The 461,373-nt window shown below is 38.4% G+C and carries 419 protein-coding genes and 3 tRNA genes (2 of these 422 cut by a window edge); 243 read left to right on the top strand and 179 right to left on the bottom strand.

Annotated features, from left to right (window positions below):
* The 3 genes from ald to leuS all read right to left on the bottom strand — a co-directional run.
* A protein-coding gene (gene ald, locus HCU67_RS06405; protein ID WP_168551737.1) for an alanine dehydrogenase crosses the window boundary here: on the bottom strand, positions 1-328 show its start. 776 nt of this gene lie to the left of the window's left edge; only the first 328 of its 1,104 coding nucleotides appear in the window; the start codon lies at positions 326-328; its stop codon lies beyond the left edge, outside the window.
* Positions 329-493: 165 nt separating this feature from the next.
* Complete coding sequence (locus HCU67_RS06400; protein WP_168551736.1) at positions 494-748, bottom strand: SemiSWEET family sugar transporter; 255 nt, start codon at positions 746-748, stop codon at positions 494-496.
* A 93-nt stretch (positions 749-841) separates the two neighbouring features.
* Entirely contained in the window at positions 842-3,640 is a 2,799-nt protein-coding gene (gene leuS, locus HCU67_RS06395) for a leucine--tRNA ligase (protein ID WP_168551735.1), read from the bottom strand.
* Between the two features lie 87 nt (positions 3,641-3,727).
* Between leuS and HCU67_RS06390 the strand changes: the two genes are divergently transcribed.
* From HCU67_RS06390 to HCU67_RS06370, 5 genes are read left to right on the top strand one after another with little or no spacing between them, the layout of a single operon-like run.
* Entirely contained in the window at positions 3,728-4,606 is an 879-nt protein-coding gene (locus HCU67_RS06390; RefSeq protein ID WP_168551734.1) for a cell division protein FtsX, read from the top strand.
* 8 nt (positions 4,607-4,614) lie between these two features.
* Positions 4,615-4,878, top strand: a complete 264-nt coding sequence (locus HCU67_RS06385; RefSeq protein ID WP_168551733.1) for a DUF3098 domain-containing protein — start codon at positions 4,615-4,617, stop codon at positions 4,876-4,878.
* Position 4,879: 1 nt separating this feature from the next.
* A complete protein-coding gene (locus tag HCU67_RS06380) occupies positions 4,880-5,680 on the top strand; it encodes an undecaprenyl-diphosphate phosphatase (RefSeq protein ID WP_168551732.1) in 801 nt (266 codons plus the stop codon).
* A gap of 32 nt (positions 5,681-5,712) precedes the next feature.
* The gene (gene truB / locus HCU67_RS06375) at positions 5,713-6,408 is read left to right on the top strand and encodes a tRNA pseudouridine(55) synthase TruB (protein ID WP_168551731.1); all 696 of its coding nucleotides are present in this window, start codon (positions 5,713-5,715) and stop codon (positions 6,406-6,408) included.
* Between the two features lie 59 nt (positions 6,409-6,467).
* Complete coding sequence (locus HCU67_RS06370) at positions 6,468-7,187, top strand: hypothetical protein (RefSeq protein ID WP_168551730.1); 720 nt, start codon at positions 6,468-6,470, stop codon at positions 7,185-7,187.
* On the opposite strand, the gene HCU67_RS06365 is transcribed toward HCU67_RS06370, so the two are convergent.
* The 6 genes from HCU67_RS06365 to HCU67_RS06340 form a co-directional block, all read right to left on the bottom strand.
* Complete coding sequence (locus HCU67_RS06365) at positions 7,170-7,793, bottom strand: thioredoxin family protein (RefSeq protein ID WP_246865710.1); 624 nt, start codon at positions 7,791-7,793, stop codon at positions 7,170-7,172. The two genes, HCU67_RS06370 and HCU67_RS06365, sit on opposite strands and share 18 nt — an antisense overlap.
* A 69-nt stretch (positions 7,794-7,862) precedes the next feature.
* On the bottom strand, positions 7,863-8,777 hold the full coding sequence (locus tag HCU67_RS06360) for a YitT family protein (protein ID WP_168551728.1): 915 nt from the start codon (positions 8,775-8,777) through the stop codon (positions 7,863-7,865).
* A 2-nt stretch (positions 8,778-8,779) separates the two neighbouring features.
* Entirely contained in the window at positions 8,780-10,177 is a 1,398-nt protein-coding gene (locus tag HCU67_RS06355) for a TolC family protein (RefSeq protein ID WP_168551727.1), read from the bottom strand.
* Between the two features lies 1 nt (position 10,178).
* The gene (locus HCU67_RS06350) at positions 10,179-11,531 is read right to left on the bottom strand and encodes an HlyD family secretion protein (protein ID WP_168551726.1); all 1,353 of its coding nucleotides are present in this window, start codon (positions 11,529-11,531) and stop codon (positions 10,179-10,181) included.
* On the bottom strand, positions 11,524-13,206 hold the full coding sequence (locus HCU67_RS06345; protein WP_168551725.1) for a peptidase domain-containing ABC transporter: 1,683 nt from the start codon (positions 13,204-13,206) through the stop codon (positions 11,524-11,526). Before HCU67_RS06345 ends, HCU67_RS06350 begins: the two co-directional genes overlap by 8 nt.
* Positions 13,199-13,876 (bottom strand): TetR/AcrR family transcriptional regulator, encoded by a 678-nt coding sequence (locus HCU67_RS06340; protein WP_168551724.1) that lies wholly within the window; start codon positions 13,874-13,876, stop codon positions 13,199-13,201. The genes HCU67_RS06345 and HCU67_RS06340 overlap by 8 nt, the downstream gene beginning before the upstream one ends.
* Positions 13,877-14,004: 128 nt before the next feature.
* Here HCU67_RS06340 and HCU67_RS06335 point away from each other — a divergent pair, with 128 nt between their 5' ends.
* Positions 14,005-14,352, top strand: coding sequence for a hypothetical protein (locus tag HCU67_RS06335; RefSeq protein ID WP_168551723.1), 348 nt, complete (start codon positions 14,005-14,007; stop codon positions 14,350-14,352).
* Positions 14,353-14,440: 88 nt separating this feature from the next.
* On the opposite strand, the gene HCU67_RS06330 is transcribed toward HCU67_RS06335, so the two are convergent.
* Positions 14,441-15,373: a LysR family transcriptional regulator gene (locus HCU67_RS06330; RefSeq protein WP_168551722.1), complete on the bottom strand. Its 933-nt coding sequence runs from the start codon at positions 15,371-15,373 to the stop codon at positions 14,441-14,443.
* 84 nt (positions 15,374-15,457) lie between these two features.
* Between HCU67_RS06330 and HCU67_RS06325 the strand changes: the two genes are divergently transcribed.
* The 7 genes from HCU67_RS06325 (at position 15,458) to HCU67_RS06295 (ending at position 20,547) form a co-directional block, all read left to right on the top strand.
* The gene (locus HCU67_RS06325) at positions 15,458-15,691 is read left to right on the top strand and encodes a hypothetical protein (RefSeq protein WP_168551721.1); all 234 of its coding nucleotides are present in this window, start codon (positions 15,458-15,460) and stop codon (positions 15,689-15,691) included.
* A 1-nt stretch (position 15,692) separates the two neighbouring features.
* A complete protein-coding gene (locus HCU67_RS06320) occupies positions 15,693-15,998 on the top strand; it encodes a hypothetical protein (protein ID WP_168551720.1) in 306 nt (101 codons plus the stop codon).
* A 5-nt stretch (positions 15,999-16,003) separates the two neighbouring features.
* Positions 16,004-16,966 (top strand): sodium-dependent bicarbonate transport family permease, encoded by a 963-nt coding sequence (locus HCU67_RS06315; RefSeq protein ID WP_168551719.1) that lies wholly within the window; start codon positions 16,004-16,006, stop codon positions 16,964-16,966.
* A gap of 11 nt (positions 16,967-16,977) precedes the next feature.
* Complete coding sequence (locus tag HCU67_RS06310) at positions 16,978-17,538, top strand: DNA-3-methyladenine glycosylase I (RefSeq protein WP_168551718.1); 561 nt, start codon at positions 16,978-16,980, stop codon at positions 17,536-17,538.
* Positions 17,539-17,615: 77 nt separating this feature from the next.
* Positions 17,616-19,280 (top strand): alpha-glucosidase, encoded by a 1,665-nt coding sequence (locus tag HCU67_RS06305; protein ID WP_168551717.1) that lies wholly within the window; start codon positions 17,616-17,618, stop codon positions 19,278-19,280.
* Between the two features lie 12 nt (positions 19,281-19,292).
* Positions 19,293-19,877, top strand: a complete 585-nt coding sequence (locus HCU67_RS06300) for a hypothetical protein (RefSeq protein ID WP_168551716.1) — start codon at positions 19,293-19,295, stop codon at positions 19,875-19,877.
* Between the two features lie 16 nt (positions 19,878-19,893).
* A complete protein-coding gene (locus HCU67_RS06295) occupies positions 19,894-20,547 on the top strand; it encodes a DUF2490 domain-containing protein (RefSeq protein WP_210423638.1) in 654 nt (217 codons plus the stop codon).
* Here the strand turns inward: HCU67_RS06295 and aat are convergent.
* The 3 genes from aat to HCU67_RS06280 all read right to left on the bottom strand — a co-directional run bounded on the left by aat (position 20,530) and on the right by HCU67_RS06280 (position 23,016).
* A complete protein-coding gene (aat, locus tag HCU67_RS06290; RefSeq protein ID WP_168552074.1) occupies positions 20,530-21,171 on the bottom strand; it encodes a leucyl/phenylalanyl-tRNA--protein transferase in 642 nt (213 codons plus the stop codon). The genes HCU67_RS06295 and aat overlap by 18 nt on opposite strands.
* Before the next feature lie 85 nt (positions 21,172-21,256).
* Positions 21,257-22,633: a short-chain fatty acid transporter gene (locus HCU67_RS06285; RefSeq protein ID WP_168551714.1), complete on the bottom strand. Its 1,377-nt coding sequence runs from the start codon at positions 22,631-22,633 to the stop codon at positions 21,257-21,259.
* A 2-nt stretch (positions 22,634-22,635) separates the two neighbouring features.
* Positions 22,636-23,016: a DUF3127 domain-containing protein gene (locus tag HCU67_RS06280; RefSeq protein WP_168552073.1), complete on the bottom strand. Its 381-nt coding sequence runs from the start codon at positions 23,014-23,016 to the stop codon at positions 22,636-22,638.
* A gap of 122 nt (positions 23,017-23,138) precedes the next feature.
* On the opposite strand from HCU67_RS06280, the gene HCU67_RS06275 reads away from it, so the two are divergent.
* Entirely contained in the window at positions 23,139-24,287 is a 1,149-nt protein-coding gene (locus HCU67_RS06275; RefSeq protein WP_168551713.1) for a sensor histidine kinase, read from the top strand.
* A gap of 1 nt (position 24,288) precedes the next feature.
* A complete protein-coding gene (locus HCU67_RS06270; protein ID WP_168551712.1) occupies positions 24,289-24,639 on the top strand; it encodes a hypothetical protein in 351 nt (116 codons plus the stop codon).
* Here the strand turns inward: HCU67_RS06270 and HCU67_RS06265 are convergent.
* Both HCU67_RS06265 and greA read right to left on the bottom strand, forming a co-directional pair.
* The gene (locus HCU67_RS06265; RefSeq protein WP_168551711.1) at positions 24,632-25,024 is read right to left on the bottom strand and encodes an HIT family protein; all 393 of its coding nucleotides are present in this window, start codon (positions 25,022-25,024) and stop codon (positions 24,632-24,634) included. The genes HCU67_RS06270 and HCU67_RS06265 overlap by 8 nt on opposite strands.
* Positions 25,025-25,091: 67 nt before the next feature.
* Entirely contained in the window at positions 25,092-25,568 is a 477-nt protein-coding gene (greA, locus tag HCU67_RS06260) for a transcription elongation factor GreA (protein WP_168551710.1), read from the bottom strand.
* Positions 25,569-25,737: 169 nt separating this feature from the next.
* On the opposite strand from greA, the gene HCU67_RS06255 reads away from it, so the two are divergent.
* Positions 25,738-26,178 carry a Rieske (2Fe-2S) protein gene (locus HCU67_RS06255; RefSeq protein ID WP_246865708.1) on the top strand — a complete coding sequence of 147 codons (441 nt, stop codon included), beginning with the start codon at positions 25,738-25,740 and terminating at the stop codon, positions 26,176-26,178.
* Positions 26,179-26,256: 78 nt separating this feature from the next.
* Here HCU67_RS06255 and HCU67_RS06250 read toward each other — a convergent pair whose 3' ends face one another.
* The 6 genes from HCU67_RS06250 to HCU67_RS06225 all read right to left on the bottom strand — a co-directional run bounded on the left by HCU67_RS06250 (position 26,257) and on the right by HCU67_RS06225 (position 32,838).
* Positions 26,257-28,437, bottom strand: a complete 2,181-nt coding sequence (locus tag HCU67_RS06250; RefSeq protein WP_168551709.1) for a TonB-dependent receptor — start codon at positions 28,435-28,437, stop codon at positions 26,257-26,259.
* A 481-nt stretch (positions 28,438-28,918) separates the two neighbouring features.
* Positions 28,919-29,137 (bottom strand): hypothetical protein, encoded by a 219-nt coding sequence (locus tag HCU67_RS06245; protein WP_210423637.1) that lies wholly within the window; start codon positions 29,135-29,137, stop codon positions 28,919-28,921.
* A 95-nt stretch (positions 29,138-29,232) separates the two neighbouring features.
* The gene (locus tag HCU67_RS06240; RefSeq protein ID WP_168551707.1) at positions 29,233-31,320 is read right to left on the bottom strand and encodes a DUF4301 family protein; all 2,088 of its coding nucleotides are present in this window, start codon (positions 31,318-31,320) and stop codon (positions 29,233-29,235) included.
* Positions 31,275-31,913, bottom strand: coding sequence for a nicotinamide riboside transporter PnuC (gene pnuC / locus HCU67_RS06235; protein WP_168551706.1), 639 nt, complete (start codon positions 31,911-31,913; stop codon positions 31,275-31,277). Before pnuC ends, HCU67_RS06240 begins: the two co-directional genes overlap by 46 nt.
* Positions 31,897-32,157, bottom strand: coding sequence for a thiamine-binding protein (locus tag HCU67_RS06230; protein WP_168551705.1), 261 nt, complete (start codon positions 32,155-32,157; stop codon positions 31,897-31,899). The genes pnuC and HCU67_RS06230 overlap by 17 nt, the downstream gene beginning before the upstream one ends.
* A 45-nt stretch (positions 32,158-32,202) precedes the next feature.
* A complete protein-coding gene (locus tag HCU67_RS06225) occupies positions 32,203-32,838 on the bottom strand; it encodes a 4'-phosphopantetheinyl transferase family protein (RefSeq protein WP_168551704.1) in 636 nt (211 codons plus the stop codon).
* A gap of 71 nt (positions 32,839-32,909) precedes the next feature.
* On the opposite strand from HCU67_RS06225, the gene ahcY reads away from it, so the two are divergent.
* Positions 32,910-34,226, top strand: a complete 1,317-nt coding sequence (ahcY, locus tag HCU67_RS06220; protein WP_168551703.1) for an adenosylhomocysteinase — start codon at positions 32,910-32,912, stop codon at positions 34,224-34,226.
* Between the two features lie 56 nt (positions 34,227-34,282).
* Here the strand turns inward: ahcY and HCU67_RS06215 are convergent, their stop codons facing one another.
* Together HCU67_RS06215 and HCU67_RS06210 are read right to left on the bottom strand one after the other, a co-directional pair.
* Entirely contained in the window at positions 34,283-35,038 is a 756-nt protein-coding gene (locus HCU67_RS06215) for a LytR/AlgR family response regulator transcription factor (protein ID WP_168551702.1), read from the bottom strand.
* A complete protein-coding gene (locus tag HCU67_RS06210) occupies positions 35,038-36,123 on the bottom strand; it encodes a sensor histidine kinase (RefSeq protein ID WP_168551701.1) in 1,086 nt (361 codons plus the stop codon). Before HCU67_RS06210 ends, HCU67_RS06215 begins: the two co-directional genes overlap by 1 nt.
* Before the next feature lie 234 nt (positions 36,124-36,357).
* Between HCU67_RS06210 and HCU67_RS06205 the strand changes: the two genes are divergently transcribed.
* Entirely contained in the window at positions 36,358-38,742 is a 2,385-nt protein-coding gene (locus tag HCU67_RS06205; RefSeq protein ID WP_168551700.1) for a TonB-dependent receptor, read from the top strand.
* A gap of 167 nt (positions 38,743-38,909) precedes the next feature.
* Complete coding sequence (locus tag HCU67_RS06200) at positions 38,910-39,449, top strand: DUF1569 domain-containing protein (RefSeq protein ID WP_168551699.1); 540 nt, start codon at positions 38,910-38,912, stop codon at positions 39,447-39,449.
* Between the two features lie 49 nt (positions 39,450-39,498).
* On the opposite strand, the gene rpmA is transcribed toward HCU67_RS06200, so the two are convergent.
* The 3 genes from rpmA to HCU67_RS06185 all read right to left on the bottom strand — a co-directional run bounded on the left by rpmA (position 39,499) and on the right by HCU67_RS06185 (position 40,906).
* Positions 39,499-39,759 (bottom strand): 50S ribosomal protein L27, encoded by a 261-nt coding sequence (gene rpmA / locus HCU67_RS06195; protein WP_168551698.1) that lies wholly within the window; start codon positions 39,757-39,759, stop codon positions 39,499-39,501.
* A 20-nt stretch (positions 39,760-39,779) separates the two neighbouring features.
* Positions 39,780-40,349, bottom strand: coding sequence for a 50S ribosomal protein L21 (rplU, locus tag HCU67_RS06190; RefSeq protein ID WP_168551697.1), 570 nt, complete (start codon positions 40,347-40,349; stop codon positions 39,780-39,782).
* A gap of 110 nt (positions 40,350-40,459) precedes the next feature.
* Positions 40,460-40,906: a DUF4199 domain-containing protein gene (locus HCU67_RS06185; protein WP_168551696.1), complete on the bottom strand. Its 447-nt coding sequence runs from the start codon at positions 40,904-40,906 to the stop codon at positions 40,460-40,462.
* 159 nt (positions 40,907-41,065) lie between these two features.
* On the opposite strand from HCU67_RS06185, the gene HCU67_RS06180 reads away from it, so the two are divergent.
* The 3 genes from HCU67_RS06180 (at position 41,066) to HCU67_RS06170 (ending at position 44,960) form a co-directional block, all read left to right on the top strand.
* Positions 41,066-42,385, top strand: coding sequence for a M16 family metallopeptidase (locus HCU67_RS06180; RefSeq protein ID WP_168551695.1), 1,320 nt, complete (start codon positions 41,066-41,068; stop codon positions 42,383-42,385).
* A gap of 6 nt (positions 42,386-42,391) precedes the next feature.
* Positions 42,392-44,470: a M16 family metallopeptidase gene (locus HCU67_RS06175; RefSeq protein ID WP_168551694.1), complete on the top strand. Its 2,079-nt coding sequence runs from the start codon at positions 42,392-42,394 to the stop codon at positions 44,468-44,470.
* A 76-nt stretch (positions 44,471-44,546) separates the two neighbouring features.
* Positions 44,547-44,960 (top strand): hypothetical protein, encoded by a 414-nt coding sequence (locus tag HCU67_RS06170; RefSeq protein WP_168551693.1) that lies wholly within the window; start codon positions 44,547-44,549, stop codon positions 44,958-44,960.
* Between the two features lie 2 nt (positions 44,961-44,962).
* On the opposite strand, the gene gldD is transcribed toward HCU67_RS06170, so the two are convergent.
* Genes gldD through mutY form a run of 4 tightly spaced genes read right to left on the bottom strand, consistent with a single transcriptional unit; the run spans position 44,963 to position 48,342 of the window.
* On the bottom strand, positions 44,963-45,517 hold the full coding sequence (gene gldD, locus HCU67_RS06165; protein WP_168551692.1) for a gliding motility lipoprotein GldD: 555 nt from the start codon (positions 45,515-45,517) through the stop codon (positions 44,963-44,965).
* Positions 45,507-46,835 (bottom strand): gliding motility-associated protein GldE, encoded by a 1,329-nt coding sequence (locus HCU67_RS06160; protein ID WP_168551691.1) that lies wholly within the window; start codon positions 46,833-46,835, stop codon positions 45,507-45,509. Before HCU67_RS06160 ends, gldD begins: the two co-directional genes overlap by 11 nt.
* A gap of 19 nt (positions 46,836-46,854) precedes the next feature.
* Positions 46,855-47,295 carry a single-stranded DNA-binding protein gene (locus HCU67_RS06155; RefSeq protein ID WP_168551690.1) on the bottom strand — a complete coding sequence of 147 codons (441 nt, stop codon included), beginning with the start codon at positions 47,293-47,295 and terminating at the stop codon, positions 46,855-46,857.
* Positions 47,296-47,310: 15 nt separating this feature from the next.
* On the bottom strand, positions 47,311-48,342 hold the full coding sequence (mutY, locus tag HCU67_RS06150) for an A/G-specific adenine glycosylase (RefSeq protein WP_168551689.1): 1,032 nt from the start codon (positions 48,340-48,342) through the stop codon (positions 47,311-47,313).
* Between the two features lie 114 nt (positions 48,343-48,456).
* On the opposite strand from mutY, the gene HCU67_RS06145 reads away from it, so the two are divergent.
* From HCU67_RS06145 to HCU67_RS06130, 4 genes are all read left to right on the top strand, one after another.
* Complete coding sequence (locus HCU67_RS06145) at positions 48,457-48,747, top strand: HU family DNA-binding protein (protein WP_168551688.1); 291 nt, start codon at positions 48,457-48,459, stop codon at positions 48,745-48,747.
* A 252-nt stretch (positions 48,748-48,999) separates the two neighbouring features.
* Positions 49,000-50,547, top strand: a complete 1,548-nt coding sequence (locus tag HCU67_RS06140) for an Rne/Rng family ribonuclease (RefSeq protein WP_168551687.1) — start codon at positions 49,000-49,002, stop codon at positions 50,545-50,547.
* An 81-nt stretch (positions 50,548-50,628) separates the two neighbouring features.
* Positions 50,629-52,989, top strand: coding sequence for an alpha-L-rhamnosidase-related protein (locus HCU67_RS06135; RefSeq protein WP_168551686.1), 2,361 nt, complete (start codon positions 50,629-50,631; stop codon positions 52,987-52,989).
* A 7-nt stretch (positions 52,990-52,996) separates the two neighbouring features.
* On the top strand, positions 52,997-53,473 hold the full coding sequence (locus HCU67_RS06130) for a regulatory protein RecX (RefSeq protein ID WP_168551685.1): 477 nt from the start codon (positions 52,997-52,999) through the stop codon (positions 53,471-53,473).
* On the opposite strand, the gene HCU67_RS06125 is transcribed toward HCU67_RS06130, so the two are convergent.
* From HCU67_RS06125 to bioB, 4 genes are all read right to left on the bottom strand, one after another.
* Positions 53,470-53,967 (bottom strand): DUF6646 family protein, encoded by a 498-nt coding sequence (locus HCU67_RS06125; protein WP_168551684.1) that lies wholly within the window; start codon positions 53,965-53,967, stop codon positions 53,470-53,472. The genes HCU67_RS06130 and HCU67_RS06125 overlap by 4 nt on opposite strands.
* 35 nt (positions 53,968-54,002) lie before the next feature.
* The gene (locus HCU67_RS06120; protein ID WP_168551683.1) at positions 54,003-54,863 is read right to left on the bottom strand and encodes a cupin-like domain-containing protein; all 861 of its coding nucleotides are present in this window, start codon (positions 54,861-54,863) and stop codon (positions 54,003-54,005) included.
* 71 nt (positions 54,864-54,934) lie between these two features.
* The gene (locus HCU67_RS06115) at positions 54,935-55,453 is read right to left on the bottom strand and encodes a hypothetical protein (RefSeq protein WP_168551682.1); all 519 of its coding nucleotides are present in this window, start codon (positions 55,451-55,453) and stop codon (positions 54,935-54,937) included.
* Positions 55,450-56,571: a biotin synthase BioB gene (gene bioB / locus HCU67_RS06110; RefSeq protein WP_168551681.1), complete on the bottom strand. Its 1,122-nt coding sequence runs from the start codon at positions 56,569-56,571 to the stop codon at positions 55,450-55,452. Before bioB ends, HCU67_RS06115 begins: the two co-directional genes overlap by 4 nt.
* 236 nt (positions 56,572-56,807) lie before the next feature.
* Between bioB and HCU67_RS06105 the strand changes: the two genes are divergently transcribed.
* The 12 genes from HCU67_RS06105 (at position 56,808) to HCU67_RS06050 (ending at position 70,280) form a co-directional block, all read left to right on the top strand.
* A complete protein-coding gene (locus HCU67_RS06105; RefSeq protein ID WP_168551680.1) occupies positions 56,808-57,359 on the top strand; it encodes a hypothetical protein in 552 nt (183 codons plus the stop codon).
* A 12-nt stretch (positions 57,360-57,371) separates the two neighbouring features.
* Positions 57,372-58,178, top strand: coding sequence for an AfsR/SARP family transcriptional regulator (locus HCU67_RS06100; RefSeq protein WP_246865707.1), 807 nt, complete (start codon positions 57,372-57,374; stop codon positions 58,176-58,178).
* Positions 58,179-58,325: 147 nt separating this feature from the next.
* Entirely contained in the window at positions 58,326-58,577 is a 252-nt protein-coding gene (locus tag HCU67_RS06095) for a hypothetical protein (protein ID WP_168551679.1), read from the top strand.
* Between the two features lie 86 nt (positions 58,578-58,663).
* Positions 58,664-59,542 carry a helix-hairpin-helix domain-containing protein gene (locus HCU67_RS06090; RefSeq protein WP_168551678.1) on the top strand — a complete coding sequence of 293 codons (879 nt, stop codon included), beginning with the start codon at positions 58,664-58,666 and terminating at the stop codon, positions 59,540-59,542.
* Positions 59,543-59,580: 38 nt separating this feature from the next.
* A complete protein-coding gene (locus HCU67_RS06085) occupies positions 59,581-59,868 on the top strand; it encodes a hypothetical protein (protein WP_168551677.1) in 288 nt (95 codons plus the stop codon).
* A gap of 164 nt (positions 59,869-60,032) precedes the next feature.
* Positions 60,033-60,695, top strand: coding sequence for a TetR family transcriptional regulator C-terminal domain-containing protein (locus HCU67_RS06080; RefSeq protein WP_168551676.1), 663 nt, complete (start codon positions 60,033-60,035; stop codon positions 60,693-60,695).
* Positions 60,692-62,029: an ABC1 kinase family protein gene (locus tag HCU67_RS06075; protein WP_168551675.1), complete on the top strand. Its 1,338-nt coding sequence runs from the start codon at positions 60,692-60,694 to the stop codon at positions 62,027-62,029. The genes HCU67_RS06080 and HCU67_RS06075 overlap by 4 nt, the downstream gene beginning before the upstream one ends.
* A gap of 12 nt (positions 62,030-62,041) precedes the next feature.
* The gene (locus HCU67_RS06070) at positions 62,042-63,880 is read left to right on the top strand and encodes a WS/DGAT/MGAT family O-acyltransferase (protein WP_168551674.1); all 1,839 of its coding nucleotides are present in this window, start codon (positions 62,042-62,044) and stop codon (positions 63,878-63,880) included.
* 2 nt (positions 63,881-63,882) lie between these two features.
* The gene (locus tag HCU67_RS06065; RefSeq protein WP_168551673.1) at positions 63,883-64,824 is read left to right on the top strand and encodes an alpha/beta hydrolase; all 942 of its coding nucleotides are present in this window, start codon (positions 63,883-63,885) and stop codon (positions 64,822-64,824) included.
* Positions 64,791-65,981, top strand: a complete 1,191-nt coding sequence (locus tag HCU67_RS06060; protein ID WP_210423636.1) for an esterase/lipase family protein — start codon at positions 64,791-64,793, stop codon at positions 65,979-65,981. Before HCU67_RS06065 ends, HCU67_RS06060 begins: the two co-directional genes overlap by 34 nt.
* A 21-nt stretch (positions 65,982-66,002) precedes the next feature.
* A complete protein-coding gene (locus HCU67_RS06055) occupies positions 66,003-69,236 on the top strand; it encodes an HAD-IB family hydrolase (RefSeq protein ID WP_168551671.1) in 3,234 nt (1,077 codons plus the stop codon).
* A 42-nt stretch (positions 69,237-69,278) separates the two neighbouring features.
* A complete protein-coding gene (locus tag HCU67_RS06050) occupies positions 69,279-70,280 on the top strand; it encodes an NAD(P)H-dependent glycerol-3-phosphate dehydrogenase (RefSeq protein WP_168551670.1) in 1,002 nt (333 codons plus the stop codon).
* A 41-nt stretch (positions 70,281-70,321) separates the two neighbouring features.
* Here the strand turns inward: HCU67_RS06050 and HCU67_RS06045 are convergent, their stop codons facing one another.
* From HCU67_RS06045 to HCU67_RS06035, 3 genes are all read right to left on the bottom strand, one after another.
* Positions 70,322-71,767 (bottom strand): flotillin family protein, encoded by a 1,446-nt coding sequence (locus tag HCU67_RS06045; protein ID WP_168551669.1) that lies wholly within the window; start codon positions 71,765-71,767, stop codon positions 70,322-70,324.
* Between the two features lie 4 nt (positions 71,768-71,771).
* Positions 71,772-72,347: a hypothetical protein gene (locus tag HCU67_RS06040; RefSeq protein ID WP_168551668.1), complete on the bottom strand. Its 576-nt coding sequence runs from the start codon at positions 72,345-72,347 to the stop codon at positions 71,772-71,774.
* A gap of 78 nt (positions 72,348-72,425) precedes the next feature.
* Positions 72,426-73,580 (bottom strand): beta-ketoacyl synthase N-terminal-like domain-containing protein, encoded by a 1,155-nt coding sequence (locus HCU67_RS06035; protein ID WP_168551667.1) that lies wholly within the window; start codon positions 73,578-73,580, stop codon positions 72,426-72,428.
* A gap of 53 nt (positions 73,581-73,633) precedes the next feature.
* On the opposite strand from HCU67_RS06035, the gene HCU67_RS06030 reads away from it, so the two are divergent.
* Positions 73,634-74,065: a cytochrome c oxidase assembly factor Coa1 family protein gene (locus HCU67_RS06030; RefSeq protein WP_168551666.1), complete on the top strand. Its 432-nt coding sequence runs from the start codon at positions 73,634-73,636 to the stop codon at positions 74,063-74,065.
* Here the strand turns inward: HCU67_RS06030 and bioA are convergent.
* A complete protein-coding gene (gene bioA / locus HCU67_RS06025; protein ID WP_345890691.1) occupies positions 74,062-75,381 on the bottom strand; it encodes an adenosylmethionine--8-amino-7-oxononanoate transaminase in 1,320 nt (439 codons plus the stop codon). The genes HCU67_RS06030 and bioA overlap by 4 nt on opposite strands.
* Positions 75,382-75,397: 16 nt before the next feature.
* On the opposite strand from bioA, the gene HCU67_RS06020 reads away from it, so the two are divergent.
* Positions 75,398-76,888 carry an ArnT family glycosyltransferase gene (locus tag HCU67_RS06020; protein WP_168551665.1) on the top strand — a complete coding sequence of 497 codons (1,491 nt, stop codon included), beginning with the start codon at positions 75,398-75,400 and terminating at the stop codon, positions 76,886-76,888.
* Here the strand turns inward: HCU67_RS06020 and bioD are convergent.
* Genes bioD through HCU67_RS06005 form a run of 3 tightly spaced genes read right to left on the bottom strand, consistent with a single transcriptional unit; the run spans position 76,874 to position 79,007 of the window.
* Entirely contained in the window at positions 76,874-77,488 is a 615-nt protein-coding gene (gene bioD, locus HCU67_RS06015; RefSeq protein ID WP_168551664.1) for a dethiobiotin synthase, read from the bottom strand. The genes HCU67_RS06020 and bioD overlap by 15 nt on opposite strands.
* The gene (locus HCU67_RS06010; RefSeq protein ID WP_168551663.1) at positions 77,485-77,874 is read right to left on the bottom strand and encodes a putative signal transducing protein; all 390 of its coding nucleotides are present in this window, start codon (positions 77,872-77,874) and stop codon (positions 77,485-77,487) included. Before HCU67_RS06010 ends, bioD begins: the two co-directional genes overlap by 4 nt.
* Positions 77,871-79,007, bottom strand: coding sequence for an aminotransferase class I/II-fold pyridoxal phosphate-dependent enzyme (locus tag HCU67_RS06005; protein ID WP_168551662.1), 1,137 nt, complete (start codon positions 79,005-79,007; stop codon positions 77,871-77,873). Before HCU67_RS06005 ends, HCU67_RS06010 begins: the two co-directional genes overlap by 4 nt.
* A gap of 27 nt (positions 79,008-79,034) precedes the next feature.
* Between HCU67_RS06005 and HCU67_RS06000 the strand changes: the two genes are divergently transcribed.
* The gene (locus tag HCU67_RS06000; protein WP_168551661.1) at positions 79,035-79,562 is read left to right on the top strand and encodes a GNAT family N-acetyltransferase; all 528 of its coding nucleotides are present in this window, start codon (positions 79,035-79,037) and stop codon (positions 79,560-79,562) included.
* Positions 79,563-79,618: 56 nt separating this feature from the next.
* Here HCU67_RS06000 and HCU67_RS05995 read toward each other — a convergent pair whose 3' ends face one another.
* From HCU67_RS05995 to HCU67_RS05970, 6 genes are all read right to left on the bottom strand, one after another.
* Positions 79,619-79,897, bottom strand: a complete 279-nt coding sequence (locus tag HCU67_RS05995; RefSeq protein ID WP_168551660.1) for a F0F1 ATP synthase subunit delta/epsilon — start codon at positions 79,895-79,897, stop codon at positions 79,619-79,621.
* A gap of 79 nt (positions 79,898-79,976) precedes the next feature.
* On the bottom strand, positions 79,977-81,485 hold the full coding sequence (gene atpD / locus HCU67_RS05990) for a F0F1 ATP synthase subunit beta (RefSeq protein WP_168551659.1): 1,509 nt from the start codon (positions 81,483-81,485) through the stop codon (positions 79,977-79,979).
* A 169-nt stretch (positions 81,486-81,654) separates the two neighbouring features.
* Complete coding sequence (locus HCU67_RS05985) at positions 81,655-84,405, bottom strand: TonB-dependent receptor (protein WP_168551658.1); 2,751 nt, start codon at positions 84,403-84,405, stop codon at positions 81,655-81,657.
* Between the two features lie 204 nt (positions 84,406-84,609).
* Entirely contained in the window at positions 84,610-86,457 is a 1,848-nt protein-coding gene (glmS, locus tag HCU67_RS05980; protein WP_168551657.1) for a glutamine--fructose-6-phosphate transaminase (isomerizing), read from the bottom strand.
* A 128-nt stretch (positions 86,458-86,585) separates the two neighbouring features.
* Positions 86,586-88,436 carry a DUF4270 family protein gene (locus HCU67_RS05975; RefSeq protein ID WP_168551656.1) on the bottom strand — a complete coding sequence of 617 codons (1,851 nt, stop codon included), beginning with the start codon at positions 88,434-88,436 and terminating at the stop codon, positions 86,586-86,588.
* A gap of 5 nt (positions 88,437-88,441) precedes the next feature.
* Positions 88,442-89,251, bottom strand: a complete 810-nt coding sequence (locus HCU67_RS05970) for a glycogen/starch synthase (protein ID WP_168551655.1) — start codon at positions 89,249-89,251, stop codon at positions 88,442-88,444.
* Between the two features lie 53 nt (positions 89,252-89,304).
* Between HCU67_RS05970 and panC the strand changes: the two genes are divergently transcribed.
* Genes panC through HCU67_RS05940 form a run of 6 tightly spaced genes read left to right on the top strand, consistent with a single transcriptional unit; the run spans position 89,305 to position 96,299 of the window.
* Positions 89,305-90,204: a pantoate--beta-alanine ligase gene (gene panC, locus HCU67_RS05965; RefSeq protein WP_246865706.1), complete on the top strand. Its 900-nt coding sequence runs from the start codon at positions 89,305-89,307 to the stop codon at positions 90,202-90,204.
* A 22-nt stretch (positions 90,205-90,226) separates the two neighbouring features.
* The gene (gene panD / locus HCU67_RS05960; RefSeq protein WP_168551654.1) at positions 90,227-90,577 is read left to right on the top strand and encodes an aspartate 1-decarboxylase; all 351 of its coding nucleotides are present in this window, start codon (positions 90,227-90,229) and stop codon (positions 90,575-90,577) included.
* Position 90,578: 1 nt separating this feature from the next.
* The gene (locus HCU67_RS05955; RefSeq protein ID WP_168551653.1) at positions 90,579-91,544 is read left to right on the top strand and encodes a lysylphosphatidylglycerol synthase transmembrane domain-containing protein; all 966 of its coding nucleotides are present in this window, start codon (positions 90,579-90,581) and stop codon (positions 91,542-91,544) included.
* Between the two features lie 25 nt (positions 91,545-91,569).
* Entirely contained in the window at positions 91,570-92,712 is a 1,143-nt protein-coding gene (locus HCU67_RS05950; protein ID WP_168551652.1) for an alpha/beta hydrolase, read from the top strand.
* A gap of 29 nt (positions 92,713-92,741) precedes the next feature.
* Positions 92,742-94,103 (top strand): DNA repair protein RadA, encoded by a 1,362-nt coding sequence (gene radA / locus HCU67_RS05945; protein ID WP_168551651.1) that lies wholly within the window; start codon positions 92,742-92,744, stop codon positions 94,101-94,103.
* A gap of 27 nt (positions 94,104-94,130) precedes the next feature.
* Positions 94,131-96,299 (top strand): outer membrane protein assembly factor BamB family protein, encoded by a 2,169-nt coding sequence (locus HCU67_RS05940; RefSeq protein WP_168551650.1) that lies wholly within the window; start codon positions 94,131-94,133, stop codon positions 96,297-96,299.
* A 105-nt stretch (positions 96,300-96,404) separates the two neighbouring features.
* Here the strand turns inward: HCU67_RS05940 and HCU67_RS05935 are convergent, their stop codons facing one another.
* Together HCU67_RS05935 and HCU67_RS05930 are read right to left on the bottom strand one after the other, a co-directional pair.
* On the bottom strand, positions 96,405-97,445 hold the full coding sequence (locus HCU67_RS05935; protein ID WP_168551649.1) for an NADP(H)-dependent aldo-keto reductase: 1,041 nt from the start codon (positions 97,443-97,445) through the stop codon (positions 96,405-96,407).
* A gap of 128 nt (positions 97,446-97,573) precedes the next feature.
* Positions 97,574-98,338 (bottom strand): exodeoxyribonuclease III, encoded by a 765-nt coding sequence (locus HCU67_RS05930; RefSeq protein ID WP_168551648.1) that lies wholly within the window; start codon positions 98,336-98,338, stop codon positions 97,574-97,576.
* A 187-nt stretch (positions 98,339-98,525) separates the two neighbouring features.
* On the opposite strand from HCU67_RS05930, the gene HCU67_RS05925 reads away from it, so the two are divergent.
* The 4 genes from HCU67_RS05925 (at position 98,526) to HCU67_RS05910 (ending at position 104,094) form a co-directional block, all read left to right on the top strand.
* Positions 98,526-100,778, top strand: coding sequence for an aminotransferase class III-fold pyridoxal phosphate-dependent enzyme (locus tag HCU67_RS05925; protein ID WP_168551647.1), 2,253 nt, complete (start codon positions 98,526-98,528; stop codon positions 100,776-100,778).
* Between the two features lie 44 nt (positions 100,779-100,822).
* Positions 100,823-102,121, top strand: coding sequence for a nucleoside hydrolase (locus tag HCU67_RS05920; protein WP_168551646.1), 1,299 nt, complete (start codon positions 100,823-100,825; stop codon positions 102,119-102,121).
* 102 nt (positions 102,122-102,223) lie between these two features.
* A complete protein-coding gene (locus HCU67_RS05915) occupies positions 102,224-103,093 on the top strand; it encodes an SDR family oxidoreductase (RefSeq protein ID WP_168551645.1) in 870 nt (289 codons plus the stop codon).
* 74 nt (positions 103,094-103,167) lie between these two features.
* Positions 103,168-104,094, top strand: coding sequence for a helix-turn-helix domain-containing protein (locus HCU67_RS05910; protein ID WP_168551644.1), 927 nt, complete (start codon positions 103,168-103,170; stop codon positions 104,092-104,094).
* A 41-nt stretch (positions 104,095-104,135) separates the two neighbouring features.
* Here HCU67_RS05910 and HCU67_RS05905 read toward each other — a convergent pair whose 3' ends face one another.
* Positions 104,136-105,677: a glycine--tRNA ligase gene (locus HCU67_RS05905; protein ID WP_168551643.1), complete on the bottom strand. Its 1,542-nt coding sequence runs from the start codon at positions 105,675-105,677 to the stop codon at positions 104,136-104,138.
* Between the two features lie 36 nt (positions 105,678-105,713).
* A complete protein-coding gene (locus HCU67_RS05900) occupies positions 105,714-106,649 on the bottom strand; it encodes a hypothetical protein (protein ID WP_246865705.1) in 936 nt (311 codons plus the stop codon).
* 13 nt (positions 106,650-106,662) lie between these two features.
* On the opposite strand from HCU67_RS05900, the gene HCU67_RS05895 reads away from it, so the two are divergent.
* Positions 106,663-107,364 carry a ComF family protein gene (locus HCU67_RS05895; RefSeq protein WP_246865704.1) on the top strand — a complete coding sequence of 234 codons (702 nt, stop codon included), beginning with the start codon at positions 106,663-106,665 and terminating at the stop codon, positions 107,362-107,364.
* 48 nt (positions 107,365-107,412) lie between these two features.
* Positions 107,413-109,032: an Ig-like domain-containing domain gene (locus HCU67_RS05890; protein ID WP_168551640.1), complete on the top strand. Its 1,620-nt coding sequence runs from the start codon at positions 107,413-107,415 to the stop codon at positions 109,030-109,032.
* Here the strand turns inward: HCU67_RS05890 and HCU67_RS05885 are convergent.
* From HCU67_RS05885 to HCU67_RS05875, 3 genes are read right to left on the bottom strand one after another with little or no spacing between them, the layout of a single operon-like run.
* Complete coding sequence (locus HCU67_RS05885) at positions 109,019-109,792, bottom strand: amidohydrolase (protein ID WP_168552068.1); 774 nt, start codon at positions 109,790-109,792, stop codon at positions 109,019-109,021. The two genes, HCU67_RS05890 and HCU67_RS05885, sit on opposite strands and share 14 nt — an antisense overlap.
* Positions 109,792-110,415, bottom strand: a complete 624-nt coding sequence (locus HCU67_RS05880; protein ID WP_168551639.1) for an NUDIX hydrolase — start codon at positions 110,413-110,415, stop codon at positions 109,792-109,794. Before HCU67_RS05880 ends, HCU67_RS05885 begins: the two co-directional genes overlap by 1 nt.
* Complete coding sequence (locus tag HCU67_RS05875) at positions 110,415-110,897, bottom strand: ankyrin repeat domain-containing protein (RefSeq protein ID WP_168551638.1); 483 nt, start codon at positions 110,895-110,897, stop codon at positions 110,415-110,417. Before HCU67_RS05875 ends, HCU67_RS05880 begins: the two co-directional genes overlap by 1 nt.
* A 385-nt stretch (positions 110,898-111,282) precedes the next feature.
* Between HCU67_RS05875 and HCU67_RS05870 the strand changes: the two genes are divergently transcribed.
* Positions 111,283-111,618 carry a hypothetical protein gene (locus HCU67_RS05870; RefSeq protein ID WP_168551637.1) on the top strand — a complete coding sequence of 112 codons (336 nt, stop codon included), beginning with the start codon at positions 111,283-111,285 and terminating at the stop codon, positions 111,616-111,618.
* Positions 111,619-111,655: 37 nt separating this feature from the next.
* Positions 111,656-112,030, top strand: coding sequence for a helix-turn-helix domain-containing protein (locus HCU67_RS05865; RefSeq protein WP_168551636.1), 375 nt, complete (start codon positions 111,656-111,658; stop codon positions 112,028-112,030).
* A gap of 102 nt (positions 112,031-112,132) precedes the next feature.
* On the opposite strand, the gene HCU67_RS05860 is transcribed toward HCU67_RS05865, so the two are convergent.
* Positions 112,133-113,479, bottom strand: coding sequence for a DUF5689 domain-containing protein (locus HCU67_RS05860; RefSeq protein WP_168551635.1), 1,347 nt, complete (start codon positions 113,477-113,479; stop codon positions 112,133-112,135).
* A gap of 88 nt (positions 113,480-113,567) precedes the next feature.
* Positions 113,568-116,297 carry a TonB-dependent receptor gene (locus tag HCU67_RS05855; RefSeq protein WP_168551634.1) on the bottom strand — a complete coding sequence of 910 codons (2,730 nt, stop codon included), beginning with the start codon at positions 116,295-116,297 and terminating at the stop codon, positions 113,568-113,570.
* 77 nt (positions 116,298-116,374) lie between these two features.
* On the opposite strand from HCU67_RS05855, the gene HCU67_RS05850 reads away from it, so the two are divergent.
* Positions 116,375-117,424 carry an endonuclease/exonuclease/phosphatase family protein gene (locus HCU67_RS05850; protein WP_168551633.1) on the top strand — a complete coding sequence of 350 codons (1,050 nt, stop codon included), beginning with the start codon at positions 116,375-116,377 and terminating at the stop codon, positions 117,422-117,424.
* 13 nt (positions 117,425-117,437) lie between these two features.
* On the opposite strand, the gene HCU67_RS05845 is transcribed toward HCU67_RS05850, so the two are convergent.
* The 8 genes from HCU67_RS05845 to uvrC form a co-directional block, all read right to left on the bottom strand.
* The gene (locus HCU67_RS05845; RefSeq protein WP_168551632.1) at positions 117,438-117,872 is read right to left on the bottom strand and encodes a hypothetical protein; all 435 of its coding nucleotides are present in this window, start codon (positions 117,870-117,872) and stop codon (positions 117,438-117,440) included.
* 100 nt (positions 117,873-117,972) lie between these two features.
* Positions 117,973-121,215: a TonB-dependent receptor gene (locus HCU67_RS05840; protein WP_168551631.1), complete on the bottom strand. Its 3,243-nt coding sequence runs from the start codon at positions 121,213-121,215 to the stop codon at positions 117,973-117,975.
* A 172-nt stretch (positions 121,216-121,387) separates the two neighbouring features.
* Positions 121,388-123,025, bottom strand: a complete 1,638-nt coding sequence (pgi, locus tag HCU67_RS05835; protein ID WP_168551630.1) for a glucose-6-phosphate isomerase — start codon at positions 123,023-123,025, stop codon at positions 121,388-121,390.
* Positions 122,961-124,304 (bottom strand): peptidoglycan DD-metalloendopeptidase family protein, encoded by a 1,344-nt coding sequence (locus HCU67_RS05830; RefSeq protein WP_168551629.1) that lies wholly within the window; start codon positions 124,302-124,304, stop codon positions 122,961-122,963. The genes pgi and HCU67_RS05830 overlap by 65 nt, the downstream gene beginning before the upstream one ends.
* Entirely contained in the window at positions 124,304-125,272 is a 969-nt protein-coding gene (locus HCU67_RS05825; protein WP_168551628.1) for a tryptophan 2,3-dioxygenase family protein, read from the bottom strand. Before HCU67_RS05825 ends, HCU67_RS05830 begins: the two co-directional genes overlap by 1 nt.
* A gap of 6 nt (positions 125,273-125,278) precedes the next feature.
* Positions 125,279-126,052, bottom strand: a complete 774-nt coding sequence (locus HCU67_RS05820; RefSeq protein WP_168551627.1) for a DUF3108 domain-containing protein — start codon at positions 126,050-126,052, stop codon at positions 125,279-125,281.
* Positions 126,053-126,364: 312 nt separating this feature from the next.
* Positions 126,365-128,620, bottom strand: coding sequence for a patatin-like phospholipase family protein (locus tag HCU67_RS05815; protein ID WP_168551626.1), 2,256 nt, complete (start codon positions 128,618-128,620; stop codon positions 126,365-126,367).
* Positions 128,604-130,391 carry an excinuclease ABC subunit UvrC gene (uvrC, locus tag HCU67_RS05810; protein ID WP_168551625.1) on the bottom strand — a complete coding sequence of 596 codons (1,788 nt, stop codon included), beginning with the start codon at positions 130,389-130,391 and terminating at the stop codon, positions 128,604-128,606. The genes HCU67_RS05815 and uvrC overlap by 17 nt, the downstream gene beginning before the upstream one ends.
* A gap of 391 nt (positions 130,392-130,782) precedes the next feature.
* Between uvrC and HCU67_RS05805 the strand changes: the two genes are divergently transcribed.
* Complete coding sequence (locus tag HCU67_RS05805) at positions 130,783-131,340, top strand: 5-formyltetrahydrofolate cyclo-ligase (RefSeq protein ID WP_168551624.1); 558 nt, start codon at positions 130,783-130,785, stop codon at positions 131,338-131,340.
* Positions 131,341-131,343: 3 nt separating this feature from the next.
* On the opposite strand, the gene HCU67_RS05800 is transcribed toward HCU67_RS05805, so the two are convergent.
* From HCU67_RS05800 to ileS, 4 genes are read right to left on the bottom strand one after another with little or no spacing between them, the layout of a single operon-like run.
* Positions 131,344-131,958: a lipoprotein signal peptidase gene (locus HCU67_RS05800; protein ID WP_168551623.1), complete on the bottom strand. Its 615-nt coding sequence runs from the start codon at positions 131,956-131,958 to the stop codon at positions 131,344-131,346.
* 33 nt (positions 131,959-131,991) lie between these two features.
* Complete coding sequence (locus HCU67_RS05795; RefSeq protein ID WP_168551622.1) at positions 131,992-132,612, bottom strand: hypothetical protein; 621 nt, start codon at positions 132,610-132,612, stop codon at positions 131,992-131,994.
* A 4-nt stretch (positions 132,613-132,616) separates the two neighbouring features.
* Positions 132,617-133,000 (bottom strand): TraR/DksA family transcriptional regulator, encoded by a 384-nt coding sequence (locus HCU67_RS05790; RefSeq protein ID WP_168551621.1) that lies wholly within the window; start codon positions 132,998-133,000, stop codon positions 132,617-132,619.
* 2 nt (positions 133,001-133,002) lie between these two features.
* Entirely contained in the window at positions 133,003-136,410 is a 3,408-nt protein-coding gene (gene ileS, locus HCU67_RS05785; RefSeq protein ID WP_168551620.1) for an isoleucine--tRNA ligase, read from the bottom strand.
* A 154-nt stretch (positions 136,411-136,564) separates the two neighbouring features.
* On the opposite strand from ileS, the gene HCU67_RS05780 reads away from it, so the two are divergent.
* On the top strand, positions 136,565-136,975 hold the full coding sequence (locus HCU67_RS05780) for a hypothetical protein (protein WP_168551619.1): 411 nt from the start codon (positions 136,565-136,567) through the stop codon (positions 136,973-136,975).
* A 116-nt stretch (positions 136,976-137,091) separates the two neighbouring features.
* Here HCU67_RS05780 and HCU67_RS05775 read toward each other — a convergent pair whose 3' ends face one another.
* The 5 genes from HCU67_RS05775 to HCU67_RS05755 form a co-directional block, all read right to left on the bottom strand.
* On the bottom strand, positions 137,092-139,524 hold the full coding sequence (locus tag HCU67_RS05775; RefSeq protein ID WP_168551618.1) for a TonB-dependent receptor: 2,433 nt from the start codon (positions 139,522-139,524) through the stop codon (positions 137,092-137,094).
* A complete protein-coding gene (recO, locus tag HCU67_RS05770) occupies positions 139,508-140,227 on the bottom strand; it encodes a DNA repair protein RecO (protein WP_168551617.1) in 720 nt (239 codons plus the stop codon). Before recO ends, HCU67_RS05775 begins: the two co-directional genes overlap by 17 nt.
* Before the next feature lie 68 nt (positions 140,228-140,295).
* Positions 140,296-141,639 (bottom strand): NADP-specific glutamate dehydrogenase, encoded by a 1,344-nt coding sequence (gene gdhA, locus HCU67_RS05765; protein ID WP_168551616.1) that lies wholly within the window; start codon positions 141,637-141,639, stop codon positions 140,296-140,298.
* A 120-nt stretch (positions 141,640-141,759) separates the two neighbouring features.
* Positions 141,760-142,914: a cystathionine gamma-synthase gene (locus HCU67_RS05760; RefSeq protein WP_168551615.1), complete on the bottom strand. Its 1,155-nt coding sequence runs from the start codon at positions 142,912-142,914 to the stop codon at positions 141,760-141,762.
* Positions 142,915-142,943: 29 nt separating this feature from the next.
* A complete protein-coding gene (locus HCU67_RS05755) occupies positions 142,944-143,405 on the bottom strand; it encodes a DinB family protein (protein ID WP_168551614.1) in 462 nt (153 codons plus the stop codon).
* A gap of 60 nt (positions 143,406-143,465) precedes the next feature.
* Between HCU67_RS05755 and HCU67_RS05750 the strand changes: the two genes are divergently transcribed.
* The 5 genes from HCU67_RS05750 to HCU67_RS05730 all read left to right on the top strand — a co-directional run bounded on the left by HCU67_RS05750 (position 143,466) and on the right by HCU67_RS05730 (position 146,543).
* On the top strand, positions 143,466-143,771 hold the full coding sequence (locus tag HCU67_RS05750; RefSeq protein ID WP_168551613.1) for an ArsR/SmtB family transcription factor: 306 nt from the start codon (positions 143,466-143,468) through the stop codon (positions 143,769-143,771).
* 178 nt (positions 143,772-143,949) lie between these two features.
* Positions 143,950-144,648, top strand: coding sequence for an aspartate/glutamate racemase family protein (locus HCU67_RS05745; RefSeq protein ID WP_168551612.1), 699 nt, complete (start codon positions 143,950-143,952; stop codon positions 144,646-144,648).
* 16 nt (positions 144,649-144,664) lie between these two features.
* Entirely contained in the window at positions 144,665-145,267 is a 603-nt protein-coding gene (locus tag HCU67_RS05740; protein ID WP_168551611.1) for a short chain dehydrogenase, read from the top strand.
* 23 nt (positions 145,268-145,290) lie between these two features.
* Complete coding sequence (locus tag HCU67_RS05735) at positions 145,291-145,644, top strand: arsenate reductase family protein (RefSeq protein WP_168551610.1); 354 nt, start codon at positions 145,291-145,293, stop codon at positions 145,642-145,644.
* Entirely contained in the window at positions 145,641-146,543 is a 903-nt protein-coding gene (locus HCU67_RS05730) for a DMT family transporter (RefSeq protein ID WP_168551609.1), read from the top strand. The genes HCU67_RS05735 and HCU67_RS05730 overlap by 4 nt, the downstream gene beginning before the upstream one ends.
* Before the next feature lie 43 nt (positions 146,544-146,586).
* Here HCU67_RS05730 and HCU67_RS05725 read toward each other — a convergent pair whose 3' ends face one another.
* From HCU67_RS05725 to HCU67_RS05715, 3 genes are all read right to left on the bottom strand, one after another.
* Positions 146,587-147,795 carry a DUF763 domain-containing protein gene (locus tag HCU67_RS05725; RefSeq protein ID WP_168551608.1) on the bottom strand — a complete coding sequence of 403 codons (1,209 nt, stop codon included), beginning with the start codon at positions 147,793-147,795 and terminating at the stop codon, positions 146,587-146,589.
* A 28-nt stretch (positions 147,796-147,823) separates the two neighbouring features.
* The gene (locus tag HCU67_RS05720; protein WP_168551607.1) at positions 147,824-149,725 is read right to left on the bottom strand and encodes a hypothetical protein; all 1,902 of its coding nucleotides are present in this window, start codon (positions 149,723-149,725) and stop codon (positions 147,824-147,826) included.
* Between the two features lie 87 nt (positions 149,726-149,812).
* The gene (locus tag HCU67_RS05715) at positions 149,813-150,283 is read right to left on the bottom strand and encodes an acyl-CoA thioesterase (RefSeq protein WP_168551606.1); all 471 of its coding nucleotides are present in this window, start codon (positions 150,281-150,283) and stop codon (positions 149,813-149,815) included.
* A gap of 100 nt (positions 150,284-150,383) precedes the next feature.
* Between HCU67_RS05715 and HCU67_RS05710 the strand changes: the two genes are divergently transcribed.
* The 6 genes from HCU67_RS05710 to HCU67_RS05685 all read left to right on the top strand — a co-directional run bounded on the left by HCU67_RS05710 (position 150,384) and on the right by HCU67_RS05685 (position 154,543).
* Positions 150,384-151,358 carry an NAD(P)H-dependent flavin oxidoreductase gene (locus HCU67_RS05710; protein WP_168551605.1) on the top strand — a complete coding sequence of 325 codons (975 nt, stop codon included), beginning with the start codon at positions 150,384-150,386 and terminating at the stop codon, positions 151,356-151,358.
* Between the two features lie 37 nt (positions 151,359-151,395).
* A complete protein-coding gene (locus HCU67_RS05705) occupies positions 151,396-152,355 on the top strand; it encodes a YheT family hydrolase (protein ID WP_168551604.1) in 960 nt (319 codons plus the stop codon).
* A 75-nt stretch (positions 152,356-152,430) separates the two neighbouring features.
* The gene (locus HCU67_RS05700; RefSeq protein WP_168551603.1) at positions 152,431-152,910 is read left to right on the top strand and encodes a c-type cytochrome; all 480 of its coding nucleotides are present in this window, start codon (positions 152,431-152,433) and stop codon (positions 152,908-152,910) included.
* A 93-nt stretch (positions 152,911-153,003) separates the two neighbouring features.
* On the top strand, positions 153,004-153,240 hold the full coding sequence (locus tag HCU67_RS05695; protein WP_168551602.1) for a DUF1059 domain-containing protein: 237 nt from the start codon (positions 153,004-153,006) through the stop codon (positions 153,238-153,240).
* A gap of 3 nt (positions 153,241-153,243) precedes the next feature.
* Positions 153,244-153,951 (top strand): membrane or secreted protein, encoded by a 708-nt coding sequence (locus tag HCU67_RS05690; protein WP_168551601.1) that lies wholly within the window; start codon positions 153,244-153,246, stop codon positions 153,949-153,951.
* 13 nt (positions 153,952-153,964) lie between these two features.
* Complete coding sequence (locus tag HCU67_RS05685; RefSeq protein WP_168551600.1) at positions 153,965-154,543, top strand: DinB family protein; 579 nt, start codon at positions 153,965-153,967, stop codon at positions 154,541-154,543.
* A gap of 3 nt (positions 154,544-154,546) precedes the next feature.
* On the opposite strand, the gene HCU67_RS05680 is transcribed toward HCU67_RS05685, so the two are convergent.
* Positions 154,547-155,551, bottom strand: a complete 1,005-nt coding sequence (locus HCU67_RS05680; protein ID WP_210423634.1) for a hypothetical protein — start codon at positions 155,549-155,551, stop codon at positions 154,547-154,549.
* 146 nt (positions 155,552-155,697) lie between these two features.
* Between HCU67_RS05680 and HCU67_RS05675 the strand changes: the two genes are divergently transcribed.
* Entirely contained in the window at positions 155,698-156,378 is a 681-nt protein-coding gene (locus tag HCU67_RS05675) for a hypothetical protein (protein ID WP_345890690.1), read from the top strand.
* Here the strand turns inward: HCU67_RS05675 and HCU67_RS05670 are convergent, their stop codons facing one another.
* From HCU67_RS05670 to HCU67_RS05650, 5 genes are all read right to left on the bottom strand, one after another.
* Positions 156,379-157,956 (bottom strand): SulP family inorganic anion transporter, encoded by a 1,578-nt coding sequence (locus HCU67_RS05670; RefSeq protein ID WP_168551598.1) that lies wholly within the window; start codon positions 157,954-157,956, stop codon positions 156,379-156,381.
* Positions 157,957-158,027: 71 nt separating this feature from the next.
* Positions 158,028-158,477: a Dabb family protein gene (locus HCU67_RS05665; RefSeq protein WP_246865703.1), complete on the bottom strand. Its 450-nt coding sequence runs from the start codon at positions 158,475-158,477 to the stop codon at positions 158,028-158,030.
* 23 nt (positions 158,478-158,500) lie between these two features.
* Positions 158,501-159,295 carry an SDR family NAD(P)-dependent oxidoreductase gene (locus HCU67_RS05660; protein WP_168551597.1) on the bottom strand — a complete coding sequence of 265 codons (795 nt, stop codon included), beginning with the start codon at positions 159,293-159,295 and terminating at the stop codon, positions 158,501-158,503.
* Between the two features lie 3 nt (positions 159,296-159,298).
* On the bottom strand, positions 159,299-160,969 hold the full coding sequence (locus HCU67_RS05655) for a sodium:solute symporter (RefSeq protein WP_168551596.1): 1,671 nt from the start codon (positions 160,967-160,969) through the stop codon (positions 159,299-159,301).
* A gap of 59 nt (positions 160,970-161,028) precedes the next feature.
* Positions 161,029-162,000 carry a phytanoyl-CoA dioxygenase family protein gene (locus tag HCU67_RS05650; protein WP_168551595.1) on the bottom strand — a complete coding sequence of 324 codons (972 nt, stop codon included), beginning with the start codon at positions 161,998-162,000 and terminating at the stop codon, positions 161,029-161,031.
* Between the two features lie 283 nt (positions 162,001-162,283).
* Here HCU67_RS05650 and HCU67_RS05645 point away from each other — a divergent pair, with 283 nt between their 5' ends.
* Positions 162,284-163,123 (top strand): helix-turn-helix domain-containing protein, encoded by an 840-nt coding sequence (locus HCU67_RS05645; protein ID WP_168551594.1) that lies wholly within the window; start codon positions 162,284-162,286, stop codon positions 163,121-163,123.
* A gap of 97 nt (positions 163,124-163,220) precedes the next feature.
* On the opposite strand, the gene HCU67_RS05640 is transcribed toward HCU67_RS05645, so the two are convergent.
* Positions 163,221-164,138 (bottom strand): nicotinic acid mononucleotide adenyltransferase, encoded by a 918-nt coding sequence (locus HCU67_RS05640; protein ID WP_168551593.1) that lies wholly within the window; start codon positions 164,136-164,138, stop codon positions 163,221-163,223.
* Positions 164,139-164,264: 126 nt separating this feature from the next.
* Between HCU67_RS05640 and HCU67_RS05635 the strand changes: the two genes are divergently transcribed.
* Entirely contained in the window at positions 164,265-165,266 is a 1,002-nt protein-coding gene (locus HCU67_RS05635; protein ID WP_168551592.1) for an NAD(P)H-dependent glycerol-3-phosphate dehydrogenase, read from the top strand.
* On the opposite strand, the gene HCU67_RS05630 is transcribed toward HCU67_RS05635, so the two are convergent.
* Genes HCU67_RS05630 through HCU67_RS05620 form a run of 3 tightly spaced genes read right to left on the bottom strand, consistent with a single transcriptional unit; the run spans position 165,263 to position 167,651 of the window.
* Entirely contained in the window at positions 165,263-166,936 is a 1,674-nt protein-coding gene (locus HCU67_RS05630; protein ID WP_168551591.1) for a glycerol-3-phosphate dehydrogenase/oxidase, read from the bottom strand. The two genes, HCU67_RS05635 and HCU67_RS05630, sit on opposite strands and share 4 nt — an antisense overlap.
* Positions 166,937-166,977: 41 nt before the next feature.
* Positions 166,978-167,295, bottom strand: coding sequence for an antibiotic biosynthesis monooxygenase family protein (locus HCU67_RS05625; protein ID WP_168551590.1), 318 nt, complete (start codon positions 167,293-167,295; stop codon positions 166,978-166,980).
* A complete protein-coding gene (locus HCU67_RS05620) occupies positions 167,295-167,651 on the bottom strand; it encodes a hypothetical protein (RefSeq protein WP_168551589.1) in 357 nt (118 codons plus the stop codon). Before HCU67_RS05620 ends, HCU67_RS05625 begins: the two co-directional genes overlap by 1 nt.
* Positions 167,652-167,768: 117 nt before the next feature.
* Here HCU67_RS05620 and HCU67_RS05615 point away from each other — a divergent pair, with 117 nt between their 5' ends.
* From HCU67_RS05615 to HCU67_RS05575, 9 genes are all read left to right on the top strand, one after another.
* A complete protein-coding gene (locus HCU67_RS05615) occupies positions 167,769-168,083 on the top strand; it encodes a hypothetical protein (protein WP_168551588.1) in 315 nt (104 codons plus the stop codon).
* Between the two features lie 40 nt (positions 168,084-168,123).
* Positions 168,124-168,627, top strand: coding sequence for a CvpA family protein (locus HCU67_RS05610; RefSeq protein ID WP_168551587.1), 504 nt, complete (start codon positions 168,124-168,126; stop codon positions 168,625-168,627).
* A gap of 287 nt (positions 168,628-168,914) precedes the next feature.
* Entirely contained in the window at positions 168,915-169,406 is a 492-nt protein-coding gene (locus HCU67_RS05605) for a CAP domain-containing protein (RefSeq protein WP_168551586.1), read from the top strand.
* Positions 169,407-169,791: 385 nt separating this feature from the next.
* Positions 169,792-170,283, top strand: a complete 492-nt coding sequence (locus tag HCU67_RS05600; protein WP_168551585.1) for a CAP domain-containing protein — start codon at positions 169,792-169,794, stop codon at positions 170,281-170,283.
* Positions 170,284-170,386: 103 nt separating this feature from the next.
* On the top strand, positions 170,387-170,926 hold the full coding sequence (locus HCU67_RS05595) for a 3-hydroxyanthranilate 3,4-dioxygenase (RefSeq protein WP_168551584.1): 540 nt from the start codon (positions 170,387-170,389) through the stop codon (positions 170,924-170,926).
* The gene (locus tag HCU67_RS05590) at positions 170,923-171,315 is read left to right on the top strand and encodes a DUF1304 domain-containing protein (RefSeq protein ID WP_168551583.1); all 393 of its coding nucleotides are present in this window, start codon (positions 170,923-170,925) and stop codon (positions 171,313-171,315) included. Before HCU67_RS05595 ends, HCU67_RS05590 begins: the two co-directional genes overlap by 4 nt.
* 59 nt (positions 171,316-171,374) lie before the next feature.
* Positions 171,375-172,928, top strand: a complete 1,554-nt coding sequence (amaB, locus tag HCU67_RS05585; protein ID WP_168551582.1) for an L-piperidine-6-carboxylate dehydrogenase — start codon at positions 171,375-171,377, stop codon at positions 172,926-172,928.
* A gap of 363 nt (positions 172,929-173,291) precedes the next feature.
* Entirely contained in the window at positions 173,292-174,209 is a 918-nt protein-coding gene (locus HCU67_RS05580; RefSeq protein ID WP_168551581.1) for an OmpA family protein, read from the top strand.
* A gap of 23 nt (positions 174,210-174,232) precedes the next feature.
* Entirely contained in the window at positions 174,233-174,847 is a 615-nt protein-coding gene (locus HCU67_RS05575; RefSeq protein WP_168551580.1) for a hypothetical protein, read from the top strand.
* Positions 174,848-174,908: 61 nt separating this feature from the next.
* Here HCU67_RS05575 and HCU67_RS05570 read toward each other — a convergent pair whose 3' ends face one another.
* Complete coding sequence (locus HCU67_RS05570; protein ID WP_168551579.1) at positions 174,909-175,634, bottom strand: metallophosphoesterase; 726 nt, start codon at positions 175,632-175,634, stop codon at positions 174,909-174,911.
* 117 nt (positions 175,635-175,751) lie between these two features.
* Between HCU67_RS05570 and HCU67_RS05565 the strand changes: the two genes are divergently transcribed.
* Positions 175,752-176,705, top strand: coding sequence for a carbohydrate kinase family protein (locus tag HCU67_RS05565; protein WP_168551578.1), 954 nt, complete (start codon positions 175,752-175,754; stop codon positions 176,703-176,705).
* Here the strand turns inward: HCU67_RS05565 and HCU67_RS05560 are convergent.
* The 3 genes from HCU67_RS05560 to HCU67_RS05550 are packed head-to-tail and all read right to left on the bottom strand — an operon-like array spanning position 176,702 to position 179,472.
* Positions 176,702-177,838 carry an ATP-binding protein gene (locus HCU67_RS05560; RefSeq protein WP_168551577.1) on the bottom strand — a complete coding sequence of 379 codons (1,137 nt, stop codon included), beginning with the start codon at positions 177,836-177,838 and terminating at the stop codon, positions 176,702-176,704. The two genes, HCU67_RS05565 and HCU67_RS05560, sit on opposite strands and share 4 nt — an antisense overlap.
* Positions 177,835-178,590, bottom strand: a complete 756-nt coding sequence (locus HCU67_RS05555) for an SDR family NAD(P)-dependent oxidoreductase (protein WP_168551576.1) — start codon at positions 178,588-178,590, stop codon at positions 177,835-177,837. The genes HCU67_RS05560 and HCU67_RS05555 overlap by 4 nt, the downstream gene beginning before the upstream one ends.
* A gap of 9 nt (positions 178,591-178,599) precedes the next feature.
* Positions 178,600-179,472, bottom strand: coding sequence for an aldo/keto reductase (locus HCU67_RS05550; protein ID WP_168551575.1), 873 nt, complete (start codon positions 179,470-179,472; stop codon positions 178,600-178,602).
* Between the two features lie 154 nt (positions 179,473-179,626).
* Between HCU67_RS05550 and HCU67_RS05545 the strand changes: the two genes are divergently transcribed.
* From HCU67_RS05545 to HCU67_RS05480, 14 genes are all read left to right on the top strand, one after another.
* Complete coding sequence (locus HCU67_RS05545) at positions 179,627-180,628, top strand: AAA family ATPase (RefSeq protein ID WP_168551574.1); 1,002 nt, start codon at positions 179,627-179,629, stop codon at positions 180,626-180,628.
* A gap of 78 nt (positions 180,629-180,706) precedes the next feature.
* On the top strand, positions 180,707-181,573 hold the full coding sequence (locus tag HCU67_RS05540) for a DUF58 domain-containing protein (protein WP_168551573.1): 867 nt from the start codon (positions 180,707-180,709) through the stop codon (positions 181,571-181,573).
* Positions 181,574-181,575: 2 nt separating this feature from the next.
* Positions 181,576-183,228: a hypothetical protein gene (locus tag HCU67_RS05535; RefSeq protein WP_210423633.1), complete on the top strand. Its 1,653-nt coding sequence runs from the start codon at positions 181,576-181,578 to the stop codon at positions 183,226-183,228.
* Positions 183,228-184,226, top strand: a complete 999-nt coding sequence (locus tag HCU67_RS05530) for a vWA domain-containing protein (RefSeq protein ID WP_168551572.1) — start codon at positions 183,228-183,230, stop codon at positions 184,224-184,226. The genes HCU67_RS05535 and HCU67_RS05530 overlap by 1 nt, the downstream gene beginning before the upstream one ends.
* Entirely contained in the window at positions 184,227-185,273 is a 1,047-nt protein-coding gene (locus HCU67_RS05525) for a VWA domain-containing protein (RefSeq protein ID WP_168551571.1), read from the top strand.
* Positions 185,266-186,144, top strand: a complete 879-nt coding sequence (locus tag HCU67_RS05520; RefSeq protein ID WP_168551570.1) for a tetratricopeptide repeat protein — start codon at positions 185,266-185,268, stop codon at positions 186,142-186,144. Before HCU67_RS05525 ends, HCU67_RS05520 begins: the two co-directional genes overlap by 8 nt.
* A complete protein-coding gene (locus HCU67_RS05515; RefSeq protein ID WP_168551569.1) occupies positions 186,144-187,922 on the top strand; it encodes a BatD family protein in 1,779 nt (592 codons plus the stop codon). The genes HCU67_RS05520 and HCU67_RS05515 overlap by 1 nt, the downstream gene beginning before the upstream one ends.
* Positions 187,919-188,680 carry a tetratricopeptide repeat protein gene (locus tag HCU67_RS05510; RefSeq protein WP_210423632.1) on the top strand — a complete coding sequence of 254 codons (762 nt, stop codon included), beginning with the start codon at positions 187,919-187,921 and terminating at the stop codon, positions 188,678-188,680. The genes HCU67_RS05515 and HCU67_RS05510 overlap by 4 nt, the downstream gene beginning before the upstream one ends.
* A 97-nt stretch (positions 188,681-188,777) precedes the next feature.
* Positions 188,778-190,373: a SulP family inorganic anion transporter gene (locus HCU67_RS05505; protein WP_168551568.1), complete on the top strand. Its 1,596-nt coding sequence runs from the start codon at positions 188,778-188,780 to the stop codon at positions 190,371-190,373.
* Positions 190,374-190,375: 2 nt separating this feature from the next.
* Positions 190,376-191,002 carry a carbonic anhydrase family protein gene (locus tag HCU67_RS05500; protein ID WP_168551567.1) on the top strand — a complete coding sequence of 209 codons (627 nt, stop codon included), beginning with the start codon at positions 190,376-190,378 and terminating at the stop codon, positions 191,000-191,002.
* 134 nt (positions 191,003-191,136) lie between these two features.
* Positions 191,137-192,156 carry a phenylalanine--tRNA ligase subunit alpha gene (gene pheS / locus HCU67_RS05495; protein WP_168551566.1) on the top strand — a complete coding sequence of 340 codons (1,020 nt, stop codon included), beginning with the start codon at positions 191,137-191,139 and terminating at the stop codon, positions 192,154-192,156.
* Between the two features lie 155 nt (positions 192,157-192,311).
* Complete coding sequence (locus HCU67_RS05490) at positions 192,312-193,505, top strand: pyridoxal phosphate-dependent aminotransferase (RefSeq protein ID WP_168551565.1); 1,194 nt, start codon at positions 192,312-192,314, stop codon at positions 193,503-193,505.
* 4 nt (positions 193,506-193,509) lie between these two features.
* Positions 193,510-194,637 carry an AEC family transporter gene (locus tag HCU67_RS05485; RefSeq protein ID WP_168551564.1) on the top strand — a complete coding sequence of 376 codons (1,128 nt, stop codon included), beginning with the start codon at positions 193,510-193,512 and terminating at the stop codon, positions 194,635-194,637.
* 66 nt (positions 194,638-194,703) lie between these two features.
* Entirely contained in the window at positions 194,704-195,456 is a 753-nt protein-coding gene (locus tag HCU67_RS05480; protein ID WP_168550564.1) for a hypothetical protein, read from the top strand.
* 44 nt (positions 195,457-195,500) lie between these two features.
* Here HCU67_RS05480 and HCU67_RS05475 read toward each other — a convergent pair whose 3' ends face one another.
* Both HCU67_RS05475 and HCU67_RS05470 read right to left on the bottom strand, forming a co-directional pair.
* Positions 195,501-196,178 (bottom strand): lysoplasmalogenase, encoded by a 678-nt coding sequence (locus HCU67_RS05475; protein WP_168551563.1) that lies wholly within the window; start codon positions 196,176-196,178, stop codon positions 195,501-195,503.
* Positions 196,179-196,250: 72 nt separating this feature from the next.
* The gene (locus HCU67_RS05470) at positions 196,251-196,730 is read right to left on the bottom strand and encodes a CYTH domain-containing protein (protein WP_168551562.1); all 480 of its coding nucleotides are present in this window, start codon (positions 196,728-196,730) and stop codon (positions 196,251-196,253) included.
* A 27-nt stretch (positions 196,731-196,757) separates the two neighbouring features.
* Between HCU67_RS05470 and dinB the strand changes: the two genes are divergently transcribed.
* The 4 genes from dinB (at position 196,758) to HCU67_RS05450 (ending at position 200,574) form a co-directional block, all read left to right on the top strand.
* The gene (dinB, locus tag HCU67_RS05465) at positions 196,758-197,864 is read left to right on the top strand and encodes a DNA polymerase IV (RefSeq protein WP_168551561.1); all 1,107 of its coding nucleotides are present in this window, start codon (positions 196,758-196,760) and stop codon (positions 197,862-197,864) included.
* Positions 197,865-197,924: 60 nt separating this feature from the next.
* Entirely contained in the window at positions 197,925-199,328 is a 1,404-nt protein-coding gene (locus tag HCU67_RS05460; protein ID WP_168551560.1) for a Gfo/Idh/MocA family protein, read from the top strand.
* Between the two features lie 58 nt (positions 199,329-199,386).
* Positions 199,387-199,959 (top strand): TetR family transcriptional regulator, encoded by a 573-nt coding sequence (locus tag HCU67_RS05455; protein WP_168551559.1) that lies wholly within the window; start codon positions 199,387-199,389, stop codon positions 199,957-199,959.
* A gap of 132 nt (positions 199,960-200,091) precedes the next feature.
* Positions 200,092-200,574, top strand: a complete 483-nt coding sequence (locus tag HCU67_RS05450) for a PAS domain-containing protein (protein ID WP_168551558.1) — start codon at positions 200,092-200,094, stop codon at positions 200,572-200,574.
* 11 nt (positions 200,575-200,585) lie between these two features.
* On the opposite strand, the gene pyk is transcribed toward HCU67_RS05450, so the two are convergent.
* The 5 genes from pyk to HCU67_RS05425 all read right to left on the bottom strand — a co-directional run bounded on the left by pyk (position 200,586) and on the right by HCU67_RS05425 (position 204,917).
* Positions 200,586-202,013 (bottom strand): pyruvate kinase, encoded by a 1,428-nt coding sequence (pyk, locus tag HCU67_RS05445; protein WP_168551557.1) that lies wholly within the window; start codon positions 202,011-202,013, stop codon positions 200,586-200,588.
* A 2-nt stretch (positions 202,014-202,015) separates the two neighbouring features.
* Positions 202,016-202,477, bottom strand: coding sequence for an IPExxxVDY family protein (locus tag HCU67_RS05440; RefSeq protein ID WP_168551556.1), 462 nt, complete (start codon positions 202,475-202,477; stop codon positions 202,016-202,018).
* A gap of 110 nt (positions 202,478-202,587) precedes the next feature.
* Complete coding sequence (rnc, locus tag HCU67_RS05435; protein WP_168551555.1) at positions 202,588-203,328, bottom strand: ribonuclease III; 741 nt, start codon at positions 203,326-203,328, stop codon at positions 202,588-202,590.
* 8 nt (positions 203,329-203,336) lie between these two features.
* Positions 203,337-204,587, bottom strand: coding sequence for a beta-ketoacyl-ACP synthase II (gene fabF, locus HCU67_RS05430; RefSeq protein ID WP_168551554.1), 1,251 nt, complete (start codon positions 204,585-204,587; stop codon positions 203,337-203,339).
* A 96-nt stretch (positions 204,588-204,683) separates the two neighbouring features.
* Positions 204,684-204,917 carry an acyl carrier protein gene (locus HCU67_RS05425; RefSeq protein ID WP_010519573.1) on the bottom strand — a complete coding sequence of 78 codons (234 nt, stop codon included), beginning with the start codon at positions 204,915-204,917 and terminating at the stop codon, positions 204,684-204,686.
* Positions 204,918-205,059: 142 nt separating this feature from the next.
* Between HCU67_RS05425 and purN the strand changes: the two genes are divergently transcribed.
* The 4 genes from purN to HCU67_RS05405 all read left to right on the top strand — a co-directional run bounded on the left by purN (position 205,060) and on the right by HCU67_RS05405 (position 209,208).
* On the top strand, positions 205,060-205,629 hold the full coding sequence (purN, locus tag HCU67_RS05420; protein ID WP_168551553.1) for a phosphoribosylglycinamide formyltransferase: 570 nt from the start codon (positions 205,060-205,062) through the stop codon (positions 205,627-205,629).
* Entirely contained in the window at positions 205,622-206,254 is a 633-nt protein-coding gene (locus tag HCU67_RS05415) for a ribonuclease H1 domain-containing protein (RefSeq protein ID WP_168551552.1), read from the top strand. The genes purN and HCU67_RS05415 overlap by 8 nt, the downstream gene beginning before the upstream one ends.
* Positions 206,255-206,363: 109 nt before the next feature.
* Positions 206,364-207,299 (top strand): PfkB family carbohydrate kinase, encoded by a 936-nt coding sequence (locus tag HCU67_RS05410; protein WP_168551551.1) that lies wholly within the window; start codon positions 206,364-206,366, stop codon positions 207,297-207,299.
* 10 nt (positions 207,300-207,309) lie between these two features.
* Complete coding sequence (locus HCU67_RS05405; protein ID WP_168551550.1) at positions 207,310-209,208, top strand: amidophosphoribosyltransferase; 1,899 nt, start codon at positions 207,310-207,312, stop codon at positions 209,206-209,208.
* A 644-nt stretch (positions 209,209-209,852) separates the two neighbouring features.
* On the opposite strand, the gene HCU67_RS05400 is transcribed toward HCU67_RS05405, so the two are convergent.
* Positions 209,853-210,461 (bottom strand): superoxide dismutase, encoded by a 609-nt coding sequence (locus HCU67_RS05400; RefSeq protein WP_168551549.1) that lies wholly within the window; start codon positions 210,459-210,461, stop codon positions 209,853-209,855.
* 113 nt (positions 210,462-210,574) lie between these two features.
* Here HCU67_RS05400 and HCU67_RS05395 point away from each other — a divergent pair, with 113 nt between their 5' ends.
* The 4 genes from HCU67_RS05395 to HCU67_RS05380 all read left to right on the top strand — a co-directional run bounded on the left by HCU67_RS05395 (position 210,575) and on the right by HCU67_RS05380 (position 219,101).
* Positions 210,575-213,688: a UvrD-helicase domain-containing protein gene (locus HCU67_RS05395; RefSeq protein WP_168551548.1), complete on the top strand. Its 3,114-nt coding sequence runs from the start codon at positions 210,575-210,577 to the stop codon at positions 213,686-213,688.
* Position 213,689: 1 nt separating this feature from the next.
* Positions 213,690-214,883 carry a glycine C-acetyltransferase gene (gene kbl / locus HCU67_RS05390; RefSeq protein WP_168551547.1) on the top strand — a complete coding sequence of 398 codons (1,194 nt, stop codon included), beginning with the start codon at positions 213,690-213,692 and terminating at the stop codon, positions 214,881-214,883.
* Positions 214,884-214,986: 103 nt separating this feature from the next.
* Positions 214,987-216,345: an OmpA family protein gene (locus tag HCU67_RS05385; RefSeq protein ID WP_168551546.1), complete on the top strand. Its 1,359-nt coding sequence runs from the start codon at positions 214,987-214,989 to the stop codon at positions 216,343-216,345.
* Between the two features lie 38 nt (positions 216,346-216,383).
* Positions 216,384-219,101 carry a PD-(D/E)XK nuclease family protein gene (locus tag HCU67_RS05380; protein WP_168551545.1) on the top strand — a complete coding sequence of 906 codons (2,718 nt, stop codon included), beginning with the start codon at positions 216,384-216,386 and terminating at the stop codon, positions 219,099-219,101.
* 2 nt (positions 219,102-219,103) lie between these two features.
* Here HCU67_RS05380 and HCU67_RS05375 read toward each other — a convergent pair whose 3' ends face one another.
* Complete coding sequence (locus HCU67_RS05375; RefSeq protein WP_210423631.1) at positions 219,104-219,817, bottom strand: SDR family oxidoreductase; 714 nt, start codon at positions 219,815-219,817, stop codon at positions 219,104-219,106.
* 72 nt (positions 219,818-219,889) lie between these two features.
* Between HCU67_RS05375 and HCU67_RS05370 the strand changes: the two genes are divergently transcribed.
* Positions 219,890-219,963 (top strand) — tRNA-Ala (locus tag HCU67_RS05370).
* Positions 219,964-219,985: 22 nt separating this feature from the next.
* Here HCU67_RS05370 and HCU67_RS05365 read toward each other — a convergent pair.
* A complete protein-coding gene (locus HCU67_RS05365; protein ID WP_168551543.1) occupies positions 219,986-220,783 on the bottom strand; it encodes a universal stress protein in 798 nt (265 codons plus the stop codon).
* 53 nt (positions 220,784-220,836) lie between these two features.
* Here HCU67_RS05365 and HCU67_RS05360 point away from each other — a divergent pair, with 53 nt between their 5' ends.
* From HCU67_RS05360 to HCU67_RS05330, 7 genes are all read left to right on the top strand, one after another.
* The gene (locus HCU67_RS05360) at positions 220,837-221,337 is read left to right on the top strand and encodes a GNAT family N-acetyltransferase (RefSeq protein ID WP_168551542.1); all 501 of its coding nucleotides are present in this window, start codon (positions 220,837-220,839) and stop codon (positions 221,335-221,337) included.
* A 6-nt stretch (positions 221,338-221,343) separates the two neighbouring features.
* Positions 221,344-222,684 carry an MATE family efflux transporter gene (locus tag HCU67_RS05355; RefSeq protein WP_168551541.1) on the top strand — a complete coding sequence of 447 codons (1,341 nt, stop codon included), beginning with the start codon at positions 221,344-221,346 and terminating at the stop codon, positions 222,682-222,684.
* A gap of 12 nt (positions 222,685-222,696) precedes the next feature.
* Positions 222,697-223,080: a nuclear transport factor 2 family protein gene (locus tag HCU67_RS05350; protein ID WP_168551540.1), complete on the top strand. Its 384-nt coding sequence runs from the start codon at positions 222,697-222,699 to the stop codon at positions 223,078-223,080.
* A gap of 7 nt (positions 223,081-223,087) precedes the next feature.
* Entirely contained in the window at positions 223,088-223,855 is a 768-nt protein-coding gene (locus tag HCU67_RS05345) for an enoyl-CoA hydratase/isomerase family protein (RefSeq protein ID WP_168551539.1), read from the top strand.
* A 144-nt stretch (positions 223,856-223,999) separates the two neighbouring features.
* Positions 224,000-224,413: a DUF3592 domain-containing protein gene (locus HCU67_RS05340; RefSeq protein ID WP_168551538.1), complete on the top strand. Its 414-nt coding sequence runs from the start codon at positions 224,000-224,002 to the stop codon at positions 224,411-224,413.
* 1 nt (position 224,414) lies between these two features.
* Positions 224,415-225,587 carry a Gfo/Idh/MocA family protein gene (locus tag HCU67_RS05335; protein ID WP_246865702.1) on the top strand — a complete coding sequence of 391 codons (1,173 nt, stop codon included), beginning with the start codon at positions 224,415-224,417 and terminating at the stop codon, positions 225,585-225,587.
* A 13-nt stretch (positions 225,588-225,600) separates the two neighbouring features.
* Positions 225,601-226,368, top strand: a complete 768-nt coding sequence (locus tag HCU67_RS05330; RefSeq protein WP_210423629.1) for a UDP-2,3-diacylglucosamine diphosphatase — start codon at positions 225,601-225,603, stop codon at positions 226,366-226,368.
* Between the two features lie 5 nt (positions 226,369-226,373).
* Here HCU67_RS05330 and HCU67_RS05325 read toward each other — a convergent pair whose 3' ends face one another.
* The 5 genes from HCU67_RS05325 to HCU67_RS05305 are packed head-to-tail and all read right to left on the bottom strand — an operon-like array spanning position 226,374 to position 230,557.
* A complete protein-coding gene (locus HCU67_RS05325; protein ID WP_168551537.1) occupies positions 226,374-227,642 on the bottom strand; it encodes an MFS transporter in 1,269 nt (422 codons plus the stop codon).
* Between the two features lies 1 nt (position 227,643).
* Entirely contained in the window at positions 227,644-228,030 is a 387-nt protein-coding gene (locus tag HCU67_RS05320) for a VOC family protein (RefSeq protein ID WP_168551536.1), read from the bottom strand.
* A complete protein-coding gene (gene recJ / locus HCU67_RS05315) occupies positions 228,027-229,715 on the bottom strand; it encodes a single-stranded-DNA-specific exonuclease RecJ (protein ID WP_168551535.1) in 1,689 nt (562 codons plus the stop codon). The genes HCU67_RS05320 and recJ overlap by 4 nt, the downstream gene beginning before the upstream one ends.
* A 33-nt stretch (positions 229,716-229,748) precedes the next feature.
* Positions 229,749-230,096: a four helix bundle protein gene (locus HCU67_RS05310; RefSeq protein WP_168551534.1), complete on the bottom strand. Its 348-nt coding sequence runs from the start codon at positions 230,094-230,096 to the stop codon at positions 229,749-229,751.
* A gap of 32 nt (positions 230,097-230,128) precedes the next feature.
* Complete coding sequence (locus HCU67_RS05305) at positions 230,129-230,557, bottom strand: OsmC family protein (protein ID WP_168551533.1); 429 nt, start codon at positions 230,555-230,557, stop codon at positions 230,129-230,131.
* A gap of 114 nt (positions 230,558-230,671) precedes the next feature.
* Here HCU67_RS05305 and HCU67_RS05300 point away from each other — a divergent pair, with 114 nt between their 5' ends.
* From HCU67_RS05300 to HCU67_RS05280, 5 genes are all read left to right on the top strand, one after another.
* Positions 230,672-231,274 carry a carboxymuconolactone decarboxylase family protein gene (locus HCU67_RS05300; protein WP_168551532.1) on the top strand — a complete coding sequence of 201 codons (603 nt, stop codon included), beginning with the start codon at positions 230,672-230,674 and terminating at the stop codon, positions 231,272-231,274.
* 153 nt (positions 231,275-231,427) lie between these two features.
* Positions 231,428-231,838: a hypothetical protein gene (locus HCU67_RS05295; protein WP_168551531.1), complete on the top strand. Its 411-nt coding sequence runs from the start codon at positions 231,428-231,430 to the stop codon at positions 231,836-231,838.
* A complete protein-coding gene (locus tag HCU67_RS05290) occupies positions 231,835-232,032 on the top strand; it encodes a helix-turn-helix transcriptional regulator (RefSeq protein ID WP_168551530.1) in 198 nt (65 codons plus the stop codon). Before HCU67_RS05295 ends, HCU67_RS05290 begins: the two co-directional genes overlap by 4 nt.
* 164 nt (positions 232,033-232,196) lie before the next feature.
* Complete coding sequence (locus HCU67_RS05285) at positions 232,197-232,766, top strand: DinB family protein (protein ID WP_168551529.1); 570 nt, start codon at positions 232,197-232,199, stop codon at positions 232,764-232,766.
* Positions 232,767-232,790: 24 nt separating this feature from the next.
* Entirely contained in the window at positions 232,791-233,375 is a 585-nt protein-coding gene (locus tag HCU67_RS05280) for a Crp/Fnr family transcriptional regulator (RefSeq protein ID WP_168551528.1), read from the top strand.
* Here the strand turns inward: HCU67_RS05280 and HCU67_RS05275 are convergent.
* The 10 genes from HCU67_RS05275 to HCU67_RS05230 form a co-directional block, all read right to left on the bottom strand.
* Positions 233,353-233,928, bottom strand: a complete 576-nt coding sequence (locus tag HCU67_RS05275) for a uracil-DNA glycosylase family protein (RefSeq protein ID WP_168551527.1) — start codon at positions 233,926-233,928, stop codon at positions 233,353-233,355. The genes HCU67_RS05280 and HCU67_RS05275 overlap by 23 nt on opposite strands.
* Before the next feature lie 80 nt (positions 233,929-234,008).
* The gene (locus tag HCU67_RS05270; protein ID WP_168551526.1) at positions 234,009-234,362 is read right to left on the bottom strand and encodes a hypothetical protein; all 354 of its coding nucleotides are present in this window, start codon (positions 234,360-234,362) and stop codon (positions 234,009-234,011) included.
* A gap of 27 nt (positions 234,363-234,389) precedes the next feature.
* A complete protein-coding gene (locus tag HCU67_RS05265) occupies positions 234,390-234,863 on the bottom strand; it encodes a YHS domain-containing (seleno)protein (RefSeq protein ID WP_168551525.1) in 474 nt (157 codons plus the stop codon).
* 165 nt (positions 234,864-235,028) lie between these two features.
* On the bottom strand, positions 235,029-235,382 hold the full coding sequence (locus HCU67_RS05260) for a fibronectin type III domain-containing protein (RefSeq protein ID WP_168551524.1): 354 nt from the start codon (positions 235,380-235,382) through the stop codon (positions 235,029-235,031).
* 106 nt (positions 235,383-235,488) lie between these two features.
* The gene (locus HCU67_RS05255) at positions 235,489-236,526 is read right to left on the bottom strand and encodes a helix-turn-helix domain-containing protein (RefSeq protein ID WP_168551523.1); all 1,038 of its coding nucleotides are present in this window, start codon (positions 236,524-236,526) and stop codon (positions 235,489-235,491) included.
* Positions 236,527-236,698: 172 nt separating this feature from the next.
* Positions 236,699-237,826, bottom strand: coding sequence for a DUF819 family protein (locus HCU67_RS05250; protein WP_168551522.1), 1,128 nt, complete (start codon positions 237,824-237,826; stop codon positions 236,699-236,701).
* Positions 237,826-238,863 (bottom strand): succinylglutamate desuccinylase/aspartoacylase family protein, encoded by a 1,038-nt coding sequence (locus HCU67_RS05245; RefSeq protein ID WP_168551521.1) that lies wholly within the window; start codon positions 238,861-238,863, stop codon positions 237,826-237,828. The genes HCU67_RS05250 and HCU67_RS05245 overlap by 1 nt, the downstream gene beginning before the upstream one ends.
* A gap of 32 nt (positions 238,864-238,895) precedes the next feature.
* On the bottom strand, positions 238,896-239,567 hold the full coding sequence (gene rsmI, locus HCU67_RS05240; RefSeq protein WP_168551520.1) for a 16S rRNA (cytidine(1402)-2'-O)-methyltransferase: 672 nt from the start codon (positions 239,565-239,567) through the stop codon (positions 238,896-238,898).
* Positions 239,568-239,576: 9 nt separating this feature from the next.
* Entirely contained in the window at positions 239,577-239,930 is a 354-nt protein-coding gene (locus tag HCU67_RS05235; protein ID WP_210423628.1) for a DoxX family protein, read from the bottom strand.
* Between the two features lie 33 nt (positions 239,931-239,963).
* A complete protein-coding gene (locus HCU67_RS05230) occupies positions 239,964-240,632 on the bottom strand; it encodes a hypothetical protein (protein WP_168551519.1) in 669 nt (222 codons plus the stop codon).
* A gap of 158 nt (positions 240,633-240,790) precedes the next feature.
* Here HCU67_RS05230 and HCU67_RS05225 point away from each other — a divergent pair, with 158 nt between their 5' ends.
* From HCU67_RS05225 to arfB, 8 genes are all read left to right on the top strand, one after another.
* Positions 240,791-241,435: a thymidine kinase gene (locus HCU67_RS05225; RefSeq protein ID WP_168551518.1), complete on the top strand. Its 645-nt coding sequence runs from the start codon at positions 240,791-240,793 to the stop codon at positions 241,433-241,435.
* Positions 241,428-242,534, top strand: a complete 1,107-nt coding sequence (gene alr / locus HCU67_RS05220) for an alanine racemase (RefSeq protein WP_168551517.1) — start codon at positions 241,428-241,430, stop codon at positions 242,532-242,534. The genes HCU67_RS05225 and alr overlap by 8 nt, the downstream gene beginning before the upstream one ends.
* A 64-nt stretch (positions 242,535-242,598) precedes the next feature.
* Positions 242,599-243,000 (top strand): large-conductance mechanosensitive channel protein MscL, encoded by a 402-nt coding sequence (mscL, locus tag HCU67_RS05215; protein ID WP_168551516.1) that lies wholly within the window; start codon positions 242,599-242,601, stop codon positions 242,998-243,000.
* Positions 243,001-243,240: 240 nt separating this feature from the next.
* Entirely contained in the window at positions 243,241-244,248 is a 1,008-nt protein-coding gene (locus HCU67_RS05210) for an aspartate-semialdehyde dehydrogenase (RefSeq protein WP_168551515.1), read from the top strand.
* Between the two features lie 79 nt (positions 244,249-244,327).
* Positions 244,328-246,481, top strand: coding sequence for a prolyl oligopeptidase family serine peptidase (locus HCU67_RS05205; RefSeq protein ID WP_168551514.1), 2,154 nt, complete (start codon positions 244,328-244,330; stop codon positions 246,479-246,481).
* 64 nt (positions 246,482-246,545) lie between these two features.
* Positions 246,546-247,535 (top strand): ATP-binding cassette domain-containing protein, encoded by a 990-nt coding sequence (locus HCU67_RS05200; protein ID WP_168551513.1) that lies wholly within the window; start codon positions 246,546-246,548, stop codon positions 247,533-247,535.
* A gap of 83 nt (positions 247,536-247,618) precedes the next feature.
* On the top strand, positions 247,619-248,434 hold the full coding sequence (locus HCU67_RS05195; RefSeq protein ID WP_168551512.1) for a hypothetical protein: 816 nt from the start codon (positions 247,619-247,621) through the stop codon (positions 248,432-248,434).
* A gap of 33 nt (positions 248,435-248,467) precedes the next feature.
* A complete protein-coding gene (gene arfB, locus HCU67_RS05190; protein WP_168551511.1) occupies positions 248,468-248,872 on the top strand; it encodes an alternative ribosome rescue aminoacyl-tRNA hydrolase ArfB in 405 nt (134 codons plus the stop codon).
* Here the strand turns inward: arfB and HCU67_RS05185 are convergent.
* The gene (locus tag HCU67_RS05185; protein ID WP_168551510.1) at positions 248,869-249,240 is read right to left on the bottom strand and encodes a nuclear transport factor 2 family protein; all 372 of its coding nucleotides are present in this window, start codon (positions 249,238-249,240) and stop codon (positions 248,869-248,871) included. The two genes, arfB and HCU67_RS05185, sit on opposite strands and share 4 nt — an antisense overlap.
* Before the next feature lie 81 nt (positions 249,241-249,321).
* Positions 249,322-249,765, bottom strand: coding sequence for a 3-oxoacyl-ACP synthase (locus HCU67_RS05180; RefSeq protein WP_168551509.1), 444 nt, complete (start codon positions 249,763-249,765; stop codon positions 249,322-249,324).
* A gap of 98 nt (positions 249,766-249,863) precedes the next feature.
* Here HCU67_RS05180 and HCU67_RS05175 point away from each other — a divergent pair, with 98 nt between their 5' ends.
* On the top strand, positions 249,864-250,724 hold the full coding sequence (locus HCU67_RS05175) for an acyl-CoA thioesterase (protein ID WP_168551508.1): 861 nt from the start codon (positions 249,864-249,866) through the stop codon (positions 250,722-250,724).
* Positions 250,725-250,742: 18 nt separating this feature from the next.
* Here HCU67_RS05175 and HCU67_RS05170 read toward each other — a convergent pair whose 3' ends face one another.
* On the bottom strand, positions 250,743-252,089 hold the full coding sequence (locus HCU67_RS05170) for a sensor histidine kinase (RefSeq protein WP_168551507.1): 1,347 nt from the start codon (positions 252,087-252,089) through the stop codon (positions 250,743-250,745).
* Entirely contained in the window at positions 252,089-253,453 is a 1,365-nt protein-coding gene (locus tag HCU67_RS05165) for a sigma-54-dependent transcriptional regulator (RefSeq protein WP_168551506.1), read from the bottom strand. The genes HCU67_RS05170 and HCU67_RS05165 overlap by 1 nt, the downstream gene beginning before the upstream one ends.
* Before the next feature lie 216 nt (positions 253,454-253,669).
* Here HCU67_RS05165 and HCU67_RS05160 point away from each other — a divergent pair, with 216 nt between their 5' ends.
* From HCU67_RS05160 to HCU67_RS05110, 11 genes are all read left to right on the top strand, one after another.
* The gene (locus HCU67_RS05160; protein ID WP_246865701.1) at positions 253,670-255,055 is read left to right on the top strand and encodes a TolC family protein; all 1,386 of its coding nucleotides are present in this window, start codon (positions 253,670-253,672) and stop codon (positions 255,053-255,055) included.
* 2 nt (positions 255,056-255,057) lie between these two features.
* On the top strand, positions 255,058-256,308 hold the full coding sequence (locus HCU67_RS05155; RefSeq protein ID WP_168551504.1) for an efflux RND transporter periplasmic adaptor subunit: 1,251 nt from the start codon (positions 255,058-255,060) through the stop codon (positions 256,306-256,308).
* 13 nt (positions 256,309-256,321) lie between these two features.
* Positions 256,322-257,017, top strand: coding sequence for an ABC transporter ATP-binding protein (locus HCU67_RS05150; protein WP_168551503.1), 696 nt, complete (start codon positions 256,322-256,324; stop codon positions 257,015-257,017).
* Positions 257,018-257,076: 59 nt separating this feature from the next.
* Complete coding sequence (locus tag HCU67_RS05145) at positions 257,077-257,841, top strand: head GIN domain-containing protein (protein WP_168551502.1); 765 nt, start codon at positions 257,077-257,079, stop codon at positions 257,839-257,841.
* A 38-nt stretch (positions 257,842-257,879) separates the two neighbouring features.
* Positions 257,880-258,986 carry a DUF2911 domain-containing protein gene (locus HCU67_RS05140; RefSeq protein ID WP_168551501.1) on the top strand — a complete coding sequence of 369 codons (1,107 nt, stop codon included), beginning with the start codon at positions 257,880-257,882 and terminating at the stop codon, positions 258,984-258,986.
* 23 nt (positions 258,987-259,009) lie between these two features.
* Entirely contained in the window at positions 259,010-261,409 is a 2,400-nt protein-coding gene (locus HCU67_RS05135; protein WP_168551500.1) for an ABC transporter permease, read from the top strand.
* Positions 261,410-261,570: 161 nt separating this feature from the next.
* On the top strand, positions 261,571-263,955 hold the full coding sequence (locus tag HCU67_RS05130; RefSeq protein ID WP_168551499.1) for an ABC transporter permease: 2,385 nt from the start codon (positions 261,571-261,573) through the stop codon (positions 263,953-263,955).
* A 23-nt stretch (positions 263,956-263,978) separates the two neighbouring features.
* A complete protein-coding gene (locus HCU67_RS05125; RefSeq protein ID WP_168551498.1) occupies positions 263,979-266,339 on the top strand; it encodes an ABC transporter permease in 2,361 nt (786 codons plus the stop codon).
* Positions 266,340-266,364: 25 nt separating this feature from the next.
* Complete coding sequence (locus tag HCU67_RS05120; RefSeq protein ID WP_168551497.1) at positions 266,365-268,779, top strand: ABC transporter permease; 2,415 nt, start codon at positions 266,365-266,367, stop codon at positions 268,777-268,779.
* 158 nt (positions 268,780-268,937) lie between these two features.
* On the top strand, positions 268,938-271,325 hold the full coding sequence (locus tag HCU67_RS05115; protein WP_168551496.1) for an ABC transporter permease: 2,388 nt from the start codon (positions 268,938-268,940) through the stop codon (positions 271,323-271,325).
* A gap of 7 nt (positions 271,326-271,332) precedes the next feature.
* Positions 271,333-271,998 (top strand): ABC transporter ATP-binding protein, encoded by a 666-nt coding sequence (locus tag HCU67_RS05110; protein ID WP_168551495.1) that lies wholly within the window; start codon positions 271,333-271,335, stop codon positions 271,996-271,998.
* 21 nt (positions 271,999-272,019) lie between these two features.
* Here the strand turns inward: HCU67_RS05110 and HCU67_RS05105 are convergent, their stop codons facing one another.
* The 8 genes from HCU67_RS05105 to pdxA all read right to left on the bottom strand — a co-directional run bounded on the left by HCU67_RS05105 (position 272,020) and on the right by pdxA (position 279,971).
* On the bottom strand, positions 272,020-273,690 hold the full coding sequence (locus tag HCU67_RS05105; RefSeq protein ID WP_168551494.1) for an amidase: 1,671 nt from the start codon (positions 273,688-273,690) through the stop codon (positions 272,020-272,022).
* Positions 273,691-273,839: 149 nt separating this feature from the next.
* A complete protein-coding gene (locus HCU67_RS05100; protein ID WP_168551493.1) occupies positions 273,840-274,955 on the bottom strand; it encodes an NAD(P)/FAD-dependent oxidoreductase in 1,116 nt (371 codons plus the stop codon).
* Positions 274,956-274,991: 36 nt separating this feature from the next.
* Positions 274,992-276,344 (bottom strand): acetyl-CoA carboxylase biotin carboxylase subunit, encoded by a 1,353-nt coding sequence (accC, locus tag HCU67_RS05095; protein WP_168551492.1) that lies wholly within the window; start codon positions 276,342-276,344, stop codon positions 274,992-274,994.
* Positions 276,345-276,415: 71 nt separating this feature from the next.
* Positions 276,416-276,910, bottom strand: coding sequence for an acetyl-CoA carboxylase biotin carboxyl carrier protein (gene accB, locus HCU67_RS05090; protein ID WP_168551491.1), 495 nt, complete (start codon positions 276,908-276,910; stop codon positions 276,416-276,418).
* A 14-nt stretch (positions 276,911-276,924) separates the two neighbouring features.
* The gene (locus HCU67_RS05085) at positions 276,925-277,932 is read right to left on the bottom strand and encodes a beta-ketoacyl-ACP synthase III (RefSeq protein WP_168551490.1); all 1,008 of its coding nucleotides are present in this window, start codon (positions 277,930-277,932) and stop codon (positions 276,925-276,927) included.
* Positions 277,933-278,106: 174 nt separating this feature from the next.
* Positions 278,107-278,307 (bottom strand): 50S ribosomal protein L32, encoded by a 201-nt coding sequence (gene rpmF, locus HCU67_RS05080; RefSeq protein ID WP_168551489.1) that lies wholly within the window; start codon positions 278,305-278,307, stop codon positions 278,107-278,109.
* Between the two features lie 6 nt (positions 278,308-278,313).
* Positions 278,314-278,841 carry a YceD family protein gene (locus tag HCU67_RS05075; RefSeq protein ID WP_168551488.1) on the bottom strand — a complete coding sequence of 176 codons (528 nt, stop codon included), beginning with the start codon at positions 278,839-278,841 and terminating at the stop codon, positions 278,314-278,316.
* Positions 278,842-278,918: 77 nt separating this feature from the next.
* On the bottom strand, positions 278,919-279,971 hold the full coding sequence (gene pdxA / locus HCU67_RS05070) for a 4-hydroxythreonine-4-phosphate dehydrogenase PdxA (RefSeq protein ID WP_168551487.1): 1,053 nt from the start codon (positions 279,969-279,971) through the stop codon (positions 278,919-278,921).
* A 53-nt stretch (positions 279,972-280,024) separates the two neighbouring features.
* On the opposite strand from pdxA, the gene HCU67_RS05065 reads away from it, so the two are divergent.
* The gene (locus HCU67_RS05065; protein ID WP_168551486.1) at positions 280,025-280,615 is read left to right on the top strand and encodes a riboflavin synthase; all 591 of its coding nucleotides are present in this window, start codon (positions 280,025-280,027) and stop codon (positions 280,613-280,615) included.
* Here HCU67_RS05065 and HCU67_RS05060 read toward each other — a convergent pair whose 3' ends face one another.
* Positions 280,616-281,704 (bottom strand): acyltransferase family protein, encoded by a 1,089-nt coding sequence (locus HCU67_RS05060; protein WP_168551485.1) that lies wholly within the window; start codon positions 281,702-281,704, stop codon positions 280,616-280,618.
* Between the two features lie 2 nt (positions 281,705-281,706).
* The gene (locus HCU67_RS05055; protein WP_168551484.1) at positions 281,707-283,518 is read right to left on the bottom strand and encodes a sodium:solute symporter family protein; all 1,812 of its coding nucleotides are present in this window, start codon (positions 283,516-283,518) and stop codon (positions 281,707-281,709) included.
* An 83-nt stretch (positions 283,519-283,601) separates the two neighbouring features.
* Between HCU67_RS05055 and HCU67_RS05050 the strand changes: the two genes are divergently transcribed.
* Together HCU67_RS05050 and HCU67_RS05045 are read left to right on the top strand one after the other, a co-directional pair.
* The gene (locus HCU67_RS05050; RefSeq protein ID WP_168551483.1) at positions 283,602-284,342 is read left to right on the top strand and encodes a sulfite exporter TauE/SafE family protein; all 741 of its coding nucleotides are present in this window, start codon (positions 283,602-283,604) and stop codon (positions 284,340-284,342) included.
* 75 nt (positions 284,343-284,417) lie between these two features.
* Positions 284,418-284,594, top strand: coding sequence for a hypothetical protein (locus HCU67_RS05045; RefSeq protein ID WP_168551482.1), 177 nt, complete (start codon positions 284,418-284,420; stop codon positions 284,592-284,594).
* A gap of 15 nt (positions 284,595-284,609) precedes the next feature.
* Here the strand turns inward: HCU67_RS05045 and HCU67_RS05040 are convergent, their stop codons facing one another.
* The 6 genes from HCU67_RS05040 to nirB are packed head-to-tail and all read right to left on the bottom strand — an operon-like array spanning position 284,610 to position 290,961.
* The gene (locus tag HCU67_RS05040) at positions 284,610-284,978 is read right to left on the bottom strand and encodes a DUF7009 family protein (RefSeq protein WP_168551481.1); all 369 of its coding nucleotides are present in this window, start codon (positions 284,976-284,978) and stop codon (positions 284,610-284,612) included.
* A 4-nt stretch (positions 284,979-284,982) separates the two neighbouring features.
* Positions 284,983-285,561: a precorrin-2 dehydrogenase/sirohydrochlorin ferrochelatase family protein gene (locus tag HCU67_RS05035; protein WP_168551480.1), complete on the bottom strand. Its 579-nt coding sequence runs from the start codon at positions 285,559-285,561 to the stop codon at positions 284,983-284,985.
* Positions 285,551-287,422, bottom strand: a complete 1,872-nt coding sequence (locus HCU67_RS05030; protein ID WP_168551479.1) for a PAS domain-containing sensor histidine kinase — start codon at positions 287,420-287,422, stop codon at positions 285,551-285,553. The genes HCU67_RS05035 and HCU67_RS05030 overlap by 11 nt, the downstream gene beginning before the upstream one ends.
* Before the next feature lie 9 nt (positions 287,423-287,431).
* The gene (locus HCU67_RS05025) at positions 287,432-288,019 is read right to left on the bottom strand and encodes a DUF4202 domain-containing protein (protein ID WP_168551478.1); all 588 of its coding nucleotides are present in this window, start codon (positions 288,017-288,019) and stop codon (positions 287,432-287,434) included.
* A gap of 15 nt (positions 288,020-288,034) precedes the next feature.
* Positions 288,035-288,412 carry a nitrite reductase small subunit NirD gene (gene nirD, locus HCU67_RS05020; RefSeq protein ID WP_168551477.1) on the bottom strand — a complete coding sequence of 126 codons (378 nt, stop codon included), beginning with the start codon at positions 288,410-288,412 and terminating at the stop codon, positions 288,035-288,037.
* Positions 288,413-288,414: 2 nt separating this feature from the next.
* Positions 288,415-290,961, bottom strand: coding sequence for a nitrite reductase large subunit NirB (gene nirB, locus HCU67_RS05015; protein WP_168551476.1), 2,547 nt, complete (start codon positions 290,959-290,961; stop codon positions 288,415-288,417).
* Positions 290,962-291,073: 112 nt separating this feature from the next.
* On the opposite strand from nirB, the gene cobA reads away from it, so the two are divergent.
* The 9 genes from cobA to HCU67_RS04970 all read left to right on the top strand — a co-directional run bounded on the left by cobA (position 291,074) and on the right by HCU67_RS04970 (position 303,569).
* The gene (gene cobA, locus HCU67_RS05010) at positions 291,074-291,853 is read left to right on the top strand and encodes a uroporphyrinogen-III C-methyltransferase (RefSeq protein ID WP_168551475.1); all 780 of its coding nucleotides are present in this window, start codon (positions 291,074-291,076) and stop codon (positions 291,851-291,853) included.
* Between the two features lie 259 nt (positions 291,854-292,112).
* The gene (locus HCU67_RS05005; RefSeq protein ID WP_168551474.1) at positions 292,113-293,498 is read left to right on the top strand and encodes a CmpA/NrtA family ABC transporter substrate-binding protein; all 1,386 of its coding nucleotides are present in this window, start codon (positions 292,113-292,115) and stop codon (positions 293,496-293,498) included.
* Between the two features lie 22 nt (positions 293,499-293,520).
* Entirely contained in the window at positions 293,521-294,627 is a 1,107-nt protein-coding gene (locus tag HCU67_RS05000; protein WP_168551473.1) for an ABC transporter permease, read from the top strand.
* 11 nt (positions 294,628-294,638) lie between these two features.
* Positions 294,639-295,478 (top strand): ABC transporter ATP-binding protein, encoded by an 840-nt coding sequence (locus HCU67_RS04995; protein WP_210423627.1) that lies wholly within the window; start codon positions 294,639-294,641, stop codon positions 295,476-295,478.
* A gap of 19 nt (positions 295,479-295,497) precedes the next feature.
* Positions 295,498-296,331 carry an ABC transporter ATP-binding protein gene (locus tag HCU67_RS04990; RefSeq protein WP_168551472.1) on the top strand — a complete coding sequence of 278 codons (834 nt, stop codon included), beginning with the start codon at positions 295,498-295,500 and terminating at the stop codon, positions 296,329-296,331.
* 37 nt (positions 296,332-296,368) lie between these two features.
* Positions 296,369-297,676, top strand: coding sequence for an alginate export family protein (locus tag HCU67_RS04985; protein WP_168551471.1), 1,308 nt, complete (start codon positions 296,369-296,371; stop codon positions 297,674-297,676).
* Positions 297,677-297,779: 103 nt separating this feature from the next.
* Positions 297,780-298,457 carry a response regulator transcription factor gene (locus HCU67_RS04980; RefSeq protein ID WP_168551470.1) on the top strand — a complete coding sequence of 226 codons (678 nt, stop codon included), beginning with the start codon at positions 297,780-297,782 and terminating at the stop codon, positions 298,455-298,457.
* 136 nt (positions 298,458-298,593) lie between these two features.
* On the top strand, positions 298,594-302,127 hold the full coding sequence (locus HCU67_RS04975) for a nitrate reductase (RefSeq protein WP_168551469.1): 3,534 nt from the start codon (positions 298,594-298,596) through the stop codon (positions 302,125-302,127).
* Positions 302,124-303,569, top strand: coding sequence for a rubredoxin (locus HCU67_RS04970; RefSeq protein WP_168551468.1), 1,446 nt, complete (start codon positions 302,124-302,126; stop codon positions 303,567-303,569). Before HCU67_RS04975 ends, HCU67_RS04970 begins: the two co-directional genes overlap by 4 nt.
* On the opposite strand, the gene HCU67_RS04965 is transcribed toward HCU67_RS04970, so the two are convergent.
* Genes HCU67_RS04965 through HCU67_RS04950 form a run of 4 tightly spaced genes read right to left on the bottom strand, consistent with a single transcriptional unit; the run spans position 303,564 to position 309,176 of the window.
* Positions 303,564-304,865, bottom strand: coding sequence for an ATP-dependent 6-phosphofructokinase (locus HCU67_RS04965; RefSeq protein WP_168551467.1), 1,302 nt, complete (start codon positions 304,863-304,865; stop codon positions 303,564-303,566). The genes HCU67_RS04970 and HCU67_RS04965 overlap by 6 nt on opposite strands.
* A gap of 9 nt (positions 304,866-304,874) precedes the next feature.
* A complete protein-coding gene (gene pckA, locus HCU67_RS04960) occupies positions 304,875-306,503 on the bottom strand; it encodes a phosphoenolpyruvate carboxykinase (ATP) (RefSeq protein WP_168551466.1) in 1,629 nt (542 codons plus the stop codon).
* 23 nt (positions 306,504-306,526) lie between these two features.
* Entirely contained in the window at positions 306,527-308,365 is a 1,839-nt protein-coding gene (locus HCU67_RS04955; protein WP_168551465.1) for an SLC13 family permease, read from the bottom strand.
* A gap of 19 nt (positions 308,366-308,384) precedes the next feature.
* The gene (locus HCU67_RS04950; protein ID WP_168551464.1) at positions 308,385-309,176 is read right to left on the bottom strand and encodes a universal stress protein; all 792 of its coding nucleotides are present in this window, start codon (positions 309,174-309,176) and stop codon (positions 308,385-308,387) included.
* 216 nt (positions 309,177-309,392) lie between these two features.
* Here HCU67_RS04950 and HCU67_RS04945 point away from each other — a divergent pair, with 216 nt between their 5' ends.
* The gene (locus tag HCU67_RS04945) at positions 309,393-310,121 is read left to right on the top strand and encodes a DUF2490 domain-containing protein (protein WP_168551463.1); all 729 of its coding nucleotides are present in this window, start codon (positions 309,393-309,395) and stop codon (positions 310,119-310,121) included.
* A 104-nt stretch (positions 310,122-310,225) separates the two neighbouring features.
* Positions 310,226-310,954, top strand: coding sequence for an energy transducer TonB (locus HCU67_RS04940; RefSeq protein ID WP_168551462.1), 729 nt, complete (start codon positions 310,226-310,228; stop codon positions 310,952-310,954).
* Between the two features lie 89 nt (positions 310,955-311,043).
* Here HCU67_RS04940 and HCU67_RS04935 read toward each other — a convergent pair whose 3' ends face one another.
* Together HCU67_RS04935 and HCU67_RS04930 are read right to left on the bottom strand one after the other, a co-directional pair.
* Positions 311,044-312,198, bottom strand: coding sequence for a succinylglutamate desuccinylase/aspartoacylase family protein (locus HCU67_RS04935; RefSeq protein ID WP_168551461.1), 1,155 nt, complete (start codon positions 312,196-312,198; stop codon positions 311,044-311,046).
* 41 nt (positions 312,199-312,239) lie between these two features.
* Entirely contained in the window at positions 312,240-314,090 is a 1,851-nt protein-coding gene (locus HCU67_RS04930; RefSeq protein WP_168551460.1) for a CBS domain-containing protein, read from the bottom strand.
* 148 nt (positions 314,091-314,238) lie between these two features.
* Here HCU67_RS04930 and hemN point away from each other — a divergent pair, with 148 nt between their 5' ends.
* The 4 genes from hemN to HCU67_RS04910 all read left to right on the top strand — a co-directional run bounded on the left by hemN (position 314,239) and on the right by HCU67_RS04910 (position 317,458).
* On the top strand, positions 314,239-315,597 hold the full coding sequence (hemN, locus tag HCU67_RS04925) for an oxygen-independent coproporphyrinogen III oxidase (RefSeq protein WP_168551459.1): 1,359 nt from the start codon (positions 314,239-314,241) through the stop codon (positions 315,595-315,597).
* Positions 315,598-315,613: 16 nt separating this feature from the next.
* Positions 315,614-316,435 carry a universal stress protein gene (locus tag HCU67_RS04920; RefSeq protein ID WP_168551458.1) on the top strand — a complete coding sequence of 274 codons (822 nt, stop codon included), beginning with the start codon at positions 315,614-315,616 and terminating at the stop codon, positions 316,433-316,435.
* Between the two features lie 40 nt (positions 316,436-316,475).
* Entirely contained in the window at positions 316,476-316,931 is a 456-nt protein-coding gene (locus tag HCU67_RS04915; RefSeq protein WP_168551457.1) for a pyridoxamine 5'-phosphate oxidase family protein, read from the top strand.
* 107 nt (positions 316,932-317,038) lie between these two features.
* A complete protein-coding gene (locus HCU67_RS04910; RefSeq protein WP_168551456.1) occupies positions 317,039-317,458 on the top strand; it encodes a CBS domain-containing protein in 420 nt (139 codons plus the stop codon).
* Positions 317,459-317,543: 85 nt separating this feature from the next.
* Here HCU67_RS04910 and HCU67_RS04905 read toward each other — a convergent pair whose 3' ends face one another.
* The 9 genes from HCU67_RS04905 to HCU67_RS04865 are packed head-to-tail and all read right to left on the bottom strand — an operon-like array spanning position 317,544 to position 327,437.
* On the bottom strand, positions 317,544-318,818 hold the full coding sequence (locus HCU67_RS04905) for an acetyl-CoA hydrolase/transferase family protein (protein ID WP_168551455.1): 1,275 nt from the start codon (positions 318,816-318,818) through the stop codon (positions 317,544-317,546).
* A 31-nt stretch (positions 318,819-318,849) separates the two neighbouring features.
* Positions 318,850-319,500 carry a sulfite exporter TauE/SafE family protein gene (locus HCU67_RS04900; RefSeq protein WP_345890698.1) on the bottom strand — a complete coding sequence of 217 codons (651 nt, stop codon included), beginning with the start codon at positions 319,498-319,500 and terminating at the stop codon, positions 318,850-318,852.
* A 55-nt stretch (positions 319,501-319,555) separates the two neighbouring features.
* Positions 319,556-320,002 (bottom strand): FixH family protein, encoded by a 447-nt coding sequence (locus tag HCU67_RS04895; protein ID WP_168551453.1) that lies wholly within the window; start codon positions 320,000-320,002, stop codon positions 319,556-319,558.
* Positions 320,003-320,012: 10 nt separating this feature from the next.
* Positions 320,013-321,422, bottom strand: coding sequence for a cytochrome c oxidase accessory protein CcoG (gene ccoG, locus HCU67_RS04890; RefSeq protein ID WP_168551452.1), 1,410 nt, complete (start codon positions 321,420-321,422; stop codon positions 320,013-320,015).
* A 29-nt stretch (positions 321,423-321,451) separates the two neighbouring features.
* The gene (locus HCU67_RS04885) at positions 321,452-322,417 is read right to left on the bottom strand and encodes a cbb3-type cytochrome c oxidase N-terminal domain-containing protein (RefSeq protein WP_168551451.1); all 966 of its coding nucleotides are present in this window, start codon (positions 322,415-322,417) and stop codon (positions 321,452-321,454) included.
* A complete protein-coding gene (locus HCU67_RS04880; protein WP_168551450.1) occupies positions 322,407-322,604 on the bottom strand; it encodes a CcoQ/FixQ family Cbb3-type cytochrome c oxidase assembly chaperone in 198 nt (65 codons plus the stop codon). Before HCU67_RS04880 ends, HCU67_RS04885 begins: the two co-directional genes overlap by 11 nt.
* A 2-nt stretch (positions 322,605-322,606) precedes the next feature.
* Positions 322,607-324,808, bottom strand: coding sequence for a cytochrome-c oxidase, cbb3-type subunit I (gene ccoN, locus HCU67_RS04875; protein ID WP_168551449.1), 2,202 nt, complete (start codon positions 324,806-324,808; stop codon positions 322,607-322,609).
* 2 nt (positions 324,809-324,810) lie between these two features.
* The gene (gene ccoS / locus HCU67_RS04870) at positions 324,811-325,002 is read right to left on the bottom strand and encodes a cbb3-type cytochrome oxidase assembly protein CcoS (protein WP_168551448.1); all 192 of its coding nucleotides are present in this window, start codon (positions 325,000-325,002) and stop codon (positions 324,811-324,813) included.
* A gap of 59 nt (positions 325,003-325,061) precedes the next feature.
* Positions 325,062-327,437 carry a heavy metal translocating P-type ATPase gene (locus tag HCU67_RS04865; RefSeq protein ID WP_168551447.1) on the bottom strand — a complete coding sequence of 792 codons (2,376 nt, stop codon included), beginning with the start codon at positions 327,435-327,437 and terminating at the stop codon, positions 325,062-325,064.
* A 177-nt stretch (positions 327,438-327,614) separates the two neighbouring features.
* Here HCU67_RS04865 and HCU67_RS04860 point away from each other — a divergent pair, with 177 nt between their 5' ends.
* On the top strand, positions 327,615-328,247 hold the full coding sequence (locus HCU67_RS04860) for a Crp/Fnr family transcriptional regulator (protein WP_168552059.1): 633 nt from the start codon (positions 327,615-327,617) through the stop codon (positions 328,245-328,247).
* Positions 328,248-328,334: 87 nt separating this feature from the next.
* Positions 328,335-329,231, top strand: coding sequence for a universal stress protein (locus HCU67_RS04855; RefSeq protein WP_168551446.1), 897 nt, complete (start codon positions 328,335-328,337; stop codon positions 329,229-329,231).
* On the opposite strand, the gene HCU67_RS04850 is transcribed toward HCU67_RS04855, so the two are convergent.
* Positions 329,228-329,458, bottom strand: a complete 231-nt coding sequence (locus tag HCU67_RS04850) for a hypothetical protein (RefSeq protein WP_168551445.1) — start codon at positions 329,456-329,458, stop codon at positions 329,228-329,230. The genes HCU67_RS04855 and HCU67_RS04850 overlap by 4 nt on opposite strands.
* Positions 329,459-329,655: 197 nt before the next feature.
* Here HCU67_RS04850 and HCU67_RS04845 point away from each other — a divergent pair, with 197 nt between their 5' ends.
* Entirely contained in the window at positions 329,656-330,582 is a 927-nt protein-coding gene (locus HCU67_RS04845; RefSeq protein ID WP_168551444.1) for a hypothetical protein, read from the top strand.
* Positions 330,579-331,313 (top strand): hypothetical protein, encoded by a 735-nt coding sequence (locus HCU67_RS04840; RefSeq protein ID WP_168551443.1) that lies wholly within the window; start codon positions 330,579-330,581, stop codon positions 331,311-331,313. Before HCU67_RS04845 ends, HCU67_RS04840 begins: the two co-directional genes overlap by 4 nt.
* A gap of 5 nt (positions 331,314-331,318) precedes the next feature.
* Here HCU67_RS04840 and HCU67_RS04835 read toward each other — a convergent pair whose 3' ends face one another.
* A complete protein-coding gene (locus HCU67_RS04835) occupies positions 331,319-331,579 on the bottom strand; it encodes a hypothetical protein (RefSeq protein WP_168551442.1) in 261 nt (86 codons plus the stop codon).
* 587 nt (positions 331,580-332,166) lie between these two features.
* Here HCU67_RS04835 and HCU67_RS04830 point away from each other — a divergent pair.
* Positions 332,167-332,820: a hypothetical protein gene (locus tag HCU67_RS04830; protein ID WP_168551441.1), complete on the top strand. Its 654-nt coding sequence runs from the start codon at positions 332,167-332,169 to the stop codon at positions 332,818-332,820.
* Between the two features lie 16 nt (positions 332,821-332,836).
* Positions 332,837-333,163, top strand: a complete 327-nt coding sequence (locus HCU67_RS04825; protein ID WP_168551440.1) for a hypothetical protein — start codon at positions 332,837-332,839, stop codon at positions 333,161-333,163.
* A 276-nt stretch (positions 333,164-333,439) separates the two neighbouring features.
* Here the strand turns inward: HCU67_RS04825 and HCU67_RS04820 are convergent.
* A tRNA-Ile gene (locus tag HCU67_RS04820) sits at positions 333,440-333,513 on the bottom strand.
* Positions 333,514-333,531: 18 nt separating this feature from the next.
* Positions 333,532-333,951 carry a methylmalonyl-CoA epimerase gene (mce, locus tag HCU67_RS04815; protein WP_168551439.1) on the bottom strand — a complete coding sequence of 140 codons (420 nt, stop codon included), beginning with the start codon at positions 333,949-333,951 and terminating at the stop codon, positions 333,532-333,534.
* Positions 333,952-334,035: 84 nt separating this feature from the next.
* Between mce and rbfA the strand changes: the two genes are divergently transcribed.
* The gene (gene rbfA, locus HCU67_RS04810) at positions 334,036-334,428 is read left to right on the top strand and encodes a 30S ribosome-binding factor RbfA (protein WP_168551438.1); all 393 of its coding nucleotides are present in this window, start codon (positions 334,036-334,038) and stop codon (positions 334,426-334,428) included.
* 2 nt (positions 334,429-334,430) lie between these two features.
* Complete coding sequence (locus HCU67_RS04805; RefSeq protein ID WP_168551437.1) at positions 334,431-335,642, top strand: FtsX-like permease family protein; 1,212 nt, start codon at positions 334,431-334,433, stop codon at positions 335,640-335,642.
* A 7-nt stretch (positions 335,643-335,649) separates the two neighbouring features.
* Here HCU67_RS04805 and dusB read toward each other — a convergent pair whose 3' ends face one another.
* Complete coding sequence (gene dusB / locus HCU67_RS04800) at positions 335,650-336,642, bottom strand: tRNA dihydrouridine synthase DusB (protein WP_168551436.1); 993 nt, start codon at positions 336,640-336,642, stop codon at positions 335,650-335,652.
* A 71-nt stretch (positions 336,643-336,713) separates the two neighbouring features.
* On the bottom strand, positions 336,714-337,940 hold the full coding sequence (locus HCU67_RS04795) for a M28 family peptidase (protein WP_168551435.1): 1,227 nt from the start codon (positions 337,938-337,940) through the stop codon (positions 336,714-336,716).
* A gap of 33 nt (positions 337,941-337,973) precedes the next feature.
* On the opposite strand from HCU67_RS04795, the gene HCU67_RS04790 reads away from it, so the two are divergent.
* Positions 337,974-339,080, top strand: a complete 1,107-nt coding sequence (locus tag HCU67_RS04790; protein ID WP_168551434.1) for a TolB family protein — start codon at positions 337,974-337,976, stop codon at positions 339,078-339,080.
* Here HCU67_RS04790 and HCU67_RS04785 read toward each other — a convergent pair.
* Positions 339,077-341,494: a TonB-dependent receptor domain-containing protein gene (locus HCU67_RS04785; protein ID WP_168551433.1), complete on the bottom strand. Its 2,418-nt coding sequence runs from the start codon at positions 341,492-341,494 to the stop codon at positions 339,077-339,079. The genes HCU67_RS04790 and HCU67_RS04785 overlap by 4 nt on opposite strands.
* A 122-nt stretch (positions 341,495-341,616) precedes the next feature.
* On the opposite strand from HCU67_RS04785, the gene lepA reads away from it, so the two are divergent.
* Positions 341,617-343,413 (top strand): translation elongation factor 4, encoded by a 1,797-nt coding sequence (gene lepA, locus HCU67_RS04780; protein ID WP_168551432.1) that lies wholly within the window; start codon positions 341,617-341,619, stop codon positions 343,411-343,413.
* Here lepA and HCU67_RS04775 read toward each other — a convergent pair.
* The gene (locus tag HCU67_RS04775) at positions 343,410-345,260 is read right to left on the bottom strand and encodes a cation:proton antiporter (RefSeq protein WP_168551431.1); all 1,851 of its coding nucleotides are present in this window, start codon (positions 345,258-345,260) and stop codon (positions 343,410-343,412) included. The two genes, lepA and HCU67_RS04775, sit on opposite strands and share 4 nt — an antisense overlap.
* A gap of 187 nt (positions 345,261-345,447) precedes the next feature.
* Between HCU67_RS04775 and HCU67_RS04770 the strand changes: the two genes are divergently transcribed.
* From HCU67_RS04770 to HCU67_RS04715, 12 genes are all read left to right on the top strand, one after another.
* Entirely contained in the window at positions 345,448-346,314 is an 867-nt protein-coding gene (locus HCU67_RS04770; RefSeq protein WP_168551430.1) for an MBL fold metallo-hydrolase, read from the top strand.
* A 24-nt stretch (positions 346,315-346,338) separates the two neighbouring features.
* On the top strand, positions 346,339-347,991 hold the full coding sequence (locus HCU67_RS04765) for a S8 family peptidase (protein WP_168551429.1): 1,653 nt from the start codon (positions 346,339-346,341) through the stop codon (positions 347,989-347,991).
* A 13-nt stretch (positions 347,992-348,004) separates the two neighbouring features.
* Positions 348,005-349,846 carry a M1 family metallopeptidase gene (locus HCU67_RS04760; RefSeq protein WP_246865732.1) on the top strand — a complete coding sequence of 614 codons (1,842 nt, stop codon included), beginning with the start codon at positions 348,005-348,007 and terminating at the stop codon, positions 349,844-349,846.
* A 63-nt stretch (positions 349,847-349,909) separates the two neighbouring features.
* Complete coding sequence (gene rnpA / locus HCU67_RS04755) at positions 349,910-350,296, top strand: ribonuclease P protein component (RefSeq protein WP_168551427.1); 387 nt, start codon at positions 349,910-349,912, stop codon at positions 350,294-350,296.
* On the top strand, positions 350,280-351,902 hold the full coding sequence (locus HCU67_RS04750) for a S41 family peptidase (RefSeq protein WP_168551426.1): 1,623 nt from the start codon (positions 350,280-350,282) through the stop codon (positions 351,900-351,902). Before rnpA ends, HCU67_RS04750 begins: the two co-directional genes overlap by 17 nt.
* A 152-nt stretch (positions 351,903-352,054) precedes the next feature.
* Positions 352,055-357,130 carry a PAS domain S-box protein gene (locus HCU67_RS04745; RefSeq protein ID WP_168551425.1) on the top strand — a complete coding sequence of 1,692 codons (5,076 nt, stop codon included), beginning with the start codon at positions 352,055-352,057 and terminating at the stop codon, positions 357,128-357,130.
* Between the two features lie 2 nt (positions 357,131-357,132).
* Positions 357,133-357,525 (top strand): response regulator, encoded by a 393-nt coding sequence (locus HCU67_RS04740; protein ID WP_168551424.1) that lies wholly within the window; start codon positions 357,133-357,135, stop codon positions 357,523-357,525.
* Positions 357,526-357,653: 128 nt separating this feature from the next.
* Positions 357,654-359,483, top strand: coding sequence for a PAS domain-containing sensor histidine kinase (locus HCU67_RS04735; protein WP_168551423.1), 1,830 nt, complete (start codon positions 357,654-357,656; stop codon positions 359,481-359,483).
* Between the two features lie 177 nt (positions 359,484-359,660).
* Positions 359,661-360,845, top strand: coding sequence for a hypothetical protein (locus tag HCU67_RS04730; protein WP_168551422.1), 1,185 nt, complete (start codon positions 359,661-359,663; stop codon positions 360,843-360,845).
* A 12-nt stretch (positions 360,846-360,857) separates the two neighbouring features.
* Positions 360,858-362,090, top strand: a complete 1,233-nt coding sequence (gene dcm / locus HCU67_RS04725; RefSeq protein ID WP_210423626.1) for a DNA (cytosine-5-)-methyltransferase — start codon at positions 360,858-360,860, stop codon at positions 362,088-362,090.
* Positions 362,080-362,676 carry a hypothetical protein gene (locus HCU67_RS04720; protein ID WP_168551421.1) on the top strand — a complete coding sequence of 199 codons (597 nt, stop codon included), beginning with the start codon at positions 362,080-362,082 and terminating at the stop codon, positions 362,674-362,676. Before dcm ends, HCU67_RS04720 begins: the two co-directional genes overlap by 11 nt.
* Positions 362,677-362,746: 70 nt before the next feature.
* Entirely contained in the window at positions 362,747-363,121 is a 375-nt protein-coding gene (locus HCU67_RS04715; RefSeq protein WP_168551420.1) for a hypothetical protein, read from the top strand.
* On the opposite strand, the gene HCU67_RS04710 is transcribed toward HCU67_RS04715, so the two are convergent.
* On the bottom strand, positions 363,118-363,558 hold the full coding sequence (locus HCU67_RS04710) for a GNAT family N-acetyltransferase (protein WP_168551419.1): 441 nt from the start codon (positions 363,556-363,558) through the stop codon (positions 363,118-363,120). The genes HCU67_RS04715 and HCU67_RS04710 overlap by 4 nt on opposite strands.
* Positions 363,559-364,133: 575 nt before the next feature.
* Here HCU67_RS04710 and rnr point away from each other — a divergent pair.
* Both rnr and HCU67_RS04700 read left to right on the top strand, forming a co-directional pair.
* Positions 364,134-366,326 carry a ribonuclease R gene (rnr, locus tag HCU67_RS04705; RefSeq protein WP_168551418.1) on the top strand — a complete coding sequence of 731 codons (2,193 nt, stop codon included), beginning with the start codon at positions 364,134-364,136 and terminating at the stop codon, positions 366,324-366,326.
* 36 nt (positions 366,327-366,362) lie between these two features.
* Entirely contained in the window at positions 366,363-367,025 is a 663-nt protein-coding gene (locus HCU67_RS04700; RefSeq protein WP_168551417.1) for a LysE family translocator, read from the top strand.
* A 30-nt stretch (positions 367,026-367,055) separates the two neighbouring features.
* Here the strand turns inward: HCU67_RS04700 and HCU67_RS04695 are convergent.
* From HCU67_RS04695 to HCU67_RS04670, 6 genes are all read right to left on the bottom strand, one after another.
* Positions 367,056-367,126: transfer RNA gene (locus HCU67_RS04695), tRNA-Cys, on the bottom strand.
* A 48-nt stretch (positions 367,127-367,174) separates the two neighbouring features.
* Positions 367,175-367,531, bottom strand: a complete 357-nt coding sequence (folB, locus tag HCU67_RS04690) for a dihydroneopterin aldolase (RefSeq protein WP_168551416.1) — start codon at positions 367,529-367,531, stop codon at positions 367,175-367,177.
* Between the two features lie 26 nt (positions 367,532-367,557).
* Positions 367,558-368,517: a PorP/SprF family type IX secretion system membrane protein gene (locus HCU67_RS04685; protein WP_168551415.1), complete on the bottom strand. Its 960-nt coding sequence runs from the start codon at positions 368,515-368,517 to the stop codon at positions 367,558-367,560.
* 31 nt (positions 368,518-368,548) lie between these two features.
* Positions 368,549-382,858 (bottom strand): T9SS type B sorting domain-containing protein, encoded by a 14,310-nt coding sequence (locus HCU67_RS04680; RefSeq protein ID WP_168551414.1) that lies wholly within the window; start codon positions 382,856-382,858, stop codon positions 368,549-368,551.
* 20 nt (positions 382,859-382,878) lie between these two features.
* The gene (locus HCU67_RS04675; RefSeq protein ID WP_168551413.1) at positions 382,879-384,585 is read right to left on the bottom strand and encodes a PorP/SprF family type IX secretion system membrane protein; all 1,707 of its coding nucleotides are present in this window, start codon (positions 384,583-384,585) and stop codon (positions 382,879-382,881) included.
* Positions 384,585-386,834 (bottom strand): T9SS type B sorting domain-containing protein, encoded by a 2,250-nt coding sequence (locus tag HCU67_RS04670; RefSeq protein ID WP_168551412.1) that lies wholly within the window; start codon positions 386,832-386,834, stop codon positions 384,585-384,587. Before HCU67_RS04670 ends, HCU67_RS04675 begins: the two co-directional genes overlap by 1 nt.
* A gap of 227 nt (positions 386,835-387,061) precedes the next feature.
* Here HCU67_RS04670 and HCU67_RS04665 point away from each other — a divergent pair, with 227 nt between their 5' ends.
* Positions 387,062-388,759 (top strand): glutamine--tRNA ligase/YqeY domain fusion protein, encoded by a 1,698-nt coding sequence (locus tag HCU67_RS04665; protein WP_168551411.1) that lies wholly within the window; start codon positions 387,062-387,064, stop codon positions 388,757-388,759.
* Positions 388,760-388,964: 205 nt separating this feature from the next.
* Here the strand turns inward: HCU67_RS04665 and HCU67_RS04660 are convergent, their stop codons facing one another.
* Entirely contained in the window at positions 388,965-389,894 is a 930-nt protein-coding gene (locus tag HCU67_RS04660) for an SPFH domain-containing protein (RefSeq protein WP_168551410.1), read from the bottom strand.
* A gap of 48 nt (positions 389,895-389,942) precedes the next feature.
* On the bottom strand, positions 389,943-391,448 hold the full coding sequence (gltX, locus tag HCU67_RS04655; protein WP_168551409.1) for a glutamate--tRNA ligase: 1,506 nt from the start codon (positions 391,446-391,448) through the stop codon (positions 389,943-389,945).
* A 377-nt stretch (positions 391,449-391,825) separates the two neighbouring features.
* Between gltX and HCU67_RS04650 the strand changes: the two genes are divergently transcribed.
* The 6 genes from HCU67_RS04650 to HCU67_RS04625 all read left to right on the top strand — a co-directional run bounded on the left by HCU67_RS04650 (position 391,826) and on the right by HCU67_RS04625 (position 399,289).
* Entirely contained in the window at positions 391,826-395,020 is a 3,195-nt protein-coding gene (locus HCU67_RS04650; RefSeq protein ID WP_210423625.1) for a DUF4175 family protein, read from the top strand.
* Complete coding sequence (ybeY, locus tag HCU67_RS04645) at positions 394,998-395,426, top strand: rRNA maturation RNase YbeY (RefSeq protein ID WP_210423624.1); 429 nt, start codon at positions 394,998-395,000, stop codon at positions 395,424-395,426. The genes HCU67_RS04650 and ybeY overlap by 23 nt, the downstream gene beginning before the upstream one ends.
* Before the next feature lie 5 nt (positions 395,427-395,431).
* A complete protein-coding gene (gene mnmG / locus HCU67_RS04640) occupies positions 395,432-397,300 on the top strand; it encodes a tRNA uridine-5-carboxymethylaminomethyl(34) synthesis enzyme MnmG (protein ID WP_168551407.1) in 1,869 nt (622 codons plus the stop codon).
* Between the two features lie 69 nt (positions 397,301-397,369).
* Complete coding sequence (locus HCU67_RS04635; RefSeq protein WP_168551406.1) at positions 397,370-397,915, top strand: hypothetical protein; 546 nt, start codon at positions 397,370-397,372, stop codon at positions 397,913-397,915.
* Entirely contained in the window at positions 397,893-398,726 is an 834-nt protein-coding gene (locus HCU67_RS04630; RefSeq protein WP_168551405.1) for a class I SAM-dependent methyltransferase, read from the top strand. The genes HCU67_RS04635 and HCU67_RS04630 overlap by 23 nt, the downstream gene beginning before the upstream one ends.
* Before the next feature lie 62 nt (positions 398,727-398,788).
* Positions 398,789-399,289, top strand: coding sequence for an OmpH/Skp family outer membrane protein (locus HCU67_RS04625; RefSeq protein WP_168551404.1), 501 nt, complete (start codon positions 398,789-398,791; stop codon positions 399,287-399,289).
* Between the two features lie 47 nt (positions 399,290-399,336).
* Here HCU67_RS04625 and HCU67_RS04620 read toward each other — a convergent pair whose 3' ends face one another.
* Positions 399,337-399,735 carry a DoxX family protein gene (locus tag HCU67_RS04620; RefSeq protein WP_168551403.1) on the bottom strand — a complete coding sequence of 133 codons (399 nt, stop codon included), beginning with the start codon at positions 399,733-399,735 and terminating at the stop codon, positions 399,337-399,339.
* Between the two features lie 10 nt (positions 399,736-399,745).
* On the bottom strand, positions 399,746-400,897 hold the full coding sequence (locus HCU67_RS04615; protein WP_168551402.1) for a DNA polymerase III subunit: 1,152 nt from the start codon (positions 400,895-400,897) through the stop codon (positions 399,746-399,748).
* 133 nt (positions 400,898-401,030) lie between these two features.
* On the opposite strand from HCU67_RS04615, the gene HCU67_RS04610 reads away from it, so the two are divergent.
* From HCU67_RS04610 to HCU67_RS04600, 3 genes are all read left to right on the top strand, one after another.
* Positions 401,031-402,221: a phosphoglycerate kinase gene (locus HCU67_RS04610; protein ID WP_168551401.1), complete on the top strand. Its 1,191-nt coding sequence runs from the start codon at positions 401,031-401,033 to the stop codon at positions 402,219-402,221.
* 97 nt (positions 402,222-402,318) lie between these two features.
* A complete protein-coding gene (locus HCU67_RS04605; RefSeq protein WP_168551400.1) occupies positions 402,319-403,941 on the top strand; it encodes a LysM peptidoglycan-binding domain-containing protein in 1,623 nt (540 codons plus the stop codon).
* Positions 403,942-404,084: 143 nt separating this feature from the next.
* On the top strand, positions 404,085-405,068 hold the full coding sequence (locus HCU67_RS04600) for a DUF4837 family protein (protein ID WP_168551399.1): 984 nt from the start codon (positions 404,085-404,087) through the stop codon (positions 405,066-405,068).
* A gap of 6 nt (positions 405,069-405,074) precedes the next feature.
* On the opposite strand, the gene HCU67_RS04595 is transcribed toward HCU67_RS04600, so the two are convergent.
* Positions 405,075-407,096, bottom strand: a complete 2,022-nt coding sequence (locus HCU67_RS04595; RefSeq protein WP_168551398.1) for an OmpA family protein — start codon at positions 407,094-407,096, stop codon at positions 405,075-405,077.
* A gap of 211 nt (positions 407,097-407,307) precedes the next feature.
* A complete protein-coding gene (tatA, locus tag HCU67_RS04590) occupies positions 407,308-407,496 on the bottom strand; it encodes a twin-arginine translocase TatA/TatE family subunit (RefSeq protein WP_168551397.1) in 189 nt (62 codons plus the stop codon).
* Positions 407,497-407,679: 183 nt separating this feature from the next.
* Here tatA and HCU67_RS04585 point away from each other — a divergent pair, with 183 nt between their 5' ends.
* Genes HCU67_RS04585 through HCU67_RS04525 form a run of 13 tightly spaced genes read left to right on the top strand, consistent with a single transcriptional unit; the run spans position 407,680 to position 420,321 of the window.
* Positions 407,680-408,549: a M23 family metallopeptidase gene (locus tag HCU67_RS04585; RefSeq protein ID WP_168551396.1), complete on the top strand. Its 870-nt coding sequence runs from the start codon at positions 407,680-407,682 to the stop codon at positions 408,547-408,549.
* A gap of 1 nt (position 408,550) precedes the next feature.
* Positions 408,551-410,050: a GH3 family acyl-acid amido synthetase gene (locus tag HCU67_RS04580; protein ID WP_168551395.1), complete on the top strand. Its 1,500-nt coding sequence runs from the start codon at positions 408,551-408,553 to the stop codon at positions 410,048-410,050.
* The gene (gene rfbB / locus HCU67_RS04575; protein WP_168551394.1) at positions 410,043-411,122 is read left to right on the top strand and encodes a dTDP-glucose 4,6-dehydratase; all 1,080 of its coding nucleotides are present in this window, start codon (positions 410,043-410,045) and stop codon (positions 411,120-411,122) included. The genes HCU67_RS04580 and rfbB overlap by 8 nt, the downstream gene beginning before the upstream one ends.
* Before the next feature lies 1 nt (position 411,123).
* The gene (gene rfbA / locus HCU67_RS04570; protein ID WP_168551393.1) at positions 411,124-411,987 is read left to right on the top strand and encodes a glucose-1-phosphate thymidylyltransferase RfbA; all 864 of its coding nucleotides are present in this window, start codon (positions 411,124-411,126) and stop codon (positions 411,985-411,987) included.
* The gene (gene rfbC, locus HCU67_RS04565) at positions 411,984-412,532 is read left to right on the top strand and encodes a dTDP-4-dehydrorhamnose 3,5-epimerase (protein ID WP_168551392.1); all 549 of its coding nucleotides are present in this window, start codon (positions 411,984-411,986) and stop codon (positions 412,530-412,532) included. Before rfbA ends, rfbC begins: the two co-directional genes overlap by 4 nt.
* 32 nt (positions 412,533-412,564) lie before the next feature.
* Positions 412,565-414,253, top strand: a complete 1,689-nt coding sequence (locus HCU67_RS04560) for a DUF6909 family protein (RefSeq protein WP_168551391.1) — start codon at positions 412,565-412,567, stop codon at positions 414,251-414,253.
* Positions 414,250-415,254 (top strand): NAD-dependent epimerase/dehydratase family protein, encoded by a 1,005-nt coding sequence (locus tag HCU67_RS04555; RefSeq protein ID WP_168551390.1) that lies wholly within the window; start codon positions 414,250-414,252, stop codon positions 415,252-415,254. Before HCU67_RS04560 ends, HCU67_RS04555 begins: the two co-directional genes overlap by 4 nt.
* 21 nt (positions 415,255-415,275) lie before the next feature.
* Positions 415,276-416,337 carry a hypothetical protein gene (locus tag HCU67_RS04550; protein ID WP_168551389.1) on the top strand — a complete coding sequence of 354 codons (1,062 nt, stop codon included), beginning with the start codon at positions 415,276-415,278 and terminating at the stop codon, positions 416,335-416,337.
* Positions 416,338-416,343: 6 nt separating this feature from the next.
* On the top strand, positions 416,344-417,012 hold the full coding sequence (locus HCU67_RS04545; protein WP_168551388.1) for an acylneuraminate cytidylyltransferase family protein: 669 nt from the start codon (positions 416,344-416,346) through the stop codon (positions 417,010-417,012).
* Positions 417,013-417,048: 36 nt separating this feature from the next.
* Complete coding sequence (locus HCU67_RS04540) at positions 417,049-417,843, top strand: HpcH/HpaI aldolase family protein (RefSeq protein ID WP_168551387.1); 795 nt, start codon at positions 417,049-417,051, stop codon at positions 417,841-417,843.
* The gene (locus HCU67_RS04535) at positions 417,836-418,726 is read left to right on the top strand and encodes an NAD-dependent epimerase/dehydratase family protein (RefSeq protein ID WP_168551386.1); all 891 of its coding nucleotides are present in this window, start codon (positions 417,836-417,838) and stop codon (positions 418,724-418,726) included. The genes HCU67_RS04540 and HCU67_RS04535 overlap by 8 nt, the downstream gene beginning before the upstream one ends.
* Complete coding sequence (locus HCU67_RS04530; RefSeq protein WP_168551385.1) at positions 418,723-419,379, top strand: HAD hydrolase-like protein; 657 nt, start codon at positions 418,723-418,725, stop codon at positions 419,377-419,379. The genes HCU67_RS04535 and HCU67_RS04530 overlap by 4 nt, the downstream gene beginning before the upstream one ends.
* Positions 419,380-419,382: 3 nt before the next feature.
* Positions 419,383-420,321: a phosphoglycerate dehydrogenase gene (locus HCU67_RS04525; protein WP_168551384.1), complete on the top strand. Its 939-nt coding sequence runs from the start codon at positions 419,383-419,385 to the stop codon at positions 420,319-420,321.
* Here HCU67_RS04525 and HCU67_RS04520 read toward each other — a convergent pair.
* Positions 420,308-422,044, bottom strand: a complete 1,737-nt coding sequence (locus tag HCU67_RS04520) for a glycosyl hydrolase family 28-related protein (protein WP_168551383.1) — start codon at positions 422,042-422,044, stop codon at positions 420,308-420,310. The genes HCU67_RS04525 and HCU67_RS04520 overlap by 14 nt on opposite strands.
* 133 nt (positions 422,045-422,177) lie before the next feature.
* On the opposite strand from HCU67_RS04520, the gene HCU67_RS04515 reads away from it, so the two are divergent.
* The 8 genes from HCU67_RS04515 to purD are packed head-to-tail and all read left to right on the top strand — an operon-like array spanning position 422,178 to position 431,597.
* Entirely contained in the window at positions 422,178-423,524 is a 1,347-nt protein-coding gene (locus HCU67_RS04515; RefSeq protein WP_168551382.1) for a lipopolysaccharide biosynthesis protein, read from the top strand.
* On the top strand, positions 423,524-424,660 hold the full coding sequence (locus tag HCU67_RS04510; RefSeq protein ID WP_168551381.1) for a polysialyltransferase family glycosyltransferase: 1,137 nt from the start codon (positions 423,524-423,526) through the stop codon (positions 424,658-424,660). The genes HCU67_RS04515 and HCU67_RS04510 overlap by 1 nt, the downstream gene beginning before the upstream one ends.
* The gene (locus HCU67_RS04505) at positions 424,660-425,742 is read left to right on the top strand and encodes an EpsG family protein (RefSeq protein WP_168551380.1); all 1,083 of its coding nucleotides are present in this window, start codon (positions 424,660-424,662) and stop codon (positions 425,740-425,742) included. Before HCU67_RS04510 ends, HCU67_RS04505 begins: the two co-directional genes overlap by 1 nt.
* A 3-nt stretch (positions 425,743-425,745) precedes the next feature.
* Positions 425,746-426,540 carry a hypothetical protein gene (locus tag HCU67_RS04500; protein WP_168551379.1) on the top strand — a complete coding sequence of 265 codons (795 nt, stop codon included), beginning with the start codon at positions 425,746-425,748 and terminating at the stop codon, positions 426,538-426,540.
* Between the two features lie 59 nt (positions 426,541-426,599).
* Positions 426,600-427,907 carry an O-antigen ligase family protein gene (locus tag HCU67_RS04495; RefSeq protein ID WP_168551378.1) on the top strand — a complete coding sequence of 436 codons (1,308 nt, stop codon included), beginning with the start codon at positions 426,600-426,602 and terminating at the stop codon, positions 427,905-427,907.
* Positions 427,908-427,937: 30 nt separating this feature from the next.
* Positions 427,938-429,305 carry a sugar transferase gene (locus HCU67_RS04490; protein WP_168551377.1) on the top strand — a complete coding sequence of 456 codons (1,368 nt, stop codon included), beginning with the start codon at positions 427,938-427,940 and terminating at the stop codon, positions 429,303-429,305.
* Positions 429,306-430,286, top strand: a complete 981-nt coding sequence (locus tag HCU67_RS04485; protein ID WP_168551376.1) for a UDP-glucuronic acid decarboxylase family protein — start codon at positions 429,306-429,308, stop codon at positions 430,284-430,286.
* Between the two features lie 39 nt (positions 430,287-430,325).
* Complete coding sequence (purD, locus tag HCU67_RS04480) at positions 430,326-431,597, top strand: phosphoribosylamine--glycine ligase (RefSeq protein ID WP_168551375.1); 1,272 nt, start codon at positions 430,326-430,328, stop codon at positions 431,595-431,597.
* Here purD and HCU67_RS04475 read toward each other — a convergent pair.
* Complete coding sequence (locus tag HCU67_RS04475) at positions 431,592-431,813, bottom strand: DUF6341 family protein (RefSeq protein ID WP_168551374.1); 222 nt, start codon at positions 431,811-431,813, stop codon at positions 431,592-431,594. The genes purD and HCU67_RS04475 overlap by 6 nt on opposite strands.
* A gap of 39 nt (positions 431,814-431,852) precedes the next feature.
* Here HCU67_RS04475 and HCU67_RS16600 point away from each other — a divergent pair, with 39 nt between their 5' ends.
* The 3 genes from HCU67_RS16600 to HCU67_RS04460 are packed head-to-tail and all read left to right on the top strand — an operon-like array spanning position 431,853 to position 434,463.
* Positions 431,853-432,794, top strand: coding sequence for a DUF6427 family protein (locus HCU67_RS16600; protein WP_246865700.1), 942 nt, complete (start codon positions 431,853-431,855; stop codon positions 432,792-432,794).
* A 39-nt stretch (positions 432,795-432,833) separates the two neighbouring features.
* Complete coding sequence (locus tag HCU67_RS04465) at positions 432,834-433,442, top strand: DUF4254 domain-containing protein (protein ID WP_168551372.1); 609 nt, start codon at positions 432,834-432,836, stop codon at positions 433,440-433,442.
* On the top strand, positions 433,423-434,463 hold the full coding sequence (locus tag HCU67_RS04460; RefSeq protein WP_345890689.1) for a glycosyltransferase family 9 protein: 1,041 nt from the start codon (positions 433,423-433,425) through the stop codon (positions 434,461-434,463). The genes HCU67_RS04465 and HCU67_RS04460 overlap by 20 nt, the downstream gene beginning before the upstream one ends.
* A gap of 1 nt (position 434,464) precedes the next feature.
* Here HCU67_RS04460 and HCU67_RS04455 read toward each other — a convergent pair whose 3' ends face one another.
* The 5 genes from HCU67_RS04455 to HCU67_RS04435 all read right to left on the bottom strand — a co-directional run bounded on the left by HCU67_RS04455 (position 434,465) and on the right by HCU67_RS04435 (position 438,453).
* Complete coding sequence (locus HCU67_RS04455) at positions 434,465-435,073, bottom strand: TetR/AcrR family transcriptional regulator (RefSeq protein ID WP_168551371.1); 609 nt, start codon at positions 435,071-435,073, stop codon at positions 434,465-434,467.
* Between the two features lie 146 nt (positions 435,074-435,219).
* Positions 435,220-436,188 carry an arsenosugar biosynthesis arsenite methyltransferase ArsM gene (gene arsM / locus HCU67_RS04450; RefSeq protein WP_168551370.1) on the bottom strand — a complete coding sequence of 323 codons (969 nt, stop codon included), beginning with the start codon at positions 436,186-436,188 and terminating at the stop codon, positions 435,220-435,222.
* A gap of 26 nt (positions 436,189-436,214) precedes the next feature.
* Positions 436,215-437,303: an arsenosugar biosynthesis radical SAM (seleno)protein ArsS gene (gene arsS, locus HCU67_RS04445; RefSeq protein WP_210423623.1), complete on the bottom strand. Its 1,089-nt coding sequence runs from the start codon at positions 437,301-437,303 to the stop codon at positions 436,215-436,217.
* A 3-nt stretch (positions 437,304-437,306) separates the two neighbouring features.
* The gene (locus HCU67_RS04440; protein ID WP_158776344.1) at positions 437,307-437,642 is read right to left on the bottom strand and encodes an arsenosugar biosynthesis-associated peroxidase-like protein; all 336 of its coding nucleotides are present in this window, start codon (positions 437,640-437,642) and stop codon (positions 437,307-437,309) included.
* A gap of 121 nt (positions 437,643-437,763) precedes the next feature.
* Positions 437,764-438,453, bottom strand: a complete 690-nt coding sequence (locus HCU67_RS04435; RefSeq protein WP_168551369.1) for a TIGR04282 family arsenosugar biosynthesis glycosyltransferase — start codon at positions 438,451-438,453, stop codon at positions 437,764-437,766.
* 139 nt (positions 438,454-438,592) lie between these two features.
* On the opposite strand from HCU67_RS04435, the gene HCU67_RS04430 reads away from it, so the two are divergent.
* Together HCU67_RS04430 and HCU67_RS04425 are read left to right on the top strand one after the other, a co-directional pair.
* Positions 438,593-439,357, top strand: a complete 765-nt coding sequence (locus tag HCU67_RS04430) for a patatin-like phospholipase family protein (protein ID WP_168551368.1) — start codon at positions 438,593-438,595, stop codon at positions 439,355-439,357.
* A gap of 123 nt (positions 439,358-439,480) precedes the next feature.
* A complete protein-coding gene (locus tag HCU67_RS04425) occupies positions 439,481-439,816 on the top strand; it encodes a hypothetical protein (RefSeq protein ID WP_168551367.1) in 336 nt (111 codons plus the stop codon).
* A 12-nt stretch (positions 439,817-439,828) separates the two neighbouring features.
* Here the strand turns inward: HCU67_RS04425 and HCU67_RS04420 are convergent, their stop codons facing one another.
* A complete protein-coding gene (locus HCU67_RS04420; protein WP_168551366.1) occupies positions 439,829-440,878 on the bottom strand; it encodes a ferredoxin--NADP reductase in 1,050 nt (349 codons plus the stop codon).
* A 118-nt stretch (positions 440,879-440,996) separates the two neighbouring features.
* Here HCU67_RS04420 and HCU67_RS04415 point away from each other — a divergent pair, with 118 nt between their 5' ends.
* The 24 genes from HCU67_RS04415 to HCU67_RS04300 form a co-directional block, all read left to right on the top strand.
* On the top strand, positions 440,997-442,466 hold the full coding sequence (locus HCU67_RS04415) for a DUF5687 family protein (RefSeq protein ID WP_168551365.1): 1,470 nt from the start codon (positions 440,997-440,999) through the stop codon (positions 442,464-442,466).
* A 52-nt stretch (positions 442,467-442,518) separates the two neighbouring features.
* Positions 442,519-443,235 carry an ABC transporter ATP-binding protein gene (locus tag HCU67_RS04410; RefSeq protein WP_168551364.1) on the top strand — a complete coding sequence of 239 codons (717 nt, stop codon included), beginning with the start codon at positions 442,519-442,521 and terminating at the stop codon, positions 443,233-443,235.
* Positions 443,236-443,312: 77 nt separating this feature from the next.
* Positions 443,313-445,862, top strand: a complete 2,550-nt coding sequence (porW, locus tag HCU67_RS04405) for a type IX secretion system periplasmic lipoprotein PorW/SprE (RefSeq protein WP_486813351.1) — start codon at positions 443,313-443,315, stop codon at positions 445,860-445,862.
* A gap of 8 nt (positions 445,863-445,870) precedes the next feature.
* Positions 445,871-446,323: a bactofilin family protein gene (locus HCU67_RS04400; protein WP_168552053.1), complete on the top strand. Its 453-nt coding sequence runs from the start codon at positions 445,871-445,873 to the stop codon at positions 446,321-446,323.
* Positions 446,301-446,528: an AtpZ/AtpI family protein gene (locus HCU67_RS04395; protein ID WP_168551363.1), complete on the top strand. Its 228-nt coding sequence runs from the start codon at positions 446,301-446,303 to the stop codon at positions 446,526-446,528. Before HCU67_RS04400 ends, HCU67_RS04395 begins: the two co-directional genes overlap by 23 nt.
* Entirely contained in the window at positions 446,528-446,917 is a 390-nt protein-coding gene (locus tag HCU67_RS04390; protein WP_168551362.1) for a DUF6168 family protein, read from the top strand. The genes HCU67_RS04395 and HCU67_RS04390 overlap by 1 nt, the downstream gene beginning before the upstream one ends.
* Positions 446,918-447,030: 113 nt before the next feature.
* Positions 447,031-448,173, top strand: a complete 1,143-nt coding sequence (gene atpB, locus HCU67_RS04385; protein WP_168551361.1) for a F0F1 ATP synthase subunit A — start codon at positions 447,031-447,033, stop codon at positions 448,171-448,173.
* Between the two features lie 69 nt (positions 448,174-448,242).
* A complete protein-coding gene (gene atpE, locus HCU67_RS04380) occupies positions 448,243-448,437 on the top strand; it encodes an ATP synthase F0 subunit C (RefSeq protein ID WP_168551360.1) in 195 nt (64 codons plus the stop codon).
* Between the two features lie 75 nt (positions 448,438-448,512).
* A complete protein-coding gene (locus tag HCU67_RS04375; protein WP_168551359.1) occupies positions 448,513-449,013 on the top strand; it encodes a F0F1 ATP synthase subunit B in 501 nt (166 codons plus the stop codon).
* Between the two features lie 7 nt (positions 449,014-449,020).
* The gene (atpH, locus tag HCU67_RS04370) at positions 449,021-449,560 is read left to right on the top strand and encodes an ATP synthase F1 subunit delta (protein WP_168551358.1); all 540 of its coding nucleotides are present in this window, start codon (positions 449,021-449,023) and stop codon (positions 449,558-449,560) included.
* Between the two features lies 1 nt (position 449,561).
* Positions 449,562-451,142 carry a F0F1 ATP synthase subunit alpha gene (gene atpA / locus HCU67_RS04365; RefSeq protein ID WP_168551357.1) on the top strand — a complete coding sequence of 527 codons (1,581 nt, stop codon included), beginning with the start codon at positions 449,562-449,564 and terminating at the stop codon, positions 451,140-451,142.
* Between the two features lie 77 nt (positions 451,143-451,219).
* The gene (gene atpG / locus HCU67_RS04360) at positions 451,220-452,080 is read left to right on the top strand and encodes an ATP synthase F1 subunit gamma (protein WP_168551356.1); all 861 of its coding nucleotides are present in this window, start codon (positions 451,220-451,222) and stop codon (positions 452,078-452,080) included.
* Positions 452,081-452,144: 64 nt separating this feature from the next.
* Complete coding sequence (locus tag HCU67_RS04355; RefSeq protein WP_168551355.1) at positions 452,145-453,359, top strand: MFS transporter; 1,215 nt, start codon at positions 452,145-452,147, stop codon at positions 453,357-453,359.
* 87 nt (positions 453,360-453,446) lie between these two features.
* On the top strand, positions 453,447-454,292 hold the full coding sequence (locus tag HCU67_RS04350) for an alpha/beta fold hydrolase (RefSeq protein WP_168551354.1): 846 nt from the start codon (positions 453,447-453,449) through the stop codon (positions 454,290-454,292).
* The gene (locus tag HCU67_RS04345; protein ID WP_168551353.1) at positions 454,292-454,786 is read left to right on the top strand and encodes an RNA polymerase sigma factor; all 495 of its coding nucleotides are present in this window, start codon (positions 454,292-454,294) and stop codon (positions 454,784-454,786) included. Before HCU67_RS04350 ends, HCU67_RS04345 begins: the two co-directional genes overlap by 1 nt.
* Positions 454,773-455,330 carry an NAD(P)(+) transhydrogenase (Re/Si-specific) subunit beta gene (locus HCU67_RS04340; protein ID WP_168551352.1) on the top strand — a complete coding sequence of 186 codons (558 nt, stop codon included), beginning with the start codon at positions 454,773-454,775 and terminating at the stop codon, positions 455,328-455,330. The genes HCU67_RS04345 and HCU67_RS04340 overlap by 14 nt, the downstream gene beginning before the upstream one ends.
* Positions 455,331-455,402: 72 nt before the next feature.
* Positions 455,403-455,888, top strand: coding sequence for a hypothetical protein (locus HCU67_RS04335; RefSeq protein WP_168551351.1), 486 nt, complete (start codon positions 455,403-455,405; stop codon positions 455,886-455,888).
* A 78-nt stretch (positions 455,889-455,966) separates the two neighbouring features.
* Positions 455,967-457,433 (top strand): oligosaccharide flippase family protein, encoded by a 1,467-nt coding sequence (locus HCU67_RS04330; RefSeq protein WP_168551350.1) that lies wholly within the window; start codon positions 455,967-455,969, stop codon positions 457,431-457,433.
* Positions 457,423-457,857, top strand: a complete 435-nt coding sequence (gene dut, locus HCU67_RS04325; protein WP_168551349.1) for a dUTP diphosphatase — start codon at positions 457,423-457,425, stop codon at positions 457,855-457,857. The genes HCU67_RS04330 and dut overlap by 11 nt, the downstream gene beginning before the upstream one ends.
* A gap of 37 nt (positions 457,858-457,894) precedes the next feature.
* Positions 457,895-458,209: a GIY-YIG nuclease family protein gene (locus HCU67_RS04320; RefSeq protein ID WP_246865699.1), complete on the top strand. Its 315-nt coding sequence runs from the start codon at positions 457,895-457,897 to the stop codon at positions 458,207-458,209.
* A 39-nt stretch (positions 458,210-458,248) separates the two neighbouring features.
* Positions 458,249-459,265, top strand: a complete 1,017-nt coding sequence (locus tag HCU67_RS04315; protein WP_168551348.1) for a sugar phosphate nucleotidyltransferase — start codon at positions 458,249-458,251, stop codon at positions 459,263-459,265.
* 38 nt (positions 459,266-459,303) lie between these two features.
* Positions 459,304-460,248 (top strand): tetratricopeptide repeat protein, encoded by a 945-nt coding sequence (locus HCU67_RS04310; protein ID WP_168551347.1) that lies wholly within the window; start codon positions 459,304-459,306, stop codon positions 460,246-460,248.
* A gap of 1 nt (position 460,249) precedes the next feature.
* A complete protein-coding gene (gene lolB1, locus HCU67_RS04305; protein ID WP_168551346.1) occupies positions 460,250-461,032 on the top strand; it encodes a lipoprotein insertase outer membrane protein LolB1 in 783 nt (260 codons plus the stop codon).
* Positions 461,032-461,373, top strand: partial view of a murein hydrolase activator EnvC family protein gene (locus tag HCU67_RS04300; protein ID WP_168551345.1) — the beginning only. 885 nt of this gene lie beyond the right edge of the window; the window shows 342 of its 1,227 coding nt (coding positions 1-342); the start codon lies at positions 461,032-461,034; the stop codon falls past the right edge of the window. The genes lolB1 and HCU67_RS04300 overlap by 1 nt, the downstream gene beginning before the upstream one ends.

Raw genomic sequence — 461,373 nt, 5'->3', positions numbered from 1 at the left:
TCTCAATCATGGCCTTAGTCAAAGGCTCACTTGAGGCGAAATGAAAATAGGTGAATACTATTTGGCCCTCTTTAATCAACCCATATTCTTTAGCAATAGGTTCCTTGACCTTTACGATCATTTCACTTTTTGCATACACCTCTTCTATAGATTCCAAGATTTCGGCACCAACCTGCTCGTAGTCTTTATCAAAGAAACCACTTCCTTCACCCGCAGTTGATTGCACATAAACTTTGTGGTTGTTTTTTACCAACTCGTAAACACCAGCTGGTGTCATTCCAACTCGGCTCTCGTTATTCTTAATCTCTTTAGGAACACCTACAATCATTTCGTTTGTTTTTGATTACGGTTCAAATATGAGTCAAAAATAACATTATGATTAATATACTCGATAAAATGTAGGGGTATAATCGATAAAAAACACTTTTTAAAAATTATACCCCTTTTTTTTAGGGGGTACATTTAAAAATATTAAATATTTTGATGAAATAGCCTATTTAAACTTAAATTTCGCCACCAAAATAGCAATGACCAACAGTATGGTAACACCATTTGCCACCATAACACTTAAACTGCCGATGGCAAATCCGTAGATAGCCCAAAGAATAAGGCCTGCAAGAAATATGAGATACATGCTCAATGAAATGTCTTTGGTGGATTTCTCCTTCCATGCTTTATACACTTGCGGAATAAAGGAAGTTGTGGTCAGTAATGCGGCAACAAGGCCAAGGATTTCAATTTTTGGCATAGGATGCTATTCATTGGTCATAAGGGGGAGCAAAGTATGACGATTAAAAGTACGCTGACAGGCTCAGCGTATAAAAAACCAATTTGGGCTAACCTAACCCACAATATTCACAATCTTACCAGGAACCACAATCACTTTTTTTGGTATGCGACCTTCGAGATATTTAGCAGTAAGTTCATGGGCCATGACGGCTTCTTCAATACCACCTTTGTCCAAATCAGCTGGCAACTCAATTTTAAAACGCATTTTACCATTAAAGGATATCGGATACTCTTTGCTACTTTCCACCAAATATTTAGCATCGAATTTTGGGAATGGTGCGTTGGCTATAGATGCTACGTTTCCAATTTTTTCCCAAAGTTCTTCAGCGATATGTGGCGCATAAGGCGAAACCAAAATAGCCAAGGGTTCCATAATTGATTTGCTCTTACATTTTTGAGCAGTAAGTTCATTTACACAAATCATAAAGGTCGAGACCGACGTATTGAAGCTAAAGTTCTCAATATCTTCTTCGACCTTCTTTATGGTTTTGTGCAGGGTTTTTAAATTATCTGGACTTGGCTGTGAATCGTCAATGGTTACATAAAGTTTCCAGAGCTTCTTTAAGAATCCATGTACACCCGTAATACCAGCTGTATTCCATGGTTTGGATTGCTCTAACGGCCCTAAGAACATTTCATACAATCGTAAAGAATCTGCCCCATACTCTTCACAAATATTATCGGGGTTCACCACATTGTATTTTGATTTGGACATCTTTTCGATTTCCCTTCCAACAATGTACTTCCCGTCTTCCAAAATAAATTCGGCCTCAGCCAAATCAGGGCGCCATTTTTTGAAGCCATTTATATCGAGCTCATCAGATGCATTAACCAACGAAACATCAGCGTGAATCGGGTTAATATTCTTATTTACAGCCAATGATTTTGAGTAGACAATATTCTCTTCAATATCCTTATATACAAAGGCACTTGTCCCTGTGATCATTCCTTGATTGATTAATTTTTTGGCATATTCTGGTTTTGGAGCAATACCCATATCAAACAAAAACTGTTGCCAAAATCTCGAATATAGCAAATGACCTGTAGCGTGTTCACTACCCCCAATATATAAGTCAACATCTTCCCAGTAGTTTATGGCACCCTCCGCATAAATGGCCTTGTCATTGTGCGGGTCCATATATCGATTAAAGTATTGCGAGCTCCCCGCCCAACCAGGCATCGTATTTAACTCCAATGGGAAAATTTGTTCATTATCAATCAAATCATTGGAGACCACTTTGTTGCCTTTCGAATCCCAAGCCCAATTCGTAGCATTACCCAACGGCGGCTCTCCAGTTTCAGTGGGAAGGTATTTCTCTACCTCTGGCAATTGCAAGGGTAAGTGTTCCAAATCAATCATTTGGGGCATTCCATCAACATAATAAACCGGAAATGGTTCCCCCCAATAACGCTGTCTACTGAATACCGCGTCTCGCAACCGATAGTTTATCTTTCCTTGACCCTGACCAATTTTTTCCAATTCGTCGATGGCTTTCCGAACAGCGTCCTTATAACTCAATCCGTTTAGAAAATCAGAGTTTGCTATAACCGTATTGGCCTTATCGGCAAAAGCTTCTTCAGAAATATCGATTCCCTCAAAAATATTAGGTATGTCGATTTCGTAATGCTTGGCAAAATCATAATCGCGCTGGTCCCCACAGGGTACGGCCATAACAGCACCGGTACCATAACTAGCCAAAACGTAATCACCAATCCAAATTGGAACTGGCGCTTTAGTGAACGGATGTTCGGCATAGGCTCCTGTAAAGACACCCGAAATGGTTTTTACATCGGCCATACGATCTCGTTCCGAGCGTTTTGAAGTAGCTTCAACATATGCGTTTACTTCAGCTTTCATTTCTGAAGTCGTAATCTTTTCAACCAATGGATGTTCTGGTGCCAAGGTCATAAAGGACACTCCAAAAATCGTATCTGGGCGAGTGGTGAACACCTCTATTTTTTCATCATGGTCCTTTACCCCAAATATTACGGATGCCCCTTCACTCCTACCAATCCAGTTGGTTTGCGAATCCTTTAAAGGTTGTGGCCAATCAATGGTATTCAATCCCTCCAAAAGTCGTTGGGCGTAAGCGGTAATACGCATCATCCATTGGGTCATCTTCTTTCGAATCACAGGATGGCCACCTCGTTCTGAAACTCCATTTACTATTTCATCATTGGCAAGTACGGTTCCTAATGCAGGGCACCAATTAACTTCCGCATCTGCCAAATAGGTTAATCGGTATTTTAAAAGAATTTCTTGTCGCTCTTTATCTGAAAAAGCATTCCAATCATTAGCGGAAAAAGAAGGAGTGTCATCATCACAAACACCATTGATTTTTGTATTTCCCTCTAGCTCAAAAGACCCGACCAATGATGTAATGGACTCTGCCTTATTGGTATCCTTATTATACCATGAATTGTATAATTGAATAAACACCCACTGCGTCCATTTGTAGTAATCCGGATTTGAGGTACGCACCTCACGACTCCAGTCAAAAGAAAACCCAATTTGGTCCAACTGTTCACGATACCTTTTAATATTCGCTTCGGTGGTGATTGCGGGATGCTGACCTGTTTGAATAGCATATTGTTCTGCGGGTAAGCCAAATGAGTCATACCCCATTGGATGCAGCACGTTGAAACCTTTGTGTCTTTTGTATCTGGCGTAAATATCACCAGCTATATACCCCAGTGGATGACCTACATGTAATCCCGCCCCTGAAGGGTAAGGAAACATTGACAAAACGTAATATTTTGGCTTTTCGGAATTATTTTCTGCCTTAAAAGTTTGGTTTTTGGCCCAATAATCCTGCCATTTCTTTTCAATCCGTTGAAAGTCGTAGTGCATTGTAATCTAAGGTTTCAATCGGCAAAAATAGGGCTTATCGTTACAATACCGATTTACTTTTCTATTTTTACACCACTATTTAAGCCTATGGCCAAATACATAGAACGATACCAAAAACGCAGGTTGATTTCGTCCTACTTTTCAGTTGCCTTAAGTATCGCTTTGGTACTTTTTCTACTGGGCATTTTGGGTCTATTGGTCTTGAATACCAAAAAGCTGGCTGACCACTTTAAAGAACAGATTACCTTATCTGTATTTTTAAAAGATACTGCCAAACCTATAGAAATCGACCAATTACAAAAAAGTCTTGCCCTAGCTGAGCACACCAAAACTGCTACATATATTTCAAAAGAAGATGCGGCCGAACAGTACAGCGAAGATATTGGTGAGAATTTTCAAGAGTTTCTAGGTTACAATCCTCTAAAAAACTCAATAGACGTCAATTTAAAGGCAGATTTTGTCTCACCTGAGCAAGTAGCTGAAATTGCGGAAAATCTTGCAACAAAAAGTTACGTTGACGAAGTAAGTTATGACGAGCCACTTATTTCCTTGCTTAATGATAACGTCAAACGAATTAGCTTATGGATACTAATTGCTAGTGGTATTTTCACCTTTATAGCAGTATTGCTTATCAATAGTTCAATTAGATTATCAATATATTCCAAACGATTTATAATCAAGACTATGCAAATGGTAGGGGCAACAAAAAAATTCATAAGACGGCCCTTTATTTGGACCAACATACGCTTGGGTATGCTGGGTGCCATTGTCGCACTTTTGGCACTAGGGGTAGTTCTTTATTACATCAATAGTAATTTTCCGGAACTCAATTTATTCCAAGATTATCCAACGTTAATTGGGCTTTTCCTGGGAGTTTTCCTTTTGGGCATTCTAATTTCTTACATTAGCACCTATTTTGCCACGCAGCGGTTTTTAAACCTACGTACGAACGACTTGTATTATTAAAGAATAACATGGGTAAGAAGAAAGTAAAAGAAAAAGAACCAGAAAAACAGTTCATCTTTAAAAGAAAGAACTATATCTTTTTGTTCATTGGTCTGATTTGCATAGCCCTTGGGTTCATTTTAATGAGTGGGGGCGCCAGTGATGACCCCAATGTGTTCAACCCAGAAATCTACAGTTTTAGAAGAATACGATTGGCTCCAACATTAGTTCTAATTGGACTAGGAATTCAGATATACGCCATCTTATTGAATCCTAACAAAAAGCATAATTAATTTGGAACTTATTGATGCTATAATCCTTGGTATAATTCAAGGGTTGACCGAATTTCTTCCTGTTTCTTCCAGTGGGCACTTAGAGTTGGCAAAAGCAATTCTGGGCGATAGTTCGTTACCCGAAGAAAGTTTATTGTTCACGGTTATCCTACATTTTGCAACAGCTTTGAGCACCTTAGTGGTCTTTTGGAAAGATGTTTGGGAAATTTTACGAGGTCTGTTCCAGTTTAAATGGAATGAACAAACAAAGTTTTCTCTCAAAATCATTATTTCGATGATTCCTGCCGCATTGATAGGAATACTCTTCGAGGAACAATTGGAATCCTTTTTTGGGGGTAACGTGCAATTTGTTGGTTTTATGCTCATTGTGACCGCAGTATTGCTCTATTTGGCAGATAAAGCGAAAAGCACCTTAAAGAGCGTATCATTTTCCAATGCTTTTGTTATCGGAATAGCACAAGCTATCGCAATGCTTCCGGGCATTTCAAGAAGTGGGGCAACCATCTCAACCTCTGTACTTCTGGGCGTTGATAAGACAAAATCAGCACGATTCTCTTTTTTGATGGTTGTGCCGTTGATTTTAGGTAAAATTGGTAAAGATCTTCTAAGTGGCGATTTGGTATTTCAAGGAAATCAAGCAGTAGCTATAGGTGCCGGTTTCATCGCAGCTTTTGTTGCGGGACTGGCTGCCTGTACTTGGATGATACAATTGGTTCGTAAAAGCAAGCTAACCTATTTTGCCGTGTACTGTCTTTTGGTCGGACTTGTCGCCATAGGATGGAGTTTTTGGGGAACACCTTAATCGAAGAGAAAAACTGTCCAATCTTTAATTCAATGACAAAAGAAGACTTTCTTGAAGGACAGATTCTATTGATTGACAAACCTCTACACTGGACTTCTTTTCAAGCAGTCAATAAACTCAAATGGGCCATTCGAAAACAATTCGATCTCGGTAAAAAATTTAAAATTGGCCATGCAGGTACACTTGACCCTCTAGCAACAGGCCTGTTGTTGATTTGTACGGGAAAATTCACAAAGAAAATTCCTGATTTACAGGGGCAGAAAAAAGAATACACCGGTACGTTCACTTTAGGTGCTACTACCCCATCTTATGATTTAGAGACCGATGTGGATGCCATTTTTCCAACCGAGCATATTACTGAGGAATTAATTCGTAAAACAACAAGACAGTTTTTGGGTGAAATAGAACAAGTTCCTCCTATTTTCTCAGCAGTCAAAAAAGATGGCAAACGTGCTTACGAATTAGCTAGAAAAGGAGAGGAAGTCAAACTTAAGAGCCGAAAAATATCGATATACGAATTTGAAATAACCAAAATCGATATGTTAGATATCCATTTTCGCATCAGTTGTAGTAAAGGAACCTATATTCGGTCATTGGCAAATGACTTTGGTAGCGCTCTGGATTCCGGAGCACATCTCAGCTCACTCAGAAGAACCAAAATCGGTGATTACAGCGTAGATAAAAGCATAGGCCCTGAGTTATTCAAAGAAAGACTACAGCATTCTTAACGACTATAATTGCGACCTATGTGCAAAATATTTGATTAAAAATTAGGTTATTAATAACCATGAACTTGACCCGCAAGCAGTTATCTCTCTTAATTACCATATTTACCATGGCAAACGTGGTATTATTGGCCTATAACATTCATTTGGGTTCTAAACAAGCACCTGAATATGTTATTGAGATGAGCTTAACTGATGAGGATATTGAGGAAATACTTAAGGAAGAAGAGGAACGGCTAGAAGAATTGGCTGAGAATAGCGACCCTATTGCAACGCATAGGGCTTTTAATGAAACAGTGAAGTCCTCATTCGGCAATCCGGAACCCCTTAAGACATTGGAGGAACTAATGGAAGAAAGGGAGCTCAACAATCAAAAGGATTTTTTGAGTTCGGACAATGGTTTTCAAGCCAACTTAAAGGAACTTGCCGAGAAAAGGGAAGAAAAGAAAAAACTCTTGGGTGAGCGCGAAGCCGATAAAAAAGAATTCACCAATAATTTGGCAGAAAAGAGAACGACGATCTCTTTTTCCCTTAAAGACCGAAATGCCTATGATATTCCACCCCCTATCTACACTTGTATAGAGGGTGGCAAGGTTGTCATTAATATCGAAGTAAATCAACTTGGTGATGTAATAGAAGCAAACTTCAATGAAAAAAGTTCTACCACCACAAATGGATGTTTGGTTGACAATGCATTGGAATATGCCAGACGAGCGGTTTTCAATTCCTCATCACGTCAAAAGCAAATTGGTACGATTACCTATCTATTTCAACGCAAGTAGTGCCCCCAATTCTGCGGCAATATTTTGACCTTTATCCTTATTGTACCAAACTTGAAGATCCTGACGAAATTCTGGAGTAAGTTTTCCATGCTTCGCTTTGTATTCTTGAACTAATTGTGATGCTGGTTCTGGTCGAGGTCCCCAATCACCCAAGACTTCGTTTGTTTCTTTATTAATTAGAATCAGTTTCGGTATGGATCTAGCTCCATTGGTCAAAAATTCATCCGTTAGCTCCAAGTTTTTATCCCGAAGGGCCACTCTTAACTCTATATTCGGATTGAGTTCCGCAATCTTGTTCATAACGGGCACACTCGGTGCAGCATCGCCACACCAACTTTCCGTCAATACTAAAAATATGAGCTGAGAGTCAACAGCCCTTATTTTTTGAGAAACTTCCTCAGAAAATTTTAGGGTTTTGTCCCAGCGATTCATACGTCGATTATTCAATTGCGTATACTCGATATACGAATCGCTCTGTTCAGGACCAGTAGTTTTACCTTCCGCTGCATACTGCGTCACCATCTTTCGATACTCATGATAGGACTGGCTCGTTGCAACAGCCCTATTTATCAATTCAATGGTATCAGTCTCAGTGGTATTTTTCATAGCTATATCTCCCATTTGCCTATTGGTAGCATTTTTTTGAAAAACTTACATTTTCTCGATAAGAACGAATTAATGATTGTGTGCCTTCTTTTTTACCATTCCACCGCGCGTATCATTGATTGAATTCATGACCACAAAGGCTTTTGGGTCAATTTTAGAGAGTTCAATATTCAATCTTCGTATCTCAAGTCGGGTAATTACCGTGTATACCACGTCGTATTCATTCCTGAAACCCTGTTTTCCATAACCACCACTTGCCTTATAAATCGTAAGTCCACGACCAAGTTTTTCAGTTATCATGGTCCTGATTTGCTCACTTTCGGGCGAAATTATCGTTACCCCGGTATATTCTTCAATACCGTCAACAACAAAATCCAATGTTTTAGATGCAGCTAGATAGGTAAGCATTGAATACAAGGCGGCTTCAATTGAAAGTAAATAGGCTGCAGCAAGAAAAATAACGATGTTAATGAGTATAATAACATCACCGATTTTGGCACCGATTTTTTTGCTGAGGAAAATGGCCAAAACCTCAGTACCATCCAAAACACCACCGCCCCTAATTGAAAGTCCTATTCCCGCACCGAGAAAGAATCCACCAAATACAGCTACTAATAATTTATCTTGGGTAACCTCTGGAAAATGTACCGTTGCAAGAACCAAGGCTAGACCTAAAATCGCTAATACCGCCTTGATGGTAAATTGCTTGCCAATTACCCGATATCCTAAAATCAAAAAGGGAATATTCACGATAATTATTAATACCGATAGTGGAATGGTTGTGACCTCGGTTATCAATAATGATATTCCTGTAGCACCTCCATCAATAAAGAGGTTTGGCAATAAAAAACTCTCAAGACCAAAGGCCGCTGAAAAAATACCTATGACCATAAAAAGAGTATCGCGAAGAATTGAATTGACAACAACGCGACCCCTTCTTGTTCGTAGCAGTCTTCTGTATTGCAGAATGCCGCGCTCACCCATTCTTAGATATTTTCTGGGTTAATTGCCAATGATTGGAACAATTTAGCCTTGGTACTCAAAAATTTGTTTTGAACTTCAATACGTTTCAATTGTGCATCAATAAGCTTACTCTCACGAGAATTTATAAGAAACAATGAACTCTCGCCAAAACTGAACTTTCGCTCCTCCGCACTTAGCAGGGTCTGATAGTCCCTAACGATATTTGCAATGAGCTCGTTCTGGGTGGTATAGGAATCCAGTTCGCGATAAAGGGCTGTGACTTTATTCTGAATTTCGACAAAGGCATTATCACGCTCGAATTGGGCATCTTGGAGCTTAAACTTGGCCAATTTAAGGTCACCTCGTTCCTTTCTTAAAAATAGGGGAAAGTAAAAACTCAACCCGCCTTTGTAGTCCTGACCATTAAGTGAATTCAATAGTTCAGGGGTAGCAGTCAGAAAATTATATTCCAAATCTATTTTGGGTAATAACTTGTTCGCCTTTAATCGTTTATCAACCACAAGACCCTCTACTTTAAAATCGAGTGAACGTAGTTTTGGATGGTCAGCCAATGAGAAACTATCGAGTGGTTTTCCCAATATTTCCAAAGTTTGGTCCACTACCGTTTCAACTTCAGCATCGGGCACTACATCTTCCTGAAGCTCAACGGGTACATTCTCAATCCACAAGAAATTGGAAAGTTCAAGGGACCGCTTCATTAAAGAAACTTTGGCCTGTTCCAAGCTCAATTGCCGATTCTCAACAGCGATTTTTGCCTCAACCGTATCGATTAAAGCGACATCTCCAGCCAAGGCACTGCTTTTTACCCCGCGAAAACGTGTTTCGGCATTCACCAAAAAATTTCGAAAAATCTGCGCTTCATTATACGCTTGGAGCCAATTAAAATATGCAATAGAAGCTTCAAAAAGAATCTGGTTCACCAATAGGTCTTGGTCAGCTTTTGTTTGTTCACGAAAAAGCTTGGCCTGCTTCAAGGTGGCCATACGCTCGTTTATCCAAAATCCTCTGGCAAGAGAGGCCGAGATACCAGCACTATACAAACCATCATTGGGAAATGTCTCATCCGTACTAATAAAATCACCTTCAGCTTGCTCAAGTCCCCCTTTTAATTCAATTCCAAAGTATGTTGGTATTTTAAAAGTGGCATTCAACCTATCCCAATACTCACTCCCTTTGAACTCTTTCCTTTCGTAATCAACTTCAATTTTTGGGTCAAAACCACCTCTAGCCTTCATCAGATTTGCCTGACCTATTGAAATGGTCAACTGGGCCTGTTTTGCGATGGGATGATATTTTTTGACATATGCCAAATACTCATCAAACCTCATGACCAAACTATCGTTTTGAGCCCATCCAAAAGTTGAAAACAGTAGTAAAAAGAAGTAAATAATCTTCTTCATCTTATTTCTTTTTGGCTGTTGCCATTTCATTTTCCGGTTGATAATAATTTGGGGGGAAGCCATTCAACTGCCTCCATAATTCAAACCATATTGGAACATCCTCCAATAAGGCAATTGTTGTTGCTCCTGAACCAACCCTTAAATCTTTTGGCCAAGGCTCATCATTAGGGTCTGGCGCTAACAAGATTCGATATTTGCCGTTGTCACTTATGAAAGTCTCAATGGCAACTACCTTGCCCCCGTATGTACCCACGGAAACGTTTGGCCAACCACTAAAAATAATTACGGGCCAACCGTCAAACTGTATCCGAACATCTTCACCTAAGTGTACAAGAGGTAAATCCAACGGCTCAACAAATGTTTCCACCGCCATGTCATAGTTTGCTGGCATTATTCCAACCAAACGATCTCCTTCTTTAAAAGTCTCACCAATACCTGCTTGAAGCGCCTTATTAATAAACCCATCTTGAGGAGCTCTTATATAATGTAATTGACTTCGGAGTTCATAATTAGTGTACTCATTTTCTAATTTGGTTACCTGAGCTTCTGAATCAAACTGGTTAGACTGTGCTGTCATCATCTCGCTACGAGCTTTCGAAATTTTATCGGTATACTCGGCTTGAATTCGCCCTATTTCAACCTCAGCGTTAATAACATCATTCTTGCTTGCCAAAAGTTTGTTTTCTTGAGAAATCAACTTCGCCTGGGTCTCTTGCAGTTTTAAGCGTTTTTCTTCGGTATCTGTTATGGCCTTTAAACCTTCTGCCTGTAATTGTACCACTCGATCGTATTGTCTTTCGGCAATGCTAATGTTGGTTTTGGCTGCCTCAAAATCTATACTATCACTTTGGACCTTCAAATTCGCTTGTATTAATTTGTTTTTGGCCTGCTTAAGCTTTAAACTTCTTTCTTGTGCCAAAGCACCTATTTGGGTATTCAAAGCTTTCACCTTTTCTTGATAAGAGGTCACCGACATTTCTTTGGCCTTCAGTTGTTTTCCAGTTCGCTCAACCAACATTGGGTCAAAATATTCATTCTTAATCTCAGAAATGAAAAGAATGGTATCTCCCTTTTTTACAAAATCACCTTCGCGAACGAACCATTTTTCAATTCTACCAGGAATCGGTGATTGAATCGTCTGCGGCCTTTGATCGGGTGTCAGTGTGGTTAAATACCCTTTACCTGTAATATTTTGGGTCCAAGGCAAAAACAATACAATTAGTCCAATAATGGAGAATGCCAATAAAAATCTATTGAAGTGCTTGTAATGTCTTTTGTGAAAAACCTTCTGGGCTGCTTTGTACTTAGACAAGTCAACCGTCTTATTCAATTTATTTGGCGAAATGTTAAGCATTTTTTCCCTTTTTTTCGTTTAATATCCTACCATTTTCCATGGTTATTATGCGTCCGCAATGGTTCAACCATTTGGTATTTTCACTGATGATAACCAAAGCCCAACCATTCGCAGGGTCGGTCAAAAACTCCATGATGTCCTCTGCTTCTTCTTTGGTAAATTGGTCTAATGGATCTTTTAGTATTAAAAGCTTCGGCTTATTGACTATACTTCTTGCTAAGACAATTTTCTTAGATATTACGAATGGAATTTGTTTTCCTTCAGGATATAAAATGGTGTGAATTCCTTTAGGTTGTTCTTTCATCCAATCTGTAAGTTTGGTCTTTTCTAATGCCCAGTAAACCTGTTCTTGACTAATATCCTTACTACCAAAAGTGATGTTGTTCAGCAAGGTTCCTTCAAAGGGTGATTCATCACTAAGCGATTGTCCCAAATGGGCTCGATAATAATTCAAGTGCAATCCTTTTAGGCTCACATCATTGACATAAATGCTTCCAGAATCAGGCTCTAAAATACCCGCAATTAGCCTTAATAAGGTTGATCGGCCCGAACCAGCTGACCCCTGTAAAAGAATTCTACATTCTGGAGAAATGGTCATTGAAACTTTATCGATGATCAATTTATCGCGCTCGGGTACGTTGTAGGAAACATCCTTTAATTCAACCGTGAAACCTGAATTCTCGTCAAAAGGTTTCTCTCCATCTTGTGGTTCCAATTCTTTATCAACGACTTGGCCCAATTTTTCGAGGGAAGTCAATATATCATAAAAAGTCTCCAGCCCCAGTATTAGTTTTTCAACCGAACTAATGACCAATAGAATGATTATTTCTGCCGCTACAAACTGACCAATGTTCATTTCTTGGTTCAATACCAGCAAACCACCAATGAGCAATAAACCAGCGGTTACCAAAACCTTGAACCCAATCATCTGGATAAACTGTAAAACCAAAATCCTAAAATGGCTTTCACGCGCATCTAGATAATTTGCTACCAGCGTGTCGTTCTTGTCCAAGGCATGTGAAGTTTTTCCGGAAAGTTTGAAACTTACGATTGACCGGGCTACTTCTTGTATCCAATGCGCCACCAAATATTTATTCTTAGACTCGGCTAGACTAGTATCCATGCCCCGTTGTGCGGTGAATCGGAATACAACGTAAATTAAAAGAAGTAGTAATATGCCGTATATGATAAAAAACGGATGGTAAAATGACAATAAAAGCAATCCAAAAATAATCTGTAACAATGCCGCCGGAAAATCGATTAAAATCTTCGATAATCCTTTTTGAACAGTGAGGGTATCAAAAAATCTATTGGCCAATTCAGGAGGGTAATAATTTCGTAATTGGCTCATTTTGATTTTAGGAAAGCGATATGCAAATTCAAAAGATGACCTTGTAAATATTTTCTGTTGAACGTTTTCAATGATGCGTATTTGCATTAACTGTAAAATTCCAACAAACAACACTCCTAGGGTTACTAAAACCACAAGAACGATCCAAGAAGTTGAGACTTGGGCACCTTGTATCAAGTTAATTATAGCCTGAATACCCAATGGCAAGGAAAGGTTAACCAATCCAGCAAAAATGGCATAGTAAAAAACTTGAAGAATATCTTTTTTATCTATGGATAATAGCCCTACAAAACGTTGCCAGGCAGTTAGTATGTTCTTAGTCATTGTTTAGTACTTTGAATACCATATCCGTGATGAATGCGCTAGAAGGATTTTTTCCATCACAATTGGTCAATTTGGGAAAATGGTCTTTTAAAAAGTTTTGATGCAGATTGCCTTCAAGTATAGTGCTTGCAAGACTTGAAGGATAAGGATAATTGGAGTCAACCGCTTGAATCATTTCAGTTAAACGGGTTACAAGTCGCTGATATATATTAAAATAACCTTGCCTGTTTTCTTCATCAACTTCCTTGGTTAAAAAAGACTTCGAAGATTCATTGATTACTATTCTGTTCAGGGCTACTTCATCAATATGTGAAAAAGATGAATCAGTTTCGACAGCTTTCGTTAAAACTGCAATTGCGGTCTTCAATTTTTCAATTGGGTCTTGCATACTATTTGTGGCAAAAACCAATTGGTACTCCCTCCACCCCCAATACCAAGAAGTTAAGTACACCAAAAGCTTGTGCTTGTTCTCAAAATAGCGATAAATAGAGCTTTCATTAGAACCGATTTTCGTCCCCAATTTTTTAAAGGTAAAGGACTCGAATCCCATTTCATCAATCATTACTATACCATGCTCGACGATTCGTTTGCCTAGTTCCGATGATTCTGGATCTTTGACGAAGATTTTTTCATTGATTCCGATTCTTACGCTTTGTAGAAGCCTTTCCATAGCTTTTAAAAATTAAAGCGACAAAATTAATAGTATTACTATTGTATCATAATAGATTAACTTATAATTAACGAATGAAGTGCTTTCATTTATAGCCCAATAGCCTTAGTTTTATATAAAAAAATTATATGATTAGAATTTTACTTGTTGTGACAATGATATTAGGAACAGGATTCCTTTTCGGGCAGACACAAAATCATCAAATTGAATTTCAACATTTTACAGAAAGTAGAGGCGATTCAGAAACAGACCTAATCTTGGAATTGCCATATTCCGAATTGGTCACCAGTCATAGACCTTTGAGCAGTAATTCCGGGCTTGGAAAAACCTTCAATTTTAATGGAAGTATTGTGGTAGTGGATTATATCGATGTATTGCAAGATGTCAGTATGCAAGTAGTTTTACGCAGGGAAGATGGTAAAGACTTTTACGGTTATCGCCCAACTCTAAAAGCAATCTTGAAGCCTACACGTTAGTTAAGATAAAATCAATACTATATTCAAAAGCCTTACGAGAAATTAGGAACAGTAAATACCAGCAATGGTACAAGGTTTAAAGAGAAGTCTATTTAATTTGAAAAGTTGAATACCATTCGAAATTTTCTGTAATTATATTTCTCTTTTCAATCTCTAAATATTCAAGTAATTCATTTGCAACGGGAGACAGCTTCTTGCTTTTAAGCCAAACCAAATTCCAGGTAGTCGTAATGGGTAATTTTTTCTGTGGAAATATTTTTAGGTCCCCATTCTGCAACTCATTTCTTAGTCCTATCAAAGGCATAATCGAACACCCAAGGCCCGCAATAACTGCTTGTTTAACAGCTTCATTAGATGTCAATTCAATCCTCTTTTGCACATTTAAATCGTATTCTTTGATGTAATTTTCCATTGCCGCACGGGTTGCGGACCCCTTTTCCCTAAAAATTAAGGGAACAGCATCTGATTTGGCTCTACCACCTAATTTAATTTTTTCGAAATACCGTTGATTTGCAACTAATTGCAAAATATTGGGCATTAATTCTATGCGCTCCAACTTTAAATGATCAGGTAATACCGAGACCAATGCAAAATCTACAAGGTTTTGTTCAAGGTTTTCAACTACGACTGTCTTGTTGGTTACGTCCATTCGTAAATCGACCCCAGGATTATTCTTCATAAAACCGGATAAGAAATAAGGCATAACATACTTCCCAGTAGATACAACAGCAACCCTGAGTCGGCCTGCAAGCTGGCCTCCAATCGCCCTTGTTTTATAGTTAATGGTATCTGCTGCATTCAAGACATCCTCAGCCGCCTGCGCAATTTCCTTGCCGAAATCAGAAATGTAAAGCCGACGGCCAACTACCTCAAAGAGTGGAATTGGAAATTGATTTTGAAAATTTTTCAATTGAATCGAAACGGCCGGTTGGGTCAAATGCAATTCTTCAGAGGCCTTTGTAATACTCTGGTAATGAGCAACACGCTCAAATATCTGTAATTGATGCAAAGTATAATTCATAAATTTTCGTTATGTTTTTGATAATAAATATAAATAATAATTTAATATTATTTTGTTTCACCTTTGCATCACAATTTTAACGTCATGGGTTACAAAACAACGATAAGACAAGAAAATAAAATTCAGGAAAAAGATGTGGTTAGGACTAAGTTAAGCCCTATCGCCATAACGCTTTTGGCCTTGGTCTTTGCTGGTATGCTAGCACTATCATCACTAAACGATTACCTATTTTTTGGTTGGTTGGCCATGGGATCATGCATCGTATTTGCATTAGTGGGAATTCATGTATTAGGAAAACAACAAATAAAAAGAAATTAGAATGGCTCTAACAGAAACTGCGGTCAGAACGACCCAAAAGATTCAATTGGTAGATGGTACATTTTCACCCTCAGAAACCTCAGATGTAATATTGGCATTGCTTCAAGAGAAAATAAATTTTCACAAACTTCAACGCCTCTCATGGTGTGAAGGTAGCGCTGATGCTGACACGAATTACCCTGACGGTAGAATAGCCGAACTTGAAAATGAGAAAGAGGTTATCAAAGACTTCGTTGCTCAGGTTCGACACGAGGGAAAGCGACTTCGAATTAACGGAGTGCTTGAGATTACCCTCGAAGATGAGTAGTATTAATGGATCTACACCTACTAATTGACAATCTTACAAATCCAGCACTGCTATTTTTCTTTCTCGGAATTATAGCAGTGCAATTGAAAAGCGATTTGGAGATTCCACCGAACTCCTCAAAATTTATTTCACTTTACTTACTCTTCTCTATCGGTTTTAAGGGCGGCTTGGAATTATCACATAGCCCATTGAACCTTGAAATTCTTTGGTCATTACTTTTCGGAATTTTCTTGGCTGTAGCCGTACCTATTTATTCATATTTTATTCTTAGACGAAAATTTTCAGTTGAGAATTCAGGGGCCATTGCAGCATCTTACGGTTCGGTAAGTGCGGTAACTTTCGTAACGGCCGTTTCGTTTTTAGAAATTGAACAAATCGAGTTTGGAGGGCATATGGTTGCTGTAATGGCACTTATGGAAGCTCCGTCTATTATTGTTGGCGTATTGTTAATGGCCATTTTTTCTAAGAGCAAACCAAAGAATGGAGAACTGAAAAAAGTGGTTCACCATTCCTTCACCAATGGTAGTGTACTTTTGATTTTAGGAAGTCTTGTAATCGGGTTTTTGGCGAGTGACCATCAAGCTGAGGGAATAAAACCATTTACTACCGATATCTTCAAGGGGTTTCTAGCAGTCTTTCTGTTAGATATGGGCATATCAAGTGGCAAAAAGCTAAACGATTTCTTGAAAAAAGGCTGGTTTGCACTGCTCTTTGCATTGATTGTTCCGGTTATCAATGGCATTCTAGTGGCTTGGGCTAGTCAATTGATTACCGATAATATTGGCAATCGGTTTTTGTTTGCCATTCTAGCTGCGAGTGCTTCCTATATTGCGGTTCCCGCAGCAATGCGCCTGGCCGCTCCAAAGGCCAATCCAAGTTTGTATTTGCCCATGGCACTGGCGATTACCTTTCCATTTAATATTACCTTGGGCATGCCCCTTTATATGTATATTGTGCAGAACTTTTAGCACTTTTATGCATGAAAAAAAGATGTGGGTGGGGTCAAGGTGACGAACTGTACGAGGCTTACCATGATAATGAATGGGGTGTTCCCGTTTATGATGATGAAACCTTCTTTGAGTTCTTAATTTTAGAAACTTTTCAAGCTGGCCTCAGTTGGATTACCATCCTTCGAAAGCGTGAAAACTTCCGACGTGCTTTTGATAATTTTGATTACCAGAAAATTGCAAATTACGATCAACCTAAAATTGACGAACTTCTTCAGGATACAGGCATCATAAGAAACAAACTAAAAGTCAATTCTGCAGTTTCAAATGCAAAAGCTTTTATAACGGTACAAAATGAATTTGAGAGCTTTAGCAAATACCTCTGGAAATTTGTTGATGGAAAACCCATCAAAAACAAATTTGAAAACTATAAGAATGCACCTGCCACGACCGAACTTTCAGATAAAATCAGCAAAGATTTAAAGAAAAGAGGGTTCAAATTTGTTGGAAGCACTGTTATTTATGCCTTCATGCAAGCCACAGGAATAGTAAACGATCACGAAATTAGCTGTTTCAGATATGATGAAGTATAGCAACTTGTTAGGATACAATTCCAAGTCTTATTGATACCGAACCTCATATATGTTCCCTAATTAAAAGAATATATTTTATGAAAAAAACCTGGTGGAAAGAAAGCGTTGTATATCAAATATACCCTCGTTCATTCAACGATACTACCGGCAGTGGTATGGGCGATATTCAAGGAATCATAGAAAAACTTGACTATATAAAGTCGTTGGGTGCAGATGCTATTTGGCTCTGCCCAGTATATGAAAGCCCAAATGATGACAATGGATATGACATCAGTGACTATCGGAAAATTTCAGAAGATTTTGGTGGACAAAAAGCTTTTGATACGCTATTGGATAAGATGCATCAAAAAGGACTCAAGCTGGTCATGGATCTTGTCGCCAATCATACCTCCGACGAACATTATTGGTTTAATGAATCAAGAAAATCAAAAGAGAATCCTTATCGGGATTACTACATCTGGAAGGATGGAAAAAATGGTGGCCCACCGACCAATTGGGAATCTTTCTTCAATGGCAGTACTTGGGAATATGATCAGTTAACAGATCAATATTACCTGCATTATTTCACAAAGAAGCAACCTGACCTTAATTGGGAGAATCCAAAAGTTCGTAAGGAAATTTTTGAAGTCATTGAATATTGGTTTGAAAAAGGTGTTGATGGTTTTCGAATGGATGTAATTTCATTGATTTCAAAACCGGACTCTTTCCAAGACACGCAATACGTCAAGTTTCAAGATACGATTATCAATATCTATGCTAATGGGCCAAAAATCCACCAATACCTGCACGAGATGAATCAAGCGGTGTTGTCAAAATACGATATCATGACCGTTGGTGAAGGACCTGGAATTGATTTAAAAAATGGGCCCTTATATGTTGATGAGAAGCGAAAAGAACTAGACATGGTCTTTCATTTTGACCATCTTTTTATCGATTGTGGCGAAGGCGGTAAATATGACCCTCAACCTTATGATCTGCCAAAATTCAAAAAGGTTTTTACTGACTGGGACAATGCTCTTAAGAATGGAGGTTGGGGCAGTATTTTTCTAGGTAATCATGATTTTTCAAGAATGGTATCCCGTTTTGGAAACGTTGATGAATATCATCTAGAGTCTTCGAAGTTATTGGCAACCCTTTTGTTGACCTTACGTGGCACTGTTTACATTTATCAAGGGGATGAGATTGGTATGACCAATGTAGGCTATCCAAGTATTGCTGATTATAATGATGTGGAGACATTAAACGCTTGGAACGAGGCAAAAAAGAAGGGAAAGGATATGGAAGAATTTTTCAAAATAGTCCATTCTCAAAGTCGGGACAATGCCAGAACACCAATGCAATGGAATAATTCTGAAAATGCTGGATTTACCAATGGCACACCATGGTTGCAGCTAAATCCAAATTATATTGACATCAATGTTTCCCAGCAAGAAAATGATTCCAATTCCATTTTGAATTACTATAGAGAGATGGTACAATTCAGAAAAGAAAATGACGTGCTTGTCTATGGTGATTATGAATGCTTGAACGAGGATGACAACGAGCTGTTCGTCTACCGAAGATGGGACAAGGATGTGGAATTTCTAATTCTTCATAATTTCAGTGAAAACGATCTGCGGTTTCAAAAAAATATGAATGCAGAAGAATACGAGTTTTGTAAGACCAATGTTCAGGAACATTTGGATGATTCATATTTATTAGCACCATGGCAGACCAAAGTTCTTCGAAAAAAAACCAAATGAATAACTGTGGCAATGGGTTCTAGAATTTTATTTTTTTTATTGTTTGCCTGCTTCTGTTTAAATGGTTTCGCGCAAAAAAAACAAGAGCGGGAGTTTCGAATAAACAAGGAAGACTTCCCTAAAGAAGCCTTGAACTCCCTATCCTCCTACCTACAAGGCACCAAAAAGATACGTTATTATCAAGAGCAGGATGGAGAGAAAAAATCGTTTGAAATAAAATTTAAAAAAGATCGGCTGTTCTACAGCATAGAGTTTGACCTCAACGGAGTTCTGGAAGATGTCGAATTCGTTATAAAGCCAGAAGACGTACCGGACGCCAGCTGGAAAACTATCCAAGAGTATTTTTCAAAAAACTTTGAAAAATCCCGAGTAAAAAAGATTCAACAACAATATCAGACCAATGAAAGCAACCAAGTAAAAGTCTTAAAAGATGCTTTTCAGAACTTATTATTGCCTTACATTAACTATGAAATTATCATCACTGCAAAAGATAAAGAAGGTTATAGTACATATGAGGTAACCTTTGATTCTGATGGACACCACGTACTTACCAGAAAATCCGTAAGATCAAAATATGACCATGTATTGTTCCAATAAAGGGTTTTGGGTCTCCATGCTTTTTACACTATACTTTTTTTCAATCAAAGCACAGGACAACTTCATAGGCCTATGGCAACAAACAGCGGCAGTCAACTATAAGGTTAGCCCTTTTTATTTACATAATTTTGCCTTGAACAGCCGAAATTATTTGTACCGAGATAATAATCTAGAATTATCTGCACGTCATCTTGATTTTATACATTTTTCAAACCTAAGGGTTAGTGAGGGTCAAAGTATAGCAGTAGGCTTGCAATACCGCCATCGAGAACCATTTGACGGCGGTTCCAATGAACTTCGGTTCACCCAACAATACAATATTAACACCCGCCCAAATGTTGTGCGATATGGCCATCGGGTGCGAGCACAACAACGAATAAGATCTTCTAGAACCGTGCATAGATTCCGATATCGGTTCAGTACGGATTTTCCGTTAAAAGGTGAAAAATTAGATGTGGGCGAACCTTATCTGGTTACTAATGTTGAAAAACTTTTGAGTGTAGCCAGACAAAAAAAACCACAGTATGACATAAGGTTTACGGTTAATCTGGGCTGGAAACTAAATGACCGGTACAAATTTCAATTTGGAGTGGAACATCGGTTAGAAGACCTTGCCCAATATGAGCGTCATGAACTCTTTCTTATGAGTAGACTAAATCTCTCGCTTTAATATTTTCAAAAAATCATCTCTGAACATTTCTTCGGCACCCAGACTTTCAAGATGTTCTGTATAAATCTGACAGTCGATTAATTCATAATTCTCCTTCTCTAGGTTTTCAGCCAAATGAATAAATGCAAATTTAGAAGCGTTCGAAACCAAACTGAACATGCTCTCACCGCAGAAAACATGGCCCAAATCAATGCCATAAAGACCGCCAACCAATTTAGTGCCTTCCCAGACTTCGTAAGACTTGGCAAATCCCATTTCATGCAAGGCTAAATAAGCTTTGTGCATATTTTTTGTAATCCAAGTACCATCTTGCCCCTTACGTTCCACACGCGAACAGTTTTCAATGACCTCTTTAAAGCAAGTGTTAACCGTTAGTCTGAATCGCTGATTTCGAAGTACTTTGGACATTGACTTCGAAATTTTTATCCTTTCTGGAAAAAGGACCATTCTAGGATTAGGACTCCACCAAAGAATCAGGTCATCGTCATTAAACCATGGAAAGATTCCACTGCGATATGCCAGCAGCAGTCGTTCAGGCGATAAATCTCCCCCCACGGCCAGCAGGCCTTCGCTATTGGCATGTGATACAGGTGGAAACTCAAGCCTATCGTTCAATAAGAACAATGGTTGGTTTTTACCAATATTTTCCAAGCTATCTTTTTTCTTAAAGATAGTGATCCTGCTAAAAGAACAAAACGGGTAATTATCGCTAAATAAATAGTAATCCTAGCAAAAATATAAGTCCGCCCACTACCATAAAAAGTATGGTGTAGGGTAAAATTTCATTCGCTTTTAATTTGGTAATGCCTAATAATGGCAACGCCCAAAACGGTTGTAACATATTGGTAATTTGGTCACCATAGGCCAATGCCATTATTGCCTTTGGCAATGGAACACCTAATTTTAAAGCTGATTCAATAACCAAAGGTCCTTGAACAGCCCATTGACCTCCCCCACTGGGCACAAATATGTTTACCAATGCTGCACTAAAGAATGTTAGGATCGGTAGGGTAACCTCATTGCTTATAGACACAAAAAAATCTGAGATTTGGGCTATCATACCACTACCACTCATTATTCCCATGATTCCAAAATACAATGGAAATTGAATCAAGATTCCGCTTACATCTCCTATAGCCTCTTCTACGGCATTTAAAAAGCTTTTAAAACTACCATGGAGTAATAGGGCAATGCCCAACATAAAAAAGTTCAGCAAATTAGGGGTTAAGTTCAATCGCTTTAACGCAGGGAGATATTGAACTAAAAATACCAAAAGGACTATCCCTGCAAAGAGATATGAAAGAATTTTTGAGTGATCCAATTTTTCTGCACCTAAAACCTTGTTCTTATCCACCGAAATGAATTGATATTGTTTTAGTGAGTACTTTGTAAAGCTGGTTGATTTACCCAACCAATAGGCCAAAATTGCGCTACTCAGGAGCACTATCACAAACAATGCTAAATTCCAAGAGCTAAACACTGTCAGTGAAGTAGAAATTAAGTCTGGAAGATTTGACAAGGTCTGGTTTTCCGCACTTAATTGCATGAGTGATCTTAAATGACCTGCTTCCGAAACTTTGATTGGTGCAGAACCACTAATGCCACCATGCCAAACCATCAGACCGCTATACCCACAGGCTCCTATTAGCGGATAATTCAATTTAATGTTATTCTGTTGGGCATACTCCCCGACTTTTCGAGCAAGAATAGCTCCAAAAATCAATCCTAATCCCCAATTAAAAAAAGCAACGACCATTGTCGGAACTAGAACTAACACTGCCGCGGTTTGCGTATTCTTAGCATATCTTGTCAACCGCAAAATAAGTCGCTCCATTGGTCGGCTAAGTACAAGCACATGCCCTAGGACCAGAATAAGCATCATCTGATAGGCAAAAACGAGCAGCCCGCTATTCCAAATGCCGCTTTCCCAATAGGAGAAAATCTTAAATAGGTGGTTTGTCCCATTTTGCTCCCTTCCTAATAAAAGGGCAAGAAGAATGGTCAAAAAAGTCAATAAAACGGCTATTGTAAAAGGAGAAGGCAAGAACCTTCTAAATAACTTTTCAATTAGCCCTGTAGCACCCAAAATTAGAAAGGAAGGTCGTCGTGGTCTTCTTCTTGTAGATCGTCAGCTGGTTCAAAAGCCTCCATTGGAGGCACAGGTGGCATATTCGAATTGTCTTGTTGTGCATTTTCAAGATTTTCAATACGCCAACCCTGAATGGAGTTAAAGTACTTCACTTCTCCCTGCGGATTTGTCCATTCACGACCCCTAAGATTTATGCTAACCTTAACCATCTGTCCTACCTGATAGCTGTTTAAGAGATCTGTTTTATCTTGAACAAACTCAACCATAATATGCTGTGGGTATTGTTCTTCTGTTGTTATTACAATTTCCCGCTTACGAAAACCGTTGTTACCGTACGTTTTCGTTTCATCTATCATTTTAATTCTACCCTGTATTTCCATCATTCAAAAATTAGCGAAACCAAATGTAAATAAATTGACCTGTAATCCGGTAGACTTCAACATTTGGTTTTCAACAGGTTTTTTTACAAATGGAGTATCTTTAATAATCAATAAATCCATCCATGGACTTTAAGCCCAAAAGGAAGACGACCAACATACTTCTGCTTATTTCTGCCTTTGTTATCGTCAGTCTTATTTTATGGAACACCAATGTTTTCTTCGAAAAATTCAAGGACGAGGAACGCAAAAAAATTGAAATATGGGCCAGTGCCCAAACCGAATTATTACAATCCTCAGTAGAGGACGAATTGGGTAATCTTCCGTTAATAGTAATGGCCAACAATACCTCCACACCTATGATATTGGTCAATAAGGATGGTGCAATCAAGCCTCATAATATTGACGAAAAACTGGCCAATGACTCTATACAATTACAACGTCTAATAAAAAAATTCGCAAAAGAAAATGAGCCGATTGAAAGTGTTGAGGAAGGAGAAGTTCTTCAAACAATTTATTACGGCAATTCAGAAGTCATCAACAAATTGAAGTTTTACCCAATTGCCTTGTTACTTATATTCTTACTCTTTGGCACTGTTATCTATTTCGTTTTTAAGTCTTATAGGGCCTCAGAACAGAATAAGGTTTGGGCAGGCATGGCCAAAGAAACTGCCCATCAAATTGGTACTCCTCTAACATCGTTATTAGGGTGGAATGAGTTACTTAAATCTGAACATATAAAAGAAGAGATTACTATAGAAATTGATAAGGATATCGATCGCCTAAAAACCATCACAGAACGTTTTTCCAAAATTGGGTCCGTTCCTGAATTGCATGTATATGATGTTGTGCTCGAAACAAAAAAAGCCTTTGATTACCTAAAAAGGCGCAGTTCAAAACTTATTCATTTCTCTATGAATAGCGGTAATGAAGAAATTCCAGTCATGCTAAATCCACCCTTATACAATTGGAGCATTGAGAACTTGGTGAAAAACGGTATCGATGCGATGAAGGGTAAGGGAAATATTAGTGTTGACATTGAACAAAAAGGTAACATGGTCAACGTCCTAATATCCGATACTGGTCATGGACTGCCAAAAAGTGAATTCAAGAATATTTTCAATCCAGGATATACGACCAAAAAAAGGGGATGGGGCCTCGGACTTTCATTGGTCAAAAGAATCATAGAGGAATACCATAGTGGGAAAATTCGTGTACTTTCGTCAAGTAAAGATGGTACAATCATGCAGATATCTTTGAAAATTTTCAAATAAAATGGCCAAAGAAAGACTTATTGTTATCAAACAGGCCGACATTACCAATAATTGTCCGGAGTGTTTTAATCAGGAACTTGAACTTACCTTTTCACAACGCCATACTTACAATGCATTTTATCATAAAACCACTGAAGAGATTAGCCATGAAATAAAATGTAAAAAGTGTGAATCTATCATTTACCCTGTGAAATGGACAGATGATATTGAAAGAGTCTTCGATTATTACAACAAATTGGTTGAGCCTGATAAAAAATCCGTGAGATTTACCACACTTTTTTTTGTGTTATTGTTGCTAATGTTTGGTGCGGTGGCGGCTTTACTCTACTTGTATTTCGAAGGGGCTATTTAACTAATGAACTAATCTCAGCTGCTAAAGTTTCGAAAGCATTAGGTGTCATTTCTACCTTATTTTGAAAAGTGGCGTCTTTCATTGAATTCAATGGAATTAAATGCACATGAACATGGGGTACCTCCAAACCAATCACACTCATTCCTATTCGTTCACAATCAATCACCTCTTGAATTGCTAATGCAACTTTTCTTGAAAATGCCATAAGACCCAAGTAGGTGGATTCATCTAAATCAAAAATCTTATCAATTTCCTTTTTAGGCACACACAAGGTATGACCCTTGGAATTAGGATTAATATCTAAAAAAGCAAAAAAGTTTTCGTCTTCAGCAATTTTGTAACATGGAATGTCACCGTTGATTATTTTGGTAAAGATGCTGGCCATGGTCGTTGATTTGAATAAAAAAACCCTATCTGGTTAGATAGGGCTAAATTTACTTTTTTCGTTGCACCTAATTGCGACTAATGTCCAAAATTTCAAGTTTCATTACACCGTTAGGCACTTGAACCTCAGCAACATCACCAACAGATTTGCCTAAAAGCCCTTTCCCTATTGGGGAATTCACAGAAATTTTTCCCTGCTTTAAGTTAGCTTCACTTTCCGCTACGAGGGTATATTTCATTTCCATCTTATTGGCTTGGTTCTTTAGTTTTACTGTTGAAAGTACAAGAACTTTTGAGGTATCTAACTGAGATTCATCAATAATTCTGGCATTGGCGACGGTTTCTTCCATTTTTGAGATTTTCATCTCTAGTAATCCTTGCGCTTCTTTTGCAGCATCATATTCGGCATTCTCGGAAAGGTCACCCTTGTCTCGAGCCTCGGCAATGGCCTGTGAAGCTTTTGGGCGTTCCACATCTCGTAGATGGTCTAACTCAGCCTTTAGTTTTTTCAACCCTTCGGGTGTATAATAGGAAACTTTACTCATAACTTATATTTTAGACAAAAAATCACCGTGGAAAACCTTTTCAAGTCTTCCCGATGTGTCTTGAATTTAAAATTGAAAAATCCCCAACATTAACCGCCTCATGCAGTTTTATCGAGGATTTAACGCAAAGATATGCATTTTTTAGTGACTTTTATCCAAAATACCCCGAATGAGATATAGTTATTGCCTGATTTTCATGGTTTTACTGTTTTCTTGCGAAAGCGATGATATAAATAGAAATCCATTTATACCAGATGTATCATTTCGATTTGATTTGAACCTAAACCTTCCTCTATATAACGATTTAAATATCATCGGCAGTCCAATCTATGTGGACAACGCAGGCGTCGGAGTTAGAGGTGCATTTGTTATGAGAACCGGACCCAGCGACCAATTTGTGGCATGGGAGGCCAATTGTCCGAATCAAGCCCCGAACAACTGTTCTACAATGGTTTTAGAAGGTCAAAATGCCAGTTGTCCATGTGATGATTATGAGTACAACCTGTTCTTTGGGCAATTGTTAAACCCACCACAGGATGGTAGTCGATTTTTTAACTTGAAGCCTTATCGTGCAGTCCTAGCAGGAAATTCAGTAATAATTTCTAATTAAAAAAGCACCCTTCATCAATCGACCATTAGGGGGAACATGAAATGGGTATATGGTCAACGTTCCGGGTGCCATTTATTTTTAAAAATTCAAGGTAGCTCCAAGTAAAAAGTTAATTCCTGCCTGTGGGTAAAAGCCTGCACCTTCAATAGTTGTAATTGTTCCGGGGTTAGAAAAATCATCATCGAATGTGAAAAAGTACCCATTCGACACGATGTCCTGGTCGAAAATATTGTTTACCAAACCTGAGAAAACAATGCTTTTTACAAAAGAATTGGTCTGCCAGGTATATTGAATATTCAAATCTGTCTGTGAATAGGCATCTAAGATGGAACCATCAGCATCAATGTTGCCCATGTATTGCTCACCCACAAATTTTGATAACACAAAGAATTGCCAATTCTGATTAGGTGTAAATCCAATAATGTTTCCTGCAACCAAATTTGGCGAATATGCAATATTGGTATTTCCTAAGTTTTGAATCACACCATCACGCTGAAATATGAAATCAATGTTCTTATTACTACTCAAAGCAATGTTAGGTTGTATCATCCATTTATCACTTAATGAAATATTGGCATCAATTTCAAGTCCCAGTCTATAGCTATCCCCCACATTTGCACGCAAAGGTGCTCCAACATCATTTAGTTCTCCTGTCAAGACCAATTGGTCTTTATAGCGCATGTAGTAAACATTGGTATTTACTTGAACAGATGGGTTAACATAACGCCACCCTAGTTCAAAATCATTCAATTGCTCTGGTCTTGGGTTACCATTTTCATAATCATTACGGTTTGGTTCACGGTTTGCGCGTGCGTAGGAAAAGTAAAAATTATTGTTCGCATTCAAATCGAATGTTAGACCAGCCTTAGGATTGAAGAAATTGAAGGTATCATCAACAAGCCCTGTATCCTCACCGTTTGCTTCATAACCCACACCGCGATATTGCAAATCTCCGAATAGGCTCCATTTGTTGTTCAATTTGTATATGGCTTTTGCATAGGTATTCAAATCTGTTTTGGTTGACGTATCATCATAATAGCGATCAGCAAAATCGGTGTTGTTCGCAAATCTTGCCCAAATAATTTCTCCGAAATGGTCTCCTTTGTAGATGTTATAACCGCCACCAAAAATTAATTGCAATTTTTCGCTGGAATAATTGGCTGAAAAAATAGTTCCGTAAAAGTCATTGTCCAGCCACCTTCTTCGAATTAAATCTGTGGTATTCACCAATTCTCCATCAACGGTTATTGGAGTTATGCCGTACGTGTCAAAATCATCGTCTTCTCGAAACTGTTCAAAAAACCCTCGACCACGCGTATAATGAAGTGCAATGTTTGTATTCCAATTTTCATTCAGTTTTTCACTCCAATGCAATTGAAAATGATCTTGTTTGTAATTGTCAACTTCGTTCTCGTAGAACTGGGTATTCCCATTTTCATCAGTATAAATACCTGAGGGATTAAACGTCCGATCAGTAGCCAAGGTAGCAGCATCTATTCCGTACCAAGCTTGATAGGTAATTTCGTGACCACCAAACAACAATGCCTTAACCAAGGTGTTCTCGTCTTTGTAAACTCCTTGCAAAAAGTAGGAATCCAACTCCGAAGCAGCTCTATCTATATAACCATCTGAAGTTATTCTGGAGAGCCTTCCAGATAACTCAACGCTATTGTTCATGAGGCCGGTGCTAAATTTAATGTTGTTACGTAATGTATTAAAGCTACCAATAGAGGATGATATTTGTCCGTAGGCTTCCTCAGCAAAGGCATCTGTTAGTAAATTAAGGCTTGCTCCAAATGCGCCCGCACCATTTGTAGAGGTCCCAACCCCTCTTTGCAACTGAAGACTTTGGGTAGATGAAGCAAAATCTGGCATGTTGACCCAAAACGTTCCTTGTGATTCAGCATCGTTATAAGGAATGCCGTTTATGGTAACATTTACTCTTGTGGCATCGCTACCACGAACCCGAATTCCAGTATAACCTACTCCTGCACCGGCATCAGATGTGGTTACAACAGCTGGCAAAAAATTCATCAATATTGGAATGTCTTGCCCTAAATTTCTAGGGGCAATTTCTTCCTTGTCCAAATTCGAGAATGTAACCGGTGATTCTTTAGTAACACGAACAGCGGAGACCAAAACCTCATCAAGGATTACTTTTTTTCCTTGAACAGTATCTTGATTTTGCGTTTGTTGTTGTGCGTTTAGCGAAACGGCAAGGCCGCACATTCCTAAAATTGTGAAAATAGATGTTTTCATCCGTAAATTATTTTACGAATAAAAGGGGCTATTATTCAGGTTAAACTTGATTGTTTTGAGCGACCCTTTTGGAGGTTGTGATTCCAGCACCCGCTGGCCCCTCGCTAAAAATGTCCACCGGACATTTTCTTAACGCTCGGTCCCTTAGCAGCATTACCTGCCCAGGTTCAATGGGTATAATCTCAGCTTTGTAAATACAAGGCACCCCTTTGAGATGGCTGCAAATGTAATTCGCAATTTGTTAAAAACAAAAAAGACCGCCAGAGGCGGTCTCTATCCGATATCGGATATAGGGGGAAATGGCTAGTGTTGCATAGCATCGCCCTTTATGTAGGCGCGAGTAGTCGCGGGGGTAATCAAGTAAAACGCATAAAAGAATGCTGTAATTCCTGTAAAAGTCAATATGTCAATGATGGTTTCCATTTATCTATTTTCATAAAGAAGGGGCCGTCTACAATGCAAACGACCCCAATCAACCAAATCAACCAACCAAAAATTCCGAAGGGTAATCAGCCCTTTCGGAGTAAGTATATGCTATATGCTTTATTTCTCCTTCAGCTTCTATAGTCGCTTTTACATCTTCATCTTTCTCCACTTTCTCTGCATTAAAAACCGGTGCCGTAAGTATCAGTGTGATTATGAATACTAATCCGAATACCATTGATTTTAAAATTGCGTCCATAGTTTTGTTTGCTTTCATTAGTAAGACACCTCAAATTTTAAAAAGTCACATTTGGACAAAAAAAATCCCCGCCAATTGGCGAGGATACTATCTATATAATTGATATTCAATACTTAAGACTGGTGTGACGGTTTGAGCAAATCGTTTACAGTTTTGACTGGGTTGAAGGTAACCAACGGCACCTCAACAAAAATTGTATTCCAAAATGCCATGGCGCCATTCCAAAGTCCAGGAAGTTCCAGTGCTTTTAATTCCTTCCCGTTTTGGGTCTTACCGGTAATGAAGGCTTGCTTGTGGTCAATAAATTTCATCAAATCAAATTTTTCACCTTTATGATTTTTCAAACCGCATACAATATCGACGGGATTAAAGTGTGTTGAATTCTTTAGAATTGATATTTGTGCTGAATTGGATGAATCTATTTGAGCTGATTCTATTATCTGAAGTGAAATATTGCCCTCAGTATCCTTAATATAAAAAGGGCCACCACCGGGTTCTCCTTCATTCTTTACCATACCACAAATTCTGATGGGACGGTTCAACTTTTCTTTCAACAACCCAATTTTATCACTACTATCCATCGATTCAAAATCTTCAGGCAGCACTATGTTTAGTTCATTAATTGCAAATGAAGCTATTTCGCCTATCATTTCTGGACTCGGGTTTTGTTCTAGGGATTCAGCATACTTGAACGACTTTTCCTGAATTCGTAATAATAGCCCTCCTAGCACTTTTTTGCTGTTACCGACAGCTTCCAAATTCTCGTCTATTACTACATTATCAATATTCTTAATAAAAACAAGGTCAGCATCTTGTTCATTAAGGTTTTCAATCAAGGCACCGTGACCCCCTGGTCGAAACAGAATTGATCCGTCATCATTTCTAAAAGGAGTATTATCCATTGTTACCGCTAAGGTGTCAGTAGATGGTTTTTGGTAGGAGTAGGAAACTTTAAATTCTGTATCGGTTTTCTGGGAAATTCTGGGAACCGAAATACTTTCTTCCTCCTTAAACATAGTATCATGTTGTGGAGAAATGGTAAAGTGCAAATTGGCCTTACCATTGGTTTTTGCATAAAGCGCACCTTCTTTCAGATGCTCTTTGAAAGGTGTCGCACTTCCCTTTTTACAACGATGAAAAGGCAATAGACCTTTTGGATAAAACCCAAAATTCAATCCATTTTCTGCTAGCATGGTTTTTACAAATGCATGGACTTTTTCCCCTTCATTTGAATAGCTTCCCTCGATCTTTGATAGCAAATCATTATAGAATGAAAAGTTTTCCATGCCCTCAACAAATTGTTTCACGGCTTTATCACCGGTCCTTTCAAGGTAGGCATCCAGCGCTTCGTTTGAAGGGTCATATGCCTCCACAAAATTGAACATGGCCTTAAACATTCTAGAAGCAGCACCAGACGCAGGAACAAATTTTAAAATTGTCTTTTCCTCAATGTTGTTTTCAAAATGAGCTATCAATTCATTTTCATTATCGACGCGAACGATGCCTTCACCCACAACTGCTGCCTTTTGAAGATCAACAAAGGGTATTCCTTCTTTAAACGTTTCAATCTGTTGTAGAACCTTATCTTTTGAAATGCCTTTGTCTTGCAATTGTTTGAGGTCTTTTTCAGTAAAGTCTATCATTTTTAGGAGTTTATCAATATGGTGAATAGCAGTTTTTAATCTTGTCTTCTTATCCCCTTTTAAGATAACGTATTTTCTATCATATTTATCCAGCGTACCCTTGAAATAATCAAACATTTTTTCTCGTTCATTTGGCTTATCCCGAAGGTCGTCTTCTTCCCAAGGCACATCGATGTAAGTCAAAAAGTAAAGGTGATATTCATTTAGCAACGCATACTTTTCAAGGTTTTCATCACAGTATCCTAAATAATATGCTTCTGAATACACCTTCGTTTCAAGCAAATCGGTATCACAGATTAAAACGTTACTCGCTTTTTTGGTCAATTCGTTTTCCAAGCGCATCTGGCCTTCGGCAATAGGTAATAAATCATGTGGCTCACATGTTTTTCGCTCATTATTCCATTTATGTTGTAGGTATTCGCGAGCATATTCAGGAACCCAAACAGTATTGTAATGCCTGGCCAATTGTTGCGACAAAGTCGTTTTGCCCGTAGATTCTGGACCAAAAAGGACTACCTTAATAATGTCTGAGGACTCTTGTTCAAGTTTTTCTTCCATGCACGGTAGCCGTAAATTGCAATGATGGTAAATAGTAAATATTGAAAGGAGGAAAACACCAATCCCTTATAAAGATACAGTGGTACTGAAATTATATCGCCAATAATCCAGAAAATCCAATTTTCCAATTTCTTCTTGGCCATTAACCACATTCCAACAAAGAAAATTGCCGTGGTCATGATATCCACCCATGCAGTCCATGAATCGAACTTTCCAAAAAAATGATAAACGCCAAAGACAAATAGTAAGGTAGAAAAGAAAAGAAGCGTACTCCATTTTTTCTCTTTTGCATTGGTTTTGGTTATTGGAATGAAATGGGTCTCATCGACCTTTCTAGTCCATAGCCACCAGCCATAAATACTCATTGAAAAATAGTAGGCATTAATCAACATATCGCCCAATAACCCGTAAATCCAAAGTATATAAACGAAGATGGCAGTGCTAATTATTCCCGTAGGGTAGACCAAGATGTTCTCCCTTTTCGAAAACCAAACACTTAAAAATCCGAATATGACTGCTACAATTTCTAGGGTCACCAAATACGCTGGAATTCCATCGTATTGAGCAAAAAGCCAATCAAAAATGTGGTTCATAGCTACTCCTATCAGATTTTACAATTTTCATATAAAGCAATATATGTTCAGTGTTTTCAAAAGCTTCTTTAATTTCAGCAGTAAGTAGCTTCATGACCATATCATAGCTACCATAAACTTGGGTACTCAACGGATTTTCCAATACTTCCAAACCCGATTGGCGCAATTTTTTAATGAAGTTTATGATTGGTGGTTCGAAGCCGTCTTGGAGTGGTGTTAGGGTAAGTTCTACAGAGATATCCATTAAGGTTTGATTTAGACTTCAAATCTAGTAAACCAGCGAAAACTTTTAGCTTTCTTTAATTGCATAGGCAAAAGAAAACCCTTCAAAATTATCAAAGGAGACGGCATAGTTCGACTTTTCGCCTTTATAGATAATGTTAGCAGAAGTTCTCAAGTCTTCCATAGCGAAGTCATTCACAATTATGTGGTTCAAAAAACTCAGGCCTGGAGTAGCGTAAATTTTATATAACGATTCTTTTGCACACCAAACTTGAGTCAGTTTTTGAATTAGGGCTTCAGTGTTTGCTATGGTGCGATACTCTTGTAAGGGCGTGAATTTATGTGCAATTCGTAGAATTTTATCGCGTTGCTTTTCAATATCAATCCCAACTTGAAGTGAACTACTGATTATTATTCCTGTAAAATTGTGGGAGTGCGAAATGGAAATATGATTACCATCATCCAAATGTGGCTTTCCAAACTCATTGTATATCAAATTTTTATCTTCATAACCTTGCAAACCCAATAAATGACGAATACTTAAAAACGCCCTACGGTGCATTTCAGACTTCATGTCCAACATTCGATTTTGGCAGTTCGGCGTCAAGGAGATTCCTTTTGACAATTCATCTTCAGATTCGGTGACTTTCCAAAGTAAAACTTTAGTGCTATCAGAAACTGTTAGGGTTTTGTAAAGTGGCATTAGTAAGACTATGTGAATTTGTATCTTTGCAACCTGTAAAAACGAAGCTACAAAAAGAAAAACAACAATACATGAGCACACAAGCTGTTGATTACGTTCCTTACAAAGTCAAAGACATTGCTTTAGCTGACTGGGGAAGAAAAGAGATTGAATTGGCCGAAGCCGAAATGCCAGGTTTAATGGCACTTCGCGAAGAGTACAAAAATGAGCAACCTCTCAAAGGTTCTCGAATTGCCGGCTGCCTTCACATGACTATTCAAACTGCAGTTTTAATAGAAACCTTGGTTGAATTGGGCGCTGATGTTACTTGGAGTTCATGTAACATTTTCTCAACCCAAGACCATGCGGCCGCTGCAATTGCTGCTGCAGGCATTCCAGTTTATGCATGGAAAGGCATGAACGAAGAGGAGTTCGACTGGTGCATAGAGCAAACCTTGTTCTTTGGAGAAGACCGACAACCATTGAATATGATACTTGATGATGGTGGAGACTTGACCAATATGGTTTTGGACAAGTACCCAGAATTGGCTGCAGGTATTAAAGGGCTATCTGAAGAAACCACTACAGGGGTTCATAGACTTTACGAACGAGTTAAGAACGGCACATTACCAATGCCCGCAATTAATGTCAATGATTCGGTTACTAAATCTAAATTTGACAATAAATACGGCTGTAAAGAAAGTGCTGTTGACGCTATTCGTCGTGCTACTGATACGATGCTAGCCGGGAAGCGGGTAACAGTTTGTGGTTATGGTGATGTCGGTAAAGGTACTGCCGCTTCATTCAGAGGTGCGGGAGCGATAGTTACAGTTACTGAAATTGACCCAATTTGCGCATTACAGGCCTGTATGGATGGTTTTGAAGTCAAAAAATTGGAAACTGTTGTAGGCAATGCAGATATTGTTATCACCACAACCGGGAATAAAGATATCATTCGTGAAGAGCACTTTAGAGCGCTAAAAGACAAGGCAATCGTTTGTAATATTGGACATTTTGACAATGAAATCGACATGGCTTGGTTGAATGGTGAATATGGTCACACCAAGGATGAAATCAAACCACAGGTTGACAAATACACTATTGAAGGAAAAGATGTCATCATTCTTGCTGAAGGACGTTTGGTAAATTTAGGTTGTGCCACTGGCCACCCAAGTTTTGTAATGAGTAACTCGTTCACGAACCAAACCTTGGCCCAGATTGAGCTTTGGAAAAACAGTGAGAATTACAACAATGAGGTCTACATGTTGCCTAAACATCTAGATGAGAAGGTAGCGAAACTGCATTTGTCAAGATTAGGTGCTGAGTTAACCGAGTTGAAACAAGATCAGGCTGAATATATTGGTGTAACGGTTGAAGGACCTTATAAACCAGAATATTACAGATATTAATAGTCAGATTTTAGATATAACATTTGAAAGGCCCTCGCAGTTAATGCGGGGGTTTTTTACATATCTAGCCACCGCTTAAAGTTGGTTGTGCGCTCCCTAGAAACAATAATCTGTTCTTCTTCCTTAGGGAGTAATTTCAACAATAACCGACTATTAAAATAGCTGTGTATTTCAACCACAGACTTGACCGAAACCATGAACTTTCGGTTAATTCGAAAAAAGTGGATGGGATTTAAAATGTTCTCCAATTGGTCAATGGTATATTCTATGGGATACGCCTGTGACGTATGGGTATACAGATAGATTAAGCCTTCATGCGACTTAAAATAGGCGATGTCCTCCACATTAAAAGATTTGAACATATTGCCAACTTTGACCATAAATCGGTGCTTGTATTCTTTATGGAACAACTGCTTTAAATTCTCCAGATTTTCTAATGAGCTGTTCCCATTTTTGGTAATGTTGCGTTCAAATTTTTCAAGAGCTTTTTTTAAGTCCTCCTTTACTATTGGTTTGAGTAAATAATCGAGACCATTATACTTAAAACCTCGAATAGCAAATTCATTATACGCTGTAGTAAATATTACAGGAGGATGGTCATTTAACGAATCTAAAATATCAAAGCCATAGCCATCATTCAGTTGAATGTCTAGAAATATCAAATCTGGTATTTCATTGCTCGCCAACCAAGCCGAAGCACTCTCCACGGAATTTAAGGTGGATTCCACATGAAGGTCCGGCGCCAATTCTGCTACCATTTGTCCAAGTCGTTTGGCAGCAAATTCCTCATCTTCGATAATGACCGCTTTCATTAAGAAATGGCTTTTAATTTCAATTTTGTGATATTCTCTTCCAACAGTGGAATAATCACCTCAAAATACTCCTCTTCTTCTCGAACCAAAACCTGTTTGTTGGTATAAAAAGCATAGCGCTTTTTAATATTTTTTAGTCCCAGTTTAGTGGTTTCTTCCTTCAATTCCCTTTTCTGAAGGTTATTTTTAACTACCAATGCATCATTTTGAATTGAAGAAATAGCAATTCTTAAGGGTCTTTCTTTACTGTGGAGGTTATGTTTTAAAGCGTTTTCGACAAGCATCTGCAATGAAAGGGTTGGAATCAAATATTTATCCGGTCTTATATCGATATTCAAATCAATTTGTACAGCATTTTTATGACGTACTTCCATCATAAAAATAAAAGCATCCATAAAACCCAACTCTTTTTCCAGACTTACCAAATCGTGTTCCCGATTATCCAATATATACCGATAACTGCTGGCCAGTCGTGCGACAAAATCCGATGCTAAATCTCGGTCTTCATACATCAGCGAAGTCAATGTATTCAAACTATTGAACAGAAAATGTGGACTAATTTGGTTCTTAAGTGATGCATATTGGGAAGCGAGCATTTCTTTTTTAAGGTTTTCCATCTGCTGGGTCAGTTGGTCTCGTTGCTTCATTGAGAAATAAAAGAGGTTGATGAACACCACCGCAGTGGTCAAAAGCCAGGCCCTAAAAATATTCGCTCGGAATTCAAGTACTGGATCTTCACAAATTATCTGCATAACATCCCTTAGAGGAAAAAGAGCCAAATAATAAACAATTGTTGTCATTGGCACCATTAAAAGCATGGTCTTACCAAAGATGACTAGACTGTTTTTAAGGTTAAGTCCTCCAGCATTCAATTGGGTCTTAATCAAGCGATCATTGTATTCCCAAGCAACCATAAAAAATAGGAATGCCGTTACGTAATAAAATATTGAGGTCGGTTCCAATAGCATGGAAAAACCACTATTCTCATGCTCAATGGTTGCTTTGATCATTAGATACACAACATTGACCACCATCCATCGGAAAAAGAACTTTCTTACCCCTTTTTTATTGAAGAATTTCATCATATCAATCTTAAAGATAACCAACTCCTATCCCCAAATAGAAATTGAAAGGTTGAATTGTCGATTTTATGTTTGAACTGTGAAGAGATAAGCTGAGGTGCCCAATGGATACAAAAAGGGGCTTGAATACGATTCACAACCAATATTACCATATCAAGGCAAAAAATAACATTAGGGTAAGTTTCAGATGACCTAGTTGAATGACATCGGACAACTTTGTCAAAAAAACAAACGGTTATGAAAAATCAACTTCTTTTAGTCGCACTGGTTCTTTGTCAATTCTTGGTAGCCCAAACAGGCACTATCAAGGGAATAGTCTTGGATAAACAATCTGAAGTTCCTTTAATGGGAGCTACCATCGAACTTTTAGACCAAGCCATTGATGCCGGTGTGGTAACCAATGAGGATGGCCGATTTACAATAACGGATGTTCCTACAGGACGGCAAAAAGTAAGGGTAAGTTATATTGGTTATGAATCGTTGACCTTACCAAATATAGAGGTGACAACTGGAAAAGATGTAGCCTTGACCATAATGCTTTTGGAATCATTCAATCAACTTGATGAGATTGTTGTTACGACCAACACCAACAAGGATCGCGCAAACAACAAACTTGCCACGGTTTCCGCACGTCAATTCGGAGTTGAAGAAGTAACCAGATTCTCTGGAGGCCGTAGCGATGTTGGCCGTTTGGCCGCAAATTTTGCAGGTGTATCGTCACCTGATGACAGTCGTAACGATATAGTGGTACGAGGAAATTCACCAACTGGTTTATTGTGGAGGGTAGAGGGTATTCCGGTTCCCAATCCAAACCATTTCTCAACTGTGGGCACAACAGGGGGGCCTGTTTCAGCTGTAAATCCAAATACACTGAAAAACTCAGACTTCTTGACTTCAGCATTTGCTTCTGAATACGGAAATGCCCTTGGTGGTGTTTTTGATTTGGGTATTCGAAAAGGCAATGTCGACGACCATGAGTTTTCAGGACAGGTTGGAATTTTTACTGGTATTGAGGCCAACGCTGAAGGCCCTTTGGGTAAAAAGGATGGTTCGTTTCTGGTAGCTGCCCGATACTCACTTATTGGTTTGATCGGAGCAGGTGCTGGCGGCACGGCAGCTACACCCAATTACTCTGATTTAACCTATAACATTGATTTTGGTAGAGGCAACCTAGGTAGAATTTCGCTGTTTGGAATGCTGGGCAATTCTGATATTGACTTTCTCGGTGATTCCATTGACGAAGGCGACCTATTCGCGGCAGAAGACGAAGACACCTTTGTAAAATCAGGGTTTGGTGTTTTAGGTATCAAACACCAATTACCAATAGGTGACAATTCTTATTTAAGAACAATAGTCGCCACTTCCTATTCAAGTAACGAATTCACAGCCAATAGATATTTTGACTTGGACACCCCAGAAGAGCGAAGAATTTTATTCACTGAATCTGAAGACTCGGAATCCCGCCTGTCGTTTTCTACACTATTCAATTCTAAATTGAGCAATAAGGCCACATTGCGTTTTGGTGCTTTAATAGAAAACTTCAATGTAGAATTAGCCACAAGAGACAGAAACGAACAACCCGATAATGATGGTGATGGTGACCCTGACCTCTTTACGTTTTTAAGTGTAGATGAGAATTTTGCCTTGCTACAGCCTTATATACAAACCCAAATTAGATTAACCGAAAAACTAACCTTTGATGCTGGGATTCATTCCCAATACAGCAGCTTAAACGAACAGTTTGTTATTGAACCTAGGGCTGCATTAAACTTTCAATTAGCCCCAAACCACAAAGTCAATTTCGGGTATGGGCTCCATCATCAAAATGTACCATTTCCCCTATTGTTTTTAAATGAAGAGGTTAACGGAAGTTTGGTTCAGACCAACCGCAATCTTGATTTTGTACGAAGCAATCATTACGTACTAGGTTATGATGTAAAGTTGGGAAATGATTGGAGGGGTAAAATAGAGGTATACAATCAGGAGATTGACAATGCAGCAGTAGAATCAAGTTCTTCGAGTTATTCTTCACTTACCGAAGGTGCCAACTTTGGGTTTTCTAATGACAAAGTTTCCTTGGTAAATACTGGTACTGGATTCAACAGGGGCATTGAATTTACATTAGAGAAATTTTTCAGCAATAACTACTACGGCCTGTTGACGGGTTCATTTTTTGAAAGCAAATATGAAGGCAGCGATGGCGTAGAACGAAATTCCCCCTTTAATAATGGCTACGTCATCAACGCCTTAGCCGGTAGAGAGTTCCCGTTCGGAAATCAAAAAAACAAAACAATCTTTGTAGACTCAAGAATATCCTTTGCAGGTGGAAGGTACTTTACACCAGTAGATTTACCAGCTTCACAACAAGTTGGTTTCGAAGTGTTACAAGATGACTTGGCTTTTAGCCAACAATACGACGGTTACTTTCGATGGGACTTCAAAATCGGATTAAAAATCAATAGTAGAAATAAGAAACAGTCACATCGGTTTTATGTGGACTTGCAAAATGTAACGGCTAATGAAAATGTTTTTGTGCAACGATTTAATCGATTGACCAATCAAGTGGATCAGGTCAACCAAATTGGTTTCTTTCCCGACTTTGGTTACAAATTTCAATTTTAAACGTCTAATCAATATCAATCAAAAATCATACACCATGGGCAAGAAGGACCTTACAGAAAAAACAAAGCCCCCAATTTCTCAGAGAAGATTTGAAAAAAGGGTACATTTCAAAAAGAAAACAAGCACCCCTTTTTGGTGGGGTTGGAAAACTTTGGAAACGACCTAATATGAAGAAAATTGGCTTAGGATTATTATTAGTGGTATTGGCGATTCTTAGTCTTGCAATATGGAATAATGCCGAATCAAGTAATGAGTTTTTAGAAGAACAACTTGTTAAAATTGAAGGGTATTTTGAGAAAAAAGACATTAGAAACCTAGAGATTTCAAAAAGTGGTGTAGGTTGGCATTTAGACCATATGCTAAAGGTCATCAACAATATCTCAGATTCTTTGGCCATTTCAAATCCATCGGATTATACAGCGACATTTAATACCCAAAGGGTTTTTGTGCATACTACTGGCTATATCCCAAGAGGTGCGGCCCAGGCGCCAACGAGTGTAACTCCACCTGAGATTATACTTTTGGATAGCTTAAGATTACAACTTAAAAATGCCAAACAAAACCTAAAGACATTTGAAAATTTGAATGCTGACGCCCATTTTAAACACCCCGTATTCGATTATTTAAATCGCAACCAAACTAGGCGATTTTTAGAAGTGCATACCAAGCACCACTTAAAAATCATTGCAGATATTCTTGAAGAATAAAAAAAGCCCCGCAAAACGAGGCTTTCAATTTTATTTCGGATTTAAGTTATTATGCTTCAAATGGTTCAATTGAAACAAAAGACTTTCCTCCAGATTTCTTTTCGAATTTTACAGTACCATCAACTTTTGCATGCAACGTATGGTCTTTGCCTACGTACACGTTATCACCAGCATTGTGCTTAGTACCACGTTGACGTACGATGATATTACCAGCAATCGCTGTTTGACCACCAAAAATTTTCACGCCTAAGCGTTTCGATTCTGATTCTCTACCGTTCTTTGAACTACCTACACCTTTCTTGTGAGCCATGATGTTTTCGTTTTAATTTTTTATTTATTCAAAGCTTCTATAAGCTCCGCTTTCTTCATTGATGAAATACCAGTAACACCAGCGGCTTTAGCCATTTCTTTCAACTCAGCAACTGTTTTTTTACTTAAATCTTCGGTTGCTTTTGCAGGAGCCTTTTTTGGTGCAGCTTCTTTCTTTGGAGCAGCCTTTTTCGGTGCAGTAGTTTTTGCTACTGGAGACTCTTCTTTTTTGGCTGCTGGTTTTGCAGTTTTCTTAGCTGGTGCCGCTTTTTTGGCGCCTTTTGCAACAATACCTTCAACCACAATTTCCGTTAAAGACTGTCTGTGACCGTTTTTCTTGCGGTATCCTTTTCTTCTTTTCTTTTTAAAAACGATTACTTTATCGCCTTTAAGGTGCTTTACGATTTTGGCTTCTATAGCCGCACCTTCTATGACTGGGGCGCCGACAGTTACGCTTCCGTTATCATCCAAAAGAAGTACTTTGTCAAAAACAACTTTCTTTCCTTCTTCTTCCTGCAAACGGTGAACGTACACTTTCTGGTCTTTTGCAACTTTAAACTGCTGCCCTGCCATCTCTACAATTGCGTACATAGCTTTGTTCTATTTAAATTGATTTGCCCAAAATTGCCATTTTTGCCTTTTGGGGCTGCAAATATACTGCTAATTCCCTAATTAACAAGAAGAAAATACGTAGCCTTAAATTATTTTTTAAGGTTATTTGAAGACTTAAATAACTGCATAAAGGCCAAGGTTAAAACCAAGGTTGTTGCAAAGCCCATAATTGCTACTGTAAAAAAGACGATTCCTTTAAAGTTGGCATAATCTTTTGACCAAATTTCAGACAATTGATTCAAAAATTCAGGATTTAGCTCAGTTGAATAAACGGCGAAGAAGAATGTGAATACAATGGTGGCGACCGCCCCAGTGACAATACCTGATTTAAACCCACTGCCATAGCTAAAACTATCACCCTCACGCATCTTGATTATTTTTATGACTTCATAAATACCGAAGCCAGTAATCAAACCATTGAGCAAACTAAAAAAAACATTGGTGTGTTTACCAAGCAAGGATAATACCAGAAAATAGGCAATCAATACAGCTGCGGTGACCAAACCAAAACGGACCGGAAGAGTTAGGTTTTTCATTTTAAATGGTGATTATCCCTTTAATATACGAAATCACCATCATAAATTCTTTCTAAATACTACTAAATTGTTTTGTTGCATCGTATTTTTACCAATGGCTGTAACATATTTGAAAGAAATGTTACTAACCCTTTTGAAACTAAAATTAAACACTATAAAATGAAGCAAATTTCCTATTTGGTTTCACTTTTTTTTGTTGCTAATGTATGTCTGGCGCAAGAAGTGAAATTTGAAGAGTATGACCTAGATAACGGTCTCCACGTAATTTTACACCAAGACAATTCAGCCCCTGTAGTTACAACTTCAGTAATGTATCACGTTGGTGGTAAGGACCGTACCGAAGGTAGAACTGGTTTCGCCCACTTCTTTGAACACCTTTTATTCGAAGGAACCAAAAACATTGAAAGGGGTAAATGGTTTGAAATCGTTTCGGCTAACGGAGGCCGCAACAACGCAAACACCACCAACGACAGAACTTATTATTACGAAACATTCCCGTCAAATAATCTGCAATTAGGACTTTGGATGGAATCAGAACGTTTACTTCACCCCGTAATCGACCAAAAGGGCGTTGACACACAGAATGAAGTGGTAAAAGAGGAAAAAAGACTACGGTATGATAATTCGCCCTACGGTCAATTTTTGTTTGCGATTCAAGAAAACCTCTTTAAAGTACATCCTTACAAAGACCCAAATATTGGTTACATGAAAGACTTGGATGCTGCCACACTTGAAGATGTAATTGCTTACAATAAAAAATATTACAACCCAAATAACGCGGTGTTGGTAGTTGCCGGTGATTTTAAAACAGATACCGCTAAGAGTATGATAACTGATTATTTCGGTGATATTCCAAGAGGGCCTGAAGTTGTAAGAAACTATCCAAAAGAGGAGCCCATTACACAAGAAATAAAAGCAGTTAAGTACGACGCAAATATTCAAATTCCTGCTTCATTAGTAGCCTATCGAACTCCAGGTTTCAAAGAACGTGATTCTTATGTATTGAATCTGATATCAACGTACCTAAGTGATGGTAAAAGCTCAAAACTTTACAAAAAAATGGTAGACGAGCAAAAGCAGGCGCTGCAAGTCGGCGCATTTAATATTGGCCAAGAAGACTACAGCATGTATGTGGTTTTTGCCCTACCGGTTGGTGAAACATCTTTGGAAACCTTAGTTTCAGAAATGGAAGAAGAAGTTGCAAAAGTTAGAGATGAACTCATTTCTGAAAATGACTTTCAAAAGCTTCAAAACAAGATGGAGAACGACTTTGTGAATTCAAATTCAAGTGTTGAAGGAATTGCTAATTCACTGGCAAGAAACTACATGCTTTATGGTGACACAAACCTCATCAACACTGAAATTGATATTTACCGATCAATTACCCGTGAGGAAATCATGGAAGTTGCCAAAAAGTACCTTGGTAAGAACCAACGTGTAGTAATTGATTATTTACCTGAAACTGCGAACGCTAACTAGAAAAAAATGAAAAAGTATATTCTAAGCTTATTATTTTGTTTTGGCCTTTCATTGGCTATTGGACAAATAGATAGAAGTAAGCAACCAGAACCTGGTCCTGCCCCTGAAATTAATCTCGATGAGGCTGAAAAGTTTGAATTGAACAACGGTTTGACCGTATTGGTAGTTGAAAATCACAAGTTGCCAAGAGTAAGAATTCAGTTAAATATTGATAATCCACCTATATTGGAAGGTGAGAAAGCAGGGGTTCAAAGTCTGACCGGTTCTTTAATGGGTAATGGGTCCAAGAGCGTCTCAAAAGATGATTTTAATGAAGAAGTAGACTTTTTGGGCGCTACACTTAATATTGGTGCTCAGGGTGCATTTGCACAATGTCTGACCAAATATTTCCCAAGAATTTTGGAATTAATGGCTGATGCATCAATTAATCCAAATTTTACACAAGAAGAATTTGAAAAAGAGAAAGCCAAACTTATTACTGGCCTAAAAACCCAAGAGAAAGATGTTTCGGCAATTGCCAATCGTGTGCAAGATGTGTTGGTCTATGGTAAAAACCATCCTAAAGGGGAATTTATTACAGAAGAATCAGTGAACAACGTCACTTTAGTAGATGTTCAACAATTCTATCGAGATTATTTTGTTCCTGCCAATGCCTATTTAATCGTTGTTGGAGATGTTGAATTTGATAATGTAAATGACTTGGTAACAGCCGCTTTTACTCCTTGGACCAAAGCTGTACCACCATCTTTGTCTTATTCAGAGCCCGTTCAAGCGCAGTATAGTCAAATAAATTTCGTTGATGTACCAAACGCTGTACAATCAGAAATTTCAGTTCAGAATTTGGTGGATTTAAAAATGAAAAACGATGACTATTTAGATGCACTTTTGGCAAATAGAATTCTTGGCGGTGGTGCCCAAGCGCGTTTGTTCCTAAACCTAAGGGAAGACAAGGGGTACACCTATGGATCTTATTCTGGAATTGGCAACGATAAATATGGACCTTCTACCTTTAGAGCTACTGCGAGCGTTCGAAATGCAGTGACCGACAGTTCTGTCGTAGAAATGCTAAAGGAGATAGATAAGATTATTAAAGAACCTGTTTCGGCCAAAGAATTGGCAAATGCCAAAGCAAAATACGTTGGTAATTTTGTGATGGCACTTGAGCGCCCTGAGACTGTGGCCAATTATGCGCTAAATATAGAAACGCAAGGACTTTCAAATGATTACTACAAAACCTACCTAGAACGACTTGATGCCGTGACTATTGAAGATGTGCAAAATGCTGCGAATAAATATTTTACCTCTTCAAATTCAAGGGTAATTGTTGCTGGTAAGGGCAGTGAAGTTTTGGAAAACCTTGAAAAGGTAGAGTTTAATGGCAAAAAGGTTCCTGTACTTTATTATGACAAGTATGGTGCAAAAGCAGAGAAACCAAATTATGACAATGCAATTCCGGAAGGTGTTTCAGTAAATTCAATTCTTCAAAAATATCTTGATGCCGTAAGTGGAGATACCGACTTAAGTGGAGTTGAATCCATAAAAATGGTGTTTGAGGGTGAAGCCATGGGCTCAAAAATAAAAATAGAGGAAATTAGAACTACAGATAAGTATGCTAAGACCACTTTTATGAATGATAGTCCAATGATGGGAGTAGTGGCAAAAGGTGATGAATTGACCATGAAACAAGGGCCAAATAAAATGCCGTTACCAGAGGCCATGAAAAATGATATGCAAGCTGTTATGGGGTTATTCCCAGAACAGAATATGATGGTAAGTGATAAAACTAAATTAGCCGGTATTGAAAAGGTAGGTGATAAGGATGCCTATAAAGTTGAGGTGCCAGGTGAAATGATTCAAACAACATTCTTCTACGATGTTGAAAGTGGTTTGAAATTAAAAGAAACGTCTGTTATCAATATGAATGGACAATCTCAAAACTCTGAAGTTATCTACGGTGAATATAACGACTTTAATGGCGTTCTTTTTCCTGCCACTAAATCAGAAACCATGGGTCCTGGAACATTAGAATCCAAGCTAATTGAGGTTGTATTAAACATTGAATTGAGCGACGCTGATTTTGATTAAACCAAAGAATTAATACGTCTTTTAAGGCACCATAATTATGGTGCCTTTTTTATTTTTGTAGAAATCGGAACGAGTAATGAGAAAGTTGAAATTTCTTTTAGTTGCCTTTGTAATTTTTGCTTGCAAAGACCCTAAAAAAGAAACTACGGATAAAACCCAAATGGAAGAAGTCATGATTATTCATGACGAAGTCATGGATAAGATGGGTCATTTGACCAAACTTACCGCCGAGCTTAAACAAAAGGCTGACTCTACCGAAACGGGTATGAAATATCAAGGGGCAATGGAAGACTTACAGGCATCCTATGACGCGATGATGAGTTGGATGGGGAATTTTGGAAATCGATTTAATTCTGAAGAAATTCTTCAAGGTGCTGCATTAACCCCTCAAAAACAGGAGTGGCTAAATGAAGAGGAGGAAAAAATTATTGCCTTAAAAGAGCAGTTCAATAAAAGCATTTCAAAAGCTGAGAAGCTCTTGGAAAAGTAAAATTATTTCCAATTCAAGGTTTCCATAATCCTTCGAATATCTTTTTGAAGATATATGGCCGCAGGATAAATTGAATCGTAATTGGGTTTCGCGTAAAAGTAAAGTGAACCGGTAACAAAATGATTGGTACTGTCGGTAACATAGAATTGCGATTGAGAAGCCGCGTTCCCAGTTACCTCATAAAACATTCCAAAGACACTATCATTTTCATTGATAAACGGCTGCTCGATTATATTATCAGCTTTTGCAACGTGCTCATATGATAATTTTTGAGCGTCTATAAGTAATTTCTCGAGGTTTTCTTCAACTGGTTTGTAAGTAATATAAATAGAGCCCTTCATTGATGGATAATCCAAAATCAAAGAACAGTCCCTTCCTGTTTTGGAATTTGCAAGAAAGTTCTTTTCGAAGGTATAGTTACATGATTCTTCGAATTCATCGTATATGCCTTCTGGAAATTCAAGTTTCAGCATTGCTTTTGGTTTTGGCAAGAGATTTTCTTGACAACCACATATCACTAATAGCACTAAAAACCCTACGGATAGCCTAACTCTCATGGGGTAAAATTATCTTTATTTGTTTAAGTCGTTTTTTGTCCAAACTTTCCACCACAAATTGGTAATCGTTGAAAAGTACTTTTTCACCTCGTCGAGGAAAACTTCCTGAAATCTCCAGAACAAATCCAGCTATGGTTTCCGATTCTCCTTTACTGTCTTCGAACATTGCTTCATCTTCAATTTTGGTTACCCGGTAAAAATCCTTCAGTGTAGTTTTACCTTCAAAGACGTATGTTCTTTCGTCCAGCTTTGAGAATACAAGGTCTTCATCATCAAATTCATCGCTGATATCACCTACTATCTCTTCGATTATATCCTCAAGAGTAACAATTCCTGAAGTACCTCCATATTCATCAACAACAATGGCCAAGTGTTTTTTCTGCTCCTGAAATTCGAGTAAGAGATCGTCCAACTTTTTGTTTTCCGGAACAAAATAGGGCTCCCGAATAAGTTTCATCCAATTGAATGATTTTCGTTCTAAATAGGGCAACACATCCTTAACATAAAGCACTCCAAGAACGTTATCCATATGCTCAGAAAAAACGGGGATTCTTGAATAACCGTTTTTTTTGATTTCATCCAAAACCTCAGTAAACTTCATTTGTTCGTTTAAGGCAAAAATGTCGATTCTCGGTCGCATAACCTGCCGTGTATGAGTATTGCCAAATGAAACAATACCCTGTAAAATCTTTTGTTCTTCTTTTGTTGTATCTCCTTCAGAGGTCAATTCCAAGGCCTGGGAAAGGTGATCAACGCCAAAATTTGATTTTCTACGACCAAGTTTTTCTTGCAGAAATAGCATTGAACGTCGCATTGGACTACTTAAAGGTGAGAATAAAGTATCTAAAATCTTTAGCGGTCTAGCCATGAAATTGGAAAAAATCCTTCCATTTCGGCTTGCGTATATTTTGGGTAAAATTTCACCAAACATTAAAATTAGAAAAGTCGCTACTACCACTTCCAATAAAAATCGCAGCGAGACGACATCAAAAAGTACTGTTGTAATGTCAGAGAAAATAGTATCTCCAATCACACTGAACAACAAGACCACAGCAATATTAATAGCATTGTTGGCGATTAAAATAGTCGCCAATAATTTTTTGGGCCTTCCCAATAATTTTACAATGATCTTACCATTCCGTGTTTCCTCATCTTCAATTTCATTGACTTCTGTTTGAGATAAACCAAATAGGGCCACCTCGGCACCTGAAATAAGGGCAGAACAAATCAATAATAAAACAAGTAAGGCAAAATTTAAGGTCAAAGAGACATCAAATGCCAAGAAAACCAGACTACAACAATGGGGCTCTGGGTCCACTTAAATTTGGTTTGTCATTTTAAAAAGGTAAATCGTCATCCTCTTCTGGTTCGGAAACCGGATTGGGTTGTGGGTTCTTTGGCATTGGAACTTCTTGATTGGTGGTAGTCGCCATACCTTCACTTTTGGTACTTAAAAAAGTGAAATCTTGAACATGCACTTCAGTTGTGTACCTCGTATTACCATCTTCGCCCTGCCACTGGCGATTTTTTAAACGGCCTTCAACGTACACCTTATCTCCTTTGCTTAGGTACTTTTCACAAATCTCGGCCGCTTTATTGCGAACAACAATGTTATGCCAATCTGTGTTGGTTACTTTTTCTCCTGTCTGTTTGTTTGTGTAGGTCTCATTGGTTGCAATAGGAAAACGCCCAATGCATCCCCCACCTTCAAAATAGTGCATTTTAACTTCGTCGCCCAAATGCCCTATCAACATCACTTTATTTAGTGTTCCACTCATAGTACACCAAAAATACTAAAAATTGAAGCTTTCAATGAAGTCAGAAATCAAGACAGGAACCGGATATTTTTTCAAATCCGAAATGGAAATTCCATCGGGTCCAATTTCTTGAATATTTACAATCCAGAACTTGGTGTTCAAATGCTGATGGGATAGTTTGTGTACAATAGGTTTTTCATTGAAGAGCGAAATTTCCTTTACACCATGCAAAAAATCAGGTAAACTTTTAAGAAGCATCTTTTGAGTCAATTCATTATCCGACTCCACCAAAGGGAATTGGTATAAGTTCTGCCAAATTCCCTTTCCGATGCGCTGTTCAAGAATGGTGTTTTCAAAATCATCCAGTACCACTAAATAATTGAAATGACGAACCTTAATCTTTGTTTTTTTCAGCTTCACTGGTAATTTATTGACCATACCAATTTCAAGGGCCTTGCAACTTTCGTTTAACGGACATACTAAACATGCCGGTTTTTTAGGAGAGCATTGAATAGCACCAAATTCCATAATGCCCTGATTGTAATCCCTTATGTTTTCTTTGGCCATTACTTTATGGGCCAACTCCTTAAATAATTTTATTCCTTGGTTGCTATTAATAGGAACATCTACTCCGAAGTAACGAGCTAAAACCCTGTAAACGTTACCATCAACAACAGGAACCTGTTCATCAAAACAAATCGAGGCAATTGCACTAGCGGTATAATCACCAATCCCTTTTAGTTTTACGATTTCAGCGTATGTGTTTGGAAAATTACCATTGAATTCTTCAGCCACTTTTTTCGCCGTTTGGTGCATATTTCTTGCTCGGGAATAATACCCCAATCCTTGCCATAATTTTAGTACCTCTTCCTCACTTGCCTTTGCCAAATCGAATACTGTTGGGTAGGCCTCAACGAACTTCTCGTAATAGGGCAAACCTTGGGCCACGCGAGTCTGCTGTAGCATGACTTCTGAAAGCCAAATCTTGTAAGGGTCTATGGTGCTGCGCCACGGTAACTTTCGTTTGTTTTCGGCGTACCATCGCAATATTTTATCTGAAAAACTCATGTAGGAAAATACTAACTAAACTGAGATTTAGTTTATATATCTAAATTTTAGTGCTTTATATAAAACATTTATATATTTGCAAGCCAATTTAAAAACCCAAATTGAGTAACAAAAATGACGAAAGCTGATATTGTATCAAAAATCTCGGATAAACTAGGGATTGAAAAAGGAGATGTACAGGCAACGATTGAATCTTTTATGGATGAGGTAAAATCTTCGTTGGAGAATGGTGATAATGTTTATTTGAGAGGCTTTGGAAGCTTTATCATTAAAACACGTGCTGAAAAGACAGGACGAAACATATCGAAAAATACAACGATTAAGATTCCTGCTCACAATATTCCTGCTTTTAAACCTGCCAAAGTTTTTGTTGAAGGTGTAAAGAGCAACGTACAAGTTAAATAATTTTAAAGGAGAACCTATGCCGAGCGGTAAGAAAAGAAAGAGACATAAGGTGGCCACACACAAGCGTAAAAAACGTAGAAGAGCCAACCGACACAAGAAAAAGTAGTTGTTGCAACTACTTTTTCATTTTTAGACTGAATACGTTCTTTGACATCTTAGAAAATACCCTTTCAATAGTCCCAAAATCTATTGAACACATTGTATAATTGTTGCACTAATACAAGTGCAAAATCATTTTAAAATCGATAAATAGTGAACAGAGAATTAATAGTTCGATCTAGTTCAAGCGCTGTCGATTTTGCTCTGCTTAAAAATGGAAAACTAACCGAACTTCATAAAGAAGATGATGACAATAGTTTTTCGGTAGGAGATATATTTCTAGCCAAAATCAGAAAACCAGTAACTGGGCTTAACGCTGCATTTGTAAATGTAGGTTACGAAAAGGACGCTTTTTTACATTATCACGATCTTGGTCCACAACTCTCTACCTTACTAAAGTTTGTCAAAAAAGCAAGAACGGGAAGAATGAAGGATTTCTCCCTAAAGAATTTTCCATTTGAAAAAGATATTGACAAGAATGGTGGCATCAATGAAGTATTGAAAGCTAACCAATCTATTTTGGTTCAAATTGCAAAAGAACCTATCTCGACAAAAGGACCACGAATCAGCTCCGAGCTTTCCATAGCCGGGCGTTATTTGGTCATGGTGCCCTTTTCTGACCGCGTTTCAGTTTCTCAAAAAATTGAGAGCAATCAAGAAAAGTCGCGCCTCAAACGTTTAGTAATGAGCATCAAACCTAAAGGTTTTGGTGTAATTATTAGAACTGTAGCAGAAGGCAAAAAAGTAGCCGAACTTGACAAAGATCTTCAGAACTTGCTGAATAAATGGACAGCAATGTGCAAGTCTTTGCATAAAGCAGAACACCCATCAAAAGTACTGGTAGAAATGAACAGAGCATCCTCAATTTTGAGGGATGTCTTTGATGATAGCTTTACCGGTATACATGTTGATGATGAAGAGCTTCATGACAATATCAAAGACTATTTGCACGAAATTGCCCCTGAAAAGGCATCCATCGTAAAACTATATACCGGTTCAGCACCGATTTATGAAAAATTCGGTATTGAACGACAAATCAAAACATCTTTTGGTAAAACGGCATCAATGAGCAAAGGCGCCTATTTGGTAATTGAACATACCGAGGCCCTACACGTAATTGATGTAAATAGTGGTAACCGTTCGAACAAAGCCAAAAATCAAGAAGATACCGCTTTAGAAGTGAATCTTCTTGCTGCCACTGAAATTGCCCGCCAGCTTCGTCTCCGTGATATGGGAGGAATCATCGTTGTCGACTTTATAGATATGACAAAAGGTGATCACCGTAGAAAACTCTTTGACCACCTACGCGAAGAGATGAAAGACGATCGAGCAAAGCATAAGATTTTGCCTCCAAGTAAATTTGGGCTTGTTCAAATTACCAGACAGCGGGTTCGTCCTGAGGTCAAAATAAAGACAAGTGAAGAAAATCCAAACGGAAATGGTGGCGAGATTGAGGCACCAATTTCTGTGATTGACAGAATTAATGTTGATATTGAACGTATTCTTTCTGGTCCCAACAAGAATAAAAGTTTAACATTAAACTTGCATCCCTTTATTGCAGCATATCTGACCAAAGGGTTTCCTTCAATTCGTTCTAAATGGTTTTTAGAACACAAGAAGTGGATAAAAATCCAACCACGTGATGCCTATACGTATCTAGAATTTCGATTCAAGGATAAAGAAGGCAAGACCATTAGGTAAACAAAGCGGCGCAGTATTAACTGCGCCGCTTTTTGTTTTTTAAGGAAATGGTATTTTTATACTGATAACAAATAAATGCGCATGCGAATTTTAGCCTTTTTGTTCTTCTCCTTATTATTCCTTTGCTGTATAGATCAAGAGCCAAAACGTCTATCCTCAGTTTTGGAAAATACTCCCTCAATTGCAGGTAAGAAAAATTACTTGGAATCGCCTTATGTGACAGCCGGAGACCGAGTTTATATGGTTGGCCACCAAGATGGAACATTTCCGGATATGGGCTGGCATATCAAAGGAGAAATGGGAGGAATTTGGAATCACCCCATCAAATTAATGGACGGGTTCGATGTCAACATTTATATAGACGGCGATACATTGCCATTAAATAAAGCTGACGAATTTATCAACTACCCAATGGCCAATAAACATGTTTTCAAGTTTCCCAATAAGTACTTAGTCGTTGAACGTTGGCAGTTTGTTCCCGATGGTAAACAAGGTGTATTTGTTCAATTTCTCATACGGAATATCGCTGCGGAGCCTCTGGACATTAAATTTGAATTTATTGGACATTCTGATTTACGCCCAACATGGCTGGGGGAACAGACCCAAATGATAGATGGTAAAGATGTATCAGAGCTCGAAGGTCAAAAATGGGTAGTGAAAGATACTGGCAACAATTGGTTTACAATTTTTGGTACCGACCACAATCCTAGTAAAAGTGAAACAATTCCATCATCCAAAGGAAATACCGTCAGTAATTCGCTCATTTACGAACTACATGTAGAGCAACCTCAGGTCTTAAATTTTGTCATTGCAGGTTCCTATCAATCAAAGGAGGAAGCTCTTCAAGAATATGCTGAAATTCATAGCAATTATCACGGCATGGCGGAAGATAAACGAATACGCTATGCAGCTTTGGCAGTGCAATCCAAATTGACAGTCCCAGATAAAGATCTTGAGCAAACTTTTGAATGGCTCAAATACAACTGTGATTGGTTGGTGCGAACCGTACCTGAAGTCGGTACTGGCATTGGAGCAGGTATTCCCGACTACCCTTGGTGGTTCGGGGTTGACAGCGAATACGCTCTTAAGGGGTACATGGCAGTAGGACAAGAAGCCACAGTAAATAAGACCATAAAACTTCTTGATAGTGTTTCAATGGCATTAAATGGAAATGGCAAAATCATTCATGAAATGTCGACCAACGGGGTCGTTTTTAATCCCGGCAATATCAATGAAACGCCTCAATTTGCTTCCCTGATTTGGGAAATTTATCAGTGGAATGGTAACAAAGAGTTTCTAAAAAAATACTTCCCAATCATTGAAAAAGGGTTGAATTGGCTAATGCAAGAAAATGATGCCAACGGCAATTTGTTTCCTGATGGTTTTGGTATGATGGAGATTCACGGGCTAGACAGTGAAATGATCGACGTCGCTGCATACACGCAACGTGCTTTTGTTGATGCTGCGAAAATGGCCGATGAACTGGATAAAACCGGTCTAGCAAATCAATACGAAGCCTTGGCAGCTAATCTCAAAGCTCAAATCAATCGGGATTTTTGGTCTGAGGATTTTAGTTCTTATGCAGATTTCTTGGGCACTGATGAACAAGCGCTACATCTTATAGAAGACGCCATTGTGCGTGCTGATACACTCAATAAACCATGGGCCATTGAAGAATTGGAAGCAACCAGAAAACAAATTTTAGCCAACCCTTCAGAAGAATTGAAACCCTTTGTATTGCATCACAACTGGGTAGTTAATACCCCAATGGAAATGGGCATTGCAGATTCAACTAAAGCAATAACAGCATTAAATACGGCCAAGAAATTTACAAACCCATTTGGCGTTTTTGTTACTGGTATTGATCGTGATGATTCTGCTGGTTCAAATGATGGTGCATATGAAGCCCCTCCTATTTTCACCTATACTGGCGCTGTGATGACCTTACCAACAGGAGTGCAAGCCGTTGCTGAAAATAACTATGGTAGACCAGATGAAGCATTGGATTATCTAAAACGCATGACCCGTTCGTTTAGTTATGCACTGCCGGGAAGTATGTATGAAGTTTCACCCGACTTCGGTATGATGACCCAAGCTTGGAATATTTATTCTTTCGCGATTCCCGTGGTACAACAATTTTTTGGTATTCAACCCCAAGCCCAAAATGAAACCATTATTATTAAACCTCAAATGCCCTTAAGTTGGAATGAAGCTGCCTTAGAAAATGTAAAAGTTGCCGACAACGAGGTTTCCGTTTTTTATAAAAATATCAATAGTAAACTCGAAATTGAAATTTTACAAACCAACCAAAATTGGACAATCCAATTAGAGTTGCCTGAAGGGAATTATTCTGTTAACGGAGCTGAATTTGAAGATTTTGAAAAAATGAACAATTCGATTTTTAGATTTACTGGGGCAAAAGTTACGTTTACCTCTAATTGATTTTTGATTGAATCATTACAGTACACCAGTTTCAGTTCAAGACGCTACTAAAAAGCTTGAATACTACTGTGCTTACCAAGACCGCTGCCATAAGGAGGTGGTTGCAAAATTGAAAGGATTAGGCATGGTAGAGCAAGCTATTGACCATATTGTTGCCCACCTTATTAAAGAGAACTATTTGAATGAAGAACGTTTTGCCAAAAGTTTTGCTAGAGGAAAATTTAGGGTGAAGAAATGGGGCAAAAACCGCATTGTACAAGAACTTAAAATGCGGGATATCTCACGTTTTAATATTCAATCAGCCCTTAAGGAAATATCTGAGGAAGAGTATTTGGTTACTTTGGACTCGTTAGCCAAAAAACGCAACAAAGAAATTAAAGAGACCCATCCTCAAAAGCGAAAAAAGAAATTGGCTGATTATCTGCTTTACCGGGGATGGGAAAGTCATTTGATATATCAAAAAATCAGCGAGCTTTTAAACTAGAAATGAAAACTTGCCCCGATGGTACCCACCACCTGATTGTTTAGATTATCAGCTGGTTCCGCTGGTACTGTCTGATATTTAGCTAAAGGCACATCTACTTCGGCATAAATACCAAAACCCCTTGAAAAAAACCATCTTGCACCAATATGCCCACCAAAATTTTTAAGACCAACACTTAACCCGGGGTAAACATCAAAAGCCCTATCAACATCAAAAAGACTGCCTAAATTGGCATTAAATCTTGCCTTAGCATCGAATCTATCTGCCAATTGAGCTCCAAAATTTTCGTCAACTCCGGTCACATAAGTTGCCAAAACACCAACTGAAATATTTTCGCCCAAACCGTAATCGTAGCTGGCGCGAACTCCATTTCCGTTTTTCTGAATTCCCCAACCTACCTGAAATTTATTATCACCCCTTCCGGTGTATCCTTCTTGAGCCAAAACGCCCGAAAAACTCAAAATGATCAGTAAAATGCCCCCGTAAATTTTCATATCATATTGTTTTAACGAAAGTATTCAAAATTCAATTAAACAAACTGTTCCGTCTTAATTATTGCCTGTTCATTCTTCCAATCTATCCATTCTTGCCCTCTACGCTTTCTCATAAAATTGTCATAATGCCGCATAAAAAAGATGTTATAAACCGCTTTTGCAAAGTTCTTCGGTTTTCGTGGTATTGCCCTCAAACTCATCGAAAAGCCTGGGGTTAAATATTTCATATGGTGCCAATAACCCTCGGGTATATAAAGCACTTGACCGTGTTCTAAATGGGTAACGTGCCCTTTCGCATTTTTTAGGGCCGGCCATTTCTCAAAATCCGGGTTAGAAAAGTCAATATCTTCTCGGGTTATTAGGGAATGTGGTATTTTATAGAGATGTTTTGTCTCTTCTTGCGAGAATAATATACACTGCTTTTTCCCTTCGAAATGAAAATGGAAAATATTGGCCAAATCAATGTCATAGTGCATAAAAGTGTGCGAATCACTACCTCCGAAAAATAACATTGGTAGCCCCTTCATTAAGCGAATCCCAAAATCAGGATAGGTAAAATCATTTTGTAGTTGGGGGACTTCTTTGATGATATTCCAGAGAAAAATTCGGTACTTAGTTGGTTCACGTTTTAGTAAATCAACATAATCTGACATCTTCATTCGGGCATGAGGTTCATTAAAACCTTCATCATATTTAACAGCACGGTCATCATATAAAGGCACTTCTTTATCGCCGGCAACCTTTTTAATATAATCAAGGTTCCATTTCTCAAAAGCGGGCCAATCTTCAATGAAGTTTTCGATTACAACTGGTCTTTGGGGCCTAAAGTAATCGCGTAAAAACGCTTTTTTTGTTAGCGTTTGTACCCTAGGTATTTGTTCAAGGTCAAGCTGCAAAACGCCATGGTTTAATCTATAAAAATAAGAAATGCCTACAAATGGCTTACAAAACAGAAATTACGGTATGCTTAGTTATCCTCGAAAAACGTTTCTGCCATTTGGTAGGGTTCCAAATAATCTGAAAAATCATTTTTTCTGGTGAAAAAACGTTGACCTAATTCTTCTTTGGTAATGTAGTAGTTTTCAATTTTTGACTTGGCCTTACCCAATACATAAATCTCAGTTCGGAAAACTTCTTCTAAACGATTTTTATCAAATCCGTTTTTTGTCTTCTTAAAATTCTCTTCCACCTCAACGATTTTAATTGGAAGACCATCGGCAAAATAGACTAACTCCTTAGAAATACCGAATGCAAGATTAACCCTTTCCTCAATTTTAAGGATTTCGCCTCCGCTTGACCAGACTTTTATAATTCCCTCGCCATAGTCCATACCCAACAGGTCTTCGCGGTCATATTCCTTTATCCGAAGTTTTTGGTTTTTTTCGATATCACGAACTTCTTTATCAATATCATTTTGTTTTCTCAACTGGGAAAATCCTGATATAAAGAAAAGTAAGAGCGGGGCAAGCAAGAAAATCTTTTTCATGTATTCTCGATGGGGGTTTCGATTAATTTCTTGGCTTTTCCTTTTTCGGTAGCAGCCTCATTTTGTCCTATAGAATGTCCTGGCCTTGACCATCTTGGTTTTTCACCCAAAGATTGAAATTGAGAATCTTCAGCTTCCACGGTATTAGGTTGTGGTGCCTTTACAAAAGCTTTTTGAGGATTCAATCCTAGCATTTTGAACATTTCCATATCCTGATTAACATCCGGATTTGGGGTGGTCAATAACTTATCACCTGCAAAAATGGAATTGGCCCCGGCAAAGAAACACATTGCCTGTCCTTCCCTGCTCATTTCAGTCCTACCAGCGGAAAGCCTTACTTGGGTCTTTGGCATTACAATTCGTGTCGTAGCAACCATACGAATCATTTCCCAAATCTCAACTGGTTTTTGTTCTTCCATCGGCGTACCTTCAACAGCTACCAAAGCATTTATTGGAACGGATTCTGGTTGCGGATTCAAAGTTGATAAAGCCACGAGCATACCAGCTCTGTCCTCACTAGATTCACCCATACCAATTATTCCACCACTACATACAGTTACGTTGGTTTTACGAACATTTTCAATGGTTTGAAGACGATCTTCATAGCCACGAGTAGAAATAACTTCTTTATAATATTCCTCAGAAGTGTCAAGATTGTGGTTGTAAGCGTATAAACCTGCTTCAGCTAGTCGTTTTGCCTGGTTCTCTGTCACCATACCCAAAGTACAGCAAACCTCCATATCCAACTTATTGATGGTTCGCACCATCTCTAGAACTTGGTCAAATTCAGGACCATCCTTGACGTTTCTCCAGGCTGCACCCATACAAACCCTTGAACTACCAGCGGATTTTGCACGCAATGCTTGGGCCTTAACCTGTTGAACTGACATCAAGTCGTTGCCTTCAATATCCGTATGGTAACGCGCAGCTTGCGGACAATAACCGCAGTCTTCAGGACAACCTCCCGTCTTGATTGAGAGTAAGGTTGAGACTTGAACCGTATTTGGGTCATGGTATTCCCGATGAACTGTTGCTGCTTCGTAAAGCAATTCCATCAGGGGTTTGTTATAAATAGCAAGAATTTCTTCTTTTGTCCAGTCGTGTCTCGTCTCGGCCATAGTGCGCAAATCTAAAAATTTTGCTGTATCTATCGACGAACAAGGTACAAATTCCGATGAAATGCAAAAACAGCTTGGATTTCGTACTTCAATCGGTATTTCAATACCCCATTTTTATTGCTTGAACTACTGGTCAAAGAAAGGATGGTAACCCCGATTAAGTATCAGAAAATGTCACCGAAAAGAATTATGGTTACTTTTAGATAGTTAGCCAACCCGATATAAAACAGAAAAAAATGGCAAAAAAAGCAGCACAGACCGCCTCATTTATGGTTCGGTTCACCCAAAAAATCTATGACGAAAATGGTGAATCTGAAGTGCAATGGCGTGGTAACGTTTCACACGTTCAAGGGGGTGAAGATTTAAACTTCTCTGATTTTAAACAGGCCGTAGATTTTATACAACAACATTTGGCCGATTTAACAATGGAAGCTACGACCGACCGTACTTCTGAAGAACAGGAAAACATTTTGACCAAGAGTTTCTCGCTTTTTAAATCAGTTGCAGCCACAGGGCCAAAAATGCTCAAAGAGACTTTAAAAGACCCAAGAAAACAGGTTGCCAATTTGCAGGAGCAATTAAGCGAATATGGTGAGGAACTTATGGAAAAAGTACCTATCGACCAATGGCGTAACGCTTCTAAATCAGATTTCAAGATAATGCAAGATAGTCTTTCAAAACTCACAAAATCGGTTGCGGAACTCACTAAAAAGGTTGATGCTATGAACCAAGCAAATACCAAAAAGCCTTCAAGAACTACCAAGGCTAAAACATCTACGACCAAATAGAAATTTCAAATTTTGAAGGCAGCATTGACAAATCAATTGGAGCAACATAAAAAGTTTCAGAATGAAGCTCCAATTAAATTCCAAACGCTAGGTCAATTTGTGCTTTGGCGTGATGGAGAAAAGGTCAATGCAAAAGAATGGGGTCGGGACAAGACCCTTCAATTAATTCAATACCTTATTTCTTATCGAAACAAACATGCGTTACACAAGGAGCACATCATGGACCACTTATGGGAAGATGGTGACGATCGTGATTTTAAAGTAGCGCTGCATGGGGTCAACAAAGTTTTGGAACCAAACCGACCATCTAGAACCGAAGCGATTTATGTAGAACGGCAGGGGGTAACTTATCAATTAAATTCAAATTTAGTTTGGATCGATGTTGATGCCATTGAGAAATACATCATCATTGGAAATCAAGCCTTGGGTGATTTTCCTGAGATTGCAGCAGAAGCCTACAACATGGCCATTGCATTGCATCAAGGGTCTTATCTTCCAAATCGCATTTTTGAAGATTGGTCGTCAGAAGAGCGAGAGAAAATTCAGGTTTTGATATTGGGTGCCTTGGTGAATTTGGCAGAGTTATTAATAGCCACCAACCCAATGGAAAGTGTACGGCTTGCTCAACAAGCAATTGCCATTGATAAAACATGGGAAGATGCTTATCGAATTCAAATGTCTGCTTATATCCAAAAAGGAAATAGGCCGCAAGCATTAAAAACTTATCAAAAATGTGCTGATATTTTAGAAGAAGAGTATGGTATTACACCACTACCAGCAACTCGGGATTTGCTCAAGAAGATTGAGTCTATTGCTTGATTCCCATCTTCCCATTCCAAACATCGATATTTCCTTCGCAGCTTTCTTCATTCAAAATCAATAGTCAACCAGACTTGTAACTCATTTGTAACTATGGGATTCTATGTTTGCACCATAAAATAGAAAACATTAGAAAAATATATAGTTATGGCAACTAAAAAAACGAAAAAGAACATTGTAGAAAAAGTAGCGGATAACGCTCTTGGATTGGCAAACAAAGCAAACGACTTTGCACTTTCCACAACAGAAAAAGCATTCGATGTTTCTATTGGCTTAGGTTATAAATCTTTGGATTTGACCTCAAAAGTTGTGAAAAAAGGATTGGACATCACTGCTGCCCAACAAGAACTTGTTTTTGATGCCCTCTACGGTATCAAAAAGAGAATTGTCAAGAACTAGTTTCGATTGCAACTCATTTGTAACTACTCAAAATTAGATTTGCATCATAATTAATTAAGAACAACAGTATTTAAACAAAATATATCATGGCAACAGCAACAAAAAACAGAACTAAAAAAAGCGAAAGCTTGAATAAGTCATTGATAAATGTGACAATGGCAACAATTAACACGACCATAGAGCATGGTGAGAAATGGCAAGAATTGACCAAGAAAATGGTTAAAAAAACCGAGCCATTACGTAAAAGACAAATGGATTTGGTTTTTGAAACTGCAGCAACAGTAAAAAATCAGTTCAACACAGGAAAAGAAAAGACCATGGATTTGGTTGGTTATGATGAGGACACCATTGAGCGTGCCTTTGAATATGTATCTAAAACACCTGTAGGTAAAAAGGTATTGGAAGTTTCTGAAACCATTAAAGAGAAAGTTATAGAAAACCCAATCGTTCAAAAGGTTGAGAAAACTGCTGAAAACCTAAAAAATCAGGGCGTAGCCAAATTTAATGAGGTCAAGGAAGACGCTCTTAAGCAGGCTAAAAAGGTAATTGACAAGGGTGAAGACTTGGTTGATGATGCCTTGAAGCAAACAAAGAAAAATGTTGGGAAAACAAAGAAAACAGTTACTGCTAAAGCTACAAAAACCTCTAAAAAAGCTTCTGTGAAAGTAGCCGAGGTAAAGCAAAAAGCGGCGAAGGTTGAGAGCACTGTTAAGGCCGTTATTAAAGATGACCTTAAAGCTATTAAGGGTGTTGGTCCTAAACTTGAGCGTATTTTCAAGGAGAATGGTATCGAAACTTTTGCGCAATTGGCACAGGCAACTGAAACTAAAATCAAGTCGATTCTTGATGAAGCGGGTTCAACTTTTAAAAATACCAGCGTTACTGACTTGAAAAAACAAGCAGAACTAGGAGCTGAGGCAGGAGTTGAAGCTATAGCGGCTTGGTTGGCTGACAACAAAAAATAATTCAGTTCAAATAGGGACTAATCTTAATTCAAACCGTAATGGGAAATAAGAAAGTAAATAAAAATAAGAAGGGAATTTTTGCAAACTATGCAAAGAAGACCAAGGATATGGCACTTAACGCAAACCAAGTTGCCCTAACAAAAACCGAAGAGTTTGTATCCACATCAATTGAAATTACAGAACAGTGGCAAGGTGTTGCTGACAAAGCTGTAAAAGGAGGATTGAAATTGGCGGCCAAACAACAAGAATTGGTTTTTGATATCTTAAACGAAATCAAAGGTGATTTCAAAGAGGGTCAGAAGAGATTCAAAAAACTGGTAGCTTAGTATTTCGTTAGTTATTTAAGTTTAGTTACTGAAACCAGTTAATCTCAATGAGACTAACTGGTTTTTTTATGCATGCATAATTCCTTAATTTAGCTATGCTTCGGATTTACCTCAATTTCCATTTGGCATTCCCGAAAAAGCTATGAAAACGTTCACATCTTAGGTTGGCAAATCAACAGAAAATAACAGAAGAAGATCTTATAGATTTTTATATGGATGCAGTGGTAAGACTGCAGGGCAAACCCGATTCAATAGAAAATTTGGGTGAACACTATGATTTTGATGCCAATTCTTTTCATGAACATTATAAGGATTTTGAAGAATTGGACAAGGCGATTTTCAGAACGCTTTTTGATGTTTCGATTGCTACCCTTGCTGAAAGTTCTGAATATCCTTCCTTTGACAAAAAGGACAAACTGCTCAGCCTGTATTATACTTTTTTTGAAAACCTGACCTTAAATCGAGAATTCATCTTAATCACCTTAAAAGATTATGGTTTAAGCTTAGGTACAATATCGCTATTCAGCGAATTAAAGCAAAGTTTTGATGGATTCGTCGATTCATTGGCGATGGAACCGCTCAATCTTACCAGTAGTCTGGAATCATTTCAAAAAAAGTCAATTAAAGAAGGCTTTTGGGTCCAGTTCTTATTGACCATCAAATTCTGGATGTCGGACGATTCACAACGGTGCGAAAAAACAGATATTTTCATTGAAAAGTCAGTAAATACTGCTTTAGAGCTATTGAATACCAAATCATTACATAATATCATTGACCTCGGTAAATTTTTGTATGCCGAAAAAATAAAGTCGAAAGAAAACGAATGAAGACATCGAAAAAAATACCGATTTCAAAGCTGCAACGCACTTCCAAACTAGTAAAAACGGGTGCTAAAGTTGGTGTAAATTATTTGAAATATTATGGCGACAAGATGGTCAATTCTGAAGAGAAGGCTAAGGAACGTCTTGATGAAAACAACGCGAACGATATCTATGATAGTTTAAAAACATTGAAGGGAAGTGCCCTGAAAATGGCACAAATGATGAGCATGGAAAAGAACATTATGCCCAAGGCTTTTGTAGAGAAATTTTCCCTTTCCCAATTTTCAGTTCCTCCGCTTTCTGCTCCTTTGGTTCTCAAAACCTTCAGAAAATCATTCGGTAAGTATCCAAACCAATTATTCGACAAATTTGGTAATGAAGCAATTAATGCTGCAAGTATTGGACAGGTACATCAAGCTGAAAAAAATGGTAAGACCCTTGCCGTAAAAATCCAATACCCTGGTGTAGCCGAAAGTATTCAATCCGATTTAGCAATTGTGAAACCTGTTGCTATGAAAATGTTCAACATCAAGGGAGAACATTCAGAGAAATATTTCAAGGAAGTTGAAAACAAGCTTGTAGAAGAAACGGATTATGTCTTGGAGCTAAAACAAAGCCAAGAGGTCGCAAGTTCATGTCAACATATTCCAAATTTGAGATTTCCTAAGTACTACCCTGAATACTCTTCTTCTGACATTATTACAATGGATTGGATGAATGGTAAGCATCTTTCTGAATTTATTAAATCAAATACTGACCAAAAGGCTTCGAACAAAGTTGGCCAAACACTTTGGGATTTTTACATGTACCAATTGCATGAATTGCGCAAAGTTCATGCAGATCCTCACCCTGGAAATTTTCTTGTTTCGGATAAAAACGAGGTGATTGCACTTGATTTTGGTTGTATGAAAGAAATTCCAAATGAATTTTATACGCCGTATTTCGAACTTTTTAAAGCAGATGTTATAAATAACGAAAAGAGTTTTCGAAAAAATCTTTTGGCCCTTGAAGTGTTGAAGACTGAAGATTCTGAAGAAGAACTTGAGTTTTTTACCAAAATGTTCTACGAGGTACTTGAATGTTTTACACAACCTTTTCAAAGCGAAACTTTCGACTTTTCAGACCAATCATTATTCGAAAGAATTTCAGCTTTAGGTGAGCATTACATGAAGTCTTCAAATGTTAGAAAAATGAACGCCAATAGGGGTTCAAGACACATTATTTATCTAAATAGAACATTTTTTGGCCTATTTAGTTTAATGTTTGAACTCAAAGCAGAAAATATAGGCATCAATAATTATACTAGCTTACAAAAAAAGAACCGTTCGCGAGTAGCATAAAACAACTGACCAATGGCATCAAAAATTGATTTTAAAGATATTGCACAAGAGGTGTTGGAAGGCAAATACGAACAAGTCTCAGGTACCGATGCAACCTTTCTTTATGCCGAGTCTCCCACAAGTCCGATGCATATTGCCACGCTATTGGTTGTTGAAGGTTCACTTAATTTCAAGGACTTCAAAAAAATTGTTGCTTCGAAGCTACATTTAATGCCAAAATTTAGACAGCGTTTAATGCGTGTTCCCATGGATTTGGATTATCCATATTGGGTTGATGATCCAAATTTTGAATTAGATCTTCATCTCAACCGCATGAAGTTGGCAGATCCCTCAAATTGGGAGTCTTTGCGTAGAACAACCTCACGAATTTTCAGTGCTCCCCTCGATTTGAGAAGACCCCTTTGGTCAATTCATTTTATTGAGGGTATTGACGAAATCCCACAAGTGCCCAAAGGCTCTGTTGCCATTGTAAGTAAAGTTCATCATGTAATGATTGATGGAAGTTCAGGCGTAGGTCTTTTAGGAACTTTGTTTGAGAAAGATGATAAAGTAAAGCCCATCGACAAATCAAAAATCAAAAAATTTCAACCAGATCCGCTGCCTGACGACTTGAGTTTGCTACTAAAAAGTAGCTACGGTTTTTTTAAAAACCCCCTAAAACTACCCAAATCCGTTGCCAACACCGCAATTGCGCTTGTCAAAACAAGAGCTTCTAAAACGCTAAGTATCCAAAAGGAATTTGCAACGGCAAGATATCCTGTGCCAAATACCATTTTTAATGGAAATATTTCGCCAAAAAGAACTTGGGGCACCGCAATTCTGTCTTTTGATAGGGTGAATGGTCTACGAAAACTGGCTGGTGGTAGTATTAATGATGTTGTGCTTGCCATTTGTGCCGGAGCTTTGCGCAGATATCTACTTGAAAAAGAAAAATTACCAATGCAGCCATTGGTCGCTAATGTTCCGATTTCAATACGCGCCGAAAACGATACTTCGCATAACAACCAAATAGCCAATATGATGATTCAGCTGGCCACGCATATTGAAGAACCATTGGAACGTCTGGAATATATACAAGAACAGACAATGCTTGGTAAAGCAAGGCATAAAACTATGGGTGCAAAAACCTTGGTAAAAATGGCAGATGCGGTTCCATTCGGCTTGGCCAATTTAGCGGCACGTATCTACAGCAAGTACAATATTAAAGACCTACACAGGCCACCTTTTAATGTCACCATCACCAATGTGCCTGGACCAAAAAATACGTTGTACCTCAACGGCCATAAAGTGGTAGCTATGTTTCCGTTGACTCCGGTGGTCAATGGTTTTGGACTGATTATCGCGGCTTTTAGCTATAACGGCAATATAAGTATTACACCGACATCTGATGCGAAGACAATGCCAGATGCCTATTTGTTCTCCAGATACATTCGAGAGTCAGCAAATGAATTGGAAAAATTAATCTTAGCAAGGGATAAGAAAAAAACACCTGCAAAAGAGGCTAAGAAAAAGAGTGAGAGCACCGTATTTTTCAACGCATTAAAAAGATACCTCAAGAAAGAAACCGCTCTCGTAAAAAAATATAAAGGCCTATATCATATTGGGGTTGATATGGGAGAAAGTAGCGAATGTTGGGAAATTGACTTGACTAAAGAACCTATTTCAATTAAAAAGACAACAGCACTAGATCCAAAAATGCTCATGGAAATTGAGGATGAAAATCTCTACGCACTTTACAAGAAAAAATTTCTTTTCGACGAGCTTAAAATTCAACAGCGCCTTAAACTTTCAGGAACTGTTGCCGATAAGCGAAAGTTTAGTAACCTCATCAAAGCCTTTTTAAGCAGATAAAGATGCCTTACAAAACAAATACATTTACCGCCAAGGATGGGGAAGTCATCTGCTACTATAAATGGGAGGCAGCAGAAGGGACTGTTCTTAGAGGTGTTATTCAAATTGCACATGGTATAGGTGAACATGCGGGCAGGTATGAAACCATAGCAAATCGCTTACAAAAAGAAGGTTTTACTGTGTATGCGAACGACCATCGCGCCCATGGAAAAACTGCCGAAATAAAACGATTGTTCGGTTATTATGATGGCGACGATTATTTTGGGGATGCTGTTGCAGATATGCATTCTTTGACTACATTGATGTGCCAGGAACACCCTAACACGAAGTTTATTCTATTTGGGCATAGCATGGGATCTTTGCTAAGTCGTAAATATGTACTAGAACACGGCTCGGATATTGACGCTCTTATTTTATCAGGAACCGCAAATTTTATAAAAGGACTCGGTCATTTTGGGCTGGCAAGCACAAAACTTGTTAGTGCTTTCAGAGGTAGGGAACGAAGCAACGAAACCTTAAGGGCATTCTTTTTTGATGAATTCAATAAAAAATTCAAACCCAATAGAACCAAACTTGATTGGATAAGTAGTGATGAAACTGCAGTTGATATTTTTGAAGCCGACCCTTATCGAATAGAAAATTTTTCAATTGGCGTTTTTGCAGACATATTGACCAATTCGCGACAATTGAATAAACCTGAAGCCTTTATAAGTACCCCTGATGACCTCCCTATACTGATATTTTCAGGAGATGAGGATCCCGTTGGAGAAATGGGCAAGGGGGTCACTAAAGTTGCCAAAAATTATAGAGAAAATGGCAACAATGAACTGACTTTCAATCTCTACAAAGGAGGCCGACATGAAATGCTTAACGAAATAAACAGCGAAGAGGTCGAAGAAGATATCATTACATGGCTAAACAAGCATATCCCCCACAAACCATGAACGACTATTTGCATTTATACGAAGCTTTTATCGAGTTCATTACCCATTTGGGCAAAAAGAACAAACTTGCGGTTCGAGACTTGAAACGAATATTTTCAAAACACTTTAAAGACCATCAAGATTCTGAAGATTTACTTCCTCTTATCAAGAAGTTAACTCTCGATAATGAAAGTGATATTAATTCCTCATTTCAAAAATGTATACGAATCTGCGACGAACTTGGGCCGAGCCGTGAGTACTATACCTTGATAAACATACTTGAACATGTCGTTGAGGATCTTGTCGAAAAAAGTGATCCGAAAACAACTGAACTCACCAAAAATGTTCTGGAAAGTTTCAAGCGTCAAATTGCTCAAATCAATTTAAAGATTCCCAAGCCACCACTTTTCAATATGCTATTGGAAGGAAGGTCTTTGGTAGAATGGACATCGATTTATGCATTTTATCCCTTTATACCAAAACGAATTAAAGGAGATGGCAGGCCAGTTCTTTTGATTCCGCCCTATTTAGGAGATGATTATTCAACCTCATTTGTGCGTCGCTATTTGACTTCTTTGGGTTTCAAAACCTACAAATGGGATCAAGGTGTCAACCTGATCAAATCTCATTATATACCAAGGCTAGAAGAAAAACTAGAAGATATTTTTCGTACCCGTGGGCAAAAAGTCAATATAGTGGGTTGGAGTGGCGGTGGTCTTTTCGCTAAAATTATGGCCAACCGACATCCTGATATGGTTGAGCAAATTGTGACCATTGGTTCACCTGTTTGGGGAGTTATGGACATGAAGACCCCTGTGAATGGTGTTCTTGAATTCTTTAGGGGTAAATCATTAAAAGAGCGAAACAAGCGTTTTTTAGAAGAATTGGACCCAATACCCAATGTTCCTATAACCTGTATTTATACAAAAACCGACGGTCTTTTGCCTTGGAAACATTGTATGGAAGCAGAAAGTTTCAGAAAAGATATTGCCAACATTGAAGTTTATGGTAGTCATTCAGGATTAGGCGCAAATGTCAGTGTGCTATTGATTACGGCAAATGCCTTGCAAGCCAACATTGAAGGTAGGACCGTTGAAGACACTACAACTTTCATAGAACGCTTTCTCTATCCTTTTTACTGGAACAAGAAAAAGAGAAGTTTGTTTTTCTTAAATTAGGAGTTAACGGTTTTGGGCAGTATGGACAATATCATAAAGAATGAAAAATTTCAAGAAGTCTTAAGGCAAACCGCCAAAGAACATAAGCTCGATTTCAAAGAAGTCCAAAAAGAAGCCACAGAGTATATCAGAGAACTATATGCCGAGCAACATCCTATTGCCAAAATGGTATCGGTCAAAGGCTTCGATTACATCCTATCTCGTGCTTACAGCGAAAAAATAGATGTTGACCCAAAGGGGATAAAAAAATTGATGAAGTTAATGCGGTTGAATTCCGTTGCATTCATCATGACGCACAAGACCTACTTAGACACCTTGGTTTTGATAGCAACATTGGCCCGATACGGTATGCCCGTTCCCTATTCTTTTGGTGGAATCAATTTGGCTTTCCCTGGTATGAAACAATTAGGGAAAAGTGCAGGTATCGTATTTATAAGGCGAAGTTTTAAAGATAATCCTGTTTACAAAGTAACGCTTAGGCATTACATTTCGACCATCATCGATAAAGGCGATCACCTTACATGGAATATTGAAGGTACCCGTTCTAGAACCGGTAAGATTCTGCATCCGCAAATGGGTATTCTCAAATACATAATGGACGCCGAAAAACAGAGTTCAAGGGCCATAAAATATGTGCCGGTTTCCATTGTTTACGACCTCATCCCTGATGTTAAAGAAATGACCCAACAAGGTCGTGGCGCCAAAAAGAAATCTGAAAACCTAGCTGAAGGTGTTAAATATGTTCGAAGTCTTGGCAGTGATTATGGCCGCGCTGCAATACGGTTTGGCGACCCCGTTGAAATTGATGAAACACACAATGTTACCGTACCTCAATTAAGTGAAGACAGCTATGCAAATAAAAATACACTGCCCTTTTTTGCATTTGATGTAATCACCAGAATGTCAAGAATAACACCAGTATCAACTGTTTCGCTAATATGTACGGTTTTATTGAATGATTTTGCCTTGACCAAAAAGGAAATCGAATTCAAGGTGAAGCGGTTAATGGAGTACATCGGTAAAAAACAAGAAAACGCCTTGATGGATAGGGGTTTCCCTATAGCTGTAAGCGTCCAAAAAGCTTTAAATCTGCTACAAGGGGCAAATATTCTACAAAAAAGCAGGGCCGGTCAAAAAGCACAGTACAGCATTGTTTCATCAGAATACCTTCCTGCTACTTATTATGCAAATATGACCGCGGGGCATTTGTATCATTCAGCTTTTGTAGAGATGGCCTTGGCTAAAATCAAGGATGATACTTCAGACAACAGAATTGTTCATTTCTGGGAGGAAATCATGAACCTCAGAAATCTATTTAAATTCGAATTTTTCTATACTAATAAGGCAAAATTCAGTGAAGAAATTGAAGAGGAACTATTTCGGTTTCATAAAGATTGGCGCGATATCCTAAGTGATTCCTCAAGGGATATTTCTGAAATACTTAAAAAACAGCACTTGTTCATTTCAAGGGCACTGCTCCTGTCTTATTTAGATGCTTACAAAGTTGTTTGCTATACCCTACTCAATTGGGACAATGAAGACCCATATTCGGAAGATGATTTCCTGGAGCTTTGCATGTTCAAAGGAAAAGAACTGCATTGGCAAAGTAGAATCACAAGATTGGATAGCGTTTCAAAACCATTCTTGCAGAACGCTTATCGTTTTGCCGAAAATGCAGGTCTTGGACTAAAACAACAGCATATAAACCAAAAAGGTCTTGAAGAGTGGATGGTTCAACTTGAAGACCTTACCACCAGACTCACCTACCTCAATGAATTTGAGGTAGAACCAAGCGAAAAAAGCATGGACTTGATATCCAGTAAGAAATTATTGGTTCCGCAAGCTTCTACAATACATTCGAAAAAAGAAACACTTGAAGAAGAGGAAGGAAATCATATCGCTGCTTATTTTGATTTGGACCGTACACTGATTAACGACTTTTCTGCCAAACGATTTGTACGAACAAGATTATTTAGCGGTGAAACCACCCCAAAAGAATACATCACACAGTTTATTACAGCGCTGGTGTATTCATTTGGAAATCGAGATTTTGAGGTATTAACCAAAATTGCAGCCCTAGGGGTCAAGGGAATTCCAGAAAAGGTATTCTACGATGTAGGGCAGGATGTCTATGACGAGTTTTTAGCCGCAACCATTTATCCTGAGTCAAGAAAACTGATTGAAAAACATTTAGAAAAAGGGCACCGCGTGGTAATCGTTTCGGCTGCCACCGCGTATCAAGTTGCGCCGATAGCCAAAGAGCTGGGTATATCTGATATATACTGCACCAGAATGGAGCTGCAAAACGGGAAGTTCACGGGTCGAATCGAAGAAATGTGTTGGGGTGAAGGTAAGGCCAAAGCAGCCCGTTCATTTGCTCGAGATAACGATATTGACCTTTCTAAAAGTTATTTTTACTCGGACAGCTTTGATGATTATCCCTTATTCAAGATAGTAGGAAAGCCCGTTGCCGTAAATCCAGATAACGCCTTGTCACAAGTTGCTTTTGAAAACGATTGGCCAATTCTAAGATTTGAAGAACCACAAGAAAAATCTGTGGTGAACGGTCTTCGTACGGGCTTGGCGGTCGCTAGCATCTATCCTTCAGCGGTAAGGGGAGCAATTAAAGGCTTGACTACAATGTCAAGACAAGAAGCTGCCAATACTACCTTTGCAACCATTGGGGATTTGGGTACCAGACTTGCTGGGTTGCAGATTTCAGTTCGGGGAAAACGCTACCTGACCGATTTTCGTCCAGCTGTTTTTTGCTTTAACCATCAAAGTGCAGCAGACTTTTTTATTGTGATGAAGTTGCTCCGTAATGATTTTACAGGTGTAGCTAAAAAGGAATTGGAGAAAAGCCCAATTGGTCCAATATTTAAGGCCCTAGGTGCTATCTATATAGACAGAAGTAACAAAGCCAAGGCTATAGAGGCCATGAAACCAGCAGTGGATGCCTTAAAAAGTGGGATTTCAGTCGCTATTGCCCCTGAAGGTACAAGAAGTGGTACAGCAGAGCTGGGCAAGTTCAAAAAAGGTGCATTTCATTTGGCCATACAAGCTGGAGTTCCAATCATTCCAATAGTTATCAAAAATGCATACCAGGCTATGCCGAAAGGTGCCAAATTATTACGTCCTACCCATATAGAAGTTGTCGTTTTGGAACCCGTGGATACTGGACTATGGAAATTGAAAGATTTGGATAAATACGTAGAACAGGTAAGGGACCTGTTCGTAGCTGAACTGAATAACTAATAGGATTGCCTTCTCAAGCAATCCACTTTGAAACCATTGCCTATGCCATTAAATGTTGGATTGTTGGGAGGAGGATCTTGGGGAACCACAGTTGCCTCCTTAACTGCCCGGAATGCAAATACTACTATTTGGGCACGAAACGAAAATACCGTTAATGAAATCAACGAACATCGCACCAATTCAAAATACCTTCCGGGAGCACTCCTTAACAAAAATCTTAAAGCCTCAGCTTCAATAGAAGAAACCGTTAAAAATTCTGATGTTTTGGTAATGGGCATTCCATCACAAAATTTCAGAACAGTATTGGAAACAGCAAAAGCCCATATTAGACCCTGGATACCAATTGTAAGCCTTTCAAAGGGATTAGAAATGGGTACCAAAAAAAGGATGACCGAAGTTATCGAAGAAATCCTACCTGGGCATCCAACAGGCGTTCTAACCGGTCCAAATCTAGCCAAGGAAATTCACAATGGTCAAGCGGCTGCAGCCGTGATTGCCATGGTTGATGAAGTGATTGGCAAAAAACTACAAGGCGTTTTCAATTCAGGTCTATTTCGGGTTTACACGAATAATGATGTTATTGGATGTGAACTCGGTGGTGCGTTAAAGAACATTATGGCCATTGCTACAGGAATGGGTGATGGTGCAAACGCTGGAGATAATACTCGAGCAGCTCTTATTACACGTGGACTTTCAGAGCTTACAAGATTGGGCACGGCAATGGGTGGTCGGCGAAGAACCTTCGCTGGTCTTGCCGGCATGGGTGATTTGGTTGCGACCTGTAGTAGTACCAAAAGTCGAAACCGACATGTAGGCTTTCAATTGGGAAAAGGGAAAAAACTGGATGAGATAATAGAAGAAATGTCAGAAGTTGCCGAAGGGGTGAAAACTGCTAAAGTTGTTATGGAATTGGCACAAGACTACAACGTTCATATGCCCATTTCAGAAGAGGTTTATAAAGTGCTTTATGAAGACAATACGGTTCATGATGCATTCAGAGGGCTTTTAAAATTAGAAAGCGGTTCAGAGTCAGAACCTGGTTAAAAAAACGGCGGAAAAATCCGCCGTCTTTCAAAATAAGCTCTTTATTCTTCCGATTTTGAATCGGTTTTTTTCTGTGATTTCTGAGCTGGTTTTGCTCCTTTACCATCATCAACGGTAATGTCCTTACCCTTTAAATACTCAGGTAATTGCATACCTGCCATATTGAACATTTCCTGTAAGGGTGGTACCGACTTGTACATACCTGAAATAAAGTTGGCTGTCGAGTTCTTTCCATCTTCAGACTTCTGACCAGAATCCCAAACCGTAACCTTATCAATTTTGATATTCTTAATAGCCTCAGCCTGCTTTTCGACCAACTCAGGTAATTTATCAGCAATTAATAACAAAACTGCATCTTTTGGATTGTCACCGGCTGCTTGAACTATTTTATCCAAACCTTCGGCCTGCTTGGTCAATACTTCAAAAATACCTTTAGCTTCTGCCTGAGCTTTAAACAGAATTGCGTCAGCCTCACCTTTGGCCCTTCTACGAATCATTTCAGCTTCAGCTTCGGCTTCAATTTCAACTTTCTGTTTGTCTATCTCAGCAGGGACAACAATATCAGCCAATTGAGAGCTTCGCTCACGTTCTGCCCTTGCAACTTCAGCATCTCTTTCAGCTGCATAGGACTCTTCCAAAGCTTTAGCAGACTGAACCTTCTCAGCAGCGATGGCGGTTCGCTCAGCCTCAGCCTCTCGCTGTCTTCGCAGTGAATCTGAATTGGCAACATCTATTTTGGCAATGTTCTCACCTTCGACTGCTTTTGCATTTGCGGCTGCTACCTGGGTACGCTCATCTTGTAGTGCATTTGCCTCACCAATAGAACCATCCCTATTTTTTTCAGCAACTGATTTACGTGCGGCATTGATTGCATGAGCGGCAGCTTCCTTACCCAAAGCTTCGATATAACCAGATTCATCAACAATATCAGTGATGTTTACGTTAATTAACTTGAGACCAACCTTCTTCAATTCAGACTCAACACTTGCAGAAATATTTGTCAAAAACTTATCTCTATCGGCATTGATTTCTTCAATATCCATAGATGCTACAACCAAACGTAACTGACCGAAAATGATTTCCTTGGCCAAATCTTGAACCTCTGGAAGACCAAGGCCCAATAAGCGCTCAGCCGCGTTCTGCATTACACCGGGTTCGGTTGAAATACCTATGGTAAAACGAGAAGGTACGTTAACCCGTATATTCTGTTTACTAAGGGCGTTCTGCAAATCGACCTCTATTGAAATAGGGGTCAAATCCAAATACTCATAGTCTTGGATAACGGGCCAAACAAAGGCGGCTCCACCATGAATACACTTGGCAGAATTACCAGTACCTACCTTTCCATAGACCACAAGAATACGGTCTGAGGGACAGCGTTTGTACCTTCTAATGAAGGATATAATAATTATAAAGAAAAAGAGGATGGCGAAGCCAATGGCAAGCAAAGTGCCGCCTCCGCCCAATTGTAATGGTAGTATTAGCATATTTCTATTTATTTAAAAGATTGACTATTAAAATTCCTGTATCTGTGACATCATGTACTTTCACCACGTTACCTTGAACCAAATCTTGGTCTTCATCGGTCAATGCTTGAAGTTCACGAAGCGTACCTTGAACATTAACACTGACCTTACCGATTCTACTACGCTTGGCACCCACCGTGAGGTATACCTCTCCTATTTGGTCTTTTGCATTTTTTAGCTTAAGCGTACCGCTACTTTGCAATTTTGCCAAATAGTAGAACAATGAAGCCATCGTTAGCATCATAAGCAATCCGCAAAAAACGGATATTGCAATGGTTGCACCAGTCGAAAGTCCGTTATCGATACATGAAATACCGGACCAACCAAAAATGGTCAAAAAACCCATCAAGTTTTTGAACGATAAAAACTGAAAACCTATTCCTGTATCCCCATCAATATCAGCATCAACATCTCCCATGTCGTCAACATCACCACCAATTAAGGTCATGGCGATAAGTACCAATAGAATAGCAGAGCCTACGATGGCTACAATCCAATAAATTTTCTGAAAAAGCGTCAAAGCTTCGAACCAAGTTTCCATGGCTTTACAATTTTAAAGTGGTTGAAATAATAATTTAAGATAAGACTTTGAATGGATATTCAAATATCTTATTAAGGGTCATAATGAAAGTAGAATCGATACGGCATTACCTCCAAAGCCAACTGCATTGACCATTATTTTGTCAAAGGAGTCAGGAAGACTTTTGTATGCTATAAACGGAACGGGTATGGGCCTCTGGTGGGTTAGCATTAGGATGGCCATTTCTATGCTGAGCATTCCAGAAGCTCCGAAGGTGTGACCTACTTTCCATTTATTTGTCGTCAAAAAAGGGGTTTTGTTACAAAATACCTTTTTAATAGCTTGATATTCAGATACATCACCCTTTATAGTGCCTGGAGCATGCATAACTATAGCATCAATTTCGTCTGGTGAAAATTCTCCTAAGGCCATTTTCATGGCATCTTGAAAGCATTTAGCATCGGAAGAAATGGAAACATTATGCTCAAGGATTTCGGTAGCATATCCAATTCCTACTATCCGTGCAATGGCTTTATCCGAAACACCCTTCTCGAGGCAAGCAATTGCTGCACCCTCACCCAAAACCATTGTATTTTTTTTCTTTTCCAGTTCCAATGCCTGACAAGGATATTCTTCATTTGAGCTACTATAGATTTTTAGAGCCTTCATTTGGGCCAAGGTGAATGAAGTCAGCGGTGCTTCACTTCCCCCTACTAAAAATTTGTCAGCCATTCCACCTCGTAACCAAGCAATTCCATTTAACAATGAATGAAGTGCGGTTGAACATGTGATGGAATGTGATATAACAGGCCCTTTAGATTGCAGGTCATGAGCAACCCAAGAAGAGATGTTACCAAGGGTAGTGGTAGGCGAAGTCAAGGTTGCCGTTTTTCCTTCCTTTAAATAAGATCTATGGTATTCTTCAAATAATGAAGTTGCACCTCTTGATGAGCCAATATTTACACCAAAATCATCTCCACTTTTCCAACCAGCTTTTTCGATTGCTTTTCTGGACGAATAAATGGCGAATAAAACCGAATCATCAAGGTTCTTGTATTTTGAATCAGAATTACGAAGCGTTGTAATAGCTTGTTTTTCTTTTTTGGTCAAATGACCAACCCAAACTTTTTGACCTCCAATTTCTTTTAAAGTCAGTGAATGTTTTGAATTTGAGTAGCCCAGCTCAATTATGGTCTCGTCAGCTCCTAAAGCTGATAAAGAAGATATTGCTGTTATGGATATTGGTGTCTTCACGGCAGGCCAAAAGTAAAAGTTATTACCTTCATCTTATTGAAAAAAGTAAAAGAATGAACAACGAATTGATTCCGCAGAAAAGCTGGTGGAGTAGTAATTGGAAATGGGTATTGCCCCTTGGCGGTTGCTTAACCTTAATTATAGGTTTTATTGTACTTGTTTCGTCAATTTATTTCGGTGTAACCAATATTATGGAAGAATCACAACCCTATGAGTATGCTTTTGAACTTATAAACAAAGACGAAGCCCTTACTGAAGTTCTAGGGTCTCCAATTGAGCAAGATGGAATGATTCAAGGCAATATCAACTGGGTAAACGGTTCTAAAAGTGCTAAAATGAAGATTCCTATATCTGGGCCAAAAAATTCAGGCACCCTATTTATTGATGCATCTGGAGAAGGTGATGAATGGGTCTATCATGAAATTCGGGTTGAAGTCAACGAACAAGAATTTGAATACTTGGAAGATTCCGAACCCCAATTTTAAGCCTCCAGCAGTTCTAGAATAGCATTATAAATTTTGTTTAATTCAGAATCGGTAATGACATATGGTGGCAGTACATAAATCGCGTTGCCCAAAGGACGCAAGTTTACCCCTCTTTTCATGAAAAATTGATACAGTTCGTCACGGGTTTTACCATATCGACTTATGGTTATGTCTAAATCAATTGCCAAAATAACACCTTTACTTCGGGCATCTTTGACTTTAGGATGGTCAATTACTTGATGGACAAAATTTATATGGGCATTTGCAATAGCACTTCTTCTTTGGAGAATCTCTTCAGAATTTAACAAATCAAGTCCGGCTAGGGCTGCCGCACAACCTATCGGATGGGCACTAAAAGTATGTGCATGAAAAAAGCCTTTTGAAACCTCATCACTCAAAAACGCTTCGAACAAATGTTCCGCACAACTCGTGATGCTCAACGGAAACATACCCGCAGTCAAAGCCTTACTTAGGCATATGATATCGGGTTCAGCATTCAAATATTCAGACGCAAAATTCTTCCCCGTTTTTCCAAAACCAGTCATGATTTCGTCTGCAATACAAATCACACCGTTCTCTTGACATTTTTTCAAGAGTAAATCGAGCCCCTCAGCAGAATGAAATTTCATGCCTGCGGCTCCTTGAACCAAAGGTTCAAAAACAAACGCTGCACAAGAATTCGCGGCAAGTATTTCCTCTAAAATCTTGACCACATCAGCAATGGAATCTTCTTTTGGAACTGGTATGCGTTCAACTTTAAGAAGAAAATCTTCAAATGGGCCATTGTATGATGACAAGCCAGAGGCACTCATTGCCCCAAATGTATCTCCATGGAAACCATCTTCAAAGGCAATCAGCGTATCGCGCTTTTCACCACGATTAAAATGGTATTGTAGTGCCATTTTGATTCCGGCCTCAATCGCAGTGGAGCCATTATCGTTAAAGAAAATTCGTGATTGGTTTGATGGTAAAATATCCAATAGTCGTTCTGAAAGTTCAATGGCAGGTGCATGGGTAAAACCACTGAACATCACAAAATCAAGCTGCTTCATTTGATTTGTCATGGCGTTAATGATGTGCTCATTCGCATGACCATACATAGCAGTGTACCAAGAACCAATACCATCGATATAACTATTGCCACATTCATCCCAAATCAATGCCCCTTTTGCCTTGGTAATTGCCAAAGGTGGTGGTGCCGTTTGATGTTGCGTCAAAGGGTGCCAAAGATGGTTCCTATCCCTTTCAACTAAACTTTTAGATTTGTTCAAATCTTCCAATAGCGCTTGCAATTTTCTATCTTGCAAAGATGGCAAAAAAACTTCCCTAAGATTGTCAAGAATAGCAACTTCCCGATTTTTTGATTTTATAGATCAGATTAAGGAGTGGCAGCTCTTCGTAGGTCTGTTTGTTTACGCATTTTTTATACGATTCCCGTTTTTTTTTCGTGATTATATTGACCGAGACGAGAGCACATTTATTTTAATGGGGCAATCGTGGGCAGATGGAAACTTACCTTACACTGAGCTTTGGGACCTAAAACCTCCGGTTACATTCTTATTTTTTGCTGTAATCGTAAAAATATTCGGCAAGAGCTTTTTGGCCATTAGATTGATGGGTACCCTATTAGTCACAATTGCCGCATTTTACACTTTCAAAATAACCAAGAGACATTCCAGTAAGAGTTCAAGCATTATTTCGGCTTTATTGGTCATAGTGCTTTTTAGTCTCTTTGGAAGCTTACAAGGGGTGATGTCTGAGCATATCAGTATGGCCTTTTTTATACCAGGTCTATACCTTTTTCTTGACAACAGAAATAGGCTTTTTACTGTCTTGGCGGGGCTATTGTTTGGACTTGCTGTGATGAGCAAATTAAACATGGGTTATCCATTGGTTTTTCTTTTTGCGTTCAGTCTTTGGGAAAGTTATAGAAATCAAAACCTAAAAATGACGATTGCGCGCCTTTTAGTTTGTGGTTCGTCAATTTGTTTTGTTGTTTTCCTAACGTTTCTGCCATATCAATCAACTGGTCAACCTAATTTATGGTGGGGTTCGGTTTTTAAGGCTCCCTTGGCTTACGCTGAAGCACAAGACAATTCTGTTTTAAAGGTGCTGCCAACAGTACTAATTTTCGGAACTGTTCTGGTATTCCTTTGGAGGTCTTTTCTCAAGAATAAACCAACTAATACCAAGATTTTGCTGTTTACTGGATTTGGGGTTTTGTTTTCGTTTCTTCAGGCGGGAAAAGCGAACGGACACTATTTAATTCAGTTTTATCCGTTTCTAATTGTTTTACTTGTTTGTGCTTTAGCTACATTTTCAATTTTCAAGACAAAAACATTTCTAGTGTTGACACCAATTTTGATATTATTATTACCGATTGAAAGCTATCTAGAGTATGGGAATATCGTAAAGAACAAAACAGAATATGACACCTTTTACAATGGCGAAGGGGTTTCTGTGCCAAGGTATTTTTCAGAAAATGAATTGTCAACAAACAATATTCTATTCTTTGAATATCATATTGGATATTGGGTGATGGGAATAAATCCTCCTACTAAAGCTGCTACACACCCAAGTAATTTACTACGTGATGAATTATTCCCCTACATGGCGAATCATAGAACCAATAAATTTGAAGAATTGAAATTTATATTCGAAATCAAGAAACCGGAATTTATTGTTACTCGAAAAAACAGGAGAATATTTTATCACGAGAAGTATGCTTCGAATTTTTATGCGCAGTTGGAACTTCTAAAAAATTACCAGGTTTTGGATACTGTTGAAAACGCAGTCATTCATAAGCGATTACCAGTTCAATAGTGCTGGTTTGAATTTCTCGGCGTAACTCTTAACGATTTCTTTGGTAATCTTTTCTTCCTCATTGACCCGTCCCAAATAGTTAACATTGGTCTTTTTTAGAATTATGCTCTCCGTGGTTGGATGCTCATTTCCACTAAATATAATCCCAATATCAAGTCCCTTTTCCTGTAGTGTGGTAATGGTCAGTAAGGAATGATTGATACTTCCCAAATAATGGCGGGAAACCACAACGACTTTGTGCTCAGCTTTAATCAAATCCAATATGGTATCGGTATCGTTTAGTGGTACCAAAAGGCCTCCGGCACCTTCTATGACCAAAGGGCCATTAGTTTTTGGCTCAATAATCTTTTCTAAATCAATTTTTATCCCATCAATGTCTGCCGCTCCATGCGGACTCATCGGAGTTTCCAAGGCATAACTATTCGGATGGATTTTGGTTTTGGAATTGGAAATCAATCGTTCTACTTTATGACTATCAGAATTATCCAAGTCCCCAGCTTGCACAGGCTTCCAATAATCAGCTTCCAAAGCTTCAACCAAAATTGCGGAAATCAACGTTTTACCAACTTCAGTGGATATTCCAGTTACAAAAATTTTCATACGTCTGCCCTTCTAATAAAATTACAATGCAAACAACGGTATTTTTTAGGTTCGAAAAAGGGGAACAATTTGTGAACCAGTTTCTTTCTTGAATAGTACACTTCTGATTTCTGTTTTTTACAATTTGGACAGGTTATCAAATTACCTTCATCATCAACAGCATAGTTTCGTATTTCATCATATATCTGTCTTGCCTCTTCTTCATACTGCTTTAAAACTTGTAGTTTGATGCCGCCAATTGCATTACTGGCAAAGGGTTCTACGCCAACAGTATTCTCGTCCTTTAGGTTTACAGGTATGCCTTCTGATTCTAATTTTCCTCGAATTACCTGTACATCAGAAAGAAATTCATAACTGCCCAGTGTTATCCATTCATTTGCTTTCACAGATTTTCATTTATAGTTGCGAGTACTTTATCAATTTCATTTTTGGTGTTGAAAGAATGCATACAAATTCGCAATCGTTCTTGCCCTTTTGGAACCGTAGGTGACAAGATTGGTTTTATATCAAATCCAATTTCAGCCAATGAATTAGATAGTTTTTTGATGCAATTATTACCCGTCTTGCAAAAGACTTGAATTGCTGATTCACTCTCAGAAAAATAAGTATTCAACTTCAATCTTTCAACTGTTGACTTAAAATAAGAAATGTTGTCCAATAATTTTTTAATGGCGGCAAGTCCCTCTTCTTCTTGCAAGTATCTGTAGGAATAAAATGAAGACAAAATAGAATGAGGCGGTAAGGCCGTCGTATAGATTAAACTGCGGCAGAAGTTAATGAGATAGGTACGCAATTCAATACCACATAAAACGGCTGCCCCATGAGATCCCAGAGCTTTACCGAAAGTCACAATTCGTGCAAAAACAGCATCTTCTAAATTCAATTGGTTGACCAAACCATTCTTAAATACACCAACCGCATGGGCCTCATCAACGATTAAATAAATTTGTTTTTCCGAACAAAAATTAGCCAATGCTATTAAGTCAGGTGAGTCGCCATCCATTGAAAAAACAGATTCGGTTACCAAATACATATCACCAGCTGTTTTCTCTGGTATACGCTCAATTACCTTTTGTAAATCAGTTAAATCGTTATGCTTAAATTTTATGCTGTTGGCATTACTCAATTTTATTCCATCTCGAATGCTTGCATGGCACAACTCGTCATATAGTATGGTATCGTTTCGTTGGGGAACTGAACTAAAAAAGCCCAAATTGGCGTCATAACCAGAATTAAATACCAATGCTGCTTCAGCTTGGTGATATGTACACAAAACCGCCTCTAGTTTTCCGTAATATTCGTGATTGCCAGACAGAAGCCTGGAACCAGTTGCCCCGTTGAATTTGACATCTAACAAATTCCCTTCAACTCTTTTTTTTAGTACGGTATCTCGTGCGAACCCCAGATAGTCATTCGAAGAAAAATCGACTAATTTATCAGAGGTAGTAAGGGAACGTAGTGCATTCTCACGAACCCTCTTTTGTAGTTTATTATCAAGTTTAGCAGGAAACTTTCCCATCTTTCAAAAATACTACCTTTAAGAGTCATGATTGAATACAAACAAGCCAACACGGATAGCGAATTGTTGCAAATTCTGGATTTGCAGCAACGCAACTTACCAAAAAACCTATCCAAGGAAGAAATGGAGGTTCAAGGCTTCTTGACCATAGAACACGATTTTGCGTTACTAAAACGAATGAATGAAGCTTGTCCCCATACCATCGCAGTTGAAAATAATAATGTAGTTGGCTATGCGCTTTCAATGCACCCAAAATTTGGAGAAGAAATAGAACTCTTAAAATCCATGTTTGCCAAAATAAACGAAGTTTTTAGCGGTGGTTCCTATCTGGTTATGGGACAGGTATGTATTTCAAAAGACTATCGCGGCAAAGGCTTGTTTCGAGGACTCTATCAAAATATGCAACGATTTACCAAAGCAGATTTTGAAGCAATTATCACTGAAGTAGATGTAAAAAACACCCGTTCAATGCATGCCCATAAAGCCATTGGATTTAATGAATTGGCACGGTATTCATCTGATGATCGAGAATGGTCATTAGTATTATTGGAATAAAAAAGTCCAACCTTTATCAGTTGGACTTTCTTATAATCTATAATTAAATGATTTGACTAATCAGCCAAAACAATAACTTTATTGTCCTTCATTTCAACCGTACCGCTGTTAATCGACAATACAGTCTCGCCATTAGAACCTTTGGAGAATTTGTTTTGAAATTCTTCTTCAATTTCAATGTTACCTTGAACCTTTACCTCACCTTCTTGCAAAAGCGAAACGATTGGAGCGTGATTTTGCAACATTTGAAATTCACCGTTTATTCCAGGTACGGTAACTGAGGTCACCTCACCGGCAAACAAGGTTGCTTCAGGAGATACAATTTCTAAATACATAATTTTTATGGTCATTCCCGAAAAGACGGGAATCTTTTAAATTAATAGATGCTTCGACTTCGCTCAGCACTTACCTTGGCTATGCCTCGGCAAGCATTTTCTCACCAGCTTCGATGGCGTCTTCGATTGTTCCCTTCAAGTTAAACGCTGATTCCGGAAGATGATCCAATTCCCCATCCATAATCATGTTAAATCCTTTGATGGTGTCTTTGATATCAACCAATACACCTGGGATTCCAGTAAATTGCTCAGCTACGTGAAAAGGTTGGGACAAGAAACGTTGTACACGTCTTGCACGACCTACTGCCAGTTTATCTTCTTCAGACAGTTCTTCCATACCCAAAATGGCAATAATGTCTTGTAGTTCTTTATATCTCTGTAAAAGCTCTTTTACGCGTTGTGCACAACCGTAATGCTCATCACCTAAAATTTCAGGAGTTAGAATACGTGAGGTAGAATCCAATGGATCTACCGCAGGGTAAATACCCAACTCAGCAATTTTACGGGACAATACCGTAGTTGCGTCCAAGTGGGCAAATGTTGTTGCAGGAGCAGGGTCAGTTAAATCATCCGCGGGTACGTAAACCGCCTGAACTGAAGTAATAGATCCTTTTTTGGTTGAAGTAATACGTTCTTGCATGGCGCCCATCTCAGTTGCCAATGTTGGTTGATAACCTACCGCAGAAGGCATACGACCAAGAAGTGCCGAAACCTCAGAACCGGCCTGGGTGAATCGGAAAATGTTATCAACGAAGAACAATACGTCTTTTCCTTGACCATCTCCAGCACCATCACGGAAATATTCAGCAATGGTCAAACCAGAAAGTGCCACTCGAGCACGTGCTCCTGGTGGCTCGTTCATCTGACCAAAAACGAAAGTTGCCTTAGACTCTTTCATTGCCTCTTTATCAACTTTACTCAAGTCCCATCCACCTTCTTCCATTGAATGAAGAAAGTCATCTCCGTATTTGATAATTCCAGATTCCAACATCTCTCTAAGCAAGTCATTTCCCTCACGAGTTCTTTCACCTACACCTGCGAATACAGAAAGTCCACCATGTCCTTTGGCGATGTTGTTAATTAACTCCTGGATAAGTACCGTCTTTCCTACACCTGCACCACCGAACAATCCAATTTTTCCACCTTTGGCATAAGGCTCAATCAAATCGATTACTTTGATACCCGTAAATAATACCTCAGTAGAAGTAGACAAGTCTTCAAATTTTGGTGCTTCACGGTGAATAGGCAAACCGTTATCTCCTGCTTTAGGAAGGTTTTCCATACCATCGATTGCGTCACCGATTACATTAAAAAGTCTTCCGTATACATCTTGCCCTATTGGCATTTGAATAGCACTCCCTGTAGCAACTGCATCAACACCACGGCTAAGACCATCGGTTGAATCCATAGAGATAGTTCGAACCGTATTCTCACCAACATGTGATTGTACTTCTAAAACTAGAGTTGAACCATCTGGTTTGGCAACTTCAAGGGAATCATAAATTTTTGGAATTTCAGTTCCGGATTCAAATTCTACATCTATAACCGGGCCGATAATTTGGGCAACTTTACCTGTAACTTTGGACATTACTTCAGTATTTCAATTTGTTGTTACTCCTTAGTAGGAAATACACTTACTTTTTTCGGGCGCAAAGATAGTTTATTCAAGAGCAAAAAGGAAAAATATGACTGCTTTTTTAGCATAAAAAAAGGCGCCTGAATAATGGCGCCTTTTTAAAACTATATGTTTTCTAACCTTACGGATTAATTGTCCACGAAACATAGTAGATAGAACCAATGAACCCAGTTCCAAAAGCGGTCACATATTCATCACCCAATATGTTTGAACCTCCTGCCTTGAAAACAGATTTTATGCTTGGAACGCTATAATTTACTTGGGCGTCAAATACACTAAATGAATCTATGGTACCATCGCCAAATGATGCTTCCCAAAAGTATTCATCGCTCCATCTGTAGTTAATACCGAATCCAAAGTTTTTAAACAGTTCAGCGTTTCCAAAAGAAGCTTTAAAACGATGTTCTGGAGTATTGAAGTTTGTTCTCAAATCTCGCAACTCGGTTTCATTCACATCTAATTTTGCGTAGGTATAATTTACACCCAAATCAAAACCACCAATATTCGTGTCAATACCGATATTACCGCCATATGAATTGATGTCTTGCTCAGAATTGGTATACGCTTGATATGGAAAGAAGTCTCCATTTTGAAGGGCAAGTAATGAAAGTGCATTGTCACCTGCTTGACCATAGAATGGTACTAAGACTGTTCTTAAGGCAATAAAGCTCTTGTATTTATTATAATATCCATTCATATCAATGGAAACTTTGCCTATCTGCGCACGATAACCACCTTCAAAGGCAGTAATTTCTTCTGGTTGAATAACCGGAGTATTTACCGCTTGTGGTGCCCCAGCCGCTACTGAACTTGCTAAAAAGGCATTTTCGTAAGCTGCTCGCCCAACGATTGTTGCAGTTGAAGTACCAGTTACAGCCTGTCCGCCAGCACTTAGGTTAAAGTTTCTTACATCCCTATCCAAATTCGCAGGGGCAGAACCAACTAACACGGCATTACCTACATTCAATCCAATGAACAAGTCTTGCGTAGTTGGGTTTCTAAACCCTTGTTGAACTGAAAAGCGAATATTGTGATTTCTATTTTCACCTAAAGTGATTCCGAGAGCTGCCCTTGGAGATAAAAATCCATCGAAGAACTCATTTTTATCGTATCGTCCAGAAATGGTAAGCTTTAATCTATCATCAGCAAACTTTTTCTGTAGTTGGGCATAGGCACCATATTCATCATAAGTGATTGGTCCATCAAAATCAGTGAAAATAGTTCCAGCTGAATTCAATTCATATTCTCTATACGAACCACCAATTTGAATATCGGCCCAATCATCAATTAGATGTGCTAGATTGTAATTACCATTCAAATGCCTGAACTTCGTGTTATCAATGAACTTTGCTCCAGTTGTCAAATCCCCATCAGCAGTTACTGCATCAAAAGCACTCTGAAAACCCGGTGTACCGGGAATCAACCTACCAGTATCGGCCGCTGCCCTTGCCGCTGCGTGTGCTTGTTCTTCGGTGGCTTGAACACCTGTTCCCACTCCTAATCTTGCTCCGATGAAAGTGGTAGCGTAATCTGTAAACCACTCTGTATCACCTTTCCATCTTCTATTTACATTGATAGCAGCAAAACGGGTATCGTAGGCATCACCTGAGTTTTCAGCAACAATGTATCCTCTAATAAAGAAATTATCGTTTTTCAACTCTAATTTGTGTTGTTGCATTTTGAAACCAGAAACTGAATATCTATTTGCTCCTTGGTAAATGGTATTTCCGCGACCGATACGACCGTTATAAATCAACTCAAGATCATTGCCCCATGGCCTATAGTGCATTGACCAGTCAGCTTTTACGCTTTGAGCGTTATAATTGGCCAAATCCCTTTCATCATATCCAGTTCTTGATATAACGGCAGAGCCTAAAGTACCTGACGGAAGGCCTGCCAAAGTATCAAAGTTCAATGTTGTAGCTACTTCATCCCCATAAACATTTAAACCATTGTAGTTTGGATCAGTTCTATCAGTAGCAGGATTGTTAACATTAGCTGTACTAACCGCATGCCAATCTTCACCTTGAAGGAAGGAAAAGCTAGTTTTTACGGCAAACTTATCGCTGAAGGCGTGTGCTGCTCGTATTCCAAAATCATAATATTGATTGTCACCAGCAGCTTCTTGAGATGTGATACCGGTTTTACCGTAAGCACTAATTCCCTGAAAATCGAATGGGCTTTTGCTTCGCATGAAAAGAATTCCATTAAATGCACCTGCACCATATAGAGCAGAAGAAGCTCCAGGAAGAATTTCCACACTTTGAACATCAAGTTCATTCATACCAACCAAGTTACCTAGGACAAAATTCAATCCAGGTGCGGTATTATCCATACCATCGACCAACTGCATGAACCTAACGTTGGCAAATGTGGCAAAACCCCTTGTATTAATTGATTGGAAGGTTAAACTATTCGTATTAATATCAACACCCTTTAAATTTTGCAGGCCACCATAAAATGATTCTGCGGTAGTGTTCTGAATATCCTTAATTCCGAATCGTTCAACCGATACTGGAGATTCAAAAATTCGTTCAGGTGTTCGTGAGGCGGAAATTACAATTTCGTCCAAAAGGGTTGAGGCCTCATTTAAAGTAATACTCAAATTCTGGTTGTTTTGAGTGACTTCAACCGTAGTTTCGGTATATCCCAAGCTAGAAACCTTGAGTTGGAACGGAGGAACTTCATCAGTACTTAGTGTGAAATTTCCATCAAAATCCGTGACAGCACCAACAGCTTTTCCAACAATAACAATATTTGCTCCCAAAACAGGCTGGCCATTTTCATCTACAACATTTCCTGTAATGGTTGTTTGTGAAAAAGCAAAGGCCCCTATCAATAAAAAGAGGCCATGAACTATAATCTTCTTCATTTTGAATTTGCGTTAAGTTTAGTCTAAAAAAGGAAGTTAATTTCGGCGGGGAAGATACATTTTTTTTCCCGTGAAATTTCTTAAAACGCAAATTAATTATGCATGCATAGTAAAATTTTATTGGATTTTGGCAGTATTTATTGCTAATACAGCAAAAAAGCCGCTTTAAGAGCGGCTTTTTTGCTGTTTTCTTGAAATACCTTGTTACTCCACAGTAACTGATTTCGCCAAGTTTCTTGGTTGATCAACATTACATCCCCTCATTAAAGCAATGTGATATGACAACAATTGAAGTGGTATAGTGGTCAACAATGGCGTCAATGTTTCGGAAGTTTCCGGCACTTCAACCACATGATCTGCAAGATCTGTAACCTGTTGATCACCTTCTGTAACCACAGCTATTATTTTACCACTACGTGATTTTATCTCTTGAACATTGCTTACCACCTTTTCATAATGCCCTTTTCTAGTAGCAATTACAACAACAGGCATCTCTTCATCAATTAGCGCAATCGGACCATGCTTCATTTCTGCAGCTGGATATCCTTCTGCATGGATATAACTGATTTCTTTAAGCTTAAGTGCTCCTTCCAAAGCAACTGGAAAATTGTAACCACGACCTAGATATAGACAATTCGAGGAGTCTTTATAGACCTCAGCTATTTCCTCAATTAAAGGATTTGTCTTCAACGTTCTTTCGACCTTAGCAGGTATACCTTCTAGTTCTACCAAATATTCATGGTATTTGGATTCTTCTATAGTGCCCTTCTCTTTGGCTAATTTTAGCGCTATCAAGGTCAAAACTGTTATTTGGGTGGTGAAAGCTTTTGTAGATGCGACACCAATCTCTGGGCCAGCGTGCGTGTAAGCACCTGCATCCGTTTCACGTGCAATAGACGATCCAACAACGTTGCATACACCAAAAACAAATGCTCCCCTTTCCTTGGCCATTTTTATTGCTGCCAAAGTATCGGCTGTTTCTCCAGATTGAGAAATTGCTATCAAAATGTCATTTTCTGTAATAACTGGATTTCGGTACCTAAATTCAGAGGCATATTCAACCTCAACTGGAATTCTAGCTAAGTCCTCAAAAATATATTCAGCAACTAATCCTGCATGCCACGAAGTACCACAAGCCACAATGATTATTCTATTGGCATTTAAGAACTTCTCCAAATTCTGATCAATACCTGCCATTCTAATTATACCTTGATCTGCAAGTAGTCTACCTCTGTAGGTATCTTTAATGGCTCTTGGTTGCTCGTAAATTTCCTTGAGCATGAAATGGTCATATCCACCTTTTTCAATTTCTTCAAGATTTAATTGCAATTCAAGAATATTCGGATAAACGATGGCATCATCCTTTATCTTTCTAAGTTTAATTTCCTTGCCCAATCGTACAATAGCCATCTCTTCATCTTCAAGATAAACGGCATTATTCGTGAATTCAATAAAAGGAGATGCATCTGATGCGATGAAAAATTCATCTTCACCAATTCCTATTGCCAGTGGACTTCCTAATCTAGCGACAACAATTTCGTCGGGTTTACTTCTATCAAAAACAGCAATCGCATAAGCACCTACAACTTGGTTCAAAGCAATCTGTACTGCCTTACCAAGTTTAACGCCTTCTTGTTTTTTTACTTCTTCAATTAAGTTCACTAAAACTTCGGTGTCCGTATCTGAATGAAACTCATATCCTCTTTTTATAAGAGCTGCCTTTATAGACTCATAATTTTCTATGATTCCATTATGGATAATCACTAAATCACCGGAATTTGAATAATGTGGATGTGAATTCACATCATTTGGCACCCCATGGGTAGCCCAACGTGTATGCCCTAGGCCTAATTTACCTTTGGTTGAAATTGAAATTTCAGCCTTGTGTTTGAGGTCCTCTACTTTCCCTTTTGTTTTGGCTAAATTGTTCTCTGTACCATCGAAAAGGACAATACCAGCACTATCATAACCTCGGTATTCCAATCTCTGAAGTCCTTTTATAATTATAGGATAGGCATCTCTGTGCCCTATGTAACCTACTATTCCACACATATTTTAATGTATTTGCTTGGTTAGATACGAATTAATAAGCATTGCAAAGCTAATCTTTACTTTTCTTACAAAATTTAAATACAGATTAACAACGTAAAAACTCTACGACTGGTATAATGGAATGTAACTTAATTCGCTTCGGTGTAGAACAAGCGCAATTTTAGTTTTCTGTCTTCATTTTCAGGACCTACATTTCCGCCAAAAAGGACAGTTCCGAAAGGGTTTATTGTAGACATAATTGGGATTTCAGGATTAGTATCAGATCCTTCAGCCAAGGATTCTTGAACCGCCACAACACGTATATCACTACTAACAGCAAGTTTTAAAGGCACATTAGCAGAATCACGAACAATTATGTCATTAAGATATTCTGTAAGTCTCACCGTATACTTAATACCTGAATCTCCGTCTCGTTCCAGAATTCCATCATAATTCAAAAAGGCCCCCAAAGGCGTTTCTGCAGAATTACTTTCAGTATTAGCGTTGAAAATCGGAGCGTTGGTCTCGGCATTAAATAGGTACAATCGAGGTGGTTCATAAGCAACTTGAGCCATATCTAGTGTTTCTCGATCCACATAGAATTCCAAATTTGCTTCATTAATAATCCAATTATTTGCTCGAATCTCATCTATAATGGACTGGCCGTCTTCCATATCAAAAAGGCGAATCTCGGCTACTGAACCAGGACCACCTTTTAAATAAATACGTTCGGCGTTTGAACTTGTGTAATCTAAATTATTTGGGAAATTAGGATTCAAAATAGTATTGACCGCATTACCAAAAACAAGACCATTATTCAATTGAACTAAGTTCAATACATAAGAACTTTCAACTATTTCGGGCTCTGTTGCATCATCACCATCAGTATCCGATGTTGAGGGAACATCCAAAAAAGTATAATTAATAGTTATCGTCGCCTGGGTTAAATCAAGTAGCAGTAAAAGATCTTCCCCAAGTGCATCGATAGAAAAATGTAACCCACGAAGAAAGCTATTGAAATTAGATTGTGTCAATAATTCTGAAGACCCTTCTTTATTCAAAATATTTTCTTGGAAGAAGGCAACATTCAATGGGATTCGGATTCCAGGATTCTGACGTTCAATATTAAATTCATTTTCTTCTGTATCAAGGTCATCTTCGGTTAACTCAAAAAATTCTTGATTTGTAATAACAACTTGATTTTCCATTTCAATATCAAGTCTTTGACCTGAAAATTCTGTTGTTAAATCGCTGTTCGAAAAATATTCCTGCGCCTCTGTAAAATTCGAGTTTGGGTCCAAGTCTGCCAAAAAGAATGTTGATTCATCAACACGAACGTTGAATGGTATTTCGCCTAATGGCTTTAGCGGATCACTGGCAAAAATGCTATCGATAGCAAATGTCTGTGGAAATCGATTTGGTTCAAAATCATCTTCTTCGCCTGTAACAGCTGGGTCTAAAGGGTCTGACCCAATGGCAGTTTCATCTCCATCAGAAACACCATCACCATCAGAGTCACTTTCCCTATCATTATCATCGAAATCATCATTAACGGGAACTCCATCATTGTCTTTATCCCTAAATTCTGGTGATGCAAGTTGATATGGAATGTATAAGATTACCTCGGTAACCGTTTCCATTTCATCAATTGTTTCATCAAGATCGTCAGTATCAGCAGCGTCTTCAGTGGACTGTGAGAAGTTTCCAAAAATAGGATTTGTAGTTGACAAACGCAGTTGCGATGTTATTTTTGCTTCACTACGGCCATATATTGGATCATTAAAAGTGCCCAATTGATATAGCGGCAACCTATTGGTCTGAACGGCCAGCAACCTTTGGTTGGTAACAAACACATCGTAATCAACACGGTCTGAAGTAAAAGGTTCTCCCCCGACGACCCCTTCCCCTAAGGTATTCAAGTCTTCTTCACATGCCACCAATAGCAACAGAACAAATACTGCGAAATAATTCGCAATCGAACATTTTCGATTAAAAATCATGGACCTTATTTAAGAACCTCGGTGTTGTAGAAATTGGTATAGGCTTCTTCCGTTTCTTTGAAAGTAACGTAAGGTAAGGTTGGCTTATTCAGACCCTTCACATGTTCTTTCAACTCATCCGAAATTTCTTCGGAGGCTAAAATAATTGCGTCGGAATAATCCATTGCCGTTTTTAACAAATTATTATAGTCAGGGGTTTGAAGTGCATCAATTTTTTCCTTCTCAATACCATCAAAAACGATTTTTTCAACCATTTTTTTGTCCAATTCCCCTTCAAAACCGCGATCATAAATCGAAGTGACTATTTTGCTATCCGCAAACAGGGGTTCGTCTGCATAATATTCCCTTAAATAAAGAGGAACCATTGATGCCAACCAACCATGAACATGGATAATGTCCGGAGACCAGTTCAGCTTCTTAACGGTTTCAACAACACCTTTAGCAAAGAAAATCGCCCTTTCATCATTATCTTCAAACAAATTGCCATCCTTATCAGTAAAAGTGGCTTTTCTTTTAAAATATTCGTCGTTATCAATAAAATAAACTTGAATTCTCTCCCGAGGTATGGACGCCACTTTGATTATTAAGGGCATATCCATATCGTTGATTACAAGATTCATTCCTGATAATCTTATCACCTCGTGTAATTGGTGTCTGCGCTCATTAATGTTTCCATAGCGAGGCATGAATATTCGAATTTGCCCACCGTTACTATTCACCATTCTAGGTGCTTCATACGACATTAAGGAAACTTGATTTTCAGGTAGGTAGGGTACTAATTCAGAAGATACAAACAATATCTTTTTTCCGTTCATAAAATCATTCTTTTGTTTGTCTGGAAAAACGTAGCCGCAAAAGTACAAAAATTATGCCGATTACTAGTATTTATGGTATTTTTGCAAGCCTTTTTAATTTTCCCATGGAAATATTCAAAACCAAAACCACACTTAACAAATTCTTAGAAGGACTTAAGAAAAATGGTTCCTCACTTGGTTTGGTACCAACAATGGGAGCTCTGCACGAAGGGCATCTATCACTGGTTTCAACAGCGATTAGTCAGAATGACTGGGTCGTGGTAAGCATCTTTGTGAACCCAACACAATTCAACAATCTATCGGACCTTGAAAACTACCCAAAAACTTTTGAAGATGATTTAGCAATGCTGCAACAAACTTCAGAAAGAATTGTGGTTTTTGCACCATCAGTCGAAGAGGTTTACGAAGGAAACCTAACAACCGGGGATTTTACTTTTGATGGTCTGGACAAGGTAATGGAAGGTGAGTTTAGAGCAAATCATTTTAACGGTGTCGCTACTATTGTAAAAATTTTGTTCCAAACCATTAGAGCCAATAGGGCCTACTTTGGAGAAAAAGACTTTCAACAGCTACAAATAATCAAAAAACTTGTAGAAAAAGAGGAAATACCAATTGAAATTGTTCCTTGCCCTATTGAACGTGAAGAAAATGGTCTTGCAAGGAGTTCTCGCAATGAGCGTCTGACAAAATTGGTAAGAAAGCAAGGTGGATTTATTTACGATGTTCTAAAAAATGTCAAATCTAAGTTTGGCACAGAAAATGCTATTCAAATAAAGGAATGGGTTATAGATCAATTCGCTAGTAATGAGATTTTTAATCTTGAATATTTTGAAATTACTGACATTGACACACTCACACCAATATTAAAAAAACAAAAGGACAGAAAATACAGGGCCTTCATCGCTGTATACGCAGATGACGTTCGGTTAATCGACAATATAGCCCTCAATTAAAAAAACTAATTTTACCCCCAACATGCAAATAGAAGTAGTAAAATCCAAAATCCATCGAGTAAAGGTCACAGGAGCAGACCTTAATTATATCGGTAGCATCACCATAGATGAAGATTTAATGGATGCCGCAAACATCATCCGTGGGGAGAAAGTTCAAATTGTGAACAATAATAATGGCGAGCGATTGGAAACATATGCCATACCTGGTCCAAGGGGCTCTGGAGAATTGACCTTGAACGGAGCTGCTGCCCGTAAGGTTGCTGTTGGTGATGTTCTTATATTAATCACCTACGCATCTATGGATATTGAAGAGGCTAAAACCTTTAATCCATCTTTGGTTTTCCCGAACGAGGAAACCAACTTATTGAACTAGTTTGTCAGACCAATTTAAAAAGACCCTAAAATTTATCATCCCAATTGGTCTTGGGGCATTTCTGATATGGTATTTATATAATTCTACTACCCCAGAACAACGTTCTGAAATAGTTTCTTACATCAAACAAGCCGATTTGTTTTGGGTCTCAATCTCAATTTTAATCGGAATACTGAGCCACATTTCTAGGGCAATTAGATGGAATTACCTTTTAGAACCCCTAGGCTACAGACCTAAATTACTCAACAATACATTAATCATATTAACTGCTTATCTAGCAAATTTAGGTGTGCCTAGATCGGGCGAAATTTTAAGGGCCACTGCCCTTTCAACCTATGAAGGCGTTCCATTTGAAAAAGGCATGGGCACCATTGTGACAGAAAGAATCATCGACTTAATAATGCTATTTCTTGTTATCGGTATAGCACTTATTCTTCAAACCGATTTAATACTCGGTTTCATTAAAGAGTCAGGAATAGGAATTTTAGGCGGGGCTTTACTTATCATAGTTGGTATAATAGGTTTGATTTTAGGTATTCGTGTTCTACGAAAATCCACCTCCCCAATAGCAATTAAAATCAAGAACTTTCTGGATGATACTCTTAAAGGAGTTCTGAGCATCTTCAAGATTAAACGAAAATGGGCTTTTATCTTTCACACCTTTGTAATCTGGACTGCTTACATTTTCATGTTCTGGGTTATTAAATTCACAGTCTTAGAAACGGTTGACCTTTCCTTTGGGGCAATTTTGGTGGCATTTGTTGGTGGTGCTTTTGCCATGACAACGACCAATGGAGGATTTCTAGCTTTTCCGATAGCAGTTAGTAAATCTTTGGAATTATTTGATGTCAGCACAGTTAGTGGTACAGCATTTGGATGGATTATGTGGATTGCCCAAACCCTTATGATTCTCCTATTTGGGGCAATATCTTTTGTGTTACTGCCGTTATTGAACCGAAACCGATAGCACTGATAATCAAAAGAATAACCTAATGACCAAAAAACTACTTCTGCTTTTCGGACTACTTTGTATTGGGTTACAAGCACAGGTCACTTCCGAAAAATTTGATTCGTACATACTTCAAGATAGCAGGCAGCTTCAATATTTCTTTCCAGAAGATTATACAGAAGAAAAAAAATATCCGCTCATATTGGTTTTGGATGCGGAGTATCTTTTTGATATGGTAGTAGCCAACGCAAAATTCTATGGTACCTATCAAAGAATGCCCGAAGCGATTATTGTAGGCGTTAACCAAGTTAGTTATGACCTAAGGTGGGAAGATTGTGATTTTGAACAAACTACAGGCTTACCAACAGACAACGCACAAGAGTTCTACGATTTTATTGGCAAAGAACTAATTCCGTATTTGGAAGGTACCTATAGTATTGCCCCATTTAAAATGTTTATTGGTTATGACATAACTGCAAATTTTGGCAACTACTTTTTGTTTGAAGATCAGTCGATTTTTAACTCCTACCTAATAATATCTCCACTTCTGGCAACAGAAATGGAAGCGAGGGTTCCGGCAAGATTAACGGATTTAAAGCAACAGATTTTTTACAATTTGGTTTTAGAAAAAGAAAATACTGAGGACAGAAACCGAATTCTTCAAATGGACAGGGCAATTACTTCTATTGACAAAGAGAATATTCGTTACTTCTTTGACCAATACGAAGAACCGGATCATACCTCAATTGCCGCATATGGAATAAGTAAAGCATTCGATAATGTATTCAAGATTTTTAGACCCATAAGTCCAAAAGAGTACAAAGAGAAAATTTTGACTTCAGACCAACCGGTTTTTCAATATTTACTCGACAAATATGCCATGATTGAGAATTTATTGGGTTTTGAAAAAGAAATCGAACTTAACGATGTTATGGCTATCTATGCGGGTGTGCTCAAAAAAGAAGATTATGAATCATTGGGTGAACTTGCAAAACTTTGTAAGAAGACATATCCAGAAACCATGTTGGGTTTTTACTTCGAGGGCGAATACCTCGAATACATAGGTGAGCCAAAGAAGGCAAAAAAGGCTTTTGAGAAATCTTTCTTGATGGAGGAAATCGACTTTTTAACCAAAGAAATGGCCATTGAAAAAATAGATGCGCTCAAAGCTGATTTTGGATATTGATTGTCTATTAGCTTCCCTATCTTAGCCAAATGGCTAAGACAAAAACTGCTTTTTTCTGCCAAAATTGTGGCGCCCAGTTTCCAAAATGGGTCGGACAATGTACATCTTGTAAGCAGTGGAATACTGTAGTCGAGGAAGTGGTGCAAAAAGAGGAAAAAACAACCTGGAAATCCTCAAATAATAGTCCTAGTAAGGCCAATAAACCTTTAAAAATCAATACAATTTCAAACGATTCTGAAATTCGTCTGGATTCTAAAAACAAAGAATTCAATCGAGTTTTAGGGGGAGGAATCGTGCCTGGCTCACTTACGCTTTTAGGTGGAGAACCCGGCATCGGAAAAAGTACCTTATTACTTCAGATAGCGCTAAGCCTTCCGTTCAAAACCTTATATGTGTCAGGTGAAGAAAGTCAAAAGCAAATAAAGATGCGGGCGGACCGAATAAATCCGAATTCCGAAAATTGTTACATTCTCACTGAAACCAAAACCCAAAATATTTTTCAGCAAATCTCGCAGTTGGAGCCCGATTTGCTAATAATAGATTCCATACAGACCTTACATTCTGACTATATAGATTCGGCTGCCGGCAGTATATCGCAAATAAGGGAATGCACTGCCGAACTTATCAAGTTTGCTAAAGAAAGTAACACACCCGTTGTTTTGGTTGGCCATATTACAAAGGACGGCACCATTGCTGGTCCAAAAATTTTGGAGCATATGGTTGATACTGTCCTTCAATTTGAAGGTGACAGAAACTATGTTTACCGAATTCTTCGTGCCTTGAAAAACCGATTTGGTTCTACCGCTGAATTGGGCATTTACGAGATGCAAAGTAGAGGTTTACGTGAGGTAAATAACCCATCTGAAGTCTTGATTTCTAAAAACGAGGAAGACCTTAGCGGAATGGCGATTGCTGCAACTGTAGAAGGAATGCGCCCTTTGCTCATTGAAATTCAAGCTTTGGTCAGTACGGCGGTCTATGGCACCCCTCAAAGGTCAGCAACTGGTTACAATGCTAAGAGATTGAACATGTTATTAGCCGTTCTTGAAAAAAGAGCTGGATTTAAACTAGCTGCCAAAGATGTTTTTGTAAATATTACCGGTGGAATATCAATAGACGACCCAGCGATTGATTTGGCTGTGGTTGCGGCCATCCTTTCAAGTAATGTCGACATTGCGGTTGAAAAAAACAATTGTTTTGCTGCTGAAGTTGGTTTGGCGGGTGAAGTCAGACCAGTACAACGTGTGGATCAACGCATAATAGAGGCTGAAAAGTTGGGCTTCACAAAAATCTACATTTCAAAAAACTGTACAGTTGGGATAAAAAATCCGAAAATTGAGGTTATCAAATTGGGTAAGGTACAAGATATGGTACGTGGCCTTTTTGGTTAAAACCATTTTCAATTTCTACCTTTAAGTATGAGAAATTGGTATCTATTAATTGGTCTTATTCTAACTTTTATTTTTCTGGGATGCTCTAACCCTGTAGAAAAAAAATCACCATTTACTAAAACTTGGCAACACTATTTGGGAGACCCTGAAAGGTCCCATTTTTCTGAGCTCCTTGAAATAAATACGACAAATGTCAATTCTCTAAAACTGGCATGGAGCTATAAAAGCGGTGGTTTGGAAGAAGGAAGAACTACCCAAATTCAAACCAACCCTTTAATCATTGATGGAATATTGTACGGTGTAAATCCTTCTATTGAACTATTTGCGTTAAATGCAAAAACTGGATCAGAAATTTGGAAATACATACCAAATGCTAAGGACAATACTGGACTAGGTTTAAATCGCGGCCTAAGCTATTGGCAGTCAAACAGTGAAAGTGAAGAAAATCGATTGTTTTTCGCTTCCGGTTTCCGATTATATGCCGTTTCGGCAAAAACGGGCAAAGCAATCGACACTTTTGGAGAAAATGGGAGTATCGATTTGCGCGACGGTCTTGGAAGGAATAAGGAGCAGTTGGCAGTTTATGCAAACACCCCTGGGGCAATTTATAAGGATTTAATTATTATGGGTACCCGAGTTGGTGAAGGACCCGGTTCTTCACCAGGCCATATTCGAGCGTACGATGTTGTTACGGGTGAAATACGATGGACATTCCATACAATTCCACAACCTGGAGAGTATGGTTACCAAACTTGGCCCAAAGATGCTTATAAAACAGTTGGTGGGGCAAATAGCTGGTCAGGAAATGCTGTTGATCTTGATCGTGGTATTGTATACTTCCCCACTGGGTCTGCGGCCTTTGATTGGTATGGGGGTGATCGACATGGGGAAAATCTGTTTGCAAATAGTCTTTTGGCCCTTGACGCCCAAACAGGGGAACGACTTTGGCATTTTCAATTTGTTCATCATGATATGTGGGATAGGGATCTGCCTGCGCCTCCCAACCTTTTTGAACTAGACCGTGATGGGGATAAAATTCCGGCGGTTGCCCAAGTTACCAAAAGTGGTCATGTCTTTGTCTTCAACCGGGTAACCGGAGAACCATTATTCCCCATAGAAGAAAAAGAATACCCGCCTTCAAGTCTAAAAGGCGAATCGGCACATTCCACACAACCACTTCCCACAAAACCTGCCCCATTTGCAAGGCAAGAATTAACAAAAAATGACTTGTACCAACCAAATCGACCTGCATTTGTTGATGATTTTGTAGATAAAGATCAAAATATTGATCCACCTACGGTTCTCGAAAAACTAGAATCCATTACTTCAAAAGGTCAGTTTATGCCGATTGACACCCTTGGAACCATCCTTTACCCAGGCGCAGACGGAGGGGCTGAATGGGGCGGTGCAGCTTTAGACCCAAGAGATGGGGTCATGTATGTCAACTCAAATGAAATGGCTTGGATTGTTCGAATGAAAGAAGTGCTAGAAGATGAGGGCGAAGGAAGCCACCCTGGAGAAGCCTTAACTCAAATTAATTGCGCCCGTTGCCACGGTGGTGAATTACAAGGACTTGCGGGAATACCTGAGCTACAAACGATAAAAGAAAGATTAAGTCTTGATTCCATTGGTAAAATAATTAAGAATGGAAAAGGAGCAATGCCTGGAATGCCCAATCTATCAGAAGTAGAAATCAATGCCATAACGCACTACATTTCGGGCATTGAAATGGAAACCGATCACCGAGCAGAAAAATCATCTATTAAGGTACCTTATGCGGTCGCTGGTTTTGGTCGATTTAAAGATGACCGTGGATTTCCTGTTGTAAAACCACCTTGGGGCACACTTAATGCCATTGATTTAAATACAGGTGAATATTTATGGAAAGTTCCCTTGGGGCATGAGGAAAAATTAAATGACCCTTCAATACCAATTTCTGGAACAGAGAATTATGGTGGCCCTGTCATTACTGCCGGTGGACTACTTTTTATCGCAGCAACTCGAGATGAAAAAATTCGTGCTTTTGATATGAAAAATGGCCAACAATTATGGGAAGATAACTTACCTGCAGGTGGTTATGCTACCCCAGCTATGTATGAGGTTGGAGGGCAACAGTTCTTAGTTGTTGCATGTGGTGGAGGTAAAATGGGTACAAAATCAGGCGATGAATATCGTGCTTATGCGCTCGAAAAATAGAGTTCTATTTGTTCCTAAACATTCTGGTTAATAGAAAAATAAGCAAGATAACCACTACGATAAGCAGAATCTGACCAAAACCTATTCTTAAAAGAACCGCAGATATCATGGTGCTGGATTAGGAATATCACCGTGAATTTCTTCAATACCTTGGAGAACTTCTTTACTCAATTCAATATCTATGGAAGCGATATTCTCTTTCAACTGCTCCATGGTGGTTGCTCCAATGATATTGCTTGTCAAGAATTTTCGAGTATTCACAAAAGCAAGAGCCATTTGAGCCAATGAAAGTCCATTTTTTTCAGCCAATTGATTGTACTTCTCCGTAGCAGCTGTGGCAGTTTCACCGCTATATCGCGAATAATGAGGAAAAAGTGTAATCCTTCCTTTTCGAGGAGGAACCTCTCCTAAATATTTTCCGCTCAAAACCCCAAATCCCAAAGGAGAATAGGCGAGTAAACCTATTTTCTCTCGAATTGATATCTCTGACATTCCAGTTTCAAACGTACGGTTCAATAAGCTGTATGGGTTTTGAACTGTTACCATTCTGGGTAAGTGTTCATGCACTTTGCTTTCTTCCAAATAACGCATGGTTCCCCATGGTGTTTCATTTGAAATACCTACCTCTCGAATTTTACCAGCTTTTATGAGATCTGATAACGTATTTAGAACCTCATGTATGTTGTCTTCCCAATGATCATCATTATCAGCATTAAAACCACGTTGTCCAAAAAAATTGGTGTTTCGTTCCGGCCAATGCAACTGATACAGATCTACGTAGTCAGTTTGTAATCGTTTCAGGCTACCATCAATTGCTTCTAGAATCGAATCCTTACTGAACCCTGTAGTCCTTATGTATTTTGTGAAATCGGCCGGCCCTGCTATTTTTGAAGCGAGAACTACCTTATCTCGGTTTCCTGTTTTCTTAAACCAATTACCTATATACTCTTCGGTCAGGGCGTACAACTCTTTTTTAGGTGGTACTGGATATAATTCAGCAGTATCAAAAAAATTGACTCCTTGGTCCAAGGCATAATCCATTTGTTCAAAGGCTTCGTCTTCACTGTTCTGCCTTCCCCAGGTCATGGTACCTAAACAAATCTTGCTGACACGAATTTTTGTTCTTGGTATAAAGGTGTATTTCATCTATTTACAATTTCTAGTTTACTGAAAAGAAATCGACTAAAAATTTCCGCATATTCAGTATTTCACATGATTTTTAAGAAAACGTCCAAAAATAGGAAATCCACAAAAGTGGGAATTTAATAATCCCGTTATTTTTCAATTTCAAGTAGAATGGGGCAGTGATCACTATGCTTTGCTTCAGATAAAATAACTGAACGCTTTAGTCGGTCTTTTAAGCTGTCATTTACCATACCATAATCTAATCGCCAACCTTTATTATTCGCCCGTGCATTTGCACGATAGCTCCACCAAGTGTAATTGTGGGGCTCTTTATTAAAATGACGAAAACTATCGATGAATCCACTTTTAATAAAATTACCAATCCACTCACGCTCAATAGGTAAAAAACCGGAGACCTTTTTATTTCTGACCGGGTCGTGAATGTCTATTGCCTCATGACAAATATTATAATCCCCACAGACGATGAGATTCGGTCTTTCTTTTCGCAAATCATCAGCATACTTTTGAAAATCGGCCATATAAGTTAATTTAAAATCCAACCGATCCATGTTGGTACCTGAAGGTAAATACATGCTCATTACCGAGACGTCCCCAAAATCTACCCTGAGATTACGGCCTTCATTGTCCATGTAGTCTATACCAGTACCATATTCAACGTTATCGGGTTTTTCTTTGCACAAAACTGCAACACCACTATACCCTTTTTTTTCTGCACTGTACCAATAATGATGAGAGAATCCGATTTCTTCCAAGGCTTCGGTTTCGACTTGCTCCTTTAGTGCCTTTGTCTCTTGAATGCAAACTACGTCTGCCTCAACTGAAGAAAGCCAATCGACAAAACCTTTTTTCATTGCAGCCCTGATTCCGTTCACGTTGTAGGATATAATTTTCATCTTGAGTTTTTTAGTAATGTGCTTTCTGATTGCCTCGAATTTACAATACAAATCGATGAAAAAAAGACCTTATGCCCTACTTTCTTTTAACAGTTATCGAAGCATTTTATGATCAGCGTTCAAAACCCCTAATTATTTCAAAAAACTATGCGAAGCTTTTCCGAAATTTGGATAAACCTAACTGATAATGAATGCCTTTCTAAAAAAGGAATTTGGATTTTCCAGTACCAATATCAAAACACTGAATGGCTACGATAATAAGAATTACTTGGTTGATACTGACCAGGGTAAATTTATTTTCAAAACCTATACCAAACCTGCCAATATGTTGGAAATTGTATCTGCAGAAAATGAAATGCTTCTTCATTTAAAAACAGAAGGTTTTAAAGAAATTCCAGAACCAGTTGCATTTTCAGACGGGAATTTTCTAAAAACCGCAACACTAAATAACACAGCACAATTATGTAGAATGTTGACGTTTGTTAATGGAGCATTCATGGCCGATGTCAAGTTAAAAACAGCTTTGGTAAGTTCTTTAGGGCGATTTATTGCCAACTTGACCAAAGCTCTTCAAAATTTTGACCATGTGGCCCTTAGGGCCCGAAAATGGGAATGGGACCTGCAGCACGTTGAACTAAATAAGGAGTATGTAAAGGATATTAAATCCTCAAAAAACAGGAACCTCGTACGGTACTTTTTCCAACAATATGAGCAAAATGTAATTCCCCATTTACACGATTTTCGAACGGCCTGTATTCACAACGATCTAAATGAATGGAACATTTTGGTTCGCGATAATGAGGTTACAGGAATAATTGATTTCGGTGATTGTACACACACCTATTTAATTAATGAAATTGCCATTACAGCTACGTACGTTTTTTACCGGAGCGAAACTCCTTTACAATGGGTGGAGCCTTTGTTAAGGGCTTATCATGAAATACTGCCTATCCAAGAAAAGGAAGTTTCGGCACTTTATTATTTGATTGCCATGAGGCTTTGCACCAGTGTTTGTAATTCGGCACATGCGGCCAAGACAGACCCTAGTAATGAATACGCATCAATCAGCGAAACTAAAGCATGGAACATGCTAGAAGAATGGTTACAAATTGGGTCGCTAAAAGCAGAAAACTGTTTTCGTTCTGCGGTAGGATATCCACCCATTCAAAATGCTACTTCTGAAGAACATTTGACTGCAAGAAAAAAGCACATCTCAGACATTCTTTCAATTAGTTATAAAAAGCCTATCGCAATGCAAAAAGCGGCTTTTCAATATATGTTTGATGCGAGCGGCAATACTTTTTTAGATGCCTACAACAACATTCCCCATGTTGGGCACCAGCATCCGCTAGTTGTTGAAGCGGCAATGCGTCAAATGAACCAATTAAATACCAATACCCGGTACTTATACGCGCAATTGGCCGAATATGCTGAACAATTGCTAGCAAAATTTCCTTCTTCCTTAAATAAAGTCTTTTTTGTCAATTCGGGTAGTGCAGCAAGTGATTTGGCCATACGCCTGGCCATCTGCCATACCAAGAGTCACAATATCATGGTCATGGAACATGGGTATCACGGCAACTCCCAAATCGGAATTGATATTAGTGATTATAAGTTCAGTAATACCAAAGGGCAAGGGCAAAAACCTTTTATTTTAAAGGCGAGTCTACCTGATGAATTTAGAAGCCCGTATGCTAAAGCTGTGGGTGAAAATCACGCACAAGAAGTACGACAACAACTTGATGATTTTGAAGGAAAAGTCGCGGCATTTATCGCCGAACCTGTAGTTGGATGCGGCGGACAAGTACCTTTGGCACCTGGTTATCTAAAGGCAATTTATCCTCTGGTTCGTGAACAAGGTGGTGTTTGCATAAGTGATGAAGTGCAAACCGGATTTGGCCGTTTGGGCGATGTTTTCTGGGGTTTTGAAAAACAAAACGTGGTTCCTGATATTGTAATTTTAGGAAAACCCATGGGCAATGGGCACCCCATTGGTGCTGTGGTGACGACCGATGAGATTGCAGCATCGTTTGAAAAAGGAGTGGAATTTTTCAGCTCTTTCGGGGGCAATCCTGTTTCCTGTGAAATTGGTAAGGCTGTCTTAGGCGTTATAGCAGAAGAAGAACTTCAAAAAAATGCATTCGACGTCGGTAATTATTATATGTCTTCTCTTAAAGAATTACAAAAGCAACATCCGGAAATTGGAGATATAAGAGGCTCAGGCCTTTTTATAGGTGTCGATATTGTAGTTCCGGGAACCAAAGAGCCAAATACGAAACTGGCACAATACCTTAAAAATGAACTTCGAGAAAAATATATCCTAGTCAGTACCGATGGTCCTTTTGATAATGTGATTAAAAGCAAGCCACCCTTATGTTTTTCAAAGGCTAATGTTGATCAAGTAGTTGACACCATACAAGATATATTACGCAAACGCTGAACTGAAAAATTTTATACTTTAAAGGGACCTATTCCTACTACAATATGAGAACCGTATTTTTCCTTTTAATATTCCTTTCATTTCAGACAAATGCACAATTAAAGGTAATACTTGACACCGACCCCTCTTTTGACCCAGACGATGTGGGTTGTATTGCCATGTTACAGACAATGGCCACTAACGGAGAGTGTGATATTTTGGCCATGGTCAATTCTACCAACCAAAAAGAATCAGCACTTTGTATGAGTGCCATTAACCAATTTTACAACAGGCCGGGGATTCCAGTTGGAGATTATAAAGGGTATGCTGAGAAAATACATGCAACTGAAAATACCTATGATTTCCATATTGCCAAGGACTACCCAAGACCATTGAAGACTTGGGAAGAATCATTGGACGGAGTTAAACTATACCGCGAAATCTTAGAAAGTGCCCAAGACAACAGTATTACGATAATTGTTGTGGGTACCATGCATAACTTATATGGGCTTCTAAAATCAGAACCAGATGAAATCAGTTCTAAGAGCGGTAAGCAATTAGTAGCCGAAAAGGTCGCCCTTGTAGCCACTATGGGCGGTAACTTTCTAAACAACAAAGGTTGGGACCGAACCAATTGGGGTGGTGCTGACCACCTTTGTTCCTATACAGATTGGTCCTGCCTGAATCAAGAGCGAAACCGCATGTGCCGCTATGTCATAGAACATTGCCCCGCCCCCTTTGTGGCATCAGGCTGGGAAAATGGCAATGGTGACTACTTCAATGCCAATAACGGCAACGTGATGTCGGGTCAAGGTTTAAAAACACTGTCAGCCGACCATATCGCAAGGGTCAGTTATGAGAAACACTTTGAGTATCGTGGTGGCGCAGAAAGTATTGCACGACATAGCAACGACCAAATTGCCCTTCATTATGCCATTCGTGGAGAGGGTGAAAACTATACAGCTTTTTTAAATGGAACCATTACCCTGTCGGAAAAAGGTGTTTGCACATGGGATAGTACCCATGACAAAAATCAGGGGCATATTCAGAAAAAGCGTGATGATGATTTAATTGCAGCGGAAATTGAAGCTTTGATGATGGGGGATGTCCCAGAACTGGATAAAACTCCTCCCACAAAACCAGAGAACCTGGTCTTCAAAAATGGAATACTTAGCTGGGATCCCTCAAAAGATTTGGATAAAGGAAGTTGGGTCGTTGGATACAACATTTATAAAAATGGTGAATTCGAGCAACAAGCCTATGGAACCAAATACCTTTTGGAAAATGCCTTAGGTAACTTTGAAGTAAAAGCGGTAAATGCTAGTGGAACAGAAAGCAACGCTACTTCAATTGTTATCGATTAAAATCTTAGAATTTTTTTTGGCTACAAATCTCTAGGATTCGACTACATAGAATAACCAATTGATTTAGAATTTTGTACGAGTATCAATTAAAAACACAATAAAATGGCAAAAGTAGTAATCACTGGAGCGAATGGAGGCTTTGGAGCCTTAACCGTAAAAACACTTTTAAAGAACGGGCATGAAGTCGTGGCTACCATGCGCAGTCCTGATTCAAAAAACAAAGCTTCGGCAGATGAACTATCTGTACTAGGGGCAAAAATCATAAATCTAGATGTTACAGACGAGGAAAGCGTAAATGAAGGAATTAAAAACACAATTGAGCTTCTCGGTGGCTTAGATGTTGTAATCAATAACGCAGGTATTGGCGTTCTGGGAATTCAAGAACAGTTCACGATTGATGATTTCAAAAAGCTATTCGACGTAAATGTCTTTGGGGTTCAGCGTGTGAATCGAGCAGCTTTGCCCCACTTAAGGAAAGAGGGGTCTGGATTGTTGATTCACATTTCAAGTATACTGGGGAGAATTACCTTTCCCTTTTACGGTCCCTACAATGCTTCAAAATGGGCCGTAGAAGCGTTAGCTGAAAATTATCGAATAGAATTGTCAGGATTTGGAGTGGATTCCTGCCTCGTAGAGCCAGGAGGATATCCGACTGGGTTCTTTGATAATCTAATGAAACCATCCGACCGCTCACAAGATGAGAGCTATGGTGAAATGGTACATGCACCCAAGCAAGCCTTTGATAGCTTCGAGGGCGCTTTGGCCAATAATCCAGTACAAGACCCACAGAATGTGGCAGATGCAATTGTGAAGCTCATCAATACACCGGCTGGTAATCGCCCTGCCAGAACTGTGGTTGATAAAATGGGGATGGGCGACCATATTGGGCCATATAACAATCAACTCGCTCAAATCCATGAAGGGCTTTTCAATGCATTTGGGATGGGTGACATGCTCAAGCTAAAAGTCTAAATTCAATCGAATTAAAAAAGGAAGTCATTAATTGGCTTCCTTTCTAAATTATTGGCAAGTTAAGATTTTACGATATGTCGAGCGCATCAATAAATCGGTTAAAAACAATAAGTGACCTTCATCGATTCAACAAATTGAAGGCACCTGAACATCCTCTTATAAGTCTTTTGGATTATAGTGAGATACATCCAACGGCTATTGAAAACAAACTACGTTGGGTACAAGAGTTTTACACCATTTCTGTAAAACGGAATGTTACTGGTAAATATCGTTATGGACAGCAATCATATGATTTTGATGAAGGATTAATGACATTTTTTGCCCCCGAACAAGTGATTTCAGTTCAGCTGATTGAAGAAGACCTAACCAATCATAAGCCTTCGGGTTGGATTTTGGCAATCCATCCGGATTTTTTATTTGGTACACCACTAGCAGAAAAAATCAAAAAGTATCCATTCTTCAATTATTCAGTTCGTGAAGCACTATTCTTATCTGAAAAAGAAGAAGGTATCATTAATGGATTGTTAAACAATATTAGGTCGGAATACCAAGCTAATTTAGATGAATTCAGTCAGCAGATCATAATCAGTCAATTAGAGCTATTATTGAACTATGCCGAAAGGTTTTACAAACGACAGTTCTTAACCCGCAAAATCACGAGTCATCAAATTTTGGAAAAACTAGAACTATTGACTGATGACTACTTTAATTCCGATGATTTGGTCTCTAGGGGTCTGCCGAGGGTGCAGCAAGTAGCAGAAAACTTGAATTTAACGCCCGATTACCTTAGTAGTTTGCTTAGAAATCTAACTGGACTAACTACCCAGCAATACATTCACAATAAGCTAATAGAGCGTGCAAAAGTAAAGCTCTCTACCACCGAATTATCAGTAAGTGAAATCGCATACAGTTTGGGGTTTGAGCATCCACAATCGTTTAGCAAATTGTTTAAAACAAAAACCAAACAAACACCTTTGGAATATAGAAGCTCATTTAATTAAAATAGGCCTAATTAGTAACTCACCTTAGGCAAAGGACGATGTTAAATTCGCTTTAACCACTCCTTCATCGCGACTTCTTTGGCGATAATGCCTTTGACCTCTGACATGTTAACCCGCTGTTGTTCCATAGTATCACGGTGACGAATGGTTACCGTTTCATCCTCTAGAGTTTGATGATCTACCGTAACGCAAAAAGGCGTTCCATTGGCATCTTGTCTTCGATAACGGCGGCCTACAGCATCTTTTTCGTCATAGGCTACATTGAAATCCCATTTTAAGTCATCAACCAACTTTTGGGCAACTTCAGGTAACCCATCTCGCTTCAATAGCGGAAGGATTGCAGCCTTAGTCGGTGCTAAAACGGCCGGTAATTTCAAAACGGTTCGTGTAGTATTGTTTTCCAATTCTTCTTCTTGGAGTGAATTGGAGAAAACAGCTAAGAACATGCGATCCAATCCAATTGATGTTTCCAGGACATAAGGAACATAACTCTTGTTCTCTTCTGGATCAAAATACTGTAGTTTTTTCCCGGAGTATTTCTCATGGTTGGCCAAGTCAAAATCAGTACGGGAGTGGATTCCCTCTAACTCTTTAAACCCAAACGGAAACTTGAATTCAATATCGGCGGCTGCATCAGCATAGTGTGCCAATTTTTCGTGGTCATGAAAACGGTAGTTCGCTTCTCCCATGCCCAAAGAAAGATGCCATTTCATCCGCTTTTCCTTCCAAGCTTCGTACCATTCTTTTTGGGTACCAGGTTTAATGAAATACTGCATTTCCATTTGTTCAAATTCCCTCATACGGAAAATGAACTGACGGGCGACAATTTCATTTCGAAAGGCCTTACCAGTCTGGGCTATTCCGAACGGAATTTTCATACGCCCAGTTTTCTGAACATTCAAAAAGTTGACGAAGATTCCTTGAGCTGTTTCTGGGCGCAGGTACAAATCCAACGCACTCTCTGCTGTAGAACCTAATTTGGTACCGAACATAAGGTTAAACTGCTTAACATCTGTCCAGTTTTTGGAGCCTGAAAGTGGATCAGCAATTTCCAGTTCTTCTATAAGTGCTTTAACATCGGCCAAATCTTCATTTTCAAGGGATTTTCCTAATCGCTTGAGAATTCCATTCGCTTTCTCTTGATAGCCAACAACCCTAGGGTTGGTTGACATGAATTGCTCTTTATCAAATGCATCACCAAAACGCTTAGCTGCTTTGTTAACTTCCTTATCAATCTTTGCCTCAATCTTAGCAACATGATCTTCTACCAAAACATCAGCTCGATAGCGCTTTTTAGAATCTTTATTATCAATTAATGGATCATTAAAGGCATCAACATGACCCGAAGCTTTCCATGTTGTAGGGTGCATGAAAATAGCTGCATCAATACCAACAATATTGTCATTTAGCTGCACCATGGCCTGCCACCAGTATTCTCGAATATTCTTTTTGAGCTCAGCACCATTTTGACCATAGTCATAAACAGCACTTAGGCCATCATATATTTCACTGGATTGAAAGATGTATCCATACTCCTTGGCATGGGAAATAACCTTCTTAAAAATGTCTTCGTGATTTGCCATTGCGCAAAAATAGCACAACGTCTAAAATGGAAATAATTATTTGAACTGAAATTCTGTAGAAGCCAAAAGTCTTTCGTCTTCAAAGACGTTTAGGGTATAAATACCTTCAGCTAAAGAACCTTCCGGTACCGTTATAAAATCGCAAACGCCAATGTCCTTACCCAAATAAACCAATTCAACCCTTTTACTGTAGGTATTACCAGCAACTGATACGCTTTGGTTGCTATCTTCTATCACTTTCATATCTGGGTCTAAGAATTGAAAGTAAATGATCTTCGTCTCCCCACGCTCGTTGGGATTACCCAAAATGGTAACGCACCCCCTTAGTTTTTCTATAGTCGAAGCTTTGTTGGTCTGAATAGGTCTTCCTGAACGTAGTCTAAAACCATTGCCTTCAACACTAGAGCTCGGAATACTCAAATAACTTTTGATTTTAAGCTCTTTGGCCAATTCTTCGTTCTCTAATTTGACTTCTTCTCTAACCTCTTTAAGAACCGAGGTTTCTTGTTTGAGTTGTTTTATTTGTGCCAAAGTACTCTCGTACTTTTGGTTGATTAAGTCGTTGTTGTACAGTAAAAAATTGTTTTTATACTTAAGACTATCAAAACGAACTTGTAATGAACGTAGGCTACGTTTACTTTCCTCTAGCTTGTCTACCTTAAAATTCAAGCGACCTACAGAATCCAATAATTCCTGTACTTGATACATGGCCTCATCTTTATCTATTTCCACAAGTTGGTTGTAACCTTTAAGTTTATCAACCTCGGCTTTCATGAAGATTAAATCCTTATTCAAAAGCTTCCTCTCATCCTCCAAATAGGTAATCCTATTTTGAGATTGTGCATAGCTGTAGTAGAACGCTATGAGAAGACCAATAATCACTGCTGCCAATACTGCAAGAATAACTCGGTAGTTGAATTTTGTATCTTGAGCATTCATTTCAAGTGATTGATTAGAAGAATACTGGGACATGCTTGGTTTAAGGTTGACAAATATAAGAAACCATATCGATAGGGTACTGTTTCCGGAGGTATGTTTTGGATGTAATGCACAATTATTTGGAGGAGAAAACCTACTCTGTACCATTTGTCGAAATGATCTACCTCTCACCGAATTTAATTTTCGAGAAAACAATATTATTGACCGCACTTTTTATGGTCGAATTGCCATTGAAAAGGCAAATTCATTCCTTTATTTTCGACAAAATGGTATTGTCAAGAATTTATTACATGCACTCAAATACAAAAATCAAGAGCAAATTGGTGCTTTTTTGGGAGATTGGTTTGGGCACATTATTAGTATGGAAGACAAAAATTTAAATGTAGATTTCGTTGTTCCAGTTCCCTTGCATCCTGCAAAACTCAAACAAAGAGGCTATAATCAAGTAAGCTTATTTGCTGAAAAATTAGCATCGCATATTGAAGGGGAATACCTACCAAATGCGCTAATTAAGACGGCCAATGTGAAAACCCAAACCAAAAAAGGCAGGTTTCTTAGATGGTCACAAACACAAGAACTATATAAAGTCAACCCGTTAATGAACCTACAAGGAAAATCAATTCTATTGGTAGATGATGTAATTACTACTGGAGCAACTATCGAATCATGTGCAAAATCACTATTACAGCATAAACAAACCAAAGTCTACGTAGCCACCATGGCCATTGTGCCTAAACTTGGGAATTAGAAAATCCTTAACATCAAAAATTGTTTCTTTGCCAAAACCTTTTGATTCATGCTGTTATTCAAAAGAATTTTCAGTTTAGTATTTATTCTATTTTTCGTCATTGCCCTTATAAACTGCGCTCGCCGAGGAACACCCTCCGGCGGTCCAAAAGATATTGATCCGCCTGTTTTGTTGCGGGCAGAACCTGAAAATCTATCCATTAATTTCGATGCGAAAACCATTAAACTATATTTCGACGAGTTCGTTACCCTGAAAGATGTTCAAAATCAACTTATTGTATCACCACCACTGAAATACATACCAGACATTAAACCCCAAGGCGGACCAAGTAAGAACGTTGAAATCACTTTTAAAGACACCCTTAGAGCGAATACTACATATACCCTAAATTTTGGTCAAAGTATTGTTGATAATAATGAGAATAACCCATTGAGCTTTTTTACCTATACGTTTTCAACTGGAGATTATCTAGATTCGCTGACCTTATCAGGTGCTATAAAAGACGCCTTCAATCGCAAAGCAGATGAGTTCGTCAGCGTCATGCTTTATGAAATCGATTCAGCTTACAACGATTCTACTATTTATAAATATCCTCCAAACTACATCACAAATACCCTTGATAGTCTCCCAATTTTCGATCTTAAAAACTTGAAAAAAGGCAAGTACAAACTATTCGCCATGAAAGACGAGTCAAAAAACAATGTGTTTGATCAAAATGCCGATAAAATTGGATTTTTAGAGGATACCATTACACTACCAACGGACTCTGTATATCTTTTAAGTCTATTTAAAGAAGTACCCGATTACCGTGCATCGGTACCCAGTTTTGAAGCAAAAAATCGAATCCTGTTTGGATTCACTTCTTTAGATTCAACTTTAGAAATCAATACCATAAGTGAACTCCCTGATTCTGTAAGAACGAAACAATTGAAGGTGGAGGATAAAGATTCCATTAATTATTGGCTAACCCCTACAGACTTGGATTCTATACTGTTCGTGGTAAAGAACGAAACAGCAAAAGCATTGGATACGTTTAACGTGAAATCTAGAAAATTACCTTTAGATACTTTGCTTATTAGTTCAAGTCACCAAAGAAGTCTAGCTTTTGAAGAGTCTTTTTGGATTTCAGCTTCAACACCAATTCAAAATGTTGATACCACACGTATTGGAATCTTTGATAAAGATACTTTGAAGGTTCCTTACGCATTAAAATTGGACACGATAAAAAACAAGGTTGATTTCGATTTTGAAGTTTTGGACAATCAAAATTATCTGATAAGTATGCTGCCCGGTGCAATTGAAGATTTCTTCGGCGAACAAAACGATACTTTGGTTTACAATTTATCTACAGGCAGCTATGCCGATTATGGCAATCTAAGTTTTAGTGTAAGCGGCGCTGTAGAATATCCAATTATTGTGCAACTAACTAATGAGAAAGGAGAATTACAACGCGAGTTGTATGCCGAAGAACCCAAATTGTTAGAGTTTAATAATTTAAAAGTTGGTAATTATGCCGTTAGGGTTATTTTCGATTCTAACGGAAACAAAATGTGGGATACAGGCAACTACTTAAAAAAAATGCAGCCAGAACGAATTGTACATTTTCCTGATATTATAGAGATGCGAGCTAATTGGGAGAATAACCAATCTTTCGTTATAACAAATTAAACTCATCTCTATCCTCTAAAAATTTTAGCTTGTTTCGGCAGTCGGCTATGTGAGATTTCGATAGGGTTGTTGTTAAAATAGACTCTTTCTCGGAATAGACCTTTTGCTCCCCTAGAACATTATAAACAGCAGAATGACCTGGATACTGATGGCCGGTTCCGTCCAAGCCAACACGATTGACGCCAATACAATAGGCCATATTCTCAATGGCTCTTGCTTTTAGTAAAGCATCCCAAGCAGAAATTCTTGGTTTTGGCCAATTTGCAACGTATAACAGTATATCATAATCCTCAGCATTTCTGGCCCAAACCGGAAAACGTAGGTCATAGCAAATCAATGGGCAGATTTTAAAGCCCTTGAAATCGACCAGTAACTTATTAAGTCCGGGTTCATATACTTTGTGTTCACCAGCCAATGAAAAGGTATGCCGTTTGTTATAGACTTTGTATTGCCCTTCTGGATGTACAAAAAACAACCTATTGTAGTAGTATTCCTTTTCTTTAAAAACAATACTTCCCGTTAGGGCTACCTGGTTCGTTTTGGCAAGATCTTGCATCCAATCCAAAGTTTTTTCGCATTCAGTATCGTCAATGTTAGTGGGCTGCATGGTAAAGCCCGTAGTAAACATTTCGGGTAGCACGATTAAATCAACACTTTCTGGTAAATTTTGAATTTTTTCAGCGAACATTAAGCGATTTGCTTGTGGATTTTCCCAAAGCAAATGCGACTGAATCAAGGCTACATTCAATTCCTCCATAATTAATCGAAATATACTTCTTTTTGGTCCTTGACCACCATTTGGTGCAATTGTTGCAATTGTGACTCCAATATGCGAATTTCAGATAGTTCAGGCAGTCTATCCAAGGGGAAAAACGCGGCATCCAACATATCAAAACCAGCCTTCAATTCACCACCCTGCAACAGACAGTGAAATACCATCTTGTAGACATATATTGGTTCGTGCGGGTGCGCATGGCGTTGCTTATCATAAATTGCCAAAACACGATTCGCTGCAACTTCTAAACCAGTTTCTTCTTGCACTTCTTTTATAGCCACCTCGCTTGGTGTGCAACCGATATCCGACCAACCGCCAGGTATGGTCCATTTACCATCTGAGCGTTCCTTGGCCATTAAAATTTCGTTGTTTTCATTCAAGACAAAGGCACGAACATCAACTTTAGGAGTGGGGTAGTCTTTTTGCGGAATAAAAAATTCATTCAAAACGGTCATCGGGCTGTTCGCCAATTGTGCCATAAGCTCGAGACTTATCGCGCGTAATTCAGTATAGCGATCCTTATCATAATCACCTTGGGCGTAGACCAAGCCTGTTTCGGCAATTGCTTTTATTCGTTTGGCTAGATTAAGTTGTTTTTTGGCCTCCATCAAGAGAGATAACTCTCAAAAAGTTCAATTATTTCTTGAAAACCTTGATTTTTGGCGTGGTCTAGAGCGGTACTCCCCCTTGCATCTTTTTGTGATAAGCTGGCCCCATGCTCCAAGAGTAATTTGGCGATTTCAAGTTTATTGAAAGTAGCGGCATAAATTAATGATGTGGCGCCCATTGAGTTTTGGTGGTTGACATCTGCCCCAGATTCCAAGAGAAGTTTGGCAAGTTCTAAATACCCTTTAAAGCACACGCCCATTAAGGCGGTATTATCTGACCCATCTGTTGCATTAATAGCAGCACCTTGTTCCAACAACAATTTGGCAATGGCTTCTTGATTGTAATAGGTGGCCAATACCAAAGGTGTAGAGCCCCTAGCATCTGTGGTGTTGACCATTTTTGCGTCTTCAGCAAGCGCATTTTTAACAGCGGCAAGGTCACCGTTTCTGATTGAATTAAAAAAAGCTTCGGTATTGCTCATAGTACCCCTAAATTACAAATTCGAGGTGGGTTTAGTTTCTTATACTGGGAATAAAATCTTTTAGAGTTATATGAGGCGGACAAGTCTTATCCTAACGACATAAATCTTAAAAAGCCCTATGTATAAAACTATTTAAACCGAAATATATTTTTGAAAAAGGCTTGCAGAAACTCTTACTTGTTGACTGATTATTTGACATATACAAACAATCAAGATAATTAGATATTAATTTATGTTAAAAAATATTTTATTATCCTAAATTTTAATAATTAATATCTATATTTACAGATATATTGTATATTCGTCCTAAAATCTTAAAACAAAATGACATGAAAAATTTCAAAATTTTGGCAACAACAGCTACCGTTTCAAAAATTAGTCCAACATGCAAAAGAAAACACAACTACGAAAGGACCTTACTCTTAATGAACTGTATCAATTAAGAGAAAATTTAAATAGTGCAATAAATCAGGCGGAAGAGCTAAAGAAAAGCGGTGTTCCAAGCATTAAAGGAAAACGCAATAGAAAGCTCAACATTACATGGGAGAAAATCAAATCTTATTACACTTTCTATAGTCTCGGAGAAAAATTATATAAACCAGGAATGAAATCTTTTAGATATGTAAGAGACAAGTATGGTGAAGGATTTGATGCCACAAAAGAAAAGTGGAATATTGCAAGTGAAAGATTGATTGAAATAATTGAATCTCTTGCTAGCTAATTTCCCTTTTACCCAGTAAAGCCATAAATCGATAATAATGACAAATTCAACAATAAAGAGGTCGGTTGAAAGTAAAAAGAAAGCTTTAAGAAACCGACGAGCATCTCAGGTTCCCTCAAGGGAAAGATGTGAATTACTTCTAGGAAGTATTCCAACAGCAGGACCATTGCTCAAAAAATTACGAAATGACAATGATATTAAGCAAAAGGCAATCGTAAAATTTGGTTTCAGTCAATCTCACGTCAGTGAATTTGAGAAAGGAACACGCAAAGCAGATATGGATATAATTGAGGCCTATGCGGAAAAACTCGGTATAAATTTTTATACTTTATTGATAGAACTTTTAAAAGAGCAAAGAAAACAGGTTGACGAACAAATTGCTGAGTTAGAATTAGAAAATCAAAATGCATAGATACTTTTAAAAAAGGGGTTTGAAAACCCCTTTTTTAGTATTGTTCAAACTCAAACTAATAGCATTTATCAAATAACAATTGCTTAAGAATATTATGGAAGTCTAGATTCTTAAACCAGGACTAAAATCTTCTGGAGCGTTTTGGGGCTCGTTAAATGTTCCTGATTCGCCCGAATCATTGAATATACTCCACTCTGAAAAAGTGTAAACTGAATTGCCTTGTGAAACTTCTAGCTTACGTATTGCCTTACCATCTTCAAATTCATGGTTAGTTCCGGTTCCATCTTCACCAATAACACCAAAAACATCGATAATCACACCAAAAGGGTCAACTAATTCTAAGTTATCATCACCATTGGAATCTGCAGGGCTATTGGTGCTGACGCCCAAATCGGGTGGAAAGCCATAGACCAATTCAAATTCTTCAGAATTAGGAGAGATTACAAAGGTGCTTTGAGGACTTATTGCATATCCGGATAAATCAATTGTTGAACTTATCTCGGTATTCGCATTCGTATATCTCCGAATTGTCCATCCTTCAAGATTGATACTTTCATCTGAGGCATTGTACAACTCTACAAATCGCGCTCCCGAATTGTTATTGGGATCGGCCAGTTCTGAAAAGAAAAACTGATTGGATGTCTGTCTTAGATCGGCACAACGTTCATCGGAAAAATCAATATCATTCAAGTCTCTAATCGCTAAGAAAAAGTCATCATTTTCCTGAAGCAGTACCCCGGTAACGTTGCCATTTTCCTCAAAAACAATTTCAGACTGAAAATCGGAAAAACCCGAATTGCGTAGCGGAACCAAATTCCCAGAGCAATCTTCCATAATTCGCTCAGTTTCTTCTTGAGGGTCTGCAAAGGGTTTTCCAAAATCATCAATTAAAAATTGAAGACTATCCAAGGTTACTAAAGTGTTTGTTAAACTGGAATCAATTTCAGGAATACCAATTTTTTTGGGCTCCAATTGAACAACCCCTTCACAACTACGGAAAATATGCTCTGGAACTTTCAGGGCTGGAAGTCTCCCGACCGCAACATTACCAAAGCCCGCAAATGTGCCGCCTAATTTGAAAACCTCACGACTTTTCCCCAAATAAAGGCCTTTGGTCTTAATTGCGATCTTTTGCCCTGGTTCAAATAACAAATGGGTCTCAAACAAATCTAGTTCTATCTGAAATCCTTGGGTGGCATTGACAGGGTTGTCCTGAAAATGAAGTACGCTAAAAAAGTTGCCGGCTTTATCTGATGAAACCACATACCCCTCGATTATCCAATCTTCCTGTATTTGAAGAATATCTCCCTGGTATAAATTCTTGACTTGATCAAAAGTAGCATTGGCCTGTAAATTGGCTTCACATGTCGTCTCGATTGGGTCAAAATCATTGTCGTTGACACATCCGAACAAACTTAAAATCACCAAAAAGAATACCTTTTTTATCATTTTCTTTTTTCACACACCCCTCAGTCCCCTCTTTGTAGAGGGGAGGTTTCCCTCCTAAAAAGGAGGGATTAAGGGAGGTGTAATCTTTTTAAAAGCTTACAGCCAAATTCAAAAAATACGTTCGCCCATAACCATACCAATATTTTGGGGCAAAAGTGGGGTTGTTACGCAAATTATCCTGCTGCAACTGCCCAAAATTCCCATTTCTGCTCTGTTCATAGCCCCCAGTTCTAAAAACAGCATCAAAAGCGTTATTGACACTCGCAAAAACGCTGACATATATCCCATTATTCAACCAAGATTTACCTCCGACCAAGTTCAAAAGGTAAAAATCATTCAACGCATTTTGTCTGAGTAGATTGGAGACATTTTCTTCAGTGGCATCAACAAAGCGCGCTCCTGTTTCTGGGTTTAGTAAGAAACTCGGTGTTCGCGTAATGCTCGAAATACTAGCATAGTTGTTCGCCAAATAATTGGCCGTGGCTCCAACCCACCAATACTTTGGGGATCTGTACTCCACACCAAAGGCAACTGCCTTTTGTGGGCCTTGAGCTAATTTGTAGTCTTTAATATTAGCGATGCCTAGGTTTATAGCTCCGCCAGGGTCAATTGGTTCTTCTTGCCCTGCCGTATCGAAATTTATGGTAACCTGAGGGTCGCTTGCAAAAAGGTATTTCCCGACATTGGCCGCCAACGAAAGTTTGACATCTGGTGAAATTTGATATTCAAACCCAGCTTCTATTCCCATGTGCAGTTTGTCTAGACCAGTAATTACCTCTTGAACAAAATCGGAGCCCACACCAGCATCAACAAAGAAGAAATTGATGTCTGTTGTATTTTGAAATCGCGTATAGAACCCTGTGAGTCTACCTGTCAAATCTGGTAATCGAAGAAAATAGCTAAAATCGACCGCTGAGATGGTCTCCATTTGTATATCTGGGACGACTAAATTATTCTCTCGGGGATTAATAAAAGTATTTTGTAGGGAAGGTGGTCTTTTCAGGATTCCGGCATTTGCTTTAAGCCAATGTCGGCCTGTGATTTGATGGCCGATACCACCTTTGACGCCGTAGGAGGTAAAAATCACTTCTTCACTGGTTCCTAAAGAATTGTTTAGGAAGCGCTCGTTTTGAAAACGTCCATTTCTTTGATAGAACGAATGTTGAATCTCGCTAGAGATAAATCCGTTCCATCTGCCAACTTGGGAACTTAATTGTACGAATCCATTGAGTTTAGATGCTTTTATCTCATAGTTATAGTTGAAAACTTCCCCGTCTGTTTTGTTGGCAGTCCCTTCAATATTATTTCGTGTATCTGAAAATGGGTCAATATCTTCGTGAAATTCCGCCCCCAACAAATCTTGTATTTCAGCATAGTTTTCTGAGGTCAATGATTGGTAACCAACACCGAAATCCAATTGAAGTTCATTGTTGACATTCCAGTTTGCAACCGCATTGAAAAACAATTTTTGTCCGTCAACCACGTCATCATAAAGCACATAGGCAGCTTTGTCATTGTTGGTCTTATTCCCATTGGCGGCGTATAAATTGGGCCAGTTCACTTGCGAATTTTCTTGAAAACCTTCGCTTGCCAAGTTGGCATTGGTAAAATCGGCACCAATAGGATTATTAATGTAAAAGCTTGGAAGATAACGGTAATAGGTCGGGTCGGGATTCGGAGCATTAAAATAACCTAAGCGGCTTCTAGTGCTTCGACCAAACTGAAATGCAGCTCCTGAAGACACTTTCAATTTATCATCATTATAAAAATGATTGAGCATAAAAATTGGTTCAAAAATATTCCGCTCACGCGAGTTTCGAATTTGCCCATCTTGGTCGCCCCAGTAGGGATTATATTGATTACCACCCAACTCAAACACCTCTTGTGTTACAGCAGAGGAGCGACCTCGGCGGTTTTTAGCTAAAATGGCAGTAGCCATTACCGTGTTCCGAGGATTGATTTCATATTCCAATGCACCAAAGAAGGAATATGCATCATATAAAGTACCATCAATATAGCCAGATTCTGCCCATCTTCGAGAAGCTGAAATTGAATAACCTAGACCACTGTTGTTTGCCCTGGAGGTATGCGTTGCCATGATACGACCGGCATATGTACGATTTGAGGCGGAGAAAGACATTCGAGTTCCTGGACGGAGTCCGGAAGGCCTCGTATTAATGTTGGTGTTCCCTAAAATCCCGCCAAAGGTGTAATCAGACGCTTCCAGTCCATTGGTGAATTCTTGGTTTCTAACTACATCATTTAATCCGCCCCAGTTGTTCCATTGTGGTCTTCCGTCAAAAAATCTGTTCATGCGAATTCCATTGATAAGTACCTCCCCATTTCGCGAATCATATCCGCGAACTCGAAAAAAAGCCTGACCGAAATCAAATGCAGCTCGGGTCAAAAACACATCTCGGGTAGCCTGTAAAAGCCCCGTAGCATTTTCAATGGTTGCCGTATCGTCGGATAAATCTGCGTCGGTAAGGGTAATGAGATTGTCTGCTTGATCAAGGGTAATATCTTTTTCCAGTAGGATGTTACCCAAATCGATGTCATTTCCTTCAAGAAAAATTGGAATTCGCTTTGTTCGATATCCATCAATATATAACTGAAGAATAAGCTCCCCCTTGTGGTTTGATTTTAAAATAAAGTTGCCTTCTGCATCGGTTTTTGAAACTATATTGAATCCTTCTAAACTAATTGTAACCAATGGTAGTTGATTCTGTTCAAAGCTCGAAATTACTTTTCCAGATACGGAACTGATTTCCTGTGCAGAAATGGTTCCAACAAAAAGGAAGAACACAAAAAAGCGCATGGTAATGGTTAGTTGTCCGAATTTAATATAAAAATGAATGCATTCGATATTCTTAAATTCTTGTCTATTTTCGAGTTATGAGAATTTGCACGGTATCGTTTGTTCTTATTCCAATATTTCTCTTCGCCCAAGAGGGCAAAGTATTTAGTGCTCGAACAATAGCTTTTTATAATGTTGAAAACCTTTTTGATACCCGTAACGATTCTCTGATTTTTGACGATGATAGGACTCCAAATGGCGCATTTAACTGGACAAAAGAACGTTACGAAAGGAAAATCTTGGCCATATCTAATGTCATTTCAGAAGTTGGATACGGATTGACAAAATCATCGCCTGATATTATCGGTCTTTGTGAAGTGGAAAACATACAAGTTATTCGTGACCTAATAAATCAACCAAATTTGATTTCAAAGAATTACGGGATTGTACATTTTGATTCACCAGATGATCGTGGAATTGATGTGGCTTTAATTTATAAGAAAGAGGCCTTTATTCCGAATAATTCTAGGAGTCATCGTCTATTACTTTTTGATGTTGATGATAAAAGGGATTATACCCGAGACCAATTAGTGGTTTCTGGATTCTTAGATGATGAAGAATTTCATTTCATTGTTAACCATTGGCCCTCAAGGCGTGGTGGGCGAACAAGAAGTGAACCATTGCGCATTAAAGCTGCAGAATTAACAAAACGAATACTTGACTCAATTTATAGGATAAAACCGTCGGCCAAAATCATAACTATGGGTGACTTCAACGATGACCCTAAGGATAGAAGTTTGAAAAAGGTTTTAAGAACAAAAGGGAGACAAAGACAATTGGACAGTCTTTCGTTATTCAACCCTATGGACAAGTTTTATAAAAAAGGCGCGGGTACTTTAGCCTATAGGGATAAATGGAACCTCTTTGATCAACTAATTCTTACTCCTAATTTATTGGAAGATGCCACCAATTCATTTACTTATTGGAAGGCTGGAATCTATAACCCAAAATACCTACAAAATACTTCAGGTAAGTACAAAGGATATCCCTACCGCACTTATGTCGGAACAACCTATCAAGGTGGTTATTCAGACCATTTCCCAGTATATCTGATTTTAATCAAAGAGAATATAAACCCTTCAAACTAGATTTAGAAGCTGATTACAACCACTGCCCCCAAGGTATACGGCTCAAAATCAATACCAAGCCTGCACCATAAAGCAATGCGATACGTTTGAATTTGGTGGTATCATCGTTTGTTTTCTTATGTCGTGACCAACCGATTGTTATAAAGGCAATTGCTAAAATATTGGTCACAGGGTGTTCCAATGCCAAGAGCCTAGCCGCAGAATTTAACCCCCCCATACCGAATTCTTGTAGCGCATTTAAACCATTGGCTGAGACAAAATATAGTATTAGACCAACTAGTAGTTGAATGTGGCTTAATATTAATGCAAACAAGCTGATTCTCAAGTCTTTTTCAAACTTAAATTCCTTCTTGCCCAACCAGCCTAAAAAAGCATTTACAACAGCAATGATCAAGACTGCCAGAACAATATAAGCTAGATAGGAGTGAACGTTTTGTAAGATTTCCATGAATTGTAGTTGTTGGTTTCGTTAAAGGTAAGTTCTTTTTGGGGCAAAAAAAACCCCGACGCTAAAGGTCGGGGTCTAATTAACTTAAACTAACTTCTGATTAATTGAAGATATATCTAATACCTAATTGCGCTTGCCATCTAGAAGACTGAATTCCAAAGTCATCTATTTGCTCAAAATCAGGGTTTCCTGCATCATCCATAACACCACTATTGATGCTGAATACTGGAGTGCTACCGGTAGAAACCGTAGTCAACGGCTGAACATTACCACTAGTAAAGTTGATTTTACCCCAGTTCTTGTTCAATAAATTGGTAAAGTTGAAAATATCAGCAGACAACTGCAGCGTATTTGTTTTCTTACCTGTTTTAATGCTAAAGTCTTGCAATAGCTTAAAGTCAACTACATGGCTCCATGGACCACGTACAGCATTACGCTCGGCATAGTTACCTCTATTTTCTCTAAGATATTCAATACTGTTGATGAAATTATCCAATTGCGCCCATTGAGCAGCTTGTTCAGCTTCATCACCGCTAAATTGAATCTCACCAGCATTTCTTGGAATGTAGATCAACGCATTATCTCGAGAATCATCATTCAATAAGTCTCTACCTTCTCTATAGGTAAAACTAAAAGGCTGTGCTTGGAAACCATTGTAGAACAATGAAACCGTAGTTGCAACATTTTCGTTCCAATCCAATCTGTAAGATGCATTGGCAACAAACCTGTTACTAGCGAAGTCAGAACGTGTTACTGGTAAATTTGAATTTTTACCATTTACAGTTTGAATGTTTCTCCACTGTGAACTGTTCTGAGAAGACGTACCATCGAAGATTTTGTTCGACTCACTGTAAACATAAGAAGCAGAGGCCGCAAAACCATTTTGGAATGGCTTACTCAAAGTAAAGGTAGCCGTCGTAGCGTTACCGCCTCCAGTATTAGAAGCCAAGATGATTCTACCATAAGTTGGGTCTAAGTTACCTCTTCTATCATAAAAAGGTCTGTTATCAGCACCCTCGTACGTTCCTACAGCAGCTGGTAAGTTCAAGTTTTCGTAGTAGATATCTGTAATTACGTCTGTGTACAAGAAATCAACCGAACCAATCAAGCCCCACAAGGGTAATTTTTGATCGATACCAATATTATATTTGATTACCTGTGGTAATTTGAAGTCTTCGGCAATTAAATCTATGTTACCACCCAAACCACCTGAGCCTGGTGTAGGATCTTCAAACTGATTATTAACATCTGCAACGAAAGGTTGTCCGAATTCGAAGTTGAATCCGCCTGTAACACCGTTGTTATTATATGAACCCCCTGGCCAAACCAAAGGTAGACGTGAGGTGAATACACCTAAACCACCTCTTATCTGGGTTTTTCTTTCACCATTAACATCCCAGTTAAAACCAAGTCGTGGAGAGAATACGGCGTTGCTAATTTGTTGTCCAACTCGTGCTCCTTGTAAATCTTTACCAGCAGCTTCAAGTATGCCAACAGTTCTAGTATTAAAGTCATCATTAACAGGACCGTCTTTCCAAACAGGAATGTCAATTCTTGCACCAATGTTTACTCTAAGGTTATCTGTGATATCAATTTCATCTTGTACGTAGAATCCGTATTGCTCAGTTTCAAAATCGGCAGAACCCGCAGATTCGTCACCATTGATTCCGTTACCAACCAAAGAATATCCATGCTGATATACATCTGCGTCTTGACCAGTCAAGAATTGATTTAAACCAGTTGACAAGAGGTTACCTTCATCATCGAATTGATCTTCAAAAGTGTAATCCCCAAAGTTAAATGCAAAGAACAAGTTCTTAACTGTAGCGAATTCCATGTTGGCACCCAATGTAATCGTGTGTGCACCAGAATAGATATTGAAGTTGTTAGTGATTGTCAAGTAATCGGTATTCAACAAGTTTGCAGTTGAAAAAGGCTCCGATCCGAAAGAAATCGTACCGTCACCATCTTGAATATCAACAGTTGGGAATGGGTCTCCAAAAGGATCCCTGTCATCCCTTACTGCAGTATAACCTACGATAAAGTTGTTACTAAACTTATTTCCGAAACGTGAGTTTAATTCAAGTGCCGTTGAATTTGTTTCTGAATTAAAGAATTCAGATCCGTTGATGAACCCTATTTGACGGTTGCCAACGTTACGGGCTTCTAAGTTCTCAGCACTAACATAACTGTGTCTTAGTGACAAGTTGTGGTTTTCATTTATGTTCCAATCTATTTTGGCTACAAGCGTATTGCTTTCCAAAGTACTTGTATTGTTGTCAAAAGTACCTGGGTTATAATTATAGGTGTTCTGTAAGAAGCTTACCAAATTATCAATATCTGCCTGTGATGAACGACCAGTGTATTGACCAGCAAAATTAAAAGGCTGTGGTATTTCAGTATCACCTCTTTCATAGTTTACAAAGAAGAACAACTTGTCTTTTACAATTGGACCTCCAATTCGCAAACCATAGGTATTGGTGGTGAAATCAGCAAGTTTTTCCCTTTCATCATCACTATTCACGTTATCAACTGGAGTTTTACCCGCTAAGTCTTGGTTTCTGGTGAAGTAATAGGCAGATCCCTCAAGGTTATTTGAACCCGAACGTGTCACCGCATTAATAGAACCACCTGAGAAACCAGATTGTTTGATATCAAAAGGTGCGATGTTTACCTGAAAAGTTTCGATAGCATCAACAGAAAGTGGATTTACCCCTGTCTGACCACCATTTGTTCCAGAACCAGCCAAACCAAAAACGTCATTGTTTACGGCACCATCAACATAGATGGCATTATATCTGTTGTTCTGACCAGCTAAGGAAATAGAAAATCCGTCGTTACCTTCGGATAACTGTGCTTGAGGAGTCAAACGAACAAAATCAGCTAAAGATCGTGAAGCTGCTGGAGTGGTTGCAACCTGTCTTTGTGAAATGTTGGTTTCCGTACCTGTTTTACCAGAACCAAAGACACTATTGCTTGTTCCTGTAACAACTACCTCATCTAAAGCAGTTGCAGATTCAACCAATTGTGTACTGATACGCTCTGTACTACCAAGGTTCAAGAAAACCCCATTTTTTACATCATCATTAAATCCGACATAAGAAAGGGTAATCGTGTATGGTCCACCAGTACGCATACCAGAAATACGATAGTACCCATCGAAGTCAGTAGCAGCACCATAGGTAGTACCTGATGGTGTGTGAACGGCTACCACGCTTGCGCCTGGAAGAGGTTCGCCGTTTTGATCGGTAATCTGACCACCGATCGCAGAGGTCGTAACCCCTTGTGAAAAAGCTAAAGCACATGAAAATAGTGCAATAACAACTAAGTAGATTTTTTTCATTTTAACAGTGTTTAAACGTTGAAATTAGCACTGCAAAAGTGAACCATCTTTAGTTTACCAAGATTAAGACAAGGTTAAATTGAAAAGAAGTTGTTAACTAACAGTTAACATTTCTAATGTCCTGAAAATAGGTGTTTTATTATTTAAAAGTGAGGATTGCTAAAATCGAATATTAGCTCTTAAATTTTTGCAATAATTGCATTGTGGAGCTATCGTGTTTGCCAATTTGATCACCTTCAATATCCTTCAAGGTATTTTTGGCCAATTGCTTGCCCAATTCCACACCCCATTGGTCATAGCTGAAAATATTCCAAATTATACCTTGAACGAAAATTTTATGCTCGTACATTGCTACTAAAGACCCTAAACTTCTGGGTGTCAATTTTTCAATTAAAATTGTATTCGTTGGTTTGTTACCCTCAAAAACCTTAAAAGGTGCCAAGGCTTCAATTTCTTCTTCAGATTTTCCTGAAGCCTCAAGTTCGGATTTAACCTCTTGCAATGATTTTCCGTTCATTAACGCCTCAGTTTGCGCAAAGAAATTGGCCATTAGTTTGTTATGATGGTCATTGTCACCATGAAGCGATTGTTTAAAACCTATAAAATCAGCCGGAATTAGCTTAGTACCTTGGTGTATCAATTGAAAAAATGCATGCTGTGAATTGGTACCTGGTTCTCCCCAAATTATTGTACCGGTTTGATATGGTGTGCTGGCCCCGGACCTATCTACACTTTTTCCATTGCTTTCCATAATACCCTGTTGTAGATAAGCAGGCAATCTATGCAAGTATTGGGTATAAGGAATTATGGCTTCAGTCTCGGCACCGAAAAAGTTATTGTACCAAACACTTAATAAGGCCAACATGACCGGAATATTTTCTTCGAACTCAGCATCTTGAAAATGAAGGTCCATCGCATTGGCACCTGATAAAAGTTCGTCAAAATTTTCGAAGCCTATTGAAAGGGCTATTGACAAACCAACAGCGCTCCAGAGTGAAAAACGACCGCCTACCCAATCCCACATTGGGAAAACGTTCTTTTTATCTATTCCGAACTCATCAATCATCTCCAAATTCCTGGAGACTGCTGCAAAATGCTTGGCAATATCATCTTCTTGGGCATGTTGCAAAAACCATTTTTTAATCGTGAGTGCATTTGATAAAGTTTCTTGTGTGGTAAAGGATTTTGAAACCACAATGAAAAGTGTGGTTTCTGGATCAATCTCCTTCAAAACATCATGAACTAAATCACCATCAACATTGCTAACAAAATGGACCTTTAGATTGTTCCTGTAGAATTTTAGGGCTTCAATAGCCATTACTGGACCTAAATCAGAACCCCCAATACCAATATTGACCACATCGGTGAATGCTTTACCCGAATACCCTTTTTTGGATCCAGAAACAACATCTTCGACAAAAGTCCTTATCTGTTCTTTTACTTGGTAAACTTCTTTAACTACATTTTTGCCATCAACCTCAACATGTGTTTCCTTATTGGCCCTTAAAGCTGTATGTAATACCGCACGCCCCTCAGTTTCATTAATGGTCTGACCTCCAAAATAATATTCCAAAGACTCTTTTAAATGAACCTCATCAGCCAATTCCAACAATAAATTTTTTGTTGTCTTATCAATATTGTTCTTTGAATAATCCACAAAAAAATCCTGCCAGTCAATTGAGAAATTGGCAGCCCTTTCAGGGTTGTCTTGAAAAAGTTCGGCTAAATGTTTGGTGTGAACAGTATCAAAGTGTTGGCTCAGCTTCTGCCATGCTTTGGTTTTCGTCGGGTTGATTTTGGGTAATGACATCTTGTTTTTGGTTTAGTTGAATGTCTTCTTGCAATGTTTCAGGATTGGCATATTCAATACAATCCAGTTGGAATTTTAATGGCTCTATGGTTTCGAAATATGTTGTTCTCAATGAATCGGCAATAGGTTCCGATCTTGGTAGGTCTTCACGCAATGGATCTACCTGCGCTCCGTTTTTCCAAAAACGGTAACAAACATGAGGACCACTAGTATTACCCGTCATTCCTACCCAACCGATAACGTCTCCTTGTCGAACCAAATCTCCTTTTTTGACATTTTGGGCGCGCATATGCAAGTATTGGGTGCTGTACATTGAATTGTGCCTGATCTTCACATATTTTCCATTTCCTCCCCTTCTTGTTGATTCAGTTACAGTACCATTTGCAGTTGCAATTATTGGTGTTCCTACCGGTGCGGCATAATCAGTTCCACGGTGCGGCCTGACCTTATAACCGTAATAGGCGATTCGTCTTTTTAAATTGTAACGTGATGATAGTCTGTAACCAAATTTAATTGGCGCCTTAAGGAAAGTGCTTCGCAGATTTTTTGCATCTTGATCGTAAAACCCCTTTAAATTCTGAACGGAATCCGTTACAAAAGGGAAGGCGTATATTTCTTTGTCTCGGTGTTTAAAGTAGGCTGCTTTTATTGGGCCCACACCAGCATAAATACTATCATTGATAAATCTTTCGTCATAAATAACTTTAAATTTATCGCCTTTGTCAAGCTTAAAGAAATCCACACTCCAAGCATATATTTCTGAAAGGTTTATGGTTACTAGATAATCTACACCAAGAGAATCCATATCCAGCGAAAGTGAATTCTTTATAGTGCCACCTATTTCACGTTCTACATATTTTACTTTTCTTTTGCTCTTGTATGCATGGGCAGAGTCTCTTAAATCAACAACGGTGTAATTGATTTTGTCATTTTGATAAATAAATACCTGGGCTTTTGGTATTGAATCTTTGGTATTCAAAATAAAATAAGGTTTGCCAACCTTAATCATACGAACATCGAAGGTGTCCTTATAATTCTCAGAAATTTTCAACACCTTATCATAATCAACATGGTTTTTGAGCATTAACTCTCCAAAGCTGTCTCCATTTCTGACGGTATCCTGAACAACTTGGAAAGCATCAAAATCAAAACCAAATCTTGTTGGTATCGGTTCCTCAACTGGTACTTGTGCAAGATCAACCTGATTTTCCGGTTCCTTAGTCTCTTTGCAGGAACAGATAAGAACCAATGCCAAAACTACTCCCCAATATTTTCGCATTACATTTTGTTTGCTTCGGGGTTGAAAATATGATCAACCCATTGTTTGCCCCACTCTTGAAGCTCCTTTTCTGAATGCAAAGTTGGAAAAAATATTATTTTTTGAAAACTTGGTGGCAAGTAGTCTTTCCAATTTGTACCCCCAGTTGCATCTACTGCACCTTTATCCTTAGCCAAATACCTATATGCAGAACCCATGTGCATCAATGGCCAATTGACATTCGCATTCAAATCCATTTCTTTCATCGCCTTACAGAGCTCTTCATTCTTTTGATACTTTTCGGGTAGTTGTAAGTATTTATGATAAACGGTGTTCCCTTTAACTTGTTTGGCAATTCTTATTAGTCTCGGGGTATATCGATATTCAAATTGCTTTAGCGTCAAGGTTTTCTCGCCAGTTTTTAAATCGGTAGCTCCTTTTTTCCAGTATATGTGCTCATAAAGTTCTTCGATGGAGTTTTCTTCAGAGAAATCATCACGTTCAGTATGATGAACCAAATTTTCCATTGAGGTTGCATATAATTCTATCATGCGATACTGTGCAGACTGAAATCCACTCGCAGGTAACAAAGCCATTCTATACCTAAGAAATTGTTCCCGTTCCATGCCTTTAATCATGATACTAAATGAAGAAATTAGGGCACGGAAGTAGTTGTTGATTCTGGTAGCGCGGTCGATGAAAAAATCCAAGTTCTGTGATTTATCATCAACAATTTGCTTTTGCTCGTGCAGAATCAATTTAAAGTACAATTCTGTAATTTGATGGTACATGATGAAGATTTCCTCATCAGGAAAATGGGTGCGCGGTACTTGAATACTTAATAAAGTATCGAGATGAATATAATCCCAATAGGTAAGGTAACGCTGGTAGAGCAATCCATCAAGATAGGAACTTAGGTCTTGGCCTGAATTTTTAAATTTTTCTTCAAGCTTATTGATTTGGGACGCAATTAGCTCGTCTTTCTTCATGTAAAATCAATCCATAATTATCTTGAATTGGTTTTTAAGGCCATTGTAACCGTCCAAATCGGCCTTCAGTGAGCCAACGGCCAAATCAGCCTTAATTCGAACCGGAATTTTATTTAAATCATTTGAAACCCAAAGGGTCAAACTTTCTTCTTCTTTAAATACCCTGCCCGACTGAACCAACGGCCTAAAGGTAAGACATTCCACCTTACCGTATTTTGTGCGAATGACATCTTTACCTAGATACTTAAGCTTGAATTTATATACCCCATCATCATCAAATAGCATATCCATATCAAAGCTTTCACCAACTTTCAATTCCTTTCCGTTAGCGTAATTTCTCAGGGCGTACGAGGCGGAGATTATGTCTTGAATCTGGTCATGAACTGGTATATCAAAACGCTTATCATTTTTAAGGTCATTAAGAATAGCGTTATCATTATCGTAATCGAAGTCTATTTCAATATTCTTCGTGTAACCCCCTTCATTTATATCACGAACAAACTTGTAGGGCTTTCCGTCTCGTTGACCGAAGTAACTTTCGTATGTATCGTCAACTTTAAAAAAGATACTTGCAAAACCTGTGGTTTTTCCTTTACCAACCGCGTGGTAAACCGGAATACTATCTATACTATCATTGGACAGATGCAGAGTGGCATAACTGGCATTCAAAAAGCCATAATGAATTCTGTACTTTAACCACTCACCGGCCTTGTAGGCCTTTTTTTGCGCACTCAAATTCAAGGTCAAAAGTGTAATTGTAAATAGAATAATTTTTTTCATAACAAATTTATTCTAGGGTAAAATTATCAAATTCAATTGCCCACGATCATCTTTTACAATTACTTAAACAAAACTTATACCAAAGTATTGTAAAAAAAAGCCCCGATGTTTCATCGAGGCTTTTCCTAAATAACCAACCAAACTTTAAATTATGAAAAACCAATACTTAAAGTTCAAAAGGGAACCACCCCTTTTGTTGATTCAAATTTATAATAGCAATCAGGATATTTTTCTTTTTTAACGCACTTTAACTCAGCTGTCAAGTTTGTTAGTATCATTTTATGAAACACATGCTTTTTAGCTAAAATCAGGTTAAAACCAGTACCCTACACTTATGAAAAGATTGCCGTCGTCGACTTGTGGTGAGAAGGAATAAAATATCTGTACTGGACCTAAGAAAGACTCAAAACCATAACCAACACCATAACCTGAAAAATCAGGTTCTGTAAACCACTCCCCTGTTCTAAAAATATCATCTTCTACATTGGCAATATTTGCAGTTAGCATTAAATGGTTCTTAGGGGCTACTTCATAATCAAGTCTTGCGAATGCTTTTACAAAACTGTTACCAGGTAGCGAAAGAAAATCGTAACCAAAAAATGGTACAAAATTATTGAGGCGTTGACTCCCGAATCCTCCAAGTACAAAATCAAAAGACGTTACACCAGAAGTTCCTAATTTAAAACCTCCCTCAGATTCAATATTTAATGAAAGTCCGGGAAGAATACCGAAAGCAGCTCCCATCCTAGCTTTAGCTACCGAGAATTCCTTGAAATTGTCATTAAAGTCAGAAGACAATAGATAAACATGAAAGTCACCATCGAAAAAGAGTCCTGATTTAGGAAAATAACTATCATCATAAGTGTCAAAACGTAACCGACCATAAGTACTGAAGAAATTACTGTCCTCAAAAAATGTTCTGAAGGAAGGTGAAGGATTAAAAGCCATATCGCTTTCAGGAGCTACTTGATTTAAAGTGCGAGTGCTATAACGCAATAGTTTGTGTTCAATACCCAAGCTAACTGCAAATTCTTCTCGCACCACAGTTTGTAGATATATTTGATTAGTTAAGTCTGAAACATCAAGATTAATCTCGCTGACACCAAAACCCTGATCAACCTCAAAATTTGAACGAATTAAATCAAAATCGATTTCGGTATCAAAATCTGCAAATGAAGAATTAACCCCAAAACTCCAATAGGTTCCTTTATCTACATAGTATTCCGCATTGTATCGAATATTATCCCCAAGAATTATATCAAAGGAACCAACATCATCTTTGAACAAGAGCCCTTTTCTTGTAATGTTCATTAAGGCTGCGCTTTTAAAAAGATCGTCATAGTGCGCACCCGCCCTCAAATACATTTTTTCAGGCTTTTCTATTAGCTTTAATATCAGGTCTGTTCCTAATCCGTTTGAAACCAGTTCATACCGAATCGCCTTAAAATTTTCGGTTGCCGCAAGATTGCTCATACCCTGACTCAGTTTCTCAAAAGAAATTTTATCTCCAAGGTTAAATCGCAATTTCCCCTTAATATAACCTCTAGTATATCTATCGTTACCCTTTAATAACAATCGGTTTATGGTCAAGCTATCTGAAGAAGAAACTGGTTTGTTTTTGATTCTTACCTCCCTAGTCGCAAGACCATAAAGTGCTTGTAAATTTTCTTCTGCCGCTAAACCCCCACTATTAATTATATCGTTTATTTTATCAAAATCAATAACTGAAAAATCATCAATAGGTGGGTTGATATAGATATCTGTTTTCTTCCTTTTTTCCACCATGTCTTTAACCGTCCGATAATTATTTATCTGTAGCAAAATTTCAGTTGCTGAACCCAAAGCATCACGGTTTGAAAGACCGTGCTGAACGTCAACACCGATAATTATATCTGCTCCTAAGGCCCTAACCTCATCAATAGGATAATTATTTACCACTCCGCCATCAATCAAAACTTTGCCATCAATTTCCATTGGTTCAAATAATGATGGTAATGTACCGCTGGCCATGATTGCTTCAGGTAAATATCCTTTATCCAATAAAATTTGTGCCCCTGATTCGACATCGGTTGCAATACATAAAAATGGAATTGGAAGCTGATTGAAATCCCTCACATCCTTGACGTGAAAAAGAAGTCTCACAAATTCATTAAAGACATTTTGCCCACTCGAAATGCCAGGTGGAAAGCTTACTTTGAATTCATCAAAGGGCAGAGTCAGGGCATAGCGGTCCGCATCATCTTTTTCGTAAAACGTTTTTGCACTTCGAGGAACGTTATCTTGAATCAATTCAGGTAGATTGGTGGTTCTAAAAATAGAATCCAACTCAGTAGCTGAATAACCCGCGGCATAAAGACCACCTACGATAGCACCCATGCTGGTTCCCCCTACAAAGTCAATTTCTACTCCAGCTTCTTCAATTACCTTAAGCGCTCCAATATGCGCTAAGCCTTTTGCTCCCCCTCCACTTAAAACCAATCCTATTTTTTGGTCTTTTTGTGCATTGATTGTAATCAAAAACAACATCAAAAAGGGCACTATAAAATGCTTTTTAATGGAAGGTTTCATAAATTTTCTTTGCTTTTGCCATTCCTACTTCAACAGCCAAATTCTCGATTGATGCCTCTTTGATACGCTTTACCGATTTGAAGTTTTTTAGAAGTTGTTTTGCCGTTTTTTCTCCAATTCCCTCTATCTGTTCAAGTTCAGAAGAAATTGCTGCCTTACTTCGTTTATTTCTGTGATGTGTAATACCAAACCTATGGGCTTCATTTCGTAATTGTTGAATTATTTTCAAGGTTTCAGACTTCTTATCTAGATAAAGCGGGATGGGATCTTCAGGAAAGTAAATTTCCTCCAGTCTTTTTGCAATTCCAATAATCGCGATCTTTCCGCGCAAACCAAGAATATCAAGACTCTTCAACGCAGAAGATAATTGTCCTTTACCCCCATCAATTACAATTAATTGCGGCAATGGTTCTCCCTCATTCAATAGGCGTTTATACCTTCTAAAAACTACCTCTTCCATTGAAGCGAAATCATCTGGACCAACCACAGTTTTTATATTGAAATGACGATAGTCCTTTTTCGAAGGTTTCCCATCTTTGAAAACTACACAAGCGGCAACAGGGTTAGTACCTTGAATATTTGAGTTGTCAAAACATTCTATTTGTCTTGGTTCTTCCGACAATCGTAAATCAGCCTTCATCTGGGCCATAATTCGTTTGGTGTGTCGATCCGGATCAACGATTTTCATTTGTTTGAATCGCTCTTGTCGAAACATCTTGGCATTATTCAATGAAAAATCAATGAGTTTCTTCTTATCCCCTAGCTTAGGGATCGTAATCTTTAAATCTTCATTCAATTGCAACTGAAATTGCAAATACAATTCTTTTGATTCTGACTTGAATCGTTGGCGTAGTTCGACGACAGCCAATTGTAACAATTCTTCATCGCTTTCTTCCAATTTTTTCTTTACTTCCAAAGTATGTGAACGGGTAATCGTCCCAAAAGATAATTGCAGAAAATTTATGTAAGCATGTGTTTCATCAGAAAAAATGGTGAACACATCAACATCACTGATTTTTGGGTTGACAATGGTGGATTTAGCCTGGTAATTTTCTAGTGTTTCAATTTTTCTTCGGACTATCTCAGCTTTTTCGAATTCCAATTCTTCAGCATATTGTTTCATCTGTTTACGAAAGAATTGAAGTGAACTCTTGAAATTGCCTTTGATTATCTGCCTTATATCTTCTATTTGCTTTTGGTACTCTTCAATTGAATATTTGCCTTCACAGGGCCCTAGGCAATTTCCTAGATGATACTCTAAACAAACTTTGAATTTACCCCCATTGATTTTTTCATCAGCAAGATCATAATTGCATGTCCGTATCGAATAGACGCTTTTGACCAAATCCAAAAGTGTTCGTACAGTTCTCATACTTGTATAAGGACCATAGTACTCAGAGCCATCTTTGATTAATTTTCGGGTTGGGAATATTCGGGGGAATCGTTCATTTTTAATACATATCCAAGGGTAAGTTTTGTCATCTCTTAATAGTACATTGTATCTGGGCCTATGTTTTTTGATAAGGCTATTTTCAAGTAAAAGCGCATCAGATTCATTTTTAACAACAATATGTTTAATGGAGATTATTTTTTTTACGAGCACCCTCGTTTTCCCATTCTCATGCTTTTTAGTAAAATAAGAAGAGACCCTTTTTTTCAAGTTTTTAGCCTTTCCAACATATAGAAGCTTATTCTCGCTATCGTAAAACTGATACACACCAGGTGAGGTTGGCAGTGCACTAAGTTGAACTTGAATGGGCAAATTTGTCATTTGAAAACTCAGATTATCGTATTGAAACGACAGGAAACGGATAACCAGGTTAACCTGAAAATTAATATTGATTTCTAAATTTAGTTTTTTTAGAACACTAGATGAATATTTATATAAGATATTATCCTTAACATTAAATTAATGTTTGATTGAATCATTTGACTTCTTAAAAAATGCTAAAATCAATGCATTTCAGCGGTAATATTTGCATTTAATAGATATTACGTAAGATTTTATCCTTATCTTTAAGCCAAGAAAAAGATACAGATGGAAAACTATTTAATCGTTTTAGGAATGTATCTGGTCCTGATGTTATTTTTTAAAATTTACTTTACAATTTCATCAAGAGATTAATTTTCCTAGAACTACCCCCGGATTAATCAACATCTAGATGTTGAAACATGAAATAAGAGCCGAATTCAAAGCAAAAAGAAATTTGCTTTCAATTGAGGACATCGAATCAAAAAGTTTAGAAATTTCCAATAGGTTACTCGAAGTGCCGATTTGGAAATTTTCTTTTTTTCACCTCTTCCTACCAATCATAGAATTTAAAGAAATTGATACCCAACCAATTTTGACCTTGCTTCAGGGCAAGGATAAAAACATCGTTTTGCCAAAAGTAAATGGTAATTATTTAGAGCATTTTTTACTTACCGATAATACCATTTTAAAACAAAGTAAATGGGGAATACCTGAACCTCAAGATGGTATTCACATTGACGAAAAAAAGATTGATGTTGTTTTTGTACCATTATTGGCATTCGACTTAAAAGGCAATAGAGTCGGTTATGGGAAGGGGTTCTACGACAGATTTTTGTCAAAATGTAAAAAGGAGGTGGTAAAAATAGGGCTATCGGTCTTTGAGCCCATTCCAAAAATTTCTGATATAGTCGATAGCGACATTCCTTTAGAGTATTGTGTTACTCCAGAAAAGCTTTATACTTTTTAACGCTTAAGACTTTGCAAAAGCTCGCTTATTAAAAATTATTAGTATAGCCACCCCAATACTTATGGCAGAATCAGCGATATTAAAAATAGGCTCAAAAAATCGGAAATTCTTGCCGCCAAGTTTTGGTACCCAATCAGGCCATCGGGTATCAATCAAAGGAAAATACAGCATATCAACAACCTTACCATAGAATAACTTTCCATAAGGTTCATCAGAAAGAAGCGTTGCAACGTTATTAGTACTATCGTCGAATATGATTCCATAAAAAACAGAATCAATAATATTGCCAAGTGCACCAGCGAATATGAGGGACACCGATAAAATTAAAATGCCAGAGGATCCTTTTTTAATGATGTCCAACAGCCAGTAACCAATCCCCACAATGGCGAACAATCGAAATATAGTCAGAACCAATTTACCAGCACTTTCAGAAATTGGTAAGATATCGCTCAACTTTGTACCCCACGCAGCCCCTTCATTCTCAATAAAAAGAATTCTAAACCAGCTTGTGACCTGCTCCGATTCTCCCAATACAAAATTTGTCTTGATATAGATTTTACTGATTTGATCAATCAATAATACTATGACAATAAGAATAATGGATTTTTTGAGGTTCATAAATCCCTGATTGAGTGGGCAAAAATAATGATATTAATCCGTTTGGTTTACATAGATGTTTCCCTGAATTGAATTCAGCACATAGACTGAATCACCTTCAGTTATGACCCCTAATGAAACCTTTCCATAACTACTTTTTGCATCTATGGTTCCAATTGCAGAATTTACAGTAATGTCCCCTTCTTGCGTTTTTATCGAGGCTGATTCAAAATCACCCATTAATTTGCAATTGCCATCAGCCAAAGTGAGCTCAAATTGCTTATAATTGCCCTTTACTTCAACTTGAGTGCTAGTGCCGAACATTCGAACCAAGAGGTTTTCAGGTATTACTATTTTTAAATCTATGGCAACATAGGTAAGGGCACCAAACTTACTGGTTCGTTCAATGTGATTCGGCTGAAAATCGGAACTTAGACTGATATTGCCGCCTTTTTCCTGAATATTAATCAAAACATCATTGTTATCGGCACCTGCAATTGAACCCTCCACAAGTATTTCATTTGAATCCGCCGTATCCAATTCAAGACTATAACAATTGGCTAAATCAATTGAAATTGATGAAATCCGGGTACTTGCAATCGTCTTTTTGATAATCTTTTGGCCGTTCAAAAGGCTTAAAGAGCACAGGAATAAAGCAAGAACTAAAAGCCGCATTGGCTTATTTCTGCATATTTTTTGCTTCGATACTCAAAGTAGCGTGAGGAACTAATTTAAGTCGCTCTTTATTTATTAGCTTACCAGTAACACGGCAAATTCCGTATGTTTTATTTTCTATCCTTAGAATTGCGTTCTTAAGATCACGAATAAACTTCTCTTGACGTATGGCCAACTGGGTATTGGCCTCTTTACTCATTGTTTCAGAACCTTCTTCAAAAGCCTTGAAGGTAGGGGAGGTATCATCGGTGCCGTTGTTACCATCATTCATGTATGAGCTTTTTAAGAGGTCAAGATGTTTCTTGGCCTTTTCTATTTTTTCTTCGATGAGAGATTTGAACTCTGCCAAATCGGCATCGGAATATCTAACCTTTAAATCTTCTGCCATTTTCAGTGTTTTTTAATCAACAATTTTGTGTTTATGTCGTCAAAAGCAATTGCCGTGCCATCTTCAAGATGTTCTTCGAGACTCAAATCTTCAGTTAGCGTTTCGCTCTTTAGATAGCTCTCATTACTTGCAATTGCCTTTTCTACATATCCATCTTTTTGAATTTTTATATCTATTTTATCCGTTACCTCAAACCCAGATTCTTTTCTTAAATTTTGGATTCGGTTGACCAATTCCCTAGCGATTCCTTCCCTTTTGAGTTCTTCATTGATTTTAATATCCAATGCAACTGTTAGGGGGCCAGAGTTGGCGACCAGCCATCCCTCAATATCCTGTGAGGTAATCTCTACGTCGGACAACTGTAATTTAATCGATTTATTTTCCAAATCAAGTGAAATTTCGCCTTCCTGCTCCATTTTTTGGATATCCGCTTGGTCCATCTGTGCTACTTTTCCTGCAATGACCTTCATATCCTTACCATACTTAGGTCCCAATGTCTTAAAATTCGGCTTAATTTGTTTCACTAAGATTTCTGAAGCATCGTCCATCAATTCCAACTCTTTAACATTAACTTCAGCTTTAATCAATTCAGCAACTGACGCAATAACCTCTTTTTGATGCCCATTTAAGACTGGAACCATCACTTTTTGTAGCGGCTGGCGCACCTTAATTTTCTCTTTTTGACGAATAGACAAAACCAACGAAGTCACTTTTTGGGCGGTCTGCATCTTTTCTTCCAATTTTACATTTATGTACGAATCTTCAAAAACTGGAAAATCAGCCAAATGGATGCTATCAAACCCTTCTCTATTGGTCACTGCATCCAAATCTTTGTACAATCTGTCAGAAAAGAAAGGAGCAATCGGCGCCATGAGTTTGGCAGTAGTCACCAAGCAATGGTATAAGGTCTGGTATGCAGAGATTTTATCTTGTTGGTAATCTCCTTTCCAGAATCGCCTTCTGCTTAAACGTACGTACCAATTGCTGAGATTTTCTTGAACAAAGTCAGATATGGCCCGAGCAGCTTTAGTCGGCTCATAATCGGCATAGGCTTCATCTACAAACTTTATAAGTGTATTTAGCTCAGAGAGTATCCACTGGTCCAGTTCTGGTCGATTCTGCAATGAAATTTCTTTCTCATCAAAAGTGAACCCATCAATATTTGCATAAAGCGAAAAGAACGAATACGTATTGTAGAGCGTACCAAAGAACTTCCGCTTAACCTCTGCAATTCCTTCGATATCAAACTTCAAATTGTCCCAAGGATTTGCATTTGATATCATATACCAACGAGTAGCATCAGCTCCATGAGCTTTGATCGTTTCAAACGGGTCAACAGCATTACCCAAACGCTTTGACATTTTTTTACCATCCTTATCGAGAACCAAGCCATTTGACACCACATTCTTGTAGGACACTTGATCAAAAACAAGGGTAGCTATAGCATGGAGCGTATAAAACCAACCTCTGGTTTGGTCGACCCCTTCAGCAATAAAGTTGGCTGGATATGCCTCGCCGGAATCAATCAAATCTTTATTTTCAAATGGATAGTGCCATTGGGCATAGGGCATAGAACCACTATCAAACCAGACATCAATCAAATCTGATTCTCGTTTCATCGGTTTCCCATCCTCTGAGACTAAAATAATTTGATCAACAATGTTCTTATGTAGGTCAACTTTATCATAGTTTTCCTCGCTCATGTCACCAACAATGAAATCGTCGAAAATATAACTATTCATAAACCCAGCTGAAACCGACTTCGCCATTTCCGATTTCAACTCTTCAACAGACCCAATTATCCTTTCTTCTTTACCATCATCCGTGCGCCAAATTGGAAGTGGAATACCCCAATATCGAGAACGTGATAGATTCCAATCGTTGGCATTTGCGAGCCAATTTCCAAAACGGCCCTCACCTGTGGATTTTGGTTTCCAGTTTATGGTTTGGTTCAATTCGTACATTCGGTCGCGAACCTTTGTTATTTCTATAAACCAAGAATCAAGAGGGTAGTATAAAATCGGTTTATCGGTTCGCCAACAATTAGGATAACTGTGGAGATACTTCTCCACTTTAAAAGCCTTGTTTTCCGTCTTTAGCTTAATGGCAATTTCTACATCAATTGACTTTTCAGGAGCCTCACCATCAGTGTAATATTCGTTTTTGACATATTTCTTGCCGAATTCTTTAAGTTCAGGGCGAAATTTTCCCTGTAGGTCTACCAGTGGCACAGGATTATCATTTTCATCAAGCACCAACATTGGCGGAACGGGTGGATTCGCCTGCTTGGCCACCATGGCGTCGTCGGCACCAAAGGTGGGTGCTGTATGAACTATACCTGTACCATCTTCGGTTGTCACGAAATCACCAGCGATGACTCTAAAGGCGTTTTCAGCATTTTGGTAGGGTTGCACGTAATCAATGAGTTGTTCATATCGGATTCCGACCAAATCTGCACCTTTGCTTTCGCTTAGAATTTTATAAGGTATTTTCTTCGATTCAGAAGAAAACGTAGAAAAATCATTGTCCGACTCCGCTTCGAAGTATTTTCCTGAAAATTGTTTTCCTACTAAAGCTTTGGCCAATACCACATTTGTTGGTTCAAATGTGTATTGGTTGAACGTTTTTACCAAAACATAATCAATCTTTGGTCCTACCGTCAAAGCTGTATTTGAAGGGAGCGTCCATGGCGTCGTGGTCCATGCCAAAAAATAAACGTCACCTTCAATGTCTTTTAAAGAAATAGGGAGGGTTTCTTTTTTGGTCTTGAACTGGGCAGTAACCGTAGTGTCGGTAACATCTTGATAGGTTCCCGGTTGATTTAGTTCATGAGAACTAAGGCCTGTACCCGCCTTTGGCGAATATGGTTGAATGGTATAACCTTTATAGATTAGTCCCTTATCATAAATTTGTTTTAAGAGCCACCACACCGTTTCCATGTATTTGCTCTTATAGGTGATATAAGGATCCTCCATATCGGTCCAATAGCCTGTTTTTTCGGTCATTTCTTCCCAAACATCTGTATAGCGCATTACTGCTTTCCGACAGGCTTCGTTATACTCCTCAACGGATATCTTTTTCCCGATATCTTCCTTGGTAATACCAAGTTCTTTTTCAACACCGAGTTCAATAGGTAGGCCATGGGTATCCCAACCGGCTTTTCTTTTTACCTGAAAACCTTTCATGGTCTTATATCGTGGAAAAATATCTTTAATGGTTCTTGCCATAACATGATGAATGCCGGGCATACCATTAGCAGAAGGAGGACCTTCATAAAAGACGAAATTCTCTTTGCCTTCTCTGGTAGACACACTTTTTTCAAAGATGTTTTCTCGCTTCCAGAAATCCAACACCTCTTCACCTACCTTAGGCAGGTTCAATCCTTTATATTCACGAAACTTTTTTGCCATTTCACATCACAATGAAAGTTTGCAAAAATAAAGATTTAACGGGTAATTATACCCCTAACAGGCAATTAAGAAATCACAAAGGGCCACGAAAAAAATTGAATCAATTTGTGACTATTGGGCTCAATTAGTGTCTGACTATTAAAACCATATAAAAATGAAAAAATTGATTTTTGCCTTTATGGCAATTGTTTTAGTTACTGGAACAGCTGTTTCTTGTAAGGAAGCGGCAAAAAAAGCCGAAGAAGCTACTGAAGCGACAGAAAACGCCTTTGATGAAGCCGGTGATAATCTTAAAGAAGCCGCTGATAACTTAAAGGAAGCCGGCGACAACCTTAAAGAGGCAGGTCAGAATGCTGTTGATGAAATGAAAAAAGCAGGGGATTCATTAATGGCAGAAGGAGAAAAGGCCATGGATAGTCTAAAAGCAAAAGGTGATGCTGCGATGGACAAAGCAAAAGAAATGGGTAATGATGTTAAAAATGCTGTTGAAGAAACAACTGATGATGCAAAAAAAATTGTCAATGAAGCAGCTAAAAAAGTGGAAGAAGCAACTGACAATAATTAATTTGCTCTGATAATTTTTGAAAGCCCTGTTCAACAATTTGAACAGGGCTTTTTTTCAATATGGACCAGGCTCTCCATTTAAATTGCTTGGAATCTTATTTAGAGAGAATGGTCTATTTAAAATTTATATCCTAGTCCTAAGATTAAATTTATCCCTGGAGCTACTATACCAGACGAATAGGTTCGGTAACGTTGGTCGGTAAAATTCTCCAAATTTAATGATGCTGTCCAGGTGTTTGAAATCGTGTATTGAGATCTGAAATTTAGGGTATACCATGAAGGTGAAAATGGATTTCCGTTTTCATCACTAGCATAAATGAAATTTTTACTGCGTTCAGAAAGTGCTAATTCTTCAAAGGCCAATTGCCCGTTGTAATTCAAAAATAAATCTGTTTTGAACTTTCTATTTTTCCAAATAATATGTGCATCGGCAAATAATGGTGCAACATGCCTGGCAGGAGAATCGGTACCATTATCATCTTCTTCCACACCTTCAGTAAGGGTCATATTACCCGAAAACGACCAATTCTCATTCAGAAAAGCTTCCATACCAAATTCAAGTCCATAAACATAAGCCCTAGCCGCATTCTGAATGGCTTGTACGTTACTCAATTCGCCATTGTATTGAATCTCAGATTGTCCATTAAAAAGAAAATCCCTTCGAACCAAAGCATCAACCAAATAAGTATAATACGTGGCTGCTTTTATCACTACCTTATCTCCAAAATTCTTTTGAATACCAAAGTCCACATTATAAGCATATTCAGGTTCCAAATCAGCATTTGGCACTACCACCGAGCCAGGTTCTGAATCGAATATTTTACCAACATCATCAATATTTGGAGCTCGAAAACCTGTCGAGCCATTTAATGTTACTTGCAGGTTTTTTCTCGGGAACCAACTAAATCCGATACTACCAGTAAGTGCCCCAGTAATAATATCCGCTTCTTCAAAAGGAAATTGAAAAAAGGTATCCTCAAACTGTGCATCAACCCAAACCTGACTATAACGCAAGCCCGAAAGCAATGTGAAATTAGGTTTGATTTTATACTCGCTGTTCAAATAACCTGCAAAGGTTTGCCAAGTAGCACCATCTGGGTATCGGGATGCTTGAGGTTGCTTAGATTGTGTCTCAATATTCAATTGACTACCAACGGAATTGACCTTATTGAAAATATATTCCGCACCATAGTACAAACGAAGATTACCAATTTTTTTATTCTCAAAATCAAGATTAACCGATAGGGCATTGACGTTTTCTTTTGTTCTATAACGGATTGGGTCTTGAAAGGCCCTTTCGTTTCGACTTTCTTCAAAAAACTGATAAGCAGTAGTCAATCGAACCCCGTCATAAAACTTATTTCTACCTTCCTTGGTAATTTGAAGATTACCCATAAACCATTTTTGTGGCCCATAGAACCATTCCGCTGAACGCAGGCCATCGCCGGTGCTATTTGGTCGAATTAATCTGTCATACCTTGAAAAATCGGAAGTTTCAGAATAATACAATCCCAAGTCATAGGTGTAGGTCTTATTCGGCTGGTATTTGAATTTTTGCATCAGGTTTATCTGGTCATAACCAGAAGGAAGTTGTTTTTCAGGATTTTCGTTGTTCACTAATTCATCTTGACCATTTATTCTTCTCACAATATTTTGGCGCAAATACGATTCACGGCCATTCGAACCCATGGTTAAATCACCAAAATTATTGTACGAAACACTTGTATGGCTTGCCCAAGTTTGATGCCCCAAATTAAAATCAAGATGAGCTGTATTTTCAGTATTAGCTGATGAAAATCGGTAATTGACGTTTCCAGAAAAAGTCAAACTGTCCGTGTATGAAAACCGTGGTGCTTTTGTATAGAAATTCATGACACCCCCTATGGCGTCACTCCCGTAAATTACGGAACCAGGGCCAAAAATGACCTCTGTGCTTTTAACTGTGAAGGGATCTATGGAAATTACATTTTGAATATTTCCGCCTCTGAAAATGGCGTTGTTCATTCGAACACCATCAACTGAGAGTAATACCCTATTGGTTGCAAACCCCCGAATCATTGGGCTCCCCCCTCCCAATTGACTTTTCTGAACAAATACCTTACCACTATTCTGTAATAAATCAGCCGATGTTTGTGGATTGGTAAATGCAATGCTCTGGGCATCGATATTTGCAATTTTTTGAGGGATGTCTTTGCGTTGCTGTTGCCATTTGGATACCGAAAGAACTACCTCATCTAATTGTTCTGCCTTTTGAACAAGATATAAACGGTTTCCTTTTCGCAGCAGATTTTGTTTTGTGGTTTGATATTCTCCGTAGTTTATGTGACGGAAATAAATACGTTCATTATCATCAAAAATCAAGAGGCTGGTCTTACCGTCAAAATTGGTTATGACCGTTTTGGATTTAGTTTTATTGAAGAGGGCAACATTAGAGATAGGACTACCAGAATCCGCATCCAAAACGGTAATTTGCTGGGCAATTGCCGTCATTGAAATCAAAGACAGTAAAAAGAAGGTAATCTTTTTGTGCATATTAGTCGAACACGGCATTTAGCACCGCCAAGGACTTAGGTTTTCTGAAACCGTGCAAATGTAATTCATAATACAAAATCACACTTTTCAGTAATTCTTGTCGGCTTCTTTTATTGGTTTTAATTGACTTTAGTGCATCAAAATTAATGCCCAAAAATCGTTTGAACAATTCGGTTTGTTCGTTTTCTATCAAGGGATTTAAATTTGGGGTCGCTCTAAAATTTCCTTCCAACAAATCAAAATAATGTCCAGAAATATTTGACTCATCGGGATAGAAACCCAAATACTTTGAAAGATTTACTAAAAACAACAAATGAAATTGAGAGATGAAGTCATTATTATCCAACCAACTGAAACTATACTCCAAATAGTTTAACAACGATTGGTCTGCCTGTTCTTCTTGAATTGAGTTTGTCAACATTTCAGCCAAAAACAATACCAAACTGTTCTTTATAATATCGCTATGTAAGGTCTTGTAAGGATTGACAACCTTTGCCTCTCGTATACTTTCAAGGCTTCCTTTATTTTTATGATAAGCCACCAATTCCAATTGGGTCAAGGGTTGAAAAAGAGCAGCTTTGAGCTTGCTTTTTTTGGAGGTTAGTACACCTTTTAACAAATACGATTTAAGCCCGTCGGAAGCCGTGAAAGCTTTAACAATTAAACTCGAATCTCCGTATTTCAAGCTTGATAATACAATTGCCCTTGTAGTGACTTGCATGGGCTAAAGATAAAAGACCCATCCAGTATTTACTAGATGGGTCCATAATTCATTTCTATACCCTTTGGTTATATCACACCTTGGGCAAGCATGGCGTCGGCCACCTTAACAAAACCGGCGATATTGGCTCCTTTTACATAATTACAGTAACCTCCTTCTTCGGTACCATATTCAATGCATGATTCGTGAATATCGTTCATAATGGCCTTCAATCGCTCGTCAACTTCCTCTCGTGTCCAGCTTATACGAAGTGAGTTTTGAGACATTTCCAATCCTGAAGTAGCAACACCGCCTGCATTGGAAGCTTTGCCTGGAGCGAATAGTATTTTTGCTTCATGAAAGGCATGAATAGCTTCAGGAGTTGATGGCATATTAGCACCTTCAGAAACGGCTATACATCCATTTTTCAAAAGAGTAGCGGCATCATCGCCGTTCAACTCATTTTGTGTGGCACAAGGTAAGGCCACATCACATGGTACTTCCCAAGGTGTTTTCCCTTTCTGGTATTCTGCACTTGAAAACTTCTCTGCATATTCAGAAATCCTACCACGACGGTTATTTTTCAAATCCATCACCCATTCCAATTTCTCCTCATCGATACCATCCTTATCATAAATGTATCCACCTGAATCAGAAAGGGTCAAAACCTTACCACCTAGTTGAAGAACTTTTTCAGCTGCAAATTGCGCTACATTTCCTGAGCCTGAGATTACAACCTTTTTGCCTTCGAAAGAGTCACTTTTGGTCTTTAGCATACTATCGGCAAAATAAACAGTACCATAACCCGTAGCTTCCGGACGGATAAGTGATCCACCCCAAGAACGTCCTTTTCCTGTCAATACTCCAGTAAATTCATTTCGTATCTTTTTATAAGCACCGAAAAGGAAACCAATTTCTCGAGACCCAACACCGATATCACCCGCAGGAACATCTGTATTCGGACCGATATGGCGACACAACTCCAACATAAAAGCATGACAAAAACGCATTACCTCATCATCGGATTTACCTTTCGGGTCAAAATCTGAACCTCCTTTTCCACCTCCCATTGGTAGGGTGGTCAAGCTATTTTTGAAAACCTGTTCAAAAGCCAAAAATTTCAAAACACTTGCGTTAACAGTTGGATGAAATCGTAAACCTCCTTTATATGGACCAATTGCCGAGTTCATTTGAATTCTATACCCCCTATTCACATGAATTTCTCCATCATCATCAACCCAAGCCACACGAAATGATAATAACCGCTCTGGTTCTACCATTCGAAGTAGAATGTTTTTACCGTTGTAAATTTCGTGCTTTGCGATATAAGGAATTACAGTTTCGGCCACTTCTTGGACCGCTTGAATGAATTCGGGTTCATGACCATTTCTGGTCTTCACCTCATCCATAAATGCTTTGATTTTTGCTTCCATAAAGGATTTGGTAAGTTGTTAATTAGAAACCCTAAAAAAGGGGCCTTTTTTATCAAATTAAAAATATAACGGCAAAATTATGTCATTTATATAATTTGACTGCGATATTTTGTCAAATCTTTAACCTATTGCTTGCTCTAGGTCAGCAATAAGGTCTTCTGCGTCTTCAATACCAACACTTAGCCTTATTAATGAATCAACTACACCGCTTTTTTCGCGCTCTACTTTAGGAATACTAGCGTGGGTCATACTAGCTGGATGGCCCGCAAGACTTTCGACACCCCCTAATGATTCTGCCAAAGTAAAAACCCTGAGGTTTTCTACAATTTTCACAGCATCCTCAAAAGAGCTGCCTTTGGGTATAAACGAAATCATTCCACCAAAATCATCCATCTGTGTCTTTGCGATGTCGTGGTTGGGATGTTCCTCAAATCCTGGCCAGTAAACCTTTTCAATTTTTTGGTGATCTTTTAAATATTCTGCGATTATCTTACCATTCTCGCAATGTCTTTGCATGCGTACGTGCAAGGTCTTAATACCACGAAGGGTCAAAAAACTATCCATCGGACCACAAACGGCGCCACTTGCATTTTGAATGAAATAGAGCTTATCGGCCAAGTCTTTATCCTTAACCACTAAAGCACCAACAACAACATCACTATGCCCACCTAAATATTTGGTAGCGGAATGCATCACAATATCTGCTCCCAAATCCAAAGGTCTTTGCAGATAAGGTGTTGCAAACGTATTGTCAACGGCCAATAACAATCCTTTATCCTTTGCCAACTTCGAAATTGAGGCAATATCAATAACATTCATCATTGGGTTTGTAGGTGTTTCAACCCAAATCAATTTCGTATTTCCATTCACTTTTTCGGCAATGGCGTCAACGCTTTGCATGCCCATAAAATGAAAAGTAATTCCGAATTTTTCGAAAATCTGACGAAATAGTCGGTAGCTTCCGCCATAGAGGTCGTTTGTAGAAATTACCTCATCACCCGGTTCCAAGAGTTTTATGACTGCATCAATAGCCGATAACCCGCTGGCAAATGCCAGTCCATAAGTTCCGTTCTCAATACTGGCCAATGCATTTTCTAAGGCTGTTCGAGTCGGGTTTGCACTTCTGGAATATTCAAATCCCTTGTGACCACCAGGCGTAGTCTGGGCATAGGTAGAAGTTTGATAAATCGGAGGCATAACTGCGCCATAAGCCGCATCAGGATGTTGACCCCCGTGAATAGTTTTGCTGTTAAATCGTAAGTCTTTTTTGCTCATTTAGCTTTGTTCGTAATTCGGTTGCAAAATTACGCTTTTACCGCGCGCAGAATTGCCATAATACTTCCCAAATGCAGACCCTCATGAAAAACATTGAACGCCATTGCATCTTCAACGCTGTTCAACTCGACCTTCGGAGTGGTCATGTAACTTTTAAAATTGGTAAATAACCCAGCATCATAGTCGGCCTGCGTTTTTTCAGGAAGTTCAAAAAGTAACCTCTTGATTTCTTCAACTTCTTCTTGGTTGGGTTTTTCTTTGGGAAAAGAACCCTTTTGGTAATCTTCTACAAGCTGTTGTGAGATATTCAAGGGTAAACCACTGAGGCCGTAGACCAATTTTTGTTGTGTCACCACAACATGGGCAATGTTCCACCATATGTTATTATTAAAACCTTTGGGTATTGTGAAAAGCTCATCATCGGACAAACCTGTTAGGTACTTGTAAAGAATCTTGCGGTTTTGATTTACAATAATTGAAAGCTGTTGCATGGAAGTTCTGTTAAAACATATCTAATATTCTAGATATGTAAATATTTTAATTAATTTTACATGGTGAATATAGTTGAAATAAGTAAAGTGCTGGCTAATGAAACGAGGGTAAAAATTCTTCAATGGCTTAAAAAGCCAGCAGAGAATTTTCCGCCACATCAAGACATTGACCATTTTGATGATGGGGTTTGTGTAGGGTACATTCAGGATAAGGCGGGACTTTCACAGTCAACCATTTCAACCTATTTGAATTCCATGCAGAATGCTGATCTGGTTATTCCTACACGTCATGGCAAATGGACCTACTATAGAAGAAATGAAAAAGTAATAGAAGCCTACATTAAGTCAATAAAAGAAGAATTATAAAAAATTTAAAATAATAAATCGATAAATAGCGATATTTAAATATGAATTCAACATGTACAATTAATACCACCGAAGTAGATTTTCGTACGACGGAAACCTTACAAAATCGAATAAAAAAGTGGTTTTTAGAAATAAAAATTACAGGAGCGGAAGAAATGTCAAAAACCAAATGAAAACGATGAAAACAATTGGATTGATAGGGGGCCTTACATGGCAATCTTCAAAGTTTTACTATGATTTTTTAAATCAACTCGTAGTTGAGAAAATGGGTGGGTCGCATTCGGCGAAAATTTTAATGAGTTCTGTTGATTTTGCTCCAATCGAAAAACTTTCGTTTGAAAACAACTGGACCAAAATCGGCGAACTGATGGCCATAGAGGCCAAACGATTGGAAAATGCCGGGGCTGACCTCATTATCATTGGCTCGAATACTATAAATATGGTAAGTGATTATGTTACCGCAGCTATCTCAATTCCCTTTGTTCATATAGCAGATGCCACAGGTAATGCCATTAAAAAAATAGGTTTAAGCAAAGTTGGCCTTTTGGGAACCAAGTTTACCATGGAACGAGATTTTTATAAAAGTATTCTTAAAAATAGTTACGGTCTTGAAGTTTTGATCCCCAACGAAAAAGAACGCGATACCCTGCAATACATGATCTACAATGAGTTAGCCAAAGGTGATTTTTCAGAATCTTCTAAAAACAAATGTTTGGACATTATTGGCAACCTAATCTCAAATGGTGCTCAAGGTATTATTCTAGGTTGTACTGAATTGCCCATATTGATTCCAGAAGGTGAAATCCCAGTTCACTCTTTTGACACTACCATGATTCATTCAAGAGCAGCTGTGGAAGCCGCAATAAATTCAATTTAAAACTCAATCCTAACAAATGAGGGTTCTAATTATTGGTGGCAATGGCACTATTGGAAAAAAAGTTAGTGCCTATTTCAATAAGGGTCACGAAGTATTAATTGCAGGAAGAAATAGTGGAAACCTGTTGGTAGATATCAAATCAAGTGAATCAATTAAGCAGATGTTCGAAGAAGTGGGAAAAGTGGATGCGATTCTTTGCATTGCAGGAGAAGCCAAATGGGACACTTTTAAAAATCTACAAGAAGAAGACTATTACATAGGTTTCGAAAGTAAGTTAATGGGACAGGTTAATATTGTTCGAATAGGGCAATCCTATCTAAACTCAAATGGTTCCATAACCCTCACCACCGGAATTTTAGCAGACGATCCGGTTGAAAAAACCGCAAGTGCTGCAATGGTGAACGGGGCAATTCATAGCTTTGTAAAAGCAGCTTCGTTAGAGCTCATTGGTCGACTACGACTCAATGTGGTCTCGGCAGGCTTGGTAGAAGATGCTGTCGACAAGTATAGAGACTACTTTCCTGGTCATAATCCAGTATCAATGAATAAAGTAGTTAACGGATATGTTAGAAGTGTAATGGGTAAGGACCACGGTCAAATAATCCGTATTTACGAATAGAATTAGCTAAAACTTAATTGAAAATGAAAACAATATTCCACTTAGAAACCTGCAAAACCTGTCAAAAAATTTTAAAGGAATTGGAACCTCTTGATGATATAGAACTGAGGGAAATTAAATCTAAGGGAGTTACCCCTGACGAGTTGGAAGAAATGCGTGCATTGACCGATTCTTATGAGTCGTTGTTCAGCCGTCGAGCGATGTTGTTCCGTCAACGTGGGCTAAATAACCAGGAGTTAGCTGAGGATGATTTTAAAAATCTCATTTTGGAGCACTATACCTTTTTAAAGCGACCTGTGGTAGTGGTAGAAGACCAGATTTTCATCGGCAATGCCAAAAAACAGGTTGAAGGCGCTAGGGCCGCCCTACACGGATGAGTAAAAGAACACTAGCCTTTTTGGCTGCCATTGGAGCAACTACCATATATGGTATTAACCATACCATTGCCAAAGGAGTCATGCCAACTTATGTTACTCCTTTTGGATTTATTTTTCTTAGGGTTGTTGGTGCCGCGATACTTTTTTGGGGAATTTCTTTTTTTGGCCCTAAAGAAAAAATAGAACGACGGGATTGGGGCCGAATGTTGGTCGCCGCACTTTTAGGAATGGTAATCAACATGCTGTCATTTTTTAAGGGGCTGCAATTATCAACTCCAATAAATAGCGCAGTTTTGGTAACCATTAGTCCCATTATTGTTGTTGTTCTTTCTGCTTTTTTCTTAAGGGAAAGAATTACCCTTAACAAAGGTTTGGGCATTTTTTTGGGATTTATTGGTGCCCTGGGATTAGTGCTTTTTGGAGCTGAATTAAGACAAGATGCTCCGAACATACCTTTGGGCAACTCTCTTTTTATAGTAAATGCCACTGCCTATGGGGCCTATTTAATTGTTGCGAAAAAATTGGTTGAAAAGTACCATCCGTTCACCTTAATGAAATGGCTTTTCACTATCGCTATTATTATCAATTTACCAATAACTATTGGCGACTTTTTAAAAATTGAATGGGGCACGATGCCGCTTTGGGTTTATGGTGTAGTTGCATTTGTTATTCTCGGCACCACTTTTTGCACCTACCTATTCAATATTTTCGCGATGACGCAACTTAGGGCCAGTACTGTAGGTGCTTTTATTTATGTTCAACCGCTTTTCGGAATTCTTTTCGCTTTGCTCACTGGTAAGGACACTTTAACAACCGTAAAAATTTTAGCTGCAATTCTGGTGCTGTTAGGAGTTTACTTGGCAAGTCGAAGGACCATTGCTAGGCCAGTTGACAAGTAAGGAAGAAAGCTAATTGTCTTGACTCAAAAGGGTCTTTTTGGTATTAATCCTCAAATAAATCCAATTGTCTTCCTTTAGGTGGTTTGGCATACCCAAAAACACTTCGACCTCCATATTTATGGGATTCTTGATTTTCTTTTCTCACTAGAGCCTCAAAATTCTGATTAGGGACAAAGTCTTTTTCAGCCCTTTGGGCCATTTCTGATAATTTCTTAATGGCCTTGAGTTTATCTGAATGACCAATCTTGGCCTTTTCGACCGCGGTTTTCATGGTTGAGATGGTTTTGTCGTAGACTTTGGTAGGCACTGGAAACGGTGTTGCATCTTTACCGCCATGGGCGAAAGCAAAACGCGCAGGGTCTGAAAATCGCGAGGGCGTACCGTAAATCACCTCACTGACCAAGGTCAGGCTCTGCAAGGTTCTTGGTCCAAGTCCTTTAAGCAATAACAAATCCTCAAACTTTTGGGTCTCATTTTCTTGGGCCAACCATAAAATGCTCCCCATTCGCTTTAGGTCCACATCTTTAGCTTTGATATTGTGGTAGCTCGGCACAATGAGGTGTGGTAATTCTTTGGCTATTTTATCTGGATGCTCTTTGGTTATCTCGAGTATTGAATTCTGGGTATTCTCAGCATTTTTATGCACCAAATTCAGAATTTTACCTTGATTTTCGCCACAGACGGCTGCATGAGGTTCCTTGATAAAATTTGAGACACTACCTGAATGCCAATGATAGCGTCTTGCCTTTCCATTTTTATTGTTCATCCCCTGTTGAACTACCGTCCAATCCCCTTCATCCGTTACCAAAAAATTATGGATGTACAGTTGAAACCCATCTTGAAGGGCAGTATTGTCGACCTTGGCACTCAACTTACTTGCCTTGGCTAGTTCATCACCATTTAGGCCGGTCTGCATACCAACATTTAGCAACTCTTGTGGCGTTTTAAGGGAATGTTTCCCTTTTCCTCCACAAACATAAATACCCAATTGTTTCGAAACAGGAGTTATTACCTGTTTAAGTACCTTCAAGACGGTAGTGGTAACACCTGAAGAATTCCAATCCATACCGATAACCGTACCGAAACTTTGAAACCAAAATGGATGCGCCATTCGTTCGATAAAACCAGCTTTGCCATGCTCTTGAATAATGGCTTCGACCATTGGCAAGGCCAAGCCCTTCATTCTGTTTAAGAGCCAAGGTGGCACATGACCACCATGCAAGGTTAAATCTGCTGTTCCGGAGCGGGGCATGGTCAACTATTATAATCAGTGATTCTATTCAATTTTTTTCTTCTGGCACTTCTTCAGGAAATACAACCTCTCGAACCCATGACCCGGAAAGACAAGTGTCAACTTGTAAGTCAATTTGATACTCCACATCGAACCGTAAAAAAGAACTATCTGAAGGGAAAGAACGCCTCTTTAATCTATTTAAAAAGTTATAGGCCCTTTCAAGTGTCTGTTTTTCCTTTTTGGTGGTTTGAAGTCTTGTTGCAAATTCCAAATCAATTCTTATGCTGTTTTCTTTCCCATTATTCTCAAAATCGGCCAGAGCGTCTTGCAATTCATTTTTTGAAACCTTTTTTAAATCCAAACTTATTTCTTTTTGAGCTGTTGTTTCAAATGTTGTAGTCCCCAAAAACCGTGTTTCCCCTTCATACCCTACAGAAACAGCTATTGCTGGTTTATGTTTGGGAATTGGCATGCTTTGGGAATTTGCGTTACCAACATAAAATGTTTGCATATCCTGAGAGCTTAGTCGATATAAACTTCTTATGGATTTATAGAACACATAAGTGAAAAGTTGGTCATACTGCTGGCCATTCTGGACCTTTACAGTTAAGTTTTGTTCTTCCCACTCTTTTTCACCAGTCCCCTTATCAATATTCACCCATCCCATATCAGTTTGAGTAAAGCCATAAGAAAGCATTCGGTAGCGTTCCCTTTTTATGAGAATTTCTTGATAGCGCCTTTTTATTTTTACCAAGCTTTTCTGCTCTCGATCATGTTTTCTTGTTAATTGTTTTAATAATCTTTCTTTTTCATTTTCAGCCTTTTGCACTTGTTTTCTGTAGTAATTACTCAATAGTTTCCCGTTTTTTGAAGAACCGCGAACCTTCGTCTTACGTTCTTCTTTGAAGGATAGGAATGCGTCTTGATAACGATCCCCAGCCAAGACTTCTACGACCAAACTATCGATTTCCCACATATTTTTGTCAAGGTTATTGGTGTACAAATCCAAGATATCGGGCCTACATACCTTATAAATTATCTGAAGGCGCTGTTCAAATTCCCTTGTGGCAATTAAGGTGTTCTCAAAAATTTTATTCCGTATTGCCTTGATTTTTGATGGATTTACCCCATGATTAGAGTAAACCAAAGTATCGACTTCTTCAGATGCATTGCTTGACCCTCCATTGTTCAGCAAGCTAAGGGAATTAACCTGTTCCCCTTCAAGTGTAAAATCGTATTGGGGCTCATTGGGCAAATCGGAAATATCATACAATTTTTGAAGAGTATTTTTAAAATAGGCTTCTTGAAAATAGTATAGGCTATCAACTACAGTTTTGGAAGGGGTTTTGAACTTGCCGAAGGGCAATCCTTGTTCAACCTCTTCTTGAAAACCATTTGGTAAGAAATCAAGTACTTCCAAATCAAAGGGAATCAAATAGTTTGGAATAGCTTTTGGTTCTACCCAATTCATATTTCCTTTTTCGTTCCGAACGCCTTTATATACCATCATATCAGGTTTAATCTCGGCAGTGGGAACTTCGATATAAATTGGCTTTTCAGGATTTATGACCAGTTGTTTTTCCCTTGAAGTAGCATTTAAATATATCATCCCGCCTGTTTCCAATAGTTGCCCGTTGGACATGGTGGTCAAATTTGACAAAATCATATCTTCCAACCGCAATGCTTCTGCCAGCTCAATGGTTATTTCGCCATCTACCTCAATACCAAAAGAGTTTAAAAAACATCCTTTTGGGAGCACCAAAATAGTTCCGTTAAGGCCTTCTATAACTTGGTCCTTCTCACCCGAAATTTTGAAGTACTGACTTTCAACCATACTGCCTTTGAAAAAATCGGTTTCTGCATGTTTACTAATGGTCGGCACCTCCTGGCATCCAATAATGGTTAAGAGAAATAGTACAAAAAGCCTGTGGGATTGGTTTTTAAACATTTCCATTTTGTTTAGACCTTAAAGATAATCGATACCATAGTTGAATCTACAGAGTTCAATACCTATGGTCTATATTGGGGAGTTAGACTATAAATCCCTTGGCACTTTCACAAACCTTCTAGTGTCAGCATTTCTTAAGATTTTAAAGTCTTCATCTTTAGGAACATGCTCAAATTTTGACAAAATTTCAGGTGGCAGGTCTCTTAGCTTGCGAGCTTTTAAATCCATCCAACCACCCATAAGCTCTAGTCTTGCAATGTTTCTCCCCCTACTATCATAAAAATCATGATGAAATTCAAAGAATTTTCCTGTTTCACTCAGCCCTTTGAGGCCTAAAGACACTTTTATCCTTCCTGCAAAAACCTCTTTAAAATAATACACATGTTCATAAAACATTACCGGTCCAATTTGGTTTGCGGCCATAAATTTTTGGTCAAAGCCAATACCATTCAAAAATTCTATACGAGTGTGGGTTGCAAATTCACTGTAGGCCGTATTTGCTAAATGTCTATTGGCATCTATATCACTCCAACGAATATCTATCTCTTTGTAAAACATCAGATTCAAATTTATTATGCATGCATAATATGTAATAAAAATAGCATAGATTTGAAATTCGTGGGTTACTACCACCTCTTTAATTTTCTAAATTTACGTTATGAGCCAAAAAGCATCATTCATTCCTGAACTCTCCTTACCCGCAATTGCTGCACCAATGTTTTTGATTTCTGGCCCTGAATTGGTCATTGAATGTTGTAAAAATGGCATTGTCGGAACTTTTCCCGCCTTAAATCAACGTACAAGCGAAGGTTTTGAAGAGTGGCTTATCCAAATAAAATCGGAACTTAAAAGTTGGGAGGAAGAAACCGGAAAAAAAGCCGCTCCTTTCGGTGTTAACCTTATCGTTCATAATACCAATCCACGTTTGGAGGCCGATGTTAAATTATGTGTTAAACATCAAGTTCCACTAATCATAACTTCTTTGGGCGCAGTAAAAATGGTGGTTGACGCCATTCACAGTTATGGCGGACTGGTTTTTCACGATGTCATCAAAAAACGACATGGGCAAAAGGCAGCAGACGCAGGTGTTGATGGTTTGATTCTAGTAGCTGCTGGTGCTGGAGGCCACGCAGGCACCATAAATCCAATGACTTTGGTTGCAGAGACCAGGCAATTTTTTGAAAAGACCATTATTTTATCAGGATGCATTAGTACCGGAAGAGACATTGCCTCAGCTATGCAAATGGGTGCTGATTTAGCTTACATGGGTACTCGGTTTATAAATACTCAGGAGGCAAAAGCTCCAGAAGAATACAAAGATATGATTATTGATGCCGGTGCCAGCGATGTCACCTATACGGCCGCCATTTCAGGGGTGCATGCCAATTTTTTGTCCAAAAGTTTACAAAATGCAGGGCTTACTCCAGAAGATTTGAAAAAGGACCGCAAGATTGATTTTGGCAAAGAAATGAACACCGAAGAAAAGGCCTGGAAAACAATTTGGTCTGCAGGCCAAGGCTCAGCGTTGATAGATGACAAGCCAAAAGTTTCAGAATTGGTAGCAACCTTGAAATCGGAGTTCAAAAATGCCATTGAGGAACAGTATAAAATGCTTGAGGTTTTTCCTAAGTAAGGAGTTACCTTTGTTGAAGGAGTAAAAATGGATTCGTATGCCTCTGGTACCTTCAAATTACCGCCCTCCTTTTCCGTTTAGAAACGGGCATTTTTCTACCATCTATTCCGGTGTATTCAGAAAGGTAAATGGATTGACACAAACCCGTGAACGGTTGCATTTACCTGATGGCGATTTTCTTGATTTGGATTGGAGCGAAAGTGTACTCCCTACTAAAAAATTGGTTATTCTTCTTCATGGTCTTGAAGGTGATGCCCAACGACATTACATCACCGGAAGTGCAAAAAGACTAAACCTAAAGAATTACGATGCCTGTGCCGTAAATTTCAGGGGTTGCAGTGGTGAACCGAATCTATTATACCGTTCATACCATTCTGGCGCAACAGAAGATTTGATTGCTGTAATAACACATGTCTTAGAAACAAAAGCGTATGATAGCATCTATCTAAAAGGATACAGTCTTGGTGGTAACCTCATCATGAAATATTTAGGTGAAGGAAACGAAATTCCTAAGGAAATAAAAGCTGCAGTAACCGTTTCAGTGCCTTGTGATTTAAAAGACGCTTGTGATCAACTACTCCAATCGAAAAACGTCTTGTATTCGGCTCGCTTCAAAAAACATCTATTGGGTAAACTTCGTTTAAAACAAAAACAATTTCCGGAACGCATTACAGAAGAAAAAATAAAAGGAATTGTCACTTTAAAAGATTTCGATGATGCCTACACAGCAACAGCGCATGGATACAAAGATGCCTACGACTACTATGAAAAATGTAGTTGTCAACAATTTTTAATGTCAATCAACATTCCCAGTCTTATTCTTAATGCAAAAAATGATTCGTTCCTAGGTTCAAAATGCTATCCTTATCATGAGGCCGAATACAACCCAAAATTGCATTTAGAGGTTCCTGCCTTCGGTGGTCATGTTGGTTTTTGGGGCAAAAAAAATATCAGTTATTCAGAATCACGGGCCTTGGAATTTTTCTCATTGCATTAGACTTTTGTGAGATTTACAATTTGAGTTCGGAACCCCTCACAACTTTCCTTATATTTAACCTCTAATTAGAATAGCATGAAAAAATTACTGCTCTTTATTGCACTTGGTGCATTTATTACCAGCTGCGGCGACAAAAAGGAAAAGAAAGAGGAAGGCTTTGAAGTGAGCCGTACCAAGACAGAGGAGAAAAAAGCGGATGAAGGTGGCGGTGTTCCCATTGACCTTGACAACAAAGGGGTGGGCCCAATTAAAGAGGTGACTTTTGCCGATGAGATAGACGAAGAAATGGCCGCTCGTGGTGAAGCACAGTTCAATGCGATTTGTGTTGCTTGCCATATGGCTGACCAACGAATGATAGGTCCTGCAATGGCTGGTGTTTATGAGCGTAGAAGTCCAGAATGGGTAATGAACATGATGCTTAACCCTGATGGTATGTTGAAAGAAGACCCCATTGCCAAAGCATTGTTGAAAGAATACAACAATGCCATAATGTTGAATCAAAACCTTACCGAAGAACAAGCAAGGGAACTTGCTGAATACCTTCGAACATTATAACGTAATTGAAAACGATACAAATCTAGGCCGTTCCCAATATTTAGGGAACGGCTTTTTTTGTAAATTCAACTCTAATCTAACCTTTAGAGTTCAATGAAGACAATGACCTGCAACCAATTGGGTGGCGCTTGTGAATTGGAATTCACAGCTGAGACTTTTGAAGAAATAGCCGAAATGAGTAAGAAGCATGGTATGGAAATGTTCCAAAAGCAAGATTTCGGACACCTTAAAGCCATGAAAAAAATGCAAAATCTAATGCAGGACCCCAACGCCATGCAGGAATGGTTTACAAGTAAACGGAGAGAATTTGAGCAATTACCACAAAACTAAACCATGAAAAAAATTATAAGTTTACTCGCCTTATTGATAGGTTTCCTTACAGTACAATCCCAATCATTGATTGGAGCTTGGGAGGCAACAGGAACCATGGGTGAAAACGAAATACGGAGTGTGGTGATTTTAACCGATAAGTATCAAGTTGGAACTTTTTATGACGCAAACACGGGAGCTTTTAAAGGAACAAATGGTGGTAGTTGGTCAAGGGAAGGAAATATTATTTCTGAAACCATAGAGTTTGATACTGAAAATCCTGAGCGCGTGGGGAGTACTACCTCATTTGAGATTGAACTTTCTGGTGATGAACTTAGAATCAAAGATGTTCCATTGGTTTGGAAACGAATCGATGATGGGAATCCGGGAAATCTAGCTGGAGCATGGTTAATATCTGGTAGAATGCGTGATGGAGAATTACAAAAACGGGACACCAATAGACCACGAAAAACCATGAAAATACTTTCGGGCACACGATTTCAGTGGATTGCCTATAACACCGAAACCAAAGAATTTATGGGCACTGGGGGTGGAACCTACACCACTATTAATGGCAAGTATGCTGAGAATATTGAATTCTTTTCTCGAGATGATACAAGGGTAGGTGCCTCCTTGGAATTTGAATACGAACTAAAAGATGGCGATTGGCATCATTCAGGTTTGAGTAGTAAAGGTGCTCCTATTTATGAAGTTTGGAGTCTACGCCAATAATTTTTAAGACATTATGAAACTTTTTAAGTTCCTATTACTTCTATTTACAATTTCCATGAACTCTCAAGCACTGCCCTATCACGAAATACCCGAGTATCCATCTGATTATTCTTCTGGAAATATTGTTGCTCGCATGATTGATGGCTTGGGTTATAGGTACTATTGGGCAACTAAAGATCTTACTGAGAACGATTTAAATTACAGGCCTTCAACGGATGGCAGAACCGTTCTGGAAACGCTGCAACATCTTTATGGCCTATCATTGACCATAGTAAACGCCCCAATGAACGAACCAAATGCCAGACCAATAGATTTTTCAGACTATTCTTATGAGGATTTGAGAAAAATGACCCTTGAAAATCTAAAAAAAGCAAGTGAATTGGTAGTCGATAAAAAGGCTGAGGACTTTGAGGGTTATAAAGTTATTTTCAAGCGCGCAGAAGGAGCTGTAGAATTTCCATATTGGCATATGCTAAATGGGCCCATCGCCGATGCTATTTATCACGCCGGACAGATTGTATTGATGCGAAGGGCTTCTGGAAATCCTATTGCACCAGGAGTAAGTGTTTTTATGGGCAAGACCAAAGAATAACTGCTATTTGGTTCTAGCCACGGCAACGATTTGCTCATTGAACTTGTGATCATTTGCCAAAATTTTGAAATAATCAAGAAGATATAGTTTGGCTTTCTCAAAGCTGTTTTTACTCTCAAATAATGGTTTTAAACTATCAACTGTAGCCAAAATTTCTTCCTTTTTATCTAAAAACTCCTTGCGTACAGTTTCAAAAACAATGCGATCCCGTTTGAAACCTCTATAAAGGCGTTCACTGACGTGTTCAATCGGTAGTTCGTCATTACCAACAACCGAAACCCTTGAATAGCTGGCATTTACGAGACCAGACATATCAAAATCATATGGAACCGGAACATTGGTTTTATTTACAAAAATCAATTTTTCATTATGCTGATAACCGGTTGAAAAATCTGTATTACCTATCATAAATTGAAAGAAAGCATTTCTCGTAGAACACAAACCGTCTTGCTGTAATGGATGTACCGTACGTTTCTGCTCATTGCACTCGAATCGTTCAACTACTCCATCCAAGTCTTCAATAAAAAAACCTTTGACTTGGTGTGCTTTTTCCTTACCACTCTTTTGTTCCAACAGTTCAGCCTCAAATAATCGAGTTTTGAAATGGTAAGGCGACACATGCTGGTAAAGTTGATACGCCATGTATTCTTTAATGATATTATCGTTAGCTTCCTTTTCTTTCATGCATGGCAATACAACTTTTAATTTCTTATTGCCTTTGAATACGGTACCCTTGCGTTCATCTTTTTTGATTCTCATTTTTAAAGGAGCGAAGTAGCAATGTTCTAGCCGAAAGTTACCACGAGCTCTAATCCTAGTTGTTAGAGACTTCCAATCGTTATCTTTTTGAGAGAAATAAAACAACTCTGTTTTAAGGTATGTCGAGTCATTTGTTTTTTTCTTGACATCCTTGTTGGAATAATTTAAACGAAGCTTAAGAACATCATCTGTTCGAAATAGTTTCGAAATCTTTGGTTGCTCCTTATTTTGTGAAAAAACAAGTGCCATCGAAAGGAAGAACACTAAAAATAATGCTTGGTTTTTTTGATTTTTCACGATATTGTATTGGTCTTTAGAAAGATATTAAAATTCTGATTATCAAGCTATACCTATCAACTATAAACCATCGAACCTTAATCGTAACCCTGATTTCAGTGATTGCGGTCTTTGTTTGTTACTACTATGATATCAGTTTTGATATTGACCTTACCTTATTAAGTATTGCCATAATATTTCCCTTGGTCTTTACCATTAGAGGATCTTTTCGTAGACGTGAAAAGGCCTTGGAGCATTTAAGCCAGTTTCGAAGTGCACTGAAAACCTTGTATTATTTTATAATGAGCAGTGATACTATTATTTCGGAAAAGCGAGAAGAAATTGAAGGTATTTTAAATAATATCAGTGAAAAAACAATTGTTCATCTTGAAAACCACAATGCTGATGTACAAGATGTAGATTCACATATTAACAGCGTATATCAATTTATAATTGATAATAAGGAATCAATTGGAAAAAGCGTTCGGGAAAAAATGTTTCGTTTCATGAGTGATTTGCATGAAGCCATTGATAACCTTTTTGCTATTCATACCCATCGCACACCGATAAGTCTTAAAGCCTATTGCAAGGTTTTTATTTACATCTTTCCAGCTATTTATAGCCCCACAATAATTTTTCACATTGGTAAAGGGCACGACCAATTCATCGCCTATTTTGTTGTAGTGCTCACTGAGTTCATCCTAATATCACTTTACAACATTCAAGACCATTTGGAATATCCTTTCGATAATAAAGGTCTGGACGATATCAAATTAGAAGGCTTTAAATTTGATAGATAGCTAAAACTTATCTGCTACCACCTTATACGTTGGGTCTTCCAACACATTAACATCAATAATATCTTCTGCATTTGCCAACAATCGAATACAGTCCCTGCTCAAATGTCGTAGATGCAGTTTTTTACCGGCCTTTTTGTAGCGCTCCGTGATTTTATTAAGTGCTTCTATACCAGACATGTCTGCCACCCTGCTCTCTTGAAAATCGATTATTACTTCTGCTGGGTCGTTTTGCACGTCAAACTTTTCTGCAAACAAAGTTGTGGAGCCAAAAAATAAAGGCCCATAAATCTCATAATGCTTAACTCCGTTTTCATCAACGTGTTTTCGAGCTCGAACACGCTTGGCATTTTCCCATGAATAAGCCAGCGCAGATATGATAACTCCTAATAAAACAGCAACGGCCAAATTATGGGTAATGGCAGTAATCAGTGTTACCAGTACCATAACGATAACATCTGAATTTGGCATTTTTCTGAACGTTTTAAAACTGGCCCATTCAAAAGTTCCCAAAGCAACCATAAACATTAATCCTACCAAAGCTGCCATTGGCAGGCGCTCAATTAAACTGCTTCCAAACATTATAAAAACAAGGAGCATTACTGCAGCGGTGATTCCTGAAAGTCTTGCTCTCGCACCTGATGAAGTGTTGATCAAACTTTGACCGATCATGGCACACCCCCCCATACCAGACAAAAAACCAGATAAGATATTGGCCGTGCCTTGTGCAACGCATTCTTTGTTGCCCCTACCTCTGGTTTCAGTAATCTCGTCAATAATATTTAAGGTCAATAGGCTTTCTATCAAGCCAACACCTGCGACAATACCGGCATAGGGTAGTATTATCATGAAAGTTTGCCAAGTAAAGGGTAATTGTGGAATAGATAGTGGTGGAAACCCTCCTTGAATGCTCTCCCCTTCTGGCATAATATCAGCAACTGTTAGGGTATCTATTCCAAAACCGAGAACAATCGCTGAAACTACCACAATGGCAAGTAAAGAAGATGGAATCGCCTTGGTCAATTTTGGAAACCCCCAAATGATAAGCATGGTCAAAGCAGTAAGACCCAACATTATGTAGAGTGCACTACCAGATAACAAATTGCCGGTGGCCTTATCATAAAAGTTAGGGAACTGAGCCATGAATATGATGATGGCCAAACCATTTACAAACCCAAACATTACAGGGTGAGGAACCAATCGAATGAATTTACCCAAACGTAAAAGCCCTACCAATATTTGTAATAGCCCAGCAATGATAACGGTTGCAAATACATAATTCAGAATAGTCGTCGGCTCAATACCTGGAAAGGTATTTTTCAATTCTAAAATCAATCCAACAAAGACAACTGCAACTGCTCCCGTGGCCCCTGAAATCATACCTGGCCGTCCACCTAAAATAGATGTAACCAAGGCTAGGACGAAAGCAGCGTATAATCCCGTTAATGGCGAAAATCCAGGTATTAAGGCAAAGGCTATAGCTTCGGGAACCAAAGCTAAAGCTACTGTTAGGCCCGAAAGGATTTCTGTGCGGTAGTTGACTTTTTGTTTAAAGTCAAATAGGTTTAAATATTTGCGCATTGCTTCGTTTTGAAGCCGGCAAAATTAGCCTAATATCCCAAAGTAACGCTTAAAAACTGAAGATTTTCCGATTAATTCGCCCAGTAATCAACTACAAACACCTTTTCAAGGTATGGTTGTAGACTGGCAACAAATTCCTGATGTTTTGGATGCGGGGTATAAATACTATCCCGGTCCTCTTCTGATTTGAACGTCAAGAAGTAACAATGCGTAAATCCTTGATGAAAATCCTCTGGGCTATCATTTAATCCCCATTCAAAATCTTGGATTACCGGAATGTGATTCTGCAACTCACCAAAGCTCTTGTTTATTTTTTCAACTTCGGCCTCAGGTGCATCATCATTGAACTTGAAAATCACGACATGTCTTAACAGCTTCTCATCTTCCATAGGGTTGGTTATTGCAATTTCTTTTTGTTCTTCTACAATCTCTTTTTTTACTTCTTTTTCAGTTTTTCCCATACAAGCACCAAGTGCAATTGTCAACGCTATTACGAGACTAATTTTTAGGTTCCGTGTCATTTTATTGTTTAATTAATTTTTTTTTAAATCAAACCGCCCGTGCTGCCGCCATCGACTTTTACAACTGCTCCATTTGTTGCTGATGATAAAGGACTGCAGTAATAGGTCATTGTGCTTGCAACTTCTTCCACAGTGGCAAATCGCTGCAAAAGGGATGATGTTCTCACCTCATTAAAGAAATCTGCTTCAACAACTTCTTTCGTTTTTCCTGATTTTGCCGCTTCATCTTCTAAAAACTGTTCAGCACCCTCAGATAAGGTTGAACCAGGCATAATGGAATTGACTGTAACTCCGCTTGATTTGGTTAATTGTGCAAGTCCTTTTGCGACAGAGACCATTGCTGTTTTCGTCATACTGTACGCCAATAAATCTGGCGGAACCAGTTCAGCGCACTCGCTAGAAACGAAAAGAATACGCCCCCAGTTTTTATCCAACATCTTTGGAAGAAAATATCTGGAAAGGCGAACACCACTCATCACGTTTATTTCAAATTGTTCAAACCAATCCTTATCATCCATTTCAAAGAAGTCCTCTGATTTATAGATACCCACATTATTTACCAGAATATCTACATTATCAATTGAACTACACAAGTCTTGAGTTTGTGTTAAATCACCAAAATCAGCAGCAAATCCGGTAATGGAGTTGTGAGGAAATTCCTTTTTCAGCTTTGAAAGTGCGGCTTGAACCGATTTTTCTGACCGCCCATTGATTAAAACTTCAGCGCCTTCCCTTAACATTGCGCGGGCAGCGGCAAATCCGATACCGGCAGTTGAACCCGAAACAAATGCTTTTTTACCTTTTAACTGTAAATCCATAAACTATCCTGCTAAACCTAACGGACTGAATAGTGCCCATAAAACCAGTACAAAAACCACTAATAGAACCGTTAAAGTAGCATCTTGGGACCATTTGAATTTTGACTTTTTATTCTGAAAAGTCACCAAGGCCAATTCTTCGTCAGATTTGGGTTTACCGAATCGACTGACAAAGGCAAGAACTAAGGCACAGAAAATAAATAAGACCAAAGCAAAATGCAGAAAGTTTATCTCTAAAAAATAGGCCAGTAAGGTGCCATTAGTCACCTGAAGAATACCTTCATTTGCCATAAATTCAGTCACCAACCTTAAAATGCCAATAATAAATCCTGACCATAAGGCAACTATTGCGCCTTTTGCATTTATCCATTTATAGAACAACCCAAACAAGAATACAGCAGCAATAGGTGGCGAAATATACGCTTGTACACTCTGTAAATAATGAAAAATACCTCCGCCCATAAGGGCTCTCATAAATGGAATCCATCCCAAACTAACGATTACAAGAATGATAGTTGCAAGTTGCCCAAATCGAACCAAACTTTTATCACTCGAATTGGGACGGTATTGTTTATAGAAATCAATGGTCAACAATGTTGAACTTGAATTAAAAGCTGATGAAAGCGAGCTCATCAATGCAGCCAGCAATCCAGCAATGGCCAATCCTTTAAGCCCCACAGGCAAGAAATTTGTAATCATGGTTGGCAGTGCCTGATCTGCATTGTCCAAAGCAAAATTAATTTCACCATTTTGGAGCAACGCATAGGCAATAACCCCTGGAATAAAAAAGATGAAAACAGGTAACAACTTTAGATACCCTGCAAACAAAGCTCCTTTTCGAGCATTCGATTCATCTTTTGCAGAGAGCGTGCGCTGTACGATGTATTGATCTGTACACCAATACCAAACGCCTAAAATGGGTGCTCCGAAGAGCATTCCAGTCCAAGGATATTCCGTATCGGACATTGGCCGCCAAAGGTTGAAGAAACGTTCCGCTGGAGGATTGCCGGGCGTTTGGGCAGCTACTTCTAAAGTACTCATAAGTCCACTCCAGCCCCCTAGTTGATACAGACCGAAAGACGTGACGGCAATAGTTCCAAGCAATAAGATGACCGCTTGAACCATATCAGTATAAATAACAGCCTTGAGACCCCCCAAAACAGTATAAAAACCAGTAGCGATAACTGTTATTATTGCTCCTGTCCAAAACGGAACACCGATAGTTTCAAAAACCAAAGCTCCCGCAAATATTATCAGTGAAATCTTGGTAATAACATAGGCTAGAATTGAAACTACCGATAAGTAATTTCTACAGGCCTTTGAATATCTTTTCTCCAAGAATTCGGGCATCGTATACACTCCTGTTCTTAGATAAAAAGGAACGAAGACCCAACCTAAAAGAATCAACACCAGAGATGCAATAATTTCAAAATTGGCCATGGGCATATTGGCCCTTGCTCCCGCACCGGAAACCCCAAGAATTATCTCAGAACCGATATTCGACGCAAAAAGGGAAGCCCCAACTACCAACCAGCCTTGGTTTTTACCGGCTAGAAAATAGTCAGTGGCACTTCCTTCTTTATTTCCTTTTGATGCCCATTTAGCAATCCAAAGAATTATGGCAAAATAGAATAGGATAATCCCAATATCCCAAATACTCATTGTAGAACTCATATAGTTAAGGTTTGGTTGGAGAAGTGCATTTAAACACTTCAATTAACTTGGTTTTTTGATTACCAATTTTTCAAACCTAATAGTTTTTCTCCGAGTTCGGTAAGTTTTGCGGTATCATATTTGGTTTGCTCCCAATTTCGTGGATCACCTGGGAAAGCATACCCTTCTGGGGCAACCCTATTTTTCCAAGAGTGAATTCTCCAATCGCGCATTTCTTGATTATCCTCTTCTGCGGGCATCATTGATATGTACTGCGCAATCCGTACTTTATCACCAGATTTGTTTGGACGAATACCATGTGGTTGGGTACTATTAAAAATCAACAAATCACCTGCTTCCATTTTTACTTTTTCGATTCTATTTTCCAAACCGGTTACATCTGGTTGAAAATGGTCTCTGTCTTCAGGTTGGGTGAGCTTCCAGGTTTCATAGTTTCTATACAACCAGGGTATGCATTGAAAGCCCCCCATGTTTTCATCAGTTTGGTCGGCCAAGGCCAATACACCTTGAACATTTTGCGGCTTGGTTTCTGGATCATAATCCCAGTGAATAAATCCTTTTTTATTTTCACCAGGTCTTTGTGGGAAATTGAGATTGGCGCGATCAATGGTAACCCATAACTTTTCAGTGCCCCAAACGTCTACAAAGGCATCATATACCCGTTGCATTTGTCTATTATCCCACAGAAATTGGTTGTTGTAGACTTCAACCATGCCCGTTCCGGTCAATTCTTTCATCTTCATTTCGGCTCTTGGAGCTGCATACCATGTTTCTGGATTATTCGGATCCTTCTCATCAAACTCCCATAGAAATTCTGCTGTTGCTTTTGCCTGTTCTCTAGGGATGGCGTTTTTTATAACTATATATCCGTTATGAATCCAAAAGTTCCAGTCTTCCTCAGATAAAACACGTAATGGCTCTCCGTTACTTCTATCATTCAATCTTATCTTACTACTTGTAGCAGTCGATGGATTTCCAGGTATCTCTTCATGCGCCTTATTGGCCATTTCTACATTTACATCTTGATTCATATCGCTTACTTTTTAATTATTTCTTGGACAAAACTATATGCGAAAACATCCTATTTCAAGAAGGATTTTGACAGAAATTTGAACTATATTGATATTTTAATCTATTTTTGAGTTTATTTTTGTTATTTTAATTAAAATTAAACGAAAATGAAGTTATTTATCAGAAACTTCAAAAAGTAGACTGATAAAAATAAATTCATGAGAGAGCGAGTGTAACGAGTGGTCGCATGGGTTCTAAAATTTTTAAATAAACTAATTATAGCCAGTTAAAAATTTTAAAGACATGAAAGTTCAATTAGAAAATATTCATCCAAATGAACAGCGTTCATTTCGGTTATTGCACGACCCTAAATTGAACGATCTTTTTTTTTGGCATTTTCATCCTGAGTATGAATTGGTATATATAGAAGGTGCAGACGGTACGCGTCATGTCGGTGAACATATTTCAAATTTTAAAAGCAGTGATCTTGTACTAATAGGTTCTTATGTTCCCCATTTAAACTTTGACTACGGCATAAAAACAGCATATCGCAAAGAAGTACTTCACTTTGACACCCAATTTTGTAAAACTGTGCTGCCTCAAATATCAGAGTTACCTGAAATTGGTAAGACCCTGGAAAATTCACAGCATGGAATTGCGTATTACGGAAATACCAAAGCCAAAATTGGCAAACGGATGAAGAAACTTTACAGTATGGATTCTTTTGACCAGCTACTTGAAGTTTTTGGCATTCTGAAAGAGTTATCAGAATCGAATGAATTTGAATTGCTGCATGAAAAACCAATTGTATCTGAAAAACTTAAGAACAAACAATTACGCCTTCAAAAAATATATGAATTCATAAGTGCGAATTACAAGCGAAAAATTAGTGTTGATGAAGCCTCAAGTATTCTGAATTTGAGCAATGAGGCCTTCTGCAGATATTTTAAAAAGGAGTCAGGAACCACCTTCACAAATTTCTTAAACCAATACCGAATTACCCAAGCAAAACGACTGCTCCTTTCCGGAAAGAACATTACAGAAACGTTTTACGAATCTGGTTTTGAAAGCCTATCCTATTTTACAAGGGTATTCAAAAAAGTAACCGGAGAAAACCCGTCAACATTCAAAAAAAGATTATAAAAAAAACCGCCTCGAGCAAATTGCTCCGAGGCGATTCTAACTAAATAACCAACCAAAAAACTTTTATAGTATTACAGTCGTAGACTGTTGCTAATTCTTACATTTTTCGTTTGCGCGAAACGTTCATTTTTTTGTTTTTGACCTTAGACCGCTTCTTGCCAACTTTATCAACTGACTTCAGGTATTGAATGTACCCTCTACCTGTGAATTCATATATCGTTTCGCTAGGTACGTGATACAATTCGATTGTACTGTCATTAATAACGTAGAGCTCAAAGTAATCATTGCCCAGGTAGTCATAATCGAGTGTTAAAGTTTTCAATGTAGCATCATTGGTATCGAAAACACCGTAATCACCTTCATAATCCCACTGTAAACTGCTTATTGGGGTACCAGGAGAATCTACAGAAGATTGAAAGTAACCTCCATTATCAGGAAAAAATCGCAAAAAATTCTCCTCATCAAATTCATTCACTGCACCAATTTCGCTGGTATAGCTTTTCTCCCAGACTTCATATTCTTGAAGGAAATAGTCCAAATTTTCATAGAACAGCCTATCATAGTCAAAATTTCGAGTTTGATACCCATTTAAAAAATAGGAAGTATTTGTTCTACGGTTATATAGCTCCAATGTTCTATTGTTTATAGCGTATACATCAAAAGTCCAGGCACCATCGATGTCATGGTCCAAATCCACAACACCACTAAATGTTGAATACGCACCAACGTCGATTCCTAATCCGTCACCAGTTTTTCCAAACCCGACCATATTATTGTTGGCATAAACCAACCCATTTACGAATGATAAAGTAAAGGCGCGCTCCATGAAGGGTACCTCTCCAGAACCCTGGGTCGCATTTAAATCTATATACCACAAATCATAGGATTGTAATGCGAGGTCAGTTTCAATTGCCGAGCTTACGATAATATCATCATCCAAAATAACTTCGGTATAACATGAACTTGCTAAAAGTGTAATTCCAAATACTGCGAATAGTAATTTTTTTGCTCTCATAACTTCTTGGTTTTCTGATTCATAAGGAATATTTCAAGAGTTGTGCCAAATTTTATAAATCCCTGATAATCAGTTATTAATGTTAGAAATAATTAGAAGCTTACCTTTGATTCGTATTAGAATTAGATGAAAAACGGAGTACAAATTGGTGTTATAGGGGGTGGTAGTTGGGCAACCGCATTGGTTAAAATCATTACTGAAAATAATACTAAAGTGCACTGGTATATGAGGAGTGAATACGCAATTGAGCATATCAAAAAAGAAAGTCACAACCCTAATTATCTAAGTTCGGTTGAATTACATCTTGATTTACTCGAACTTACAAGTGATATAAATGAGGTGGCTGAATCTTCAGATGTACTGATTTTTGCCATACCATCGGCATTCTTATATAGTGAATTGGAGAAAATGACCGTTCCAATCAAAGAACAAACAGTGTTTTCAGCTATTAAGGGTATTGTTCCAGAAACTGGTTTAATCGTAGGTGAACACTTTCATAAAAAACATAATGTGCCCTTTACCAATATTGGTGTTATAACAGGTCCTTGTCATGCTGAAGAGGTTGCACTTGAACGTCTATCTTACCTCACAATTGCATGTGCTGATGAAGATAAAGCTGAAAATTTAGCAAATGTCTTAAAGAACAAATACATAAGAACTAAGGTATCTGATGATATCATTGGAACCGAATACGCGGCGATGTTGAAAAATATTTATGCTATAGCTGCTGGTATCGCCAACGGCCTTGGTTATGGCGATAATTTTCAAAGCGTATTAATGAGTAATGCCATTCGCGAAATGAAAAGATTCATCGACCGTATCTATAAAATGAAGCGAAACATTAATAATTCGGCTTATTTGGGTGATTTATTAGTTACAGGATATTCAAGCTTTAGTCGCAATCGAATGTTTGGAACAATGATAGGTAAAGGTTATACAGTCAAAAGTGCCATGCTCGAAATGAAAATGGTTGCTGAAGGGTATTATGCTACCAAAAGCGCACAAGCATTAATAGCGAAATTGGAGCGAAAATCAAAAACGCCCATTATCAACGCTGTCCATAAAATTCTTTATGAACATAAAGACCCCAAAAAGACATTTGAGAAATTGACCGAGAAATTAGATTAAGCCTTTTGCCCCTCCATAGAAAAATTGGAGTGTATTTCTAGTTCATGTTCAATACGCTGTCTAAAAGACTTTATTTCGCTCTCGCCGTATCCAAAAATTTCTTTGAAATCTTGAAGTACCGGCTCCAGGTATTTACGGATACTATCAATGTCAAAATATAAGCGCCCCGTTCTGCGAATAAAGAAATCCAAAGGACTGGTTACCATTTCATTTTCAATTCCAAAACGTAACTCAGAACGCAACATTCGTAAATGGCCATCTTTATTTTTAAAGCTTTTATATCCTTCGAGTATTTGCTCGGTTTGCTTACCGTATGTGGTTACCAAATACCATGCATCGTACTTTGAGAAGCCATCTTCTTTCAATACTTGGTAAACTTCTTTGATGTATTTTTCTACGTGCTTAAACTTTTTGAAATCATTGCCACAAAGTGGAATTTTATCGGTGGAACAGTCTTCAAATTTGGTGTTCTGTTCTTCTTCAAATTTTTTGGCAACCCTGTTGACAACACGTTCAGCCATTTTACGATAACCGGTTAATTTGCCTCCCGCAATACTGATTAGACCACTATCCGAAGTAAATATTTCATCCTTTCTAGACAATTCTGAAGCAGATTTACCTTCTTCATGGATCAACGGACGCAAGCCGGCCCAAGACGATATGATGTCTTCCATTTCTAAATGGATATCAGGGAACATATTATTCACTGCAGAGATTAGGTAAATTGCATCTGCCAAATCTGTACGGACATCATCTTTATCAAGGTTAAAGTTGGTATCAGTAGTACCTATATAAGTTATTTTTCCCCTTGGTATAGCGAACATCATTCGACCATCAGGTATGTCAAAATAGACCGATTGCTTAACCGGTAATTTTTCAAAAGGGAATACTAAGTGTACTCCTTTGGTTAAATGAAGTCGTTTGCCCTTTTTGGAATTATTCTTAGAGCGTAACTCATCCACCCAAGGACCTGCAGCACTAATTACATATTTGGACTTAACCTCAAAAGAGGTTTTACCAATTAGGTCGTTGGCTCGAACACCAGCAACCTTATCATCCTCATATAAGAAATCATCAACCTCGGCATAATTCAAAGCAATTGTACCGTAATTCAGGCTCGTCTTTATATTCTCAATGGTGAGTCGGGCGTCATCTGTACGATATTCTGCATAATAGCCAGCTCCATTCAAAATTTTCTTGGGTAGCAAGGGTTCTTTTTTAAGTGCTTGCTTTTTCTCCAACATTTGACGCTTGTCATCACCAGTAACCTGCGCAAGAATATCATACACTTTCAATCCTATTGAAGTTAGCCATTTGCCGTAGCTTCCACCTTCAATTAAAGGTAATAGCATCTTCTCGGGCAATACCAGATGTGGTGCCAGTTTATGAACGATGGCCCTTTCTGAACCCACTTCTTTAACAAGCCAGAAATCAAATTGCTTAAGGTATCGCAGTCCTCCATGAATCAATTTGGTAGACTTACTGCTGGTACCAGAGGCGAAATCCCCTTTTTCCAAAAGGGCAACCTTCATGCCTCTTGAAGATGCATCCAAGGCTATACCTGCACCGGTAATACCTCCTCCAATCACGACCAAATCAAAAGTTTCGTCTCGTAGTTGGGAGATGGAAGTTTCTCTTTCTAAAGCGGAAAACTTTAAATTGGATTTCATGCTATTCAATTTTTCTGCGAAGATCGCAAAAAAAATCTATGCTACACTGTGCTACAGTTAAATTCATACTCCCGTTCCACTAAACAGATTCTTACCTTGTACCAAGAGTACCAGTCTGAAATACCTTTTTGTTGAGCAGCTTTATGGTCAATATTGTTTTTCCAGTTCGCTATAGCTTCCAAACTGTCCCAATAACTAACCGCTATCCCCATTCCCGAACGTGCTGATTCAAAATCTATGAATCCCGGTTGTTGCCTTGCCAGCCTTTCCATCGTCTCTGCCATTTGAGCATAACCGTTGTCTCCTTCAGTTCTCAAATTTGTAAAAATTACAGCGTAATAAGGTTTGTTAAGTTTCATTACCGTATATATTCCTTTTCTAAAAAGTAGTTGACCAAGGCTTCCTTCATCAAAACGCTCTGTTCGCCGGCTTTAAGATTAGGCAATTCTTGCTTCATTTTATAATGTGGCCAACCGTCATTATCAAAAAAATCGAATTCGTAATAACCATAAGGTTCCAACAACCTACATATGGCAACATGCATAAGATTCACCTTTTCATCTTTCTTGAAACTACGTTGCAATTGTCCAAGTTCTTGAACACCAACTAAATAAATAATACCCTCTATATCTAGTGGATCACTGTCTGCAAACTGTTCGGATAGTTTTTCGACCAATAGGGTATATCGCTGTTTAAGTTGTTCATCTCTTGACATATTATCAAAGATACAGCTACCAGTTACAAGAAATATTGAACCATTTGTACAAATCTGAATTTTAATAAAAGCATTCTAAACTTACTTTGAACCAAGCAATCACCAAATACAATTGAAATGCAACATTCCATATTACTTTCAGAAGAAACCCAAGTACAAAGACCTATTGAGGTAACAAGAAAAAGAAAAAAGAAAGAATTTGCTTATCCAAAATTCATAAATGAAAGCACATTACTATCAGTTAGTATTATTTCCTTTTGCACCTTATTGGTATTATTGGGCAGTCCGTTATGGTTTGCCATTAGTTTAGCTGTTTTCTTTTTAGGATTACAACTTTGGATTCATTTGCGTTCTGAAATCAATTTCAATATTGAATTGGATGCAAAAGATGTACAAAAGGCAATTGAACTTGATTTGTTTACTGAAGAATAATCTTCACTAAGGTCTATATTTGTCTCAAACGAGACTAAATATGAGCATCTTAGATATTATTCTGGGACTATTCTTAGCCTGGGGATTATACAAAGGAATCAAAAACGGGCTATTTGTTGAAATAGCGGCAATCGCAGCGTTGATTGCAGGAATTTATGGAGCAATTCACTTTTCATACATTGTATCTGACTACCTCTCTCAGAACATGGATTGGAACGAAAAGTATATTAAAATTGCCTCTTTCCTAATTACATTCATCATAATATTATTTGTCGTGCATCTAGCTGGTAGGTTATTGACCAAAATTGCCAATATCGCGCTACTTGGTGCTTTAAATAAAATCGCTGGTGGTATTTTCGGCGTCGTTAAAGTTGCTGTTATTCTTGGAGCAGTTCTAATATTTTTTGACCGTGCCACTGCTTCTTTGGGTCTAATCAATGAAGAAACCAAACAAAATTCAATTTTTTACGAACCAGTAAAAGAAGTTGGGGCTTTTGTTTTTGATAAAGTGCTACGGAAAGAAGAAATCGACAAAAACAGTTAGGATTTTAAATCTATAAGGCTGTATTATCTTGATTTCAATTCATCTATAGTTTAAACTGTAGACGAATGGCAAGTTCGACAAGACCAATGTAGGAAAAATCTACAAAATGTATGGTTTTATCGATGAAAATTGGACGGTAAATACCATTCGTCTACACTAAGTTAAAATTCGTGTAGCTCAACGAGAAAAAATAGGCACTTCACGGATTTTTCATGAAACCCATTAATGCGGTTCTAATTTAGCTTCAGATATCGAGTTGAAGGATGTCTGCCCAAAATTGAGCTATTATGAAACCGAATGGATTATTACTTCTCTTTTTAGTTTTCCTCACAGTTTTCACCTCTTGTTCGAAAACAGAGTTGGTAGAAGATGAAGAAATCTACGAAACTACAGCACTGTTGACCATGTCTACTTCAGAAGAAGACCTATTCAATATGGTGAATACCCATAGGGTAGAGATGGGATTGAACAAATTGGAATTCAGCTCAGAAGCTTATAAGTATGCTGAAGAGCACAACGAGTATATGATTGAACAAAATAAATTAAGCCATGATTTTTTTAGTTCAAGAGCTTCAAATCTTTCGAACGAGACTGGTGCTGTGTATGTTGGAGAAAATGTTGCGAAAGAATACAACACAAATTTAGGTGCTTTTCAAGGTTGGTATAATAGTCCGCCACATCGAAAAACAATGGAAGGAGAGTTCACCCATGCCGCGGTTAGTATTGTTGTTAGCCCAAGAGGTGTACCTTATTTTACACAAATTTTCTACCGCAAATAAAAAATATTAAGTGTTTCATAATTAAGTGTTTTAGATTAAGTATTTTACGGTTTGAGAAAGGTCTGGTTTTCCAGGCCTTTTTTATTTGACAATGGTTTGATTAAAAATTCATACACCTAAATATTTTGAGTTATGCTATTCAAATATTTCTGGTTGTTGAAGTCATTTTACATTTTTTGAAATACAAGTTTACTTTTTAAAAACTCCACAAAATGAAGGTTTTTATCGATAAAGCTGTCGGTAAATTATGAATCTAGAAAAGCGGTTTAAGCATATTTGACAATTGAACGAGAAAAATCCAACAGTTCTCGGAATTTTCTTACAATTAAAATTGATGTAAGATATTTTTGCATTGTGATTAACCCCCAAATCAGATTCTGTAACCATGAAATGCTCAAACCTACTTTCCATTTTATTTTTAGCAATTTTTGCTTCATGTTCAACTTATGAAACTGTTGAAGAACAAGAAGAACTTTTTGAGAGTACCTCATTTTTAGAAATGAACTCAAGTGAAGCACTCTTATTCGATATCATCAATGAGCACAGAATTTCTATTGGATTGAATGCCCTACAATTCGATTCAGCGGCGTATCAAGTAGCACAAAGGCATAATGCCTATATGATAAATGCAAATAGAATAAGTCATGAACATTTTTCTGACCGAGCCTCTGAATTGAACAAAAAGGCTAACGCCATTAGCGTTGGTGAGAACGTTGCTCGTAGCTTTCCGACGGAAAAAGGAGTTCTTCAAGCTTGGTTGAACAGCCCAACACATAAAGCAACAATTGAAAGTGACTACACACATACGGGAATCAGTATAACGATCAATCCAAATGGTGAACCTTATTTTACCCAAATGTTTTTCAGCAAAATGTAAACTAAGGGACTATCAGATTTCGTATTTCAAGGGTGAAAAGGGTCAGGAAATGCCAGACCCTTTTTTTTGTAGTACCAAGTTGTTACCTTACCCAAAAAATAGAATGGCGATAAGAGCACCTTTCAACCTGAACAAGTGGGTGGAAGAAAATAGAGACTCATTAAAACCCCCTGTTGGCAATAAAAATCTCTACAAAGAAGCGGGGGACTATATTGTTATGATAGTGGCTGGACCAAATGCAAGGAAAGATTATCATTACAATGAAACCGAAGAATTGTTCTATCAATTAGAAGGAAATATCGAAGTCCACATTCAAGAAGATGGTCAAAAGAAAACAATGATGCTAGGTCCCGGAGATATGTATCTGCATCCAGCCAAAGTCCCCCATTCACCAGTACGACATCCTGGTTCAATTGGTCTTGTAGTCGAACGAAAGCGAAAAGAGATGAAGGTCGATGATGGCCTACTTTGGTTTTGTGACAACTGCAACAACAAGTTATACGAGGCTTATTTTGTTCTCGAGGATATTGAAAAGGACTTCCTGGCTCATTTTGAAAAATTTTATGGGTCCAAAAAGCTGAGGACCTGCAACAATTGCGGCACAGTAATGCCGGTTGACGAACGTTTTATTGCAAAAAAATGATACTAATCGCAAAACTCTTAACGGCCTTTGTGGCATTACTTCATGTTTATTTTCTATGGTTAGAAATGTTCGCATGGACAACCAAAGCAAAAAAGGTTTTTAGAAACTTTCCAAAAGACTTATTCGAACCAACAAAGCAAATGGCTGCAAATCAAGGGCTTTACAATGGTTTTTTGGCAGCTGGATTACTTTGGTCACTGATAATTTCAGACCCATTGTGGGCTACTTATGTCGCCATGTTTTTTTTAGGATGCGTAATAATTGCAGGTATCTATGGCGCACTCTCGGTTTCAAAACGTATTTTCATTGTTCAGGGTATACCGGCTTTGATTGCTTTAATTTTCTGGATTATTGCCAATTATAAGCTATTGACACTTTGGGATTTTTAAGCTAGCTATTCTTTGTAGTTTTGTGCCAATTCTAACACTTCAATTAAAAAAAGTTACAAATGTCAAAAATTGCCTCCGATTTCGGAATTGACAAGGCCTTAAAACAGCTCAACCTTAGCCCAGTAAATGATGGAACCTCAACCGGTTCAAATACTTTCGGAAATGGTGAATTGTTAACTTCAATTTCTCCGGTAGATGGTCACGAAATTGCGAAAGTTTCTACTACCACAGAGAGCGATTACCAAAAAGTAATGTCATCTGCAGAAATTGCTTTTAAAGAATGGAGATTGGTTCCGGCACCCCAACGAGGAGAAATTGTAAGACAGTTTGGCGAAAAACTTCGTGAATTAAAGGAACCACTGGGAAAGCTAGTATCATACGAAATGGGCAAATCCTATCAAGAAGGTTTGGGCGAAGTTCAAGAGATGATTGACATTTGCGATTTTGCGGTAGGTCTTTCAAGGCAGTTGCATGGCCTTACCATGCATTCTGAACGACCTGGTCATAGAATGTACGAACAATATCATCCACTGGGCATTGTAGGCATAATTTCAGCCTTTAATTTTCCAGTTGCAGTATGGGCGTGGAACACAGCTCTTGCTTGGGTCTGCGGTGATGTCTGTGTTTGGAAACCGTCTGAGAAAACTCCATTATGCGGCGTAGCCTGTCAAAACATAATTGCCGAAGTTTTGAAAGAAAACGACCTTCCAGAAGGTATTTCTTGTTTGATAAATGGTGATTATAAAGTTGGCGAAATGATGACCAGCGACAAGCGCATTCCATTGGTCTCGGCAACAGGGTCAATCAGAATGGGAAAAATCGTGGCTCAAGCTGTTGCGGCTAGGCTTGGAAAATCACTTCTTGAATTAGGGGGTAACAATGCCATAATCGTAACTCCCGATGCAGATATTAAAATGACCGTTATAGGCGCTGTCTTTGGAGCTGTTGGTACAGCTGGACAGCGTTGTACATCAACCAGAAGGTTGATTGTGCACGAAACCATCTATGATAAAGTAAAAGACGCAATAGTCGATGCCTACAATCAAATTCGTATTGGCAATCCATTGGATGAGAACAACCATGTCGGTCCATTAATCGATGAGTTAGCTGTGGCTTCTTATAATAAAGCACTCAAAGCAGCTGAAGCCGAAGGTGGTAAAGTGCTGGTGGAAGGAGGGGTCCTTACCGGTGAAAACTACGAAAGTGGTTGCTACGTAAAACCGGCAATCATTGAAGCAGAAAATTCTTTTGAAATAGTTCAAGAGGAAACCTTTGCCCCCATCCTATATATTTTAAAGTATTCAGGAAACGTAGAAAATGCGATTGCCCTTCAAAATGGTGTTGTCCAAGGTCTTTCTTCAGCCATAATGACCAATAATCTTCGTGAAGCAGAACGATTTTTATCAGCATCAGGAAGCGATTGCGGTATTGCCAATGTCAACATTGGAACTTCAGGAGCGGAAATAGGTGGTGCATTCGGCGGTGAAAAAGAAACTGGTGGTGGTAGGGAAAGTGGTTCCGATGCATGGAAAATTTACATGAGGAGACAGACCAATACCATCAACTACACATCTGAACTTCCCCTAGCACAAGGTATTAAGTTTGACTTGTAAAAAAGAAAAACCGCCATCTTCCCCCGAATGATGACGGTTTTCAAAACCAACTTAACTAACTCAAACTTAAATATCTTGAAGCCCTGTTTCAATGCCGGAACTTTGTCGGGAGAAACAGAGGCTCTTCTGTTTTCATTGTTGATTCAAATTTCTTTTAAAAAACCTGAAGAAAAATGCATCTTATTATAACTGGTAAGAAAAACTGTATAAATGGCAAATGTCTTTTTTCATTTTCATCTTAATTAGAAATTATGAGTTGAAATATTTTGAAATAACTTGCTGGTTTTTAACATTTAATAGAAAAAATTAACGCTTTTTAAAGATTTTTGGATAATTTGTGGGCCGAACACTATTCATACTGAAATGACTAAAAATCTTGTGTACCCGTTGGGTATGCTCATTGCTATTATTTTAGGGACTTATTTATATTTCACACTTTGTAGTGACTGTGCCCTATCAGCTGTGAGTGATACTGAAATTACAGAGGAAGAAAATGTACCTGCTGTAGTTGAACCTGAACCTACCTCGTTTCCACTTTCATTTAAGGATGGGGATTTCGCATTTGAAATCGATGATAATTTTAATTTCGATTTATCCTCAGCAAACTTTAAGAATCCGATTGCTTCAGGAATCGATGGCGGAATCGACCAGCTAAAAGGTTATTTAGCTGAAAATGAAGGAAAAATTATCAGTATAACTGGTTTGTATCGTGATGACGAAACAAATCCTACTGCCTTTCCCAATCTCGGTTTAGCTCGTGCAAACCGAGTCAAGAATTATTTTGTAGAACAAGGCATACCTTCTTCACAGACCGCTACATTCGGACGGCTAATGAATGATTTATTGCCACTAAATGGTGTGCTTTTAGGTCCGATTGACTATAAAATGGATGTCAGAGCTGAAGATGCCGAAGAAAAACTCTCGGATCTTTTAGCTGATATTAAAGCTGACCCTTTAAAAATCTATTTTGAAACGGGTGAGGCTTCAATCAACCTTTCTTCTGAGCAGCGACAAAAGATAGCAAAAATCGCATCTTATCTTGACCAGGTGCCTGATGCCAAATGTTTGGTTATTGGCCACACCGACAATACAGGAAGTAGGTCGACGAACATTGCCCTTGCACAAGAAAGAGCCGATTTTATAAGAGACTATTTAGCCCAAAATGGAATTCCGGCAGACAAAACAGAATCAAGTTCAAAAGGGCCTGACGCACCCATAGCCTCCAATTCGACCGAAGAAGGCAGAGCATTGAACAGACGAGTAGAAGTAACACTTAACTAAATAACATTTTAAATTAGAACATTATGAATTTTGAAAATATTTGGTGCTGGCTTATTCCCTTGTTGGTTGGTGCAATTTGTGGTCTTTTGGGCTATTTCTGGGGCAAGAGAAATGGCGAACAAACAGAATTGCTCGACGACCACTCCGATGAATTAAGGGCGTTAAAAGACAAGAACTCTAAATTGCAGGCAGACTTGGATGCCTGTAATAAAAAGGTTGCCGCTGCGGCAACTACCAAAAAAGCTGCCCCCGCAAAACCTAGGGCTCCAAGAAAAACGGCAACTACCAAGACCAAGGCTACCGCCTCTTCATTGGCGGCCAGCGCTGCGCCTGTGGTAGCATTTGATGCTGCAGCAGCAAAAGCTGCTTTTGGCAAGCGAATTAAACAAGATGATCTTAAAATTGTCGAAGGTATCGGTCCAAAAATTGAAGGCCTCTTTCATAATTTTGGGATTAAAACGTGGAAAGCACTTTCAGAAGCCCCTGTAAAGAAATGTCAAGAAGTATTGGATTCAGGTGGAGATCGTTATAGAATTCATGATCCGAAATCGTGGCCCCGTCAAGCTAAAATGGCATATAAAGGTGAATGGAAAAAACTGGCCAAATGGCAAGATGAACACAAAGGCGGAAAACTATAGTAAATAGCTAACTTAAATAACCACCAAAAAAGGTCAATTTCAAATTAGAAATTGGCCTTTTTTAATTCCTACCTTTTTCATTCGGATAAAAACTTTGAACCGCATCACTTTGCCAATATTTTTTGGAATCAATATCCAATGCAGTAATAGGCCCTTTGAAAGCTGCTCCAGTGTCAACATTCCAAACATTAGCTGCTAATCGGGGTATGGCGGTGGTAGTTTTTGAGATGGGTGTGTGCCCAATAAATATTTCGTGATAAAGTGACAATCTTTTGGGATAATTGGGCGCCCCTGGCCGAATATTTTTATCAACGGCACAAGCTAGTTCCCATAAGGTCCTGTCCCAGTAAAATAACTTTTCAAAGTATTCATATTCAATCCCCTTCAAATTAGTAAAACCGGCATGGAGAAATAGTCGTTTATCCTTGTCCAAAAGAAAACTTTTCAAATTCGAATAAAATTCAAGATGAGGTTGCCAATTATCCCTTCCTGCATTTAAATAAGAGTTCATGGTTGCTTCACCACCATGCATCAGCCAAGTCGTGTTTTCATTTGATGTTTTCATCCATTCCCAGCATAAATCATCATGATTTCCTCTTATGAATGTGCAATTATGGGTTGTATTCAATTCAATTAAAAAAGAAACCGTTTCAAAAGCATCACTCCAAGAATCAACATAATCTCCTAAAAAAATCAAATGGTCTTCGGGCGTAACCTCAGCCCTTCGAAGCAGTTGCTTTAAAGCTTTTAATCCGGAATGAATGTCACCGAATACTAAGGTTCTCATATTTCAATTTTTGTCAATATTAACCACATAGTGCCAACCCAAGAACAACTTAAGGTAAAACTTTGCCCTTTTTGGCACAATTCTGTCAAAGAATTAACTTTGCGCATTATTCTAATTATGCCTAAGACCAATGTCTTTTGTGTCGGTGAATTACTCATTGACTTTGTTGCCGAAAATCAAGGAAACGACCTTTCGAAGGCTACCATGTTCAGTAAGAAAGCAGGGGGAGCTCCAGCAAACGTAGCCTGTGCCATAGCCAAACTAGGAGGAAAGAGTTCATTTATTGGTTGTGTGGGCAATGACCCTTTTGGTGCCTTTTTGTTGGATACCATCAAAAACGAAGGGGTTGATATTTCGATGGTGCAACGTAGCGAAACATTCACTACTCTGGCATTTGTCTCAATTGCACAAGATGGAGAACGCGATTTCGTGTTCAGTAGGGGGGCTGATATAGAATTGACTTATGACAGTGGGGTAAAAAAAGAAATGGCCAAAAATATAGTTCATTTTGGGGCAGCTACAGCCTTATTGGGAGGCAACCTTGAAGAGACTTACAGTCATTTTTTATTTGATTCCCTTTGTTGTGATGTATTTATAAGTTTTGATCCAAACTTCAGAGGTGACCTATGGAAAAATAATGAAACGACCTTCATCAAAAAATGCCTACCCTATATTGAAAAATCGCATTTGTGTAAATTCAGCCTTGAAGAAGCCCAGCTTCTTTCTGGAAAAGAATCAATTGAAGAAGCTTGTTCTGCCCTCCATGAAATGGGTGCAACAATCATTACCATAACATTAGGAAAAGAAGGTACATTTTTGAGTACTACCTCAAACCAAATTACTGTTCAAAGTATTGAAGTAAATCCTGTAGATACGACTGGGGCTGGCGATGCTTTCATCGGATGCCTTTTGTATCAAATTTCATGTTTGGACCATCCTTCGCAAGTAGTGGATGACTTTGATCATTTAAAATATATGGTTGAAGTTGCGAATAAAGCTGGGGCCCTAACCACTACTAACTTCGGTGCAATTGTTTCATTACCGACCCAAGAGCAATTGAAACTGTCTTAATTATACCTAACCTTTCGCAGAATACGAAGAGCCAGTTTAAGAGATTCGTAAATATCTTTATCGTAACTCTTTAGAACCGGACGGGCCTCTTCCATCAATGCCAAGGATTCCTCAAAACCATTTAAGTAGCATATTAAATAGGTGTCAGGTAAGTACTGTAAATCCTGCTCTTCAGCAGGAGAAAGTTTAATCCCTTTTACTACTTTTTGAATAAGGGCGTTATTCGCATTGAAAATATGATGTAAGGTTTTCTTATCGTATTCTGGAGGCTCAAAAACGAGATTACTATCAATTTTGTAGCTACCATTATTTGAGAACGTAATCACTACCTCTTCTAATGGAAAATACTTTTGTTGCTTTCCCAATCCTAATTGAACGTATTCAAGTGTTGAAAAGGTGTCTTCGTCATAGGAAATGGAAACCTCATCAAGCGCCGAATAAAATAGTTTTACCTGTTCGTTTATCAACTCAATATCGACCCTTGAATAGTATGTTTGGTCCTTTACTCTTTTTGCGTTTCCAGCCCAACAAACCACAAACTGCTCCTTAAAAACCTTATAATTACTGGTTAAATCTGCATGCCTGTTATTGATAAAATCAATTACGCCATCTAGGGTCAATTCAATATTATTTCGGGCATGTTGTTCAATAGTGGCAACTTTTTCTGAGTTGATGTTTTTCAACTCGATGTCAAACGCCTTTGGCAGGCTAATACTACCTTCCCTAAAAAAAACAGCACCACCATAATATTTCCAAATATTCTTGCGCAATGCGCAAACCTTTCCATTGGACTTAATCGTCACCAAGCCAACGACTTTACCTTCCGGCAAATGTGGGAACGGAATGTTCTCATATGAAATAATAGGTGGGTTATCCAAATAAGCATTTACCAGATTTTGGATCTTACTATCATCGAAAAAGTCAACTCCGACTATTTTGTTGTCTTCATCCTCAACCCCAACAACTATATAGGAATTATTGGCAGGATTACTATTGGCCAAGGCACAAACATGTTTTAGAAATTTTGCTTTTCCTTCTTTTTCACCAATTGATATAAAACGCTTTTTGTCATAAAAACTATTCTCGTCATTATGGGCAAGTAAGTTTTTGACAAGAAGGCGTTTATTGATCATAAATTCTTCTTGACAATTGCCGAGCTGGCCTGAGCGGTGGGCAAAACCAATAAATCTGCGATGTTTACATGACGAGGTCTAGTAATGACGAATTCGATAATCTCGGCGATATCAATGGCACGTAATGGCTCATAACCTTTATAAACGGTTTTTGCCCGCTCAACATCTCCTTTGAATCGCACTTCGCTAAACTCGGTTTCTACCAAACCTGGATTTATAGCCCCGACCCTAATATTATGTTCATTCAAATCTAAACGCAGTCCTTGGTTAATAGCATCAACCGCATGTTTACTGGCACAATAGACATTTCCTTTTTGATAAACTTCCTTTCCAGCCAGCGATCCAATATTAATGATATGACCTTCTTGTTTTTCGATCATCTTGGGCATAACGGCTTTGGTCACATACAGCAATCCTTTGACATTTATATCCAACATCGCATCCCAATCATCAAGATTGGCCATGTCTACAGTATCCAACCCATGGGCGTTTCCTGCGTTATTGATAAGAACATCAATATTCGAAAATTCAGGACTCAAAGAGGCAATTGAATCTGCTACTGCTTCTCGGTCACGAACATCAAAATTTAAAGTAACCACGGTGGTTTTATGTGCGAGCTCTGTCTTTAGTGAATCAAGGCGATTTTGTCTTCTTCCACAAAGAATTAGGGAATGGCCATTTTTGGCAAAAAGCTCCGCAGTAGCCTTTCCAATTCCGCTGGTTGCCCCAGTTATAAGTATCGTTTTGCTCATATAATTTAATTAAGGTACCTGATGCCCATGACTTGCCTCAAGCAAATGGAACCAATCTTGATGTTCCAATGCGATTGAAGCTGCTTCTAGAGATTCTTTCAAACGTGCTTTTTGCGAAGTGCCCACAACGGCAAAGATGTTTGCAGGGTGTTTCATCATAAAGGCCAGAAGCAATTGGCTTTCATTGCATTGATATTTTTCAACCAATTCATCCATTACTTTTTTAATCCGCTTTGTGACTTCACCGTCCTCACGAAAATAACTGCCCAAAGGACTCCAAGCCATGGCCATTCTCTCATTGGCAATACAATCGTCAAATGTACCATCGTACATCGGATTTAAATGGGTCAGGGAATATTCTACTTGATTTGCCTGCACAGCAATATCCTTTTCAAGCATTGCTATTTGCGACGGGCTAAAATTCGAAACACCGAAACTTTTTATTTTTCCTTCTTTGGTCAACTTTTGAATGGCCTTGGCCACCTCATTAGGATGCATCAACGGGCTTGGTCGATGCAGTAGAAGCAAGTCTAAATACTCTGTCTGAAGCATAGACAACGACCTTTCACAAGACCAAATTATATATTCAGAATCGTATTGATAATGTGCTACCCTGTTTGGTCTACCATTGGTCATCTGAATCCCACATTTTGAAATTATCTGAATTTCTTCTCGTGAAATTGCACTTGAATTAAAAGCCTTCCCGAATTCTTCCTCATTGCCATAATCACCATAAATGTCGGCATGGTCAAATGAAGTGATACCTATTGAGACACAGTAATTCATTAATTCCAACATCTCTTTGGTTGAGAGCTTTTTGCCCCAACTTCCCCAGGTCATTGTGCCGGCAATTATTCTTGAAAATGTCTTGTTGTTTTTCATAGGTCGGTGAATTTAAAATATATCCCTTAAAAGCTTCCTAAATAATGGTCTTAGAGCTCTATTTTAACCATTAATTAACAGCGCAATCCCGAATAAATTTTCATTTTGCGAGCTACTTGTATTTTGGTTATTTAGAGCCATTTAAACAGTTTTTATGGAAGAAAATACTACAATGGATATCAGTGCTGTGAATGAGAAGATTGCTGAGGAAAGCGCATTTATCGATTTGCTTACCCTTGAAATGAATAAGGCCATTGTTGGCCAAAAAATGATGATTGAAAGACTGTTGATCGGTCTTTTGGGTAAGGGGCATATTTTATTGGAAGGTGTTCCTGGCCTCGCGAAGACCTTGGCCATTAATACATTGGCTAAAGCTGTTAAGGGTAGCTTCAGTAGAATTCAGTTTACTCCAGACTTATTGCCGGCCGATGTTATCGGAACATTGATTTACAATATCAAGGAGAATGATTTCTCAATAAAGAAAGGTCCGATTTTCGCAAATTTTGTTTTAGCTGATGAGATTAACCGTGCTCCTGCCAAAGTTCAATCCGCGCTTTTAGAAGCGATGCAAGAAAGACAGGTTACTATTGGTGATGAAACCTTCAAATTGGATGCGCCGTTTTTGGTAATGGCCACACAAAACCCTGTGGAACAGGAAGGAACATATCCACTACCAGAAGCACAAGTAGACCGATTTATGTTGAAAACGGTTATCGATTATCCGAAACTCAACGAAGAACAGCTTATCATTCGCCAAAATTTGAACGGTGGCTTTGAAGAAATAAAACCAGTGGTATCCGTAGCACAGATTTTAAAGGCACAAAATGCTGTGAAAGATGTATATATGGATGAAAAGATTGAGAAGTACATTCTCGATTTGGTTTTTGCAACGCGTTACCCGGAAAAATATAATCTGGAAACCATAAAGCCCCTTATAAGTTTTGGAGCTTCTCCAAGAGGTAGTATAAATCTCGCAAACGCATCAAAATGCTATGCCTTTATTAAAAGACGTGGATACGTGATTCCTGAAGATGTGCGCGCCGTAGTTCACGATGTATTGCGACACCGAATCGGAATTACTTATGAGGCAGAAGCTGAAAATATAACCTCAGAAGAAATCATAAATAAGATAGTCAACGAAGTTGAGGTGCCTTAGACAGTAGCCAATTTGCAATGTTGCAGCTAAATAGTCGCAAGTTAAAATTGCTTCTTATTCAAATCGTGTTACTGAAGAATGGATACAAAAGAGCTCTTAAAAAAAGTACGTAAGATTGAAATTAAGACCCGAAGGTTGTCTGACAATATCTTTGGTGGCGAATATCATTCTACCTTCAAAGGAAGGGGTATGACATTTAGTGAAGTTCGACAATACCAGTACGGTGATGATGTGCGATCAATCGACTGGAATGTTACCGCACGCTACAATGAGCCGTTTGTAAAGGTTTTTGAAGAGGAACGTGAACTTACCATGATGCTCATGGCAGACGTTAGTGGTTCAGAATTGTTCGGAACCCTAAACCAATTTAAAAAAGAAATAATTACCGAAATATCTGCAACACTCGCCTTCTCGGCATTGCAGAACAATGATAAAGTGGGCTTGATACTGTTCACTGATGAGGTTGAGCTTTTCATCCCTCCAAAAAAGGGTAAAAGCCATGTGCTACGTATCATACGTGAATTATTGGAATTCCAACCAAAAAGCAATAAAACCGATGTAGCTGAGGCCTTGAAGTTTTTGACCAATGTCATGAAGAAAAAGGCAATTGTATTTGTATTGTCAGATTTTGTAGCCGAAGACTATGATAATACGCTTCGAATTGTTGGAAATAAACATGATGTCACCGGTATTAGAATCTATGACGAGAAAGAAGAGTATATCCCAAATCTTGGAATGATTCAAGTACAGGATGCGGAATCTGGAAAGATTCAATTGGTGAATACAAGTTCTAGACAAGTGAGACACCAATATTGGCGATACCATGCTGAGCGTGTTGATTATTTCAAAGATTCTTTCAACAAGGCCGGCTGTGGAACATTGGATTGTCGGGTTGACGAGAGTTATGTCAAAAAGTTACTTGGATATTTTAAGCGAAGGGGATAAAAATGAAAGGTGGAAAATTAAAAATTGAAAAGAATACTTCTGTAGTAAAATCCTTTATTACAGCTACCTTACTTTTCTGTTTCGGAGGACCCTTTTTATTCTCACAGGTCAAAGCCGAAATCGATACCGCTTCGATCAAAATTGGAGAACAGATAAAATATACCATATCCGTAGAGGCTGACTCATTAGACTTGGTTGACTTCCCCGAGGACCAAACATTTTCTCCATTAGAGATGGTTGAAGCTTTGAAAATAGACACCGTTCCCAAAGATGGTAGACTTTTGCTTCAGCGTATGTATGCACTCACTCAATTTGACAGCGGAGCATTTATTATTCCACCTCAACGTATCGCAATAAATGAGAAACCTTATCTCACAGATTCGTTTCGTATAAAAGTGGCCGATGTAGTTGTTGATACGACCAAACAAAAAATGTTCGATATAAAGCCGTTACTAAATGTTGATAGAAGTAGGGCGAAATTATGGTGGACAATTTTTTGGGTTATTCTGGGCTTGGCGATAATTGGTGGATTGGTCTACTGGTTCTTTTTGAGGAAAAAACCGTTGACCGAAGAAGAAAAAATTGCCATGCTACCGCCTTTTGATAGGGCAATGGCGCAATTGAAGGACCTTGAAAACTCTAGATACCTTTTACAGGACGAGCACAAAAAATACTATTCTGAACTGACCAACATTGTGCGCTCTTATTTGGAAGAAGAAGTGCATGTTTCTGCTTTGGAAAGTACCACTGACCAATTAATCGACCGCTTGGAACTTTTGAAGGATTCTGGCTCACTTGATTTGCAAGACGAAACCATAAAACAATTCAAAAGAATTTTACAAACGGCTGATTTGGTAAAATTTGCCAAGTCAAAACCATCAAATTTGGTTGCAGAACAAGATCGAACGGCAGTTGAAAATATTGTAGTTCTAACAAAAGAGGCCATTCCCGAACCTACGGAAGAGGAGTTAATGTTGAACGAGGAATATCTTCAGGAGCAAGCAAAAAAGAAGCAACGGAAAAAAATCTACATTGCCGCAGCTGTTCTCGCATTTTTATTGGTAGGAGGTACCGTTTTTAGTCTAACTGTATACGGTTTTAAGAAAGTTAAAGATTCTGTTTTTGGATATCCTACAAAAGAACTATTGGAAAAAGAATGGGTAGCCAGCACCTATGGTTTTCCTCCAGTAGAAATAGAGACTCCAGAGGTTATGCTCAGAACTGAAGTTGAATTTCCAGAGGCGATACGAGATTCCATACAAGATAACAACACCTTTGTTCATGGTAGTCCGCTCGGCCTTTTCTCAACAACAGTTAGCTCCACCACCTACAAAAACCCACAAACGGAACCACAATTTGAGGCTTCTTTGGGAGCCATGCTCGCGTCATGGGAAGCTGCTGGGATTCGAAACATAATTACCAAACAAGAAGAATTTAGTTCAAAGTCCGGTGTAAAAGGTCTTAAGGTTTTTGGTTCTGGTCAATTAAAAACCCCAGACTCCAATTCTTCAAGAAAAATCGCTTATACAGTTCTTCTTTTTGGTGGACAAGGGTTTATTCAGCAAATCGTAATAACCTGGGAAGATGGCGACACCTATGCAGAACAAATTGTTGAACGGGTATTGGCTTCTGTCGATGTAAAAACTACTGCCTAATGTTGGATAATGTTGAATTTGCTAATCCTCAATTTTTTTGGCTGTTGTCATTACTGCCATTGGCATTGCTTTGGTACTTTTTTAAACGTAATGAGCAGGTTGCATCAGTAAAACTTTCGACAACAAAAGCATTTAAAGAATCAAATTTCCTGGCTCGGTTAAAGCCCCTGTTATTCGTTCTAAGGTTGTTGGCATTGGCCTCTATAATTACTGCTCTGGCAAGACCGCAAACAAAAGACGTTTCGTCTAGGACCAAAACCACCAAGGGTATAGATATTGTAATGGCCATTGATGTATCTTCAAGTATGCTGGCCAGAGATTTGAAACCAAATCGGCTTGCTGCTCTAAAAGAAGTAGCATCTGATTTTATCAAACAACGACAAAGTGATCGAATAGGTCTAGTTGCATATGCCGGTGAGAGCTATACCAAAACCCCTATTACAAGCGACAAATCGATAGTTCTAGGAGCACTCCGTGAAATTACCTACGGACAACTTGAAGATGGAACCGCCATAGGAATGGGTTTGGCAACTTCTGTCAATCGACTTAAAGAAAGTAAAGCCATAAGCAAGGTCATCATTTTATTGACCGACGGCGTTAACAACTCAGGATTTATTGAACCCCAAACAGCTGCGGACCTGGCTGTTGAATATGGTATTAAAACGTATACCATTGGTCTAGGAACAAATGGTAACGCGTTGACTCCGGTAGCCTATCGCAGAGATGGTTCCTTTCAATACGGTATGCGCCAAGTTGAAATTGATGAAGAATTGTTGATTGACATTGCCAAGGCCACAGGTGGTAAGTATTTCAGGGCTACGGATAACGAGAAATTGGAAGAGATTTACGATGAAATCAACAAGTTAGAAAAAACAGAAATAGAGGAATTTAAGTATACCCGATTCGAGGAGAAATTTCGCCCCTGGGTCTTCTTGGCCGGGATTTTGCTTTTAATGGAATGGGCTTTAAAAGCAACACTATTCAAAAGTTTTGTGTAAATGGTGCAGTTTGATGAAAAATTATATTTCTATTTACTAGGTATTATACCTGTAATCATATTGCTATTTCTACTCCTGCAAGTTTGGAAAAGGGCAAAGCAGCGTGAGTTTGCCAATTCTGAAATGTTAAAAAGATTGGCTCCCAATAAATCAAGCTTTAAAAGCTGGCTAAAATTGGTGTTTTTTCTTGCAGGCTTGGGTTTTCTAACGTTGGCCCTCGTTAATCCAAAAATCGGAACAAAGCTCGAAACAGTCAAAAGGGAAGGGGTTGACATTGTATTTGCTGTAGATGTTTCAAAAAGTATGTTGGCAGAGGACATTGCTCCCAACCGATTGGAAAAGGCAAAACGTTTGGTGTCTGAAATCATCAACCAACTAGCGAGTGATAGAATCGGTATAATTGCTTACGCTGGCCAAGCATTTCCACAATTGCCGATAACTACTGATTACGGTGCGGCTAAGATGTTTCTTCAGAGTATGAATACCGAAATGCTCTCAAGTCAAGGTACTGCAATCGATGCGGCAATTGATTTAGCAACTACATATTTTGATGACCAGGATCAAACAAATAGGGTTCTATTTATAGTTTCAGATGGTGAAGATCATTCTGAGGGTTCAACTTTGACATCGGTTGAAAGGGCGTTGGACAACGGCATTAAAATATTCACTATCGGAGTCGGTAAAAGTAAAGGTGCCCCAATACCAATTAAAAGAAATGGAGTGGTCCAAAGTCTTAAAAAAAATAGTGAGGGTGAGGTTGTTATCTCTAAACTTAACGAACAAGTTTTGGTTGATATAGCTGATTTAGGTGAAGGAAAATATATTAATGGTTCCAATACGGATGATGCGGTAGATTTTATCAAGGAGGAGCTGAACCAGATGGATAAAAAAGAGTTTGAAGCCAAGCAATTTGCCGAATATAAAGACCAATTTCAATGGTTTCTGGGCATAGGGCTTTTATTTCTATTTTTAGATATTTTCTTGTTGGACCGAAAAACAAGATGGTTGAAAAAATTGAATCTTTTTAATGAACATGATAATGAATAGGCTAAAGGTTTTACTAACAATCGTAATGGCTTTTTCGTTTGGAATAAACTTTTCACAAGAGGACGAAAAAGAAGCCATCCGCAAAGCGGAAAAGAGCTTGCAAGAGTCAAAGAACTACACCTACCAAGCAAACGAACAACTTAATCAAAACGATTTCGTAAATGCTGAAGGGGAATATCGTAAAGCAATTTCAAAAAGTAAAGAAAACGTGGCAGCACCTTATAACTTAGGTAGGGCCTACTACAATCGTGAAAGTTATACGGAAGCCTTTGGGCGATTCAAAAATGCAGGGGAGAAAGCAACCGAAAAGCCAGACAAGCATAAAGCATTTCATAATCTGGGCAATGTTTTTATGAAGAATAAGGAATACGGTAAAGCCGTAGAGGCCTATAAAGAAGCGTTAAGGGCAAATCCTAATGATGATGAAACGCGGTATAATTTAGCCCTTGCAAAGAAAAAGCAAGAAGAAGACCAAAAAAATAACAAGGACGACCAAAACCAAGACCAACAAAACGAAGACAACAAAAACGACCAGAACCAGAACCAAGACGATAACAAAGACCAGGGCGAGAACGAAAAGAAAGATGAAGGTGATCAGAAGGATCAGCAAGGCGATGAAGGAGATAAAGGAAACGAAAAGCCTGAAGAAAATAAAGAAGGAGAAGGAGATAAGAAAAAAGAAGAGGAGCAAAAACCAAAACAACAAGGAGACGAAAAAGAAAAAGAGAAGAATCCTCGACCCAATCAGTTAAGTAAGCAGCAAATTCAAAACTTGCTTGAAGCAATGCAAAATGAGGAAAAAAAGGTTCAAGAAAAACTTAATGCCCAGAAGGTAAAAGGCAAAAAAATTAAAAACGAAAAGGATTGGTAATGTCCAGATTGCAATTGAAACATATCGCAATATTACTTTTTTCCATCTTGCCTTTGGTGTCATCGGCACAAGAGGAGGAAATAAACTTTGAAACCAATCTTAGTAAGACGAAACTGGGCATTAATGAGAGGCTAAAGGTTGAATTTAAAGTCAATAAAAATGGTGATAATTTCACTGCCCCGAACTTTAATGGTTTTGAAGTTATAATGGGTCCTTCACTATCTCAAAGTAGTGTTTGGATTAATGGAAAACGCACCTATTCATTGGCGTATTCCTATATCTTAAAACCGATTTCCAAAGGAGAAAAAACTATAGGTCAAGCTACAATAGAAATTGATGGAAATACCTATAAATCCGTTACCAAAAAAGTAACCATTACTGATGCTGTTGATAATCCTAATGCTCCCAAAACAGCGGACGATATTGCAGATGAAAACCTTCACTTGGTTGCTGAAGTTTCGAAGGGCAGCCCTTATTTAAACGAAGCTGTAACTGTTGTTTACAAACTATATGTTAGTCCAGATATCAGGGTTAATAATTTTAGGGCACTGGACAACCCCAAGTACAATAACTTTTGGAGCCAAGATATACCTGTAAAACGTTATGATGCCCAAAACGCTACCTATCAAGGCAAACAGTATCGTAGTGTAATCCTTAAAAGAGTGGTATTATATCCTCAAAAATCCGGTAATCTAACCATAGAACCTCTAGGTATTGAACTTTTCGTTGATGTTCCGACAAATAGGCGTGACTTTTTTGGTGGTAGAATATACCGCCCTGCGAACAAAACTGTTTCGGCCGGTAGTAGAACATTACGAGTAAAACCTTTACCTGAAACAGGAAAACCTGCAGATTTCAGCGGGGCGGTTGGAGACTTTGATTTTAACGTAACCACAAGTAAAACCAATCTTAACGCCTCTGAATCCTTACAAGCCACAGTCGAAGTTTCTGGAAAAGGTAATTTAAAGTTATTTCAACTTCCTGAACCTGATTTGCCTAGCGCTTTGGAAGTTTACGAACCTGAATTTGAAGAAAAAGTCAGGACAACCGTTTCAGGAATGGACGGAAAAGTGACCAATAATTACACCATTGTACCCTCCTATAGAGGAAAATACCCTATTCCATCAATATCCTTTAGTTATTTCAATCCGAAAACGGAGCAATATGAAACCTTAAATTCTAATGAAATAACCATAAATGTTATGGAGGGACCCGAGGATACTTCCATTTCATTAAATCCCGCTGGCAACCCGACGAAAATCATAATTCCTACCGGAAAACAATTTCATTTTATTAAAACAAATACAAATTTCGCAAGTATCAAAATGGAGCCCTTCTACGGTTCCAATAAATTTTACACCTTGTTTTTTGGACCTCTTTTGCTCATTCCTATTGTCATTCTGGCTCGTCGTAGAAAGGAAAAAAATGAACTAAACGTCGAAGGCACCAAGTTGAAAAAAGTTAACCGATTGGCCAGAAAATACCTTTCAACGGCAAAAAAAGCACTCGGTGATGAAGTGAAATTTTATGTAGCACTTGAAAAGGGGCTTCATAATTATTTAAAGGCCAAATTGAAAATCGAAACCTCAGAATTCAGTAAAGAGAAAATAACTGAAATTTTACGGGAACGTGCGGCAGATGAGGAAACCGTAGAAGGTTTTATAGGATTGCTTAAAAATTGCGAAATGGCAAGGTATAGTCCTTTTTCTGAGGTACAAATGAACTCCGATTTTGAGCAAGCAAGTCAAGTAATTTCTCGATTGGACAAACAGCTATGATAAAACGATTAATCTTTATTGCGGTTTTATTTGTTACAACTATCGGGGTCTCACAAAATGATGCCTACTTCGCAAAGGCCACCGAATTATACAACAAGGGTGAGTTTGAGAATGCCTTGAACTACTACGATCGTATTCTAGATAATGGTAAGCACTCTGCAGAGCTCTATTTTAATATGGGTAATGCCCATTATAAGCTGGAAAACATCGGACCGAGTATTTTCTACTATGAAAAAGCACTGCTTTTAAAACCAAATGACCCAGAAATTTTAAACAATCTAGGATATGCCCAAAACATGCGTTTAGATGCAATTGAAGAGTTGCCAAAAACCGCAATGGGCAAATTATATGAAAGCATCATTAAGCTGTTTAATTTTAATCAATGGAGTTATTTGGCAGTTTTGTTCATGATACTTTTTGTTTTAGCCTATATCGCTTATTATTTGCTAAATCTGGCTTTTAGAAAACGTTTGTTCTTTGTTTCTGGTTTGCTATTTCTTGGCCTAGCATGCGCCAGTTTTTTCTTAGCCTACCTTTCTTACCAAGACTTCAAATCTAATAATCCAGCAATTGTTTTTGCTCGGGAAATTGTAGTGTCTTCAGAGCCAAACGATAGAAGTGAACGGGTTTTTACTTTACACGAAGGAACTAAGGTCAATATACTCGAAGACCTTGAGAATTGGTTAAAAATTGAGATTGCAGACGGACAAATTGGGTGGACCCCGTCGGAAAATCTTAAATTATTAAGGGATTTTTAGAAATAACTTAACTAAAACCAAAAGCATTACTATTACATTTGATTTTACCAACCTGATTTTTCTTTTAGTAAATTGAGGAATCTTTAATACTTAATCCATGTTTAAACATTTAAATAAAGATATTCCGGCAAGTATTGTGGTCTTTTTTGTGGCCATCCCCCTTTGTCTTGGAATCGCCCTAGCCAGTGGTGCCCCCTTATTCTCTGGACTTATCGCAGGTATAATAGGCGGCATTATTGTAGGTTCAATTAGTGGATCGCAAATCGGAGTAAGTGGTCCAGCGGCAGGTCTAGCCGTAATTGTATTGGCAGCTATCAATACCCTTGGCTATGAAGCTTTTTTGGTCGCAGTAGTATTAGGAGGTGTAATTCAAATAATTTTCGGACTACTCAAAGCTGGTATCATAGGATACTACTTTCCTTCTTCTGTAATTAAGGGCATGCTTACCGGAATTGGTATAATCATAATTTTAAAAGAGATACCTTATTTCTTCGGATATGATAAGAATCCAGAAGGTGATTTCTCCTTCCTTCAGATCGATGGAGAAAATACCTTTTCTGAAATTTTTAATACCATTAGTGGTATCATCAGTGGTAACTTTCACAAAAGTGCTACTATAATAGCACTTATTGCAATGGGTATTCTTATTCTTTGGAATAACGTACTCTCTAAAAAAGGAAAGTTCTTTCAATTGGTACAAGGACCATTGGTAGCCGTTGTTGTGGGTATTATTTATTATGTGGTGACCAAAGATTCTTCAATGATATTGGAAAGTGAGCACTTGGTTGCTGTTCCTGTTCCTGATAGTTTTGATGCTTTTTTAGGGCAATTCAACTTTCCTGATTTTAGCGTAATTGGCAATCCCAAAGTTTGGATAACAGGATTTACCATTGCTTTGGTAGCAAGCTTGGAAACACTCCTTTGTGTTGAAGCAACCGATAAATTAGACCCTGAAAAAAGAGTTACTCCTACCAATCGTGAGTTGTTGGCTCAAGGTACGGGAAACATGTTATCAGGTTTCATCGGAGGATTACCAATTACCCAAGTTATTGTTAGAAGTTCGGCTAATATTCAATCAGGTGGTAAAACTAAAATGTCTGCTATAATCCATGGCTTTTTCCTTTTGATTTCCGTCATTCTCATTCCCCGCTTATTGAACATGATTCCGCTATCAGTTCTTGCGGCAATTTTATTTATTGTTGGTTACAAGTTAGCTAAACCATCACTATTTAAAACCATGTGGAATTTAGGTTGGAAGCAGTTTGTACCTTTTATAGTTACAATATTGGGTATTGTATTTATCGACCTGCTTTGGGGTATAGCACTTGGCTTGGCTGTGGGTATCGCTGTTATCTTGCTAAAAAGTTATCAAAATTCCCATTTTCTACATATTGAAGAAAGCCACGAGGGCAAAAAGGATGTTGTCAAAATGACATTGGCTGAAGAAGTTACCTTCTTTAACAAAGGTGCAATCTTGAAGGAATTGGATAGTCTTCCTGAAGATTCTTACCTTGAACTTGATGTTAGAAAAACCCGTTATTTAGATAACGATATCATAGAAATTTTAGAAGACTTCTCAACAAAAGCCAAAAACCGGAACATCAATATTAAATTGATTTCCGAACGTGGTATTGTTGAAAATCCTGACAGTTATATCGCCTTTTTTAAATTAGAAAAACCGAAATCCGCATAATTATGATGACCCAAACTAAAGAATCTCAAGCTGCTCTAGGGCCTGACGGAGCGATAGCTCTTTTAAAAGATGGCAATGTCCGTTTTGTTTCGAAAAAAATGGAAAATCGTGACCTCATCAAACAAGTTGAGCAAACTGCAACAGGACAATACCCCTTTGCAACGGTTCTAAGCTGTATTGATTCGAGAGTATCGGCAGAATTGGTTTTTGATCAGGGCGTGGGAGATATTTTCAGTGCACGAGTAGCTGGAAATATTGTCAATGCAGACCTTTTAGGAAGTATGGAGTTTGCTTGTAAGCTGGCAGGAACCAAAGTAATCGTAGTATTGGGTCATACCGCCTGCGGAGCAGTTAAAGGTGCTTGTGATGATGCGAGACTCGGTAATCTTACACTTCTTCTTAGTAGAATTCGGGGTGCTGTTGATGCAGTTCAAGAACCTACAGACCCGGCTGAACGAACATCAAAAAATGCAACATTCGTAAATGCGGTTGCTGAAAAAAATGTTCTTATGACCATTGAAAATATACGCAATCAAAGTCCTGTTTTAAAGGATATGGAAGATGCTAGAGAAATAAAAATTGTAGGGGCCATGTATGACATTGCAGATGGTAAGGTGCATTGGATGTAAATTATCATTAGTAAGCGAAAAGGCCAATGTTAATAAGCATTGGCCTTTTTTCATGAATGAAGGTTGCCATTTGCCCATTTACTTAGGTTTTCAGGTTCAATTCGCTAAATTTGTCGGCTCAAAAGGAAAAAGCAATGCTGGATACGCTTAAAGAACATTTAGCGGAGGTAGAAAAATATACCTCAAATTCATTGGATGAAATTGAAGCCTTCAGAATCAAATATTTAGGCAAAAAAGGCCTTTTGAATGAATTTTTTGCAGAATTCAAAAACGTACCCAACGAACAAAAAAAAGAATTTGGCCAGGTTATCAATCAGTTAAAGAGTCTCGCCAATGAAAAAGTCAATACATTAAAGGCTTCACTTTCTGAAAATACCGATAACCAAGGTAAATATGGTGATCTTACTAGGCCAGGTGAACCTATTGAAATTGGAGCCAGACACCCAATATCAATAGTAAAAAATAAGATCATCGATATTTTTTCACGTATTGGGTTCAATGTTTCTGAAGGACCTGAAATCGAAGATGATTGGCATAATTTTACGGCTTTGAATTTACCTGAATATCACCCCGCTCGTGACATGCAGGATACCTTCTTTATCCAAACCGATCCCGATATATTGCTACGTACCCATACTTCATCAGTTCAGGTACGTTATATGGAAGAAAACAAACCTCCCATTCGTACAATCTCGCCTGGTAGGGTGTACAGAAACGAAGCAATTTCAGCACGTTCACATTGCTTTTTTCATCAAGTCGAGGGCCTCTATGTAGACAAAGACGTCTCTTTTGCAGACTTAAAACAGACCTTGCAATATTTCACTACTGAAATGTTTGGCAAATCAAAAATTAGGCTCCGACCTTCTTATTTTCCATTTACGGAACCAAGTGCTGAGGTCGATGTCTATTGGGGATTAGAAACTGAAACCGATTACCGTATGACCAAGGGTACAGGTTGGCTCGAAATCATGGGATGCGGTATGGTTGACCCCAATGTTTTGGAAAATTGCGGAATTGACTCCAAAACCTATTCTGGTTTTGCCTTTGGTATGGGTATTGATCGCATCGCTCTTTTGCAATACCAGATTCCTGATATTCGATTATTGAGTGAGAACGACGTTCGCTTTTTAGAACAATTTAAATCCGCATTTTAAGCAACTCTTTTTGTTTAAGATTATAAACTTCGTTTTTTACGGGCCCTATTTTTTTAAATCAATATTTTAAGTGCTTGATTTTTATGATATTACCATAGGAATTTTAGACGTATGCCAATAACTTGGGGTATCGCTAATTCTAAAAATTCCAACTCATGAATCCAACCAACATAAACCGTCGAAACTGGCTCAAAACATCAGCATTGACGGCCGGGGGTCTAATGGCTGCTCCTTATCTAGGCTTTTCAAAAAACACAACGCTACCTTTACAATTAGATGCCGAAGGCAATGCTGTTTATAGCCCATTCTTTAAGGAATATTTACCTGACGATTTAAGGGAGTTTCCTGTTTTGGAAGCAAAATTGAATGCCAATGAAAACCCCTATGGGCCTTCACCAATGGGCCTTGAAGCCCTAAAGAAATCGGCTGCTGGGGGCAATCGATATGCGTGGAAAGAGTTGTTTCAACTCGTTGATAAGATTGCCGATTTTGAAGGGGTCACTTCCAAAAATATCATGATGGGCCCAGGTTCTTCAGATCTTTTGGAAAAAACAGCCATGGTACTCTTCATGAACGGAGGTAATGTGGTTTCTGCGGATCCAGCATATATGTCTTTGATTCGGGTTGCGGAGGCAGCAGGTGGAACTTGGAAACCTGTTCCGTTGAAAGATGATTGGTCACATGATTTAGATGCCATGGAAGCCGCCATTGACGAGGATACCAAACTGGTCTACATCTGTAACCCCAATAACCCAACAGGTACCATAACCGATAGCAAGAAACTCTTGGATTTCTGTTCACGTGTATCAGAGAAAGTACCGGTATTTGTTGATGAAGCTTACCTATGGTTCTTGGAAGAAGGGGCCAAACACAGTATGGTTTCATTAATCAACGAGGGCAAAGATGTCATTATCGCACGAACATTTTCAAAAATTCATGGGATGGCTGGTCTACGGGTTGGTTATGCTGTAGCCCAAGAAGCAACTCTAGATAAACTACAAAAAATCACTAGGGCCGGTATGGGTATAAGCTACCCTTCGGTTTTTGCTGCAATAGCGGCTATGGATGATGAAGAATTTTTGGATTCATCGAGAACGCTCAATGCTGAAGCGAGAACGTACACTTTTGAAAGTCTGAAGGCCATGGGGTTTGAACCAGTACCATCGTACACCAGTTTTATGATTTTCCCCATCGAAATGGATGGAAAAGCTTTTCTAAGCCAAATGACCGAATTGAAGGTTGGTGTTAGGGCTTTTGAGTTTTTAGGAAAAAAGTGGTGCAGGGTGAGTATGGGTACTCTAGATGAGATGAAACTATTTACAGCTGCTATTTCAAAAGTATTGGTTTAGTACAATGGAAGTAGGATTCGAGAAAACCCTTGTCTTCTTGATTTTTATTCTTCTCGGTATCGTTTTGAAGACAAAATTCAAATCGAAACAAGAGGTTAATGGTATCAAGAAAATCATTCTAAACCTTGCGCTTCCAGCTACCATTTTTATCGCGCTTTTGGGAATCAAAATTGAAGCAAGTCTATTACTGTTGCCTTTGATGGCATTGGTTTTCAACCTGCTTCTTTTTGCGATTTCACCTTTTTTGCTCCCAATTGTAGGTGTAAAGAAAAACACCCCTGCTTACCGAACCGCAGGACTTTTGATTCCCTCATTAGCGCCAGGGCTTTCATGTTTTCCGTTTGTATTGGAGTTTTTAGGGAAAGACTATTTGGCAAAGGCTGCTATGGCCGATTTGGGCAACAAGGTATTTGTGCTCATTGTGCTTTACATGGTGGCAATGCATTGGTTCTATGCCCGAAATCAAGAAAGTCGGACGGGCGGTAAAGCTAAGCTTATGTCATTATTAAAAACATTAGTGACCGAACCTGTAAACTTATTTATTGGAGCAGCACTTATACTCCTGGTTTTCGGGTTCAATATGGAATCTTTGCCGTTTGTCATCAGTGATTCATTGGCCAAATTAAGCCTTATGATGACACCTTTGGTGCTTTTATTTATTGGTTTGGCCGTAAAAATAAAGCGGCAACAATTCGCACAAATTCTTTCGTTGTTGTTATTACGAGCTGGGTTGGTTTTTTTGATTTCAGCAGTTTTCGTTCTTGTTTCCGGGATATCAGTTCAAAGTGAAATACTATTGATGATTTCGTTCGGTTTGAGTGCCTGCAGCTTTTGGCCTTTTGCCCATTTGTCATTGGTTGATGGATTGGAAGTAGAAAAGAAATCCAAGACTTTTGACAGCAACTATGCGGTTGCTATTTTGGCACTATCATTTCCGCTTTCAACGGTATTGATTTTAGGTGTATTGAATAGTGGTGCCGCATTTGGCTCGCCGTTCAATATATTTATCACCGGTGTACTACTCAGCGCTCTTGGAGCTGTGTTTCCATTGGTAAAAGTACTTTCAAAAAAGGCTTCAAAACTGCGTCTTACCAGCACAAAAATGGAAACAGCGGCTACAGAAAGGGCATAACACACTTGTTTTCATACTGTCAGGTTGTTTTTTGTTAACTTCCGAAAGAGTTAACCAACCCTACCCATGCTTAAATTCTTTCGGCGAATTCGTCTAACGCTCCTTTCTGAACACAAAACAGGGCAATACCTTAAGTACGCCATTGGCGAAATAGTTCTTGTGGTTATTGGTATTCTCATTGCTCTTGCCATTAATAACGCGTATAACAAAAACAAAGAACGAGAAGACGTTCGGCTGTATTATTTAAAGATTGTTGATGAATTAGAAGCCAATATGTCCTACTTTCAGTATCAAGTTGATAGCCGAAACGACTTTAAAAGACAAGGTATTAACGCACTGAAAATATTGGCCGAAAAAAATAAAGATTCCCTGCCCAGTCTATTGAGAAATATAGGAGCCTTAAAAACGATAAACAGTCTATCCCCCTCTTTTCCCACCATTGAAGAATTTCTTTCACAAAACTTATCTTCCAAAATAGCCAATGACTCAATTAAAGCACAGTTTTTGAAATTTTCAGAAATGTACAAGTTCATTGGCTTGGTTGACAAGTACACTATAGATCAATACCAAATAAGTATTGAACCGTATTTGACCAAAAACTTTAACTATTCAGATATTTCGTATGAAGGTTTTTATGAAATCGCATTACCAGGGGGGCCATTAAGTAAAACCGAAACTATTTGGACCGATCTTCAACTATGGAACTTGATTAGTAACAAACTTGAAACTTGGAAGTATGAAGAAGAGGCACTGAATTGGGGCATTGAAGTCTTAGAAAAGTTAAAATCATTGATTGAAGAAGAATTGACCCATGATTAAATTCTTTAGACCTATACGTCACTTTTATCAATAAGATTAGACTTTTAACAGTTATAGGTGTCTTGATTCCCTTTTTTCGAGATTCTTACCCCAGTATTTGCAATTAAAGCAATCGCCAACCAATAGGTTGATAGAATCACAACTCCTGATAGCGCAAATGGGGCTTTAAACTTATTCACGGCAATCATACTATCAGAGAACATAAAGAGTACTACACCCATCGCAATCAAAGCATAGGCAATCGTATTATTCTTCAAATACAGCGATATTCCCTGCCAGGCCATAAATAAAATGACCAAAACATAAGCCGCTACCGGGTATTTAAGAGGTCCTAAATCTGGGTATAACCATGTATAAAGGGCAATCCCGATAATCAATAAAACAATAAGGGCTATTCCGTTATTTTGATACCCACCCAATTTTATGAATCCTCGGGCAAAAAGTAGGTGCCCTATAAGAAAGGAGCCCAATCCAAAAACAAAATAGTCCTCGTCTAGTAAAAGTATGTCTCCCAAAAGGCAAAAACAAAGGGCCCAAATCAGTGTTCTTTTATAATCTCTTTCAAGTTCTTTGATCATTAGTGGCAAAAGAATTACCAACATGGTTGTCAAGGGCTTAAAAAGGTAGTAGAATGAATTGCCTGTAACATCCAAAAGAATTGCAATGACAGCGAATACAAAAATAAGTAGGTTTAAAATGTTCCTTTGTTTTTGTTTATCCATGAAAGACTATGTAATCTTTTTTTGTAAATCGATGAAAAGCTTCAACTGCAATTAATGGCATAAGAATTCTTTTCAATCTTCCCATTGACCAAACGGCACTTTGCTCAATTGAGAATTGTAATACCTAACTTGACCCGTTACCTCAGCACCCAACCATTTCGGCTTATTGAACTGTTCGTCTTCATGTTCAAGTTCAATTTCGGCTAACACCAATCCTTCATTTTCTCCTTTGAATTCGTCAACCTCAAAATGATGATGGCCTACCGGCACTACAAAACGAATTTTATCTAGAATAATAGGTTCGCATAGTTTTATTAAATCACTAGCTTCAGTAACAGAAATCTCTTTTTCCCATTCAAATCGTGTCGTACCAGAATCATTGCCTATACCCTTAACAGTTAAATACCCTTGATCTCCTTTAATCCGAATTCTGACCGTTCGTTCAGGGTCTGTGTTCAAAAAGCCTTGAATGATTCTTATCTCAGAAATGGCCTCACTTCTATAGGCCTTTGAAGCAACCAAAAACTTCCGCTCTATTTCTAGGTTTCCCATCAATTTAAATTTACTCTAATTTTGAATATGGATTTTGATTTTCCACTTAGAAAAATCATTCATGTTGATATGGATGCCTTCTACGCTTCTGTCGAACAGCATGATAATCCAGACCTAAAAGGAAAACCGATAGCTGTTGGTGGAAGCTCAAAACGAGGGGTAGTTTCAGCCGCAAGTTATGAGGCTCGTAAATTCGGCGTTCGGAGTGCGATGAGCGGTGTTATGGCACGCAAAAATTGCCCGTACCTCATTTTTGTAAAGCCCCGTTATGATCGCTACAAAGAAATCTCACATCAAGTAAGAAAGGTCTTTTTCGAGTACACCGATTTGGTAGAACCATTGTCCCTAGATGAGGCATATCTAGACGTGACCGAGAACAAAAAAGGAAATCCGTCTGCCACCCTTATTGCACAAGAAATACGAAATAAAATATTGGAAGTAACTGGCCTAACGGCATCCGCAGGTATTTCAATCAATAAATTCATCGCAAAAGTTGCCAGTGATTATAATAAGCCCAACGGTCAAAAAACGGTTAATCCAGAAGAGGTTATTGAATTTCTTGAACAATTGGATATTCGAAAGTTCTATGGTGTCGGTAAGGTTACTGCAGAAAAAATGTACCAACTTGGCATTTTTACTGGCAAGGATTTAAAAACCAAGTCACTGGAATATCTAGATGAAAATTTTGGTAAGAGTGGAAAATACTATTATAAGGTTGTTCGCGGAATTCATTTGAGCGAAGTAAAACCCGAACGAATACCTAAATCTGTTGGAGCAGAGAGAACATTCAGTGAAAATCTAAGCAGTGAGATTTTTATGCTTGAAAAGCTAGAAAACATTGCTGACGAATTGGAACGCAGGTTGAAGAAATCAAAAATTGCAGGAAAGACAATTACCCTTAAAATCAAATACAGCGATTTTACATTACAAACTAGAAGCAAAACCCTACCTTTTTATATTTCTGACAAGGCCTTAATTATAGAAACCGCCAAGGAGTTACTTTTTCAATCCCCAATGCAGAACTCAGTTCGATTACTTGGTATTTCATTGGCAAATTTGAACACAGAGAAAAAAGAAAATACAGCACAAGAGGAAATTGATTCTGTATCCGTTCAGTTAAAGTTTGATTTCTAACGAACTACCCTATTCTAGGAAATTAACTTAACTTGAAAACTTCCCGCAAATTTCATTCAGATGAAGAATAGAGATAAAAAAAGTACTACTCGTAGGCATTTTATTAAAAAGACATCACTCGCTACTGCTGCTATGGGTACGGCACCCTTAGTTTTTTCTGGTCAACCTAATGAAAAAATAGTCTTATCGAAGCAATATCGTAATCAAACTTTTTCGAGCAACGACCATATCAATCTTGGATTGATAGGTTCCGGAATTCAGGGGATATACGATACAAGGGCAGCACTTTCCGTAGGGGGCGTAAAACTTGTTGCAGCCTGTGACCTTTACACCGGCAGACTAGATCGGGCCAAAGAGCTATGGGGAGATCATATTTTTACTACTAGAGATTATAGAAAATTACTGGAGCGAAAAGATATTGATGCTGTAATTGTGGCCACACCTGACCACTGGCATAAAAAAATTACCGTTGATGCATTAAAAGCAGGCAAACATGTGTACTGTGAAAAACCAATGGTACAGAAGTGGGAAGAAGGTCAAGAAATAATTACAACGCAGAAAAACTCTGGGAAGATTTGTCAAATAGGAAGTCAGGCCATGGCCTCCTTAACCAATGAAAAGGCAAAACAGTTGTATCAGCAAGGCGCTATAGGAGACCTTGTAATGCTAGATTTTTTCAATGACCGTTATTCTTCTGAAGGTGCTTGGCAATACCCTATCCCGCCAGATGAAAATCCAGAAACCGTTGATTTTGACACTTTTTTGGGCAATTCCCCAAAAGTGGCTTACGACCCAATAAGATTTTTTCGCTGGAGAAACTATAAGGATTATGGTACTGGAGTTGCCGGGGATCTCTTTGTCCATGCTTTTTCTTCTTTACACTACATACTTGATTCTATGGGCCCAACAAAAGCCCTGGCCACCGGTGGGCTACGGTATTGGAAAGATGGTAGGGATGTTCCGGATGTAAGTATTACGCTGTATGACTTTCCACAAGCGAAAAGCCATGCTGCCTTTAATGCTGTGTTTCGAGTAAATTTTATTTCAGGCTCAGGAGGTGGATCTGGTTTTAAATTAATTGGTACTGAAGGTGAAATGGAAATAGGCTGGAATTCGGTTACCGTTAAACGTTCAAAGCTAAATATGGTTCCTGGTGATTATTCTATGGTTGCGTATACCGAAGCCACTCAAGAAAAAATACGAATGGGTTATGCAACAACTAATGAAATCAACCGAAAATCTGCATTAGCCACCGGAACCACAACTTGGGAAACTCCAAGGAATTATAAAGGTTCTCACCATGATCATTTCTATAATTTCTTTTCTGCGATAAGAGAAAATGGAAAAGTTCTACAAGACCCAACTTTTGGACTTAGAGCAGCTGGTGCAGCACTTTTGGCAAACGAAAGCTATTATAAAAAACAGCCTGTTCGCTGGGACCCAACTACAATGCAAATGGTCTAGTTTTTTGAAATAATTTCCAGTGAAATAAAGAAAATTTGAAATTTCCATACATTTAAAGGTGGCAAAAGCGAACCTTAAGCAGCATATTATTGATACAGCGAGTAAACTATTTTACTCTCATGGTTACAATAAAACGGGTATTAACGAAGTCATTGCCAAATCAGATATAGCTAAAGCTACCTTATATCATCATTTTAAATCTAAGGAAGAACTGGGGCTTGCTTACTTAAAGCAACGCCACGATTTCTTTTTAAAAGGACTGGAAGACTTTACTAAAAACGCCAACTCTCCCAAAGCCAAACTCACAGCTATTTTTGATCTTCTTAGGGAACTATACAGGGATGATGACTTTCAAGGTTGTTGGGGACAACGAATGTTGGGAGAAATCTCTAAGACCGATAAGATTCTGTTTGAAGCAGTTCGTCAACAAAAAAATGAGGTATTATCCTTTTTGGATAAAACCGTTGAAGAAAACTCCATCCAACTTTCAAGGGCGCAAATAGAAAAAATTGCACAAAGCATCTATTTACTCTATGAATCTGCTATAACCGAGAGCTATTTACACGGTAGCGATTGGCCTATTTACATGGCAAAAAACTTGGCACTTGATGGGGTTTTGAAAGAAATTTGACTAAAAAACTGTTTAACTTCTGATGGGGTTTTTTTAGTGAATTACACTTATTTTTCAACAAAAGTGTTAATCATTCCTTCTTTTTGCTTGAAAACCAATGCTTTTCCTATCCTTGTAGGGAAATAAACAAAAATGATTGATAAGAACCTTCCACGATTTCCGCTAATTTCAGCTGATTTCTACACAACAAGATATCAAGGCTTAAACGAAGAGCTTAAGGAGTCAACAAAATTAAAATCCTTGGCTAAATCCCTTGATTGGGACTTTGATTTGGAAAGAATTGAAGAAGAGTTTTTAAATCAAAATAAGGTAATATTAGTTACCAATCCTCAATTGCATATTGTACATGCAACAAGTAATATTTTCCAAATGAATGGGTATAAGGCCTCTGAAATCATTGGCCAATCACCCAAAATCTTTCAAGGAGAAAAGACGAGCAAAAGTATTCGAAGTAGAATAGCTAAAGCAATTAAAAGCAACAAGGGCTTTGATGAAACCCTCATCAACTACAAAAAAGACCAGTCACTTTATAAATGCTGGATTACTGGCTTTCCTGTGAAAAACAAGAAAGGTGAAGTAGTCAATTTTATCGCTTTTGAGAAGGCAGTAGCTTAACAAAATACTTCCTAAATCTCGGTTACCCTCAACGTATTAACCATACCTTTTGCTTTAATCGGCATAGCAGCAAGGCTAACAACCATGTCTCCCTTCTCTACAAAGCCTTTTTCAAAAGCTATTTTATTTACGTCTTGTACTGTCTCATCCGTTGAAACATACTTATCATAATAAAATGCCTTTACGCCCCAAAGTAAATTGAGTTGACCTAGGATATTTCTGTTTGAGGTATAAACCAAAATATGGGCGCTTGGCCTCCATGCTGAGATTTGGAATGCAGTATAACCACTATTTGTCAACGTAGAAATAGCCTTAGCTTGAATTTCATTTGCCATTAATGCAGCATGGTAACAAACTGATTTTGTGATGTACCTTTTCGTTCTAATATGTGGTGGGTTTTGAGGCACTGTAATCAACTCAGAATTTTCCACACTTTTAAGGATACTGGTCATTTTTTCAATTACCTCTACAGGATAGTTACCGACCGATGTTTCACCAGATAGCATAACTGCATCCGCTCCATCCATAACTGAATTGGCTACATCATTAACCTCTGCCCTAGTTGGAGTAAGACTAGTAATCATTGTTTCCATCATTTGTGTAGCAATAATTACAGGAATCCTAGCTTTTTTAGCTCTAAGTACGAGTCTCTTTTGAATCAAAGGAACTTCTTGTGCAGGAACCTCAACCCCCAAATCTCCTCGAGCCACCATCAAACCGTCACAATAAGAAACAATTTTATCAATATTGTCCACTGCTTCTGGTTTCTCAATCTTTGCAATGATTGGAATCTTGTGTTCGCAATGTTCCTTAATAAGATTTTGTAAATCGATTAGGTCTTGGCTAAATCGAACAAAAGACAAGGCAATCCAATCAACTTGTTGACCAACTGCGAAAATGGCATCCTTAATATCTTTCTCGGTAAGTGCCGGAAGAGAGATATTGGTGTTTGGAAGATTTACCCCTTTTTTGGATTTTAAGGGCCCTCCCTGTACCACTTTGGCCTTGACCTCATTTTCACCATTAGTTTCAAGGACCTCAAAAATAAGCTTACCATCGTCCAGTAAAATACGTTCCCCTGCTTTTACATCTTTCGGAAAACTTGCATAGTTCATATAAACCCGCTCTGCAGAGCCTTCAAATGGTTCTCCTGTGGCAAATATGATTTCATCACCTGGTGAAACTACTACTTCACCACCCATAACACCTACACGTAATTTAGGACCTTGGAGATCAGCTAAAATTGCAGTATAAATGTCAAGCTCCTCATTCAGTTCGCGAATCATTTTTATACGCTCAGCAACATCATCGTAACTAGCATGGGAGAAATTTATCCTGAAGACATTTACCCCGGCGAGAATCATAGCTCTAAGCACTTCCCTTTTACTGGTGGCGGGGCCCAAAGTGGCAACAATCTTGGTTTTTTTTCTAGTTGGCATTCTTAAAGAATTAAATTTTGTTTTGATTTTAGCGTATCGACATCAACCAAATAAGCCAATGCGATTCCTTCAATTAATTTTATTTGTCGCAGCACATTACTTTCAATTTTAGGAAAATCAGTATCTATTCTAAAAAAGTAATCGCATTCCTTTTTTTCATCCAACAGATAATAAGATTTTATCGTAGACGCATTGGAAAAGAGTCCTACGGATTCCAAAGTTTCTTCCTCAGTCGATTGATTTCCATAGACGTAGTACGAACTATCCGTTTTTTCGTCATACCACTCATAAACGGGGAAGTTACCTCGACCAATCTTAAAATCATTTTCTAAACGGGAAAGCCTTAATTCCATTGTGCTATTCAAATAGTACACAAGGGTATATGCGGGCATTGATGAATGAAGGGCAATCAGCCCAAAAGATTCATCGTAAAGCTCTGACGAAATCTTGTATGTGGTAGCCATAAAATTAAAGCGAATTGTAAATATAACTTGAAATGCTACAAATGAACCGTTTTTTACTTCAGATTTGTAACAATGACTTCTCGAAAACGATTGAGTTTACCGTTTCTTAACTAGATGTTAGTTTCGATTTTATCTTGAAGCGCGAAATACGCCCTTTTTGAGGCCTTTTCTTCAGCCTTCTTTTTTGATGTTGCCCTTGCCTTTGCAATTATTCTGTTACCTATCGATAGTTTGACGGCGAAATGTTTTTGTTCTTCATTGCCACTATCTTCATAAACGTTGTAATTAAATTGCTTTTTTTGTTTTTGGCACCATTCTATAACCAAACTTTTGTAGCTGATGACCTTACCTTCTAACTGCTCAATGTCAACATAGGGGTCTATAACCCGTTCATTTATGAATTTTTCACAAAAATTATACCCTTTGTCCAAGTAAATTGCACCGACTAAAGCTTCAAATACATTGCCATGAATATTTTCACCAAAATGGGATTTTGGTATCCTACTCTCCACAAATTCGAGTAGCCCCATATCCTTTCCTAATTCGTTAAGGTGCTTTCGGCTAACGATTTTCGAACGCATTTTCGTTAGGTATCCTTCATCACCCCCTGGCACCTCGTTGTACAAATGCTTCGAAATTATTGTGCCTAGCATTGAATCTCCCAAAAACTCCAGTCTTTCATAGTTAAGTGGGTTTCCACTTTTATCTTTTTGGTTTAAGGAGCGGTGTAAAAAGGCCTTTTTATAAAGTGCAATGTTTTTGGGCTTAAACCCTAGAATAGATTTGAGGCTATAAAAAAAATCCCCATCCGATTTCGGATGGGAATTAAATATTTTTGGCCCAAACTTCATGCTACGAATTAGCTAACTTTTTTAAACAATACGCAAGCATTATGACCTCCGAAACCAAAGGTGTTGCTCATGGCAACGTTTACCTCTCTGGCTTCAGCCTTGTTCAACGTTAAATTGAGTTTTGGGTCAATATTTTCATCAACCACGCTATGGTTGATTGTCGGTGGAACCAAATTATGCTGCATGGCCATTATCGATGCAATTGCTTCAATAGCTCCCGCTGCACCCAATAAATGACCCGTCATAGATTTGGTCGAATTGATATTAATTTTTGGCGCATGTTCTCCAAATACTTGACTTATCGCTTTTAACTCGGCGACATCCCCAAGAGGAGTTGAGGTACCATGGGTGTTGATTGCATCAACATCCTCAGGTTTAAGTCCTGCATTTTCCAAACAATTTTCCATTACCTTAACCACTCCAATTCCATCAGGATGAGGTGCCGTCATATGATAAGCATCACTTGATAATCCTCCACCCAATACTTCTGCATAAATTTTCGCCCCACGTGCTTTTGCATGCTCGTACTCTTCAAGAATTAGTGCTCCAGCACCTTCACCAAGAACAAAGCCATCACGTGTGGCATCAAAAGGTCTTGAAGCGCTTTCTGGACTATCATTTCTGGTCGACAGGGCGTGCATGGAATTAAATCCACCCATCCCCGCGATAGTTACTGCAGCCTCACTCCCGCCAGTTACCACAACATTACAATGTCCCAAACGTATGTAGTTCAAGGCATCAATTAATGCATTTGCTGATGATGCACAAGCTGAAACGGTTGTATAATTTGGCCCCATAAATCCATGTTTAATGGAAATATTACCTGGCGCAATATCAGCAATCATCTTTGGTATAAAGAAGGGATTAAAACGAGGCGTTCCATCCCCACCAGCAAAGTTCATTACTTCATCTTGAAATGTTTGAAGGCCGCCTATTCCAGCGCCCCAAACGACTCCAACTTTAAATTTGTCGATTTTTTCCAAATCAAGACCTGCATCTGCAATGGCTTCATCTGAAGAAACCAGTGCATATTGTGCAAAACGGTCTAGTTTGCGCGCTTCCTTTCGATCAAAATAATTCTGTGGATCGTAGTCTTTTAGCTCGCAAGCAAACTTGGTTTTAAACTTCTCAGTATCAAAATAGGTAATTGGAGCAGCCCCACTCTTCCCATTTTTTAAACCTTCCCAATAGGTCTCTAATGTGTTTCCTATAGGGGTAAGCGCTCCAAGTCCGGTAACAACAACGCGTTTTAGTTGCATAAACAGTGTTTTAACCTTAAGGCTTAATTTAAAAAAATTATCCATGTGATAGGGTTACCACATGGATAATAATAATTTTCAGCAAGTAGTCATTGATTACTTGGCCTCTTCTATATAGCTAATAGCCTGACCCACTGTGGCGATGTTCTCTGCCTGGTCGTCAGGTATTTGAATATCAAATTCTTTTTCAAATTCCATAATCAGCTCAACAGTGTCCAAAGAATCCGCCCCTAAATCGTTGGTGAAGCTTGCTTCAGGTACGACTTCGTTCTCATCAACACCCAATTTATCAACGATAATGGCTTTTACTCTTGATGCAATGTCTGACATAGTTCTAGTAGTTTAAAATTTTAATGTGCGCAAAAATAAAAAACTTTGGTTTAAATACACCATTTGTCGATAAAATGTCCTGTAAATTACCTATTTACGGTACTTGCAGCTAACTTTGCGTTTTTAGAGTACAAAAAAATTTATGTCGAAAATTGTAATATTCGCATCTGGATCTGGTTCAAATGCCGAGAATATACATCACTACTTCAAGAAAATCGATAATATCGAAATTGCTTGTATTCTTACAAATAAAGAGGATGCAGGTGTCATAGAACGCTGTAAAAGACTTAAAATTCCATTGTTTTACTTTAATCAGGCTGCATATTCTGATGGTTCAGTACTGAAATTATTGCAAACAATTGATCCTACCTTAATTGTTTTAGCCGGTTTTCTAAGAAAAATTCCCGTTGAATTTATTTCAGCATTTCCAAGCCAGATTGTCAATATTCATCCTGCACTTTTACCGAAATATGGTGGCAAGGGTATGTACGGAATGAATGTGCATAATGCTGTTAAACTAAATGGAGACTCCTCAACTGGGATTACCATTCATTATGTAAATGGTGAATATGATGAAGGTGCTATAATTCATCAAGCTCAGGTTGATTTAAATGGAACGGAAACTCCAGAAGAAATAGCTCAAAAAGTTCACGGTCTGGAATACGAACATTTTCCTAGAGTCATTGAAAAAATTCTTTTGGAAAATGGCTAAAAAAAAATTCTATGTAGTATGGAAAGGAAAAAGACCAGGCATCTATGAGTCTTGGGATGATTGCCAAGCTCAAATTAAAGGGGTTAAGGGAGCGCAGTATAAATCCTTTTCAGAATTCGCAGATGCCAAAAAAGCGTTCAATGGCAACTATGAAAATTATAAAGGAAAGAAAAAGGGAAGCGAAGAACTTTCCCCTGCTGAAAAATTGAAATACGGCGAACCCAATTTTCATTCAATTTCTGTGGACGCTGCTTCAAGTGGAAACCCAGGGAAAATGGAATATCAAGGGGTGGATACTAAAACCAAAAAAGTGTTGTTCAAACAAGGACCTTTTAAAGAAGGTACCAATAATATTGGAGAATTTCTTGCCATTGTACATGGTCTGGCTTTCCTAAAAGAACGTAAAAGTGACCGAATTATTTATACAGATTCACGAACAGCGATGAGTTGGGTTCGGAAGAAAAAGTGCAATACCAAACTCTCTAAAAATGAGAAAAATAAATCGCTCTTTGAATTGATTGAACGCGCGGAAAAATGGCTCAAAACCAATCGTTTCAATACCGTTATCGTGAAATGGGAAACCAAGGCATGGGGTGAAATACCTGCAGATTTTGGTAGAAAATAAGCTACTTTACTAGTTCAAAAATCTTCGAACTTCCATTCCCCAGAGAACATACATATTAGCAGTCCAAATAATCCTTAAATAAAAGTATCTTTGCAGCAAATTTCGCTGCATGGGCAAACTTCTAATTGTAGGCACACTCGCCTTCGATGCAATTGAATCTCCCTTTGGAAAGACTGATAAAATTCTTGGTGGTGCTGCAACCTTTATTGGTTTGGCTGCCTCTAAATATGATGTAAAATCTGGAATTGTCTCCGTTGTCGGAGATGATTTCCCAAAAGAATATCTCGATTTATTGAACGATAGAAATATCGACGTATCAGGGGTTGAAATCGTTTCAGGAGGCAAAACCTTTTTCTGGAGTGGAAAATATAGCAATGACCTTAATTCTCGAGAAACACTGGTCACAGAATTAAATACACTTGCAGATTTCAAACCTGTTGTTCCTGAGCACTTCAAAGATGCAGATGTGGTGATGTTGGGCAATTTAGATCCTAAAATTCAAATGAGTGTAATCAAACAATTGGAGAAACGACCAAAACTCATTGTTTTGGATACCATGAATTTTTGGATGGACCATACATTGGATGATTTATTGGAGGTGATAAAAGAAATTGATGTAATAACAATCAACGACGAGGAGGCTCGTCAATTGACCAACCAACATTCGTTGGTAAAAGCAGCCGCCCAAATCCATGAAATGGGTCCGAAATATGTGGTAATTAAAAAAGGGGAAAACGGGGCCTTGCTATTTGAGGGCAATAATGTGTTTTTTGCCCCTGCATTACCTTTAAAAGAAGTTTTTGATCCCACAGGTGCAGGCGATACTTTTGCAGGTGGTTTTAGTGGTTATTTGACCGCAACCAAGAACATATCGTTTGAAAATATGAAGAATGCCATTGTTCATGGGTCGAACCTTGCTTCATTTTGTGTTGAAAAATTCGGAACTGAGCGAATGCAAAATCTATCGAAAGAGGAAATGGAAAGCAGGTTAGATCAATTTACCCAATTGACACAGTTTAATATAGAATTGCTAAACCCAAGTTAAGTGTATTGCAATGAGTGACCCCATAAAGCACGAATGTGGCATATCATTAATTCGATTGTTAAAACCACTCGAATACTATAAAGAAAAATATGGTACGGCCTTTTACGGGGTTAATAAAATGTACCTGATGATGGAAAAACAGCACAATCGTGGCCAAGACGGTGCTGGTTTTGCAAGTATCAAACTAGATGTTGAACCTGGACAACGTTATATAAGTAGAATAAGGTCTGCTAAACAGCAACCTATTCAAGACATCTTTTCCCAGATTAATGAGCGAATAAATACAGAGATTGCTCAAAAACCACAACTATGGGATGATGTTGGCTATCAAAAATCACATATACCTTACATAGGTGAATTATTGCTAGGGCACGTACGTTATGGCACATTCGGCAAGAATAGTATTGAAAGTGTACATCCCTTTCTTAGGCAGAACAATTGGATGCACAGAAACTTAATTGTTGCAGGAAACTTCAACATGACGAATGTTACCGAACTTTTTGGAAACTTGGTTGAATTGGGTCAACATCCAAAAGAAATGGCAGACACAATAACGGTAATGGAACGTATTGGTCATTTCTTAGATGATGCAGTTGCCAAATTATACAAGGAAATTAAAAAAGAAGGGTTCAATAAGCGTGAGGCTTCACCACATATTGCAGAACGACTCAATGTTGCCAAAATATTGAAAAAGTCAGCGAAGAATTGGGATGGCGGCTACGCCATGGGTGGAATGTTCGGACATGGAGACGCTTTTATGCTTCGCGATCCGGCAGGAATTCGCCCATCTTATTTTTATCATGATGATGAAATAGCTGTAGTCGCATCTGAACGTCCAGCTATTCAAACTGTGTTCAATGTGCCTTTTGATGCTGTTCAAGAGCTACCTCCTGGCCATGCATTTATAATTAAAAAGAGTGGTAAGATTTCGGTAGAAGAAATATTGGAACCTACTGAGAGAAAGGCTTGTTCATTCGAGCGTATTTACTTTTCACGCGGTAGTGACCACGAAATTTACAGGGAGCGCAAACAACTAGGTAAACTGGTTTTTCCAGAAATTCTCAAGGCTATCGGAGATGATTTGACCCATACTGTGTTCTCTTACATACCAAATACTGCCGAAACCTCTTTTTTGGGTATGATCAAAGAAGCTCAAAATTATTTGAACCAAAAAAAGGAGGAACAAATCCTTGCACTTGGAAATAATATTGACAGGAATGATCTTCACAAAATTCTTGATGTAAGACCTCGCATTGAAAAGGTGGCGATTAAAGATGCAAAGCTTAGAACATTTATTACACAAGATAGTAGCAGAGATGATTTGGTTACCCACGTCTACGACATATCTTATGGCTCAATAAATAATGATGATAACTTGGTTATCATTGACGATAGTATTGTTAGGGGAACGACATTGCGAAAAAGTATTTTGCGAATGCTTGACCGTTTGAACCCTAAAAAAATCGTTGTGGTTTCATCAGCTCCTCAGATTCGCTACCCTGATTGTTATGGTATTGATATGGCCAAACTTGAAGACTTTGTAGCCTTTAGGGCCGCACTTGCATTACATAAAGAAAAAGGTACCACCCACATTATTGACAACATTTATAAAAAATGTCAAGAACAGGTCAATTTGAAAGACAAAAAAGTTGTCAATCATGTAAAGGAATTCTATGCCCCATTCACTACAGAAGAAATTTCTAAAAAAATAGGGGAGTTATTGAGTCCTAAAGACTTAAAAGCTGAAGTAGAGATTATATATCAAACCATTGCTAACCTTCACTTGGCTTGTCCTAAAAATCTTGGTGATTGGTATTTTACAGGTGATTATCCAACACCTGGAGGCAATAAGGTAGTCAATCGAGCTTTCATTAATTTCTATGAAGGAAAGAACAAACGAGCCTACTAAAACTTCATTTCATCCATACTTAAGTACCGTTCGTCGATGAAATTAACATTTTAGCGTCTTTTTAATTTTATACAATTCTCAAGAAGTAAATTAGAATCACCATAGCATAAGTAGGTTAAGTTCATGGTAAGATTTGGGGCAAAAAAGGTGGATTCTTTCCACCTTTTTTATTTTCTAGCAATCCAGCTTTCAAGAATTGTACTCCTTTTCCTCAATAGTTGAAATCAAATTATCCCTTACTGGTATTTCAACCCAATTTAGCGGTGTTTATCTAATAAATAAAGGCCCTCGAAGCAGCTTGAAGTACATTTGGAAAACCATAGCATAAGTAGGTTAAGTTCATGGTAAGATTTGGGGTGAGAAGGCAGGTTAATACCTGCCTTCTTTTTGTTTGACTACCAACATTTTAGACTTTATATTTTCCAAATCACACCCTTTCAAAAGCTAAAAAAACCTTATATTTTTTTGTTATTTAACACAATACCAGTAATTTAGTCTCGCCATAGCATAAGTAGGTTAAGTTTATGGTAAGATTTGGGACGAAAAGGGCAGGTTTTCCTGCCCTTTTCTATTCACATAAATCAACCCACAAAAAAACGCACCAAATAGGTGCGTTCTAATTATGATTTAATTGTTATTACGAGTTACTTTCCGCTGGCGTAATTCTCTGCTACTTTGTCCCAATTGATTACGTTGAAAAAAGCGGTCACATAGTCTGGCCTTCTATTCTGATAATTTAGGTAATACGCATGCTCCCAAACATCCAATCCCAAAATAGGTGTTCCTCCACATCCTGTTTCAGGCATTAGCGGATTATCTTGGTTAGGTGTGGAGCAAACTTCAAGATTGCCACCTGGCATAACACAAAGCCAAGCCCAACCTGAACCAAAACGAGTTCCTGCAGCAGCACTGAATTTTTCCTTGAAAGCATCAAAAGAACCAAATGCGCTATTTATTGCATCAGCTAGTTCACCTGAAGGGTTGCCCCCTCCGTCAGGCGACATAACTTCCCAGAATAACGAGTGATTATAAAATCCACCTCCGTTATTTCGAACTGCCCCGTTAGACATATCGAGACCTCCTAGAATGTCCAAGATATCCTTCCCTTCCAAATCAGTCCCAGCAATGGCAGCATTTAATTTTGTAGTGTAACCGTTATGATGTTTTGTATGGTGTATTTCCATAGTACGGGCGTCAATATGCGGTTCCAAAGCATCATAGTCATATGGTAAATTAGGTAGTTCAAAAGCCATTTTGTATTGTTTTAAGTTAATTTTTTCGTGTCTTTCAAAAATACAGCTTTAACATTTAAAAGTATTGCGCTTAATGTTAAGAAGATTCTAAGATTACGTACTTTGTAACTACTTTGAAAACCTCAAATTTTAAAATATTAAGTGCATCTGCCGGAACTGGAAAAACATATCGTTTGGCCAAAGCTTATCTTTCTCTTTTATTGAATCCGGAGGGGGGTCAGAATTTGAGAAACCTTTTAGCAATTACATTTACCAACAAAGCAGTTGGTGAAATGAGACAGCGAATCTTGAACAATTTAAAAGACTTCGCATTCAATGAATCAGTAGCTCAAGACAATACGCTCTTCACGGAACTGTCTTTAGAATTGAATTTATCCTATTCGGGACTAAAAGATAAATCCAAAAAAGTACTCAAACGTCTTCTACATAATTACGCTTTCTTCGAGATCACGACCATAGACGGATTCAACCATAACCTAATACGCACATTTGCAAAAGATCTAAAAGTTGCCCAAAATTTTGAGGTTGAGCTTGATACGGATTTAATACTTGGGCAAGTTATTTCCAGAATTTTAAATAGGGTCGGTAGTGACGAGGTTCTTACTAAAACATTGATAGACTTTTCATTGGAAAAAATCGAAGATGATAAAAGTTGGGATATCGTTCAAAACTTGCTTGAAATTGGGAAACTGATCTTCAACGAAAATCATTACAATCATCTCTTAAACCTCAAATCAAAATCACAAAGCGATTTTGTTGATTTAAAAAACACCCTGAAATCGCAAGAAATCAATTATTCAAGCACCATCAAAGAATCTGCAACGAAATGCCTGAAATTGATTGATGAGTCTGGACTCGAATTTTCTGATTTTAATCGCAGCTATTTTCCAAAATTCCTTGAGCAAGCCAAAAACAATCCCGGCATACTAAATTTCACTGCAAAGTGGAAGCAGAACTTTGGGGAAGAACCACTTTACACCAAGACCAAGGACGAAACAATTAAAAGTTCGATTAATTCATTGCTTCCAGAATTCGTAAAATTCTTTGAAGTAATCATGACTTCTTTTAATAAGTCAGAGTTTTTAAAAAAGTGTCAAAAAAATGTTGTCCCATTATCACTATTGGCAGAAATCATTACTGAATTCGAGACCCTTAAAAAAGAAGAAGGCTTTCTTACTATTCCTGAATTCAATCAACTAATCTCCCAAGAACTGAAAAAGCAACCTGTACCCTACATATACGAACGTTTAGGAGAGCGTTATCAAAATTATTTTATAGACGAATTTCAAGATACCTCAACTCTACAGTGGAATAACCTGATTCCCTTAATCTCGCATGCACTTGAAAGTGAAAATTTAAAGGGAAAAACGGGCTCATTGTTCTTGGTTGGTGACGTGAAACAATCTATTTACCGTTGGAGAGGTGGAGAGCCAAAACAGTTTTTGGACTTAGTGGTTCAAAATGAAAATCCATTTATGGTTTCCCCTGAAATTGAACAACTTTCAAAAAATTGGCGTAGTCATGAGGAAATTGTGAATTTCAATAATTCTTTTTTTTCTTTTTGTTCTACAAAATTTTCAAATACAGAATTCGCAAAGGCCTATAAAGATGGAAACCAGCAACTAACCAACACCAAAAAAGGCGGGATTGTTAGCATATCTTTCCTGCCCAAGAAAAACATCAACCCTATAAATGAAAGCCCTCACTGCAATAAAACGAAAGAGATAATCCAATCAATTTTAAATAAAGGATATCTATTTGAAGACATATGCATTTTGGTAAGATCAAAGAAAGACGGAATTACCATGGCAGACTTTCTTCAACAACAGAATATACCAATAGTTTCAAGTGAAGCGCTCCTTTTAAAGAACAATACTGAAGTTCAGTTTATCCTATCGTTTTTCAGAATTTTGGTAAACCCGGAATCTGAGGAAGATATTTTTAATATACTTAACTATCTGGACAAAAAGGGTTCACACGATTTTATACGCGAAAATCTTGTTAGATTTCCTCAGTTTATTGAAGAAACCTATGAATTAAAGATTGATTCACTGAAAAGTTTAGGTTTACTTTCGCTTGCGCATGAATTGATTATAACCTTTGATCTTGCAAAACAGTCCAGTGCTTTTTTAAATTTCTTCATTGATGAATTATTTGAATTTGAAAACAAGAAGAAAGGGTCAATACTTGACTTTTTAGAATTTTGGGGAGTACATAGCGAAAAACTTTCGGTTAGGTTTAATGAAGGTGAAAATGCAATTCAAATAATGACCATTCATAAAGCCAAAGGATTGGAATTTCCTTTTGTAATTTATCCCTTCGCTGACAGTGTAATCAATGATGCTACTAAGCAAGAAAACCTTTGGTTTCAGGTAAATAAAGAACAGTTCGCTGGTTTTTCAGAACTTTTGGTTAAAAACAACAGATATATGGAGCATTTTTCCAATATTTCAAAAAGTGCTCATGAAATTGAAAATCAAAAAGCAGAACTTGACGACTTCAATGTATTGTATGTTGCACTTACCAGAGCGGTATTAGGCTTATACATTATAAGTACACCCGTAAACAAAATATCATCTTCGAAGAACGATTCCTATTCTTCACTTTTTAATGAATACGTTAATAGAGAAAGGGAATTTGCTGAGAGCAATGATAATTATGCCATTGGAGAGCTGGTACAAAATGCAGAAATTCATGAGACAAACACCTCATTGCCAATTGACTATTCTGGGCAGTCTTTTCTGGAGTACAACTTCGATATTTCTGCGGAAACTAAACTAAATTCAACCTCTGAAACCAAACAGTCAATGTTTTATGGTACCCTTGTCCATGAAGCATTGGCTAATGTTTTTGAAGAACATGATATTTCGAAAGCAGTTAACAAGGCTCGGATTAATAATAAACTTTCCTTTGATAGTGCAAATCATCTTGAAGAGACAATTAAAAAAGTTGTACATCATGATGATTTGAATCATTATTTCAAAAAAGGACTAGAAGTATTAAATGAGGTAGAAATTTTAAAGGAGGATGGCACTCAAGTTCGGCCTGATAAAATCATTATTGATGGAGCTAACGCAACCATAATAGATTACAAAACAGGGGTTGAATCATCAAAACACAAGACACAATTATCCGAGTATGCAGATTGCCTTGGAAAAATGGGCTTTACGATAGAAAATAAAATTCTAGTATACATAAACGATAACATCAAAACTTTAGCTATTTAAAATGTACGGTCAAATTAAAGAACACCTTGAAACGGAGTTAAAAAATATTAAGGACGAGGGATTGTTTAAAGAAGAACGCATTATTACCTCATCTCAAGGAGCGGTTATCAAATTGGATTCAGGTCAAGAGGTAATCAACTTTTGTGCAAACAATTACTTAGGACTTTCCTCGCACCCAGAAGTTGTGGAAGCCGCTAAAAAGACCTTGGATACGCACGGTTTTGGTATGTCATCGGTTCGGTTTATTTGTGGTACGCAAGACATACATAAAGAATTGGAAGCAAAAATCGCATCGTTTTATGGCACAGAGGATACCATACTTTATGCGGCTGCCTTTGATGCTAATGGTGGGGTTTTTGAGCCACTCCTTACGGCTGAAGACGCTATAATATCAGATTCTTTAAATCATGCTTCAATTATTGATGGGGTGCGATTGTGTAAGGCAAAACGCTATCGATATGCAAACAATGATATGCTTGATTTGGAAAATCAACTAAAAGTAGCCACATCAGATGGTTCTAGATTTAGGATAATCGTAACCGATGGTGTCTTCTCGATGGATGGTCTCTTGGCGCCACTCGATGATATCTGTGAATTAGCAGAGAAATATGACGCCTTAGTAATGATCGACGAATGTCATTCGGCAGGATTTATAGGAGAAACTGGACGAGGCACTCTTGAAGAAAAAGGTGTTATGGGCAAAATAGATATCATTACGGGTACACTTGGTAAAGCTCTAGGTGGGGCCATGGGTGGTTATACAACTGGCAAAAAGGAAATAATCGAGATATTGCGTCAACGTTCAAGACCATATCTATTTTCAAATTCTTTGGCCCCAGCAATAGTTGGAGCCTCAATAAAGGTTTTTGAAATGCTCGAAAACAACACTACGTTAAGGGATATACTCCAAGAAAACACCAGTTATTTTAAGGAAGGAATACTAAAAGCTGGATTTGACATTGTTGACGGTGACTCAGCCATTGTACCAATTATGCTCTACGATGCTAAATTATCACAAACAATGGCCAATGAACTTTTGGAAAAGGGAATCTACGTTATTGGGTTCTTTTACCCGGTTGTTCCCAAAGGAAAAGCACGAATAAGAGTTCAACTTTCGGCTTCTCATACTAAAGAACATCTTGATAAGGCCATTTCTGTTTTTACTGAGGTTGGGAAGGAGTTAAATATCATTTAGCACAATATTTTACCCTACTAAAAAAATAAGTTGTGAATTTTGTTAATAGTTCTTAACAACTTACATTTGCAGCTGACAAACACTTAAACTTAAAATTTAGAACATGAAACATCTTAGCAAATTATTGGTTGTTGCGCTATTGATTATAGGTGCTAACAATCTACAAGCTCAAGACGAAAACAACCCTTGGCAAGTTAGCTTTGGTGTAAACGCAATTGATGTGTGGCCAACTAACGATGCAAGTGCTGCCTATCCTACTGGCACCTTGTTTGATGAATATTTTAACGTTTCTGATCACTGGAATATTCTTCCATCTGTATCTTACATTGGCGTATCGCGATACATAGGCGACGGCTTTTCTGTAGGAGCTCGTGGTTCATTAAACAGAATTGATAAACTAGGAGATGTAAGTGTAGACGATTTATCGCACTATGCTATCGACGGTACTATTAAGTACAACATCCTTAGAAATACAAAACTAGACCCTTTCATCGAAGTTGGTGGTGGATATACTTGGGTTGATGAAATTGGAGCTGGTACTGTTAATGGTGGTATTGGTTTTAATTACTGGTTCTCAGATAACATCGGTGTTGTACTTCAAACGTCTTACAAGCACGCTTTCGAAGATTACGGTGTTAAGCACTTTCAACATTTAGGTGGTATCAACGTTAGATTCGGTGGTACTGACACTGATGGTGATGGTATTTATGACAAAGATGACGCTTGTCCAGAAGTAGCTGGTTTAGAAGCTTTCAACGGTTGTCCTGATTCTGACGGTGATGGTATCGAAGATGGTAAAGATTCTTGTCCTAACGAAGCTGGTTCAAAAGAAATGAACGGCTGTCCTGATGCTGATGGTGATGGTATCGCTGATAAAGATGATGCTTGTCCTAACGAAGCTGGTAAAGCTGAACTTGCTGGTTGCCCTGATGCTGATGGCGATGGTGTAGCTGATAAAGATGATCAGTGTCCTAACGAAGCTGGTCCTGCAGAGAACGGTGGATGCCCATGGCCTGATGGTGATGGTGACGGCGTATTGGACAAAGATGATCAATGTCCAGAAGTTGCTGGTACTGTTGCTAACAACGGTTGCCCAGAAGTAACTGAAGAGGTTCAAAAACAATTGAACGATTATGCTAGAACAATCTTGTTTGATACTGGAAAGTCTTCAATCAAAGCTGAGTCTACATCAGTAATGGTTGATATCATTCAAATCTTGAATGAATATCCAACTGCTAAATTTACTGTTGAAGGTCACACTGATAGTGTAGGTAGTGCGAAATTAAATCAAAGCCTTTCTGACAAGCGTGCTAATGCAGTTCGTGATTTCTTAATCAACGAAGGCATTGGATCTGACAGATTAAGTGCTATTGGATATGGTGAAGAGAAGCCAATCGCTACAAACAATACTAGAGCTGGTAGAGCTCAAAACAGAAGAGTTGAAATCAACTTGATTAAATAAGTTTAAGTAACTTTCTTAATATCTTTAAAGCCCTGGCAATGCCAGGGCTTTTTTGTTTTATGCAGTCTTTTTTAAATAGGGTTATTGATGATATTCTTCTAGAGTATAAAACTTTAGAACATACAGTTTTCATTCTACCAAGTAATCGCTCAATTCGTGCCTTAAAAAAATTACTGGCCAATAAATATCAGACGCCCATTTTTAGCCCTGCAATGCTTTCGGTTGAGCAGTTTATTAAAGAGGTTTCTGGTCTAGAGACAGCCGATGAACTTGAACAACAGTTTGTGCTTTTTGATTTATACAAATCACTCAATCCAGAGGAAAATGATACATTCTCGGTATTTAGTGGGTGGAGCAATACAATCTTAGGAGATTTCAATGAAATAGATAGATACTTGATAGCACATGAAAAGCTATACGGGTATTTAGAGGCTATTGAGAGAATAAAGAATTGGAATCCAAACAATGTTCCGACCAAACTAATAAAGGAATATGCCAAATTTTCTGCTAAGGCATCTCAATTATATGAGAAATACAGAAAAGAGCTAATAGACCAAAAAAAAGGTAGTCAAGGAATTCAATATTGTGTAGCAAGTGAGAAAATTTCTGAATTTGTTTCCTCTAATACAGAAAAGAGCTTTTTCATTATTGGTTTAAATGCACTGAACGAAGCGGAGAAATATATTTTTAATTTTCTACTAGAACATACTAACAGTAAAATCTATTGGGATTTGGACGACCATTTTCGCTCTGATTCCATTCATGAAGCAGGTTATTTCTATCGAAAAAACCGTAATTATTTCATTAAAAACGCAGCGAAGCAATTACTGTGTTCAACAAATGACTATTTAAAAAAACAACATATTTCAATAATAGGGGCACCAAAAAATACGGCCCAAGCACAATACGTTGGGAAATTACTGGAAGAAATCGATATCAATACCAAACCTGTTGCATTGGTATTGGCAGATGAAACCCTTTTACCATTGCTCTTGAACTCTATCCCTCCCCATATCAAGAATCTTAATGTTAGTATGGGCTATCCACTACAATTATCAATAATTATAAAGTTTGTAGAGTCAATTCTAAAGTTGAAAAAAAGTTTAAACGAAAAAGGTTACCCATATCAAGAAGTATTGAATTTTTTATCAATGCCCACAACAGGGGTATTTGTATCAGATGGAAAGTGTTCGGCTCTTTCTAAGAACATAAAAAAACATAACCTTATTTATATAGATGCTCCAAGCTTTAAAGATTTCCTCTCTGACCCGACATTTGAATTTTTATTTGTTGACAATCTAAAAGCAAGTGAATTTATTCAATCTATTAGAGAAATCTTGAAAATTGTGTCCAACAAGAAAGACCTTTCATCAATTGAAAAAGAAGCAATTTCACAACTTGAAAATTTTCTGATAGGCTATTATGATTCTATTACTGCCTATCCCTTCCTTGAGGATATCAATTCATTCGAATTAGTGTTGAATTCTTTTATATCCAAAGGGAAGCTCAATTTCAGGGGGAACCCCGATAAAGGTCTGCAGGTAATGGGTGTTTTAGAGACTAGAGCGTTGGATTTTGAAACCGTTATTGTAACTTCTTTAAATGAGGGAATTCTCCCAGCCGGAAAAGCGGTTAATTCTTTTATTCCCTACGATGTCAAAAAAGAATTTGGCCTGCCAACAGTAAAGGAAAAAGATGCTATTTACACCTATCATTTTTATAGGTTATTGCAAAGAGCCAAAAACGTATACCTGACCTATAATACCGAACCAGATGTTCTGAATGGTGGACAGCCAAGTAGATTTATCCATCAATTACTTGCAGATCCCAACCTTGAGCCTTTCATTACTCATAAATTGGTTTCACCCAAATTCAATTACAAAAAAAAGCAGGCAAATCAAATATCAAAAACTCCCTTGCTTTTGAGTGAATTGGCTAAAAAACTGGAAAATGGACTGTCTCCCTCATCTCTGAGTGTTTACATTAAAAACCCATATCAATTTTACAAAAGACATATTCTTAAAATTGGTGAATCAGAAAATGTTGACGAAAATGTGGCATATAATATACTCGGAACCATTGTACATGATTCCCTTGAGTCAATCTATAAATTATTACCAAAGAAATCCCTTCAAGAAGAAGACTTTACTAATCTCCTTCCTTTCGTTGAAAGTCACATCTTAAGTCATTTTCAAAAGCACTATGACAAATCAGCTATTTATCAAGGAAAAAATCTGATACTTTACAACGTACTTATCAAATACATTCAATCAGTAATAAAAAGAGACAAGGTCATTGCTTTAAGCCACGACTTCAAAATTCTATCATTAGAAGAAAGTCTGATTGCCACCATTTCTGAATCGAATGCGAATACACCCTTCGTTTTAAAAGGAAAATTGGACCGAATAGACGAAATAGACGGTACACTCAGAATTATAGATTACAAAACTGGCACAGTGAATACCAGCGGTTTAAAAATAGATGCCATTGAACCCTTATTTTCAGAACCAAAATATAGCCAGGCTTTTCAGCTTTTATGCTATGTATTACTTAAAAGAAAGAATGGAACAGTCTTAAATGAAGCTGGAATTTTGGCAGTTAAGAAGCCTAATGAAAAAATTCATCTTTTAACTAGGGCAAAAGAATTTGAACACCCATGTTCAGATATCGTTATTGATCAATTCGAGGAGCGTCTTAACCTGCTGTATGAAGAAATATTGAATCCCGAAATTCCCTTTATTGATACAGGGGAATAAATCTATTTTAAGTCAGGTCTACTTGGCCGCACTTCTATTTTACTGGGTAGGGTTCTAGGGTGCATCGTCAACAAATCAACCACCAGTTTGCCCATGTCTTCAGGTTGTATCTTCCATGAATCTTTGTCTGAAGGCTCATTGTTATTGAAATGGGTAGCTACCGAACCAGGCATAATCGTAGTGACCTTTATATCATATTTTCGTAAATCCAACATCGCGGCTTGGGTAAAACCTACAACCCCAAATTTGGTTGCATTATAACCTGCACCTGAAGGAAAGAAATTTGTGCCTGCAAGACTGGCTAGGGTCATGTAATAGCCCTTTGACTCCTTCAGAGCTTCTACGGTAGCCTTTAACGTATTAAATACCCCCGTGAGGTTAGTATTAATCATTTGATTCCACTGGTCATGAGACATCTCATCTACGGGTGCAAAATGACCCACTCCTGCATTTGCCAAAACCACATCTAATTGCCCCCATTTAGCGTTAATCATTTTTACCGCTTCGAGTTCATCTTCATACTTGGTCACATTGGAGACAATAGGTAAAATGTTATCTTGATTCCCTAGCAGTGCTAATGCCTCATTCAATGCAGATTGGTCACGCCCGCTAATCGCTACGTTCATTCCTGAATCCAAGAGGCACTTTGCAACACCCAAACCAATTCCTTTACTCCCACCGGTTATGTAGGCAACTTTTCCTTTTAAATTCTCCATAATCACAAAACTTGCTGGTCAATAATCAATTTTGAAACTAGCCTAAAATATGTTTCCTTTGCAATCGCCCATGGGGGATTAGCTCAGCTGGCTAGAGCGCTTGCATGGCATGCAAGAGGTCACCGGTTCGACTCCGGTATTCTCCACTAAACGCTCCTTCGGGAGCGTTTAATATTTCTTAACACTAAGAACCAGTACTGGAATAGGCGCATAAAATTCTGACTTTAGAATAGTACTCTTTTCCCAAAGCTTTTTGAAAAACCCTCTTTTTCTCCTGAAGACACAAAGCATGTCCGGATGTTTTGATTGAAAGTGCTCCAATACTCCTAAATAGGTGGTTTGATTTTCAGTTATGGTCAGGTTCCTACTCAAATCCAACAAGGCCGTGTTGATTTGTAAATCTTCTTCGTCATAACCAGGCGTTTTAACAAATAACAACTCAATTTGGGATTGAAATTTATTCTTAATCGAAACTATAGGATGTAGAATCTTGCTTCGTTTCAATACTCCTGACTTGAATGCCACCAATATGTTCTTTAATGGTTTATATGTTGTTCCTTGCGGAATTATAAGTACAGGAACATTAGTTTGTTTTACAATTTTGCCGGTAGTATTCCCTAAATAAACCTCTTCATTAACCTCATTACTTCTTGGAGCGAGAATTATTAAATCGATATTAAGTTCTTGTTTAAGCTCTTTTAGGCCATCCACTATTTCCCCATTATATGAAGCAATCTTAATATCAAGCCCTTTAGAATCAACCTTTGCAACAAGTTCTTTAGCACGCTCTTTACTTGATTGAACGACCTTTTCTTCAACTTTACCAAGTGCCCCTGCCCCAGTGGAAAAATTGAATACATCCATGATGTAAACGTTCGCTCCAAAATCAGAAGCGAAATCTATAGCGTATTGTAAAGTTTCGTGAGCTGTACTTGAAGTGCCTAATGGCACTAAAATATTGTTCATAACGAGTAGCTTAGGTTAATCCTTTAAATTTACAACGAAATCAAAGTGTTCCAATGATTCGCAAGGCAAAATTATCAGAAATACCCGAAATATTAGCTGTTACAAATGCTTGTGGACTTCACTTAGCTTCAATTGGTATTTTTCAATGGAATGAACACTACCCATCCAAACAAGCATTTGAAAGTGATATTAATCGGCAAGAACTTTATGTTTTCGTAGATCACAACAGGATCATTGGCGGTATTGTAGTTTCAACAATCATGGATGAAGAATACAGAAGTATCTCTTGGCTTTCTGAAAACCGAAAAAATATATACATCCATCGTTTATTTGTTCATCCAAAATCACAAGGTCAAGGTATTGCTCGGCAGTTAATGGAATTTGCAGAAGAATTGGCTAAAACACAGAACTTCGTTTCCGTTAGGTTGGATACTTTTTCTCAAAATAAAAGAAATCAAAGATTCTATGAAAATCGAGGATATCAGCGCCTCGGAGATGTTTTTTTCCCGAAACAAAGTGAACATCCGTTTCATTGTTACGAATTGGTCCTTTAATCGGCTATGATTACAAAAACAGCTGTAAACTTTAAAACAATAAATCGATTAGCGATTCCTGCCACTATTTCAGGTATTGCTGAACCACTCTTATCAATTACCGATACGGCAATCGTAGGAAATATTCCAATTGATGGATTGGAGTCTTTGGCCGCAGTTGGTATTGTTGGTTCCTTTTTATCAATGTTAATTTGGGTTTTAGGTCAAACAAGAAGTGCAATTTCTGCCATTATATCACAATACCTCGGTGCTAATAAACTGGAAGAAGTTGCCAATCTACCTGCCCAAGCCATAGGTCTCAATATTACCTTGAGTTTTCTAATCCTCGGCTCGACCTTTTTTCTTTCTGAAGAAATATTCAGTCTTTTTGAAGCCAAGGGTAAAATCTTGGAGTTTTCAGTTTCCTATTATTCCATAAGGGTCTGGGGGTTTCCATTGACCCTTTTCACATTTGCTATTTTCGGAATTTTTAGAGGATTGCAGAACACATTTTACCCCATGCTTGTAGCCATTATCGGAGCAGTGCTAAACATCGTATTAGATTTTGTCTTGGTTTACGGTATAGAAGGTGTATTAGACCCTCTTTATTTAGAAGGCGCCGCTTGGGCAAGTTTAATTGCTCAAATGGTCATGGCCATTCTCGCCTTTGTACTTCTAAACGTTAAGACCAAAATTTCGCTAAAATTTCAGCTTCCCTTTAATAAAGAGCTCAAATCACTCATTTTTATGGCGCTTAATTTATTTGTACGCACTTTGGCACTTAATTTGGCTTTAATGCTAGCAGTAAGAGAAGCCACTGCCCTAGGTGACGAATTTATTGGTGCGCATACCATTGCCATAAATATTTGGTTGTTCTCAGCCTTTTTTATTGATGGATATTCTGGCGCTGGTAACAGTATGGGAGGTCGTCTTTTAGGGGCAAAAGACTACAATGGTCTATGGACCCTTGCCAAAAAAATCAATTGGTATGGTTTTATTGTTAGCATCGTTTTGCTCGTTTTAGGATTTCTATTATATGAGCCGCTTGGGCGTTTGTTCTCGAAAGATGCAACTGTATTAAATGCCTTTTATGCCATATTTTATTTGGTATTAATTGGCTTTCCCATGAATGCGGTTGCCTTTTTATTCGACGGCATGTTCAAAGGTATGGGCGAGATGAAATATTTAAGGAATTTGCTGTTGGGTGCAACTTTGTTAGGATTTGTACCAACACTTTATCTAGGGCTACATTTTGGGCTGGGACTTCATGCGATATGGTTGGCTTTTCTGGTGTGGATGTTCTTTCGCTCCGCACCCTTGGTATGGAAATTCCGAAGAAAATTTCGACCCCTTCTGCAAAACCAGTAACTTTCCGAATATATGATTGGGACCTCAGATAAACGTGTACTGGCAGATGGCTATTTAGAGTTTCTTGCTGAAGGAAAGGTGGATAGTTTGGTTCGTCTATTCGCTCCAGATGGTGTGGTGATTTCCCCTATTTATGGCAACAAATCTCCAATTGATTTTTTTAAAGTATTGGACGCTGACACTAGTAACTCAGAGCTGAAGTTCAAGGGGTTTTTTGATGAACCAGATTCCAATCGCTTTGCCCTATTCTTTAATTATGGTTGGGAAATGGCGAATGGCAATGCATCTAACTTTGATGTAGTTGATATTTTTGAATTGAATGAAGAAGGTAAAATTAGAACGCTACAAATAATTTACAACGCGGGCCAAAGTGCAGCTTTGTTAAACCAAGAATAGAATTGATATGGCTACAAGTAGAACGAACGGAAGCCTTTACACCCAAATTGAAAACGGTATTGCACATGTTGAATTTGGGCATCCTGCAAGTAATTCCTTTGTTTCTGAGTTATTGGGTCGTTTGGCCAATGAATTTGATAAGCTAGCTCTAGATGATTCCGTTTCAGTAATCGTTTTGAAATCAGAAGGTGAGCGCGCATTTTGTGCTGGAGCCTCATTTGATGAATTGGTGGCTGTCTCAAATTTGGATGAGGGCAAAGCTTTTTTTTCAGGATTCGCCAATGTAATCAATGCCATGCGCAAATGTCCAAAACCAATTATTGGCAGAATTCAAGGTAAAACCGTAGGTGGCGGCGTGGGCTTGGCATCAGCCTGCGATTATGTACATGCCACGGTAGATGCTGCAATTAAACTTTCTGAAATCGCAATCGGTATTGGGCCATTTGTAATTGCCCCGGCTGTGGAACAAAAAATCGGGAAGGCGGCCCTTGCCGAACTTTCCTTGTATCCCACTGAATGGAAAAATGCCTATTGGGCAAAGGAAAAGGGTCTATATGCAAAGGTGTACGATTCCATTGCAGAAATGGATAAAGAACTGGACATACATCTAGAAAAATTGGCCACCTACAATCCAGAAGCTTTGGCTAACATGAAAAAAGTGCTTTGGGAGGGAACTGAACACTGGGATACCTTATTGACTGAAAGAGCAGAACTGTCTGGAAAATTGGCCTTGTCTGAGGCAACAAAAGCAGCGCTTGAAAAGTTTAAGAAATAGATTAAAGTTCAAATAAAAATGGAAATCCTCGACTTCCTAAATAGCGACATCGTTTTACCAGGCATAGCGGTTCTGGTAATTGCCATCTATGTTACGATGCGAATTCGAAATAACAACAAATACAAACGCAAATAAACCATACCTATGAATTGGTGGGTACTTTTATATGGTTTCTTTTTTGCACTTGGGTGCCTCTTGGCTTATGGCGCCTACTCAGAGTTTCAAAAAACAAAATCGTTGTTGGCCAATGGTAGAAAGACCAAAGTTTTGGTCAAAGAATATGTAGTTTCACGAGGTGATGATAACGATATGTACCAACCCGTTTTTGAGTTTAAAGACAGAAATCAAATAACACACACTTATACAAGTACCATAAAATCGTATCCCCCACCCTATAAGATTGGAGCTAAAGTCGCTATAATCCACGATAGAAGTGACAAATCCAAAGTAAAGACCATCTCGTTTTGGGGCCTTTATCGTGGTTCGGTCATTTTGCTAATGATTGCCTCTCCTTTACTGGTGATTGGTGGGGCGTATTTACTTTATGAGTTTTACTAAAATGAAAAAATTATTCAATTCCATCGCCTTTGTTACCTTGCTCTTTATTGGATGCAATGAAAAAAAACCAATGGTTGAGGATAATACTGCACCAGAAGAAAAGGTCAAGACTTCTTACTATTCAGGGGAACCATTAAAAGTTGCCGTAATCGGGTTGACACATACCCATGTGCATTGGATTTTGGGGCGAGAAGATCTCGGTGATATTGAAATCGTAGCCATTGTGGAATCCAACCGTGATTTGGCAGAACGCTATTGCGAACAACATGGGCTTTCAGTCGATTTGATCTATGATTCCATGCAAGCGATGTATGCCTCCGTGAAACCGGAAGCCGTAACTGCGTTTAATGATATTTATGGGCATCTTGAAGTGGTCGAATTTTTCGCTCCAAAAGGTGTCCCGATTATGGTCGAAAAACCAATGGCCGTGAACTGGGAGCATGCCCAAAAAATGACCCAACTGGCAAAAGAGCATAATGTTCCCTTATTGACCAACTACGAAACCTCTTGGTACAGTAGTCATCATAAAGCGAAAAAAATGGCCGTAGGCGATTCCCTTTTCGGACCAATTCAACGAATGGTATTTCATCACGGTCATCCCGGACCCATTGAAATAGGCTGCAACGAAGAATTTTTGGAATGGCTAACCGACCCTGTATTGAATGGAGCTGGAGCACTTACTGATTTCGGCTGTTATGGTGCCAATTTAGCCACTTGGTTCTTGAATGGAGAAGTACCGACCGGTGTTACAGCAATAACCCGAAATTACAAACCTGATATGTACCCCAAAGTTGATGATGACGCTACTATTGTCATTGATTATAAAGACAAACAGGTTATTGTTCAGGCTTCTTGGAATTGGTCCCATAACCGAAAGGATATGGAATTGTATGGCAAAACCGGATATGTTATTTGTTCCAACGGACAGGACTTAAAAATTCTTGAAAAAGAAGAAGACGGAGCATACGAGCAAAAAGCAAAAGCACTTCAGCAAGGTTTTCATGACCCTTTCGCATTGCTGAATCAAGTCGTAAAACACGGCCATCAGTTGGAGCCATATGATGTTTCTTCGCTAGAAAATAATGTTTTGGTTATGCAAATTCTGGAAGCTGCTAAAGTTTCGGCCGAAACCGGAAAAACCATTAGTTGGGACGTATTCTTCAAATCTGAATAACTTTAGCACATATATGCAGTCAATACAACTAGCTGAAGGAAAGAAGGTTTATTTCGCCAGTGATAATCATTTGGGGGCCCCTAATACAAAAGCCAGTCTACCACGTGAAAAGAAATTTGTTTCTTTTCTAGAGGCCATAAAAGCAGATGCTCAGGCCATTTTTTTGATGGGGGATTTATTCGACTTTTGGTTTGAGTATAAAACCGTTGTACCCAAAGGGTTTACCCGTACACTAGGCAAATTGGCAGAGTTGACAGATGCCGGCATCCCGATTTATTATTTTGTCGGAAATCATGATTTATGGATGAATGGCTATTTTGAAGAAGAACTGAACATTCCGGTTTTTCACCATCCACAACAATTGGAAATCAACGGAACTAAATTCTTTATTGGTCACGGTGATGGTTTGGGCCCTGGGGATAAAGGCTTCAAACGAATGAAAAAGGTTTTTACCAATCCGGTTTCAAAATGGTTCTTTCGCTGGCTACACCCCGATTTAGGAGTACGTTTGGCACAATACCTTTCTGTAAACAATAAGATAATTTCGGGTGATGCCGATGCTAAATTCTTGGGTGAAGACAAAGAGTGGTTGGTACAATATTGCAAACGTAAACTGGAAGCAGAACATCATGATCATTTCATATTTGGACATCGACACCTGCCGCTAGAAATAGACCTCAAAAACAATTCGCGATATACCAATCTAGGCGATTGGATTCAGTATTTCACCTATGCTGTTTTCGATGGGAAGGAACTAAAATTGCAAGAATTTAAGTCTTAGGTAAGTCATTCTTTTTCCTGTTCCTCAACATCCTTACTTAAATCCAACTTTCTAAAACTTGGTGAAATAAAGGCCATTCCCGTTACGGTAAGTAAGGTCATACATCCCCCAAAAACAACAGCGGTTACGGTTCCCATGAGTTTAGCAGTAACCCCACTTTCAAAAGCTCCCAATTCGTTCGAAGATCCCACAAAAATGGAATTCACCGAAGCAACCCTACCACGCATATTATCTGGAGTTTTCAATTGCAATATGGTTTGCCTGATAATCATGGATACCCCATCAACTGCTCCACTTACAAATAAGGCGAAGACCGATAGCCAAAACAGTTTCGAAAGTCCGAATACGATAATGCAAACCCCGAATCCGAAAACGGCCCACAAGAGTTTCTTGCCCGCATTTTTGTGCAATGGAAATCGGGTTGAAGCCAGCATTGTTATAGACGCACCAACCGCAGGTGCAGCTCTCAAAACACCAAAACCTTCTGAACCTACCTTTAAAATATCTTGGGCGTAAATGGGTAATAAGGCCACCGCTCCACCAAAAAGCACCGCAATCATATCTAAGGAAAGTGCTCCAAGAATTGCTTTGGTGCTAAAGACAAATTTCAGTCCGTCCTTCAAGCTTTGTAAAACAGGTTCGCCCAACTTTGGATTGAGAATAGGTTTTCTGGCAATTTGGGCAAGGAATAGTAAGGCTAGTATCGAGAAACCAAAAATGACACAAAGTGACCAATGCACCCCAATCCAGCTAATGGAAAAACCTGCAAATGCCGGTCCGACTACGGAAGCTACCTGCCATGTAGAACTGCTCCAAGTTGCAGCATTCGGATAGATTCTTTTTGGGACAATCAGCGCGATAAGGGAGAATATTGTTGGGCCAATAAACGCGCGAACCAAGCCTCCTAAAAAAACCAAGGCATAGATGGTGTATAAAATGGTTCTTTGGGTGTAAGTGGATTCTACAGAGGGTAGAGTTACCAGAAACAATCCAAGGCTTATCACTGAAAATCCCAAAATACATTTGACAAGAAGATTACGCTTTTCACTTTGGTCCACGATATGCCCTGCAAAAAGGGCAATACTCACTGCCGGAATGATTTCCATTAGCCCTATGATGCCCAGTGAAAGTGGGTCTTTGGTCAAGGAATATACCTGCCATTCAATCACAATAAACTGCATACTCCATGCAAAGACCATAGCAAAGCGAACGAGCAAAAAAATGTTGAATTCCTTATAACGAAGGGCTGCGTATGGATCTAGCGGTTTTGACATTTTAGGCTGTTATTTCTATTCGATTGCCTTCAGGGTCCAAGACGACGCTTTCATAGTACCCATCACCCGTTGTTCTGGGTTCTCCAACGATAATATGGCCCGCATTTCTCAGTTGTTCGGTCAAAAGGTCTACTTTGCCTTTTGAACCGACAGCGATTGCAAAATGGGTGAGTCCAAGCACCTCCTGACCTGCCTCCAACATTTTTGTAATGTCTGGTCTATGCATTATTTCCAACCTTGGACTTGCCTCAAAACTCAGAAAATAAGATGTAAAGTTCTTTTTGGGATTGTGGTATTTCTCCCCACTTTTAGCACCAAAATAGGTGGTGTAAAATGTTCTGGACACTTCTAGGTCTGAAACCCAAATAGCTAGGTGCTCAATCTTCATCTGATGTCCTTAATTTTTAATTGCAAATTCACCTGCCCATTCCATTCGTTTTCTTCAATTGAAAAGACAATATCAAATTGTTGCTTGCTTTTGATCAAACTTAGTTTTTCTCCTAGATTGAATCCTATGGCCCCAATAGGTTTTGAACCGTTTTGGACAAGGGTCAGTTTTAAATGTTTTTCATCTTCCCCGACACCTTTACCGTAACCCGTATCTTGAACTCCTTGTGCCATAAAAACCGGTGTCATATTCCCTGGACCAAAAGGTGCGAATTGCTTAATAATTCGAAAGAGCTTTGGTGTTATTTGATGCAATTCTATTTGGGCATCGATATGAATTTCGGGTGTCAAAAGCTTTGGGTCGATGGTTTGTGAAACCACCTTTTCAAACTGGTCTTTGAAATTTTGATATTGACTTTCTAATAATGTTAACCCGGCCGCATACTTATGTCCCCCAAACTGTTCTAGATAATCTGAACAGCCTTGTAGCGCTTCATATACATCAAAACCTTTTACAGAACGGGCAGAGGCTGCTAACTTGTCACCACTTTTGGTAAAAACAAGGGTTGGACGATAGTAGGTTTCTGTCAACCTTGAAGCAACGATACCGATAACCCCTTTGTGCCAATCTTCATCAAAAACGACCGAAGTGAACTTTTCCTCTTCTTTGTTTTCCTGTATTTGTGTTAATGCAGCCGCGGTTATTTCCTTGTCTAAATCCCGTCTATCAGCGTTATATTTTTCAATTTCGGAAGCAAACTGCATTGCTTTTTCAACATCGCTTTCCATTAATAAATTCACGGCATGCTGACCGTGCACCATTCTACCCGCCGCGTTAATTCTAGGTGCAACTATAAAAACAACATCGGTTATGGTCAGTACTTTTTTCTTGAGTTGCTGAACAATTGCCCGAATTCCTGTTCTTGGTGCAGTATTGATTACCTGTAATCCGCAAAAAGCCAAGACACGGTTCTCACCTGTTATTGGAACGATATCTGCAGCAATTGCGGTTGCCACCAAATCAAGAAAGGGCAGTATTTCTTCAATTGAACCACCGCTATTGCTATTTAGGGCCTGAATCAATTTAAAACCGACCCCACATCCACAAAGCTCTTTATAAGGATAGGTACAATCTTCCCTTTTAGGATCTAAAACAGCCACGGCTTCAGGAAGCTCCTTACCAGGACGGTGATGATCACAAATAATGAAATCAATTCCTTTTTCTTTGGCATAGGCAACCTTTTCTATGGCCTTTATACCACAGTCCAAAGCAATGATGAGTGTAAATCCATTATCATCGGCAAAGTCAATACCCTGCAACGAAACCCCATAGCCCTCAGCATACCTATCGGGAATATAGGTAGCTACCTTATCATAAGACGTTAACAAAAAAGAAGCTAACAAGGCAACAGAAGTGGTACCATCAACATCGTAATCACCGTACACCAAAATATTTTCTTGCTTGGCAATGGCATCCTCAATTCTATTTACTGCTTCTAGCATTCCCTTCATCAAAAAAGGGTCGTGTAAATCGTTCAATTCTGGACGAAAAAAGTCTTTGGCTTCATTATAATTGGCTATCCCCCGTTGAAGTAATAACTGTGAAACCAATGCATCAACTTTCAACTCTGCAGAAAGTCGTTTCACATTATTTTGTTCAGGTATTGGTTTTAGGGTCCAGCGCATCTTTCAAAGTTCAAGTGCAAGTTTCAAGTTCAATTATTTCTTATTTCTGATTATTGTTGCAATAATTTTTATCAATTGTTCTGCTTCATCTAATAGCTTCTCTATTGTTGAGTCTCCATAATTTAACTTCTTCAAAATTTTCAAGTTAACTCGTGTTTCTTTTAACTCTTTCAAACAAATTGATGCCTTGTTAATATAATCACGATCAGTGTTAGTGCCCTGGGCTTCGCCAAAGTTTAGTGCTGAGCTTCCTCCAGAACGTAGTAACTGACTCCCATAGTAATTTCCAGTAAAATTTTTCGGAAGATTTTCAGCAAGAATTGCTGTTTTGGCAGCAAAATCCACTAACCTATCTTCTAAGTCATACTTTTTATCTGCCATTTTAAACTTGACTCTTGAACTTGCGCTTGAACTTACTTTTGATGAAACACCGTTTCAATCTCCAACTCCGCAAACCGCCGAAACATCTCCATGACCCCACAGTATTTTTCTACTGATAAATCGACAGCGCGCTGTAACTTTTCTTCGTTCAATTCTGGCCCGAAAAAATGGTATTCGATTTTGACCTTGTGATAATATCGTGGATGTTCATCGGTCAATTCGCCTATGGTTTCGATATGGAAGTCTTCTACCGATAACTTCATCTTTTTGATTAGGGATGCCACATCTAAGCCAGAACACCCTGCAAGACTTGAAAGCATTAAGGCTTTTGGTCGATAACCTGACCCTTCACCACCGTCATCAGGGCCAGCATCCATACGTAGTTGGTGGCCTGAAGGATTGTTACTTTCCAAAGCCATATTGGCCATCCATTTTGTTGAAATATGATTTATAGCTGCCATTTTATCGAATTTGTTAAAGTTAAAAATACGACTTAAATTGGGAGAATTCTGTCCCCCGATTCCTACCATATTTTATCCCTACAATACCTTGGCCAAAACCTTAAAACTAACTCGATGGCACTTGTTGAACCTCTTGACCCAAACCACGACCCTGACACTAAAAAATTAGCTGAATTTTTTAACGAAACCCTAGGCTTTTGTCCAAATTCAGTACTGACAATGCAGCATAGACCGGCCATATCAAAAGCTTTTATAAATCTTAATAAAGCGGTCATGGCCAACGAAGGCCGCGTAACCTCTGCCCTAAAGCGTATGATTGCCTGGGTAAGCAGCAATGCGACCGGTTGCCGCTATTGTCAGGCACATGCCATACGCGCCGCAGAACGTTATGGTGCTGAACAAGAACAATTGGATAACATTTGGGAATACCGAACACATCCTGCTTTTTCAGAAGCTGAGCGCGCTGCATTGGATTTTTCATTGGCCGCATCGCAAGTACCCAATACCGTAAACGCTGATATTAAAAAACGTCTTCATGAACATTGGAACGATGGTGAAATTGTTGAAATGCTAGGAGTTATCTCCCTATTTGGCTATCTCAACCGTTGGAACGACAGCATGGGCACTTCGATAGAAGATGGAGCTGTGGAAAGTGCTGACCAATACTTAGGTAAATATGGCTGGGAAAAAGGGAAACATGATGGTTCTAGATATTAAACGTTAAACCGCTTCGCTACTAGATTTTAGATTTCCGAGTAAATTGATTTTTAAAGTATTTAACTAAAAAAGAGAGACTAATATTTCTTATTTGTAATTATTATTTGTCAAAATGTAAAGTTTTATTTACTTTTAGGAAAAAATAATAGCAATATGAGTTTTCAAATATTCCCAAATTGGTTTAAAAAGCTAGGTTTAGGTGTGTTTATAGTCTCTACCATCTTTACTGCAGGTGACCCATTTATGGACGGATTTAAGGGCGTTGAAGAAGGAACACATCATTATTTTAAAGATTTTCTTGGACAAACGATTTATTATATTCTAAACATCCTGCCAACCGTTGGACTTTTAGTTTATATGTTATCTAAGGAGAAAATTGAAGATGATTATTTGAAGCTATTACGACTTTCAACCTATCAATTAACTGTGATTATTACTTTGTTGATTTCCTTTGGTTTGTATGTTTTATCTCCACAGATAAAATTTAGTTTAGATATGGCACTTTCCTTATTTATGCTTCTGTTTTTGGTGGTTTTTCATTTTAAAAAAAATCAAGATTTATGAAAAACCTAGTAAAAGTAGAACGGGCTAGGTTGGACCTAACACAAGCACAATTGGCGGACAAACTTGGAGTATCACGCCAGACCATTAACGCCATTGAGAAGAATAAATTCAATCCATCTGTAACACTTGCGATTAAAATGGCCAGACTTTTCAAGATGACGGTAGAAGAAGTTTTTTTCTTAGATGAAAATTAGATTTTTCTTTCGAACAGGAATTATATACAACAAGAAAGAAATAGCTTGCTTAAATCTTAATTCTGAAAGCGAAACGGTCTTATATCTAGTCTAATTTCTTGACCTGTATCAAGTTTTAAAAAAAGTAATTGCCAGACCTTTGTTTTAATCAAAAACGAACAGTTATGGCTAAATTGCTTCTTACTCCCGAAAACCAAATTCAACGGCTCAATCAACTGCTCAACTTTGTTGACGACCTGAAAACCATTGGGGTCGAACGATTGAAAAATAGGCCCAATGAAAAGTCTTGGAATACCATTGAGGTTTTGGAGCACCTGAACATCGCTTATTCCCTTTATGCAGATAATATACATTCGACCTTAGAAAAGTTAAAAGACGACAACAACGGTCCTTGGGAATATAAGCCAGGCTTCTGGAATCGTTTTGTAATTGAAGGTCAGCGACCTAAAGGTTCGAAAAGACCCTTTAAAATGAAGACACTCAAAAAGTTTGAACCACTTTTACCCAACTCTTTGAACGAAGCAACTATTGAGGAAGTTTTCAATCGTTTTAAAAACGCACATAATCAATTGAAATCTTTTATTGTTGAAAGTAGGACCAAACGAATAGAACACAAGAAAATAACTTCTGCAATTGGTCCCATAGTAAAATTTCATTTGCCCGAAGCGTTTGAATTTTTGATTTGCCATGCGGAACGACACAAAATTCAAATTGATGAAATTCTGGGTTCCTAAAGATCATCTGTATCTTTAATCGATATGGAAGAAGCCCATAAGCAGCTCATTAAATCATTTTTTAAACCCATCTCATTTGATGCGGGAACGGAGGTTTCGTTTTTTGAAATGTGGGAGGAGAAAAACTTCAAACAAAACGAACTGATTACTGAAGCTGGAAGCTTGGAAAAATACTTTTACATCGTGGTTTCTGGGGTACAAGCTATTTATTTGTTGAACCAAAAAGGTGAAAAAGTGGTCTTGGGCTTTTCATATTCTGAAAGCCCTTCTGGCGTTTTTGATTCTTTTATCTATCAAAAACCCGCTGATACGTTTCTTGAAGCCCTTAAACCAAGTAAATTACTCGCGCTTTCTTTAAAAAATTACCAATCCCTTCTTGATCAGCAAGTCGATTTTTACAAATGGGGCTATCAATTTTTTCAGGATATACTTTTTGGGCGGTTATTTCGAGAGGTCGAACTTCTAACCTTATCAGCTGAAGAGCGCTATATTGCTTTCATGCGTCGTTGCCCAGATGAACTAAAGGTCATTCCCCAAAAATATCTGGCGTCCTATCTTAATATGAAACCTGAAACATTTAGCCGACTTAGGGCTTCAGTGAAGTACTAATGCGATGCCTGAAGTCTGGCAATACGTCATCTTCAAACCAAGGGTTCTTTGTCAACCAAAACCGATTCCTAGGAGATGGATGTGGTAAAACAAAATAGTTAGGTAAATGGTTTCTAAAATTCCGAACTGTTTCGGTAAGGTTCTTGTCCATCTTATCCCCCAGATAATAGTGTTGTGCATATTGCCCAATGAGAACAATTAGTTTCAAATTTGGCATTTGTCCAAACAGTTCTTCATGCCACAGTGGTGCACATTCAGGCCGAGGTGGAAGGTCACCTGATTTCCCTTTTCCGGGGTAACAAAATCCCATTGGGATAAGTGCAAATAATTCCTCGTTGTAAAAATCTTCGTCAGTTACCCCAAGCCATTTTCGAAGTTGCCTACCACTTGGGTCATCCCACGGGACTCCTGTTTTGTGCACTTTGCTGCCCGGTGCTTGACCAACTATTGCAATTTTTGATTGTTCGTGCGCTGCGACAATTGGTCTTGGGCCTAAAGGCAAGTGGGCCTTACATGCGTTACAACTTTTTATTCTGGCTATTAGCGTTTTCATTATCTCAAATTATAAAACCAAAGCACACCAACGTCACATTGGTGTACTTTTTCATTTATTGACTTGTATTCTAGGCTTGCTTAAATACTTGGTTCAGGTTTATGAAGGCCTACAACCGTAAGAACGGCAATTCCATTAATCCAATAGAAATAAGCATCTATACCCTCAAAAGAGAAAACAAAAGGTGCCAGAATAAATACTATTGCGACGGTAAAGTCTACTAGTAAGTGATGCTTATAAGAAACAACCTTAAATACACCTAAATGGTGATTGGTCAATAATGTTAGAATAAAAGCTGCAACACCAGTAACTACTGAAAGTGTCAGGGCAAAACTGTTCGATGTTCCCAACCCGAGTAAAAACGGCAGTACAATTAATGCAATGGCCACTGGGTAGTCTAAAAATGCATGGATTCTCTTTGTAACGAATTTCATGATTTCAAATTTTCTATGATTAAAACATTAATTATGCGTCTTGCTCAGATTTTCCCAATTGCCGTCAGCAACTCCCTTTAATTTGTTGTGATTGTTTTCTGCCAGCCATAATTGTTTAGCGTCGAGTTCCACATTGTTTAAAAACAAATAATACTTACCGTCTTTTACAACGAATTTTGAAGGGTCAATTCGAAATTTGGCACCTGCATACACTCCAAAGGCACAGAAACCGCCATATTGAGGTAAATATCTTTCAGGATTTTTATCGAAGATGTTCTTTTGTTCAGCGCTAGTGAAATAGTAAACTACCTTTTCGTATTCTGATTTATAGGCTTTGTTCCCGATTTGAGCTAATCCCAAATCTAAATAAGAGACCGGGCTATAACCTTGAAGGGCGATATTACTGTTATCAATATTGTTCTCCATTTTGTCTTGTGCAAAACCCATTGTATTTATGGTTATTGCCACTAAAAAAACTGCTGTTCTTACTAATTTTTTCATTGTATTATTTTTTATGTTCATTATTAAATTGTGTGTGTTTGTTATTCATATTTCGGATTTGGTATTGCCATCTTGCACTCATAAATAATAACCCTAAATCCAATTTTTTATCGGGTGTACCCTCATTGGATAATTGTGTTCGCAAATGGCCCATCTCCATTTTGTTTATTGGGCGTTAAAATATTCCTCATGAATTACCCGCCCATTGGTATCCCACTTTCTGCGAATGATCTCATGCCAGTAAATTGCACTATCGTCCTTCATTTTAAAGTCAAATGTGAATTCTGAAGCCGAATCCAAACCGTCAACGATTGTAGTATGGTTTGTAATGCCGTTTACTTGGGCAATGGCCCCAGCAAAACCTTCCATTTTTTCAATCATTTGTCGCTTGTTTGAGGTAGCCACCCCATTGTAATCTGAAGTTGTTGCTTTTTCAGCAAAAAATTGCTTTACCGCGTCGACGATGGCCCCATTGGCCACTATACCGTCCATTTCTGTTGCTAATGCTTTAATATCCATTCTGATAATCTTTAATGTTTGACAAAATTGTTTTGTAATTACATTGCAAATTTCAGAGGTGTACTAGGGTATTTAGGTACAAAAAAGACGCAGGCTATTGTACTTTTTAATTTTTAAATTCTGAGGGAGTCTGGTTGGAGTAACGTTTGAAAAAAGCTGAAAAATGATTGGCTTCTTCAAAGCCGAGTTTAAAAGCCACTTCTTTAATTGGTGCTCCTTGAAGTAGCATTCGCTTTGCGGTATTAAGAAGTTCATTCCGAATTAACTGCCCTAACGAGGCGTTCAATTTTATACGTGTCTTCTTTGAAAGCGCCTTAACAGACAAGTTCATTTTGTCAGCATAAAATTCAAGGGAACGGTTTTCTGTATGATGTAGCTTTAATAGCTCCAAAATGTTCTGGGTAAACGTATCAGAGGTTTGAAAATTGAAGTTTTTTCTAAATTCAGCAGGGGTTAGTGAAGTATTATTTTTGAATACTCGGTTGAAATAGGCAGGGTCTTTATAGCCCATATCAAAAGCAACTTCTTGAATACTCTTGTCCGTAAACGCAATTTCTTTTTTGCTCTCTAAAATTCTCTTATTCGAAAACAAAGATTTAATGGTAAGACCAACTTTATCCTTTACCAGTGCCTGGGCTTCATAGCCATTTTCAGAAATCAAGTTGGTGAGGTCTGCATTGCTCAATTGGTTTTTAAACTCATTGTCAATAATTTCTTTGACATCAAAAATTACCTGATACTCATTTTTGTTTGCATGAAATGGGTTTTGCCAATACCACTGTTTCGATGATATGTCAATGATATCACTGGCATCATCAGAAAAAATCGTCTTTGAAAGGAAGTTTTGACAATCTGCACATTCGGTAAAATCGATATATCCCAATGAAACCAAGTGCTTGAAAAGTACCCGAACTTCTTTATTATAAAACTGTTGCTTGTCATGGAATTCAATCTTCCGAACCTCGAAATCGTCCGAAAGGAACTTAATATATTGTCCTTGTTCTAAATAAATAGCCTTGTCTTGCCAATCAGTATAGTTTTTAAAATCAACTTGAATACTTCCCGAACCCGATAGAATATGAAAAAAAGTATACTGATTGATAAAGTATACGTTGTCTATTTCCGGATAAAACTTCTTAACCATTTTAGGGCTATTCTTCAAATGATTGGTCAATGTGATTGACAATTACTTACTGTTTTAATCAACATCTTTTGAATATATAAATGCTTATGAAGAATTTGTGCCAGTATAATGGGTGCCAGAAGGGAGATATTGAATAGGTGCTTTTGTGCTATTTTTTACTTGCGATTGATTCTTAAAACTGTAGTCGCAAAAGGTATATCGTCAACATTCCCCAAAAAGTCCCAGTGGCCATACTTAATATAGCGAGAACAATGGCATGAGGCATCCACTTTTTCTCGTAGGCTGCCGTGACCGCGGGAGCCGTTGCAATTCCTCCTACATTGGCCATACTCGCAATTGGCACCCAGGCCATGTTTACATTGAGTAGTTTGGCAACCAAAATTGTAAATATAAAATGCCCCACCAACCAAATTAGTAGAAAGCCAAAGAAGGGAACGTCAAAACCGAATGATGAAAATTGAAGTTTAAGACCTAAAACTGCCATCACAACTATAATCATGATGCCTCCAATTTTCAAAGAAAAAGTACTATTCCAGTTTTTAAAGAAGTTGCTTAGGCAAAGTCCCAAAATTGAAAAAAGCACCACTTTAACCACAAAAGCCTCAATTATAAAATGAAATGCCACAACCAATCCGATGAAAAAAATAATTGTGACAAGTGAAGACATTGTCTTGTCTTTGGTCAAATTCAATTCTTCTGGCATCTTATTATCCGTAATGCCAAACCAGTTATTTAGCTTGGAACTTCCTTTTATCCCTTGAAACATCAGAATCGTCCAAATATTGACCAAAATATTGTCCATTACCAAAATCGTAAGGAAAATACTTTCAGGACAACCAACTAATTCTTTTAGTACCAATTGGCTTGTGCTTCCACCTATCCATCCTCCTACTATTGGAGGAATTCCCATCCAATATTGATTCAATACCATGGTATTATTCACCCAGTCTGCAGAAGAAAACACAGACACAAATAATACCGGAAATAAGGCAATGAACATTGACCCTGCTGCAAATACGACAATTGGCTTGAATCCCACTGATTTTAATTGTTTAAATGACAAACTTGACATTACCGAAATAATGGCTAGAGGGATAAAAAAGTCCTTGCTGTATGAATGAATGTTGTTATTAGAAAAATCAACATCAAAAAAATAAGAAACGCATGCCGGAATCAAATACGCCAGCAAAATCGCTGGTACCAAATCAAAAACTGATTTAATGTATTTGTTTTCCCAACGGTCTAGATAGTATACTGCGGTTACGGTAAAGACAGTAATAATCCAAGGAATTGCGTCCATTACTTTTCGGTTAACACTCCAAGATGTATTATTCTACTACCAGAAATTGCTACTGGGTTGGTGCTTTTCCCAACCACAATTCCTGATTCTGGAGCACTATATGTTTGTACTATCGTCCCAAATGAATCTTTCACTACGGCAATTTGTTCGCCTTCTTCCACCTTCTGATTTAATTGAACAAGCACTTCCAAGTACCCGCCTTCTTGTGTATAAATCCAGTACGATTTGGAGCAAACGTTTTCAACTACTGGAATGGAAACCTTGCCTTTGAGCATTCCCAAATGGGTCATCAGATTTTTGATTCCCGATACTCCTCTCGCAATCATATCGTTTTGGAAAACTTGCGGATTTCCATATTCAACAGTTATTGATTTTACTCCCAATGAGAGGGCATATGCCCTCATTGTCAGGCCAGAGGCTGTACCGAAACTTGCCTTCCCTTTATTGGAAACAATTAGGTCTGGTTCAATTAATCGAAGCATTGTTGATAGCGTTGAATCATTCATATCACCCCGACCGTATAATGAATTAATTCGACCAAAACTGGCGGTATGTAAATCAATGTGGTAATCGAATAACGATATGACTTTTTTACCTATCTGGTACGCCATTTGTTCAGAACGATTACCATGTTCTTTACCCGGAAAAATCCGATTTAAATCAGTACCGTCAATAAATTCTCGTTGGTTTCGGTCGATTGCCAAAGGGTTTAACCCTGGAATTGCCACTAATACTCCTTTCAATGAGGATGGGTCTAAATTTTCAAATATGTTATGAATTATGGGAATGCCATTCAATTCATTGCCATGAATGGCAGCTGTTAGTCCTAAAACAGGACCTTCTTCCTTCCCTTTAGCAATGAAAACTGGTATTGTAATTGGTTTGTTCTGAAAATCTTCTCCCAGTGACAACCAAAGTTTATGAATTTTCCCTTTTTCTAAAATTGAAAGGTCAACACGTTCAACAATGGGAATATTGTTTTGAGCAACCCCTAAAAAGGAAGTACAAATGAAGAAAAGTAGCAGCCTGATTTTCATAAGCTAATATGTTGGTCCGCTAAATGTAGGATTTATTTCAATCCGCCAACTACAATAACAAATTCACCTTTCGGAGGATTACTTTCAAAATGTTCCAATACTTCTTTAACCGAACCTCGAATTGTTTCTTCATATAATTTCGTGAGCTCCCTTGAGACCGAAACACGGCGTTCTTCACCAAAGTACTCCTTAAAATTAGTCAACGTTTTTAGCAACTTGTGCGGACTCTCATAGAATATCATGCTCCTTGTTTCTTTTGATAACTCTTGCAAACGGGTCTGACGACCTTTTTTTATCGGTAAAAAACCTTCGAAAATAAAGCGGTCATTCGGCATGCCACTATTTACCAAAGCAGGCACGAATGCAGTTGCTCCTGGTAAACATTCAACTTCAATATTGTTGTCGACACACGCACGTGTCAATAAAAAACCTGGGTCTGAAATAGCAGGTGTTCCGGCATCTGAAATTAAGGCAATTTTAGTCCCTTGCATAAGCCTTTTAATAATGCTATCCAACGTCTTATGTTCATTGTGCATATGATGGCTTTGCGTAGGGGTTTCTATACCATAATGCTGTAAAAGCTTTCCGCTTGTGCGGGTATCTTCGGCCAAAATTAAATCGACTTCTTTTAGAACGGAAATTGCTCGAAAAGTCATGTCTTCTAAATTACCGATAGGTGTGGGAACCAAAAATAATTTGCACATTGGACTAAATTAAGGCCTTACCGTTTTTGCTGTGAAATAAGAAACCAATACCAACACAAAAGCAATGACCGCCCCCATATGTTGGCCATCTGAAATCATATAATGAGCGAAAAAAGCAAGTACCGTATCAAAGAAAAAACCCGCATATGCCCATTCTTTTAGCCATTTTGAAAAGTTGCCCCAAATGGCAACAAGACCAAGTATTTTGGCTATAGCCAGGGGATAGATCAAATAGGTAGGGTAACCAAAGCCTTCAAAAAAGCCCTTGATCATTTCATAATTGAAGAAGTAATTGTAAACAGAGAAAAGCATCAAAATGGATAAAAGACCGGTTGATGCCCAAAAGAGAACTTTTTGAAGCATGATTGAAAAGTTAGTTATTCGATAACATCGAATTTAGGCAAACTTCCTCTCAATAATACCTTTGAAACGGTTTTCGTATTCCTCTTTACCTTCCCAGTTATTGTATTCGGGCTTAACCATATTATTGATAAAAGCCAATGAACGGTCTTCTGTATCAATGGTACTTAATTGTGAGAGCACCCGATTATAGTCTTCCATACTATCATCGAACAAGTGCTTTACGAAGGCAAGTTTATCATTTAAGCCGATTTTAAGGCCTTTACCAAGCTTATCATTTATTGAGGCGACTTTGTTTTCAACCGGCGTTACGACCTCAGCAGTTTTCTCTGTGGCCATGACCTCCGATTTGGGCACGAAATCACCGAAGATATACTCAATTGCTTCCGTTGGCATCTCAGAGACCATTTCTTTGATAGTATTCATACCTGGGGTAATAATATCCTCGTCATGAGGATTTGATTCGGGTACTGTTTTATTACCACTCATAACGCGGTTAGCCATGGTCTCGAATCTACTGGCTAATATGTTTTTAGAGACATCAACTTCTATATCGTTCAATTTTTCGTCTATGAATTTTAGAACTGCCAACTTCTCATAGATGTCTTTGGCAGCATCATACAAATCCGTCAATTCCTTATCCTCCCTAGATGTGATGATATCGGTAGAAATCTTAATTAATTCTTCTCTTATTTTTCGTTTCATTGCCCCAAAGTATTTAGTAATAAAAGTAAAATCAAATTTTATGCCTTGCTAAGAATAAAAGGTTAAAATTTGAAAATACCCCCGTCATATATTTTAGTACTTTTAAATCTTCAATAAGTAAAACGAACAAACCCCTTACTTTCGTTTAAAAGTGCGCTATGTTTCTTGAAAATACAGTCAACCATGATGAACAATTTGGATGGATTGAGGTAATCTGTGGTTCGATGTTTTCAGGAAAAACCGAAGAACTCATACGTAGATTAAAGCGTGCTCAGTTTGCAAAACAACGTGTAGAAATCTTTAAACCCTTGATAGATACCCGTTACAATGAAGAGATGGTCGTTTCCCACGATGCGAACGAAATACGCTCTACTCCAGTACCAGCGGCAGCAAATATTCGTCTTCTTGCTGATGATTGTGATGTGGTAGGTATTGATGAGGCCCAATTTTTTGATGATGAGATAGTTACCGTATGCAATGATTTGGCAAATCGAGGTGTTCGTGTTGTTGTGGCAGGTTTGGACATGGACTTTAAGGGTAATCCATTCGGGCCAATGCCAGCCTTAATGGCAACGGCAGAATACGTGACCAAAGTACATGCCGTATGCACCAGAACGGGGAATTTGGCCAATTATAGTTTTAGAAAATCGAACAATGACAAGCTCGTTCTACTAGGCGAAACCGATGAATACGAACCTTTGAGTCGGGCAGCATTTTACAAAGCCATGCTTCGTGAAAAAATCAGTAAAATGGATGTTGAGGCAGAAGAGGTAAACCCATCAAAGAAGGCTGCAAATGAGTAAGGTTTCTGAAACCACTTTAGAAATTGACCTAAGAGCACTCGAACATAATTTTCGATATTTAAAGTCTAAGCTTGGTGCCGAGACAAAACTTTTGGCTGTAGTTAAGGCTTTTGCTTACGGTAGCGATATGGTCTCTGTCTCCAAAAAACTGGAGGGATTAGGGGTTGATTATTTTGCAGTGGCTTATGTTAAAGAGGGCGTCTTACTGCGTGATGCAGGTATAAGGACCCCAATTCTAGTATTACATCCGCAAGCTGTGAATTTTGATACGCTTATAGAACGCTTCTTAGAACCCAGTCTATATAGCCCAAGAATTTTAAAGGAATTTCTCAAAGTTGCAGAAGCAAAAAATCAAAAAAAATATCCTGTTCATATTAAATTCAATACCGGCCTCAATCGCCTTGGCTTTTGGGAAAATGATGTCGATTGGATTCTAAAACATTTAAATGGGACCAATGCAATTAAGATAAAGTCCATATTCTCCCATTTGGCAGCTTCCGAAGACGAAAATGAAAAGGACTTTAGTTTAAAGCAAATCAAATCTTTTAAAAAATCAAGCTCAGAACTAGCAGAAAAGATTGGATATCAGCCCATTCGACATATGCTGAATACGTCCGGTATCTTGAATTACACTGAAGCCCAATTCGAAATGGTGAGAAGTGGTATTGGTTTGTATGGTTATGCCAATGATGCACAAATTGATTCAGAATTAAAACCAGTGGCTAGCTTAAAGAGCATTATCTCTCAAATACATAAGATTGAACCAAATGAATCTGTAGGATACAATCGAGCATACAAATCCGATGGCTATCGAGTTATAGCAACATTACCCCTAGGGCATGCTGATGGTATTGGGCGGCATTATGGGGGCGGAAACACGATGGTCCTTTTAAACGGGAAACTGGTGCCTATAATTGGTAATGTCTGTATGGATATGATTATGATTGATGTAACCGGAGCTGATTGCAAAGAGGGAGATGAGGTTATAATTTTTGGTGGAAATCACTCTGCGGAGGATTTTGCCAACTCTGCTCAAACCATTTCTTATGAAATTTTAACCGCTATTTCTCAGCGAGTTACACGAAAAATCAAAGAATAACGCTTTTCAAGATTTTAATTTTTAAGTACCTTATCCCCCTGTAACCACTTTAAACTATAAAACAATGCTTAAAGAATTCAAGGAATTTGCAATGAAAGGAAACCTGGTGGATATTGCCGTTGGTTTCGTTATGGGTGCGGCTTTTAATAAAGTTGTCACCTCATTTACTGGAGGAATTGTTTCTCCGTTAATCGGACTTTTATTCGATTCTGACTTTAGAGATTTAAAATACATTGTAAAAGAAGGTACCATGAATGATGCTGGAGAAGCAGTAGGTGAAGTTGCGGTTTTGTATGGTGATTTCTTAACAAATGTTATTGATTTTATTATCGTAGCCTTTGTAATGTTCATGATTGTTAAAGGCGTGAACAAAATGAAGAAAAAAGAAGAAGAGGCACCGGCTGAACCAGCCGGACCAACTGCAGAAGAACTTCTTGCAGAAATACGGGATGCCCTTAAAAAATAATTGTCGATAGCGGCAAACCGCTACATCACTTTTATTTAATCAAAAGCCGCTTTCTAGCATTCTAGAAAGCGGTTATTTTTTTGCAAGATTTTTACTTAAGGCACTTTATAGTTGAAGAAAAACTTGACCGAGATACAGAATGTTTTATATATAACATTTTGTTATTTTTTTACAAATACAATTAAAAAACCTTGTGGGTTTCGAATGCTGGCTTACCTTTAACATCTCAAATAAAAGAATATGAAAGTAGCTGTTGTTGGAGCCACGGGTATGGTCGGAGAAGTGATGTTAAAAGTATTGGCAGAACGCAATTTTCCGATTTCTGAATTGTTATTGGTCGCCTCGGAACGTTCTGTAGGCAAAAAACTTAACTACAAAGGCGAGGATTATACTGTTGTAGGACTTCAAACTGCAGTTGATGCCAGACCTGATTTGGCTATTTTTTCAGCAGGTGGAGGTACTTCATTGGAATGGGCTCCAAAATTCGCAGAAGTGGGTACAACAGTGGTTGATAATTCATCTGCTTGGCGAATGGACCCTGAAAAAAAATTAATCGTCCCCGAAATAAATGCCAATGTCTTAACAACTGATGATAAGATAATTGCTAACCCCAATTGCTCGACCATCCAACTCGTTATGGCGCTAAATCCTTTGCACAAGAAGTATCAAATGAAACGTGTGGTGGTTTCTACCTATCAATCCGTTTCTGGTACGGGTGTAAAAGCAGTAGAGCAACTTGAAAACGAAACCAAAGGTATTCAAGGTGAAATGGCGTACCCCTATCCAATTAACCGCAACGCCCTCCCTCATTGCGATGTGTTTTTGGAAAATGGTTACACCAAAGAAGAAATGAAATTGGCACGAGAGCCACAAAAAATACTGGACGACCGAACATTTTCAGTCTCTGCTACTGCTGTTCGCATACCAACAGCTGGTGGTCACTCAGAATCAGTTAATGTAGAATTTCATAATGATTTTGAACTGAATGAAGTTCGTGAATTATTATCAGCAACTCCGGGTGTAGTTGTTCAAGACAATCCAGAAACCAACACCTATCCCATGCCCATCTACGCACATGATAAAGATGAGGTTTTTGTCGGTCGAATTCGCCGTGATGAAACCCAACGTAATACCTTGAACATGTGGATTGTATCTGACAACTTAAGAAAAGGTGCTGCCACAAATGCAGTTCAAATTGCAGAATATCTTGTTTCCCATAATTTAATTGGTTCAGAAGTACTTAGTTAAAAAAAGTTAAGCCTCAGCAAAACCTTTTATTTTCAATTGGTTTCATGGTATTTTTAGGAATTGACTAATCCTAAAAACTATGCAACGAATCAGCATTCTAATGGCGGTAATTATCTTAGCTGCCTGTAAAACTGAAACCAAAAGAGAACCTATTGTTGTGAATTACACACCGACAAAAAAAGTCGACACTGTTGACACCTATTTTGGTACTGAAGTACCAGACCCATATCGATGGCTAGAAGATGACATGAGCGACGAAACAGCCGCATGGGTCAAAGAGCAGAATACGACCACCTTCGGCTATTTTGATAAAATCCCGTTTCGGGCAGATTTAAAAAATCGCCTTGAAAAACTATGGAACTATGAAAAGTTAGGTTCACCTTTTAAAGAAGGGGACTATACTTATTTCTACAAAAATGACGGTCTACAAAACCAATATGTGGTATATCGAAAAAAAGGAGAAGCTGAGGCCGAGGTCTTCTTAGACCCCAATACCTTTTCTGAAGATGGTACGACTTCTTTGGCCGGATTAAGTTTCACTAGAGATGGAAGCTTGGCAACCTATATGATTTCTGAAGGTGGCAGTGATTGGCGAAAAGCTATAGTTCTCAATACAGAGACCATGGAACAGGTTGAAGATACTTTGGTTGACATTAAGTTCAGTGGAATATCTTGGAAAGGAAATGATGGATTCTACTATTCAAGTTATGATAAACCTGATGGAAGTGAGTTATCCGCTAAAACTGACCAACACAAATTATACTACCACAAACTAGGAACACCTCAATCAGAAGACAAAGTAGTTTTCGGAGGAAAACCAGAAGAAAAGCACCGATATGTTGGCGGTTATTTATCTGAAGACCAGCAGTATCTTTTCATTACAGCTTCGGTTTCAACGTCTGGTAACAAGCTGTTTTTAAAAGACTTATCTGAGGACAGTAATCCTCTTGTAACTGTTTTAGACCACACGGATTCTGATACCTATGTCATCGAAAATGAAGGTTCAAAACTTTGGTTGGTAACCAATATGGATGCCCCCAACAAAAAAATTGTCGTTACAGACGCAGCCAATCCGGGTCCTGAGAATTGGGAAGACTTTATTCCCGAAACTGAAAATGTGTTAACAACTGGAACCGGTGGTGGATATTTCTTTGCAGAATATATGGTGGATGCCATTTCTAAAGTGTTGCAGTACGACTATAATGGTAATTTAGTGCGTGAGGTCAAACTTCCTGGAGTTGGCAGTGCTGGTGGTTTTGGCGGTAAAAAAGAAGACAAAGAATTCTACTTCTCCTTTACAAACTACAATACCCCTGGTTCATCTTACAAGTATAATGTGGAAACTGGAGAATACGAGCAGTATTGGAAGCCTGATATCGACTTTAATCCTGAAGACTACGAATCTACCCAAGTATTTTATGAGTCTAAAGATGGCACTAAGGTTCCTATGATCATTACCCATAAAAAAGGCGTCGAGCTCAATGGCAAAAATCCAACCATCCTTTATGGTTACGGTGGTTTCAACATTAGTCTTACACCTAGTTTCAGTATAGTCAATGCGGTTTGGATGGAACAAGGTGGTGTCTACGCAGTTCCCAATTTAAGAGGTGGCGGAGAGTACGGTAAGAAATGGCACATTGCTGGTACCAAAATGCAAAAGCAAAACGTATTTGATGATTTTATTGCTGCCGCAGAATTTTTAATCGAAAAAGGATATACCTCAAAAGAATACTTGGCTATTAGAGGTGGTTCAAATGGTGGCTTGTTAGTTGGTGCGACCATGACCCAACGCCCCGATTTAATGCAAGTTGCATTACCCGCCGTTGGGGTTTTAGATATGCTTCGTTACCATACGTTTACTGCAGGTGCAGGATGGGCCTATGATTATGGAACATCTGAAGAAAGTGAAGAAATGTTTAAGTATATCAAAGGATACTCTCCTGTACATAATGTTAAACCGGGCGTTGAATATCCGGCCACTTTAATCACCACGGGCGACCATGATGACAGGGTAGTCCCTGCGCACAGTTTTAAGTTTGCGGCAGAATTGCAAGAAAAGCAGAGTGGTGAAAACCCCACATTGATTCGTATTGAGACCAACGCTGGCCATGGTGCTGGAACACCGGTTAGTAAAACTATTGAACAGTATGCCGACATCTTCGGATTTACATTTTTCAATATGGGATACGATGAGCTACCCAATCAAGCAGTTCTAAAAGAGTTCAAGGATTAAAAAAGTAATCCACTAAATTTTCATAAAATCCGTTTCTTTTGGGACGGATTTTTATTTTCGCCACGTGTTAGAAGTCATCAACATATCATTTTCTTATGAAGAGGTCAGAGCATTAAAGAACGTCTCTTTTATCCTTGAAAAAGGCAAGCACATGGCAATCATGGGTGAAAGTGGTTCTGGCAAGAGTACTTTATTAAGGGTCATTTACGGTTTGCTTGCACCTGATGGGGGTCAAGTCTATTGGCAAAACAGTCAGGTAATGGGCCCTAATTTCCAACTCATAGCAGGAGAACGCTCTATGAAATTGGTTTCCCAAGACCTTGATTTGATGCCCTATATTTCAGTTGGTGAAAATATTCGTCAAAACCTATCTGCATTTGATATGGAGTCACATGACGAGCGAATACAAGAATTGCTCAGTATTGTAGAAATGGAGACTTATATTGATACCAAAGTCAAAAACCTAAGCGGGGGTCAAAAGCAACGTGTCGCCTTGGCTAGGGCAATTGCCCAGGAACCCGAAATACTATTGTTGGATGAACCTTTCAGTAATATTGACCAGTTTTTAAAAGGGAAGCTTCGCCTGCAATTCTTTGCAAATTTGAAGGAAAAAGGAATCACTTTGATTACGGCCAGTCACGATCCAGAAGATGTAATTCCGTTCACAGATTCTATTCTAGTTATTGAAAAAGGCCGGATACTGGCCCAAGAACAGACTAAGATTCTATTTGACAAACCTAGAAGCCGATATATTGCTTCCTTATTCGGCTATGTGAACGAACTGCCCATTGAAATATTGAAGGACAAAGCCCCCGCCGAGGATAGTAATATTCTAATTTATCCGCATGAATTTCAGGTCTCAGAGAATTCGGATATTGAAGTTTACGTCGTTAATAATCATTTTAAAGGAAGTCACTACCTCATTGAATCAATTGCCAAAGACGGGCCAACCATTTATTTCAACCATCCGAATGCTATTAAAGCGCATTCCCAAATCAGTCTCTCGATACCAGAGCCTCTGATAAACAAAAGAATGGTTTCGAAAAACGTATAGTTCGTTCATCGAAAAATCAAAAAGCACGATACTTTTTAAATCAGATTTTACGTTCCGCAATAAGAACCCTAAAATCTTTGAAAATGAAAAAGTTAGCCCCACTAGCCTTTTTTTTGGCTATTTCCATGAATTTATTTTTCGCCTGTGAGGAATCTGACCTGCCCCAAGAGGAGGAAATGATTGCTCAAAACGATGAAGACGAAGAAAGTACCACAGATCCTAATGAATCTGAAGACAATACCGACGATTCGAATTCAGAAGAAGAGGAGTCTGAAAATGATGAGACATCAGGTACAGAAATTTCATTGATCGCAACCCCTGACATTATTTCAAATAATGGAATAGGTCTCCAAGACTGGAGCGATGAAGTTACTATTGAAGCATTTAAAATTGATGGCTCGCAAGCGACCTTAGTTTTTGACACAGAATTCAGAGACGAAGGCTTTGGAGTGGCAGGCGCACGTTGGAATCAAATTGACTACTATGTAATGTATCAAGGTGCAGAAGTAAATGCGAGTGAAAAAGTGGTAATCTCATTTGAAGATGGCGCTTTGGATATCACCTTAACCGTAGGCATGATGGGTGCAAATGAGGGTCATCCTGATGGTGAAACAGGCAAATGGACTGGTTTTGACCAAGAGGGCAACCAAATTGCGGAGGGTGTACTTGGCGCAAATGACAGTAATCTGGGGAAGGAAGTAAAATTAGATGGGGATTCTTATGGTATTTATCCGATTGACCTTGAGTCAAACCAGCCCCTGTACAGTTTGGAAATTGAGGCCACGGGATTTGGCTATGGAAATGGAGACCCAGAAAATCGAAATTACAATAATGAAAGCGGAAATCAGGAAAATAACTCTGACTTCAATATTGTGGGTATTTCCTATAGCAAACTATAAAAATGAATGTAATTTTATCCAAGAATTAAGGTCTTGGATAAAGCGAAAATCACAAATGAACTACAATACAGGGCTGTCAGAAGTGGCGGTCCCGGTGGTCAACATGCGAATAAAGTTTCTTCTAAAGTTCAGCTAAGCTTCCATCCAGAACATTCAGAAGGGCTAAGTGATTTCGAAAAAAATCTGCTGGTCAATAAATTGAGTAATCATATTTCAAATGAAGGATGGTTGCAACTTAGTTCCGAAACCTCAAGAAGCCAGCATAAAAACAAAGAATTGGTGACAAAGCGTTTTTTCAAATTATTGGAAAAGGCCCTGCAACTTCCTAAAAAAAGAAAAACCACAAAGCCTTCGAAATCCGTAATTGAGAAAAGGCTTAAATCAAAAAAGATGAATTCAGAGAAAAAATCCAATCGAAAAAAACCACTGTTTGATTAGCCCATTTCTGGTACCTCATAAAAATATTGTGCTTGCTTTATTTTACCATTTTCAACTTGGTAGACACATAACTCATCAAAGGCCCAGCGTCCACCTTCCTTAAAAGTAGCATCCATTGACATGGGCACTACAAAATGATTGGCGGCAACCACGGGGTCACCCACAGAACCTCCATGAATTTCTTCAATGCCCTGAGCCCATTGCAGATAACCATTCCAGATATTTTCTTTACCAGAGGTAACTTTTTCGCCGGGCATACCATCCATTTCAATGCTCACCGCATCTTCGGCATATAAATCATAAGCTTCTTGGTACTTTTCTTCGCGGCATAATTTTACTAGCTGATTCGCAACTTCTTGTGTTGTCATTTTGTTCGCTTTTTATTGGTTAACCTCTCTAAGGTAAAGAAGAATTCTAAAGGCAATTTTTAAGGAAAGGTTAAACCCAAATTATTCAACATTGATAATATCGAATCTTTGACCATTAAAAGCTATTTCATCTCCTATGCCCTTTCCCAGCAGTAATTGGCCTATTGGTGAAACAGAAGAAATACAAAAAACATCAATCGAACCGATTTTGAATTTTCCTGCAGAGATTGAGATATAATAGTTGGCTTTATTGGTTGAGACCAAACTGCCCAATGCAATGTGCCCAGTACTCTTATCAAGTGGTATTCGATCTAAAACCGACTGCATCTTTTCTACCTGTAAAAGTTGTTTTCCTAATTTCTCACGTTCTAGTTGTAGCATGGCACGACCTGTTTCATGTTTGTCGCCGGCAGTACTTTTTGTTTCAGAAGACAAGGAATCGCTTATTTTTTTAATCTCTCCTCTTATTCGTTCTAGCCTTTCCTTGCAATAATTTTGGCAATGGTCGAACAATTCTTTTTTCATGCCGTGGTGAAAACTTAGTTGAATTATTTCATGTAGTCTAATTACGAAATTACGGCTAGGCAATCTAAATAGGCTAGCTTTATCCAAAATTCAATTACATGACTTCCCTCAAAGAACTCATAAAGTTGTTGTCATTAGAGCAAACAGCTAAAAACCAATATTTAGGTCAAAACTATAATGCCCCTTGGGGCCGTGTCTTTGGAGGTCAGGTTTTGGCGCAATCCCTACATGCTGCTTATCAGACCGTACCAACTAATAGAATAGCTCATTCAATGCACGGGTATTTCATTTTGGTGGGCAAATTGGATATTCCGATTACCTATGAGGTTGATACGATACGAGATGGAGGTAGTTTTACTACCAGAAGGGTAGTTGCCAAACAAAACGGAACTCCGATTTTCAACATGGCGGCTTCTTTTCAAGTGAAGGAAGCGGGTGTGGACCATCAGATTGCAATGCCGAATATCATCTCTCCAGACAAGCTCATGACCAGTCTTGAACAAATTGAGGACATTAAAGCAATGAACCCAAATGCGTATAATCGATTAAAAACCGTAATTCCCGAAGTATTTCAGTTTAAACCTATTGAACGGATTACCTCAAAATTGGCGAAGAATTCTGAACCCTCCAATCATATTTGGATAAAGACTGCTGAAAAGCAAACCTTGGATTTACCGATGCAACAACAAATTTTGGCCTATGCATCAGACTACAATCTGTTAACTACGGCCACTTTGCCCCATCGTGAAACCCTGAACAACACCAATGCGTTTTACGCCAGCTTAGATCATGCCATTTGGTTTCATAGGGATTTCGATATTCAAGAGTGGTTACTTTATTCGCTTGATAGTCCAAGTGCATCGAACGCAAGGGGGTTTGCCCGAGGTAGTTTCTTTGATTCAAATGGTGTTCTAGTGGCTTCAGTAGCTCAAGAAGGATTGATACGACAAATGAAATAAGCTAACCCTGCCAGAAAACTATTGGAACAATAATGTGAAGACCGTCTCTTTGTTGGGAATGGAATGCAGTTTCAAACTCCCACCATGCCGTTGCATTATTTGTTTTGATAAACTTAAACCAATACCTGTTCCTTTGTCCTTGGTAGTAAAGAATGGCACAAAAATTTCGTCAATCAACTCTTCAGGTATTCCAGGGCCATTGTCCTTAACTTCAATATATTTTCTGTTATTCCCATCAATGGAAGCAAGTACATGAATGTCCCCGTTTTCCATTCCTTCTAAACTGTGGGCAGCATTCTTCACCAAATTAATTAGAACCTGGGTAATCTGTTTTTCATCTACAAATAAATCTAGCCCGTTTGGTTTAATTGACCAGTTTATTTTAGTTGTGGGGTCCGCTTCTTTTGAGGTAAGCACACGGGCTTTCTCAAATAATTTATGGGCGGCAATTAAGGTCTTGTCCGGTTTGGGAACATTTAAAAAGCTTCGATACGATTGTACAAACTCCATCAGATCTGTTCCTTGATCCCGAATCACTTTCAAACCTCGAATGGAACTTGTCATCTTTTCAATTTCAACCGTCTGTGAAGACTCTGATTCCACCGATTTAAAATGCTTCAAAATGGAATCTGAAATTGAGGTTATTGGTGTAATGGTATTCATGATTTCATGGGTCAATACCCGTATCAACTTTACCCATGAATCAGTTTCTTTTTCATCCAATTCGTGATGAATGTCTTGTGCCACGGCCAGTAACAAAGGTTTCTTGTCCATGGTCATGGGGGTACATTTCAGGGCAAGTTGTTTTTGCTCACGTTCATTGGTTAATTGAAACAATTTCCGCTCAAATGGTTCAAAAGGTTTGAAAATTTCATAAAGCCCTTTATCTATTTGATTCAATTGCTTTATATGGTTAAGAGGGCTATAATTAAGAAGACGCTCAAGTGTTGGATTAGAAAAAAGAATATGCCCTTTATCATTAAAGGTCATGATTCCGATATTGGCTTGTTTCAAGATTTCCTGATAATAGTTTTCACGTATTTGAAGCTGAAGGTGTACCTCTTGAATTAGGCCATTAACCCTATTCAAACTTTGATTTAATTCTTTGAAAGATTTAATGGTTACCCTTTCAGGAAATCTAAGAGTGAAATCTTCGTTTTTTATGGCGTCAAAGAAATAGGCAATTTTACGGTTGGTACTATTGATGAATCGAATTAGGGCAACGACCTGACCAATTAGCAGTAGTAGTAAAAACCCAATACCGATGTAAGATGTATTGGTGATCAAGAACGCTAACCCTATAGCCGTTAAGGTCAATAGAATTACTCGTACTATCAGTTGAATGTAAAAATTTCTACTCGCCATTAGACTTTAAACCTTTTCATTTTATTGTATAGGGTTTGTCGAGTAACCCCTAATTGTTCAGCAGCCGCACTATAATTACCATCATGCTGTTCCAAAGCCTTAGTAATCATTTGATATTCCATTTCATCCAATGTTCGGGGTCCATCTTCTGTCGTGCCAGTAGCTCTTGAATGTAATAAGAAATCCGAAGGCTTGAGAACATTTCCTTCAGAAAGAATAACAGCCCTTTCCATGGTATGTAAAAGCTCCCTAATATTTCCTGGCCATGGATATGCCGATAATTTCTCGAGAGCCATGGTGTTCATTTTAAGCCCAGGTTTATCGTATTTGGTTGAAAATCGCTTTAGGAAAAAATCAGCTAGGACCATGATATCTCCTTCTCGTTCCCTCAAAGGCGGTACTTCAATATGTATGGTATTTATTCGATACAATAAATCTTCTCGAAAAAGACCATCGGCAACCATTTGTTCCAAATTGCAATTCGTAGCACAGATCAGGCGAATGTCTACCTTTATTGGCTTATTGGAACCAACTCTAACAACGGATTTATTCTGTATCGCTGATAATAATTTGGCCTGTGCCTGTAACGTCAAGTTGCCGATTTCATCCAAAAACAAAGATCCTTGATGCGCAGCCTCAAACTTACCGGCCCTATCTTCTTTTGCATCAGTAAATGAACCTTTGATATGCCCAAACAACTCACTTTCAAATAGGTTTTCTGCGATAGAACCCATATCGACTCCGATAAAGACTTCATTATTTCTTGCAGAGAGGCGGTGAACCTCACGGGCAATTAACTCCTTACCGGTACCATTTTCTCCTGTAATCAATACATTCACATCGGTCTTGGCAACCTTTTTAACAAGATTCAAAACAGCGGTTAATGCTTGAGATTTCCCAATGATATTGTTCTTGCCTTCATTAATTACCTGTTTTAAGTGGCTTTCTTTTTTCTTAAGCTGGTGAATTTCATTCTTCGATTTTCGAAGTTCGTAAGCTGACTTGACAGTGGTCAATAAGCGTTCATTATTCCAAGGTTTTAAAATAAAATCAGATGCACCTTCTTTCAAAGCCTTTACGGCCAGATCAACCGCACCATAGGCCGTCATCATTATAACCGATGTATTAGGTGATTTTTTCTTTATCTCTTTGAGCCAAAATAACCCTTCATTTCCGGTATTGACCCCAGCAGAAAAATTCATGTCCAATAGAACGATATCAATCTCATCAATTTTTGGAAAAGATGATATTTGATTTGGATTAAATAAGGTCTGAACACTTTTGTACTCGAATTGTAAAAGAATTTCCAGCGCACTAAGCACACTTTTATTATCATCAACCACTAAAATTTTTGCATCAAGCATTTTCTAGTCTTTTAAGGTAGGTAGTTGTTTTTTGCGAGTCAAAATCCATACCAAAAAGCACACCCCAGTAAAGCCTTGGTTTAATGGCTGCCTCTTATCTAAAGTAAAATTAAATTGTCAATTTTTTTGACACATCTTGTATAAATATTTTACAAATGATTACAAGAAGATATACCTTCTATTTTTTTAATTGCTGATTTTCAGCGTATTAAAATAATGGCACAGGAATCGCAATACCTTTGGCATAGCAATCAAAAAATGAACAATAAACTGCTTTTTTTAATTTGTACGCTCTTGGTTTGTGCGATGGGCACAGCCCAAAAAGTTTGGACTTTAGACGAGTGCATCGCACACGCCATAGAGCACAATCTACAATTGAATGATTTCGGATACAATGTAGATTCTAACAAGGAAACCTATAAACAATCCATTCGCGATTTACTTCCTACAGTTAGTGGGTTTGCCAATTATTTTGTGAGGTATGGTCGTCAGATTAATCCTGAAGATAACAGCATTGTAAATACAGATATTTTCTCAAATAACTACTCCATAGATGGTGCGTTTGACCTATTTCAAGGTTTTCAAAAAATCAACACCTTAAAGGCTTCAAAGTTTTTGTACAAAGCGACCAAAGAGGAGCATTTACAACAAAAATATTTGTTGGCTTTTCGTGTCATGTCTGCGTATTATGATATTCAATTCATTGAAGGTTTAATTAGCATTTCGAAAGAACAAGTAGAAATCTCCCAAACCAATTACGATTTGGTCAAAAAACAAGTGGAATTAGGCGTAATGGCCGGCGCAGATCTTTATGAAGCTGAATCATTGTTATTTACTGATAAATTAACCTTGACCCAAAATGAAAACCGTTATAAAGCCGCTAAATTGACTTTAGTACAAGCAATGAACATCGAAGGCGAAAGCGACATTACCATCGCACCTCAAATAGACGATACCCCAAATTCCGACGAAGTTGGAATAACTGTTTCAGATTCGATTTTCACAAAAGCCAAGGGATTCATGCCTTCAATAAAAGCCCAAAATTACCGGGTAAAAGCCGCCAAAAAACAATTGGCAGCAACCCGTGGCAGTCTTTATCCTTCACTCACGCTTCAAGGGGGAATTGGTACGGGATACTTCGAAACAATCACAGATACCTTGGGTGTTACAGTACCTTTCAGGGACCAATTTGAAGAAAACAGATTCGAATATATTGGGGCCTCATTGAATGTTCCAATCTTCAACGGATGGGCGAACAGATCACGGGTGAAACAACAAAAAATAGCCCTTGAGCGAGCAAAAAACACGGCTAAGGTAACGGAGCAAGAATTGTATCAAATAATACAGCAGTTGGTACAAGAGCACGATGCACTAATCGCGGAAACCGAGCAAACTTCCAAAACATCGGAGTCCCAACGATTGGCTTTTTCCATAGCACAAAAACGCTATGAAAAAGGAATGATAAATGCCATTGAGCTTGGTCAGGCCAAAACACTATATGCTACTGCTCAAAATCAAAATTTACAGGCGCAACTGCGATTGCGTGTTAACAACAGTACTTTGGATTTTTACAAAGGACTACCAATATTTAATATCAATTAATCATGGATATAAAACTGGAAAAGAAAAAAGGACTTCGCCCAAAACACTATGGGTACATCGCTATTGGAGCGCTACTCCTTTTTGTAGGATGGAAATTGGCTTTTGGCAATACCAAGTCTACATTTAGGACCGAAAAAGAGCGGCTTTCGATTTCTGAAGTAACCAATGGAAAATTCGATGACTACATTACCATAAACGGCAATGTAGCCCCGATTGCTACAATTTATATGGATGCCTATGAAGGAGGACGGGTGTCTGAAAAATTAATTGAAGAGGGAGCGATGGTAAAAAAAGGTGATATCATCTTGAAGTTGGAAAATATGAACCTCTACGAACAGATTTTGGCAAGTGAAAGCAACTTGGCTTTAAAACAAAATGATCTACGTTCAACTCGACTTACGTTTGATGCACGACAAGTCGAAGGCCGTCGTTCATTGGCAACTACCGGAACCGATTTGCAGCGCCTCAAAAGAAACTTTGAGCAGAATGAAGCCCTTTATGCTGACGAGCTTATTTCTAAAGAAGTCTACCTTACTTCAAAGGAAAATTACGAATTGGCAAAAAAGCAATACGAAATCGTGAAACTGCAAACGGAGCAAGATGATGAGCTTCGTAAAACCTCATTGGCCGGATTAGATACTGATTTACAGCGTATGAAGAAAACATTGGGTATGGTTTACGAACGTTTGGACCATTTAAATGTTCGTGCCCCTGCAGATGGGCAGCTTGGATTTTTAGATGCGGAAATTGGTCAGAACATTAGTCAAGGTCAGCGAATAGGGCAGATTAATGTGCTTACAGACTTTAAAATAGAAGCTGCCATTGACGAACATTATATCGATCGCGTAAAGCGTGATCTTTCTGCCAGTTTGGAACGCAATGGAAACGAATTTGAATTGCGCTTGCGAAAAGTATATCCAGAGGTTCGTAATGGACGATTCAATGTTGACCTCGTATTTACTGATGATAAGCCAGAGACAATCCGTGCGGGTCAGAGTTATAACATTAGATTGCAATTAGGGGCATCCAACGATGCTTTACTACTACCAAAAGGAGGGTTCTTTCAAAGTACCGGTGGTCAATGGGTATTTGTTGTAGATCCTAGCGGTAATGAAGCCATCAAACGAAATATTAGGGTTGGCAAACAAAACACAAGATACTTTGAGGTTCTTGAGGGGCTTGAACCCGGCGAACGAGTAATAACCAGTAATTATGATAGCTTCGGAGAAGCAGAAAGAATTGTATTAAAATAAAAATCAATCAAAAATGATAACGATCCAGAATTTAAAAAAGAGTTTTAGAACGGAAGAAGTAGAAACTTTGGCCTTAAACGGGGTCAACCTAAGTGTAGAAGAAGGTGAGTTTGTTGCAGTAATGGGGCCTTCTGGCTGCGGCAAATCCACTTTATTGAACATAATCGGAATGTTGGACAACCCCTCGGAAGGAAGCTACAATTTTGCGGGTCATGAAGTTGCGGGCCTTAAAGAAAGTCAACGTACGCAATTGCGCAAAGGAAACCTCGGATTTGTATTCCAAAGCTTTAATTTGATTGATGAACTAACCGTTTTTGAAAATGTGGAATTGCCATTGATTTATCTAAAGATGAGTAAATCCGAAAGACGTGAAAAAGTAAAAACCGTTTTAGAACGAATGAAAATTGCCCATAGGGAAAAGCATTTCCCGCAACAACTTTCAGGTGGTCAGCAGCAAAGGGTCGCCATCTCAAGGGCTGTTGTGACAAACCCCAAACTCATTCTTGCGGATGAGCCAACAGGTAATTTGGATTCTAAAAATGGCATCGAGGTCATGAACCTCTTGACCGAATTAAACCAAGAAGGTACGACAATTGTAATGGTGACACACTCTGACAGGGACTCACATTATGCACATAGGGTCATTAATTTATTTGACGGTCAAATTGTAACCGAAAGCCAAAACAGGGCTGTTGGAGCAATGGTATAAAGCAGTTTATTCACCTGCCCTGACCAAAAGTCGAAGGGTCAATCAAAAAACAAATAATCATGAAATCATCAATCAACCATCATTATAGTGCGAAACTAGTACTTGCTTGTTTCGCACTATTTTCCTCAAGCCTTTTGGCTCAAGTAAAAAACTTTACCGTTGAACATTTTGAGAAGGTAATTGTGAGTCCACATATTGCGGTGACTTTTGAAGAGGGCGATTCTGAAACAATTGAAATTCACTCTACTACGGAACCTTTGGATAAGCTAAACATAGAAGTGGTTGGATCAACCTTAAGAATATATCTTGATGGGGCAAAAACTTATACCGATAATGAGAATGTTAAAGATGATAATTATGATTATAAGGTGCCCATTTATAAGGGAACCGTTATCACGGCTACCGTTACTTACAAACAACTTGAAGAGCTTTCCTTGCGTGGAGAAGAAAGATTTACAATAACAAGTGCTCTTGAACAAGCTGAATTTCGATTAAAGCTCTACGGAGAATCCGAAGTATTTTTTAATGAGGTACGATTGGGAAATATGGCCACGACAATCTATGGTGAGAGCTATCTTGAACTTAAAGCAGGAACAATTGAAAATCAGAAAATAACAGCCTATGGGGAGACCAAGGTCAACACCCTTGAGGTAACTACGAATAGTGCAAAGATTACAGCCTATGGAGAAGGCAGTTACCGGCTGCACGTAAAAGATAGACTTAAGGTTACAGCTTTTGGTGAGGCAACTATTGCTTATCAAGGATCCCCTGAGCTTAAAAAAGGAATCGTAATAGGGGAAGCAACCATTCAAAAAATAAACTAGGCCATGTTTTAAAAAAATGGCCTTAAAAAGAGTACAAAATGAAAAACAAATTTATAGTCACGCTTCTTTTTATGGTTTGTTCTATTGGTATGAAAGGTCAAATTACCTTCCCGCCTGATGGAAATAAGAAGGCTTCTGTTTCTGAATATATCGGAATAACGGAAGTAAAAATCAACTACTCAAGGCCTGGGGTGAAAGGGCGTGAAGGACAGATTTGGGGGAAATTGGTACACTACGGCTTTGCCGACCTTGGTTACGGAACAAGCAAGGCTGCACCATGGCGAGCAGGAGCCAATGAGAATACTACAATTGAATTTTCCACGGATGTCTTGATTCAAGACAAAATATTACAAAAGGGAAAATATGCCTTCTTCATTGCTATGGGGGAAGAAAAGGCCACGCTGGTCTTTTCTAAATTCAACAATGCTTGGGGAAGTTTTTATTACAAAGAAGAAAATGATGCGCTCCGTGTTGAAGTTCCAGTGGTTAAGGTGGAGGAAAGTGTAGAGCGACTCAAATATGAATTTGTGAATCAAACAGAAAATAGTGCTGTTATTTCCATGCAGTGGGAGCAAATTCAAGTTCCATTCACGGTCAGCGTTAATTTGCAAAAAACACTAGTAGATGCTTTTAGAAACGAAGCCGATTCTGGCATTTTTTATCGCTATTGGCAAAACCTACAAATGGCCGCAGATTATTGCTTAACGAATAATATCAATTTGGAAGAGGCCTTAAGCTGGGCGGACCGTTCCATAAACACTTATTTTGGAGAATCAAACTTCAAAACACTGTCTACCTATGCAGGACTACTACAAAAACTGAACAGAAGTAAAGAGGCAGATTCTATAATGCAGAAGGCCATTCCCATGGGCAACTCTCAGGATTTGGCGACTTACGGACTTCGTTTAAATCAAATGGATCTACATAATGAGGCCTTTAAAATATTCACCTTGAACTATAATCAAAATCCTGATGATTTTTACGCTCATTTAGGAATGGTAAGCGGACATTTCTATATGGGTGACAAAACTAAGGCTTTGGCATATTGCCAATCAGCTAAGAAAGCTACAACGGACAAAATGTTTTTGTCCTATATCGATAACCTAATAACGGATATTGAGGCAGGAAAAGAAATTTTTAAGTAGACCATCAATCAAAAAATCACATCATGTTTAAAAACTATTTGAAAATCGCCTGGAGAAACCTTTTGAAAAATAAAGGCTACTCCCTTATTAATATTGGAGGCTTAGCCCTCGGAATGGCGGTAACACTTATTATCGGCCTTTGGATGCACGATGAGCTCACCTACAATAGCTATTTCAAAAACAAGGATAAAATCGCCCAAGTATTTCAATCACAAACCTTTAATGGGAACGTGGGCACGGGACCAGCAATTCCCTTACCTCTTGAGCCTGCACTGCGTGAAAACTATGGAGACAATTTTGAACATATCGTAATGTGTTCTTGGACGCAATCAAGTTATGTCAAGTACAAGGAAAATAGTATTTCGAGAACTGGAAATTATATGCAACCCAATGGCCCTGAACTTCTGGGCCTGGAAATCATTAAGGGAGTTAAAAACGGTCTGGACGAAATCAACTCGATTATGATTTCGGAATCAATGGCCGATGCTTTTTTTGGTGTTGAGAATCCCATAGGTAAAGTCTTAAAAATCAGCAACCAGTATGATATGATGGTAACCGCCGTCTATAAAGACATACCGTACAGCAACTCGTTTAACGATACTGATTTTATCATGCCATGGGAGCATTATGTATCAAATCAAGAATGGATACAAAATTCTTTGGATAATTGGCAAAACAACTCATTTCAAATGTTCGTTCAAATTGCGGGGAATACCAGTTTCGAAAGTGTTACCAATGCCATAATCGATATCAAGAAGAATTCTGATGAAGAGGTTGTAGAATTTAATCCTCGCATATTTCTTTTGCCAATGGAAGACTGGTACCTGAAAAGTAATTTTGATCAAGGTGTACAATCGGGAGGGCGTATAAAATACGTTTGGCTTTTCGGTATTATTGGGGCTTTTGTATTGATTTTGGCATGCATAAATTTTATGAACCTCAGCACTGCAAGATCTGAAAAACGAGCCAAAGAGGTAGGTATTCGAAAATCCATAGGTTCTCAAAAAGGACAGTTGATCAATCAGTTTTTAAGCGAATCATTTTTGGTGGTCCTTTTTGCATACTTGATAGGTATTGCTATTGTACTTCTGTCGTTAAATGGGTTTAATGATCTAGCAAGAAAAGAAATCACCTTTCCATGGAACAGCGGAACTTTTTGGATGATTTCATTAGCTTTTATTCTCTTCACTGCACTATTGGCGGGCAGTTATCCTGCACTTTACCTTTCATCTTTTAAGCCGGTTGATGTCTTAAAAGGAACCTTCAAATCAGGTAAATATGCAGGCTTACCACGAAAAATATTGGTGGTGGTCCAGTTTACGGTATCTGTTGCTTTTATCATTGGCACCTTTATCGTAATGCAGCAAATCAACCATGCTAAAAACCGCCCAGTGGGTTATGACAAAGAAGGCTTGATTCAGATTCCGACTTTCGCCCAAGATTTTGAAGGCAAAACCGAACTGATGCGCAACGAGTTCAAAAATTCAGGTGCCGTCGTAGAAATGGCCACCTCCAGCAGTCCCACTACAAGAATCTGGTCAAATAGAAGTGGATTTACATGGGAAGGAAAACCAGAGGGCTTTCAAGAAGATTTGGCTTGGACCGAAGTTTCAGTGGACTACGCCAAGACCATTGGGCTAAAGATTCTTGAAGGACGCGATTTTTCAAGGGAATTTGCTACAGACTCTGTGGGTATTTTAATCAACGAGTCGGCAAAGAAATATATGGGTGTTCAAAACCCTGTTGGGATGCTCATTAGAGATACCGATGAAGAAGATCCCGCACCCACAATGAAAATTATTGGTGTTATAGAAGACGTGATAGCTCAATCTCCTTATGAACCGGTGAAACAAGCTTTTTATGTATACGATCGCTACGATAATTTCAGCTATTACACTTTGCGGTTGAACCCCAATCAAAGTGCGAGTCAAAACATTGCAATTGTTGAACGAGTATTCAAAGAGAATTTTCCAGATATACCGTTTGAGTATGATTTTGTGGATGAGGAATACGGTGAAAAATTTGCTGCAGAAGAGCGGGTCGGGAGTCTTGCCGGAATATTTACGGCCCTTGCCATTCTAATTAGTTGTTTAGGCCTATTTGGTCTTACCTCGTTTGTTGCTGAACAACGAACTAAAGAGATAGGTGTACGAAAGGTCTTAGGCGCCACTGTTTTCAATGTTTGGAATATGTTATCCAAAGACTTTTTGAAACTTGTAGTTATCTCTTGTTTCATTGCCGTGCCTATCGCCTATTATGTCATGAATGGTTGGTTACAAGAGTACCCTTATCGCGTAATCCTGAAGTGGTGGATTTTCGCAATTGCCATGCTCGGTGCTTTTGGAATCACGGTGCTAACCGTCAGTTTTCAGGCAATTAGGGCCGCTAAGCAAAATCCTGTAAAAAGTCTTCGCACAGAATAACAAGTTTTGATATGGCCTGTGTAAATAAATTATGCACAGGCTGTCAAACTTTTTTACACTAGAAGTAATCAGAATATAATTATTATTCTGATTTACAGCCTTTTGAATATTTGGCACAGTGATCGATTTGAATTAAATCGTCAATCAACTAACGAGCAGTCATGTTTAAGAACCATATCAAAATCTCACTTCGAAATCTTTGGAAGAACAAAACCCTTTCATTGCTCAACCTCATTGGATTAAGTATTGGGGTATCAAGTGTTCTGACCTTAATGTTTTCGGTCTACGCCTACTATACGGCCAATGAACATATTCCTAATCAAGAGCAAATAGTCTATTTAAAAACTCAGTCGAATGAGGGAACTGAATATAGGGAAGTTGCCTATCCCTTATTGGATGAGTTGGTCAGTTCATCTCCTGAAGTTATTGCGGGCACTCATTTACACAGTTGGGGCAATATTTGGCTAGAAAACGAAAACGATGAATTTCAACACAGAACCGATTATGCAGACCCAGAATTCTTTGAGGTTTTTGACCTACCCCTGAAATACGGCAATAAAGAAACTGCATTAAGAGACAAGTATTCCATCATTTTGACCCACAAAGTAAGTGAGCAGTTATTCGGCGATAAAAACCCGGTTGGCAAAACCTTGATTGGGGCCGACACTTTAAACCTAAAAATTACAGGAGTATTCGAGCCAATGAGCCCCTATTCTTCTTTTCGATTGGGTGTTGTATTGCCGAATACATTGCTGGAAAACAACCCAACATTTACACGACAAACCAATTGGGGGAATAGTTTCTCACCGGCCTTCTTCAGGCTTCGTCCAGATACAGACATTGAGGCACTTGCACAAAATGTAACCCAGTTAGTAAAACAGAATTATAGTGACCCTTCAATGATTGCTCAAATGAAGGTGATGCCTTTTATAAAAATGCGCACCGATATCATACCCGTAGTTGACACCATTATTGGCGGGTCTATTGCTGCTTCTTTTTTTGTCCTTCTCATTATTTTGGTCAATCTTCTTAATTTGAATACATCTACCATGTTGCGTCGAACAAAAGACATCGCTGTCCGTAAGGTTCTTGGAGGTAGCAAAAAGAGTGTAGTGGTTCAATTCTGTATTGAAAATGGCATATTGGTCTTCGTGTCAATCCTTATTTCAATTGTACTATTTCTCTTGGTCAACTTACCACGTCTTAATGACACCTTTGGCCCTGAGTTCGGTCGTATTTCATTTGACGTTATCAAAGACTTTCCTGTGGTTATAGGTGTTGTAATTGTTGGCATTTTGGCCACTTTGATGGTAGGTATCTTTCCAACTTTACGATTCATCAAAGTTCCTGTTTCCCTGGGAATAAAAGGAAAAATCCAGCAAATCAAAAGTAACTTTCTACTGCGCAATTCTTTTATCATATTACAGTTTACCATAGCCATTCTTTTTATCTGTATTGCCGTTATTCTAAATCAACAAATCGGATTTATGAAGAATGCCGATTTAGGCTTTGAAAGAGAAAATGTATTGGTGGGGAGCATTGATTTGGATTACAAAGATTTGGATGCGGCAAAATCAAAATTCAATGCTTTATTAAATGAATTGGAAGCCAATTCGTACGTAGAAAGCGTTGCTACAAGTGAAGCCGTACCATCTGATTACTATTTTAACTACACCACCTATTACGACCCAGAAACCGATACCGACGTACGAATTAGGCGCTCGTATGCAGACGATGGCTATTTCGAGACTTTGGAGGTGCCTGTAATAATGGGTAGAAACTTTGATAGAACTATTGATAATCCTGATGAGTATCCAGTAATTCTAAACCAGGCCGCTATGAAAGCTTTTGGATGGAAGAGTATTGAAGGAAAGCGCCTAAAGTTCAAAAATTCCGGTTCAGATGGAAATCCAATTGTAGGTGTTGTTGAAAATTTCCATTATCAGGATCTACAGAATGCTGTTGAACCCTTGGTGCATATCTATCGTGACCCTAGTCGTTTGGATACCCACCGATTTTTAAGTGTAAAGGTGGTCAAAGGTCAAGAAAAACAAGTTGAAGGAATAATCACCGCTGCGTTCAATGGTATTTCTTCTCGGAGAGCATATGAACAATCGCGATTGAATGACAAGGTCAGTGCCCAATATCAGCTGATTGAAGGTATTTTGCAATCGGTCAACATCACGGCCATATTGACCATTTTTATCTCGTGCCTTGGTATGTTCGGATTGATTTCCTTTTTGGCCAAACGAAAAGTAAAAGAAATCGGTATTCGAAAAGTTTTGGGTGCAGGGGTTGCTAAAATTGTCGTTCTATTATCGAAGGACTATATCATTTTAGTGGGCATTGCCGCACTTATCGCTTTCCCCATTGCATTGTATGTCATGAACTCATGGTTGGGCACTTTTGCCTACAGTATTTCAATCAAATGGTGGATGTTTGCTTTGGCTGGTCTAATCGCCTTTTTTATTACATCATTTACTCTCAGCATTCAAGCCATAAAATCCGCATTGGCAAATCCTGTAAAGAGTTTACGAACCGAATAATTCATCAATCAAAAACTACCATAATGTTCAAAAATTATCTGAAAATAGCGTGGCGAAATTTACTCAGAAACAAGAGCTTTTCGCTGCTAAATATTTTTGGCTTATCTATTGGTTTAGCCGCTACTGCCCTCATTTTACTTTGGGTGAATTTTGAAGTTGGATTTAATCAATTTCACGAAAAGAAAGATCGCATTTATCAGGTCTATAATAAGTACCCAGTAGATGGTGAAATTTGGACATGGAATTCGACCCCAAAGGTGATGGCGCCAACACTAAAAAAAGACTACCCAGAGATTGAAGAGGTTTCGCGATACTTTTACAATTATAATTTTCTTTTTAGTCATGGCGAGAAGAACATCAAAGGTACTGGTACAATTGCAGATCCCAGTTTTCTAAAAATTTTCAGTTTCCCATTGGTCGAGGGGAATGTTGAGACGGTTTTAGAAGATGTAAATAGTCTGGTGGTTACCCAGTCATTTGCCAAGAAAATGTTCGGTGATGCACCTGCTGTGGGCCAAGTGGTAAAAATGGACAATAGGGATTCATTTAAAATATCTGGCATACTAAAGGACCTTCCGGCAAATTCAGAATTTAATTTTGAATATATCATCCCTTGGTCTTTTGTAAAACAAAGAGGTTGGGACGATGAATTCTGGGGTAACAATAGCGTGGGCACATTTGTTCTCCTAAAAGAAGGAACTGACTATGAAGCCTTCTCCAAAAAGGTTGCAAGTCTACGAAAGACCTATGACAAAGAATCACCGGACATGGTCACCTACTTATATCCGTTTACCAGATCCCATTTGTATGGCGAGTTCAATAACGGGGTAGAAGAAGGTGGGCTTATTGATATCATTAGGCTATTTACGGTCATTGCTATTATAGTACTGGTTATCGCCTGTATCAATTTTATGAATTTAAGCACGGCACGCAGTGAAAAAAGAGCAAAAGAAGTTGGTATTCGCAAGGTTGTTGGAGCCAGAAAAAAGGCCCTCATCTTGCAGTTCTTAGGAGAGTCTATACTGCTTTCATTCATTGCGGCGATTGTAGCTCTTGGTATCGTGGTTTTGGTGCTACCTTCTTTTTCAGAAATGATCAATACAGAAATCAATATGGATTGGGGTAATCCTGTTTTGTACCTCTACATTTTAGGAGTGATATTGATTACCGGAATTTTGGCAGGAAGTTATCCTGCTTTATTTCTCTCCGCATTTAAACCATCTTCTGTGCTAAAAGGCACTTTCAACAAAACCAATACATTGGTAACCCCTCGAAAAGTCTTAGTAGTAGTTCAGTTTTCGGTCGCTATAATTTTAATAACGGCTACTATAATTATCGGTCAACAAATCAACAACGTTCAAAATCGAAAACTGGGTTATGAAAAAGACTTATTAATTGCGGTAAACATTGAAGGCGAAATTGAACAAAGCTATGAAACGATAAAGTCTGAATTATTACAAAGTGGAATAATCAAATCCATCTCAAGAACCGGAGGTAGGGTGACGGAAAGTTGGAGCAATTCATGGGGAATTGAGTGGCCTGGAAAGGATATGGATAATAAAACCCTCGTCCATCGTATGAGTACTGATGAGGGTCTGGTAAATACTTTGGGGCTTAAACTTAAAGTCGGCAGGGACTTTGATCTAAAAAAATATCCAACTGATTCTACTGCTGTTATCTTAAACGAAACAGCAGTGGCCCTCATGGGTTTTGAAGAACCACTTGGTAAAACGATTAAAGACAATAATACTGACTGGAAAATCATTGGGGTTGTAGAAGACTTCGTTTTCAATTCGCCTTTTCAAAAAATTGAGCCAGTGATTATACAAGGGGCTAAATGGTGGCTGGGTACCATCCATATGAAATTGAATCCCGACAGGAACCTTGCCGATAATTTAGCTGCAATTGAGTCGGTTTTTCAAGAACATAACCCGAACTATCCATTCAATTATGAGTTTGTTGACCAAGTTTACGCCAGAAATTTTATCAGCGAAAAACGCTTTCAAAAACTAGCGAGCTTATTTACCCTATTGACCATTCTAATTTCTTGTCTAGGTCTGTTTGGTTTGGCCAGTTACATGGCTCAGAACAGAATAAAGGAAATCGGCGTACGAAAAGTACTTGGGGCCTCGGTAAGAGGTATTACCACATTATTATCGAAAGACTTTCTCAAATTGGTCGCAATTTCACTTTTTATAGCAATACCCATTTCGTGGTATACCATGAACCAATGGCTTCAAGATTTTGCCTATAGAATCGAACTCTCTTGGTGGGTCTTTGCCCTTGCTGGTCTTTTGGCCCTTGCAATTGCTTTTATAACCGTAAGCTATCAAGCAATTAAGGCTGCAAGGTCTAATCCTGTAAAAAGTTTAAGAACCGAATAATTCATCATCAATCAAATTCAAAATCATGTTTAAAAACTATATAAAAGTAGCGCTAAGGAACCTTTGGAAAAATAGACTTTTTACCATTATCGGTGTTCTTGGGCTATCTGTAGCTTTTGGCGTTGCTACCTTATTAACCATGGATTCATTGCATGAGCTTTCATATGACAATTTTCATGAAAATAAAGCGCAGCTATATCAGGTAAACATTACTTGGCAAACCCCCAAAGGTACCGAAGTGGGCACTAGTCAACCTACTCCTTTCGCTGAGGCATTGAATTCTGAAGTTGCTGGTATTGATAAAATAACTCGGTTCTTAGAAGAAGAGGCCGTTACCATTTACGGGGAAAAAGAATTGGGTTTAGATGCAATCTACGTTGACCCGGACTTTTTTGAGATGTTCAGTTTCCCCATTCTCGAAGGTGATAAATCAAGTACTTTGGCTGATATCTCTTCAGTTGTCCTAACCAAAAGAACAGCCAACAAATTGTTTGGCGAGGAATCACCAATAGGAAAAACAATCACCGTTTTAATTAATGGGCAGAAAGAGCCTTTTACAGTTAAAGCAGTTTCTGAAGACGAACCGGAACAGAGCTCCATTAATTTTGATATTGCGCTACACTTTGAAAAAAATCCTGAATATGAACAAACAAAAGAACTATGGAATGCTCAATATCATCAGGTTTTTGTGCAATTGGAAGACCAGGTTTCCCCACAAATTTTCGAAGCAAATAGTCGCAGTTTTACCAACCTTCACTATGAGGGCGCAATTGAAAGCTTAAAACGAGATGGCGCTCTTCCCAACCAAAATGGGGACTTTCTGCAGTTAGGCCTCTTACCTATTACAGAAATGCGATTTGTTAGCTATGACAAGGGTATTGTTGAAGTAAGTAGGGCAAATATATATTTAGTTCTTGGAGTGGCCATTCTCATTCTCTTTATTGCATGTGTCAATTTTGTGAACATGAGCATAGCAAAAAGTTCTCAAAGACTTAGGGAGATAGGTATGCGAAAAACATTAGGGGCAGAAAAAAAGCAACTCTTCTTTCAATTTTGGGGTGAAAGCTTAATCGTATTTATTATTTCCTTTGCCCTCGGTATACTTTTAAGTCTACTGTTGAAAGATAGTTTTCAATCTTTATTCAGAAGTAGTGCCACATTTGATGTGCTACTTTCCCCATCATTGCTTATATCTGCACTTCTATTCCTATTGCTCATATCGTTGCTTGTTGGCGGATATCCTGCACTACTTCTAAGTAAACTGACAACCATTCAATCTTTAAAGGGAAAACTGGATTCCTCAGGAAAAAACCATCTGCGTGATGCTTTAATTGTGCTTCAATTTGGTATTGCAATACTACTGATCAGCAGCACATTTGTACTAAATGGCCAAATAGATTTTATGCGGAATAAAGACCTTGGCTACAATAAGGAACAAGTGATTTCAATTCCATTAAATGGAAAGAAAAATAGTTACGACCTTGTAAAATTGTTACGTGAAGAGCTAGCCGGAAATCCAAATATTTTAGCTGTTTCTGCAGCCGATAACAACTTAGGTAGAGGAAAAGATGGTGGTTTGTCAACCAGCGTTTGGGGTTTTGATTATAAGGATAAGAGTGTTCGTACCAACGTATTGGTGGTAGACTACGATTACATAAAAACCTTAGGACTTAAACTTAAAGAAGGTAGAAGTTTTGATATCAATAGAGAAACGGATACCCAAGCTGTAATCATAAACGAAAGTATGGCCAAGGAGCTCGGTGAAGGCAATCCATTGTTAGCTAGAATACCTGCAAGCGATAGTCTTGATTTTGCCGTAATCGGTGTGCTCAAAGATTATAATTTTCAAGATATTTCGAAAGATATCGCTCCCCTTACCCTTTTATTGGACCGTGATCAAGGACTTACCTATGCTTACATTAAGGTTGCTTCTTCCAATATGGCAAGTTCTTTTTCTTTAATTGAAAACACCTTTAAAAAAATCGAACCAAACGCAGAATTTTTAGGTTCGTTTCTCGATGAAAACGTAGATAGAACCTTTAGAAGGGAAAAAACGATGGCTGCATTAATAACCACTGGTTCTGTTATTGCCATACTTTTAAGTTGCGTAGGACTGTTCGCAATGGCAATGTTGATAACCAACCAACGCACAAAGGAAATAGGTATTCGAAAAGTGATTGGAGCAAGTGTGGTATCAGTTACCTACCTCCTAACAAAAGACTTTTTAAAATTGGTCCTTATTGCTTTTGTAATTGCAGCGCCAATTGCTTGGTGGTTTGCAAACGATTGGCTTCAGAACTATGCAAATAGGGTCGACTTAAGCTGGCACTTTTTTGCAATTGCCGGTGCTTTATCATTGGCTATTGCAATTTTGACCATCAGTACCAGAACCATACAATCGGCTTTGGCCAATCCGGTCAAAAGTCTGAGGACAGAATAGATTACTAATCCATTTTTTGTCAATATTTTGTACAGCCTTTGTAAAAATAATTGACACTCTTTTAAATATTGAATTTTTAAGTAATTGATTATTAGTACGTTGCTTTTTTGGTACAATAATTTATTATGAAGAGTTAATCAATTAAAAAGTATATCGTCATGTTAAAGAACCATATCAAACTCGCTTGGAGAAATCTTATAAAAAACAAGAAATATACTTTGATCAACTTAGCTGGTCTGAGCATTGGAATGACCTGTTATATCTTGATTGCGCTTTTTATTCAATACGAGGTTAGTTTTGATCGACATCATCAAAAAGCAGACAGAATCTATAGGGTTGCCCAACGTCAAATTGGTAATGAATATCGTGGAACAAATGAGTTCGCCTTGGCCCCACTACCGCTATCTAAAGCTTTGGTGAACGATTACCCTGAAGTCGAAGCAGTAGCGAATTTGAACCAAGACTTTACCCTATTAATCAATGGTAATGAATCCTATCCAGAACAGGGATTGTCAACGGATTCCAGTTTTTTCGAGGTGTTTAGTGTCCCCTTACTGCAAGGCAACATTAAAGAAATATTCGAAGACATCAATACCATTGTTCTTACGGAGTCTTTATCAAAGAAGTTATTTGGTTCGGATTCTCCCATTGGAAAGTCAATTTTTTACGCAAGAGACAGAAAAATTACTGTTGCAGGCATAATCCCTGATCCCCCAGTTTACCAGCATTTACAATACAGCTATTTAGTCTCTTATAAAATTCGAGGGTATTATCCGAACGATATTGATAATTGGGTAAGTAATAACTATCACGCCTATTTGGCCCTTTATAAAGACAGCGATTTTAAGGCATTGGAAGAAAAAATGCAACGATATAACGCTGTAGCCAAGCCTGCTTATGAAGAATTGGGTTTCAATTTCTATCCAGAATATTTTTTACAACCCCTAAAAGACATTCATCTTAAGTCAAATATCAATATGGAAATAGGGCGTTCTGGAGATATAAGATACTTATATCTTTTTGGGTCAATTGCTCTAATAATACTGGTTTTGGCTTCAATAAACTACATCAATTTAGCAACTGCAAAATCAGCGAAACGCGCCAAAGAAGTAGGCGTTTCGAAAGTTCTAGGTGCCAAAAAAGGAAACTTAATCATGCAATTCTTGTCAGAATCCTTTTTACTTTCCCTTTGTGGTGGTGCCATTGCAAGCATTCTCGCCTTTCTATTTTTACCATCATTTAATGGGCTACTAGACCAAGCTATACCTTTTGATTTTGTGGGCAGTTGGTGGATTTTGCCCTTAATGATTCTTATTGCCCTATTAATTGGGGTTCTTTCGGGTCTGTATCCTGCATTTTTCCTTTCGTCACTTTCGCCGGTTCGAGCATTAAAAGGTAATTTCATACGAAACCATAAAGAAGGAAACTTTTTAAGAAACACGCTCGTAGTTGGTCAGTTTGTTGTTGCGATTGCATTGGCCATCGGGAGTATTATTATACACCAACAACTATCTTACATTCAAAATAAAAAATTAGGATATTCAAAAGAACAGGTAGTTCATGTGCCCTATTTTGAAAGTGAAATCGCAGAAAAAGAAGATGTATTAAAGAATGAATTGCTCAATCATCCCAATATCAATAAAGTTTCAATCAGCACTCAACTACCCATGAACATTACCAGTCAAGGTATTGTTAACGAATGGGATGGAAATAGTGGTGAGGATGAAATGTACATCTACCGATGTTATGTCGATCATAATTTTATTGACTTATTCGAAATGGAAATCCTTGAAGGAAGGGCTTTTTCCAAAGAATTTCCGACAGACTCTTCAGCTACTTACATTCTCAATGAAGCAGCCTTTAAAAAGACCGGTTGGACATCGGCAGTAGGGAAAAAATTTAGGGATGGAACTGTTATCGGTGTTGTCAAAAATTTTCACTTGCAGACATTTGACCTTACCATTGAGCCCTTATTTATGGCAATGCGAAATATACCCCAACTTAGAAATTTTGGGCACATAATTCTTAAAGTGGACACTGAAGATTTTGCGAATACCAAAAATTTTATTGAAGAAACCATGAAATCAATCGTTCCCATGGTCAATTATGAGGCCCGATTTATGGAAGATTCTTACGCACAGATGTATGATAAAGAAAATCGTTTGGGTAATGTCTTCAGTATTTTTACTATGCTAGCCCTTTTTATTGCCGCAATGGGACTTTTTGGACTGGTATCTTATAACGTCGTACAACGAACCAAGGAAATCGGCATACGAAAAGTTTTAGGGTCTTCAATAATTGGAATCATGAATTTGGTGGCAAAAGACTTTTTAAAATTAGTGTTGGTGGCCATTATAATTGCCGTTCCGATTGCGTTTTATGCAATGAATAATTGGTTGCAAGATTACGCCTATCGGACCGAAATAAAATGGTGGGTTTTTCTTTTGGTGGGCTTAGGAACAATAGGAATCTCCTTTATAACAATTTGCTTTCAAAGCTTTAAGGCTGCATCAGTTAATCCGATAAAGAGTTTACGAACCGAATAAAAAAATCATGCTATTAGAACTAAAAAATATATTTAAGTGGGTCAATTCTGGAGGGCAACGAATCTTTCTGTTAAAGGACATCAATCTTTCTGTGGAAGAAGGAGAGTTCATTTCTGTGATGGGACCTTCAGGATCAGGTAAATCCACATTGCTCAATGTAATTGGAATGTTGGACCAGTTTGATGAGGGCGAGTATCATTTTCTGAATGAATCGGTACATACCCTAAAAGAAAAATACCGCTCAAATCTCTACAAAGAGTACATCGGTTTTGTTTTTCAATCATATCACCTGCTTGACGACCTCACCGTATATGAAAACTTAGAAATGCCATTGTTATATAAAAAATACAAAGGCACTGAACGCAAGGCAATGGTAGCCGATATGCTCGACCGCTTCAATATCGTTGGTAAAAAGGATTTATTCCCTGCACAACTTAGTGGTGGCCAACAACAGTTGGTTGGGGTAGCACGTGCTTTAATAGGCAAACCGAAATTGATTTTGGCCGATGAACCAACCGGTAATCTTAATTCTCAACAAAGTGTTGAAATTATGGAACTATTCAAAAAACTAAATCAGGAAGATGGTGTCACGATCATTCAAGTCACCCATTCTGAAAAAAATGCCGCATACGGTTCAAGGATTATCAATTTATTGGATGGAAGAAAAGTTTAAAATCAACTTTAGGTCTTTTGTTTAGTCATACCCCTCTGGATGTAGCTCATCAAAATCAGTGACTTCTTGAAAGCGTTTTGCCAATACTAAAATTTTTCCTTCGTCATAAAGATTGCCAACTAAAGTCAAGCTTGTTGGTATTTTTTCATCATCGAGGCCTGTTGGTATTGCTATTACAGGATGCCCAGTTAGGTTTGTAATTACCAACTGTCTGTTGCCAAAAGATGGTGAAATTAACACATCATAATCCTTCATAATATGATGCATTTTTTCAATTAGTAATTGCCTGTGCCGATTCGCTTGTAAGTACTCAACAGCAGGTATAAATCGTGATTGGCGCAACGAATTGGAGCGAGACCTTTTGTGCTGTTCAACCATCATATCAACCTGATTTGATCTAACCAAATCGTCAAAAAAGGCACCAGCTTCCGCCCGCAATATGATGTCGAATCCCTGGTATGGGACATCTGTAGGTAATTCAACCGGTATCGGTTCAATTCCCATTTCTTTGAAGGTAGTTAATGCCTTGAGTAAATTCTCCTTGCCCTTGGTTGAATCCTTGTCGATATCACCTTTTAAATACGCTACTTTGAGGGTTTTAATATCAGTGCTCGGATTATAGGAAAACGGAATAGAGGTTGTGGTTTTGTCCTTAAAATCCTTTCCTTGTATGATGCTAAAAACAATGGCACAGTCCTCTGCATTTCTACACATTGGACCCACTTTGTCCATTGACCATGACAAACTCATAACACCGTGTCTACTCACACGGCCATAAGTTGGTCTAAGTCCGGTTATTCCATTTCTTGAGCTAGGTGAAGTAATTGATCCTAATGTTTCAGTTCCTAGTGCAAATGGAACCAGACCTGCAGAAGTGGCACTGCCAGAACCTGCCGATGAACCACTAGCTCCTTTAGATGTATTCCAGGGATTTTTGGTTTTTCCTCCAAACCAAACATCCCCACGTGCAAGTGCACCAGATACCAATTTTGCCACCAAAACGCCCCCAGCTTTATTCAAACGTTCTACTACAGTAGCAGTTTCATTGATTACTTGGGTTTTATAAGGTTCTGAACCCCAGGTTGTCGGATAACCAGGAACTGCCATTAAATCTTTTACCCCGTAAGGAATGCCATGAAGAATCCCTCGATAGTTACCCGCCGCAAGTTCTGCATCTAATGTTTTAGCCTGATTCATTGCGAGCTCTTCGGTGAGGGTAATGGTACATTCTAATTTTGGACTGTATTTTTTCAACCTATCCAAAAAGAAGGTAGTTAGCTCAACACATGAAATTTTCTTGTATTTAACGAGAGAAGCCAATTTTGGTATGGTATAATAGGCCAATTCATTTAAGTTTTTGGGTAGATAAACATGTTCTGGTATCTCCCAGTATAAAAGTGTGTCTTTAGATTTAGGAATTTGAAAATCATGAGGCTTTGGATCAAACAAAAGCGCAGGAAAAACTTCGTGTTCAATGTCATATTTACGCAAAGAATCGTAACCCTTTCTATTTCTTTCCAAATAATCAAATAAGGTGTCAATCCTTTTTTTTGAAAATTCGAGACCCGCTATTTTCTGGGCAGATTTGACGTCTTTCTTTTTGAATGCCTTTTTTTCAGAGCCACACGAGATTAGTATGAATCCTAATATGTAAGCTAAAAGGAATAAGGTTGGTTTTTTTAAAATGGTCATTAGATTCAGAATTGTTTCGACTAGGTCTTATCTCTTTAAGGTATTAAGATAAGCTCTTTGTGCTTTTAGCCTTATTGGATAATACAATTTTTAAACCATCATACATTGAGAAGAGAAACCAATTTAGGGTATGAACAATAAATCAGGCTTTAGTTTAGTAAGCTAGCCAATTCATCGCCTACTAGACTTCCAATGGCAACACCCATTCCTCCTAATCGAATCCCACAAAAAACATTAGCCGATATCTGCTTAACAATGGGTTTTTTCTGCGGACCGACTCCCATGATGCCGCTCCATCGACGGTCAATCTCAAATTGTTTATCCGGTAAAATCATCTCTTTTAGTAATCGTTCAAGCTCATTCTGAACCAAATCGGTTTGACCAAATTGGGTGGTTTCTTCTGCCGAATAGTCCAGATTTCTGCCACCACCAAAAAGCACACGATTGTCTATATTTCTGAAATAGTAATAGCCCTCGTCAAAATGAAATGTGCCCTTTAGCTGTAAATCTTCAATCGGCTTGGTCACCAGTACCTGCGCTCGAGCTGGCTTCACATCTTCTTCAAAAAACTGTGATGCAAATCCATTGGTCGCAATCAATAATTTGTTGGTCTCAATTTGAAATTTTTCGGTTAAAACCTCAACCGATTCTCCCTTTTCTTGAAAGGATGTCACGGAAACATTATTCAGCACATATATGCCTTCCCTATTGGCTTTGTCAAGAAGTGACAACATCATTTTGCCAGTATTAAGCTGGCCTTCAAAACGATGGGTAATATAATTTGATTTAATCTTTTTAAAACCAAATTGATTGGGCGATTTGAAAAACGGGGCTTCTCCAAAAATCGGATGCAACATCTCGTTTATTTTATCCAATGATTTCAGGCATTTTTCATACAGCATAGAGTCATTCTCATGGAAAACTTCATGACCTCCCAAAATCTGTAAATCAATCGTTTCGTCACCAAGCAATTTTCTAAGCCTGCTTATACCAGAAAACCGCTTTTGAACCAATTCAACAACTTCTTCCTCAGTATGTTTTTCTAAATCTGAAATGATTTCTGATATGCTGCCAAAACAGGCAAATCCAGCATTTTTTGTGCTAGCACCCTGCGGTAATATCCCTTTTTCAAGCACCAATATTTTAGATTTTGGGAAACGGGCTTTTAAGTTGATGGCACAACAAAGCCCAACAATACCGCTACCAACAACTGTAAAGTCAATGTTTGATAACCAAGTCTTATATTCCCAATAACTAAGCTCCATAAAGTAAAAACCCCGACCAAAAGTCAGGGTTTATTTTTAATAGTCGTATTTGTCATCCATTTCAAAATCTTCCATGAACTTGGTTGTATAGTTACCTGCCAAGTAATCAGGATGATCCATTAGTTGACGGTGAAACGGGATTGTTGTCTTAACACCTTCGATAACGAATTCATCTAGTGCCCTTCGCATTTTATTGATGGCTTCTTCGCGCGTTTGAGCAGTGGTAATCAACTTAGCCACCATTGAATCATAATTCGGAGGAATGATATACCCGCTGTATACATGGGTATCCAAACGCACTCCATGTCCACCTGGCATATGAAGGGTAGTAATTCTACCAGGAGATGGTCTAAAGTTATTATACGGGTCCTCAGCGTTAATACGAACTTCTATGGAATGTAGTTTTGGAAGGTAATTTTTCCCAGATATCGGTACACCAGCAGCAACCAAAATCTGTTCACGAATTAAATCATAGTCCACCACCTGTTCTGTTATTGGATGCTCTACCTGAATACGGGTATTCATCTCCATAAAATAAAAGTTACGGTGCTTGTCAACAAGAAACTCAACAGTACCTGCCCCTTCATACTTTATGAATTCCGCAGCCTTAATAGCGGCTTTCCCCATGGCATTTCTGAGCTTATCGGTCATAAACGGTGATGGGGTCTCTTCAGTTAATTTCTGGTGTCTTCGTTGTACGGAACAGTCTCGTTCAGACAAGTGACACGCTTTACCAAATTGGTCTCCAACCACCTGAATTTCGATATGCCTTGGTTCCTCAATCAACTTTTCCATGTACATACCGCCGTTGCCAAATGCTGCTGTAGCTTCGTTCACCGCGCTTTCAAAATTCTTTTCCATTTCGTCTTCCGACCAAATGGCGCGCATACCTTTTCCACCCCCACCTGCAGTAGCTTTGATCATAACAGGATAGCCCATTTTTTTGGCAACCTTCTTGGCATCTTTGACATCTTTCAATAGACCATCTGATCCGGGAACACAAGGAACACCGGCCTTTTTCATGGTCTCTTTCGCCGTAGCTTTATCACCCATTTTCTCAATCTGCTCTCCTGATGCACCAATGAACTTAATCTCATGTTCAGCACAGATTTTGGAAAATTTGGCATTTTCAGAAAGAAAGCCATAGCCTGGATGGATAGCATCGGCGTTGGTAATTTCGGCTGCAGCGATGATATTCGGAATCTTCAAATAAGACTCACTACTTGGGGCAGGGCCGATACAAACGGCCTCATCAGCAAAGCGAACATGCAAACTTTCTTCATCGGCCTTTGAGTAAACCGCTACCGTTTTAATACCCATTTCCTTGCAGGTTCTGATGACCCTAAGTGCGATTTCACCCCTATTTGCAATCAATATTTTTTTGAACATATTTTCTTCTTTAAAAATTCAAATCTCAAATACCAAATTGGATTTTGGTGCTTGGAATTTGGAATTTTAAATTAACTAGGGTCTACTAGGAATAAAGGTTGATCAAACTCTACTGGAGTGGAATCGTCAACTAAAACTTTGACAATTTTACCCGAAACCTCTGATTCAATATCATTGAAAAGTTTCATTGCCTCAATAACACAAAGTACATCTCCTTGCTTGATATCAGACCCAACTTCAACGAAAGCAGGTTTGTCAGGTGATGGCTTACGGTAGAATGTACCAATTATCGGCGATTTTATGGTAATGTATTTTGAATCGTCTTCAGCTTGTTTTTCCGGTGCTGCGGGAGCTGCCGGCTGAGCTGGAGCTTCAGGAGCTGCCGGCATCGCAATTTGCTGCGGAGCTGCAGCTACAGGAATTTGTTGAACAACAGTAGTCTCTGAACCACTATTCTCTGAAGTCGTTTTAATGGTGATTTTCAAATCTTCCATCTCAAGCTTGACCTCGCTGGCCCCTGATTTGGCAACGAATTTGATTAAACTTTGAATTTCTTTAATGTCCATCGAAATAGTATGATTTAGTTAGTTGAATTGCTATCGTATGCCCATTTTAAATAAATGGAACCCCAGGTAAATCCGCCACCAAAGGCGGCAAACACCAAATTATCTCCCTTTTTTAATTGCTTTTCATAATCGTAAAGCAATAAAGGCAATGTTGCGGAAGTAGTATTTCCGTATCGTTCAATGTTCATTAGGACCTTACTGTCATCAAGTCCCATTCTATTGGCAGTTGCATCAATAATCCGCTTGTTGGCCTGATGGGGAACCAGCCAATCTACATCTTCATGGCTTAAATTATTGCGTTCCATTATCTTAGCTGAAACGTCGGCCATATTTGAAACCGCAAACTTGAAAACGGTTTTTCCATCTTGTCTCGCGTAATGCAACCTTTGGTCAACAGTTTCATGGGAAGCAGGTAATATTGAACCGCCGGCATCCATTCTTAAGAACTCTCGGCCATTACCGTCAGATCTTAAATACTCATCCTGCAAACCAAATCCTTCTTCATTCGGTTCAAACAATACAGCACCAGCACCATCACCAAAAATGATACAGGTTGCCCTGTCTGTATAATCAATAATTGACGACATTTTATCGGCACCTATCAAAAGTACTTTTTTGTAACGTCCAGATTCTATGTAACTGGCGGCAGTAGACATGCCATATAAGAAGCTTGAACAAGCGGCCAAAAGGTCGTATGAAAAGGCATTAGTTGCCCCAATTTCAGAAGCCACATAGGCTGCAGTTGAAGCAACCAACATATCTGGTGTTGCAGTGGCGACTAATACCAAATCTATTTCCTCAGGATTAAGATTTGTTTTTTGCATTAAGTCCTCAGCTGCTTTGATGGCCAAATACGAAGATCCCGCACCTTCTTTTTTTAATAGCCTGCGTTCTTTAATACCTGTTCTTGTGGTTATCCATTCGTCGTTGGTATCGACCATGGTTTCCAAAATCTGATTGGTCAATCTGAATTCTGGAAGATATCCTCCCACAGCGGTAATTGCTGCTGTACGTTTAGCCATCCTTTTTTCTGTTTTTTGTCAAAATGAATGAAAATCGACGCAAAATCGTCGAAAAATAGTGAATTTTTGCGAGTTTCTGATGATTTTTGGTCAATTCAGAAAATAATCTTGTTCCATAAAAAAACTCCCGAATATTTCCATCCGAGAGTTGTTTTTTGGTTTTTTCTTGAGAATTTAAGCCTCCGCTTCTTCTCCTGTTGAGTCAATCAACACTTTACCGCGGTAGTATAATTTACCTTCATGCCAGTGCGCTCTGTGGTACAAGTGAATTTCTCCTGTTGTGGAATCTTTAGCCAAGGTAGGAGCAACAGCCTTATAATGGGTACGTCTTTTGTCCCTTCTTGTTTTCGATATTTTTCTTTTAGGATGTGCCATGTTTTCCTATTTATCCGTTAATAATTTTTTCAAATCGTCCCATCTGGGATCAATATCATTATTGTTCTTTTCCTCCTTTGGTTTTAACTCCTTCAGTTTATCCAAAACTTCCGATTTCAAGGAACCATCTTCTATACCCGGATGCACTCTTTTTTGTGGTACTGCGAGCACTAGCATCTCATATACGTACTGCGCGATGTTCAGTTGGCTTTCTCCGTGTGGAATAATCAATAATTCATCATCTAAATCATCATATTCCTCTCCAAACTTAACAACTAAATGAAGTTTTCCAGCGGTTGGCATATCAAAAGGTTCTCCCGTAACATCACAATCAACGTTTACCTGACCATTGGCCTCAAGTTCAAGCTCCATCATGGTACTTGTTTTGGTCAATTGGGCTTCAACGTCAATTTTTGATGAGTTAAAGTCTTGATAATCAAAAGATTCAAAGAACGAATTGTCAACTTTAAAATCAAACCTGTGGCTCCCAATCTTTAATCCTGAAAAAGGAATTACAAACTCCCTTGATTCCATCACGTGCAACTTTGGTTTGAACCTACCTTAAATGGCGGGTGCAAAGATACTATTAATTGAGAAATAGCCAATTATATTTAGGCTGACTTTTTGGTCGATTGTTTTTGAAGTGGATTTTGGGTCAACTCTTTGTATTCTTGACGCTTTTTAAAAATGTCCAGTGCGGTAAAAACTGCTTCTTTAAAAGAACTGAAATCCGCCTTGCCTTGACCAGCTATTTCATAAGCCGTACCGTGGTCAGGGGAAGTTCTAACGTGAGATAGTCCAGCAGTATAGTTAACCCCTTTACCAAATGAAAGCGTCTTAAATGGAATAAGGCCTTGATCATGATAGGCAGCTAAGACCGCATCAAACTTTTGATGGCTATTTGAACCGAAAAAACTATCTGCTGAATATGGGCCGTAAACCAAATGACCTTCTTTAAAAAGCTTATCTATAGCTGGTTGAAGAATTTCCTGGTCCTCATTTCCAATAGTTCCGTTATCACCACTATGAGGATTTATACCCAAAAGGGCAATTTTCGGGCGACGTATTCCAAAGTCCATTTTTAGCGAAAGCATCATGGTACGCACCTTGTCGCCAATCAGTTTTGTGGTAATCGCTTTTGCTACATCTTTGACCGCTATGTGGTCAGTTAAGAGTCCAACCCGTAGACCCTCAGTTACCATAAACATTAAGCTTTGACCTTGTAATTCTTTAGCTAAAAAATCTGTATGGCCGGGAAAATTGAATTCTTCTGACTGCACATTGTTCTTGTTAATTGGAGCAGTAACAAGAACATCAATTTCATTTTTTTTCAGGGCATTGACCGAAGCCTTCAATGATTTGATGGCATAGCTTCCTGAGATTTCTGTGGCTTGACCAAATTCAATATTCGGTGTTTCTTTCCATACATTGACCACGTTCAATTTCCCATGAACAATTTGGGTGGCATCTTTAACACTATTGAAGTTGATTGCACTTTTAAACGAATTCTTTTGGAAAGAAATAGTTTTGTTCGAAGCGAAAAATACTGGGGTACAGAACTCGAGCATTCTTGAATCTTCAAAAGTCTTAAGTGCTACTTCGCAGCCGATTCCATTTAAATCGCCGACCGAAATACCAAGCCTTATCTTATTTCTTTCTTCCATTGCCCCCGTTATATCGCTAACTTTGTTACAAAATTATGCAATTATAAATTCCCATGTTTACAGGAATTATCGAGACAACCGGTAAAGTAATAGGTTTAGAAAAGGAAGAGGAGAATCTACACTTGACACTTCAATCCAATCTGGCTGATGAACTCAAAATTGATCAAAGTCTTTGCCATAACGGTGTCTGTTTGACCGTGGTCAAAATCGATTCCGATTCGTACACGGTAACGGCCATCCAAGAAACTCTGAACAAGACCAATATTGGCGAACTAAAAATAGGTGACCAAGTAAACTTGGAACGCGCGATGAAAATGGGAGCACGATTGGATGGGCATATCGTTCAAGGTCATGTTGACCAAACTGCTACTTGTATAGGAGTTGAAGAGCAAGAAGGGAGTTGGTTTTTTACCTTCAACTATGACACCGAACTAAGCAACGTTACCATTGAAAAAGGCTCAATAACAGTAGACGGGGTAAGTCTAACCGTTGTAGATTCAAAAAATGGTGAGTTTTCGGTTGCTATTATTCCTTACACCTATGAGCATACTCGATTTAACAGCTACAAAGAAGGAACTAAGGTAAATCTTGAATTTGATGTTATTGGGAAATATGTACAACGACTTCTTGACCTTCGAAAATAATTAGACCTTAATAAAAATCTTCTTTTTCCAAAGAATCCAGGCCAATAAACAATAAAATGCAACCACACTTAAACCGTACAAAAGTGAGGACAGCTGCATTGAAAAGAAGTCCTGAACATATATGGTATTAAAAAGCCAACCGTGTAAAGAAGTTTCCCCGTCAACCTTTATCAAATAAAAGAGTTTTGAAATAAAACTCGATAGAAAATACACAACTATTGCATTGGCCCCAGCATACCTGAAAATACTGCCAAATTTGATTTTCTTGACATCAGTTAAATAGTAAATCAAGGCAAGTACAATATTGGCCCAACCTGCAGTTACCAAAACAAAGCTACTGGTCCATAGTGCTTTATTAATTGGAAAAATCACGTCCCATAAATAGCCCAAAATCAGAAATGATCCACCAAGCCCAAACAAGATTGTCGCTTTTTTTGATTGCTTTGAAACTAAAATCAGCCCAGTAAATATGCCTAATAATGCGCTGACAATTGATGGAATCGTACTTAATAATCCTTCTGGGTCGTAGTCAGGTTTATAATTATGGGTCCCGAAGACTTTAACATCTAAATAATTGGCCAAGTTATTTGGAGCCCTTTCAAAGGTACTAGCTACACCTTCTACCGGGATAAAACGCATCATTAGCCAATAACCCACCAACATAATTGCTGCTGTTCCTATCAATTTCTTCCAATCCAAATTGAGAAAGAGAATCGCAGCAAAGAAAAATACAACCCCAATACGCTGCAGAACTCCAGGAAACCGTATATCGGAAAATTCTTTGATAAAGGGGAAAGTGATTGTAAAAGCTCCTAAAAAAACACCTAACCCTATCAACTTTAGGGTACGAATCGTAATCTTCTTGTAAACTTGTTTCGAAGGTTTTCTGTTATTGTAAGCAAATACGATAGAGGTTCCCACAATAAACAAGAAAAAAGGAAAGACCAGGTCGGTTGGGGTATATCCGTGCCATTTGGCATGTAATAAAGGTGCATAAACATCAGACCATGTACCTGGTGTATTGACCAGAATCATGAGTACAATGGTCATTCCTCTAAAAATATCTACCGATAATATTCTTTCTTTCATGATTATAAAATATTGTCTTTCATTCTATTCCAAACTCTAACCAATAAAATCCCTGAAACCAAAGCAACACCTGTCAGGATTAAAGCACTAGTGGTTTTGCCGTATATCCAATGTCCGGTTGCAAACATAATCGTGTAAATGAGCACTACACCCAAAAGCATTGCGGTAAGACCTGAAGGAACACTCCATTTTCCTTCTCCTTGACTTACATCATTATTATCAGCTTTTGCTTCGTCAACCACCTTTTTCCATCCAGGGCCTCCAGGTTGAATGCGTCGGTAAAAATCTTGTAGCACCTCTTTGGATTCGGGTTGGGTCATGAAAGTGGCCGTCAACCAAATAATGGAAGTCACAACCATAATAAATGGTAGCTCCGACCAATCAGGAAAGAGCCCTGTTTCCGAAGCAAAAAGAAATGATCTTAGCGAAGTCGTTTCCAATAGAATTGCCAAAATTCCCGAAGAAAACATCGCAGTTATTTCACTCCAAGCATTGATACGCCACCAAAACCAACGTAGGATAAATATCAATCCCGTACCAGCACCAAAAGATAACAGTAGGTTGAAAATACCCATGGCATTCTGCATTGCCAAGGCTAAAAAAGCACTCAGGACCATTAAAACCACTGTGGATAAACGCCCCACAGCAACCATTTGCTTTTCGGTTGCATTTGGATTGATTTGTTGCTTGTAAAAATCAAAAACCATGTACGATGAACCCCAGTTCAATTGTGTTGAAATCGTACTCATATAAGCTGCCACCAAAGAAGCCAAAACTATACCCAACAAACCACTTGGTAATTTGGTTAACATGGCAGAATAGGCCAAATCATGCCCCAATTTATCCGCAGGTACGTTTGGAAATGCCTCTGAAATACTGGCCACATCAGGATATATTACTAATGATGCTAGGGCAACCAAAATCCACGGCCATGGACGAAGGGCATAATGCATGATGTTGAAAAAGAAGGTTGCTCCTATTGCATGATTTTCATTTTTAGCAGCCAACATTCGTTGAGCTATATAACCTCCACCGCCCGGTTCACCCCCAGGGTACCATGAACTCCACCATTGCACTGCCAAAGGAATAATAAGCATGGTAATCAAGGCTTTTTTGTCACTAAAATCAGGTAGGATGCTCAATTTATCCTTTACATTATCATTTTGCATTATGGCTTCAATACCTCCAACTTCAGGAAGGTTGACCAAATAAAAGGCTGCACCAATGGCGCCTGCCATAGCAACAAAGAATAGCAAAAAATCACTGTAAACCACCCCCTTAAATCCACCAAGTGCACTAAACACAACCGTAATCAATCCAGCCGCAACAACAGTAACCCATGGTTCAAGACCCAGCATTACGCCACCAATTTTAATAGCAGCCAGAGTTACAGCTGACATAGTGATTACATTGAAAAGCACCCCTAAATAAACGGCTCGGAACTTTCTTAAAAAACTGGCCGGTTTACCCCCATAGCGAAGTTCATAAAACTCTAGGTCGGTTTTTACATTTGATTTCCTCCACAACTTGGCGTAAACAAATACGGTAAGCATTCCCGTTAACAAAAAGCACCACCAGCCCCAATTTGCCGAGACCCCATTTGAACGTACCAAGTCGGTTACCAAATTGGGCGTATCGGTTGAAAAAGTGGTCGCGACCATCGAGAGGCCTAAAAGCCACCATGGCATAGTACGGCCTGATAAAAAATATTCAGAAGAACTTTTTCCCGATTTTTTTGAAACATAAATACCGATGCCCAAGACAATGGCAAAAAACAAAAAGATGATAACGTAATCGAGGGTTTGGATATCCATAATTTGGTTTTGGTTGCGAACTAAAGATACCAATTGCTTAGAACTTTTGTCAAAATGGTTCGACAGATGATTAGTTTTGGGGCATGGACAACATCACTCTATTTAGTTGGGTTCTGGCATACACAGCTATTTTTCTTTTAGGGGTTTCTAAATCCGGTCTAAAAGGGCTTTCCATTTTCAACGTTACTTTATTGGCATTGGCGTTTGGGGCACGACAATCGACAGGTATTTTGATGCCGTTGCTACTGGTTGGAGATCTTTTCGCAGTTATCTATTACAACCGGCATGCCCGTTGGGATTACATTTTAAAATTTCTACCATGGATGATTTTAGGAATTCTAATTGGCACATTTATAGGCCAAGACCTTCCAGAGAAACAATTTAAAATAGGCATGGTTATTGTCATTTTCATAAGCCTTGCCATTTTAATTTATTGGGATAGACGAAAGTCAAAGTCAGTGCCAAAACATTGGTCATTTGCAGGGGGTGTAGGAATTTTAGCAGGCATTTGTACAATGATAGGAAATCTGGCAGGGGCCTTCACCAACATATTCTTTTTGGCCATGCGATTACCTAAAAATGAATTCGTTGGTACAGCCGCGTGGTTGTTTATGATAACCAATGCTTTTAAATTACCATTTCACATTTTTATCTGGAAGACCATAACCAAAGAATCATTACTTATTGATCTAAAATTACTTCCGGCAATATTTTTTGGAATTATGCTTGGTGTCTATTTAGTTAAAATCATAAACGAGAAACAGTATCGGCGATTTATTCTAATCGTTACTGCTGTGGGGGCGGTGGCCATTCTTTTTCGGTAGTTCATCGCTTCAAAATCCTAACTATTTGTTAAAATCAACTCTTTTTGTTAACTTACCCTTAACAAGTTCAAGATCATGGGTATAAAAAAGGATACATCGGAATTGCGAATGGTGCTTATAGCTTTACTACTAAGTCTTGGTATTATTTCTTATGCGCTCTATGACACCTATTCGGATGAAGTGTCTGAAAAAATAACCCAGACCATCGCTGAGAACCTTCCGGAAATGGATAACGATTTGGCCGGGCGCTAATAACTGTTCAAAATATTATTGCGATAATTTAGGGTTCGGATAGTTGTCTGACTGGTCTTCTACAGTATTATCCAAACAGGTAAAGTCTTTTTCCACCAAAAGTGAAAGTGTGCTCGAATCATTCCAATCCACAGAATTACTGAATCCCACCTGGTTACTTGCTGCCCAACCTTTTTGTTCAGATTTTGGAAAGTAGATCGTGATGGAATTATCAACGAAATCAGCTTCGAGCTCAGTAATGCCTGACTTGGAAACCAGGGCGTATGTCAACGCTTTTGATTGAAAATGAGTAATCTCAGCAATACTTCCTGTTTTACTAAAGGTCTCTACTTCTGTCTTAGTCAAGCGAAACCGGACTGAATTTCCTTTGATTCGAATTTTCATAGCATTACTTTTTATTGACCAAACCCTTGGTAAACTCGTTTAAGGTTTCCACTTTTTCCTCGAAATCCCCTTTAATGGTCTTTCGATATTTATTTAAATTCTTGACCAAGTCGTCAATGTTTTCAGGAATCACATCTTCAAAAAATTGACGTAATCGCTTCGCAGTGGTAGGTGATTTTCCATTGGTTGATATGGCCACTTTCACATTTCCTTTTGTGACTATTCCACCCATGTAAAAATCACAGAAAGGTGGGTTATCGGCCACATTTACTAAAATAGAACGTTTACGACAATCGGTATAGACCTTTTCATTAACCTTTGGGCTATCGGTAGTTGCCACAACAATATGTTTCTTTTTTAAAAAGCGCTTTTTGTACTTGCCCTTGCACATCTTAACGTTGTGCTTTCTAGCTAGCTTAACGGTTTCATCACGGTACATCGGTGAAATCATTTCTACTTTGGCATTGGGACTGGACTTGAGTAAAAAAGTCAACTTTTCTTCAGCTACATTGCCTCCTCCTACAATCAAAACTTTGAGATTATCGACCTTTAGAAACACAGGATATAGTTCATTACGCTCCATGCACCATTTCTTTTTCTTGATTCAGTTTATAATTAATCGTAACACGAGTTCCTTCTCCAACTGTTGAGTTAAAAAACAATCTGCCATTAATATATCCTATTCGTTCTTTCATAAAAAACACTCCCATGCCACCTTCGCTATTGTTCTTGGGTGGCTTGTCCAATATTGCAGTATCAAAACCCTTACCGTCATCATCGATGACGACACTCAACAAATCCTCGTTCAAATTTAGGGTTACTAAAATATAGTTGGCCTCAGCATACTTAATAGCATTGTTCACCGCTTCTTGCGTAACACGGTAGATATTGGTTTCAGCCAGTGGGTCAAAACGAATGGGCTCTTTGGCCATATTTTCAAATAAAATCTTCCTACCAGTGAGCTTGCTCAACTCCTGGGTCATTTTCTGTAAAGCAGGAAATATTCCGTGGTCCCCCAGTTCAGGTGGAGTAAGGTTAAAGGTTGCTGTTCGCACCCCTTTAATCAACTCTGAGGTCAATTCTTTCAAATAGGCGATTTTCTCTACTGTTTTTTCTTTCTGTTTTGGATTTATGGATTCAATATTGAACTTCAATGCTGTAAGCATTTGCCCAATACCGTCATGAATATCTTTGGCAATACGCTTTCGTTCTTCTTCCTGACCTGCAACTACCTGACTTGCCTGCAGCTGCTTTTGCTTCATGCGTTCTTCATAGTTCTGTTTGGTAAGTTGCTCTACCTGGCCTTGGGTTTTCTTCCGCTCAGTAATATCAGAACATAAAATAAGGATACTCTGTTTTTCACGGGATTGGTAAATAGGAATTATGGACATTTCCAACCAAATGCGTTCCTGCAATTTTGTTGTTATCTCTATTTCTTCAGTGCGGATGTTTTTGTTTTTAGAGGAAAGAATTTCCCTGAGATACTGCTGTTGACCTTCATCTTGAGTTAATATCTCCGAAAGATGGGTTTTAGTAGGTTTCTTAGATTCACCTAATAAGTTAAGGAACTTTTTACTGATAAAAGATGGAGAGCCGTCCATAGAAATATCAGCAAATAGTGCAGCATTGTCTATTGCAAAATTCAATTCTTGCAGCTCGCGTAATGATTCTTCTTTTTCCTTGAATATTTTTTTGATTTGTCTATTATCCTCTTCGGATTTAAGCTTGCCCTGAATAAGATCAGAGATGGTCTCTCGAATCTGTATGGACATTGGGCGAAATATGAACAGTAATTCCAACAGTAAAATCAGTAAGGAAACTCCTAAGAGTAAATATTCTTTGAACTTCAATTGCTGCAACTGTTGTTTACTGATAGCATCATAAGCATTCACAATGGCGTCCATCTTTTGAAGAAAAGGCTTCTCATTCTTGAGAATATTCTGCAATTGCGGCGCTATATTTACCGGTAAGGAGTCTCCTTTTGTTTCAAAAGATTCCACTATTTCCTCCCCCGAGGCAACCATAGCAGCATGATGGGGCGATACATCTTGAAAAAGGGTTAAGATTTTTTTGTTTTCCTCTTTTGGTAATCCAATACTATCATTCCCTTCCTGCAATCCCTCATGTGAGACCTTCCAAACATAAAGTGTCTGTTTTAATTCCTTGATGATTTTGTGCTGTTGAGCAAAGTCTTTAATCGCCCCAAGTTGTAAAGATTCTTTTACCAATTTCTGGCTATATGCCCTTTGCCTACCTGCTACATTTATAACCCTTGAATCATATAATTGCGAATCTAAATGCTGTTGAATCAAAATTTGGGCAACAATTACCGTTATGGCAATTGCGGCAAGTGCCAGAATGTACCATTTTCGAACACGCTGAAAGGTTTCCGTATCCAAACTCCGGTGTATCCCGTTTTCGTATGAGCGCTCTTGGTTTGCCATTTCTATTGGTTATTCCAGTGCCTTGGCTATCAAGGCTTTTCCCTTTTCAGAGAAATTCAATTGCAGTGCTGCTTGTTGACCTTTTTCAGACATCTTTTTCCACGTCTTTTTTAAAATGGAAATGATTTTATCATCATCGTGTTTTACCAAAAAAGGTTCGAAGTAGTATTTTAAAAAAACCAAGCATATTACATCTTCTAATGTTTGAGTTTCCTGGTCCCTTTTTAATTTCTTTTTTAATAGAAGAAATTGTACCCGATCTATCAATTGTGAGTCATAATCAACTTCTTTTAAAATTTGAGCAGCTTTTTCTGCATGGAATTTCTTGAGTTCTTGTCGCCATTGTAAATACCCAACTCGATTCATTTCATACGAATCTCGTGGTATTTCCCAACGGCAAATGTGTTGGCATCTGGCAGTTAATTGAAGTGCTACCGAAGCATCCGGCTCAAATTCATCGAGCACCGCAGTCATACGTTGCGAATACAACAATTCTTTTGGGAATGGCACCCCTTCAAAGACCTCTTCGTTTGGGTCTTCGGAATTTGCCGCATCAAATAATTCGAACGCCTTGTTCAGTTTTTGGGAAGCCTCCATAGCAGGGGTTTTTCTTCAATCCGAAAAACCAAGATACACAAAACCATCTTCAATTTTTACGGGATATAAGGCAATTGCCGGAAGGTCTCCGTTTAAGTTTTCACCTGTTACCAATGAAAAGGTTTTTTTGTGCAAGGGACAGGCTACTTTTGGTATGCCGTTTTGATCTCCGATCATTCCCCTGCTCAACACCATTTCTTGCTTTTCAGGGGACAGGTTTTGACAAGCGTACCATTTGTTCAATCGCTCAAAATTAAAAACCGCAATCTGTAAATCCTTGTATTTTACACAGGCACCTCCATCTTTCGGGAATGCGTCTACGGGTGCTGCCTTGAACCAAACTACGACCTCTTCGAGTCCAACAGTTTTGTATCGCTCCAATATTGAATCCATTATCATACGTTTGCTTCTTCTTGTTTTAATGGCACTTTTACCCACTGCTTTGGCATTTTTTGTTCCCGCATTGGTACAAAGACCAAATTATCATCCTCTTCCTCACTGTTAACAAAGTGGTTAAAGCGCTTCATCATTTCTGGGTCGTTGACAGCCTGCGTCCACTCACACTCGTATTTGTTTACAAGCGTCTGTATCTCATGTTCCAAATCCCCAGCAATTCCAATTGTATCGTCAACTATCACTTCCTTTAAATACTTGAGACCTCCTTCTAAAGACTCCAACCAGGCAGCCGTGCGCTGTAGCGGTTTCGCCGTTCGCATATAGAACATCAGATAACGGTCGATGTATTTAATCACAGTCTCGTTGTCAATTTGCTCGGCCAGCAATTGGGCATGACGTGGATTAGCCCCCCCATTACCGCCAACGTAGAGATTCCAACCACCTTCTACCGCAATAACCCCAAAGTCTTTTCCGCGGGCTTCTGCACATTCACGAATACAACCGGAAACCCCACCTTTGATTTTATGCGGAGCTCGAATTCCGCGATATCGATTTTCCAGTTCAATACCAAAGCTTACACTTTCGTCCATACCGTAGCGACACCAGGTAGAACCCACACACGTTTTAACCGTTCGTAAAGATTTGCCATACGCATGACCACTCTCAAAACCATGGTGAATCAACTCTTTCCAAATGAGCGGCAATTGTTTAAGGGTGGCTCCGAACAAATCGATTCGAACACCTCCAGTTATTTTGGTATAGAGGTCGTATTTCTTAGCTATTTCTCCAAGAGCTATGAGCTTATCAGGTGTAATCTCCCCACCTGGAACCCTAGGAACAACCGAATAGGTACCATTACGCTGAATATTGGCCAAGAAACGGTCATTTGAATCTTGAATGGCATATTCCTTATTCGCAGTATCGGCGTGAATTGTGGCCATCAAAGAAGCTACTACTGGTTTGCATATCTCACAACCACAACCATTGCCATGGTTATCAATTACCTCATCAAAGGTTTGGTATCCCTTGACCTGAATAATATCATACAATTCTTGACGGTTGTATTCAAAGTGTTCACAAATTTGGTCCTTGACCTCAATACCCAACGACTTCAAGGTGGCTTCGGTCAGATTTTTGACCATAGGTTTGCAGCCGCCACAGCCTGTACCCGCCTTGGTGCAACTGACCACACCACCTAAATCGGCAGCTGCTCCACTTTCGATGGCCCCACAAATTTGTCCTTTAGTCACACTTTCACAAGAACATACCTGGGCCGTATCGGGTAGGTCCATAACATCTCCTAGCGCCCCTGCTCCTTCAGAAGCAGGTAAAATCAATTGTGCTGGGTCTTCTGGAACAGTCAAGCCATTCAGGTACATTTGATGTAGAATGTTATAATCTTCAGCATCTCCAACCAAGATTCCTCCCAACAGGGTTTTACCGTCATGGCTTACATTAATCCGTTTGTATAAATGTTTGGTCTTGTTCTCAAAAATGACGGAATGCCCCTTTTCCGCAGGCATGAAAGGTGTTCCAAAACTAGCAACGTCAACCCCTATCAATTTTAGTTTGGTCGACATGTCAATTTCCTCGGCCATGAGCACATCAACATTGCCTGCAATTTGGTTCGCCGCAACATTGGCCATATCATAGCCCGGAGCCACTAGGCCATATATCATCTGATTGTATAAGGCAACCTCTCCAATTGCATAAATCGAAGGGTCTGAAGTTTGCATTTTATTATTGACTATGATCCCCCCACGTGTACCCGTCTCTAAGCCGCAGGTTTTGGCAAGTTCGTCTCGCGGACGAATGCCAGCCGAAATAATCAACATGTCAACATCTAGTTCATCATCCTCGCCAAATTCCATTCCTGTAATGCAGCCATTACCCAAAATCTGATTGGTAGCTTTACTAAGGTGAATATTGATCCCCATCGACTCTAGGGTCAATTGTAATACCTTGCTACTTCGAGCATCCAATTGCCTTGGCATGAGTTTCGGGGCAAATTCTACCACATGGGGTTCAAGCCCCATATCAAGTACTGCTTTTCCTGCTTCAAGCCCAAGTAAACCTCCTCCAAGAATAGCAGCTTTCCCGTTCGATTTTTTTGTGTTTATCTTATCGGCATAGGCCAACATTCCCTCTAAATCTTCAATAGTTCGATACACAAAAACCCCTTCCTTTTCTACACCTTGAATGGGAGGTACAAAAGGAACCGATCCGGTGGCCAAAACCAATTTGTCATAAGAATACCTCTGACCTGATTTTGTTTTAATAGTTTTGGTCTTCTTATCAATATCAGAAATGTATTGGCCTGTAATCAGTTCAATACCATTCTCACCATACCAAGATGCTGGTGCCAATTCTAAAGACTTGGCGTCTTGATTTTCGAAAAACGCACTTAAATGAACCCTATCATAAGCTGGGCGCGGTTCTTCACCAAATACTTTAATGTCTAATATTCCCGGCTCCACTAGGCCAACCAACTTCTCACAGAATTTGTAACCTACCATTCCATTACCAATAACTACTATCTGCTGCATTGCTTCGTATTTATGAAACAATATTACGTATTTATACTTATTTTTTGTCTGTATAAATAAAAATAATTACGTATTCTTGTTGTGATTTATTCAAATCAGTACGTATTTGATTATGGAGTCAAAAATTGAAAAACAAAAAAGGGTAGCACTTGTGGGGGCAGGGCCAGGTCGTGAAGACCTCATTACTATTGCAGGTTTGAGCGAAATTCAACAGGCAGATGTCATTTTGTACGATGCATTGGTGAATCTGAAGCTTTTGACCTATGCCAAGAACAAAGCTCTGCTTATCTACGTAGGAAAGCGTAGTGGAAAGCACAGTATGACCCAAACCGAAATCAATACAGTTTTATTGGAATACGCCCTAACACAAAATCACGTGGTCCGATTAAAGGGAGGTGACCCCTTTGTTTTTGGAAGGGCCTCTGAGGAGATTGAGTATTTGGAATCGTTCGGAATTTCTGTTGAAATCATACCTGGCGTTTCAAGCGCAATTTCTGTTCCAGCGAATCAGGGAATCCCATTAACGAAACGTGGGGTAAGTACCAGTTTCTGGGTAATGACCGCCACAACCAAAGAAGGCCAATTTTCCAATGACTTGATATTGGCCGCAAAGTCATCAGCAACCATGGTCATATTGATGGGTGTTCGTAAAATTCATCAAATCGCAGAACTAGTAAGGGACTACCGCTCAGGACTTACTCCAATTGCACTGATTCAAAATGGAACACTCCCTGAAGAAAGTTGCATTACCGCTACCTTGAATTCTACAGAAAATGCATTTGAGGCTATCGATGAAACCCAGCCTGGAATTATTGTCATTGGTGATGTTGTAGCCGACCATACCTCCTTCTATGACGAAGAAATTCAGCGCGTACTCTATTCCTATTTATAATATATACTTCCTGAACAGCTCAAAGACTTTTGAAGTCATATTTGAATAGTATCGAATATTTCCAGTTCTTAAAAGTTTGTCGATTTGACAATTCACAGGGCTAAGAATTCCATACTGACCAAAATTCACCCTGTCCTTTTTCACATCTCTAAAAACTACGTACAATACGTAAGAAATTATTAAAATAAGTATTTATACGTATTTTAATTACGTAGGTTTGCTTCACGATTAAGTATTCAACTCTTAAAAAGATAGAACAATGAAAGCAATGCTCACAAAATTATTAGGTCTTTACATTGCCCTAATTATCGTCGCCTGCGGAGGCAAACAAACCAAAAAAAGCGCTGAAACAGCGGAGGCCGATATTCCCACTTCAACCTTGGAAATTGAAAAACCGCAATTGACCTTTGGCTTTATCAAGTTGACCGATATGGCGCCTCTCGCCATAGCGAAAGAAAAGGGTTTCTTTGAAGATGAAGGGCTTTTTGTTTCCGTAGAAGCACAATCAAACTGGAAAAATGTATTGGACCGTGTTATCGACGGTCAGTTGGATGGTTCTCATATGCTTTCAGGCCAACCGATTGCTGCTGGTGCAGGCTTCGGTCGACAAGCAGAATTGGTAACGCCGTTCTCAATGGATTTAAATGGAAACGGTATCACTGTATCCAATGATGTCTGGTCTAAAATGAAGCCGAACGTACCCAAAGGAGCTGACGGAAAACCAGCTCACCCTATAAAAGCAGATGCACTTAAACCAGTAATCAGTGAATACAAAAACAACGGTAAACCCTTTAAAATGGGCATGGTGTTCCCAGTATCTACGCACAATTACGAGATTCGCTATTGGTTGGCCGCTGCCGGAATCCATCCAGGAATGTACACTGCTGATAATGTACAAGGACAAATCGATGCAGAGGTATTATTGTCAGTTACTCCTCCACCACAAATGCCAGCCACGTTAGAAGCAGGAACCATTTACGGATACTGCGTGGGTGAGCCTTGGAACCAACAAGCTGTTTTTAAAGGTATCGGTGTCCCTGTAACAACAAACTACGATATCTGGAAAAACAATCCAGAAAAAGTATTTGTGATGACCAAAAAGTTCATCGATGAAAATCCAAATACTGCCATTGCCGTGACCAAAGCCTTGATTCGTGCCGGAAAGTGGTTGGATGAACCCAGTAATCGTGCAGAAGCTGTAAAAATACTCTCCATGCCTCAATACGTAGGCGCCGATGAAGTGGTTTTAGCGAACTCTATGACCGGAACCTTTGAGTTTGAAAAAGGCGATAAACGTTCGATGCCTGATTTCAATGTGTTTTACAAGTACAACGCAACCTACCCTTTCTACTCCGATGGTATTTGGTTCTTAACTCAAATGCGCAGATGGGGACAAATTCCCGACCCGAAACCAGCTGCTTGGTATGAAGAAACAATTAAAGACATCTACCGACCCGATATCTGGATGAAAGCCGCCAACCTTCTAGTGGAAGAAGGCCATATTCCAGCAAGTGATATTCCTGAAACTGATGGCTATAAACCTGCAACTTCCGACTTTATTGATGGCAACACTTATGATGCCAAAAACCCGATTGGCTACATCAACAGTTTTGAGATAGGAAACAAAGACGATTCGTCGCTATAAGAACCCTTTAAAAGTTACAATCATGAAGCAAAGTGTAACCGTAAACAAATCTGAAGAATTAAAGGTGGCAGGAGTGCTCAAAACACTCCTGTCCAAAATCAACTTTAAGTTGCCAAAGTTTAATGGCAAAGGACTGGTAAGAAAACTTTTGATTCCCTTGGCCTCGATTGTACTATTCATTGTATTATGGCATTTTGGTGCCAAGGCGCTATTCAATGTTGAGGCAGATTATAAGATTCAAAAGGCCTTGACTGAACAAGGGCAAGCCGCAGCCGACCAGATGGAAGCCTGTATTCTTTCGGGGGACATCAGCTGTCAACCAAACACACTGCCTTCACCTTCACAGGTATGGGCCTCCTTCAATACTTTGATTGCCGACCACAAGGTCATTAGTGCTGACAAATTGGCTTTTAAGGAAAAGACAGCGGCCATAAACGAGAAGCGAATTGCCGAGGGTAAAGATGCTATTACGTATACAGGGCGCCCATCGTTTGTAGACCAGATTTTCACCAGTTTAAAAACGGTTTTTGCGGGGTTTGTTCTGGCTTTTCTGATTGCTGTTCCGATTGGAATTATCATAGGGTTGAGCAAGACGCTTCGCAACTCCTTTAATTGGTTGATTCAGATTTTTAAGCCCGTTTCTCCTGTGGTTTGGTTGCTTTTGGTCTTCATGATCGTAAAGACAATGACGAAAGATTCCAATTCAGATAGTGCCTTCATTATCTCATTTATTAGTGTGGGGCTATGCGCTATGTGGGCCACTTTGGTCAATACCGCAATGGGGGTTTCCTCAGTGGACAAAGATTATATCAATGTAGCGAAGGTTTTAAAATTGGGGCCGCTTCAAAAAGTATTTAAGGTGATTTTACCATCATCGCTTCCATTGATTTTCACAGGGCTTCGAATCACACTTTCCGTTGCTTGGATGGTATTGATTGCAATTGAACTCTTGGCACAGAGTCCGGGACTAGGTTCGTTCGTATGGGAAGAATTCCAGAATGGGGCCAACGATTCCAACTCTAAGATTATCGTGGCCATGTTTGTCATTGGTATCATCGGGTTTTTGTTGGATAGGATAATGCTCATCATTCAAAACGCCGTTTCGTTCAACAAAAATGCAATGGCTTAACCCTTTCGATTATGGCATATTTAGAACTTAAAAATATACACAAAACTTACGGGGAAGGAGCAAACCAAACCGAGGTGCTCACTGATATTAATTTAAGTATTGAAGAGGGCGAATTTGTTGCGATTGTGGGGTTCACTGGAAGTGGAAAAACCACGTTGGTCAACCTCATCAACGGATTGTTGAAGCCTACTAGCGGAGAGGTCCTTTTTAAAGGAGAGCCTGTGGTGGACACCAGTCATGAACGTGGGGTCATTTTTCAAAACTATTCGCTTTTACCTTGGTTGAGCGTTGGTCAAAATGTGGCCATGGCGGTTCGTGAGGCTTTCCCAAAAAGCAGTAAAAAGGAAATCAAGGGACGGGTAGACGAATATGTGAAAATGGTGAGCCTATTTCCTGCAATCAATAAACGACCTAAAGAATTATCAGGTGGAATGCGTCAGCGCGTAGCAGTCGCGCGTGCATTGGCCATGAATCCTGAGATGATTATAATGGACGAACCACTAGGGGCTTTGGATGCCCTTACCCGCGGTAACCTTCAAGATGAAATCTTGAAAATCTGGAGTAAAGACAAGCGAACAGCACTTTTGATTACCAACGATGTGGATGAAGGCATTTATATGGCTGACCGCATTATTCCGCTCCGTCCAGGGCCAAACGCCACATTGGGGCCAGAGTTCAAAATCAATATTGAACGTCCACGGGACAAGACTGAACTCAATGATAATCCAGATTACAAAAAGACCAGAAACGCCATTATAGAATACCTAATGGGTATTGGGGAAGAGCGTAAATCAGCTTCAAAAAAGGTATACGAACTGCCTGATTTGAGCCCGAAAAGTTATGTCGCGTAATTCAAAATCCTTTAAAACCATGGAAACAATTGTAACAGAAGTAGCAGAAAAACAATTCCACGAAAATGGCATCTTCTTTCCTTCGGATAAAGTGATGTTGGATTTAAGGGATTTGAAAAAAGTCTATCCTACACCAAAAGGAGATTATGTGGTACTCGAGCATCTTAACCTTCAAATTCTAAAGGAGGAGTTCGTTACCATCATTGGACACTCGGGTTGTGGAAAGACCACCATGCTTTCAATGATTGCAGGTCTTAATGAAATTACCGGAGGTAAAATTTCGGTATTGGGCAATCCTATAAAAGGACCTGGACCCGACCGCGGTGTCATTTTTCAGGCCCCCAGTTTAATGCCTTGGATGACAGCCTTGCAAAACGTGCTCCTAGGTGTCAATCGTGTTTTTCCGCATGCCACCAAAGGCCAACGGAAAGACATTGCTAAATACTACTTGCAAAAGGTAGGTTTGGAATCTGCTTTCAACAAAAAGGCAACAGAGCTTTCTCAAGGCGAACAACAACGAGTAGGCATCGCCAGGGCATTTGCCATAAAACCCAAAGTTTTGTTGTTGGATGAACCCTTCGGCATGTTGGATTCACTCACCAGAGGTGAATTACAAGACATCTTAATTGAAATCTGGAACAAAGAAAAAATTACTGCGGTCATGATTACCCACGATGTTGATGAAGCCATCTTTTTGGCCGATAGAGTGGTGATGATGACCAGTGGTCCACGTGCTAAAATTGGCGATGTGCTTGAGATTGACTTCGAGCGACCCCGTTCAAGAAAGGCTGTTCTCGACCACGACGATTATTACAAATACAGAAAACATCTTATCGATTTCTTAGAACATTAAAAATCAAATTATTGTAAAACACTTAACGCAACCAGTCATGAAAAAGTCATTCATATTTTTAATCCTAGTTTTCCTATCGACACATTATATAAAAGCACAATTTACCCTTGATGCTACTTTTCGTCCACGGACTGAATACCGAAATGGTTTCCAATTCTTACAACAAGAAGGCGTTGATGCTGGCTTTGTAACCAATACAAGAGCAAGAATAGGTGCAAACTACAAGACCCCATCTTACGAGATTTACATTAACATTCAGGATGTACAGATTTGGGGTGAAAACCCACAATTAGTTCCTGTTGACGGCAACAGCTCCTTTTCGCTATTTGAAGCCTGGGCAGAGTTGCAGTTGGGTAAGGGTTGGTCAACAAAATTAGGTCGACAAGTGCTGTCTTATGATGACCAACGATACTTTGGTGGCCTAGATTGGGCTCAACAAGGTCGCTATCATGATTTGGGAATGATTAAGTACCGTACCGATGGCTTTATGTTGGATGTTGGTTTGGCTTTTAATCAAGATTTGGACGGACAAGGCGGGCCCTTGTTTGGATTTAAAAACGCAGGTACTGAATTCAACTCTGGCAATCCATTTCAGTACAAAACAATGCAGCACCTTTATGCGAAGAAAAAGTTTGGTGATTTCAGTGCCAGTTTGGTTTTGGCTAACTTAGGTTTTCAACAAATCGATGCTACCACAGGTGATGTGAGCGACATCAGAAGTACGTTTACAGCAGGAACCCATTTGAATTACAAAAAAGGTAAGTTTGGCCTCGCCGGTAATGCCTACTTGCAATCTGGTGAATTCTTCAATGGTGTAGATATTGAAGGAGCTTATTTGCTAGGATTGGAAGCAACTTACAAAGCCGGAGCAAAAACCACTTTAGGTTTAGGGATTGAAGCCATTAGTGGTGACGATGCCTCAACCGCCGACGCCACAGAAGCTTTCTTGCCTCATTTTGGTACAAACCACAAATTCAACGGTTTTATGGATCACTTTTATGTAGGCAACTGGGTCAACCGCGTTGGTTTATTGGATATTCATGCCAGCGCTGTGTTCAACCTAGGCCCTAAAACCACCTTATTTACCAAGTTTTTAAACTTCCAAGGCATGGAAGACACTCCTAGTGGCGAAAGTAATTTGGGCAATGAATTGGATTTAGTGTTGACCCAAAAATTCAATGGTTTTGCACTTAAAATAGGGTACTCACAATTATTTGCCTCTGATGGACTTGAAGAATTGGAAACATTACGTTCAGGAGCTACCGATTTTAAAAGCTCTCAAAATTGGGCTTGGGCCATGATTATTATCAAACCAACACTGTTTACCACTAAAAAAGACCAATAGGCTGCCTATTAAGAACTTTGCTTCGAAGGGGTCATCTTCAACAAATGTTGAGATGGCCCCTTGCTTATTGTTGTCGCCTAAAGAATTCTTTTATTTTTGCTTCATGACCAAAACTACGGAAAAAGTGCGCATTGTTTTGGCCGATGACCATGCTTTGGTGCGAGACGGTATTCGTGCGCTTCTGGAGGAGGAAGAAAACCTGGATGTCATTGGAGAAGTTTCGAATGGATTGGAAGCTTTGGATATGGTTGATGAACTATCTCCCGATGTGTTGATAATAGACATTCGCATGCCCCAATTAGGAGGAATCGAAGCAGTTGAAAGGTTGAATAAAAAAGGAGGTTCCAAAACCAAAAGTATCATTCTTTCGATGCACGATTCTGAGGAGTACATTTTGAAATCGGTGCAGGCAGGAGCTAATGGCTACCTTCTAAAAGACACGGATAAAAACGAATTCATCAAGGCTATTCACACAGTTTACGGGGGTGGTAAATTTTTTAGTGGAGATATTTCGAATGTCCTGGTAAACAATTTGTTTGGAACTGCTACGACAACTTCTACTAAAACGCCGCTCAAACAAAATGCTTTTGACCTCACTAACAAAGAACTACAAGTGCTAGAACTTGTATTGACAGGTCTTACCAACAAGGAAATTTCAGAAAAACTACAAAACAGCAAACGCACCATTGAGACCCATCGCTTTAACCTTATGAAAAAAATGCAGGTTAAAAATTTATTGGACCTAGCCAAAAAGGCGAAGGAACATAATTTAGTGGGTTAATAATCCTTTTTTCTTTCCCTAAAAAATTATCAATCTCTTAATTAAAGGGCTTCTTTTTGTCATTTCCTTACTACGTATTTCTACGTAAATTTCTAATTTTCCTATTCCTTAGAAACCACTAGAGTCAGGTTGATTTATGGCAAGAAAAGAGCGCTTTAACACGATTTGTTCCTATTGTGGAGTGGGCTGCGGAATCACGGTTGAAAAAGACGCCAAAGGTGTTTTGAGCGTTGAAGGAAATACGGAATATCCTGTAAATAAAGGTATGCTCTGCACCAAGGGAAAGACACTGAATTACGTCGCCCAAGATACTTCTGACCGTATTTTATTTCCTGAGATGCGATGGAGTCGAGGCCACAAAAAACAACGGGTTTCTTGGGATGTTGCCTTCAAGCGGGCAGCTGCAGTTTTCAAAAGCATCATTGAACGCTACGGTGCAGACAGTGTGGGCCTTTATGTATCAGGCCAGTGCCTTACTGAAGAATACTACCTCGCAAACAAGTTGACTAAAGGCTTTTTAGGCACCAATAATATCGATACCAACTCTCGGCTCTGCATGAGTTCGGCCGTTGTGGGTTATAAAAAAACCGTAGGTAACGATGCCGTACCCATTGCATATGCTGATATTGAATTGGCCGATTGCTTTTTAATTGCTGGAGCTAATCCGGCTTGGTGCCATCCCATTTTATTTCGTCGTATTGAAAAACACAAGGAGGAAAACCCAAAAGTAAAGATAATCGTTGTTGACCCTCGCAAAACTCAGACTTGTGAGTTGGCCGATTTACATCTACAAATTCTCCCCGGCACAGATGTAATTCTGTTCAATGCAATGGCACGATGGCTTATTGAAAAAAAGAAAGTCGATCGGGCGTTTATCAAATTGCACACATCAAATTATGAAGCCTGTCGAGCAAAAGCATTTGAATTGTCGCTGCGACAAGCGGCTGAAAAATGCGGGGTCCCTGTCAACGAAATTAAAAAGGCAGCCAAAATGATTTCAGATGCCAAAGGCTTTATCAGCATGTGGACAATGGGTCTGAATCAAAGTGTAATTGGTGTTGACAAGAATGTTTCATTGCTAAACCTTTCCCTGCTTACCGGGCAAATTGGAAAACCAGGTTCGGGTCCATTTTCGTTGACCGGTCAGCCGAATGCAATGGGTGGACGTGAAGTTGGGGGAATGGCAAGCTTGTTGGCTGCACATCGTGACTTGGGTAATCCCAAACACCGAAAAGAAGTTCAAGACTTTTGGGGTGGAACCGAAATTAGTGGAGAACCCGGTCTCACAGCCACTGAAATGTTCGATGCATTGGAATCGGGAAAAATGAAGGCTGTCTGGATTATTTGTACAAACCCAGTGGTGAGTTTGCCCAACGCCAAAAAAGTGGAAAAGGCCCTGGAAAAAGCCAATTTTGTGGTGGTCCAAGACATCTCTCATAAATCGGAAACCACAAAATACGCAGACTTGTTATTGCCAGCTGCAGGATGGTTGGAAAAGGAAGGTACCATGACGAATTCTGAACGCCGCATCAGTTATTTACCTAAGGTTATCGACGCTCCCGGCGAGGCATTACCTGATGCGGAAATCTTATGGCGCTTTGCACAAGAAATGGATTTTCCTGGATTTGAATACAATTCAGTCAGTGAGGTTTACGATGAATATTGCCTAATGACCAAAGGAACCAATATTGATATCTCAGGCCTTTCGCACGACCGGCTCAAAAGGGAAGGAAGTTTTCAATGGCCAGTGCCGAATGCATCGCATCCGGGTACTCCTCGACTTTTTAATGATAACAACTATTTTACTTCTGACGGCAAAGCTCATTTTAATGCTCCAAAACGGCTAGAGAATGTATCAGAAAAAACAGATGCTGAATTTCCCTTGATTTTAAATACTGGGCGTGTACGAGATCAGTGGCATACCAGAACGAAAACCGGAAAGGTAAAACGATTATCGACCCATATTCCGACACCCTATTTACAGATGAACCGGGTTGACGCCTATCTACGAGGCCTAAAAAACGATGATGTGGCAGTTATTTCCAGTCGTAGAGGTTCGGTTCGTGTTAAGGTCAAAATTGACTTTGATATTCGAGAACGCGTGGTCTTTATGCCTATGCATTGGGGCAAAATTTTGAACAATGATTTCGGGCGGGCCAACAATTTAACTGGGGAATTAATTGACCCTGTATCCAAGGAACCTGATTTTAAATATTCTGCTGTTCAAGTTGAAAAGTATCAAAAACCCAAAGATAAAATTATTGTTGTTGGGGCAGGAGCAGCAGCGTATCGATTTATACAGTCTTTTCGTGAAAAGAACGAGTTAGATGAAATCGAGGTTTTCTCTAAAGAACGATATCCTTTTTACAACAGGGTGCTGCTACCAGAGTATGTCAATGAAGATTTATCATGGGAGGCCCTTCAAAAACTAAAAGAAGGAGAGCTTGAAAAGCTCAATGTAAACCTACATGGTGAAAACGGAATCAACGCTATTCTTCCCCAATTCAAAAAAGTAATAGACGAAAAAGGAACCGAACACAATTACGATAAGCTAATCGTCGCCACTGGCAGTCGAGCCTTTATTCCCAGTGATGTGCGCCTTGATTTACCCGGTCGTTTTACCATGCGCGAACGGAATGATGCCGACCGGTTGAAGCACTACCTAAAAGACACTGGATTACCGAATGAAGAACAGCACGTTGTTATTGTCGGAGGAGGATTGTTGGGCTTAGAGCTTGCTGCGGCACTAAAGAAAAAAAACATCAACATCAGTATCATTCAGCGTGCACCAAGGTTAATGGAACGTCAATTAGATATGGTGTCCAGTAGATTGCTGGCAGAGGATGTTCGTGATAGGGGCATACAAATCTATTTTGATAATGAAGTAAGCACTGTTTTTGAAGAGAAAGAAGGTAAAAACATGTTGAATGTTGGTCTTAAAACAGGTAGAACACTTAGTTGTAATGCCATTGTATACGCCATTGGTACACGGCCAAATATTGATATTCTAAAAGAAGCAGGGCTTTCCACGAGACGTGGGGTTATTGTTGACCCATACCTACAAACTAGTGACCCCAACATCTTTGCACTAGGCGAAATTGCAGAATTTGAAAACGCCCTTTTCGGAATTACCTCAGCAGCAGAACAACAAGCAGATGTAGCAGCAAATTACCTGTTGGGTGACCTAAGCAGTATCTATTCGGGATCTGTTCTAATGAACATTCTCAAGTTTGAAGATTTAGACCTATGTAGCATCGGCATGGTAAACACTCCAAAAAATGATCCAAACTATGAGGAGATTATTCTGATGGATGTCAGCAAGCGATTCTACAAGAAATGTATCGTTAAGGACGATATGCTGAAAGGAGCTGTTCTTATGGGGGATAAAACTGAATTCGCTGAATTTAAACGTTTGATAGAGGAGGAAATTGAACTCTCCGATAAGCGGGAAGAATTGTTGCGCGGTCAGTCGAACAGCCAACCATTAAAAGGCAAACTGGTTTGCTCGTGCTCCCAGGTTGGTGAAGGAAATCTGCAAGAAGCCATAACCGATGGCTATACAGAATTTAAAGCGCTTTGTTCGCAAACCGGAGCTGGTTTAGGATGCGGCAGCTGTAAACCAGAGGTAAAGGCCATTTTGAAAAATGCTGCTAAAACGGTACTGGCATGAGTATAAAAAATGATGATTTACATCGGATTTTAATTAAAGGTGGTGTCACATCACCAGGGGAACTCAAAGATGGTATTGCCATGCTTGAGCAGGCAGGGCTTTCTACATTATCGTTTGGATCTCGGCAAGATTTGTTGTTTCCCTTATCAACTTCTAAAAAATCAGAACTCGAAAAGAGCACAAGTTACAGTACCCAAATTGTATCGAACCGTAGTTATCAAAACATTGTCTCGTCTTATGTTTCTGCAGACATTTTTGACATGACCTATTGGCTTAAAGGTTCGACCTATCTCTATATTCTAGAAGAATTTGATTTTAGTCCAAAACTCAAAATCAATATCACCGACCCCAAACAGCGATTGGTACCCATCTTTAATGGCAACTTGAACTTCATTGCTTCAGAACAAGAGGATTATTGGTACTTGAATATTTTGCTCCCACATTGGAAGAAAAGAGCCTATTACCCAGTTTTGGTATATAGTTGGGATATCGTCAAGGTATCGAAGGCCATTGAAAATGTATACGCTTCCATTGACAATGTAGACCAGTTGTTTTCCATACTAAATCAAAGCTTGCAGACCAATAATCGAACCATTACCAACCCTTTGCAAGTTCCTTTTGTAACCTTCCCGTATTATGAGGGGATGAACCGCATGGGGCTTGATGAATACTGGCTTGGGTTGTATTGGCGAAACAATCAATACGACCTTGGTTTCCTTAAAGATTTTTGCGGATTTTGTTTGGATAACAGTATTGGTAAAATCAGCATAACTCCTTGGAAATCATTTATCGTTAAGAGTATTCCAAAAGAAAGCCGCCAAGAACTGGAGCGCTTTCTTGGGCAACGAGGTATCAATGTGCGACACTCCCAATTGGAAATGAACTGGCATCTTCCTGTCGACGACCCTGATGCTTTGGAGCTGAAAAAAGATTTGGTCAAACATTTCAACGAGAATGATATCAGCACTTATGGGCTAACCTTTGGAATCAGTAATGACGTGGGGAAACGGTCGCATTTTTCCTCAATCATCATTGAGAAAAACCCCCTTCCTGATGCCATCAAAGAATTTGGAGGCAAACCCACTTATAATGTTCTTCACTTCAAGCATTTTGACCCGAACTCTGACGAATATGTGCTTTATGCCCAAGACGTAGATCAATATCAATTAGGGCAATTACTTATGGAACTCAGTAAGGCATACTTTAATCAACTCTATGCCATTAATGACGAAGCGCCCAAAAAAGTGGTGAAAAAAGAACTTGTCAAGCAACAGGTTTTTCAATGTAGTTCTTGCCTAACAGTTTATGATGAGGAAATGGGAGATTTGATAGCCGACATCCCGCCAAAAACCCCCTTTAAAAAGTTACCTGAAGCTTACTGCTGTGCGGTATGTGGCATTTCAAAGTCTGCTTTTAAACTTGTAGAAATGGTATTGTCATAAGGTAAACGGCTGACCTGTACTTTGAAGCACAGCAAACCAGAACTCGCTTTCCAAATCTATTTTCTTTCGTTTTTGTGTTACCGCAGAAATAGGTAAATACACTAGCTTGTTATTGACACGTCCGACCACGAATTTTGTCTTCCCAGCCATGGCACCGTGTACAGCCATATAGGCCAATCCACTACAGAAAACACTGTCGCTTGAATTGGCTGCGGCACTTCGCACAATATAACTTGGGTCGATATATTTTACGGTTATCGGAAAAATCTCTTTGAAGTGATCCTTGATTTTATCCTTAAGAAAAATGCCGATGTCATCATGCTGAATGTTTCCGGAAGCATCTTTTCGAATTTCATCTTTTTGAAACAAATGTTGACCTGCACCTTCAGCAACCACAATCACAGCATGTTTCTTGGTTTCCAAGCGTTGTCTTAAGGCCTCTAAAAACCCTGTTTTGCCCTCCAATTGAAAGTCCATTTCAGGAACAAGTACAAAATTTACTACGGGCATTGCCAAAGCAGCAGAGGCGGCTATAAATCCACTATCCCTACCCATTACTTTAACAATGGATATGCCATTATAAGCTCCTGATGCTTCATTATGCGCATCCCGGAGCACATTGCCAGCGATATCAAAAGAGGTTTCAAAACCAAAAGACCTATCAATAATATCAATATCGTTGTCAATGGTCTTTGGGATTCCAACAACGGAAATATCCAAACCCCTTTTTTCAATTTCTTCACCTATGGCATTGCAACCTTTAAGTGTCCCATCTCCGCCAATAGTAAATAGAATATTAATATTGTTGGCAGCCAAAGTGTCGACCATTACCCCAACATCTTGCGCGCCTCGTGAAGAACCTAGAATCGTACCGCCAAACTGATGAATATCCTTAACACTATCCGGTGTCAATTCAACAAAGTTATGGCCCATTTCAGGATTCAGCCCTTCGTAACCATAAGGCACACCCAAAATTTGTTTTACACCATAAAAATAATGTAATGCCATAACCACACCACGAATCACGTTGTTAATACCAGGGCAAAGACCGCCACAAGTAACAATAGCTGCCGTAATGGTATTGGGCTCAAAATATAAGTTTTGGCGGGGGCCCGCCTTTTCCAAACAGTTTGGTTCTTTATTGTTTGCCAAACAATGATTGTAGGCTTCTAAAGAGAGGTCATAAACCAACCGGTCTTGGTCATCAACAAAATTGAAAATATTATCCCCCCTCACAGTACTTAACTGCAGGGGGGATTTAAACTTAGCCTCTCCCAAATTTTCTATTTGGAACATATTGTTTTATTAAACGTGGTCACTCATTTCATGATGTGAATCAATCAGTGGACCTCCATTTAAGATTTCCTCTGACGCTTCACTAGCAAATTTATCAAAGTTAATATGGAATGAGTGTGCTAATTGAATTGCTTTACTTACATAGGCGCCTTTTTGCAGCCATGTATTCATTGGGTCCAACATTTCAGTAGGAACACCAGGACAGTATTTTGGCATATGTAGTCCAAATATTGGGTGGATTTCATAATCCACCTTGTCCAATTCACCTTCCAAAATAGCTGATATCATAGCCCTAGTATATTTCAGTTTAATACGTGAACCAACTCCATATGGGCCACCACTCCATCCGGTATTTATCAACCAAACATTCACTCCGGCTGCAGTCATTTTTTTGCTCAACATTTCCGCGTAAACCGTTGGATGCAAAGGCATAAAAGGGCCACCAAAACATGCCGAGAACGAAGGTACCGGCTCATTGATTCCGGTTTCGGTTCCGGCAACCTTAGCGGTATATCCTGAGATAAAGTGATATGCTGCTTGACCAGGCGTCAATTTGGATACAGGAGGTAGTACACCAAAAGCATCACAGGTCAAGAAGAAAATATTCTTTGGGTTGCTGGCATACGAAGGGGCCTGAATGTTATGAATATGATCGATAGGATAGCTCACCCTTGTATTTAGGGTTATGGAACTGTCAAAGAAATCCACTTCTTTAGTTCCTTCCTTGAATACCACATTTTCTAAAAGGGCCCCTGGCCGAATGGCACGATAGATATCCGGCTCTTTTTCCTCAGTTAGATCAATGACTTTCGCATAACAACCTCCTTCAAAATTGAAGATTGAGTTTTCTTCGGTCCAACCATGTTCATCATCACCAATCAGTCTCCTATTCGGATCAGCGGATAGGGTAGTTTTGCCTGTGCCTGAAAGCCCAAAATAAATTGCTGTATCACCTTTTTCACCAACATTCGCTGAACAGTGCATGGGCAATACGTTTTTTTCGACTGGCAATACGAAATTCAAGGCAGTGAAAATACCTTTCTTCATTTCGCCAGGGTATTCAGAACCTCCTACAAGAGCGACCTTTTTAGTCCAGTTTAAAATGGAAAAATTTCCTGCGATAATTCCAAAATCCTTTGGATTTGGGCACTCATAGCCTGGGGCACAAAGCACCAACCACTCTTCCTCAAATTCTTGTAGCTCTTCTTCAGAAAGTCGCAAGAACATATTTTTAATGAAATAGTTCGACCATGGGAATTCGGTTATGGTTCTAACGTTCATCTTATACCTAGGGTCTGCACAAACTGCGGCATCTCTGACGTAAATCTCTTTATCGGACAAATAATCCACTATCTCGTCTTGTAGTTTGTCAAAATTTTCGGGTGAAATGGGTTTATTGATTCTCCCCCACCAAATTCGATCTCTTGTGTAATTATCCTTTACAAGGAAACGGTCTTTTGGAGATCGGCCAGTAAATTTCCCAGTATTTATAGCCAAAGTGCCATTATCCGATTCGATACCCATGCCATTTTCAACAGTAATTTGCTGAAGGGTTTCGGCATCAAGATTCCAATGCACTGTTGCATTGCGAATCCCATAGTTTTCTAAGCTTTTTGATTCTTCAATTACAGCATTCATAATTATTGATTTTAAAAAGTTGTTTAAAAATTCCAAATCAACGGTACGATTAGAACCGTTGTAATAAAAAATAGTAGGAGTAAGGGTCCTCCGACCTTTACATAATCCATAAAAGAATACCCGCCAGCGGTCAGTACCATGGCGTTGGTTGTCGTTCCAACAGGGGTCAGAAAGGCCGTTGAGGCACTTACTGCCACTGTAATCATATAAGGTTTGGGCGATACACCCAGAGAATTGGCTGCTATTAGGGCAATTGGAGCCATTAATACTGCTGTGGCAGAATTATTTATTGTTTGGCTGAAGCCAGTTGTCAAAAGAAAAATACCTGCAAGCAAGGCAGTAGGATGAATACTTCCTAAGCCCTTCACCAATCCTTCGGCGGCCATTTGGGCCACTCCTGTTTTTTGAAGGGCCAAACCCATGGGTATCATGGCTGCTATCATAACTACACTAGTCCAACTAATGCCCTTGTATGCTTTCGAAATCGGTACGCATCTAGTCAACATCATGACGCCTGCACATATCAATGCGGCCATAGCCCCTGGCATAACTTTAAATACCAATAGTAAAATCAAGGCAAATAAAATGGCCAAGGCGATAAAGCTCTTAACGGTTAATTGGGTAACATTTTTTGACATGGCCTCAGGACTTCCGGAAATGACGACATTTTCGTAAAGTGATTTGAGGGTCTCAATATTTTCCCAGGTTCCTCGAATCACAAATGCATCTCCAGCTTCAATTTTAATTTTTCCGGTCAAGGGTTTATTGTTCCGAGAAGCTGCCAATAACTGAACCCCAGTCTGTTTAAGGTAATGTCCAAGGTTTATTATCCTACCAACGAACATCGATTTGGGCGATATGAACATTTCAGCCATACCCACTTCTTGATTGATAAGCTCATTTTTTAGCACATCCTTATCAGCAGGGGTTGGAATAACACCCAAAGAAAGGTTTCGCATCAGTTTATCAATTGCCTCAGGATTTCCCTTGACCGTTATAATGTCGTGATAACGCATCTCTGTTTCCGGCTCGGGAAGTTCGACGAACAAGGGGGTTTTTTGTTGTAATGGACTTGGATGACGTCGCTTTAAACGCATCACTGTAACCCCGTGCTCATCTTCAAAATTCCACTCCCCAATTGTGGTTTTTATCAGTGGAGACATGGAACGAATGCGTAAACGGTACAGATTGTCACCAATGCTATAGTTCTCAATCCATTTGAGCATTTCGGCATCAATATCTACAGGCTTTTCATTGGTTTTGTTTGAAGGCATTAGCCGGTATCCGACATACCTGAAATACAATACTGTTATAATCAGCAATGGGATGCCGATAAGTGCAAATTCAAAGAAGCTAAATCCTTCCAGCCCATTTTCTATGAGGGTATTACTGGCAATGATATTGGGTGGTGTTCCGGTCAAAGTAAGCAGTCCGCCCGTATTTGAGCCAAAAGCGACAGGCATCAATAACTTTGAGGGCAAAGTGCCAGCACTCCAAGCAGCGGAAACAGTGACTGGAAGCAGGGCCGCTACAGTACCGGTATTACTAACAAAACCTGATAGCACACTTGCCCCCAAAGTAACAATGACCAATAATTTTGGAACACTCCTTTCAGCCCAAGAAACAAACTTTTGTCCTGCCAAGGCTGTCCATCCGGTTCGGGATAAACCTTCTCCAATGATGAACAATGCCGCAATCATAATGACCGTAGCGTTACTAAAACCACTTAGGGCTTCTTCGGCCGTTAAAATTCCGGTTAGAAATAAAGATAGCATCGCTATTAAGGCTACGACATCAGGTGGAAACTTTCCCCAGATAAAGAGCACTATAGTGATAGCTAAAATGATGATAAGCGTTGTCATCTTTCTGAAATCACAGCTGTTAATCCAAGGTCAAAACTGGAACGTTTGAATGTAGTGTCAACAATTTGGTCAAACGCCCCTCAGAGGGTTTTGTGGTTTTGGCGTGGTTGCGCGGCAATATCGCCAACAAATCAATGCTCTTTTCTTCGATATAGTCCAATATACCCTTTTCAACATCTTGATTTTTTTCAAAACTATGCTCTGCATAAAAGTGTTCGAGATAGTACTCAAGTGTTTCCTCATTTGTTTCAACCATCACTTTTTCGCCATAAATGGAATCCTTGTAAATTGTTAAAACATGCACCTTGGCATCGAATGAACGTGCGATATCAAGTAATAGACCTAAAACATGAGGATTTTCTATTTCTTCCTTACCCAAAACAAGGGCAATTTCTTTGGGTGTAGAGGCTTCGGTTCCAAAAGGCACTGATATCATCGTACAATCGGCTTCTAGAACCAATTTTAAAGTGTTGGTTTCGTGGGCATCCAAACTACTATCACCAAATGTTCCCATGATAACCAAATTTGCCTGTTGCAATTTTCTTATTTCAAGAATGGTCTCAGATAAATCTCCTTCTGAAATTAAAAGTTCTGGATGAAAATGTGTTTTTCGGTTTAATGATGCCACGGTTTTGGCGAATCGCTTAGTTGCAGTTTTACGCTCAGTATCAGAAACCAAAGATTGGCTTACGTACAAAGCCGTTACTTCAATTGGCCTTTCCCAACCCACAAAATTTAAGGTATAATCCAATGCGGCAATGGACGGTTCAGTAAAATCAAAAGGGACCAAAATTTTTTTTATCGTACTCATACCATTGAAATATTTAAGTTGTTAAACAATTCCAATTCAAAAGTAAATGCACAAACAAGCCTAAAACATGATGGATGTCAGGTTTGGGAATTTTCCTCTAATTAATCCTTTTAGTACACCAAGACCAGGTGACAAATATTTTTATTCCAGACCTGACATCTATCATAAATCTTAGTCAAATTCTTGCTGAAATTGCGCCTATCTTAATCGATATAAGTGACAATTAAAACCAAAATCCACACCAAAAAGCTATTGACTTTTAGTATTGTTTTTTTGGCATTTTTATTCACAGGAATGACACTTCTAGCGCAGGAGGACAAAAAAATTGGTCTTGGAACTTGGATGGTTTTGTCTACGGAAAACCAACTTTCTGAGACATGGAGCTTACCTGTAGTCGCTATACTATCTCAAGAAGATTTTGGCTCACAAACAGAATTTGGTTTTCTAAGAACTGGACTGACTTTTAAAAATTCTACCCATAGTGATTTTACTTTGGGTTTTGCCTTTGTTGATAACCAGCCCCTCAATCATTATGAATTTGAAGACCTAACTACACAATTTTGGGTATACGAACAGGCAACCCTTAAAACTGGACAAAAATTGATGCATCGCCTTCGACTTGAAAACCGTTGGATTAACAATCCCTCTGAAAATTACTTTAACCTACGTCTTCGATATCGGTTGGAATTCAAACAACTACTGACCAAAAACCTTTTCCTTAAATGCACCAACGAACCCTTTTTTAATTTCAACCAAGGTCGAATAGATCAAAATAGATTCTTCCTTGGATTCAATAAAACGATTGCACGGGATGTTTCTTTTGAAATTGGTTATTTCAATACAATTGTTGGTAACAAAGGCATAAACCGTATCAGGGTCGTATTACATTTAAAAACTACATTTTTTCAAGAAGTGCTCAATGACACGATGGTTTCTCGAAATTGATTATTTCGCAATAAAACAGTGTTAAAATTGAAAACTTGACAATTATCATATTTTTTATACCAGCACAATTCTACTTTTAGTAATGAATTTTAAAAGCAATTGTCATGGAACCCAAGAAGAACCCAGAATTAGAAGTAAATAGGAACAGTAGTTTGTATTTCATGATTGGATTGACCATTTCACTATTCTTGACATGGCAATTATTGGAGTATAAAACCTACGACAGCGAAGGTTCGGAATTCGTAAATGAACTTAATGTATTGGATGACTTTAAAGAAGAAGTACCCATTACCCAACAATTGAACACACCGCCACCGCCACCGCCTCCCTCAGCTCCGGCTTTAATTGAAATCGTAGATAATATTGAAGAGGTCGAAGAGACTGTTATTACGAGTACAGAGAGTAATCAGAACACATTTATTGAAGACGTGATTGTTGATTTGGATGCTATTAATGTTGAAGAAGTTGAAGAGGACTTAACCGTTCCCTTTGCAGTGATTGAACATGTTCCTGTATTCCCAGGATGCGAACACCTTAAAAGTGAAGCCGAAAAAAAGGCCTGTTTTAATGAAAAAATTCAAAAGCATATTCAAGAGAATTTCAATTATCCAGAAACTGCGTTAGAGATGGGAATTAGTGGACGCGTTTTTCTACAATTTCATATTGATGCAACTGGTAAAGTTGTTAATATTCAAAAACGTGGGCCCGATAGATTATTGGAAGACGAAGCAGTTCGTATAATTGCTGCCCTACCACTAATGAAGCCTGGCACCCAAAGGGGTAAGCCCACAAAAGTTGGGTATAGTATTCCGATAAACTTTGTGATGCAGTAATTGGGTTTCCATTACAATTATTTAGTGAGTCCCAGTAACTTCGGTTATTGGGACTTTTCTTGAAAATAACTGCAAAATTCAGGACACTGTTAATACCATTTTGCCCTTCTATACTCTAATGTCTTCGAATTCCGTTCCCTGCTTTTTAAAACTAAATGATTGGTATCGATTTCACGCGTACGGTAACCAAATAAATGAAAGAACGACTTTGCGAAAAAACGAGCCACCTTTCTATTAACAACCATAGATTCCCTCCTTGATGAAGTCCAGGTAATACCTGGTAACAATGAAAGGCACCTATCCAATGCCAGCTTGCGAAGGTATTTTGATAATGCCAAAAAGAAGTTGGGTATACCGCGAATAAAATAAAACCCTTCATCACCTTTATCTTGATATAATGGCATGAAAAGCTTTCGCTTTTTGGTGGTGGTAATCAACCCATCACCATTCATGGCAAAAGCAATGCCCTTAGGTACCGATTGAAAATTGGCGAATCCTGGTAACATTTTAAAACTAGGATTATCGCCAATCAAATGTTGGTAGTAAATCTCATAGAACTGTTGTGAGCCGTTATTTGCTCTTCCTAAGTGGGATTTCTTGTTTAAAAGTGTTTTATGATCTTCATTGGTAATGCCCACCAAAGCCAAGGTATAGCGAATAAAGTACTTCGCATTGGCAATTGCTTCTTCGGAATGGTGCTGTCCACTTTCAAAACCAATGGAAACATAACCCATCTCGTTGATTTGACTGAGCAACGCCCCATTAAGATATTCTTCGATTCCAAGAATTACAGGAAAGGGAAAATTCTTCGCAAACCTTCGGTTTAAAAGGCTATCGTTCATAACGATGAAAGGTTCAGTCTCGCCCGAAGTAGTGTGCAGGTCGATAAAATAGATAGGGCGATTGCAATTTGCTATCACTTGTTGAATCAAACCGAATAGTTCAACTAATTCTTCAGCTTCATACATCGCCTCATCTTTATTTTGGAGAAAACTTCCCAATCGATGCGGTTGCCAAATTCGATTTAAATCTTCCTCTAAAAAACGTACCTGCTTTTTTAGAGCCTTTAGATTACCTGCCACACCAATGAATTCACCAAAAAGCTCATTTTCTTGTCCTTTTAGCTCGGAAAAAACCTCTTGTAGGGCAAATACTCCTGCTGGTTCATTGCCATGGATTCCAGCAAAGAAAATTACAGTGGGGCCTTCAGACTTTCCTTTTAAATGACCTATTTGTCTTTGCATTCTTTCTAGTACCGATAATTTTGGGGAAACGTATTGGGCCATTAGATTAGGTCGGATTTACTTAAAATTCCAATCAGGGTGTTAGTGTTCTGAACCACAGGAAGACAGCCGATATCGTGTTTTTTCATAAGCTCAAGAGCCTCTAAAGTCGTTTGGTCAGGACCAATTGTAAATATCTCCTTAACCATTATCCTGTCTACTGTCGTTTGCTCAAAATCAACAGATTTTTCCAATGAATTCAGATAACGCAGCGACAGTATTCCGGTTAGTTCTGCATAATCGTTCTCAACGGGTATATGTCGAATATTGTTCCAAGTCATAATGGCTTTTGCCATACTCACATAGTCATTTTCGTGAAGTTTAAGTACGTGAGTGTTCATCAGTTCTTTAACAAGCTGGGATTTGCCGAAGGGTCTTTTATTGTCTATATCCTTCCACTGATGTATAGGCAAGTGTTTTGTCTGATTTTGAACCATTTCCTTGGTAAGGAGGACTAATGATTTATCAGTTTTGAAATCTTTCTTTAGTTTTCGATAATTCGAAACCTGCCACTGTTCCCCAGTACGACCTTTTGTCCGTGCTTCAATAATACCTAAAAAACGCTCAATGTCTACATCATCAACTCCACATTTATGCAGGCCTTTATAAGCAATCGGCAGTAGTTTATTCAAGACCAATTTTTTAGCACTATATGCCTCATCGCACCATAAAAACAGTGATTCCTTACCAGTTCTAGCCGCTTTTATAAAATTGGTCTTGGCCGACTTGAAATCCATTTTGGAAGGTAAATCATCAAATTGCTTAGGACGACCTTTCATCAAACCCACCCAAAAAGCAAAATTGGCCAATTCGTCCAAGACGGAAGGTCCGGCAGGAATATATCTGTTCTCTATTCTAAGATGGGGTTTTCCACCACCAACCCCATAACAAGGCCTATTCCAACGATAGACTGTCCCATTTTGCAAGCATAAGGCGGGGAGTTCGGGAATTATCCCCTTTTTTATTTTTTCCATGGAGTTCTCCTCAATCTTTTTAGTTAAAAGAATGCGGTGCTTAGAAATGTCCTTTTTAAAAATTTCAGCAACACTACCAGATTCCCAATCATCTCCAAATCCGACTCTAGGTGTTTGATTACGAAGCGCCGATACGGTTTTTCGGGTATCGAGGCTTTGCTGAAAAAGTGCAATTCGGGTTTCCTTCCACAATTCACGTCCCATAAGTAAGGGCGAATTACAACAAATGGACAAAACAGGGCCAGCAATCGCTTGTGCCCAATTATAGCTCGATATAAAATCATTGGATGGGATTTGTAGGTGCAATTGGAAACTAGTATTACAAGCTTCAAACATCACCGAATCATGCTTCAAAAAAAGCTCATCGACCCCCCTAATCTTCAAATTAAAGTCTCCGCCTTTATTAGTTTTAAGCATATCGTTCAACGCAAAATATCTGGGAATGGGCGTTAAGTATTCCAGCCCAACCTCCTTTTTACTTATTGTTGGTAAAATACCTGCCAACAACAATTTTGCTCCTAGACCTTTTGCTTTTTTGTCGGCCTTTAGCAATAGGATGCGCAATTGCTTTTCAACCAAGTTGAAACAGTCTTTCTTGAGTTCGAAGGAATCTAGGTTAAGCTCTATGTTATAGCTTGCCAACTCAGTAGTAAAATGATTGTCATTAATCGCCTTCAGTAATTTTTGGTTTATACCAAATGGGCGATAATCTTCATCGATTAAGCATATTTCCTGTTCTGCCCCTATACGCACAACATCATCTTCAAAAAGGTCATTGTCCAAAAGATATTCCAAGGCCTTAATGTCATCCATCAAATGTTGTACGAAAGCAGCGCGCTCCCCAGTTCTACTCGGTTGCGCTGTAATCATTTCGCCCATAATACGATAGCTTATCCAACAAAACTATCGTGCGGGCTTTGAATAAAATATGACAATTGTCAGGCTGGCTCCATTGCTGTTTTCAAACTGACTTTTATCATATTTTTTCTGTTCATGGCCGGGTAATTTTGACTACAAATAAAATGGTATGTGCAACCTCACTGAAAAATATAATGTACCCGGACCGAGGTACACCAGTTATCCTACTGTACCCTATTGGGATTTGAATTCTTTCTCAGGATCAAGATGGAAAACAAGCGTTAAACAGAGTTTCAAAGAATCAAAAGAACAAGGTATAAGTCTATATATCCATTTGCCATTCTGTGAGCAAATGTGCACTTTTTGTGGTTGCCATAAGCGCATTACCAAGCGTCACGAAGTGGAGCTCCCATACATTAATGCCGTCCTAAAAGAATGGAACCTATATTGTAATCTTTTGGGAAGTCGCCCTAAAATCAAAGAGCTACATTTGGGAGGAGGAACACCTACTTTTTTCTCTCCTGAAAACCTGACACGATTAGTGGAAGGAATTTTAAGTCTCGCAACTGTTCACCCTAAAGCGGAATTTAGTTTTGAAGGCCATCCGAACAATACTACCGAAGCACACTTAAAGGCCCTTTTTAATGTGGGATTTAGAAGGGTCTGCTTTGGGGTACAAGACTATAACAATTCTGTTCAGGTAGCAATCAATCGCCTACAACCTTTTGAAAAGGTGAAACAAGTAACAGAAATAGCCCGTCAAATGGGTTATACTTCCGTAGGACATGATTTGATCTATGGCCTGCCATTCCAAACCCTTGAAGATGTAAAAAACACTATTGTACGAACAAACGATTTAAGTCCTGATAGAATAGCATTTTATAGCTATGCCCACGTACCATGGAGAAAAGGAAATGGTCAACGCGGTTATCGTGAAGCAGACCTGCCTACCCCGGAACAAAAGCAAGAACAGTACGAAATTGGTAGGCAATGGCTAAGCGGAATGGGTTACAAACATATCGGCATGGACCATTTTGCACTTGGTACGGATGCACTTTATGAAGCCACAAAATCAAGACGTTTACATCGAAATTTTATGGGTTATACCCCATCAAAAACCCAATTAATGATTGGTTTGGGCGTATCGAGCATCAGCGATAGCTGGCATGGGTTCTCCCAGAATGTAAAAAGCATCGAAGAATATCAACATTTGGTTGCAAATGATATTATTCCCTTTTATCGCGGACATCTTCTGAGTGAGGAAGATGAGATACTAAGAAGTCATATTCTAAATCTTATGTGTCGATTTGAGACCACATGGAAAACATCGGAAACCCAAAAAATAAATTTTCATGAAATCACCTCAGCATTAGCTGAATTTGAAGCAGATGGATTGGTCATTATAGGTCAAAATTCAGTGTTCATAACAGAAAAAGGGCGTCCTTTTCTTAGGAATATTGCTATGGCTTTTGACCTAAGACTACAAAGAAAAAAACCCGAAACAAGACTGTTTTCAATGACAGTATAACCTAATTCTAGAAAGTATGAAAAGTATTGTTGTGCCCATAGATTTTTCAGAGCAATCAAAATTTGCCTTGAAAGCAGCTGCCTCAATTGCAGCAAAAACCAATGCGGAGCTTTTAGTACTCCATATGTTGGAACTTACACCGGCCATTATGACCGAATCTGGTTACATACCAGAAGTGCAAATGGTACACCTAATGAAGATGACCGAAAAAAGGTTCAACAAATTTTTAAATGAACCATATCTAGAAAACCTAAAGGTTACCCCAATTATTAAACACTATAAAGTCTTCAGTGAAGTTGAGGAAATTGCAAAATTACATGGGGCGAATTTGATTGTTATGGGATCACATGGAACGGATGGGCTTGAAGAAATATTCATTGGTTCAAATACAGAACGAGTAGTTCGTAGCTCTGAGGTTCCTGTTCTAGTGATTAAAGGCGAATTAAATGATTTTCAAGTAAGCCGCTTTGTGTTTGCTTCAGATTTTAAAGAAGAGAATGTTGAAGTAGTTCAAAAAGCTGCTGCATTTGCTGATTTGATAGGTTCGGATTTTAAACTCTTTTATGTCAATACTCCAGGCGATTCTTTTCTAAGTACGGGAGACGCCTATAAGAAAATATCGAGTTTTTTAAACTTGGCCAATTTAGGTCTCGAAGTCGACGTTTACAACGATTACACCGTAGAACGAGGTGTACTGAATTTTGCTGAAGCCAATGCTGCAGACTTGATCGGTATTCCCACTCATGGCAGAAGGGGACTTTCCCACTTCTTTATGGGAAGTATTGGTGAAGATGTTGCTAATCATAGTAAAATCCCTGTAGTTACATTCAAAATTTAAAACCTTAAGCTCAGATGAAAATAACCTTAAAGGAATTACAATGGTAAAAGACATGAAAATGGACGATTGTTTGGCACTATTGGCCCGAAATTACATAGGGCGATTAGGTTACATATACGGACAAAGCCCATTCATTTTACCAATAACGTTTCATCACGACCCTAATGAAAAATGTATCATAAGCTACTCGGCCGAAGGACATAAGTTACATGCCATGCGGCAGTACAATGTGGTTTCATTTCAAGTTGATGAAATAACTTCCATACAAAACTGGAAATCAGTTTTTATTCAAGGGCGGTACGAAGAAATTAAAGGAAGTAGTACCAAACTATATTTAAATAGGTTTGCTGAAGGGGTTCGCAATTCATTTAAAATGCGAAAGGAAGAACCGCCAGCTTTCATAAAAGACTTTTCAAGCAAGTTGGAGGACAGAGGGGTCCCAACGGTCTACAAAATTTCTACAGATTTCATTTCAGGAAAATTTAGAACTAGCTGATTAGCTGATGTTTGTATCAGAAGAGAGCTGTAGGCTATCCTGATATTTATCATAGTTCTTTTCTTGCTTCAGACGTAAATTGAAGTAGAAATTAAAACTAGACAGCGATGAAAAAAAGAGTCCCTATTTCACAAATAATGACAAGAAACGTAGTAACCTTGACCATTAAAGATGATTTGGTCACTGCGGAAGAAACATTTAAGAAAAACCGAATTCGCCATATCCCTATAGTGAGCGGGAACAATATTTTAGGCATGCTAAGCTATACTGATTTAATGCGTATCAGTTTTGCTGATGCCATAGATGACAATGAATATGAAGTAGACACCATGGTCTACAATATGTTCAGCATTGAACAGGTAATGGTCAAGGATGTAGTAAGCGTGCCACCAACAGCTACGGTAAAAGAGGTTGCCCAATTCTTATCGCTAAAAGAATTTCATGCCTTACCTGTTGTAGATGAAGGTAAATTGGTTGGAATCGTAACTACAACAGATTTGATTAAATATCTGGTAGAACAATATTGATTGACCGTTGTTCGCAACGGAGTTCGTTCTTTGATTGATTTGATGAATTGGAGGGGATTATTAAAAAATAATCCCCTCTATTTATTTAGAACGTTCCATTAAATCTTTTATAGGCTTCTTTTTGCAAATCCTCTCTATGATTGGGATGTGCAATAGAAATCAAGGCCTTTGCTCGTTGCTGTAAATTCTTTCCAAAAAGATTGACCACACCATATTCCGTTGCCACATAATGCACATGTGCACGGGTAGTGGTTACCCCTGCCCCTGTTTTTAGAAATGGTACAATTTTCGAAACTCCTTTTTTAGTAGCCGCTGACATTGCGAAAATAGGTTTGCCACCTTTTGACAAAGCAGCTCCGCGAATGAAGTCCATTTGTCCGCCAACACCAGAGAATTGATACCCACCAATGGTGTCGGCACAGACCTGACCCGTCAAATCAATTTCAATAGCACTATTGATAGCCGTTACTTTTGGGTTTCTTCGAATTCTGGCCGTATCATTGGTATAGGCAGCATCCCTAAAATCACAAATGGGATTGTCGTCAATAAAATCATATAGCTTTCGAGAACCCACTGCAAAACAACTAACAATTTTTCCACGTTTTACAGATTTCTCTTTTCCGTTGATAACCCCACTTTCCAATAATGGAAGTACTCCATCAGAAAACATTTCAGTATGAATGCCCAAGTTTTTATGGTTGCCCAAGTTTGCTAAAACGGCATCAGGTATGGTGCCAATGCCCATTTGTAGGGTAGCACCATCTTCGATAAGGGCAGCTACGTTGCTTCCGATTTTATCTTCGATTTCTCCAATACTGGTTGGCGCATGCTCATGAATAGGCCGGTTCACCTCGCAGGCCAAAACGATTTCATCAATATGTACGATACCAGTACCATGCGTTCTGGGTACCGAAGGATTTATCTGTGCGATAATCTTTTTTGCGGAACGTACTGCGGGCAATGCCACATCAACCGACACGCCTAGCGAACAATAGCCATGTTGGTCGGGAGGTGAAACTTGTACTATGGCAACATCTATGGGAAGGTATCCGTCATAATATAACCTTGAAATTTCACTAAGAAAAACTGGAACATAATCGGCTTGAGGGGTGTTGACACTTTTACGCACATTGCCTCCCACAAAGCAAGAATTCAAACGAAATGTGTCGCTATAAGGAGCTTGGGTATATTTGGCATCACCTTCGGTGTGTATTGAGACAACCTCAATGTTCTCAAGCTCGTTATAACGTTCGCACAAAGCATTAATCAATTCATTTGGAGTCATCGCAGCACCTTGAAAAAATACCCGATTTCCTGATTTTACCACCTGAACTACTTCTTCAGCAGTTACTATTTTCATATCACAATAATTTTATCTGGTACAGTTGAAATTAATGACACTCGAAATCTGATGAAACCACTTCCTGTACTACTGGTTTAGGAGAGATGTAGGGTATTCCCAAACCCATTCCACGAATTATAAAAAGAAATCCTACAAGTGCAACAAGTAAAGGAACCAATTTACGTACTTTGGTCTTTATGCCATTACCAAAAGAGTTGAACGCATAAACAGCGGTAGTCATTAACGGAACAGTACCAATTCCAAAAAGTACCATATACAAACTGCTTTGTATCGGCGAGCCGATGGCAATTGCCGCAAATAGTGCCATATAAACCAGACCGCAGGGTAAGAACCCATTTAGCAATCCTATAGTAAGGAAGGTGTCAGGGGATTTTTTTTTGAGCTCATTGGCCAATTTCGATTTTATTCGGCCCATTACTTTGTATATCGGGCCTCTTAAACTTACTGTTGAGAAATATTTTGAAGGAAGAACCACCAGAACTATCATCAGTATTCCTATTGCAATTGATAATTTCTGCTGAAAACCAAACAAATGCAAGCTTTTTCCGACTAAGCCAAACACCAATCCCAGTAAAGCATATGAAAAAAGGCGCCCAAGGTGGTATAAAGACAATTGAAGAAGCTTTTTTGTAGGTCTTGACCTATCTAATGGCAGCATAAAAGCAATAGGCCCACACATGCCCAAACAATGCAAACTGCCCAACAAACCCAATAAAACAGCTGAAAAAAGCATGCTAATAGTTTATCTTTTCTTTGAATAAAAATGAATTTTCTTCATAATCCCATTTCACGGTAATGTCCCAGCGACCGTCTAACAGGCGGTTGTCAGGTATGAGCAAATGTGAATTCGACAGACGTATAGGAAAGTCAAAATCAAGGTGCCTATTTGACGGTCTATAAAGGGACACTTTACCTGTGATTATTTTGCTATCAAATGATTCTGGGAAATGGATTGTAATGCCGGTCTCGCTTTTTTCCAATTTCAATTTGGCGTTCATTAAGGACGCACTTCGTTCTGCATCAATTTCATCTTGATATGCCAATTCTTGTTTGTAATATTCATCAGTGACCAATTCATGATCAGTGCTGTCGTCAATGTTCATGCGAACAACGAAATAGAGAATGAAGGCGATAAAACCAATAAAAGCCAATACTATTCCAGTTCCCCAGTTAATCTTCATAATTCAAGTTTTAATGGTAGCTCCTAGGGGCCAAAAATTGAGTCGTAGTTGTCTCAATTAATTTGTCACCACTCAAGATTCCTATTTTCAATTTGTCTTTATCCCCATTGAGAGCCGAATTGTTTATTTCAATAAATAAGGTTCCTTCAGCCAGCTCTTCAGCTGGAACCTTAAAGAAATTTTTTGATACCATTTTTACGGTACCCTTGTGAGACAATAATTTGAAACTCACACTATCTACTGGTTGACTCGTCTTATTGACCAATTTGTAGGTGTAAACATTGCTTATCACGTTGTTGTCCTTTCTTTCATACAGCTGTCCTGGCAATCTCAATATGTTTGCCTCCAGCTCATTACGCAAAAAAAGCATACCTATCAAAATACCAATCAGAATAGTAAGTACCGAAGCGTACCCTTTTAATCTTGGTGTAAACTGAAACTTTTTCTTTTCAGAAATTTCTTGTTCACTGGCATATCGAATCAGCCCTTTTGGCTTTTTAATACTTTCCATGATATGGTCGCACTCATCAATACATGCCGTGCAGTTTACACACTCCAATTGGGTGCCGTTTCTAATGTCAATGCCGGTAGGGCATACATGAACACATTGAAAGCAGTCAATACAATCACCATGGCCCAACGCATCGCGATCTTCATTTTTTCTGAACTTTTTCCGTCCATTTTCGCCTTCCCCACGTTTATGGTCATACGCAACAACAATCGATTTATCATCAAGCAGAACCCCTTGTAACCTACCGTAGGGGCATGCAATAATGCATACCTGTTCTCTGAACCACGCAAATACGAAGTAAAAAACGGCGGTAAATATCAACAGTGGAATTATGGTTCCGAAATGTTGAAATGGACCATCATTTATATAGCGAAGCAACTTGTCACTACCAATCAAATAGGCTAAAAACACATTTGCAATCAAAAAAGAAATGATGAAGAAAACCAGCCATTTTAAAAGGCGTTTACGAATTTTATTGGCATTCCAAGGAGATTTATCAAGTCTTATTTGAGCACCTCTGTCTCCATCAATCCAGTATTCAATTCTGCGAAAAACCATTTCCATGAATATGGTCTGAGGGCACATCCAACCACAAAATAATCGGCCAAAACCCACTGTGAACAGTGCAACGAAGACCACCCCAATAATCATGGAAATAACAACCAGATGAAAATCTTGTGGCCAAAACGGGAAGCCGAAAATATTAAATCGACGTTCGAGCACATTGAACAGTAAGAATTGATTACCGTTGATTTTTATAAACGGAGAAGCAAAGAGAAAAAGCAACAGAAAGTAGCTGACGTATTTTCGATATTCATAGAAATTCCCGCGAGGCTTTTTGGGGTAAATCCATGCCCGTTTTCCCTCAGTTGTAACTGTTGCTATCGAATCTCTAAAATTTTCTTCCATTTAAAACCCTTAAAAGGTCAGTAGATTACTTACTCTTTGGTCTCTTCTACCAAATCAGCGGCATCGGTTTCATAGGTTTCTCCAGAATTAGCTTCAGGTTCTTCCTTGATTTCAGGGGCATTGGGATCAACCCATATTTCCCCTTCCGGGGCTTTAGGGTTGGCAGCAGTGGTTCCTTGAAATTGTAATAAATAACTGGCTACTTGCGCCATCTCGCTGGGCTTTAAGCTATTTTTCCAGGCAACCATTCCTTTACCATCTCTACCGCCCTCTGATATGGTATTGAAAACATTTTTAATCCCACCACCTAATATCCAATATTCATCAGTCAGGTTAGGACCTATACCGCCACCGCCATCTGCCATATGGCAAACCACACAATTTGTGGTAAAAATCTTTTTCCCTGCGTTTAAGTCTGAAGCATCGGTCAGCAATTCCACAGAATTCACATCTACCAAATCTTTTGCCGTCTTCTTATATTCTTCAATTGCAATTCTGGCTTCAGCAACTTCCATATCATATTCTTCTGCTTGGGTGTAGTCGCTCGCAATATGAAAACGTACCAAGTAGATGAGGCCAAAAACGATAGTGGCATAGAACATATAGACCCACCATGGTGGCAATACGTTATCGAGTTCTCGAATACCATCGTAATTATGGTCCAAGATAATCTCACCCTCTTGTTCGATAGCTCGACTTTTCGTGAGCTTCTTAAATAGATTTTTACCCCAAGTCCATTCTACTTTTTTATTCTTAGTTTGTAGATAACGCGCTTTGGCTTCTTCAGATAGTGTTTGGAACATTACATTCTCTACTGATTTGAGTATGGCCTCAATAGCAATCAAAATCAGTAATACCATAAGAAGGAAAAACTGTGTTACAGGGTATTTTATAATGGCGAGTGAGTCGCCAGCGTCAATGAAATATTCCAATAATCCCCAAATAATGAAAAACAGCAGTGGAACCCTTATCCACCATGGAAATTTAGAAATCATGTTGTCTTGTTTTTTGGTTGTCGTTATCTAAAGGCAATTCGCCCATTTCTTTTATATGAGCTTTAGAAGCAGTGAATACCCACCAAAAGAGGAGGGAAAAGAACACGAAGAAAATTAGCAATGATATCATGGGATAGGTTGCTATACCTTCAATACTTTCCATGTGGTTTTTTACGAACTTTAGCATGGTTATTTGTTTTGTGAGATTAATTCATCCGTTTCCTTAACCTTAATGTCCGTTCCCAATCGTTGCAAATAAGCAATAAGGGATATGATTTCTCTATTTCGCATTTCTACAAAGTCAAGGTTATTATCTGCAGCGTAGTTTTTATCTGCCTCATAGGTTCTGGCAAATTCAGGATCTGTATATAGATTCTTCTCTATTTGCAGTGCTTGCTCTGCCATATGCTCCTGTGCGTTTGAAATGTCTTCGTCTGTGTAGGGAACCCCTAACTTGACCATTGCCTCCATTTTGGCTTCTACACCACTTCTATCATGTTCGTTCAAGACCAACCACTGATAGGCAGGCATTATTGATCCCGAAGACGTACTTTGGGGGTCATACATGTGGTTTAAATGCCAGTTATCCGAGTACTTACCTCCAACCCGAAGTAAATCAGGTCCTGTTCTTTTACTGCCCCACAGAAAGGGATGGTCGTATACAAATTCACCGGCCTTGGCGTATTCACCGTAACGTTCAACTTCGCTACGAAACGGCCGTATCATTTGCGAATGGCACCCAACACATCCTTCTCGAATGTAAAGGTCTCGCCCTTCCAACTCTAGAGGTGTATACGGTTGTACACTTGTAATTGTGGGGATGTTTGATTTCACCAATAATGTGGGAACTATTTGAATGATACCTCCAATTAAAATGGCAACGGTAGCTAGAATTGTCAATTGGATTGGTCTTCTTTCTAACCAAGTATGAAAAGTTTCACCAGCCGTTCTTCTGGTAGTAACCTTTGCCAAAGCAGGTGCTTCAGCCAGTTCATCACTCACAGAGCTTCCTTTTCTAATAGTAACAATGACATTATATACCATTACCAACATACCAACAATGAACAATGAACCTCCTATCGCACGCATCCAGTACATCGGGATAATTTGAGTCACTGTTTCCAAGAAATTACCATAAACAAGGGTTCCATCAGGATTAAATTCTTTCCACATTAAAGCCTGTGTGAATCCTGCTACGTACATGGGCAATGCATAAAGTACGATACCCAAAGTGCCAATCCAGAAATGGAAATTTGCCAGTGCTCTTGAATACAAGGTGGTTTTCCACATTTTAGGAACTAAATAATAGATCATACCGAATGTCAGGAAGCCGTTCCAAGCCAAAGCTCCAACATGGACATGCGCAATGACCCAATCACTAAAATGGGCAATGGCATTCACGTTTTTTAGGGAAAGCATTGGCCCTTCAAAAGTGGCCATACCATAACCGGTAATGGCAACAACCATAAATTTTAAAACGGGATCTGTCCGAACTTTATCCCATACCCCCCGCAAGGTCAAAAGCCCGTTTATCATTCCTCCCCAAGAAGGTGCAATGAGCATAACGGAAAACACAACGCCTAAGTTTTGGGCCCAGTCGGGCAAAGATGAATATAAGAGGTGGTGTGGACCTGCCCAGATATAAATAAATATCAGGGACCAGAAGTGAACAATTGACAAACGATAGGAATAAACTGGTCGATTCGCAGCCTTAGGCACAAAGTAATACATCAATCCTAAAAATGGAGTTGTCAAAAAGAATGCTACGGCATTATGACCATACCACCATTGTACCAAGGCGTCTTGCACACCTGCATAAACAGAGTAACTTTTTAGTGCTGAAACTGGCAGCTCTAAACTGTTGAATATGTGCAGTACCGCAACCGTAACAAAAGTTGCCAGGTAAAACCAAACCGCAACATAGAGATGCCGTTGTCTTCTTTTAAGTATGGTACCTATCATGTTCCATCCGAACACCACCCAAACAACAGCTATGGCAATATCAATAGGCCATTCCAATTCTGCATATTCTTTTGAAGTAGTATATCCTAAGGGTAAGGTCAATGCAGCAGCAACAATTATCAATTGCCAACCCCAAAAATTAATGTTGCTCAAAACATCGCTGAACATGCGGGCTTTAAGCAATCTTTGCAAGGAATAATATACGCCAGCGAATATGGCATTCCCCACAAAAGCAAAAATGACAGCATTTGTATGAAGTGGCCTTAAACGACCAAAGCTCAACCACGATATACCATCGGTTAGGTTAGGGAATAAAAACATAAAGGCCAGCAATAGGCCGACCACCATGCCCACAACGCCCCATAGCATAGTTGCATAGAGGAATTTTTGAACGATTTTATTATCGTATTGAAATTGTTGTACTTCCATAATTACTCAGTTTGACTTTTATTTTGGTTGCTATTATTTGATGTTTCGTTAACGAGTTCGTCTTCGAAGAGCATTCGAACAGATGGGGTATACGCATCATCATATTGTCCTTTTTTGACCGCGGCCAAAAAAACAAAGAAGAAGAGTACAGCTACAATTATGCTTATGGTCAATAACATATAAATGACACTCATACCTACCTGAATTTGGGTGTAAAACTAAAATTGACTGAACTCGTAAAAAATGACATATATCAGGTTTTGGTAGCTAATTTTCTTCCAAGAATATTTGTTGTTAGTGTCGCCAAAACAACAATGCTTATTGAGCTCAAAGGCATCAAAATGGCGGCAATTACAGGTTGTAATTGGCCCGTAACAGCGAAATAAAGCCCAATGAGGTTATAGCCCAATGAGAGTAGAAAACATGCTTTTATAACTTTTATGGACTGCCTTGCAATTGCCAGAAAAGAAGCTAGCTGATTTAATTTTGAGGCCTCCAAAATTGCGTCACTTGCGGGAGAGAAAACATTAACGTTCTCAGCCACGGCAACACCTACATCACTTTGTGCCAATGCACCTGCGTCATTAAGACCATCACCGACCATAAGTACTTTAGCTTTTCGTTGCAAGGATTCAATAAACTCAAGTTTGTCTTCTGGCTTTTGTTCAAAAAGCATGGGTAGCTGAAAGGGAAGTAGTTGCGCCAACTTGTTTTTTTCACCTTTGTTGTCACCAGATAAAATGGCAACAGAGTAATTCTGTCTCAAATTCTGAAGTAAGTTCACAATACCATTTCTGAACTGACTTTTGAACACGAATCTTCCCTTATAATTTTCATCAGCAGCTACATGTACCGTAGTTTCTAGGGAATTGTAATCACTGTTGCCAACATAAGCAGCTGAACCAATTTTGACTGAATGTTCCCCTAATTTACCTTCCAAACCTTTACCTGTTCTTTCAACAAATTCATCCAAGGTTTCAATTTGGTTGCTTTTCAGAATTCCATATAGCTCCCGACTTAGCGGATGGTTTGACCCCCTAAGTGTAGTTTTTAAAAGAACCTTTTCTTCTTCTGTCAGTTGCATTCCCTCATAGGTAATGGCACTACCATTATTTGAAGTAAGGGTGCCAGTTTTATCGAAGACGATGGTCTGAATTCTAGCTAGACGCTCAAGCGTATTGGTATCTTTTACATAAAATTTAAACCTTCCAAAAATTCGAAGTACGTTACCAAGTGTAAAGGGCGCAGCCAAAGCTATGGCACATGGACAAGCAATAATAAGTACCGCGGTAAATACATTTAATGCCTTGCTTGGGTCATGCCAAAGCCAAAAGCCAGTTGCCAGAAATGCAATAGTGAGCACGGCAAGCGTAAAGCGTTTACTCAAGGCATCCGTCAAAGTTTGGAAACTACTTGCTTTGTTTTTGGAAAAGGCTTTATTGCTCCAAAGCTGGGTTAAATAACTCTGGGAGACCGATTTAAGAACTTCCAGCTCAAGGACCCCTCCTATTTGTCGACCTCCAGCAAATAGTTTGTCCCCTAATTTTCTTTTTAAAGGTTCCGATTCACCCGTTACAAAACTATAATCAACTTGGGCATATCCTTTTAGGAGTATTGCGTCAACAGGAATTATTTCTTGATTCCGCACGAGTATTCTATCCCCTCTGTTTATTTTATGAATTTCAATGGTCTCCTCGTTTTCATCAACAATCCGAGTAATGGCGATAGGGAAATATGACTTATAGTCTCGCTCAAAAGAAAGATGGGCATAGGTCTTTTGTTGAAAGAAACGGCCAACCAACAAAAAGAAAACCAAACCCGTTAAACTATCAAAAAAGCCCGACCCCAAATCAAAAACGATATCAACGGTGCTTCGAACAAAGAGGGTTAGAATTCCCAAAGCTATAGGTACATCTATATTTAATACGCTAGATTTTAGTCCCTTAAATGCAGATTTAAAATAATCTTGGGCAGCATAGAAAACCACAGGCAATGAAAAAGCAAACATTAACCACCTGAAGAATAGTTTATAGCGGTCTAGCCAGAATTCTTCAACTTCAAAATATTCAGGAAACGACAAGAGCATAACATTGCCAAAAGCAAAACCTGCAACGCCCAGTTTATAGATTAATGAATTGTTGGTCGTTTTTGAGGTTTTCGAATAATCTTCAAGGGTAATAACAGGTTCGTAACCAATTGTTGATAGCAATAAGGCCAGCTCTTTTAAACTAAGGTTCTCCTTGTCATACGTAAATCTTGCTTGTTTTTTGGGGAAATCGACTTGAGATGATTTAATAGCAATATGTAGCTTACCAAGGTTTTCCAATACCCAAATACAAGAACTACAGTGCATGTTGGGAATGTGTAATTGTATTACTTGAACTCCGCCTTCATCGAAATCCAGAAGCTTCTGTACCACTTCTTGGTTCTCTAAAAAATCAAATTTTCCTGAAGTTTCATGGGGCGAAATGCCTGGATTGGATTCCATTTCATAAAAAGAATCCAAACCGCCATCAATAAGAATTTGATAGACCGATTTACAGCCATTACAACAAAAGCGCTTTGAATCGAACAAAACCTCATTGTTGTCACAAACATCCCCGCAATGGTAGCACGTTGAAGAAGACATACACATTTACTAATACCTGCAGCAAATGTCCAATGACGATAAATAATAAAATATGACAATTGTCAGCTTTTCAAATACATAGGTCGTATACCTTTGTACCGTTAGGTAAATCTTATTGTCATGAATGAGAGCAGGTGTGAAAATTGTATTATCCGTCAGTTCAACTCTTTGAGGGCGATGAACAAAGAGGAATTAAAAAAAGTTTCAGATTCCAAAATCACAAAAACAGTCAAAAAAGGCGAGCCCCTATTTGAAGAAGGTGATAAGCTAAATGGTGTTTATTGCGTACGTAACGGGGTTTCAAAAATGTCAAAATTAAGCCCAAACGGTAAGGATCAAATTGTAAAGTTGGCTACCAAAGGCGAAGTGATGGGCCAGCGTTCGGTAATTGCAGAAGAACACGCCAATTTATCTGCTGTTGCTGTCAGTGATATGGAGGTATGTTTCATTCCTAAAGAAAGCATCACCAATACGCTCCACAAAAACCCAAACTTCACTTTAGAAGTGCTTCGTCACATGGCCCATGATTTAAGGGAAGCTGATGATGTAATCGTAAACATGAGCCAAAAAACAGTGAAGCAGCGCATAGCCGAGGCCTTTCTCTATCTCCAAAATTTCGGTGTTGATGAAGATGGCTACTTTGTATTGACCCTCTCTCGTGAAGATATTGGTAACGTTGTGGGTACCGCCACCGAATCAGCAATCCGTATAATTTCTGAATTCAAGAAAAAGGGCCTCATCAAGGCTTCGGGAAAGAAATTAGGGATTAAGGACGAGCGTAAACTCAAAGATTTGGCCGAAGGGTTTTAGTAGTTTCTTTTTTTCTAAAGCTGACATTTGTCATAGTATCGCTTTCAAGACCAAGCTAATTTTATCCCATCTTAAATAAAAATTGGGATGAAAAGGATATTGATACCCACCGATTTCTCAGATAATGCATGGAACGCTATTGGATATGCCATGCAACTATTCAAAAATCAAGAATGCCTGTTCTACCTTTTGAACACCTATACCCCTGTGATTCCCAACAGTCGATTTATGGCGCCCATGGTCAATGGTGTTCGCATTGAGGATGCTATTCGGTCAAGTTCAGAAAACGGATTGATAAAGACCGTTAACCGTATTCGTTCGGCTTTTAATAATCCAAAACACAACTTTGAGACCATATCCTCCTTCAATTTGTTGGCCGATGAGGTAAAAGACGTAGTAGACAGTTTCAATATTGAACTTATCGTTACAGGTACCAAAGGTGCTTCAGGTATGGATGAAGTATTTATGGGCAGTAATACGGTTCGTATCATTAAAAACACAAAAAAATGTCCGGTTCTAGCAATTCCGCAACATTTTGATTATCAATCCCCCTCTGAAATTGCCTTCGCAACTGATTTTAATCGATTCTATTCGCAGTCAGAATTAGAACCTTTAATAAACATGGCAATCGCTTTTAAAGCTACCATACGTATTGTCTATGTGCAATATGAAATTAAGGCACTGTCTGAGCTACAGCAGTTCAACCTGAACATGTTACGAAAGTATTTTTCTAGAGTTGAACATTACGTTCATACGGTTTCAGAATTAAGCTCGGTCTCAAAAACCTTGGAAGTGTTTTCCAATGAATTGGATATCCATCTATTGGCCATGTTACATTACCAACACAGCTATATGGAGAAAATGACCAGAGAACCAATCGTCAAGCGAACGGCCTTTCATACACAGATACCGCTTTTGGTCATTCCAGAACTGGGTATGGAAGTCATTCACAGCCCAAAAGAACCTCAAATGGAAATGGTTTAACGAAATCTTTCTGAACCAATTGGGTGGTCTTCATAAAAGTCGTCAAACGTCTTTGTTGTTTTGTAATCATCGGTTAAAACTTTGTACACCATATAAACTACAAGGCCTTGACCAAAAACAGTTATATAAAAAACCCAACTAAAAGAAAAGTTCATACCAACCATGATAGTTAGGGTAACTAAAACAAAGGTGGTAAAGGCAACAACGCCCATTGCTGATATCTTCATAATTTTTTATACCCAAGTTAACGGCTTACCGGCTGTTTAAAAGACATATTGGCAATTTTTTGGCAAAACAAAAAAATCTGAGTTAAGTACCTGAATTTTTCGGTGCGCAACGTATCGCACACTTACCAAAAAGGCGGCGAAGTAACTTTAGCAATAATACTTAACATTATTGTTACTTTTGATATACTTCTAACTGAATGGACAAAATAGAAATTTTAATCAAGCGAGATTCTGCCGGCAATCCAATAGATTTGGAGAGCATGAGTCTTGCTGATTCAAAAGCATTCAGCGAGATACTAATTTCTCTAATAAAAATCGTTGAATTTGAAAAGGACTTACACCTAAAAATAGGTGTTAGAAAGTCCAGTGCCGTGAAGTCCATAATAGGACCCACTGATCACATGGAAATTGTATACAAAAAAATAGAAAAAGCTTCGAAATCAGAAGTTGACCGTGACAATTTTTACGTTAAACACCTTAATAAAATTAGAGAAAAAGCATATCAAAATGAGGATTTTGATATTACTTACACAAAAAAGGGGAATCGAATAAGTATAAAACCGCTTTTTACGAATCAATTTAAAACTACCCGCAATACTCAAAAAGGCAAGGGGGATTTTAAAATTAAATTCTTAAATGGAACACTTACTGACTGTGGAGGTATAAAGCCTAATTTTCACATCAGTGTTGGAGAATCTTCTTTCACTATCAAATGCTCTCCGGAAGAGGCTAGAATGCTTGGTGGTAAGCTTTACGAAAATATTAATGTTTGTGCCTGGGTAAAAGAGGAAAATGAAAAAGAAACCTACAAGTTGTGTGACGTTTATGATGAGAAAGAGGCTGAGCTATTTTTCGATCTATCAGATTTCTTTAAGCTTTTGAAAAACAAAGAGGGTACGGAGCCCTTTCATTTTATTTCTGACAAACTGGAAGACTTTTATGATAACAAAGATTATGATGGGGCAGTAAAGTTTATCAAGCCCTTTATACATGAAAGTTCGCTTCCCGTTTACCTTCGAACTATTCTGGTTGTCTCGAAGGGTTTAAAGAACGTTATGCCGCTTACAGGCTTGTTGAATGAAGTTGAGGGTTACCTTGAATCAAAAATTGGCAAGGTTTATTGAGCAAGGGAAGTTTACATATAGCCCTTTCCTTTGATGAAGAATTGTTATCATTTTCGTCGCTAAGTAACCTTAATGACTTTGTGGCTATATCAGCAGCCGTTGGTAAAAATGGACGCTGTGAGCACTCTGGTTTAGTCATTTGCTTTGATAAACAAATCCACTATTTTCATTTTGATGGAAGAGATGTTTTATTAGAAGAAATTACCGAAAGAACGGGTGATTATGATAATTTATACTTTAAAAAAACCAAGATTATTCATGAAGCTGATGTGGTCTCTTTTTTAGGACATTGCCAAAAATTAAAAGCCCGTGGTGTAAAACCACAATACGGTTTTGTTTTTAATGGGTCATATTATGATTCGAAAACAGGGGAAAACTTTTTGGTAAACGCCGAATATGATATTACAACATGTGTTGGTTTCTGCATTAAAGTTATTCGAGGATTTCTTTACAATAACGAGGAATATTTAAAATTAGCAGATTGGGAATTGCCAACCTTTAAAGAAGCTCCAACAAGTTTGATTCGTTATATGTTTAAATACTTGAAAAAATATGCCGATGAAAATGGTATTAATATTTCAGATTTGTTTAAAAGTGATGAATTAAAAAGAATATCTCCTTCTGAACTATTGTCTTCTGCTTTTTTCAAAAATCTTCCAATTCAAAAAAATAGTATTGACTCTATTAATCCTGAATTGGAAGCCTATTTTCTTAGCTTAGTCGCCGCCTAATCCAACTAAATTAATTCTACTCTTTCCCACCCTTTTTCGGGCAAATCATTTCTATCTACGACAATAATACTTGCAACACCCGCAGAAGGATATTTATATTTTAGAATCGTTTGGAACTCATTAGCCTCTAAATAAAAAAGACTTATTCTTTTGGGAAAACTAAGTTTTCTATTCTCGCATTCAATACTTAACAAATGAGCGCCTATCTCTTTGAGAAGTTGTTTTATTGCATACCTGTCTGTATTTCTAAAAACTATATTTTTCATGGATTTATTCCATAATTAAGGAGTATGTCCAAATATAGAAATAATTAAAATGAGAAAGGTGTCCTAATTACTTTCTTCTTAAATTAGAATCAAACTGTGAATCCATGTGTTACGGAACACGAGTAGTTAGAAAAGTAATGGAATTGGAGCAGCATTATTAAAAAATTTGACTACGAATAATTGGAAATTAATTATTACCGATGGAGTTGTACGAATACAAGATGTTGAAAGAAGAGCAACAATGGGATGAACTTTGGTCAAACTGTACCTTCCTAAAACATCACATTTCAAAGAATGGCAAATTTTCCCTTTATACCCTGTATAAATTCTTCGTTTAGGTAGAACTTTCAATTAAATCGGATCAAATTGTTGGAAAAAGAGAATTTAAAACAGGAGGGTTATTGGACAGGTATTCTGGTAATTTGGAAGTATGAGCCATGGAGGAGCTTAGATGATGGCATTATTTTATCTTTTTATTTGCTTGGCTATTTGGGTTATGGCTAATTGATAGATATCACAATAAAAAGAATAGATGGTAATAATTTTAATATCGTGAATTTTAACAGATAACTTAAACCTTATATAGATTGATAGAAGAAGGATTTGAGGAAGAAGAATTTGAGGAATTGGATAATAACTCTGAAGAAAAGTCGGACAAAGCAGATTTAAATCAGCCTTTTTCACTAAACTTTATTTCAGAATTAAATACACTGAGGGACGCTTTAACATTCCGAAAAGAAGAAGTTTTGTTTATAGGACTATCTATTGTCTTTGGGCACTTTGTTTTATTCTATTTAGCTGATTTCCAATACGCCATAATTTTTGTTGCTATTTTATTTTGTTACGGAGTTTTGCTTTTTTACCTATATCGGTATTATAAAATAAAGAAAAGAAAAGTTTACGATTTAATAGGGGAAGTCAGTCATTATAATGAGTGTTTGACAAAAGAAAATCAAAAACATAAGAAGCAACAAATAGTCCAACGAGATCAAAAGGTGACCCTAAAAGTTAAGGAGAAGGAATTTGTAAAAATCGATTCATTGCAAAGTAGTGTATTGTTGAAAGAAGAGTACGAGCGATTACAAAAAATACTTAATGAACTTGAGACACTGCAAAAACAACAGGAAGTTGAAATTCAAGAATTTGACAAGAAAATTGGAAGATATTTTGAAATAAGTCGTTTAATGAAAGTTATCGTGGGTTCTATTAGTAACATTATTGAGCGCCTTGATAAGAAATAAAAATTGTTAAAATCAAATGGAGAAAATTTTGTCAATATTTAGGGGTTACTCTTTAGGAAGAACTAAAGTGGCTTTATTTGGACTTTTCATTTCCGCAATAGGATTTCAGTTCTATGTGAATATAAATTTTGAGAAAGGCCAGATTATAGCAAATGATGGTGAAATCCCATTATTCCTTTGGATAGCAATCATCTTTTTCTTTAGTCTGCTTATCCTTCTAGATTTTTGGTTTTACAGAGACAATTCTAAAAGAAAAAAAAAGATAATCGATTTACTAGAAAATGAAAACGTTGACAATGAAATTAAACTCCAAATTTCAAAAAAGTTAGATAGGCTTTTATGAGCCCGGCAATTGCATTAGCCGTACACAATTCATACAGAAATACATAAAAAATCCGCAACCCACTAATTAATAGTTTGTTACGGATTTTTTATGTGTTCCCGCCTGGGTTGTCAGCTCCAATGTCGCTGTTAACCAGAGAAAACCGCTACTGCAAATGGAAAGCCATGCTTTGCACGCAAAGCGCGATTTTGTTTTCTACTTTTTGGAAGCGCAAGCGCTCCCAAAATCCGAAAACAAAAAAGCCCATACCTATCGGCATGAGCTTTCCGCTTGATGTGGTCCCACCTGGGCTCGAACCAGGGACCAACTGATTATGAGTCAGCTACTCTAACCAACTGAGCTATAGGACCAATTGTTGGCCTGCAAAATTAGCTTTTATTTTCAATTGTACCAATATCTTCGCAAAGTTCTACCAAAACACCATTGGTTCCTTTCGGATGTAAAAAAGCAACCATTTTATTATCGGCTCCCTTTTTAGGAAATCCTGGTAGTACCACAAAACCTTCGTTTTCCAAACGTTCTATTTCAACTTTCAAGTCGTCAACCGCAAAAGCGATATGATGAATACCCTCACCTTTCTTTTCAATGAACTTCGCAATGGCACTCTCTGGGGTAGTTGCCTCGAGTAATTCAATTTTATTGGGGCCTGACTTGAAAAAAGAGGTTCTCACGCCCTCACTTTTTACTTCTTCTATCTTGTAATGGGGTACGCCCAATAACCTTTCAAAAAGACTATTGGATTTCTCCAAATCAGTGACAGCTATGCCCAAATGTTCTATTTTATTCATTTATCAAGCGTTAATATAATCGCAAGTTAAACAGCTCAAGCTTAGAAAAGGCTGAGATTGCTTATGAAATCCTATTTTTGACCCATGGAAACGCCCCGTCAGAAAAAAATAGCCAGCATTATTCAAAAAGACATGGTCGAGGTACTGCAACGTGCAGCGACCGATGGAGGTCTTAAAGGTGTGCTCATCTCTGTAACAAAAGTCTACGTTACGGCAGACTTGTCAATCGCCAAAGTCTACCTCAGCATTTTTCCCAATGCCAAGGCATCTGAGCTTTTAGCTGGTATTAAATCAAACGAACCATTGATAAAACATGAAATTGCTCAGCGCACCAAGAATCAAATGCGACGTATGCCCAATCTAAATTTTTATTTAGACGATTCGTTGGAATACATCGATAATATTGAAAAGTCATTGAAAGGTGTAGATAACCCCATAGAAAATCCTGATTTATTGGATAAACGAAAGAAGTCCTGATTTTGAATTTTCCGTTGTACATCGCCAAACGGTATTTACGGTCAAAAAGCAAGCAAAACGCCGTAAACATCATAAACTTCATTACATTCCTGGTCATTGTAATCGGTTCTGCGGCGCTGTTCATCGTACTATCGGCGTTCTCAGGACTAAAGTCTTTTAGTTTACAATTTACCGATGCTTTTGACCCCGATTTAAAGGCCATACCCGCTACCGGAAAATTCTTTACCGTTTCAACCGAAAATGACCAGGCGCTACAGAACTTAAAAAGCGTTGCCCATTATTCAAAGGAGCTTGAAGAACGTGTTTATTTAACATTTAGAGAGAAAAGTCACCTGGCCACTATAAAAGGTGTGGATTCCAATTTTCAAATGACCACTGGCATTGATAGCATGCTTTATTTTGGCAATTGGGGAGTGAATGAATACAGCGGCGTTATCGGCATCGGCGCCTTCAATATATTGGGCGTGCCCTTAAACAACTATGAAACGCCTTTAATTGCCCTAGCTCCCAAACCTGGTAAAGGATCTATAAACCAACAGGTTCTAAATTCAAAACCCTATAACAGTCTGCCACTTGTGCTAACTGGGGTATATGCCGTAGAAGAAAACTTAGATCGCAAATATGTGATTACGTCACTACCAACTGTTCAAGCTTTTTTAGAAAAAGATAGCCTTACGGTTTCAGCCATAAATTTTAAGTTATCAAAAGGATTTGATCTGGAGTCAGCGAGAGCGGAAATCGCTGCAGTATTGGGTTCAAAAGGACGAATTCTTAGTCGTCAAGAACTTAATGGTAGTCTTTACAAGATGCTCAATACCGAAAATGTGGCAACCTATTTGATTTTCACCTTAGTGCTCATAATTGCACTTTTCAATGTGGTCGGGGCAATAATAATGATGATTCTTGATAAACAACAGAATTTGAGAACACTGTTCGCGCTAGGTTCCCCTGTAAGGGATTTACGGTTTACTTTTTTTCTTCAGGGATTGTTGACCACCTGTATAGGGGGATTGATTGGAGTGGTCATTGGCATACTGATCATACTATCGCAGCTTGCTTTTGGTTGGTTAAAGATTACACCTAGCCTAGCCTATCCCGTTGCATTTGATTGGCAGAACGTGTTACTTGTTTTTCTAACCATTGCCGCCTTGGGATTTGTCTCAGCTAAAATTGCCAGTAGCCGAATCAACAAAAGATTGGTGGCAATTTCGTAATGGGAATCTAAGCGAATTGATGGTCTCCAAACTTCTCTAAAACCTCATCAAAAGCGGCAAACACATCGGCAGAATCATCACTGGTCACCATTTTCATTCGGTATTCCTTGAAATGTGGTATTCCCTTAAAGTAATTGGTATAATGCCTTCGGGTTTCAAATACCCCAAGCTTTTCCCCTTTCCAATCGATGGACATTTGTAAGTGTCTGCGTGCTGCCTCTACACGTTCTTCCATAGAAGGCGAAGGCAAATGTTGACCTGTCTTAAAATAGTGTTTGACCTGATTGAAAAACCATGGGTTTCCGATACTGGCCCGCCCAATCATAGCTCCATCCAATCCAAAATCATCTCGCATTCGCACAGCAGCTTCGGGCGTATCTACATCACCATTGCCGAATACCGGTATGTGCATTCTGGGATTGTTTTTAACTGCTGCAATCGGCACCCAATCAGCTTCCCCTTTGTACATCTGAACACGGGTACGGCCATGAATCGAAATTGCTTTTATACCAACATCTTGCAAGCGCTCAGCAACCTCAACAATTTTTATTGAATTACTGTCCCAACCCAATCGTGTTTTCACAGTAACCGGCAGTTTGGTCCGCTTAACCATTGCCTCTGTTAATTTTACCATGAGCGGTATATCTCTTAAAATACCTGCACCGGCATTCTTGCATACCACTTTTTTTACAGGGCAACCAAAGTTGATGTCGATAATATCAGGATTGGATTTTTCAACGATATCAATTGCCTGTAGCATCGAATCCATTTCCGCACCAAAAATCTGAATACCAACAGGACGCTCTTTTTCGTAAATATCGAGCTTTATCACGCTTTTAGCGGCATCTCTAATAAGACCCTCAGAAGATATAAACTCAGTGTAAACCACATCAGCCCCATTTTCTTTGCATAATGCCCGAAATGGGGGGTCGCTTACATCTTCCATTGGAGCAAGAAGTAAAGGGAAATCAGGTAATTGTATGTCACCGATTTTCGGCATTGGCAATTTTTTTGAACGACAAAGGTACTTTAAAAACGAAATTTCTTCAAAGTGAAGCAGTTAACAGCGAATCAGAATTCAATATCAACCTCAATTTTTTCTCCATTACGGTCAACTACGGCTTTTGTGGCATCCCCTTTTTCGAATGTTGAAAGGGTACGCATATAGCTCATCATGTCAGTTATTAAGCTATCTCCCAATTGAACCACAACATCTCCTTTCTGTAGTCCAGCTTTTTGAGCCGGTTTATTCTCGCTCACACCATCTATTCGCATGCCTTTACCGTCAAACAAGTAATCGGGAACAACGCCTAATCCAACCTTAAATCGAGGTACTTCCTCACTCTCGTTCTTCGTCATTTTAAAGGTTAATTTTGGGCTATTGTCCAGATCCATGCAGACGGCAACAATATAGTCTGCTATTTCATTCATTCCTTCATAATTCAGTTTCTCGGAATCATCGGAAGGCCTGTGATAGTCTTCATGTTGTCCTGTAAAAAAATGTAAAACCGGAATGTCGGCTAAATAGAATGAAGTGTGATCTGATGGGCCAATACCGCTTTCTTTCAAAATCAATTTGAACCCAGGATTATTAACGTTCAGTGATTGATTCCAACGCGATGAAGTACCTACACCACTTATTGATAGACTCTTGTCTTCACGCAATCTACCCACCATGTCAAGATTAATCATAAAGTTGATTTCATTCATTTCAAGAGTGGGGTTCTTTACATAATAATTAGAGCCTAAAAGCCCCATTTCCTCACCTGAATAAAATTGAACCAAAATATTGGTCGACATCAGACTATCCTTAAGCTTTTCCGCAATTTTGAGAACTGTTGCAACCCCACTGGCGTTATCATCAGCTCCATTATGTATTTCAGGATCACCTCGATGTAATGAGCCTTGCCCTCCCATACCTAAATGATCATAATGGGCACCAAGTACAATGGTTTTTTCCGCTTTCTTGTCATAAAATCCAATTACGTTGGTTCCTGTGGTCGTTCCCTCCCCTGCTGTTATAAATTCCACCTCCTTGTGCGGGTCACGGGTCTCCATGAATGTAAAGGTTTGCAAATACGTTTCTTCAACCCCTTTTGGGGCGAATCCCAATTCCTTTAATTGATTTGCCAAAAATGCTGCGGCCTGTTGTTCTTCTAGAGTTCCCGTTGCCCGACCTTTTAGAGAATCTGAAGCAAGAAAGTTGACTGTTTCTTCAAGGGAGAATTGAAACGTTTCTTTGGTTTTGCAATTGATACATAGAATGGCCGCGACCAACAAAAAGAAGAATAAACGCATCTGTCTTATTTTTGTGCAAAATTAGGAATCTTTATGTGTCGATATACTCTCATTCTTTTGCTTCTGGCTTTCTTTTCTTGCAAAGAGAACAACAAGAAAAATACAAACAAAGTGGCTGAGGAAGTCAGTATTAGCACAAATTCTGATTCCCTAATTTATCCAGAAGAAACACATTTTAAGAGTCTGCGCCAGGTTACTTTTGGAGGAGATAATGCTGAAGCCTATTGGAGTTTTGATGATAATCAATTGGTATTTCAATCAAACTATAAGGAATGGGGGGTCGAATGTGACCAAATATTCACGATGGAAAAAAATGAAGTGTTTGAAAATATCAAACCCCCGATGGTAAGCACAGGGATGGGCCGCACGACATGCTCATATTTTATGCCAGATAACAAGCACATTCTATATGGATCAACTCATTTGGTAGATAAGCAATGCCCCAAGGTGCCACTTAGGAAAAATGGCAAATACGTCTGGCCTGTATATGACTCATTTGACATTTTTGTGGCAGATTTGGAAGGCAATATCGTTAAACAATTAACCAATGAGCCTGGCTATGATGCGGAGGCCACAGTATCTCCGAAAGGTGACAAAATTGTATTTACCTCAGACCGTAGTGGAGATTTAGAACTCTACACCATGAATTTAGATGGAAGCGAAGTCACTCAAATAACCGATGAGCTTGGTTACGATGGTGGTGCATTCTTCTCACCTGATGGTACACAACTAATTTTCAGGGCTTCAAGACCAAAAACAAAGGAGGAAATTACCGAATATAAAGAACTGCTTGCCCAGGGTTTGGTGCAACCTACAGAAATGGAATTATTCATCTGTAACGCAGATGGTTCCGAATTAAGACAATTAACTTTTTTGGGCAATGCTAATTGGTGCCCATTTTTTCATCCTTCAGGAGATAAAGTTTTATTCTCTAGTAATTTTGAGGCTGAGCGTGGGTTTCCATTCAATCTTTATCTCATCGATACCGATGGTAAAAACCTAAAAAGGGTTACACATGGCGAGACATTTGATGCATTTCCTGTATTTTCCAACGATGGTAAATTCTTAGCATTTTCAAGTAATCGAAATAACGGGGGAACAAGGGATACCAATCTTTTTATTGCCGAATGGGAAGATTAATTTCCAGATTCCAGTCTATCCCTTTCTTTTTTACTAATACTTCTTTCGTTATCTGTTAGTTTAAAATTGCCAAAATTATAAGTAAAACCAAACCGAATAAATTGTAGTTCGGGCCTCCTTCTGTAGAAGTTGTCTTGGTTGAAGTATCTAGAAGTGTAAGTAGGAACATAGCGCTCCAATAAGTCCTCAGCAGCAACAGAAATAATAGCTCTATCATTCCAAAGTGATTTTCTTAAACCAAAAGTCAAGTTCAAGTTCTCACTTTCAACGTAAGACCCAAAGATAGAACCTGACCAGTATGTTAGACCAACTTCACCGGTTAACGAACCATCTTTGCTAAGCGTCAAATAATTCGCTATGTAAGCATAAAATCCATCAAAACTGTTTTCAAACTCCCTGTTTTCACTTTCTACCGCTAAAAAGGTTTCATCTTCATGGAAAAATGATACATAAGCATAAACGTACCATGGATTTAGTAGTGCTTTACTGTAAATAATATCAAGGCCGTAAGAATTACTGCCAAGCACGTTCTGTTTCAGTTCTGAAAGGGTCTGATTTTGATTATTCTGAAAAACCAAATAATTGATATACTCTCCATTGTTTCTATAATACAGATCAAAAAACAACTCACTATTAAAGGTATAATTGAAATTGAAGTTGTTGCTGAATGCTGGAAACAATCTAGGATTTCCTTCTACAAAATCATTTTCATTCGAAAAATTACGAAATGGGTTTAAGTCATCATATTTAGGTCTTTGGATACCCCGGCTGTAATCAAATGCAAAACTATGTTTGTCTGAAGCCGTATATAGTACATACAAAGAAGGAAAAAATTCAAAAAAGTTCTGATTATTTATGGTACTCAGCGTCAGTGACGTACCTAAGGCGTCGGTATATTCACCCCGCAATCCCGCTTTCAAAGACCATTTTTCCCAATTTTGTTGCAACGATAAATACCCCCCCAATACCGTTTCATCATATAAAAAGTTATCTGAAAGATTGGCATTCACAGATTCGTCTGCACCTTGAAAATTTGTATAATCAATACTGCTTTCCGAATCAATAATGGAGGCTTTTGCCCCGGTTTCAAATATCCCTTGTCCTACAGGCGTAACATAATCAACCTGACCGGTGTAAATCTTAATTTCTTGGCTGGAATTGGTGTCAAATGAAAAATCACGTAAAAATGTGCCACCATTATCAAAATAGTCAGACGCAATTTGCTGATTAAAACCATAATCAAAATCGGTGAAATGAGCATTTAATGAAATCTTCGAACCTGGTTTTTTAAAACTATGGTCAAAGGTTAAATCAATTGCAAAATTGGTATTGTCCGCACCTAACAAATTATCGGTGGTAAAAGTGCTATCAATAACTCCTTGTGAAGAACGAATTTCAGTAACCAGGTCACTGTCCCATTCTTGATTGGAATTGTTGACATAGGTAGATGTAAAATTTAAACTGTTATTATCATCAAATTGATAATCTACAATTGCAGTTAAATTATGGGCGCTAATACGCTTTATTTCTTCAATATTGGTTTCCCAGTTTGAGAACAACTCCCCTTGGTCATTGATAAAATTGATTCCTTTTCTTGTCTTTCTTATCTCTTTTCGTGGATTGAAACTGTAATTCGCCAATACATTAAGCTTCTCTGTTTTGAAATAATGGCTTGTTCCGAAGCTATATTTTGGAAAAACTGCTTGGGTCAATATCGTATTCAGGCTCCCCTTGTAACCGGCCACTAAACTTTTTGATGTAATAATATTTAAAACTGGACCTCCTTCGGCATCAAAATTTGCAGGCGGATTACTGATAACCTCTACAGATTTTATATTGGACCCTGCAAAACCTTGTAGCAGTGTCTTAAGTTCTTCGCCTGTTAATTGAACTTTTCTGTTATTTAAATACACAGTAGCAGCAATTCCCCTAATCTGTAGATCCTTGCCCGAGACAATTACACCGGGAGTATTTCGAAGCACATTCCAACTATCACCTTGGGCCACAACTGTATTTTCCACATTAAAAACCACACGATCTTGTAAGCGTTCAACCTTGGGTCTAGTAGAAGCGACCACTACCTCATCTAACTGTTCAGCTGACAAATCAATAACCAATGGAATCAATTCAATATCATCTGACACTTCTATTGATTTGGTAATTGATGTCTTTCCAATATAACTGGCCTGAACGAGGAACTTTCTTGGCTTAATTCCGTCAAATCTAAATTCTCCTAAATCTGAAGCGGAAGTTCCCTTAATAAACGTAGAATCTAAAGGGTTGAGCAACAAAATGTTGGCAAAGGCAATAGGCTGATCAGACTCGTCTATTACTTTGCCGGTAACGGAAAAGCTTTGTGAGTAGCTGAAATAAGAGCATACAAGAGCTGCTGTAAAAAGCAATGCCTTTTTCATATTTAGTGTTCAGGTGGCGCCAAAACTAATAAATTAATCAGTTGAGCGTTAACCAATATAATTCAAACGCCTGACAAATGAACTATATTTGCAGCCCGTTGCGAAAGATTTGAACAACTGCTATGAAAAACATTCGGAACTTCTGCATAATTGCACATATAGACCATGGTAAAAGTACCCTTGCAGACCGGCTATTAGATTTTACCGGTTCGGTTACGGAACGCGAGAAACAGGATCAATTGTTGGACAATATGGACCTTGAGCGCGAACGTGGTATTACCATTAAAAGTCATGCCATTCAAATGGATTATGTACATAACGGGGAGCCTTTTGTACTTAATTTGATTGACACTCCTGGTCATGTAGACTTTTCATACGAAGTTTCTCGCTCTATTGCAGCTTGTGAAGGAGCTCTTTTGGTGGTGGATGCCGCTCAAAGTATTCAAGCTCAAACTATCTCAAATTTATATTTGGCCTTAGAGCATGATTTAGAAATCATTCCTGTTTTGAACAAGGTTGACCTACCGAGTGCAAATCCGGAAGAAGTAACTGACGACATTGTTGATTTATTAGGCTGTGATCCAGAAGAAGTGATTCCAGCGAGTGCCAAGACTGGAATTGGCATAAAAGATATATTGACGGCAATAATTGATAGAATCCCAGCACCCGAAGGTGATTCTTCCGGTCAATTACAGGCATTGGTTTTTGATTCGGTTTATAACCCTTTTCGAGGTGTAGAAACCTATTTTAGAATTCTAAATGGCGAATTGAAAAAAGGACAAAAAATAAAGTTCATGGCCACTGGAAAGGACTATTTCGCCGATGAAATTGGGACGTTGAAACTCACACAACGTCCTAAACAAATAATTTCAACAGGAGATGTTGGTTATTTAATTACAGGAATCAAAGATGCAAGAGAGGTAAAAGTAGGTGATACCATTACGTTGGCTGAAAACCCTTCACAGGATGCAATTGCAGGATTTGAAGATGTAAAGCCGATGGTTTTTGCTGGGATTTATCCTGTCGACACCGAAGATTTTGAAGAGCTTCGCTCTTCTATGGAAAAGCTTCAATTGAACGATGCCTCACTTGTGTTCACACCGGAAAGTAGTGCAGCACTTGGGTTCGGTTTTCGATGTGGCTTCTTGGGCATGCTACATATGGAAATCATACAAGAACGTTTGGAGCGTGAATTCAATATGACGGTGATTACTACCGTTCCTAACGTAAGCTACCATGCCTTCACCAATAAAAATCCCGATGATGTGGTTATTGTCAACAATCCGACGGATTTGCCAGAGCCTTCAACATTGAACCGTGTTGAAGAGCCTTACATAAAAGCAACTATTATCACCAAATCTGATTTTGTGGGTAATGTCATGTCCCTTTGTATTGATAAACGCGGACAAATAACCAATCAGACCTATTTGACCACGGAGCGTGTCGAATTGAATTTTGATATGCCCCTAGCAGAAATTGTATTTGATTTTTATGATCGTTTGAAAACAGTTTCGAAAGGGTATGCCTCCTTTGACTATTCTCCTATTGGAATGCGCAGCTCTAAATTGGTAAGGGTCGATATTTTATTGAATGGGCAAACGGTTGACGCACTTTCCGCATTGGTCCATGCTGACAATGCCTATAACATCGGGAAAAAAATGTGCGAAAAATTAAAGGAACTGATTCCAAGGCAGCAGTTTGACATACCTATTCAGGCGGCTATTGGGGCCAAAATCATTTCTAGAGAAACCATAAAAGCTCTTCGAAAAGACGTGACCGCAAAGTGTTATGGTGGTGATATTTCTCGTAAACGAAAATTGTTGGAAAAGCAGAAAAAAGGTAAAAAACGAATGCGTCAAGTCGGTAATGTAGAGATACCACAGCAAGCCTTTATGGCCGTTCTTAAGCTGAACGACTAGACGGTCAAATCTTCTTCGTCCTTATCTGCATCAAGAATTTTACCCATGTAGACCAACTTATAACCCTCGGTTATATCTTGGAATTCCTTGCTGAATGATGGTATTATTTTTAAATCACCGTCAGGGTCTTTCAAAAAGATTGGCACGGTATTTTTATCCGCCTTGGTGATTTCAATCAACGCATCGTATTGCTCTTTGCTTTCAATATCAATCTCGTTAATTGAAGGATAGTTCCTCGCGGCATCAGTAAGTTTTATGAAATCATCAGTATGCGAAAAAAGGCCCTCTTCAGGGTTGTTCTCAGGATCGTTCATCTCATCTGCATCTATCAATCTAAATGATCCATTTTCCCCAAAATTTTTGGTGAATTTTTCAATTGCATATTTATTGATATCGGCATTACCGGTCATGGCCATAACATAGCCAACATCACTTAATTCAATATAGTCTGATAGGGAATCGGAATAAATGTTTGCCGTAAAGGCCTCCAAGCCTAATTTTTTCGATTTATCAATATTGGTTTGGTTGTTATCAATCAATACAACATGCCTCTTGTTCTTTTTGAGGTAGCTGCCAATCAAACGAGAAATTTTCGAGGCTCCAATAATTAAAATTCCTTCTGATTTGGTTAGGAACACACCGATTAATTTGGCAAAGATTCGAGCCGTAGTTGCGTTGAAAAGAACCGTGCCCAATACTATCATAAAAACCAAGGGTGTAATATATTCCGCTCCGGCGACCCCATTGGCCAATAGTTTTGAGCCAAATAGTGATGCGATACCTGCAGCGACTATACCTCGAGGTCCAACCCATCCTATAAACAGTTTTTCATTCCATTTAAGGTCTGAGCCCCATGAGCTTATAAATACGCCTATGGGTCGAATCAAGAAGACTACAATTAAAAATAGCCAGGCCGTGTTCCAAGTCTTCAATAATTCTAAATCTTGTATGTTGATGTTGGCTGCAAGTAAGATGAATAAAATTGAAATCAATAAAACACTTAACGACTCCTTGAAATAAAGCAGTTCTTTTAAGTTGGGCAATTTCATATTGCCCAATACCATACCCATGACCACAACGGCCAATAGACCCGATTCATGTGCGAATATGTCAGACTCAACGAAGACCAATAAGACTGCCGAAAGCGAAACTACATTCAAAAGGTAGTGTGGTATCCAATCTTTCTTTATCGCAAAAGCAAGTGCATGAGCAAAGGTGAAACCAAAAGTAGTACCAAAAAGTAGAATTTTTCCAAATTCAATAAGGGCGGTCTGGGTGTATCCTGTTCCCCCTCCAACGCTAATAAACTCAAATACCAATACAGCAACCAGGGCTCCAATCGGATCAATTAATATACCTTCCCATTTCAATACTGTCGAAACATCTTTTTTAAGGGGAATATTTCTCAAAATTGGGGTGATTACCGTGGGGCCTGTAACTATAATTAAGGCAGAAAATAAAAAAGAGAGTTGCCAAGAAAGACCGAAAATGTAATGCGCAGCAATTCCAGCACCAAAAAAAGTGACTATTGAACCAACGGTTATCAATTTGGTTATAACCGGGCCTACATTTGAAATTTCTGCTCTTTTTAAGGTCAGGCCCCCTTCGAACAGAATAATACTAATGGCAAGCGAAACAAAATAATAAAGACCTTCACCAGGAAAAAGCCCTTTGGTACCGTTCCAGATGGGTTCAATCAACTTTGAACCATCTTCGGTGTAAAGGGTGGCTATAGGACCGACCAATAGACCAATTAGAATTAGTGGTAAAATTGCAGGTAGCTTTAGTCGCCAAGCTACCCACTGCGCCACAATTCCTAAAATTATTATCCCGGCTAATTCAACCATAAATTCATTTTTACGAAAAATACTGTTTTTATTTCAATCCTCCTTTTAAGAAGTTCGTAGGCGCATTTTGTCTTCTTCCAAGCTTATTTTACTTCTTTTGAATTCTGTTAAAAATCGACTAATAATTCAGTGTTTATAAGGCTGTTAGCAATCTGTTCCTTATTTTGCGCGACCTTTTCTGAAGTTGATGACCCTGTACCCCATTGAAGCTGGAAATTTTAAATTGGACGGAGGTGCCATGTTTGGTGTTGTCCCAAAAGGGTTATGGTCACGTACCAATCCGGCTGATGAAAACAACCAAATTGACATCGCGGCCCGATGCCTATTAATTGAAGATGGCGATCGTCTAATTTTAATTGACACAGGAACAGGAAACAAGCAATCGGCTAAATTCTTTAGTTATTATAACCCTTGGGGGGATCATAATATTGATGCTTCTTTAAAGGTTCATGGCTTTCATCGTGATGATATTACCGATGTTTTTTTAACCCACCTCCACTTTGATCATTGTGGTGGTTGTATTCAATGGAACAATGACAGAACAGGATACGAGCCCGCTTTTAAAAATGCACGATTTTGGACCAACCAAGATCATTGGCAGTGGGCAACCGAACCAAATGCTCGGGAAAAAGCATCATTTCTAAAAGAAAACTTGTTTCCAATGCAAGAATGTGGCCAGCTTAACTTCATCGAGAGAAATGGCGAAGCATTTAAAGAAAAATCGGAGTTGGGATTTGGCATTTTGTTTGTAGACGGGCACACCGACAAACAGATGATACCGCATATCAAATACAAGGGAAAAACTTTGGTCTATATGGGTGATTTGATTCCTACAGTTGGTCATTTGCCCGTGCCATATGTTATGGGCTATGATACTAGACCCTTGTTGACCCTAGAAGAAAAAAGTGCCTTTTTGAACGAAGCCGTGTCCAATGAGTATGTGCTATTTTTTGAACATGACGCCCATAATCAACTATGTACATTGAAACAAACCGAAAAAGGTGTTCGTCTTGACGAAATACACACCTTTGATGAAATATTCAGCCTACAGTAAAGTTTTCGTAATAAATTATAATACATGAAGATTATATCCATTTCTAAATTTTCGATAATTGTTTTTTCAACCATTTTTTTGGTTGGTTGTGGTGCCACAACATTGGTAACCACTCCTGTTGAAAACATCGACACAATTCCGCTTAAGATTTCAGAGCTGTCTGAAGAAGAAAAGAAAAATTGGGGGCACGCAGATCTGTTGACCGATACCATACCTGGTATGAGTGTTGATAAGGCCTACAGTGAAATCATTAAAAACAAAAAAGGGAAAACCGTTATCGTTGCAGTACTTGACTCTGGTATCGATCTAGACCACGAAGACTTAGATGGTGTTTTATGGAGAAATTCCGATGAACGCCCAGGAAACGGAATCGATGATGATAAAAATGGATATGTTGATGACATTCACGGTTATAATTTTTTAGGCGAATCGTATAACGAACAATTGGAATATGTTAGAATGCTGCGCCTTGGTATCGGAGATGCACAAACACAAGCAAAAGCCAAGGCTAAACTAGAACAGGACTACAACGAGGCCCAACAAAATAAACAGCAATTCGAAGAAGCGCTACAAATGGTTTCGGGCGCGAACGTGGCTGCGAAAAAAGAATTGGGTAAAGAAAAATACACCAAAGAAGATGTTGCAAGTATCGAACCCAAAACTGAAGAAATGCAAAGGAACAAAGCCGTTTTACAGCACTTCTTTCAGTTCACCGATGATATGGATGAATTCATTGAAGACCAATTGGAGGCTGGTGTCGAGTACTACGCCGAGCAGCTGAACTACAACCTAAATTTAGAATTTGAAGGAAGGTCTGTTGTGGGTGACAAGCCCTATGATTTTTCTGATAAGTCCTACGGAAATGGGAATCCTGATAGCCGATTGGAAGACGAAAGTCACGGTACCCATGTTGCTGGAATCATTGCTGCAGAACGCAATAACGGCAAGGGTATAAATGGTGTTGCGAATAATGTGAAAATAATGAGTATTCGTGCCGTGCCAAATGGTGATGAGTACGACAAGGATATCGCTTTGGGTATTCGTTATGCCGTTGACAACGGTGCCCGAATCATCAATTGTAGTTTCGGAAAATCATTCTCGCCAAATGCTGAATGGGTTTGGGAAGCCATTGAGTATGCAGCTTCAAAAAATGTATTGATAGTTCACGCCGCTGGTAATGATAGCAACGATATTGATTTGGCCCGTAATCCAAATTATCCAAACGACCATAAATACACCGATACCGAAATAGTTGACAATGTAATTGAAGTAGGGGCTTTAGCACCTTCGTACGGTTCCAAAATGGTTGCAGTATTTTCAAATTATGGCCAACAAAATGTTGATGTCTTCGCGCCCGGAGGTGAGATTTATTCCACAATGCCGAACAACAAGTATGAATTTCAAGGAGGAACCTCAATGGCTGCTCCTGCCGTTGCAGGTGTCGCGGCATTGGTCATGTCGCACTATCCTTCATTGAGCGCTGCCCAAGTAAAGCAAGTGTTAATGCAGTCCGGGCTCGCCTCAAAAGCTTCGGTTATCCTTGGCGGCGATGCTTCCAATTCAAAAAAATTCTCAGAAATATCCAAATCGGGAAAAATGGTCAATGCCTACAACGCCTTGTTGTTGGCAGAACAGTTGGCAAAAGGAAAAACTTCATTAGGTTTAAACGCAGAATAATATTATGGGAAAAATGGTCAAGAAAATCGTTCTAACGCTGTTTTTGGGAATTAATTTTTTAATTGCCCAAAACACTGAATACTGGCAACAACACGTAGACTATACAATGGATGTAGCTATGAACGTTGAAAATTATCAATACGACGGTACCCAAAAATTGGTCTACACCAATAATTCCCCCGACACCTTAAATCGGGTGTATTACCATTTGTATTTCAATGCTTTTCAACCTGGAAGCGAAATGGACATTCGTTTGCAAACAATTCAAGACGGTGACGGTAGAATGATGAACGAGGGGGCCAGCAGAATCGCTACGCTTACAGCTAATGAAATAGGTTATTTACATGTTCAGTCCCTTACACAAAATGGTAAGGCCGTCAAGTTCAACGAAGAAGAGACCATATTGGTTGTTGATTTGGCTGAGCCTATCTTGCCTGGTGGTACTGCAACTTTCGATATGGAATTCAAGGGTCAAGTGCCCCTACAAATTCGTCGTTCGGGCAGAAACAACCGTGAGGGCGTGGCGCTTTCGATGACACAATGGTACCCTAAAATGGCAGAATATGATTTTGAAGGATGGCACCCAAATCCCTATATCGCAAGAGAATTTCATGGGGTATGGGGTGATTTCGATGTAAAAATCACCATTGACAAAGAGTACGTAATCGGTGGTACCGGTTACCTACAGAACCCAAATGAAATCGGTCATGGCTACGAAGCTCCAGAAACAAAAGTTAAGACTAAAGGCAAAACCTTAACTTGGCATTTTAAGGCACCCATGGTTCACGATTTTGCTTGGGGTGCAGATTCAGAATATGTACATGACATCGTTGAAATGGAAAACGGACCCGACCTTCATTTTTTCTATAAAGACAACGATGAAATTCGAGAAAATTGGAAAAATCTACAGCCTAAAACAGTTGCTGCCATGGAGTTCTTCAACAAAAATGTTGGTGAATATCCATACGAGCAATATTCTGTGATTCAAGGTGGTGACGGTGGTATGGAATATGCAATGTGCACCTTAATAACGGGTGAGCGTTCCTTTGGCAGTTTGGTAGGTGTTATGGTTCATGAGATGGCGCATTCATGGTTCCAGCATGTTTTGGCGACCAATGAATCGAAACATTCTTGGATGGATGAAGGTTTTACCTCCTTCATCAGTAGTCTTTGCATGAACCAAATTATGGAACAGGGCAAGGAAAATCCGTTTGAGGGTTCTTACAAAGGCTATTTTAACTTGGTGAGATCAGGATTTGAACAACCACAAACGACACACGCCGATCGTTATGACAAAAATTTCGCTTATGGTGTTGCCGCCTATAGCAAAGGTTCTATTTTTCTTGCGCAGTTGGGCTATGTGATTGGACAGGATAAATTAATGGAATCGCTTCGCAAATATTATTCAGATTTTAAATTCAAACATCCCACACCGAATGATATTAAGCGAACTGCAGAAAAGGTTTCAGGTATTGAATTGGATTGGTACCTAACAGATTGGACCCAAACCACCAACACTATTGACTACGGCGTAAAAGAAGTAGTTGCAGACGGTAACAAAACAAAGATTGTATTGGAACGAAAAGGACTTATGCCAATGCCTCTGGATATTCTTGTTGTAGATACAGAAGGAAATTCTTCTATCTATTATGTTCCGCTTCGAATGATGCGTGGTGAAAAAGTAAACCCTTATCCGAGTTTGGATAGAACCGTTTCAGAAGACTGGCCATGGGCATATCCCACTTACGAATTGATTTTGGATATGCCATTGGAAAATTTGGCAGGCCTTAATATTGACCCATCGCAATTGATGGCTGATATAGAACGTACCAATAATATCTGGCAGGCAGAATAAGGCCTATTAAAAGCATTATACATCCGCCATGGTTCTTCTTTGGCGGATTTTTTAATTTTAAACATGGATTTTTCCTTTCCTAAAAACGAGCGTATCAAAAGCAAAAAGCTAATGGAGGCGATATTTACTGAAGGGAAAAACCTCAACAATTTTCCACTTAAACTAATTTACCTCCCTTCGGATTTTGATGATGATACACAGTTCAAGGTAGCTGTTGTTGCGCCCAAAAGGAACTTCAAAAAAGCAGTGGATAGAAACCGTATCAAACGCCTAATGCGCGAAGCCTATCGGCTTAATAAAGGAGTGATTTTTAACAATAGCGAAAGAGACTTTGCGTTGGTCTTTTTATACCTTGGAAAGGAAATGCCCGATTTTCAATTGATGGAGTCGAAAATGACGGGACTATTGGAGAAGTTCCTTAAAAAAATAGCAAATGAAGAAGCAGTTTAAAATTCTAATACCGGTGGTGGCCCTTTTTGTTTTGGTCAGCACTTCAGCATTTAAAAGTGATTTCTTTGAAATCGCAAAGCAGATAGAAATTTTCACTACACTGTTCAAAGAGTTGAACATGAACTATGTTGATGAGACCAATCCTGCCGAGCTGATGGATTCTGCAATCAAAAACATGCTTGATGAACTTGACCCTTATACCCGTTTTTTAAATGAGCAAGATGTTGAAGAATATAGAATAAACAACGCTGGGGAATATTCGGGTATTGGCGCACGGGTAAGAACCTATGATGACAGATTGGTCATTGTAGAACCCTACAAAGATCTACCCGCAGACAAAGCAGGGCTCAAGGCTGGTGATGTAATAGTGCAAATTGGAGATATAAAAGTTGCTGATTTTGATGATAATGCAAGCGAATTGCTCAAAGGTGCCGATGGCACTTCGGTTGAAGTAGTTTTAAAAAGGCAGGGCAAAGAAATGACGAAAACCGTAAATCGGGGATCTGTTGAAATTGATGCTGTGCCATTTTATGGTATGGTGAATGACAAAACCGGTTACATTGTGCTATCTAAATTCAATAAAAAAGCCTCTAGTGAGACACGCAGTGCTATGCAAGATTTGAAAGGCAAAGGGGCTGAAAGGCTTATTCTCGATTTAAGGGGCAATCCAGGAGGTTTGTTATCAGAAGCCATAAATGTGACCAATTTATTTGTCGACAAGGGCGAGCTTATCGTTACCACCAAATCAAAAGTCAAAAAGTTCAATCGCGAATACAAGACCAAACAAAAAGCTGAGGATTTGGAAATTCCAGTGGTTGTTTTAATTGATGGTAAAAGCGCCTCTGCCAGTGAAATTGTTTCGGGTAGCCTTCAAGATTTGGATCGCGCTGTCGTGATGGGAGCCCGCAGTTTTGGAAAGGGTTTGGTACAACGACCTTTAAAATTGACCTATGGCACACAACTTAAGGTTACCATTTCAAGATATTACACTGCTTCTGGTCGATGCATCCAATCATTGGATTATTGGAACCGTGATGAAAAGGGCAATGCAGTACGCAATACCCAATTTAATCAATTTAAAACGCGAAATGGTCGTACTGTGGAAGATGGTGGTGGTGTGTTACCCGATGTTCAGGTCGCTTCATTAAAAAGTAATGAGTTGATCAAAGCTTTAGACCAAAACCACGTGATTTTTGATTACGTGACCGATTTCTACTTTAAAAACGAAATACGTGACTTAAGCGATTTTAATTTTACTGATACCCAATACAACGATTTTAAGAATTACGTCAAAAGCAAAGGCTTTTCGTTCAAGACCAAAACAGAGCTTTCACTGGAAAAAACACTTCAAGACGATCAAGAACTCTTTGGGTCAGCTGTAGGCGAAGAGTACAAAAACTTATTGAAGGCTATCAATGAAGGCAAATTAAATGCGCTTGACACCTACAAAACGGAAATCTCAAAACTAGTAGAAGATGAAATCGTTAAGCGTTATTTCTACCGCGAAGGGCTTTACGAGCATTATCTAAATAATGATGAGGCCATTTTAACTGCTTCAAAACTATTATCAAATACTACTGATTATAGCAAGTTGCTGAAACCTTAGGTTGTATTTTATTGAATTTTCCTACAGAATTTGTAAATTAGAAGGACGAACCAATTAAAGCCTTTCGTATTTCAACTGAAAATATAAAAGGAGCCAAGCCTAAAAGTAAAACTACCCCATCACAATTCAAAAATGTTCCTACCCATAATTTTATGGTTGTAGGCATTGGCGCCAGTGCTGGAGGTATAGCACCTTTATGCGCTTTTTTTCGACAAATTCCACCGAAAATTGAAGCAAGTTTCATAGTTGTTTTACACCAGAGTCCCAGTTCCGAAAGCAGTCTTGACGAATTATTGAAAAAAGTTACAAGAGTTCCTGTTCAAAGAATCTCAAAAGACACCCAACTTCAGGAGGGTTATATATACGTAATCAACCCTTCATTCGATGTAGCACTCGAAGGTAAAAACCTGGTCTTGAAAACTAAATCCAAAACTAGAAGGTCTCAAAAAAATATTGACACCTTTTTTGTTTCATTGGCCAAAACCCAAAAAAACAAATCCATTGCAATCTTACTCAGCGGAATGGGAACTGACGGAGTTGAGGGCATACGTGCAATACATAATTCTGGTGGATTGGTTTTAACGCAAAGTGTGCAAGAAGCTCAATTTACCGGTATTATTTCTGCGGCAAACCAAACCGGCCTTGTCAATGCTTCGTTTTATGCGCAGGAATTGGCACAAGAGGTCTTGGAAAATATTTATAACCCAAATAAAAATAGTTCTTTAGAACGGCAGATATATCTTCAAACCTCCAGTTATGAAAAGCTTTTAAATCATATAAAAACTACGGTTCACGTTGATTTTTTTGGTTACAAAAAACCAACTTTAGTTAGAAGACTCTCAAGACGCTTAACCCTGAAAGGGTATACGGGTTTTGAGGCTTATTTAAATGAAGCTTTCACCTCTAGGAAAGAAACCCTTGAATTGACCAAGGATCTTCTTATTAATGTAACTGAATTCTTTAGAGACCCAGCATTATGGCATTACATTAAAGATGAGCTCATACCAAAAGAAGTCAATGGTTTGGTCAACGGTACCTCTTATAAGATTTGGTGCATGGCCTGCAGTACCGGCGAAGAAGCTTACTCTATTGCCATGCTCTTCCACGAAGAGTTCAAAAGACAGAACAAAGCGCTAATCGATTTTAAGATTTTTGCAACGGACATCTCTGGAATTAATGTGGAAAATGCGTCGAAGGGCATCTATTCTAAGGAACAATTAAGCACAATTAGCCAATTTGTCAAAGGCTCGTATTTTCAACCACTACAAAACGATAAACTCAAGATTAAAGAAGAAATAAGGCGGTATTTGGTCTTTAGCGAGCACAACCTTCTTAGCAGCCCACCGTTTCGAGGTATGAACATGGTGTTTTGCCGCAATCTTCTAATTTACTTGAATGATAATTCTAAGGAATATGGCCTAGGATTGGCCCAATATTCACTAAAAAAAGATGGGTTCCTGGTTTTGGGAAAAAGTGAAAGCTTAGGAAAATTAAACCCCTTGTTCAAGACAGTGAATGCTGCTGAGAAAATCTTTAAAAACCTAACGAAATCAAAGAGTATTAAATCACCAAGAAGAACTTTAATACACAATGGTTTAAATACCCCTACCCAAAAAAAATCTATGCAATCTAAATCCAACTTTCCTAGTGAATCAGCAATGACCACGTTATTCACAAAAGAACTTGGTTTTACCAGTATTTATATCGATTCAGAGCTAAATATTATCAAGGCCAATGGAGATTTAAAAAAGTATCTGGAATTACCAGAAGATGGCTTTTCGCATTCCCTCAACGATTTGATGCCGAATGAACTGCGAACTGAAATTACGTTGGCACTTATTCAAGCAGAGAAAAATGCTCAAAACGTAACTATTGAAAATGTCATTTTACCAAATTTTGAAGCTGGCGGCGCTGTTGATGTATTGATCATCCCAAGTGAAAAGCTAGAGATTTCCAATGATGGAAATTTTATGGTCGTTTTTATACCCAGAAAAGTAGATAAAAGAGAAACCAGTTTTATTTCGCATCAAGTCGACAATGAATTCAGTTCCAATGTTGAGTTATTGCAGAAAGAACTTGCCGAGGCCCGCACTAATCTTTTGGCCCTTAAACAGCAAATCGCAATACAGAAAGAACAACTACAAAGTTCAAATGAAGAATTACTGGCCACCAATGAAGAGCTACAAAGCACCAATGAAGAACAGCAAAGTACGAATGAAGAACTACACTCTGTAAATTCAGAATTAGGACAAAAGCTACAAGAGTTAGCAGTGGCCAACTCAACCATTGACAGTATTTTAAAAAGTACTGAAATCACAACTTTGGTGCTCACAAAAGACTTTAAGTTAAAATCGATTACCCCGAATATTCGAGAAATATTCAATATCAATCCAAGTGATTTGGGCCGGTCACTTTCAGATTTCACCCACCATTTAACCAATGATACGATAGATGAATTGTTGGATAATTGCAAAAAGGTACTAAAATCAGGTAAGCCGCGGCAAAAGGAAGTAACCCATCAAAATAACAAACATTACTTACAACGGATTACGCCATTTATCAATCATGAAAACCAAGTTGAAGGCCTAGTGGTAACTTTTGTTGATATCACTGCTCAGAAAGAAATCGAGTACCAACTTAGAGATCGAGAGGCGCAGCTCAATGTACTGTTTAACAAGTCGCCTGATATTACAATTGCCTTGAATCGAGAAGGAAAACTAATTCGATTCAATGAACAGTTCTTACAGAAATTGGGGTATGATAAAACTGAATCGTTGGTTGGACAACCAATGGTTCAATTTATTCATGAAGACAGTCATCACGTTTTTGAGAATGACTTTAGTTCGGTTATGAAGGGTAAGGCCATAAAAGAATCAAAGGCCTACTTGAAAACAAAGGCTGGTGAAAAAATACCTGTCTTAGCAGATGCAAATCCCATTTTCAATGAAGAGGGTAAATTAGAATTTGCACTGGCGAGTTTAAAAGACATATCGCTATTGGAAAATGCACAAAAAGAACTTGAAGAAACCAGAGAAGAATACAAAGCTCTTTTTGATCATGCTCCAGATATGTTTTTTGCGGTTAATGAAGATGGTATAGTCACCAACTGTAATAACCAGGCAGCAGAAACTTTAGAATATCATAGCGCCGATGAAATTATAGGTAAACATATAGCTGCACTATTACCAACGGACTTTGATTTTAAACAGTTGGAAAAAGAATTCAAAAATGTACTAGAGGGTATACCACAAAAAGATCTGGATTATGTGGGCTTGACTAAAACTGGGAAACAAATCCCAGTCAAAGTAAACACCAAAACCATTTTCAATCCTGATGGAAGTTTCAAAAGTTCACTAGGTTCTTGGCGCGATATGAGGGCTGTAGTTGCCGCAGAAAAAGAGCTTGAAAAAACACGACAAGACTATAAAAAGTTATTTGACAATACCCCTGGGTTCTTAATTGTTGTAGACCCTGAAACAAGACTAATTGATTGCAATGACGATTTCATTGAACAAATGGGCTTTGAAAATAAAGAAAGCCTATTGGGCAAAAGAATGTCAGATTTTATGGACCCGGAATCGGTCAATGAAATTCGCAAAAACCTTCACAAAGTTTTAAATGGCGAAAAACTTAAAGACGTTACTCGGAAATTTGTTTCTCAAAACGGAGAGATTATCATCGCTTATGGAACAATAACCCCGATTATGAACGAAGATGGCGCCGTAAAACAGTTAATAGGATCTTTTGAAGATATAACCGAACTGCAGAAATCACAAAACTTGCTCCAAACCCAAATGCAGGCCTTTGAAGAAGCCACAGATGGGTTTTACGATTGGAAAATTACCGAAAACACTATTTACACTAGTAAAAGCATCAAAGATTGGTTTGGATATGAAGAGCATGAAATGCCCAATACCTTTAACAGCTGGCGCAAACTAATGGTAAAAGAAGACCTTGAAAAGATGGACGCAAGTCTAGAAAAACACTTTAGAAGCAAAGGGATAGTACCTCATATAGTCAATGAAAGATACCAGCATAAAGATGGAAGTATGGTGCACCTACAAGCCCGTGGTAAAGTTATTGAGTGGGACGAAAACGACAACCCAATTCGTATGGTGGGCAGTCATACAAATATGACCAAATTGCTGAAATTACCCTTATTAGAACAAAAACTTGTAGACCGAAATAAGGCCTTTGAACAGGTACTTGAAAGCACCATGATCGGTTTTTGGGATACCAATTTTAAGAATGGAACAACGTATTTAAGCCCAACCTATAAAAAAATGTTTGGTTATGAAGAAAATGAGTTGACCAAACCAGATGACTGGCAAAAAATCATGCACCCAGAAGATTTAATGGTGGTTACAGCAGCTTTTCAAGAGCATTTTGATAGTAAAGGAGAAATCCCCTATGCCAAAGAACTACGTTTCTTTCACAAAGAAGGTGCCATTATTAATGTTTGGTGTAAGGGAAAGGTCATCGAATGGGATGAAAACGACCAGCCGGTGCGTATGCTCGGTACCCATGTTGATATTACACCAATCAAAAAATTGGCAGACAGTAATAGAGAGCTAGAACGATTTGCCTACGTCGCCAGCCACGATCTCCAAGAACCCTTGCGTACAGTAAATGATTTTGTAAAATTGTTTAAAGAGGAATACGGTGATACATTAGAAAAAGAGGGGGTCATTTATTTGGATTTCATACAAAGCGCAGCAGTACGAATGCGAAATTTGGTCACCGGTATTTTAGAGTACTCTAAAATAAAGGGAGACATCAAACATGAAAAGGTAGATCTTGATAAAGTTGTCGAAGAGGTGCTACTAGACCTTCAAATCAAAATTGACGATTTAAAGGCTACCGTTGAGATCTCAGAGTTACCCGTTATCAATGGTAATGCCATCGAATTGCATTCCTTATTTTTAAATTTGATAAGCAATGCCTTAAAATTTGTAGACAAGAACAAAGCTCCTGAAATCTTAATAAAAGTATCAAGGGCCAGTGATAAATTTCAGTTTTTGGTTCAAGACAATGGTATTGGAATCAAACCAGAACATCAAGAAAAAATATTTGATATTTTCATGAGGTTGCATAGCGACGAATCTTTCCATGGAACAGGTATAGGTTTGGCCCATTGTAAAAAAATAGTAGAATTGCATGGTGGAAACATTTGGGTTGAATCTAAACCTAGTAAGGGCAGTAAATTTTACTTTACTTTAAAAGCATAACTATGGTAAACAATGTACTATTAGTCGATGATAACAGGGCCACAAACTTTATTCATGAAAAGTTTATCGCCAAGTCTGGTAAAGCCAAAGAAGTCAATTGTTTTATGGCTGGACAAAGAGCCCTTGAATATTTGGAACAGACCAACAATTTTCCTGAGTTGATATTTCTTGACATCAACATGCCTACCATGGATGCCTGGGAGTTTTTGGAGCGCTACCGTTCAATAGCAAACAAGGAGCAAGCAAAATTATTCCTATTGACCACAAGCATAAGTCCGCAAGATGAAGCAAAGAAAAAAGACTTTCCAGAAGTTGAGGAAATGTTATATAAACCCTTGGATGTCAAAATATTCAATCATATTGTAACCAAATATTTTCCTGCTCCAACGACTTAAATTTTTTAGGTTGTTCATCGATCAGACTTCATTTTGGTCTATCTACACATCGCTAAGCGAGTACTTCACAACATATTTTATCTGTATAACTTTTCTTACAATAAATTCAACAGATTAAGACAAATATTATGGAAAATCTGGCTATCCCAAGCCCCAAGACTACGAATTGGGTTCATGATGTTCCTTCGTTTACAGCTATTGTCGATAAAGACCTCAATCTTGTCGACGCTTCAATGGGTTGGTTCAAACACTCCAATTTAGATAGGGAAAATGCCATAGGAAAACGCATTTATGATTTAGTTGAGCATATTGATGAAACTTGGGAAGATAGTTTTGAATATGCCTTAGAGGGTGTAAACGACATAAAACTCGTCGATAAAAAAGCAGGCAATTCGAATTCCGCAAGTAGTTTTGTTTGGCACCTTAACCCTTGGAAAGATGGTTACGGACATACTGTAGGATTGGTAATTACCATAAAAGAGCAACAAAAACAAGCGTCTCAATTTATTGATGAAGCTTCGTTGAAAGCCATATTTGAAAATAATAAGGACAGCATTATTGCCAGTTGGGAATATCGAATTGATGAGAACCAAATGTTCTGGTCAAACGAATTTAGAAATCTACTGGCGCTACCAGAGCAAATAGCTCCTTCATTAAGAAAATCCCTGACCTTTATTGAAAACAATAAAGACCAATTATTGCTAAATGCAGCCATTAAAAGAGCCCTGACCTCGGGTACTCCATGGGACATAGATCTAACGCTAAAAGACTTAAACGAAAACAAACTTCGATTAAATCTTATAGGTCGGCCCAAGTTTAAGAATGGAAAATGTACCCGAATTCTAGGGGTGTTACAGAAAAAAAATCTCACAGAAAAAAAAGAGACGCCAAAACCCGAAAAACCATTTGAAATTGAGTTTTTTAATAGTGTTCCTACAAACCTAGTGTTGTTGAATTTGAAAACAGGCAAGATAGTTCAGGCCAACAATCATTTATTGGCTTTTCTTGGAAAAACCCAAGGTTTTTTTAAAGGCAAAAACTACAGCCATTTTATTTCGCTTGATAAGCATCTTGACACTGTAATCAATGAATCCTTACGAACAAGGTTTGGATTCAACAATATCGAACTACAGGTTTTTAATAAAAACATTGGGCGTTATACCTTTTTGGTTTCAGGCAACCTCATTACAGTTGAGGGTCAAAAATTATTATTGGTGTCGTGCCAAGATGCTACACGGTCTACAGAAGTTGAACAACATTTTTCCAGCAGTTTAAAAGAAGCTAATAATGAAATAGAAAAAATGGTCCATTTTGCCCACTTGGTTTCCCACGACCTTAAGGCACATACTACCAATTTTGGATTGTTACTCAACTTTTTAAATACAGAAGAGGATGAATTAGAACGAAAAAATTTAATTCAAATGCTTTTTCAATCCACTGATAATTTGACCGACACCATTAAGGGTTTGCGTGAATTAGTAGCAATTAAGCACCAAGAAAACACAAAGAAGAAGAAGTTGAACCTTAATGATTTCGTGTACAAGGTGCTACAAATAAACAACGGGGTCATTAAAAAGAAAAATGCAAAAATTCACAATGAAATAGACGACTCGGTCATGGTCAACGCCATACCAGCATATCTTGAAAGTACCCTGTCAAATCTGGTACTCAATGGTCTGCGGTTTCTGAACAACAACGAAAGACCTGTATTGATTTTAAGTGCCGAAGCCAACAAAAAATATACGGTCTTTTCCATCGAAGATAATAGCATGGGTATTGATTTGGACGAAGAGGCTGACAAGGTTTTTGGGCTCTATAAAAAACTTAAAAACATGGGCGACTCAACCAGTATGGGGTTATACCTTACCAAATACCAAATTGAGCTGATGGGTGGTCGTATTGAAGTCGAAAGTGCAAAAGGTGAAGGGAATGTTTTTAAAGTCTATTTTCCCGTATAATCCACTCGCAAATTCTTCAACTTGTTTAAAATTGCAGCGAATGCTGCAATTTTTTTTGCTCGATTTTGAAGGTTCGTTTTAGACCGCACATTTCATTTGTAAGTAATACAATCATCCCATCAAATTGCTCAGTCAAATATTTTTACCTTTAAAAACTTACTTTCAGAAATTTTATGCATGCGATTTAGTGGTTTGGTCTTCTGTTTTCTTTTCATTTTTCAACTAGCCATTTCACAGCAGAATTTGAAAAAGGGTCAAATTATAGACTCCATTGCTGTCTCCAATACCCAAAATGAAACATTTGCACTCTATTTGCCGCAGTCTTATGATGAAACCAAACTGTCGCCCATTTTATTTGTATTTGAACCTGCCGCTAGGGGAAGTTTGGGCGTTGAAGTTTTTAGAGAAGCTTCTGAGAAATATGGTCATATAATTATTTGTTCCAATAATGCCAAGAACGGTTCATATGAACGCAACTTTGCGATTGCCGACAACTTATTCAAGCATATTTTTTCCAATTTCAATATCGATGCCGATAAAATGTTCCTCGCGGGGTTTTCTGGAGGTTCAAGATTAGCCGCAGCAATTGCCACCCTAACCAATAGTTTTAAAGGTGTGATTGCTTGTGGGGCAGGATTTTCTGGGAACGCTTCACATGTTCCGATAAGCCCAAACTTCACCTATGTCGGCCTCTGTGGTGATGAAGATTTCAACTATCGAGAAATGATTAGAAATAAGGCCTATCTCGATAGGTTCAAGTTCAAAAACACCTTGATTACGTTCGAAAGTGGGCATCGTTGGCCCGACAGTAAACAAATTGAACGGGCCTTTCGTTGGTTGACCGTTCAAGAAAATACATTTCCCAATAGCGAGGATTTTATTAAAAAAAGTTACTTGCTTGACTTAGAGCAGGCGAAAACTTTTGAAAATTCTGGTAGAGTTTTGAAGGCGTTGGAAAACTATCAAAGAATCATAAGCCTTTATGGTGGGAAGATAGGATTGGATAGTGTTAAAGCCAAATACAATGAGCTCTTTAATTTAAAGGCAAGTAAACAACTTCTAAAATCACGTGATTTGGCCTTTGAGGCAGAATCTAAAGCCATTGAAAAGTACATAGCAAGAGTAGATGCCGATTTGAAAAAGCCCGAACGGGCCAATTTGGATTGGTGGCAAAAGGAAATGAACAAATTGGATAAAATATCACACGGAAAAGATGAGCAATTTGGCAAGATGGTTTTTAGGGTCAAATACACAATTTTCGCAATGCTTTTTGAACGACAAAATCGAAATCCGAATGATTGGAGTGCAGCAAAAGATGAGCTTAGTAAAAAAATTCGCAATATTATTTACCCAAAAAGCTAAGAGAAGATTTACATGAAACTAAAGGTTTGTGAATTATTCGCTGGTGTTGGAGGGTTTCGTTTAGGCCTTGAAAGTACAGGGGGCTATGAAGTGGTTTGGAGCAATCAATGGGAACCATCGACAAAAACCCAACATGCTTCTATGGTATACGAAGCCCGCTTCGGGGAAGAAAACCATTCAAATGTCGATATAGAAAAAGTTGAAACAGCAGCTATTCCAGACCACGATGTGCTTGTTGGGGGTTTCCCATGTCAGGACTATTCGGTTGCCACAACACTTAAAAACTCGAAAGGCCTTCTTGGTAAAAAAGGAGTTTTGTGGTGGAGCATCCATCGAATATTGGACGAAAAAAAGAATAAGCCCAAATATCTAATTCTTGAAAATGTTGACCGTCTTTTAAAATCTCCAGCCAATCAACGTGGGCGTGATTTCGCGATTATGTTAAAAGGTTTGGGAGATTTAGGTTATGCAGTTGAGTGGCGCGTTGTGAACGCGGCAGAATATGGTTTTCCCCAACGCCGAAGGCGTTTTTTTTTAGTAGCGGCACACAAGTCATCAACCGTTTATGAACAATTTGTAGAAACTGTCTCGAAATCTTGGATTCTAAAAGAAGGAATTCTTGCAAATGCACTTCCTGTTTCCCAAAATTCCATAGAAGCTTCAGAATTTCAAATTAAGGGTGATTTTATCGGCTTATCCAAGAATTTTAACCTAAACGGACAAGCTTCTCCATTTTTAAATTCAGGCCTCTTTGTTAATGGGAAGATTTCGTCGTTTAAAACCGTTGGAGAATTTGGAGGCAAGCTCCGAAACTTAAAGGATATCTTGGTGAATGGCCCAGTATCCAAAGATTTTTTTATCGCCGAAGGCGATTTTTCAAAATGGAAATACCTCAAAGGCGCAAAAAAAGAAAAGCGAACCACCAAAGCTGGTTATTCATATAACTATACTGAAGGTGCAATGACATTTCCAGATGCATTGGATAAACCTTCAAGGACAATTATCACTGGTGAGGGAGGGAAATCACCATCTAGATTCAAACATGTTATTAAAACAAGTAAGGGTTTACGTCGGTTGACCCCTATAGAATTGGAACGTCTTAATGGATTTCCTGACAACCACACTGAACTTGACGGAATTTCCGATACCAAACGAGCTTTTTTTATGGGAAACGCCTTGGTTATTGGGGTGGTTAGTAAAATAGGACAGGCATTACTTGATAAAATCGCGTACGTTGAAAAATAATTTCAAAAGCGACTTGAAGAAAGAGGCATTACTTCACCCTCTTATTGACTCCTATTATCAAAAATTAAAGCACTATACCTTTGAGCGTATTTCAGACTTAAATCAGCAACTTAAAGGCGTGGACGTCATTTTGAAAGACAAAAGAGATGGTACCATTTATTTTGTTGATGAAAAAGCCCAATTAGACTATTTAAACGAAAGCCTACCCACTTTTGCTTTTGAAATACAATACCTAAAAAAAGACTCCATTAGAGAGGGTTGGTTGTTCGATTCAAATAAAAAAACACAGTTCTATACCCTGGCAACATCAATATTTTCAGATGAAGAAGAAAAATTAACCTCATGCCAACTCACCTTTATCAATAGAGAGAAGCTATTGGAACTTTTAAAGCATAAGGGGATTGAAAAACAAACTCTAGTAAATTACTCGTCCAACGTAGCAAAAGGTAAAATTCGCATTACTGAATTAAACCCAAGAACCGAAGGCTATCTTTATTTGTCTAGAAACAAAGCCGAAGCACCTTTAAATCTAATTCTTAAACTCAATTGGCTAATTGATGAAGGTGTCGGCAAATCATTTCCATAAATTGAGTTAAGTTATTGTTAATCAGGAAGTAATACTTGATTTTTTGCTGCTTTTTTTTATTTTTAGAGTTATGGTAAAATCAGAAAAATTACAGAACGAAGCTTTTTTAAAAAAATCAGTAGACTATTTGGAAAACACCGGCTTTGAAAACATCAAGGCAGATATTGATGGGTTTGAAAGCCCAAAGTCATATTCCAAAAAGAATAGCGAAGTTGAATTAACACCAGATATTGTAGCTACCAAAAATGGTTTAAAGTACTATTTCGAAATAAGTTTAAAATCAGACAAAACCCGGTTGCTTAAATCAAAATGGCTTTTTCTTGATACCTTGAGCAGGATGAAATCCAACAGATTCAAAATCATAACTACAAAAGGCCATTACAAATTTACCGACATGTTATTGGAAGAATTGAACTTAACCAATAAAACTCCAATTAAGATTTAATCTTTTAGCATGCGTATGTGAGGAATTCCGTCTTCTAGATATTCCTCACCTTTTTTCTGAAACCCAAAATCCTCATAAAACCTTTTTAAATAGGTCTGTGCAGAGATTTCTATGGTTGAATTCGCTTTGATTTTAGATATAGTATTGATGGTTGCCTTAATAATTTCCTTACCATACCCAAGGTGACGAAATTTTTTAGCCACTACTACCCTACCAAAACTCATATGCTCAAAATAATCACCAGGCCTAAATATTCTCGTATAGGCAACCAACTCCTGATTATCATAACCCAAAACATGAATCGCATTCTTATCCTTACCATCAACATCTTGATAAACACAATCTTGTTCAACAACAAAAACTTCACTTCTTAACCTGAGAATTTCATACAAGTTTGATGTATTCAATTCAGTAAATTGTTTTATTTCTATTTTCATCAGGTATTTTGGTAAAAATTCCTAAAATTCAAATTGACAAATTGCAGTGTTGATAATTATTTTGATTTTTTTAACATAACCCTCAAAATCAATTACTTAGAAATATTTCTATTTCGTTAATAATCTGAAGATAAATATTGTCTTATTTTCTTTGCTAATAATTTTTTAAATCCAGTACAAATATTCAATTGATTTCTCAATATTATTTCATTAGAAATTACACCCTACTAATTCACTGAAAAATGCAAGTAATTAACAACAAAACAGGATTTATTTATCAAAATTTTCTTGTTCATATGTGAATACAGTTTTCGTTAATAAGAACGATAACCACTTGAATTCTAGCTTTCACAACAAATTATAAGATGTTGACAACATATTTAACATGTTGAAAGCAAGTAATTCTAGAAAAAAATATTCCACAAATTCACAGACAATAATCATCATTAAAATTTTAAAATTTCAATAAAAAGAAAAATTGATTTTTATATATGTTGTTGATTACAATAGCTGATTTAATTGAAAATTAAGAGCGATTAATAATTTGTACTTTCGATAACACTTACCGTCATTAAATGTCCAAAAAGAAAAAGCGGGCGAAAAGCCAACGCAAAAATGAGATAACCAGAGGTATTTTCACTATTCTAGAGTCTGAACCTTCTCGAAGTTTCAACTACAAACAGATTGCAGCTAAATTGGGAATATCTGATACCCAAGGAAGAAATGAATTGATTAGACGTCTTGGTGAATTAAAACAAAAACAGCGAATAGTAGAGGTCAATAGGGGCAGTTATAAGAAAAAAGAAGAAGTAAAAACCTTTCTTGAAGGTATTGTTGATATGACATCTTCTGGTAATGCCTATGTTGTGGTTGATGGTATGGATGAAGATATATTCATAGCTAACTTTAAACTGAACAGGGCATTACATGGTGATACCGTAAAAGTATATTTGAAACCTAGACGAAAGGGAAAAAAAAATGAAGGTGAGATAGCTCAAATTCTAAAGCGAAAAAAAGAGGAATACGTTGGGGTTGTTGATAAGCAAAAGACATTCGCTTTTGTTCGACCTATGGACCAAAAAATGTATACTGATATTTTCATTCCTCAAGAACGGATGAACAAGGCTGAAGACGGAGATAAAGTTCTTGTTAAGTTGGGTGATTGGCCCGAAGATGCTGATTCTCCCTATGGTACGATAATAAAAATATTAGGCAAACCAGGCGAACATAATACTGAAATCCACTCCATATTAGCTGAATATGGTTTGCCTTACGAGTTTCCATTTGAGGTTCAAAAATTTGCTGAAAAGTTGGATACTTCCATTCAACAAAGTGAAATAGACAAACGAAGGGATATGCGTGAGGTACTCACTTTCACGATTGATCCCAAAGATGCAAAGGATTTTGACGATGCTTTGTCTTTCTCGAAGCTCGAAAATGGAAATTTTGAAGTGGGAATTCATATTGCAGATGTGTCTCATTACTTAATTCCTGGAACTGTATTAGATGATGAAGCCTATGAAAGGGCTACTTCTGTTTATTTGGTTGACAGGGTTGTTCCCATGCTGCCAGAGGTACTTTCCAATATGGCCTGTTCTTTAAGACCCAATGAAGAAAAATATACTTTTTCTGCGATTTTTGAGATAAGTGAAGAGGCCCAAATAATAAATAAGTGGTTTGGAAGGACTGTTATCAATTCCAATGAACGGTTTGCGTATGAAGAGGCCCAATACATTATCGAAAATGGGACAAATACAATTTCTGAAGAAGTATCAATCAGAACGGGAAGTTATCAAGTATCCGATGAAATTGTTGAAGCTACCCTTGTTTTGGATAAGTTGGCAAAACAAATGCGCAAAAAACGAATGGGAGATGGAGCTATTTCATTCGATAAGATAGAGGTACGGTTCAATTTGAATGATGAAAATGAACCGGAAGGTGTGTATTTTAAAGAATCAAAGGATGCCAATAAACTTATCGAAGAATTTATGCTTTTGGCTAACAGAAATGTTGCTGAATTCATCGGTAAACAAAAACCCAAAAAGACCTTCGTTTATCGTATTCATGATGAACCTGATATGGACAAACTGATGGCTTTAAATGGTGTAATTTCTAGATTCGGTCATAATGTTAACTTAAAAAGCAAACAGGCCATCAGTAGTTCTTTAAATCAGTTATTGAAGGATGTAAAAGGAAAGAAAGAGCAAAATTTGGTAGATACCCTGACTATTCGAAGTATGAGTAAGGCAATTTATACTACTGATAATATTGGTCATTATGGTCTGGCGTTTGACTACTATACCCATTTTACCTCCCCGATTAGACGATATCCAGATGTGATGGTACATCGCTTATTACAACATTATTTAGACGGCGGCAAGTCTGAGAAAGAAGTGGTGTTTGAAGAAAAATGCAAGCACTCTTCAGATATGGAACTTCTGGCTGCCAATGCAGAGCGTGACTCAATAAAGTACATGCAGATAAAATTCATGGAAGACCATAAAGACCAAGAATTTATAGGTGTAATTTCAGGGGTCACTGAATGGGGAATATATGTTGAGATTATTGCGAACAAATGCGAAGGAATGGTTCGCATTCGAGACCTGAAAGATGATTACTATACTTTTGACGAACGCCAATTTGCTGTTATTGGTGAACGAACCAAAAAAATGTATCAGTTAGGTGATGAAGTGGTTGTTATGGTGAAGGAAACAGATTTAATAAAAAGACATCTGGATTTTTCTCTTCTAGGCAAAAATCAGAACTAGTTAGTTTGAAGACTCAAATGCTTTATTTTTAGTAGTATGATTGAAGATATTCAAGCGGCAATACCTTTGGGAATACTTTTGAGCTTTATGGTAGGCCCTGTTTTCTTTGTTCTATTGGAAACTGGCGCTACTAAAGGTTTTCGTGCGGCGATGAGTGTAGACGTTGGGGTGATTCTAGCAGACATTCTATTTATAGTAATCGCTTATTTCAGTAGTTTTCAATTGCTAGAAAATTTAAGCAATCAACCTGGACTATATGTGTTGGGAGGTACCATTCTAATTATATATGGGCTGGTCATTATTTTCAAAAAGGAAGCAAAAAAGGATAAACCCAAAAAGTTGAAGGGAACCTATTTGGGATTAATGGTAAAAGGGTTCTTATTGAATTTCATCAACATAGGTGTACTAGTGTATTGGTTGATCGTATTGTTTGTAGTTGGGCCTTTATTGAACAATGAGCCCAATAGGCTTTTCACTTTTTTTCTTACCGTGATCTTGACATATTTGGCGTTCGACATTATCAAGATTCTCTTAGCAAAACAATTACGTAAGAAATTAACGGAAAAAAGGGTGGTGACCTTTAAAAAGGTCTTAGGGGTACTTATGATTGTTTGTGGAATTGCAATGACCCTGAAAGGCTTTGTACCCTTTGATGTGGAAGAAGGTATCGAACGAATGGAAAATAGAATGAACAACTAAAAAAACCCCTTCGTTAGAAGAGGTTTTTTGAGGCATCGAGCGGATTCGAACCGCTGTACAAGCTTTTGCAGAGCTGTGCCTAGCCACTCGGCCACGATGCCGTAAGGGCAGCAAAGGTAATATACTTTTTCAGGGTTTACAAGCTGATTTTAACGCTCTTGGGTCAAGCAAACCGTTACGCTCTCTACATCACCACCAATTGGTGGATTTATTTTTGAAACACATATTTGGGCCCAATCCACAAGTGTTATTTCATCAAATATGCGATTCAGTATACGTTGGGCTACATTTTCAAGAAGTTTGGATTTAATTGCCATTTCTTCCTTTACGATATTGTTCAAATGAACATAGTCTATCGTATCCCTTAATTCATCGGTTTGAGCGGGATGGTCTAGCTTACCTTCAACTTCAACATCCACACGATAATCACTTCCAATTATACTCTCTTCTTTGAGGCAACCATGCCACGCATGAAGACGAATGTTGTTTAATTTAATTTTGCCCATAGTGGGCGCAAATTTAGGTTAAATCATTAATACGTGCACCTACAGTTACTAATGCCTTGGAATAGGTCTGTACCGATAGTGACAACATGGGTACCTGTGCTGTAACCTAAGATTTCATTAGTAATTACTTGATATGAATATCCAAAATAGATATTGTTCTTTTTAAATCCTGCCAAAGGTGCTACGTAAAGTGGAGTACCAACTTGGTCATTTAAGAATCTATAAGTAACCCCAAGGTAATAGTAGTCTTCAAAATTGTGAAACCTAAATTTTGTATTTAAATCCGTGACGGAACGGCCATCACTTTCAAACCATTGAAAGAAGATGGAGGGTTCAACTTCAAGCTTGCTTTTCTTGTTTTTTGAGAAACTATAACCGGTATACATGTAATAATTTCTAAGCTTGTTGGGTTCCAATTGGGTATCAAATTGGGCCAAATCCTTGTTGAGAACATTTGATGCGTTAAGGCTTAAAAAGAACTTATTCAAGCGATAAAGTACACCAATATCAAAATTGTGGTTTGTGGTTGCCCGGTCATCAGTAACCGATGGGTCAAAGACAGGGTTTGCCGGGTCTCCAAAATTTTCAATTGCGATTCTAAACTGGTTGAAATTATACGAAATACCAAAGGATAAGAACTCGTCTTCATACCGATTAATTGTTAAATGGTGTGCGAATGAAATTCGAGATCCTCTTTGTTTCGTTTCTCCGTTGCTGTCGTTATATAACAATAAGCCAAGACCAGAACGGTTGCCTAAACGGGCATCGACTGCCAATGTTTGGGTGTCGGGAGCATCTTCAATGCCAACCCATTGCGTAAGTCCATTCAACCGTAATTTAATATGATCACCAACACCTGCATAGGTTGGTGACATAAGAAAGGGGTTGTCGGCATTGTATTGCGAAAGTTGCGGAACTGTGAGTTCCTGGGCAGAGACCATAGCAGTCAAGCCTAGGAATAAGGTTAAGATTTGGGATTTTTTCATGATTTGGGCCTGCTTTGCTTTTTTTAAGTCATCATCTGTATAATGTAAAATGTCCTATAAATTCCCTATCGTCCGATTCACCTTGTAATTTTAAGATATACCAGTAATCACCTGTAGGTAGGGTGTTTCCTTGGTATAATCCACTCCAAGGTGGAGAATCGCTTGTTACCATACGATAGAGCTCTCTACCATAACGATCATAAATGATTGTTAGTGCATTCGGGTAGGGTTCTAAATTTCGTGGAGACCACGTATCGTTAAGACCATCACCGTCTGGTGTAAAGTAATCCGGTAATTCAACATCAATAAATTCAATAAATATTTCTGAAGAAACTTCACATCCATTTTGATCAATAACCGTAACAACGTATGTGTCGGTTCTATTAATTATATAAGTATTGTCAGAACCATTATCAACATCTCCGAAATAAATAGTGTATTCCGCTACTCCACCAGTAACTAAAGCGGTGATTTCATTAATGTTGTTTTGCTCCAAAACAAGGGTTAAAGGTTCATAATTCTCTATTTGGAAGTCAATCGTATTTATACAGCCATTTGCATGGGCAATGGTGATGAAATGGTCTCCTGGCGCAACATTTGAAAAGTCGAAATCCAATTGCATATCAGCAGGATCAGTTGAATCAAGAGCAAACATTACGTCTTGGATTACGGTGGTATCCTCAAAAATTATATCTAAGCTGTTCTCAGGAATATTTCCGTTACAAACGTAAATAGGAGCAACTGTGGCGTTTAGGTTTACCCCAGCCTCAATTTGAAGTGTTACATTCGTTTCACAACCTTGTGAATCTCTTACAAATACTACGTGTAAGCCCGGGGAAACATCAATAAAACTGGTTTGGTCCTGGACAAAATCAACATCAGAATTTGAATCAAGGGCTGTAAAATAAGGACCTGTTCCGCCTACGACGTTCAATTCAAAGGCCCCATCATTCAATCCAAAACAAGTTTCTCCCGTATTGCTGGTTACCGTTACTTCAATAGGATTGGGTTCCACTAGCGTGAACTGGAATGGGATAAAACATCCGTTCCTGTCTTGGGCAATGACATCATAAACACCAGGCGCTAAATCAGTAAAGACGTTTTCTGTATCGAATTGATCCAGATTGGGTGAAATGGCATAGAAAATTTCTCCCGTTCCACCAGTGACTTCTACTGAAATTGTACCATCCTGCTCACCACTACAACTAATATCGGTGAATTCCTCTGTTACAATCTGTAATGGTTCAGGGTCTGTAATTATAATTTCGTTGGACACTTCGGAGCAATCACCGCTAGTTACCCGAACAAAATAGCTTCCTGAACTTAATGATGAAAACTCATCATTTGAGGTTGGCCCGCTAACGAGATTGGTTAGCGCTGCATCGGTAAAGAGTTCAAAGCTATAGTTACCTAGCCCACCTGTCGCGTCTACTATAAGGGTTGCTGAACTTTCTCCTGTACAGTTGATGATTGCAGCTGTTTCATCTATTATAAGCATTATTGGTTCGACTGGATCCACTACAATTTGATTAGAAATCATGGATTCACAACCAAAAGCATCTCGAACAAAAAATTGGTAAGTTCCAGCTCCGGTTGAAAAGGTATGTGTGTTAGCCCCGTTTAAGGGATTATAACCAATACCATCACTACTGTATTCATAAGGGCCTGTGCCACCATTTACAGTGAGCTCCAGTTGTGCATCAACTGTACAGGTCAATGCGCTAAGTTGTACCAACGAAACTTCAACTTCTGAAGGTTCAGCAATGGTTACTTGTGGGGTTTCAAGACCACAGCTCCACCCATCACTAATGGTAATGCTATAAACCCCCGCACCAAGATTGTTAAAGTCAGGGCTGCTTTGTAAACCACTGGAAGCAACCAATACAGACCCTGAGGCGTTATATGTGTTGAGTTGATATTGATAGATACCTTGGCCCCCTATTACCGCAGTTGCACTTACCGTGGCGCTGGTGTCACCAAAACACTGCAATGTCGTAGGAGTTGCTGAAATACCAGCTGTAATGGGCGATGGCTGTATTAAACTGATATTTTCTGTAATTATACAACCAGAATCGTCAGTAACTTGAACATCATAATCCCCCGCGCTCAAACCTGTGAAAACAAAACTGGCGACATCGTTTTGAACATACACATCACCTGTGGTAGTGTTGGTCAATACAAAATCAAAAGGTGCATACCCTCCATCTGGTGAAACCTCAATTTCTCCTAAATTATTTGAACAGGTCACGTTGGCAACCTCAACCGGGGTCAAGGTCAACGGCCTGTCTGGAGAAGCAATTGTAATCGTGTTGGAATCTTCTGTGCAGAAAGGATAAGCAGTTTGTGTAACCCTTACCACATAGTTTCCTCCAGAAAGTCCAGTGATCGTGAATGGATTTGTAGCCGTATCCGCACTTCCGGTTATTCCAGTGGTAACGTTCGAATCGTCAAATATTTCGTAGTCGTAGGTGCCTGAATAACCACTTAGGGTAATCTCCAATGCTCCGTTAGCATCTCCAAAACAAATAGCAGGCGCTATCGGTGTAGCTGTAACATCAATTAAATCATAAGGAGCGATTGTGTAAGTGTTTGTATCAACATAACAGCCCGTACCATTATCGGTAATTCTAAAGGTGTATGAGCCCTCGACGTTTAAGTCAAAGATTGCTGTCGTATTGGTTGGCGAAGAAACAAAAGTTCCCGCAGTATTTCCGATTGGTAGCAATTCAAAAGTGTAGTTATTAGCCGGATTTCCATCATCAGTAACAGTAATCAATACTTCTTCAGGATTTACGCAAGAGATTGCAACATTTTGGGTGACAGCAGCTGAAAAGCTGTTGATTGGTTGTAATATAACTGTATCTGATTGTTCACACCCATTAGTATCACGTGCAAATAATGTAATGTTCTGAATCGTACCGTCGTTGATAACTTCGAATGTATTACTGCTTTGGTAATTGGTGCCATCAATGCTATATAAGTACCCTGGTGAGCCATCGGTTGCGGTGACCGTAATTGTTGAAGTTGCAACCGTGTTTTGGGCATTACAAGCAAATGGTGTAGCTGAAGCGGTGACCACAAGGGCCAAAGGTTCTGTTATCGTAACAAATTCCCTAGCCAGACACGATTTGCTGGATATGGCTTCTACTTCGTAAGTTCCCGCAACCAAACCTGCAAAATTAGGGTCTGTTTGTGGGCCGGCAACTAAGGCGCCGCTGTTATCATAAAGATTGTAGCTATACACAGGGTCGTCATTTACCCCTGCAGACGTAGGCTCAAGATTTATTAGAATACTTCCATCAGAACCTCCGTTACAGCTAACATTAACCAAGGTGTGAGGGTCAAAAGTAACAGGTGTAGGCGCAACTAAGTTTTGGGTAATTGTTCTTGAACAAACTGGTGCCGCAGTGTCTAAATCGTTGACCACAAAACTATAGGTGCCCACTTGAGATAACCCAACAAATACTCCAGTCGTGTTGTTGATAGTGGTTATCGCATCAGGGAATGTGACAGTATAATCAAAATTACCAGAACCACCATTGACCGTAACCGTAATCTCACCATCAGGCGAAACAGAACAGTCTATTGGTTTTACAATTGTAGTGGTCAAGTTCATTTCATCATGTAACTCTACTTGAGGAGTAGTGAACGAACAGGACCATTGGTCAGCGATTAAGACTTCATAAATACCGTCACCCAGATTTGAGAATATAGCACTTGTTTGTGGGGTTCCTATGTTGGTCCCATTTTGAATTAATTGATAAGTATAGTTGCTACCTTGTCCGCCAGAAACACCTACAACTTCTATTTCGCCCTCCACATTGGTACAGTTGTCATTATTAATTTGAATAGAACCAGTTATGGCAGTTGGGTCTACCAGTACGATACCGGCTCTGACCTGTTGTTCGCAACCTTGGCTATCAACGACCCAAGCTTGGTAGGTTCCAGCGGTTAATCCACTAAATACTGGGTTTGAGGTATATGAGCCAAGTCCAGCCGGAGCTGAAGTTCCCACATAATAGGAGTTTCCACCCCAGCCGCCGAGAACGTCGATTATGGCAATCTCTCCATCATTGCCCAAGCAAGTAATGTCGGTTACAGAAACATCCCCAGTAATAGCTGCTGATGGACTTGCAATAGAAAAAGCCTCAATATTAGAACACTCAGGAAAGGCCGTTTGGGTAATTTCAACATAATAATCTCCAGCAAACAATGATTCTGGTGCCGTTGGGCCATTGTTGGCGAAAGTTCCCGTTACTACCGAAATGTCATCTGCAAAATTGGTCGGGGTACCATTAGTGTCGAAAATTTCATAAGCTATTGCTCCTACATAAGTTGCATCTATCAACTCGAATGATACTTGACCAGTTTGTGTGCCAAAACATATCACGTCACTTAAGACGTTAACATCTATTGTAAAGGTGTTGGGATCGCTAACCGTGTGTGATGTTGTAATCAGACAGCCAGTGATTACATTTCTAACTTCAAAATTGTGCGTGCCTGCACCAAGACCTGTGAACGAACCTGATGCTTGAAAGGTTCCGCTAGGCAACAATCTAAATTCGTAATCAGCAGGATTGGTTGAGGAGTTGTTTAGGCTTCCAATTGCTGTTATTGTTATTTCTTCACCTGAATTTGAACAAGATATTGGTGTGTCAATAGCAATATTGGTTGATTGTAGTTCATTGAATGCAGGTATTGTGATTGACGTGGTGCCCAGACAACCATTATCGTCGTAAACGTTGATAGCTATAGATCGACCTGCTGTATTCGTTTCGGTATAACTGTTGTTAGACCCTGACTGAAGCACGGTAGTAGTTGCTGTATCGATGAATTCGAAAACCACAAAGTTTCCTGAACCACCAGTGATACCAGAGGTGTCAACCGTTACTGTTGGATTATCTAAATTGTTCCCAACAGAACAACCAAATTCCACTGCCGAAGGAGCAGGAACATTAATTGCCAAAGGCTCATCAATGATTATACCCGTAATCGAAGTGGTACAGCTGTTACTGCCGGTAGCTGTAATGGTATAGTTGCCAGCCGGTAAATTTTCAAAGGTATTGGTACCCGCATTAAAGGTGCCTGCAATGGGTGATATTGAATAACTGAGTGGTGTTATTCCATTTGCATTCTCAAACAAGGTTATGCTTCCGTCATTAGCGCCATTACAAGTTATATCGATGTGGGTTTCTGTAAAATCAGGGACAACAACATTTGGGACATCAACAGTAATCGTTCCTAAGCAATTTGGAACCGAGGTAGAAGTATCAAAAACGGTAACCGTGTAACTTCCAGCCACGCTTGCATCGGTCCAAACAACTGAAGTACCACCCATAGCCGTTCTAGATTGATCTACTGCTCCAGGACCGTCGATTTCGAAATCATAAGTTCCAGACCCCGCAAATACCTCTATGGTAATTTCTGCATTGTTTGCTGGAGCGACTTCACAATCAAGTGCTGTAGTCATGGTCGCATTGAATTGTAAAGGAGGATGGATATCAAAGTTTTGAGTGTCAGAGCACCCATTAAAATCAGTAATGGTTATCGTTTGTCCAAGTCCAGAACTGATTCCGGATACTGTATATTGGTTACTACCATTGAAAGTTATGTTTTGTGAAGGCCCACCATTTAGACTTAAACCGAATGGAGATATTGCCAATAGAGGATTATTTAATGTAACCAGCACTTCAAAGTTTCCTTCTGTAACACATTCATCAACTACTGCGACTGAGATTTGAGGATCTGCGTCTAGTAGTACGGTCACCGCATCACTTTGAATACAATCGTTTGCGTCTTTAACGTAAACAATGTAGTTCCCAGACTCTACGTTCATAGAAGTTACGGATAACCAACCAGGACTAGTAGCTGTAGGAGCCGGGTCTGTATTCCGCAGGTATTGAAATTCATAAGGAGCCGTACCAAATTGTGCTACTGCCGTTATTAACCCTTCATTTGGGTTACAATTGTCATTTTGGGGTGAATCTGCAGTTACCTGTAAAAGATTAGGTGACTGTGTTATCGTAAAAGGGGCTGAGGCGATTACGCAGCCAGTATTGGGGCCATTAGCCTCCTCTAGTAATAAGTAATATTCCCCAGGCGCTAAAGCCGAAAGCGTTTCGGTCTCTGGGCCACCAACAATCCCCGAAATGGAGCCGGTAATTCCAGTTGTAACGTTTGTAACAAATTGGAAAAGTTCGTAATTAATATCGCTACCGCCGTGCCCTGATACGGTAAAATCTACCGAACCATCAGCTGCACCCGTACAGGTAACGTTTTCAATGGTGTCGATTGTGACCGCCATAGTTGAAGTTGCTGCAACTGGCACTGTGGCCTCTTGATTGAATTCACATCCAGAACTTACATCATGAACGACAAAAGTGTAGGTTACTCCAGGGGTAAGACCTGTGAATGTAAATGAATTTGGCGAGGTGGCCGGCGCAACTGTAGTGGTTGCTGCATTCCACGCTGGGTCGAGAGCATTGAATGGCGGGGCTGGGAAAATAGCAAAATAAAATGGGCCTCCACCTAGCGTTCCAGAGGTCGTATCTGCTGTAACATCCATTTCACCACTACCTGGTGTACAGCCAGCGGTTCCTTGGGTGGTTATTAAAATATCCGGCCCAGTTGTAATTGTTATGGTAGAGGTGGATTCGCAATTATTTGCATCCCGCACGATTACCGTATAATCTCCAAAATCAAGTCCACTAAATGTGTGGTCATTGGTTCCGGTAGAAGTGTCATAGTTTTGATTATAGCTAAAGTCCGTATTATGAACGGTATAAATATATGTCGGAGAGCCTCCTGAAGCATCTATAGTTATCGTACCTAAATCCGTACCTGAAACTGTACACACAAGGTTCGTACTGCTGGTATTTTGTAGAATGGGAGTGGGTTCGGTTATTGCAACGTTAAAAGGGTTGGAAACACAACCTTTTGCATCAGTAATGGTAACACTATAGTTCCCCGCAGGAAGGCTTGTTGTCTGGGTACCATAGTTGGTAGAGGTAATTGTTTCGGTGACATTAATAACGTAAGGGGCCAAACCAACAGAGGTATCAATAGTGATTTCCAATACACCTGTAATATCTCCATTACAAAGAATATCCGTTGGAGTTATATTGGAAATTACAGGAGTTTGTGCTTCAGTGACCATTATTTGATTTGTCAACACGGTACAATTTGCAGGAGTAGAACTATCCGTTACTCGAAAAATATATGTTCCAAATACGTTGGTTGTAAAGGTGTTACCTGTAAAATTAGTGCTTTGAAAGGTGGTCCCCCCATCGTTTGACCATTCGTATGAATACGCGGAGACACCGCCTGAAGCGTTTATTGTGATTGAAGCATCAACAAGACAGGTTAAATCACTATTCAACACTGCACTTGCCTGTAATTCGGGGTTAATTGTGACAATTTGCTGTGTTGCAATACATCCAAAACCATCTCTAACATCTACGGTATATGTACCATCAGTTAAATTTTGGAAGGTATATGAAGTAGCAGTTGAAGGTGTGGGAGCAATAAATGGACCTCCGTTTAAACTGAATTCGTAACCCCCATTGCCATCCGTGACGTTTATCTGAATTGTAGCATCATTTGCGCCCGAATAACAATTGGTAACCATGGTGTTGAATACTATGCTATTAGTAGGGTCAACGGTAATTGCGCTATCTATAATGTCTTCGCAATTATTGGTGTCCCTTGCCCTAATGATATAATCTCCAGCCGATAGTCCGGTAAAAACCGTATTCGTTCCATTTGTGGTGAAATCATAACCAATTATAATACCTCCCAAATCATCTTCGAGTTGATAGCTATAATTTGGAGTCCCCCCACTAGCAGATGCGGTAATCGTAGCACCTCCGTTAGCACACGTTAAAACATCGGTCAAACTTGCGGTGGCAACAACAGGACTTGGTTCAGAAATAGTTTGGTTGAGGGTTACGGAACAACTATTGTCATTTATATCTCTAACCTCAATAGTGTAATTATTTGCTGCTAGCCCTGAGATTGTAATTGTATTTGGAACAGGCCCTGTTGGAGCGGCCGTGAAGGCACCTCCATTAACTGAATATTCGTAACCATTGGCGGTATCGAAGTTTTCAACTTCGAACGTTATACTACCATCAACACCAGTGTTACAAGTAACATTTGAAAAGGCCGTTAGATTGGCTCCGAAAGCATTTCCTGGTTCAACAACCACAGGTATATCGATTGATTGCGAACAAACAATAGGTGATTGAACAGCTATGATATTGTCAATTACAACATCGTTACCACCTGTGGCAACCGCAATGGTTCTGATTACGATATCAATATTTGAGTTAGCCCCTGGATTTAGAGTTATGTTAGCGGTAAGCCAGTCATCTGCATTATTTGTTTTTGGTATCGGACCAGTGGCCAAACTGCTAATGACTGTGCCACTTGGGTCAACAAGTTCGATTTCCAAATTGGCGTCAACTCCCGTAGATCCCACAAATTTTAAATTGAATAGATCAAGAGATACGGTAATATCTTGGTTAGGTATGATTTCAATATTACGCTTAGCATATACGATACCGCCTACCCCTGCAACACCCCCAACGTTGATAGCGAGATAGCGGCCATTTGGGTCACCTGATTGTTCATTTGGAACCAACCAAGTATATGGGTTTACAATTGTATTTGCGACAGAGTATTCTCCATCTTGAATATGGGTATCAGTCCCAAAAGCAGGGCAAGAACTTGGATTTCCGTCTTGCGGCTCAAAACAAAATAATGGGTCAATTTCAGGGATCGCAGTGGGCGCTCCAACACCGAAATCTTCGTTTAAAAGGGTGCTTACAGCAGGTGGTATATTCGAGGTGTAATTTACCGTCACGGTATGGTTGCCCACTGGAACATTGTTAAATATGTTTGAAGTTTCTGGTGTGTTTGGAACACTATTCAATTCGTAAGTGTAGTCATAAGTTGGATCTCCAGTATTAACCGTTATTACCCCCTCCCCATCACATTCATATGAAACTGTAGCCGATACTACAGGTTCGTCTGGCGCATCTGCAACATCGACTGTCATTGTGAATGTACAACCATTTGCATCTCGAACACTTAAATTATGGGTTCCTGGGAGTAGATTTGCAGTACTGCTTGAGACATAGTTTGAACCTCCATCAAAGCTGTATTCATATGGAGCAGTGCCCCCAATAACATTGCTGATTCGCACCTCTGCACCTGCAACGTTACATTCTGCTAGTTCGGTAACAGCCGCTGATGCTGATAGGGTTTGTGGTGATATCAATGCGTATATCAAGTTAACCGTACACCCATTGGCATCTCGAATAACCAAATCATAATTTGTAGCGGAGAGATTGGTGAAAGTGTTTGAAACCTGATAATTAGTGCCACCATTATTGCTGTATTCATAAGGGGCCTCGCCTCCTCCTGCGGTAATTGTAATCGAACCGTTGCTTTCACCGCTACACAGAATAGGTGTTTCTGTAGCAGCTATTGTTAATGGGTCGTCTTGACCAATGGTAATATCAAAAGAAGCCTCACAGAAAGCCGCAGCACCATTATTATCGCGAACATAAACGTCGTAATTGCCAGTGGCATTTACTGAAATAGGGTTAGTAGCTGAAAAATCGCCTGCAGTGGGTGTTACCCCATCTCCAACAACAGCAAAAACATAATTGCCATCACCTCCTGCGGGTGTAATGTTGATATCTGTAGAACTGCCACAAGCAGAAATATTTGAAGCGTTGGCAACCACCGAAATTTCTGGGTTAATGGTTATCACCTCAGTATCCGTACAATTATTACCATCTCTTACTTCAATGGTATATGTACCCGAGGTTAAACCTGTAAAACTGTTTGTTGGCACAAATGCGCCACCATTTAAGCTATATTCATAATTACCATCACCCCCAGAAAGTACAGTTGCCGTTAACGTCAGCCCCGTTGCGTCGTCATAACAAGAATCATTTGGGGTTATACCCAAAATAGGACTGGTAGGATTGGTTAAAGTAAATGTCGTAGAAACAGAACAACCATTTGCATCTGTTGCTGTTGCTGTGAAAGTGCCGGTTTGCGTTAGACCCGAGAAGTTTCCGTTGAATGTTGGTCCAACTGTTGTTGCATCTGGATTAGTCAAAACGAAATTATACCTACCCCAACCACCAGAGGCTGTTACAATAACACTGCCAGGGGCAGTACAGGTTGGTTGTGTTTCATTCGCAGTAATGGTCAATTGGGATGAGGGACCGTTTACGGTTACATCTGTAGTGTCGGTACAATTTGTCGTGTTATCAGTTACTTGAATTGTATAAGTTCCAACATCGAGGCCGGTAAAGGAAAGGTTTGTTGACGTTTCGTTGTTACCTGAAAAATTTTGAGGGCCAGTTACAGCGTAGTTATAATCCGTTGAAAAATTGAGAACGTCAAAAGAGATTGCCCCCGAACCATCATTGAAGCATGTTTGATTGGCGTCTAAAGTCCCAACGACATCAATAGGTACTACAGGAGCAATTGTAAAGCTTTCGTCATATGAACACCCATTAGCATCTGTTACTTGGAATATATAAGTATCTGGTGTTAGGCCTACGAATGACGCAGAATTACCCGTTATTGTAGTTGCAGCAATAGTTGCAGGTGATGTGATTTCAAACAAAAAAGGCCCCTCACCATCAACTACTGTTGTTGTAACGTCTGAAGTATTGGCCGGGCAAACGGCTGCTGAGGCAACAAATGTTAAGTCGCTTGGTTCAACGAAAGGGTCTATGGTTATTGCATTGGTTTGAATGGTACAGCCATTGGCATCGCGAACGGTAATGGTGTAAGTGCCGTCAACGAGACCGCCAAATTGTTCAGCACCGAAACTACCGTCAAAATTTATACCATCAATTGAATATTCATAGGGCGGGGTACCACCGACAGTGTTCTGTGCTTCAATTGTTGCAAATTGAGTACAAGTATAGTCTTGCAGAAAAACAGCATTTGATGATAAGGGAGCTGTTGGGCCACCAATTGAAAATGTTTCCACAAAATCACAAGATATTGCCCCTTGGGTTTGTGTTACGGTCAAAACATATCCCCCACTTCCCAATCCGGTAAATTGACCCGAGGTGTTTGATTGCGTTGAACTATCAGGATACGTTAGAACATACGATAAAGAATAACCATTGCTGTTTATTACGTTTACCGTATAAGTGCCATCCTGTTGATTAAAGCAAGTTTCATTTGTAAGGCTTGTGGTGTAGTCAATTGACGGTTGTTCGGTAATGGTTATTTCATTAGATATGAAACTACAATTGTAGCCATCAACTACAATAAATTCATAATCACCAGCTTCTGATGCATTAAAACTATACGTAGTCCCAATTTGATAAGCACTACCAGGAATACTAGCAACATCTGGGTATAGGTCAACTCCATCATGACTCCAAATGGCAAAGAAGTAATCTGGGTTGGGAAACCCTCCCGAAGGGGTAAGCTCAACCGTACCATCAGTACAATCAATGGACTTTGTTACCAATGCACTAACTGCCAAATCAGTAACGTCGTTAATAGTAATGTTTTGGGTAAATGCACAACCATCATCAGTACTTGCCCGTACTTCGTAAGTACCATCATTTAAATTGCTGAATGTATGATTATTGTCGTTCGTAGGACCAAAGGTATCAACCGAAGTTCCTCCCAGTAGTATTTCGTAATAGTACTGAGGTTCAACATCAAGAACAGAAATTGAAATAGAACCTAAACCATTGCAATTTGTATCAACCGAGGAAACATCTACCTGAAAATTTCTTTCCCTAATTCCAATATCATCCAGTCGAAAAACACAACCATCCGAAACACCTTGTTGTCTAATTTCTACAGCGTAAATACCGTTTGTAGCTATATCAAAACTTGGATTAGGATTATAGCCAACTAGTACATTGTTTGTGGTCGCATCCAACAACTGGAACTCATAGTTAAGTGGCACATTGGTAACGGTAATATTACCTGGATTACCGCACATGATATCGTCAAAGGTGTATTGTGGGTCTAGGGGATTCTTATAAATATTGAAGTAGAATCTACTGAAGCAACCATTTTGATAGTTTATTATCAAACGGTATTGACCAGCATCTTGTGCGAGGAAGTCATTGCCATTTGCCACGTTGTTCCAAGTACAATTACCATCGGTATTGGCACAATCGGCGGTTGCGGTACCACAACTTGCTTCGTCAAGTTGCTCCCACTCAATGCTGTCAGCATCCGGTATGTTAATTTGGATGAGTTCAGTGTCGTTTAATCCACACAAAAAGATTTCTGGTAGTTCTTGACCATCGTTAGGGCAAACCACCACTTCGCCATCTACAGTATTTGAGGTATCATTGATTAATGTAGAAATTGGGTTGACCTGTGTGGTTCCAAAAAGTGTAACATGAATGATTTCTTGAAAACCAAGACAGGGGTCAGCCACGTCCTTATCAACGATATATGTGCCTGTTTGACTAACCAATAGGGTACTTGGGTCGTTATCTGCGTCTGCATCTGTTACGACAACATCGCCCGCATCAATTATGCTATTTCCATTTGAGTCCAAATACCAAGTGTAGCTGTCGAAATTATCACCGGCATCAAGCAACACATCGTCTCCGCATAATTCAACTGTTCTTGAAAAATCACAATTTGCTAAATCGTCCAACAGAAAGTTAGTTGCTCCAGGGGTTACAAAACCACAATTGTCGAAATCAGACACACTGGGATCGTCAGTTATTTGGTTATCATTTATGATGCCCTCATATGTTGAGAATGCCAAATTTTCGATTTGGTTGGAACAAGCATCGATAAAATCAAAACAATTCTGTGCTACTTGAACACGCATACGAATATTCGATGTAGGGTCACCCACTTCAACCAAGTTATCCGGAATTGAAAATATGATTTCCCTATTGACACTATCATAAGAATAGGTTACACCAGTAGGCAATGTCATTGTCAATTCGTCAAGGGTAACGTTAATTGGGAGTACATCTCTAATTGTGTAATTGGTGGCATCGTCATTACCAGTATTAACGAAAGAAAGCACATAATCGAGTTGTTGCCCAAGATTTACCCCTAGACCAGTGATATCATTACCAGCAATATCTTCCACACGCTTTTCAAGAACAATATTTGGTTCAATTATCTCGACATTAAAAGAATTAAAAAAGGGATAGTAAGAGTCTCCATTAGTTGAAAAACGAAACGTTGCATCGGTCTCTGCATTTGGAATAACCGCATTTGCAGGATTGCTTAACAAAAACATATCCGTATCGTAGCCCAATGTGTTTATACTAGCGGGGGTTCTATTGGTGGTCACTACACCGTCGAGGGTAATATTACTGTTAAAGAAATTATCTGCTGGGTTCGTAGCGTTGTTGATGGTCGTAAATGTAGCTGAACTTGCTGCGCGAATACTCATGCCATCGCCTTCGATTCTATAATCTCCCTCTAGCGAAGCGACACCGATATCAGCATTCACAGGTCCTGCGGGAATTGTGTTGAATCCATTATAATTGATATCGATGGAGTTGCTTCCATTAACCCAAGCAAAGCCATCAAAAGTGGTGATAAGCTTACCTGTTAAATTTGGGTTTTCGTAGACAATTACAAGAGTCCATCCACCGGCAGCTCCACCACCAGGGGTTAACGACCCTGTTACCGACCGGATGTTTGCAACAGTATATTCTCCTTCAGGATTGGCAAGTGCGGACACTAAAGCAGTTACATCTGCATAACATGCATAAGGACTGTTTCTTTGTACATCAGGATCGGTACTGGAAAAACCGTCAAAAAGAACTTCATCAGCGGTTACATCGACGTAGGTGCCCCCAGGTACTCGAAACCGTACTTGATTGAAATCTGTTTGTCTTCCCGTACCGGGAGTTATGGTATTTGGAGTGTAAGTAACACCATCGTAAAATCCGTTTGCAGTTTCACTGGGGTAGGTTGCAGACCAATACAAGCCTGCGTATCGAATTAGGTTACAATTAGCTTGTGGAAATGTGAATGTAGAAGAACTCGAACTGAATGTGGTTGGGTCTCCATCCACATCAATATATTGCATGTTCTTGAAGTCATTATAATTGAAAAAACCTTCAGTTTCAGGATCGCTGTTTGAATCTGTACTGAGGTTGTTATAGGCGTCTTCAGGTTCAGTTGTAGCGGTGCCTCCATCGCGATTAACTATATTATTACCAATAAAAGTGAGGTCACCTTTTATATTGTTTTGATATCGAATATCAAATGAATTGTATTCTTGGGCCATGCCCGTTGTTAGGACAAATGAAAAGACAAGTAACTGAAGTAGGTGTTTCAAGTAGGTTGTTTTCATTTAGGCTAGCGACTTTTAGTTTAGATTTGGCTGGTCTGATTTGGGCTTGTTATGGGTGAGGCGGTATTTAAATTTTTTATTCTTGATTGGACCGGTAATCGTATTAGTACATGTTTCTCCCCGTCTTCTATATTCAACGATTCATCATCAAACTTTACATCTGCCGAAGTACCTTCGTTACCATTAATTTTAATAATCCAGACTTCTTCTTGGTAGGACCCATCTATCTTGGTTTTATAGGCTTTTAATGCGTTTTGGAAGGCACCATAACGCTTAACAAACACATATTTTAAGTTGTTTCTTGGATTGGTAAAGAACCCAGGCCTTAATCCTTTCTTTTCAAGTTTTTCAACAAATGGGGTAACATATTTTTCAGACCTAAAAACGTTGGCAATTACATAATAGCCACTTCTAATACCAGGAATGTTCAAACTCTCGATTACGCGACCCCCAGCAGATTCTTTGAACTCCTTTTTCTTGGAATTTGTAACAACGGCCTTTTTGCTTTCTTCAGCGTTGGCTCTTGAAGCCGCTAATTTTTTATCGTTTAATTGCGACATGAGCTTTGAGATGGTATTTTCAAGCTCAGTAATTTTCTTGTTGTCTGAAGAGTCTTTGTTTTTGAGTAATTGATTGATTAAATCATTGTTTTCTTGAATCCTCTTTCTAAGTTCGGCTAGTTCATCCTCTTTTTGTTGAATTATGCTATTGGCGTTGTTTCTGTCGTCATTTTCAACAATATCCTCTGTATATCCATCTTCCTTATTTTTTCTTCTTCGATCACGTTTTACCCGATCCTCAGTTAAGTGTGGGGTGAAGGAATAGGCTAGTGAGATTTCGTGGTTTATACCAAAATTTTCAAAATTGGTTCCAAAACCTTGTTCGACAGTGTATCCTAACGACACCCTTTTTCCAACATTAAACCCTACCCCAGCTGCCGCTCCATAAAACGTATCATAACCCAGTTGTACCCAGCCAACTTTTGGCATTTCCATGATAAAATTTCCCCCAAACACCAAGTCGGTCTCCCCTACTTTTCTAACTCGAGCCAAGCTCAATAACCGGGCATCTTCAAATAGGCCATAACCGCCACTAAAAAGATGAGTGTATTGTAGGTGGGCGCTAAAGGTCTTTGCATTGAATTCGGTGACCGACTCACTGGTTTTAATGTTATAATCGAAGAGATTTTCTGCGAAAACACCAAAATCAAAATTCTTGTAGGAAATATTGAAACCAGGTTGGAACGAGAACAAAGAAGTGCTTTCCAAAGCTAGTAAGGCTGGGTCAGCATCAATAGGATTTGCCCTGTTTTGGTTGATTCCACTATTGTAGTAAATAAAGTTGGCGCCAAAAGTAAAATTACTGTCTTGAGTCAATCGGATACCATAACCGTAGTTGGCGAGCACACCATAATTATCGACAAGGCCTTCACGTTGATTGAATACACCCAGTCCAACACCGCTTCTGTCGCCAATACGTCCACTGTAACTTAAGAAGTAAGCTCTAAAGTTGTCTTCAAATGAAACCGATTGGTTTCGATGCTGCATGTTGAAATAAGACTTGTCTTCACGTACTGTTGAAAATGTGGGGTTTATAAGAAATCTGTTGAACTTCAATAAATTATGTGCGGGAACATCGTAGGTTGCAAATGGAGATTCTTCCTGTCCCTTTACGATAGTAAAAAGCAGTAATGCAAAAACGGTTATGTAGGTTTTTAACTTGGGCATTATTTAATTACCGTTATGGTACCTTGTTTTACTGTTGTGCCTGATTCTTTAATGTTGTAATAGAAAATCATATTCTGTTTGGTGAACTGAGTATTTGACTCTGGCCAATTGTTTTGATAATTGACCTGTTGAAATATTTGGTTTCCGGCAGCATCAAAAATGGTCACCTTGACATTTGGATTTCCTGAATAAATATTGGGGAGCAACCACAAATCATTGATTCCATCGCCATTAACAGTGATTACATTGGGCACTTCAAATTCATCTCTGTAAATAGCCGTAAAAGTTCTTGTAACACTGCAATTGTCCAAGCTGGCAATTAGCAGATATGTTCCAGCCAAGCTAATGCTGGCCGTAGCCTCTGATGATATAAGATTGTTCGATTCATCATACCATTCATAGGTTTCTGCACCTTCTGCGGTAACTATTACTGATGTTCCTTCGACAAGTAAAAACTCCTCTTCAACATCAATCGTAACACCAGAATCATCAAATGGTGTGATTTCAATAGTATTACTGATTGAAGGACAGGAGTTTGACTCCACAACCAGTTGATAGATTCCTGGTTCGGATACTGTTATGGATTCATCAGTGTTGTTAATTGGCACTCCATTTTGAGTCCACTCAAAAACCTCATTAGCAAGTGTCTGGTCCGAAGTGACCGTTAAGGTTTGATTAAAACAAAGTGCGGTTCCATCACTGGATATACTAAAGCTAGAGTTATCCGTTAATTCCACACTAAGGGTGTTGGAAATGGGGGTAAAGCTGCCTAGTGTTGCCGTTAATTCATAATCACCATTGTTGGTATTGCCAACTATCATTAATGAGGAGCTGGTTTCTCCGACAATTATATTGCCGTCCAAAGTCCATTGATAACTAAAGTCGTTTATTAGGTCATTAGTGACATCGATAGGACTCTGTGCACTAAATAGTGCATTAATTTGTAAGAGGTTTAGGGTTACATCAGCATTGGCACACGGAGCGTACGAGGTAGCATATTCAATTAGTAATTCGAATGAATCAGGGGTAACCACCACATAGGTCTCAGAATCAACTTGACTATTGCTACAAGCGCCGCCTTGGGTCATTGTAACGTAATAATCACCTGCTTCGGTGACTTCAAGCGATTGGTTTGTTTCTCCTGTAAGTGCAACACCGTCTTTGTACCATTGATATGTTGGATTCGTAGCGGTCGACGATACACTTAACGTTCTTGTTTGGCCAGGTAGTAGTACTAAGTTCAGTTCTTGGTCATTGGTAACATCAAAAGTTCCTGCATCAGTGATTTCAACATTGTTTGATTGCTCGATACATGGATTATTTCCTTGAACCTCAACATAATATTGGCCATCAAAACCTGCGGTACTTGAATCAACAGTGTAGGTAGACAAACCAAGAATTCTTGCGGTAACCGCTTGACCGTCTTGATACCAAGTATAAAATAGGTTAGGGTCATCTACACTTGCAACTAAGTCAACTGTTTCCCCGTTACAGATGTTGGTCGATGTTGAAGCAGAAATAGACACGTTCAACGCATCTACAAAAATTACTTCAACCGTATTTGATAGGGTATTAGCACTACCAGAACAGCTTGCTCCATAGTCTATTTCTACATAATAAAGTCCGGGGTCTGTGATTTCAATAAGACTGCTTCTTTCACTTAGAAGTGCGCCATTGTTGTACCAATTGTATTCATAGTTTTCAGGGTTGTCAACGTTATGCGTACCTAATGCTAATGATTCGCCATTACAAACTTGTATTTGACCTCCAGAAGGTATTTCCCCATTTCTGTCTTTACTGATAAGAATCGGATCACGATATCCAATATAGTACATGGGGTATGGGTCAGAAACAGGACTTGTAAGTTCAGGACTTGTACTTCTTACCCTGAAGCGATAACCATCACCCCTTGTAGTTTCAGGAAGGGCAAAGCTGAAATCAAAATCAAAAACATTGTTTTGGTCGTCAACAGTTGTTAGGGTTGTAGGGTTCGAAAAGTCTCCATTAGCATCTGACAGCTCGAGAATAAATTCATTCTCGGGGTTTACTGGAGGAGGGGTCCATGTAAAGTTTACAAAGTATTCATTGAAGTTTTCTGAAGCACAAGCAGCTGTCCAAGCCGAATTCCCTGGCAAGTTTGGGTTATCCGCCGCTTCTGGCTTATTCAGTATTTGGGCAGATACAAACTGGGATGAGAACCAGACAAGGAAGCTCACCAGCAAGACGCCATACTTTGAAAAAACACTCATAGGTTAAGTAGAGTTTGGGGCTCTTTTATTTATAATCCGCTCATTTATACGGATTTAATTTTTTCAAATAGTGTTTCGAGGTCAAAGTTTCATAATAAATGAGAGTAGTAAAACTTATTGTTGTAGGCTTTAGTAATTTTGTTGTGAAATGGCATTTTTGCACAATTAGCAGTTGTAAATGCCTGTAAACATGATATTTTATTGTATTTAATAATTATTTGCCACGAATGAGCGATACGAAAAGGGCCTTAAATTTTATTGAACACATAATTGAAGATGATTTAGGGAATTCCCACACCAAGGATGATTTGAGGTTTCGATTTCCCCCTGAACCCAATGGATTTTTGCATGTTGGGCATGCAAGTTCAATATGTCTGAATTTTGGTTTAGGAGAGCGATATAAAGCACCGGTCAACTTGAGATTTGATGATACTAATCCTGCTAAAGAGGAAAAGGAATTCGTCGAGGCCATCAAACGAGATGTTGAGTGGCTTGGTTTTAAATGGGACAAGGAGTGTTACGCTTCTGATTATTTTCAACAGCTGTTTGATTGGGCAGTTGAGTTGATAAAAGCGGGTAAGGCCTATGTAGATAGTCAGTCTTCTGAAGAAATTGCCAAGCAGAAGGGAACCCCTACGGATCCTGGCAGCAATAGTCCTTTTAGAAATAGATCGGTAGAAGAGAATATGGGGCTTTTTATGCAAATGAAAAATGGGGATTTTGAGGAAGGAGAGCACGTATTAAGAGCAAAAATAGACATGGCATCTTCGAATATGTTGATGCGCGACCCCATAATTTATAGGGTCGTTAAGAGCGCCCATCACAGAACAGGAAATGATTGGTGCATTTACCCTATGTATGACTGGACACACGGTCAGTCGGATTATATCGAACAAGTTTCACATTCTCTTTGCACACTTGAATTTTTACCCCATAGAGAACTTTATGATTGGTTTTTAGACCAATTATATGAAGAGAGTAAGTTGAGGCCCAAGCAACGCGAGTTTGCTCGTCGAAATTTAAGTCATACGGTCGTAAGCAAAAGAAAGTTGTTGCGATTGGTTGAAGAGGGAGTGGTAACTGGTTGGGATGACCCTAGAATGCCTACAATTTCAGGAATGAGGCGTAGGGGATACCCTCCTGCTGCAATTCGAAATTTTGCAGATACCGTAGGTATTGCAAAAAGGGAAAACCTTGTAGATGTTTCTTTGTTGGAGTTCCATGTGCGGGAGGAGTTAAATAAAACCTCCCCTCGTATAATGGCAGTTCTAAATCCATTGAAAGTTGTAATTACAAATTATCCTGATGGGCATGAAGAATGGCTGGATGCAGAAAATAATCCTGAGGATGAAACTGCTGGTTTTCGAAAAGTACCCTTTGGTCGAGAACTATATATTGAACAAGACGATTTTAAAGAGCAAGCAAACCGAAAGTTCTTTAGGTTGAAATTAGGAGGTGAGGTGCGTCTAAAGAACGGTTATATTATAAAGGCAGAAAGTTGTACAAAAGACAAGGATGGTAATGTTGTTGAGGTTCAGTGTACATATGACGAAAAAAGTAGAAGCGGTAGTGGTACCGAAGAAAGCTTAAGAAAGGTAAAAGGAACTTTGCATTGGGTGAGTGTAAAACATGCTTATGAAATAGAAGTTCGAGTTTATGATAGATTGTTCAAAGATGAAAACCCTGATGGGCATAAAGATGTTGACTTTATGGAATTTGTAAATGAAAATTCCTTAACCATAATTAAAGGTTTAGTTGAGCCTTCAGTAAAAGAAGCAAAAGTTGGAGACAAATTTCAATTTCAACGACTTGGTTATTTTAATGTGGATGAAGATTCGATTGAAGGAAATTTAGTTTTTAATAGGACGGCACCACTTCGAGATTCTTGGGCAAAAATCAGCACAGAAATCAATAATAAGAATTAACTATTGAAGGCTGCCCCCATATAGAATTCACCTATTCTATTGGGTTCATATAAAAGCGTTTTAGAGCGTTTTGAAAATGTTTAAAGTACTTTTATGGGTAGAACGCGGTAAAGCCAAGAGAAGGCCTTAAAATTGGTTTAAGAACAAAAAGGAGTCCATATCTTAATTATGGACTCCTTTTTTTGACTTTATCCTTTTTTTAAAATTATTCTCCCTTCTTTTTCGTGTTTTGTTGTTTCATGGCTTCACCAATTTGATTGCTCGCCGTAAATGAGGCCACCATATTATTTAACATATCACTACCAGCTTGAGGAGAGTTTGGTAATAAAATCAAATTTGTATTTGTTTCTTCTCCAATAGCTTGAAGGGTATCGTAATGTTGTGTAACCACAATTAAGGCTGAAGCTTCTTGCGAATTAATTCCAACTTTATTCAATACCTCGACAGACTCTTCTAGACCTCTTGCAATTTCCCTACGCTGATCGGCGATGCCCTGACCTTGAAGTCTTTTGCTCTCAGCTTCAGCTTTTGCTTTTTCAACAATTAAAATTCTTGCTGCATCACCTTCGAATTGAGCTGCTATTTTTTCACGCTCCGAGGCGTTGATTCTATTCATAGCGGCTTTTACTTGAGCATCGGGATCAATATCGGTAACTAAAGTTTTAATAATATCGTATCCATATTCAGACATGTATTCTTGTAACTCTCGTTTTACAGCGATAGCGATATCATCTTTTTTTACGAAGACATCGTCCAACTTCATTTTTGGAACCTCAGCACGTACCACATCAAAAACAAATGAAGTAATTTGATCGTGTGGGTATTCTAATTTGTAAAATGCATCATAAACCTTTTCACGAATCACTACGTATTGAACAGAAACCTTAAGTTTTACAAAAACATCATCTAGAGTTTTCGTTTCAACAATAACATCCAGCTGTTGGATTTTTAAACTTAATCTTCCTGCGATTCTTTGAACAACCGGAATTTTTAATTGAAAACCAGAGTTTCTTACGCTAGTGAATTTTCCAAATGTTTCTATAACATATGCTGTTTGTTGTTTAACGATAAAAATCGAGGAAAAGAATAATATCAATATGAGAAAAAAGCCAATACCAATCCAAAAAGGTGTCATAAGTTTCGTTTTAAGAGTTGTTAATCAGTTGTATAAATATAGTTTTTGTTACAGTTTGTTAATAGCGGTAGTTAATCTATTTAATGTTTCTTCTTTGCCTATTAGTGAAGCAATATCAAAAAGATGTGGTCCTTTTAAATCTCCAACAAGAGCTAATCTAAAAGGCGCTATCACCTTTCCGAATGAATGGCCTTTTTCCTCAATCCATGATTTGGTGGTCGATTCAATATTCGCAGATGAAAATTGTTGTACTGTTTCTAGTTCTTGAGAAAGTGAAGACATCAATTCAGGGGTATTTTCTTTCCATTGTTTTTTAGATGCCTTTTCATTGTAGGTTATGGGCGCAACAAAGAAATAGTTGCTCAACTCCCAAAAATCACTAACAAATGAAGCTCGTTCTTTTATTAAAGAGATAATTCGAATTAAGGCATCATCACTGTGCTCAGTAGTGTTAACACCATTTGATTCCAATAGTTGTTTATAATGGGGTAGGAGTGTCGTGTTATCCATTTGCTGGAGCCATTGTTGATTGAACCAATTGTTCTTTTCAGGATCAAAGCGAGCCCCTGATTTGTTTACCCTATCCAACGAAAAAGAGTTGCCTAATTCAGAAAGTGTAAAGAGTTCTTGTTCTGTACCTGGATTCCATCCTAACAAGGCTAAAAAATTTACAACCGCTTCAGGAAAAAATCCTGATTCTTTATAACCAATAGATTCATTCCACGACAATGGAAAAATAGGAAATCCACCTTTTTCACCATCGCGTTTACTTAATTTTCCTTTACCAATGGGTTTGAGAATTAATGGCAAGTGTGCAAATTTGGGTTTCTCCCAATTGAAAGCCTCGTATAGTAAATTATGCAGTGCAAGACTTGGCAACCATTCTTCACCTCGAATAACATGGGATATTTTCATTAGATGATCGTCGACGATATTGGCCAAATGGTAGGTTGGCATGCCATCATTTTTAAAAAGCACTTTATCATCGAGCGTACTGCTATCAATTTTAATCTCTCCTCTTATGATATCTTCTAGTAAGAGGGTTTGATTTTCAGGGCATTTAAAACGAATTACATAGGGTTCGTTAGCATCGATTTTTTGCTTCACAACTTCGGAAGATAGAGCCAATGAATTTTTTAGTTTAAGTCTATTGTGCCAGTTATAGATAAAGGTTTTTCCTTTTTGCTCATGGTTTTTACGGTGGTCATTCAATTCTTGGGGAGTATCAAATGCATAGTAAGCATGTCCGGTTTTTATCAATTGCTTTGCGTAATCTTGGTAAAGGTGTTTGCGTTCACTTTGGCGATATGGCCCATAAGGTCCACCGATCTTTGGTCCCTCATCAACGGTTAGTCCACACCATTTGAGGGAATCAAGAATATAATCTTCTGCCCCTTTGACAAATCTATTTTGGTCAGTGTCTTCAATACGAACAATAAATTTGCCGTTATGGTTTTTAGCAAACAAGTAATTGAATAGTGCAGTTCTGAGCCCACCTATATGAAGTGGACCGGTTGGGCTTGGAGCGAAACGTACTCTTATTTCTGGGGCCATTATTGGTTTTTGATCAAAGATACAATTTCGACTTTGCCTTGTTAAAAAGTAATTCATCTAATAAGTACCGCTTTTAACAAGATGTTTTAAAACAGATGTATGAGATTAAAGTAACTTGAAAACAAAAATGATTGGTTATGTCTAATTTTTCGTTGGTGATGGAAAAGTTGAATGCTTTTGTAAAAAAGTATTACGTCAACGAATTGCTTAAGGGTACGATAGTATTTGTTGGACTAGGGTTGCTGCTCCTTCTTCTAATCACGAGTGTAGAATATTTTTTATGGTTAAATTCTTCGGGCAGGTTAGTATTATTATTGCTGTTGTTATGCTCAGAAATCTACCTGTTATATAGATTTATTGGAATCCCGTTGGCTTACTTGAGCCAAATAAGAAAAGGAATAGACAATAAACTGGCGTCAGTATTAATAGGGAAGCACTTTCCAGAAGTTGCTGACAAACTAACTAATTTATTGGATTTGTCTGAAAGCGCTGATAATTCTGATTTGTTAAGTGCATCTATAGATCAAAAATCAAAAGAACTAGGCAACATACCTTTTGTTTCAGCTATTAGTTTTAAAAGTAATTTTCGCTTTTTGAAGATAATGGTAGTTCCAGGCCTTTTAGTGTTAGTGTTTGCATTTGCCGGAAAATTACCCTCATTATTTCAAGGTTATGAACGGGTCAAGAATTATGATTTAGCGTATACGCAACCAGCCCCCTTTGATTTTGTATTAGAGAACAAAAGCCTTTCTTTTTTAGAAGGAGAAGAAATTGCGATTAGTTTAAAGACAATAGGAGAGATTATTCCTGATGAGGTCCTTTTAAAATTTAATGAAAAAGAATACCTCATGAAATCAGAAGGCAATCGTTTTAGTTATGGTTTTGGGCTAGGGGTGAGTTCAGGGAGTTTTCAGTTTGTTGCGAACGGATACAATTCTCGAGAGTTTGATTTAGTTGTACGAAGCGTTCCTTCAATTGAAGATTTTCAGATGCACTATACATATCCTTCATATTTGGGTAAAAGTAACGAGGTGGTAAAGGGTACTGGTAATGGAATTGTGCCCGAAGGAACTCAAATAAGATGGGCATTAAAAACTATAAATACCGAAAAGGTTTTGTTTGATGACGGAAATGAGCAAAAAGAATTAGAAAAAGTAAATAATGGCTTTGAGCTGAAAAATAAGATTATGTCCGCCATTGATTATTCAATCGCTACATCAAACAATAATGTTAAGGACTATGAAAGGCTTAATTATCATATTGAAGTGGTAAAGGATGAGTATCCAAGTATTGAAGTAATTAGAAAGGTAGATTCTCTTGCGCCAAATAGTTCGTTTTATGATGGACTGGTTTCAGATGATTATGGATTAAGGTCGGTCAAATTGGTGTATTACAGAACTAGCAATCCGGAGACAAAGTACAATTTAGTCCTTGCCGAAAACCTTGGCAACGGAGGCAATTTTGCTTATGAGTTTCCTACGGGGCTAGAAGTTGAAGAGGATACAAGTTATCAACTTTATTTTTTGGTTACAGATAATGATGGATTGCGCGGTGGAAAAACATCAAGAAGTGAAGTTTTTGATGCGACTATTTATGGTGAAGTTGAATTAAGAGAAAAGGAATTGGATTCATATAAATCCGTTCTAGAAAATTTTGAGAAGGGAATTTCAAAATCCAGTGAACAACAAAAGGCTTTGGAAGAAATTAATAATACCCAAAAAGAAACGGAGGCTTTAAGTTTCAATGATAAAAATAAAATAAAAGATTTCATTCAAAAGCAGGAAGCGCAGGAAGATATGATGAAGAGTTTTAGTAAAAAGCTCGCCCAGGACCTAGAAAAGACCAAAGAAAATAGTGAATTCAATGAGTTGTTGAAAGAACGGCTGTTACGGCAAGAGATAGAAGCAGAGAAGAATCGTAAGTTACTGGAAGAACTCAATAAGGTAGCTGATAAGATTGAAAAAGAAGAACTACAAAAAAGACTTGAAGAGTTAGCTAAAAAGCAAAGTAGTGGTAAACGAAATTTAGAACAGCTATTAGAATTAACAAAGCGGTATTATGTAACCGAGAAGCTAAACCAGTTGGCTAAGGATTTAGAAGAGTTGTCTGAAAAGCAAGATGCATTAGGCAAAAGGGAGAATGAAGAGGGTGTCTCAGAAAAAGAACAACAAGAGCTGAATAATGATTATAATAAGTTAGATGAAGAGCTAAATGAATTAAAGCAAGACAATCAAGATTTGCGTAAACCTATGGATTTGGATATCGACAAATCGACGCAGGAAAGTATTAAAGAAGATCAAAAAGAGGCTCTAAAAGAGGTTATGGAGAAGGATAAAAATGGTGAGCGTTCCAAAGGTGAGAAGAAACCAAATGCGAGGAACAAGATGGGTTCTGCGGCAAAAAAAATGAAAAAGTTAAGTGATGGCATGAGGCAAAGCATGTCCATGTCGGGTGGGGGCTCATCAATCGCTGAAGATGCTGAAATGTTGCGCCAAATACTTGAAAACTTAATTACTTTTTCTTTTAAACAGGAAGACCTTTTTGACAAGGTTAATGAAGCAGGAAACGATTTAAACCAAACATCATTTGCAGTTAGAAACCAGCAAGAACTTCGAGGTATGTTCGAACATGTTGATGATAGTTTATTTGCTTTGTCTTTACGTCAACCAGATCTTTCTGAATTTGTGAATGAAGAGATTACTGAGGTCTATTACAACATTGACAAAGCGTTGGAGAACATTGCAGAGAATCAAGTTTATCAGGGGGCGTCATACCAACAATACGTTTTGAGTTCTTCAAATAGTTTGGCCGATTATCTTGCTAAAATGTTGGATAACATGCAGCAAAGCATGATGCAGGGTCAGGGTCAGGGGCAGGGGGAAGGATTTCAATTGCCGGATATTATAAAGGCCCAGGAACAATTAGGTGAGAAGATGGGGCAAATTAGTGGAGAGGGCCAAGGTCAGAAAGAAGGTTCTGATAGTAGTCAAGACGGTCAGGGTGATGGTGGCCAAAATAATAAAAATAGTTCTGAGGGCGAGCTTAATAAGGAAGGAGGACAAGGAAAGCAAGGTGATGGAGAAGATGGTAAAAGTGAAAGTGGCAAAGGCAATCAGGGGTATTCTTCAGGTGAAGGATTGTCTGAACAAAGTCTTGACGAAATTTATGAAATATATAAAGAGCAACAGACTATACGTGAAGCGTTAGAGAGACAATTAACAGATTTAATTTCTAACCCTGACAATCAATTGGCAAAAAAATTAGTACGTCAAATGGAATCTTTTGAGAACGATTTACTGGAAAATGGCATCACCAAAAGAACAGTAAATAAAATGAATACCATTCAACACGAATTAATGAAGCTTGAAAATGCCGCAATAGAGCAGGGAAAAAAGAAGGAGCGAGAAAGTAATACAAACTACAATAAATACAATGCCCCAACTAGCAGTAATGTTCCAGATTCTAATAAGGAATTGCCGGCAGTTGAAATTTTAAATAGGCAAGCACTACCTTTGCAAAATAAAATGAGCAAAAAGGTTCAAGGTTATTTTGAAGAAGGAAATAAACTTTAATTATGAAACAGGTTTTAAACTTACAAACGAGCCTGTTATTAGAGATTGGCTAGTAAAAGCTTCTAATCAACACGATTTTTTTATAGTTGAGTTAAACTTTGTTTTTTGTGATGACAACTATCTTTTGCCAATAAATAGAGAGTATTTGAATCACGACACCTTGACAGATATAATAACTTTTGATTATTCGGAAGGTCGAAATATTTCTGGCGATATTTTTATATCTGTAGAAAGGGTTAGAGAAAATGCATTAGATTTTAATGTTGATTTTACTGTTGAGATAATTAGGGTTATGGGGCATGGTCTTCTTCATTTGATGGGTTTCGGCGATAAGGAAGAGGAAGAAGTGGCCCTGATGCGAAAAAAAGAAAATGAGTTAATTGAATTGTTCCACGTGGAACACTAGGTTTTATGTTCGAAAAAAAATATGACGTCATAGTGGTTGGCGGCGGTCACGCTGGCGCTGAAGCGGCAGCGGCCGCCGCGAATTTAGGTTCGCGAACCTTACTGGTTACCATGAATTTGCAAACAATTGGCCAAATGTCGTGTAATCCTGCAATGGGCGGTATTGCTAAAGGACAAATAGTTAGAGAAATAGATGCGCTCGGGGGATATAGTGGATTTGTTACTGATAAATCAGCAATCCAGTTCAAGATGCTAAACAAATCAAAGGGTCCTGCAATGTGGAGCCCTAGAGCCCAGAATGATAGGATGCGATTTGCTGAAGAGTGGCGCTTGGCACTTGAGCAAACTCCAAACCTTGATTTTTATCAAGAAATGGCGATTGGTTTATTGGTGAAGGGAAATAAGGTCGTAGGTGTTCGTACATCCTTAGGCTTGGAAATTGAGGCAGATGCTGTCGTTTTAACCAACGGTACATTTCTAAATGGATTAATTCATATAGGAGAAAAACAATTTGGTGGCGGTAGAGCAGGGGAGCGAGCTGCCACAGGAATAACTGAAGAATTAGTTGATTTAGGATTTGATACTGGCCGTATGAAAACTGGTACTCCGCCTAGGGTTGACGGTCGTTCCCTGGACTATGATGTTATGATTCCGCAACCTGGGGATGATATTCCTGAACGTTTTTCTTATCTAGAAACACCAAAACTTACTTTGCAGAGGGATTGTCATATGACAAGAACCAGTGCAGAGGTTCACAATTTGCTTCGTGAAGGTTTTGATAGATCTCCAATGTTTAATGGACGTATTAAGAGTATTGGTCCACGGTATTGTCCTTCAATAGAAGACAAAATAAATCGGTTTGCTGATAAGGATTCGCATCAAATTTTTGTAGAACCTGAAGGTTGGAATACTGTGGAGGTCTATGTCAATGGTTTCTCGACATCGCTACCGGAAGATGTTCAATATCAAGCACTTAAGAAGGTAAAGGGTTTTGAAAACGTAAAATTTTTCCGTCCAGGCTATGCTATTGAGTACGATTATTTTCCACCTACACAGTTAAAGCACACATTGGAAACGAAGCTGGTCGAGAATTTATTCTTTGCAGGGCAAATAAATGGAACAACAGGATATGAAGAAGCCGCATCTCAGGGCTTAATGGCTGGCATAAATGCGCACCTGAAGCTAAAAGAAGAAGCCCCCTTTATTCTAAAACGAGATGAGGCTTACATAGGAGTATTAATAGACGATTTAATTACAAAGGGAACTGAAGAGCCGTACCGTATGTTTACTTCACGGGCTGAATACAGAACCCTATTGCGCCAAGATAACGCGGATTTGCGTTTGACACCAAGAGGATACGAACTCGGATTAGCATCTGAGGAACGGATGCGCAGAATGGAAGATAAGCACAACAAGGCAAAGTCTTTTGTTGATTTCTTTAAGAAGACAAGTTTTGACCCTGTAAAAGTGAATACCATTTTAGACAATGTTGGTTCAGCAAAAGTGACCCAATCCGATAAAATGTTCAAAGTTTTTTCGAGACCTAAAGTTAAAATGGAACATATGCTAGAACTAGAGTCAGTATCTAATTATGTCACTGAAAACCAGTTAGATACTGAGATTTTAGAACAAGCAGAAATTCAGGTAAAATACTCAGGGTATATTGAAAAAGAGAAAAATAATGCCGACAAACTTCATCGTCTTGAGAATGTTAAGATTCCTGAGAATTTTGATTATTCAAAACTAAAATCACTTTCTTATGAAGCAAGGGAGAAATTGGAACAAATAAGACCCGTGACTATTTCACAAGCTTCTAGAATTAGTGGAGTCTCCCCCGCCGACATCAGTGTGCTTTTGGTCTTTTTAGGCAGATAGTTTCCGTTCCACGTGGAACAGCTACTTGGCTCGATTCTTGATACCACATATTGACTAAAATATCCAATCATGAAGAAAGGCTACCTGCTAATTTTCTTGTGTATAACACTTGGGTCCTGTATTCCCCTAAGAATTGCTCCGACTATTGAAGATTACAGAGTTGTTGAAGGCAAAAAGTTCAAAAAATCACTTCCTCAGAAAACCATGTTTGTATTTGAAGACCCCAAAGATGAGGGGCATTTTTATAACTATATAAATACAAAATTCAAGCTTGATGATTATAGGGTTGATGTTGATGTGCCTTTTCAAATAGAAAACAAAGAATATTACTTCGCCTACTATGAGGTTGAAATACCAACAAAAACGCTGAATCTCCTGCCAATAGTGATTGATGGAATATTGGAGTCTACTGAAACAAATGATGCAGTCTTTTCAGATGCCTATTCAAGCAGAAAAGGGTATTGGTATATTGCTATTGAAGTCTATGATCAAGAAGAGAATGATTGTTTGAATGACAATTCTTTGATTAGAAAACCAATGATGGAGTATCTTCGAGAGCTCAAACAAGAATATCTGAGCACACACAACTACAATGAAGTTGTATTTAAGAACTAAAGACTATTTTAAGACCAAGGAGGAGTTCGATCTCTTATATGATGAGGATTTAAACTTGCTGAAAACAAGTCCTCAACCCGAAAATTTGGATTCTTATTACGATAGCGAAGAATATATTTCACATACAGATACCAGAAAAGACTTTGTTTCTAGAATATATCAATTGGTCAAGTCTCGAAACTTAAGCCGAAAACTTAGTTTAATCAATAGATATTCTTCTAAACAGCGGAATTTATTGGATATTGGCGCGGGCACAGGTGATTTTTTGGTAAGCGCAAGGAAAAATGGATGGCAGGTTTCCGGAGTTGAACCAAATCAAAAAGCGCGAAGTTTGGCCCTTGAAAAAGGGCAACACCTCGAAGAATCAGTTAAAAACCTAAAGGGTTCTGATTACAATGTTATAACCCTTTGGCATGTACTGGAGCATCTTCCTGATTTGAATGCTCAAATAGAGGAATTCTCTCAACTTATTTCTAAAAATGGACTGCTTGTAATAGCTGTTCCGAATTTCAAGTCATTTGACGCTCGTTATTATAGAGAATTTTGGGCGGCATATGACGTTCCAAGACACTTATGGCATTTTTCAAAAAAGTCAATCCCGGCATTGTTTACCAATTCGGGTTTTGAACTTGTTGCTACCAAACCCATGATTTTTGATGCTTTTTATGTTTCAATGCTTTCTGAGAAATACAAGCAAAAAAAGCTCAGCTTGGTTAGGGGTATTGCAATTGGTTTTTTATCAAACATAAAGGCTTTATTTTCAGGCGAATACTCTTCTTTAATTTATATTTTAAGAAAGGAAAAAGATTAACTTGAATCAGCGTCGATGAAAAAAGTGATTTGTTTATTTTTGCCCGACTTTAAACCACGAAAATGAAAAATAGTATACTAGTATTGGTGTTGTTGACCTTTATTTCATGCCAACAGAGTAAAATTGGCTATGTTGACAATGTAAAATTGATGGATGGGTATCAAGAGAAAACAGAAGTAGAAGGAAAATACAAGGCTAAGGCCGATGCGTTGGCAAAAAAGAGTGATAGCCTTTCACAGGCTTTGCAAATTGAGTACCAAGCACTACAAGCAAAAAAACAGTCACAGCGCAAAACCCAAGAAGAACTGCAGGTATTGCAGCAAAAAGGGCAGTTTTTGGGCCAACAATTGCAACAAGAAGAACGCCAAATTCAACAAGAAGGACAAACTCAGATGGATAGTATCGTAAGCAAGGTCAAAGATGAAATCAAAGCTTATGGAGAAGCTAATGGCTATACTTACATCCTAGGTGGAGGTGAAGGTGGAAGTGTTTTGTACGGTCAGGATGCAAATGACTTAACTGAGCAGATACTGAAAATCCTCAATGATAAATACAAGAACTAATCAATATTGATTAAAAGTCAAAACCCTCTTGTCCTCAGGAGGGATTTTTATTGCAATAACATCAATAGAAAAGCCGTAGGTATCAAATAGATAACAATGGTTTTTGCGCCCTCATAATCTTTCGCAACGCGTTGTCCTAAAAGAAGCATTAAAAGTGTAATTGCGGATATCAAGGTTCCGTAAAACGCGAAAACGGTGTTGTCATGAAGTAAAAGATGAACAAATCCTGCCAGGGATAATAATCCTGCGGCTAGTTCCATTAGGGTAATAACACCCAATAGCGCTGGAACACTATTCTTAAAAGGTGATTTAGAAAAATGTTCCGTCAACCAAGAAAGATTGCCCTTCCAATCTTTAAGTTTATCAACGCCGCTTTGTAGAAATACAATCACCAAAAACAGCAAAAGAATAAGTTGTACGTAGTTGTCTTCAAAATGTAAGTGCATACTAAAAGTTTTAAGCCGCCTTTACGTGAAGAAGGCGCGTTAGTTTTATTGAAAGGTCAGTAAATACAAGTTTGGCGTTGCCATTGCGTTCAATGTGGTAATGAGCAGTTTCTAGTTCTTTTGTCAACTGCAAAATATTATTTTCATGAATAAATGGTGCAAATTTTGCCAAATCAAATCCGTCGGTATGCATTTTAGCATAAACCAACTCATGGGCCCCATAGTTGGTAAGCAAAGCTTGTCGAATGATGCCCTCGCAATATTTTAAAAAGTTCTTTTGGGTTTCTCTCCCGTTCTTGGCAACTTCTTCACTCCAAAGTATCAAGTCATGAATAGCGCTCTTATTTCCTTTAGCCTTAAATGCAGAACGCACCCAGTGCACGAACCATTTTTCAAAAACCAAGTCTTCAGAATCGTTCTGTGCTAAGTCAAGCGCTTTATTAAGATTTCCGTTTGCTTCGTGTGCCAACTGTTCGGCAAGTGTCTTTTCAATGTTTCTTGCTTCCAACTCCTTCGAAATCAATGCTTGAGGAATTGGGTCGAAATGAAGTACTTGACAACGAGACCGAATGGTATTTATGATGTTCTCCTCATTTTCGGCAATGAGAAGAAGCAAAGTTTGGTTTGGCGGTTCTTCAATTAATTTCAAAAGTTTGTTCGCAGCTGACCCATTCATCTTTTCCGCCATCCAAATAACAAGCACCTTGTAGCCGCCTTCATAAGATTTCAATGCCAGTTTCTTTGAAATGTTCTGAGCTTCGTCCACACCAATTTGCCCCTGTTTTTTTTCAATTCCAACTTGCCTATACCAATCAAACAGGTTCCCGTAAGGTTGTTTTGTCAAAAATTCACGCCAATCGGAGATAAAATCATCACTTACGGCATGGCTTTTTACTTTATCAGAATTTGCCACAGGATAAACAAAATGAACATCTGGATGGGATAAGGTGTTGCATTTGGCATTGCAAGTTTCGTTCTGACCACTGTTCTCTCCACCCTTGTTATTGCATAGTACATACTGGGCGTATGCTACAGCCATGGGTAGGGTACCACACCCTTCTGGCCCTACAAACAATTGCGCATGAGGCACTCTGCCTGATTCCACAGAATATACCAAATGTTTTTTTATGTGTTCTTGCCCGATAATGTTCCCAAAAAGCATAACTCAAATATACATGAAAAACTATGTCTGTGATATTTGTACTAAATGCGTACCGTACACATAATTTGACCTCTCTAGATCAGACAAAAAAAGGTGAATTGATTACATTTGGTGCTCAAATTTTCCAACACATATGAAAACAATTGAAGATTTCAATTTCGAAGATAATAAAGCATTGATAAGGGTAGACTTTAATGTGCCTTTAGACGATGAACAAAATGTAACGGATACTAGTAGGATAATTGGTGCTAAACCGACTATACTAAAAGTTCTGGAAGATGGGGGCAGCGCGGTATTAATGTCACATTTAGGCAGACCAAAAGGTGAGGCAAAGCCAGAACTTTCTTTGGCACATATAGTTGAAAAGGTCTCAGAAATTATCGGCGTTCAGGTGAAATTCGTAGATGACTGCGTAGGGGAGAAGGTTCAAGAGGCGTATGACAATCTACAAAATGGCGAAATCTTATTGCTTGAAAACCTTCGCTTTTATTCAGAAGAAGAGAAAGGTGATGCAGCATTTGCTGAAAAACTTTCTGCTTTTGGTGATATATACGTTAATGACGCTTTTGGCACTGCACATCGCGCCCATGCTTCGACTACGATTGTAGCCAACTGTTTTTCAGAAGCAAAGTGTTTTGGCTCCTTATTGGCAAAAGAAATTTACGCTATAGAAAAGGTCATGCGGACAGGAGAAAACCCTATCACAGCTATTCTAGGCGGGGCTAAGGTTTCCTCTAAAATTACCATTATTGAAAACATTTTAGATAAAGTCGATAATTTGATAATCGGTGGCGGCATGACGTATACTTTCGTAAAAGCCCAAGGAGGTAAAATTGGGGATTCAATTTGCGAAGATGATAAGATGGAACTCGCTTTAAACATTTTAAAAAAGGCAGAAGAAAAGGGTGTTCAGGTACATTTACCTGTTGATGTGCTTGCTGCTGATGCATTTGATAATCAAGCGAATACGCAAACCGTTTCTGTAGATTCTATTCCAGATGGTTGGCAAGGTCTAGATGCCGGGCCCAACAGTCTAAGTAAATTTAAAGAAGTGATTTTAGCATCTAAAACAATTCTATGGAATGGTCCGGTAGGTGTTTTTGAAATGGAAAATTTTGCTAAAGGCACAATTTCAATTGGAAATGCCATTGATGAAGCGACAAAGAATGGCGCTTTTAGTCTTGTTGGGGGTGGTGATTCCGTTGCCGCAGTGAAGCAATTCGGTTTTGAAGAAAAGGTAAGCTACGTTTCAACCGGTGGTGGCGCAATGCTCGAAAGTTTGGAAGGAAAAACACTACCCGGTATAGCAGCTATACTGACTTAACGGATTAGCCAAGAAATTGCCATTTTTATCATAAATCTTTTCGTTTTTGGTAAAAATGCTGCATTTTCGTCTGCCCCAAGCCAAATTCTAGCTAAAAATGTTAAATAAAGGATTTTTATTGCCTTTGGCATTCCTATGCGCATTCTGTCTTGAAGGATACTCACAGAAGGCAGACTCCACAGCTGCAATTATTCAAGAATCAACGCCAATTAATTTACAACCAAATTCGGTTTTTGGTGAAAAAGAACTCTTTAAAAACCCAGCAAAAGAAGCAACCTTATCTCAAGAAAATTCAGAAGGGATTTTAAAAGATTTGGAGAAGGCTTACGCTTATGATAGTTTATGGCTTAGAGAAATAAGTAGAAACGAAGTTAGATATCAAGATTTGTTAAGTGATATTTCTGAAGAGAAAGTCCTATCAGAAGAGATTCCAGAACTCAATTCAGATACTTTAAAGATGCGATTGGCGCGGATAAATGAAAAGACCCCATTCAATGTCTCCTATAATCCGCATTTAGAGAGTGTGATTAAATACTATTTAAAGAGACGTAGGCCACTTATTGAGAATATGTTGACTGCTAGTCAATTTTATTTCCCACTTTTTGAGCAAGAACTGGACAATAAAGACTTGCCGTTGGAACTAAAGTACTTGGCAATAGTTGAATCTGCGTTGAGTGCAAGGGCAAAATCACCTGTTGGCGCAACTGGTTTATGGCAGTTTATGTTCGCTACTGGAAAGGCATATGGTTTAGATGTAAGCAGCTATGTAGACGAAAGAAGCGACCCTATTTTTGCGACGAAAGCTGCAGGTGAGTATTTAAACTCGCTTTATTCGATTTATAAAGATTGGGATTTGGCTTTAGCGGCATATAATTCTGGTCCAGGCAACGTAAACAAGGCAATTCGGAGATCGGGAGGGTATCGAAATTTTTGGAATATTCGAATGTTTCTTCCTCGTGAAACCGCGGGATATGTCCCTGCATTTTTAGCCACGATGTACCTTTTTGAGTATGCAGAAGAACATGGGTTAAAAGGGAAAAACCTTGAGAGACCATATTTTGAAACGGATACAGTTTTGGTAAAGCAAACCATAACATTTGACCAAATATCAAAACTGGTCGGGATTTCCGTAGAAGAGCTAGAGGTCTTAAACCCTGCGTACAAATTGAACATCATTCCCAAAGACAATGACAAAAAGTACGCTTTACGACTGCCATTAAAGCATATGGGAAAGTTCGTTACCAATGAAAAAGCCATATATGATTTTGCGGTAAAACAGCTTGATTCACTCGAAAAACCACTTCCTGAATTGGTTAAAGCCCAGAATAAGGTAAGGTATCGTGTGAGAAATGGAGACTACCTTGGTAAAATCGCCGAACGATATGGAGTTGGCGTTAGTCAGATAAGGCGTTGGAATGGACTTAGAGGTGATAATTTGAGAATTGGACAGCGATTGACCATTTATCCACGAAAACCCGTTAGTTCAAACTCTAAATCGCAATCCAACACTTCTAATAAGGAGACCGTTGTCTATCAAAAACCAATTTCGCTGCCAAGCGACCCTTCTAAAATCCATATTGTAGAATCGGGAGACTCTTTATGGACTATCTCACAAAAATATCCTGGAATAACCATTGAGAATCTTCGGAAATGGAACGGGTTGAATAGTACCAAGTTAAAGCCCGGAACGAAGCTGAGGTTGTGCGATTGTTCTTCATAATAAAGCATTCTATTACTCAATCAAATAGGGGGTTCACCCAGTTAGCCGTTAAATTCCCTAAAATTCTATCTCAACTTATTTTGCATATGGTTATCTTGACCTGAGATATTTTGGTACGAACCTAAAATTGTTAATCAGAAAGCATGCAGAAAAAAATCAAATTCGCAATCCTGGCCTTGGTATTTCTAATGGTTGCATGTAAGCAACAAACGGGCAATGCTAAAAAGTTCTTACCTGAATCTACAGGTGCAGTGAATTCTTTAATTGTTGTAACAGAAAATGCTCATTGGCAGGGCGAAGTTGGGGACCGAATCAGACAAATTTTTGCCCAGCCCGCCCAAGGTTTGTCGCCGATTCAACCAATTTTTTCGATTACCCAGATTCCCCCTAAGATTTTTGAGGGAGCAGTTAGAAATTCACGATCAATATTGTTGGTGTCTCAAGACACACTTTCATTGGGGCATATTAAGTCCAACGTGTTTTCAAATCCACAAAAAGTGGCAGTAGTAAAGGGCAGGAGCAAAGAAGAACTTTTGGCCAACTTGGATTCAGTTGCCCAAAGGGCCATAGAATCATTCAAAAAGACCGAATTGAACGAAGCTCAGCGAAGATTTAAAAGGTCTTTGAATCGAGAAAAAGCCTTAGAAGAAGAGTTTGGTATAACACTGAATATTCCTTCTGCTTATAAGGTTGGAAAACATGAGGATAATTTCGTTTGGTTTGACCGCCAAATACCCAAGGGCAATATGAACATCATTGCATATGCTATGCCTGAGGATAGCTTTAAAAATGATTCAACTTTTGTCGCTGACATAATAAAAATGCGTGATTCGATAGGAAAAAAATATGTTCCAGGTCCCTATGAAAATACTTTTATGATGACAGAAAAAGCTTTTGCACCCTATGTGTTTCCAGCAGAAATTGGCGGCAAAAAGGGAGCCGAAGCAAAAGGTATTTGGGAAATAAATGGATATCCTATGGCAGGACCATTTTTGACCTACATCATCAATGATAAAGAAAATAACCGAAAATTGGTCATTGAAGGTTTTGTGTTTGCACCATCAACGGTCAAACGTGATTATATGTTTGAGATGGAGGCTATTTTAAAAACCCTGAGTTGGCTTTGATAATGCCTAATGTTCAACTACGATTAAATCTGACCTTCGATTGTTTTGATGCTGATCACGGTTGCATTTGATACCGTCTCCACAATCATTTGATATGCGATCTTCACCATATCCTATCGCGCTTTCTATTTTGTCGGGCTCAACACCGATTTTAAGTAAGTGAGCCTTTGTGGCATCTGCTCTTTTTTGTGAAAGAATGCGATTGTATGTTCTTGAGCCCCTACTATCAGTATGCGATTCAATCTTAATTTTTAGGTTTGGGAAATCATTCCAGATTCGCTTAATTCTTTTAAGTTCCTTTTTTCCTTCTTTGGTTAACTCATAGGAATCAAAATCGAAAAATATGGCTTCGGTTTTTAATTTGGTAACGTCTCCATCAACGACTACCAATGACTCCATGTCCTTCAAGATAAGATTTACCGTGGTTTCTGAGTCTCCGCCAATATTAGCAAGCTTTATTTCCTTCTCATAACCCTCTTTAGCGGTTCTCAGTTCATATTTCGTGTTCTTATTAAGGTCTACAAACTCAAAGCTTCCGAATTCGTCTGTATAGCTCTCTTTTAGATAGTTGCCATCTTTGTCAAAAAGCTGAACCAAAGTATTTGCCAAAGTAGTACCGTTACTTTGATCTATGACAGTGCCCAAAAGTATTGTGCTTTCATCAGAATCGTCCGTTGTGACATAGGTGAAGGCATAGATATCATCGTCTCCTTGGCCGCCTTTTCTATTTGAGGCAAAATATCCCTTATTGGTATTTTCATCAACTATGTATGAAAAGTCGTCCGAGCTACTATTGATAGGTGGCCCAAGATTGACGGCCACTTCAAAAATGTCTTGTACGTAATTGGATTGATAGATGTCCAAACCGCCAAAACCAAGTTTTCTGTTCGAAGAAAAATAAATGGTGTTCTCCGTTGCATACGGGAACATCTCTTTTTGTTTTGAATTAACAGTCTTCCCAAGGTTTTTTGGTTCTGAAAAAGTACCATCTCCATTCACGTCTACCACATAAATATCGGTTTCTCCAAAACCTCCAGGCATGTCAGAAGCGAAATATAGCTTTTTGCCATCAGGGCTCATTGCAGGATGTCCGGTTGAATATTCATCACTATTAAATGGTAACGGTAATGGTTTTGACCATTCCCCACCAACAAATTTTGAAGTAAACAAGGTAAGATGGTTCACCCCTTTAGAATCCCGCTTAAGTTTCTTACTGTAATTATTTCTGGTAAAAAACATGGTTTTTCCATCTGGGCTAAAAGCAGCTCCAGCTTCATGATATTTTGAATTCACTTTGCCAGAGAATTTCTTCACATTGGTTAAATCTGCTGAAAGCGAATCAATTTCACCTATATAAAGATCAAGATATGGTTGATTGTTCCATCGATATTTTCTAGTCGTAAAAACAGAGGAATCCCTTGCTGATGCAAAGACCAATTTGTTTTCAGAGTAATAAGTAGGTGAAAAGTCTGAGTTCTCTGAATTACTTGTAAGTGTCTTTAAGGTAATGCTATTGTTATTTTTTTTAGAGCTTATCAGTCGATTTAGGTCTTTTGAATCTGAAGATTTTATCAACCCAAAGACCCTAGAGGCTTGATTGTATTTTTCTACACCTTTTAAACTCTGCCCATATCGGAATAAGGTTTGGTTATTCATAAAACTGCGGTGCGACAAGAATAGCTCATGATACCACTTGAAAGCACGTTCGAAGTTTGATATGAAGTAATAACTGTTTCCTAGTTTTTGTAAAAGGGTTGGTGGGTTTTCACCCTTATTGTAGTTGGCAACAGCTTCGTAATACTGTGCTGCTTCGGCATACCACATTTGTTGGTATACCTCGTCACCTTTTTTCTCAAGTTTTTGGGCAGTCTTACCATCAATTTTTCCAGTATTTGAACTGTAAAAGGGAAGGTCTACAACAGTTTCTGCCTCAATATTTTCGTCTTCTGTTGTTAGGCCAACTACCGATTGACTTAAGACAATTGTCGGTAGCATGAGTAATGCCGTGTATATTAGCTTTTTGAACATAATAGGTTGTGGGAATCCAGCTAAAAAGCTTTTTTCCAATGTAAAAAATGGGTTCAGTTAAATAATTAACCGTCGTGAAATTAACAGTATACAGCATTAACACTGAGTTTTTGTTGTGAAGAAGCTAAAAAACAGCGTAAAACGGCCTATTTTGTAACTATCGGTATGAAAATATAGGCCTAAAATGAAGTAAAACGGGAGCTGAGGTGTTTTAAGGAGTGTTTTTGTCCTCTAATTTTTCGTCTTCTTTAGATGCGTCTTTGAACTCTTTGATTCCACTACCCAAACCTCTCATAAGCTCAGGAATTTTCTTTCCTCCAAAAAGCAACAATACTATTACTACCACCAAGGCAATTTGCCAAGGACCTATCATTCCTAGAAAAATATTGAGAGCGCTCATAATAATCTGTTTAACAACGAGGGGTAAAAGTACAAAAAAGAATATGCAAATAAGGAAGCAATGGAGTGTCAAATATCGAATTTAGACCAGTTTTAACGCCCAATTCAAGATAACAAGCTTAAAAATTTCATAAAAACCAAGGGGAACAAAACAAATTAAAATCATGGGCTATCTTTGTTGGCAATGGCAAAGAAGAAGACTAAAAGGAAAAATATAAGGCGCAAGTTATTGCACAAATACCGCTTGGTCATTCTTAACGAGAATACCTTTGAGGAAAAAATTTCCTTTAAACTTAGCCGGCTCAATGTCTTTATTACTGGAATGCTTTTCATGATAATACTGATTGGCTTCACAACCCTTTTTATCGCTTTTACACCTTTACGGGAATATATACCAGGATATTCTTCCACAAAACTTAAAAGACAAGCCACTGAACTCACATACAAAACGGACTCCTTGGTAACGGTACTTGGTTATACAAATCGCTATTTGAATAATGTAAGAATGGTTTTAAGGGGCGAAGTAGAAAATAATGTGGCCAACAGAGACTCATTATTTGAAAAATACAAACTAGACCCATCAACAGTTGATTTAAGGCCAATACAAGAAGATTTGGCCCTACGCGAAGAAGTTGAAATAGAAGACAAGTACAATCTTTTTGAAAGAAACAATAGTGGTGCAAATCTGATTTTATTTCCTCCAATTTCTGGTTCGATTTCACAAGGATTTGATGCTGAGAAAAAACATTTTGCGGTTGATATTGTCGCAGAAATGAACAGCCCGGTTAAATCAGTTGCCGACGGAACAGTGATTTTTTCTGAATGGACTTCGGATACGGGTTATGTGATAATTCTTGAACATAAAGATGGACTTTTGTCGGTATATAAGCACAATAGCTCACTTAGCAAATTTCAAGGCGATGTTGTGGTAGCAGGTGAAGTTGTGGCAAGTGTTGGTAATACCGGTGAATTTACTACAGGCCCCCACCTCCATTTTGAATTGTGGAGCAAGGGTGTACCGGTGAACCCATCCGACTTTATTGATTTCAATTAAGATGTCATTCAAATCTTTTGCCGCAAAAATTTTTGCCTCTAGGGTGGCCAAAAAGAATAAAAAGTGGATTGAAAACCCTATTGAAGCCCAAGAACGGGTATTCACTTATTTGATTACAAATGGTTTGAAAACAAAGTTTGGTAAGGATCATAATTTTTCTAGCATAGCTTCCCACAACGATTTTATTGGCAATGTACCTATAAGGGATTATGAGCAACTGAAGGCTTACGTAGAGGAAATAAAAGAAGGTAATTTGAATGTTCTTTGGCCAGGAAAACCGATCTACTTCGCTAAAACTTCAGGAACGACCTCCGGTGTTAAATATATTCCCATAACAAAGTCCTCGATTAAACATCAGGTAAATGCTTCGAGGAATGCCATTCTTAATTACATTGAAGAAACCGGTAATTCCAGCTTTGTAAATGGGCGTATGATATTTCTTCAGGGCAGCCCGGTTTTGGAATCAAAATTCGGAATCAAGACCGGAAGGTTGTCCGGTATTTCGGCACATTATGTTCCTTCTTACCTTCAAAAGAACCGTCTTCCTAGTTGGGAAACTAATTGTATTGAAGACTGGGAGAAAAAGGTGGATAAAATTGTCGAAGAGACCGAAAATGAAAACATGACGGTGATAGCCGGCATACCCTCTTGGGTGCAGATGTATTTTGAAAAACTAACCCTTAAAACGAGTAAGAAGGTAGGAGAGTTGTTTAAGAATTTTCAATTGTTCATATACGGAGGGGTTAATTATGAACCGTATAGGGCGAAGTTTGAAGGTCTAATCGGAAAGCGAGTAGATAGCATTGAGCTCTTTCCAGCAAGTGAAGGTTTTTTTGCCTATCAAGATTCTCAAACTGAAATGGGAATGCTTTTGCTTCTGAATTCGGGAATCTTTTATGAATTTGTAAAAGCTGAGGATTTTTTCAGCGAAAACCCTGAACGAATTACTATCAAAGATGTTCAATTAGGAGTAAACTACGCGATGGTAATCAGCACTGATGCAGGTCTTTGGGCCTATAACTTGGGTGATACGGTGCAGTTTGTCTCTTTAAAGCCGTATAGGGTAATAGTTTCAGGACGAATAAAACATTTTATCTCGGCCTTTGGTGAGCATGTTATCGCAAAAGAGGTAGAAGAAGCGATGAAAATAGCCATTGAAGAAACCAATGCAAAAGTGAATGAATTTTCTGTTGCTCCCAAGACCAACCCTGTAGATGGTCTTCCTTATCATGAGTGGTTAATTGAATTTGAAGAGTTACCTTCAAACATGGAAAAATTTTCCAATTCACTTGAGCAATCAATGAAACGCCAGAACAGTTATTACCTTGATTTAATAGACGGTAAAATTTTAAAACCACTTGTGGTAACAAGAATTAAGCCAGGGGGGTTTCAAAACTACATGAAAGCAATTGGGAAATTTGGTGGTCAAAACAAGGTTCAACGATTGTCGAATGACAGAAAGGTTGCAGATGGCCTCCAAAAATTCGTGGTTAATGAGTAGTGCGAAGAAAATATTGATAACTGGTGGCGCGGGTTTTATAGGGTCCCACGTGGTTAGGAGATTTGTAACCAAGTATCCATCTTATCATATCGTTAATCTTGATGCACTTACCTATGCCGGTAACCTTGACAACTTAAGTGATATTTCAGGCGAGCGCAACTATACGTTTATCAGAGGTGACATTAGAGATGCAAAGTTCATCGACCAGCTTTTTAAAGATGGAGGGTTTAGTGCTGTAATCCATTTGGCTGCAGAATCCCATGTCGATAGATCAATCGATATGCCCAATGCTTTTGCGGAGACCAATGTAATGGGAACGTTGAATTTGCTCAATGCGGCCAGGTCCTATTGGACTTCAAACACTGAAGACCACTTATTTTATCATATAAGTACCGATGAGGTCTATGGTAGTCTTGGTGAAAGCGGATTTTTTAAAGAGACTTCTGCCTACCATCCCAATTCACCTTATTCGGCGAGTAAAGCGGCATCTGATCATTTTGTGCGTGCATTTGGAGAAACTTATGGGCTTAACTATATCATTTCAAATTGCTCAAACAACTACGGCCCTAATCAGTTTCCAGAAAAACTTATCCCACTTTTTATAAATAATATTATTAATCAAAAAGAACTACCTGTCTATGGCGATGGTAATAACACAAGGGATTGGCTTTATGTTGTAGACCATGCCGATGCAATTGATACTATATTTCATTTTGCTGAGAGAAATCAAACCTTTAACGTGGGAGGAAATAACGAGTTCAGAAATATCGAATTGGTTCGATTACTTTGTGATTTAATGGACAGAAAACTGGAAAGGGAACCGGGTAATTCGCAACGCTTAATCCGTTTTGTTAAAGATAGACCAGGACACGATTTTAGATATGCCATAGACGCAAATAAATTAGAGACAAAATTGAATTGGCGCCCTGGTGTTAATTTTAAAGAAGGACTATCGTTGACAATAGACTGGTACTTAAAAAATACCGAATGGTTGAAAAATGTTACTTCTGGGGCGTATCTAAAATTTTACACCGAAATGTATGAAGATAGAATAAAAAACCAATCTGTATAAAATGAAAGGTATAATTCTTGCAGGTGGCTCAGGCACAAGGCTATATCCGCTTACCGTTGCGGTCAGCAAACAGTTGATGCCCGTCTACGACAAGCCAATGATTTACTATCCTCTTACAACTTTGATGTATGCGGGAATTCGTGAAATATTGATTATTTCAACACCAAAAGACTTGCCTTTGTTTAAAGAATTACTTGGTGATGGTTCTCAAATTGGGTGTTCATTTTCGTACGTTACCCAACAAAAGCCAAACGGCCTTGCCGAAGCTTTTGTGTTAGGAGCTGATTTTATAGGAAAGGAGAAAGTTGCCCTAATTCTTGGCGATAATATTTTTTACGGTTCTGGCTTATCAAACTTGCTGCAGAAAAACAACAATCCTGATGGAGGTATAATTTATGCATACCGAGTTACCAACCCAGATAGGTATGGGGTGGTGGAATTTAATGGTGAAGGTAAAGCCATAAGTATTGAGGAAAAACCCCAAATCCCAAAATCCAATTATGCGGTACCGGGAATTTATTTCTACGATAATGATGTCATACGAATCGCAAAATCATTGAAACCTAGTTCACGTGGTGAATTAGAAATTACAGATTTGAATAGGGCTTATCTAAACATGGGAAAGCTCAATGTTCAAATCTTAGATCGAGGCACAGCGTGGCTTGACACCGGAACTTTTTCATCTTTAATGCAGGCGGCTCAATTCATTGAGGTTTTAGAATCAAGGCAAGGTCTTAAAATCGGAGCTATTGAACTTGCTGCATTTGAAATGGGTTATATTGATGAAAATCAGTTTAGAGTACTGGCAGATAAATTATTACATAGTGGATATGGTAAGGACCTACTCAGAATTTTAGAAAAATGAATGTAGTCACTACTCCGCTAGAAGATTGTTTTGTGCTTAAGCCAGAAGTTTTTGAAGATGAACGGGGGTGGTTTACCGAGAGTTTCAATCAAAAAGTTTTTGAAGAATGCTTAGGCAGAAAAATTAAGTTTGTTCAAGACAACCGGTCCTTCTCTAAAAATGGGGTTCTTAGGGGGCTCCACTTTCAATATGGAGAATATCAGCAAGCGAAACTAATTTCGGTCGAAAAAGGAGCTATTCAAGATGTTTGCGTAGATCTCAGAAAGGATTCAAGCACTTATGGATTGTATTTTTCCATTGAACTGAGTGATAGCAATAAAAAACAGCTATTTGTGCCAAGGGGTTTTGCCCATGGTTTTCTAGTCTTGAGTAATGAAGCCATTGTCAGCTACAAATGTGATAATTACTACAATAGGAGCGCCGAATCGGGAATAATTTATAATGATTTGGAACTTGATATTCCATGGAATTTAAAAGGAAGAATTCCAGTAGTTTCAGAAAAGGATGCCCTTTGGCCCACATTTCAACAACAACCTTTTCTCTAGTATTTGGGCATATCGATTACCTTTGCCGATAAATGGCAGTACCAATTCAAGAAACTACCCGCGCTCAAGAGTCGACCAATGCCATAGAACGGCTTTATATTACAATGAGACACCTCTTAAATCGAGGCTTCTACAAACCCTCTGGTGTTTCCGGCAATGCTTTAAGAAGTGCACTATTAGTATTACGACCTGAGATTTATGGTTCAGTAGCAGAAGATAAAGGCGAACTGAATGGTCTTATTTATGTTTTGGAGAGACTTCCTGAAGGCATTGAGCAATGTAGGTATATCAACCTCACTTCAGACGAAGGGTTTTCAAAATCACACCTTGAACCCATTATCCCGCCAAAAAGGCGACGAAATTGTTATCGAGTTGATTCGGAGCAAATGAATATCGAGATAACAAGGGGGCGATCTGACATATACGATATCTTAACACATTTAACCTTTTTGTTCATCGAATCGAATAAAATTTGTAAAAGGGTTTTGGTCGATGAAGACACCGAAGAGACCATTCGTGATTGGGCAAAGCTTGAGGCTTTTATGGAACTTGACGAAAAGACCGAAGCACAACGAGAGGTTGCATTTATTCATACGGCAAATATTTTGGGTCGTTCCTTTGAAGAGGTTGTTGAAATCAGTGAAAAACTGAAAACCAAAGCACAACCTGACAAGTTTTTAAGTCTTGTCTATTGGTTAGGAAAATTAGGCATTGAGGAAATAACCACTGGAGAAAAACGCACCATAACTTTCAGCCCACTTTTAAGGGAGCGTCTTGGTCATCATATTCATGGTGAACGCTGGGCAGAAAAAATCAAGCAAACCCTTATAAAAAACAATCTCGAAAAACGACCGCTGCATATAATTAGCGCCAATATGCACAGTGTGATGAATTCGCTATTTGCACCAAAAATATTGGCAAAAGAATTTCCAAAGGCAGCAAACCTTGAAATTTTCGAGGCGCTTAGTTCGTCTTCAAATGAACCTTTGCGAGAAAAGGTCATAAAATATGCGGAAAAGAATGGAATGCTCTCTATTGACGATGAATCCGGTGCTAATATTGATATACAGATTTTTGATACCGCGAAATTCGGAGATGGGGCCTGCTGTTTCATGTTCAACAATGAAATCCCCTTGAATCTGAAGCCAGTGGTTTTTGTTATGGATTATGCCTTTGGAGAACAAGCCTATGAGACAATTGACGAATTGTTGAAACCATATACAAAAGGCAATGAAAAAGGGTTTTTAAACGTGGCTTCGATTTCAGTGATGGGAAAGGCGGGAATATTGGAAGGCGGGAAAGGAGATTTAATGATTCCGTCTGCACATATCTTCGAGGGAACTGCAGATAACTATCCTTTTAAAAACGAGCTGGATGTAGAAGATTTCGTAGGAAATGAACTAAGGGTCGTTAAAGGAACAATGGTAACGGTTTTAGGAACCTCACTTCAAAACAGGGATATTCTAAAATTCTTTAATGAATCGACGTGGAACGTAATTGGTCTTGAAATGGAAGGGGTTCATTACCAAAAAGCAATTCAATCAGCTTCGAAAATCAGGAAAAGCATTCGTGATGACGTCAAGGTAAGATATGCATATTATGCCTCGGACAACCCTTTGGAGACTGGTAGCACTTTGGCCTCTGGAGGACTCGGAACAACCGGTGTAAAGCCGACCTATCTCATAACCCGTAAAATATTGGAACAAATTTTTGCTTCATGAACATCTTAGTTACCGGAACAGCGGGCTTTATCGGATTCCACGTGACAAAGAAATTGGAAGAGCTTGGAATGCAAGTCGTCGGCCTTGATAATCTGAACAATTACTATGACGTTAATTTAAAGCTTGCACGCTTAAAAGCACTTGGTTTTGAACAGCAAAATTTCGATTACGGTTCAATAAACACCAAGAATAATGCCCTAAGTTTTATAAAATGTGATTTAACGGATTATGAATCACTCAATAATCTTTTTTCAGAATTCAGTTTTGATGCTGTAATACACTTAGCTGCCCAAGCTGGTGTACGCTATTCAATCGAGTCGCCATTTTCATATGTACAGTCCAATCTTGTTGGCTTTTCAAACATTTTGGAATTGTGTAGACATCACAAGATTAAGCATCTGATTTATGCTTCAAGTTCATCGGTGTACGGAGATTCAAAAGAAATACCTTTCAATGAAGAACAGAAAACAGATGCTCCTATTAGCCTTTATGCGGCAACAAAAAAAAGCAATGAGGTAATGGCATTTGCCTATAGCCATTTATATGGATTTAAAGCATCTGGATTACGTTTTTTTACGGTATATGGACCCTGGGGGCGACCCGATATGGCACCGATTCTTTTTGCAGAGGCAATTCAAAAAGGAGAAACTATCAAGGTATTCAATAATGGGGAAATGCAACGAGATTTTACCTTTATCAATGATATCGTTGAAGGCATCTTGGGAGTTTTGAATATGCCTAATGAAAACTTAAAACATGAAGTTTTTAATATTGGTAATTCAAAACCGATTGATTTGATGGATTTCATAAGAGAGATGGAAAAACAAATGGGTAAAAAAGCTGTCTTAAAAATGATGCCGATGCAACCAGGAGATGTAAAAATGACCTTTGCTGACACCAAAAAATTGGCCGATTGCATTGAATATCGTCCCAACACATCATTAGAAGATGGATTGCGTACTTTTGTTACGTGGTTCAAAAACTATAATCAACTCGTTTAATACCAACGATTTTTTAGAATTATGAGTACAAGTTCAAACAGCGGCAAATCCAATGATGAAGTTGACTTGGGTCAACTATTCCAAGCGATAGGCAGGGGTTTTCAAAACCTTATTGATCTTCTAATGAAGGTTGTTAAGGTTCTTGCCAACATTTTAATCATGTTTTTGCTGTTTTTGCAAAAAAATATAATTGCCCTATCTATTGCATTAGTGATAGGTGTTGTAGCCGGGTTTGTAATTGACATGTTAAAAACCGAACGGTATGTCTCGAGAATGCTTGTAGAGCCCAATTTCAATAGTGTTCAGCAGCTATATAATAACGTTGGTTTTTACAATGATTTGGCTGAGGCTGAAGATTCTATTGCACTAAGTGATGCACTCAACATTAAAGTTGGAGAGGCAGCTTCGATAAAAAAAATCTTCATTGATTCCTACTCTGACGAAAATCAAAAAATAAAACTATTTGATGATTTTGTTAGAGAGTTAGATACTTCTACCGTTAAGGTTTTGGATTTCGAATCCTACCTCAAAAATTTTAATTCGTTAGATGCTCGTTTTCATCAAATTTCTTTAGTAAGCACGAATAGTTTTGTTGCTAAAAAAGCACAACCTGCTTTGATTAAATCAATTTCGGCAAATGACTATTTTAAACTTCAAAAGCGAATCAATGATGTCAATATTGAAATTCAGGATTCTATCATCAACAAACAATTGATAGAAATTGATTCACTGCAAGGTCTTTACAAAACGATTTTGGTCAAAGAGGCAGAAAAACCCATGCAAGGAACAAACATAAATCTTGCAGAAAATGGGGAATCGCAGAATAAAGAATTGGCCCTTATTAAAGAGCGTGAAATTCTAAAAACACAATTAGTAAGATTAAATCAGGAACGAGCCAACAAATCTTCCATTCTTAATGTCATCAGTGATTTTCCGAATAGAGGGGTTGCAGTTAAAGGTTTTTGGAACAGTTATAAATTTGTGGTGCCTTTGGCTGCAATACTATTGGTAATACTGGTTCTATGGCTAATTCAACTTAACAGGTATTTGAACAACCATCAATTGTCCACAAAAGTAAAATAGAGAAAAATGAAAGTGATTGCCCTAATGCCCATGAAAGGTAATTCAGAGCGAATTCCCAATAAAAATTTAAAAGATTTCTGTGGAGCCCCATTATATCATCGTGTACTACAAAGTCTACTCGACTCCAAGCATATCGATGAAGTGGTTATTAACACGGATAGTGAGAAGATAAGCGAAGACGTTGCCCGCAACTTTGATAATCGAGTTGTCATTCATAAACGACCAGACGAAATAATTGGGGATTTTGTCTCAATGAACAAGGTTATTGAATATGATTTGAATAATACCGAAGCCGATTATTACATTCAAACCCATAGTACGAACCCATTATTAAAGTCCGAAACGATAGATGGGGCCTTTGATAAAATGTTCAAAAACAAAGAGGGCTACGATTCAATATTCTCTGTGACTAGACTACAAACCCGCTTATACTCAAGCGATGGCTCACCATTAAATCACGATCCTGAACAATTACTTAGAACACAGGATTTGCCACCGATATACGAGGAGAATTCCAATTTCTACATTTTTTCAAAATCATCTTTTAAGTCTGCAGGTGGTAGCCGTATAGGTGACAACCCACTTATGTATGAGATTCCTCATATTGAAGCTATCGATATCGATGAATTACACGATTTCATTATTGCCGAATCACTCTTCAAAATGCAACTTTAAAAACAAATAATTGCCACAACGCATAACTTCTCAAATTTGAAAACATTTAATTACGAAAAGAGCGCCTTAAAAAGTAGGCTAGAGAATAAAAAACTAACTATCGGTTCATGGCTTACAATTCCGCATCAATCTGTAATCGAGATAATGTCAACGGCCGGTTTTGAATGGTTGACTATTGACATTGAACACTCGGCTATAGATTTTCAAACACTTCAAAACCTGTTAAGCCATATTCAAGGCAATGGCATGGAAGGTTTGGTTAGGGTTAGTGAAAACAATGAGACCATTATCAAAAGAGTAATGGATGCGGGGGCTAATGGAGTAATTGTTCCGATGGTGAAAAGTGCTGAAGAGGCCAAAAAGGCAGTCTCATGGGTTAAATATCCACCATTTGGCAAACGGGGTGTTGGACTATCGAGAGCCCAACAATATGGAATTGGTTTTGAAAAATATAAGACTTGGTTGCAAAATGAGTCAGTAGTTATTGTCCAAATTGAACATATTAAGGGCGTTGAAAATCTTTCAGAAATTTTAGATGTAGAAGGAGTTGATGGAATTATTGTAGGGCCTTACGATTTGTCTGCTTCAATGGGAAAACCAGGAATGTTCTATGACGATGATGTAAAGGAGGTATTATCTAGAATCGATGAAATCACCAAGTCAAAAAACAAGAATTTAGGATTTCATGTAATTGAGTCCGACCACACTAAGTTGATGGAAAAAATAAATGTCGATTATAATTTTCTAGCATTCAGCCTTGATTTTTTCTTTCTAGGTGATAAGGCTAGGGAACAAATGGCATTGTTAAAAGAAAAGCTTCCAAATGAATAAAAGGGCATTGGTATTTGGAGGAAGTGGTTTTCTAGGTTTTTATTTATCACACGAACTTCTAAACAGAGGATACCAAGTTAAAGTTGCTGATTTAAAAAGGGATGAAGAACTTCATCCGAAAATTGATTATGTCACCTGTGATATTAGTTCTCAAGAACAGGTGAGTTCTGTATTTGTAGATTCAGAATATGACGTTGTCTACAATCTGGCAGGTTTTGCCAACCTTGATAATGCCATTAAGTTTCCAAAGAAAACTATGGAACTTAATATCATTGGCAACCTACATATCTTAGACGAATGTGTCCGCTACAAAATCAAAAAGTTTGTTTACGCAAGTAGTGCTTATGCAATGAGCAATAAGGGTTCATTCTATGGGATAAGCAAATTGGCTTCAGAGAAGATAATTGAAGAATACCATAAAAAGTACGACTTGGATTTTATCATACTTCGATTCGGTTCTGTGTATTCTGAACGCGCCTATGGCAACAATTATATTTATAACCTTGTAAAAAATGCTGTAGAGACCAATAGAATAGACCACAAGGGAGACGGAAAAGAGATTCGAGAGTATATTCATGCGGCAGATGCTGCCAAGTTATCTGTTGATGTTTTAGAGTCAGATGATTTTCTTAACCTTCATGTTATATTGACGGGTACAGAGCGAATGCAACGTATTGAATTGTTCAACATGATCAATGAAATCATGAACGACAAGTTAACAATTGAGTGTAATGAATCGGGCTATGGCAATCATTACAAGTTTACCCCGTATTCATTTGAACCAAGCGTGAGCAAAAAGCTTGTAGCAAATCCACACATAGACATGGGCCAGGGACTTTTGGAATGTGTCAGAGCAGTTCATCGAAATAACGATAGTAAGTGACCATAAAAAATATTTTTTTTGATTTTGATGGAGTTGTTGCGGAGTCAGTCTCTGCAAAGACTGACGCGTTCAGAGAAATGTACCTTCCTTACGGAAAAAGTATTGCAGACGAAGTAGTTGATTACCATATAAATAATGGAGGAGTATCTCGATATGAAAAGTTTAAATATTGGGAGAAAAAGTTCTTTGACAAAGAACTATCTGATTTAGAGGTTGAAAAATTGGCCAATCGATTTTCGGAGTTGGTGCTAAACAAGGTAGTTGAAAGTGAGGAAGTAAAAGGATGTAAAAGTTTTCTTGAAAATTACCATCAAAAAATGAACTTCTGGGTAATTACTGGAACACCAACAAAAGAAATAAGAATTATAGTAGCTAAAAGAAATTTAGATAAATACTTTATTGAACTATGTGGGTCGCCTGAAAATAAAAAATATTGGACAGAATATTTGATAGAAAAACACAATCTTAATAGAGAAGAAACACTGTTTTTAGGTGATGCAACCACCGATAAGGACGCCGCAGAGTATTCTAAACTGAAATTCGCACTGCGTTTGAATGAAGAAAATAAGGAAATTTTTAAGGACTTTTCTGGTTTCCGATTCAATGATTTTGAAGAACTGGAGCGGTCATTAATTGAAAAAAATATGATTTAGAAAATGAAAGTTCTACTGACATCTACATCATTTCAGGACACCCCAGGAAAGCACCAAGAACTGCTTTATGAACAAGGATTTGAGATTGACACCCTAAGAGGCCCGATAAAAGAATCGGAATTATTAAACATAATTGGAGACTACGATGCGGTTATTTGTGGCGATGACGAGTATACCGAAAAGGTTATTGCGAAAGGGGTATCGGGAAATCTTAGATATATTTCTAAATATGGCGTTGGCCTTGATAAGATTGATTTAGAAGCAGCAAAAAAATATAATATACCTGTTACAAACTGCCCAGGAGTAAACTTTGATTCTGTGGCTGAACATGTATTGGCATTACTATTCACATTTGAAAAGAATGTTCACCTACAATATAATTCTACCAAGCAGGGAAGTTGGAAAAGGTGGGTTGGCCATGAAATTATGGGAAAGACCATCGGAATAGTTGGTCTTGGTGCGATTGGCAAAGCATTGGCTAAAAAATGTATTGCACTTGGTTTAGAGGTTTTGGCGTTTGACATTTATAAAGATGAAGATTTCTTGAATGATTGGCCTTCCATAAATTTTGTTGAAAATATTGAAGAACTATTTCATCGTTCGGAAATTATAAGTTTACATGCTCCATTGACCAAAGAAACCCATCACCTTATTAATGGTTCTGTAATAGCTGAAGACCTTAAGAAAACCCCAATTATCATAAATACTTCTAGGGGAAAGTTAGTTGATTCAGAAGCCATAATCCAAGGTTTGGAAGAGAAGAAAATACGGGGATATTTGGCTGACGTTTTAGATACCGAACCAATGGCTGAAAACGAACCTTTAAAGGGAGTAGAAAATGTAATTATTACCCCACATGTCGGTTCGAGAACATTTCAAAGTGTGCAGCGCCAGGGACTAATGGCAGTAAACAATCTTCTTAACCTTATTAAAGGGGGCTAAACAAAGAAACGATTCTCCATTGATTCCCATCATGAACCAAAGAGACCGATTCACCATCCTTTAGCTGTAAGGTTCTCTTATTTTCGATGGAGGTGGTAGCCGATTTAACATTTACAAGGTGCCCAGAAGCTCCAGTATTTTTAATTGTGAGGTATCGTTGAACTTGTTCCTCAGTAGTACTTATATCAACTTTTCTATCACCCTCACTTGAATCGACCAAAACCGTATGAGTTTTTTGATCGGTTTTATAGTTCGATGATGTTATGGTAGTACCAAGTTTTAGTCCGGAAATCTGAGTATATCCGTTTGGCGCAGAAATATGGTTTCCCGCTTTAGGATTGGTAAATAAATTAAAGGAACTACCAGAACCAAATCCTTGGAGACTCGGCCTACCATCATATGTGCCGATACCAACCCTCTGACCATCATTTTTACCAAAAAGCCCTTGAAAACTTTCTAAATAATGGCGATTATTGGTTTTTTTACTTTCTGATCCCAATCCAAGAAAACTTCTACCATAACCACGCCCATGTCTTAACTCAACATCAAGTACCATGTTTGTGGCTTTTTCTTCGACAATAATATCTTCTTGAACGCCACTGAACTTATTATTTACCAGTTCGGCATTATCAACATTTTTTCCAATTTGGATTCCGATTTTAATCTTGTCATTAGATCTAATGAAACCTTCTTTGAAAACGAAGTTTTTGGTATTTTCTACCAATACAGCTGTTGAATTTGAAGAAGAACTGAACCCACCGGTGATAAATGGGGAATAAAACGCAACAATATCGTTGTCATATTCTCCATTTAAATCACTTGTCGCAAGAATTTGAGAACGACCCGTACTTCTTCCATTTCCTTCGAAAAAAGTTGAAAATGAGGCAAAGTTGGTGATGTCCTCAAGAATCAATCCTTCATTCCTACATCCTTGAAATACACCACTAATTAATTTGAGCCCTGCAGCCGAATTGGTTTCACTATTTGTGAATTTGGCCCCAATGGTACAATTTTCAATTTTAAAGTCTACAAAATCAGTATTGGTCGAGTTTTTTGCAAAAACACCAAAGTCCTTAGTGTTGTAAATGAAGAATGAGGAAAATCTTGTCGTGAAGCAGTTTTCCAGTGCAATTCCGACGCCACCACCTTCAACTATGATATTATCGATATGGCTGTTTCTATTGGTTTGTGCTAAAGAGATGGCTGTTGAATTTGAAGTGTTTTGTTTTATGAAAAAATCTCTAAGCTTTAAATCAAATTTTTCCTTCTCAGAAGAAAAATCCAAGAAAACCCCTTCACCATTATATTCCATGTAAGTTTTACTGATACCATCACCAAAAATCTCTACCCCATAATCTGACTTTACACCTTCTTGAAATTTCCAAATACCGGAAGGAATATAAACCTTTCCGATATAAATGTCCCATTTATCGTCTTCCCTTAATTTTTTATTGACAACGATTGCTGCATCGATTGCAGCTTGTAAGGCTTCCGAATTATCTTCCTTATCTATGCTGCCCCCGAAGTCTTCAATATTGAAGAAGGTTGGTCGTATCAGCTTTTTGAAATCTAGTGATGTTGCATTTATGTTTGAAAGCTGTATTTCTGCCGAAGCCCTTTTATGTTCTAGTAAATGCCAAATAACAACTCCCACTAATACCAATAGGGCAGTCGTCACTACTAGAGTGAAATAGGTTAAATATTTTTGGTTTGATGCTTTCAATTTTAAAATGGTTTGGTTTTGGTAACGCAACTCTTTGTTTGAAAAAGAACGAAATGTCAAAAATCCTTTTCGAAAAATCCTCAGATTGACAATTAAGATATTTACTTTGCAAACTGTTAGCTAATCTCCTATTTTGCCTCTTTCCAAACAAGTCGTTGAAAGTAATAAAAGATATACTTCTGGGAAAGTTCTCAAAAAAGCAGTCTTTAACCTAGGTTTTCAGATTGTGCCAATTATTGTGGCGCTTGTATTCATACCATTAATTATAAACAATTTAGGAAAAGATTACTGGGCAAAATATACCGCAGGTGTAAGCGCAATCTTTCTTGCCAATTATTTTTCATTTGGAATTGGACCAGCCCTTAACAGAAGAGTGTCCGAGCTTATTGGAGCAAAAAAAATGAGCTTGATAGATAAGGAAGTAAATACAGGAATTGGGATTTCTTACCTGCTTTCTGCCGCCTTGTTTTTACTATTTACCTGTTTTATTATTCTGGCATATTGGACAAAATCACTAAGCATACTGCAAGACAAAGAAGATTTACTTTTTTTCTTGATAATAGGATTTAGTTTTTTCATCGTTTTTATTTCCATTCCTTATAAATCATTGCTTGAATCTTATAGCGACTTTTATTTTCTGGCGATTATAAGGGCAATTTCATCTGCAGGCCTTTTTGTTGTGCCTTATGTTTTGTGGCTAAATGGTATTTCAAAGTTGTATTGGGTAGGAATCTCGCTTGTTGTTTATTATTTTTTGGTTTTTCTATTCATGTTTTTTAGAACCCAACACCATAAAAAAGAATTGGATCTTTGCTATAAAACTTCTGTAAAACCAACTTTTTTAATTTCATCCACAAGGTCTAATACCTCTTTTATAAAAGAGGCCTTTAAGTTTGGGGTATTTTTTCTTTGCTCTGCAACAGTGCTTTTTTTTGACAGGTATTTTTACGCATTGTTCGTCAATACCAAAACCCTTTCGGACCACGTAACTATGCTTGATTTGTTTAACAGGATCGCAATAGTAACCGGCACGATATCATTGGTCTATTTTTCAGCTATATCAGTATGGTACAGTGAAAACAATTTTGTTAAGATTAAAAAGAACCTGAGATTTCAGTTGACCTTGATTTCAATCCTCTTTGTTTTTGGACTTATTTTCTGCAAGTTCTTCCTGTTAAATTTGATGGAATGGTGGCTTAAGGGTGCCTATTCAGAATTTATTACAAATTCGGCCTTTGTTTTGTTATTGGCCATTTTAATTATGAATTTTGAGATATTAATGGTAAGGCCATTACAGGCGATTGGTAAGGTTACCCAAGTGAACAGATTGTTGGTTGCGACCACAATAATCTTTTTGATTATAGTCATTGTTTTGGGAATGACGGATAATATTCGGTATCATTATATTGCCTTGATTACAAAAGGAATTATAGATTGCTTCTTTTTGTTTGGGATGTTACGCAACGAAAAATTGATATGATGGATTCAGTCGTTGTATTTGAAGTTCATTTTTCAAATATTAACAGGTATGTTACACCATTTATAAAGTTCTTAAAGGGTAAGAACGTAGCGCAGCACTATTACGTGGTGTACCCTGCATTTGTTGAAGCCGAAAAAATTGATAAGTCCGATGCTGATGGTATCACATTTGTTGAGGTGTCAAAGTTGTATCGATTAAAGAAAAGAAGCCCGACTACCAAAAGCCTTTTTTTTAATTACAGTTATCGTTTAGCCGATTTGTATTGGACATATCGTTTTAAGAGAATTGGGTATATCTCCTTTCAACAACAGCATGGCATGTATGCTGATTTTTTGAAAAGAAGCTTTTTTGGTTATTTTTCCGCGATTAGAAGGAAGCTTTACTATTTTAAATATTTGTCCTTTTTTGGTTTAAGATTGAAAGGAACAATCTTCCTTTATTTGGTAAATAAGGACTTTGTAAAATCAAAAAAAATAAATGCTTTTCTTGAATCAAGAAAACAAAATCTCGCTCCTGTACTATCAAACCATTTGCTAATATGGGGTTCGTTTTGGAAGGAATGGTTCATTGAAAATCAATTTTATACAGTAGATGATACATTTACGGTAATTGGAAATCCAGACTATCACAAGTTCATTGTCAATAATCAAAACTCTTACAAAGAGGAAGAGGTCTGTTATATTGCCCAAACATTTGTCGAAGATGGGCGAATGGAAAGCGAAGAGTATATGAAAATTATAGCAGGGCTTGCTGATGGTTTAAAGGAGCGCTTGGTTATAAAACTACACCCAAGATCCCAAAAAGAGCTATTTCAAAAAGTTTTGGATAATGGAGGGGCCCTTACTTATGATTTTCCGGTTTCTGGCACCTATCTTGGACATTATTCTTCTATGTTGGCTTTGGCTTTAAACATGAAAGCAAAAGTGTTTCTTTTGGAAGTTAATAATGAAACCATACCTCATTATTTTAAAGATACTGCAGATAAGGTTTTTGAAAGTATAGACCGACTTGTTACTTCAATACTTAAAAACGAGAATTCTAATAGTAGCACAAAGGAGATTTCGTTTTTTTTCGAGAATAAAGAAGAACATCCATACGAATTGATTTTTCAAGCCATAGCTAAGCAATTTCAATAATGGAGATTTACAAGCCGTATTTTCTTCAAATTGTTTCTGTAATTTTTTTAGTGGCATTTTTCTTTTTTGATAGGGCCAAAACAAGTAGGAATTTTTCAAATTTGATTCTTTTCTTACTTTACCTATTGGTCAGTAGCGCTTTTATTTTCAGGGATTATCAAGGAAACATTGATATACCAAGATATCTGAGGTTTTATGAGCAAAATGTTCACTTTCTAGATATTTTTACCTCGAGCTCTGCCTGGAAGGCCGATTATTTCTTTTTTATTTTGATGCCCTTGGCCCACCTTTTTGGATTGAGTGGCGAAGGTTATATAACAGCACAGCTTCTTTTAAGTGTTGGGCTAACATTTATTGCAATCAATATAATTTTCAAGTCTTCAAAGAAATGGATTTACCTTACTCTTTTTCTTACCATAAATAGCTCTTCATTTTATTTGATTCATGGTAATGTTATACGACAAGGTCTCGCTTCAAGTTTGCTTTTGTTAGTAATTGCAAGCACTGTTACTTCGAGACAGAATCTCTATAAGGTTCTAGGATTCTTCACTCATAAAGGGGTGGCTTTATCATTTTTGACAAGACCATTTAAGTTACTTGATACAATTAGGCCAGTTGTATTTATTGTTGCTGCTTTGGTTGGCTATTTTGCTTTAATCATCATCATCCTGAATTTTTTGATTTTGCCTGAATTTGTTCAAAAGAAAGTTGAGTTTTATACAGAATTCAAAAGGGCAAGTTCAAATTCAATTTTGAAATTATTGATTTTGATAATCTTTAATTTTCTTTTCTTTTCGAAATTGAATAAATCCGAAGTTTTCAGAAAGACACACGGTTTATTTTTTATTTATTCGGTCTTTGCAGTTCTACTCTTTAGATTTGACGGAATGTTCTCTCGCCTGATACTTTATACTGATATTTTTGTTCCAATTTTAACGATAGGTTTTATAACAAGTTTCGATAAATCCCTAAATAGAACTTTGGCGCTTGTTGGCGCAATAATTTGTAGCTTTTTATATTCTATTTATGTGTTTAACCATAAATCCATATTGTTTAATATGGGAGAGTATTTTGTTTTTTGAATTATGAGAAAATATGTTGTTGCAGTGAGTCTAGCATTTTTTGTGGTGATTTTGAGTGGATGCACAAGAGAAAGTGAATCTGAAAAAATGACCACGGCCATTTCAAGGGCCTTATTCGATAACGCTGAAGTTCTCTATAAGAGTGAAATCAATAGAACGCGTGTAGCATTCAACAATGACACGAGATTGTTGATTTATCATTTTTGGAAAGCGGAACGATTTGTCGAAAACGGTACCTTGTTCTTCCACCTATATCCTGAAGATCCATCAAATTTGCCTGAGAATAGAAAAGAGTTGGGTTTTCTGAATAAAAACTTGAGTAAAGAGCAGTTTGTAACCCATGATTCTGTAAACTATTATTTGGTGTTAAAAATGCCTGAATACAATATTTCAAAATTAACTACCGGCCAATTTATCAATGGCAAAAGAAACTGGCATGTGAATGAACCATTAAATGAATCAGGACTTGAGAATACCGAGATCAAATCCAATTCACTGTCCTTAAACAATCACGTAAAGGGTATAATCAACTCCGATTTGACCAATTCCAATGATAAAGGTTTACTAAATAATTTTGAGTCATTACTGGAACTTTCTTACACTGATAAATATCCTTCTGAATCCGATTCTTCAGTAGTGTATACTAGCAAAACAGGTAGTTCTTCCGCCTATATTTCGGAAGGGAGTTTGAACGACTGTGGCGAAGAAATGCAGAACGCTCAGAAGACCAAGGGTATGCAAGATGAATTCAAATTTCAAAATAGTGCCGGGTGTCTCTTGTTTTTAAAAAAGGATTAAAATTTTGACGTGCACTTTATTAGCCATAAAGATTAAAACCCTTAAGCAAGTCCAATAGCTTGAAATTCAGAATCAGTAATATCATAAATTTTAAATTCTCAAGGGCGAAATTGGTTAGTCTTGTCCTTCTATTGGTTGTTGTATCACTTCCATGGAGTGAAAAGCTTAATACATACGCTATAGGCCTTCTAATAGCTGTTGCATTGTACCTTTTATATTTGTTTAAATCATTTAAAAAATCACGATTCAAGATCTTCGTTGTTGGTGCTTCAATATTTTTGATTTCGCTGTTGTGGCTCATTAACACTTACAATTTATCAGAGGGGTTATTTTATTTGGAACGCACGTCTAGTGGAATTCTGTTTCCATTGGTTTTCTTAATTATTCCTACGACTTTAATTCAAAGAGACTTAATACTTAAAGGTTTTGCGATTTCTGTATGCTTTCGCTATCTCTACATGCTACTATTGAATTTGGACTATGAGTTGGTTTTTATACCTGACTATTGGTTGGAATTTCTACTTCAACTAAATCAATTGTACCTGGAATCAGATTTACACCCTTCGTACTTTTCTGTTTTTATTGGATTTTCGGGTTTAATTGCATTGTATTTTTTTCTTCAGGATAAGAAAAGGATTATTTGGTTATTTATTTTCTTGACCTTAACGGGGTTCAATCTCACGTTGGCAGCAAAAATGCCCCTAGCCGCCTATTTTATTACTCTTTTTAGCTACCTGATTTTTAGAACATTGTCTTTAAAAAAAGGTAAAAAAAAGAACTTTCAATTGGTATTGATGGCCATGACCGCAGGCTTACTTTTAATCGGCTTGATTAAAATTCCAAACTTCATTTTACAAGACGCTTACAATTACTACAATTTAATTGCAAAAAATAAGCAACAGGATAATGTGTTTGATTTTGATAAATTAGGCAATGGTACTGATTTTGAAACCTGGGAGAAAACGAATAGAGTCTTTATCTGGGCTACAGCAACCAAAGTAATCAGTGATAACTGGTTGTTTGGAGTTGGTACTGGAGATGTCAATGACAAACTTAATGATTACTACCTGGCAAGTGGATTTGAATATCTTGAAAGAAAAAACACAAATACCCATTCGCAACCACTGGATTTTCTGCTAAGATTTGGGGTATTAGGCACTTTTTTGATTCTTTTGGCCTTTATTTTCTTTTTTAAGGTCATTAAAACGAACAACTATGTTCTTTATGGAATTTTTATGTTTTTCTTTGTGTTCGCATTTTTGACCGAGAACCTATTAAATAGACAATTGGGAATTGTATTTTTTCATTTTTTCAACAACTTTTTTATGAACACTGCGCAACGCACGGTCGACCTGAAGAAAGTATGAAAATCACATAATCCCCAATAGGATATTGGCATGAAAAGACCATCTGTTTTAAATTCTATTGAAAGGAAGTTCATCCTTCTCATTGGCGATTTGCTGATTGTTTCGGCGTCTTTGAATGTTTTGGTAAATCATGCAATTGATGATGAATTTACCTATACAAGACTTAAGCTTATCCTCTTTTGCTTAGGTTTTGCCACCTATTTTTTCATCTCTTATATACTTGACTTCTATAATCTTGAAAAAGCAGCAAAAAGAAGGATTGCAGTTTCTCAAGCATTCTATATTGGTTCGTTGATTGTATTTTCAATATTTATTGAGTGTGTATTGGTTTTTGATATTAGCTTTTGGCGCAAACCATTGCTCTATTTTCTTTTCTTGACACCTTCGCAACTTGTTCTATGGCGATTTTTATTTAGCAATATATTTAGGATTGTACCGGTCATCAAAAATGTACTTTATGTATATGATGATATAAACAGTGCTAACTTAAAGGAAGACACAGACGCCATAAACGGATTGGATACCAGTACCTTTTATAAGGTAAAACTGACCCATCGTATTGGGCAGATGACACCAATAAACAAAAGCTACTTTGCCTCTGCTACCGAAAAAATTGATACAACGATTATCAACATAAAAAACTATGATAGTCTTCCGAAGGAGCTTGAGAACATGGTATTGGAATCAATAATTAAGGGTAAGGAGGTGATTTCTTTCACGTCGTTCTATGAAAACGTTTATGAGGCTATTCCTGTTAAATCTCAAAACGAAAGCTTTTTTGAAATTCTTCAATTGAGAAACAGAAAGATTCGCTATTTGCAAAGACTGTTCACAGTATTCATAAACTTTTTCTTTTCGCTATTTGTTGGTGTGATTTTTATGATTTTTTGTCCCTTTGTTTGGCTGCTAAATTTTCTATTTAATAGGGGACCTCTATTCTACACACAGAAAAGAATTGGAAAGCATGGAAAAGAATTTAGTATCTACAAATTTAGGTCGATGGTGGTTGATGCTGAAAAGGGTGGAGCGGCAATGGCCAAAAAAGGGGATGCCCGGGTAACCCCTTTTGGTAAAATACTCCGCATGTTCAGAATTGATGAACTCCCGCAAGTTTTGTCTATCATAAAAGGAGACATGCAATTTATTGGTCCCAGACCTGAACGCAAGGTTTTTGTAGACAAGCTGAACGAGATTACCCCTTTTTACAACACACGCCACTTGATTAAACCAGGCATTACTGGTTGGGCGCAGGTAAAATATAAGTATGGGCAGAATTTAGAAGATTCAATTCGCAAATTGGAATATGATCTTTACTATATCAAAAACAAGTCCATTACCCTAGATTTACGTATAATTTTTAAAACGGTAACCACTGTTTTATTTTCAAGGGGAGTATAAATGAAAAAGACCCTTATTACTGGCGCAGCAGGTTTTTTAGGATCACATCTCTGTGATAGATTTATCGCCGAAGGACACCATGTTATCGGGATGGACAATTTGATTACTGGAGACCTTAAAAACATTGAACATCTTTTTCCTCTAGAACGTTTTGAATTCCATCATCATAATGTTTCAACATTCGTTCACTTAGAAGGTAAACTGGACTATATTTTACATTTTGCTTCCCCTGCAAGCCCAATTGATTATCTAAAAATTCCAATCGAAACTTTAAAGGTGGGCTCATTGGGCACACTTAATCTTCTTGGTCTTGCCAAAGTGAAAAATGCCAAGATATTGGTTGCTTCTACTTCTGAAGTATATGGTGATCCTTTAGTTCATCCTCAAAGTGAAGAATATAATGGTAATGTAAGCCCGATAGGGCCAAGAGGGGTATATGATGAAGCGAAGCGATTTATGGAGTCAATTACCATGGCCTATCACAGACATCATGGCTTGGACACCCGAATTGTTCGAATTTTTAACACTTATGGTTCTCGAATGCGCTTAAATGATGGGCGTGTTGTTCCCGCATTCATGGGTCAGGCCCTCAGAGGTGAAGATCTTACCGTTTTTGGAGATGGATCTCAGACGAGGTCCTTTTGTTATATAGACGACCAGATAGAAGGTATTTATCGGCTTCTTATGAGCGATTACGCAGAACCTGTAAATATTGGCAATCCAGATGAAACCACAATTCTTGAATTCGCACAAGAAATAATAAGTCTTACGGGAACAGATCAGAAAATTATATTCAAGCCTTTACCTACAGATGATCCTTTACAGCGCCAACCTGACATTACACGAGCAAAACAAATATTGGGCTGGGAACCTAAAGTGCATAGATCTGAAGGATTAAAGAAAGTATTTGATTATTTCAAATCACTCTCACCAGATGAACTTCAAAAAAAGGAACATCGAAACTTTAATTTGAAAAATTAGAGCTTGGTGTTCTTTACTTTTGCGAAAATTCAATAGTAAATGAACCTATTAATTATTGGCTCAGGAGGCCGAGAACATGCCTTGGCTTGGAAGCTTTCACAAAGTGAAAAGCTCTCTAATTTGTATATAGCCCCAGGTAACGCTGGCACATCAGCACATGGCAAAAACCTTAATATTCATGTTTCTGATTTTGAAAACTTAAAAAGTGCTGTTCTTGAACATAATATCAATATGGTAATAGTAGGTCCTGAGGTGCCTTTGGTTGAAGGTATTCACGATTATTTTGCTACACAGGAATCACTTAAGGACGTTTCTATAATTGGCCCTAAAAAGCTAGCAGCTACTTTGGAAGGTAGTAAGGATTTTGCAAAAGAGTTCATGATGAGGCACAATATTCCCACGGCAAAATACCAAAGTTTTGATGCCAACTCAGTTGATGATGGGATGAAGTTTTTGGAAACAATGGAATCACCTTACGTGTTGAAAGCAGATGGGCTCGCAGCTGGAAAGGGGGTATTGATTTTAGAAGACTTAGAAGAAGCAAAAAATGAACTAAAATCAATGCTTTTAGAATCAAAGTTTGGGATTGCAAGTAGCACTGTTGTGGTTGAAGAGTTTTTGGACGGAATTGAATTGAGTTGTTTTGTACTTACAGACGGAGAGAATTATAAAGTTCTACCTTTTGCTAAGGATTATAAGCGAATTGGAGAAGGTGATACTGGTTTAAATACTGGCGGAATGGGTGCTATTTCACCGGTACCTTTTGTTGATTCTTCCTTTAAAAAGAAAATTGAGGAGACTATTGTTAAGCCAACAATTGAAGGCCTTAAAAAAGATAATATCCCATACCAAGGATTCATATTCATTGGGTTGATTAAAGTTGGTGCGCAGCCTAAGGTTATCGAATACAATGTTAGAATGGGCGATCCAGAAACAGAAGTGGTGATACCGAGAATAAAAAATGATCTTGTAGAAATCTTAAATGCTGTTTCAAATAAAACCTTAAACGAGATTGAACTTGAGATAGATTCAAGAACTGCAGCTACTGTTATCGCAGTTTCAGGGGGCTATCCTGAATCATACGAAAAAGGAAAGCAAATGACTGGATTAGACCAGGTCAGCGAATCCCTTATATTTCATGCAGGAACCAAAATCCAAGATGGAATTTTAATTACCAATGGCGGCAGAGTTATCGCAATGACTTCATATGGGCAAGAGCATAGTGAAGCACTACAAAAATCTTACAAAAGCCTTGAAAAGATTAGCTTTGAAGCTATGAATTATCGAAAAGACATAGGTTTCGACCTATAGATAGGAATGTGAGGAAATAGTTTTGTCTTCCTCGTTGTTTTTGTTAAAGATGTTCAATTGCCCCATCCAATAATAAAAGGCAACAGCACCAATAATTACAAAAATCCAATTGATGGAGTTTGAGGTCCACCAGTTTGTCATTGCACGAAAGGTATCGTAAGGCCAAAAAAGATAATTTACAAATAGATCTTCGATTCCGTAGAAAAAGGTGCTCATCTCTAAGTATATTTAAATGCAAAATTAAGAAAACCTACAATGATTTCAAGATTTTTTGAGGGAACAAAACCAATTAATTATGTTGTCTTGCTTAGTTTTTTGTTTGGTTTTTTCGTTTTCAGATTTTATGTTGAATCCTTACAGGATCAAATTAGCATTGACTTTTTAAATGTTGGAGTTAGTTTTATTTTTTTGGTTTTACAGATTTATCTGGTAAATGAGATTGCTAGAAAAGCGAATCTCACTGAAACCAGCACATTTCCTTTACTTTTTTTCATTTTGTTGATTACCGCGTTCTCTGAGGTTTTGTTGAGTTCTAAGCTAATATTGAGCAACTTCTTTGTTTTGTTATCAGTTCAAGAAATCCTGACTGTTGATACTTCTAAACGCAATAATTTTAATTTTTTTAATGCTTCTTTTTGGATATGTATTGCAAGTATATTTTACACATCCACTATCTTATTTTTTATTCCAATACTATTTTCAATTTTCTTTTATGCAGCAAATAATTTGAGAAATTGGTTAATGCCACTGGCTGCTATTGTCGCATTTAGCTTAATCAGCGTATCAATTGGTTTGCTTTTTTCAAGTTCTGAGTTTTTTAGACAGCACTATACGATATTAATGCCTGAGGGTGTCTTTGAAGAATTTAACTTTGAGAGTTATACCCGGTTAACCTTATACGTGCTAGCGAACGTGATTTTGCTTTTTATAGTCTTTGGTAGACTTCGGGCAATTGGCAAAGGACGTGTACTTGAGCTACGAATGTTGTTTCTGTTTTTCATTGTAGGAATCATATTGACGCTAATAAGTTTGGGTCCAGAACTTGGCTTGGGAGCAATCTTATTTACTTTTTGTCCGGTTTCCTTGTTCATCACTAACTACTTTCAAATATTCAGGAGAAAACGTTTAAAGGAATATGTGTTGTTATTTGTAATAATTGCTCCGATTTCAATCAGCATCTGGAAGCTTTTTAGTTAGGCGATTTATGATAATGGGTATATTTGAAAAATTTTTTTCATGATAAGCAGTACAGCTTTTAAAATTTTTGATGAGAGCATTGAAACATATCATGTTATTGACAGTGTTGATCAACCTTTTTCGAATCCGTATCCCGAACATAGTTTAGAAAGTTTATTGTACCGAAAAAATTGGATTGACACCGTTCAATGGCATTATGAAGATATTATCAGGGATCCTAACATTAAACCAGAGGATGCATTGGTCTTAAAGCGAAAGATTGATGCGAGCAATCAAGACCGGACCGATTTAGTTGAACACATTGATGATTATTTTCTAAAAAAATACCGTTCGGTTGAATTATTGAAAAATGCAACGATAAATACCGAAAGTCCTGCTTGGGCAATTGATAGACTATCTATTTTGGCTCTTAAGATTTATCATATGAAAGAGGAGGTAAATCGTGATGATGCCACAGCGGAACATATCGAAAAGTGCAAGTCTAAACTTGGGGTTCTGACTGAACAAAAAAGGGATTTATCAACTGCGATTGACCAATTGTTAGAAGACATCTCTGAAGGTAAAAAGTACATGAAAGTTTATCGCCAGATGAAAATGTACAATGATGATGAAATGAATCCAATTCTTCGTGGCGAGAAAGGAGCATAGCACCCTTCTGGTCATTAGGCTATCTGCCATGGGTGATGTAGCCATGACTGTTCCTGTGTTATTGGCATTTCATAAAAAGTACCCAAATACAAAAGTTGTCTTTTTAACAAAATCTAACTTTTCACCAATCTTTTCTAAATTAAATAATGTCAACATACATTCGGTTGATGTAAAAGGAAAGCATAAAGGCGTAATAGGAATCTTTAAAATCTTTAAAGAATTAAGGCAATATAAAGTTGATGCAGTCGTCGACTTGCATAATGTTCTGAGAAGTAAAATACTGCGATTTCTATTTTCCGTTGTTGGTGTTAAATCTAAAAAGCTTAACAAAGGCCGCAGTGAGAAGAAAAAGTTAACTGTTTGGGACGCTTCAAAAAAGTTAATTCAATTAAGGTCAACACATCAACGTTATGCTGAGGTTTTCGAACAGTTAGGCTTTGAACTTGAAATGAAGAAATTAGATCAATTACATAAAAAAAATCTTCCTCAAAACTTCAAACAAAACTATAATATACTAATTGGTATAGCTCCTTTCGCTTCGTTTAAAAGCAAGGCTTATCCGCTTGACTTGTTGCAAGAAACAATTTCTAAACTTACTAAAGTTATTGACTGTCAAATCTTATTGTTCGGAGGTGGCAAAAGTGAGAAAGATCAACTACAAAATTTGGCAAAAGTCTCTGGACCTTCAGTTCAAAATCTTGCTGGTGTTCTCAGCTTTGATGAAGAGTTGGCAATTATTTCCAATTTAGATTTAATGATTTCTACAGATAGCGGTAATGGTCATCTGGCCGCTAATTTCAATATACCGGTTGTAACACTTTGGGGGGTGACTCATCCTTGTTTGGGCTTTGCACCTATTGGTCAACCCAAAAAGAATCAGTTGGTTGCTGATAGGGAAAAATATCCCTTAATTCCCACCTCGGTTTATGGGAATAAGTTCCCAAATGGTTACGAAAATGCCATCGCGACCATCGAACCGAATCAGTTGGTTATAAAAATTCAAGAGGTATTAAGGTCGTAAGTTATTCCGTTCGTGCCAACGAATAAAAATAACTGCTCAATTGCCTATTAAAACTGTGTTTAAGTGCCGTTTTATTGCCTAAGGTCATTAGAGTCCTTGTGCCAAAATATGAAGCCAAAATAAAATCTGCAGCTGCTTCGCAGTCAACATGGGGATTGATGAATCCGTCATTCATTCCCTTTTTGAGTAGGCTAATGATATTTACTTCCCAGATTCTAATGATATCTCTGAGGTGTTTTGAGATTCGTACATTCTTGCCAGCAAATTCATTAATAAAATTTCCCAACATGGAACCTCGGTCAGACTCATTAGCTATTGCAACGTTAATTGCATTTCCAAAAGCCTCTAAAATTAGGGGGAATGGACTTTGTTTATGACTCAAAGGTTCAATTAAAAACTTCTGCATACGCTGCAGAACTAAATTCTCAAGAATACCTATGAAAAAGTCTTCTTTAGAAGTAAAATGGGATTTAAACTCTTCTCGAGAAATCATGAGCTTTTCAAACAGCTCTTCATCTGAAGTTCCATAGTAACCTTTTCGATGAAAAATCTCTAATCCTTTAGCGCGCAATAGGTTAACAGGCTGATTACTTATAAGTGTATTATCCATATGAATTTGGGACTAAAATATGGTGATAATCGTATTCTCAAAGTTCGTTAAAAAATATCATCAAGAAAATTTTAAGCGACCAAAGGAGATTAAGTATCGATTGGATGCACATCTTCTAGTCCCTAATAACCATTGTTCGTTATTTTCTAACAACAACCCCCACCATCATAGTGAAAAGTTGACTCACTAATAAAGATGTCATCACGGCCCAAAGAACCAAGTGCCCCAGCGGTTTTGTCGCAAACGGCCAAAGGTTGATTTTTTAAGAGCACATGTCCCTTGTTGTCATCAAAGTAGTCCTCATTTCCAAAATAGATGGCTGCTTTTCCCGTAAACACGCAAGGTCCGTCTTCAGGCATTGGATCTTTGATGGCTGCAACTTCAATTGATTCAATATAAATCAATTCATCTGTTGGATAATTTTTTGGATCTAGGATGCGGTAAGGTTTTCTTGCCCGAATCTCAATGGTACCAAAGCCTACATCGGTCAATGCTTTTACGTATTGCTCGATAGGTAGACTGCCACTCAGACATAATGCGCGAAGCCGGTCATCGTTTCTCAAAGTATCGTTCATTTCTTGCTCGCAGGTAGGGTCGCTCATCACCAGTTTACCATGTGGCTTAAGCACGCGATACATTTCTTCAATGGCGCGTTTTAAATCTTCTTCCTTAAAAATATTGAAGAGGCAGTTTTGAGCGGCAACGTCAATGGTGTTGTCCTCAATCGGTAAATTCAAAGCATCCCCTTTTCTAAGCTCAACAAAATCAGACTTAAACCAATCGTTTTCCGCTTCAGCAATTTTAAAATTATTACGGCTTGCTTCAAGCATTTCATCTACTACGTCAACACCAACTACGCCTCCTTTTTGACGATTGAAATAGGAAAATTGGAGCAATTCCATTCCACCGCCAACACCTACATAAAGCATTTTAGGATTGTTCGATAAGTCTCTTGCATGAACTGTACTTCCACAGCCATAGTTCATTTCCTGCATAATTTTCGGAATCTTAAGTCCGGGTAACTCCCAAATAGGATTAGTGGTGCAGCAAAGTCCTACATCTGGAGTTAGTGCTGCTTCTCTATATAAATCGTTTGTTGCTTCTAAATAGCTCATTGAATCTGTTTTTTGTGTTCTTGGTATTAGGCAACTGTACCTTGACAACTGCTTCCTGCGCCCGCAGTACAGCCGTAACAGTGCTGTGAAATAATGATGTTTCTATCGTTTAAAATATCCTCGTTGTAATCTTTAATATGTTTGACCTTGCTGGCTACTTTCATGTCCAACATTTGATTAAAATCACAATCATATAACCAACCATCCCAACTTACGGAGATTGTATTGGTACACATGACGTTTGCAACGGCTGAAGGATTGTAAGCCTCAACCAAAGCATACATGTAGTCCTCGTAGTTGTCAGAAGCAATGAGGTAATCTAAAAACCGGGATATAGGCAAATTTGTGATTGCAAAAAGATTGTGAAACTGAATGCCAAAATCTTCATCAAGGGCTTTTTTAAAGTCCTTTTCCATAGCTGCTTGGTCGCCAGGTAGAAAGGCCCCTGATGGATTATAGACCAAGTCGAGGCGCAAATCACTGCCAGGCATTCCATAGCCTCTTGCATTAAGCTCTTGAAGGGCTTTTATTGACTTATCAAACACTCCATCACCACGCTGCTTGTCCGTTTTGCCTCGAGTGTAGTGCGGCATCGACGACACGACATGTACATTATGTGCTTTAAAGAAGTCAGGCAAATCATAATATTTCTTATTGGCCCGAATAATCGTCAAGTTGGAACGAACAATAAAGTCTTGAATACCTGCTTTTGCAGCTTCTTCTACGAACCAACGAAAATTCGGATTCATTTCAGGGGCTCCGCCGGTCAAATCAAGGGTATGTGCTCCGGTATTTCGAATGACTTCAAGGCACAATTCCATAGTTTCACGGGTCATGATTTCCTTGCGGTCAGGACCGGCATCCACATGGCAGTGTTCACATACCTGATTACACATGTACCCCACATTTATTTGAAGAATTTCAAGTTTTTTTGGCTTCAGGGGAAAATGCCCTATTTCAGCAATTTTGTCCTTGAAATACGGAAGTTCTCCTTCTGCAAAAAGACCCCCATTTAAGATGTCAAGTTGCTTGTTAATCGAAGCAAGTTCTCCATCGCGAGCCTTCAGTGATTTTTTAGAAGCCTTTTTTACTTCGTTCATTATACTTTCAGCCATAATCTACATTGATAATTTATTGTACTTATTCATCATTTGTACGCCGTGAACCAGTGTTGCTCCGCTTTCTATGGCTGCACCGGCGTGAACAGCCTCCATCATTTCTTCTTTGGTAATTCCTCGTTGTAGGCCATCTTTGGTATAGGCATCTATGCAATAAGGGCATTTGACAACATGGGCAACGGCCAAGGCAATTAATGATTTTTCTCGCGCGCTCAGGGCACCCTCTTCGAAAACCTTTCCGTAGTAGTCAAAAAACTTTGTTCCAAGTTCCTCACTCCACTCAGTTATTTTTCCAAATTTTCTTAAATCTGCTGGGTCGTAATATGAATTTGCCATGATGGTTTTTTAGTTTTAAAAATAGATTTGCCTGATACAGGCCAAACGAAGCGTTCATACTCAACTAATTTTGACCGACTGACCAAAAATTTGAACGCTAACAGTATTGATGATATGTGATTTATTGAAAGTGTAGAGGGGAGCCCTTATTGAAATTGGGGTTTTGAAATCCAGAAATTGTTTGAACTAAATAAGGCGTTCTTTCGGCCCTAGATTTTCGAACCAATCGCAATAAGAGACCGGTTAGCGCCACAGAAAGTCGCTGCTTGGTATCTAAAATAATCTGAATATCTTTTGTAGAGTCAAGGTCATTCAACTTCGGTAGTTGGTGTAAAATACCTTTCCGCAAAAAATGTAAACCCAAGGTATCAAAGAGAGTTTCCTGTTGCCAGGGCATCACTCGGAATAATTGGGCGTCAAATTTGTTTTTATGAATTCCCAAAAGATAGACTCCGCCATCGCTACTTGGTCCAATTACCGTTTTCCCTTCCATGAGGTTCTTGTGGGATTGCAAAAGCATTTCAACAGTTAAATGAGGAGTGTCATTACCAACAGTTATGATGCTGTCGAAACCTTTGGCGAAAGTAGTTTGGATTGCAGCGGTAAACCGTGTGCCAAAATCGGATCCTATTTGTTGCCGCTCATCACATAAGTAGAAAGGAAGCCCTGTTTTTTCTACCTTTTTAAGGACATCGTCTGTTAACTCATCAAAAAGTTGCCGAGAATGCGGAATGCCCTTGCGTGACTCATCCAATAGGGATGAATTGGCAAAAACCAAAATGGCGACCGTATTTTTTGGTGACGATTTCAAAGGATATTTCTCGCTTCAGTAAACATACGATAATTATCGACAAGGGGTTTGGTCTTAAAAATCATGGAAAGATTACAGTTTTCTTTACAATTCTAGTGTTAAAACAAAATAACTTTGCGCAAAACACTGACAATCAATTATGAATTCAATTGGATTGGTCCTTTCAGGCGGAGGCGTTCGGGGTATGGCGCATATCGGTTTGATTAAGGCCATGCAAGAACATGGTTTGGAGGCCAAAGTGGTTTCTGGGAGTAGCATAGGTGCCTTAGTTGGGGCATTCTATGCCAATGACACCCCTGTTGAAACTATGCTTCAATTTTTTAAGGAGACACCACTATTTCAATATAGCTTTTTTGCTTTTGGGAAACCAGGGTTTATTAATACGGACAGATACGCACCTATTTTAAAAAAGCACTTCGAAAACGATTCTTTCGCTACATTGAAAAAGCCGTTGTATGTAGTAGCAACCGATATGCAAAATGGTTTGGAAAAAGTATTTAGTGAAGGCCAGTTGATAAAACCACTTTTGGCCTCGGCCGCACTTTCGCCAGTATTTAGCCCTGTACTAATTGATGATATTTTGTACGCTGATGGCGGAATCATGAATAATTTCCCAAAAGAATATGTTGATGCGGAAAGTGATTTTGTAATTGGAAGCAATGTGAGCATTGCAGGAAAGCTGGAGCAAAAAGACCTGAGCAATTCCATTCAATTGGCAACTAGAATTACCGGACTAATGGTTTATGCTTCAAGTCATGACAAATTACAGCAGTGTGATTTGCAAATTGAACCTACCGAATTAGAGAATATCGGGGTGTTGGATAAGAAGGGAATCGAGAAAGCGTATACTATTGGTTATGATTATTCGATGAAGGTATTGGACGAGAAAATAGCCCAAGGCTAGAAATCCTAAGTATTGCCAGGTTAGAAATCTTCTGATTATACAAAGTTTAAGCCTAACTATACAAGAAAGCCATGTGCATAAGCGCTTAGCAATACTTTTGGAAAATAATCTAACAAATTAATTATGAAGCGGTTAAAGCACACTTTCGGAATTTTATTGACAACCCTCATTTGGAGTGGATGCTCCGAAGACGATTCTGTCTTGGATAATTGTGGAGAGCGGTTTTGGGCCCAAGAAGTATCAACTGAAGCAGAAGCTTTGAGCGCGGCTGCTACGCAGTTTGGTATCGAACCGTCCGTTGCAAACTGCAACGCTTTCAGAGCCTCTGCACAAACCTATTTAGATGCGCTAGAAAGTGCTAGACCTTGTGTTGATAGTTCTGAAAAAGCAGAATTTGACCAAGCGGTTGATGAAGCACAAGATTCAATTGACGAACTTGATTGTAATCTTGATTCCTAATAAAGGAAATCATTAAACATCGTCGTAGTCAATTTTAATTGTAGATGTAGTTGGGTGGGATTGGCAAGTTAAAATCAGTCCCTCTTCAACTTCACCATCGGTAAGAATTTGATTTTTGACCATTTCAGCCTTACCCTCAACAACCTTAGCAATACACGAACTGCAAACACCACCTTGACAAGAGTAAGGGGCATCGATATTATTTTTTAAAACTGCATCCAAAACCAGTTCTTTCTGGTCCATGGTAAACTCAAATTCTTCATCATCCAAAACAACCTTAACGGTTGATTTACCTTCCAGATTTTCAGCTAGCTCATCTTCAGTTTCAGAACTGGTGAAGAGTTCAAAAAGAATTTTGTAATCATCTATACCTTGTTCTTTCAAGGTTTCTGAAACTACGGTAATCATTTCTTCAGGACCGCAGAGGTAAAAAGCGTCAAAATCAAAGTCTTTAAATTTATTTTTGAGGATGAGGTTCACGGTTGACCGTTCTATGCGCCCAAACAGAGCATCTTCTTCAGAACTCCTGCTAAATAACCATTGTACAAAAAACCTATCGGAATATTTTTTAGAAAGCGCTTGAATTTCAGAATGATACATGGTCTCATTTGGAGTTTGATTTCCAAAAACCAAAACAAAACGATTGGTATTATTTGATTCCAAAACGGTTTGGGCAATGCTTATAATAGGTGTGATTCCACTACCAGCGGCGAAAGCGCAAACGGTTTTAGGTTCGTCATTGGGTTCAAAGACAAATCGCCCTTCGGGCGCCATTACTTCAAGAACATCTCCCTTAGTAATCGATTCATTTGCAAATTTTGAAAAAGTTCCATCAGGCACTTTTTTAATTCCCACAGTCAACTTGCCAGAAGAAGGTGCCGAAGAAATGGAATAGGCACGTCGCACATCCTTTCCGTCAATATCTTTTTTAAGGGTAATATATTGTCCTGCTTTAAACGCAAAGGAAGATTGCAATTCAGTGGGGATTTCAAAAGATAAGGCAACCGAATTCGGAGTCAAGGCTTCAACAGCACTTACTTCTAAAGCGTGAAAATCACTCATAGCAAAAATTTTGGCAAAGCTAAATAATCATAGTTCAAGGTCAAGAATTTGTCAATAGAAAAGATTAATGTAACAATTTGGTACATTTAGATACTAACCTAAAAAATTGCACCAACCTATGTTCAAACACTTCATTAACCTGCAGTGGAAATCGTTTTTCAGATCTGCGTCTTTTAAAACAGAAATTTGGTTTAAAATATTAATGGCTTTTGGAGCCTTGTATTTTATTGCTGTTTTCTTGGGTCTTGGTTTCGGCTCCTATTTTATGATTGAAGAATTGGGTCTGGGTGACCCTTTACGCGTGGTCAACCAGTTCATGATTTATTATCTGGCTTTTGATTTGGTATTTCGATATATGCTTCAAAAAATGCCGGTTACCAACATAAAACCTTTGCTCTATCTTCCTTTTAAGAAGAGTCAAGTGGTTAACTATTCTTTAGGTAAAACCGTAGTATCCTTTTTTAATTGGATGCATGCCTTTTTCTTTATCCCATTCAGCATAATTCTTTTAACTAAAGATTATCCTGCCGCTAATGTTATCGGATGGCACTTGGCCCTAATGGCCCTAATTTATTGCTTAAACTTTGTCAATGTTCTGGCGAACAACAAGGACAATGTATTTTACGTCTTTGCTGGGGTCTTTATTCTTGCAGGTTTAGCTCAGTACAATAGTTGGTTTGACATAACGGTCTATACCCAACCTGTTTTTGACTTCTTTTACGATGTTCCATGGTCTGCAGCAATTCCTTGGGTGGTTTTGTTGGGCTTGTACTTTTGGTCTTTCAGTTATTTCAAAAAGCATATGTACTTAGATGCTGGCCTGGCTACCAAAAAATCGGTGGCCAAGACGGAGAATTTAGATTGGTTGAACCGCTTCGGCAACCTTGGAACCTTTTTGAAGAATGACATTAAACTGATCAAAAGAAACAAGCGCTCTCGTACAGCAGTAATCATGGGTTTCTTCTTTATTTTTTATGGCCTATTGTTTATGGGTGGTATAGACGTGTACAAGGGGCCAGCATGGAAAATATTTGCTGGAATCTTTGTGACCGGAGGTTTCCTTTTCAGTTTTGGCCAATACGTACCCAGTTGGGACAGTTCGTATTATCCCTTAATGATGAGCCAGAATATTCAATACCGTGAATACCTAAACTCAAAATGGTATTTGGTGATTATAGCAACCATAATCTCAACATTTCTAGCCACTTTTTACCTCTATTTTGGTTGGGAAGCCTATGCAGCAATTGTAGTAGGGGCAATTTATAATGTTGGTATTAATGCCTATTTGGTTTTATGGGGTGGCGCCTATGTAAAAACGCCAATCGATTTGACTTCAAATAAAAAAGCATTTGGTGATAAGCAGGCCTTTAATGCAAAAACATTGTTGTTGACGCTACCCAAATTGTTTTTGCCAATGGTTATTTATGCTATTGGGCATTTTACTATAAGTCCGATGGCTGGTTACATATTTGTCGCTTTGTTTGGTGTGGCTGGGTTTGTTTTTAAGAATAAGGTTTTCGAACTGATTGAAAATATTTACAAGAAAGAAAAGTATAAGACCCTTGCTGCATACAAGCAAAAAGGATAAAAATTTTAAACAGTATTGATTTCCTGCATGCAGGACAACAAAAAATAATTCTATGATTACAGCAAATAACCTCTCAAAAAAATACGGACAACAAACGGTACTGAATATTGAATCTCTAGAGATACCCAGGGGCCAAAGTTTTGGACTTGTTGGCAACAATGGAGCGGGTAAGACCACACTTTTCAGCCTTTTGCTTGATTTAATTCAACCAAGTTCAGGTCATATTATGAATAATGATGTGCGTGTTGACCAAAGTGAGGCTTGGAAACCCTTTACCTCCGCCTTTATTGATGAAACCTTTCTTATCGGATATCTGACCCCTGAAGAGTATTTCTATTTTATTGGTGAACTTCGCGGCAGAAATAAAGCCGATGTAGATGCTTTATTAGCCACCTTCGAAGATTTCTTTCATGGTGAAATTTTAGGCCAAAAGAAATATCTGAGAGATTTGTCAAAAGGTAATCAGAAGAAGGCCGGTATTGTAGCCAGTTTTATCGGTAGTCCAGAAGTTGTCATTCTAGATGAACCTTTTGCAAATTTAGACCCCACTACTCAAATACGATTAAAGGCTATAATCAAAGAATTGGCCGCAAAAGAAGATGTAACCGTTTTGGTTTCTAGCCATGATTTGATGCATGTAACCGAAGTTTGTGAACGAATCGTGGTGTTGAATAAAGGCGAAATCGTCAAGGACATTCAAACTTCTGCAGAGACCCTTAAGGAACTCGAATCATTTTTTGCAGGAAATACCGCTGAGCCGGCAACCTAAAACTTTGCAGTTTATCGATTAGCCCTATAATATTCCAGTCTTTTTTAAGTTATCAAAGGATAGGAAAGATTTATACATTGAGGCTAACTATTCGTTTTTCTACTGTAGCTTTTGTTTTGGCCATGGTATTGATGGGCTGTTCTGTGAAAAAGGACAAGTTTATCAATCGTAATTGGCATGCCCTCAACACAAAATACAACACCTTATATAATGGTAATTTGGCTTTTGAAGAGGGCCGTGCAGAGCTTCGAAATTCGTATAAGGATAATTTTTGGGAGCTACTTCCCATAGAACGCTTAGAAGTTACCGATGAGGTAAAGCTCGATTCTGAGAATAACAATCCTAATTTTGAACGTGCTGAAGAAAAGGCGACGAAAGCCATTCAGAAACACAGCATGAATATTAAGGACGAGGAGCGAAATCCGCAAACAGACGAGGCTTTTTTACTTTTGGGTAAAGCACGGTATTTTGACCAGCGTTACATTCCTGCACTTGAATCCTTTAATTACATCCTCAAGAATTACAACCAGAGCAATAAGCTGAACCAGGCAAGCATTTGGAGGGAAAAGACAAACATGCGCCTGGATAATCCTGAATTGGCCATCAAGAATTTAAAGCGTCTTTTCTATTATGAAGAATTGAAAGACCAAGAGTATGCAGATGGCAATGCAGTATTGGCCCAATGCTATGTAAATTTAAATGCTCCAGACACTGCAATACAAAAATTGAAAATCGCCCAGGCGTATACCAAGAAAAATGAGGAGAAAGGCAGATACCTTTTTATCATAGGCCAATTATACAATCAACTTGGGTTTAAAGACAGTGCGAATTATGCCTTCGATAAGGTGATAGCATTGAATCGTAAATCACCTCGGGTTTACATGGTTAATTCGCATTTAAAGAAGATTCAAAATACTGAGATTACAGAGGAAAATCGTGAGTTTTTGCTAGAATATTTAACGGAATTACAAGAAAATCGAGAAAATCGACCCTTTTTGGGGAAAATTTACCGAGAAGTGGCCCAGTATCATTTGGCGACTGAATCTGACAGTTTAGCGTTGGCCTACTATAACAAGTCCATTCAAAATGCAAATGGTGAACGTGAATTGAATGCACGGAATTATCAAAGCTTGGCTGATTATTATTTCGACGGAAATGAATACAAAACTTCTGGGGCCTATTACGATAGCACATTGACCAATCTTAAAGAAGGTACCCGTAAATTCCGGAGTATTAAAAAGCGGTTGGATAATTTGGAAGATGTCATTAAGTACGAGGATATTGTACAATATTCTGATAGCGTAATTACCGTTTATGAAATGCCCGAAGCGGAACGAAAGGCCTATTTTGAGGACTTCATAGCAGAATTAAAAGCAAAACAAGAAGCAGAAGAAGAAGAAAAAGAGCGCAAGACCGAGGCAGGTTTCGCCACGTTTCAACAGTCGAAAGGCGGTCGAGAAAACCAGGGTAAGTTTTATTTCTACAATGTTACTAGTCTAGGCTATGGAAAAACGGAATTCCGAACTCGCTGGGGTGATCGTGAACTTTCCGATGATTGGCGCTGGAGCAACAAGCAACGAATTAGCATTTCAGAGGCAACAGGTGAGTTGACAGCCGGTGAGAATGCTGCAGAGGTGTCGGAAGATGACAAGTTTTCATTGGACTTTTATCTTGAACAAATACCGACAGACGTAGCGGTCATCGATAGTTTACGAGATGAACGAAATTTTGCCAATTACCAGTTGGGACTGATTTACAAGGAGAAATTTAAAGAAAACCAATTGGCATCGAGTAAACTTGAGCGGGTTTTGGCATCAAATCCTATAGACAGACTGGTCTTACCGTCAAAATATCAGTTGTACAAGATTTATGAAGAAACAGACCCTTATAAGGCTGATGACATGCGGCAAGACATCATCTCTAATCATCGCGATAGTCGTTATGCAGAGATATTGTTGAACCCAGAGGCCTTCTTAAATGGTGATGACGAGAGTCCTGATGCCAGATATGAAGAATTATTCAGGCGTTATCAGAATCAAGAGTATTTTATGGTGATTACGCAATCACAGGCGTATATCAACCAATACACAGGTGATGAAATCGTTCCAAAATTTGAAATGCTGAAGGCAAATGCCGTCGGGCGATTGCAAGGATTTGAGGCTTTTAAAGAAGCATTGAACTATGTGGCGTTGACGTATCCGAATAAGCCAGAAGGCAAAAAAGCAGAAAGTATGGTTGCTGAACAGTTACCAAAGCTGGCAACCAAAGAATTTTCATTGGATTCGATTTCACAAGGAACTAAGAACTGGAAGGTGGTTTTCACCTTTAAACGAATTTTAGATAGCAAGGCAGAAGCCCTGAAAGAAGAATTGGAAGAGGTCATTAAGGACCTTAAGTATAAAAATGTTGTTTCCAAGGACATTTATGACCTTGAAACCGAGTTTGTGGTAGTGCATGGATTTAAGGGCAGGGACTTTGCTCTGGGCTTTGCAGAACTCATAAAAAACAACAGGGACTACCGTATTAAAGATGAGAATTTCGTAATTTCATCAGTAAATTATCAAATCATTCAAGTGCATAAAAATTTGGATGATTATCAGCTTCAAATGTTAACCCCAAAACCGTGAGCAAAAACATGTTTTCAGACAACAAAAAACCCCGACCTATGGACAATTTTGGCGGACAGCCCAACAGAATCGAAAAGAATACGAAAATTAAAGGTGATATTACCTCAGAAGCCGATTTCAGAATTGACGGCAAACTTGAAGGTAATGTAAAGACCTCTGGTAAAGTGGTCATCGGTAAAGATGGCTTAATTAACGGAAAAGTAGAATGTGTAAATGCCGATATTGAAGGTAACTTTAAGGGTGAATTATACGTTTCACAGTTATTATCTTTAAAATCTTCAGCACGTATCGAAGGAACTGTTGATGTAGCCAAACTGGCCGTGGAACCTGGTGCTACTTTTAATGCCTCTTGTACAATGGGTAAAGGAACACCACCATCAAACTCAAGTAACCATTCTTCAAATGGTGCTATTAAGAGCCATCAGCAATCGGCTAAAAATGAGCCAGCAAAAGTCTCCTAAGAAAAAGGGATTCAAAAATTCACTGATTCTCACAGGCATTGCCTTTGAGATGGGTGCGATTATTTATCTCGCGGTTCAAGGAGGCAAATGGCTAGATGGTCATTTCGAAACCGAAAAAAGAATATTTACGGTAATTGCCACACTCTTGGGTGTGGCAATTTCAATTTGGGTAGTTTTGCGCCAATTGAAAAAGATAGAATATTAATGGCGAGATTACCTTTGATTTTCCTAGGTGTGCTAATGTTAAGTCTATTGGTGGCATTTGGGCTGCACCTTTTTGCGCTGCAGTCGAACAACCTCCCATTATGGGATAATTTAATTGCAACTTCTTACGTGATTAATTTTATACTGGCTGCACTAATTTTTTTGATAATTTATTTCTTAAAAGACCGCCTGAGCAATGCCATGGGTTTCCTTTTCATGGCAGGAAGCCTATTAAAATTTTTGGTGTTCTTTTTAGTTTTTTATCCAGTCTACAAATCTGACGGCGTTACCGATAAACTAGAAATTTCTGCTTTTTTGATTCCTTACTTAATTGCGCTTGTTTTGGAGACCTTTTACGCTTCAAAACTTTTGAATTCACTGGAAAAATAATTCCTTGACAACCAGACGTCGAAATCCCTTAAAATAAACCTGTAAAGCTTTTTTCTTTCTTAGTAAATGGCTTACATTTGCACCGATTTTTAGAGACCGTTATTTCAAGCGCAATGCGAAAAACGATTTTGAAGAGTTTTCTTCTATTTTCTGTACTGATTTTTGGACAAATTTCCTTCGCAACTGAGAAGGAGGAACAACATGGTGAAGATGGCCACGGTAAAGACCTAAAAACCGAAATCAAAGAGTATATCTCCCATCACCTTCAGGATTCCCACGATTTTTCTCTTTTTTCCTATACTGAGGAGAACGGTGAGCACAAATATGTTGGGTTTCCACTGCCTGTAATTCTGTGGGACGAAGGACTAAAAGTATTTTCTTCTTCTAAATTCCATCATGGCGAGACTTTGGCAGAGGCCGATGGTAACTATTACAAGCTTTACCACAGTAAAATTTACAAAACTGACGCAGAGGGCACCATAAATTATGATAAAGAACATCATCCAACAAATGCCAAACCTTTAGATTTTAGCATAACTAAGAACGTGTTCATGATTATAGTGACAGGACTTTTAATGTTCTGGTTATTTACAAGTCTTGCAAGGTCTTATGCTAAAAATGGAGGTATTCCTACCGGAGTTGGCCGATTTTTTGAGCCTATAGTCCTTTATATACGAGATGACATTGCTAGGCCTAATATCGGAGAGAAACGTTACAAAAAGTACATGCCTTTTCTATTGACCGTATTCTTTTTTATATGGTTTTTGAACATGTTTGGCATGACTCCCCTGGGGATTAATGTTACAGGTAACATTGCCATAACTACAGCTTTGGCCATTTTAACCTTCTTGATAACAAATTTTACTGGAACAAAGGATTACTGGATGCACCAGTTCAACCCTTTAGGCGATTCGTTGCCTTGGTATGGTAAAATACCATTATACATCATATTAGTACCCATAGAATTGTTGGGATTGATCATTAAACCTTTTTCGCTTTTAATTCGTCTGTACGCAAACATGCAGGCTGGACACATTGTAATTGGTAGTTTGATTGGGTTGATGTTCATCTTTAAAAACTGGATTGGAAGTCCACTTTCATTTGGATTGGCTTTTGCCATTATGTTGATTGAAGTACTTGTAGCCTTGCTACAAGCCTATATATTCACCATGTTGAGTGCGTTGTATTTCGGATTCGCTTCTGAAGATCATCACGCAGAAGGTCATGAAGATGACCCAGAATTGGTGCATTTATAAAAGAGAATTTAATTCCCATTTAAGTGGGAAACCAAAATTTTGAATATTTAATTTTTAAACTAGATAGATATGGAAATTCCAGTAATGGTAGGTGCAGGTTTGGTAGTTATCGGTGTTGGTATGGGTATTGGTAGAATCGGTGGTTCAGCCATGGAAGCTATTGCTCGTCAGCCAGAAGCTTACGGTAAAATCCAGACTGCAATGTTGATTGCAGCTGCATTGATTGAAGGTATTGGTTTTGCTGCGTTATTCGCTGTAAACTAAATCTTAAAAGGCAAGATGCTGTAACGGTTGGTTACAGCTCTTGCTTGTTTAAAAATTAAAAAAACATAGTTTGTCATGGGTAAATTATTAGAAGAGTTTTCGTTAGGATTGTTTTTTTGGCAATTACTCCTTTTTGTGCTCTTATTGTTTTTGCTTCATAGGTTCGCTTGGAAGCCAATTCTAAAAGCAGTTAGCGACAGAGAAGAAGGCATTAAAGATGCATTGAAAGCAGCTGAAGATGCAAAAAAAGAAATGCAGAATGTTACTGCAGATAGCGAAAAGCTCTTGAAGGAAGCTCGAGCCGAACGCGAGACCATGTTGAAAGAGGCTAGGGAAATCAAAGAAAAAATGATTTCTGACGCAAAAGAGCAAGCACAGTCCGAAGGAGACAAGATGTTGAAACAAGCTCAAGCCGCAATCGAAGCTGAGAAAAAAGCCGCAGTTGCCGATATCAAAGAACAAGTCGCTACTCTTTCAGTTGATATTGCAGAGAAGGTTTTAAAAGGTGAACTATCTGACAAAAAGAAACAACTTAAGGTTGTTGAAGATATGTTGGGTGACATCAAATTGAATTAATTGAACAATGGTAGATAGTAGGGCAGCCATACGTTACGCCAAAGCAGTTTTGGATTTTGCAGTTGAAAAAAAATCAGCTGATAAAGTTGAAGGTGATATGCGCAATATTGCCGCTACAATTGCAGAAAGTAAAGACTTGCAATTATTGCTTTCAAGTCCCGTAGTCAAAGGTGAGACGAAAAAAAACTCTTTAAAAGAAATTTTTAAAGGTGGCCAAGAGATTACCATTGGTTTGATAAATACCCTTGCAGATAATAAGCGGGTTGACCTATTGCAAGAGGTGGCATACAAATATATCATCCAGTACGAAAAAATGAAGGGTGAAGATGTGGCCATGGTGACTACCGCAGTTCCCTTGACAGCCGCTTTGGAAAAACAGATTTTGGCCAAGGTCAAAGAATTGACCGGTAACAAGGTGACCCTTGAAAATAAAATTGATGAAAGTATTGTGGGTGGATTTATCCTTCGCGTCGGTGACTTGCAATACGATGCCAGTGTGGCAAACAAACTGAATACATTAAAACGAGAATTTACAAATAGTCTATAAAATGGCAGGAGTAAAAGCAGCTGAGGTTTCAGCAATATTAAAACAGCAATTATCAGGATTCGAAGCAACTGCTTCATTGGATGAGGTAGGTACCGTACTTCAAGTAGGTGATGGTATTGCTCGTGTATATGGTCTTTCAAATGCCCAGTACGGTGAGTTGGTGGAGTTTGATGGAGGTATGCAGGGAATCGTTTTGAACCTAGAAGAGGATAACGTTGGTGTGGTATTGTTAGGCCCATCAAAGGAAATTTTGGAAGGTGCTACGGTTAAGAGAACCCAACGTATCGCTTCTATCAATGTTGGTGAAGGAATTGTTGGTCGTGTAGTTGACACTTTAGGTACGCCAATTGATGGTAAAGGACCTATTGCAGGAGACACTTACGAAATGCCATTAGAGCGTAAAGCTCCTGGTGTAATTTACAGACAACCTGTAAACGAGCCATTGCAGACCGGTGTTAAAGCAATTGATGCGATGATACCTGTAGGTAGAGGTCAACGTGAGTTGGTAATCGGAGACCGTCAAACTGGTAAGACAACAGTTTGTATCGATACCATCTTGAACCAAAAAGAATTTTATGATGCCGGTGAGCCAGTTTACTGTATTTATGTTGCAGTTGGTCAGAAGGCATCTACAGTCGCTGCTATCGCCAAGACTTTAGAGGATAAGGGTGCATTAGCATATACAACTATCGTAGCTGCAAATGCTTCAGACCCTGCTCCTATGCAGGTATATGCTCCTTTCGCAGGTGCGGCAATTGGTGAATATTTTAGGGATACAGGTCGTCCTGCATTGATTATCTATGATGATTTATCAAAACAAGCGGTTGCTTATCGTGAGGTATCACTTCTTTTGAGAAGACCACCGGGACGTGAAGCGTACCCTGGTGACGTTTTCTATTTGCACTCAAGACTGTTGGAGCGTGCTGCTAAGGTGATTGCTGATGACAGCATTGCAAAAGAAATGAATGATTTACCTGAAAGCCTTAAACCAATAGTTAAAGGTGGAGGTTCCTTGACTGCGTTACCAATTATTGAAACGCAAGCAGGTGACGTTTCTGCTTATATTCCTACCAACGTAATTTCGATTACAGATGGTCAGATATTCTTGGAGCAAGACTTATTCAACCAAGGTGTGCGTCCTGCGATTAACGTAGGTATTTCGGTATCACGTGTTGGTGGTTCAGCTCAGATTAAGTCCATGAAAAAAGTGGCAGGTACATTAAAACTGGATCAAGCACAGTTCCGTGAATTGGAGGCTTTCGCAAAATTCGGTTCTGATTTGGATGCAGCTACCTTGAACGTAATTGAAAAAGGTAGAAGAAACGTTGAGATATTAAAGCAAGCCCAAAATGATCCATTTACCGTTGAAGACCAGGTAGCAATCATCTTTGCTGGTTCAAAAAACTTGTTGAGAGATGTTCCTGTGAACAAGGTAAAAGAATTCGAACGTGATTTTATTGAATTCTTGAATGCAAAGCATAGAGGAGTTCTTGACACCCTAAAGGCAGGAAAACTTACTGATGAGGTAACGGATACCTTGACCTCGGTTTGCAAGGATCTATCTAGCAAGTACAAGGCATAATTCTTGTCATTCCTGCGAAAGCAGGAATCCATAGTATAATAGATTCCGCATCAGGTGCGGAATGACAAAAAAGAACAATGGCGAACTTAAAAGAAATACGTAATAGAATATCTTCGGTTAAATCAACTATGCAGATAACATCTGCCATGAAAATGGTATCTGCTGCTAAGTTGAAAAAAGCCCAAGATGCGATTACGGCCATGCGTCCATACGCGAATAAACTAACAGAATTGCTTCAAAACTTGAGCGCAAGCTTGGATGGGGATTCTGGAAGTAAGTTTGCAGACAATCGCGAAGTGAAGAAGGTGCTTTTGGTAGCTATTACTTCTAACAGAGGACTTTGCGGCGGTTTTAATTCCAACATTATCAAAGAGAGTATTTCTTTGGCAGATGGTCAATACGGAACTAAGGATGTAAGTATCGTTGCTATTGGAAAAAAGGGGAATGATATCCTATCCAAAAAGCATAATGTAGTTGCTAATCATAGTGAAGTATTTGACGATTTGACTTTCGAGAATGTAGCTTCAATAGCTGAAAATTTAATGGAGCGTTTCACCGAAGGGGAATACGACAGAATAGATTTGGTTTATAACCGATTCAAAAATGCGGCAACACAGATTGTTACAACCGAGCAATTTTTGCCGATAGTTCCTTTAGAAGGGGATAACTCAAGTTCAGGAGATTACATTTTTGAACCTTCTAAAGTAGAAATTGTTGAGCAATTGATACCAAAGTCGTTAAAGACCCAATTGTACAAGGCGATTCGAGATTCCTTTGCTAGTGAACACGGAGCGCGTATGACGGCAATGCATAAAGCAACGGACAATGCTGGGGAGCTAAAAGATCAGTTGACGTTAACATATAACAAGGCACGTCAAGCTGCTATTACGAACGAGATTTTAGAGATTGTTGGAGGTGCGGAAGCATTGAATAACTAACAATAAAAGAATTTATTAGATAAAAGCCTCACATTTGTGGGGCTTTCATTTTTCAACCAAACAAGTGAAATCCAAAAAGACTGCTTTACTTTTCATTTTTGTCACCATTCTGGTAGATGTTATTGGTATCGGTATTATACTACCAATCATACCTGATTTCATAATGCAGTTGACCGGTGAAGGTAATTATAAGGCAGTTATTTATGGTATGTGGCTGACTACGGCTTTTGCAGGAATGCAGTTTTTCTTTTCACCAGTTCTTGGAGAGATTTCTGATCAGTTTGGTCGGAAACCCATTTTGTTGCTGTCGCTGTTTGGTTTAAGTATCGATTACCTGATTCATGCATGGGCGCCAACAATCACATGGTTATTTATAGGTCGCTTTCTTGCAGGAATAACTGGAGCCAGTTTTACCGTGGCCTCTGCCTATATTGCTGATATCAGTACTCCTGAAGAGAAGGCCAAAAATTTTGGTCTAATAGGGGCGGCTTTTGGTCTTGGTTTTATTATTGGTCCTGGAATAGGAGGCTATTTTGGGGATATCGATATTAGACTTCCATTCTATATCGCCGCAGGGCTCACATTTGCTAATTTTCTGTTTGGTTGGTTTGCTGTTCCTGAATCATTACAAAAGGAAAACAGAAGGCCAATCAATCCTGTTAAAATGATACCAGGGGTATCCTTGGTAGCCTTACGAAACTATAAAGGCGTGCTCATGTTAATTGCTGCATTCTTTCTCGCCAATTTAGCGGGACAGGCATTGCCCTCTGTGTGGTCGTATTTTAGTATTGAACGATTTGATTGGAACCCCAAACAAATTGGATTATCATTAGTGGTTGTAGGGCTATTAGTGGCTTTTGTTCAAGGTTTTTTAGTTGGTCGGGCTGTGGAATGGTTCGGAAAACAAAAGGTAGTTACTTTTGGTTTTTTACTGTGGACCTTGGGCATGTTCTTGTTTTCTCAAGCTTCAGAACCTTGGATGCTCTATGCGTTTCTAGTTCCCTATGCACTTGGTGGTGTTGCGGGACCCACGGTTCAAGGCATTATATCAAATCAAGTTTCAGAAAAAGAGCAAGGTAATCTTCAAGGCTCAATAACCGGTTTGGTTAGCGTTACAGCTATTTTGGGGCAATTATTATTTGCACCTGTATTTTATTATTTCATAAGGCCAGAGACCACATTTTATTTTCCAGGGGCTCCTTATGTAGTAGCATCCGTACTATTGTTCATTGCATTTATTTTAGCTAAGACGGCAATGAGCAGGATAGAATTGGATTAAGTTACCTTCAATTTAAAATTTTTCGAAGATTGATGTAACATTTTTTGGGTTGGGCATCAAAAGGTAAAATCTTTTAATCGCAACAACATGAAAAATTTAAAATCAATACTTACAGTATTTCTATTAGCCCTTGGCACTTTTGGCTTAAATGCACAACAGGTACCTTTTGAGGTAAAGGTTGTCGGCAGTGGCGAACCCATACTCTTTTTTCCAGGTTTTACCTGTACTGACGAGGTTTGGGAAGACCAAGTAGAAGAACTTTCCAAGAACTATGAATGTCATCTTTTTACGTTTGCCGGATTTGGAGACGTACCAGCCATAGAATTTCCATGGTACCCAAAAATTGAAGAAGCCCTATCCAATTATATCAATGAATATGAATTGGAAAGTTCCGTTGTAATCGGTCATAGCCTTGGCGGTACCATGGCACTTTCATTGGCATCTGCAGAACCGATATTCAAAAAGATAGTAATTGTGGATGCACTTACATCAACTGGGGCAATGATGTTCCCTAACTACGCCAGTGAGAACATGGTTTATGATAGTCCATATAACAATCAGGTTTTGGCTATGAATGAAAACCAATTTCAACAAATGGCGGCAGGCATGGCTGCGGGCATGACAAGCAACCCTGAACGACAAAAGCAAATAGCCGCTTGGATGGTACAGGCGGACAGGGAAACCTATGTTTATGGATATACGGATTACCTGAAAGTTGATTTGAGGGATGCAGTATCCCAAATTGAAACTCCAGTGGTAATTTTAGCTGCTACTAAACCTTTTGGTGAAGCAATGGCAAAACAGACATACAATACCCAATATGCCAATCTTGATACCTATGATTTAAGAATGGCCCCTGATGCCGCACACTTTATTATGTTTGATCAACCGGAGTGGTTTATGAATCAACTTTTAGAAACACTTAAAGACTAATGACAGAATTAGATTTTAAGAAGATATACGACGATAATTATTCCAAAATAATGCGTCTTTGCATGGGTTATGTGGGTGGTGATTCAGATATAGCTAAGGACCTAACACAAGAGGTTTTTATAAAGGTTTGGAACAACCTCAGTTCTTTTCGGCAAGACAGCCAAGTTTCAACATGGATTTATAGAATAGCGATCAATACTTGCCTGATGAACCTACGAAAGAAAAAACCTCTTGAATTGATGGAAAGAAACCTTTCAAACGATGAATCTGAAAATTCAGAAGAGCAGTTTGAAAAGGAAAAAAAATTTAAAAAAATGTACGCCTGTATTCATAAGCTGGGAGCAACGAATAAAGCCATCATTCTCATGGAATTGGAAGGACTTCCACAGAAGGAAATCGCCGATGTCATGGGTTTAAACCATGAGGCAATCCGAACAAGAATACATCGAATTAAAAATCAACTTTCAAAATGTGTTACCAATGAACGAATTTGATATACTAAAAGAAAACTGGAAGGAACAACCAGTTCAAAAACCATCAGCGGAAAATTTTGCCGAGTTAAAAGGAGTCATAGCCAAGATTACCAAGAAGCAGAAGGGAATGAATGCCATCTTGTTCGCTACAATAGTGGCTTTGGTCATCTTTTTTATTTATGTAGGGGCCATTAATTCCAATCACGCAGCATTGGCGATTGGGGTCATGATTTTAGCCTTAGTTATTCGAATTGGGGTAGAGGTATTCAGTATAAAGCGAATCAAAAAGGCCTCTGGTGTCTTGAATATTCAGGTCTTCAAACAGAAACTGAAACAGTATTATAAAGAGCGAATAGTTATCCATACCATTCTCACCCCAATTTTAATTGCAATCTATAGCTATGCCTTCTGGACCCTGTTTCCTGACTTTAAGGCAACTTTGTCCAAAGGATTCTACAATTACATCGTTTATTCTTCAGGAATTTTACTTTGCTTGTTGCTACTATTAATTTTCTTTCAGGTCCGAAAGGAACTTCGTTTGCTCAAAGAACTAAATGCAGAATAGATTGATATATAATGGTTCTGATATTCTTTGGCATCAATTTTGGTTTTATACCTTTAAGCAAAGCTTTTTACCATGAAGAATAGTGTTTTTATGTCAGTGATTATGGTTTTATCATTTTTGGGATGTTCGCCACAAAAAAAATTGGTTTCGGAGGCCCCTGTTCAATTGGGTGCTCCTACCTGCCAAGCTTGGGTAGGCGGTATGCCTGAATCAGGTTCTGGTATGCTTTTGACCATTCCTTTGGCAGATGAAAATCTTGATGCCCAGAAACTTCAACAGGCCTATTTTAGAGGAAAAGTCGCAGATATAAAAATTGAGAATACGGCAGATGGCTGGATGGCCAAAGCAAATTTTTTGAACGGTAAGCTTGAAAAGCCAGACATTACAATGGATGCTGATGCTGCGAAAGAGGTGGGGAACCAACCACCGTCTATACCTGAAAAATTTCCGTTTGAACTGGCCGAAAATGAATGTGTCATTAGTTTTCTTGACGGAGAAACTATAAAGTATTTTAAACTATCTGATATCAAGGAACTAAAGAAGGAAATCCGTCGATAGGCTAGAATACGTACTTTTATTAAAAAATATGGGCCTCGAAGTTAGTTTCGGGGCCTATTTCAATCTGTTCGAATCCTTTTGAATCCACTCAAAAAACTTTTTAAACAGACATTAATTTATGGGCTGGCAACAGTAATGCCCAGAATGCTCTCTTTTCTCTTAGTACCATTACATACCGATGTAATGAATCCAGGGGCTTATGGTGAAGTATCGTTGGTCTTTGCATGGTTTGCCATTTTCAATGTTGTGCTTGCCTATGGCATGGAAACTGCTTTTTTCCGATTTTTTAATAAACAAAGTGATAAGTCTTTAGTTGTTTCAACAGCGTTGATATCAATGCTTAGCACTTCTATTTTGTTTATGTGCTTCGCCTATGTTTTTAAAACTGCTTTTGGCAATTTGCTTGAGGTGAAGTCGAGCTTGGTAGGATATATTATTTTAATTCTTGGGTTGGATGCTTTGACAGTTGTTCCTTTTGCATGGTTACGAGCAAATGAGAAACCGTTTAAATATTCGGTAATTAAAATATTGAGTGTTGCCGTAAACTTACTTTTAAATATCTTCTTCTTGACTTTGTTGCCTAAATGGGCGACCAAAGCCCCGAATTCTTATTGGGCTGAAATTTTTATTGCCAACTTTCAAATTGAGTATGTATTTATAGCCAATGTGATATCGAGTGCTTTGGCACTGATTTTAATCAGTGGATTGTATTTTGAGGTGAAGTACAGATTTGACAGGTCACTCTGGTATCAAATGCTCAAGTACGCTGCACCTGTTATGATAGCTGGCATTGCGTTTACGATTAATGAAGTCTTTGATCGCGTATTACTTCAGAAATTATTACCTGAAGACATTGCCAAAGCAGAAATCGGAAAATATTCGGCCTGTCGTAAATTGGCAGTGTTTATGACCTTGTTTGGCACTGCTTTTCGATTAGGAGTAGAACCTTTTTTCTTTAGTCATGCGAACAGTGAAAATCCACAAAAAACCTATGCACAAATAACCAAATACTTTGTAATTCTGGGCGCAGTGATTTTTCTTACGGTTTTAGTTTTTGCCGATCCATTAAAAGCGCTTTTGGTTCGCGATGAAGCCTATTGGGAAGCGCTTAAAGTTGTTCCTTTGATTTTATTGGCCGCCTTTTGTTTGGGCATTTATCATAATTTATCAGTTTGGTATAAAATCACGGATCGCACCAAGTTTGGGGCTTACATTTCTTCAATTGGAGCTGTTTTAACATTAAGTATTAATGTTCTATTCATCCCGAAAATTGGCTATATGGCTTCTGCATGGGCAACGCTGGTCGCTTATTCAACAATGATGGTCCTATCCTATTATTTCGGAAAGAAGTACTATCCTATACCTTACAATCTTAGAAAGATTGTTTTTTATGGGGGGTTATCAATCTTGTTTGCCGGCCTATCATTTTATGTTTTTAATCGGAACATTATCGTTGGCAGCATACTGCTTTTAGTATTTTTGGGGCTGGTCTATAAACTCGAAGGAGATAACCTAAAAGTAATATTTGTTAAGCGTGAAGATTAAGATTATAAACAAGTCCAAGCATCCGTTACCCAATTATGAAACCCAAGCCTCAGCAGGAGTTGATTTGAGAGCCAATATTTCTGACCCTGTAACGTTAAAACCACTGGAAAGGGCCATAATTAAAACGGGCTTATTCATAGAATTGCCTATGGGCTTTGAAGCTCAAGTAAGGCCAAGAAGTGGATTAGCCGCCAAAAAGGGAATTACCGTTTTGAATTCACCTGGCACCATTGATGCTGATTATAGGGGTGAGATAGGAGTTATTCTGGCAAACCTTTCCAATGAAGATTTCCTGGTTGAAGATGGAGAACGTGTCGCTCAACTTGTTATCGCAAAACATGAGCGCGCAGAATGGATTGAAGTAGATGAACTTTCGGAGACTGCAAGGGGAGCAGGTGGTTTCGGAAGCACAGGGACAAAATAAGATTCCTGTGAACGCAGGAATCTCATAGAAAATCAGAATGAAACTCTGGTATGTCTACATCATGGCAAATAAACCCAATGGGGTAATTTATATAGGAGTTACAGACAACATTGATGAAAGAGTAAAAGAGCATAAATTAAAAGTTTATCCAATATCGTTTACTTCAAGATACAACTGTGATAAACTTGTTTATTTTGAAGAGTTTGACGAAGGCGGTAATGCTGTAAGTAGAGAGGGACAATTTAAAAAGTGGAAAAGAAAATGGAAAATCGAACTTATTGAAGAAATGAATCCTAAGTGGAACGATTTAAGTTTGAATTGGAAATTGAATTACAATAGATTAAGAAAATAAAGTTTAACCCAAAAGATATCTGCTTTCGCAGGCAATTTTATGAAGATAATTGTACCAATGGCTGGTCGAGGTTCAAGGCTAAGACCTCATACACTTACCGTTCCGAAACCTTTAATTCCTGTTGCAGGCAAACCCATAGTTCATAGATTGGTCAGTGATATTGCAAAAGTTCTTGGAGAACCCATTGAAGAAGTAGCTTTTATATTAGGAGACCCTGCGTTTTTTGGAGAAGATGTGGTGGAGAGCCTCGAAGAGCTCGCTAAGGAATTAGGTGCAAAACCAAGTATTTATAGACAATTACAACCAAAAGGAACCGGACACGCTATTATGTGTGCAGAACCATCGCTAAGCGGCCCTGCTGTAATTGCTTATGCTGACACCTTGATTCGTGCAGATTTCGATTTGGACAAGAACGCTGATAGTGTTATTTGGACCAAAAGGGTCGAAAACCCAGAAGCCTATGGCGTTGTCAATTTAAATGAACAAAATCATATCGTTGAACTCGTTGAAAAGCCAGAGCAATTTGTAAGTGACCAGGCTGTAATTGGTATCTATTATTTTAAAGATGTTGGTGTATTGAAGAACGAGCTTCAATATGTTTTGGATAACGATATTATCCATGGCGGGGAATATCAAATCAATGATGGTATCAAGCGAATGATGGCCGATGGTAAGGTATTCGTTACCGGTAGCGTGAATGAATGGATGGATTGTGGAAATAAAAATGTTACCATTGAAACCAACCAGAAGATGCTTAGCTTCTTAGAAAAGGATGGTGAACAATTGGTGTCTGCATCTATTCAGCAAGAAAATGCAAATATCATAGAACCCTGTTTTATAGGTGAAGGCGTTGTGCTGAAAGATACAACAGTAGGGCCTTATGTTTCAATTGGTGCCAATACAATTCTAGAAAACTGTACCGTTAAAAATAGCCTAATCCAAAGTAATAGCCAGATAAAAAATGCTAATTTGGATAATGCCATGATAGGTAATCATGTGCGTTATGATGGCAAGTTTGAGACCATCAGCATTGGAGACTACTCGGTCTTGGAATAGACTTTTATTCTTCATAATGGACGGAAAACACTGGGCTTATGAAAAAATATCTTGATTGTTTTTTTCTTTTAACAATCTTAGGACTAACGAGCCAAACTCTTATTTGCCAAGAACAACCGTCCAAAATTCTGCAAGAAGAGGAAAGTGCCGAAGTCTTTCTTGAAGAATATACAGATGAGTTTCAAGAAAAGTTTTTCGAGGCCTTAAAACAAAAGGGCATTGAGAATTATGACAGGGCCATCAATTTGCTTTTAGAATGTAAATCTCTAGAGCCATTCAATACAGCAATAGACCATGAATTGGCTAAGACGTATTTTCTAAATAAACAATACATTCCTTCTCAAGAATATGCTGAAAACGCCTTGACCAAGAATCCTGAAAACTTCTGGTTTTTAGAAACGTGGTATAATAGTGTTCTAAAACAATCCAATTCCGTTGAAGTCTTAAAAGGCACAATTCCCTATGACAATGAAATGCTTAGACAAAATTTAAGTTTGATTTACTTTAAGAACAAAGACTATACGGCAGCAAAGAAGGAATTAAAAAGCCTAAGAAAGTCTGATTTTAGTGCCAAATTGACTCGCAAGATTGATGATTCCCTGCAAAAAAGGAAAGAAGTTGTGGTTCAAAATAATATGTCTCCAAAATCAAAAGAGGTCACAACGAATCCAACGGAAGAATTGAAACAACAATTGGAGGATTACATACAAAAAGGCCAATTCAAAAATTTGGCTGAAGAAGCTGAAGAAGCAATTGAGAATTATCCACTTCAACCGTACTTTTATTATGCCTATGGATTAGCGCTGAATAAACAAAATGAGCCCAATAAGGCTACAGAAGTGCTGTTATCTGCACTAGATTATTTGTTTGATGATGATGGCCTAACTTCAAAAATCTACAAAGAACTGGCTAATGCTTATGGTGCACTGGGGAATTCATCAAAAGCAAATGAGTACCTTAGCAAAGTGAAATCGGGCTCCTAATATGACCTTTGAATTCAAACCGAGACTTCTCAAAAACCTATTACTTGGTACAATTGTCTTATTGACATCTTGTAAGGCCACAAAATCTTTACCGAAAGGCGTGGCTGACCCCTCTTTGGGTTCGAAGAAAGTGATAGCAAACCACTACAACAGCACAATTGATTTTAATACTATACGTGGCAGCCTAAAAATTGATTACGATGATGGTGAAAATAGCCAAAGCTTTCGTGTCAGCCTTAGAATGAAAAAAGATGAAATTATATGGATTAGTGCTCCATTTAATGTCGTGAAAGCGAAAATCACCCCAAATAAAGTTGAGTTTTTCAATAAACTGGATAAGGAATATTTTGAAGGGGAATTTGACTATTTAAGTGGATTGTTAGGAACAGAGCTTGATTTTGAAAAAGTGCAAAACCTATTGTTGGGGGACGCTGTTTTGGACCTAAGAGAGGATAAATACACCATCGAGGTTGCTGGAGGGAACTACCAATTAAAGCCCAAACGGAGCAATGAACTTTTCAAAATTTTGTTTGCCATTGAACCCAAGACTTTTAGAATAGCAACTCAAGAAGTCTCGCAACCTTGGGAAAACCGTTTTTTAACTATGGAGTATTCTTATCAAGAAATTGAAACTAGAATATTGCCTAATGAAATTTTCATAGAGGCAACGGCAAATGGTGATTTGACAAAGATTAATTTGGAGTATAAAAATGTGGAATTCAATCAATCGATGAATTATCCATATAAGGTTCCGAAAGGGTTTAAGAGAATAGAACTGGATTAATGCGAAAGCTGAAGTTGCTTTTTAGAATTTTGTGCGTAGGCTTCATGACCTTCGGTATGGTTGGTCTAAATGCACAAAGTAGCGAACAGCAACAACTAGAGGCAAAAAAGAAACGGTTACGCACAGAAATAAGGCAAATTAATCAGTTATTGCTTGCCGAACGAAAAGAAAAAGGTAGTGTTCTTGAACAGGTTGAGGCCTTGGATCAAAAGATAAATGTTAGCCAAGAATTAATTCGGGTAACCAATCAACAGGCCAATTTATTGAACCGTCAAATTAATACCAATATTCGAAAAATAGGGCAGTTGAAAAATGAATTGGAAACCTTAAAAAAGGACTAT

Origin of the sequence: Croceivirga thetidis (genome assembly GCF_012272815.1) — a bacterium.
GTDB classification, from domain to species: Bacteria; Bacteroidota; Bacteroidia; order Flavobacteriales; family Flavobacteriaceae; genus Croceivirga; species Croceivirga thetidis.
Note: the sequence above shows the minus strand (reverse complement) of the source record. Positions and strands in the feature narration are given on the sequence as shown.

Excerpts from the sequence above, each read along its gene's own strand:
- HCU67_RS06400 (WP_168551736.1), bottom strand. The coding sequence starts at position 748 with ATGCCAAAAATTGAAATCCTTGGCCTTGTTGCCGCATTACTGACCACA.
- leuS (WP_168551735.1), bottom strand. The coding sequence starts at position 3,640 with ATGCACTACGACTTTCAACGGATTGAAAAGAAATGGCAGGATTATTGG.
- HCU67_RS06390 (WP_168551734.1), top strand. The coding sequence starts at position 3,728 with ATGGCCAAATACATAGAACGATACCAAAAACGCAGGTTGATTTCGTCC.
- HCU67_RS06385 (WP_168551733.1), top strand. The coding sequence starts at position 4,615 with ATGGGTAAGAAGAAAGTAAAAGAAAAAGAACCAGAAAAACAGTTCATC.
- truB (WP_168551731.1), top strand. The coding sequence starts at position 5,713 with ATGACAAAAGAAGACTTTCTTGAAGGACAGATTCTATTGATTGACAAA.
- HCU67_RS06370 (WP_168551730.1), top strand. The coding sequence starts at position 6,468 with ATGAACTTGACCCGCAAGCAGTTATCTCTCTTAATTACCATATTTACC.
- HCU67_RS06365 (WP_246865710.1), bottom strand. The coding sequence starts at position 7,793 with ATGAAAAATACCACTGAGACTGATACCATTGAATTGATAAATAGGGCT.
- HCU67_RS06360 (WP_168551728.1), bottom strand. The coding sequence starts at position 8,777 with ATGGGTGAGCGCGGCATTCTGCAATACAGAAGACTGCTACGAACAAGA.
- HCU67_RS06355 (WP_168551727.1), bottom strand. The coding sequence starts at position 10,177 with ATGAAGAAGATTATTTACTTCTTTTTACTACTGTTTTCAACTTTTGGA.
- HCU67_RS06350 (WP_168551726.1), bottom strand. The coding sequence starts at position 11,531 with ATGCTTAACATTTCGCCAAATAAATTGAATAAGACGGTTGACTTGTCT.
- HCU67_RS06345 (WP_168551725.1), bottom strand. The coding sequence starts at position 13,206 with ATGACTAAGAACATACTAACTGCCTGGCAACGTTTTGTAGGGCTATTA.
- HCU67_RS06340 (WP_168551724.1), bottom strand. The coding sequence starts at position 13,876 with ATGGAAAGGCTTCTACAAAGCGTAAGAATCGGAATCAATGAAAAAATC.
- HCU67_RS06335 (WP_168551723.1), top strand. The coding sequence starts at position 14,005 with ATGATTAGAATTTTACTTGTTGTGACAATGATATTAGGAACAGGATTC.
- HCU67_RS06330 (WP_168551722.1), bottom strand. The coding sequence starts at position 15,373 with ATGAATTATACTTTGCATCAATTACAGATATTTGAGCGTGTTGCTCAT.
- HCU67_RS06325 (WP_168551721.1), top strand. The coding sequence starts at position 15,458 with ATGGGTTACAAAACAACGATAAGACAAGAAAATAAAATTCAGGAAAAA.
- HCU67_RS06320 (WP_168551720.1), top strand. The coding sequence starts at position 15,693 with ATGGCTCTAACAGAAACTGCGGTCAGAACGACCCAAAAGATTCAATTG.
- HCU67_RS06315 (WP_168551719.1), top strand. The coding sequence starts at position 16,004 with ATGGATCTACACCTACTAATTGACAATCTTACAAATCCAGCACTGCTA.
- HCU67_RS06310 (WP_168551718.1), top strand. The coding sequence starts at position 16,978 with ATGAAAAAAAGATGTGGGTGGGGTCAAGGTGACGAACTGTACGAGGCT.
- HCU67_RS06305 (WP_168551717.1), top strand. The coding sequence starts at position 17,616 with ATGAAAAAAACCTGGTGGAAAGAAAGCGTTGTATATCAAATATACCCT.
- HCU67_RS06300 (WP_168551716.1), top strand. The coding sequence starts at position 19,293 with ATGGGTTCTAGAATTTTATTTTTTTTATTGTTTGCCTGCTTCTGTTTA.
- HCU67_RS06295 (WP_210423638.1), top strand. The coding sequence starts at position 19,894 with ATGCTTTTTACACTATACTTTTTTTCAATCAAAGCACAGGACAACTTC.
- HCU67_RS06280 (WP_168552073.1), bottom strand. The coding sequence starts at position 23,016 with ATGGAAATACAGGGTAGAATTAAAATGATAGATGAAACGAAAACGTAC.
- HCU67_RS06275 (WP_168551713.1), top strand. The coding sequence starts at position 23,139 with ATGGACTTTAAGCCCAAAAGGAAGACGACCAACATACTTCTGCTTATT.
- HCU67_RS06270 (WP_168551712.1), top strand. The coding sequence starts at position 24,289 with ATGGCCAAAGAAAGACTTATTGTTATCAAACAGGCCGACATTACCAAT.
- HCU67_RS06265 (WP_168551711.1), bottom strand. The coding sequence starts at position 25,024 with ATGGCCAGCATCTTTACCAAAATAATCAACGGTGACATTCCATGTTAC.
- greA (WP_168551710.1), bottom strand. The coding sequence starts at position 25,568 with ATGAGTAAAGTTTCCTATTATACACCCGAAGGGTTGAAAAAACTAAAG.
- HCU67_RS06255 (WP_246865708.1), top strand. The coding sequence starts at position 25,738 with ATGAGATATAGTTATTGCCTGATTTTCATGGTTTTACTGTTTTCTTGC.
- HCU67_RS06250 (WP_168551709.1), bottom strand. The coding sequence starts at position 28,437 with ATGAAAACATCTATTTTCACAATTTTAGGAATGTGCGGCCTTGCCGTT.
- HCU67_RS06245 (WP_210423637.1), bottom strand. The coding sequence starts at position 29,137 with ATGAAAGCAAACAAAACTATGGACGCAATTTTAAAATCAATGGTATTC.
- HCU67_RS06240 (WP_168551707.1), bottom strand. The coding sequence starts at position 31,320 with ATGGAAGAAAAACTTGAACAAGAGTCCTCAGACATTATTAAGGTAGTC.
- pnuC (WP_168551706.1), bottom strand. The coding sequence starts at position 31,913 with ATGAACCACATTTTTGATTGGCTTTTTGCTCAATACGATGGAATTCCA.
- HCU67_RS06230 (WP_168551705.1), bottom strand. The coding sequence starts at position 32,157 with ATGGATATCTCTGTAGAACTTACCCTAACACCACTCCAAGACGGCTTC.
- HCU67_RS06225 (WP_168551704.1), bottom strand. The coding sequence starts at position 32,838 with ATGCCACTTTACAAAACCCTAACAGTTTCTGATAGCACTAAAGTTTTA.
- ahcY (WP_168551703.1), top strand. The coding sequence starts at position 32,910 with ATGAGCACACAAGCTGTTGATTACGTTCCTTACAAAGTCAAAGACATT.
- HCU67_RS06215 (WP_168551702.1), bottom strand. The coding sequence starts at position 35,038 with ATGAAAGCGGTCATTATCGAAGATGAGGAATTTGCTGCCAAACGACTT.
- HCU67_RS06210 (WP_168551701.1), bottom strand. The coding sequence starts at position 36,123 with ATGATGAAATTCTTCAATAAAAAAGGGGTAAGAAAGTTCTTTTTCCGA.
- HCU67_RS06205 (WP_168551700.1), top strand. The coding sequence starts at position 36,358 with ATGAAAAATCAACTTCTTTTAGTCGCACTGGTTCTTTGTCAATTCTTG.
- HCU67_RS06200 (WP_168551699.1), top strand. The coding sequence starts at position 38,910 with ATGAAGAAAATTGGCTTAGGATTATTATTAGTGGTATTGGCGATTCTT.
- rpmA (WP_168551698.1), bottom strand. The coding sequence starts at position 39,759 with ATGGCTCACAAGAAAGGTGTAGGTAGTTCAAAGAACGGTAGAGAATCA.
- rplU (WP_168551697.1), bottom strand. The coding sequence starts at position 40,349 with ATGTACGCAATTGTAGAGATGGCAGGGCAGCAGTTTAAAGTTGCAAAA.
- HCU67_RS06185 (WP_168551696.1), bottom strand. The coding sequence starts at position 40,906 with ATGAAAAACCTAACTCTTCCGGTCCGTTTTGGTTTGGTCACCGCAGCT.
- HCU67_RS06180 (WP_168551695.1), top strand. The coding sequence starts at position 41,066 with ATGAAGCAAATTTCCTATTTGGTTTCACTTTTTTTTGTTGCTAATGTA.
- HCU67_RS06175 (WP_168551694.1), top strand. The coding sequence starts at position 42,392 with ATGAAAAAGTATATTCTAAGCTTATTATTTTGTTTTGGCCTTTCATTG.
- HCU67_RS06170 (WP_168551693.1), top strand. The coding sequence starts at position 44,547 with ATGAGAAAGTTGAAATTTCTTTTAGTTGCCTTTGTAATTTTTGCTTGC.
- gldD (WP_168551692.1), bottom strand. The coding sequence starts at position 45,517 with ATGAGAGTTAGGCTATCCGTAGGGTTTTTAGTGCTATTAGTGATATGT.
- HCU67_RS06155 (WP_168551690.1), bottom strand. The coding sequence starts at position 47,295 with ATGAGTGGAACACTAAATAAAGTGATGTTGATAGGGCATTTGGGCGAC.
- mutY (WP_168551689.1), bottom strand. The coding sequence starts at position 48,342 with ATGAGTTTTTCAGATAAAATATTGCGATGGTACGCCGAAAACAAACGA.
- HCU67_RS06145 (WP_168551688.1), top strand. The coding sequence starts at position 48,457 with ATGACGAAAGCTGATATTGTATCAAAAATCTCGGATAAACTAGGGATT.
- HCU67_RS06135 (WP_168551686.1), top strand. The coding sequence starts at position 50,629 with ATGCGAATTTTAGCCTTTTTGTTCTTCTCCTTATTATTCCTTTGCTGT.
- HCU67_RS06125 (WP_168551684.1), bottom strand. The coding sequence starts at position 53,967 with ATGAAAATTTACGGGGGCATTTTACTGATCATTTTGAGTTTTTCGGGC.
- HCU67_RS06115 (WP_168551682.1), bottom strand. The coding sequence starts at position 55,453 with ATGAAAAAGATTTTCTTGCTTGCCCCGCTCTTACTTTTCTTTATATCA.
- bioB (WP_168551681.1), bottom strand. The coding sequence starts at position 56,571 with ATGGCCGAGACGAGACACGACTGGACAAAAGAAGAAATTCTTGCTATT.
- HCU67_RS06105 (WP_168551680.1), top strand. The coding sequence starts at position 56,808 with ATGGCAAAAAAAGCAGCACAGACCGCCTCATTTATGGTTCGGTTCACC.
- HCU67_RS06095 (WP_168551679.1), top strand. The coding sequence starts at position 58,326 with ATGGCAACTAAAAAAACGAAAAAGAACATTGTAGAAAAAGTAGCGGAT.
- HCU67_RS06090 (WP_168551678.1), top strand. The coding sequence starts at position 58,664 with ATGGCAACAGCAACAAAAAACAGAACTAAAAAAAGCGAAAGCTTGAAT.
- HCU67_RS06085 (WP_168551677.1), top strand. The coding sequence starts at position 59,581 with ATGGGAAATAAGAAAGTAAATAAAAATAAGAAGGGAATTTTTGCAAAC.
- HCU67_RS06075 (WP_168551675.1), top strand. The coding sequence starts at position 60,692 with ATGAAGACATCGAAAAAAATACCGATTTCAAAGCTGCAACGCACTTCC.
- HCU67_RS06070 (WP_168551674.1), top strand. The coding sequence starts at position 62,042 with ATGGCATCAAAAATTGATTTTAAAGATATTGCACAAGAGGTGTTGGAA.
- HCU67_RS06065 (WP_168551673.1), top strand. The coding sequence starts at position 63,883 with ATGCCTTACAAAACAAATACATTTACCGCCAAGGATGGGGAAGTCATC.
- HCU67_RS06060 (WP_210423636.1), top strand. The coding sequence starts at position 64,791 with ATGGCTAAACAAGCATATCCCCCACAAACCATGAACGACTATTTGCAT.
- HCU67_RS06055 (WP_168551671.1), top strand. The coding sequence starts at position 66,003 with ATGGACAATATCATAAAGAATGAAAAATTTCAAGAAGTCTTAAGGCAA.
- HCU67_RS06050 (WP_168551670.1), top strand. The coding sequence starts at position 69,279 with ATGCCATTAAATGTTGGATTGTTGGGAGGAGGATCTTGGGGAACCACA.
- HCU67_RS06045 (WP_168551669.1), bottom strand. The coding sequence starts at position 71,767 with ATGCTAATACTACCATTACAATTGGGCGGAGGCGGCACTTTGCTTGCC.
- HCU67_RS06040 (WP_168551668.1), bottom strand. The coding sequence starts at position 72,347 with ATGGAAACTTGGTTCGAAGCTTTGACGCTTTTTCAGAAAATTTATTGG.
- HCU67_RS06030 (WP_168551666.1), top strand. The coding sequence starts at position 73,634 with ATGAACAACGAATTGATTCCGCAGAAAAGCTGGTGGAGTAGTAATTGG.
- bioD (WP_168551664.1), bottom strand. The coding sequence starts at position 77,488 with ATGAAAATTTTTGTAACTGGAATATCCACTGAAGTTGGTAAAACGTTG.
- HCU67_RS06005 (WP_168551662.1), bottom strand. The coding sequence starts at position 79,007 with ATGGGAAAGTTTCCTGCTAAACTTGATAATAAACTACAAAAGAGGGTT.
- HCU67_RS06000 (WP_168551661.1), top strand. The coding sequence starts at position 79,035 with ATGATTGAATACAAACAAGCCAACACGGATAGCGAATTGTTGCAAATT.
- HCU67_RS05995 (WP_168551660.1), bottom strand. The coding sequence starts at position 79,897 with ATGTATTTAGAAATTGTATCTCCTGAAGCAACCTTGTTTGCCGGTGAG.
- atpD (WP_168551659.1), bottom strand. The coding sequence starts at position 81,485 with ATGTCCAAAGTTACAGGTAAAGTTGCCCAAATTATCGGCCCGGTTATA.
- HCU67_RS05985 (WP_168551658.1), bottom strand. The coding sequence starts at position 84,405 with ATGAAGAAGATTATAGTTCATGGCCTCTTTTTATTGATAGGGGCCTTT.
- glmS (WP_168551657.1), bottom strand. The coding sequence starts at position 86,457 with ATGTGTGGAATAGTAGGTTACATAGGGCACAGAGATGCCTATCCTATA.
- HCU67_RS05975 (WP_168551656.1), bottom strand. The coding sequence starts at position 88,436 with ATGATTTTTAATCGAAAATGTTCGATTGCGAATTATTTCGCAGTATTT.
- HCU67_RS05970 (WP_168551655.1), bottom strand. The coding sequence starts at position 89,251 with ATGAACGGAAAAAAGATATTGTTTGTATCTTCTGAATTAGTACCCTAC.
- panC (WP_246865706.1), top strand. The coding sequence starts at position 89,305 with ATGCCGATTACTAGTATTTATGGTATTTTTGCAAGCCTTTTTAATTTT.
- panD (WP_168551654.1), top strand. The coding sequence starts at position 90,227 with ATGCAAATAGAAGTAGTAAAATCCAAAATCCATCGAGTAAAGGTCACA.
- HCU67_RS05950 (WP_168551652.1), top strand. The coding sequence starts at position 91,570 with ATGACCAAAAAACTACTTCTGCTTTTCGGACTACTTTGTATTGGGTTA.
- radA (WP_168551651.1), top strand. The coding sequence starts at position 92,742 with ATGGCTAAGACAAAAACTGCTTTTTTCTGCCAAAATTGTGGCGCCCAG.
- HCU67_RS05940 (WP_168551650.1), top strand. The coding sequence starts at position 94,131 with ATGAGAAATTGGTATCTATTAATTGGTCTTATTCTAACTTTTATTTTT.
- HCU67_RS05935 (WP_168551649.1), bottom strand. The coding sequence starts at position 97,445 with ATGAAATACACCTTTATACCAAGAACAAAAATTCGTGTCAGCAAGATT.
- HCU67_RS05930 (WP_168551648.1), bottom strand. The coding sequence starts at position 98,338 with ATGAAAATTATATCCTACAACGTGAACGGAATCAGGGCTGCAATGAAA.
- HCU67_RS05925 (WP_168551647.1), top strand. The coding sequence starts at position 98,526 with ATGAATGCCTTTCTAAAAAAGGAATTTGGATTTTCCAGTACCAATATC.
- HCU67_RS05920 (WP_168551646.1), top strand. The coding sequence starts at position 100,823 with ATGAGAACCGTATTTTTCCTTTTAATATTCCTTTCATTTCAGACAAAT.
- HCU67_RS05915 (WP_168551645.1), top strand. The coding sequence starts at position 102,224 with ATGGCAAAAGTAGTAATCACTGGAGCGAATGGAGGCTTTGGAGCCTTA.
- HCU67_RS05910 (WP_168551644.1), top strand. The coding sequence starts at position 103,168 with ATGTCGAGCGCATCAATAAATCGGTTAAAAACAATAAGTGACCTTCAT.
- HCU67_RS05905 (WP_168551643.1), bottom strand. The coding sequence starts at position 105,677 with ATGGCAAATCACGAAGACATTTTTAAGAAGGTTATTTCCCATGCCAAG.
- HCU67_RS05900 (WP_246865705.1), bottom strand. The coding sequence starts at position 106,649 with ATGTCCCAGTATTCTTCTAATCAATCACTTGAAATGAATGCTCAAGAT.
- HCU67_RS05890 (WP_168551640.1), top strand. The coding sequence starts at position 107,413 with ATGCTGTTATTCAAAAGAATTTTCAGTTTAGTATTTATTCTATTTTTC.
- HCU67_RS05880 (WP_168551639.1), bottom strand. The coding sequence starts at position 110,415 with ATGGAGGCCAAAAAACAACTTAATCTAGCCAAACGAATAAAAGCAATT.
- HCU67_RS05875 (WP_168551638.1), bottom strand. The coding sequence starts at position 110,897 with ATGAGCAATACCGAAGCTTTTTTTAATTCAATCAGAAACGGTGACCTT.
- HCU67_RS05870 (WP_168551637.1), top strand. The coding sequence starts at position 111,283 with ATGCAAAAGAAAACACAACTACGAAAGGACCTTACTCTTAATGAACTG.
- HCU67_RS05865 (WP_168551636.1), top strand. The coding sequence starts at position 111,656 with ATGACAAATTCAACAATAAAGAGGTCGGTTGAAAGTAAAAAGAAAGCT.
- HCU67_RS05860 (WP_168551635.1), bottom strand. The coding sequence starts at position 113,479 with ATGATAAAAAAGGTATTCTTTTTGGTGATTTTAAGTTTGTTCGGATGT.
- HCU67_RS05855 (WP_168551634.1), bottom strand. The coding sequence starts at position 116,297 with ATGCGCTTTTTTGTGTTCTTCCTTTTTGTTGGAACCATTTCTGCACAG.
- HCU67_RS05850 (WP_168551633.1), top strand. The coding sequence starts at position 116,375 with ATGAGAATTTGCACGGTATCGTTTGTTCTTATTCCAATATTTCTCTTC.
- HCU67_RS05845 (WP_168551632.1), bottom strand. The coding sequence starts at position 117,872 with ATGGAAATCTTACAAAACGTTCACTCCTATCTAGCTTATATTGTTCTG.
- HCU67_RS05840 (WP_168551631.1), bottom strand. The coding sequence starts at position 121,215 with ATGAAAAAAATCTACTTAGTTGTTATTGCACTATTTTCATGTGCTTTA.
- pgi (WP_168551630.1), bottom strand. The coding sequence starts at position 123,025 with ATGTCATTACCCAAAATCAACCCGACGAAAACCAAAGCATGGCAGAAG.
- HCU67_RS05830 (WP_168551629.1), bottom strand. The coding sequence starts at position 124,304 with ATGCGAAAATATTGGGGAGTAGTTTTGGCATTGGTTCTTATCTGTTCC.
- HCU67_RS05825 (WP_168551628.1), bottom strand. The coding sequence starts at position 125,272 with ATGAAGAAAGACGAGCTAATTGCGTCCCAAATCAATAAGCTTGAAGAA.
- HCU67_RS05820 (WP_168551627.1), bottom strand. The coding sequence starts at position 126,052 with ATGAAAAAAATTATTCTATTTACAATTACACTTTTGACCTTGAATTTG.
- HCU67_RS05815 (WP_168551626.1), bottom strand. The coding sequence starts at position 128,620 with ATGAAACCTTCCATTAAAAAGCATTTTATAGTGCCCTTTTTGATGTTG.
- uvrC (WP_168551625.1), bottom strand. The coding sequence starts at position 130,391 with ATGACAAATTTGCCCATTCAAGTTCAACTTAGTGCACTGCCAACCTCA.
- HCU67_RS05805 (WP_168551624.1), top strand. The coding sequence starts at position 130,783 with ATGTTGAAACATGAAATAAGAGCCGAATTCAAAGCAAAAAGAAATTTG.
- HCU67_RS05800 (WP_168551623.1), bottom strand. The coding sequence starts at position 131,958 with ATGAACCTCAAAAAATCCATTATTCTTATTGTCATAGTATTATTGATT.
- HCU67_RS05795 (WP_168551622.1), bottom strand. The coding sequence starts at position 132,612 with ATGCGGCTTTTAGTTCTTGCTTTATTCCTGTGCTCTTTAAGCCTTTTG.
- HCU67_RS05790 (WP_168551621.1), bottom strand. The coding sequence starts at position 133,000 with ATGGCAGAAGATTTAAAGGTTAGATATTCCGATGCCGATTTGGCAGAG.
- ileS (WP_168551620.1), bottom strand. The coding sequence starts at position 136,410 with ATGGCAAAAAAGTTTCGTGAATATAAAGGATTGAACCTGCCTAAGGTA.
- HCU67_RS05780 (WP_168551619.1), top strand. The coding sequence starts at position 136,565 with ATGAAAAAATTGATTTTTGCCTTTATGGCAATTGTTTTAGTTACTGGA.
- HCU67_RS05775 (WP_168551618.1), bottom strand. The coding sequence starts at position 139,524 with ATGCCGTGTTCGACTAATATGCACAAAAAGATTACCTTCTTTTTACTG.
- recO (WP_168551617.1), bottom strand. The coding sequence starts at position 140,227 with ATGCAAGTCACTACAAGGGCAATTGTATTATCAAGCTTGAAATACGGA.
- gdhA (WP_168551616.1), bottom strand. The coding sequence starts at position 141,639 with ATGGAAGCAAAAATCAAAGCATTTATGGATGAGGTGAAGACCAGAAAT.
- HCU67_RS05760 (WP_168551615.1), bottom strand. The coding sequence starts at position 142,914 with ATGAGCAAAAAAGACTTACGATTTAACAGCAAAACTATTCACGGGGGT.
- HCU67_RS05755 (WP_168551614.1), bottom strand. The coding sequence starts at position 143,405 with ATGCAACAGCTTTCAATTATTGTAAATCAAAACCGCAAGATTCTTTAC.
- HCU67_RS05750 (WP_168551613.1), top strand. The coding sequence starts at position 143,466 with ATGGTGAATATAGTTGAAATAAGTAAAGTGCTGGCTAATGAAACGAGG.
- HCU67_RS05745 (WP_168551612.1), top strand. The coding sequence starts at position 143,950 with ATGAAAACAATTGGATTGATAGGGGGCCTTACATGGCAATCTTCAAAG.
- HCU67_RS05740 (WP_168551611.1), top strand. The coding sequence starts at position 144,665 with ATGAGGGTTCTAATTATTGGTGGCAATGGCACTATTGGAAAAAAAGTT.
- HCU67_RS05735 (WP_168551610.1), top strand. The coding sequence starts at position 145,291 with ATGAAAACAATATTCCACTTAGAAACCTGCAAAACCTGTCAAAAAATT.
- HCU67_RS05730 (WP_168551609.1), top strand. The coding sequence starts at position 145,641 with ATGAGTAAAAGAACACTAGCCTTTTTGGCTGCCATTGGAGCAACTACC.
- HCU67_RS05725 (WP_168551608.1), bottom strand. The coding sequence starts at position 147,795 with ATGCCCCGCTCCGGAACAGCAGATTTAACCTTGCATGGTGGTCATGTG.
- HCU67_RS05720 (WP_168551607.1), bottom strand. The coding sequence starts at position 149,725 with ATGTTTAAAAACCAATCCCACAGGCTTTTTGTACTATTTCTCTTAACC.
- HCU67_RS05715 (WP_168551606.1), bottom strand. The coding sequence starts at position 150,283 with ATGTTTTACAAAGAGATAGATATTCGTTGGAGTGATATAGATGCCAAT.
- HCU67_RS05710 (WP_168551605.1), top strand. The coding sequence starts at position 150,384 with ATGAGCCAAAAAGCATCATTCATTCCTGAACTCTCCTTACCCGCAATT.
- HCU67_RS05705 (WP_168551604.1), top strand. The coding sequence starts at position 151,396 with ATGCCTCTGGTACCTTCAAATTACCGCCCTCCTTTTCCGTTTAGAAAC.
- HCU67_RS05700 (WP_168551603.1), top strand. The coding sequence starts at position 152,431 with ATGAAAAAATTACTGCTCTTTATTGCACTTGGTGCATTTATTACCAGC.
- HCU67_RS05695 (WP_168551602.1), top strand. The coding sequence starts at position 153,004 with ATGAAGACAATGACCTGCAACCAATTGGGTGGCGCTTGTGAATTGGAA.
- HCU67_RS05690 (WP_168551601.1), top strand. The coding sequence starts at position 153,244 with ATGAAAAAAATTATAAGTTTACTCGCCTTATTGATAGGTTTCCTTACA.
- HCU67_RS05685 (WP_168551600.1), top strand. The coding sequence starts at position 153,965 with ATGAAACTTTTTAAGTTCCTATTACTTCTATTTACAATTTCCATGAAC.
- HCU67_RS05680 (WP_210423634.1), bottom strand. The coding sequence starts at position 155,551 with ATGGCACTTGTTTTTTCACAAAATAAGGAGCAACCAAAGATTTCGAAA.
- HCU67_RS05670 (WP_168551598.1), bottom strand. The coding sequence starts at position 157,956 with ATGCGCAAATATTTAAACCTATTTGACTTTAAACAAAAAGTCAACTAC.
- HCU67_RS05665 (WP_246865703.1), bottom strand. The coding sequence starts at position 158,477 with ATGACACGGAACCTAAAAATTAGTCTCGTAATAGCGTTGACAATTGCA.
- HCU67_RS05660 (WP_168551597.1), bottom strand. The coding sequence starts at position 159,295 with ATGGATTTACAGTTAAAAGGTAAAAAAGCATTTGTTTCGGGTTCAACT.
- HCU67_RS05655 (WP_168551596.1), bottom strand. The coding sequence starts at position 160,969 with ATGAGTTCTACAATGAGTATTTGGGATATTGGGATTATCCTATTCTAT.
- HCU67_RS05650 (WP_168551595.1), bottom strand. The coding sequence starts at position 162,000 with ATGAATCAAGATGTAAATGTAGAAATGGCCAATAAGGCGCATGAAGAG.
- HCU67_RS05645 (WP_168551594.1), top strand. The coding sequence starts at position 162,284 with ATGAAAGTTCAATTAGAAAATATTCATCCAAATGAACAGCGTTCATTT.
- HCU67_RS05640 (WP_168551593.1), bottom strand. The coding sequence starts at position 164,138 with ATGAGAGCAAAAAAATTACTATTCGCAGTATTTGGAATTACACTTTTA.
- HCU67_RS05635 (WP_168551592.1), top strand. The coding sequence starts at position 164,265 with ATGAAAAACGGAGTACAAATTGGTGTTATAGGGGGTGGTAGTTGGGCA.
- HCU67_RS05630 (WP_168551591.1), bottom strand. The coding sequence starts at position 166,936 with ATGAAATCCAATTTAAAGTTTTCCGCTTTAGAAAGAGAAACTTCCATC.
- HCU67_RS05625 (WP_168551590.1), bottom strand. The coding sequence starts at position 167,295 with ATGAAACTTAACAAACCTTATTACGCTGTAATTTTTACAAATTTGAGA.
- HCU67_RS05620 (WP_168551589.1), bottom strand. The coding sequence starts at position 167,651 with ATGTCAAGAGATGAACAACTTAAACAGCGATATACCCTATTGGTCGAA.
- HCU67_RS05615 (WP_168551588.1), top strand. The coding sequence starts at position 167,769 with ATGCAACATTCCATATTACTTTCAGAAGAAACCCAAGTACAAAGACCT.
- HCU67_RS05610 (WP_168551587.1), top strand. The coding sequence starts at position 168,124 with ATGAGCATCTTAGATATTATTCTGGGACTATTCTTAGCCTGGGGATTA.
- HCU67_RS05605 (WP_168551586.1), top strand. The coding sequence starts at position 168,915 with ATGAAACCGAATGGATTATTACTTCTCTTTTTAGTTTTCCTCACAGTT.
- HCU67_RS05600 (WP_168551585.1), top strand. The coding sequence starts at position 169,792 with ATGAAATGCTCAAACCTACTTTCCATTTTATTTTTAGCAATTTTTGCT.
- HCU67_RS05595 (WP_168551584.1), top strand. The coding sequence starts at position 170,387 with ATGGCGATAAGAGCACCTTTCAACCTGAACAAGTGGGTGGAAGAAAAT.
- HCU67_RS05590 (WP_168551583.1), top strand. The coding sequence starts at position 170,923 with ATGATACTAATCGCAAAACTCTTAACGGCCTTTGTGGCATTACTTCAT.
- amaB (WP_168551582.1), top strand. The coding sequence starts at position 171,375 with ATGTCAAAAATTGCCTCCGATTTCGGAATTGACAAGGCCTTAAAACAG.
- HCU67_RS05580 (WP_168551581.1), top strand. The coding sequence starts at position 173,292 with ATGACTAAAAATCTTGTGTACCCGTTGGGTATGCTCATTGCTATTATT.
- HCU67_RS05575 (WP_168551580.1), top strand. The coding sequence starts at position 174,233 with ATGAATTTTGAAAATATTTGGTGCTGGCTTATTCCCTTGTTGGTTGGT.
- HCU67_RS05570 (WP_168551579.1), bottom strand. The coding sequence starts at position 175,634 with ATGAGAACCTTAGTATTCGGTGACATTCATTCCGGATTAAAAGCTTTA.
- HCU67_RS05565 (WP_168551578.1), top strand. The coding sequence starts at position 175,752 with ATGCCTAAGACCAATGTCTTTTGTGTCGGTGAATTACTCATTGACTTT.
- HCU67_RS05560 (WP_168551577.1), bottom strand. The coding sequence starts at position 177,838 with ATGATCAATAAACGCCTTCTTGTCAAAAACTTACTTGCCCATAATGAC.
- HCU67_RS05555 (WP_168551576.1), bottom strand. The coding sequence starts at position 178,590 with ATGAGCAAAACGATACTTATAACTGGGGCAACCAGCGGAATTGGAAAG.
- HCU67_RS05550 (WP_168551575.1), bottom strand. The coding sequence starts at position 179,472 with ATGAAAAACAACAAGACATTTTCAAGAATAATTGCCGGCACAATGACC.
- HCU67_RS05545 (WP_168551574.1), top strand. The coding sequence starts at position 179,627 with ATGGAAGAAAATACTACAATGGATATCAGTGCTGTGAATGAGAAGATT.
- HCU67_RS05540 (WP_168551573.1), top strand. The coding sequence starts at position 180,707 with ATGGATACAAAAGAGCTCTTAAAAAAAGTACGTAAGATTGAAATTAAG.
- HCU67_RS05535 (WP_210423633.1), top strand. The coding sequence starts at position 181,576 with ATGAAAGGTGGAAAATTAAAAATTGAAAAGAATACTTCTGTAGTAAAA.
- HCU67_RS05530 (WP_168551572.1), top strand. The coding sequence starts at position 183,228 with ATGTTGGATAATGTTGAATTTGCTAATCCTCAATTTTTTTGGCTGTTG.
- HCU67_RS05525 (WP_168551571.1), top strand. The coding sequence starts at position 184,227 with ATGGTGCAGTTTGATGAAAAATTATATTTCTATTTACTAGGTATTATA.
- HCU67_RS05520 (WP_168551570.1), top strand. The coding sequence starts at position 185,266 with ATGAATAGGCTAAAGGTTTTACTAACAATCGTAATGGCTTTTTCGTTT.
- HCU67_RS05515 (WP_168551569.1), top strand. The coding sequence starts at position 186,144 with ATGTCCAGATTGCAATTGAAACATATCGCAATATTACTTTTTTCCATC.
- HCU67_RS05510 (WP_210423632.1), top strand. The coding sequence starts at position 187,919 with ATGATAAAACGATTAATCTTTATTGCGGTTTTATTTGTTACAACTATC.
- HCU67_RS05505 (WP_168551568.1), top strand. The coding sequence starts at position 188,778 with ATGTTTAAACATTTAAATAAAGATATTCCGGCAAGTATTGTGGTCTTT.
- HCU67_RS05500 (WP_168551567.1), top strand. The coding sequence starts at position 190,376 with ATGATGACCCAAACTAAAGAATCTCAAGCTGCTCTAGGGCCTGACGGA.
- pheS (WP_168551566.1), top strand. The coding sequence starts at position 191,137 with ATGCTGGATACGCTTAAAGAACATTTAGCGGAGGTAGAAAAATATACC.
- HCU67_RS05490 (WP_168551565.1), top strand. The coding sequence starts at position 192,312 with ATGAATCCAACCAACATAAACCGTCGAAACTGGCTCAAAACATCAGCA.
- HCU67_RS05485 (WP_168551564.1), top strand. The coding sequence starts at position 193,510 with ATGGAAGTAGGATTCGAGAAAACCCTTGTCTTCTTGATTTTTATTCTT.
- HCU67_RS05480 (WP_168550564.1), top strand. The coding sequence starts at position 194,704 with ATGCTTAAATTCTTTCGGCGAATTCGTCTAACGCTCCTTTCTGAACAC.
- HCU67_RS05475 (WP_168551563.1), bottom strand. The coding sequence starts at position 196,178 with ATGGATAAACAAAAACAAAGGAACATTTTAAACCTACTTATTTTTGTA.
- HCU67_RS05470 (WP_168551562.1), bottom strand. The coding sequence starts at position 196,730 with ATGGGAAACCTAGAAATAGAGCGGAAGTTTTTGGTTGCTTCAAAGGCC.
- dinB (WP_168551561.1), top strand. The coding sequence starts at position 196,758 with ATGGATTTTGATTTTCCACTTAGAAAAATCATTCATGTTGATATGGAT.
- HCU67_RS05460 (WP_168551560.1), top strand. The coding sequence starts at position 197,925 with ATGAAGAATAGAGATAAAAAAAGTACTACTCGTAGGCATTTTATTAAA.
- HCU67_RS05450 (WP_168551558.1), top strand. The coding sequence starts at position 200,092 with ATGATTGATAAGAACCTTCCACGATTTCCGCTAATTTCAGCTGATTTC.
- pyk (WP_168551557.1), bottom strand. The coding sequence starts at position 202,013 with ATGCCAACTAGAAAAAAAACCAAGATTGTTGCCACTTTGGGCCCCGCC.
- HCU67_RS05440 (WP_168551556.1), bottom strand. The coding sequence starts at position 202,477 with ATGGCTACCACATACAAGATTTCGTCAGAGCTTTACGATGAATCTTTT.
- rnc (WP_168551555.1), bottom strand. The coding sequence starts at position 203,328 with ATGAAGTTTGGGCCAAAAATATTTAATTCCCATCCGAAATCGGATGGG.
- fabF (WP_168551554.1), bottom strand. The coding sequence starts at position 204,587 with ATGCAACTAAAACGCGTTGTTGTTACCGGACTTGGAGCGCTTACCCCT.
- HCU67_RS05425 (WP_010519573.1), bottom strand. The coding sequence starts at position 204,917 with ATGTCAGACATTGCATCAAGAGTAAAAGCCATTATCGTTGATAAATTG.
- purN (WP_168551553.1), top strand. The coding sequence starts at position 205,060 with ATGTCGAAAATTGTAATATTCGCATCTGGATCTGGTTCAAATGCCGAG.
- HCU67_RS05415 (WP_168551552.1), top strand. The coding sequence starts at position 205,622 with ATGGCTAAAAAAAAATTCTATGTAGTATGGAAAGGAAAAAGACCAGGC.
- HCU67_RS05410 (WP_168551551.1), top strand. The coding sequence starts at position 206,364 with ATGGGCAAACTTCTAATTGTAGGCACACTCGCCTTCGATGCAATTGAA.
- HCU67_RS05405 (WP_168551550.1), top strand. The coding sequence starts at position 207,310 with ATGAGTGACCCCATAAAGCACGAATGTGGCATATCATTAATTCGATTG.
- HCU67_RS05400 (WP_168551549.1), bottom strand. The coding sequence starts at position 210,461 with ATGGCTTTTGAACTACCTAATTTACCATATGACTATGATGCTTTGGAA.
- kbl (WP_168551547.1), top strand. The coding sequence starts at position 213,690 with ATGTACGGTCAAATTAAAGAACACCTTGAAACGGAGTTAAAAAATATT.
- HCU67_RS05385 (WP_168551546.1), top strand. The coding sequence starts at position 214,987 with ATGAAACATCTTAGCAAATTATTGGTTGTTGCGCTATTGATTATAGGT.
- HCU67_RS05380 (WP_168551545.1), top strand. The coding sequence starts at position 216,384 with ATGCCAGGGCTTTTTTGTTTTATGCAGTCTTTTTTAAATAGGGTTATT.
- HCU67_RS05375 (WP_210423631.1), bottom strand. The coding sequence starts at position 219,817 with ATGGAGAATTTAAAAGGAAAAGTTGCCTACATAACCGGTGGGAGTAAA.
- HCU67_RS05365 (WP_168551543.1), bottom strand. The coding sequence starts at position 220,783 with ATGAACAATATTTTAGTGCCATTAGGCACTTCAAGTACAGCTCACGAA.
- HCU67_RS05360 (WP_168551542.1), top strand. The coding sequence starts at position 220,837 with ATGATTCGCAAGGCAAAATTATCAGAAATACCCGAAATATTAGCTGTT.
- HCU67_RS05355 (WP_168551541.1), top strand. The coding sequence starts at position 221,344 with ATGATTACAAAAACAGCTGTAAACTTTAAAACAATAAATCGATTAGCG.
- HCU67_RS05350 (WP_168551540.1), top strand. The coding sequence starts at position 222,697 with ATGATTGGGACCTCAGATAAACGTGTACTGGCAGATGGCTATTTAGAG.
- HCU67_RS05345 (WP_168551539.1), top strand. The coding sequence starts at position 223,088 with ATGGCTACAAGTAGAACGAACGGAAGCCTTTACACCCAAATTGAAAAC.
- HCU67_RS05340 (WP_168551538.1), top strand. The coding sequence starts at position 224,000 with ATGAATTGGTGGGTACTTTTATATGGTTTCTTTTTTGCACTTGGGTGC.
- HCU67_RS05335 (WP_246865702.1), top strand. The coding sequence starts at position 224,415 with ATGAAAAAATTATTCAATTCCATCGCCTTTGTTACCTTGCTCTTTATT.
- HCU67_RS05330 (WP_210423629.1), top strand. The coding sequence starts at position 225,601 with ATGCAGTCAATACAACTAGCTGAAGGAAAGAAGGTTTATTTCGCCAGT.
- HCU67_RS05325 (WP_168551537.1), bottom strand. The coding sequence starts at position 227,642 with ATGTCAAAACCGCTAGATCCATACGCAGCCCTTCGTTATAAGGAATTC.
- HCU67_RS05320 (WP_168551536.1), bottom strand. The coding sequence starts at position 228,030 with ATGAAGATTGAGCACCTAGCTATTTGGGTTTCAGACCTAGAAGTGTCC.
- recJ (WP_168551535.1), bottom strand. The coding sequence starts at position 229,715 with ATGCGCTGGACCCTAAAACCAATACCTGAACAAAATAATGTGAAACGA.
- HCU67_RS05310 (WP_168551534.1), bottom strand. The coding sequence starts at position 230,096 with ATGGCAGATAAAAAGTATGACTTAGAAGATAGGTTAGTGGATTTTGCT.
- HCU67_RS05305 (WP_168551533.1), bottom strand. The coding sequence starts at position 230,557 with ATGGCAGCTATAAATCATATTTCAACAAAATGGATGGCCAATATGGCT.
- HCU67_RS05300 (WP_168551532.1), top strand. The coding sequence starts at position 230,672 with ATGGCACTTGTTGAACCTCTTGACCCAAACCACGACCCTGACACTAAA.
- HCU67_RS05295 (WP_168551531.1), top strand. The coding sequence starts at position 231,428 with ATGAGTTTTCAAATATTCCCAAATTGGTTTAAAAAGCTAGGTTTAGGT.
- HCU67_RS05290 (WP_168551530.1), top strand. The coding sequence starts at position 231,835 with ATGAAAAACCTAGTAAAAGTAGAACGGGCTAGGTTGGACCTAACACAA.
- HCU67_RS05285 (WP_168551529.1), top strand. The coding sequence starts at position 232,197 with ATGGCTAAATTGCTTCTTACTCCCGAAAACCAAATTCAACGGCTCAAT.
- HCU67_RS05280 (WP_168551528.1), top strand. The coding sequence starts at position 232,791 with ATGGAAGAAGCCCATAAGCAGCTCATTAAATCATTTTTTAAACCCATC.
- HCU67_RS05275 (WP_168551527.1), bottom strand. The coding sequence starts at position 233,928 with ATGAAAACGCTAATAGCCAGAATAAAAAGTTGTAACGCATGTAAGGCC.
- HCU67_RS05270 (WP_168551526.1), bottom strand. The coding sequence starts at position 234,362 with ATGAAATTCGTTACAAAGAGAATCCATGCATTTTTAGACTACCCAGTG.
- HCU67_RS05265 (WP_168551525.1), bottom strand. The coding sequence starts at position 234,863 with ATGAAAAAATTAGTAAGAACAGCAGTTTTTTTAGTGGCAATAACCATA.
- HCU67_RS05260 (WP_168551524.1), bottom strand. The coding sequence starts at position 235,382 with ATGGATATTAAAGCATTAGCAACAGAAATGGACGGTATAGTGGCCAAT.
- HCU67_RS05255 (WP_168551523.1), bottom strand. The coding sequence starts at position 236,526 with ATGGTTAAGAAGTTTTATCCGGAAATAGACAACGTATACTTTATCAAT.
- HCU67_RS05250 (WP_168551522.1), bottom strand. The coding sequence starts at position 237,826 with ATGGACGCAATTCCTTGGATTATTACTGTCTTTACCGTAACCGCAGTA.
- HCU67_RS05245 (WP_168551521.1), bottom strand. The coding sequence starts at position 238,863 with ATGAAAATCAGGCTGCTACTTTTCTTCATTTGTACTTCCTTTTTAGGG.
- rsmI (WP_168551520.1), bottom strand. The coding sequence starts at position 239,567 with ATGTGCAAATTATTTTTGGTTCCCACACCTATCGGTAATTTAGAAGAC.
- HCU67_RS05235 (WP_210423628.1), bottom strand. The coding sequence starts at position 239,930 with ATGCTTCAAAAAGTTCTCTTTTGGGCATCAACCGGTCTTTTATCCATT.
- HCU67_RS05230 (WP_168551519.1), bottom strand. The coding sequence starts at position 240,632 with ATGAAACGAAAAATAAGAGAAGAATTAATTAAGATTTCTACCGATATC.
- HCU67_RS05225 (WP_168551518.1), top strand. The coding sequence starts at position 240,791 with ATGTTTCTTGAAAATACAGTCAACCATGATGAACAATTTGGATGGATT.
- alr (WP_168551517.1), top strand. The coding sequence starts at position 241,428 with ATGAGTAAGGTTTCTGAAACCACTTTAGAAATTGACCTAAGAGCACTC.
- mscL (WP_168551516.1), top strand. The coding sequence starts at position 242,599 with ATGCTTAAAGAATTCAAGGAATTTGCAATGAAAGGAAACCTGGTGGAT.
- HCU67_RS05210 (WP_168551515.1), top strand. The coding sequence starts at position 243,241 with ATGAAAGTAGCTGTTGTTGGAGCCACGGGTATGGTCGGAGAAGTGATG.
- HCU67_RS05205 (WP_168551514.1), top strand. The coding sequence starts at position 244,328 with ATGCAACGAATCAGCATTCTAATGGCGGTAATTATCTTAGCTGCCTGT.
- HCU67_RS05195 (WP_168551512.1), top strand. The coding sequence starts at position 247,619 with ATGAAAAAGTTAGCCCCACTAGCCTTTTTTTTGGCTATTTCCATGAAT.
- HCU67_RS05185 (WP_168551510.1), bottom strand. The coding sequence starts at position 249,240 with ATGACAACACAAGAAGTTGCGAATCAGCTAGTAAAATTATGCCGCGAA.
- HCU67_RS05180 (WP_168551509.1), bottom strand. The coding sequence starts at position 249,765 with ATGAAAAAAGAATTGTTCGACCATTGCCAAAATTATTGCAAGGAAAGG.
- HCU67_RS05175 (WP_168551508.1), top strand. The coding sequence starts at position 249,864 with ATGACTTCCCTCAAAGAACTCATAAAGTTGTTGTCATTAGAGCAAACA.
- HCU67_RS05170 (WP_168551507.1), bottom strand. The coding sequence starts at position 252,089 with ATGGCGAGTAGAAATTTTTACATTCAACTGATAGTACGAGTAATTCTA.
- HCU67_RS05165 (WP_168551506.1), bottom strand. The coding sequence starts at position 253,453 with ATGCTTGATGCAAAAATTTTAGTGGTTGATGATAATAAAAGTGTGCTT.
- HCU67_RS05160 (WP_246865701.1), top strand. The coding sequence starts at position 253,670 with ATGGCACAGGAATCGCAATACCTTTGGCATAGCAATCAAAAAATGAAC.
- HCU67_RS05155 (WP_168551504.1), top strand. The coding sequence starts at position 255,058 with ATGGATATAAAACTGGAAAAGAAAAAAGGACTTCGCCCAAAACACTAT.
- HCU67_RS05150 (WP_168551503.1), top strand. The coding sequence starts at position 256,322 with ATGATAACGATCCAGAATTTAAAAAAGAGTTTTAGAACGGAAGAAGTA.
- HCU67_RS05145 (WP_168551502.1), top strand. The coding sequence starts at position 257,077 with ATGAAATCATCAATCAACCATCATTATAGTGCGAAACTAGTACTTGCT.
- HCU67_RS05140 (WP_168551501.1), top strand. The coding sequence starts at position 257,880 with ATGAAAAACAAATTTATAGTCACGCTTCTTTTTATGGTTTGTTCTATT.
- HCU67_RS05135 (WP_168551500.1), top strand. The coding sequence starts at position 259,010 with ATGTTTAAAAACTATTTGAAAATCGCCTGGAGAAACCTTTTGAAAAAT.
- HCU67_RS05130 (WP_168551499.1), top strand. The coding sequence starts at position 261,571 with ATGTTTAAGAACCATATCAAAATCTCACTTCGAAATCTTTGGAAGAAC.
- HCU67_RS05125 (WP_168551498.1), top strand. The coding sequence starts at position 263,979 with ATGTTCAAAAATTATCTGAAAATAGCGTGGCGAAATTTACTCAGAAAC.
- HCU67_RS05120 (WP_168551497.1), top strand. The coding sequence starts at position 266,365 with ATGTTTAAAAACTATATAAAAGTAGCGCTAAGGAACCTTTGGAAAAAT.
- HCU67_RS05115 (WP_168551496.1), top strand. The coding sequence starts at position 268,938 with ATGTTAAAGAACCATATCAAACTCGCTTGGAGAAATCTTATAAAAAAC.
- HCU67_RS05110 (WP_168551495.1), top strand. The coding sequence starts at position 271,333 with ATGCTATTAGAACTAAAAAATATATTTAAGTGGGTCAATTCTGGAGGG.
- HCU67_RS05105 (WP_168551494.1), bottom strand. The coding sequence starts at position 273,690 with ATGACCATTTTAAAAAAACCAACCTTATTCCTTTTAGCTTACATATTA.
- HCU67_RS05100 (WP_168551493.1), bottom strand. The coding sequence starts at position 274,955 with ATGGAGCTTAGTTATTGGGAATATAAGACTTGGTTATCAAACATTGAC.
- accC (WP_168551492.1), bottom strand. The coding sequence starts at position 276,344 with ATGTTCAAAAAAATATTGATTGCAAATAGGGGTGAAATCGCACTTAGG.
- accB (WP_168551491.1), bottom strand. The coding sequence starts at position 276,910 with ATGGACATTAAAGAAATTCAAAGTTTAATCAAATTCGTTGCCAAATCA.
- HCU67_RS05085 (WP_168551490.1), bottom strand. The coding sequence starts at position 277,932 with ATGGCTAAACGTACAGCAGCAATTACCGCTGTGGGAGGATATCTTCCA.
- rpmF (WP_168551489.1), bottom strand. The coding sequence starts at position 278,307 with ATGGCACATCCTAAAAGAAAAATATCGAAAACAAGAAGGGACAAAAGA.
- HCU67_RS05075 (WP_168551488.1), bottom strand. The coding sequence starts at position 278,841 with ATGGAATCAAGGGAGTTTGTAATTCCTTTTTCAGGATTAAAGATTGGG.
- pdxA (WP_168551487.1), bottom strand. The coding sequence starts at position 279,971 with ATGGAAGAAAGAAATAAGATAAGGCTTGGTATTTCGGTCGGCGATTTA.
- HCU67_RS05065 (WP_168551486.1), top strand. The coding sequence starts at position 280,025 with ATGTTTACAGGAATTATCGAGACAACCGGTAAAGTAATAGGTTTAGAA.
- HCU67_RS05060 (WP_168551485.1), bottom strand. The coding sequence starts at position 281,704 with ATGAAAGAAAGAATATTATCGGTAGATATTTTTAGAGGAATGACCATT.
- HCU67_RS05055 (WP_168551484.1), bottom strand. The coding sequence starts at position 283,518 with ATGGATATCCAAACCCTCGATTACGTTATCATCTTTTTGTTTTTTGCC.
- HCU67_RS05050 (WP_168551483.1), top strand. The coding sequence starts at position 283,602 with ATGGACAACATCACTCTATTTAGTTGGGTTCTGGCATACACAGCTATT.
- HCU67_RS05045 (WP_168551482.1), top strand. The coding sequence starts at position 284,418 with ATGGGTATAAAAAAGGATACATCGGAATTGCGAATGGTGCTTATAGCT.
- HCU67_RS05040 (WP_168551481.1), bottom strand. The coding sequence starts at position 284,978 with ATGAAAATTCGAATCAAAGGAAATTCAGTCCGGTTTCGCTTGACTAAG.
- HCU67_RS05035 (WP_168551480.1), bottom strand. The coding sequence starts at position 285,561 with ATGGAGCGTAATGAACTATATCCTGTGTTTCTAAAGGTCGATAATCTC.
- HCU67_RS05030 (WP_168551479.1), bottom strand. The coding sequence starts at position 287,422 with ATGGCAAACCAAGAGCGCTCATACGAAAACGGGATACACCGGAGTTTG.
- HCU67_RS05025 (WP_168551478.1), bottom strand. The coding sequence starts at position 288,019 with ATGGAGGCTTCCCAAAAACTGAACAAGGCGTTCGAATTATTTGATGCG.
- nirD (WP_168551477.1), bottom strand. The coding sequence starts at position 288,412 with ATGGATTCAATATTGGAGCGATACAAAACTGTTGGACTCGAAGAGGTC.
- nirB (WP_168551476.1), bottom strand. The coding sequence starts at position 290,961 with ATGCAGCAGATAGTAGTTATTGGTAATGGAATGGTAGGTTACAAATTC.
- cobA (WP_168551475.1), top strand. The coding sequence starts at position 291,074 with ATGGAGTCAAAAATTGAAAAACAAAAAAGGGTAGCACTTGTGGGGGCA.
- HCU67_RS05005 (WP_168551474.1), top strand. The coding sequence starts at position 292,113 with ATGAAAGCAATGCTCACAAAATTATTAGGTCTTTACATTGCCCTAATT.
- HCU67_RS05000 (WP_168551473.1), top strand. The coding sequence starts at position 293,521 with ATGAAGCAAAGTGTAACCGTAAACAAATCTGAAGAATTAAAGGTGGCA.
- HCU67_RS04995 (WP_210423627.1), top strand. The coding sequence starts at position 294,639 with ATGGCATATTTAGAACTTAAAAATATACACAAAACTTACGGGGAAGGA.
- HCU67_RS04990 (WP_168551472.1), top strand. The coding sequence starts at position 295,498 with ATGGAAACAATTGTAACAGAAGTAGCAGAAAAACAATTCCACGAAAAT.
- HCU67_RS04985 (WP_168551471.1), top strand. The coding sequence starts at position 296,369 with ATGAAAAAGTCATTCATATTTTTAATCCTAGTTTTCCTATCGACACAT.
- HCU67_RS04980 (WP_168551470.1), top strand. The coding sequence starts at position 297,780 with ATGACCAAAACTACGGAAAAAGTGCGCATTGTTTTGGCCGATGACCAT.
- HCU67_RS04975 (WP_168551469.1), top strand. The coding sequence starts at position 298,594 with ATGGCAAGAAAAGAGCGCTTTAACACGATTTGTTCCTATTGTGGAGTG.
- HCU67_RS04970 (WP_168551468.1), top strand. The coding sequence starts at position 302,124 with ATGAGTATAAAAAATGATGATTTACATCGGATTTTAATTAAAGGTGGT.
- HCU67_RS04965 (WP_168551467.1), bottom strand. The coding sequence starts at position 304,865 with ATGTTCCAAATAGAAAATTTGGGAGAGGCTAAGTTTAAATCCCCCCTG.
- pckA (WP_168551466.1), bottom strand. The coding sequence starts at position 306,503 with ATGAATGCTGTAATTGAAGAATCAAAAAGCTTAGAAAACTATGGGATT.
- HCU67_RS04955 (WP_168551465.1), bottom strand. The coding sequence starts at position 308,365 with ATGACAACGCTTATCATCATTTTAGCTATCACTATAGTGCTCTTTATC.
- HCU67_RS04950 (WP_168551464.1), bottom strand. The coding sequence starts at position 309,176 with ATGAGTACGATAAAAAAAATTTTGGTCCCTTTTGATTTTACTGAACCG.
- HCU67_RS04940 (WP_168551462.1), top strand. The coding sequence starts at position 310,226 with ATGGAACCCAAGAAGAACCCAGAATTAGAAGTAAATAGGAACAGTAGT.
- HCU67_RS04935 (WP_168551461.1), bottom strand. The coding sequence starts at position 312,198 with ATGCAAAGACAAATAGGTCATTTAAAAGGAAAGTCTGAAGGCCCCACT.
- HCU67_RS04930 (WP_168551460.1), bottom strand. The coding sequence starts at position 314,090 with ATGGGCGAAATGATTACAGCGCAACCGAGTAGAACTGGGGAGCGCGCT.
- hemN (WP_168551459.1), top strand. The coding sequence starts at position 314,239 with ATGTGCAACCTCACTGAAAAATATAATGTACCCGGACCGAGGTACACC.
- HCU67_RS04920 (WP_168551458.1), top strand. The coding sequence starts at position 315,614 with ATGAAAAGTATTGTTGTGCCCATAGATTTTTCAGAGCAATCAAAATTT.
- HCU67_RS04915 (WP_168551457.1), top strand. The coding sequence starts at position 316,476 with ATGGTAAAAGACATGAAAATGGACGATTGTTTGGCACTATTGGCCCGA.
- HCU67_RS04910 (WP_168551456.1), top strand. The coding sequence starts at position 317,039 with ATGAAAAAAAGAGTCCCTATTTCACAAATAATGACAAGAAACGTAGTA.
- HCU67_RS04905 (WP_168551455.1), bottom strand. The coding sequence starts at position 318,818 with ATGAAAATAGTAACTGCTGAAGAAGTAGTTCAGGTGGTAAAATCAGGA.
- HCU67_RS04900 (WP_345890698.1), bottom strand. The coding sequence starts at position 319,500 with ATGTGTGGGCCTATTGCTTTTATGCTGCCATTAGATAGGTCAAGACCT.
- HCU67_RS04895 (WP_168551453.1), bottom strand. The coding sequence starts at position 320,002 with ATGAAGATTAACTGGGGAACTGGAATAGTATTGGCTTTTATTGGTTTT.
- ccoG (WP_168551452.1), bottom strand. The coding sequence starts at position 321,422 with ATGGAAGAAAATTTTAGAGATTCGATAGCAACAGTTACAACTGAGGGA.
- HCU67_RS04885 (WP_168551451.1), bottom strand. The coding sequence starts at position 322,417 with ATGATTTCTAAATTTCCATGGTGGATAAGGGTTCCACTGCTGTTTTTC.
- HCU67_RS04880 (WP_168551450.1), bottom strand. The coding sequence starts at position 322,604 with ATGCTAAAGTTCGTAAAAAACCACATGGAAAGTATTGAAGGTATAGCA.
- ccoN (WP_168551449.1), bottom strand. The coding sequence starts at position 324,808 with ATGGAAGTACAACAATTTCAATACGATAATAAAATCGTTCAAAAATTC.
- ccoS (WP_168551448.1), bottom strand. The coding sequence starts at position 325,002 with ATGAGTGTCATTTATATGTTATTGACCATAAGCATAATTGTAGCTGTA.
- HCU67_RS04865 (WP_168551447.1), bottom strand. The coding sequence starts at position 327,437 with ATGTCTTCTTCAACGTGCTACCATTGCGGGGATGTTTGTGACAACAAT.
- HCU67_RS04860 (WP_168552059.1), top strand. The coding sequence starts at position 327,615 with ATGAACAAAGAGGAATTAAAAAAAGTTTCAGATTCCAAAATCACAAAA.
- HCU67_RS04855 (WP_168551446.1), top strand. The coding sequence starts at position 328,335 with ATGAAAAGGATATTGATACCCACCGATTTCTCAGATAATGCATGGAAC.
- HCU67_RS04850 (WP_168551445.1), bottom strand. The coding sequence starts at position 329,458 with ATGAAGATATCAGCAATGGGCGTTGTTGCCTTTACCACCTTTGTTTTA.
- HCU67_RS04845 (WP_168551444.1), top strand. The coding sequence starts at position 329,656 with ATGGACAAAATAGAAATTTTAATCAAGCGAGATTCTGCCGGCAATCCA.
- HCU67_RS04835 (WP_168551442.1), bottom strand. The coding sequence starts at position 331,579 with ATGAAAAATATAGTTTTTAGAAATACAGACAGGTATGCAATAAAACAA.
- HCU67_RS04825 (WP_168551440.1), top strand. The coding sequence starts at position 332,837 with ATGGAGAAAATTTTGTCAATATTTAGGGGTTACTCTTTAGGAAGAACT.
- mce (WP_168551439.1), bottom strand. The coding sequence starts at position 333,951 with ATGAATAAAATAGAACATTTGGGCATAGCTGTCACTGATTTGGAGAAA.
- rbfA (WP_168551438.1), top strand. The coding sequence starts at position 334,036 with ATGGAAACGCCCCGTCAGAAAAAAATAGCCAGCATTATTCAAAAAGAC.
- dusB (WP_168551436.1), bottom strand. The coding sequence starts at position 336,642 with ATGCCGAAAATCGGTGACATACAATTACCTGATTTCCCTTTACTTCTT.
- HCU67_RS04795 (WP_168551435.1), bottom strand. The coding sequence starts at position 337,940 with ATGCGTTTATTCTTCTTTTTGTTGGTCGCGGCCATTCTATGTATCAAT.
- HCU67_RS04790 (WP_168551434.1), top strand. The coding sequence starts at position 337,974 with ATGTGTCGATATACTCTCATTCTTTTGCTTCTGGCTTTCTTTTCTTGC.
- HCU67_RS04785 (WP_168551433.1), bottom strand. The coding sequence starts at position 341,494 with ATGAAAAAGGCATTGCTTTTTACAGCAGCTCTTGTATGCTCTTATTTC.
- lepA (WP_168551432.1), top strand. The coding sequence starts at position 341,617 with ATGAAAAACATTCGGAACTTCTGCATAATTGCACATATAGACCATGGT.
- HCU67_RS04775 (WP_168551431.1), bottom strand. The coding sequence starts at position 345,260 with ATGGTTGAATTAGCCGGGATAATAATTTTAGGAATTGTGGCGCAGTGG.
- HCU67_RS04770 (WP_168551430.1), top strand. The coding sequence starts at position 345,448 with ATGACCCTGTACCCCATTGAAGCTGGAAATTTTAAATTGGACGGAGGT.
- HCU67_RS04765 (WP_168551429.1), top strand. The coding sequence starts at position 346,339 with ATGAAGATTATATCCATTTCTAAATTTTCGATAATTGTTTTTTCAACC.
- HCU67_RS04760 (WP_246865732.1), top strand. The coding sequence starts at position 348,005 with ATGGTCAAGAAAATCGTTCTAACGCTGTTTTTGGGAATTAATTTTTTA.
- rnpA (WP_168551427.1), top strand. The coding sequence starts at position 349,910 with ATGGATTTTTCCTTTCCTAAAAACGAGCGTATCAAAAGCAAAAAGCTA.
- HCU67_RS04750 (WP_168551426.1), top strand. The coding sequence starts at position 350,280 with ATGAAGAAGCAGTTTAAAATTCTAATACCGGTGGTGGCCCTTTTTGTT.
- HCU67_RS04745 (WP_168551425.1), top strand. The coding sequence starts at position 352,055 with ATGGTTGTAGGCATTGGCGCCAGTGCTGGAGGTATAGCACCTTTATGC.
- HCU67_RS04740 (WP_168551424.1), top strand. The coding sequence starts at position 357,133 with ATGGTAAACAATGTACTATTAGTCGATGATAACAGGGCCACAAACTTT.
- HCU67_RS04735 (WP_168551423.1), top strand. The coding sequence starts at position 357,654 with ATGGAAAATCTGGCTATCCCAAGCCCCAAGACTACGAATTGGGTTCAT.
- HCU67_RS04730 (WP_168551422.1), top strand. The coding sequence starts at position 359,661 with ATGCGATTTAGTGGTTTGGTCTTCTGTTTTCTTTTCATTTTTCAACTA.
- dcm (WP_210423626.1), top strand. The coding sequence starts at position 360,858 with ATGAAACTAAAGGTTTGTGAATTATTCGCTGGTGTTGGAGGGTTTCGT.
- HCU67_RS04715 (WP_168551420.1), top strand. The coding sequence starts at position 362,747 with ATGGTAAAATCAGAAAAATTACAGAACGAAGCTTTTTTAAAAAAATCA.
- HCU67_RS04710 (WP_168551419.1), bottom strand. The coding sequence starts at position 363,558 with ATGAAAATAGAAATAAAACAATTTACTGAATTGAATACATCAAACTTG.
- rnr (WP_168551418.1), top strand. The coding sequence starts at position 364,134 with ATGTCCAAAAAGAAAAAGCGGGCGAAAAGCCAACGCAAAAATGAGATA.
- HCU67_RS04700 (WP_168551417.1), top strand. The coding sequence starts at position 366,363 with ATGATTGAAGATATTCAAGCGGCAATACCTTTGGGAATACTTTTGAGC.
- folB (WP_168551416.1), bottom strand. The coding sequence starts at position 367,531 with ATGGGCAAAATTAAATTAAACAACATTCGTCTTCATGCGTGGCATGGT.
- HCU67_RS04685 (WP_168551415.1), bottom strand. The coding sequence starts at position 368,517 with ATGAAAAAATCCCAAATCTTAACCTTATTCCTAGGCTTGACTGCTATG.
- HCU67_RS04680 (WP_168551414.1), bottom strand. The coding sequence starts at position 382,858 with ATGAAAACAACCTACTTGAAACACCTACTTCAGTTACTTGTCTTTTCA.
- HCU67_RS04675 (WP_168551413.1), bottom strand. The coding sequence starts at position 384,585 with ATGCCCAAGTTAAAAACCTACATAACCGTTTTTGCATTACTGCTTTTT.
- HCU67_RS04670 (WP_168551412.1), bottom strand. The coding sequence starts at position 386,834 with ATGAGTGTTTTTTCAAAGTATGGCGTCTTGCTGGTGAGCTTCCTTGTC.
- HCU67_RS04665 (WP_168551411.1), top strand. The coding sequence starts at position 387,062 with ATGAGCGATACGAAAAGGGCCTTAAATTTTATTGAACACATAATTGAA.
- HCU67_RS04660 (WP_168551410.1), bottom strand. The coding sequence starts at position 389,894 with ATGACACCTTTTTGGATTGGTATTGGCTTTTTTCTCATATTGATATTA.
- gltX (WP_168551409.1), bottom strand. The coding sequence starts at position 391,448 with ATGGCCCCAGAAATAAGAGTACGTTTCGCTCCAAGCCCAACCGGTCCA.
- mnmG (WP_168551407.1), top strand. The coding sequence starts at position 395,432 with ATGTTCGAAAAAAAATATGACGTCATAGTGGTTGGCGGCGGTCACGCT.
- HCU67_RS04635 (WP_168551406.1), top strand. The coding sequence starts at position 397,370 with ATGAAGAAAGGCTACCTGCTAATTTTCTTGTGTATAACACTTGGGTCC.
- HCU67_RS04630 (WP_168551405.1), top strand. The coding sequence starts at position 397,893 with ATGAAGTTGTATTTAAGAACTAAAGACTATTTTAAGACCAAGGAGGAG.
- HCU67_RS04625 (WP_168551404.1), top strand. The coding sequence starts at position 398,789 with ATGAAAAATAGTATACTAGTATTGGTGTTGTTGACCTTTATTTCATGC.
- HCU67_RS04620 (WP_168551403.1), bottom strand. The coding sequence starts at position 399,735 with ATGCACTTACATTTTGAAGACAACTACGTACAACTTATTCTTTTGCTG.
- HCU67_RS04615 (WP_168551402.1), bottom strand. The coding sequence starts at position 400,897 with ATGCTTTTTGGGAACATTATCGGGCAAGAACACATAAAAAAACATTTG.
- HCU67_RS04610 (WP_168551401.1), top strand. The coding sequence starts at position 401,031 with ATGAAAACAATTGAAGATTTCAATTTCGAAGATAATAAAGCATTGATA.
- HCU67_RS04605 (WP_168551400.1), top strand. The coding sequence starts at position 402,319 with ATGTTAAATAAAGGATTTTTATTGCCTTTGGCATTCCTATGCGCATTC.
- HCU67_RS04600 (WP_168551399.1), top strand. The coding sequence starts at position 404,085 with ATGCAGAAAAAAATCAAATTCGCAATCCTGGCCTTGGTATTTCTAATG.
- HCU67_RS04595 (WP_168551398.1), bottom strand. The coding sequence starts at position 407,096 with ATGTTCAAAAAGCTAATATACACGGCATTACTCATGCTACCGACAATT.
- tatA (WP_168551397.1), bottom strand. The coding sequence starts at position 407,496 with ATGAGCGCTCTCAATATTTTTCTAGGAATGATAGGTCCTTGGCAAATT.
- HCU67_RS04585 (WP_168551396.1), top strand. The coding sequence starts at position 407,680 with ATGGCAAAGAAGAAGACTAAAAGGAAAAATATAAGGCGCAAGTTATTG.
- HCU67_RS04580 (WP_168551395.1), top strand. The coding sequence starts at position 408,551 with ATGTCATTCAAATCTTTTGCCGCAAAAATTTTTGCCTCTAGGGTGGCC.
- rfbB (WP_168551394.1), top strand. The coding sequence starts at position 410,043 with ATGAGTAGTGCGAAGAAAATATTGATAACTGGTGGCGCGGGTTTTATA.
- rfbA (WP_168551393.1), top strand. The coding sequence starts at position 411,124 with ATGAAAGGTATAATTCTTGCAGGTGGCTCAGGCACAAGGCTATATCCG.
- rfbC (WP_168551392.1), top strand. The coding sequence starts at position 411,984 with ATGAATGTAGTCACTACTCCGCTAGAAGATTGTTTTGTGCTTAAGCCA.
- HCU67_RS04560 (WP_168551391.1), top strand. The coding sequence starts at position 412,565 with ATGGCAGTACCAATTCAAGAAACTACCCGCGCTCAAGAGTCGACCAAT.
- HCU67_RS04555 (WP_168551390.1), top strand. The coding sequence starts at position 414,250 with ATGAACATCTTAGTTACCGGAACAGCGGGCTTTATCGGATTCCACGTG.
- HCU67_RS04550 (WP_168551389.1), top strand. The coding sequence starts at position 415,276 with ATGAGTACAAGTTCAAACAGCGGCAAATCCAATGATGAAGTTGACTTG.
- HCU67_RS04545 (WP_168551388.1), top strand. The coding sequence starts at position 416,344 with ATGAAAGTGATTGCCCTAATGCCCATGAAAGGTAATTCAGAGCGAATT.
- HCU67_RS04535 (WP_168551386.1), top strand. The coding sequence starts at position 417,836 with ATGAATAAAAGGGCATTGGTATTTGGAGGAAGTGGTTTTCTAGGTTTT.
- HCU67_RS04525 (WP_168551384.1), top strand. The coding sequence starts at position 419,383 with ATGAAAGTTCTACTGACATCTACATCATTTCAGGACACCCCAGGAAAG.
- HCU67_RS04510 (WP_168551381.1), top strand. The coding sequence starts at position 423,524 with ATGGATTCAGTCGTTGTATTTGAAGTTCATTTTTCAAATATTAACAGG.
- HCU67_RS04505 (WP_168551380.1), top strand. The coding sequence starts at position 424,660 with ATGGAGATTTACAAGCCGTATTTTCTTCAAATTGTTTCTGTAATTTTT.
- HCU67_RS04500 (WP_168551379.1), top strand. The coding sequence starts at position 425,746 with ATGAGAAAATATGTTGTTGCAGTGAGTCTAGCATTTTTTGTGGTGATT.
- HCU67_RS04490 (WP_168551377.1), top strand. The coding sequence starts at position 427,938 with ATGAAAAGACCATCTGTTTTAAATTCTATTGAAAGGAAGTTCATCCTT.
- HCU67_RS04485 (WP_168551376.1), top strand. The coding sequence starts at position 429,306 with ATGAAAAAGACCCTTATTACTGGCGCAGCAGGTTTTTTAGGATCACAT.
- purD (WP_168551375.1), top strand. The coding sequence starts at position 430,326 with ATGAACCTATTAATTATTGGCTCAGGAGGCCGAGAACATGCCTTGGCT.
- HCU67_RS04475 (WP_168551374.1), bottom strand. The coding sequence starts at position 431,813 with ATGAGCACCTTTTTCTACGGAATCGAAGATCTATTTGTAAATTATCTT.
- HCU67_RS16600 (WP_246865700.1), top strand. The coding sequence starts at position 431,853 with ATGATTTCAAGATTTTTTGAGGGAACAAAACCAATTAATTATGTTGTC.
- HCU67_RS04465 (WP_168551372.1), top strand. The coding sequence starts at position 432,834 with ATGATAAGCAGTACAGCTTTTAAAATTTTTGATGAGAGCATTGAAACA.
- HCU67_RS04455 (WP_168551371.1), bottom strand. The coding sequence starts at position 435,073 with ATGGATAATACACTTATAAGTAATCAGCCTGTTAACCTATTGCGCGCT.
- arsM (WP_168551370.1), bottom strand. The coding sequence starts at position 436,188 with ATGAGCTATTTAGAAGCAACAAACGATTTATATAGAGAAGCAGCACTA.
- arsS (WP_210423623.1), bottom strand. The coding sequence starts at position 437,303 with ATGGCTGAAAGTATAATGAACGAAGTAAAAAAGGCTTCTAAAAAATCA.
- HCU67_RS04440 (WP_158776344.1), bottom strand. The coding sequence starts at position 437,642 with ATGGCAAATTCATATTACGACCCAGCAGATTTAAGAAAATTTGGAAAA.
- HCU67_RS04430 (WP_168551368.1), top strand. The coding sequence starts at position 438,593 with ATGAATTCAATTGGATTGGTCCTTTCAGGCGGAGGCGTTCGGGGTATG.
- HCU67_RS04425 (WP_168551367.1), top strand. The coding sequence starts at position 439,481 with ATGAAGCGGTTAAAGCACACTTTCGGAATTTTATTGACAACCCTCATT.
- HCU67_RS04420 (WP_168551366.1), bottom strand. The coding sequence starts at position 440,878 with ATGAGTGATTTTCACGCTTTAGAAGTAAGTGCTGTTGAAGCCTTGACT.
- HCU67_RS04415 (WP_168551365.1), top strand. The coding sequence starts at position 440,997 with ATGTTCAAACACTTCATTAACCTGCAGTGGAAATCGTTTTTCAGATCT.
- HCU67_RS04410 (WP_168551364.1), top strand. The coding sequence starts at position 442,519 with ATGATTACAGCAAATAACCTCTCAAAAAAATACGGACAACAAACGGTA.
- HCU67_RS04400 (WP_168552053.1), top strand. The coding sequence starts at position 445,871 with ATGTTTTCAGACAACAAAAAACCCCGACCTATGGACAATTTTGGCGGA.
- HCU67_RS04395 (WP_168551363.1), top strand. The coding sequence starts at position 446,301 with ATGAGCCAGCAAAAGTCTCCTAAGAAAAAGGGATTCAAAAATTCACTG.
- HCU67_RS04390 (WP_168551362.1), top strand. The coding sequence starts at position 446,528 with ATGGCGAGATTACCTTTGATTTTCCTAGGTGTGCTAATGTTAAGTCTA.
- atpB (WP_168551361.1), top strand. The coding sequence starts at position 447,031 with ATGCGAAAAACGATTTTGAAGAGTTTTCTTCTATTTTCTGTACTGATT.
- atpE (WP_168551360.1), top strand. The coding sequence starts at position 448,243 with ATGGAAATTCCAGTAATGGTAGGTGCAGGTTTGGTAGTTATCGGTGTT.
- HCU67_RS04375 (WP_168551359.1), top strand. The coding sequence starts at position 448,513 with ATGGGTAAATTATTAGAAGAGTTTTCGTTAGGATTGTTTTTTTGGCAA.
- atpH (WP_168551358.1), top strand. The coding sequence starts at position 449,021 with ATGGTAGATAGTAGGGCAGCCATACGTTACGCCAAAGCAGTTTTGGAT.
- atpA (WP_168551357.1), top strand. The coding sequence starts at position 449,562 with ATGGCAGGAGTAAAAGCAGCTGAGGTTTCAGCAATATTAAAACAGCAA.
- atpG (WP_168551356.1), top strand. The coding sequence starts at position 451,220 with ATGGCGAACTTAAAAGAAATACGTAATAGAATATCTTCGGTTAAATCA.
- HCU67_RS04350 (WP_168551354.1), top strand. The coding sequence starts at position 453,447 with ATGAAAAATTTAAAATCAATACTTACAGTATTTCTATTAGCCCTTGGC.
- HCU67_RS04345 (WP_168551353.1), top strand. The coding sequence starts at position 454,292 with ATGACAGAATTAGATTTTAAGAAGATATACGACGATAATTATTCCAAA.
- HCU67_RS04340 (WP_168551352.1), top strand. The coding sequence starts at position 454,773 with ATGAACGAATTTGATATACTAAAAGAAAACTGGAAGGAACAACCAGTT.
- HCU67_RS04335 (WP_168551351.1), top strand. The coding sequence starts at position 455,403 with ATGAAGAATAGTGTTTTTATGTCAGTGATTATGGTTTTATCATTTTTG.
- HCU67_RS04320 (WP_246865699.1), top strand. The coding sequence starts at position 457,895 with ATGAAACTCTGGTATGTCTACATCATGGCAAATAAACCCAATGGGGTA.
- HCU67_RS04315 (WP_168551348.1), top strand. The coding sequence starts at position 458,249 with ATGAAGATAATTGTACCAATGGCTGGTCGAGGTTCAAGGCTAAGACCT.
- HCU67_RS04310 (WP_168551347.1), top strand. The coding sequence starts at position 459,304 with ATGAAAAAATATCTTGATTGTTTTTTTCTTTTAACAATCTTAGGACTA.
- lolB1 (WP_168551346.1), top strand. The coding sequence starts at position 460,250 with ATGACCTTTGAATTCAAACCGAGACTTCTCAAAAACCTATTACTTGGT.